Source organism: Alteribacter populi (genome assembly GCF_002352765.1).
Lineage (GTDB): Bacteria > Bacillota > Bacilli > Bacillales > Salisediminibacteriaceae > Alteribacter > Alteribacter populi.
In genome coordinates, this window is the sequence record NZ_KZ293963.1 from 2,283,682 (window position 1) to 2,745,054 (window position 461,373).

The 461,373-nt window shown below is 40.7% G+C and carries 384 protein-coding genes and 6 pseudogenes (2 of these 390 cut by a window edge); 85 read left to right on the plus strand and 305 right to left on the minus strand.

Annotated features, from left to right (window positions below; all coding sequences use genetic code 11):
- On the plus strand, window positions 1-3,146 hold the 3' portion of the coding sequence (locus CDZ94_RS11075) for a S8 family serine peptidase (RefSeq protein ID WP_425352535.1). 1,285 nt of this gene lie to the left of the window's left edge; the window shows 3,146 of its 4,431 coding nt (coding positions 1,286-4,431); the start codon falls outside the window, past its left edge; it ends in the stop codon at window positions 3,144-3,146.
- A gap of 377 nt (window positions 3,147-3,523) precedes the next feature.
- Here the strand turns inward: CDZ94_RS11075 and CDZ94_RS11080 are convergent, their stop codons facing one another.
- Window positions 3,524-4,459: an ROK family protein gene (locus tag CDZ94_RS11080; RefSeq protein ID WP_232735694.1), complete on the minus strand. Its 936-nt coding sequence runs from the start codon at window positions 4,457-4,459 to the stop codon at window positions 3,524-3,526.
- 286 nt (window positions 4,460-4,745) lie between these two features.
- On the opposite strand from CDZ94_RS11080, the gene CDZ94_RS11085 reads away from it, so the two are divergent.
- Window positions 4,746-6,269, plus strand: a complete 1,524-nt coding sequence (locus CDZ94_RS11085; protein WP_096437017.1) for a sodium/proline symporter — start codon at window positions 4,746-4,748, stop codon at window positions 6,267-6,269.
- Window positions 6,270-6,377: 108 nt separating this feature from the next.
- Here CDZ94_RS11085 and CDZ94_RS11090 read toward each other — a convergent pair whose 3' ends face one another.
- From CDZ94_RS11090 to CDZ94_RS11200, 23 genes are all read right to left on the minus strand, one after another.
- Window positions 6,378-6,809 carry a DUF8042 domain-containing protein gene (locus tag CDZ94_RS11090; protein WP_096437019.1) on the minus strand — a complete coding sequence of 144 codons (432 nt, stop codon included), beginning with the start codon at window positions 6,807-6,809 and terminating at the stop codon, window positions 6,378-6,380.
- A gap of 279 nt (window positions 6,810-7,088) precedes the next feature.
- Window positions 7,089-7,439, minus strand: coding sequence for a flagellar protein FliT (fliT, locus tag CDZ94_RS11095; RefSeq protein WP_096437021.1), 351 nt, complete (start codon window positions 7,437-7,439; stop codon window positions 7,089-7,091).
- On the minus strand, window positions 7,439-7,840 hold the full coding sequence (fliS, locus tag CDZ94_RS11100; RefSeq protein WP_096437023.1) for a flagellar export chaperone FliS: 402 nt from the start codon (window positions 7,838-7,840) through the stop codon (window positions 7,439-7,441). Before fliS ends, fliT begins: the two co-directional genes overlap by 1 nt.
- 39 nt (window positions 7,841-7,879) lie before the next feature.
- Window positions 7,880-9,538 (minus strand): flagellar hook-associated protein 2, encoded by a 1,659-nt coding sequence (locus CDZ94_RS11105; protein ID WP_096437025.1) that lies wholly within the window; start codon window positions 9,536-9,538, stop codon window positions 7,880-7,882.
- A 166-nt stretch (window positions 9,539-9,704) separates the two neighbouring features.
- Window positions 9,705-10,067, minus strand: coding sequence for a flagellar protein FlaG (locus CDZ94_RS11110; protein WP_096437027.1), 363 nt, complete (start codon window positions 10,065-10,067; stop codon window positions 9,705-9,707).
- A gap of 294 nt (window positions 10,068-10,361) precedes the next feature.
- Complete coding sequence (locus tag CDZ94_RS11115) at window positions 10,362-11,678, minus strand: Na+/H+ antiporter family protein (protein WP_096440770.1); 1,317 nt, start codon at window positions 11,676-11,678, stop codon at window positions 10,362-10,364.
- 330 nt (window positions 11,679-12,008) lie between these two features.
- Window positions 12,009-13,550, minus strand: a complete 1,542-nt coding sequence (gene hutH, locus CDZ94_RS11120; RefSeq protein ID WP_096437029.1) for a histidine ammonia-lyase — start codon at window positions 13,548-13,550, stop codon at window positions 12,009-12,011.
- A 108-nt stretch (window positions 13,551-13,658) separates the two neighbouring features.
- Window positions 13,659-14,102: a histidine utilization transcription antiterminator HutP gene (gene hutP, locus CDZ94_RS11125; protein WP_096437031.1), complete on the minus strand. Its 444-nt coding sequence runs from the start codon at window positions 14,100-14,102 to the stop codon at window positions 13,659-13,661.
- Window positions 14,103-14,265: 163 nt separating this feature from the next.
- A complete protein-coding gene (locus CDZ94_RS11130; RefSeq protein WP_096437033.1) occupies window positions 14,266-14,493 on the minus strand; it encodes a hypothetical protein in 228 nt (75 codons plus the stop codon).
- Window positions 14,494-14,571: 78 nt separating this feature from the next.
- A complete protein-coding gene (locus CDZ94_RS11135; RefSeq protein WP_425352536.1) occupies window positions 14,572-14,751 on the minus strand; it encodes a YjfB family protein in 180 nt (59 codons plus the stop codon).
- Window positions 14,752-15,403: 652 nt separating this feature from the next.
- Window positions 15,404-15,745, minus strand: a complete 342-nt coding sequence (locus CDZ94_RS11140; RefSeq protein WP_232735693.1) for a hypothetical protein — start codon at window positions 15,743-15,745, stop codon at window positions 15,404-15,406.
- Window positions 15,746-15,972: 227 nt separating this feature from the next.
- Window positions 15,973-17,277: a (Fe-S)-binding protein gene (locus CDZ94_RS11145; RefSeq protein ID WP_096437037.1), complete on the minus strand. Its 1,305-nt coding sequence runs from the start codon at window positions 17,275-17,277 to the stop codon at window positions 15,973-15,975.
- On the minus strand, window positions 17,274-18,683 hold the full coding sequence (locus CDZ94_RS11150; RefSeq protein ID WP_096437039.1) for an FAD-binding oxidoreductase: 1,410 nt from the start codon (window positions 18,681-18,683) through the stop codon (window positions 17,274-17,276). The genes CDZ94_RS11145 and CDZ94_RS11150 overlap by 4 nt, the downstream gene beginning before the upstream one ends.
- A gap of 25 nt (window positions 18,684-18,708) precedes the next feature.
- Window positions 18,709-20,136, minus strand: a complete 1,428-nt coding sequence (locus tag CDZ94_RS11155) for an NAD-dependent succinate-semialdehyde dehydrogenase (protein WP_096437041.1) — start codon at window positions 20,134-20,136, stop codon at window positions 18,709-18,711.
- An 11-nt stretch (window positions 20,137-20,147) separates the two neighbouring features.
- A complete protein-coding gene (locus CDZ94_RS11160) occupies window positions 20,148-21,425 on the minus strand; it encodes an aspartate aminotransferase family protein (RefSeq protein WP_096437043.1) in 1,278 nt (425 codons plus the stop codon).
- A 13-nt stretch (window positions 21,426-21,438) separates the two neighbouring features.
- Complete coding sequence (locus CDZ94_RS11165; protein WP_096437045.1) at window positions 21,439-23,139, minus strand: M20/M25/M40 family metallo-hydrolase; 1,701 nt, start codon at window positions 23,137-23,139, stop codon at window positions 21,439-21,441.
- A 21-nt stretch (window positions 23,140-23,160) separates the two neighbouring features.
- Window positions 23,161-24,114, minus strand: coding sequence for a D-2-hydroxyacid dehydrogenase (locus CDZ94_RS11170; RefSeq protein WP_096437047.1), 954 nt, complete (start codon window positions 24,112-24,114; stop codon window positions 23,161-23,163).
- 86 nt (window positions 24,115-24,200) lie between these two features.
- The gene (locus tag CDZ94_RS11175; RefSeq protein WP_096437049.1) at window positions 24,201-24,548 is read right to left on the minus strand and encodes a cupin domain-containing protein; all 348 of its coding nucleotides are present in this window, start codon (window positions 24,546-24,548) and stop codon (window positions 24,201-24,203) included.
- A 12-nt stretch (window positions 24,549-24,560) separates the two neighbouring features.
- On the minus strand, window positions 24,561-25,841 hold the full coding sequence (locus CDZ94_RS11180) for a TRAP transporter large permease (protein WP_096437051.1): 1,281 nt from the start codon (window positions 25,839-25,841) through the stop codon (window positions 24,561-24,563).
- Window positions 25,838-26,311: a TRAP transporter small permease gene (locus CDZ94_RS11185; RefSeq protein WP_245415729.1), complete on the minus strand. Its 474-nt coding sequence runs from the start codon at window positions 26,309-26,311 to the stop codon at window positions 25,838-25,840. Before CDZ94_RS11185 ends, CDZ94_RS11180 begins: the two co-directional genes overlap by 4 nt.
- A 159-nt stretch (window positions 26,312-26,470) precedes the next feature.
- Window positions 26,471-27,541 carry a DctP family TRAP transporter solute-binding subunit gene (locus tag CDZ94_RS11190; protein WP_245415730.1) on the minus strand — a complete coding sequence of 357 codons (1,071 nt, stop codon included), beginning with the start codon at window positions 27,539-27,541 and terminating at the stop codon, window positions 26,471-26,473.
- Between the two features lie 107 nt (window positions 27,542-27,648).
- Window positions 27,649-28,290 (minus strand): GntR family transcriptional regulator, encoded by a 642-nt coding sequence (locus CDZ94_RS11195; RefSeq protein WP_096437057.1) that lies wholly within the window; start codon window positions 28,288-28,290, stop codon window positions 27,649-27,651.
- A 663-nt stretch (window positions 28,291-28,953) separates the two neighbouring features.
- Window positions 28,954-30,126 (minus strand): flagellin N-terminal helical domain-containing protein, encoded by a 1,173-nt coding sequence (locus tag CDZ94_RS11200; protein WP_096437059.1) that lies wholly within the window; start codon window positions 30,124-30,126, stop codon window positions 28,954-28,956.
- Window positions 30,127-30,509: 383 nt separating this feature from the next.
- On the opposite strand from CDZ94_RS11200, the gene CDZ94_RS11205 reads away from it, so the two are divergent.
- Entirely contained in the window at window positions 30,510-30,992 is a 483-nt protein-coding gene (locus CDZ94_RS11205) for a competence protein ComK (RefSeq protein WP_157911745.1), read from the plus strand.
- Between the two features lie 398 nt (window positions 30,993-31,390).
- Here the strand turns inward: CDZ94_RS11205 and CDZ94_RS11210 are convergent, their stop codons facing one another.
- The 15 genes from CDZ94_RS11210 to CDZ94_RS11285 form a co-directional block, all read right to left on the minus strand.
- Entirely contained in the window at window positions 31,391-32,086 is a 696-nt protein-coding gene (locus CDZ94_RS11210) for a response regulator transcription factor (RefSeq protein WP_096437063.1), read from the minus strand.
- 267 nt (window positions 32,087-32,353) lie between these two features.
- Window positions 32,354-32,584 carry a carbon storage regulator CsrA gene (gene csrA / locus CDZ94_RS11215; protein WP_096437065.1) on the minus strand — a complete coding sequence of 77 codons (231 nt, stop codon included), beginning with the start codon at window positions 32,582-32,584 and terminating at the stop codon, window positions 32,354-32,356.
- Window positions 32,585-32,586: 2 nt separating this feature from the next.
- On the minus strand, window positions 32,587-33,045 hold the full coding sequence (gene fliW, locus CDZ94_RS11220) for a flagellar assembly protein FliW (protein WP_425352537.1): 459 nt from the start codon (window positions 33,043-33,045) through the stop codon (window positions 32,587-32,589).
- 106 nt (window positions 33,046-33,151) lie between these two features.
- Entirely contained in the window at window positions 33,152-33,727 is a 576-nt protein-coding gene (locus CDZ94_RS11225) for a DUF6470 family protein (RefSeq protein WP_096437069.1), read from the minus strand.
- A 73-nt stretch (window positions 33,728-33,800) separates the two neighbouring features.
- On the minus strand, window positions 33,801-34,961 hold the full coding sequence (gene flgL, locus CDZ94_RS11230; RefSeq protein WP_096437071.1) for a flagellar hook-associated protein FlgL: 1,161 nt from the start codon (window positions 34,959-34,961) through the stop codon (window positions 33,801-33,803).
- Window positions 34,962-34,990: 29 nt separating this feature from the next.
- On the minus strand, window positions 34,991-36,619 hold the full coding sequence (gene flgK / locus CDZ94_RS11235; protein WP_096437073.1) for a flagellar hook-associated protein FlgK: 1,629 nt from the start codon (window positions 36,617-36,619) through the stop codon (window positions 34,991-34,993).
- A 60-nt stretch (window positions 36,620-36,679) separates the two neighbouring features.
- Window positions 36,680-37,168, minus strand: coding sequence for a flagellar protein FlgN (locus CDZ94_RS11240; protein ID WP_157812110.1), 489 nt, complete (start codon window positions 37,166-37,168; stop codon window positions 36,680-36,682).
- Between the two features lie 21 nt (window positions 37,169-37,189).
- Window positions 37,190-37,447, minus strand: coding sequence for a flagellar biosynthesis anti-sigma factor FlgM (gene flgM, locus CDZ94_RS11245; protein WP_096437077.1), 258 nt, complete (start codon window positions 37,445-37,447; stop codon window positions 37,190-37,192).
- 128 nt (window positions 37,448-37,575) lie between these two features.
- Complete coding sequence (locus CDZ94_RS11250) at window positions 37,576-37,992, minus strand: TIGR03826 family flagellar region protein (RefSeq protein WP_096437079.1); 417 nt, start codon at window positions 37,990-37,992, stop codon at window positions 37,576-37,578.
- A gap of 79 nt (window positions 37,993-38,071) precedes the next feature.
- Window positions 38,072-38,338 (minus strand): ComF family protein, encoded by a 267-nt coding sequence (locus tag CDZ94_RS11255; RefSeq protein WP_342587642.1) that lies wholly within the window; start codon window positions 38,336-38,338, stop codon window positions 38,072-38,074.
- A 10-nt stretch (window positions 38,339-38,348) separates the two neighbouring features.
- The gene (locus CDZ94_RS11260) at window positions 38,349-38,702 is read right to left on the minus strand and encodes a hypothetical protein (protein ID WP_096437083.1); all 354 of its coding nucleotides are present in this window, start codon (window positions 38,700-38,702) and stop codon (window positions 38,349-38,351) included.
- Window positions 38,703-38,706: 4 nt separating this feature from the next.
- Window positions 38,707-39,843: an ATP-dependent helicase ComFA gene (locus CDZ94_RS11265; protein ID WP_198546712.1), complete on the minus strand. Its 1,137-nt coding sequence runs from the start codon at window positions 39,841-39,843 to the stop codon at window positions 38,707-38,709.
- Window positions 39,844-40,643: 800 nt separating this feature from the next.
- A complete protein-coding gene (locus tag CDZ94_RS11275) occupies window positions 40,644-41,495 on the minus strand; it encodes a DegV family protein (protein ID WP_096437089.1) in 852 nt (283 codons plus the stop codon).
- A gap of 506 nt (window positions 41,496-42,001) precedes the next feature.
- Window positions 42,002-42,700, minus strand: a complete 699-nt coding sequence (locus CDZ94_RS11280) for a response regulator (RefSeq protein WP_096437091.1) — start codon at window positions 42,698-42,700, stop codon at window positions 42,002-42,004.
- Window positions 42,701-42,897: 197 nt separating this feature from the next.
- Entirely contained in the window at window positions 42,898-44,025 is a 1,128-nt protein-coding gene (locus CDZ94_RS11285; RefSeq protein WP_096440774.1) for a sensor histidine kinase, read from the minus strand.
- A gap of 362 nt (window positions 44,026-44,387) precedes the next feature.
- On the opposite strand from CDZ94_RS11285, the gene CDZ94_RS11290 reads away from it, so the two are divergent.
- Both CDZ94_RS11290 and CDZ94_RS11295 read left to right on the plus strand, forming a co-directional pair.
- Window positions 44,388-45,023, plus strand: a complete 636-nt coding sequence (locus CDZ94_RS11290) for a YigZ family protein (RefSeq protein ID WP_096437093.1) — start codon at window positions 44,388-44,390, stop codon at window positions 45,021-45,023.
- Between the two features lie 473 nt (window positions 45,024-45,496).
- Complete coding sequence (locus CDZ94_RS11295) at window positions 45,497-45,814, plus strand: helix-turn-helix domain-containing protein (protein ID WP_157911746.1); 318 nt, start codon at window positions 45,497-45,499, stop codon at window positions 45,812-45,814.
- A 247-nt stretch (window positions 45,815-46,061) separates the two neighbouring features.
- Here the strand turns inward: CDZ94_RS11295 and CDZ94_RS11300 are convergent, their stop codons facing one another.
- Complete coding sequence (locus CDZ94_RS11300; RefSeq protein WP_096437097.1) at window positions 46,062-48,110, minus strand: peptidoglycan D,D-transpeptidase FtsI family protein; 2,049 nt, start codon at window positions 48,108-48,110, stop codon at window positions 46,062-46,064.
- Between the two features lie 260 nt (window positions 48,111-48,370).
- Here CDZ94_RS11300 and CDZ94_RS11305 point away from each other — a divergent pair, with 260 nt between their 5' ends.
- Both CDZ94_RS11305 and CDZ94_RS11310 read left to right on the plus strand, forming a co-directional pair.
- Complete coding sequence (locus tag CDZ94_RS11305) at window positions 48,371-49,390, plus strand: LCP family glycopolymer transferase (protein WP_096437099.1); 1,020 nt, start codon at window positions 48,371-48,373, stop codon at window positions 49,388-49,390.
- A gap of 326 nt (window positions 49,391-49,716) precedes the next feature.
- On the plus strand, window positions 49,717-51,444 hold the full coding sequence (locus CDZ94_RS11310; protein WP_096437101.1) for an N-acetylmuramoyl-L-alanine amidase family protein: 1,728 nt from the start codon (window positions 49,717-49,719) through the stop codon (window positions 51,442-51,444).
- 96 nt (window positions 51,445-51,540) lie between these two features.
- Here CDZ94_RS11310 and CDZ94_RS11315 read toward each other — a convergent pair whose 3' ends face one another.
- The 7 genes from CDZ94_RS11315 to tagD (CDZ94_RS11345) form a co-directional block, all read right to left on the minus strand.
- Window positions 51,541-52,617, minus strand: a complete 1,077-nt coding sequence (locus CDZ94_RS11315; protein WP_096437103.1) for a glycosyltransferase family 4 protein — start codon at window positions 52,615-52,617, stop codon at window positions 51,541-51,543.
- A 298-nt stretch (window positions 52,618-52,915) separates the two neighbouring features.
- On the minus strand, window positions 52,916-53,635 hold the full coding sequence (locus tag CDZ94_RS11320) for a WecB/TagA/CpsF family glycosyltransferase (RefSeq protein ID WP_096437105.1): 720 nt from the start codon (window positions 53,633-53,635) through the stop codon (window positions 52,916-52,918).
- 32 nt (window positions 53,636-53,667) lie between these two features.
- Window positions 53,668-54,390 carry a glycerophosphodiester phosphodiesterase gene (locus CDZ94_RS11325; RefSeq protein ID WP_096437107.1) on the minus strand — a complete coding sequence of 241 codons (723 nt, stop codon included), beginning with the start codon at window positions 54,388-54,390 and terminating at the stop codon, window positions 53,668-53,670.
- 90 nt (window positions 54,391-54,480) lie between these two features.
- Window positions 54,481-55,275 (minus strand): teichoic acids export ABC transporter ATP-binding subunit TagH, encoded by a 795-nt coding sequence (tagH, locus tag CDZ94_RS11330; protein WP_096437109.1) that lies wholly within the window; start codon window positions 55,273-55,275, stop codon window positions 54,481-54,483.
- Window positions 55,276-55,290: 15 nt separating this feature from the next.
- Entirely contained in the window at window positions 55,291-56,112 is an 822-nt protein-coding gene (locus CDZ94_RS11335; protein ID WP_096437111.1) for an ABC transporter permease, read from the minus strand.
- Window positions 56,113-56,245: 133 nt separating this feature from the next.
- Window positions 56,246-57,433 carry a CDP-glycerol glycerophosphotransferase family protein gene (locus CDZ94_RS11340; protein WP_096437113.1) on the minus strand — a complete coding sequence of 396 codons (1,188 nt, stop codon included), beginning with the start codon at window positions 57,431-57,433 and terminating at the stop codon, window positions 56,246-56,248.
- Between the two features lie 87 nt (window positions 57,434-57,520).
- Window positions 57,521-57,910: a glycerol-3-phosphate cytidylyltransferase gene (gene tagD / locus CDZ94_RS11345; RefSeq protein ID WP_096437115.1), complete on the minus strand. Its 390-nt coding sequence runs from the start codon at window positions 57,908-57,910 to the stop codon at window positions 57,521-57,523.
- A gap of 473 nt (window positions 57,911-58,383) precedes the next feature.
- Between tagD (CDZ94_RS11345) and CDZ94_RS11350 the strand changes: the two genes are divergently transcribed.
- Window positions 58,384-60,699 (plus strand): cell wall-binding repeat-containing protein, encoded by a 2,316-nt coding sequence (locus tag CDZ94_RS11350; RefSeq protein ID WP_096437117.1) that lies wholly within the window; start codon window positions 58,384-58,386, stop codon window positions 60,697-60,699.
- Window positions 60,700-60,748: 49 nt separating this feature from the next.
- Here the strand turns inward: CDZ94_RS11350 and CDZ94_RS11355 are convergent, their stop codons facing one another.
- The 8 genes from CDZ94_RS11355 to CDZ94_RS11390 all read right to left on the minus strand — a co-directional run bounded on the left by CDZ94_RS11355 (window position 60,749) and on the right by CDZ94_RS11390 (window position 75,116).
- The gene (locus tag CDZ94_RS11355; RefSeq protein ID WP_096437119.1) at window positions 60,749-63,598 is read right to left on the minus strand and encodes a CDP-glycerol glycerophosphotransferase family protein; all 2,850 of its coding nucleotides are present in this window, start codon (window positions 63,596-63,598) and stop codon (window positions 60,749-60,751) included.
- A gap of 136 nt (window positions 63,599-63,734) precedes the next feature.
- On the minus strand, window positions 63,735-64,901 hold the full coding sequence (locus CDZ94_RS11360) for a CDP-glycerol glycerophosphotransferase family protein (RefSeq protein WP_096437121.1): 1,167 nt from the start codon (window positions 64,899-64,901) through the stop codon (window positions 63,735-63,737).
- A 166-nt stretch (window positions 64,902-65,067) separates the two neighbouring features.
- Entirely contained in the window at window positions 65,068-65,463 is a 396-nt protein-coding gene (tagD, locus tag CDZ94_RS11365; protein WP_096437123.1) for a glycerol-3-phosphate cytidylyltransferase, read from the minus strand.
- Between the two features lie 271 nt (window positions 65,464-65,734).
- Window positions 65,735-66,742, minus strand: coding sequence for an NAD(P)H-dependent glycerol-3-phosphate dehydrogenase (locus tag CDZ94_RS11370; protein ID WP_096437125.1), 1,008 nt, complete (start codon window positions 66,740-66,742; stop codon window positions 65,735-65,737).
- A 23-nt stretch (window positions 66,743-66,765) separates the two neighbouring features.
- Window positions 66,766-68,919 (minus strand): bifunctional glycosyltransferase/CDP-glycerol:glycerophosphate glycerophosphotransferase, encoded by a 2,154-nt coding sequence (locus CDZ94_RS11375; RefSeq protein ID WP_198546714.1) that lies wholly within the window; start codon window positions 68,917-68,919, stop codon window positions 66,766-66,768.
- A 588-nt stretch (window positions 68,920-69,507) separates the two neighbouring features.
- Window positions 69,508-70,611, minus strand: a complete 1,104-nt coding sequence (locus CDZ94_RS11380) for an acyltransferase family protein (RefSeq protein WP_245415783.1) — start codon at window positions 70,609-70,611, stop codon at window positions 69,508-69,510.
- Between the two features lie 238 nt (window positions 70,612-70,849).
- Window positions 70,850-73,852: a CDP-glycerol glycerophosphotransferase family protein gene (locus tag CDZ94_RS11385; RefSeq protein ID WP_096437131.1), complete on the minus strand. Its 3,003-nt coding sequence runs from the start codon at window positions 73,850-73,852 to the stop codon at window positions 70,850-70,852.
- A gap of 205 nt (window positions 73,853-74,057) precedes the next feature.
- Complete coding sequence (locus CDZ94_RS11390; RefSeq protein WP_096437133.1) at window positions 74,058-75,116, minus strand: N-formylglutamate amidohydrolase; 1,059 nt, start codon at window positions 75,114-75,116, stop codon at window positions 74,058-74,060.
- A 232-nt stretch (window positions 75,117-75,348) separates the two neighbouring features.
- Here CDZ94_RS11390 and CDZ94_RS11395 point away from each other — a divergent pair, with 232 nt between their 5' ends.
- Window positions 75,349-75,627: a CpXC domain-containing protein gene (locus CDZ94_RS11395; RefSeq protein WP_096437135.1), complete on the plus strand. Its 279-nt coding sequence runs from the start codon at window positions 75,349-75,351 to the stop codon at window positions 75,625-75,627.
- Between the two features lie 389 nt (window positions 75,628-76,016).
- On the opposite strand, the gene CDZ94_RS11400 is transcribed toward CDZ94_RS11395, so the two are convergent.
- A complete protein-coding gene (locus tag CDZ94_RS11400) occupies window positions 76,017-76,847 on the minus strand; it encodes an SGNH/GDSL hydrolase family protein (RefSeq protein ID WP_096437137.1) in 831 nt (276 codons plus the stop codon).
- Window positions 76,848-77,259: 412 nt separating this feature from the next.
- On the opposite strand from CDZ94_RS11400, the gene CDZ94_RS11405 reads away from it, so the two are divergent.
- The 8 genes from CDZ94_RS11405 (at window position 77,260) to CDZ94_RS11445 (ending at window position 88,567) form a co-directional block, all read left to right on the plus strand.
- Window positions 77,260-78,438 (plus strand): CapA family protein, encoded by a 1,179-nt coding sequence (locus CDZ94_RS11405; protein WP_096437139.1) that lies wholly within the window; start codon window positions 77,260-77,262, stop codon window positions 78,436-78,438.
- Window positions 78,439-79,000: 562 nt separating this feature from the next.
- A complete protein-coding gene (locus tag CDZ94_RS11410; protein WP_096437141.1) occupies window positions 79,001-81,523 on the plus strand; it encodes a PIG-L family deacetylase in 2,523 nt (840 codons plus the stop codon).
- A 191-nt stretch (window positions 81,524-81,714) separates the two neighbouring features.
- Window positions 81,715-82,932 carry an ROK family transcriptional regulator gene (locus CDZ94_RS11415; protein WP_198520798.1) on the plus strand — a complete coding sequence of 406 codons (1,218 nt, stop codon included), beginning with the start codon at window positions 81,715-81,717 and terminating at the stop codon, window positions 82,930-82,932.
- A gap of 1 nt (window position 82,933) precedes the next feature.
- Window positions 82,934-84,421 carry an argininosuccinate lyase gene (gene argH, locus CDZ94_RS11420; protein WP_157911748.1) on the plus strand — a complete coding sequence of 496 codons (1,488 nt, stop codon included), beginning with the start codon at window positions 82,934-82,936 and terminating at the stop codon, window positions 84,419-84,421.
- A gap of 18 nt (window positions 84,422-84,439) precedes the next feature.
- Window positions 84,440-85,780: a sugar ABC transporter substrate-binding protein gene (locus CDZ94_RS11425; protein WP_096437147.1), complete on the plus strand. Its 1,341-nt coding sequence runs from the start codon at window positions 84,440-84,442 to the stop codon at window positions 85,778-85,780.
- 63 nt (window positions 85,781-85,843) lie between these two features.
- Entirely contained in the window at window positions 85,844-86,800 is a 957-nt protein-coding gene (locus CDZ94_RS11430; protein ID WP_096437149.1) for a carbohydrate ABC transporter permease, read from the plus strand.
- Window positions 86,801-86,817: 17 nt separating this feature from the next.
- On the plus strand, window positions 86,818-87,633 hold the full coding sequence (locus CDZ94_RS11435) for a carbohydrate ABC transporter permease (RefSeq protein WP_096437151.1): 816 nt from the start codon (window positions 86,818-86,820) through the stop codon (window positions 87,631-87,633).
- A 598-nt stretch (window positions 87,634-88,231) separates the two neighbouring features.
- Window positions 88,232-88,567, plus strand: a complete 336-nt coding sequence (locus tag CDZ94_RS11445) for a hypothetical protein (protein WP_096437155.1) — start codon at window positions 88,232-88,234, stop codon at window positions 88,565-88,567.
- Window positions 88,568-88,853: 286 nt separating this feature from the next.
- Here CDZ94_RS11445 and CDZ94_RS11450 read toward each other — a convergent pair.
- The 10 genes and pseudogenes from CDZ94_RS11450 to CDZ94_RS11495 all read right to left on the minus strand — a co-directional run bounded on the left by CDZ94_RS11450 (window position 88,854) and on the right by CDZ94_RS11495 (window position 104,666).
- A pseudogene (locus tag CDZ94_RS11450) lies at window positions 88,854-90,730 on the minus strand (fructose-specific PTS transporter subunit EIIC).
- Between the two features lie 111 nt (window positions 90,731-90,841).
- A complete protein-coding gene (locus CDZ94_RS11455; protein WP_198546716.1) occupies window positions 90,842-92,752 on the minus strand; it encodes a BglG family transcription antiterminator in 1,911 nt (636 codons plus the stop codon).
- Between the two features lie 111 nt (window positions 92,753-92,863).
- Window positions 92,864-94,291, minus strand: coding sequence for an amidohydrolase family protein (locus CDZ94_RS11460; protein ID WP_096437159.1), 1,428 nt, complete (start codon window positions 94,289-94,291; stop codon window positions 92,864-92,866).
- 478 nt (window positions 94,292-94,769) lie between these two features.
- Window positions 94,770-96,002 (minus strand): M14 family zinc carboxypeptidase, encoded by a 1,233-nt coding sequence (locus tag CDZ94_RS11465; RefSeq protein ID WP_157911749.1) that lies wholly within the window; start codon window positions 96,000-96,002, stop codon window positions 94,770-94,772.
- A gap of 322 nt (window positions 96,003-96,324) precedes the next feature.
- Complete coding sequence (locus CDZ94_RS11470) at window positions 96,325-98,445, minus strand: glycoside hydrolase family 52 protein (protein WP_096437163.1); 2,121 nt, start codon at window positions 98,443-98,445, stop codon at window positions 96,325-96,327.
- 24 nt (window positions 98,446-98,469) lie between these two features.
- Window positions 98,470-99,264, minus strand: coding sequence for a carbohydrate ABC transporter permease (locus tag CDZ94_RS11475; RefSeq protein ID WP_232735859.1), 795 nt, complete (start codon window positions 99,262-99,264; stop codon window positions 98,470-98,472).
- Window positions 99,265-99,390: 126 nt separating this feature from the next.
- Entirely contained in the window at window positions 99,391-100,272 is an 882-nt protein-coding gene (locus CDZ94_RS11480; protein WP_096437167.1) for a carbohydrate ABC transporter permease, read from the minus strand.
- Between the two features lie 446 nt (window positions 100,273-100,718).
- On the minus strand, window positions 100,719-102,044 hold the full coding sequence (locus CDZ94_RS11485; RefSeq protein WP_096437169.1) for an extracellular solute-binding protein: 1,326 nt from the start codon (window positions 102,042-102,044) through the stop codon (window positions 100,719-100,721).
- A 109-nt stretch (window positions 102,045-102,153) separates the two neighbouring features.
- The gene (locus tag CDZ94_RS11490; RefSeq protein ID WP_198546717.1) at window positions 102,154-102,933 is read right to left on the minus strand and encodes a response regulator transcription factor; all 780 of its coding nucleotides are present in this window, start codon (window positions 102,931-102,933) and stop codon (window positions 102,154-102,156) included.
- Complete coding sequence (locus CDZ94_RS11495; RefSeq protein ID WP_198520793.1) at window positions 102,930-104,666, minus strand: sensor histidine kinase; 1,737 nt, start codon at window positions 104,664-104,666, stop codon at window positions 102,930-102,932. The genes CDZ94_RS11490 and CDZ94_RS11495 overlap by 4 nt, the downstream gene beginning before the upstream one ends.
- A gap of 204 nt (window positions 104,667-104,870) precedes the next feature.
- Between CDZ94_RS11495 and CDZ94_RS11500 the strand changes: the two genes are divergently transcribed.
- Complete coding sequence (locus tag CDZ94_RS11500; RefSeq protein WP_096437171.1) at window positions 104,871-105,491, plus strand: YesL family protein; 621 nt, start codon at window positions 104,871-104,873, stop codon at window positions 105,489-105,491.
- 167 nt (window positions 105,492-105,658) lie between these two features.
- On the opposite strand, the gene CDZ94_RS11505 is transcribed toward CDZ94_RS11500, so the two are convergent.
- Window positions 105,659-106,144 (minus strand): hypothetical protein, encoded by a 486-nt coding sequence (locus tag CDZ94_RS11505; protein ID WP_096437173.1) that lies wholly within the window; start codon window positions 106,142-106,144, stop codon window positions 105,659-105,661.
- Between the two features lie 161 nt (window positions 106,145-106,305).
- Here CDZ94_RS11505 and CDZ94_RS11510 point away from each other — a divergent pair, with 161 nt between their 5' ends.
- On the plus strand, window positions 106,306-106,695 hold the full coding sequence (locus CDZ94_RS11510) for a hypothetical protein (RefSeq protein WP_096437175.1): 390 nt from the start codon (window positions 106,306-106,308) through the stop codon (window positions 106,693-106,695).
- A 112-nt stretch (window positions 106,696-106,807) separates the two neighbouring features.
- On the opposite strand, the gene ppc is transcribed toward CDZ94_RS11510, so the two are convergent.
- The 10 genes from ppc to CDZ94_RS11560 all read right to left on the minus strand — a co-directional run bounded on the left by ppc (window position 106,808) and on the right by CDZ94_RS11560 (window position 119,148).
- Window positions 106,808-109,552 (minus strand): phosphoenolpyruvate carboxylase, encoded by a 2,745-nt coding sequence (ppc, locus tag CDZ94_RS11515; protein ID WP_096437177.1) that lies wholly within the window; start codon window positions 109,550-109,552, stop codon window positions 106,808-106,810.
- A 916-nt stretch (window positions 109,553-110,468) separates the two neighbouring features.
- Window positions 110,469-110,618, minus strand: a complete 150-nt coding sequence (locus CDZ94_RS21370) for a hypothetical protein (protein WP_157911750.1) — start codon at window positions 110,616-110,618, stop codon at window positions 110,469-110,471.
- Between the two features lie 81 nt (window positions 110,619-110,699).
- Window positions 110,700-111,023, minus strand: coding sequence for a hypothetical protein (locus tag CDZ94_RS11525; RefSeq protein WP_096437179.1), 324 nt, complete (start codon window positions 111,021-111,023; stop codon window positions 110,700-110,702).
- Window positions 111,024-111,172: 149 nt separating this feature from the next.
- Complete coding sequence (locus tag CDZ94_RS11530) at window positions 111,173-111,466, minus strand: DUF4190 domain-containing protein (protein WP_245415731.1); 294 nt, start codon at window positions 111,464-111,466, stop codon at window positions 111,173-111,175.
- A 204-nt stretch (window positions 111,467-111,670) separates the two neighbouring features.
- Window positions 111,671-112,891, minus strand: a complete 1,221-nt coding sequence (locus CDZ94_RS11535; RefSeq protein ID WP_096437181.1) for a hypothetical protein — start codon at window positions 112,889-112,891, stop codon at window positions 111,671-111,673.
- A 456-nt stretch (window positions 112,892-113,347) separates the two neighbouring features.
- Window positions 113,348-114,340: a LacI family DNA-binding transcriptional regulator gene (locus CDZ94_RS11540; RefSeq protein ID WP_096437183.1), complete on the minus strand. Its 993-nt coding sequence runs from the start codon at window positions 114,338-114,340 to the stop codon at window positions 113,348-113,350.
- 18 nt (window positions 114,341-114,358) lie between these two features.
- Window positions 114,359-115,387, minus strand: coding sequence for an aldose epimerase family protein (locus tag CDZ94_RS11545; protein ID WP_096437185.1), 1,029 nt, complete (start codon window positions 115,385-115,387; stop codon window positions 114,359-114,361).
- A 95-nt stretch (window positions 115,388-115,482) separates the two neighbouring features.
- Complete coding sequence (galT, locus tag CDZ94_RS11550) at window positions 115,483-116,970, minus strand: UDP-glucose--hexose-1-phosphate uridylyltransferase (RefSeq protein WP_198520792.1); 1,488 nt, start codon at window positions 116,968-116,970, stop codon at window positions 115,483-115,485.
- A 13-nt stretch (window positions 116,971-116,983) separates the two neighbouring features.
- On the minus strand, window positions 116,984-117,973 hold the full coding sequence (gene galE, locus CDZ94_RS11555) for a UDP-glucose 4-epimerase GalE (protein ID WP_096437188.1): 990 nt from the start codon (window positions 117,971-117,973) through the stop codon (window positions 116,984-116,986).
- Window positions 117,970-119,148, minus strand: coding sequence for a galactokinase (locus CDZ94_RS11560; RefSeq protein ID WP_096437190.1), 1,179 nt, complete (start codon window positions 119,146-119,148; stop codon window positions 117,970-117,972). The genes galE (CDZ94_RS11555) and CDZ94_RS11560 overlap by 4 nt, the downstream gene beginning before the upstream one ends.
- Before the next feature lie 536 nt (window positions 119,149-119,684).
- On the opposite strand from CDZ94_RS11560, the gene melA reads away from it, so the two are divergent.
- Window positions 119,685-120,986 carry an alpha-glucosidase/alpha-galactosidase gene (gene melA, locus CDZ94_RS11565; RefSeq protein ID WP_096437192.1) on the plus strand — a complete coding sequence of 434 codons (1,302 nt, stop codon included), beginning with the start codon at window positions 119,685-119,687 and terminating at the stop codon, window positions 120,984-120,986.
- A gap of 934 nt (window positions 120,987-121,920) precedes the next feature.
- Here melA and CDZ94_RS11575 read toward each other — a convergent pair.
- The 9 genes from CDZ94_RS11575 to CDZ94_RS11615 form a co-directional block, all read right to left on the minus strand.
- On the minus strand, window positions 121,921-122,454 hold the full coding sequence (locus CDZ94_RS11575; RefSeq protein WP_096440784.1) for a transposase: 534 nt from the start codon (window positions 122,452-122,454) through the stop codon (window positions 121,921-121,923).
- Window positions 122,455-122,666: 212 nt separating this feature from the next.
- Window positions 122,667-124,562 carry a Xaa-Pro dipeptidyl-peptidase gene (locus CDZ94_RS11580; RefSeq protein WP_232735691.1) on the minus strand — a complete coding sequence of 632 codons (1,896 nt, stop codon included), beginning with the start codon at window positions 124,560-124,562 and terminating at the stop codon, window positions 122,667-122,669.
- A 254-nt stretch (window positions 124,563-124,816) separates the two neighbouring features.
- A complete protein-coding gene (locus CDZ94_RS11585) occupies window positions 124,817-130,483 on the minus strand; it encodes a pullulanase (protein ID WP_198546718.1) in 5,667 nt (1,888 codons plus the stop codon).
- Between the two features lie 299 nt (window positions 130,484-130,782).
- Window positions 130,783-131,694, minus strand: a complete 912-nt coding sequence (locus CDZ94_RS11595; RefSeq protein WP_157812104.1) for an ROK family protein — start codon at window positions 131,692-131,694, stop codon at window positions 130,783-130,785.
- Window positions 131,695-131,721: 27 nt separating this feature from the next.
- Window positions 131,722-132,999, minus strand: coding sequence for a TRAP transporter large permease (locus CDZ94_RS11600; RefSeq protein WP_100832667.1), 1,278 nt, complete (start codon window positions 132,997-132,999; stop codon window positions 131,722-131,724).
- Window positions 133,000-133,479, minus strand: a complete 480-nt coding sequence (locus CDZ94_RS21705; protein WP_100832666.1) for a TRAP transporter small permease — start codon at window positions 133,477-133,479, stop codon at window positions 133,000-133,002.
- Window positions 133,480-133,507: 28 nt separating this feature from the next.
- Entirely contained in the window at window positions 133,508-134,569 is a 1,062-nt protein-coding gene (locus CDZ94_RS11605) for a sialic acid TRAP transporter substrate-binding protein SiaP (RefSeq protein ID WP_096437200.1), read from the minus strand.
- On the minus strand, window positions 134,566-135,255 hold the full coding sequence (locus CDZ94_RS11610; protein WP_096437202.1) for an N-acetylmannosamine-6-phosphate 2-epimerase: 690 nt from the start codon (window positions 135,253-135,255) through the stop codon (window positions 134,566-134,568). The genes CDZ94_RS11605 and CDZ94_RS11610 overlap by 4 nt, the downstream gene beginning before the upstream one ends.
- Window positions 135,256-135,402: 147 nt before the next feature.
- Window positions 135,403-136,287, minus strand: a complete 885-nt coding sequence (locus tag CDZ94_RS11615) for an N-acetylneuraminate lyase (protein WP_096437204.1) — start codon at window positions 136,285-136,287, stop codon at window positions 135,403-135,405.
- 183 nt (window positions 136,288-136,470) lie between these two features.
- Between CDZ94_RS11615 and CDZ94_RS11620 the strand changes: the two genes are divergently transcribed.
- Both CDZ94_RS11620 and CDZ94_RS11625 read left to right on the plus strand, forming a co-directional pair.
- Window positions 136,471-137,322, plus strand: coding sequence for a MurR/RpiR family transcriptional regulator (locus CDZ94_RS11620; protein WP_232735690.1), 852 nt, complete (start codon window positions 136,471-136,473; stop codon window positions 137,320-137,322).
- A 227-nt stretch (window positions 137,323-137,549) separates the two neighbouring features.
- Window positions 137,550-139,961, plus strand: coding sequence for a sialidase family protein (locus CDZ94_RS11625; RefSeq protein ID WP_096437206.1), 2,412 nt, complete (start codon window positions 137,550-137,552; stop codon window positions 139,959-139,961).
- Window positions 139,962-140,046: 85 nt separating this feature from the next.
- On the opposite strand, the gene CDZ94_RS21840 is transcribed toward CDZ94_RS11625, so the two are convergent.
- The 5 genes from CDZ94_RS21840 to gabT form a co-directional block, all read right to left on the minus strand.
- Window positions 140,047-140,175 carry a hypothetical protein gene (locus CDZ94_RS21840; protein WP_280951851.1) on the minus strand — a complete coding sequence of 43 codons (129 nt, stop codon included), beginning with the start codon at window positions 140,173-140,175 and terminating at the stop codon, window positions 140,047-140,049.
- A 276-nt stretch (window positions 140,176-140,451) separates the two neighbouring features.
- A complete protein-coding gene (gene ggt / locus CDZ94_RS11630; RefSeq protein ID WP_096437208.1) occupies window positions 140,452-142,233 on the minus strand; it encodes a gamma-glutamyltransferase in 1,782 nt (593 codons plus the stop codon).
- A 183-nt stretch (window positions 142,234-142,416) separates the two neighbouring features.
- Entirely contained in the window at window positions 142,417-143,814 is a 1,398-nt protein-coding gene (locus CDZ94_RS11635; protein WP_096437210.1) for an APC family permease, read from the minus strand.
- A gap of 49 nt (window positions 143,815-143,863) precedes the next feature.
- On the minus strand, window positions 143,864-145,261 hold the full coding sequence (locus CDZ94_RS11640; RefSeq protein WP_280951852.1) for an NAD-dependent succinate-semialdehyde dehydrogenase: 1,398 nt from the start codon (window positions 145,259-145,261) through the stop codon (window positions 143,864-143,866).
- 20 nt (window positions 145,262-145,281) lie between these two features.
- On the minus strand, window positions 145,282-146,571 hold the full coding sequence (gene gabT, locus CDZ94_RS11645) for a 4-aminobutyrate--2-oxoglutarate transaminase (RefSeq protein WP_425352564.1): 1,290 nt from the start codon (window positions 146,569-146,571) through the stop codon (window positions 145,282-145,284).
- 106 nt (window positions 146,572-146,677) lie between these two features.
- On the opposite strand from gabT, the gene gabR reads away from it, so the two are divergent.
- Window positions 146,678-148,093 carry a MocR-like transcriptional regulator GabR gene (gene gabR, locus CDZ94_RS11650; protein WP_096437214.1) on the plus strand — a complete coding sequence of 472 codons (1,416 nt, stop codon included), beginning with the start codon at window positions 146,678-146,680 and terminating at the stop codon, window positions 148,091-148,093.
- Window positions 148,094-148,564: 471 nt separating this feature from the next.
- Here the strand turns inward: gabR and CDZ94_RS11655 are convergent, their stop codons facing one another.
- The 23 genes and pseudogenes from CDZ94_RS11655 to CDZ94_RS11765 all read right to left on the minus strand — a co-directional run bounded on the left by CDZ94_RS11655 (window position 148,565) and on the right by CDZ94_RS11765 (window position 174,309).
- Entirely contained in the window at window positions 148,565-149,359 is a 795-nt protein-coding gene (locus CDZ94_RS11655) for a VanZ family protein (RefSeq protein WP_096437216.1), read from the minus strand.
- A 293-nt stretch (window positions 149,360-149,652) separates the two neighbouring features.
- Complete coding sequence (locus CDZ94_RS11660) at window positions 149,653-151,761, minus strand: DUF5054 domain-containing protein (RefSeq protein ID WP_245415732.1); 2,109 nt, start codon at window positions 151,759-151,761, stop codon at window positions 149,653-149,655.
- Window positions 151,762-151,998: 237 nt separating this feature from the next.
- Window positions 151,999-152,895 (minus strand): myo-inosose-2 dehydratase, encoded by an 897-nt coding sequence (gene iolE, locus CDZ94_RS11665; protein ID WP_096437220.1) that lies wholly within the window; start codon window positions 152,893-152,895, stop codon window positions 151,999-152,001.
- 135 nt (window positions 152,896-153,030) lie between these two features.
- On the minus strand, window positions 153,031-154,965 hold the full coding sequence (gene iolD, locus CDZ94_RS11670; RefSeq protein WP_096437222.1) for a 3D-(3,5/4)-trihydroxycyclohexane-1,2-dione acylhydrolase (decyclizing): 1,935 nt from the start codon (window positions 154,963-154,965) through the stop codon (window positions 153,031-153,033).
- Between the two features lie 100 nt (window positions 154,966-155,065).
- Window positions 155,066-156,523: a CoA-acylating methylmalonate-semialdehyde dehydrogenase gene (locus CDZ94_RS11675; protein WP_096437224.1), complete on the minus strand. Its 1,458-nt coding sequence runs from the start codon at window positions 156,521-156,523 to the stop codon at window positions 155,066-155,068.
- Between the two features lie 50 nt (window positions 156,524-156,573).
- Window positions 156,574-157,572: a 5-dehydro-2-deoxygluconokinase gene (iolC, locus tag CDZ94_RS11680; RefSeq protein ID WP_096437226.1), complete on the minus strand. Its 999-nt coding sequence runs from the start codon at window positions 157,570-157,572 to the stop codon at window positions 156,574-156,576.
- Between the two features lie 32 nt (window positions 157,573-157,604).
- On the minus strand, window positions 157,605-158,420 hold the full coding sequence (gene iolB / locus CDZ94_RS11685) for a 5-deoxy-glucuronate isomerase (RefSeq protein ID WP_096437228.1): 816 nt from the start codon (window positions 158,418-158,420) through the stop codon (window positions 157,605-157,607).
- A gap of 22 nt (window positions 158,421-158,442) precedes the next feature.
- Complete coding sequence (iolG, locus tag CDZ94_RS11690; RefSeq protein ID WP_096437230.1) at window positions 158,443-159,438, minus strand: inositol 2-dehydrogenase; 996 nt, start codon at window positions 159,436-159,438, stop codon at window positions 158,443-158,445.
- Window positions 159,439-159,494: 56 nt separating this feature from the next.
- Window positions 159,495-160,565, minus strand: a complete 1,071-nt coding sequence (locus tag CDZ94_RS11695) for a LacI family DNA-binding transcriptional regulator (RefSeq protein ID WP_096437232.1) — start codon at window positions 160,563-160,565, stop codon at window positions 159,495-159,497.
- On the minus strand, window positions 160,558-161,865 hold the full coding sequence (locus CDZ94_RS11700; protein ID WP_096437234.1) for a CehA/McbA family metallohydrolase: 1,308 nt from the start codon (window positions 161,863-161,865) through the stop codon (window positions 160,558-160,560). The genes CDZ94_RS11695 and CDZ94_RS11700 overlap by 8 nt, the downstream gene beginning before the upstream one ends.
- Window positions 161,865-162,716, minus strand: a complete 852-nt coding sequence (locus CDZ94_RS11705) for a carbohydrate ABC transporter permease (protein ID WP_096437236.1) — start codon at window positions 162,714-162,716, stop codon at window positions 161,865-161,867. The genes CDZ94_RS11700 and CDZ94_RS11705 overlap by 1 nt, the downstream gene beginning before the upstream one ends.
- Before the next feature lie 2 nt (window positions 162,717-162,718).
- Window positions 162,719-163,654, minus strand: coding sequence for a carbohydrate ABC transporter permease (locus tag CDZ94_RS11710; RefSeq protein WP_096437238.1), 936 nt, complete (start codon window positions 163,652-163,654; stop codon window positions 162,719-162,721).
- Window positions 163,655-163,728: 74 nt separating this feature from the next.
- Window positions 163,729-165,090 carry an ABC transporter substrate-binding protein gene (locus tag CDZ94_RS11715; protein WP_157812103.1) on the minus strand — a complete coding sequence of 454 codons (1,362 nt, stop codon included), beginning with the start codon at window positions 165,088-165,090 and terminating at the stop codon, window positions 163,729-163,731.
- A 228-nt stretch (window positions 165,091-165,318) separates the two neighbouring features.
- Entirely contained in the window at window positions 165,319-166,080 is a 762-nt protein-coding gene (locus tag CDZ94_RS11720) for a sugar phosphate isomerase/epimerase family protein (protein ID WP_096437242.1), read from the minus strand.
- A 12-nt stretch (window positions 166,081-166,092) separates the two neighbouring features.
- A complete protein-coding gene (locus CDZ94_RS11725; RefSeq protein ID WP_232735688.1) occupies window positions 166,093-167,049 on the minus strand; it encodes an aldo/keto reductase in 957 nt (318 codons plus the stop codon).
- Between the two features lie 421 nt (window positions 167,050-167,470).
- Window positions 167,471-168,162 (minus strand): annotated as a pseudogene (locus CDZ94_RS11735) (inositol monophosphatase family protein).
- Window positions 168,159-168,287: a hypothetical protein gene (locus tag CDZ94_RS21850; RefSeq protein WP_280951853.1), complete on the minus strand. Its 129-nt coding sequence runs from the start codon at window positions 168,285-168,287 to the stop codon at window positions 168,159-168,161. The pseudogene CDZ94_RS11735 and the gene CDZ94_RS21850 overlap by 4 nt, the downstream one beginning before the upstream one ends.
- Window positions 168,275-169,615, minus strand: coding sequence for a hypothetical protein (locus CDZ94_RS11740; RefSeq protein WP_096437248.1), 1,341 nt, complete (start codon window positions 169,613-169,615; stop codon window positions 168,275-168,277). Before CDZ94_RS11740 ends, CDZ94_RS21850 begins: the two co-directional genes overlap by 13 nt.
- A gap of 350 nt (window positions 169,616-169,965) precedes the next feature.
- Complete coding sequence (locus CDZ94_RS11745) at window positions 169,966-170,619, minus strand: nuclease-related domain-containing protein (protein WP_157911751.1); 654 nt, start codon at window positions 170,617-170,619, stop codon at window positions 169,966-169,968.
- Window positions 170,620-170,792: 173 nt separating this feature from the next.
- Complete coding sequence (locus tag CDZ94_RS11750; protein WP_096437250.1) at window positions 170,793-172,502, minus strand: GMC family oxidoreductase N-terminal domain-containing protein; 1,710 nt, start codon at window positions 172,500-172,502, stop codon at window positions 170,793-170,795.
- Window positions 172,503-172,593: 91 nt separating this feature from the next.
- Window positions 172,594-173,151 carry a hypothetical protein gene (locus tag CDZ94_RS11755; RefSeq protein WP_157911752.1) on the minus strand — a complete coding sequence of 186 codons (558 nt, stop codon included), beginning with the start codon at window positions 173,149-173,151 and terminating at the stop codon, window positions 172,594-172,596.
- Between the two features lie 117 nt (window positions 173,152-173,268).
- Window positions 173,269-173,787, minus strand: a complete 519-nt coding sequence (locus CDZ94_RS11760; protein WP_096437254.1) for a DUF3189 family protein — start codon at window positions 173,785-173,787, stop codon at window positions 173,269-173,271.
- A gap of 39 nt (window positions 173,788-173,826) precedes the next feature.
- Window positions 173,827-174,309 carry a YqeG family HAD IIIA-type phosphatase gene (locus CDZ94_RS11765; RefSeq protein WP_096437256.1) on the minus strand — a complete coding sequence of 161 codons (483 nt, stop codon included), beginning with the start codon at window positions 174,307-174,309 and terminating at the stop codon, window positions 173,827-173,829.
- 533 nt (window positions 174,310-174,842) lie between these two features.
- On the opposite strand from CDZ94_RS11765, the gene CDZ94_RS11770 reads away from it, so the two are divergent.
- Complete coding sequence (locus CDZ94_RS11770) at window positions 174,843-176,795, plus strand: N-acetylmuramoyl-L-alanine amidase (protein WP_096437258.1); 1,953 nt, start codon at window positions 174,843-174,845, stop codon at window positions 176,793-176,795.
- Window positions 176,796-177,135: 340 nt separating this feature from the next.
- Here CDZ94_RS11770 and CDZ94_RS11775 read toward each other — a convergent pair whose 3' ends face one another.
- On the minus strand, window positions 177,136-179,112 hold the full coding sequence (locus CDZ94_RS11775) for a CDP-glycerol glycerophosphotransferase family protein (RefSeq protein WP_096437260.1): 1,977 nt from the start codon (window positions 179,110-179,112) through the stop codon (window positions 177,136-177,138).
- A 612-nt stretch (window positions 179,113-179,724) separates the two neighbouring features.
- Here CDZ94_RS11775 and CDZ94_RS11780 point away from each other — a divergent pair.
- The gene (locus CDZ94_RS11780; RefSeq protein ID WP_425352565.1) at window positions 179,725-180,516 is read left to right on the plus strand and encodes a DUF3100 domain-containing protein; all 792 of its coding nucleotides are present in this window, start codon (window positions 179,725-179,727) and stop codon (window positions 180,514-180,516) included.
- A gap of 20 nt (window positions 180,517-180,536) precedes the next feature.
- Window positions 180,537-180,992, plus strand: coding sequence for a hypothetical protein (locus CDZ94_RS11785; protein ID WP_096437264.1), 456 nt, complete (start codon window positions 180,537-180,539; stop codon window positions 180,990-180,992).
- Between the two features lie 71 nt (window positions 180,993-181,063).
- Here the strand turns inward: CDZ94_RS11785 and CDZ94_RS11790 are convergent, their stop codons facing one another.
- The 13 genes from CDZ94_RS11790 to CDZ94_RS11850 form a co-directional block, all read right to left on the minus strand.
- Window positions 181,064-181,912, minus strand: a complete 849-nt coding sequence (locus tag CDZ94_RS11790) for an SDR family oxidoreductase (protein WP_096437266.1) — start codon at window positions 181,910-181,912, stop codon at window positions 181,064-181,066.
- A 28-nt stretch (window positions 181,913-181,940) separates the two neighbouring features.
- Complete coding sequence (gene uxuA / locus CDZ94_RS11795; protein ID WP_096437268.1) at window positions 181,941-182,999, minus strand: mannonate dehydratase; 1,059 nt, start codon at window positions 182,997-182,999, stop codon at window positions 181,941-181,943.
- A gap of 22 nt (window positions 183,000-183,021) precedes the next feature.
- Entirely contained in the window at window positions 183,022-183,654 is a 633-nt protein-coding gene (locus CDZ94_RS11800) for a bifunctional 2-keto-4-hydroxyglutarate aldolase/2-keto-3-deoxy-6-phosphogluconate aldolase (RefSeq protein ID WP_096437270.1), read from the minus strand.
- 24 nt (window positions 183,655-183,678) lie between these two features.
- The gene (locus tag CDZ94_RS11805; RefSeq protein WP_096437272.1) at window positions 183,679-184,695 is read right to left on the minus strand and encodes a zinc-binding alcohol dehydrogenase family protein; all 1,017 of its coding nucleotides are present in this window, start codon (window positions 184,693-184,695) and stop codon (window positions 183,679-183,681) included.
- Between the two features lie 14 nt (window positions 184,696-184,709).
- The gene (locus tag CDZ94_RS11810) at window positions 184,710-185,984 is read right to left on the minus strand and encodes a TRAP transporter large permease (RefSeq protein WP_096437274.1); all 1,275 of its coding nucleotides are present in this window, start codon (window positions 185,982-185,984) and stop codon (window positions 184,710-184,712) included.
- Window positions 185,981-186,466 carry a TRAP transporter small permease gene (locus CDZ94_RS11815; RefSeq protein WP_096437277.1) on the minus strand — a complete coding sequence of 162 codons (486 nt, stop codon included), beginning with the start codon at window positions 186,464-186,466 and terminating at the stop codon, window positions 185,981-185,983. Before CDZ94_RS11815 ends, CDZ94_RS11810 begins: the two co-directional genes overlap by 4 nt.
- Window positions 186,467-186,527: 61 nt before the next feature.
- Window positions 186,528-187,553 (minus strand): TRAP transporter substrate-binding protein, encoded by a 1,026-nt coding sequence (locus tag CDZ94_RS11820; protein WP_096437279.1) that lies wholly within the window; start codon window positions 187,551-187,553, stop codon window positions 186,528-186,530.
- Between the two features lie 54 nt (window positions 187,554-187,607).
- Complete coding sequence (allD, locus tag CDZ94_RS11825) at window positions 187,608-188,621, minus strand: ureidoglycolate dehydrogenase (RefSeq protein ID WP_096437282.1); 1,014 nt, start codon at window positions 188,619-188,621, stop codon at window positions 187,608-187,610.
- Between the two features lie 14 nt (window positions 188,622-188,635).
- Window positions 188,636-189,193 (minus strand): 6-phospho-3-hexuloisomerase, encoded by a 558-nt coding sequence (gene hxlB / locus CDZ94_RS11830; protein WP_096437284.1) that lies wholly within the window; start codon window positions 189,191-189,193, stop codon window positions 188,636-188,638.
- Complete coding sequence (gene hxlA, locus CDZ94_RS11835) at window positions 189,190-189,816, minus strand: 3-hexulose-6-phosphate synthase (RefSeq protein ID WP_096437286.1); 627 nt, start codon at window positions 189,814-189,816, stop codon at window positions 189,190-189,192. Before hxlA ends, hxlB begins: the two co-directional genes overlap by 4 nt.
- A 7-nt stretch (window positions 189,817-189,823) precedes the next feature.
- On the minus strand, window positions 189,824-190,777 hold the full coding sequence (locus CDZ94_RS11840; RefSeq protein ID WP_096437288.1) for a sugar kinase: 954 nt from the start codon (window positions 190,775-190,777) through the stop codon (window positions 189,824-189,826).
- Between the two features lie 29 nt (window positions 190,778-190,806).
- Window positions 190,807-191,811 (minus strand): substrate-binding domain-containing protein, encoded by a 1,005-nt coding sequence (locus CDZ94_RS11845; RefSeq protein WP_096437290.1) that lies wholly within the window; start codon window positions 191,809-191,811, stop codon window positions 190,807-190,809.
- 373 nt (window positions 191,812-192,184) lie between these two features.
- Complete coding sequence (locus tag CDZ94_RS11850) at window positions 192,185-192,976, minus strand: transporter substrate-binding domain-containing protein (RefSeq protein ID WP_096437292.1); 792 nt, start codon at window positions 192,974-192,976, stop codon at window positions 192,185-192,187.
- Window positions 192,977-193,467: 491 nt separating this feature from the next.
- On the opposite strand from CDZ94_RS11850, the gene CDZ94_RS11855 reads away from it, so the two are divergent.
- From CDZ94_RS11855 to pheA, 3 genes are read left to right on the plus strand one after another with little or no spacing between them, the layout of a single operon-like run.
- A complete protein-coding gene (locus tag CDZ94_RS11855; RefSeq protein WP_096437294.1) occupies window positions 193,468-195,435 on the plus strand; it encodes a TRAP transporter permease in 1,968 nt (655 codons plus the stop codon).
- 42 nt (window positions 195,436-195,477) lie between these two features.
- Window positions 195,478-196,470 carry a TAXI family TRAP transporter solute-binding subunit gene (locus CDZ94_RS11860; protein ID WP_232735687.1) on the plus strand — a complete coding sequence of 331 codons (993 nt, stop codon included), beginning with the start codon at window positions 195,478-195,480 and terminating at the stop codon, window positions 196,468-196,470.
- Window positions 196,471-196,496: 26 nt separating this feature from the next.
- Window positions 196,497-197,378: a prephenate dehydratase gene (gene pheA / locus CDZ94_RS11865; RefSeq protein ID WP_157911753.1), complete on the plus strand. Its 882-nt coding sequence runs from the start codon at window positions 196,497-196,499 to the stop codon at window positions 197,376-197,378.
- Between the two features lie 65 nt (window positions 197,379-197,443).
- On the opposite strand, the gene CDZ94_RS21375 is transcribed toward pheA, so the two are convergent.
- From CDZ94_RS21375 to CDZ94_RS11920, 12 genes are all read right to left on the minus strand, one after another.
- Window positions 197,444-197,593 (minus strand): hypothetical protein, encoded by a 150-nt coding sequence (locus CDZ94_RS21375; protein ID WP_483414909.1) that lies wholly within the window; start codon window positions 197,591-197,593, stop codon window positions 197,444-197,446.
- An 11-nt stretch (window positions 197,594-197,604) separates the two neighbouring features.
- Entirely contained in the window at window positions 197,605-199,296 is a 1,692-nt protein-coding gene (locus CDZ94_RS11870; protein ID WP_096437298.1) for a gamma-glutamyltransferase family protein, read from the minus strand.
- A 6-nt stretch (window positions 199,297-199,302) separates the two neighbouring features.
- Window positions 199,303-200,475 (minus strand): CapA family protein, encoded by a 1,173-nt coding sequence (locus tag CDZ94_RS11875; RefSeq protein ID WP_096437300.1) that lies wholly within the window; start codon window positions 200,473-200,475, stop codon window positions 199,303-199,305.
- A gap of 23 nt (window positions 200,476-200,498) precedes the next feature.
- Window positions 200,499-200,948, minus strand: a complete 450-nt coding sequence (gene pgsC / locus CDZ94_RS11880) for a poly-gamma-glutamate biosynthesis protein PgsC (protein WP_096437302.1) — start codon at window positions 200,946-200,948, stop codon at window positions 200,499-200,501.
- A 35-nt stretch (window positions 200,949-200,983) separates the two neighbouring features.
- Window positions 200,984-202,183 carry a poly-gamma-glutamate synthase PgsB gene (gene pgsB / locus CDZ94_RS11885; protein ID WP_096437304.1) on the minus strand — a complete coding sequence of 400 codons (1,200 nt, stop codon included), beginning with the start codon at window positions 202,181-202,183 and terminating at the stop codon, window positions 200,984-200,986.
- Between the two features lie 993 nt (window positions 202,184-203,176).
- Window positions 203,177-203,899 (minus strand): 3-ketoacyl-ACP reductase, encoded by a 723-nt coding sequence (locus CDZ94_RS11890; RefSeq protein ID WP_096437306.1) that lies wholly within the window; start codon window positions 203,897-203,899, stop codon window positions 203,177-203,179.
- Window positions 203,900-204,829: 930 nt separating this feature from the next.
- Window positions 204,830-208,867 (minus strand): endo-alpha-N-acetylgalactosaminidase family protein, encoded by a 4,038-nt coding sequence (locus tag CDZ94_RS11895; RefSeq protein ID WP_245415733.1) that lies wholly within the window; start codon window positions 208,865-208,867, stop codon window positions 204,830-204,832.
- A gap of 590 nt (window positions 208,868-209,457) precedes the next feature.
- Complete coding sequence (locus tag CDZ94_RS11900; protein ID WP_232735685.1) at window positions 209,458-211,200, minus strand: glycoside hydrolase family 35 protein; 1,743 nt, start codon at window positions 211,198-211,200, stop codon at window positions 209,458-209,460.
- Window positions 211,201-211,273: 73 nt separating this feature from the next.
- Complete coding sequence (locus CDZ94_RS21975) at window positions 211,274-211,462, minus strand: DUF6903 family protein (RefSeq protein WP_425352538.1); 189 nt, start codon at window positions 211,460-211,462, stop codon at window positions 211,274-211,276.
- The gene (locus CDZ94_RS11910; protein ID WP_096437310.1) at window positions 211,463-212,344 is read right to left on the minus strand and encodes a carbohydrate ABC transporter permease; all 882 of its coding nucleotides are present in this window, start codon (window positions 212,342-212,344) and stop codon (window positions 211,463-211,465) included.
- Window positions 212,345-212,354: 10 nt separating this feature from the next.
- A complete protein-coding gene (locus CDZ94_RS11915) occupies window positions 212,355-213,245 on the minus strand; it encodes a carbohydrate ABC transporter permease (RefSeq protein WP_096437312.1) in 891 nt (296 codons plus the stop codon).
- Between the two features lie 131 nt (window positions 213,246-213,376).
- A complete protein-coding gene (locus CDZ94_RS11920) occupies window positions 213,377-214,705 on the minus strand; it encodes a carbohydrate ABC transporter substrate-binding protein (RefSeq protein ID WP_232735684.1) in 1,329 nt (442 codons plus the stop codon).
- 217 nt (window positions 214,706-214,922) lie between these two features.
- Between CDZ94_RS11920 and CDZ94_RS11925 the strand changes: the two genes are divergently transcribed.
- The gene (locus CDZ94_RS11925; RefSeq protein WP_096437314.1) at window positions 214,923-215,774 is read left to right on the plus strand and encodes an AraC family transcriptional regulator; all 852 of its coding nucleotides are present in this window, start codon (window positions 214,923-214,925) and stop codon (window positions 215,772-215,774) included.
- A gap of 782 nt (window positions 215,775-216,556) precedes the next feature.
- Here the strand turns inward: CDZ94_RS11925 and CDZ94_RS11930 are convergent.
- From CDZ94_RS11930 to gnd, 10 genes are all read right to left on the minus strand, one after another.
- Window positions 216,557-217,519 (minus strand): C-terminal binding protein, encoded by a 963-nt coding sequence (locus CDZ94_RS11930; RefSeq protein ID WP_096437316.1) that lies wholly within the window; start codon window positions 217,517-217,519, stop codon window positions 216,557-216,559.
- A 40-nt stretch (window positions 217,520-217,559) separates the two neighbouring features.
- Complete coding sequence (rpiA, locus tag CDZ94_RS11935; RefSeq protein WP_280951854.1) at window positions 217,560-218,237, minus strand: ribose-5-phosphate isomerase RpiA; 678 nt, start codon at window positions 218,235-218,237, stop codon at window positions 217,560-217,562.
- Between the two features lie 12 nt (window positions 218,238-218,249).
- On the minus strand, window positions 218,250-218,876 hold the full coding sequence (locus tag CDZ94_RS11940; protein ID WP_096437318.1) for a bifunctional 4-hydroxy-2-oxoglutarate aldolase/2-dehydro-3-deoxy-phosphogluconate aldolase: 627 nt from the start codon (window positions 218,874-218,876) through the stop codon (window positions 218,250-218,252).
- A 27-nt stretch (window positions 218,877-218,903) separates the two neighbouring features.
- Window positions 218,904-219,893 (minus strand): sugar kinase, encoded by a 990-nt coding sequence (locus tag CDZ94_RS11945; RefSeq protein WP_096437320.1) that lies wholly within the window; start codon window positions 219,891-219,893, stop codon window positions 218,904-218,906.
- Between the two features lie 33 nt (window positions 219,894-219,926).
- Window positions 219,927-221,075: a galactonate dehydratase gene (dgoD, locus tag CDZ94_RS11950; RefSeq protein ID WP_096437322.1), complete on the minus strand. Its 1,149-nt coding sequence runs from the start codon at window positions 221,073-221,075 to the stop codon at window positions 219,927-219,929.
- A gap of 477 nt (window positions 221,076-221,552) precedes the next feature.
- Window positions 221,553-221,810 carry an HPr family phosphocarrier protein gene (locus CDZ94_RS11955; RefSeq protein WP_096437324.1) on the minus strand — a complete coding sequence of 86 codons (258 nt, stop codon included), beginning with the start codon at window positions 221,808-221,810 and terminating at the stop codon, window positions 221,553-221,555.
- 140 nt (window positions 221,811-221,950) lie between these two features.
- A complete protein-coding gene (locus CDZ94_RS11960) occupies window positions 221,951-223,231 on the minus strand; it encodes a TRAP transporter large permease (RefSeq protein WP_096437326.1) in 1,281 nt (426 codons plus the stop codon).
- 12 nt (window positions 223,232-223,243) lie between these two features.
- Complete coding sequence (locus tag CDZ94_RS11965; protein WP_096437328.1) at window positions 223,244-223,819, minus strand: TRAP transporter small permease; 576 nt, start codon at window positions 223,817-223,819, stop codon at window positions 223,244-223,246.
- 85 nt (window positions 223,820-223,904) lie between these two features.
- Window positions 223,905-225,011 carry a TRAP transporter substrate-binding protein gene (locus tag CDZ94_RS11970; protein WP_096437330.1) on the minus strand — a complete coding sequence of 369 codons (1,107 nt, stop codon included), beginning with the start codon at window positions 225,009-225,011 and terminating at the stop codon, window positions 223,905-223,907.
- A gap of 77 nt (window positions 225,012-225,088) precedes the next feature.
- The gene (gene gnd, locus CDZ94_RS11975) at window positions 225,089-225,985 is read right to left on the minus strand and encodes a phosphogluconate dehydrogenase (NAD(+)-dependent, decarboxylating) (protein ID WP_096437332.1); all 897 of its coding nucleotides are present in this window, start codon (window positions 225,983-225,985) and stop codon (window positions 225,089-225,091) included.
- 168 nt (window positions 225,986-226,153) lie between these two features.
- Here gnd and CDZ94_RS11980 point away from each other — a divergent pair, with 168 nt between their 5' ends.
- Both CDZ94_RS11980 and CDZ94_RS11985 read left to right on the plus strand, forming a co-directional pair.
- Window positions 226,154-227,011: a MurR/RpiR family transcriptional regulator gene (locus CDZ94_RS11980; protein WP_096437334.1), complete on the plus strand. Its 858-nt coding sequence runs from the start codon at window positions 226,154-226,156 to the stop codon at window positions 227,009-227,011.
- Window positions 227,012-227,033: 22 nt separating this feature from the next.
- Window positions 227,034-228,560, plus strand: coding sequence for a gluconokinase (locus CDZ94_RS11985; protein ID WP_096437336.1), 1,527 nt, complete (start codon window positions 227,034-227,036; stop codon window positions 228,558-228,560).
- Window positions 228,561-229,244: 684 nt separating this feature from the next.
- Here the strand turns inward: CDZ94_RS11985 and CDZ94_RS11990 are convergent.
- Genes CDZ94_RS11990 through CDZ94_RS12010 form a run of 5 tightly spaced genes read right to left on the minus strand, consistent with a single transcriptional unit; the run spans window position 229,245 to window position 234,432 of the window.
- The gene (locus tag CDZ94_RS11990; RefSeq protein WP_096437338.1) at window positions 229,245-230,420 is read right to left on the minus strand and encodes a YkvI family membrane protein; all 1,176 of its coding nucleotides are present in this window, start codon (window positions 230,418-230,420) and stop codon (window positions 229,245-229,247) included.
- A gap of 23 nt (window positions 230,421-230,443) precedes the next feature.
- The gene (menC, locus tag CDZ94_RS11995) at window positions 230,444-231,586 is read right to left on the minus strand and encodes an o-succinylbenzoate synthase (RefSeq protein ID WP_096437340.1); all 1,143 of its coding nucleotides are present in this window, start codon (window positions 231,584-231,586) and stop codon (window positions 230,444-230,446) included.
- A gap of 19 nt (window positions 231,587-231,605) precedes the next feature.
- A complete protein-coding gene (locus tag CDZ94_RS12000; RefSeq protein WP_245415734.1) occupies window positions 231,606-232,436 on the minus strand; it encodes a GNAT family N-acetyltransferase in 831 nt (276 codons plus the stop codon).
- The gene (locus tag CDZ94_RS12005) at window positions 232,420-233,565 is read right to left on the minus strand and encodes a M20 peptidase aminoacylase family protein (RefSeq protein ID WP_096437342.1); all 1,146 of its coding nucleotides are present in this window, start codon (window positions 233,563-233,565) and stop codon (window positions 232,420-232,422) included. Before CDZ94_RS12005 ends, CDZ94_RS12000 begins: the two co-directional genes overlap by 17 nt.
- A 24-nt stretch (window positions 233,566-233,589) precedes the next feature.
- Window positions 233,590-234,432, minus strand: coding sequence for a MurR/RpiR family transcriptional regulator (locus CDZ94_RS12010; protein WP_096437344.1), 843 nt, complete (start codon window positions 234,430-234,432; stop codon window positions 233,590-233,592).
- 966 nt (window positions 234,433-235,398) lie between these two features.
- Here CDZ94_RS12010 and CDZ94_RS12015 point away from each other — a divergent pair.
- The 12 genes from CDZ94_RS12015 (at window position 235,399) to CDZ94_RS12070 (ending at window position 247,807) form a co-directional block, all read left to right on the plus strand.
- A complete protein-coding gene (locus tag CDZ94_RS12015) occupies window positions 235,399-235,959 on the plus strand; it encodes a helix-turn-helix transcriptional regulator (RefSeq protein ID WP_096437346.1) in 561 nt (186 codons plus the stop codon).
- Between the two features lie 21 nt (window positions 235,960-235,980).
- Window positions 235,981-236,907 (plus strand): ABC transporter ATP-binding protein, encoded by a 927-nt coding sequence (locus tag CDZ94_RS12020; RefSeq protein WP_096437348.1) that lies wholly within the window; start codon window positions 235,981-235,983, stop codon window positions 236,905-236,907.
- Window positions 236,900-237,691 (plus strand): ABC transporter permease, encoded by a 792-nt coding sequence (locus CDZ94_RS12025; RefSeq protein ID WP_096437350.1) that lies wholly within the window; start codon window positions 236,900-236,902, stop codon window positions 237,689-237,691. The genes CDZ94_RS12020 and CDZ94_RS12025 overlap by 8 nt, the downstream gene beginning before the upstream one ends.
- A gap of 820 nt (window positions 237,692-238,511) precedes the next feature.
- Window positions 238,512-240,143 carry an ABC transporter substrate-binding protein gene (locus CDZ94_RS12030; RefSeq protein ID WP_096437352.1) on the plus strand — a complete coding sequence of 544 codons (1,632 nt, stop codon included), beginning with the start codon at window positions 238,512-238,514 and terminating at the stop codon, window positions 240,141-240,143.
- A 31-nt stretch (window positions 240,144-240,174) separates the two neighbouring features.
- Window positions 240,175-241,143: an ABC transporter permease gene (locus tag CDZ94_RS12035; RefSeq protein ID WP_096437354.1), complete on the plus strand. Its 969-nt coding sequence runs from the start codon at window positions 240,175-240,177 to the stop codon at window positions 241,141-241,143.
- A gap of 53 nt (window positions 241,144-241,196) precedes the next feature.
- Entirely contained in the window at window positions 241,197-242,018 is an 822-nt protein-coding gene (locus CDZ94_RS12040; protein ID WP_096440808.1) for an ABC transporter permease, read from the plus strand.
- 19 nt (window positions 242,019-242,037) lie between these two features.
- Window positions 242,038-243,051 (plus strand): ABC transporter ATP-binding protein, encoded by a 1,014-nt coding sequence (locus tag CDZ94_RS12045; protein ID WP_096437356.1) that lies wholly within the window; start codon window positions 242,038-242,040, stop codon window positions 243,049-243,051.
- The gene (locus tag CDZ94_RS12050; RefSeq protein ID WP_096437358.1) at window positions 243,048-244,076 is read left to right on the plus strand and encodes an ABC transporter ATP-binding protein; all 1,029 of its coding nucleotides are present in this window, start codon (window positions 243,048-243,050) and stop codon (window positions 244,074-244,076) included. The genes CDZ94_RS12045 and CDZ94_RS12050 overlap by 4 nt, the downstream gene beginning before the upstream one ends.
- The gene (locus tag CDZ94_RS12055; RefSeq protein WP_096437360.1) at window positions 244,055-245,008 is read left to right on the plus strand and encodes a DUF1177 domain-containing protein; all 954 of its coding nucleotides are present in this window, start codon (window positions 244,055-244,057) and stop codon (window positions 245,006-245,008) included. The genes CDZ94_RS12050 and CDZ94_RS12055 overlap by 22 nt, the downstream gene beginning before the upstream one ends.
- Window positions 244,992-246,251: a M20 family metallopeptidase gene (locus CDZ94_RS12060; protein WP_096437362.1), complete on the plus strand. Its 1,260-nt coding sequence runs from the start codon at window positions 244,992-244,994 to the stop codon at window positions 246,249-246,251. The genes CDZ94_RS12055 and CDZ94_RS12060 overlap by 17 nt, the downstream gene beginning before the upstream one ends.
- Window positions 246,252-246,296: 45 nt before the next feature.
- Entirely contained in the window at window positions 246,297-247,079 is a 783-nt protein-coding gene (locus tag CDZ94_RS12065) for an IclR family transcriptional regulator (RefSeq protein ID WP_245415735.1), read from the plus strand.
- Between the two features lie 59 nt (window positions 247,080-247,138).
- Complete coding sequence (locus CDZ94_RS12070) at window positions 247,139-247,807, plus strand: AroM family protein (RefSeq protein ID WP_096437364.1); 669 nt, start codon at window positions 247,139-247,141, stop codon at window positions 247,805-247,807.
- A 197-nt stretch (window positions 247,808-248,004) separates the two neighbouring features.
- Here CDZ94_RS12070 and CDZ94_RS12075 read toward each other — a convergent pair whose 3' ends face one another.
- The 9 genes from CDZ94_RS12075 to CDZ94_RS12115 all read right to left on the minus strand — a co-directional run bounded on the left by CDZ94_RS12075 (window position 248,005) and on the right by CDZ94_RS12115 (window position 259,091).
- A complete protein-coding gene (locus tag CDZ94_RS12075) occupies window positions 248,005-250,131 on the minus strand; it encodes a HelD family protein (RefSeq protein WP_096437366.1) in 2,127 nt (708 codons plus the stop codon).
- Window positions 250,132-250,253: 122 nt separating this feature from the next.
- On the minus strand, window positions 250,254-251,330 hold the full coding sequence (locus tag CDZ94_RS12080; protein WP_198546719.1) for an isocitrate/isopropylmalate dehydrogenase family protein: 1,077 nt from the start codon (window positions 251,328-251,330) through the stop codon (window positions 250,254-250,256).
- Between the two features lie 89 nt (window positions 251,331-251,419).
- A complete protein-coding gene (locus CDZ94_RS12085) occupies window positions 251,420-252,763 on the minus strand; it encodes an MmgE/PrpD family protein (RefSeq protein ID WP_096437368.1) in 1,344 nt (447 codons plus the stop codon).
- A gap of 32 nt (window positions 252,764-252,795) precedes the next feature.
- Window positions 252,796-253,587 (minus strand): SDR family NAD(P)-dependent oxidoreductase, encoded by a 792-nt coding sequence (locus CDZ94_RS12090; protein WP_157812098.1) that lies wholly within the window; start codon window positions 253,585-253,587, stop codon window positions 252,796-252,798.
- Window positions 253,588-253,618: 31 nt separating this feature from the next.
- Window positions 253,619-255,130: a tripartite tricarboxylate transporter permease gene (locus CDZ94_RS12095; RefSeq protein WP_198520788.1), complete on the minus strand. Its 1,512-nt coding sequence runs from the start codon at window positions 255,128-255,130 to the stop codon at window positions 253,619-253,621.
- A 14-nt stretch (window positions 255,131-255,144) separates the two neighbouring features.
- Complete coding sequence (locus CDZ94_RS12100; RefSeq protein WP_157812097.1) at window positions 255,145-255,615, minus strand: tripartite tricarboxylate transporter TctB family protein; 471 nt, start codon at window positions 255,613-255,615, stop codon at window positions 255,145-255,147.
- A 13-nt stretch (window positions 255,616-255,628) separates the two neighbouring features.
- Complete coding sequence (locus CDZ94_RS12105; protein ID WP_096437374.1) at window positions 255,629-256,657, minus strand: tripartite tricarboxylate transporter substrate binding protein; 1,029 nt, start codon at window positions 256,655-256,657, stop codon at window positions 255,629-255,631.
- A gap of 363 nt (window positions 256,658-257,020) precedes the next feature.
- The gene (locus CDZ94_RS12110) at window positions 257,021-258,433 is read right to left on the minus strand and encodes an MmgE/PrpD family protein (RefSeq protein ID WP_096437376.1); all 1,413 of its coding nucleotides are present in this window, start codon (window positions 258,431-258,433) and stop codon (window positions 257,021-257,023) included.
- 10 nt (window positions 258,434-258,443) lie between these two features.
- Window positions 258,444-259,091, minus strand: coding sequence for a GntR family transcriptional regulator (locus tag CDZ94_RS12115; RefSeq protein WP_096437377.1), 648 nt, complete (start codon window positions 259,089-259,091; stop codon window positions 258,444-258,446).
- Window positions 259,092-259,272: 181 nt separating this feature from the next.
- Between CDZ94_RS12115 and CDZ94_RS12120 the strand changes: the two genes are divergently transcribed.
- Window positions 259,273-260,448 (plus strand): MFS transporter, encoded by a 1,176-nt coding sequence (locus CDZ94_RS12120; RefSeq protein ID WP_096437378.1) that lies wholly within the window; start codon window positions 259,273-259,275, stop codon window positions 260,446-260,448.
- 433 nt (window positions 260,449-260,881) lie between these two features.
- On the opposite strand, the gene CDZ94_RS12125 is transcribed toward CDZ94_RS12120, so the two are convergent.
- The 5 genes from CDZ94_RS12125 to hisD form a co-directional block, all read right to left on the minus strand.
- The gene (locus CDZ94_RS12125) at window positions 260,882-261,634 is read right to left on the minus strand and encodes an ABC transporter permease (RefSeq protein ID WP_096437379.1); all 753 of its coding nucleotides are present in this window, start codon (window positions 261,632-261,634) and stop codon (window positions 260,882-260,884) included.
- The gene (locus tag CDZ94_RS12130; protein ID WP_096437380.1) at window positions 261,635-262,396 is read right to left on the minus strand and encodes an ABC transporter ATP-binding protein; all 762 of its coding nucleotides are present in this window, start codon (window positions 262,394-262,396) and stop codon (window positions 261,635-261,637) included.
- Window positions 262,397-263,000: 604 nt separating this feature from the next.
- On the minus strand, window positions 263,001-263,348 hold the full coding sequence (locus CDZ94_RS12135; protein WP_096437381.1) for a DUF1048 domain-containing protein: 348 nt from the start codon (window positions 263,346-263,348) through the stop codon (window positions 263,001-263,003).
- Between the two features lie 14 nt (window positions 263,349-263,362).
- Window positions 263,363-263,689 (minus strand): PadR family transcriptional regulator, encoded by a 327-nt coding sequence (locus CDZ94_RS12140; RefSeq protein WP_096437382.1) that lies wholly within the window; start codon window positions 263,687-263,689, stop codon window positions 263,363-263,365.
- A gap of 1,030 nt (window positions 263,690-264,719) precedes the next feature.
- Complete coding sequence (gene hisD, locus CDZ94_RS12145; RefSeq protein WP_096437384.1) at window positions 264,720-266,015, minus strand: histidinol dehydrogenase; 1,296 nt, start codon at window positions 266,013-266,015, stop codon at window positions 264,720-264,722.
- A 385-nt stretch (window positions 266,016-266,400) separates the two neighbouring features.
- Between hisD and CDZ94_RS12150 the strand changes: the two genes are divergently transcribed.
- From CDZ94_RS12150 to CDZ94_RS12170, 5 genes are all read left to right on the plus strand, one after another.
- Window positions 266,401-267,396: a LacI family DNA-binding transcriptional regulator gene (locus CDZ94_RS12150; RefSeq protein WP_096437386.1), complete on the plus strand. Its 996-nt coding sequence runs from the start codon at window positions 266,401-266,403 to the stop codon at window positions 267,394-267,396.
- A 91-nt stretch (window positions 267,397-267,487) separates the two neighbouring features.
- On the plus strand, window positions 267,488-268,927 hold the full coding sequence (locus tag CDZ94_RS12155; protein WP_096437388.1) for an aldehyde dehydrogenase family protein: 1,440 nt from the start codon (window positions 267,488-267,490) through the stop codon (window positions 268,925-268,927).
- Between the two features lie 15 nt (window positions 268,928-268,942).
- On the plus strand, window positions 268,943-269,428 hold the full coding sequence (locus CDZ94_RS12160; protein ID WP_096437390.1) for a hypothetical protein: 486 nt from the start codon (window positions 268,943-268,945) through the stop codon (window positions 269,426-269,428).
- A 313-nt stretch (window positions 269,429-269,741) separates the two neighbouring features.
- Window positions 269,742-271,247: a sodium:solute symporter family protein gene (locus CDZ94_RS12165; protein WP_096437392.1), complete on the plus strand. Its 1,506-nt coding sequence runs from the start codon at window positions 269,742-269,744 to the stop codon at window positions 271,245-271,247.
- Window positions 271,248-271,268: 21 nt separating this feature from the next.
- The gene (locus tag CDZ94_RS12170) at window positions 271,269-272,462 is read left to right on the plus strand and encodes an iron-containing alcohol dehydrogenase (RefSeq protein ID WP_096437394.1); all 1,194 of its coding nucleotides are present in this window, start codon (window positions 271,269-271,271) and stop codon (window positions 272,460-272,462) included.
- A 521-nt stretch (window positions 272,463-272,983) separates the two neighbouring features.
- Here the strand turns inward: CDZ94_RS12170 and CDZ94_RS12175 are convergent.
- From CDZ94_RS12175 to CDZ94_RS12220, 10 genes are all read right to left on the minus strand, one after another.
- A complete protein-coding gene (locus CDZ94_RS12175; RefSeq protein ID WP_096440817.1) occupies window positions 272,984-274,252 on the minus strand; it encodes a (Fe-S)-binding protein in 1,269 nt (422 codons plus the stop codon).
- Between the two features lie 25 nt (window positions 274,253-274,277).
- Complete coding sequence (locus CDZ94_RS12180; RefSeq protein WP_096437395.1) at window positions 274,278-275,726, minus strand: FAD-linked oxidase C-terminal domain-containing protein; 1,449 nt, start codon at window positions 275,724-275,726, stop codon at window positions 274,278-274,280.
- 27 nt (window positions 275,727-275,753) lie between these two features.
- A complete protein-coding gene (locus tag CDZ94_RS12185) occupies window positions 275,754-276,914 on the minus strand; it encodes a glycerate kinase (protein WP_096437397.1) in 1,161 nt (386 codons plus the stop codon).
- A gap of 93 nt (window positions 276,915-277,007) precedes the next feature.
- Window positions 277,008-277,808 (minus strand): enoyl-CoA hydratase, encoded by an 801-nt coding sequence (locus CDZ94_RS12190; RefSeq protein ID WP_096437399.1) that lies wholly within the window; start codon window positions 277,806-277,808, stop codon window positions 277,008-277,010.
- 68 nt (window positions 277,809-277,876) lie between these two features.
- Complete coding sequence (locus CDZ94_RS12195; protein WP_096437401.1) at window positions 277,877-278,404, minus strand: gamma carbonic anhydrase family protein; 528 nt, start codon at window positions 278,402-278,404, stop codon at window positions 277,877-277,879.
- 32 nt (window positions 278,405-278,436) lie between these two features.
- A complete protein-coding gene (locus CDZ94_RS12200) occupies window positions 278,437-279,933 on the minus strand; it encodes a tripartite tricarboxylate transporter permease (protein ID WP_096437403.1) in 1,497 nt (498 codons plus the stop codon).
- A 31-nt stretch (window positions 279,934-279,964) separates the two neighbouring features.
- Window positions 279,965-280,483, minus strand: a complete 519-nt coding sequence (locus CDZ94_RS12205; RefSeq protein ID WP_096437405.1) for a tripartite tricarboxylate transporter TctB family protein — start codon at window positions 280,481-280,483, stop codon at window positions 279,965-279,967.
- Window positions 280,484-280,536: 53 nt separating this feature from the next.
- On the minus strand, window positions 280,537-281,541 hold the full coding sequence (locus CDZ94_RS12210; protein WP_096437407.1) for a tripartite tricarboxylate transporter substrate binding protein: 1,005 nt from the start codon (window positions 281,539-281,541) through the stop codon (window positions 280,537-280,539).
- Between the two features lie 48 nt (window positions 281,542-281,589).
- Window positions 281,590-282,807 (minus strand): CaiB/BaiF CoA transferase family protein, encoded by a 1,218-nt coding sequence (locus CDZ94_RS12215; protein WP_096437409.1) that lies wholly within the window; start codon window positions 282,805-282,807, stop codon window positions 281,590-281,592.
- Window positions 282,808-282,875: 68 nt separating this feature from the next.
- A complete protein-coding gene (locus CDZ94_RS12220; RefSeq protein WP_096437411.1) occupies window positions 282,876-283,562 on the minus strand; it encodes a GntR family transcriptional regulator in 687 nt (228 codons plus the stop codon).
- Between the two features lie 581 nt (window positions 283,563-284,143).
- On the opposite strand from CDZ94_RS12220, the gene CDZ94_RS12225 reads away from it, so the two are divergent.
- Window positions 284,144-284,377 carry a hypothetical protein gene (locus CDZ94_RS12225; RefSeq protein WP_096437413.1) on the plus strand — a complete coding sequence of 78 codons (234 nt, stop codon included), beginning with the start codon at window positions 284,144-284,146 and terminating at the stop codon, window positions 284,375-284,377.
- 903 nt (window positions 284,378-285,280) lie between these two features.
- Here CDZ94_RS12225 and CDZ94_RS12235 read toward each other — a convergent pair.
- On the minus strand, window positions 285,281-285,547 hold the full coding sequence (locus CDZ94_RS12235; RefSeq protein WP_096437417.1) for a hypothetical protein: 267 nt from the start codon (window positions 285,545-285,547) through the stop codon (window positions 285,281-285,283).
- Between the two features lie 230 nt (window positions 285,548-285,777).
- Between CDZ94_RS12235 and CDZ94_RS12240 the strand changes: the two genes are divergently transcribed.
- Genes CDZ94_RS12240 through CDZ94_RS12250 form a run of 3 tightly spaced genes read left to right on the plus strand, consistent with a single transcriptional unit; the run spans window position 285,778 to window position 289,408 of the window.
- On the plus strand, window positions 285,778-287,847 hold the full coding sequence (locus CDZ94_RS12240) for a BglG family transcription antiterminator (RefSeq protein ID WP_096437419.1): 2,070 nt from the start codon (window positions 285,778-285,780) through the stop codon (window positions 287,845-287,847).
- Window positions 287,848-287,863: 16 nt separating this feature from the next.
- A complete protein-coding gene (locus tag CDZ94_RS12245) occupies window positions 287,864-288,142 on the plus strand; it encodes a PTS sugar transporter subunit IIB (protein ID WP_096437421.1) in 279 nt (92 codons plus the stop codon).
- A gap of 3 nt (window positions 288,143-288,145) precedes the next feature.
- Entirely contained in the window at window positions 288,146-289,408 is a 1,263-nt protein-coding gene (locus CDZ94_RS12250) for a PTS ascorbate transporter subunit IIC (RefSeq protein WP_096437423.1), read from the plus strand.
- A gap of 287 nt (window positions 289,409-289,695) precedes the next feature.
- Here CDZ94_RS12250 and CDZ94_RS12255 read toward each other — a convergent pair whose 3' ends face one another.
- The 6 genes from CDZ94_RS12255 to CDZ94_RS12285 all read right to left on the minus strand — a co-directional run bounded on the left by CDZ94_RS12255 (window position 289,696) and on the right by CDZ94_RS12285 (window position 296,227).
- Window positions 289,696-290,598, minus strand: a complete 903-nt coding sequence (locus CDZ94_RS12255; protein ID WP_096437425.1) for a S41 family peptidase — start codon at window positions 290,596-290,598, stop codon at window positions 289,696-289,698.
- Between the two features lie 526 nt (window positions 290,599-291,124).
- Window positions 291,125-292,351, minus strand: a complete 1,227-nt coding sequence (locus CDZ94_RS12260) for a NupC/NupG family nucleoside CNT transporter (RefSeq protein WP_096437427.1) — start codon at window positions 292,349-292,351, stop codon at window positions 291,125-291,127.
- Between the two features lie 126 nt (window positions 292,352-292,477).
- On the minus strand, window positions 292,478-293,296 hold the full coding sequence (locus tag CDZ94_RS12265) for a purine-nucleoside phosphorylase (RefSeq protein WP_096437429.1): 819 nt from the start codon (window positions 293,294-293,296) through the stop codon (window positions 292,478-292,480).
- A 65-nt stretch (window positions 293,297-293,361) separates the two neighbouring features.
- On the minus strand, window positions 293,362-293,928 hold the full coding sequence (locus CDZ94_RS12270; RefSeq protein ID WP_096437431.1) for a TetR/AcrR family transcriptional regulator: 567 nt from the start codon (window positions 293,926-293,928) through the stop codon (window positions 293,362-293,364).
- A 472-nt stretch (window positions 293,929-294,400) separates the two neighbouring features.
- Window positions 294,401-294,931, minus strand: a complete 531-nt coding sequence (locus CDZ94_RS12275) for a VanZ family protein (RefSeq protein WP_096437433.1) — start codon at window positions 294,929-294,931, stop codon at window positions 294,401-294,403.
- A 669-nt stretch (window positions 294,932-295,600) separates the two neighbouring features.
- On the minus strand, window positions 295,601-296,227 hold the full coding sequence (locus CDZ94_RS12285) for a U32 family peptidase (RefSeq protein WP_342587630.1): 627 nt from the start codon (window positions 296,225-296,227) through the stop codon (window positions 295,601-295,603).
- Between the two features lie 707 nt (window positions 296,228-296,934).
- Between CDZ94_RS12285 and CDZ94_RS12295 the strand changes: the two genes are divergently transcribed.
- Complete coding sequence (locus tag CDZ94_RS12295) at window positions 296,935-297,615, plus strand: hypothetical protein (RefSeq protein ID WP_096437434.1); 681 nt, start codon at window positions 296,935-296,937, stop codon at window positions 297,613-297,615.
- Between the two features lie 31 nt (window positions 297,616-297,646).
- Here CDZ94_RS12295 and CDZ94_RS12300 read toward each other — a convergent pair whose 3' ends face one another.
- The gene (locus tag CDZ94_RS12300; protein ID WP_096437436.1) at window positions 297,647-298,018 is read right to left on the minus strand and encodes a hypothetical protein; all 372 of its coding nucleotides are present in this window, start codon (window positions 298,016-298,018) and stop codon (window positions 297,647-297,649) included.
- Window positions 298,019-298,035: 17 nt separating this feature from the next.
- Window positions 298,036-298,230, minus strand: a complete 195-nt coding sequence (locus CDZ94_RS12305; RefSeq protein ID WP_096437438.1) for a helix-turn-helix transcriptional regulator — start codon at window positions 298,228-298,230, stop codon at window positions 298,036-298,038.
- A gap of 1,054 nt (window positions 298,231-299,284) precedes the next feature.
- Here CDZ94_RS12305 and CDZ94_RS12315 point away from each other — a divergent pair.
- Complete coding sequence (locus CDZ94_RS12315; protein ID WP_096437442.1) at window positions 299,285-299,632, plus strand: hypothetical protein; 348 nt, start codon at window positions 299,285-299,287, stop codon at window positions 299,630-299,632.
- A 59-nt stretch (window positions 299,633-299,691) separates the two neighbouring features.
- Here the strand turns inward: CDZ94_RS12315 and CDZ94_RS12320 are convergent.
- Window positions 299,692-300,543 (minus strand): annotated as a pseudogene (locus CDZ94_RS12320) (GDP-mannose 4,6-dehydratase); the annotation flags it as partial.
- A gap of 253 nt (window positions 300,544-300,796) precedes the next feature.
- Window positions 300,797-302,258: pseudogene (locus CDZ94_RS12325) on the minus strand (IS1182 family transposase); the annotation flags it as partial.
- A gap of 232 nt (window positions 302,259-302,490) precedes the next feature.
- On the opposite strand from CDZ94_RS12325, the pseudogene CDZ94_RS21980 reads away from it, so the two are divergent.
- A pseudogene (locus CDZ94_RS21980) lies at window positions 302,491-302,625 on the plus strand (NUDIX domain-containing protein); the annotation flags it as partial.
- A 210-nt stretch (window positions 302,626-302,835) separates the two neighbouring features.
- On the opposite strand, the gene galE (CDZ94_RS12335) reads toward CDZ94_RS21980, so the two are convergent.
- The 19 genes from galE (CDZ94_RS12335) to CDZ94_RS12425 all read right to left on the minus strand — a co-directional run bounded on the left by galE (CDZ94_RS12335) (window position 302,836) and on the right by CDZ94_RS12425 (window position 325,242).
- Window positions 302,836-303,825 carry a UDP-glucose 4-epimerase GalE gene (gene galE, locus CDZ94_RS12335; protein WP_096437448.1) on the minus strand — a complete coding sequence of 330 codons (990 nt, stop codon included), beginning with the start codon at window positions 303,823-303,825 and terminating at the stop codon, window positions 302,836-302,838.
- Window positions 303,826-303,937: 112 nt separating this feature from the next.
- Window positions 303,938-305,233 carry an oligosaccharide flippase family protein gene (locus tag CDZ94_RS12340; protein ID WP_096437450.1) on the minus strand — a complete coding sequence of 432 codons (1,296 nt, stop codon included), beginning with the start codon at window positions 305,231-305,233 and terminating at the stop codon, window positions 303,938-303,940.
- Between the two features lie 147 nt (window positions 305,234-305,380).
- Window positions 305,381-306,715, minus strand: a complete 1,335-nt coding sequence (locus CDZ94_RS12345) for an O-antigen polymerase (protein WP_096437454.1) — start codon at window positions 306,713-306,715, stop codon at window positions 305,381-305,383.
- Between the two features lie 8 nt (window positions 306,716-306,723).
- Complete coding sequence (locus CDZ94_RS12350) at window positions 306,724-307,782, minus strand: glycosyltransferase family protein (RefSeq protein ID WP_096437456.1); 1,059 nt, start codon at window positions 307,780-307,782, stop codon at window positions 306,724-306,726.
- An 89-nt stretch (window positions 307,783-307,871) separates the two neighbouring features.
- Complete coding sequence (locus CDZ94_RS12355; protein WP_096437458.1) at window positions 307,872-309,065, minus strand: polysaccharide pyruvyl transferase family protein; 1,194 nt, start codon at window positions 309,063-309,065, stop codon at window positions 307,872-307,874.
- The gene (locus tag CDZ94_RS12360) at window positions 309,062-310,090 is read right to left on the minus strand and encodes a glycosyltransferase family 4 protein (protein WP_157911755.1); all 1,029 of its coding nucleotides are present in this window, start codon (window positions 310,088-310,090) and stop codon (window positions 309,062-309,064) included. Before CDZ94_RS12360 ends, CDZ94_RS12355 begins: the two co-directional genes overlap by 4 nt.
- A 36-nt stretch (window positions 310,091-310,126) precedes the next feature.
- Entirely contained in the window at window positions 310,127-311,206 is a 1,080-nt protein-coding gene (gene wecB, locus CDZ94_RS12365) for a non-hydrolyzing UDP-N-acetylglucosamine 2-epimerase (RefSeq protein WP_096440819.1), read from the minus strand.
- 35 nt (window positions 311,207-311,241) lie between these two features.
- Window positions 311,242-312,462: a nucleotide sugar dehydrogenase gene (locus tag CDZ94_RS12370; RefSeq protein ID WP_096437462.1), complete on the minus strand. Its 1,221-nt coding sequence runs from the start codon at window positions 312,460-312,462 to the stop codon at window positions 311,242-311,244.
- 41 nt (window positions 312,463-312,503) lie between these two features.
- Window positions 312,504-314,357 (minus strand): heparinase II/III domain-containing protein, encoded by a 1,854-nt coding sequence (locus tag CDZ94_RS12375; RefSeq protein ID WP_096437464.1) that lies wholly within the window; start codon window positions 314,355-314,357, stop codon window positions 312,504-312,506.
- Window positions 314,354-315,631, minus strand: coding sequence for a glycosyltransferase family 4 protein (locus CDZ94_RS12380; RefSeq protein WP_096437466.1), 1,278 nt, complete (start codon window positions 315,629-315,631; stop codon window positions 314,354-314,356). The genes CDZ94_RS12375 and CDZ94_RS12380 overlap by 4 nt, the downstream gene beginning before the upstream one ends.
- A gap of 4 nt (window positions 315,632-315,635) precedes the next feature.
- Window positions 315,636-316,514 (minus strand): NAD-dependent epimerase/dehydratase family protein, encoded by an 879-nt coding sequence (locus tag CDZ94_RS12385; protein WP_096437468.1) that lies wholly within the window; start codon window positions 316,512-316,514, stop codon window positions 315,636-315,638.
- Window positions 316,511-317,170, minus strand: coding sequence for a sugar transferase (locus CDZ94_RS12390; protein ID WP_096437470.1), 660 nt, complete (start codon window positions 317,168-317,170; stop codon window positions 316,511-316,513). The genes CDZ94_RS12385 and CDZ94_RS12390 overlap by 4 nt, the downstream gene beginning before the upstream one ends.
- Window positions 317,170-317,994 (minus strand): formyltransferase family protein, encoded by an 825-nt coding sequence (locus tag CDZ94_RS12395; protein ID WP_096437472.1) that lies wholly within the window; start codon window positions 317,992-317,994, stop codon window positions 317,170-317,172. The genes CDZ94_RS12390 and CDZ94_RS12395 overlap by 1 nt, the downstream gene beginning before the upstream one ends.
- 21 nt (window positions 317,995-318,015) lie before the next feature.
- Window positions 318,016-318,696 (minus strand): PIG-L deacetylase family protein, encoded by a 681-nt coding sequence (locus CDZ94_RS12400; protein ID WP_096437474.1) that lies wholly within the window; start codon window positions 318,694-318,696, stop codon window positions 318,016-318,018.
- 641 nt (window positions 318,697-319,337) lie between these two features.
- Window positions 319,338-320,222, minus strand: a complete 885-nt coding sequence (galU, locus tag CDZ94_RS12405) for a UTP--glucose-1-phosphate uridylyltransferase GalU (RefSeq protein WP_096437476.1) — start codon at window positions 320,220-320,222, stop codon at window positions 319,338-319,340.
- A 41-nt stretch (window positions 320,223-320,263) separates the two neighbouring features.
- Entirely contained in the window at window positions 320,264-322,084 is a 1,821-nt protein-coding gene (locus tag CDZ94_RS12410; RefSeq protein ID WP_096437478.1) for a nucleoside-diphosphate sugar epimerase/dehydratase, read from the minus strand.
- Window positions 322,085-322,901: 817 nt separating this feature from the next.
- On the minus strand, window positions 322,902-323,666 hold the full coding sequence (locus tag CDZ94_RS12415) for a tyrosine-protein phosphatase (protein WP_096437480.1): 765 nt from the start codon (window positions 323,664-323,666) through the stop codon (window positions 322,902-322,904).
- A gap of 135 nt (window positions 323,667-323,801) precedes the next feature.
- Window positions 323,802-324,521 (minus strand): CpsD/CapB family tyrosine-protein kinase, encoded by a 720-nt coding sequence (locus CDZ94_RS12420; protein WP_096437482.1) that lies wholly within the window; start codon window positions 324,519-324,521, stop codon window positions 323,802-323,804.
- Entirely contained in the window at window positions 324,496-325,242 is a 747-nt protein-coding gene (locus CDZ94_RS12425) for a YveK family protein (RefSeq protein WP_096437484.1), read from the minus strand. The genes CDZ94_RS12420 and CDZ94_RS12425 overlap by 26 nt, the downstream gene beginning before the upstream one ends.
- Before the next feature lie 195 nt (window positions 325,243-325,437).
- On the opposite strand from CDZ94_RS12425, the gene CDZ94_RS12430 reads away from it, so the two are divergent.
- Entirely contained in the window at window positions 325,438-326,397 is a 960-nt protein-coding gene (locus tag CDZ94_RS12430) for an LCP family glycopolymer transferase (protein ID WP_096437486.1), read from the plus strand.
- A gap of 513 nt (window positions 326,398-326,910) precedes the next feature.
- Here CDZ94_RS12430 and CDZ94_RS22040 read toward each other — a convergent pair.
- Genes CDZ94_RS22040 through pgsB (CDZ94_RS12455) form a run of 5 tightly spaced genes read right to left on the minus strand, consistent with a single transcriptional unit; the run spans window position 326,911 to window position 331,748 of the window.
- A complete protein-coding gene (locus CDZ94_RS22040) occupies window positions 326,911-327,090 on the minus strand; it encodes a hypothetical protein (protein WP_096437488.1) in 180 nt (59 codons plus the stop codon).
- Window positions 327,091-327,093: 3 nt separating this feature from the next.
- Window positions 327,094-328,866 carry a gamma-glutamyltransferase gene (locus tag CDZ94_RS12440; protein WP_096437490.1) on the minus strand — a complete coding sequence of 591 codons (1,773 nt, stop codon included), beginning with the start codon at window positions 328,864-328,866 and terminating at the stop codon, window positions 327,094-327,096.
- Window positions 328,867-328,896: 30 nt separating this feature from the next.
- Window positions 328,897-330,090, minus strand: coding sequence for a CapA family protein (locus CDZ94_RS12445; RefSeq protein WP_157911756.1), 1,194 nt, complete (start codon window positions 330,088-330,090; stop codon window positions 328,897-328,899).
- Window positions 330,091-330,109: 19 nt separating this feature from the next.
- Window positions 330,110-330,559 carry a poly-gamma-glutamate biosynthesis protein PgsC gene (gene pgsC, locus CDZ94_RS12450; RefSeq protein WP_096437494.1) on the minus strand — a complete coding sequence of 150 codons (450 nt, stop codon included), beginning with the start codon at window positions 330,557-330,559 and terminating at the stop codon, window positions 330,110-330,112.
- A 4-nt stretch (window positions 330,560-330,563) separates the two neighbouring features.
- Window positions 330,564-331,748: a poly-gamma-glutamate synthase PgsB gene (gene pgsB, locus CDZ94_RS12455; protein ID WP_096437496.1), complete on the minus strand. Its 1,185-nt coding sequence runs from the start codon at window positions 331,746-331,748 to the stop codon at window positions 330,564-330,566.
- An 888-nt stretch (window positions 331,749-332,636) separates the two neighbouring features.
- On the opposite strand from pgsB (CDZ94_RS12455), the gene pgsB (CDZ94_RS12465) reads away from it, so the two are divergent.
- The 4 genes from pgsB (CDZ94_RS12465) to CDZ94_RS12480 are packed head-to-tail and all read left to right on the plus strand — an operon-like array spanning window position 332,637 to window position 337,600.
- Window positions 332,637-333,890 (plus strand): poly-gamma-glutamate synthase PgsB, encoded by a 1,254-nt coding sequence (gene pgsB / locus CDZ94_RS12465; RefSeq protein WP_096440821.1) that lies wholly within the window; start codon window positions 332,637-332,639, stop codon window positions 333,888-333,890.
- Window positions 333,891-333,942: 52 nt separating this feature from the next.
- Window positions 333,943-334,392 (plus strand): poly-gamma-glutamate biosynthesis protein PgsC, encoded by a 450-nt coding sequence (gene pgsC / locus CDZ94_RS12470; protein WP_096437500.1) that lies wholly within the window; start codon window positions 333,943-333,945, stop codon window positions 334,390-334,392.
- A 14-nt stretch (window positions 334,393-334,406) separates the two neighbouring features.
- On the plus strand, window positions 334,407-335,735 hold the full coding sequence (locus CDZ94_RS12475; RefSeq protein ID WP_096437502.1) for a CapA family protein: 1,329 nt from the start codon (window positions 334,407-334,409) through the stop codon (window positions 335,733-335,735).
- Entirely contained in the window at window positions 335,732-337,600 is a 1,869-nt protein-coding gene (locus tag CDZ94_RS12480) for a gamma-glutamyltransferase family protein (RefSeq protein ID WP_096437504.1), read from the plus strand. The genes CDZ94_RS12475 and CDZ94_RS12480 overlap by 4 nt, the downstream gene beginning before the upstream one ends.
- A gap of 451 nt (window positions 337,601-338,051) precedes the next feature.
- Here CDZ94_RS12480 and CDZ94_RS12485 read toward each other — a convergent pair whose 3' ends face one another.
- Window positions 338,052-338,534, minus strand: coding sequence for a VanZ family protein (locus CDZ94_RS12485; protein WP_096437506.1), 483 nt, complete (start codon window positions 338,532-338,534; stop codon window positions 338,052-338,054).
- Between the two features lie 566 nt (window positions 338,535-339,100).
- Here CDZ94_RS12485 and CDZ94_RS12490 point away from each other — a divergent pair.
- From CDZ94_RS12490 to CDZ94_RS12505, 4 genes are all read left to right on the plus strand, one after another.
- Window positions 339,101-339,868 (plus strand): DeoR/GlpR family DNA-binding transcription regulator, encoded by a 768-nt coding sequence (locus CDZ94_RS12490; protein WP_096437508.1) that lies wholly within the window; start codon window positions 339,101-339,103, stop codon window positions 339,866-339,868.
- A 3-nt stretch (window positions 339,869-339,871) separates the two neighbouring features.
- On the plus strand, window positions 339,872-341,158 hold the full coding sequence (locus CDZ94_RS12495; RefSeq protein ID WP_096437510.1) for a four-carbon acid sugar kinase family protein: 1,287 nt from the start codon (window positions 339,872-339,874) through the stop codon (window positions 341,156-341,158).
- A gap of 14 nt (window positions 341,159-341,172) precedes the next feature.
- Window positions 341,173-342,177 (plus strand): 4-hydroxythreonine-4-phosphate dehydrogenase PdxA, encoded by a 1,005-nt coding sequence (pdxA, locus tag CDZ94_RS12500; protein WP_096437512.1) that lies wholly within the window; start codon window positions 341,173-341,175, stop codon window positions 342,175-342,177.
- A 69-nt stretch (window positions 342,178-342,246) separates the two neighbouring features.
- The gene (locus tag CDZ94_RS12505; protein ID WP_096437514.1) at window positions 342,247-343,617 is read left to right on the plus strand and encodes a GntP family permease; all 1,371 of its coding nucleotides are present in this window, start codon (window positions 342,247-342,249) and stop codon (window positions 343,615-343,617) included.
- 1,496 nt (window positions 343,618-345,113) lie between these two features.
- Here CDZ94_RS12505 and CDZ94_RS12515 read toward each other — a convergent pair.
- On the minus strand, window positions 345,114-346,682 hold the full coding sequence (locus tag CDZ94_RS12515) for a glutathione ABC transporter substrate-binding protein (protein ID WP_096440823.1): 1,569 nt from the start codon (window positions 346,680-346,682) through the stop codon (window positions 345,114-345,116).
- Window positions 346,683-347,055: 373 nt separating this feature from the next.
- Here CDZ94_RS12515 and opp1C point away from each other — a divergent pair, with 373 nt between their 5' ends.
- From opp1C to CDZ94_RS12540, 5 genes are all read left to right on the plus strand, one after another.
- A complete protein-coding gene (gene opp1C / locus CDZ94_RS12520) occupies window positions 347,056-347,949 on the plus strand; it encodes a nickel/cobalt ABC transporter permease (RefSeq protein WP_096437518.1) in 894 nt (297 codons plus the stop codon).
- A gap of 15 nt (window positions 347,950-347,964) precedes the next feature.
- Entirely contained in the window at window positions 347,965-348,888 is a 924-nt protein-coding gene (gene nikB / locus CDZ94_RS12525) for a nickel ABC transporter permease (protein WP_096437520.1), read from the plus strand.
- 17 nt (window positions 348,889-348,905) lie between these two features.
- Entirely contained in the window at window positions 348,906-349,937 is a 1,032-nt protein-coding gene (locus CDZ94_RS12530; RefSeq protein WP_096437523.1) for an ABC transporter ATP-binding protein, read from the plus strand.
- Window positions 349,909-350,925, plus strand: coding sequence for an ABC transporter ATP-binding protein (locus CDZ94_RS12535; protein ID WP_096437525.1), 1,017 nt, complete (start codon window positions 349,909-349,911; stop codon window positions 350,923-350,925). Before CDZ94_RS12530 ends, CDZ94_RS12535 begins: the two co-directional genes overlap by 29 nt.
- A gap of 619 nt (window positions 350,926-351,544) precedes the next feature.
- Entirely contained in the window at window positions 351,545-352,528 is a 984-nt protein-coding gene (locus CDZ94_RS12540) for a nuclease-related domain-containing protein (RefSeq protein ID WP_157911757.1), read from the plus strand.
- Window positions 352,529-353,492: 964 nt separating this feature from the next.
- Here the strand turns inward: CDZ94_RS12540 and CDZ94_RS12545 are convergent.
- Window positions 353,493-354,284, minus strand: a complete 792-nt coding sequence (locus CDZ94_RS12545) for a carbon-nitrogen family hydrolase (RefSeq protein ID WP_096437529.1) — start codon at window positions 354,282-354,284, stop codon at window positions 353,493-353,495.
- Between the two features lie 93 nt (window positions 354,285-354,377).
- On the opposite strand from CDZ94_RS12545, the gene CDZ94_RS12550 reads away from it, so the two are divergent.
- Window positions 354,378-355,553, plus strand: coding sequence for a pyridoxal phosphate-dependent aminotransferase (locus tag CDZ94_RS12550; RefSeq protein WP_096437531.1), 1,176 nt, complete (start codon window positions 354,378-354,380; stop codon window positions 355,551-355,553).
- A 110-nt stretch (window positions 355,554-355,663) separates the two neighbouring features.
- Here CDZ94_RS12550 and CDZ94_RS12555 read toward each other — a convergent pair whose 3' ends face one another.
- From CDZ94_RS12555 to pgsB (CDZ94_RS12575), 5 genes are read right to left on the minus strand one after another with little or no spacing between them, the layout of a single operon-like run.
- On the minus strand, window positions 355,664-355,870 hold the full coding sequence (locus CDZ94_RS12555) for a hypothetical protein (protein ID WP_096437533.1): 207 nt from the start codon (window positions 355,868-355,870) through the stop codon (window positions 355,664-355,666).
- On the minus strand, window positions 355,863-357,692 hold the full coding sequence (locus CDZ94_RS12560; RefSeq protein WP_096437535.1) for a gamma-glutamyltransferase family protein: 1,830 nt from the start codon (window positions 357,690-357,692) through the stop codon (window positions 355,863-355,865). Before CDZ94_RS12560 ends, CDZ94_RS12555 begins: the two co-directional genes overlap by 8 nt.
- Before the next feature lie 60 nt (window positions 357,693-357,752).
- Window positions 357,753-358,937 (minus strand): CapA family protein, encoded by a 1,185-nt coding sequence (locus CDZ94_RS12565; protein WP_096437537.1) that lies wholly within the window; start codon window positions 358,935-358,937, stop codon window positions 357,753-357,755.
- A gap of 12 nt (window positions 358,938-358,949) precedes the next feature.
- Window positions 358,950-359,399, minus strand: a complete 450-nt coding sequence (gene pgsC / locus CDZ94_RS12570) for a poly-gamma-glutamate biosynthesis protein PgsC (protein WP_096437539.1) — start codon at window positions 359,397-359,399, stop codon at window positions 358,950-358,952.
- Window positions 359,400-359,417: 18 nt separating this feature from the next.
- The gene (gene pgsB, locus CDZ94_RS12575) at window positions 359,418-360,593 is read right to left on the minus strand and encodes a poly-gamma-glutamate synthase PgsB (RefSeq protein ID WP_096437541.1); all 1,176 of its coding nucleotides are present in this window, start codon (window positions 360,591-360,593) and stop codon (window positions 359,418-359,420) included.
- Window positions 360,594-360,906: 313 nt separating this feature from the next.
- Here pgsB (CDZ94_RS12575) and CDZ94_RS12580 point away from each other — a divergent pair, with 313 nt between their 5' ends.
- Window positions 360,907-361,857, plus strand: a complete 951-nt coding sequence (locus CDZ94_RS12580) for a C40 family peptidase (protein WP_096437543.1) — start codon at window positions 360,907-360,909, stop codon at window positions 361,855-361,857.
- 524 nt (window positions 361,858-362,381) lie between these two features.
- Here the strand turns inward: CDZ94_RS12580 and CDZ94_RS12585 are convergent.
- From CDZ94_RS12585 to CDZ94_RS12705, 29 genes and pseudogenes are all read right to left on the minus strand, one after another.
- Window positions 362,382-363,938: a C40 family peptidase gene (locus CDZ94_RS12585; protein ID WP_096437545.1), complete on the minus strand. Its 1,557-nt coding sequence runs from the start codon at window positions 363,936-363,938 to the stop codon at window positions 362,382-362,384.
- Window positions 363,939-364,462: 524 nt separating this feature from the next.
- The gene (locus tag CDZ94_RS21380) at window positions 364,463-364,627 is read right to left on the minus strand and encodes a hypothetical protein (protein ID WP_157812091.1); all 165 of its coding nucleotides are present in this window, start codon (window positions 364,625-364,627) and stop codon (window positions 364,463-364,465) included.
- Window positions 364,628-365,429: 802 nt separating this feature from the next.
- Window positions 365,430-365,684 (minus strand): DNA primase, encoded by a 255-nt coding sequence (locus CDZ94_RS21385; protein WP_157812090.1) that lies wholly within the window; start codon window positions 365,682-365,684, stop codon window positions 365,430-365,432.
- A gap of 248 nt (window positions 365,685-365,932) precedes the next feature.
- Window positions 365,933-366,082: a hypothetical protein gene (locus CDZ94_RS21560; protein WP_198520786.1), complete on the minus strand. Its 150-nt coding sequence runs from the start codon at window positions 366,080-366,082 to the stop codon at window positions 365,933-365,935.
- A 130-nt stretch (window positions 366,083-366,212) separates the two neighbouring features.
- Window positions 366,213-366,353, minus strand: a complete 141-nt coding sequence (locus CDZ94_RS21565) for a hypothetical protein (protein WP_198520785.1) — start codon at window positions 366,351-366,353, stop codon at window positions 366,213-366,215.
- 148 nt (window positions 366,354-366,501) lie between these two features.
- Window positions 366,502-366,678, minus strand: coding sequence for a hypothetical protein (locus CDZ94_RS21570; RefSeq protein ID WP_198520784.1), 177 nt, complete (start codon window positions 366,676-366,678; stop codon window positions 366,502-366,504).
- Between the two features lie 835 nt (window positions 366,679-367,513).
- A complete protein-coding gene (gene fabZ / locus CDZ94_RS12595) occupies window positions 367,514-367,948 on the minus strand; it encodes a 3-hydroxyacyl-ACP dehydratase FabZ (protein ID WP_096437549.1) in 435 nt (144 codons plus the stop codon).
- Window positions 367,949-368,688: 740 nt separating this feature from the next.
- Window positions 368,689-369,000, minus strand: coding sequence for a DNA-directed RNA polymerase subunit beta (locus tag CDZ94_RS12600; RefSeq protein ID WP_096437551.1), 312 nt, complete (start codon window positions 368,998-369,000; stop codon window positions 368,689-368,691).
- A 45-nt stretch (window positions 369,001-369,045) separates the two neighbouring features.
- Entirely contained in the window at window positions 369,046-369,882 is an 837-nt protein-coding gene (locus CDZ94_RS12605) for a flagellar hook-basal body protein (RefSeq protein WP_096437553.1), read from the minus strand.
- A gap of 55 nt (window positions 369,883-369,937) precedes the next feature.
- On the minus strand, window positions 369,938-370,765 hold the full coding sequence (locus CDZ94_RS12610) for a flagellar hook-basal body protein (RefSeq protein WP_096437555.1): 828 nt from the start codon (window positions 370,763-370,765) through the stop codon (window positions 369,938-369,940).
- 60 nt (window positions 370,766-370,825) lie between these two features.
- Window positions 370,826-371,830 carry a rod shape-determining protein gene (gene mreB, locus CDZ94_RS12615; protein WP_096437557.1) on the minus strand — a complete coding sequence of 335 codons (1,005 nt, stop codon included), beginning with the start codon at window positions 371,828-371,830 and terminating at the stop codon, window positions 370,826-370,828.
- 279 nt (window positions 371,831-372,109) lie between these two features.
- Window positions 372,110-372,394, minus strand: coding sequence for a sporulation transcriptional regulator SpoIIID (gene spoIIID / locus CDZ94_RS12620; RefSeq protein ID WP_096437559.1), 285 nt, complete (start codon window positions 372,392-372,394; stop codon window positions 372,110-372,112).
- A gap of 492 nt (window positions 372,395-372,886) precedes the next feature.
- Window positions 372,887-373,681: a stage II sporulation protein SpoIIQ gene (gene spoIIQ / locus CDZ94_RS12625; RefSeq protein WP_096437561.1), complete on the minus strand. Its 795-nt coding sequence runs from the start codon at window positions 373,679-373,681 to the stop codon at window positions 372,887-372,889.
- Window positions 373,682-373,845: 164 nt separating this feature from the next.
- Complete coding sequence (gene spoIID, locus CDZ94_RS12630) at window positions 373,846-374,868, minus strand: stage II sporulation protein D (protein ID WP_096437563.1); 1,023 nt, start codon at window positions 374,866-374,868, stop codon at window positions 373,846-373,848.
- Between the two features lie 815 nt (window positions 374,869-375,683).
- The gene (gene murA, locus CDZ94_RS12635; RefSeq protein WP_096437565.1) at window positions 375,684-377,009 is read right to left on the minus strand and encodes a UDP-N-acetylglucosamine 1-carboxyvinyltransferase; all 1,326 of its coding nucleotides are present in this window, start codon (window positions 377,007-377,009) and stop codon (window positions 375,684-375,686) included.
- Window positions 377,010-377,042: 33 nt separating this feature from the next.
- A complete protein-coding gene (locus tag CDZ94_RS12640) occupies window positions 377,043-377,828 on the minus strand; it encodes a YwmB family TATA-box binding protein (RefSeq protein WP_157812089.1) in 786 nt (261 codons plus the stop codon).
- 144 nt (window positions 377,829-377,972) lie between these two features.
- Window positions 377,973-378,203, minus strand: a complete 231-nt coding sequence (locus tag CDZ94_RS12645) for a DUF1146 family protein (protein WP_232735681.1) — start codon at window positions 378,201-378,203, stop codon at window positions 377,973-377,975.
- A gap of 569 nt (window positions 378,204-378,772) precedes the next feature.
- The gene (locus tag CDZ94_RS12650) at window positions 378,773-380,224 is read right to left on the minus strand and encodes an NADH-quinone oxidoreductase subunit N (RefSeq protein WP_096437571.1); all 1,452 of its coding nucleotides are present in this window, start codon (window positions 380,222-380,224) and stop codon (window positions 378,773-378,775) included.
- Window positions 380,225-380,229: 5 nt separating this feature from the next.
- Window positions 380,230-381,762 carry a complex I subunit 4 family protein gene (locus tag CDZ94_RS12655; RefSeq protein ID WP_096437573.1) on the minus strand — a complete coding sequence of 511 codons (1,533 nt, stop codon included), beginning with the start codon at window positions 381,760-381,762 and terminating at the stop codon, window positions 380,230-380,232.
- Window positions 381,759-383,624 (minus strand): NADH-quinone oxidoreductase subunit L, encoded by a 1,866-nt coding sequence (gene nuoL / locus CDZ94_RS12660; protein ID WP_096437575.1) that lies wholly within the window; start codon window positions 383,622-383,624, stop codon window positions 381,759-381,761. Before nuoL ends, CDZ94_RS12655 begins: the two co-directional genes overlap by 4 nt.
- Before the next feature lie 99 nt (window positions 383,625-383,723).
- Window positions 383,724-384,032: an NADH-quinone oxidoreductase subunit NuoK gene (gene nuoK, locus CDZ94_RS12665; protein ID WP_096437577.1), complete on the minus strand. Its 309-nt coding sequence runs from the start codon at window positions 384,030-384,032 to the stop codon at window positions 383,724-383,726.
- A 1-nt stretch (window position 384,033) separates the two neighbouring features.
- Window positions 384,034-384,531, minus strand: a complete 498-nt coding sequence (locus CDZ94_RS12670; RefSeq protein ID WP_096437579.1) for an NADH-quinone oxidoreductase subunit J — start codon at window positions 384,529-384,531, stop codon at window positions 384,034-384,036.
- Between the two features lie 536 nt (window positions 384,532-385,067).
- Window positions 385,068-385,457 (minus strand): annotated as a pseudogene (locus CDZ94_RS21710) (NuoI/complex I 23 kDa subunit family protein); the annotation flags it as partial.
- A gap of 4 nt (window positions 385,458-385,461) precedes the next feature.
- Window positions 385,462-386,421 (minus strand): NADH-quinone oxidoreductase subunit NuoH, encoded by a 960-nt coding sequence (gene nuoH, locus CDZ94_RS12680; RefSeq protein WP_096437583.1) that lies wholly within the window; start codon window positions 386,419-386,421, stop codon window positions 385,462-385,464.
- Window positions 386,421-387,530, minus strand: coding sequence for an NADH-quinone oxidoreductase subunit D (locus CDZ94_RS12685; RefSeq protein ID WP_096437585.1), 1,110 nt, complete (start codon window positions 387,528-387,530; stop codon window positions 386,421-386,423). The genes nuoH and CDZ94_RS12685 overlap by 1 nt, the downstream gene beginning before the upstream one ends.
- 13 nt (window positions 387,531-387,543) lie before the next feature.
- A complete protein-coding gene (locus tag CDZ94_RS12690; RefSeq protein ID WP_096437587.1) occupies window positions 387,544-388,023 on the minus strand; it encodes an NADH-quinone oxidoreductase subunit C in 480 nt (159 codons plus the stop codon).
- On the minus strand, window positions 388,020-388,547 hold the full coding sequence (locus CDZ94_RS12695; protein ID WP_096437589.1) for a NuoB/complex I 20 kDa subunit family protein: 528 nt from the start codon (window positions 388,545-388,547) through the stop codon (window positions 388,020-388,022). The genes CDZ94_RS12690 and CDZ94_RS12695 overlap by 4 nt, the downstream gene beginning before the upstream one ends.
- Window positions 388,538-388,909: an NADH-quinone oxidoreductase subunit A gene (locus CDZ94_RS12700; protein ID WP_096437591.1), complete on the minus strand. Its 372-nt coding sequence runs from the start codon at window positions 388,907-388,909 to the stop codon at window positions 388,538-388,540. Before CDZ94_RS12700 ends, CDZ94_RS12695 begins: the two co-directional genes overlap by 10 nt.
- A 593-nt stretch (window positions 388,910-389,502) precedes the next feature.
- The gene (locus tag CDZ94_RS12705; protein ID WP_096437593.1) at window positions 389,503-390,483 is read right to left on the minus strand and encodes an NERD domain-containing protein; all 981 of its coding nucleotides are present in this window, start codon (window positions 390,481-390,483) and stop codon (window positions 389,503-389,505) included.
- Between the two features lie 199 nt (window positions 390,484-390,682).
- On the opposite strand from CDZ94_RS12705, the gene CDZ94_RS21390 reads away from it, so the two are divergent.
- A complete protein-coding gene (locus tag CDZ94_RS21390) occupies window positions 390,683-390,901 on the plus strand; it encodes a hypothetical protein (protein ID WP_100832564.1) in 219 nt (72 codons plus the stop codon).
- Here CDZ94_RS21390 and CDZ94_RS12710 read toward each other — a convergent pair.
- The 26 genes from CDZ94_RS12710 to prfA form a co-directional block, all read right to left on the minus strand.
- Entirely contained in the window at window positions 390,878-391,282 is a 405-nt protein-coding gene (locus CDZ94_RS12710; protein WP_096437595.1) for a F0F1 ATP synthase subunit epsilon, read from the minus strand. The genes CDZ94_RS21390 and CDZ94_RS12710 overlap by 24 nt on opposite strands.
- A 109-nt stretch (window positions 391,283-391,391) precedes the next feature.
- Window positions 391,392-392,804, minus strand: a complete 1,413-nt coding sequence (atpD, locus tag CDZ94_RS12715; RefSeq protein WP_096437597.1) for a F0F1 ATP synthase subunit beta — start codon at window positions 392,802-392,804, stop codon at window positions 391,392-391,394.
- 39 nt (window positions 392,805-392,843) lie between these two features.
- Window positions 392,844-393,719: an ATP synthase F1 subunit gamma gene (atpG, locus tag CDZ94_RS12720; protein ID WP_096437599.1), complete on the minus strand. Its 876-nt coding sequence runs from the start codon at window positions 393,717-393,719 to the stop codon at window positions 392,844-392,846.
- A 141-nt stretch (window positions 393,720-393,860) separates the two neighbouring features.
- Window positions 393,861-395,363: a F0F1 ATP synthase subunit alpha gene (gene atpA / locus CDZ94_RS12725; RefSeq protein ID WP_096437601.1), complete on the minus strand. Its 1,503-nt coding sequence runs from the start codon at window positions 395,361-395,363 to the stop codon at window positions 393,861-393,863.
- Window positions 395,364-395,374: 11 nt separating this feature from the next.
- On the minus strand, window positions 395,375-395,929 hold the full coding sequence (locus CDZ94_RS12730) for a F0F1 ATP synthase subunit delta (RefSeq protein ID WP_096437603.1): 555 nt from the start codon (window positions 395,927-395,929) through the stop codon (window positions 395,375-395,377).
- A complete protein-coding gene (gene atpF / locus CDZ94_RS12735; RefSeq protein ID WP_245415736.1) occupies window positions 395,926-396,417 on the minus strand; it encodes a F0F1 ATP synthase subunit B in 492 nt (163 codons plus the stop codon). The genes CDZ94_RS12730 and atpF overlap by 4 nt, the downstream gene beginning before the upstream one ends.
- 103 nt (window positions 396,418-396,520) lie before the next feature.
- The gene (gene atpE, locus CDZ94_RS12740; protein WP_096437605.1) at window positions 396,521-396,742 is read right to left on the minus strand and encodes a F0F1 ATP synthase subunit C; all 222 of its coding nucleotides are present in this window, start codon (window positions 396,740-396,742) and stop codon (window positions 396,521-396,523) included.
- A 79-nt stretch (window positions 396,743-396,821) separates the two neighbouring features.
- The gene (gene atpB / locus CDZ94_RS12745) at window positions 396,822-397,547 is read right to left on the minus strand and encodes a F0F1 ATP synthase subunit A (RefSeq protein ID WP_096437607.1); all 726 of its coding nucleotides are present in this window, start codon (window positions 397,545-397,547) and stop codon (window positions 396,822-396,824) included.
- Between the two features lie 65 nt (window positions 397,548-397,612).
- On the minus strand, window positions 397,613-397,981 hold the full coding sequence (locus CDZ94_RS12750; protein WP_096437609.1) for an ATP synthase subunit I: 369 nt from the start codon (window positions 397,979-397,981) through the stop codon (window positions 397,613-397,615).
- A complete protein-coding gene (locus tag CDZ94_RS12755; RefSeq protein WP_096437611.1) occupies window positions 397,978-398,211 on the minus strand; it encodes an AtpZ/AtpI family protein in 234 nt (77 codons plus the stop codon). The genes CDZ94_RS12750 and CDZ94_RS12755 overlap by 4 nt, the downstream gene beginning before the upstream one ends.
- 401 nt (window positions 398,212-398,612) lie before the next feature.
- Window positions 398,613-400,886 (minus strand): S8 family serine peptidase, encoded by a 2,274-nt coding sequence (locus tag CDZ94_RS12760; RefSeq protein WP_096437613.1) that lies wholly within the window; start codon window positions 400,884-400,886, stop codon window positions 398,613-398,615.
- Between the two features lie 211 nt (window positions 400,887-401,097).
- Window positions 401,098-402,243: a non-hydrolyzing UDP-N-acetylglucosamine 2-epimerase gene (wecB, locus tag CDZ94_RS12765; RefSeq protein ID WP_096437615.1), complete on the minus strand. Its 1,146-nt coding sequence runs from the start codon at window positions 402,241-402,243 to the stop codon at window positions 401,098-401,100.
- 93 nt (window positions 402,244-402,336) lie between these two features.
- Window positions 402,337-402,966: a uracil phosphoribosyltransferase gene (gene upp / locus CDZ94_RS12770; RefSeq protein WP_096437617.1), complete on the minus strand. Its 630-nt coding sequence runs from the start codon at window positions 402,964-402,966 to the stop codon at window positions 402,337-402,339.
- A gap of 496 nt (window positions 402,967-403,462) precedes the next feature.
- Window positions 403,463-404,698 (minus strand): serine hydroxymethyltransferase, encoded by a 1,236-nt coding sequence (locus CDZ94_RS12775; RefSeq protein WP_096440827.1) that lies wholly within the window; start codon window positions 404,696-404,698, stop codon window positions 403,463-403,465.
- Window positions 404,699-405,350: 652 nt separating this feature from the next.
- Window positions 405,351-405,938 (minus strand): TIGR01440 family protein, encoded by a 588-nt coding sequence (locus CDZ94_RS12780; protein WP_096437619.1) that lies wholly within the window; start codon window positions 405,936-405,938, stop codon window positions 405,351-405,353.
- 199 nt (window positions 405,939-406,137) lie between these two features.
- Window positions 406,138-406,575 (minus strand): ribose 5-phosphate isomerase B, encoded by a 438-nt coding sequence (rpiB, locus tag CDZ94_RS12785; RefSeq protein WP_096437621.1) that lies wholly within the window; start codon window positions 406,573-406,575, stop codon window positions 406,138-406,140.
- Between the two features lie 624 nt (window positions 406,576-407,199).
- Window positions 407,200-407,853 (minus strand): low molecular weight protein arginine phosphatase, encoded by a 654-nt coding sequence (locus CDZ94_RS12790; RefSeq protein ID WP_157812087.1) that lies wholly within the window; start codon window positions 407,851-407,853, stop codon window positions 407,200-407,202.
- A gap of 200 nt (window positions 407,854-408,053) precedes the next feature.
- The gene (locus tag CDZ94_RS12795) at window positions 408,054-408,569 is read right to left on the minus strand and encodes a manganese efflux pump MntP (RefSeq protein ID WP_096440829.1); all 516 of its coding nucleotides are present in this window, start codon (window positions 408,567-408,569) and stop codon (window positions 408,054-408,056) included.
- 222 nt (window positions 408,570-408,791) lie between these two features.
- Window positions 408,792-409,103, minus strand: coding sequence for a hypothetical protein (locus CDZ94_RS12800; RefSeq protein WP_096437625.1), 312 nt, complete (start codon window positions 409,101-409,103; stop codon window positions 408,792-408,794).
- A 120-nt stretch (window positions 409,104-409,223) separates the two neighbouring features.
- A complete protein-coding gene (locus CDZ94_RS12805) occupies window positions 409,224-409,493 on the minus strand; it encodes a hypothetical protein (protein ID WP_096437627.1) in 270 nt (89 codons plus the stop codon).
- Window positions 409,490-409,948 (minus strand): hypothetical protein, encoded by a 459-nt coding sequence (locus CDZ94_RS12810; RefSeq protein WP_096437629.1) that lies wholly within the window; start codon window positions 409,946-409,948, stop codon window positions 409,490-409,492. The genes CDZ94_RS12805 and CDZ94_RS12810 overlap by 4 nt, the downstream gene beginning before the upstream one ends.
- Before the next feature lie 156 nt (window positions 409,949-410,104).
- Window positions 410,105-411,157, minus strand: coding sequence for an L-threonylcarbamoyladenylate synthase (locus CDZ94_RS12815; protein WP_096440831.1), 1,053 nt, complete (start codon window positions 411,155-411,157; stop codon window positions 410,105-410,107).
- Between the two features lie 166 nt (window positions 411,158-411,323).
- The gene (locus tag CDZ94_RS12820) at window positions 411,324-411,776 is read right to left on the minus strand and encodes a GNAT family N-acetyltransferase (protein WP_096437633.1); all 453 of its coding nucleotides are present in this window, start codon (window positions 411,774-411,776) and stop codon (window positions 411,324-411,326) included.
- A gap of 78 nt (window positions 411,777-411,854) precedes the next feature.
- Window positions 411,855-412,472 carry a stage II sporulation protein R gene (gene spoIIR / locus CDZ94_RS12825; protein ID WP_096437635.1) on the minus strand — a complete coding sequence of 206 codons (618 nt, stop codon included), beginning with the start codon at window positions 412,470-412,472 and terminating at the stop codon, window positions 411,855-411,857.
- A gap of 104 nt (window positions 412,473-412,576) precedes the next feature.
- Window positions 412,577-413,449 carry a peptide chain release factor N(5)-glutamine methyltransferase gene (prmC, locus tag CDZ94_RS12830; protein ID WP_096437637.1) on the minus strand — a complete coding sequence of 291 codons (873 nt, stop codon included), beginning with the start codon at window positions 413,447-413,449 and terminating at the stop codon, window positions 412,577-412,579.
- A 3-nt stretch (window positions 413,450-413,452) separates the two neighbouring features.
- Window positions 413,453-414,523: a peptide chain release factor 1 gene (prfA, locus tag CDZ94_RS12835; protein WP_096437639.1), complete on the minus strand. Its 1,071-nt coding sequence runs from the start codon at window positions 414,521-414,523 to the stop codon at window positions 413,453-413,455.
- 204 nt (window positions 414,524-414,727) lie between these two features.
- On the opposite strand from prfA, the gene CDZ94_RS12840 reads away from it, so the two are divergent.
- Window positions 414,728-416,059: an FAD-dependent oxidoreductase gene (locus CDZ94_RS12840; protein WP_096437641.1), complete on the plus strand. Its 1,332-nt coding sequence runs from the start codon at window positions 414,728-414,730 to the stop codon at window positions 416,057-416,059.
- A gap of 137 nt (window positions 416,060-416,196) precedes the next feature.
- On the opposite strand, the gene CDZ94_RS12845 is transcribed toward CDZ94_RS12840, so the two are convergent.
- The gene (locus CDZ94_RS12845) at window positions 416,197-416,685 is read right to left on the minus strand and encodes a hypothetical protein (protein WP_096437643.1); all 489 of its coding nucleotides are present in this window, start codon (window positions 416,683-416,685) and stop codon (window positions 416,197-416,199) included.
- Between the two features lie 175 nt (window positions 416,686-416,860).
- On the opposite strand from CDZ94_RS12845, the gene CDZ94_RS12850 reads away from it, so the two are divergent.
- A complete protein-coding gene (locus tag CDZ94_RS12850) occupies window positions 416,861-417,427 on the plus strand; it encodes a maltose acetyltransferase domain-containing protein (protein ID WP_096437645.1) in 567 nt (188 codons plus the stop codon).
- Window positions 417,428-417,725: 298 nt separating this feature from the next.
- Here the strand turns inward: CDZ94_RS12850 and CDZ94_RS12855 are convergent, their stop codons facing one another.
- The 8 genes from CDZ94_RS12855 to CDZ94_RS12895 form a co-directional block, all read right to left on the minus strand.
- A complete protein-coding gene (locus CDZ94_RS12855) occupies window positions 417,726-418,349 on the minus strand; it encodes a thymidine kinase (RefSeq protein ID WP_096437647.1) in 624 nt (207 codons plus the stop codon).
- A gap of 439 nt (window positions 418,350-418,788) precedes the next feature.
- Complete coding sequence (locus tag CDZ94_RS12860) at window positions 418,789-419,031, minus strand: type B 50S ribosomal protein L31 (RefSeq protein ID WP_096437649.1); 243 nt, start codon at window positions 419,029-419,031, stop codon at window positions 418,789-418,791.
- A 181-nt stretch (window positions 419,032-419,212) separates the two neighbouring features.
- Complete coding sequence (rho, locus tag CDZ94_RS12865) at window positions 419,213-420,487, minus strand: transcription termination factor Rho (protein ID WP_096437651.1); 1,275 nt, start codon at window positions 420,485-420,487, stop codon at window positions 419,213-419,215.
- Window positions 420,488-420,977: 490 nt separating this feature from the next.
- A complete protein-coding gene (gene glpX / locus CDZ94_RS12870) occupies window positions 420,978-421,946 on the minus strand; it encodes a class II fructose-bisphosphatase (RefSeq protein WP_096437653.1) in 969 nt (322 codons plus the stop codon).
- 89 nt (window positions 421,947-422,035) lie between these two features.
- Window positions 422,036-423,325 carry a UDP-N-acetylglucosamine 1-carboxyvinyltransferase gene (locus CDZ94_RS12875; protein WP_096437655.1) on the minus strand — a complete coding sequence of 430 codons (1,290 nt, stop codon included), beginning with the start codon at window positions 423,323-423,325 and terminating at the stop codon, window positions 422,036-422,038.
- A 419-nt stretch (window positions 423,326-423,744) separates the two neighbouring features.
- Window positions 423,745-424,389 (minus strand): fructose-6-phosphate aldolase, encoded by a 645-nt coding sequence (gene fsa, locus CDZ94_RS12885; RefSeq protein WP_096437659.1) that lies wholly within the window; start codon window positions 424,387-424,389, stop codon window positions 423,745-423,747.
- A gap of 137 nt (window positions 424,390-424,526) precedes the next feature.
- A complete protein-coding gene (gene fba / locus CDZ94_RS12890) occupies window positions 424,527-425,390 on the minus strand; it encodes a class II fructose-1,6-bisphosphate aldolase (RefSeq protein WP_096437661.1) in 864 nt (287 codons plus the stop codon).
- A 451-nt stretch (window positions 425,391-425,841) separates the two neighbouring features.
- Window positions 425,842-426,204, minus strand: coding sequence for a response regulator (locus CDZ94_RS12895; RefSeq protein WP_096437663.1), 363 nt, complete (start codon window positions 426,202-426,204; stop codon window positions 425,842-425,844).
- Between the two features lie 837 nt (window positions 426,205-427,041).
- On the opposite strand from CDZ94_RS12895, the gene CDZ94_RS12900 reads away from it, so the two are divergent.
- Window positions 427,042-427,572: a DUF2529 family protein gene (locus CDZ94_RS12900; protein WP_096437665.1), complete on the plus strand. Its 531-nt coding sequence runs from the start codon at window positions 427,042-427,044 to the stop codon at window positions 427,570-427,572.
- 72 nt (window positions 427,573-427,644) lie between these two features.
- On the opposite strand, the gene CDZ94_RS12905 is transcribed toward CDZ94_RS12900, so the two are convergent.
- The 10 genes from CDZ94_RS12905 to CDZ94_RS12950 form a co-directional block, all read right to left on the minus strand.
- Window positions 427,645-429,249 carry a CTP synthase gene (locus CDZ94_RS12905; RefSeq protein WP_096437667.1) on the minus strand — a complete coding sequence of 535 codons (1,605 nt, stop codon included), beginning with the start codon at window positions 429,247-429,249 and terminating at the stop codon, window positions 427,645-427,647.
- A gap of 370 nt (window positions 429,250-429,619) precedes the next feature.
- Window positions 429,620-430,102 carry a DNA-directed RNA polymerase subunit delta gene (rpoE, locus tag CDZ94_RS12910; RefSeq protein WP_096437669.1) on the minus strand — a complete coding sequence of 161 codons (483 nt, stop codon included), beginning with the start codon at window positions 430,100-430,102 and terminating at the stop codon, window positions 429,620-429,622.
- A 507-nt stretch (window positions 430,103-430,609) separates the two neighbouring features.
- Window positions 430,610-433,873 (minus strand): fused isobutyryl-CoA mutase/GTPase IcmF, encoded by a 3,264-nt coding sequence (icmF, locus tag CDZ94_RS12915; RefSeq protein ID WP_096437671.1) that lies wholly within the window; start codon window positions 433,871-433,873, stop codon window positions 430,610-430,612.
- 27 nt (window positions 433,874-433,900) lie between these two features.
- Window positions 433,901-434,557, minus strand: a complete 657-nt coding sequence (locus CDZ94_RS12920; protein ID WP_096437673.1) for a TetR/AcrR family transcriptional regulator — start codon at window positions 434,555-434,557, stop codon at window positions 433,901-433,903.
- Complete coding sequence (meaB, locus tag CDZ94_RS12925; RefSeq protein WP_096437675.1) at window positions 434,554-435,522, minus strand: methylmalonyl Co-A mutase-associated GTPase MeaB; 969 nt, start codon at window positions 435,520-435,522, stop codon at window positions 434,554-434,556. The genes CDZ94_RS12920 and meaB overlap by 4 nt, the downstream gene beginning before the upstream one ends.
- A gap of 69 nt (window positions 435,523-435,591) precedes the next feature.
- A complete protein-coding gene (locus CDZ94_RS12930) occupies window positions 435,592-436,734 on the minus strand; it encodes an acyl-CoA dehydrogenase (protein WP_096437677.1) in 1,143 nt (380 codons plus the stop codon).
- A gap of 98 nt (window positions 436,735-436,832) precedes the next feature.
- Entirely contained in the window at window positions 436,833-437,972 is a 1,140-nt protein-coding gene (locus CDZ94_RS12935) for an acyl-CoA dehydrogenase (RefSeq protein ID WP_096437679.1), read from the minus strand.
- 86 nt (window positions 437,973-438,058) lie between these two features.
- Complete coding sequence (locus CDZ94_RS12940; RefSeq protein ID WP_096437681.1) at window positions 438,059-438,910, minus strand: 3-hydroxybutyryl-CoA dehydrogenase; 852 nt, start codon at window positions 438,908-438,910, stop codon at window positions 438,059-438,061.
- A gap of 296 nt (window positions 438,911-439,206) precedes the next feature.
- Window positions 439,207-440,385, minus strand: a complete 1,179-nt coding sequence (locus tag CDZ94_RS12945) for an acetyl-CoA C-acetyltransferase (RefSeq protein ID WP_096437683.1) — start codon at window positions 440,383-440,385, stop codon at window positions 439,207-439,209.
- 217 nt (window positions 440,386-440,602) lie between these two features.
- Window positions 440,603-442,678, minus strand: coding sequence for a (Fe-S)-binding protein (locus CDZ94_RS12950; protein ID WP_096437685.1), 2,076 nt, complete (start codon window positions 442,676-442,678; stop codon window positions 440,603-440,605).
- Window positions 442,679-443,029: 351 nt separating this feature from the next.
- On the opposite strand from CDZ94_RS12950, the gene cls reads away from it, so the two are divergent.
- The 4 genes from cls to CDZ94_RS12970 all read left to right on the plus strand — a co-directional run bounded on the left by cls (window position 443,030) and on the right by CDZ94_RS12970 (window position 447,916).
- The gene (gene cls, locus CDZ94_RS12955) at window positions 443,030-444,232 is read left to right on the plus strand and encodes a cardiolipin synthase (protein WP_245415737.1); all 1,203 of its coding nucleotides are present in this window, start codon (window positions 443,030-443,032) and stop codon (window positions 444,230-444,232) included.
- Window positions 444,233-444,272: 40 nt separating this feature from the next.
- A complete protein-coding gene (uvsE, locus tag CDZ94_RS12960; RefSeq protein WP_096437687.1) occupies window positions 444,273-445,229 on the plus strand; it encodes a UV DNA damage repair endonuclease UvsE in 957 nt (318 codons plus the stop codon).
- A 449-nt stretch (window positions 445,230-445,678) separates the two neighbouring features.
- Window positions 445,679-447,628: a heavy metal translocating P-type ATPase gene (locus tag CDZ94_RS12965; protein ID WP_096437689.1), complete on the plus strand. Its 1,950-nt coding sequence runs from the start codon at window positions 445,679-445,681 to the stop codon at window positions 447,626-447,628.
- A gap of 42 nt (window positions 447,629-447,670) precedes the next feature.
- Window positions 447,671-447,916 (plus strand): hypothetical protein, encoded by a 246-nt coding sequence (locus CDZ94_RS12970; RefSeq protein ID WP_096437691.1) that lies wholly within the window; start codon window positions 447,671-447,673, stop codon window positions 447,914-447,916.
- 62 nt (window positions 447,917-447,978) lie between these two features.
- Here CDZ94_RS12970 and CDZ94_RS12975 read toward each other — a convergent pair whose 3' ends face one another.
- From CDZ94_RS12975 to speE, 6 genes are all read right to left on the minus strand, one after another.
- Complete coding sequence (locus tag CDZ94_RS12975) at window positions 447,979-448,785, minus strand: alpha/beta fold hydrolase (protein WP_157911758.1); 807 nt, start codon at window positions 448,783-448,785, stop codon at window positions 447,979-447,981.
- 78 nt (window positions 448,786-448,863) lie between these two features.
- Entirely contained in the window at window positions 448,864-449,031 is a 168-nt protein-coding gene (locus CDZ94_RS12980; protein ID WP_096437695.1) for a XapX domain-containing protein, read from the minus strand.
- Between the two features lie 954 nt (window positions 449,032-449,985).
- Window positions 449,986-451,656 (minus strand): arginine--tRNA ligase, encoded by a 1,671-nt coding sequence (argS, locus tag CDZ94_RS12985; protein ID WP_096437697.1) that lies wholly within the window; start codon window positions 451,654-451,656, stop codon window positions 449,986-449,988.
- 5 nt (window positions 451,657-451,661) lie between these two features.
- Window positions 451,662-452,138, minus strand: a complete 477-nt coding sequence (locus tag CDZ94_RS12990) for a YwiB family protein (RefSeq protein WP_157812085.1) — start codon at window positions 452,136-452,138, stop codon at window positions 451,662-451,664.
- Window positions 452,139-452,670: 532 nt separating this feature from the next.
- Complete coding sequence (gene speB / locus CDZ94_RS12995; protein WP_096437701.1) at window positions 452,671-453,549, minus strand: agmatinase; 879 nt, start codon at window positions 453,547-453,549, stop codon at window positions 452,671-452,673.
- Window positions 453,550-453,561: 12 nt separating this feature from the next.
- On the minus strand, window positions 453,562-454,389 hold the full coding sequence (gene speE, locus CDZ94_RS13000; protein ID WP_096437703.1) for a spermidine synthase: 828 nt from the start codon (window positions 454,387-454,389) through the stop codon (window positions 453,562-453,564).
- 227 nt (window positions 454,390-454,616) lie between these two features.
- Here speE and CDZ94_RS13005 point away from each other — a divergent pair, with 227 nt between their 5' ends.
- Window positions 454,617-456,698 (plus strand): transglycosylase domain-containing protein, encoded by a 2,082-nt coding sequence (locus CDZ94_RS13005; protein WP_096437705.1) that lies wholly within the window; start codon window positions 454,617-454,619, stop codon window positions 456,696-456,698.
- Window positions 456,699-457,006: 308 nt separating this feature from the next.
- Here the strand turns inward: CDZ94_RS13005 and CDZ94_RS13010 are convergent, their stop codons facing one another.
- Entirely contained in the window at window positions 457,007-457,534 is a 528-nt protein-coding gene (locus CDZ94_RS13010) for a YwhD family protein (protein WP_096437707.1), read from the minus strand.
- Between the two features lie 166 nt (window positions 457,535-457,700).
- On the opposite strand from CDZ94_RS13010, the gene CDZ94_RS13015 reads away from it, so the two are divergent.
- The 3 genes from CDZ94_RS13015 to modB all read left to right on the plus strand — a co-directional run bounded on the left by CDZ94_RS13015 (window position 457,701) and on the right by modB (window position 459,495).
- The gene (locus tag CDZ94_RS13015) at window positions 457,701-457,892 is read left to right on the plus strand and encodes a 2-hydroxymuconate tautomerase (protein ID WP_096437709.1); all 192 of its coding nucleotides are present in this window, start codon (window positions 457,701-457,703) and stop codon (window positions 457,890-457,892) included.
- A gap of 155 nt (window positions 457,893-458,047) precedes the next feature.
- Window positions 458,048-458,812, plus strand: a complete 765-nt coding sequence (gene modA, locus CDZ94_RS13020) for a molybdate ABC transporter substrate-binding protein (protein ID WP_157911759.1) — start codon at window positions 458,048-458,050, stop codon at window positions 458,810-458,812.
- Window positions 458,813-458,841: 29 nt separating this feature from the next.
- On the plus strand, window positions 458,842-459,495 hold the full coding sequence (modB, locus tag CDZ94_RS13025; protein WP_096437713.1) for a molybdate ABC transporter permease subunit: 654 nt from the start codon (window positions 458,842-458,844) through the stop codon (window positions 459,493-459,495).
- A 152-nt stretch (window positions 459,496-459,647) separates the two neighbouring features.
- On the opposite strand, the gene CDZ94_RS13030 is transcribed toward modB, so the two are convergent.
- Together CDZ94_RS13030 and CDZ94_RS13035 are read right to left on the minus strand one after the other, a co-directional pair.
- Window positions 459,648-460,154 (minus strand): YwgA family protein, encoded by a 507-nt coding sequence (locus CDZ94_RS13030; RefSeq protein WP_096437715.1) that lies wholly within the window; start codon window positions 460,152-460,154, stop codon window positions 459,648-459,650.
- 2 nt (window positions 460,155-460,156) lie between these two features.
- Window positions 460,157-461,373, minus strand: the 3' portion of a protein-coding gene (locus CDZ94_RS13035; protein WP_096437718.1) for an HD domain-containing protein. Its footprint extends 88 nt past the window's final position; the window shows 1,217 of its 1,305 coding nt (coding positions 89-1,305); its start codon lies off the right edge, out of view; the stop codon is at window positions 460,157-460,159.

The following is a 461,373-nucleotide window of genomic DNA, read 5'->3' on the forward strand; positions in this document are numbered from 1 at the left end:
GTGCACCTGGCGTAAACGTACGCTCTGCAGTTCCAGGCTCTGGATATGAAGGCGGGTGGAACGGAACTTCCATGGCAGCACCTCACGTCGCAGGGCTTACAGCACTTCTTCTTCAGGTGAATTCTGACCTTTCACTAGAAGACCTTGCAGAAATTATGGAAAGCACAGCTACACCACGTACGAATGACCAATACCCGGAATCTCCAAATAATGGATTCGGCCATGGGATCATTAACGCTTATGATGCAGTAATGAGCGTCATGGACGGTATCGGTTACATCTCCGGAAACGTACTTCAGGATGGTGAAGACACTGAGCCTCCAACGTACGAGCATTCAGCTCCGGAAGAAACTTATGAAGGTCTAAACCTCCCACTTGAAATTCACGTTCAAGACAACGTGAGTATCACAGATGTTACTCTTTCTTTTGAAGAAGACGGCGAATGGCACGAGCTTGAAGCTGATCGTACAAGTGGTGACTACCGCGACGCTATTTATGAAGTATCCATCCCGGGTAGCGACATCGACGCGCCGGCCGTTGAATACTTCTTTACAATCGACGACTTCGGTGGAAACACAGTTGAAACCGACGTTTACGAAGTAGCTGTTAATGAAGCCATCTCTACAGGTTATCACCAGGACTTCGAAAGCACACCAATCGGATGGATGAGCTTTGGTGAAGAAGACAGTTGGGCATGGGGCGAGCCGACATCAGGTCCAAACGGCGCCTACACTGGCGACAATGTGTATGCTACGAACCTAGCTGGCGACTACGCGAACCACATGAACGCCACACTCATCATGCCACCTGTACAAGTTCCTGACGAAGGTGATTTCTACCTTGAATACAAAGAATGGTTCAACTTTGAAACAAACTACGACTATGGTTACCTTGTCGTTTCCACAGACGGCATGGACACGTGGGAAACACTCCACACCGTTAACGGTGAATCTGGAGACTGGGTTGATGCATCCATCGACCTTAGCGAATACGCTGGTGAGCGCATCGTTGTCGGCTTCAACGCCTACTCCGATTTCATCATTGTCCGCCCGGGCTGGTACATCGACCATGTCTCATTAACTGACGAAGCAACCGGCACTGACGATATCGGTGGATCGATTGGCATCGTTGACTCCAACATTGGCTTTAATCAGATGATGGCTCCGATGAATAATATAGGTGCAATCAATGCTCCTGGATTGTTAAAAAAGAAAACAGACCCGTCCAAACACGTTACGCCTCCTGGAAAAGATGCTGACTTTACGCCACCAGGTCATAAAGACGGTCATCCTGGAAAAGGCAAAGGTCGCGACGGTAAATCTGACGATGAAGATCCTGAAGTATCAAGTGGTCTTCCACTATCTGCAACCGTATCGGTTCTTGAATCTGGACGTTCCGCGCAAACGAGTCCATCTGACGGAAGCTTTAACATAATGCACCCATCAGGAGACTTCACCGTTCGCGCCGAAGCATACGGTTTCTATGCTACTGAGGAAAGTGTTTCATTAGAAGAAGACGAAACTGCAGAAGTAAGCTTTATCCTTGACGAATTAGATCAAGGTACTGTGTCTGGTACTGTGTCAAACGATGCAACAGACGAACCCGTTGAAGGAGCAACATTATTGTTAAAAGAAGATCCACGTGTCGCTCCAGCTTCCACTGACGCAGACGGGGCGTTCTCCATTGATGCATACGAAGGAACATACACTCTACAAGCGTTCGCACCTGGCTACTACAGTGCAGAAGCTGAAGTAACGATTGTTGGAGATGAGGTTTATACTGAAGACATTAGCCTTACACCTTTCGTAGGATACCCTGGAGAAATTGCCTATGACGACGGTACAGCTGAAAATGCCCGCGCATTTTTTGACGCTGGTAACGGTTGGGCTGTAAGAATGTCTCTTGATGACGGTCAAGATAGTGCGATGATTACAGGTGGTTTGTTCCGATTCTGGGATACTGAATGGCCAGTACCAGGCGGAACAGAATTCCAAGTAGCCGTCTATGATGCAAACGGTCCAGACGGTGCTCCTGGAGACCAAATCGCAGGTCCATTTGATGCTGAAGCATTACGCGACGGATCTTGGACACATGTAGATTTGGAATCTGAAGGCATCATTGTTGAAGACGACTTCTACATGATGTACATTCAAACTCATCCAAACCCTGACACACCAGGTCTTGCTACCGATGAAGACGGCCCCTATTCAGACCGTAACTGGCAGTATGTTGGCGGATCGTTCACGAAATCTCCTGAATCAGAAGGGAACTACATGATTCGTGCACAAGTAAACTATGAAGTTTCCGTACCAGCCATAGATTCTCCAGAAGATGGAGCGTTTACGAACGAAGACGCAGTAGCCGTTGACGGACAAGCGTCACCAAACGTAAATGTTCATATCTCCAATAACGGAGAAGAAGTTGCTGAAACAACAGCTGATGATTCTGGTAATTTCACTGTTGACGTATCACTAGAAGATGGAGAAAACGTCCTCACTGCTGCCGCTAGCACGGATGCAGGACGTACAGGAGAATCAGAAACTGTTACAATAATTCTTGACCAAGAAGCACCTGAGTTAGTCATTGAAAGTCCTGCTGACGGTGACCTCATCAACCGTGAAGCAATCACAGTTACAGGTACCGCATCAGACGATAACTTGGCAAGCGTACAAATTAACGGTCAAGATGCAAGCGTCGATGAAGAAGGAAACTTCTCACACCGCATGCTCGTTGATGAAGGTGAAAATGAAATCAATGTCACCGCCCTTGACCAAGCAGGTAACACTAGCGAAGAAACCATTACGATTCACGCAAACTTTGGGGATTACGAGCTTACGAATGTGACACCAGAAGAAGACCTTGATCTCAACGCTGGTGAATCAGTACTCATAAGCTTCGAAGCTGAAGAAGGCTTAGACGCAACCTTCGTGGTCCGTATGCCGCTCACAAACCTACCATCGGCGCAACAGGATAACGCTACTGAACTCCCGATGCAAGAAACATCACCTGGTTACTATGTAGGCTACTACACAGCAACCTCTAACGTTGAAGCAGATGGTGCAGAAGTTGAAGTCATCGCTCGTGACGACTACGGTAACGAAGTCCGCGCACTAGCAGACGGTAAATTATTCATTAACGTAGAATAAGTAGCTATCTAACAATATTCCCCCTCTCATAAAGAAGAACCAGCCGGGCCCCTCGCCCGGCTGGTTTTATTGAGATTAGAACTATTTATTAATGGAGCTACCTTCTTCAGTGCTAAGACGCCCGAACAACTGCTCAGTTAGTTTCTTCTATTTAAATAGGGACCATTTAGAAACGATCAATACGTGTTTAAATTTGAGCACACACTTAAAAAATGAGTAAAGCATAAGAACAAGCTGAAACAACTATTCGTATCTGTGCTCCGGAGCCTTTTTCAACAAGCCAGTGATGGGATGTTGTCCACTTCCACAAACGCCTTTCCCCACACAAGCGACATATGCTCTATACCAACCAATCTCACACTTTAAAACCGTTCCTACTACTTAAGCCGGCTCACTCTCGGAAGGAACGCAGCACCAATGACACCAGCTTCCGTCCCCAAATCTGCCTTTCTCAAATTCAAATGCCTCTTCATACTTGGATAAAGCATCGTTCTTACCTTCTCCGTTAACAGCGGCAACACCATTTCCTGCTGCATTACCCCGCCACCAAACACAAAGACAGATGGGTTAAAACTGTTTGCTAGATTTGCTACACCAATCGCTAAAAAACCAACAGCTTCATCAATGATTTTTTTCGCAGCTTCCTCACCTTTCATAGCCCGGTCAAATACCTCTTTCGCATCACCTGTTGCTCCGAGTATTTCCTCACCCATACGACCAATCGCTGTACCAGAAGCTAGGCCTTCAAGTGAACCGGCATTCAAATTACCTTGAGCACGACCTCCTGGTTGCACGACCATATTCCCGATCTCACCAGCATTTCCTTGGGCACCTACATACAAATTCCCACCTAAAATAATACCCGCACCTACACCTGTACTCACCGTTATGTATACTAAACTTTCCTCTGCTTTTCCAGCCCCTACTTTCGCTTCAGCTAAAGCAGCCGCATTTGCATCATTATCTAATGTCACCCGCAGTCCCGTTCTTGCCTCTAACAACGCTTTTAATTTCACATTCTCCCAGCCAACCAAATTCGGTGGGTCCAAAATAACGCCATCAAAAGGGTTCAAAGGCCCCGGAGAACCTAGTCCGATCTCCGAAACCTCTTCCTCTCCTATCACACGCTCCACCATCCCCGCAACCTTCTCTAAAAAAGCTTCCACGCCCTTTTCCGATTCCGTCGCAGTCTTCTCCTGTGTAAGAATTGCACCAGCCTCATCCACTAAAGCCACTCTCACACTCGTACCACCTAAATCAATCCCAATCGTTTTCATCCGCTCGAAATCAACTCTATCCAACTGACCCTTCATCCTTCCATCTCCTCTCGCAAACTCACTACCTTCTATTATACAATTTCACACAAAGTCGTGCGGGGACTGTCCCCCGAACAAATCTAAACCTTTATACAAATTTTCATTATTTTCTAAAATCTATTATACTCATATGTATAGGAGGTGACTGTTGTGACATTTGGTATATTCTTTAGCCTTATTCTTGTTCCTGTAGCTATTCTTGCCCTTGGGCTTGTATGTTATCGGATTACGGGAAAGCAAGACTAGCAAACAAGACACAAACTTTTACTAGGAGGGCATCTTTATGGACATTACTGCACATCCATTAACTGTTACTGTACTCGTACTTTATTTATTACTATTAGTCGTCATAGGCGTCATGAGCTCGCGGAAAAGCTCCCGCGGATTAACAGACTTTTTCCTCGCAGGACGTCAACTAAACAAATGGACCGTTGCTCTTTCGGCCGTCAGCTCGGGACGTAGTGCCTGGCTTGTGTTAGGCGTTACCGGAACCGCATACTTAACAGGCCTAAATGCTGTATGGGCAGTAGCAGGCTACATAACCGTAGAAGTATTTATGTTTTTCTTTGTAGCACGACGCTTTCGAACCTTTAGTGAAAAAACAGGAAGCATTACCGTTCCTGACATTCTCGAAAGTCGTCTCGGAGACAAAACAAAAATCATTCGACTTGTCAGTTCCTTGATCATTCTCTTTTTCATGGTCGCTTATGTAGGAAGCCAACTTGTTGCAGGCGGGACTGCTTTTTCCGGAAGCTTAGGCATCTCTACTTCACAAGGCATGTGGCTAACAGCTGCTATCATTTTTCTTTACACCATCCTAGGCGGCTTTCACGCTGTAAGTAAGACAGACGTCCTGCAAATCGGCTTTATGTTTTTCTCTCTCATTATTTTACCGATTGTCGCCATCATTCAACTCGGCGGTTTTGGTCCCGTCCTTGATTCTATGCAAGCAGAAGGCGGCGGCTTTACGAGCCCATTTGCGTTTGCGTTTGGTGCCATCATTGGTTTACTCGGAATCGGATTTGGGAGCCCCGGAAACCCGCATATCATCATTCGCTATATGAGTTTAAAAAATGTCAAAGAAATGCGCCAAGCTGCACTCATCGCTACGTTTTGGAATGTCATTATGGGTTGGGGAGCAATCATGGTTGGCCTCATTGGTCGCGTTTACTTCCCGTCTGTAGATATGCTACCAAACGAAAACAACGAGCAAATCTTCACTTCTCTAGGAGCCGAAGTTCTAAATCCTTTTTTTGCCGGCATCCTCCTCGTTGCGGTTTTAGCAGCCATTATGAGTAGCGCCGACAGCCAGCTTCTCGTAGGCGCAAGTGCTGTCGTTCGTGACATCTATGACAAAATGTTTGCAAAAGGAAAAGAAATTTCCCAACGTAAGCTCATTATGTACAGCCGACTCGTCATCGTCGTATTAATGGCACTTGCCATTTGGCTAGCATCTTCAGCGACGGATTTCGTATTCTGGATGGTACTCTTCGCTTTCGGAGGCCTCGGCGCTTGTTTCGGCCCCGCCCTGATTCTCACTTTTTACTGGAAAGGACTCACAAGAGCCGGCGTCTTAACTGGTATGATAAGCGGTCTCCTCACTGTCATCATGGTAGCCGAACAACCGCAATGGACGTACGCAATCATCGACGTCCACGCTTTTTTAGAAAACTACTTCTTCGGCATCACATACGAAGCCGTCCCAGGATTTCTCGTCGCCACCTTCTTTACAATAGTTGTCAGCCTCTTCACCAAAAAACCAGCCAACGCCGACACCATGGTCGACGACATGAAGCGCGTAGGATAAAATACGAACCTGCTAAACGCAGAACAGCACTCGTTTTCCCAACGAGTGCTGTTTTATGTTCAATAAATTGTACGGGGACTGTCCCCCGAACTTTAGCTGTCCTCTTACTTAAGAGGATTCCCACTCCGATCTCTTCTTCTCAACAACCTTCCTCCATGCCTCATAGCGCGCTGTTAACACCTCGTGCAAAAACCGCATCCGCTCTCCAGTGTCCCCCACTGCATCCGCGGCAACACCGGCACCAGCAGAACCAAACCCAAACCGCTCCTCAACCTCCACAGCCTGAGTCACAGCACTATGAAGCTCACCGAGCACCGACAAAGCCGTATCATCACTACCGAATATCGACACCAACGTCATGTTCTCCGGATGATACGGTAACATTCCCTTCATGACATCACGCAGCAGCCGGTCACCAATATCCACATCGCCTTTAATATAACACTCGCTCACATAGCTCAGCACATCATCCACTTCTACCAGCAAATCAACATAAGTAATCAAAAATCGCTCTTGCGCGTTCGTCAGTTTTTCCGTCATACCAAAAAACACCCTTTATAGAGGTTGTTCAAAAAAGTCCGCTAAAAATAGCTATCTTACCTCTTCGTTGCAAGTTTAGTGAGTAAAACTTTCTGTCTCTCCCTCTGATCGTTAAGCTACGCAACGAATCCGTCGAGACAACTCGTAGCGATTTCACGATGTAACCGCTCGGCGCTCCTCACGTATTAATACCATCGCTTCGGTGCTCGAAAACTTCGCCGCCCCGACCTACTCGGCTCTTTTTATGCTCCTATTTGAATACGGTTATAAACCTAAAATCTAATTCTTTTTATCAATAAACGCACCATCGATCGGCCCGTAACTATACGGATTCTCATACCGACGACCCGTTTCTTTTTTCTTTCTCAAATCACCTATATCTAGCTTAATATGATTGAGCTCCGCTTGCAAGCGATCCTCAATCAACAGATTCATATCGACCGCCTGTTTCATCAACGCACGCTCATCAGCCGAAAACTCACCCTTCACACCTTCCAAAATAACCGCCCGCTCCTCAAGCATCGCCGTCAACCGCTCAATATAAGCCTCCCGTTCCTCTGCCTGAGGAGGTACCTTTGCGTGGTCATAAAGTGTTTTCGTGATGTGATATAATTCTCCCACGCTACTCATTATCCTCGCACTCCCCCACCATGACGACGCTTTCGATCAATCTTGATCACTTCTTTCCACGTATCACGAAACTCAACAACAAACCGCTCCGCTTCCTTCAACGCCTTCACATCATTTTTCGTATTCGCATCCACCAAGCGAGACAAAATAAAATCATACATCTGCAGCATATTCTGCGCCACATCCGTCTCCACCTTTAACGTCACCATCAGCTCACGAATAATATTCTGCGCCTTAATCAAATTCTCGTTCTTCGCTTCCACATTCCCCTCATCAATCGCCTTCTCACCGCGCTTGATAAACTTAATGCACCCTTCATATAACATCAACGTCAATTCACCAGGCGTTTTCGTCTGCACATTCTTCTGCTGATAATTTGCATAAGGATTCCTCATCGCCATTTCATCATTCACCCTTTCCCATTCTACTAACCAACCAACCTACATGCCCATACCGCCACCGCCGCCAAGCATCGAGAACATTTGCTCAGCCTGAGCATTCGCCTCAGCCATCGCCCGCTCCAACGCCGAAAACTCATTCCAATAACGCTGTTCCGTCTGTTGCAACCTACGCTCAAAATTCGAAATCCGATCATCCATACCCATCATCTCGCGTCCGAGCGAATACGACTGTTGTGTCCGCCCTTCACGCCCCGCGCGTTCAGTCACACGATCAATCGTCGTATCCAACGTCCCACGCAACTTACGCAACACACCCTCATCCGCAGGAGAATCACCATTCCCCATAAAAAACTGATACAACTCCTCAGGATCACTCTCAATTGCCGCCCGCAATCGATCCTCACCATTCAAACGCTGCCCATCCGGCATCGTCCGACTATTCGTATCCAAAATAATCTTCCCGCCATCCATATAATCCGGCGAACTCACAAGCCCAATCTCCGACAAATCATTAAACACACTCGTCGCCTCATCGCCCAATCCACTAAACATCGACATCCGCATCTGACTCAGCGCCGAACTCAACGCAGGATCACGCCGCAACAAACCACTCTGCGCCTTCTCCTCCCACATCTCAACCTCACGCTCCGTCATCGCACGCCGCTCCTCATCACTCAACGGATGATAATCACGAAACCGCTCCTCACGCAAAGTCCCATTAATCGTATCCACAAGCTCATTATACTCCTCCACAAACTCCAGAATCTGATCCATAATCGCATCCGTATCCGTCTGCGCCGTAATCGAAATCCTCTCATCCCCAGACGTCGTCCCATTTAGCTCATAGTTAATCCCATTAATCGTAAAACTATTCGAAGCCCGTTCCGTCGTATGACCATTCAGGGTAAAACGCGAATTTTCCCCTTCGCTTCCAGCACCAACGTCCAGCTGACCGGACTCTTCACCAAAAGAAAAACCCAGCGCCTCCATCAGCTTTTGCGCATTCGAATCCGTCGAAGGCACATAGTCTTCCTCGTCAGCTGATGCCAGACGCATCGCAGATCCGCTCCCACTTTCAGTCATCGTCATAATTACTTGAGCATTCGCTCCCTCTGCCGCGTTCTCATCCAAAAACGCATTTACCCCAAGACCAGACCGGTTCATTTTTGTGAGCACATCGCCCACTTTATCGTCTTCGTCAATTTCCAGACTCACCGTCTCAAACTCACCACCCGGACGCTTCACTTCAAACGCAAGCTCCGCTTTTCCAGACTCATTAAAGTCGAGGTCAATCCCCCAGTCTTTCACTGACTCTTCAAGAACATTTTCAGCAATCGCATTTTCTTCCCCATCAGCCGAAATCCACGATGTCGCCGTTGCTAACCGCTCGACCTGAAGCTGCACACTCGTATTTGGCGCATTTCCAACTGCTGTCGCCGTTGCCACACCCTCATTCGAGCTCGCCACACTTTTTTGCAAAAATGTACTCTGCATTCCAAGACCCGTCGCACGAAACGAATCACGAAACTGTGTCATTTGTAAATTCACGTCACGATACGCATCCTGCTTCCACTCTAGAATTTGCCGGTCCTGGTGCATTTTATCAACAGGAATTCGCTCCGCTTTCATTAAATCCTCTACCATTTGGTGCGTGTCCATCCCCGTAGCTAGTCCACCCATACGAAACATCTCACTCATACCTAGCACTCCTCTATATCAACTCATACCGAATTTATTGTCTAATTATAATATCGGTTCCGTCTCTTTAACTGTTTAGCGTCATTCCCCCTTGAATAAGAAAAACCGCGTAGTTTCCTTTTCTCACAAAAAAAGAACCCGAAAACTCGAGTCCTTTTAAAGCTGCTTATATTTTTTCGTCAATAATAATCCCCGCAAATTCAAGCATTGAAGAAATCATATCCAAAAACTCCTCAGGCGGAATCTCCTTCACAACCTCTTTCGTATCACGATCAACTACCTTCACAAACATCCGATCTAAAGCTTCATGCTTCTCAAACTGCACACTCGTCATCTGAAGCTCCGAAAGCTTATTAAGGGAATCCAACTTCTCCGTCAAACCCTTTTCTGACCACGCTTTTTTCTCAGTGTCGGCACGATCAGACTCTGTTGTCCATCCCTGACTATTTTTCTCATGAGTACGACTATCGTCACGAACCTTCGAAAAAAGATCATTCACCGAAATCGTCCCCGCTGGCTTCACATCCATGTGAACCCCTCCCTATATGAAGTTATTTTCATATTATATATCGGGATTTCAGGGAAAAATTTTACTATTTTGTGAGAAAAGGTGTGCGTAGTATACAAACGAACGGATTGTCCTAGTTGAAATAATTTCCTAAAGTCAATGTATAAAAAAGAGCTACCTCAAAACAAAGGTAGCTCAAGCTAGTGAAGGAACGTGCTAAGCTCTTTTTCTAATTCAAAGGTCTCTTCTTTCCACTTCACCATTTCTAATTAAAGCTCCTGAAGTGCTATCCCAGGATTGCGCAAATTGGATTTATTAAAGAACCATTGCGGCAATGATACCGAAGATCATGATCGGGATATTGTAATGTAAAAATGTTGGCACACATGTGTCCCAAATATGATGATGCCCTCCATCTGCGTTCAACCCTGCTGTTGGGCCAAGTGTACTGTCTGATGCCGGTGAACCAGCATCCCCAAGTGCAGCTGCTGAACCGATCAATGCTGCGGTTGCAAGTGGTGAGAACCCCACTGCGGCACATAGTGGAACATAAAGTGCTGCAATAATTGGAATCGTACCGAAAGATGAACCAATTCCCATCGTAATAACTAAACCAACCATAATTAATACGAGTGCTATAACCAGTCTATTGTCACCAAGCACCCCTGATGTTGCAGAAACGAGTGAATCAACTGCTCCTGTCTCTTTGAGAATTGTTGCATAACCAGAAGCGGTTAGCATTACAAAGGCGATCATTCCCATCATCTTGATACCGTCATTCACAATTTGGTCTCCTTTTTTGAATGGGACAACTCGTAGAGCAAACAATAGAATAATACCCGTCAATGCACCAAGAACGAGAGAATCAAACATTAATTGAACGGTAAGTGCAGCTACAATTGCAATAATTGTAAACATATGTTCTTTTGAAAATTTCACATCCTCCACCGTTGCGGCTGTTTCATCCACTGCACTTCCACCGACTCCAACTTTCTCATTTGGCTCACGATCTTTACGATAAGTAATAAATACGGCAATTAATAAACCTACAATCATTCCAACGCCTGGGAATAACATTGCCATCGGTACTTGACCAATCGCCATTTCCATTCCATTTGCTGTCATTTCATCTGCAATGATTCCGTGAAAGATTAAACCAAACCCTGCTGGCAACATAATGTACGGGGCTTTTAATCCAAAGGTTAATGACATGGCTACTCCACGACGATCTATTTTCATTTTGTCAAAAAGATGTAAGAGTGGCGGAATAAGAATTGGAATAAAAGCAATATGAACAGGAACTACGTTTTGTGATAAACAAGCAACCCCTGCGATAGTTAATAACATCATTGAACGTTTTCCCTTTAAAACATTGACCAAACGTTTGACCAAAAAGCCAGTAACTCCTGAATAACCGATCATAACAGCAAATCCACCAAGTAAAATATAACTTAATGCGGTGTTAGCTTGTCCTCCCATACCAGAAACTAATAGATCAATAGTTTCAGTAATGGACAATGATGCGGTTAAACCTGCTGTAATTGCAGCAATCAAGATCGCTAGGAACACGTTAACTCTGAACAAACTTAAAATAACCATCACTAAGACGGAGATGACTACTGGATTTAACATAAAGTCCCCCTCAGATTTTTTTGTCTCTTCCTCTCTATGAATCCCAGATGTCTTAATAGCAGAAAGGATTAATTTCTCATCAGCTTTAATCATTCGACAAGTTCCAAGAGGTCCCAGGCACCTCCGGCAAGGAAGTTTAGAATACAGGTGTGACGATGCGGCTGGACATATCTCGGAAGTCGAGTGTTGGATCAAGTTCGACGATAGAGGTGCTTTGATAATATCGTATTATCCGTTTCTCTTTGCCCAATTACAAGACTCCTCGTAAGACGGAGCATCTTTTACACGTTAATTTCATAATTTGGGCACGAATAATGACCTTGTAACTGCTTAATCCCCCCCTTTAACGCTCAATTTATTTTCTCTTATTTCACTATTTTCAAAGACGACCCAATTGTCATTCTTTAACCATACAGCTGCTTTTTCAATATCTTTTGAAAAGACACGATCCTTTTCAATGTATGGGATGTACTCCCGTCCTTTTTCAAGTGTTATTTGCGTTAAGCTCGCCATTTTTTCTTTTCCCCGTATTTCAACGGCCTGCATTGCACAAATCGCTTCAATGGCAAGCACCTTACGTACGTTTTGAATAATTTGGTGAGCATGGCGTGAACCAATGGTACCCATACTGACATGATCCTCTTGGTTAGCTGAAGATGGAATTGAATCGACACTTGCTGGGTGTGCCAACGTTTTATTTTCAGATACTAGGGATGCGGCAACATATTGCATGATCATTGCACCAGATTGAACACCTGGTTCTGGGCTTAAGAACGGCGGTAAATCATTCAATTGTGGATTGACTAAACGTTCGGTCCGGCGTTCTGAAATGTTCGCAAGCTCTGCCATTGCAATTCCTAAATAGTCCATAGCTAAAGCAATTGGTTGCCCGTGGAAGTTTCCACCTGATATGATTTTTTCCCCATCATCAAAAATTAATGGATTATCTGTTGCTGCGTTCATTTCGATTTCAAGCATTTCTTTAACGTAGTTTAAGGTGTGCCATGATGCTCCATGCACTTGTGGAATGCATCGTAGGGAATAGGCATCTTGTACACGAAGTTCCCCTTGCCTTGTTGTCAGTTGGCTTCCCTTAAGGTACGTACGAATACGACGCGCTACGTTGACTTGCTCTTTGTATCCACGTGCTAATTGAATGTCTTCATCAAACGCATCAGTAATTCCGCGCAAACCTTCAATTGTGAGTGATGCAATCACTTCTGTTTGGTATGCGATTTTTTCTGCTTCAAGGTAAGAAATCACTCCCATGGCTGTCATAGCTTGAGTTCCATTGATGAGGGCAAGCCCTTCTTTAGCTGTTAATGTAATAGGCTCAATCCCTTCTTCTTTAAGGGCAATATGGGCAGCCATCCTCTCACCTTTGTAAAATACTTCACCCTCTCCTAATAAAACAAGGGCTAAATGTGATAGTGGAGCTAGGTCGCCACTTGCTCCTAACGAACCTTGTTCAGGAACAACAGGATGTATTTTTGTATTGACTAGATCAAGTAAGCGATCGATCACCACCGGGCGAACCCCTGAAAATCCTTTTAGCAACGCATTCGCACGCAAAACTAACATCGCACGACTAACCACTTCTGGGAACGGGTCACCAACACCACACGCATGAGAATTTATCAAATTATGTTGTAATTCCTCGACATCGTTTTGATCAATAAAAATATCACTAAATTTTCCAAATCCTGTCGTAATCCCGTAAATGACTTCTTTCCGATCAACAATACCTTCAACAGCTTTACGGCTTCGTTTTACCTTTTCCATACTTTCATCAGAAGCCTTCACGTAAACCTCTTCATAAATAATCCGATACATATCATACATACAAAGGGAATTTCCATCTAAAATCTTCATGCTAGTCACCTTCCTATCCATATTTTTTGACATAAAAAGGGACTATATCAAGGAATCATAAAGATCCCTTTGATATAGCCCCCTAATGTCTAATTGCTCTGGGCAAAATCAAACGTGGTTGATACCTAATCCAATTGTCTCGTGCTCTTGACCTTTAATAGGTGCACCAATCGTTCCATATAACGATACCGCTAGCCATTCACCTTCTGCACTATCCTTATAAGGCCTACCCCGTACAATTGAAAAACGCAACCCAACCGTTCGCTGAAATGAACCTAATTGGACTTGCCCTCTTGTCACCCCATGCAATGCTTCAATAATCGCATGATACAACGAGTGCGTTTCACGGTAGACACCTTCTTGAACAATTCCGTTTTTCTTTGCAGCAGTTTCGATCGCAGCTACGATCTTATTCGACTCCATCGACCCCACCCTACCTATACATGAATGATAGTTTGATTGCTGGATCTGCTCTTCAATCATAGAGGTCTCTTCACTCACTACTAACAGAATCGCTAGCTGTCCAAGGTTATAACTTTTATGACTTGACATAAAAAAATCTCCATATCTATTAACTAAGAACTATTTTAATACTAAGCGCTTTCAAAATAAAAGTCAATAATATTATAATTTTTCGACTTATTGGTTAATTGTATCGTTTTTTGTTTCATGTCTTATAACCTTGTGTACAAAAGTAAGTTAATTTCAGTAATAACTAATGGTGGAACGTGCCGAGTTCTTGTTCTAATGCAAAGATTTCTTCCTTCAACTTCCCTATTTCTAGTTGAAGTTCCTGACGTTCTAAATCCGATACTTCAGGAACAGCACAATACTCCGCAATCGCTTTCATTTCATGGAGTTTTTGCTCGATTTGCCCATAAATGTCATCTTGTTTCATTACCCACTCTAATTGATCGGTGAGGAATTGTTTTTCTTCGCTCATAAAATTTAGAGCTCCTTTTAAAAAAATACGCTTCAAAACTAGCACCGACCGTACACTATGGCCGATGCTTTTAATCGTTTACAATTTCACATCAATACTTCCGCCTTTATGCGGTTGAGCTACTTGCTGAATAGCCTTTTCATCTCCCATCATTTTATTGATGAAACCTGCATTTCCTTCAGCCGTATCCATTGCTTTTTTCATAACCGAAACACTTGCCTGCTGTTTAACCTGCCCCTGACTCATCGCCATTGACATTGCTGCGATATCGATATACGTACACCCCCTTCTTTAAAATAATTTCGATGGTACGTCTTTAATTAACACTTTCATAATTCATTTGTTTAAACAAGCACACAACAAAAAGTGCATCTTTTTGCAGCTCCGTTGGCCTGCATCTGTTCGCTTTCCGCGGACGAACCGCCAAGCCTCCTCGGGAAATGCGCCCTGCGGGGTCTTAACTGGCCCTTTTTTCCGCAGGGGTCTCACAGATTACGGCTAACTGCGCAGAAGATTTTTTTTAATTACGGGACCTTATAAATACTTCAATTCAACTGGGCTACGGTCTCCAGACTTGCCTTTTCACGATTTAATCGTTCATTTTGCTAATGACATGTTTTGTCATAATTCAATAATGTCTTTTATAAATAACATCGGTTGATAATGGTAAATACTTAACCCTTTAGCTATTATTTAGGGAAGTAAGAAAATAAGAGCTAGCACTTCGACACAGTTCCCTTTTACTCTTCTTAATGGTTTATACGTTTGAAATGCTTTTTCAATACATGGGCTAAATAAGATGAAGAATGGCGTTTTAATCCATTTGACGTTCTATCGGCATAACTATAACTTGGGTGGTAAGTTAGCTAGTTAGCTTGCCCGCTCTACTTCCGTACCGACCTTGGAGATTTTATTGTTTTTTAAGATATAACCACTTCGCCTTACTAGCATTCTGCTCTTTATTAGTTATCGCCTTAATCAACCCTATTTCTTCGATTTCTTTTAATAGTTTGTTTACAGTGTTTATATCAAGTTTCCCTGCAAATACCCTTTCGGCTAATTCTTCCGTTGTCGATGCAACATTCGTTTTATTTTCTCGAATATATAATAGAAGTTTGACACGTTTTTTCTGCCGCATCTCTTCCTTATATTTACCTGTAATTATTTTTTTCAACGGATCACTTACAATAACCCCAAGAATAATACCAAATATCACTAAAAATAAATCATATAAAACGACTTCCATAAACATTCACCTTCCTCATATACCTACAGTTTGAACCTTATTAATTCTACCATAAACATACAATCCTACTCGGATATTGACCCAAAACAAAAAAGAGCAGCCACCTAGGCCGCTCCTCATCGTTTTGATTACTTATTCAAATTAATTCTTCCACCGGGGGACAGCTATGCTGCTTGCTTCACCTTTTGTACCTTCGATGAGTCGATCAGCTTGTCCTTGTTGACCCGCAAAGTTTAACTATTTACCACTAATCTTTCAGCTAAGAAATCAACCAAATGCATCGCTCTAACGCTACCTTCCAATCCTTCTCGTTTAATCCCCATTTTCATTTGCAGTAAACAACCAGGATTTGTTGTAACGATCGTGTTAGCTTTTGTTGGTCTCATGTGACTCATTTTAACATCGAGTATATCCATCGCTTCATCATAATTAACAATATTATAAATCCCCGCTGAACCACAACATTTTTGTTCATCTTTCATTTCCCTAAAGATGACACCAGGAATTGTTTCAATTAAAGCTTTCGGCTCCCGAGTTACTTTCTGAACATGAGTAAGATGACAAGATGGCTGATAAGTAACCAGCTCTTCTTTCTCTTCTAGTAACGGTAAGCCTCCCAAATGCCATAAAACAGTACTAATATCTTTTGATTTTTGCACAAAAGTGTGTGTTTTAGCTTTCCATTCAGGTTCTTCTGATAACAAGTGGTCATATTCCGATAACTGAGCTCCACATCCTCCTGCATTATTTACTACATATTCAATATTGTATTTTTCAAAAGCTTCAATATTAAGTTTAGCTAATTCTTTAGCTTGGTTTACTTCACCAGAATGGGCGTGTAAAGCGCCACAACATGTCTGTTCTTCTGGAATATAAACATTTGCACCAGCGTAATTTAACAATTTAATCATATTTTGGTTAGTCGTAAAAAACGAACTGTCCATGATGCATCCGGTGAACATAGCAACTGTAAACTTTGCTTTTCCGATAGCAGGATAATAGTTTTTTCTTGACTTACGTTCTTTTGGTGAGACCGAAGATGGTAGCACTTGCTCAAACTTACCCAAATGCAAAGGCGCAAGATTAGTGAGTTTGGTTTTTCTCGCTAATTTTTGAAGTCCTGTCTTTTCATACCCCCACATAATATGGCCAACCATATCCATTGAACTAGATGAGGGGAATAGCTTACTAAAGACAATTTTTTCAGTCGTCTTTTTAGCAACAGATTTTTTTTCTGTATCATTTAAAACCTTTTTAGCACCTTCTAAAATTCTTCCGTATTGGGTATTCGTTGGACAGGCAGTGACACAAGCTTGGCACCCAAGACATTTTTCTATAGGGTCGCGTAATTCTTCAATGTCCATTTTATCCTCTGCTGCCATTTTGACCAAGTTAATCCGTCCTCTTGGACTATGCGTTTCTTTTCCCATTGTTTCATAAGTAGGACATGCCGGAAGACAATAGCCACATTGGACACAATCAAATGTATATTCATAGCCTATTTTTTGTTGGAGGTCTTTTAGAGACTGTTCATTCATTCTGTTAACACCAACTTTGACTGCCCCTTCTCAGGAAAAATCTTTTCAGGGTTCATGATATTATTAGGATCCCATACTTCTTTTATCCGTTTCATCATGTCAAGGCCAATGTGTCCAAGTTCTTTTTCCATAAAAGGAGCTTTCATTGTTCCAATCCCATGCTCTCCAGACAGCGTTCCACCTAAATCAATCGCGGCTTCAAAAATCTCTGACACTGCCATTTCTACTCTTTTAATTTCATCCTTGTCTCGCTTATCCGTCAGAATATTAGGGTGTAAGTTACCATCCCCAGCGTGGCCAAAAACCACAAGTTCAATGTTATATTTCTCCCTGATCTCATTTAGACGCTCAAACATTTCAGGAATTTTGCTCCTCGGTACTGTTGCATCTTCTGAGATTTTAGTTGGCTTAATTTTAGCAATGGCAGGAGAAACAAGCTTCCTTGCTTCCCAAAGCTTGTTTTGCTCCCCTTCTTCAACGGCTGATTGAACATCCCGTGCCCCGATTTCTCTACACATTTGATCAATTTGCCGGATTTCCTCTTCAATTGCTTTTGGATGACCATCCAATTCGATTAATAAAATCGCAGCAGCATCAGTTGGGTAGCCAGCAGGGTTATAATTCTCTACTGCGTTTATACAATATTTGTCAATGATTTCCATAGCCGACGGCATAATTCCCGATGAAAGAATTCCTGAGATTGCCCGACCTGAATCACCCAGATCATCAAATACAGCTAATAGAGAAACCCGACTTTTAGGTTTCGGAATCAGTTTTAGCGTTATTTCAGTTACCACCCCGAGCGTCCCTTCTGAGCCGACTATTAATGATGTAAGATTATACCCGGTTACATTTTTGATAGTACGGCCTCCAGTATTGATAATCTCTCCTTCTGGCGTAACGACTTCGAGACCGAGGACATAATTACCAGTTACTCCGTATTTTAAGCCTCTAGGACCACCGGAATTTTCAGCAATATTCCCACCTATAGTCGACACATGGGCACTACTAGGATCAGGAGGATAAAAATAACCTTCCTTATCTACAGCTTCTTTTATTTTTGAGGTGATGATCCCTGGTGAAACCACTGCCGTTAAATTCTCTGAATCTATGATTAACTTTGAAGTCATTCGGCAAGTATCTAGAACAATACCTCCCTTTACAGGGAGAGGCCCGCCACTTAAACAAGTTCCCTGTCCTCGAGGATAGACAGGGATACTATGTTTATTCGCTAGTTTCAATACTTCAGCAACCTCTTCACGGCTTATCGGTTGGACAACCCTTTCAGGTTTAAATTGACCAAATGACCCGTCAAAACCATAGCTTAGTAAGTCAGCTGATTTAGTTAATATACGTTTATTGTCTTTGATGACTTTATCTAGTTTCTTATGCCATTTTTTTTTCAACCTGTCCACCAGCTTTCTAAGGTGATTAGCCTATATTCAATGATACGAATTTTTCTTCCAAATACTCATCGATTCCGTGATGGCCACCTTCTCTTCCGATTCCGCTTTCTTTTAACCCTCCAAAAGGTGCTTGGGCAGTTGTTGGAATTGGATCATTAATACCTACGATGCCGTACTCTAATTCTTCCATCATAAAGTAAGCTTGGTTAAGATCTTTTGTATAGCAATAGGCAGCTAAACCATATTCAGAATGATTTGCTCTTTCTACTACTTCCTCTTTAGTAGTGAAGGTGTATATTGGAGCGACTGGACCAAATGTTTCTTCCGTAGATATGACCATTTCATCGGTTGCTCCCTGCAATACAGTGGGTTCATAAAACCACCCATTTTGATTGTCTACACTTGCTTTTTTACCACCACATAATACTTTAGCACCTTTCTCTTTAGCGTCGGAAATATGTTCGTCCACTTTCTCATACGCACCTTCATCAATGAGTGGTCCGATTGCAACGCCATCTTCAAGGCCGTTTCCTATCTTTAATTGAGATACCATTCCTGAAAGTTTTTTGCCGAATTCTTCAGCAATGTTTTCATGTACATAAATTCGATTGGTACAAATACATGTCTGCCCGGCATTTCTAAATTTGCTAGCAACTGCACCTTTAACGGCTTTATCAATGTCAGCATCTTCAAATACGATAAATGGTGCATGACCGCCAAGTTCCATCGATACTTTTTTAACGGTATCGGCAGAATCACGCATTAATTTTTTTCCAACCTCCGTAGATCCCGTAAAGGTAATCTTTTTCACAGCCGGATTTCTTGTCATTTCACCAACCACTTTCGAAGCAGAACCACTAACCAGATTGGCTACCCCTTTAGGGAGTCCAACTTCATGAAAAGCTTCGAATACTTTTATTGCTGAAAGTGGGGTTGCTGATGCAGGCTTAATGACGACTGGACAACCTGCTGCAAGAGCAGGTGCAACTTTTCTCGTAATCATTGCAACTGGAAAATTCCAAGGTGTTACGGCAGCGGTAACTCCAACTGGTTCTTTAAGTACCATTAACCGTTTATCTTTATGAGAAGCTGGAATCGTTTCGCCATATACCCTTTTCGCTTCCTCTGCGTACCAATCTATATAGTCTATCGCTAGATTAATTTCACCCTTTGCTTCATTAACAGGTTTACCCATTTCTTTTGTTACAGTCTCTGCAAGACTATCGATATGCTCACGTAAATAAGCTGCAGCATCTTTTAAATAAGATGCACGTTCTTTTGCCGGCTTTTGTTTCCAAGGTTTAAATGCACGTTCAGCAGATTCAATTGCCAACTTCGAATCTTCTCCATTAGCTCGTGCTACTTTACTAATGACCTCTTTTGTAGCTGGATTAATAACTTCTAACTCCTCGCCGGAAACAGCCTGAACCCATTGTCCATCTATATATAACATCGAATCACTCCTTAATTAATTTTTAACCCTTCTTTTACCACTGATAAAGCGAGATCTATTTCTTCTTTTGTTACAGTAGTTGGTGGAATAAATCGAATCACATTTTTTTCGGTACCACACCCTAAGAGAATGACACCTTGCTCTTGAGCATAAGTTCGAAGTTTCCCTAATCTTTCTGAATCAGGGCTTCCGTCTTCTTTGATTAGCTCCATTGCAAGCATCAATCCGAGGCCTCTGACATCCCCAATTCCACTATGCTCTTCTTTTATCTCTAGTAATCTCTCTTTAAAATATCTGCCCATCGTTCCAGCATTTTTTAACCCTTCCGTTTCGAGGATTTCAATGGATGCTAGGGAGGCAGCACATGAAATTGGATTTCCACCATATGTTCCTCCATGAGTCCCAGCTGGCCACTTTTCCATAATTTCTTTAGGCGCGATGAGTGCACTCAGAGGAAAGCCAGAGGCAATTCCTTTTGCCAGCGTTAGGATATCAGGTTTAACATCAAAATGCTCGTAAGCAAACATTTTACCCGTTCTTCCAAATCCAGTTTGAATTTCGTCAAAAGTTAACAGGATGCCATGTTGATCACATATGTCGCGAAGTTTTACTAAAAATTCCTTAGGTGGAACAATGTATCCACCTTCACCCTGAATAGGTTCTAATATGATCGTTGCTACACTATCAGGTGCGATTTGGAATTTGAACAATTCTTCGAGCTGTTGTAAACAGCGGTTTACTTCCTCTTCTTCTAGTAAACCAGAATGATAAGCATATGGGTAATCTGCATAATAAACACTCGGCATTAACCCCTCATAGTCTTTCCTGTAAGCCGCACTCGAGGCAGTAATTGAGGTTGTTGCCAGCGTTCGTCCGTGAAATCCACGTTTGAAAGAGATAACAGCAGGTCTTTTTGTGACTTTTTTGGCAAGTTTTATTGCCCCTTCATTCACTTCTGCTCCACTGTTACTGAAATAAACCATGTGGTCTCCACCATTTAATTCATTCAACTTCTCGGCAAGTTCTATATATGAAGGATAATAAACCACATTATGACCACCATGAATCATATCATCCATTTGACTTTTAGCTGCTTCGATAACTTTTGGATGATTATGACCTACATTCATTACAGCTACACCGCTTGCAAAATCAAGATATTTTTTACCATCTTCTCCGAATAGATAGCTTCCTTCTGCTTTCACTACACCTAATTGAGTCGCACGCTGAGCGATTGGTGGGGTGACTTTTTGTGCTCTTTCGTAAAGGGATGCTTGTGTTTTTAGCATGGGTGGTACCTCCTTATTGATTTAGGATCTTTTCAGTTAAATTACGGATAATGTAGGGAAGAGTCTGAAACGAATATGGCTTATACACTCTCTCTGTCCGTTTATGTGCATCTTGACCATAAACACCTATATTAATTGAAGGAATGTTGAGCTTTCGAATATCATGAACAGGAACTGGATATATTTTTTCAAACTCCGGAAAATTTTCTATCAAACTATCTATTTCGGTGTTTGTATCATGTAAAGAGAGGTAGCTACTATCGGAAAGATAGGGGAAGAATTTCTTTACTTTGAATACTTCACTTGATTCTTCCTCAAAATTTTCTAGAACATCATGAATTAAATTTAATGTTTCTTTTTCACCTTCTACCTCATCCCTCAAATAATTGTGTGGGCAATAAGGAGGTGCGAAAAAGATTACGACTCTTGGGCTTTTGTCTGGGTCTTCTTTCTGCAACTCTTCTAAGATTTTAAAACATAATTCCCGTTTTTCTACACCAACATTGTTTTTGACGACCTTTTTACTAATGGCTTTAACATCAATGCCCTTACTTACCAAACCGCTTGTGTACTCGTTGTAGGAAAGGACGTCAATTTTCCAATTTAAGTTTGGTGAGGTGGGAGCTTCTGTCACTTCACAAAATGTTTGGTACTGACTCTTCATATGGTTTTCCATTTCTAGACACGCTTGCTTTGCTTTTGTAAGAAGTTTTTCCATAACTTCATTAGGACTATCTTTATAAACAAAGTAATTAAAATACATATAACTGCTTAATGCAGTTTGAACATTATAAAAGTCTTTATTATCACGTTGATACAAACAAGCGGGTGGCAACACTAATTCACCTTGGATATTCTCAGCAAGCTCCATATTATTATTGATTTTGCGATTAATTTCTGCTGAAATAAGTGTTGGATCTACGCTGGTCAGCGTTTCTCCTACATGTGCCTCTCTTCCATAAATATAAAAACAAGGAAGTAATTTCCCGACAGCGCCAGTATAAATATATTTGTTTGTATCGCCTTCGTATAAACCTGTTATAAAATCGTTATTAATCCCTAACATAAACTCATATTTTTTTTCATCTTTTAGTATTAATAATTCCTCTACAGAGTCAATGACACCTGTATGTTCGTTTTCTTCCACAGGATTAAACATGACTAGAATATTTCCTTTAAGTTGATCAGCTTGTTCACTAAAATGCATAAGATTTGCTAAGTGAACCGCAATTCCACTTTTCATATCTACAGATCCTCTACCGAACATCCACTCATTACTAAGGGCTGCCTGTTTCAGTTCCTGATTATTGTCCTGCTTAGCAAAATGAGCCTTTAAAACGTCTGGCTGGAATGCCTCATCCTTATTTCCATCAAAATCACCTACTCCCACGGTATCCATGTGAGAATGAAAGAGGACTACCTTTTTGCTCTTTACATCCCCTTTTAAAAAAGCAAAAATATTTTTTCTCCCCAAGTGGTCATCTTTCAATGGCTGTTCCCAGATGAGCTCAGGGTATTGGGAAAAATAGGGGATATTCTTCATAAATGAAGATAGGAAGTCTGCAATGATAACCTCTCCATATGTTCCATTTATACTTTTAATCCCAACGAGGGCTTTAGTTATTTCTTCAATCTTTTCAGGTGTTGGCAGCTCTTTGACTTTCAAGTAAAGTTCTTTTGGACTGATCTGTTTTTCTCTCTGTACAGACTGCATCTTTCAGAACACTTCCCTTCTCTAATAATGCCGACTAAGGTCAACTCTGTTGATCATCTCATCAGGTTGTTCACACTGATACTTTTTATAGTTTGATAGTAGGATGTCCATACATCTCCCAAGGTAACGATGAGACTTTGCAGACATATGCGGAGTGATAATGACATTCTCTAATGTCCATAAAGCATGCCCTTTCGGAAGAGGCTCTGTTTGAAATACATCGAGAATCGCTCCTCTTATCTTGCGCTCGTTTAATAAATCAACTAACGCATCCTCATCAATCAAATCCCCTCTTCCAACGTTAATCAATACCGCATCTTTATGTAATTTTTGCAAATAGTCACCTGAAAAGGTTCCTTTTGTTTCTTTCGTTGAAGGTAGAACAATGACCACATAGGCATACTCATGAACCTTCTTTTCAGCCTGCTCTAAGGTATGTACATGATCAAAAGGTGCTACAGGACGTCCTGATGTGTTGACACCATGAACCTTCATATCAAAAAACTTTGCTTTTTCAGCGATCTTAACTCCTATCGTCCCCGTACCATAAATAAGAACAGATTGATCGTTTAATTCCCCTACCAACGTTTCTCGTTCCCATTCTTGATTTTTTTGTAAATGCAAGTAACGGTGAAAGTGCTTTTCAAAATGGAGCATGCCTCCGATAATATATTCACTCATGGGAATAGCATGAATTCCTTTCGCACTTGTGACGAGTAGACCTTGTTTTCGTAAGGTGGAAAAAGGTAAATCCTCCAAACCAGCACTTAACATTTGTATCCATTTCAAATTAGGGTAGCGTAAAATATTACGGTCCGTTAAGTCATTCCCGTACGTTATCAATATTTCAATATCCTTTTCAATCTCTGCTGGAATAGCGTCAATATGAGGATAGGTGTAGATCTCTTCCCCTGTTTCTTTTTTTACTTTTTCATGGTGATGATCTAAAATCTCATCTGTTGTACTAACAATCATCAGTCTACCTCCCTTGAAAATGGATAGATAATAAGGAAAAACTAGTAAAATATCACTTTCAAAGCTAACGATTTTTACTAATAAACCTACTTCTCAGGATAAACTAGAGCCATGATTTCCATCTCATTGTCATGAGGATTTTCCATGCCATGGCTTTGTCCAACTTCAATAGAACACACATCACCAGGTTTAACTGGGATACGCTCTTTTTGGCTATTTATAAAAAAACCTTCACCTTTCAGTACGTAATAAGTCTCAGCTTCGCCAATATGTTGATGATATCCTATTGTAGTTTGGGGATTAATAATGACTTTCGCAAAAAGAGAAACCTTATCCATTGTGTCATCAGAAGTTAATAGTTTATAAATTCCGATGCTTCCCACACCCCCATGTGGATTTTCAACAATCAACCTTTCATCTGTTCTTCTAATCATTACCCTCACCCTCTATCCAAACAAATTTGGAAGAACTGTTGATATACTTGGAACAAAAATGATAACTAAGACAATAATCGCTACAATACAAATGACGTGTAACACATAAGGAAACATATCTTCTATACCCATATTTTTATCTGTAATACTACACCCTGCAATTAAAGATAATCCAACTGGTGGAGTAATATTTGCTAATGCAAAGTTCATAATTAATACCATCCCGAAATGTATAGGGTCTATTCCATACTGCATGGCTACTGGCATGAATATTGGACTAAGTAAAATTATTAAAGAAGTTACTTCCGTTAGAGTTCCTAAAATAAATAAAACCAACGACACCATTAATAAAAACTGGATGGGTGTGCTTGCATATTGCAAGAAAAAATCAGAAATCATAGCAGGAATCCTATTCGCAGTTAAGACATAACTAAATGCATTTGCAACTGAAATAATTACTAAAATAGTTGCGGAAGTTACTGCCGAAGTTACCATGATTCCCTTGAAATTATTAAAGGTTAATTCACGATAATACAATGAAAGTATAAATCCGTATAACACTGCTAAGACTGCAGCCTCTGTCGCTGTCACTAGACCACTAAAAATACCACCTAATATAATTACAGGAGTCATAAGTGGTAAAAACGCCTCTTTACAAATTTCAAGGAATTCTCTTCCACTTATTTTTTCCTGTTCAATTACACCATAACCTTTTCGTTTGGACATAAATCCTGCATAAACACAAATTAATGTAGTTAGTAGGATCCCAGGTAGAAGGCCTGCTATAAATAGTTCTCCAATAGAAATATTCGCTGTTATCCCAAGTATTACCATGGTTATACTTGGTGGAATAATTAACCCTAATACACCAGCAGGTCCTATTAAGCTAGCAGTAAATGCATTGCTATATTTTTGTTCTTTCATCCTAGGAACAACAACTGAACCTACAGCATAAGTTGTGGCAACAGTGGAACCAGATACTGCACCAAATAATGCACTAGTAACAACTGACGTCATAGCTAATCCACCAGAAAGTTTACCTACTATTGCATTTGCTAAGCGTATTAACCGTTTTGTTAACCCTCCCTTGCCCATGATATTTCCAGCTAATATAAAAAGTGGTAATGCTAGATATGAAAAGTTATTTACCCCAGCAAACATTCTTTGTACCATCAGCTCTAATGAGACATCACCTAGTAACAACATCCCGACGGTAACAGACCCCATCGTAAAGGCAATAGGCATACCAAGGAAGAGTAAAACAAAGAATGAAATTAAAATTATAATAATCATGTGGTAGTCTCTCCTTTATTAGAGGAATCCAACATATTAACCACTATAAAATAGATAGAAAATATCGAGCTGACTGGTATAACAAGATAAAATAATCCCATCGGTAATTGTAATGTTGAAGATGTAGTGTCCATTGCTGCAATTGTAAGTCTGAATCCATATACCATTAAAACGCTAAAAAGCGATATCATTATTCCATGGATCAACAAACCGATTTTATGACGGAGACCTACATTCACTAAATTCACAAAGTAACTAACTGATAAATGCATCTTTTCATGAAATGCTAAACTAGTTCCTAAAAAAGTTAGCCAAACAACTAGAAGTCGTGCTATCTCCTCAGTCCCAGGTAAAGAAATCTTCATAAACCTTGAAAATACTTGCACGAAGACAATAATAGTTAATCCGGTAATCGTTATGATGCAAAGTATAGACAATAACTTAACTATTTTTTCTGTAACTTTTGTCAACATATTTTTCTCCTTTAGTTTGAATCAATTTCTTCTATCTGAGTTTCGCAAACTCAAGAGTTTCTGAAGCGTTAAAAAGGAGCAACTAAATTTGTGAATAAGGCTATAAAGTGGCCTCTCTGTTTAGAAAACTTGGCCTAAACAGAGAGGCGAAATGAATTACCATCCAGAAGCATCTCTATAAATATCCATTAGCTCCTCCCCAAAATTCTCGTTTTCCCATTCATCATAAACAGGTAACATCTGTTCGCGGAAAGCCTCTGTATTTACATCATCATTAATGATCATGCCTCTATCAGCTAATTCTTCAAGATACTCTTCTTCACTCTCGTTATTAATGTTCTGAACTTCTTTGGAAATCCTTTCACCTTCTGCTAGGATAACTTCCTGATCTTCAGGTGAAATTCTATCCCAAGTATCGTTATCTATTACCATCATAATGGTATTATAGAAGTGGCCTGTTAGTGATAAATAGTCTTGAACTTCATCAAAATTAGGTGCAGCGATGTTCGCAAGTGGGTTTTCTTGTGCATCTAGAGTACCTTGTTGTAAAGCTCCATAAACTTCACTAAACGCCATTACAGTTGGTAAAGCTCCTATTTGTTCAAATGCATCAACACGTAAGGCTGTTTCAGCAACACGAATACTCATTCCTTCCATATCCTCTGGATTAACAATTGGCTGATTATTATTTGTTACGTGTCTAAATCCCCACTCTAAAAAAGATACTTTTGTCATACCCTGCTCATCCATCACATTTGCTAAGTAATCCCCAAATTCACCCTCATATGCAGTACGTGCATCTTCAATGTCATTCCACATATATGGTAAATCTTCAATTGCCATTCGCATGTCTAGGGATTGCATAGACCCGACCATAATCGCTGCTGATTCCATAGTTCCCAATTGTACTTGTTCTAACATTTCTGTTTCAGATCCTAGTTGACTATTTGGAAAGACGTCTATATTAATACGACCTTCAGTTTCTTCATGAACTGTTTCAGCCATATCTTCTATTAAGTCAGATGCCGGGGTCCCTTCTGATAAAGCATGACCTAATTGTAAATCAACAGTTTCTCCCTCATTACTCGTTTCATTTTCTGAACCCTCTTCATTTCCTGAAGTCTCACTATTACAACCTATAAGAATTGCCATTAGCATTACAGTACTTATTAAAATTAATATATTTTTTTTCATTTTTATAATCCTCCCATTTAGTTTTGCAAGCATTTGAAATAAGTCCATTCACCACTATACAGCTAAATTCATCGTAACCGCTTACAAATACAAACCGAGCATACTTTTTTCAACCTATGTATCCCCCCTAATTTATACTGCTATGTCAAAATGCGTTTAGTTACATTTTGAACGTGTAACTTCATCTGTTTTTCTACTTCTAAAGGTATTTTTGTTTTTAGGGCTTCGACAATTTGCAAATGTTCTTCCACTGCTCCATTAGCACTTTCTTGTAAAGTACTTGATAAAATCAAAAATCTTTGTACTTGATAAATTAGATTTGTTATATAGTCATTCAATTGTTCATTCTTAGAAAAACCAGCTATTGAAAAGTGGAATTCGTTATCTAGTTCAAGGAATTTACTGTAATTATCCTCAGCAATTGCTTCCTTTTGTTGGTCACAAATATCTTTTAATAATTCAACCTGTTGTTCATCAATGTGTTCTATAGCTAAACGTGCAGCTAAAGTTTCTAGAGATTCACGTATGACTTGAAAATTAACTACATCTTGCATTGAAATCTTACTTACTCTAGCTTTACGTCCTGGTTTCATCTCTACTAGACCCTCAAATGCTAGTTGATTTAATGCAGCTTTAATCGGAGTTCTACTAATTCCCAAATTAACAGCAAGTCGTTCTTCAGCTAAAATTTCTAGAGGCTGAAAGTCATTAGCAATTATTGCTTGTTTAATTTCTTTATAAGCTTTTTCAGCAAGTGTTTCAGTCGGTTTAATTTTTCTCATTTTTTTCACCTTTTTATTTTTAAGTTTGAATACCACATTCTGTATACTGTATACAGAATACTGCACAAATAAATGTTTGTCAATTATAAATTTTCCAAATATTTTATTTGTTCAGGTAAATAGCGAGATCTAGGAAGTGATCATTAGATTCCTTATCCTTTTGGAGTCACTACTCTTTGTAGTTAACTTCGCCTCTTTGTTAGCACATTCTATAGCTCTTTAAAAACCCACTTACCGATATTTTACATTTTATAATATAGAAATAGCCCCTTCTCCCAACTGGAAGTAGAGGCGTCGTTGCTTGTTACTTGAACATCTACTGTTCATAGAACAAACGTACGTTCAGTTTTGTGATATATGTCTTATTTTTAAGTTGTTCCCTTTATGAAAATGCTTCATATTTAAGTATTGACAATATTATCTCTGAGAATAACTAACTTCCCATTCGTTAGTCTAGAATAAACCCCACATACAGTTATCCCTTGACTATTTTTAAGCTCGTTCATGTATATTATCCAATTAAAGTTGATATCTAACCTCTTACCAACATACTCTGTTTTTATACTATAGCAATATCCATTATTTCACTCAAAAACGCCTTTGTATTATGAAAAAGAGACCCCAGCCTAAGCTAGAGCCTTTATTAATTATTGAATAATAAAATTATCCAAGTAATTGTAGTACTGACTGTGGTTGTTGATTAGCTTGAGCTAACATTGACTGAGAAGCTTGAGAAAGAATGTTTGAACGAGTCATTTCCATCATCTCAGCAGCCATATCAACGTCACGGATACGAGATTCCGCAGCTGATAGGTTCTCAGAAGCGTTGTCTAAGTTAGAGATTGTGTGCTCTAAACGGTTTTGAACCGCACCCAATTTTGATCTTTCAGCAGACACTGATTCAATTGCACTATCAAGTGTTGCAATTGCTGCATCAGCCCCTTCTTGATCTGTCACATCAAGATTGTGTACTCCTAGAGCTTCTGATCTCATATCAGATAAATCAACTGAAATATTTTGTCCATCATTTGCGCCAATATGAAATTTCAGTGAGTTATCTTCTACTCCTACAGTATCAGCAGTAGAAGCAGCTGCTGCTCCATCTCCTTCTTCTTCTAGAATACTAGCATCAACAGAAACTTCAAAAACTTCTCCATTAGAACCAGTTACAGACTTTGTTAGAGTTCCTTCTTCTATCTCAGCAGCAGTAAATGTAACATCACCGACAGCAGTACCTTCCTCATCAGTGATAGCAAAAGTGACTTCTTCAAATACTCCATCAGCTTCATCTGCAGCTGATTCATCATCAAAAGTAAGTTGTTGAGTTATTCCATAGTCTTGCTCTGTAACATTCCCACTAGCTTTAACATCCGTAGCAAAGGAAACATTATCACTAGTAAAATCAGTTTCAATACCTAAGTCTCCAGAAACTAAAGTTTTTGTGTTAAATTCAGTGTTATTGCCGATACGGTCAATTTCAGCACTTAATTGATCAATTTCTTTTTGTATTTCGTCACGATCTTCATTAGTATTAGTATCGTTAGCAGATTGTACAGATAGTTCACGCATACGTTGAAGAATACTGTGAGTTTCGTCTAATGCACCTTCTGCAGTTTGAATTAAAGAAATTCCATCTTGAGAGTTTCGGCTTGCTTGATCCAAACCATTAATTTGCGCACGCATCTTCTCAGAGATTGCTAGACCTGCTGCGTCGTCGCCAGCACGGTTGATACGCATACCTGAGGATAGCTTCTCCATTGAGTTTTGGTTTGCTTGTTGGTTAACACCCATTTGACGGTGGGTGTTCAACGCTGGAATATTGTTGTTAATAATCATAATAAAAATTCCTCCTTGAATTTTGCTTCCTCCCACGTCCTTGTGATTGGAAGATTCGTTTTTGGTGTTCACGTTGGAGAACGTCTGCAGCCGTCCTCTTTTGTGAACTTGACACTTCTTATATCGGACGAAAGGCCCCAATGTTTAATGTTTTTTGGGTAAATTTCGACTTTTTCTTAAAAGTAAGTATCTTTTTCTTCACGTTTTGTGTTAATTCCTTAAAATGCGTGTTTAAATGTGTCGATAATGTGAACATTCGTAAAAATTACAGAATTTTCCGTGTTTTGAGGTTAATTATGCTGGTGTTTCCATTTAAATTACAATACTATGTATTTATGGTAGTTAATACCTAAATAGAAATGACTATGAAGGAGAGTGGTATTATGAAAGAAGTTTATTTAGAGGAATATGAGATTGGGTATCAGACGTTAGCACTATTGCCAAATGCAGATCCGGTGTATGTATCGAAAGCCATTGAAATTGATCGAATTGTGTACATTGCGATGCCGTGCCTGAAAATCATTGAAGTCTCTTGCTTAAGTGGAGGATCCTCTTTTTCAGGACGGAGAGATGCTGTGTTTTATCATACCGGTTTCCAAAAGCGTGTACCAGTTCCGCTTTCAATTTCCCGGCGTATCTGTGCATTTCCTACACAGTCTCCGCAAATCTACGAATGCGCATGGTTGTTTTCACAACACCTCAAGAAAATATCTGAAGTTCACGACGCCAAACAACCAACGAAAAAGCCGCAATCACGAGTACATTTTTCAACAGGGCAACACCTAGACTTAAACGTGTCAAAGCATATTCTCGATAGACAAATGACACGGGCTTCCCATTGTATAAACCTTTTTGCTAAGCTTTAAGCTCAACCTCAATCCAAGGTGAGATGAGCGTCTAATTACATAACAAGCTCCTTGCATAAGGATGCTTCTCTTTCCTTGGACACTTTAGAAAAACGTGTTCAAAAAGGAACAAAAGAGCCAAGTAGGTCAAGGCGCCGAAGTCTTCGAGTACCGGGAACGTATGGTGTTAATACTTGAGGAGTGGAAAGCAAGCTAGCGAGCTTCCCAAGTATGGGGTGACTTCTGCATTCCAAAGGACGTGGCGGTATTTAGCAGGAGCTCCTATTCTCCGATAGCTATTTTTAGCGGACTTTTTGAACAGCTTCTAAAAATAGCCAAAATAAAAAGGAGGTCGATGTATGCCTCCAAATAAGTAAGTATCCTAATGTTCACTTTAGTGAACATTTTTTGTTTAAAAATTACCGATAGGCATCTACCCAGCCATTCCGTATTGCTGTCACTAGAGCATCGGTTCGATCATTGGCTTCGATTTTCTTTAACAAATGACTAATAATCGTACTGATGGTAGAAGGGGCTAAGTACAAAGATTGGGAAATTTGCAAATTATTTTTCCCTTCTAATAACAACTGTAATACATTTTGCTCGTTGTCAGTTAGCATTTCGTTTAGAGATTCTTTTTGTAACACTAGCTTTTTAATTGGTTGTTCACGTAGTTTGATCCTTTCAATCTCTAAAACTAACGATTTATGATAGCTCGGCTCTAAAAAAGTAGTCCCCATCTCCGTTTGCTTCATGACAAAACTCATATTTTCCATAAAGTAACGGAGCGACATTAACCCTTGTACATCACTAGTTAAGTAAGGTAATAGTTCTGAAGGATTGTTACTTTCCGACACAATCAAAAGGTTGGTTTGAAGATCTGCATCGATGAGTGCATTTAACTTACGTACTGTAGCGCGCTCGTACCCATCTGCGAGTAAGATTATGCTAGTGTAATGCGTATCGATATTCGAAAGAGCGGAGTGGCGATCAAACTTATAATGAGGATACCTTTGCGACATGATATCCAGATTATCCTTATTTAGAACTTCGTATTGATCTAAAAAAAGGATCTTCGGTGTCGCTACTGTTTGTGTATTCGTCATTGTGAGCATCGAATGGATCCCCTTTCAAAAATTAGCTAAAATTAGCATATCAAACATTTCGACATTCTAACAAGATTCGTTTGTCGTTTTTTGTTTCTGTCGGTATTGGGACTTTTCTTGTTTTTTTGACCATTAATATGACTATTTGTTGCATAACCTAATGATTTGTTATTTGTTTTCCAATTTAAACCGGACTATTTTACTACCACACTAAAAATCAACCATAAACAATAGTTCCTAACTCCCGATTTATGACTTTTTGTTTAACAAAAAAAATTACGAGTTCTTGACCGATTCAGATAATTTCTTTAATAATTCGACATTATTTTTCGATGCTTCTTCGTTTTCTTTCTGGATCGTGTCATAAATTTCTTTACGGTGGATATCGACATTTCGAGGCGCTTCTATGCCTATTTTAATTTGATCGCCGTCAATATCGAGAATCTTCACTTCGATATCGTCTCCAATTTTGATCGTTTCATTTCGTTTTCTTGTCAGAACTAGCATGGTTACGCCTCCCCTGCCTGGGCTGAAGCTTTTGTTAATAGCCTATGTCTCGTATCGTATTCAGAGTCATTAAGTAAAATCTGTTTTGCTTTTTGGTTTCGGCTGTTGATTACAACCGGTCCGCGAAGGTTCGTTGTTGTTTGTTCAAACGGATCTTTAACTGTAAGCATCGTGAAGATCGCAACATCATCTTTTTCTTCCACAGCTAACTGTTCGATGGTTCCATCAGAAAGCTCAACTTTGTAATCAGGGAAAAATGGAAAGGGGTTGGCCATTACGAAAGCAAGTTCCGGGGTATGAACAGACTGGAGAATGTAAAATGGGCTTGGTTCCTCACTGAATGGAAGAAGAATAAAGGCTTGCTCGTCTTCAAAACTCGGTATGCCTTGAGAAAAGTGAATGATTTGTTTCTCTTCAATCTCAATAATACCTGAATATTTTGTCTCTATTTGCAAAATCATCACTCCATCGTTTTACGTTAATTCTATTTTAGATAATTTTTTCAAGAAAGCCAATAGTATTTCTACGTGATTTTAGATATTTTTACATATTTAGCGTAGTCAATAATCAGAGTCGTTTGTCGACATTTGTTGCTTGAAATGAAATGGCTTCTTTTTGCTGTAAATACACATCAGTTTCCCATTTTGGTATCTGAATGTCTGGTGGCTGAACGTGAAATTGAATGTTAGGATCCGGCCACTCACTTTCTACTGTAATCTGTGACGGTTCATAATCAAGCTTTACTTTAAATGCGTTTTCCGGGACAAAACCGATATTTACTTCTTTAGGCTGACGTTCGCCATTTTGTTTAGCTAGTTGGGGAAGGACCTTGGCTCCCGTTTCAATTTTCTTTAACTGTTCACCGTCACGAGCCGTTTTTGTAATGTAATTCATCACCGCTTGTTTCCCTTTCTCTGACCATTCTGATGACATTCGAAGTGGACTTTTTAAATTCGCATCGGCAAAGGCTTCCGTTTGATTAATATAAAGCTTTGAGGCTGTCTTACTAATGCTTAACGTGCCTGCAAGCTCTTGATCGATTTGCATGACCGCAGAATGCTGCCGAATGTTCATATTCGGTCGTGTTTGCGTTAAACCAACCTCTGCGTTTTGTGATTGGATGTGAATGTGTGCTAATTGCACTTTCAGTTTCCCTCCCACTACACTTATATAGTTAAAGCGTCACCTTAGCGGATGACGCTTTAAAAAAGGAATATTATCTCAAGAAGTCTATAAGAGAAGGCTGCAATATTCTTGCAGAAGAAGCTAATGCTGCACGATGAACATTTTCCTGGCTCAAGAGCTCGGAGATTACTTTCTCCATCTCTGCATCTTCATTATCAGAAAGTATGCGCTTTGAAATCACTTCTTGTTCCATTATCCGATCTTCTATCATCTCAACACGGTTTTGGCGCGCACCTAATTCAGCTCGCTCATTGACCACTTTTTCTGCTTGGTGGTCGACCGAATCTATAAACTTTGTTAATTCGGATGCCTCAGTTGAAGGGTCTTCTAATGCTTTTTCTAGTTGAATTAAGTCTCCAAAAAAGTCAGAAGAAAAGACGTTGTCAGGATCTATGTTGACAGGGATGTTTACACCTTTCAACAGTTCAATTTCGACATTGTTTTTGTTTGTCGAAACACCCTCATCGGCTGAAATCACGATCTGACGTTCTTTTAATGTTTCTGTGCGCTCCACTTCTTCACCATCAGCATTCGTATCCATCCATCGTTTTTCAATTGATGGGTCGTTAGGAAAATCATTGAGGACAATTTGCTCGTTTGCTTCATTTTCAAATACAGCTGGTTCTTCTCCAAACTCACTGACCAATTCAAACCGTTCACCGTGGTGAGTCATATGATAGCTGTGTTGTGTGTCTTCTCCTGCTGCCCAGTTTTGAAACCCTTCGCTTCCAAGACCGACATCTATGAGGTCTCCTTGAACAGGCTCGTTCCTTGTATCCGTCCCATTAAAGATGAATTTATTGTTTGATTTGGTGTTTGCTAACGACTCAAGGTGCTCACGAAGCTGCTTTACTTCTTTAGCAATATTTTCACGTTGTGATTCTTCATACGTGTCATTTGAAGCCTGGACCGTAAGCTCCCGAATACGCTCTAAAGCACTCGTTGTTTCATCCAAAGTTGCATCGGCGTTGTCCATCCAATTATGCACTTCACTTAAATTTCGTTTAAATTGTTCAACTTCCGTTACTTGTGTTCGGTAACGCATCCCATTCATAGCCACGACGGGATCTTGTGAAGCACGAGATATTTTCTTCCCTGTGGAAAGCTGGTTTTGTAACTTATGAAGCTGCTGGTAGCTTTGGCTTGTGTTGCGTAATGAACTATTCATTAACATCGATTGAGTTACACGCATCTCTTACACCCTTTTTCTATTAAATTCAGTTACCGCCCAACTACACCCATTCCGTTAATAATCCGATCGAGCATTTCATCCATGACGGTTAAATTTCTTGCCGCTGCATTGTACGCGTGCTGAAACTGTATGAGGTTGCTCATTTCTTCATCTAAAGAAACACCACTAACAGATTGGCGACGGTCCTCCACAGATTCCCGCAACTGGTCCGTGTTTCGAGCCATCCGGTTTGCTTCGTTCGTGCTAACAGCCATATCACCAATCACACCTTGATAGTAGCTTTGAACGTTCGTTGTTGTGCCATTGAAATCGAGATCAGCATCCTTTACGTTCGCTAAATTCAAGGCATTGCTACCATCTCCACTAAAAGCCTCACCGTCTACTTCACTAGCCGCTGCAATTTTATCCAAGTCTCCCAAAATATCATCCGAAACTTTTAACCGTTGGGCTGCTCCTTTTATATTATCCTCTGTAATTGGATCGTCTCCTGAAGCAAAGTCAAAAAAATCAAAGCCTTCATGCTCACCATTCTCAATTTCGTAAAGGCTCCAACCGTTTGAATGAGTTTCATTAAAACCACCTTCACCGCTAATGAAGGTATGGACCATTTGATCAAGTGCCTGCATCATTTCTGGGAACAAACCTGCTTCTTCTTCCCCGTCCATGTAGCCGTATGCTTCCATTGAAGCTCTGAATTTCCCATAAGAATTAAAATCTTCAAGACTATTAAAGCTCACGACGCCGCTTTTACCCTCAAGATCGGAAACGTCTTCGCTGTTTTCCAGCGCCTTTGCAGAAGCAACATAAATGTTATCAACAAGACCTGTATCTTCATCATAAGAGACACGGAATTGATTGGCTTCAAGGTCTCTTCCGTTAACGAGAGTCACTCCTGTATCATTTCCGCTTTCATCTGCAAGTTTGATCGTGTATTTACCATCGGCTGTTTCCTTTGATAATCCGCCGCTTCCTACTTGCTCAACAGAAATGTTGACATATTGAGAGAGCTCATCGACAAGCATATCTCGTTTATCATAAAGATCATTTGTCAAATCACCATGCGGTTCTATTCTAGCAACCTGTTTATTTATATCGTTAATTTGGTTTAGTAACGAATTCATCCGATCTGTTTCTACGCCAATTTCACTTTTATAATCTTTTTGAATTGATTCAAGCGAATTGTACGTATAATTAAATGTTTCAGCTAAAGCAACACCGCGTTGTCTCACAACAGAACGAGCCCCCGAATCTTCCGGGTTCGCGTTTAAATCCTGTAGTGACTCCCAAAATCGGTCCATTGTTTGCGCCAAGCCGTCTTCAGTAGGTTCATTCATGATGTCTTCAATTTTTTCAAGGGCCGAATGACGGTTGTCCCAATAGCCATGCTTATTGTTCTCAGCACGGTATTGAACATCAAGAAAAGCCTCACGCACTCGCTCCACTTCACCTGCTTTAACACCCGTTCCAATTTGACCAGGTATATTCGGTTTATTAAAACCAGGACTTGGAAATGCTTCTGTTTGTGAAAAATTGACTCGTTGTCTTGAGTAACCTGGTGTATTCGCATTTGCTATATTGTGTCCCGTCGTTTGAATCGCTGTTTGTTGCGCATTGATCGCGCGTCGTGCTGTTTCTAATCCGTGAAAAGTCGATTGCATCGAGATATCCTCCTCTAAATGAGTGTTCAAAAACCTTGTTATTGAACACCTCGCCTCTCATTAAGCTTTCGAATCAAACAAGGACTGTGGAGTGTCGTAAGCATTGATCTGTTGATTCGGTCGTGTATAATTTTCTGTTTCTCGTTGTGGCTGGACGGCATCTAAAGACATGTTTACAAAACGCAACGACTCTTGTATTAATTGCTCATTCAATTCATTTTTTTCTTTAAGAAGTTGAATTTGTTCCACTAGGCGAGTCTGCCATTTGCTCATCTCTTCGCGGTCGCTTTCACCCAAATGTGTAAGAATTTCTTCGACCGTTACGTTTTCTTTCACAAGCCCTCTGCTTTCCAGCCATGAGGATGTGACAACCTGCCGCATTTTTTCAAGCTTCCGCAATTCTTGAATGAGAGCTGACTCCGTTTTCATTATCGTTTCTAACCCTTGCATATCGCCTACTTTTACAGCATCACGTTTCTCAAGAGCCTGCTCGTTAAAGCGCTCGTGCAGTTGTGTTAATTGCTTTAAAATTGCCGTTAACTCTGTCACATCACTCACCTCATTTTCTCGTTATTCAGACCAGTATTCATAAAATTTACGCGCTACTTCCTGATGCTTTATTTCGTATGATCCATCCTCAACCTGCTGTTTAATTCGCTCAACCTTTTCAGTCCGTGCCTGAGAAAAAGGTGTACTTTCCTGCATTTTTTTCGCTTCGGCCGAAATCTGAACCTCGTCTTTCTTCGCACTGTTTACCGGTTTTTCCCGTTCATTCCCATTCATTTGTTGGCGGTACGCGTGCAGTGACTGCATTGGATTAATTTTCACTACCATCACCTCATTAGGTTCTTTCTCGAAAACGATTCCTTTCTATTATATCGGTTATTTGTTAGAAATTATAAAGAGGCAGCTCTAAAAGTCTAATATCAGATCCTCGCTCTTTTCAATAAACAGCCCTAATCTCTAAAATCTACCGAATGATAAGTCACCTTTCGACTTTCTTTTTCACGACGATCTGCAAGTTGCTTTTCACTTTCAGCTTGTTTTAAATCAGATTGAATCCCTGTAAGACACGGGTTACAAATGCGGCCTTCTCGAATCGGATTGCTGCATTTTTCACACGGATACGTTAAATTTGGAAACTGCGCAAGATGCAGACGGCCTTCTTTAATGAAGCGGACAATCTGCTCTTCATCTACACCTGTTGCTACATGAACTTCCTGGAGACTTGCTTTCCGATTTTCCTTTTTACGAATGTACGTGTAGACAGTCTCAAACATTTCTTCAACCTCACGATAACATTTCTGGCATACGTTGTTCAGTGACTTTACAAAAAGCGCGTCACACCGTGGGCAATTACTTAGCTCTGCCATATCCATTCCTCCCAAATTACTTTCCTAGCGTATATATCGGTTGGAATCTCAGAACTTTTAGCTGATGTGAGCGAGTTTCTTACGCCCTTGCCACCGTCACCCCTCGTACCTCTTTAGCACCATGCTCATAAAGGACTCGAGCAGCACTTCGAATCGTTGCACCTGTCGTGTAAATATCATCCACAATGACGATCCGTTTATTCTTAATTTCCGATGACTTTGACTGCTTCATTTGAAACTGCCCCTGTAAAGCTGCGATTCTTTCTTTTCTTAGTCGCTTGCTTTGTTTTTCTGCGGGGATCGTTCGTTCAAGTAAATCAACAGGCGCGACAAGCCTCGCAAGCAGCTCTGCTTGATTAAACCCCCGCTATAAAAGCATCTCCACGGTATTTAAAACGAGCCATCATTTCTTTTAAAAAAGAGGTGTACGAGTAGAGAGAACGATTCAAAAAAGGGTACTCCGACCAAAAAGGGTCCTTTTGCCAACGAGTACAATCGTCACAAAGCCAGTGTTCTTCTGATGAATGAGGTTTACTACAGCCGTTACAGCTCTTCTTTTTATGAATCAATTCAAACTTTTCACGACACCTTTCACAAACGTTACTACCGGTTGTCATTCCCCAAAAGACAGCCCAACTCATCGTACCTTTAAAAGGCTCTGCACATAAAATACACGTTTCTGCTTCCTCCATTACCACTTTCCAGTTCATTCTGTCACCTCACGTTCCCCAGTTCATTCATTAATTCAATTTGTCTTTTTGCCCGAACCATCGCTCGTGTTTTCCCATCATGAAAGTAAACAACATCTCCCTTAGGTTCTTCGGGACTTCTTCCTGCCCTTCCAGCAATTTGAACGAGTGCCGATTCCGTAAAAACACCGTCATCCGCACCTAACACCCCAACTTGCACCCCTTTAACTGTCACCCCTCGTTCAAGAATCGTCGTTGATAGTAACAACCGGATATTTCCTTTACGAAATTGTTCAACCTTCTCTTTTCTTTGTTTATCTTCAGAGTAGACCCCTTCAACATTGTCCAAATGATTTTTCAATGTAGGAAGAACGAGCTCAAGAAGCCGGATACTCGGAACAAAAAGAAATGCTTGTTTTTTTTGCGAAAGAATCGTTGTTAACCAATCAAGAACGAGGGAAGGAACTTGCGCTTTTTTCGCTTTTTTACGCCAGCCTGAAGCCCATTGGAAACGAGGAACAGGCAATGGATAACCATGAAATCGCTTCGCTACCTTCACTGTTTCTAGTTTTCCATTAGCCGCTAATGATTGCATTGATGAATCCGGTGTCGCAGTTACAAATACCGTTAGATGCTGTGATTTCGCCGCTTGTTTCACCGCATACCTCAGCTTCGGATCATGATCAAAAGGAAAAGCATCCACTTCATCAATGATAACGACGTCAAAATTTCGGTAATACCGCAGCAGCTGATGTGTCGTGCTAATTGTAATTTCACCATGAGCAAACCGGTCTGCAACTCCCCCGTAAAAGGAAGCGACTGTTGTATGAGGAAACGCCTCCTTTATTCGAGGCTCCAGCTCACGAACAACGTCCGCTCGCGGAGTCGCAACAAGAACACGGAGATTTTGCCTTAATGCGGTTAAAATACCTTCAAACAACATTTCAGTTTTACCAGCTCCACACACAGCCCAGATTAAGCATTCCCTTACAGACGGCTGTTGCACCTGGTCATTTACCGCACCTACTAAAAATGTCGAAGCTTTTTGTTGTTGAGAAGAAAGCGTGCCTTCCCATCCGAGAATAGGGTCCTTTCGCGGCCAGAAAATAGATGCATGATTGGATAAAATTAAGGGAGAACACCTGCCAACTCTCCCCATCATGAGGCAGCTTCGGCAATAAGAGCACTCCTGTTTACATCGAAAACAAGGGTAAGAAGCAAATTGTTTCTGATCGCGATTACCGCATCGATGGCACTCGAGAATGTTATGTTCTGATTTTAAGCCGGGAGCATACTTGAGGTATCCGTTTGCTACATGCATGTGGAGCGTTTTTAAATCGAATTGTGGTAGAATTTCATCAACTAGAAGCCGGCGTCCATTGAGAGAGTTTGTTAGATTTGGGTTAGGAGTGAAAGCCGGGTTCGGTTTTGGGAAGTGCAGCTCTTTAGCAGGGAGGTCTATTATTCTTTTGAGGTGAGGTGCGGGTTTTGATGATAGAAGCGGTTCGGGGATCAGCCACAGTGAGTGTGGAGGTGGGGCGTCTTGTGGGAGGAAGTCGGAATGCTGCTCGCTCCATTCCGAAAGTTTTCCAGCGTAAAATCTCATAGTAGCGATTGTCCTTTCTTGTTTATTTGGGTTAGCTTATCACAGAGGAATGTTATGTTTCGAGGTAGTGTTCTTTTCGAAAGGGAGGGTGGAAGTGGAAGTAGGGCGGATGGAAACTTTATGTTAGGGGGATGGTTTTTGGAGTTTGCAGGAGAATTTTGGGTGGGTTCTAGCCAAACGCTCGGGTTTTCTAGTCAAATGCTCCCGCTTTCTAATCAAACGCGCTTGCTTCCTGGTCAACGCCCCTCTTTCTAGTCAATCGCTCTCGCTTTCTGGTCAAACGCCGCAGCCTTCTAGTTTCCCCTCCCAAAACAAAAACACACCCCCATCAAAATGAGAGCGTGCTTCAAAAATCATTATCCTTCTGGTCTGACCCAGCCGATTCCTAAGCTGCCTTCGCCTAAGTGGGTGCCGATAACAGGACCAAAATAGCTAACATAAACAGTGGCATTTGGATACGTCCCTCTTAGTTTTTCGGCAATTTCTTCGGCTTTATCTGGACGGTTGGCGTGAATCACGACAATATCCATTTCTTTTCCGGAGCCCGCGTCTTCATCGAGCAAGCTTTCAATACGAGCCAGCGCTTTTTTTGCAGTACGGACTTTTTCAAACGGGACAATCACTTTGTTTTCAAAATGTAGAACCGGTTTGATTTGCAGCAGGCTGCCAACAAAAAGTTGAGCGCCGTTTAAACGTCCACCGCGGTGAAGGTGACTTAAATCATCAGCCATAAAATAGGCTTGGGTACGGTCACGCATGTGATGGAGGTGTTCGAGAATTTCACGGGAAGATTTCTCTTCCTTCGCCATTTTTGATGCTTCAATCGCAAAGAATCCTTGGGGCATACAGCTGATTTCTGAATCGAAGACGTGAATTTCAACACCCTCCATTATGTTCGCTGCACTGACAGCTGTCTGGTAAGTGCCGCTAATTCCGCTGGACAGCGTAACGACGATAATTTCGTCGTGATCCTGGGCGAGTTTTTCATAAATCTCTTCAAAAAGTCCGACTGCCGGTTGGGATGTTTTCGGCAAGGTTTCTTTTTCTTTCATTTCCTCATAAAACTGATCGGTTGTGATTTCCCACTCTTCTTTATACGCTTCTTCACCAAAGATGACATTAAGAGGAATCATCGTAATGTTATGTTCTTCACGTATTTCTGTTGGAATGTAAGAGGTACTATCTGTAATTACAGCTATTTTACTCATACGCATCCTCCCTTCTTTCTTTTATTAGAAGTTTATCAGACTCGCTATTTTGCGTCATTTCAAGTTTCTCTTCTTAATAAAATAGTATCAATTATTAGGTAAGCTTGTCTATCTTTATTCACAGAAAGAGAGAAACAATTCCCGACAGCGAACGGCGTGAAGGTAGCTGTCCACATATACTTATCTTCTAAAGAAAAACTTAGCTTACCGCCAAACCTTTGTTGTGCTTATACTTTATTCCTATGAAGATCCTAAATTTTCTTAAAGTATAGGCTCTGTTAAAGTTTAGTGTTGTTATCAAAGAAGTTAACGCCGAGTTGCTGGATTGTGGTGAGTGAAGGTTCCGGCTCCAGCAGGAAAAGCTCGAGCCGTGCCCACGAAAAGCGTCGACCGACAGCGAGTCACAATACTAACAACTTGCTTTAAACAGAGCCAAAGCATAAAACAAAGGCGACGCAAAATGCGCCGCCATCAAATCGAAGACTGTTGGTATGTTTGCTCATTAATTAATTCACTTTCACCCAGCCATTTTTAATCGCATCGACAACGGCTTGAGTACGGTCATTCATGTTCATTTTCTGCAAAATATTACTTACGTGGTTTTTAACCGTTTTTTCACTAATATAGAGAGCTTCGCCAATCGCGCGGTTACTTCTACCGTCAGTCATAAGCTGGAGAACTTCACACTCCCGGCGCGTAAGTAAATGTAATGGACGACGATACTCGACTTCACGGAAACCGATTTCCGCTTCTTCTTTATCATCGTTTGCGAGACGACGATATTCATTGATCAAGTTATGGGTAACTTTAGGGTGAATGTACGCACCACCTTCAGCTACGACTTTAACAGCTTCAATCAACGCATCAGTATCCATTTCCTTCAATAAATAACCGTCTGCCCCCGTTTTTAAAACGTGGGTAACATATGTTTCGTCATCATGGATTGATAGAATAAGGACTTTTACTTCCGGAAACGTATCGACTAAGTTTTTCGTGGCTTCTACACCATTAACGTTTGGCATGTTGATGTCCATCAGTACGACATCAGGTTCATGCTCGCGAACCAATTCTACAGCTGCGTCTCCATCGCTTCCTTCCGCTACGATTTCAAACGACTTTTCCATTGCAAGAATACGCTTTACACCTTCACGAAACAGTTGGTGATCGTCAATAATAATGATATTAATGCTATCTCTTTCGCTCATACCAGTTCTCCTCCTCCAGGACCCTACTACCTGAATATTGGTCTGTCTATTTTATCTATTGATTGATTCTTTTATTTTAGAGGTAGTTCAAATTCCAGAAACTCTGGTGTAAACCCCTCCCTTATAGTATCATCGACGTTTTGAGTAAAAATATGAACGCATCAAAAGACGGATTCTTCGCTATGTTCTTTTTCCAGTTATTGCGAAATCGGGATTTGAACCATGATTAAAGTCCCGGCATCTGGTTTTGAATCAATCGTCAGTTGACCGTCGAGCATATTTACACGCTCTTTCATTCCTAAAAGACCAAAGGAACCTTCCTTTTTCTCTTCTGGATCAAAGCCTTTTCCGTCATCTTTAATAATTGCCATTGCTTTTGTTGGCTTCAATTCAATTTTCACAGTAACCTGACTAGGCTCAGCATGCTTGTACGCATTTTGAACCGACTCTTGAATAAATCGGAAAATAGCCACTTCCATTTCAGAAGGAAGTCGGATTTCCCGACCAATGTTACGAAAGGAAATATTTAAACCACTATGTTCTTGAAAGTTCTTTAGATATTTTGAAATAGTAGGCACTAGCCCGAGGTCATCTAGGGCCATTGGCCTAAGGTCGTAAATAATCCTTCTAACTTCAGCTAATGATGACCGGACCATTTTCCGGAGGTCGCGTATCTCTTTCATCGCTTCGTCTATACCATTCTCTGCGTAAATTCGTTCTACTAACTCAGAACGGAGCATGACATTGGCCATCATTTGCGCTGGTCCATCATGAATCTCTCTGGAAAGCCGCTTTCGTTCTTCCTCTTGAGCTTCAATGATTTTTAACCCAAATTTCTGCATTTCTTTCGCATCTGCAACCATTTCACTAATGTTTTGCAAATCCCCTGTTAAATAATGAATCACAACATTAATTTGTGCAACCAATGTCTCCGCTTTTTCAATCGTACCTTTTAACTTCATCAGCCGGCGCTCGATACTATCCCGTCTCTCACGTAACAGCTTTTCTTCCTGCCGAAGTACAGCGAGCTGTACTTGATAATCATTCGCCACCTCATAAGCTTCTTTCACTTCATTATCACTATAATTGGCGAAATGTTTACTCACCTCAGCGAGACGGTTCCGAGCAAAGCGGGAGCGTAGTTCCATCCGCTCTGTATTTTCAATAATATCAATCACTTTATTTTGGACATCTGTAAGCTCCGCTTTAAGTTGTTCATAGTCGTTACGAGACTGTTCCCCGATGCCAAAAATCTGTTCCTTGCTTTTTCCTACTGTGTCCATCATCCCATTTAAAATGTTATCTAACTGCTGCGTCTTTTCAATTTCTGTCCCTTGTTGTTCCACCGGTTACACCCCCTAACACCAAGCACCTTCAGGCCTAATACGCTGGAACCTCCATGCAATATCTGTTCGATTTTGACTAGATATTTATGGGGGATATTCATTCCCTATAGAGGAATTTTCATCCAAACGATGGTAAAACAAACGATTTCTGTTAGACATACTAAAGTTATAATTCGCTAAAGGATGCCATGTTCCTCTTTTTTTAAACAAATTATCAGAAACTTGACACCATTTCTTTTCCATCTTACCCTAAAACTAATATTTCAGGACGGCTTTATGGCACTTTTGAGATTTTTTCATGTTCTGAACTTTTTCCTTAACCCATGGTCAGGAGAGATATCATGCTAACGTCTTATTATACAATAAAAGAATACGGAGAACACGAAATTGTTATACAGAAGTCACGCTTTATTGCTTATGTCGAACGCGTGACGACGGAAGAAGAGGCGAGTGCCTTCATTGAAAAAATAAAGAAACAACACTGGAACGCAGCTCATAACTGTTCCGCCTACATGATCGGGGAACGCGATCAAATTCAAAAAGCCAATGACGACGGAGAACCCAGCGGCACTGCCGGAGTACCGATGTTAGAAGTGTTAAAAAAGCGCAACCTTAAAGACACAGTCATAGTCGTCACCCGCTATTTCGGAGGAATAAAACTAGGCGCCGGCGGGCTAATTCGCGCATACGGCTCTGCTACATCTGAAGGAATATCCGCCACGGGCGTTGTAGAACGTAAACTCATGCAAGTCTATAAAACATCCATTGACTACACGTTATTAGGGAAAGTCGAAAACGAACTACGCGGATCCCAATTTTTATTAAAAGAAATTCATTATCTAGATCGGGTTACCGTAGAAACCTACGTAAGCAGCGGTGAAGAAGCTGCTTTTGAAGAACGAATGACCAACTTAACGAGCGGACAATGCGAGATTGAAAAAACAGAACAAACCTACTTGGAAATTGATGTGGAATAACAAGAAAAGCGCAAGGCGCCCGCTTATCAGCGAAATGCAAATGTTCTGCCCGATAAAAAGTGCTTTTTACTTTTAATCGGGCAGGTTATTTGACACGAGCTGATGGGGTCTGGAGCTAGACATCGAAACGTAGATTTTAAAAAAATCGTGTTATTTACCTCAAGCACCTCTTCGGACAAAGGTGCTTTTATTGTATATCTCCTTCCTTCTTTATAGTTGAGAGTTAAAAGCCGTTATTTTTAATCTTTCGAGCCGCTTGTCTATACATTTATCGGCGGAAATGTCGCACATATCAGCGGAAATGTTGATAATATCGAGGATTCGACAAATAACACGAAATATCGACACACCTCACAGTAGAAAGAAGTACCTTCCCTACCCTCTAAATACACTCATTGTGAATAAACAACACTTATCGTGACATCAATACTTAAATCTCTCCAGCCCATGATACATTTGACTTGGTGATGTATATGGGAACTTTTGGAGAACGCTTGCGCAGACTTCGCATTGAGCAAAATATTAATCAAGAATCATTGTCTAGACAGCTTAATATTAGTAAAAGTTCAGTGAGCATGTATGAGCGGGGTGAACGTCAACCTTCCTTTGCCCTCGTTTGTGACTTCGCACGCTTTTTCAACGTTTCCACTGACTATTTGTTAGGTATGGAGATGCCCGCACCTTCAAAAGAGACGGAGATCACCAAAGACGCGTTAAGCTTTGAGGAAGTAGAATTCTTAAGGGACCAGCTCGAGCTTTACCGTACACATGTAAGGAAAACAAAAAGATAAGCTAAAACGAACGGGACACATCGCCGTTCGTTTTTTGAATCATAAAAATAGGCCACCCAACTGCTATATAAGAAAAACCGCATAGCGGTCTTTTATTAAAAACAGTACTAGCTCGCCTCAAGGGAAAAGTCTCAAGGATGCTTTTCCCTTGAGGCGAGCGGCGTGAACGTAGCTGTCCTCTTATAATTTACCTTACAAAAAAGACTGCCGAAAGTACTTTTACTTCTAGCAGTCTTCTTTGACCAAATTATTCTCCAACTCTTGACCAAAACTCATTGGCCATGTCTACAACATCACCACTGCCTCGGCCTTCTATCATCATCGTTACAAGGTAATCCTGCTCCTCCACATCGATACTTGTGTACCAACCAATGCGATCACCTTCTACATCTTCTGCTTGGGAATCTTTAATTTCCGCGGTTCCAGTTTTTCCGGCAAGCGTTCGGTTGTGTCCTGGATTGCTTCGATGCGCCGTTCCGTTAGAGTCTTCAACAACTGCTTTCATCGTATCGAGTACGATCGATGCGGTTTCCTCGGCAATTACCGATTCGTTCCACACCTCCGTGTCACTACCCTCTAAAAGGGTCGGCTGCATAATACTTCCTTCATTTACAAACATCGTATACAATGCCGTCAAATGTACTGGGCTCATTTGCAGCTCCCCTTGTCCGTAACCGGTATCTGCAAGGAGGATATCAGAAGTAAGGCCTTCATTAGCGAGTCGCGACTCATTTAACGGATACTCAAAAGGAAATTCTTCACCAATCCCAAACTCCTCAGCCCACGATGTCAACGGCTCCTCACCAATCGCCAATGCTTGTTGGGCAAAGTAAATGTTATCGGAATACGTCATTGCTGTCTCTAAATCTACTTCCGACACATTCGGGTTCACACGGGTCACTCGGTACCCGCCCCAATCACTACTTGCCTGCCACTGCTCCCCATCAATGTTGACAACCTCATTCGGGTCAAGCGTCCCTTCCTCTATGCCTATAGCTGCGGTAATTGGTTTAAACACAGAACCTGGAGAATAAATCCCATTAAAGCGGATAGGGTTCACATCACGCTCGTCTTCAACCCACTCCGTCCGTTCTGGGGAGCTTGTTCCTAAATAAACTTGGTTCGGATCAAATACAGGCCGGCTAACCAGTGCTAAGACCTCCCCTGTTTCAGGGTCCATCACAACACCGCTACCTGCTTCGTCACCGATCGCATCAAATAGTTCTTGCTGCACATTTACATCTAGTGTTAAATGCAGATCTTCACCGTCTTCCGGATCGGTTCGAACGAGCACCTCTCGTGTACTGCCAGCACTATCCTCAACACGTATCTCAAACCCTACTTCACCACGAAGCTGCTCCTCATAAGCTAGCTCCAATCCGCGCTGTCCAATATACGTTCCCGCTCTGTACCCAGACCACTCTTCCCTTTCCAAGTCTTCTGCACTCACCTCTTGAATATAACCCGTCAGGTGACCAGTAAGACCTTGGTAAGGGTATTCGCGCCCCTCAGTGGTTTGGACCACGACACCAGGGATATTTGCTGCACGAACCTCATCCACACGCTCATCTGCCATTGGTACACTCATCACAGGAGCCATCCAATCCGGGTTCTCTTCATAAACGACGGCTTGCTCTTCCACTGTCTCTGCGTCAAGCCCTAACAAATCAGCCAGCTCCTCAGCTTCACCTTTTAAATCCTCAATGTTTCCATACTGAAACCCAATTTGATAAAACGCGCCATTTACCGCCAAGCTCTCGCCATTACGATCAAAAATCTGTCCACGGCTTTCAGGATCGACAGTTTCCATCACCACTTGATCATCAAACTCATTAAAGCCCATAAACAAATGACTTGGATCGAAGACAACACTCCACACTTCAACTTCGTCCCCGTCTTCTTCAACCACTTCCATTACAAGCTGAATCTCAGTATCATAATTCAATGAACCCGCAACCGTCTCCATTTCAACACCAACAGGATACGTTAGTTCATTGACCTCATCCCAATCGATTTCCTCTTCCTCAAAATCTCTAGGCTCATAGTTCACTTGAATAGAAGAAACCTCCATCTTTTCATGAACTTCAGCAAACCTTTCAGTAAAGGAGCCACCATACTCACTCTGAGAGCTGAGATCAAGAAATTCACTCATCTCCCCATACCCTTGCTCTTCCCAAGCACTGACGTATCCTTCTAACGTTACTTCTGGATTTTGCTCATCCCCAGAACACCCATCGAGCACAAGCAAGAATCCAATATACAGAAAACTTCTATGTACTAAGGCCTTCACACTCATGCAATATTCCCCCCTCTTTAGACTTACTCTACTCTATTTATATATTACCATTGCTATCATAATTCGTCTTATTTTGTAATTAAACCTCGTAAAAATTCTTTACATAGTTAGTAAAACTTGGCCCTTCTTAACTATTTGTTTACCTTCTTTTTAATTTCGGGTAAAATAGATAAGAATTATTTAATTTTATGAAACTTATTTTCCGTTTTTCACGTCTTACAATACAGTGATAGAATTTGATACAAGAGGAGTGTCTAACTTTGACACAATTACGAACACAAATGAAGCAAGAAAAGAAAAAAAAGTCGACATTTCGACGTTTTATGAAAATAACTGTCATCACAATGTTACTCCTAATTATAACTGTGGGTGCAGGATTTGCTTACGTTACCTATAAGGTACACGATGTTACGTCAACAACTAATCAAGAACTCGATCGAGGTGATCGTTCAGAATATAGAGTGGAAGCTGTCAGTCCTGATAAAGACAACATCTCTATTCTGTTTTTAGGAGTAGATGACCGTAACGGTGATCTATCGGGACGAACAGACGCTATGGTCCTAGCAACATTTAACCAAGAAGAAGGAACTGTAAAAATGTTGAACATACCTCGCGATTCCAGAGTGGATATTCCCGGAAGACAAAACCTTGATAAAATCAATCATGCACACGCTTATGGTGGGGTTGACTTAACTGTGGAAACCGTTGAAAATCTGCTCGATATTCCTGTAGACTACTTCGTCACCTTAGACTTTACTGCATTTATGGAAGTGATCGACACCTTTGGCGGGGTTGAAGTAGACGTCCCATTTACTTTCTCTGAAATGAATAGCCGTGATCAAGCAAATGCGATTACTGTTAACGAGGGGCTACAAAAGCTCGACGGCGAAGAAGCATTAGCCTTTGTTAGAACAAGAAGAAATGACAATGATCTCCAACGTGGCGAGAGACAAAAACAAGTACTTGAAGCACTTATAAAAGAAGCTGCCAGTCTTTCATCAATAACAAGATTCAGTTCCGTGATGGATAGTATCGAAGATCATATGAGAACTAACTTAAGCTTTGGCAATATCGTTAGCTTACATTCGTATAGCTCCGGTTTAGACGAAATTGATTCACTCTCAATTGATGGAAGTGATTCACGAATCAATGGTATTTATTATTATGATCTAAACCCAGAATCAAAAGAAGAAATTTCATCAAAGCTAAGATCACACCTTGACGTTGAAGACAGCAAAGACGACGAAACATCACTAACTGAAAACATTGAAACGAACTAAAACTTTTCATAAGAGAGAGTGTCTCAAGAATTTGAGACACTCTCTTTTTTCGTTTTTATGAACTGATTTCGAGCTAAGTCAACCGCATCCTACTAAAAACGACGAATTACCTTAAATAGTAGGATAGTATACAAATAGTTTATATGGTATTTTGTATAAAAGTATGTAAAGGAGGAAGAAGAATCCAATTGAAAAAAATAGACTGGGGTTCCCCGATAAGTGTTGCTTGTGTCGGGATCTTTTTAATCGGGCTCGCAATGCTATTAGACACGATATGGAAATACTTTTTAGCCGTTGGATAAGGTAGATGATCAGGAGGTAGTCTTTTGAAGAAAAATGTCACAATCTTTACCTTAGTTTTTGCATTAATGATTCCTTTATTCATTTTTGATTTAGAACAAAATGCTTTGGCAAATAATGACGACGTCCAAACGGGTGAGGTGACAGCATCATCATTAAATGTTCGTGCGCAGCCTACAACCAGCTCTAATGTGATCGGTTCATTATCGAAAGGGAACAAAGTTTCTTTGTATGAGCGCTCGCGTAATTGGTACAAAGTAAAGGTTAATAATCAAACGGGTTACATTCACAGTGATTACGTAAGCGTCACAACTGAATCACTGTCAGGACGAAAAGGTGAAATCACAGCAACCAAATTAAATGTCCGTTCTCAAGCGTCTACCTATTCTACTGTAGTTGGAAGCTTAACAAAAGGTACGGTTATTGACCTTCACGAACGAACAGGGAGTTGGTTCAAAGTTAAAGTCAATAATCAATGGGCTTATATACATAGTGATTATGTTAAAGTCTCAAGCGGATCTTCTGGTTCCGGATCTGACTCCGTTTCCGAACAACAAAAAGGCGAAGTCACCGCTTCCAGACTCAACGTCAGGTCTCAAGCTTCCACCTCGTCTAACGTGATCGGCAGCTTAACTAATGGCACTGTCGTTGACCTGCATGAACAAACTGGGAGCTGGTTCAAAGTTAGCGTGAACAATCAGTGGGGATTCATTCATAGCGACTATGTTATAACTTCGGGTGGATCTTCTGGCTCTGATTCCAACTCTGATACTGTTTCCGGGCATCAAAAAGGTGAAGTGACCGCTTCCAGACTCAACGTCAGGTCTCAAGCTTCCACCTCGTCTAACGTGATCGGCAGCTTAACTAATGGCACTGTCGTTGACCTTTATGAACAATCTGGAAACTGGTTCAAAGTTAAAGTGAACAGCCAGTGGGGATTCATTCACAGCGACTATGTCAAAACTTCGGGTGGGTCTGCTGGCTCTGAATCTGCTACCGAACAACAAAAAGGCGAAATCACTGCTTCCAGACTCAATGTCAGGTCTCAAGCTTCCACTTCGTCTAACGTGATCGGCAGCTTAACTAATGGCACTGTCATTGACCTTCATGAACAATCTGGAAGTTGGTTCAAAGTCAACGTTAATAACCAATGGGGGTATATCCACAGCGACTATGTGAACCCCATTTCTGTGGGCTCAACTCCATCAAATGGCCAGCTTAACGGCAAAACCATCTTTCTCGACCCAGGTCACGGCGGAAATGACTCAGGTGCAGTAACTGGAAATGATCAGGAAAAAACACTTGCTTTACAAATCTCAAATAAACTTAAAAGCGAACTTGAGAGCCTAGGGGCTGAAGTCATTTCAAGTAGAACGAATGATCGTTACGTTGCCCTTGGTGAACGTGTGAATATGGCCAATAATACGAATGCAGATATATTTGTTAGTATTCATTTAAATTCATTCTCAGACCCTAATGTTAGCGGTACTGAAGCGTTTTACAATACTGTCCATGCACCTAAGAATAGTAAACAGTTAGCAAGTAGTATTCAAAACCGGCTAGTTAGTGAACTCAACCTTAGAGACAGAAACGTAAAAAATGCAAACTTTGAAGTCATTCGCTATACAAAGATGCCTAGTAGTTTAGTGGAAATTGGTTTTATGACGAACGCTCAGGACTTAAACATAATAAAAAACGACCAAGATAAAGTTGTAAACAGTCTTAAAAACGGGATAGTTGATTATTTTAATTAAAAACAGAAGGTACCCCCTTATAAAATAACCAAGGGGGTCTTTCATTTGAACCGACAAACAAAAAGACAGCCTCTCTAGAGAAGCTGTCTCCTATAGTTAATTATCTTTATTCCCTTCTGACACTTCAGAAAATCTATTAATCTTTAAAATTCGTAATAGCGGTTTATAATCCTTGTTTACTAAACCTAACATTTCTACTAACAACTCTACTGCTATTAACACAATAAGCGAAATGAGGAATGCACCTATCACTGTAGAGTAAGAGTAAATGAAAGCAGCAATTCCTAATAAGGCACTAATGGCATAAATGATAATCACAGTTTGACGATGTGAATATCCTAACCTTAAGAAGCAGTGGTGTAAGTGCGAACTATCTGCTTTATATATTGGGGTTTTATTGATCGTTCGTCTAATGATAGCAAAAAATGTATCGATAATCGGTACGCCTAGGATAAAAATAGGGATCACCAAGGACACTAACGTTACATTTTTAAAACCTAACATCGAAAGAACCGCAATCATATACCCAAGAAATAACGACCCCGTATCCCCCATAAAAATCTTTGCAGGATAGAAATTATAAACTAAAAATCCAAGAGTACTAAAAAGTAATAATAATGCAACAATCATCACATATTCATTTCCCATAATAAAGGCCATTGCAGAAATAGAAATTAACACAATAGATGAAACGCCTGACGCTAGGCCGTCTAATCCATCAATTAAATTAATGGCATTCGTTATCGCAAGGATCCAGAATATTGTAATGGGAATGCTCAAAATCCCAAATTCAATAACGCCGCCAAACGGAAGGTTAATAAAACTTATTTGTAATCCACCATAAATCACAACAACAAATGCTGCGAATAATTGACCAATAATTTTAGCGATTGGCGACAACTCAAAGAAGTCATCTAACATACCTACCATCATAATTATTACAGCACCTAGTATAATCGCAAAGTGAAAAGGATCATATGGATTTACAATTGCTAAGCCAACTATAAAACTTAGAAAAATTGCTAAACCACCTAATCGGGGCATTAGTTTTTGATGGACCTTCCTCGATGAAGGTTGATCTACAGCACCTAGGTTAAGTGCAACTTTTATAACAATTGGAGTAATAATCAATGCTATGACAAAACATGCTATAAGAACAAAAATCAAATTCATTATTGCCACCTCTAAAGGTTAAAATTCTTAACCATATTTTAAAGAAAGGTTTACATACTTTACCCGATATTAATTATATAAAACAATTCCCTATTAATCTACACTTTTTTTCACTTACAATATTTTAGACGACTTAAGTAAAAATAAAGTTTCATAATATCTAAATACATATTACGTTTAAAGCCAGGTGTTAAGCTACCCAAAAGAACATATGCCAACCGAACTACATATTCTCATTGTAAAAAAGTGCCTATCCAATGGCCCATACATGTAAAGGTGTTTGATTTTACCAATAATCTTAAAATCGTGTTTTGATTAATTTTAATATAAATTTTGGTAATGATAACATCCTCTTCCATCTAGCCGGTTGACTAACTAACCTGTAAAACCATTCTAAGTTTAAACGTCTCCAAAACTTTGGTGCACGTTGAACTTCGCCCGATAGAACGTCAAAACTTCCACCCAATCCCATAAATACACCTTTTTTAAAATGGTGGATGTTCTTTGCAATCCATTTTTCTTGCCTCGGAAAACCTAAAGCTACAAAAATAAAATCCGGTTGCTCATGTTTAATTGTTTCTATAATGGATTGATCATCATCATCGAAAAAACCGTGATGTGAACCTGCAAGTTGAACGTTCGGATACTTTTCATTAATAACACCAACAGCCTTATTTAAAGTGGTGTCTTTAGCACCAAGCATATAAATAGAGTATTTATTCTCATTTGCAACTTTCAATATGTCCATAAATAAATCAAATCCAGCGACGCGCTCTGGAATGTGCTCCCCTAAAATCCTCACGCCCTTAACAACACCTATACCATCAGGTGTTATTAAATCTGTCTTTTGAAGCACGTCCATGTATTGCTCGTCTTTATTGGCATAAACAATAATCTCCGGATTTGCCGTAGCTATAAACTTCTTCTCTCTATCTCTAACTGCTTCATTAATCAGAGTCAACGTTTCTTTTTGAGTCAGCTTAGAGATGTTCACTCCCAATACATTTAATTCCTTCATAAGCACCCACTCTTTTTAACGACAATTTACACTCACTTGCATGAATCTTTCCTTACATTGAGCGCTGAAATAACATCATCTGTAATGATACCATCGGCCCCCAAAGAGAAATACTGCTTTAACCATTTAACATCATTGATCGTATATGGCCTTATTTTAAATCCACGTGAAATAAGGCCTTGAACCTCTGCCGTATCACGAGTTGTGTACTTAAAGTGTAAACTACCAAATTGATGAGATTGGAGGTATTGCTTTGTACACATTAATGACCCATGTGAAATGGGTGCAAACTCTATACCACCTATGTCTTGTTGAAGTGCGGCTAAAATTTGATGGTCGAATGAAGATAAGATTATTTTTTCTTTGTGTGGAAAAGTTTTTAGAATAGGCTTAATGGCATTAATATAAGCCTGTCTATCCCAAGCAGCTAACTTTACCTCGATATTCAATAAAAAGTCTTCAGATTTAAAACGAGCCAACACATCTGCTAACTCAGGTATCTTTTCATTTCCTTTTTTGAAAGATAGTTGAATAATTTCTTCACGAGTTTTTTCTCTAATATACCCCTTACTATTTGTCATACGATCTACAGTAGGGTCATGCATGACCACCAAACGATTGTCAGAGGTTAACTGAACATCGAACTCTATCCCTTCAGCACCGAGTTGAAAAGCCTCTTCAAACGATTCCATTGTGTTTTCCATGTAGTTATCCTTATGTCCCCGGTGAGCAAAAACCTTTACTTCGTCGTTCAAAGTTACCCCTCCCTATAATCATTTGAAAAGTGTTAGAAAAAGAGCCATAATCATACACGATTAAGGCTCCATCATACTAATTTAAAATCTCTAGCTTGTTGCACTCTTTTCCGCAAGAGCTTCTTCTCTGTATTTTCTTTTCTCTTTCTTAGACATTTTCTTATACTTTTTTAAAAAATCTTCATACCTCGGTAATACTTCCTCTACAGTTCCGTATTCCTTCACTTTCCCAAACTCCAGCCAAAGGATTTTCTCACAAAACTCTTTCATCTGCCCAAGAGAGTGACTAACAAATATCATTGTCTTCCCTTGAGATTTAAATTCATTCATTTTGTCCAAACATTTTTCCGCAAAGGACTTATCTCCGACAGATAACGCCTCGTCAATAATTAAAATGTCAGGATTGATGTTTACAGAAATAGCAAAACCGAGCCGTGATTTCATTCCGCTGGAGTATGACTTTACAGGTTGATCTATGAATTGTTCGAGCTCAGAAAACTCGATTATTTCAGGTTCAATAGCTTCAATCTCTTTCTTTGAGAATCCGAGCATTAAACATTTTAATTCAATATTATCTCTACCAGTCAAGTCACCTTTCAACCCAGAAGCAACAGCAATTAAAGCAGCCTGACCATTAATGTCGACTGTCCCTGAAGTTTCCGGTAAGATACCCGCAAGCACATTAGATAGTGTTGACTTCCCGGAACCATTAATTCCAACAAATCCGACAACATCCCCTTTTTCCGCCTCAAAATTGACATCTCTTAAAGCATAAAAGTCCTCACCATAGCTCTTGGGTAAAATAATATCCAAAACCCTTTCAGAAGGCTTAGAATATAATTTGTATTTTTTTGTAATATTTTTAGCAATAATTGATTTATCCATAGCTTTCACTTCCGATTATAAAAAGTCAATAAAATGTCTTCTAAACTTCATGTGAAGAGCAGAACCGATCAACAAGAGAACAATGGTTACAGCCCAAAAGTACAATGTGTACTGCCATTGATCGATGAAATACCAACCCAATCCTAGAAATCCTGCTCGGTAACCTTCAATTAAATAATATAGAGGGTTAATTTTCATAATAACCTGTATCGCGTCAGGCAATGTACTAATAGTCCAAAGTATTGGCGATAAATAAAGTAACATTCTAAGCGTCGCTTGCAAAAACATTTGAACATCGCGAATGATTGTCGATAACGTAGAGGTAATTAAAGCTAACGAATACGTAAATACAAACGTTGCTAAAATAAAATAAATAAATTGTAAATAATATATATTGATCGGGTAACCGGAAAAATGCAATACAACAATTGTAATGACAGCTAAAATTACATGAATGTAAAACTGAGAAAAAATAACAATATTTGGTATTACACTCATCGGAAAGTTCATTTTTGATAACATCTTTAATCGGGAATAAATCGATTTTGATCCTTGAATAGTGGAATGGAAAAAGAAAAACCAAACAATGATTCCCGGCAGCATCCATTGTAAAAATGGCACGTGCATACCCTCAACAACCTCAATTGCTTCACGTTCCCTGATCCCATACCCAAACACAAACCAGAAAATCATAATTTGAATGAGCGGGTTAATGATTTCCCATGCCATTCCCAGGTAGTTGTTGTTGTTAGAGCTTTTCATTTCGTATAGTGATAACCTTCTAATTAAATAGAAGTGTTTTACCTGTTCCTGTATAACAGAGAGTGCAGCTTTCATAAAAAGGTCCCTTCTTATCAAAAAAATTAAACACTATAAAATTATAATAAACTAGCCATCAATAAACAATAGAAGAAATTTTCCTCCTACACATTTCAGAAAATTAGTTCACCAAAGTTACGACAGTCTAGACCTACTTAAAGACTTTTTCAATGACTCTTGAGGTCGCATTTCCATCCTCCAAATGAACAAATCGGCTTGCATACTCATTAAACTTTTGTCGATCACTCTTCAGCTTTGTGTTTGTAATTCCCTTTATTGTTCCTATTACTTCATCAGTATCTTTAACAAGCGGACCAGGAGCTTCTTCTTCAAAATTAAAATAAAAACCCCTTAAGTTATCTCTATAGTTTTCAATATCATATACAAAGAAAATCATTGGTCTTTTTAAAATTGCATAGTCAAAGAAAACAGAAGAATAATCGGTCAACAATAAATCGGAAATGACATATAATTCACGAATATCTGTGTGATTAGACGCATCGACTACAAACCCCTCATAGTCACTCAAGTCTACTTGGTCAGCAACTAAGTAGTGTAGCCTTAATAAAATGATATATTCTTGTCCTAACTCTTTGTGCATTTTTTCAAGATCTAGCATCAAAGAGAATTTGTATTGACCTCTTTTATGGTACTCATTATCTCTCCACGTCGGAGCGTATAGAATAACCTTTTTATTATTAGGGATTCCCATACTACTTTTTATCTTACGTACATCATCACCAGAAGAATGAATTAGGTAGTCATTTCTAGGGTATCCAGACTTAATGATTTCACCCTTAAAGCGAAACGCTCTTGTAAAAATCTCTGTAGAATAGTCATTAGGTGAAATTAAATAGTCCCACCTGTTGGATTCTGAAGTGAAGTTCTTTTTATAGTTTTCGGTATTTGTACCAGGCATATGAACCTCTTCAATATCAACCCCTAGTTTTTTTAACGGAGTCCCATGCCAGGTTTGAAGATAAACCGTTTTATAAGGTTTAGGGACCCATAACGGAAGGCGGCTGTTGGATACCCAATACTTTGCTCTTGCCATCACAAGTAGCCACCTCAAAGAAAACCTCGGTAGTACATTTAGATCGTATTCTCCAAATCGAGATAAATATTTCGGGTCTACACTCCAATAACAAGTGAATCCCGGAAAGTCACTAGTGAGCTTTTCATAGATTGCTCTGGGGTTACAACTATATTGCTTCCCCAAAAAACTTTCAAAAACGACAACATTACTTTTTTTGGGTAAAGTACCTACTATAATAAATAAAAGTTTATACAGATATTTGATTAAATTTGTTCGTCTGATCCTTATTAACATTGTTCTCATTGTTAAATACACCTTCTCTTATCAAATATACAGTTCATAGAAGTCCACAAAAAAAAGAAGCGAAAACGACCCCGCTTATTATAAGGATTAATTCTGCATTAGTTCATTTTTTATTTTTGTTGTCGATATTCCTGATGTTCGAGGCAAATAGATCACTTCACACTTCTCTTTTAAGAAGTCGAATTCCCCTTCCCAGTCATCACCCATTAAAAAGATGTCCACGCTATACTTCTCTACATCGTATACTTTTTGTTCCCAGTTTTTTTCCGGAATGACTTCATCTACATAACGGACAGCTTCAAGGATCATCTTCCTTTGTTCAAAACAATAATAAGCTTCTTTACCCTTTAATTTATTAAACGCATCTGTTGAAATAGCTACAATTAGATAGTCCCCTAAATCCTTCGCCCTTTTTAAAAGGTTAATATGTCCCCAATGCAAAAGGTCATAGGTTCCATAAGTAATTACTCTTTTCATCAATTTCTCCTCCATTAACACATTTCCGTAAATTCCATAATACTCTATGTTACGTTAGACGCTGGAGTCGTAAAAAAAGTTACTCCCTAATTATATCACACAAGACTAATTTACAGTTTTGTATTCAATGTAAAAAAACCCACAAGTAAATACATTATATACTTTTGATTAAAGCAATATGGCTTACCACTTCTGATTAACAATATCGTTTTATTACCTATTTAATCTTGTAGAATTATGTTATAAAATGATAGATACTGAGAAATTCATGTCCTTTAAATAAGGGCTAATATTGGATCATCATGGATTTCGAATTGTATTTTCTAGGGTTCTTACTCACTTTTATTTATAAAAAATTTTATAAAAATGAGGAGCATTAAGGAGGAGATAAACGCAAATCCATAAACTATTAACCTATTATTTTAGAACTCTACTCTATTAAAGAAATGCTATATAACCTGGAGGTTTATTAAATGAGCTTGAAAAAAAGACAATTTTGTTTCGTCACTACCATTGCATTACTTTTCTTTTCTGTTTTCTATTCTAGTCAAGCTTCTAGTGCCGAAGAGCCTAATTACGAGATTCAACAATCAGAAACCTTTGAAACTTCTACAAGTGAATCTATTAGCTTAATCTCAACTGATGCTAATCTGATGATCAACAACAACGAGGAACAAAGTAACTTGTTAATCAATGACAAAGGTTATAGTGCCATTGATTTTGGACATATTGAACAAATCACAGAATTTACTGTTGGTGAGGATACATACCTACTAGTAGAGAAACGTTATTCTGGTAGCGGAAGTATTTTATCTTACGACGTTTTTCATGTAGTAAATGGAAATGTAACATCTATTCATGAAGCAGAAGATATCCCCCGTGGAATTGTCAGTATTGATGATGAAAGCAACGAACTAACAGAAGCTTCTCCAATTGTCGGTGAGGATGATAGTTTAGCAGAGCCTAGTAAAGTCCAAGTACAACAATTCGAGGTGTCACCAGAGTCCTTAGTACCCACTCAAATTGAAGAAATGTCTATTAATGTATATAAGCAAAAGTTTTCTGAAGAAGAGTCACAATTCCACATGTTTTCTACGAAAAGTAGTAACCCAAACCCAAGTGATAGTGAAATAAACCGCATGCTCACCGAAACAGCTTTAGAGTATAATATTCCACCCGAGGTTTTTAAAGCGATTGCATGGCAAGAAAGTAGATGGCGCCAATTTGACAGCAATGGTGATCCATTGATCGGTTTCGATGGCAGAGGTTTGGGGATTATGCAAATCACTTATTCTAAAGAGTTCATTGAAGATAATCCGGACATTGAACACAAGTTAAAGCATGACATTGAATATAACATTGAAATTGGTGCAAAAATTCTCATCGATAAATGGAACTGGACAGGAAACCTTATCCCTACAGTTAATGATGGTTCGTGGGAAATCGTAGATAACTGGTATTTTGCGATTACAGCATATAATGGTTTAGGAAGAATTAATGATCCGAACTATAACACTAATGCTTCGTACCCCCCATTTCAAAACCATATTTATAATCATATGCGCAACTATGGGTTATTAAATATCCATGAAATCCCTAAAGGAGAACTTGACATTACACATAGTAGCTCAGGTGTAATGCAATTCAGAGATAACAAAATGCAATACGATACACCTAACCCTCACACCGAGACAAAACACTTACTAGGGTCAGGGGATACTGTATATACGAATACCTCTACCACTTTAACGTTAAGAGATGCACCTGGTGGTGATAGAGTAACGTCAATTCCAAATGGTAGTAAATTAACAGTCACTGGTGATCATAAATATCAAAATAACAATTCAAACCATTTTGTTTGGGTTCCGGTAGATTATAATGGACAAACAGGTTACGTTGCATCAAGCTATTTAGTTGAAGGTAGCAACACTGACAGACTGTACGGCCAAACCCGTTATGAAACAGCGGCTATGATTTCTCAAGAAGGCTGGTCACAGTCTGACACAGTTGTACTCGTTAGAGGGGATGACTTTCCAGATGCATTAGCTGGAGCACCTTTAGCATACGATTTAGATGCACCAATGCTTGTAACTAGAACCGACTCTTTAAGAAAAGAAACAAAATCTGAAATTCAACGATTAGGTGCTAAGAACGTTGTGATCTTAGGTGGACACCTTGCGATAGATGAAAGTGTTGAAAAAGAACTTGATGAAATGGGTTTAAATGTTGACCGTATAGATGGCCCAACACGTTTTGATACAGCACGCATGATCGCTGATCGACTAGGTGGTAACCATCAGGAAGCAATTGTAATTAACGTTGATGCATTTGCTGATGCCATGGCTATTGCACCCTACGCAGCTAGAAATGGTGTGCCAATCCTACTAACTAAAAGAGATAGCATTCCTAGCCAGACAAAGCAATTACTGGATGGAACCAGTAAACAAATTGTCCTTGGTGGAGATTTAGTAATTTCAGACTCAATTCTTAATAAAATGTCTAATCCTGAGCAGCTAGCTGGGCATACTAGGTACGACACAACAGATATGATTATCAAACAATTTAACGAAGGTCGTTCCCATGCGTATGTTGTTAGTGGTAATGACTTTGTAGATGGTTTAACTGCTTCAGTTTTAGCAGCAAAAAGAGATGAGTCCATCATTTTAACTGGCAAAAACACTTTGCCAGGTGTCGCAAAGAACTCCATGAACGACTTCTCAAGAGTCACAGTAGTTGGCGGTCCTATTGCAATCTCGGAAGATGTTGTTAGTCAAATTAGAAACAGATAGATCTAAAAAAGTGTGGACCCTTGCAGTCCACACTTTTTTTGTATTAACATCACATTAACTTTCTCCTCATTTCAATTGCTTCATCAAAAATGCGTTTACAGTTACTTTCATCCTGGAAATCGAATATTTGTTGCGTGAATTGTTTTTCAGCAAGGTAAGTCTCTACATATCCGGTTAAAGTATCAATAAGATCTTTTTCATTAGAAACTATATCACCAAAAAACGTTTCCTCTTCAGGTCTTAATATACCGTTCTTAAAAAAACGTTCTTTATCAAAGTGATAAAATATGACAGGTTTATTCATATAATTAAAGTCATATGAAACACTAGAATAATCAGTAATCATAAGCTTACTTGTTTTGATTAAATCTTGAACTCTTGCATCTCCAAAAGAAACTATCTTCACTTTTGGATGAGTGGTTAAATCTGCTGACCTAAAGTATTGCTGCATTCGATAATGAGGATAAAACGTTAATTCCAGATCATGCTTAGTCAATAGTTCATGCAAATCAGGATTATTCATAAGTGATTCATACCTCATAAGGTACTCTGACTCGTTGAAGGTTGATTGGGAGGTTAGCCACTCCCTCCAAGTAGGAATCAGTAGGATATTATTTTTAAGCTCTACTTTAGAGTGCAGCTCATCATACCTTGGCAATCCTGTAACCTTTACTTCTTTTTCATTATAGCCAAACTCGTTAATTAGAAGTTCTTTCTCATTAGTAGAACTTGCACAAACCATATTAAACGGGTTTTTATACTGATTTTTGTAATACTCTACTTTTTTTCTTCCTAAAACTCCATGTTGGAGAAACACTTGTAATACAGACTTGTAACCCTCAATTTCACTACCTTTAAATGGAAGAAGGTAATCGATATCATGAGAAGAGAAAAATGCGGTTGCATCTATACATTTCTCCACATGATCCTCACTCCCAATATATAAAACATTACCAAAGTGCCTGATATTCTCTTCGTCTTTAGAGCCTGGCAATATGGCATAATAAACCTCCATATCCGGATACTGTTCTCGACAGTATTTAAAAAAGTGATACCCATTCTCTTGTGCGGTATCTGGTCTTTCACCTATTATCCATAGTTCTTTTTTAGTCCCACCTTCTTTTAATATACGTGGCTTTTGATTAGAAATCACTTGTTTCCCTTGTTGGGTTATTGTTTCAACCCTAATATTCCCTTTAGGTGTTAGGCATAGGTAAAGGGAAATTATCTTCCCATCACGTTCAATTTTAGTAGCATACAGAAAATCATCCTTAAAATATTCGAATGTCTTAAAACCTAACTTTCGAATTTTTTTATGTTTACCTACTTGTATCTGAATGTATACGTCCAAAATATCCTTTACTCTATTAGTTAATTTAATAAGCTTTGTAGTAGGAATGTTTACAGTAAAAGATTTATTGTCACCACCAACAGAACCCGGATAACTCTCTGCTTCAATTTTACAGTTCTCACCAGTTAGCCTGTTCATTAAAAGCAAAGTGATATGCTGTGGTTTGTAGAACACACTTTTCGGCCGCTGAATATATCCAACACCGTTAATGTTTAAGTAATTTTCACTTAAGGAAAGTTCTTTTATATCTCTATAGAGTCCGGCTTCTCTTACCACAAACAACAAGTCCTGGTCCTCTGTGAGAGAAAAATATGTTTGATAAAGTTTGTCCTCTTTTGTGAGTTCTCGCATCGTGGAAGTCTTCATCGTTTTTAAGTCTGTCTTCACTTTAAATAGAATAGTATTACCTTTATCCTCTTTATAGAAATATACATCATATTTCTTATGATTTAACTCCATCAAATCCATGAATAAAGAAAATTTAACCTTATACCTTTCCGCATTTTCAAATTCCATAACATAAGAAAGCTCAGTTTCAGTATCCGATTCATAAAATTTCAGAAAGCATTGTCCTTCGAGCGGAACTGGTATGTCCAAAAGGCCAGTAATTTTACATTTGGTATTGCACATTGGGGACATATGTAAGCTCTTTAACCTAGCCACTAATGGATTAATTTTTAAGGATAAAGAACCCTTTTTTGTAGTGAATGTTGAATACAGAAAAGGCTCTCCGTGGTTTTGGAAAACCGTTTTTACAATATGTTTAGTCGTACGTCCTACCTTCATTCTAAATAGTGCTTTATTTCCCGCCCTCTCAACAAAGAAATAAAAATCAATTATTCCATCCAAAGCCGGAATATCTTCTAAACATATGTCCAAACTCCATGATTGTTTCGTGTTTATCTCTATCGGTAAATCTATAGAAAAGTCAGTACCTCTTTTCTTTAAAGTAATACCTTTTTTCTCATACTGCTTAATGACATTTAAAAAATCTGGGATTAGGGTGCCTTCCAGTGTAACGATATTTTTATGATTAGAAAATAACTCAATCTCATTAATAAGAGATGAATGATAGTGTTTTATGCTCAAGTTTCCTTTTATTGTTTTATATGGTTGATAGATCATATTTTTCTCGAAAGTAAACTGGTCGTTTAAGGAAAACTCCTTCTCTTCATTTAAACGTACTCTGTATCGTTTTTCAGTTTGATCTTCTTTTACTACCAAATGAAAAGACCACTTTATAATACGTCGGATGTCTGACAAAGGAAGCAATTTTAAGGGAACTTCGGTTGTGATGATAACATGCCTTCTCATATAGCTTTTAACAATTTCTATCGTGTCTAATTCAACTTTTATTAAATTACTATTGTCCATTTGTTTTATTTCAATATAGGAATACTTTTTCCAGCGATTCAGATTTTCTTTAGATGGTAACTTTAAAAGTTTCATTTGTAAATTCAGTGTTTTATCTGAAATATTCATATCTTTCAAAGTGCATATATTGTCCTTTTGAGAGTTTTTATTGGTAAGTTTATTCAGTAGTTTCATGATTGTCACCCTCTATAAATTAAACTAATCGAGAAAGCTACCATTTCTCGTATGTCTAGATGACTAAAGTTTAAAAAGCTCGATGAAATTCCAATTCAAAGGATACTTCATTCGAGCTAATGTTACCTTTTCTATTCTACATTTGATCAAGGTAGTTCCTCATTTTTTTGCTCGATGAACCGTCCGAGTATTGATTCCAGTTCTGAGAAAATTCACGAATACGGTCAATATCAAATTGATCTTCCTTAATATACTCAACGATTTCTTCAGTATTATACGCTACGGGGCCAGGAACCTCTAATTCGTAATCAAACCAAATTCCTCGCTCATCGACATATTCATGAATATCATATGGAAAAAAGATCATAGGTCTATTCAGTAAAGCATATTCAAAAGGCAACGAAGAATAGTCTGTAATTAATATATCGGTCACTAATAACAAATGGTTTACATCAGGATATTGAGAAACATCATAAACAAACCCCTCATAGGATCCCTCATAATCAGCTGTTTGCACGGTTGGGTGTAATTTTAACAGTACAATATAATCTTCAGTCAAATGTTGATACATATGCTTTAAGTCTAGTTTAACTTTAAATTTGTCATGCTGAGCATCTCTAAACGTCGGTGCATAAAGAATGACCTTCTTTTCTTTTAGGTGCGGGTTCATTTCATATAGATTTGTTTGCAAGCTCTTTATTTTTGATTCGTCAAAAAAAAGGTCAGTTCTCGGAATTCCTGTTTTTAAATAAAGATTATCATCACTAGTGCCGAATGCCTCACTGAATATGGTTTTCATACTTTCAGAGCCAACAACAATTTTGTCAAACTTAGCATATACTCGTTTAAATCGATTAATGGCAATTTTAGAACGTTGCTGACTATCTTTCCCTTTTAGCCCAAACGTTTTTATTGCACCTGCTGCATGCCAAACTTGGATACACCGGGTATCCTTATTAAAATTTATACCAGCTAAAAAAGCATAGTAGTTGTCTACAAATACTACTTTGGCAGTAGCCAAGTGATAAATACCTTGCAACCATTCTTTTATATTTTTAGTCTCAAAAGCATAGCATTCTGCCTCTACTAATTCTGACCAATTGTATCTATTTGACGGTTTATTTAAGAAAATAAATCTATAACCTTGAAGATGCTCATGTGCATCTTCATAAATTTGTAGATGATTATCTCCAAAGCTTGAAACAAAAACGATCTTATTTTCCGTCGGCAATCGTTTAAAAATAGAAGATAATATATAAACAATAAATGAATAAATCTCTCCTAAAAAATCTTTCAATATCATAATAAAACTCCTCTTTTACAAGATCTACGAAGTCTTATAATCACTCTATTAATTATAAAGATTTTATTACTTAATAAATCTATAATACTTACTCCAAATTGTTAAATAAATTGGTTACTGTCCCAAACAAAAAAAGAGAGAGTGGCTCCCTCTTCAAATATACTGATTAGTTATTCACTAACATTAATTCTTCTTTAATTTTTGTTGTTGAAATTCCTTCTGTGCGTGGTAAATAAACTACTTCACACTCTTTCTTCAAGAAATCAAACTTTCCTTCCCAATCATCACCCATTACAAATAGGTCAATGTTGTGGTTTTTGACATCATGTACTTTTTGATCCCAATTATCTTCAGGTATCACTTCATCTACATATTGAATCGCTTCTAGAATAAATTTCCGATGCTCGTAGCTGTGATATGCTTTTTTATCTTTAATGGCATTAAATTCATCTGTGGATATGGCAACAATAAGATAATCGCCTAAGTTTTTTGCTCGTTTTAGTAAATTAATATGACCCCAATGCAACAAATCGAATGTACCGTAAGTAATTACTTTTTTCATTAGTTTACCTCCTGTAACACCCTAAACAGGGTACACAATAATAATTGTTAGGTTAAATTCATCACGAATTATTTCCAAAAAATGATTTGTTTCATAAAATTATATCATACATATACTATTGCTTACTAAAATTCGACAATTTTTTAGAAACACATAAGGAAACTGAATATCAACATGATATTCAGCCACACTTTCATCAATATATCACAGGTTGTAAATAAATTCATTCCATAATTAAAATTCCAATTTTTTACCAAGTGGTTTGAACTTTTCAAGAGAATTCTTCTTTACCACTTCTACTCATTAAAAGGTTTACCTCAGTTTTCACTTCTTTATCGCTAAATAAAGTACGATATATCGCATTTATGATCGGTGTATCCACTCCCGCTTCCTTTGCCATATAGAAGGCAGCCTCACATGTCTTAACACCTTCCACGATCATACCCATTTGCTCAAGTACTTCGTTTAGTTTATATCCTTGTCCAAGAAGGTTGCCCGCTTTCCAATTTCTACTGTGCTGACTTGTGCAAGTTACAATTAAATCACCTACCCCGGACAAACCTGCAAAAGTAATAGGGTCTGCCCCGAAGTGACTACCTAATCGAGTAATTTCAGAAACACCTCGCGTCATTAGCGCAGCTTTTGCATTATCTCCGTATCCTAATCCGTCACACATTCCACAGCCAAGAGCAATAATATTTTTTAGAGCTCCTCCTAACTCTACACCAACGACGTCATCATTTGTGTAAACTCGGAAGTACTGATTCATAAATAAATTTTGTACTTTCTCAGCAGCAAGTAAATGTTCAGAAGCAGCGGTCACTGTCGTTGGCTGCCGCAATGCTACCTCTTCGGCATGACTGGGTCCAGATAAAACAACAATACTCTTAATAAGTTTATCAGGCAGCTCTTCTTGTATCATTTCTGAAATACGCTTTGATGTTTTTGGTTCGATTCCCTTGCTCGCATGTACAATTGTAACCTCATTTTCCACTATTTTTAGTAGTTGTTGGCAAACGCTGCGAATGGCTTTTGTTGGGACGACCAAAACGATTGTATCAATTCCTTTAACAGCTTCTGCTAGCTGTCCCACTGCATTTATTCCAAGCGGCAACTGAACACTAGGTAAATATTTACGATTCTCATGCCTTTGATTTATTTCCTCTAAAAGGTCCTTATTGTTCCCCCAAAGGTTAACATAATGACCATTGTCTGTTAAAACTAATGACAATGCAGTACCCCAGCTTCCGGAACCTAGAACTGCTACATTTCTTTTCAAACAAATCCCCTCTTCAACTCTTACTATGATCTAATTATTACTTTTTCAGCTATATTTTTTGAGGCAAGGCCATTATCCCATTCACAATATTCACCGTGAAATGTTTCTAATTTTTTCATATAAGGTGCATATTCTATTTCTAAATTCTTCAAAGTATTAATGACTTGATCATTAGTTAATAACGTGGGACCAGGCCATTCGGTTTCATGGTCTAAATAAAAACCTCGTAAAGTATCTTTATATTTATCTAAGTCATAAGTAAAAAATAATATTGGGCGCTTCAAGTTAGCAAAATCAAAAAATACTGAGGAATAATCCGTTATAAGGATGTCTGATATTAAATAAAGTTCTGCGATATCATCATAATGAGATCCGTTATATACAAAATCCTCCACACCATCAATATCTAAATTATCCGCAATAAAGTAATGTGTCCTTAAAATAAAATAATATTCGTTACCTAGTTCTTTTTTTAGTCGTTTTAGGTCTAGCTCTAATTTGAACTTATATTGACCAGGTTTGTAATATTCATCATCTCTCCAGGTAGGTGCATAAAGTACAACTTTCCTGTTTAGAGGAATTCCCAACTTACTTTTAACCTTCTCTGAGATAGAATCTTTATCTGGGTTATATAGAATATCATTTCTTGGATATCCGTATTCAAGTAATTCATTGTCGAATAAGAAGGCTCTTCGAAAGATATCACTGGAATATTTATTAGCAGAAACTAGATAATCCCAATCACGAGACTGTAAATAAAAGTCTCTTTTATAATTAGGGTTAGCCGAATGTACATCTTCCATATCAAACACTAATTTCTTTAATGGCGTGCCATGCCAAGTTTCTAAAAAGACTTGCCCTTCTCTTTTATGAAACCATACAGGTTGTCTCATGTTATTTACGATATATTTTGATGTAGCTAAATGATAAAAGTACTTAATACCAAACCTTTTCACTTTATGATTTAAATGATTTAGATCATTTCTTTCATCACTAAAGATCCAAACATTTTTGTAATCTTGTTTGTGGTTTTCATCAATATATTTATATATATATTTAGGGCTATCCGAGTAATTTCGTCCCAGAAAGCTTTCATATAAAATTTTGTTTTTCTTTAATGGCAATTTTGTCAAAAGGCTTTTATAAACAAATACTTTAAATTTTCTAGGCTTTTTACGGAAGGTCTTTACTGAACTAACTGTTATTCTTGTCATCGCCATTAACTTTGCTAACTTGGGCATCCCCATTGTTAATGTTTTTATTTCCAGTCTTGCTGATAACTTAGATTTTTTTAAAGCTTCCTTTTCTACCAATTTCAGTGCATTAACCCAATTTTTCATAACTACAGTATTCTTTTGATATTTTAAATAGATATCTCTCACGTATTTGTAATAATAGGCATTTATTAATTTCTTATCTAAAACTAACTTCATCTTATCAGTTGTAAGCTTCTCTCTGGCTTTCTTATATGCTAAAGGCAACTCATCAGATAACTCATCCTTATTGCTTTGATATAATGATGGGTATCTAATTGAATCACTCCTCACTCTCTTTAGGTAATAGGAATCAGGATCAAATAGTACCTTATCTGCTCTATCAAAAGATTGGAAATTAAATGGAATGTCTGAATATAACTTTAGTGTTGGATCAAATATAATATAATTTTCTTCCAAAAAGCTCTTCTTAAACAATATGTTTGTAGATGAATTTCTATACTGTTTAGGTTTCGCTTCTAAGGTTTTATTATTACGACTATTAATAAGCCTCTTTAGCAGAGTGTGGTACGCATCGGAAAAGGCAGGTTTTTTCGTAATTTTTTTTTGAGGCCCTATAACAACATCTGGAATTTCACTTTTTAAGTTCTCCACCAAACAGAACAAGGTATATTCAGTAATTAAATCGTCACTGTCTAGAAAATATAAGTATTCTCCAGTGGCAGCATTAATTCCAGTATTTTTAGCTCCGGCTACTCCCGCTTCGTTTTGGTTTTGAATAATTGTTATAAAAAAATCGGCATTTTTATTTGATAAATAATTTAAATCATCATTAAACTCTCCATCTGTAATTATAATCCATTCAAAATTAGAAAATAACTGTTTAGATAATATTTCAAATTGTTCTTCTAAGAAGTGAACATCGTTTTTCGCCACTGGAGTGATCACACTAACTTGAAACATAAATTTCTTCCTTTCTAGACATTGGTTAACTTTATGAATCACTTTCATAATTCATTTGGTTTAAACAAGCACACAACTTCAAAAAAGTATTTTCTCAATTACTATTTATTGGAAAAAGTGTGTCTATTTGCAGCTCCGTTGGACGGAGGGGGCTAAAAAGACTCTCTTATCGTACAATAGACATGAGGGGTTTCCTCCCATTTCATTTCGTTTGTTAAATTCGACATTTGGGGAGGTGCTCCTTTTTCATGTCTTAGAACCTTTGAGCCACCTGGGCTCAGAATTATGAAGTTCATTCATATATATTTTAAACATTATATACTTCATTATTATAAAACTGAAAAGTTATTACAAAAGGTATTTTAACATATATTCAACTAAATGATTCACAACACGATCATATAGGTCGATTAGTTTTTTACTTATTTCATCAACTACCCAATGAAAACCCATATATTTTCATTCTAACTATATATAAACCAATAGAAAAAGCACACTGTTTAGGTTTTTTCTAAATACTGACAATTAGAACCTGAAACAATGTGCTTTTTACGTAGGTTTAAGTTGTTTTTTTGAATTATTTATATCTTACATTTTACTTTGAACAAGGTATTTCCATTGCCTTTTCCCCATATTTATTAAACCCTTAATAGGTTCAGTTATAAAGTCTGTTATTTTACCTTCAACAAATGGCTTAGTGACAGTTTTAACCGGTAGAGACGCCAACAAGAAAGACATTATTAACGCATAGAGGGGAATCATTAGATATTGCCATATAGCAGTAAACTGTTCCGGGAAGAACACTTCATAAAGTGTTCTTATTAAAGCTCCATGTAATAGATATACATAAGCGGTTCTAGTCCCTAAGTGAGTAAAGAAGGTGCGATTTTTAGGTATAAATGCAAGGAACGAGAAAGCTACGCAAATAGAAAGGAGATAGAACATTACACGCACTCCACCTACATACCATTGCTCATAACCCATACTTTCGTAATTCGACATTCCTAATACCCAAGACCTTGCTTCAGAAAGAGAAAACACGTCTATGGCAAACCAGACAGCAATTAGAATGACTGTTGCGACTACTTTTGCTTGCCAGTGGTAAAGAAAACGGAAGTGCTCCTTTTTTAAATAATAGCCTAATAAAAAAAATGGGAAAAAGACAAAGGTCCTATGAATACTAAAATAGTGACCTGCACTATCAATAAAACCAACTCCGACACCTAGTGCCACCGCAATGATTAGTGGGTATTTCATCTTTGTGAAAATAAAGAGTAATAGATTCCAAATAAATAAGCTTAGTAAAAACCAAAGTGTATATTGAGGTGAGAATAAATCTAATGTTAACGATGCTCGGTCATACAAATGGTAATAATAATAGGTATAGATAACTTGAAAGATGATATATGGAATAAATATTTTTTTCGTTATTTTTTCAATATATCCTTCTTTATAAAACCCTTTAGCCAAAAATCCTGTTAAGAGTATTAAAGCAGGCATTCTAAATAATGAAAGAAAATTATTCATCTGATATATTAATTCATGATCATTTCTAACTGGACTAATAAAGTGACCAAAAACAACTAATACGACTAATATAAATCTAGCATTATCAAAATAGGGATCTCTTTGTTGTAAGTTCTTGATGGTTACTCCCTCCCTTTGACATTTGTTATATAAACACAATGACATATTACACGAAATATGTATTTTGTCAAACAAAGTCGAACGATGTTATTTCTATAACCTCAAAAGGCGAGGATTAATTAGTTTATTCGCACGTAAAAAGTACTACTTTTCCGATAATCCCCTCAAATATATCACTTTATACTATCGGCTATTCATTCCAAAATCAGGCATACCGAATCACAATAACAAAAACTTCGCTAACTAGTGTTTCATTTACAATAGTTAGCGAAGTTTTTTATTTCTACCTAGCTGTTTCTATTTTCTTATCCTGAAGTGAATATTTTACTGTTACATTATAAATTCTTTTGCAGTTATGCTGATCGGTCTGAGAAAAGATTTGAGATTTGCTATATTTAACACCTTCATTTTCTTTAAATCCCTTTTGTATATATTTTTTAACGGCTTCCACTATTTCACTTTGCTCATGAACTATATCTCCTAAAAAGGTCTCATGAATGGGACGAAGAATCCCATTTTTAAAGAAACTTTCTTGGTCGAAATGATAATAGATGACAGGTTTCGCCATGTAAGTGAAGTCAAAAGATACACTGGAATAATCGGTAATCATAATTTGACTAGATTTCAAAAGGTCTTGAACGTTTTTTTCACCTAATTTTACAATTCTAATGGTGTCACACTCAAAATCTTTAAAATCACCCACGAACTGTTGCATTCGATAATGAGGATAAAACTCAAGCCACATATTATTTTCTTTTAGTAAACGATTCAAATTCTCATCTTTAAGAAGTGAAATGTATCGATTATAATACTCAGATTGAAGGAAATCTTCTTCTGTATTTAGCCATTCTCTCCAAGTGGGGATTAGTAGAATTTTTCTTTCTGGTTGATGGTCACGCAAAAGATTATCAAAACGAGATAATCCTGTTACAATCACCTCATCCTCCCCATAGCCCATCTCATTCATAACCATTTCTTTTTCATCTACAGACGACACACAAAATAAGTCAAACGGATAAAGATAGTAGTGTTTATTATATTCAACACTCTTTCTACCTAAAACACCATGTTGGAGAAATACCTTTAATCCATCACGATATGATTTCATCAGCACACCTTTAAATGGAAGTAAGTACTCCAGATCATGCGACCCAAAAAATGCTGTAGCTTCTAGGCACTTCTCAACATGCTCGTCACTTCCTATGAATAATACATTCCCTAAAGGTTGAACATTTTCGATATCCTTTGATGAAGGATCTATGGCATAATACACTTCCATTTCTGGATAATTTTCTCTGCAATATTTAAAGAAATGATAACCCGTATCCTGAGCCGTATCAGGACGCTCACCAACTATCCACACTTTTTTTGATTTTAAACTCCAAGTCGCGTTAGCCCACTCAAGCTGCTTTAAATGCGAATTTTGGTAATGATATGTTTCAAGTTTAATATTCCCTCTTGGTGTATGGGTAAGGTAGCACCCTACGGAATTGTCATCACCTTTTAATAGATACGAATCAATCACATGGTCTTTCAAATAGACGAAAGTTTGAGTACCTAGTTTTCTTTCTTTAACAACCCCATACGCTTGTACTTGAATATAGAGATCAATGATATCTTTGCCAATTTCGGAAATAGCTAATAAATCAGATAAAGAGAAGGATACATGAAAATTCGACCATTTCCCTTTACCATTCTCTACTATATGTGCTTGTTTTCTTAAGAAACGATATTTCTGCTTCGTTGGAAAAACTCTTTCATTTTCGTTTTCTCGACTTCTAGCAATGACTGAAATCAATTGGTCCTCTGGGCTGTCGTTTTTGACTCCTTCTAAATAAGCATATCCACTTAATGTCAGATTTTTGTTTTTTAGTTGCATTGACTCTACATCTCTCACAAGAGTAGGATCTTTAAATACAAAAGAAAGACGGTTATTAACGGTAGAATAAAAATATGAATGGTATAGTTCGCCATTACAATGATACTCTTTTCTTGTTAGCTCTTTCATTTCTTTTGACCCGGACCTAATCCGAAAGAATCTTTCTACACCTTCACTTTCTCCTGACAAATAAATATCGTACCGAGAGTTTTTAAGTTGATCGATTTCAAATAGGTCAGATTCATCAATCGTACATTTAAATAGTAAGCGTTTTTTATTCTCATTTAGCACTGGAGTTATCTCAATCGGAACACGAACTTTTATATTCGAATCCCTTTCTCTGAAAATAAAGCTGTAATTTTTTTTCATTAGTGTTTGATCATAAAATGAACCGGTAATTTTCATTGTTTCACTTTTTTCATGTTGAACTTCTAATTTATAAAGCTTGACAGTTTCGGTTAATACATTTATAGAGAAGGAACTTTTCTTAGTTTTATAAGGCTTAAATGATAACGTTCCTTTTAAATCATCTTTTTGATAAAGAACCTTACTAGTACACACTTTCTTATCTGTTAATTTCATCCGGTATTTTTTTTGCATATTATCAGTCTCGATATAGAAATAGGCATCCCAAATCCCATTGTTGGTAGGAAACTCATTGAGTTCAACTTGGGCTCTCCACGTTTTGCTATCGATCCATTGAATAGGTACCTTTTTAAAATGCGGACCTTTTCTCTTCTTAAATAAAACCCCTACGCCTTTTAAAGAATATAATTCATCTAAAACCTCTTTACTGGATTCACCCTCCAATTGATAGCCTTTTTCATTTGCATGTAATGAAGAAAGAAAATTTGGGTATGCAGTTAGGTTTTCTAACTGTCTACAAATGACTGTTTTAACACTTAAATTACCAGCTACTGTTTGATAAGGCTCGTAAAGGATACCATACTGAAAATGAGTAAAGGCTTGAGGTATGGTATACATTGCTTTAGATGGTTTTAATCTATATCTTATTTTTGTTGTACCATCAAATAACACTACATAAATTGCCCAACGCTGATTTTCATCTACCATTTTGTCAGCAATGCTGGGAAACATTGCTGAAAATGCTAATTCTTTATTACGTCCTTCACCCGCAACATTTAAGGATATGAATGGCGCAGTAGAAATAGTCTGTTTATCTTTCATTTCTATAACTTCTATATTTGAATAAGATAATAAACGATCTTTTTTTAACTTTTTAGGAACAGAACTCATTTTCCCCGATAGAAGTACCCCTTCCTCAGAGCTTTGGAATTTCTCTCCATAGAAATGATACCTGCTTCGTTGACGTAATAATAACGTTTTAATCTTTTTTATTACTATCTTCGCTTTTTTTAATAGGAATCTGGATGGTTCTCGAAACATGGTGGTGCCTCCCTTACAAAAGAAATATACCTCTTTTCCCTAAAGTACCCTTTAAAGTAGGAAGGAAAAACCTCTATTTATTAGAGATATCAGACTATTTTTTTTGAAAAAAAGGGAAATAACTTTATATCTCCTTACCAATTAACTAGAACCAAAACTTCTCTTTTTTTGTTATTTTTTCATGATGGTAATGTGTGCTATTAATTTATTGTTTCCCAACAAACTCTACCATCGCATATACTAACCGATAAAATGAATCTAAATCTCCTCTTGGATCTCTCAAACTTCTGTTCAACTCTACTTGCATCGCTTCAACGCCATGTTGATTGGCGGCATAATTGGCGATCGTGCCTGAGTGAGAGGCAGTGAACGTGAGGTTTTCCTTTACTTTAGTAAAGCCTTGATCTTCCAAACTAGCTTTAAATTCCGCTACTCGCTTGGCAGAGATAAGATTTCCATGGTCTGTACCTATGTCAACCTGGAACGGCCTGCTTTGTGCGGCTCCGTGAAGATCGATGACATGTGTAATGTTATTTTCACTTATGACTTTATCTAGTTCTCTTTTAAATGCTGTGTCATTGTAATAGTTTCCGTCCCTTGATTCTTTCTTACTATACATAATATGTGAATCTGCGTATTCATTGAGCAGAAGGGCGATAGCTCCGGTATAAGATTCTGCGAGTTTTCGATCACCTTCACGTATGTGGGTTGTCGTATGTGGTGCGGTAATTAGTACAGATGAACTTCCTCTTTGATACGCTACCTCTTTATTCTCACTTACATTTCCTTTATAGCTGTTTTGTGAGAATTGAAATTCATAGTTAAAGATTTTACCCCGAAGAGTTCCGTTGGCATAGTCATCTGTCAATGTTTGTAATGCTACTTGTTGCTCAGAAGCAGGTTCTGAAGGCTGTTCTTTATCTTTATCTCTTTCATTCAATTTATTAACTGTTGTTCTTTCAGTGGATTCTTCCTCTTGTTTAGCATCTGATTCGCTTGCTATTAACTGAAAGAAATTTTGTAGAGAGAGTCTTATTTCCTCTTTCTCTGTCAACCTTTCCCCATGAAATATATTAAGTGTAAGCTCCGAAAAAAGTGAATAGTAAGTTGTGAGTAAATTTAGTGGTATCTGTTGTTCTGCTTCTTCTATTTTCCAGTTATTTATGTTCCCCTTAGCTTTTATGTTCTCATCTGAGATTATTACTGTAATAAACAAAGGGATAGCGATAACCCACGTTATAAGTAATGATTTTTTTCTAGTCAAAATCGATCGACTCCATTTTTTATAATAGTGATAGCTACCATTAACACACTAATAAAAACCACAAATATTTTCAATAATTTTCAAGCTTTATGATTGCCAAATAAATCCAATAGTCCTACTAATTACTTTTATTAGTAGGACTATTTATGTTAATTGACAAATAATATTCATTTTTTGGACATATATAACGATAATGTAAAGAGGATAGGCAAATCATTTTGAGGTGATAGGTTTGTTTTTTAAGAAAATGAAGAGGAAAAAGGCGGAGCAATATACACATGCTCAATGTCCAAAATGCGAAGAGGTAACCACGATAGATAAGTGGAATCAACTGGCAAAAGCTACATATGGTCCTGATAGCCCTGATTTGAGAACGCTATCAACTAATAAGGCAAATACTTTTCCTTATCAATGTCCCCAATGTTTTATGGGATATTCCGCTTATCAAGTTAAGTTAGTACAAGAAGATGAGTTGAAGCAATCAATGACGTTAAATCAATCTTCTACTTAAAAGAAGATTTTCAAAAAGTCCAGGAAATCAATTATGTAAAAAAAAAGAGAACCCGATAACGGTTCTCTTTTTCAATGACTGTTTTCTAAAAAGTTGTTGCTTTTTGATAAGATAAGCGTCCGAATCCGCTACAGGCGGACGCTTTCACCCTTGGGCACAAGTGCGACATCCGTTCTTCCTTCACTTCGTTCGGATTCACGGTGTCTTCTTTGCCGTGAGCAATGCTTCAGGCACCTCGTTCGCAAACCCCAGCTCACTCCCGGTTCATCAGCTGCTCCTGCGGTTCCTCGTCGCAAGAAGACCATTGTTGCTTTTCTCGCTGGTGTCGCAGCCTTTCGCTCTTCCGACCTATCAATAAAAACAACAATCTATGCAAAAAGAGCTTGGTATTAATGGCCAATAAACCATTTTGTAATACTGTCCCCCCATATCTGGTGACCTTCCTGATTTGGAAGATTATGTTCTTCTAAGTAGGATAACAGTTCTTCATCATTCGTATCGGGCCAGTCTAACCAGTGATCAATGTAATCATATCCTTCTGACCTTGCAAAATCACGGACATCGTCTATTTGTGTTAAATAATTATTTGCTTCAAAATAAGGCTGCGATGGTTGGACAATGATGTAGCTGTCATCATCTACCCGTTCAATAGCTTCAATCATCATTCGAAGGTGAGCAACGGTATGTTCATTCATTACTTTACCATTATCATTCCATATAAATGGCTCTATAATATAAATATCCGCTTGTAATTCCGCAACTTCTTCATGGTGACCATCCCTTACAAAGTCTAAACTTGTCATCTCACCATAATCCTCAGTTTGAACTTCGAAGAGATCACCGAAATACTGATTCATATCTTCTTGGAATAATTCAGGCCATGGTGTCAGCCCCTCATTATGAAAGTCTACTAAAGTACCTGAGCCAAAAGCAACTAGATTTAACGTCTCGCTATTTTCATAGGATGTAACAACCTTTTCACTCAGTTCATTTGGCATCGGTTTCGTTAATGAAGCGATATCCAATTCTTCTGATATTTCTTCTAACTGTTCAAAGGATTCATCACTTTCTTCATCTTTCTCTGTATCTTGCTCGCTAGTCAAAGCCGATTCTTGCGCTTCAATTGATATAGCATCCAAACGTTGCTCATAATATAGCTTCCCAAAAATAATAACCCCTATAGAAAAAATAATAAGACTTGCAAAAATTAACTTTTTCATAGATTAAACTCCTTCAACCAAACTGTGTACGACATATTTACTGTTATTATACAACGTTATACACGTTTTATCAGCAAATTTTTCCACTTTTGGTGTATTGCTTCGTATGACTTTTGTTGATAGGTGGCATCTATTTCTCGACACCCTTTACAAGAGGCACTTCAAATAAATAAACAAAACCCTTATTTCCTAGGGAATAAATGTTGTTAAATAAACGTTTATTTAAATAAAAATACTGTTTGAGATTGTCGATGCTGGTTTAACCGCGTTCGACAAATACCTTATAATTAACCTCCACTGTCTGTAGCTCAGAGAACATTATTTACGTTTTAAAAACAAACGGTATTCATGTAGTAACCAATAATATAAAGTGGTAAGGTTATTGTAGATTATTGCCAAGGAGTGTCTAGCTATGAAGAATAAAAGCACCTTAATGATTCTGAGTTTTGTGGTCTCCCTAACCATAGTCCTCTTTTTCGCAGGTCCTGGGTCTTCATTCATGTATTCTACAGCTAGTATTTTTAACTTTACTGAAACCGTCTCTGCCGCTCAAAGTAGCAAACGTGAAATCGCGATGCAGGAAAGGTCAGGTGACTTTGAAAGAAAGTTTGTGACCGAAGCGCAAATCGGAGCAGTTGGTGATGTACTTTTACATGAGAGAGTTTATGACGACGCTTGGACAGGTGAGGGTTATGATTTCCTGCCGATGTTGGAACCTATCAAGCCTCACTTAATGGAACTAGACTTTTTAATGGCTAATCAGGAATCAATTCCCGGTGGTACGGAGGTCGGGCTCTCCACTTATCCGCTCTTTAACAGCCCCCGCCAAATTGCAGATGACTTGCGGGAAGTCGGCGTGGATTTTCTCAGCATGGCCAATAACCATTCTCTTGATGCTGGTCTTGAAGGGATTAAAAGTGCCGTTTCTCACTTAAGGGAAATTGGTATGCCTTATGCAGGAGTATATGACAGTCATGAAGATCTGGACAAAGAGAGAATAATGACAGTGAACGATATTGACTTTGGTGTTCTTTCTTATACTTATGGGACAAACGGCATACCGATTCCTTCAGGACACGAGTACGCTGTCACTTTGTTGGATAGTCCTACATTGGAACAGGACATTCGTGAACTTAGTGAGGTTTCCGATGTGGTCATCGTTCATGCTCATTGGGGAGATGAGTATGTGAGAACACCAAATGCTGAACAACAAAGGCTTGCTCAACAAATCGTTGACGCAGGAGCTGACATTATTATTGGCCATCATCCACACGTACTTCAACCGATTGAGTGGCTTGAAGATGATAGTGGGCGTGAAGCCGTTGTGTTCTATTCTTTAGGTAATTTTTTAACCGGACAAGTCTTTGAATATACCGACATTGGGGGTATTGCAAGGCTCAACGTACGTAAAACGACCCAAGGTGATGAAAAGACCATTGAACTTTCCTCCCCGGATATCTTACCCACGTTTGTCCACCATGAAGATCATGATGATCACCGCGTCATCCTACTGGAAGATGCTTACGAGCAAGGGGTTATTGACAAGTCGCATGAGAAAATGGTTAACCATGTGGAGTCGATGATGGAGTAACGTGAAGATAAGTTCAGATTAAAAAAGCAGGTGCTATCGCTAAGCATCTGCTCTTTTATTAACTTGTACCAAATCCATACAGCAGCAAACGTAAAGTATGACTAAAGTATCCTCACAAAAAAGTGAAACGAAGCGCGTAGTACTATTTTACTATTATCATTAACTTTTGAAAGTAAAGGAAATAATCCTCGCTTAAGTTTTATTGTTTAAGAGGTCTAAGTGTATTGCTTAGCGTATTTAAAAGGTTTAGTAACTTCTCTTTTTTATTTGAGGGAAAATACACCTAATCACTTCTAGATTTTAAAGTATACTCCTTTTAATAGTTTTATCTTCACACCAAACGAACTACAAACAAAATGGTCGTTTATACCTTTTGAAATATTCATAATTTTTAGTATATTTAGGTTGGTAAGGAAACCTTACTAACTTAACGAGACAGGAGGTGTCTTTTCTTTCACTTCACAACATGAACAACCGACTATTCGTGCGTGTTCAAAAAGTTAAATGAGCCAGCTATTATACCGGACTTTTTGAGCATATTAAAAATTTAGGAGGTTTTACTGTGAAGAAACCGGTTATTGGTCTGTTTTTAGCTATGCTTCTTCTTTTGGCCATCGTTATTCCACAAGCTCCTCAAACATCTGCAGATGACCCTGATGAAGATTTATGGAAAGTCCTCACACAGTTAAATACGACGACGAGTTTTATGAATACAGGCGCTCACCCTGACGATGAACGCAGTCACCTTTTAGCCTATTTATCACTTAAAGAAGGCGTTCGGACAGGCAGTATGATTGCTAACAGAGGTGAAGGCGGCCAAAATGAAATCGGCCAAGAACTTGGAAATGGACTAGGAATAATCCGCTCGGAAGAACTGATTGAAGCATCTGCTGTTACGAATGTCGATTTGATGATGCTTAGCCAGGATTTAGATGACCCAATATATGACTTTGGTTTTTCAAAAACGACAGAAGAAACGCTTGATGAATGGGGAGAGGAATTAACCTATGAACGCCTTATTCGCGCCATTCGTGAATATCGCCCCGAGATTGTGTTCCCGTCTTTCCTTGATGTCGATACACAACATGGGCACCACCGGGCCATTACGGTTCTATCGTTAAAAGCATTTGATGATGCTGCTGATCCGTCGGTTTTCCCAGAACACCAAGACGAAGGTCTTGAGCCTTGGCAAATTAAGAAAATGTACTTACCTGCTGAAGATGTAAATGATCCTACGCTATCGATTGAAGTGGGCAATGAAGTCGATCCTGTTTACGGAATGACTTATGCTCAGCTAGGTGAAGAGTCTCGCTACCTCCATAAAAGCCAAGGAATGGGGCGAGACCTGGCTGTTGAACCCCTTTACGTACATCTAGACCTTGTGAAGTCTGTAAATGAGATTCCTGATCAAGAGGAATCAATTTACGAAGGACTTGATGTGACGTTTAAAGATACAGCTGAAAATCTTGAAGGTAAAAACAACCAGATCCGAGGGGCGTTACTTCACGTGCATCGTGCTTTAGAGGAAGTTATTGAGCAGTACCCGGACCGAGGTCAAACCCTCCTTTCAGCTCATGAGGCTTTAAGTGAAGTCGAGAAAACAAAAGACCGTGTTAAAGACCGAAATATCGATCAAGAGTTAAAAGATGAATTGCTTTTTAAACTGACGATCAAAGAAGACCAGCTTGCTGAAGTCAGTCGTGTCGCTTCTTCTCTAGAAGTAGAGGTTGACGTTGAAAACCCAACGTTAACGAAAGGAGGCACAACTACAGCTGTTGTGCGTGCTGAAAATAAAAGTGACCAAACGTTGAATGATGTGGATGTAGACCTTAACGTTCCTGCTGATTGGGAAGTCGAGTCCACTTCTGAAAAAGTCAGTCTGGAGCCAGGTGAAGGAATAGAATCAAACTTTGAAGTTCAAGTACCAGAGGGGGCTGATTTTTTCCATCCTTATCATCCTTCCGTATTAACAGCGAATGTTAGCTATGACGTCAACAGTCAAGGCGCAGCATTTGTAGCAGAGCCTGAGGATACGGTTGCTGTGCTTCCGGATGTTGCTGCTCAGTTAACCCCGGATCAAGTGTCCATCAACCAATTGGATGTGCCTGAAAACATTGATGTAGAGATGACACTGACGAATTACGTTGACGGTGCTACAGAAGTGACACCATCGTTAGACGTCCCAGACGGATGGGCTGTGAGTGCTTCTGAGGAAACGGTTCAATTTAGCGAACAACTTGAAACTCAAACCGTTTCATTTACCCTTACACCACCAGAACAGGGGCTTGACAAAAATTTTGAGGTCGTTGGACAATTGGACGTAAACGAACGAACATTTGAAACGACTGTACAAACGATTGATTATGACCATATTGACAAATCTTATTATGTTTATGATGCTGTAGCTTCTGGTATTGCGTTTGATTTAGCCCTTCCTGAGGATTTAAAAGTTGGTTACATTGAAAGCGGTTTTGACCGGATTCCTGAGTATCTTCACAATATTGGCATGGACATCACTTCCTTAAGCGATGAAGAGATTGCCGAAGGAGATTTGTCCGAATACGATTCAATTGCTCTTGGGATCCGTGCTTTCCGAGGCCGGGAAGGATTAGCTGAACAAAACGATCGACTTCTCGAATATGTTGAAAACGGAGGCCACCTCGTTGTTCAATACCATACTCCAAACGACTCTTGGGATGGTCAGACAGCTGCTCCGTACCCTATTGAGATCGGTGTTCCTTCGATTCGCTGGAGAGTTACCGATAAAAATGCCGATGTGAACCTTTTCGATCCAGAACATGAATTGTTTAATTATCCAAATGCGATTGAAGATTCCGATTGGGATGGATGGGTTCAAGAGCGAGCTCTTTACTTCCCAATGGGCTGGGATGACCGCTATGAAACGTTTATCAGCATGGCGGATCCCGGAGAAGAGCCTTATACGAGCGGCATTCTCATGGCTGAGTACGGAGAAGGAACGTATATGCATACAAACCTTGTTTGGTATCGCCAAATTCAAGGCCAGGTTCCAGGGGGCTACCGTATTTTCACCAATCTCTTAAGCTACCCTCTTTCACAGGAATAACCGGTATCGAAAAGTTCAGAGGTCACTGCCTTAGTGGCCTCTAGTTTTTCGACAAAAACCCGGTGGTGCCAGGCACCACTTAAATATTCAGAATTTTCTTGACAAACATTTTCCTACGAAATAACATAGACATAAGTTAGTAAGGAAAGTTTACGAACTAACGTCCGATAATCATTCAAGGGGCCATGCTTATGAAACTTTCGAAAACAAGCACGCCTAATTACTTAAAGTACTTAAACAAAAAGAAGATTCTTCAATACTTGCGGGATAACAATGAAATTTCCCGAGCTGACATCGCTTCTGCTCTCTCCATCAGTAAACCGACTGTGTCTGCTATTGTTGACGAACTGATTACGGATCACTGGGTCGAAGAAAAAGAAAGCTTAGTGGCTAGTTCAGCTGGTGGTCGAAAGCCGATTCATCTTTACTTCAACCCAAATGCCCAATATATTGCGGGTGTGGATATCGGCGGTACTTATGTAGAAATAGGCCTGATGAATATGAATGGCACGATCGTCACTTTGGACCGGTTTGAAACGCAAGCCGCTCTAAAAGGAGGAATTGTCCTAAAGATTTGCGAATATGTAAGGAAACTACTTCGGGATACGAAAATTTCTCAGACAGAGGTGATGGCTATAGGAATTGGTGCTCCGGGCATTACCGATACCCAACAAGGCTTTGTCCTTGATGCACCTAGCCTCGGTTGGCTTAATTACCCGTTAAAGGAAGAAGTGGAAACAGAACTCGGTCTTCCTGTTTACGTTGATAACGATGTGAATGTCGGGGTTCTTGGGGAGCAGTGGAAAGGCAAAGCACAGAACGCTGACCATGTCATCTTAATTACACTCGGTACCGGTGTCGGTTGTGGCATCATTGTCAATGGGATGCTGTACCGCGGGTCTTCCTTTGCAGCAGGAGAAATCGGCTACATGGTCACTGATAAAAATGAAGCGAGTGAAGAATACGATGATATCTTCAAAGGCTATGGGTTTCTCGACAGTCACGTTGGCGGGCCTTCAATCGTCAAGCGAATGGAAAAAAAGCTTGCGGAGACGAAGACGCCGGATCCTCTGATTAATTCTGGCGAACTATCTGCTAAAGTCATTTTTGATTTAGCTAAACAAGACCACCCTCTGGCAAGTGAAGTCATTCGTGAAACCGTTGATCACATAGCTTATTCATTAGTCAATGTCATCTGTATTTTTAACCCGCAATGTGTGATTTTGGGCGGCGGTATCTCAAAATCAGGGAATTGGTTTTTGCCACGAGTTAAGAAAGTATTGACCGAACACTTGCCACTCCAAACAGAAATTTCGTTAACGGAATTAGAAAGCATTTCTGTTATTGGAGCAGGCGCTCTTTGCTTAAAAGAACATGAATCGTTACTCAAAAACGAAGGGGTTATGTGAGATGGCGTTAACAAGATCGCAATCATACATCGATAACACCTTAGAGCCGACTTACACTTTTACAAAAAAGCATTTCTATACGTACATTATGGAAATCAACCTCGCCCATACATTAATGCTAAAAAAACAGCAAATTGTATCCGATGAAGATGCCAGTAAGATTGCAGAAGCCACACTTGCGTTACTAAAGAAGGGCTATAACAAAGAATACGACCCAGGTTTTGAAGATTTATTTTTCATGATCGAATCCGACCTTTCTAACGCTATCGGACCAGAGCTCGTTGGGAATATGCACATTGCGTTTAGCCGAAATGATATGGATACGACGATGTTTCGTATGTTATGGCGTCAAAAACTATCCGAATGGATCGAGCAAATTAATGATCTTAGAGAAACCTTACTAGAATTAATCGATGAACATAAAGAAACCGTTATGCCCGCGCATACACACAATCAACAAGCCCAACCAACAACGCTAGCTCATTACTTACTGGCTGTTGAAAATAACCTCCAACGAGATGTGGAGCGAGGGATCGCTTTATACAACCGGATTAACCATTGTCCTATGGGAGCCGCCGCTTTGGCAACGACTGGTTTTGATATTGACCGCTACGAGATGAGTGATCAGCTTGGCTTCTCCTCACCTTTGCCCAACTCCTATGATGCCATCTCTGCCTCAGACTTTATGCTCGAAATTGGAAGCGTCTTATCCATTTCCTTAAGTACTCTTTCACGCTTCGTATACGACCTCATGTTTATGGCAACTAACGAAGTCAATACGTTGCGATTGCATGACCAACACGTGCAAACATCTAGCATTATGCCTCAAAAAAGAAATCCGTCCGCATTAGAACATACACGTGCTTCTATTAGTAAAGCTATAGCTGAATTACAAGGCTGTTTTACCGTTGCTCATAGTGTCCCTTTAGGAGATATCGTGGATATTGGCGATGACATTCAACCACCTCTTCTATCTGGAGTCGACCATACTTATGGGATTCTCGCAATTTTAACAGAGATTCTTCAACATGCTTCCTTTAATAAAACAAAACTTTATCAGAGTGCTGAGGATGGGTTTTCGACCGTCACGGAGCTTGCGGATGTCCTAGTGAGAAATCATAGTGTTTCTTTTCGAACCGCTCATAAAATCGTCTCTGAGCTTGTAAAAGAGTTGACAAAAAACGGACAGGACATTCGTCAAGGAAATGCTGATCTTGTCAATTTTATCGCAAAGAAAAAGGTAAATGTCACACTTTCCTTATCCAAGAATGAATTCAAACGAGCCATAGATCCAAAAGGTTTTGTTGCTGTACGAAAGACCCTTGGGGGGCCCGCTCCTCGGGAAGTTGAGCGACAATTAAATGCCGCACATCTCACCTTAAAGAAAGATCAAAATTGGATAGCCGGAACTTTCCATAGCCTTAGCCAATACTCTACCAGGTTAGAGGAAAACGCGAAGCTATGTGTAAAGGATAATCACTCTGTTTAAAACAAGGGGGAAGCGAAGATGAAAAAAAGGTTGCTACAAGCAGGTGTATTGTCGTTAGCTGTCTTTTTAGCCGCGTGTGGCGGAGACAGTGAAACAGAAGGAGAGGCAACAGGCGACGACAACGGGGATTCAACAGAAGTTGATGAAGATGTGGGTGAAGGTGACGAGGTTGTTGAAATTGAGTATTGGCAATACCACTTTGATTCAAAGGTAAAGCTGATGGATGAACTGATTGAAGAGTTTGAAGAAGAAAACCCAGGTATTAAGGTCAAACAAACGACCTTTCCTTATGACCAATTTAATGAGCGCGTCGCTGCCCAAGTGCCAGCTGGACGTGGTCCTGATGTCATTAACCTTTTCTACGGCTGGGTCCCACTCTATGTAGATTCAGGTTACTTACAGCCGCTTCCTGATGATGCATTTTCTCATGAGGAGATTGAAAATGAATTTTTCCCAATGGTTGAGTCGGTTAAACTCGATGGCGAATATTGGACAATTCCAACTGCTGTTCGAACGATCGCGTTATTTTACAACAAAGACTTGTTTGAAGATGCAGGTTTAGATCCGGAACAGCCGCCACAAACATGGGATGAGCTTGTCGATTATTCGATCCAACTTACACAACGAGATGATAATGGTCGCCTGCAGCAAGCAGGGATGGCTTGGGAGCCAAGTCAACAAGGCCACCACTGGTTTAGAGATGCTCTTCTTTATCAAGCTGGTGGCGAAGGTTTAAGTGAAGATCGCCAAACAATTCTTTGGGATGATACGGACGCCGGCCTGGAAGCTTTCAACTATTGGCTTGATTTCCCACTCACACATGAAGTAGCCGAACGTGATTTTTATACCGATGACGTAACGGCCTTCATGACAGGGCACGCCGCGATGAATGTGGACGGCTCTTTTCGAGTCGGAACCCTTCAAGCAGACGCACCTGATTTGAATTATGGCATTGCTCCGCTTCCTTCCAAAGATGAGAAATCTACACAGGCATCATTCTGGAGCAATGGGATTACATCCAATGTTGAAGGAGAAAAACTCGATGCCTCCGTTAAGTTTCTCGAATTCTTAACGACTGAAGATGTGATGGATCGTTGGTTAGACGAAACCGGTGAACTTCCTGCCAGAGAATCTGTTGCTCTTCAAGATCAGTATTTAGACCATGAACTGTACGGTGCTTTTATTGAACAATTGCCTTATGCCAATGCCCACTTTTTCGTCGATGAAAGCCGCGAGCGTGATTTGGCGATTCAAGCTGTAGACCGTGTGCTATTACAAGGCGTCGACCCTGAAGAAGCCTTTGAAGAATTCGTAGAGTCAACACAAGCACTCTTTGACGATTACTGGGAAAACCGATAAACAACTCAGAAGCCTGGAAGGTCGATGTTTGTATCGGCCTTCCTTCCAATAGGAGGTCTTTTTATGGCTGAACAATCATACGAAACGAACCAGCCTTTACAACCTAAACCTAAGCCTAAAAAACGAAAACCAAGACTAACCTTAAATCAAAGTAAATACCTTTTTGTTTACGCTTGTTTACTCGTGCCACTACTTTTCTATATCACAATTCGCTTTATCCCAACGCTATATACATTCAATATCGGCTTTCGTGAGTGGAATATCCTCTCACCTGAACAGCCCTTCATCGGCTTCGAAAACTATGTAGCCTTGGCACAAGACCCTGTTTTCCGGAAATCACTCATTAATACGTTTATTTTTATCTTCTTTGGTGTGTTGGGACAAGTCGTCATCGGTCTCGGTGTCGCCTTACTGTTGCAACGGATCAATAAATTTGTAGGCGTCTTTCGCGTGATTTATTTTATCCCTTACGTCACGAGTATTGTAGCGGTGAGTTGGGTGTTCCGCTGGTTGTTTATGAACAACGGGTTTGTAAACGAGATGCTCGTAAACCTAGGACTCCCTGCGCAATTATTTTTAAACTCTCCGAACCAAGCAATCTATATCATTATCGCGACAATGGTGTGGCAGGCTCTCGGTTTTCAAATGGTTATCTTTTTGGCCGGCCTTGAAAATATTCCGAAGACCTTTTATGAAGCAGCCGAAGTGGATGGAGCAAACAGTTGGCAAAAGTTTAAATCTGTCACGTTCCCTTTACTGAATCCAACGATCGTCTTCTCCGTCGTTATTGGAAGCATTAATTTTATCCAAGTATCCTTCACTCAAGTTGTCAACATGAGTGTCGACAGTGCCGGTGGGCCACTTCAATCAACGCTGACGATTGTCGTTTACATTTACCAGCTTGCATTCAGACAATTCAGCATGGGAATGGCTTCTGCAGCTACCGTCATTCTATTCCTTATCGTGTTAACCATTACGATCATTCAAATGAAAGTCTTATCTAAGAAGTTTGATTACTAGAGGGGAGTGCAAATCAGATGAATAAGCGTACGAAATCAGCCATTGTCTACACACTATTAATCTTAGGATCGATCATCATGATCTTCCCGTTTATCTGGATGGTCTCCACTTCCCTCAAAACACCGCTTGAAGTCTATTCTTTAAACATCATTCCTGATAACCCAACCTTTGAAAACTACCGAAGAATTTTTCAGGATACACTATTTGGGAAATGGTTTATTAATAGTCTGATCATCGCAATTGTGACGACCATCAGTGTTGCTTTTTTTGATACGCTTGTCGGCTACATTATTGCAAAGTATAAATTTATCGGGAAAACGATTATTTTTATCGCTATTTTAAGTACATTAATGGTTCCAACAGAAATGCTGATCATTCCTTGGTATTTGATGAGTTCTGAATTTGGCTGGACTGATAACTATTGGGGGCTGCTTTTCCCAGGACTGATGACCGGGTTCGGGGTGTTCTTGATGAAGCAATTTATGGAGTCGATTCCAGATGACTTATTAGACGCAGCCCGAATTGACGGTTTGGGCGAATTTAAAATCTTTATGAAGATTGCCATTCCACAAGTGTGGCCTGCAATCTCAGCACTCTGTATCTTTACGTTTTTAAGTAACTGGAACGCCTTTTTATGGCCACTCATCGTCATCGAGTCACCAGAAATTTTCACCTTACCAGTCGGCCTCTCCTTCTTTGCATCCGGAGAATTCGAATCACGCTGGGAGCTTATCATGGCCGGTGCTACTATTACTGCTCTACCACTCATTCTAGTATTCTTCCTTCTGCAACGACATATTATTAAAGGCATTACATTGACCGGGATGAAGTAGGTGCCTGACCCCCGGTGCTGTGCAGAGGTAGAGTGTGAAAGCTATTTAGATTCCGAGAATACACCCCTGTACCGTATGACAAACGCAAAGCAATAAAAGCCAAAAACACCTCCATTAAGCAGGGTAGGAGGTGTTTTTGGATCATTTACAACTATAAGAAGAGGCTGACTTATTTCATTTTCCGTAAACTGGGAAGTCGACAATCCCTAAACGTTAAACAAAACTTTTTGGGCTTGTATAGCTGCTCCCATTAAGATCCCAGAGTCACCTAATCTGGAAAAGATGATTTTAGCCTGCTTTTTATCAGGTTCAGTAAGATACATTTTAGATTTTTCTTCAATTAACTCCCTTATTTCTATGTAATTCTTTAATAACGTGCCACTTAACATCAGAATCTCGGGGATGTATGGATAAACGATATTTCTGTTAGATCTATACCAATTTTATAAAACGCATTTTCCCGAATATCGAGTATGGTGGAAGTCTTAATTGCACTTATATATTATTTCTTTAGAGAAATGAGACTTTTTAAACATCCCCCAATATGCAAATCCTGTTTTTAGTTATATAATCGAGGATGTATTGGAGGGTTGCCGGAATGAAACGTAAAAGATTTATCGCTTTACTCATATGTTTCACTTTAGCAACGATTCTTCTTAGTAGTGGATACAGCACAGTGAACGATATTTCCCCTTTGAATGCTTTGGATACCGTTCATATGTATGAGATTGGAACTGATACATCCTTTCCTTATGATTCCGATAAACTGTTCACTTATGTCTTCTTGGTGTTAACTGCAGCTAATCTATTAACGAAATTAATTTTATCGTTACATCAGTATCCAGATTGGCATTTTAAAAGAATAATAATATTGTTAATACCTATCTATTACGGAGCTGATTATATCGATCATCCCTTTTATCGTATCTATTAAAATATGATTTTAAAGGGGGCGATCATCGTGATGATCATTCGATTAATCGCTGTTGGTGTTCTTTCCACTTCAGCTTTAAGCATTTTTTCCTTCCAATCGATCGAACTTGTCAAAGCAATGATGGAAATTGTAAAAGGTAATTAAGTGGAATTAAAGTGCCTGACCCGCACAGCTTTAAAGTGATAAAGAATAAAAAGTCAACATTAAAGCTATTGGCAGGTTGCCAATAGCTTTCTTATTATAGTTTTATTAAGTTAGTCTGATATATTTGACTCAGCGCTTTTACCTACTCTACTTTGTTTAATAAATCCATTGCCTCACTTGAACTTTCAACTGTTAGTAACTGCTCTCTAAAAGATTCATCCATTAGCTTTCTGGAGAGCATTTGGAGGATTTTCAAATGTTCATCCCCGGCGCTTTTTTCAGGAACGGCAATCATAAAAATTAGCTTGGCATCTTCTCCGTCCATGCTTTCCCAATTTACTCCGTCTTTTTTGATGCCAAAAACGACTTTCGGCTCAAGGACTGCGTTAGACTTTCCATGGGGAATCGCAATTGTGAAACCAATTCCAGTCGATCCTTCTTTTTCACGTTTTAAAATCGCTTTTTTAAACTTTCGCTTTGACTTCAGCGCACCGTTATCATCTAGCTTTGTAATTAACTCATCCAGGATATCTTCCTTCGTATTCCCGCTTAACTGAATATCAATTAATTGTTCGCTCGTTAAATCTGTTAATTTCATCGAAAGCAACTCCTCTCAAGCTATTGTACATTTTTCTTTAAAGCATTCGCTGTTAACGCAGTGACAAATGACCCAATGATAATAGCTACAAAAAACATCACCACTCCATTGACGGCACCAAATGCGGCGACAACCGGTCCTCCGTGCGGCACATTGTTACCAACGCCTGCAATCATTGCAATAACCGCACCTACGATAGCTCCTGCCATGTTAGCTGGAATGACTCTTAATGGATCTTTCGCAGCGAAAGGAATGGCACCTTCAGATATCCCAACGGTCCCCATCGCTAATGCCGCTTTACCTACTTCTCTCTCAGGCCCTTCGTATTTTCTCTTTGCGAGTAACGTAGCTAGTCCCATTCCAAGCGGAGGGATACAGATCGCGACTGCAATTGGACCCATAATTCCAATATTTCCTTCTACAACCATAGCGGCTCCGAACAGGAAGGCTACCTTGTTTACCGGTCCTCCCATGTCAAAGGAAATCATCGCACCTAAGATAATCGCAAGTAAAATGGAGCTTGCACCTTGCATGCTAGATAACCAATCTGTCAAACCGTTAAAAATTCCGGCAACTGGTGCCCCAATAATGAGAATAAAGCTTGCCGCTACAACGATTGAAGCTAGTAAAGGAATTATCAAAATCGGCATAATGGGTTGAATAACCGCAGGAACCTTCCATGACTTGATCCATTTGGAAATGTAACCTGCTAAGAAACCAGCAATAATTCCACCTAAAAAGCCAGCATCTGCTTCTGGGCTCCCGTAAAAACTGCCGTTTGCTGCTATAAAACCACCGATCATACCAGGAGCTAGTCCAGGACGATCTGCAATACTCATGGCAATAAAGCCGGCTAAGATCGGAACCATAAACATAAACGCAGCGTCACCTACGTCTAAAATAGCTTCCCAAATCGAGCCTTCTTCCACTTGCAAACCTGTTTCAGTTGCTGTTCCACCAATCGCAAGAGCTAAAGCGATCAATAGCCCACCAACGACTACGAATGGAATCATGTAGGATACACCATTCATTAAGTGTCTGTAGATTGGGTTTTGCTTTTGTTTACTCTCTGTTTTATGCTCATCAACCGATTTTATTTCTCCTGAAAATACATCTGCTTTACCATCAAGTATTTTCTGTATCAATTCTTCTGGCTTTCTAATTCCTTCTTGTACACCGACTTCAACCAGTGACATACCGCTAAATCTCGATTTATCCACCGTTTTATCGGCAGCGATGATAATACCATCGGCGCTTTTAATATCTTTTTCTGTAAGTTCGTTTTCCACACCGATCGAGCCTTGTGTTTCTACCTTCATTTCTACACCCAATTTATCAGCTGCTTTTTGGATGTTTTCAGCAGCCATATACGTATGGGCGATACCATTTGGACATGAAGTAATAGCGATGATTTTTTTCATGTATGTTACCCCCTTGTTGTTATATCAACACTATACATTGAAAACGCTTACGATAATGTTTGAATTTTTACCGTTACTTACGGCAAAACATTTTTTATATAGTAAGGGGTTTTAAAGCAGTCCTAAAAAGTCTTCAACTTTAATTTGATTTGCTAGCTTTTCAACTAAGGAAGTATTTTCTGTTAGGTTCGAAAATTCATGAAACAGCTTTTTTGTCTTTTGACTATCAGAAAGTTTATTTGCTAAAACAAAAACAACGGAAACCTGTTCATTTTCCCACTGAATCGGTTCCTCTAAAGTGACTACTGCGATGGTTGGTGTGATCACGAGGTCAGGGTCTCCATGAGGTATTGCTACTCCACCGCCTATAAACGTAGACGATGTTTTTTCTCGTTGCAAGGTACTTTTAATATAACTTTTTTTTACTATTCCTCGTTTATATAGTTTTTGCGTAATCGTTTTAATTAGCTCCTCACGCTCATTTATTTCATAGTGAAGAAATATAAGCTCCTCGTTTAAGAAACTCTTTAAGCAAGGGAAGCTTGTTCGATCATCAAGGTTTTTTATAAAGTATTCGATTTTCGTCTGTTCGTGATCAAAAAGCAAAGGTGAAATTTCAATGTGTGGTGTCTCGGTAAGGAGAGGTACCGTTGAGATAATAAAATCGACCTCCTGTTGTTGTTCATAGCTTTTCAACCGAGAAGCTGGTACACACCCCACAATCTCCAAAGAATGAAATTTCCTCTCTATTTTTGTTTTGAGTAATTGAGACATTCCAATGCCCATGGAACAAACGATTAATGCTTTTTTGTTTTCACCACTTAACTGCTGAATCCTCTCTAGTGATGATTGAAAATGTAGTGTTAAATACCCTATTTCATCTTCAGGTATTTGAGACACTCGTGATTCACTTAAGTCAGGAAAAATCGAATAAATGACTTGAAACATATAAGGATACATCTTCTTTATGTCATCAAGCATTGGGTTTGATATAAACAATTGATAATCGATACGATTAAACGTAGCCTGAAGATGAATTTTCAAGCCGGAACTAAGTTGTTTGTCACTTTGAAAATCCAAATTAGTAACGCGGGAGACCTTTGAAATTAGTTCATCGACAAAGGATGAAACGTTACTTCCATACTCAAGCCCCTCTTCTTTTGTTACACCACCGGAAGGTCGTTCATATTTTCCCCCTAAAATTCGTTGGGCAATATACGCCACTTCATTTTCAGGGAATTTTAACGAAAAAATTGGCTCCAGAGTGTCCATCAATTTCTTAGCAAGAATAAATTCTTTTTTATTTTTTAACGACTTTATTTCTTCCTCTGTCATAGGTAAGGGGTTCTTCTGCTTCAAACGTTTAATCGCAATTAACACGTGAATGACTAGGTTTTTTAAAGAGCGATCAGATAAAGAGAGTGGCAATGATTTGTCAAGTGCTTTAACATAGTGCTCGACCGTTGTCCATTCATGATTTTCAAACATATTCGTTACTATTTCAGTCTCCTTACCGGAATTTTCAATATAGCTAAGTAAGGCGGACCGCTTGTTTCGCTCATTACCTTCAACAAGAATACCTACCTTTTGTTTGGCAGTCATTTTAAGGTGAAAGGTTTTTAAAAACTCTTCAATTTGATTAAGATCTCTTTTGATTACGTTTTTATTTACAAAAAAACGTTTAGCTAACTCCTGAATAGTTAAGTTATTTTCCTTATTTAAAATACATTGTAGAATCTCAAACATTCTAGTTTCATCAGGCAGCTTATTTATGTTCACCGCATAAAGGGCGTTAACTAATCGTTTTTGTTCTTCATGATCGACCTCTAAAAGAACACCTTTACTACGCTTCCTAACTAACTTGGCACTTGATTGCTTATTTAACCAATGATCGATTTCTTTAAAATCAGTGCGAATCGTCTTTTCGGAACAAGAGATTTTATCGGCTATTTCCCGTACGAGTAAATGCTGGTTTGGATCTAGGAGAAATAGCCTTAGTATCGACTTTTGTCTGTCATTCATCCTTCTAGCCTCCATTCCTAGTACTATTCTACAAAAATAATCCCAACTGCACAAAAAGGAGGTGCCTGACCCCCGCCACTGTACCGCGGTACAGTGGTGGGGGTCAGGCACCTAAAGTTCCTCATTTTTCATTCTTTGTAGGAGTGGGCTTTTCGATTTGTGGTTGTCTTCTTTTGCTTTTCGACTGATTTCATTTGCGGATATTTGAGCGGTTTTGATGATTTCTTTTTCATCTACTGTTGTAATTTCTCTATTTTTCATAATAAATCTTCCGTCGATCATGACTGATTCTACTTCATTGCCTTTTGCAGAATACACAAGGTTTGGTACGATGTTACGAATCGGTTCAGTAATAACTGGGGATAGGCTTGGTTCTTGTAAATTGACAAGGAGTAAGTCTGCTTTTTTTCCCGTCTTAAGTGAGCCGACTTCATGGTCTAACCCTATCGCTTTCGCTGATTCAATGGTTGCTAGACGGAGGGCTAAGTGAGCTGGAAAAACTGCAGGATCCTGTCTTTTGACTTTATTTAAAATCGAAACGAACTTCATTTCATTAAACATGTTATTGCAATTATTGCCTGGCGCTTGATCAGAGCCTAGTGCTGCCGTTCCTCCTGCCTCAATAAACTCCTGTATCGGTGGAACAATCCCGTCAATGATCCCAATACTTCCTGAACAATTGATCATTGCCGCTCCGCTTTTTGCGACCGACTCTGTTTCTACTTTCGTAGCCTCAGTCAAATGAACAGCGAGTAACCTGCCATTTAAGTAACCGATTTCTTCTAAAAAGGCAATGCTTCGTTTTCCATATCGTTTAATCATTTGGTCAATTTCACGATCACCTTGGGCTACATGCATGTGCAGTTTTGTATCGTATTTTTCTGCTAACGCTTTCATTTCTTTCAGTAATTCTACACTCATCATATCCGGACCGTGGGGGCCAAGCATGCATGTAATTCGGCCAGCTTCTTTTTCATGCCATTCTTCTAGTAGTTTGATATTATTTTGTAATTTCCTTTCACCAATATTTGCGTGAAAAGGGTAAAGTTCTCCGACAGGGATATCCCCGATATCATGAGGAATTTCGTTAACGAGCTCTGCGATCCTCGCCCGCGCTCCAACCTTCACATAGTTGTTAACGATCTCGTTCATATGTGAATCATAATCGCAAAACGTCGTGGTTCCTGCTTTAATTCCCTCTACAATGTTCATCATTGAACCATTCACATGATCTTCTGCTGTGACATGTTTCATAAACGGCCACAATCCTTCTTGCATCCAATTGCCAATGTCTTGAGAAACGCCGCGGAGAATCCCTAAGCCCGTATGGATATGAGCATCAATGAGTCCGGGCATAATGAGCTTATTTTGTGCATCAATAATTTCTTCAGCAGAAAATTGCTGAACAATTTCATCTGTACGACCTACTCCTGCAATCGTATTTCCTTTAACGGCGATCGCGCCATCTTCAATCATACCAACGCCGGTCCCCTCCATCGTCATGACAAAAGCGTTCTTGATAATCAAGTTAACTTTCATTATACAGCACCTCCCTTTCTATTATATTATTTCATATACTTCCTCCCCTTCCAACAAAAAGGAGAAATCTAAGCATATGAAGCTATTGCAAGAAAAGTGCCTGACCCCCACCGCTGTACCACTGTAATGACCTAAATAATCACAACATCGATTCAACTCATACCCATAATCGGGTAGGATGAGGAGTGGTAACTCCCCCTGTACCTCCCACCATAGGGCCGGCTGATAATCTATTGTAATAACTCCGACTTACCACACTCCATCATCGGTCATTTAGCTTTGGCATAGTGATGGAGGATTGAGCTACTGGCGATTCGCCAGTAACCCTTTTATTCTTTGGTTAGAAGATTACTGAAAATCGGCACGTAATTTTTCGAATTGACGCCGATATTGCCAAAAAAAGTGCCTCCCCTCTCACTACTGTAAAACTTTACAGTAGTGGGGGTCAGGCACCAAAAATGTCACCAAATACTTTTTATTAATTATTTGGTCTTCCGATACTTGGGCTGTCTGTAGGAATCTCATTATCGTAAAAAGCTGGATCTACTTCAAAAACTTCGCCATTAGCGAGTCCTAGTAATGTTTCGTAGAGTCCGATGTAGCTTTGTTTAATGAGCATTCCGCTTGATTTTTGGCCGGTATGACCATTTGGGTGTTGTTGTCCGCGTGTTTCATAAAGCATGATTGCTGCATCGTTCATGGAATAGCTTCCGAGCGCTGTTCCAGGTAGGTTAACATCGGGGTATCTGGACACCGCTCCAAATGGTGAATTTCCTTTTTGCAATGCTTGATACACGTAACTGTTCACTTGCTTAGAGAGTTCTAGTGATTCTTCGCTCACTTGATAGTCTTGTCCGTCATAACTTACCACATTATCTTCGTCAACGACTTGTGCAATTAGTTGTAGTGTGTTTAATCTGTCATCGTCCTCTGATACTGTGTTGCTATAGCGGTGGTGGTGATCAATAAAGAGGTCTGGCTGGAGTTCCTCAAACACGTCTCTTGACGCTCTTGCTTCTGGTGACACGAAAAATCCTGGCTCTGAACCGACCCCTGGTAACAGGTCAGTGTTTTCTTCGTTTAATTCAAAAGAAAGGTCTGGGTGGAAATCACGGTTTACATCATAGCCTAGTTCACCGCTAGCCCAATCCGTTCCATGATACCAAGGAGCCGGTGCATCAGCAGAAAGCCCCCACTCTTCAGGTGTCCATTCTTGGAAGTTTCTACGCTGTTTCGCTTGTCCTTCTTCTCTTTCAATAATTTGAGCACCATCCGGGTTTAACATCGGTACGATCCATACAGTGACATTATCAAGGATTGTTCTAATATCCTGGTTGTTACTCGTGGCAAGTTGTTGGATGAGGTCGATCGCTGCCTCCGTTCCCCCTTGCTCATCACCGTGAATTTGCGTTTGGAGGAACACTTTAGGGTTATCCGTATCTGCTTCACCAAATTTCGCAACATAAATCGGGTATTCGTCCCGTGCGGAGTGTCCGACTACCTCTAACTCCATACGCCCCTCTCGTGCACGGTCCTCAATTTGCTCGAGTTTCTTATGTAAATCCTCAGGGTCCATAAACCTTTCAAGCTTTGTTTCCTGTCCCGGCTGAATCCAAGGTCCGTTAGGTTTTGATTGTGATTCCGCAAATGCCGGCATTGCAGTCGTAAAGAATAATGCCATAACCATTACAAGGTACAACAATTTTTTCATAAAAGAAGCCTCCCTTTTCAGTAAGTATGGCTTAATCTTACGCATTCCGAAATATCTACGTCAAGAAAATTCAGAAAAATGTGATATTATGTCTAATGATTGTCGAAAAACGCCTTTATTTCTATTAAAAAAGGGCTAGAAAGACACTAGTCCTTTCTGCCCCAAGAGGTGATTTTCATTTGATTCTCTGACTTGTGTTTACTAGTAGAGACATTGTATTTCAACAAAAAATCAGGGTTTTTTGAACAGTAATAGCCCACTTTTCTACCCAACCCTACTTTTTTCTACATAAAATCGAACTTTTCTACACACAACCAAAAACCTATTCAACTTCCTCAAGCCACAGCACACTCGTCACCCCGCGCGGATAATACTTACTTCCTGCAATCTTACCGGAAATAATTTGATCACTCCAACTCCATACGGATAATGTCGGATGAGTTAGCCAAGCTACATGGGCTGCATCGGCTTTTTCTCCCTGCTCATCCCATTCCCATCCAAGAATCTCTCGGGCAATGAATTGACTTAAATAGATTTTACTTAACCATGAGTTATCACTAGTTGATGAGATCTTCCAGCCGCCATCCTCAAACAGACAGACACCTTCTTTGAGAACGGTACTCAAATGAGTTTTCAACGTCCGAATATAGGAACCGAAACGTCCATCGGGTTGAAGAGCTTCTTCACAATTCGTGTAATATGGAAAAACAAGGCCTTCAATTGCTGGAATTATTTTAGAATCATTTCCTTCTCCGATTACTGCTGGGATGTACCCGTCTTCTGTCACATTCGCAACAATCGTGTCGGCGCATTTTTCAGCTTGCTCTCCAGCAACTTTCGAGCGATCTGCCATCTCATAGTCAGCAAACAACTTTTCAAGTGCTACATAAGTGGCCCAGCACTTCCCTGCCAAGTATATATTATTTCTCGCTTGACCAAGTGAAACATCCAAGCTGTCATAGGTGGTAATCTCGGCGCCACCCATTACGCGAGTAGAATCAAGCCCCATGACTCCGTTACGCTTACCAGCTTCCGGATGATCACGGTTAAGCATACTTTCAAAACAATGTTCAAATATATCCAAATTTGCCTTAAACCATTTCTGATCATTCGTTTGCTCAACATAAACAGCCGCGCATAACACCCAATTGACGAGCTGTTCGTGCGTCATATGAGAGAAGCATCCGTCTAGTCCATACAGTTCATAAGAAGAATAGCCGGGACGGGAAATCGTGTTTGAAACGCCCATGTCATGGGTAAAGCTAATGCCGCCTGGAAATACTTTTTTTTCTCCAGGAAAGCGGACATGGTCCTCGTAACTAAATCGTTTAACAAACATGTCCAACTCGTTTTTTACGGTCCAAGGATTCATCTTTATTTCGAAAAATAACTGATCGACTGTTAAATCAAACGTGTTCATCATCCGATATTCGCCTTCGTTGATTACCCAAAAAGGCTCACCATCGACATCAAGGAATTGCGATGACCCGTAATAACTGCGAATGGAGTGTGCGAGCATAAACTTTTGGTCCTCCGAAAGTCCTTTTCTCTCCACCATTTGATTGGCTCTTCCAGCTCGCTCAGTGATCGCTTCAAAGTTTTCTAGGGTAAAGGCTGCAACATCTTCAATGTTTGAGAAGTACCTTGTGTAATAATAAGAAGCGTCAAGCCCAGCTGTCACATAACCTCCGCGGTAAAAACTAATTGTAAATCGATACGTTTTTTTCGTACGAGCAGGAACGTCCATCACAAGAGCGCCAATTGGTCCCAAGCCAAACGTCCAGTTTTCTTCAAAAGGCGTCGTTAAAATGTTTTCCATACTAAAGTGCAGCGCAGATTTTACATCTGGATGATCCGAGGCAATCGCAGTCAATCGTCCTTGACCAACACCCGTTAGCCCGTCACACGTATCATCAAGTCTACGCATCGAACTATACGGATCACTTCCTTCATACCCAAAAAATGCCCGTCTACTTCGGTTACTTTTCGTGTTATCGATTGTCAATTCAGCAACAACCGAAGGTACGACCGTAAGCTTCATGTCATCGTCACTAGCTGAAGCAGGATCTGGCACCGAACTCGTTTGAGAATAAATCGTAAACTCGAGATCCCCCGCACACCAACGATCCGTGCCTAACTGAAAGTCACGTGTGACCTCATCTTTCGCAAACGGCTGGATAATCTTTGGTTTGTCAGGGTCCGGATCAGGATTTTCGATATCATACCGCTTACTTTCGTCTTCATCATCGGCTGATGCGAAAAATGGAAGCGCGTCGTACATTTCCCCTTGCTCAGCGGATTCTAACCCAATATAGACATTCTTCTTTGGAGAGCGCCCCAACTCCAAATCGAGTCCCCCGCCACTTCCCGGAAATCCGAGCGTAAAGCTTGAAAACGCTCCAATTGGTGAATGATGTGCATTGAAAAACTGATTTTTCCCCATGAAATCGCCTACTTTCTTATATGTTTACCCCTTAACCGACCCAGAGGTAATTCCCTCGACAATACGGTTACTCAAAATAAAGAATACAATTAAGATTGGTATAATACTGATCATAAGCGTAGCTCCGATCGCTCCCCAATCCGTTGAATACTGTCCAATAAAATTTTGAATTCCAACCGTGAGCGTTTTATATTTATCAGAACTAATGAACGTATTGACAAAAACAAACTCATTCCAGTTGTAAATCATATTAATAATCGCTGTCGTTGCAAGTACCGGAGCCGTCATCGGCAAGATGATTTGGAAAAACATCCGGTGAATCGAACATCCATCCATAATCGCCGCTTCCTCTACTTCTCGAGGCAATGTGTAGTAGAAACCGAGTAAAATCATGATTGTAATCGGCAAATTAAACGCTGTATAAGTCAAGATGATCGACAGCGGGTGGTCCATTAAATTGACATTTAAAAAGAAATTAAAGAGCGGGATTAATGTAGAGTGCACGGGAATCATCAACCCGACCATAAATAAACCGAGTACAAGCTTATTAAATCGCCACTTCATTCGGGTAATCGCAAACGTTACGAAGCTTGCAAGTAAAACAGTCAGGATAACAGCAGAACCAGTAACGAACACACTATTGAAAAAATATTGACCGATATTTCCTTCCGTCCACACCTTCACGTAATTTTCCCACTTCGGTTCTGTCGGTAAAGCTAACGGCGGTAAATTAAAAACTTCCTGGTTATTTTTTAGTGAAAAAAACAACAACCAGATCAATGGAAGAATTTGCACGACAGCTACTATTAGTAAAAACATATAGAGAATCCCTTTCGCCAGTCTTGATAACAATGGCTTACCGGGGGAAGTTCGCACTGGTTTCCCACTTGGCACGATCGTTTTTTGTTGTTCTAATCCTTTTTCCATCACGAGACCTCCCGCTTATTAATATTGAACTTCATCTTCTTTAGAGGCTGTTACTTTGCGGATGAGCCATGTAACAACTAAACAAATGACAAGTAAAAAGAAGCCGATTGCGCTTCCATACCCAAAGTCATTTGTACTGAAAGCTTGCTTGTACATGTAAGAAGCCATCACTTCGCTCGCACCGTTGGGCCCGCCCTCGGTCATAACATAAATTAAATCAAAATACTTTAGTGACCCGACAACCGCTAACACAATGGTCACTTTAATCACCCCTGAAATAAGCGGAAGTTTAATCTTATAGGCAATTTGCCAAGGGTTAGCCCCGTCAATTCTCGCTGCCTCTACTAATTCATTTGGAATATTTTTAAGTGCTGCATAATAAATCAAAATATAAAAACCTGCGTACTGCCAAATGATCGGGATAATGATCGCAAATAACACAATCGATGAGTCCGCAAGCCATAACGGCGGGTTTTCAATTCCGATCGCTGTGAGGAAACGGTTCATCACTCCACTCGATGGATGATAGATTCTCATCCAGAGCTGCGCGATTGCAACTGACGATAGCAGCATTGGAATTAAATAGATTTTCCGAAATAAATTCGCACCTTTAATATTTCCAGCCAATATCACTGAAACAAGCAAGTAAGCTCCTAAACTCAACACAGAGAAAACGGCTAGCAATAATGAATGATAAGCACTTCTCCAAAACATTGAATCCGAAAGTAACGCGATATAATTGCTTAACCCGATAAATTCCATTTCCCCGATGCCGTCCCAATTCATTAAACCGTAATACCCAGTTAACACAATCGGGACATAAACGAGGATTAACAGTAAAAGGAATGCTGGCAGAACGTACAGTGCGATGACTTTTTTGTCCGACATGACACGATCCATTCGATATCTCTCCCTTCAGTAACTAGTAATAAGAACAGTGAGTAGCGGTCTTTTATTAAGGCTCTTTTCGCATAGATTGTTGTTATTTATTGATAAATCGAAGGAGCGAAGGGCGGCGACTCTTGCGGGAAAAGAAACAATGGTCTTCTTGCGACGAGGAACCGCAGGAGCAGAGGTTTCCGAACGAGGACGCTGAAGCGTTGCCCCCAGCAAAGAAGACATTGTGAATCCGAATCAAGTGAAGGAAGAACTAATGTCGCACTTATGCCCTAGGGTGAAAGCGTCCGCCAGTAGCGGACTCGAGCGACAATTTTACCAAAAAGCAACAATCTTTTAGAAAACATCCTTGAGATGAGCGGCGTGAAGATAGCTGTCCGCTCTATCCTTTCTTACTTCACAAGAAAGGGCATATCAGATAAGCAGATATGCCCTTTCCTAACCTGAATCTATTCTTCTTCTGCTAAAGCTTCTTCATGTGCTTTGGCAAAGTCTTCAGGTGAAATTTCATTACCGAACAGCGTTTGAATCATATCTAAATGCGTATCCGCCACACCGGCACTCATTTGTACATCTGCAAACAGCGTAATGTTTGTTGCATTGTTTAATTCATCTAACACTTCAATGTAAAGGTCTGGTAAATCAACGGCATCTGTATCTACCTGTGTTCCAGGAATCACGCCAGCGTCTTCAACAGACTGCTCTCCCCAGCGCTCGACAAAGTACTTCACAAAATCCTTTGCTTCATCTTTCACATCTGAATTTTCAGCAACAAATAATCCGACACCCGGTCCACCAACCCAGCTATTGATGTCTCCTTGTCCGCCTTCAATCGTAGGAAACTTCATAATCCCGACACTGTCTCTAAATTCTTGAGGTACGTCTTCATTCGTTGTAAAGTTCGGTAAATCCCAAGAGCCTACAAGGTACATCGCCGCATTTCCATTCATGAACTCTGATTTTGCTTCTTGGTCAGACAACCCGTTGTAACCCCTAACAAAGGCGTCCATATCCACTAAGTTTTGAACCTCCTCTGCTGCATCGATTAAACTTTGATCTTCAAATGAGCCACTACGATCGATCGCGGAATTAAGTACTTCCTCGCCCCCAAATCGATCTGCAAAGTACATATACCATAACGACCCAGTCCAACGATCCCTGTTTCCAAGTGCAATAGGCGTTACATCATTTTCAACAAGTGTCGAAATGACCTCTTGAAATTCGTCGTACGTTTCTGGAACTTCGACACCATTTTCTTCAAAGATCGCTTTATTATAATAAATCGGTGCGATATTTAATTCCAAAGGCAATGCATACGTTGTATCGTCCATTTCGTACGCTTCTCGTGTTCCGGCTACAAAGGATTCGTTTAAGCCATCCTCTACAACATCATCTAGCGGTGCAAAGAGATTTCCGTTCACATAAGGCTCCATAAACCCTGCTGGCCACGTCATTCCTACATCCGGTAGTTGATTGGAAGAGGAGATAACTTGGAGCTTGTTTTTGTATTGTTCATTCTCTAATACTTCCAACTCTACCGTGACGTGAGGATGCATCTCTTCAAATTCATCAATAATTTCACTAACAATTCGGTTATGGTCTGCAGAACTACCCGCCGGCCATAAATGCATAAAATCAATCGTCACGTCTTCCTGTCCGTTATCACTTCCACTTTCCCCAGATGCGGAGTCTGAATCACCATCACCACACCCTGCTAAAGCTACAACGGACACTAAGGCAAGTGAAGCGAATAATGTATGCGCTTTCTTGAACAAATGGACAACCCCCTCGTTTTTTTACTGTAACTAAAGTTTAGCACTGGTTAATCGATCAAATAAGGTAACAACCATTGGGGGAAATGCCACTATTTTTAGATTTAACTTTTTATTTTGAATATTCTCTCCTAAATTGACTCGGCGTTTTCCCTTCGTATTCCTTGAACAATTTAATAAAATACTTCGAGGTCTGATAACCAACTTCATCAGAAATTTCTGAAACTGTGAAATCACTGTTGATAAGAAGGTTCTTTGCATTTTGCAACCTCCGCCGGGTGACATATTCGCTAAATGTCATGTTCGTCTGTTCTTTAAATAACACGCTAAAGTAGCTCGGGTTTAGGTGAGCTTGTTTCGCTACGTCACTTAAGCTAATTTTTTCTTGTAAGTGCTCATCGACAAACTTTAACGCGACATGAATTGGAGAGCGGGCCTCTTTTTCAAGCTTCGATATATCAATAAGCCGGTCGTCCATTACTTTTTTGATCAAATCTTCACGTTCCCGTTTTTCCTCTACCTCTAATGCTTTTTCCACTGCATCAATTAGCTCTTGTTTTTTAATCGGCTTAAGTAAATAATTCAATACCCCTAAGCGAATGGCTTCCTGAGCATAATCAAATTCAGAATAAGCTGAGATAATAATGACCACCGGCTTTTCATCGATCTCTTCGAACGTCTCCAAAAGCTTTAGTCCTGTCATTTTAGGCATTTGAATGTCGGTAATTAACAAATGTACGTTCTGCTTGTTGAAAATCTCGATCGCTTCATCCCCGCTTGCTGCAGTTTCAATATCAACCCTTCCCTCAGCCCACTTATCCAGCGTTCTCTTCAGCCCCTGCCTCGTTTTCGGCTCATCATCGACAATTAATATCGTCTTTGGATTGATCATACAAAGCCTCCGTTCATTGGTATTTCCAGAGTCACAACCGTTCCTTTGCCCACTTCGCTTGTAATTGAAAGTTCTCGGATATTCGCGTCGTTATAATAAAGCCGCAGTCGCTTATTGACATTCGGAATCGCCATTCCATTGCCTTCCTCAGAAGGTACACGCTCGCTTTCCAACGCATTTAATATGTCATTTATTTTCGATTGGGTAATCCCTGGACCGTTGTCTTTTATTGTCATCACCAATTTTGATAAATCGTCTGTTGGAATGGCCTCAATTTCAACGAACCCTTCCCCGTCTTTATTCCCAATTCCATGTAGAATCGCATTTTCAACGATCGGTTGAATAAGTAGTTTAGGGATTTTCACTGTTTCATAACCAGGAGTTAGCGAAACCTTCCAAGCTAATCGGTCTTCAAATCTCATTTTCATTAATTGCATGTAACGCTCAATATGATCAAATTCATCTTTTATATTCACCCAGTCAGCTTGTTGTGGGCTGCTAATCGTATACCGAAACAGATCCGACATTGCAAGAACATTATCTGCAAGCTCATCTTCCCCTTTTTCATCAAGCGACCAATACAGCGCCTCTAACGTATTGAAAAGAAAATGAGGGTTGATTTGCGCTTGCAAGGCTTTAAGTTCGCTCCGGCTTCGAATGATTTCTTTTTCATATACAGCCTGCATAAGGTGGTTCATCGTTTCGACCATTTGGTTGTACGTTTCAATTAATTCGTTAATTTCGACGGTCGGTGAAATTTCCTTACTTGGCTTTAAGGCCCCTAACTTTCCGTAACGCATCGCTTTCGTCAACTTCAATATCGGACGTGTAATCACTGTTGAAAGGAGAAAGGAAAACAAAAAAAACACGCCAAACCCCGCAGCCGCTGAAAATAACAGTGTTGTTCTAAGAACAGAGACATCCTCTGTCACCGTATTAATCGGTGTTAAAATGACCGTTTGCCATCCGGTGATGTCAGATGTATGTTTCACTAACATATAATCCGTGTTTTCAATGGTGACGGTTTGTTCCTCTCCGTTTAAAAGCTCCTCAACGTCCCCCTCGTAATTTGACGTCATCGTATTTGCTTGTTCGTCGACTAAAATCATATATTCATCTTCTTCTGACGGCTCATCAAACTCAAGGTATGTATCCCTCACACGTACAATCAAATATCCTCCCGGAGAAAACCAACGGTCAACTAAATTAATCTGTTTTAAACCGAGGAAAAAATCAGGATTACTCGGGTCGCGTCCCACCCAAACAAATCTGCCATTTTCTTGTCTTGCTTGTTCAATCGACTTCACATTTACCCTTTGAGGTAAATCCGCTTCATTTAACGGAAACAGCCGCGCGTAATTTGGCAAATAAATTTCAAATGAATCAATGCCATTAGAATAAGCGACGTACGAGTTTACGATTTGCATAATCGCTTGTCTTTGATCAAAACTAGCAGATTCCCCTTCTAAATCTTCTAATAGCAGTTGCTGTACGAACGAATTGGTTGCTACTTGGGTAGTCATCAAATCAACATGCTCATAAAGCGCTTCCATTCTACTACTCGCTTGTACTGCCGTCTGCTGAATTTGCCTTTCCGCATTGGTTTTTAGTAAAGTGGAAACCGTGTTATACGCAAGTCCCCCTGCAAAAAACAACACAATCGCCATCACAAACACAAAAATAACGAAAATCTGATTCCGTAATGTATTCCATTTACTCAATCGCTCCCACACAACTAGCGCACCTTTCGTAATAGAAAATGGTATAATAAAAGTCATTTCAGCAATAAATAGTTGCAATCTTCGTAAAAATCTTTTCCATTATACCATTTCATAATTCCGAGTAAACATGTAACCATTTGGAAATCAGGTTGATGAAGAAAGGTAGTAAATAAATATATTAATATAATAATGTTTGCTAATTTGGAGGAATGAATCATGCAAGGGAATGCATTTGCAGGAGGGTTATATAAAACATCAGAGTGGATCATGAGGCTCGCTTACTTAAACTTATTGTGGATATTGTTTTCTGTTTTAGGGATTGTCGTACTTGGCTTTTTCCCAGCAACTGTAGCGATGTTTGCTATTGTACGAAAATGGATAAAAGATGATGAGGATCTCCCTGTTTTCACGGAATTTCTCTCTAACTATAAAACTGAATTTTTCAGAAGTAACTTACTAGGATTAGTTATTATTGCTATAGGGGTACTTCTCTTTTTCGACTTTCAACTACTAAGTCATTACTCCGGAGACTTTATCCAAATCCTTTTTTATCCTTTGCTATCGATCGCAATCATTTTATTGCTCACTTTGCTTTATCTGTTTCCGGCCTATGTACACTATGAGGTCAACCTTTTTCAATTAGTCAAAAATTCATTGATCCTGATGATTTTAAAGCCGATTTCGACTATTTTAATGCTGATCACCACTGTCTCCTGGTTTTTAATCTTCAGTTGGATTCCAGCGCTAGCTTTTTTCTTCGGTGGAAGCTTGCTTTCGTATCTCCTAATGCAAATCAGCTATGCTGCGTTCATGAAAGTAGGGGAGGCGCGGGGCTAGCTAAGTGGTGTTGTGTGCGGACGAGCCAACCTTTAAGAAAAACCGCATATGATCTTTTTTAAAAACAGCGTTAGCTTCCGCCGCATATTTTTAAGTCTCAAGGATGCTGGGTTCCCTTAAAGACGCGCGGCGTGAAGGTAGCTGTCCGCTCCATACTTTCTTTACTCTCAAGATTCAAGCTCCCCAACGCCTTCTTCCCTTTTGAAATCCCACATGATCCGCCATTCCCCATCCTCTTTTGTCACGTAGGTGTGCTGAATGAACTGAAAGTAGCCGTACTTCCCTTCATAGTTTTTAGTAACGATAATTTGATAAACGTCTACCGGCTCTGCATCATCGGTCATTTGCCAGCTTTCTTTTTTCTTCGGTTTCGATAACGAATAAGTAAACGTGTCCACCCCAAAATGGTTCATAAATACGTGTGAGCGATCTTGAATATAATTCTCAACAGGAAAACGTTGCTTCATATCTGAATGGAGCAGCTCCCATGAAGAGGAAAACTTCGCTTCTTGTTCTAAGGAATAAAATAAATCCACCGTCTTTTCTGCTTGTTTCGCATCAGATCGAATGAGCAAAAAACCTAATAAAATAAGCACCACAATAAGCGCACCAAGAAACATGAAGTTTAGTAAAGGGTTCCTTCTTCTTTGCATCTAAGAAACTTCCTTTCTATTCTCGTCTACATTAGATGATATTCTTCACTTGCCTGAAATATTATGGGCTGTCTTAGAATGGCAGATTCCCGATTTTCCCAAGTGACTTTTGTCCGCGCATTTATTATAATTATTTTTAAGACAAGAAGGAGGTGACAAGTATGGCAGAGCAAGAATTGATGAATTTTTTAACAGAGCAGTTTGGGAGAATGGGCCAAGGTTTCGATGCGATGGACCAACGCTTTGAAAAAATCGAAGTCCGACTCGATAGCATGGATCAACGTTTTGATGCGATGGACCAGCGTTTTGATGCGATGGACCAGCGTTTTGAAAAAATCGAAGTCCGACTCGATAGCATGGATCAACGTTTTGATGCGATGGACCAGCGTTTTGATGCATTAGAATTATCCCAGCAGGAAGATATCGTAACGCTTCTAAAAGTCATCGACAAAAAGCTTGATCATATTCCTCACGATATCGACTACTTACGCAACGTGACAAGCAAGCATGACATGGATATCGAACGAATTAAAAAGCAAGTCGGTTCCTAACCCACATGTGCTGCCCCTTTCAAAAACAAGCCTCAATGATAAGATACCTTTCTTTGAATTTAAAAAGGGACGGTATCATAGATATCGATACCGTCCCTCCTTAATGAAACTTTTATCCCGTATTCACTAACCCAGCAGCAACGCCACTAATTGTCAGCAATACTTCTGTTAACATCTCTTCTGACTGTTCATCTGATTCTCGCATTTTATGAATCAAATCAACTTGTAAGAAGTTAAGTGGGTCGACGTATGGATTACGTCTGTGGACCGATTCTTGAATATTCGGTGTGTGATCGAGTAGCTCCTCATCACCCGAAATGCGCAGCAAAATTTCACGCGTGCGTTTATACTCATCGGTAATGTCCTTGAAAATCCGTTCGCCCACTGCTTGATCCTCGACTAAATCGACATATTCCTTTGCAGTCTGTAGGTCCGCTTTCATTAATGCCATTTGTAAATTATTAATTGTTGCTTGGAAAAATGGCCACGATACATACATTTTTTGCAGCATTTCTAAGTTCTCTTCGCTTTTAGAAACAAACGCGGTTAAACCTGTTCCCGATGCGTACCATGCAGGTAGCATTTGCCGGCATTGTGTCCAAGCAAACACCCAAGGAATGGCACGTAAATCTTCAAAGCGCTCGCTCCCTTTTCGACTCGTCGGTCGCGAACCAATATTCAATTCCTTAATTTCTTTTAAAGGTGTCGCCTGCTTGAAATAAGTTAAGAAATCCTCATCCCCAAAGACAAGAGACTGATATTTTTCCAACGAATAGCCCGAAATTTCTTCCATTGCTTCTTCCCAGTCTTTTTCAACGGGATCCGCATTATGAGACGCTTTTGCTGAGGCTTCCAACAACGCAGATGCAGCTTGCTCAAGGTTACGGAATGCAATATCGCCAAGCATATAGCGTGACGACAGCACTTCTCCTTGCTCAGTTATTTTTACTCCATCTCCTAGCGTTTTTGCTGGTTGCGATAAAATACTGCGATTTAACGGCCCACCGCCGCGACCAAGAGAGCCTCCTCGCCCATGGAAAAATTTCAGTCGAATGTCAAATGCTTTTGCCATATCGTGAATTTCCTGCTGAGCTTTGAATAGCTTCCAATTTGCGGTTAATGTGCCGCCGTCTTTACTGCCATCGGAATACCCGAGCATTATCTCCTGGTGATTTCCTCGCTTCTCGATGTGGTTGCGGTACACGTCCATCTCAAATAAAGTTTTCATAATGTGAGGTCCAGCGATGAGATCATTGACCGTCTCAAGTAAAGGCGCCACGTGAAGACCGCTTTCCACTTCCCCATTTGGATGGAGACGATAAATCCCTGCCTCTTTTGCAAGAACGAGTACTTCAAGCAAGTCACTCGCCGACTGCGTCATACTGACAAGATATACTTCAATCGAACGCCTCCCGAAAGTATCGTGTGCTTTTTTGATCATTTGAAAAACGCTAAAAATCTCTTGCGTTTCCTCTGAATAATCTTCATGTAAAAGCATTAGCGGCCGCGGGTCACGAAGCACACGCTCTAATGTTTTGATCTTTTCTTCTTCAGATAACGCACGGTAATCGTCAGCGATTCCGACCATCTGTAAAATTTCAGTGATTGCTGTTTCATGCTCGCCACTATGATTTCGAATATCCAGAGTTGCAAGGTGAAAACCAAACAGCTCTACTTGGCGAATTAACTTCTCTAATTTTTTCAGCTTGTGGTCTGGTTGCGTATGTTGTTCTGCACTTTCTTTGACAATCCTTAAATCAGCGAGTAATTCTTCCGATTTTTGATAGCCGCCTTTTGATTTATCTGCCTGGCGTAAACGCTTGAGCATGACCGCAAACTTGCGGCGATATAGTTCCGATTCAATTTTCCACGTCTCGCCTTTTCTCATATATGTTCGCTCATCTTGTTCAACGGAATTTCTCAATTGTTCACTTACAGGAACGTAGGTCGTTGATTGGCTAAAGCGCCTCATCAACTCTACCATCGCCTCGTCATATTTTTTCAGAGCGAGTTGTCGCTGTAGTTTGAGAGTTTCCCACGTCACTTCAGGAGTCACATAGGGGTTTCCGTCACGATCCCCGCCAATCCACGATCCGAAATGCAAGAAGTTAGGCACCTTCCATTCGTGATTCGGAAAATAATCATCAAGCTGATCCTCTAATTCTTGGTGAATCGCCGGTAACACACTGAATAACGTTTGATCAAAATAATAAAGTCCGTTTTTCACTTCGTCTAATACCGTCGGCTTTACTTGTCGCAGCTCATCGGTCTGCCACAAAGCCGTGACTTCGTTTACGAGACTCTCATCTAGTTTTCTGCGTTCTTTTTTCGTCAGTGTTGGGTTGTCAAACTTTTGAATAATCGTTGAAATCCGCTTCTGGATTTCAAGAACCGTCCGTTTCGTTGCTTCTGTTGGGTGAGCCGTCATAATTAATTCAATTGATAAATCGTCTAAAACGTGCTGAATTTCTTCATTTGAGAAGTTGCTTTCCTTAATCGATGCCACTGCACTTTCAATTGAAAACGGCTGTAAGGCCCCGTCATCTTGCAACTGGTATTGACGAGAACGACGAATCCGATGGTTTTGTTCTGCTATGTTAATCAGGTGAAAATAGGTCGAAAACGCACGGATCACATGCTGTCGTGTTGGAGAATCAAGTCTTCCTATCTCTTCTTTTAGTTTATTATAGAAATCCGCATCGCCACTTTTTCGCAGCTCTTTTGCAGTCTCTCTTATTTGTTCCACTTTGTTAAATAGTTCGCTCCCACCATGTTGAATGAGAACCTCACCTAAAATGCTTCCTAGCTTTTTCACATCATTCCGTAAAAGGGTGCTATTATCTGCCATATCTAGCATGCCATCATCCTTTCTATCATTTGAGGGTGCCTGACCCTCGGCGCTGTACAGCATTAACGCAGTGGGGGTCAGGTACCAACCAAGCGGACCGTTTTCGTCCCTGTGGACAAAAATTGTCCCACAAAAGAAAAAGTAGTCTCCTTCTGTGATTATTAATATCTTAACAAAAAGCAGCCGAGACAACCAATTTTTCTGATTATTTCGAGTGGAGCATTGCCGGGACGGGGGTGATTAACAACCATCAACCACCCATACCGCTAAAAAGATCACTACTCTTAATTAAACAAGAAAGTCGCAGACATTCTATCAGTTTAAGTATTATATATTATACATTGCTACAGTAGCCATGAAAGTGAAAGAATTAACCAAATGATTAACTCGAATCAAAGATCATGATATTATAATACTATCCAGGAAGACTAAGGGAAATATATAGATCTTTATTACTAATAGTGTTAATTTGTGAATATTTTTTCTATGTCCTTTTCTTTCTACAATAATGAAGGGAGTGTTACGGATGAAGGTTTTATTAAAGAGTGAAGGCGGAATTACAAAAGAAGTAAAGGTTGGGTTCAGTTGGACGACTTTCTTTTTTGGTTTTTTTCCTGCCCTGTTCCGCGGAGATTAAAGTGGGCTGCAAGCATGTTTATTATCCCCCTTAGTTGTAGGATCATTCACTCTAGGAATTGGAGCTTAGGTGAGCTGGATTATTTCCTCTTTTGTCTACAACAAAATTTACATCAAAAGAATTGATCGAAAAAGGCTATCGAATAGCTAGGGATAAGGGAGGACAATATTAGAAAATGGACAAATTCTTTCTACAATTGCCTAATCTAAAAGGGCTGACCACAGCTTAAAAAGTCCCTGCCGTACGTTATATCTGCACAACAAGGACTCAATGATACAGGCTTTTCCGCTAAATCCTTTCTACAATCTTTCGGAACGCCAGTTTATCTGTATTTTCCACTACATAATCTTCTTGAAATAAAATAGATTTTGTGCCAACACCTACAGCAAACATCGAAGCTGATTTTAGCGCTTCTACTCCTGCCTCGTGCATATACAATTTACTTTCAGGCACCTGAATTCATGAATTCAAAAAAAAGCAGGTTAGTCTCCCTCCCTACTTTTAATAGATATATTGATACTATGACACTTGTTGAGTAGCTACAGATTCACCTTGACGATTAGGCTTAGTAGCATCGATCATAAGGAAAACTGCTGAAAGAATATGCATAATCATTCCTACAAAAGGAATCCAAGCAATACAAGAAGTTACAATCCCCAAAATACTTCCAGTAGTTGCCCCGCCGTCTTTCTTTGTAAGGATTAAAGTAACGATATGTAATGCTAACATAACAGCTAATGGAATCCATAATAATCCAATGACAATTGAAGCACCTAGTACTGGAATTCCGAGCAAAGATTCTAGCCCTCCTGTTACCCATTTCAAAACCTTGGATGCAGACATATTTTCACCTCCATTTTCAAAAATTTGCATAAAATACATAATTAATTTCAACAACAGTAATATTACCATCAACAGGTTCTTTTGTCTTTATTAAATTACATATTTTTATATATAGAGGTATAAAAGACCTATTTCAAGACAAGGTTTATTTAATTCACGGAGATTAAAATAAAGCCAATTATTAAAAATAAAATAATTAACCCGTAAAGAGCAGTAGCAATAATACTACAAACAAGACCTGCAATAGCTAGAGCTCTTCCGCTTTGTTGTTCATTTTTAATAACTTTGAAAGCGCTGTTTGCTAATACAATTCCAATTATCCCGGTTATTAATCCGATGTAAGGAATGACCAGTGAAACAATTCCTATAACAAGAGAGGCAATAGCCTTTCCATTTACTTTAGGTTCAACAATTTCAATTTCTTTTTTCATATTATCTTCCAACCTCTTCAAACCTCCACTCTTATCTAAAAAATTTCATAATCACGCTAATAATCACTATTATTAACCAAGCAACCATACCATATATTTTCCGTTGCTGCACAGCATTAACGAAGTGGATCATTCTCCCTTATTCAAACAAATGGTGCCTGACCCCCGCCGCTGTAAAGCATTAACGCGGTGGGGGTCAGGCACCAACAAAAAAGATCAATTAAACATCCCTGTAAAGAAACTGCCGATACTTTTAAAGAAAGAAACAACTCCACTGATTACTCCGCCTGATTCTATCTTCACATTTAATGTTTTTTCATCATATTCCGACTGGAGAAATTCCAGTATGTAAGTGGTTTGAGGGATATCTGCTAGGTTTTCATCAGAGAATAAGAGCCATAACGCTCTGATATCATCTTCATTTAAATATTTTTGTAGTTCTGCTACTTCCCCTGGTTTCTCTAGTATAGTATCGATGAAATTTAAAACATCTGTTATTTGAAGGGCTATCTCGTCTTCCATCTCATAATAAACGACGGATACCTTTGTGTCATAGTTAGGGTCGAAGTTAGATCGGTCTTCAGACGTGACATCCCTGTCAAGTTTAAAAAGTACCCCATAATAATCGGGGACATTATCATATCCTATGAGTTCAAGAATAGAAGAATGATTTCTTTGATGTCCACCATTCTTTTCTTTCTCGTTTTCCCCTATCTCTTTCACCTCTTCAATTGTGTCCTCTTCTTCTAGAACACCTTCTTCCTCATTTTCGTTTAACAGTTCGTCAGAGGCTGGGACATCGGAGGATTCGTTCTCATCATGAGGGTCGGTACTTGGTTCACGAGAACTTCCTGAGCCATCACTACCATTGGTTTCATTTGAAGTACTAGAATCGCTTGAACTACTCGAACCACTTGAGTGATCGAAATCGCTAGACCCATTAGAAGGTTCGGAACCATTCGAATCTCCTGCCTCCCCAGTATCACTTGAACCATTAGAGTCGCCGGAATCACTTTCATCAGCGCCCTCCGTTCCGCTCGAGTTATCTGAATCACTAGAGCCGGTAGATTCATCTGAACCACTTTCATTTTCCTCATCTGCCGGTGCAGTTGAAGGTTCGGTTTGTGGTAACAAACCATTTCCACCTAGCGCTTGCAAAAGTGGATCACTTCCGCCGTATGATTGCCATGAATCCGCTTTATAATAATCTGTATAAGTTACACTATAGTCATCCAATCCTGCATCTCTTTTTTGTCCGTGTATACGAAGGTTATCTCCATTAACTTTCTCATAACCATCAAATCTAAACTCTATCGTCTGCCCGTTTTCTTGGTACTTAACAACTTGTGCATGAGTGTCTGTAGGCAAAACAAAAATTGTAGCACCGGCGATTATCAGCCAAGCAGCCAACACATTATAAAACCGTTTATCTAGCAACAAAAGCACCTCCAGCAACTATGTTTACTTGTATTAAGACCTTCTATAATCTATTATAATCCATGCTATTCCATTATATAAGATCTAATAGAGTGGGTTAATAGGACTATATGGCAGTTTATCAGCTATGGGTTCGCTTTCTAAAAGACTTTTAAGAGATCAAGAGCTCCCTAGTGACCAACGGATAAAATGACAGCCATTTCTATAAGAAAAACCGCATAGCGGTCTTTTATTAAAAACAGCGTCAGCTTCCGCCGCATGTTTTAAAGTCTCAAGGATGCTTTTCCCTTGAGACGAGCGGCGTGAAGGTAGCTGTCCTCTTATAAATTCTTATTTTACAAAAAAACAGAAAAAAATCACCTTAAACAAACGTTTATTTAACATGAAATAATTGTCGCAAAAAAGGTGCCTGACCCCCACCGCGTTAATGCTGTACAGCGGTGGGGGTCAGGCACCCTAAAAGCTGCTTTGCCTGATGGTTAGTTCTGTGGATAGGGTGACTTTTTTTGTTATGGTTCGGTGTTCGGTTAATTTTTCGAGTAGGAGGTCGACGGCGGTTTGTCCCATTAGGTCGGTGAATACTTTTACCGTACTTAAAGGAGGGAATACGTATTTTGACAGGCTGATGTCGTTTACTCCGATGATGTTGACGCGTTCGGGTACTTTGATTTCCGCTTCGTGCAATGCCCTTAAGCAGCCAATCGCCATAGCGTCGTTTCCCACGAAGAAGGCTGTAGGGAGGTTGTCACCGTGCTCTTCTATCGCCTTTTTCATCAGGTCATAGCCGTCATTCACTGAAAAATGACGTATGTAAATCCAGTCTTCATTTAGCCTGTCCTTTGCCTGCATGTAAGACCTAAACGTTTGTTCACGTGGGTCTTCCAACACCCCGAACTCGTCTCTAAACGTTTCGCGTCCGCCGATGTATCCGATCTCGGTGTGGCCGTGCGTTTCGAGGTAGGATAACACTTTCCGGGTCGCTTTTTCAAAATCGATCGCTACAGAGTCGTAGTCTTCTTGCTCTGGACTGAAGTCTGCGAAAACGATGTTCGATGATACCTGTTTCATTTGTTCAATTTGTCCAGGGCTAAATTTCCCAACAGCTATAATCCCTTCGATTCCGTTCCTCTTCATTTTGCCGAGATCGTCATAGAAGAATTTAACGAGTTCAACTTCGTGTTCCTGGCAGCGCTCTTCTATGCCTAAACGGATCGACATGTAGTAGAGGTCGTCAAGCTCCTCTTTTTCTGTATACCAATGAAGGATGGCAATTTTTTTAGAAGACGCTTTTCTTTTTTTATGTTTATAGTAGGAAAGGTCTTCTGCTACCTCAAATATTCTTTTTTTCGTGTCATCTCCTACAGATAACGTCTTGTCGTAGTTGAGAACTCTAGAGACGGTTGCGATGGATACGCCTGCTTTGTCTGCAATATCTTTAATTGTTGCCATTTCCTACTACTCCTTTTTTTAACGGTTTACAGAAAATTTTAATACTGTCTTCGATTCGTAGATCTCGCCTTTTTTAACCAATGGGGAGGTAAATTGCGAATGGTGAATCGCATCTGGAACATGTTGGGTCTCTAGGCACAGTCCCGCATGCTTGGGGAAAGATCCATCGAGATTGTTTCCAGTATAAAGGACTACCGATTCCTTGTCTGTCGCAACCTCCACTTGACGTCCTGACACGGGGTCGGTAAGCCGAACCGCGTATTCCTGATTTTGATTGAGTAAAAACGGGTGATCAAAGCCGCCGCCAACTAAGGTTAATTGCGGATCGCCACACGCGATTCCGTCCCTTATTGTTTTTCCTTCTCTAAAATCAAAGCACCCCTCACTATTAGTGACAGGAAGAACATTGCCTGTTGGCAAAAATTCATCGTCCAGCTCGACATAACGATCGCTGTCAATCGCAAGCTCGCAGCCTGTTATTGGCGTTTCTGCGTCACCACGCAAGTTAAAATACGTATGGTTCGTTACATTTAATACGGTATCTTCATCAGGTATACCTGAGTAGGTCATCTCTAACGTATTGTCATCTGTTAGCTCATATGTGACAGTCATGTCTATGTTGCCCGGATAGCCCTCTTCTCCGTCGGGGCTCCTGTAAAAAAATTGCATACCTTTTTCAATAAACCGCCCTTTCCAGACTCTTTTTGTAAAGCCTTTATAACCACCATGGATATGGTTTTGGTTTTCATTTTGAGGCAGTTCGTAGCGTTTGCCGTTCAGTTCAAAGCTAGCGCTGCGCGTTCGTCCGGCTAGGCGTCCAACTACGGACCCTAAATAATAGGGGTTTTCAACATAGTCGTAGGTGTGATCATAACGTAATACGATATTTGCCGTTTCGCCGTGTTGATCTGGTGTTAATATTTCCGTGATCGTACAGCCGTAATTTAACGCTGTCACTTTTATTCCGTTTGCATTTTCAATGGTAAAAGCAAAGATACTCTCACCATTGAAATCGGCTACTTTTTCTTGAAAATTACGTTTTGTCATTGGACATAGCACCTTTTTCTTAAGTTTGAATCGATTGGGTTTTCTGTAGAATAACATCTGTTTTGTGTTGAACCATCAACAGAGTTCGCTAAAACCTAAAGAGAATGAACGAACCTCTTGAATGCTCCTCTGCCTTCAGGTGTTCGTTTAAACACCCCGGCGTCTTCTAACACTTTTACGAATTTTTTTCCTACTTCGTTATTTACGATTTCACTTACGTTGTTCTCTGTCACCATTCCCTCATAACGTTGACGTAACCCAGCTGCCCATGGCTGGTGGTACTCTTTTACTTGAGCACCTTCACCACGAAGCAAATAATCCTCTATTTCTTCGAGTTCGTCTTTTAAACGAGGGGGTAAAACGGCTAATCCCATCACTTCGATGAGTCCAATATTTTCTTTTTTAATATGGTGCACATCTTCGTGTGGGTGAAATATGCCAGACGGGTGCTCGTCATTCGTGCGATTGTTTCGAAGGACGATGTCGATTTCAAATGCGCCGCGCCGTATTCTTGCAATTGGTGTCACTGTATTATGAGGCATTTCCCCAAAATGACTTTGAATACCTGATTCTTCATCATTGTACGCTTTCCACCGAGTTAATACATGCGTTGACGCTTCAACGAGCTCTTCCTTATTTTCCGAGCGCAAACGAACGACAGACATCGGCCATTTCACGATGGCGCTCGTTACGTTCGGATAATCAGCTAAAGTAAACGGGTGTTCTTCTGGCGCTTTGGCCATCGCGAACTTATAGTTTCCACCTTGATAATGATCATGGGATAAAATCGAGCCACCAACGATCGGGATGTCGGCATTTGACCCTACGAAATAATGCGGAACTTTTTCCACAAATGCGAGTAACCGCGCAAATGTCTTCTCACTTATTTTCATGTCACGGTGTTCAGTGGAAAGGAGAATACAATGCTCATTGTAATACACATACGGTGAGTATTGGAGCATCCAGTCTTCCTGTTCCAGTTCCATGCGAATCATCCGATGGTTCGCCCTGGCCGGATGACCTATTCTACCTTGAAATCCTTCGTTTTCGATACAAAGGAGGCATTTCGGGTAATTCGCACCTTCCGCTTTTTTCGCTTTTGCGATGGCTTTCGGATCTTTTTCTGGCTTGGATAAATTAATTGTAATATCTAAATATCCGTAGTCGGTTTCTACTTTGTTATGAATATTTTTGGCAATCCGCTTCGTTTGAATGTAGTTACTGTCTTGACTTAGTTGATAAAAATAGTCCGTTGCCGTTTGTGGATCGCGATCGTATTTTTCGTAAAAAGTCCGGTTGATTTCTGACGGTTTTGAAATTAAGCAGTCCATTAACGACGTAGCGAAGATTTCTTTTTCATCAAGCACATCATCAATGATACCACGAGCACACGCATCCTCAGCCAAATCTTCAAGAAGGTCAGGAATCGTTACGGACTCCCCCTCTCTTTTAACAAATTCAAAGGAATCGAGCTGTAAAAGAGAAAGGACCCTGTTCCGGCAGTAAATCTCATCTTGAGAATCGAATAATTCCTTATCAATGGCTTGGTTGAGTAAAGATTGAACCTTTTCATTGATGGTCATTGTGCCAACTCCTTTAATCGTTGTATCCGAGTGGATGATTTTTGTGCCAATGCCAAGCACCTTCAATGATCTGGTGAATAGACGTGCGTGAAGGGGACCAACCAAGTCGCTGTTTTGCTTTATCTGAAGACGCTATGAGTTTACTCGGATCACCCTTTCGTCTTTCTCCGATTTGCACAGGAATCGGGTGACCGGTCACTACACGTGCTGCTTCAACGATCTCCCTTACAGAAAAGCCTTGGCTGCTTCCGAGATTGAACACGTCACTTTCGCCTCCGTCACTTAAGTATTTGAGTGCGAGGATGTGGGCATCAATTAAATCTTCAACGTGAATGTAGTCGCGGACACACGTACCATCTGGTGTGTCATAATCTTCCCCGAAAATCGCAATATGTTCTCGTTTGTTTAATGCCGTTTGCAAAACAACGGGAATCAGATGTGTTTCCGGAGAGTGGTCTTCACCAATTTGACCGTCAGCCCGAGCTCCCGCGACGTTAAAATAGCGCAAGGAAACATATTTCATACCGTAAGCCTGATCACACCACTTCATCATTTTTTCCATTGCCAGTTTTGTTTCACCGTACGGGTTGGTTGGCGCTGTTTGCATATCCTCTGTAATCGGCACATTTTCAGGCTCGCCGTATGTTGCCGCCGTTGACGAGAACACTACCTGCTTAACGCGATGGTCTTTCATCACTTCGAGCAACACTTCAGTTCCTGTTACGTTATTATTAAAATACGTGAGTGGCTTTTCCACAGATTCACCTACTAACGAGTTCGCCGCAAAATGGAGCACCGCTTCAATGTTTTCTTTACTAAACACACCGTTTAGCCACTGCTTGTCACGAATATCTCCTTCATAAAAAGAGGCATTCTTATGAACGGCTCCGCGATGGCCAGACTGTAGGTTATCAATGACAATCACGTGATACCCGCGGTCGATCAGCTGGTAAACAGCATGAGAGCCGATATAACCGGCGCCGCCTAACACTAAAATACTCATATCCTTACCTCCATCTCTAATTCTCGTGCCCCGTCACCAATACTGGCAATGTAGAAGTCTGCTTCGTAGCCGACCTTTTCTTTGTATCGTGTGCCTACATTTTCTATGAAGTTATCAACACATTTTTCTTCCACAATTGCGATCGCACAGCCGCCAAAGCCAGCACCGGTCATTCGTGCTCCTAAAACTCCGTCTTGTTTCCACGCCGTTTCAACAAGCGTATCCAACTCAAAACCCGTGACTTCATAATCTTCTTTTAATGACGTGTGAGAATCATTCATTAACTCGCCAAAACGAGAAAGGTCGTCATTTTTCAGCGCTTGTAACGCTTGAATCGTTCGTTGATTTTCATAGACAGCGTGCTTTGCTCTTTTTAAAACGGTGGGATTTTTAATCGTGTGTTTTATTTGCTCGAAATCTTCTTCGGATAGTTCACCGAGGGCCAACACATCGATTGCGGTCTGGATTTGTTTTAACGCTTGCTCACATTCGTTACGGCGCTCGTTGTACTTCGATGCTGCAAGCTCCCTCCGTTTATTTGTGTTCATAATTAATACTTTTTTTGAGCCTAGTTTAAGCGGCGCATAGTGATAATCAAGAGTCTGGCAATCTAAAAGAATACCTTCCTCTTTTTTGCCCATACCGACCGCAAACTGGTCCATAATTCCGCTTTTCACACCAATAAACTCATTTTCAACGCGCATCCCGATTTTCACCAATTCGAGACGATCGATGGAAAGCTGATTAAGCTTTTCAATCACTACGCCGGTTAAGAGCTCAATAGAAGCAGAAGATGAAAGCCCGGCAGCGTTCGGGATATTACCATAGAATAAAACGTCCATCCCAGTCAGGTCATCACCTCGTTCACGAATATACCGCAACATCCCCTTCGGATAGTTCGCCCAACCATCTTTCTCTTTGTAATCAAGGTCGTTTAAGTTAAATTCAATCATATTTTTATTAGGAAAGTTTACTGAATAAAGTCGCACTAAGTAGTCATCACGCTTTTTAGCTACCGCATAGGTTCCATACGTAATCGCACATGGAAACACATTTCCTCCGTTATAATCAGTGTGCTCGCCTATTAAATTGATTCTACCAGGGGCAAAAAATAACCGAGCCTCCTCAGATGAAAATTTCGCTTTAAACTCGTGGATTAACTGCTCATAGTTCATAAAGATCCCCCCTTTTTTTGGTTTGTTACGATCAATAGAAGTTCCGAGCAAACTTGTGGACCCTAACAACATTGTAACTATTTCTATTGTGGATTAACTCTGGATCTCTCGAGATAAAAGTAATGTTTTTATAACTAAAATTTTTATTAATTGTTTAGTTAAAATATAGCAGATAGATCCAGCGTTTTCAATGTTATTTCAAATCAACCCTCAAGGTCCTTCCTCCGTTTTACCTGTAAGTAATGATTAAAGGAAATGTACAAGAAGGCCGTGAAATACCTGATAATTCTCTTTTTTGTCTTGGTTATGTACTACCTCGATCTACACTGATCTATCTAAACAAGCACTTATCGGTAAAAAATTAAATAATTCTTACTTCTTTTTATTGAGAGAGTTTTTACAATGTGGTAAGTTAAATAACAAATTTATATTTTAGTAAAAATATAGGGGAGGGCGGGAAATCATGTCATAAGCGAATGACACTGTATTTTTCAAACTTGGATGAAGGGAATGGGAAACAAAGGAGCTGAATAGAAATGTCTAAAATTACGTTTATCGGAGCCGGAAGTACGATATTTGCTAAAAACATTTTAGGAGATTGCATGTTTGTTCCTGCATTAGCTGGATTTGAATACGCTCTTCATGACATTGATGAGAAAAGGCTTAAAGAGTCGGAACAAATGTTGGTCAACTTAGCTCAAAAGTATAATCAGTCTATTAAAATCACGTCCTATCTAGATCGTAAAGAAGCTTTGATCGATGCTAAATACGTCATCAATGCCATTCAAGTCGGAGGTTATGAGCCTAGTACTGTCATCGACTTTGAAATACCTAAAAAGTACGGATTGCGTCAAACAATTGGGGATACGATTGGAATTGGCGGTATTTTCCGAACGTTACGTACGGTACCTGTCATGCTCGATATTGCCAGAGATATGGAGGAAGTTTGTCCTGACGCCTGGTTAATAAACTACACAAATCCGATGGCGACATTAACAGGGGCCATGCTTCGTTATACGAAAGTAAAAGCCATTGGATTATGTCACAGCGTTCAAGTCTGTACAGAGGATTTGTTAAAGTCTTTGAATATCGAAGCTGATGGAGTGGAAGAAAAGATCGCGGGAATTAACCACATGGCATGGTTACTAGAAGTAAAAAAAGAAGGTAAAAATCTTTATCCTGAAATTAAAAAAAGAGCGCGTAAAAAACAAGCGACGAAACATTCGGATATGGTCCGGTTTGAATTAATGGATAAGTTCGGATACTACGTGACAGAGTCTTCCGAGCATAATGCTGAATACCACCCTTATTTTATAAAAAATCAGTATCCCGAATTGATCGATCGCTATAATATTCCTTTAGATGAGTATCCGCGTCGCTGTGTCAATCAGATAAACGATTGGGAACAAATGAGAGAAGACATGGTTAACAATGCGCAGCTCACTCATGAAAGAACCGTTGAATATGGATCAAGAATTATTGAAGCGATGGAGACAAACGTGCCATTCAAATTTGTAGGAAATGTCTTAAATACAGGAGGACTGATTTCAAACTTGCCAACGAAAGCATGTGTCGAAGTCCCTTGTGTGGCAGATAGAAACGGAGTCATCCCTGGCTACATTGGCGAATTACCAGAACAACTAGCCGCGCTAAATCGCACAAACATCAACACCCAGCTCTTAACCGTCGAGGCTGCTATCTATCAAAAGAAAGAGTCTATTTACCAAGCTGCTCTCCTTGACCCTCATACAAACGCTGAGCTGTCCATCGACGACATTATCGCGATGTGTGACGACTTGATTGAGGCACATGGGGATTGGCTGCCTAGTTATCGTTAATGGTTAATGAGCATCACATTATACTATAGAGCCAGCACAAGCAGGGGATGAACCGGTATTGCTGGCTCTTTCCAATATTGATCCTAGGTTGATCGTTTTTTTGACAATATAATTGTAAATAGAAATTCCGGACTCCGTTGAGGTTATCTTTTGTCGTTTTGACGCAAACTATGTCTAAGAGTCACTTTTTAATCAAACGTTCAATTAAGGTATGACTCACTGTCGATTGATGGGGCTTTGATTGATAATTTGTCCGTTTACATAAGAAAAGGATTTTGAAATAGAACTTTCATAGAACGCACGTCAATTTAGTTAAATATCTTGTTAATAAATCACTGTGCCAACAACTTAAAATACAGGATTCCAATTCAACCCTACTCCATTCATCTGAAGCGTTTCTCTTCAAGCTCTTCCCTCCACTGCTCCAGATTGGGATGATCAATACCATTAATGAAGGCGAAACAGTTGTGTGACTGGGCTTTTATTTCATAGGGGCATAATGCCGTAATTGTTAAGTTACAAACAAGGTCAAAAAAGACGCCATGGGAATTCTTTCGAATGTTACAAACCTATCTTTTTAAATCTGTCTGTTCTTTTAAGAAAGCATTGCGATCAAAAAAGAAGAGAAGGTCGAAAGGAAGACAGAAAGTCCCTATTCCAATTGAGAAAAAAACACCCTCGTTTGGAAACGTCGCTTTAGTGAAAGAAAAACCCAAGAAAAGTAAGAACAGAAACGAGAACAAACTAGGAAATTATTAAAAAAAGAAAAAAAGGGAACAAGGTCATATTAATGCCCTATTCACTTTTTTCTTCTAGAACAAAATCTCATATGTAAAATATTTGATTTATTTCAACTAAAATACACACATGCAAGGCCAATGTGCCTGGCCCCCAATACTGTACAGCATTAACGCGGCGGGGGTCAGGCACCAAACTACTTTGCTTCTACAAATTGTTGGTAACGAGCCTGTTGGGGATTTGCAAAGTTTGAGAGGATTTTTGTTGTTCTTACGTGAGGGGTGTGGATTGGTGAAATAAACGCACGGTAACTACTCCAAGGATAGTCTTGAGGGTGGTGAACCATTTTTGCTTCGAGGGGCATTAAGTGAATATATCGGCTGATTTCTAAAAAATCATCATCTGTTTTAATGATGTTGGCGCCATACCGTCCTTGAAACAAATGCCCGATGTAACCTTTGTCTTTGTTGAACCAATTGGCATAACGTGATTGGAGTTGATTCATAATTCCTTGGATTGGGAAGGTGGTTGTTTCCAGTAGAAGGTGAATATGATAGGTCATCAAACAATAGGAGTGTAAAAAGAATGGGGACTTACTTTTGACGTCTTCGAGGATCGCTAAGTACTTAAGGTAATCTTTTGTTTCTTCAAACAGAGGCGTTCTACGGTTACCACGCGCGGTAATATGATACATCGCACCCGGATACCAAACTCTAAGCTTCCTAGACATGGCATCACTACCTTTCTTAATTTGTCCTTCCTTAGCTATCAAACCTATCATATACCACAATGAAAGAAGTTTCATCCAAAAGCGCGAGGTGCCTGACCCCCGCCACTGTACAGCATTAACGCAGTGGGGGTCAGGCACCTCAACGTCCTAGGCACCTCAACGTCCTGGGCACCTCAACGTCCTGGGCACCTCAACGTCCTGGGGCTCTTAAATTAAAAGTCTATTGCTTTTTTACCGCCTACTACTGGAAGTTCTATGCGGCTTTGCCCGAGATAGATTTCAATCTCTACTTCTTCTTGGCTTGGAACAGTGAAGTTTCTGCTGCTACCTGCGATGACAATTCCGATTTGATGACCTGGTTTAAAAACGTAATCGTGAGTGAGCGCGTCCCACTCGAAGCGGTAGTTTTGGCCAGCTCTAAGCGGATCGCTTTCCCATAGGTTTTTGTGGTTCTGAGCATCCATCCAGCCTCGCGTCACGATTTCGTAGTCTTGCTCGTGGGTCAGTACTTCATGCTGCATGTAACAAGCACTATCTCTGTCTGTGCTCTCTCCCCAGCAATCATCTGTATCTAGCATCCTCAAACCACCGGATCCTCTTTGGTGGTCAACACGTTCATCTTTTCCAAAGTCGACGATTAAAGCTGTTAAATTCGTAGCTTCTCCATCTACTTTAGCACGAACGTCCAGTTTTGGCGTACCACTGAAACGAACTTCCTCCTCAAGTTCAGGAGATAGGAACATTAACCGATTATCATTTTCTTCAAACGGGTTAGAAACCATTTGATTTTCAGTTTGCCATGGATTATTCGTAAAAGACTGTGTTCCGTTGCCTTGAACAGGACCATTTGTCAAAGTTCCAGGGAGGTCATCTTCTGCAGGACCTAAGCGGAATTTAATAGTGTCTGCATCTTCATCTGGCCAGGAAGAATGAGTTTCCCATTCATTTGCTGATCGTTCGATATCAGCCATAGGCTCGTCCATGATTCCATTGTCAATATCGAGTAACCAATGATCAAACCAACGATGAATTGTATCTACCCATTCATCACGACGGAAGTCAAACGGTTCCGTATGGCCTGTCTGTGTGAGCCATACTTTTCGAGGGACATCGTTCTTTTCAAGTTCTTCCCACCATTGTCCGAAATGGTTTGTTTTCACATTAAGATCGTTTAAGCCATGGATCATAAATACACTAGCGCTAACATTGTCTACATCATTAAGATAGTTACGCTCGTCCCAAAAATCATTAAAATTTCCACTCTCATCATCCATTACTTCTACCATTTGATCACGTACAGGCTCACATTCCTCACGGCGTTCGGAAGCTACCACCGTATTTGCTAGACCGTTTGGACCATTGTACCGATACGTAACACCTTGTGAGCGGTAATAATCATACCAACTGCTGATTGCAACAACTGGAACAATCGTTTCAAGACCCTCTACACCCGTAGCCGCCACTGCGTTGGCCAAGGTACCATCGTATGATTTACCATACATCCCGACTTTTCCAGTACTCCAATCTGCTAAAACACCTTCATCGTCAGCGGTCGCTCCATCAGCTCGTCCATTGAGCCAATCAATGACGGCCTTGACACTCTCTGTTTCTTCATATCCACCAGTAGTTGGGCAGCCGTCAGATAAATTCGTTCCCACCATATCTACTTGAACTACAGCATATCCGCGTGGAACGAAATAGTTATCATAATATAGAGGAAACTTGACGGGCTTGCCGTCTTCATATTCTTTCAGTTGAGATTCATTTCCCCTACCAAGACTTTCGTAGTATGGACTTGCAATCATAATGACAGGGACTTCAAGCCCTTCTTCAGTTTCTGCAGGTCGAATGATGTCTGCGGCTATTTGATCATTATTCCCATCCCCATTTGTATCTAAGTCCGTGTCAATATAAACGGTTTCCCTGATCGCATCTTCATACGACGACACAGGTTGCGTCACTCCATCCTCGACGAGATGAGAAATGCCTTGATCAGCAACCGCTACTTGACCTTCTTCCGCTACCGATTCTGCAGGCAAAAATGCCGGAAATAAAATACCTAGTGCCAGAACGACAATCATGAATTTCGAAAAACGACGATAAACCATTAATCTACCACCTCTCCCTATTTTTTCGTAAAGCGAAATATCTAGTTACAATCATAATTTTACAATTTTCTGAATTTTACGCCAATAAGTCTAAACCACTATTTTACATTTGAATAGGCCGTAAACAGGGAGAAATATCGCAGAAAGAACCAGTACTAAAGAAGGTGCCTGACCCCCGCTGCTGTACAGCGTTAATGCAGCGGGGGTCAGGCACCAATGTTTTACTGTACAGCGTTAACGCGGCGGGAAGGCACCTAGCAAGACGGGGCGCCTGGTTGGCCTGCGTGAGGGGGTGGTCCTGGTTGGCCTGCGTGTGGTGGTCGGCCTTTGCAGGGTTCTTGCTCATCATCTTCTTCTGGCTGTTCGCCACCGACTCGCACGACGACGGCCGTTAATGGATCGATCGTGATTTGGTCAGCTGTGAGTTCAAAGCCAGTTGGGTTTGAAATTTCGACTATCCCCGCCTCATTTCCGTCAACGATAATTGTACCTTCTGTTAGATCGTCATCTTCTAACGTTAGTGTACGCTCGCTATGATCCGCGTTTACGAATACGAAGTAGGTTCCTGTTCCATCTGTCGATTCGGCTTTGTACCCTATCACTAAGTCGTTCTCACTGATTTCTGGTGCGTCGATATACGATACATGTGAATCAATCTCTTCCATCGTGCCTAAGCGGAAGGCATCCGTTGATCGACGGAGCTCGATGAGGCCGGTCGTGAATTCACGGGTGAGATTGTTGATTGGGTAGGCTTCTTTATTCGTGGCTTTATCCCAATCAATCTTGTTGATCGCATCCGTTGAATCGTAGGAATCGTGAATGAAGTATGGGTACTCGAATGGGTTGCCGTCCGTGTCTTCCATATATGTCGATTTGTATGGTGCTTCGTCTGTATCAGCTTTAAACTGCTTTGTGCGGCCGAATTCTTGCCCGGCGTGGATAAATGCTGTTCCTTGTGCGGTTAGTACCATCGTATTGCCAAGGCGGATTCGTTTATGAATTTCTTCTTGGTGGTGCTCCGGGTCTTTCTTTATCGACTGCGCGATGACGTCATGAAGCGTCAAGTTGTCATGTGCGGCAATATACGGAACGACATCGCCTGGGTTGGTTGCCGTAAAGTTGTGCGGGTTGGCAGTTAAATTATCGTAGATGTGCTGGATATCTCGCGCGCCGCCTGTGATAAAGCGCGGCTCCCCTTCGCTGCCGAATCCTGATTTCAATTCATTTCTAAAATCATCCGAAAACGAGCCGACACTTTCGGTATGCTGCATCCAGTCCTGATCGGCTGGCATAACGTCACCGTCGTTCTCATCACCGACAAAAGTCCGCCAGCCTTCTCCAATCATGACGATGTTCGGGTTAATTTCTTTTGCTTTGTCATAGGCGATTTGAATGCTTTCGGCGTCGTGGTCGCCCATCATATCAAATCGAAATCCATCAACTTTAAACTCTTCAGTCCAATACGTAATCGAATCGACTAATATTCGGCGTGCCATTTCATGGGTCGTGCCGAGGCGTCCACCGCCGAAACTCGTGCGCGGCGTGCCGTCTGCATCCATGAAATGATAGTAATTAGGTACGAGGTCTTCAAAGATCTCGACTTGTGCCGTATGGTTGTAAACAACGTCGAGAATAACCCCCATACCACGACCGTGAATTTCATCGATCAACTTTTTCAGCTCTTCGATACGTAGCTCAGCATCTTCAGGATTCTCAGAATACATCCCGGTTGGTGAGAAATAACTGTGCGGATCATAACCCCAGTTATAGTTGTTGCCGGTGGACGAATAATCTAGCATTCTTTCACCGCTCGCCAGCTCATCACCCCAGAAATAACTCATCACGGGAAGCAATTGAACGTGTGTAACACCTAACTCCTCAATATAATCGAGCTTCTCAACAAACGCTGAAAACGTGCCAAACTGCGAATCTATTTCATCTTCAATATTTGGATCCGAGGTAAAATCTCGCACGTGAATCTCATAAATAATCGCATCTTCTCGCTTTTCAAACCCATCAATGTTGGCAAAATTCAGTTCTGGTCCTATCGCCGAAGGGTCTACAATTGCTGCTTTCCCGATCGGATACTCGCCTAAGTTGTTCCATGCGGCCATCGATTTTGCGTACGGATCGAGAGCAAGGGTTTTCTCGCCGTTTCTCTCAATCTCAAAATGATAGTAGTATCCATTTAAATCGTTGACTCCTGTATTCGAGTTATCAAGCGTGATTTCCCAGACGCCACGGTCACCATAGCTCATGTCAACATCTTCTGCAACAACTTCATATTGATCGTCACGGTCATATAAAATAACCGAAACATTGTCGGCATTCGGTGACCAAAGCTTAAGAGTCGCCGATCCGTCTTCATGAAGGGTTGCACCTAAATCACCCTCATAGGCGTACATTTCATCGATCAATCGCCAGCCAGCCGTCACATTCACTGTTCGCTCATCATAGGTCACAGCAAACGGCGCTTGATCAATAGTAAAGCTTCCGTGAATTATGACTTTTGTTTCGCTTTCAATTGTTACACTGTCAAAGGCGGTGTCATTTCCATCTTTATCAGTAACCGCCAACGCTTCTGCAAGCTCCTCTTCTTTGAGCCAAGTCGTAGATGAAAAGGTCAATTCGATTTTTTCATCTGACAGTAATTCTCCGGAAGTGATTCCTTCTTCGTTCGTAAAATAAGGATTTGTATGCACCCTATCATCTCCTTTTCGAATGAATAATTGGTCATACTCACCTAACTCGTCAAATGATTTGTCATCTCCGTCTGTTTCATCGCCATTATCACGATTAACTACGAGAAAGCCAAGGTCTTCGGCATTTTCGATTAGCTCGACATCCAGGTAAGCGCCATAGCGTCCTGTCTGCTCATTTGAAAATGGTGTCGCACCTGTTGGCCAGTCGCCAACTTGTTCAGATGGTTCAGCTACATCATCCCAAAGCCAAAGACCCCAGGGTTCATAGCTTGGGTCCGCTCGTTCATAGTTAATGCGCACCGTGTTTTCTGGTAGGTCAACAGGCTCGTAGAGGAAAACGTCATCTGAACCTTCTTTGATCCAAACTTCCTCCATGTCAGGGGACAAGATCTCCACATATTTATCATCTCCATCTTTATCTCCCGTCTGCGTGTTTAAGACGAGAAAACCTAGGCGCTCGGCATCTTCGGTTAACTCAATATCAAGGTACGCACCGTAGTCTGTCATTTGGTCGGCTTCGAACGTCGTGCCACCTGTAGGCCAGTTATCTGAAGGTTCGGCAACATCATCCCAAAGCCATAACCCTAAGTTTTCAAAATGATTGTCTTCTCGTTGATAATGAATTCTTAGTGTGTCACCTTCATCAGGTTCGACAGCATCTTCTCCCAGCAAGGCTCCACCGTCTACTGTTAGTAATACCGTTCCTCCGTCTGCCATCGATGGAATGGATATAGTAACTTCATGATCATCGGAAACGGCGTATTCTTCATCACGATATTCATCTGTGAGAACCGCATCCGAAGAGTCGGCGGTTAACGTTACTTGTTGAGCTTCGCCTGATACGTTTAAGCCAACATAGACAGCATTTTCTTCTTCGCCTCTTTGGAAAAGAAGAAACTCTTCTTCATTTGATCCGGCTACGACACTTCTTTCTCCCCTAGCAAAAACGTCAGAATACTCGTTTCTAAAGGAAAGAAGCTTTTGATAGTGTTCGAGAATGTCGTTGTCTTCAACTTGGTTCCATGCCATATCATAACGGTTGTCATAGAACGGGTAATTATCAGTTCCGCTTAAGCCAAGCTCTTCCCCGTAATAAATAACAGGCTGACCTTTTGCTGTCATTTGCAGTGCAGCGGCCACTTTTAATTTTCCTTCATCACCGTCGACTGAAGTCAAAAAGCCTTCTTCATCATGACTTCCTAAAAATTGACCGAGTGTCGCGGTGTTATCAAGCTGGTCGTTACAGGTTTCTAGGTTGCTGTTCGCTCTTTCAAGATTTCCATCTACAAAGTCGCGAGCAGTGTCTTTAAACTCAAAATCAAGTAACGAGTCCATCATTCCGGATCTAAGGTAACCATGATCATCAGTTTGGCCGGCTCCCCATGATTCACCGATCATCTTGAACTCAGGCATTTCTCTAGTAAGCTCATTTTTAAACGCCATCCACGTCGTATCCTCAACGTGCTTGACAGTATCAACACGGAAGTAATCAATGGTGTTCCCCTGTTCCGTACGTGATTTTTCGATCCAGCTCGTTTGCCAATCAATAATTTGTTCTCTTACTTCTGGGTCCTCGGTGATAAAGTCAGGAAGTCCAGCAAGTTCACCAGTGACTTCATCATCTCCGACATCGTCCCCTTGTCTGAGCATGTCACTAAAGAAGGCCCTTTCCTCATCAGTTGGATACCCTTTTGGACGCTCGTCCTCTGGGATTTCACCGTCGATTTCTTTTAGCCCATAGCCTGTATGGTTTAAAACGACATCAACCATAATTTTCATGCCGCGCTCATCCGCTTCATCAATGAGCTCGTGGAAATCCTCGATTGTGCCAAAATGAGGATTGAGCTCTTCAAAATCACTTGCCCAGTATCCGTGATACCCAAAGTATGGTTGGTCCGGGTCGCCGTCGTCTGCATTGTGGCGAACATCATATTGAATATTTTCAACGACTGGACTTATCCAAATTGTATTTATGCCGAGATCATCTAAATAGTCCAGACGCTCAGTAATTCCTTTAAAATCTCCGCCCTGATATGCACCACGGTAGTTTGTGTCATAGTTCATGTCATATGGGTCGTTGTTTGATTCATCACCGTCAAAAAAACGGTCGGTTAACATGAAATATATCAGAGCTTCATCCCAATCGAAGTCGTCCTCGCCAACAAATTGCCGGGTTTTCACTTCGATTTCTGCTGTGCCATGGTGATGATTGCCATACTCATCTACCGCTGTGAGCGGAATTTCTTTTACACCTGCGGTTACATCATGCTTGACTGCAAGCGTAACTTCTTTTAGTTCAAGGTCAATGTCAAGTTCATCTGAACCGCCTAAAGCTGACATGTCTGCGTAGAGGCGGGAAATTTCTGTTTCACTGTCTGTTTCTATTTCTGTTTCCACATCGACAGTGAGAACAGCATTTTCGTTGTAAGCAATCGCACCTGGTGCTACTTCTCCAGTTAACTGAATATCTGTTGATAGGTTTTTCACTGTTGAAATGCCGTCTACTGTGTTATATGGATCGCTAACTTCAGTTGTTTCCCCGTCTTTCGTAACTAGGAACGTGTACTCGTGTTCGCCTTCAGGAAGGTTTTCGTACTCATACACGAAGCGCTCGTTCGCATCTTCATACTCCATCTCATAGGTACCACCATCAAGCTTAAGCTCGACACTGTCGATTTTGTCCATGTCATTATTTAGATAAAGATCTTGGTCGCGGTAAAAAAACGTCGCCGTTCCACTATCTAATTCAGGACCTGAGACAGTTGGTACGGTGTGAAAGTCAACTTCTCCGCTGTTAATATGTACCTTCGTCAATGGATCCTCTTGGTTTACTTGAATTTGACGATCGATCTCCTGTCCATTTGGCTCGCGGTCTTCCCAGTTATCTTTACGTATGATAAAGCCAATTTCCTCTGTGTTTTCGGCAACGTCAATGTACGCTGTGGCAAGACCGCTGTGGAATTCGGTAAAATCGATGTTATCATCTTGCACCCCAGTGTTCCACACCCAAACATCCCAATCGTCATAGCTCGCATCCTCCCGCTCATACGTGACACGAACAGTCCGATTGTCACCTTCCGTCTCAGTCCCAGTAGCGGTTACTTCATTTGGCGATTCTTTCGCACTCACTTGCAGAGCCGGAAAAAACCCAGGTAACACACTCATCATCATAACAACTACCATAAAAATTGAAGCAAAGCGCCTCGTCCTTCTCCTCATAGCAAATCTCCTTTCTTAATACCTTTTCTCGGTGCCTCTCTCTTGGTGCCTTCTCTTGGTGCCTTTCTCTTGGTGCCTGACCCCCACCGCTGTGCAGTATTAACGTAGTGGGGGTCAGGCACCTGCGATATTGCGAAAACGTTTGCACAAAAGCTCAAAAAAGGTGTTTTACAGATCATAGAAGTTCATTCATTCCTGTGCAAGCGTTTTCTTAGCCATGATTATACAGTAAGTTTTCAGAAAAATCAAAAACGAAGGTGCCTGACCCCCGCAACTGCGCAGCATTAACGTAGTGGGGGTCAGGCACCTTCATTACTTTCTTTCAAAAACCAATAAACCGCTCCGTAAAGGTTCGCATTGTTCGCGTGTTTGGCGATATCAATCCGCAAGCTTTTGCTAAACGATGTCATAACCCGAGGGTAGGTGGCTTGTCTGATCTTTGATATCAGGTACTCCCCTTGTGCGGAAATACCTCCACCTATCACTACTTGATCAGGGTTAAAACTATGAATCAACGTTTTTAAACCTGCGCCAACATCGTTCGCCCACGAATCGATCACTTCTTCTATCATTGCATCGCTTTTTTTCGCTTCTTCAAAAAGCGCTGGGAGGGACACCTCTCGACCTCCTATCCGATCGGCAATCCTTCTTTCTAACGCAAGACTTGATGTATACATTTCATAACACCCTTCGTCTCCACACGTGCAAGGTAGACCATTTGGATAAAGCGTGATGTGCCCGAATTCCCCTGCAGAATAGGAGCTTCCGTGATAAAGAGAGCCATCTATCACAATGGCTCCTCCAATTCCGGTTCCAATGGTCAAACAAAGAAAGTGCTTAGAGGCTTTTGCTGCGCCCTGCCAATACTCGCCCAACGCCGCACAATGAACATCATTTTCGACAGTGACACGAAGATTCGTCAGTGCTTCCAGGTCTTTTTTCACATTCATCCCTGTATACCCTGGTATTGTTTCTGTGGCATAGACTACTGTCCCTGTTTGACTATTGATTTGTCCGGCTGAGCTGATTGCAATTCCTTCAACATCCGCTAATCCCTGAAGCTGTTTCACGACCTCATCTAGTTGCCCGAGCATATCCGCTTTTCCGGTTTTCGGAGTCGGGACATGAGATTGATAGTGAATCTCCCCTCGATCCGTAACGACAGCATATTTTATCGTTGTTCCACCTATATCAATTGCTGCGAGGTTCATCGTTATCACTCTCATTTCTAGGATAGTCTAGTCAAACAGATTTGGTAAAAACATCACTATTTCTGGGAAAAGAATGAGTAAAATTAAAGTTAAAAATAGCGGGATCAAGAATGGAATAACACCACGAATAATCGTTCCCACTGGTATTTCTCCGGCCCTGGCTACGACAAAGAGTGCCATACCCATTGGTGGTGTCAGAATACCGATCATCAATGTTAGGATTACAAGGACACCGAAGAAGATCGGATCGACCCCAGCGTTCACTGCTACCGGTACTAAAATGGGTACGAGTAAAATCAGCAGCGCGAGAGATTCGATGATCGTTCCTAACACTAGTAACAATGCTACAATTAATAAGAGTAATAGAATTTGATTTTCAGTAACATTTAAGAAAAAGTTAGCTACTTGTGCTGGTACTTGTTCACGTGCAATGACCTGTCCGAAAAACTCCACACCCATGATCATAAGGACAACAACGCCTGTTAGCTTTAATGAATCTATCACGTTTTTAAACAGCTTTTTCATCGTCAGTTCCCGGTACACGAAAAATCCTAAAATCATCGCATACACTGTCGTTACGACCGCTGCTTCTGTTGGCGTGAAGTACCCTGAAAAAATCCCGACGATGATGATTACAGGGGTCATAAGCGCCCAAAACGCCCTGCCAAAACTAACAAGACACTCTTTGCCAGTAGCTCTTGGGATAAGTGGATACGCTCTTTTTTTCGCTAAAAAGTAAGCGACACTCATAAGGGCAAAGGCAGTGATAATACCAGGAATAATCCCCGCTAAGAACATCTTCGCAACGGATTGACTTGAAATGATCGCATAGATAATCATCGGAATACTCGGCGGAACAAGTGGTCCAATAATTGCTGAAGCAGCCGTTAATCCTCCGTTGTAGTCATCATCATAACCCGCTTTTCTCATCGTCCGGATCTCTAGCTGACCAAGGCCGCCTGCATCCGCGAGAGCTGAACCGGACATCCCAGAAAACATCAAGCTCGCCATAATGTTGACGTGCCCCATCCCACCAGTAAAGTGGCCGACAAGCGACCTAGCAAAAGTAAAAATTCGGTCTGTAATTCCCGACGAGTTCATTAAACTACCCGTTAAGATAAAGAACGGAACAGCTAACAGGGCGAAACTATCAATTCCAGAGATCAGCCGGGCCCCAGATGGGAAAACCAAATTCCAATCACCTGTCATAAAGTAGAGAAACGCCACGATGATTAATGAAAACCCTACAGGTACACTGATTAATAAAAGAAATAGCCAGATTATAAAGATTGCCGTCACGCTCATCTACATCACCCCACTCTTCGTTTTTCTCCAGATAGAAAATTCCTTGACGTTCCGGTGAATTTGCCGGAAGATCATCAATAGAGAAAAAATCGGTAAGGCAATATACATGTATATATATGAAATACGTAACGAAACAATATCGATCGGAGCCTGTCTTCCAGTAATCCGGATACTAATGATAAAAATCGTAACCAAAGTGGCTAAAATCAGCACTTGATTGAACACATGAATACCTTTTTGAAATGCAGGTGGGAGCTTTTGCACAAAGAAGTCAATTGCCACATGGCTATTGTCTTTAATGCAAGCAGTGACGCCAAATAATCCAACGTAAATGAAGATCAGCTTCGCTAGTTCTTCTGACCAGACCAACGGCTGATTTAAAAACTGCCGTGAAAAGATCTGCATAACCAACACAATGAACATTCCGATGAACAAGCTTCCGCCCACAAATTCTTCAAAATTATCAAAGAGTTTTTTCATCACACAACCCACCTGCACCGTTTATTTGTTATCGCACGCTTTCAATTTGATCCATATAATCTTCTGCACCTTCACCAATTTCATCAAGGTAGCTTGGATAGGCTTCAGATACAGCTTCTCTAAAATCATCTAAGTCAGGATTCGTAATCGTAACCCCTTGTTCTTCAAAATAAGTAAGCAATTCAGCTTCTTCCGTTTCAAAGAGATCTGTGTGATACTCAGCCGCTTCTTGAATCGCTTCAGCTAACAGGTTCTGGTAGTCTTCGGAAAGCTCAGACCAAGTTGTTTCCGAAACGACATAGTTGGCATCGTTTACAACGTGGTTTGTCATCGCCAAGTAATCTTGAACTTCATAAAACTTCGTTGCTTCAACGGTTGATAACGGGTTTTCCTGACCATCGACAGCGTTTGTTTGCAGGGCAAGATACACTTCTGTAAATGCCATTGGTGTTGGTGAAGCCCCAGTATAAGAAGCATAATCCAAAAGTGTTTGAGCTTCAGGTACACGCAGCTTCAATCCATCCATATCTGCTAGTGAATTGATCTCGCGGTTTGATGTCGTTTGACGCGTGCCATTATAGGCCGTATCCATAACACGAAGGTTAAAATCATTGATCAGCTCTTCATGTAGCTCTTGACCATACTCGGTATCATCGAGGACACGCATTAAGTGATCAAATCCATCGACAATGTAAGGTAGTCCAAGAATTTCAGCTTTTGGTACCCAAATTCCAAATCGTCCCGTTTCAGAAAACGTAATATCGAGCGTGCCGTCCTGAAGTTGATCGAGCATTGCCCGGTCATCACCGAGCTGAGAATCCGGGAAAAGATCAATTGTAAATTGTCCATCACTTTCTTCTTCCACATATTCTGCTAAAAACTGTGCTGCCTTATATTCATTAGATTGCGTTCCTGCTACGAGGCCAAACTGCAGTTTGACTTCATCGCCTTCAGCTGCGGCTTCATTGTTCTCGCCATTGCTTTCGTCAGTACCTGCATCAGCATCTGTTGAAGTATCATCATCACTTCCACATGCAACCAAAACCGTCAACCCCATCCCCACTGCCATCATTCGAAGCATCTTTTTCATTTTAAGCTCCCCTTTTCATTTAGTTCACTATGTTTAATCATTTCATTAAGAAACGACTCAGTGATAAATTTAGGACGAGTGACTGCACTGCCAACAACGACGGTGCTTGCCCCTAATTCCAAGGCTCTTCTCGCTTTCTCCGGTGTGTTTATATTTCCTTCTGCGATGACTGGAACCGAGATTTGCTTTACAACCTCTTCTAGAACCTGAAGCGGTTCATCATTTTTCGTGTATTCGGTATATCCAACAAGTGTGGTACCTACAAAGTCGACTCCGAGCTTTTCAGCGACGAGCGCTTCTTCCAAAGTCGATATATCTGCCATTAGTTTTTGGTTCGGGAACTTACGTTTTACAGAAGCTACAAAGGATTCTAACGTCACATTGTCAGGACGAATGCGATCCGTCGCATCAAAAGCGATGACATCAACTCCTTCATTATATAACTCTTCTATTTCAGTTATTGTCGGCGTGATGACGACATCACTAGTCTTATAATCTTGTTTAATAATTCCGATGATTGGCAGGTCTATCTCTTGTTTAATCGCTTGGATGTCAAGGACACTATTCGCTCGGATACCACCTGCTCCTCCCTCGGAAGCAGCCAGAGCCATTTTTGACATAATAAAAGGGCTGTGAAGAGGCTCCCCTTCTAATGCCTGACAGGAAATGATTAACTGATTATTCATATCTCCAACTCCAATACATGTAGTACGTGTTCAAAGGGCTGATCAATGCGGAAGAACGATACGTAGTCGGTATGGCTGGAAAGAGACATAGCTTCCCTCTTCGTTTCGTTGCAACTGCTATTTTTCGCCGGACCTTTCTCCGTCCTTTTATACCTGTTGCTTACTCGTATCGACCTTGTCCACTAGTGTCGTAGCAAGCTCTTTTTCCCGCTGGTTCAATTCTTTGAATGGAAACTTCATAAAACCAGCTTCTATCCCTTTTTCTTTTAGTACATGCTTGATTGTTTGATAGACACCTAATTCTAGAAGAGTGTCAATAATGTCATTCATTTGGAGCTGCATTTGGTGAGCTTGCTCCAATTCTTTTTCCTCAAGAAGCTTGTAAATTTTTTTTGCCTCAAGACCGATTATGTTATAGGTACTCCCTATTGCACCATCCGCTCCAGACTCAGCAAATTGAAAAACCATATCATCAGAACCGCTATAAAATACCTTGTCTGAATATGCGCTTTTCAGCTTGGACAATTTGGCCAGATCCACATCGGTGTACTTCACACCCATGACATGATCGATTGCGAGCAGTTCACCGTATTGTTCAATCGTAAATTGTGCACCAGTGAAAGCAGGGTTCGAGTAAATGAGCATTGAATGATTCGTTTCTCTCGTAAGCCGCTCGTAATAATTCTTGATCTCTTCAAAACTAAATTTATAGTAATAAGGGGTGATCGCAGATAATGCATCATAACCCAATTCCTTACACTCTTTACCTAATCGAATCGCCTCATCAATATCAAGCGAGCCAATTTGGGCGATGAGCATGACGTGATCCTTCGCTTCATCTTTGACAATTTGAAACACATCTCGCTTTGTCGCTTCATTCATAAGAAAGCTTTCTCCTGTCGACCCTCCTATATATAAGCCGTCGACCTTCATCTCATCAATATTATAGCGAACAAGCTGACGCAATCCGCTTTCATTCAATTGTCCTTTTTCATCAAAAGGAGTGAGTAATGCCGTGATAATTTTCTTCATATAGACCCTCCTAATTTAAGCGCTTTCAATTATTGTCTAAATATTATCAAAAAGGATATAACTAGTCAACATGTATTTATATTTTGGAGCAAAACTCCATAATTAATGATACAATAAACTTCACAAGAATATTCCACTCATGTACCATGAAATTAACTTATCAAACGGCAAAGGGTGTTTAACGTGACACAAACGGAGGAGTTATTTGGAGGAAATCAACCTAGACTTACAGTTTTAATGGAAAAAAACAGAACGTCTTTTACCAAGTCCGAAAAAAAAGTATACGCATACGTTCTTGATCATTTTGAAGATGTTATTTATCAGTCACTCACTGAAATTGCTCTCGCTTGCAAAACCGGAGAATCAACGGTACTGAGGTTTTGCAGGAAAATAGGCTATAAAGGCTACCAAGATTTCAAGTTTGCTCTCGCACAAGAATTGGCCTCATCTCAAAAGACAGATCAAGATGAAACGTTCATTGATAAAGTAAAGAATAATATGGTACAAGCGATCGAGAATACAGAACAGCTAGTCGATATTAACGAGTTGGAAAAAAGTATTGACCTAATAGCAGACAGAAATGACATTGTTGTCTTTGGCATCTCTTCATCTGGAATCGCCGGACTCGACATGCAAAACCGCTTGATGAGGATTGGTAAAAATATCGAAGTGATTACGGATTCTCATATGCAAGTCGTTCGAACAGTTTCAATGAATGACCAATCAATCGTGATTGCCATCAGTTTAACAGGCAGCACCAAAGATACGGTAGATGCCGTAAAGCATGCCAAAGAAAACAATGCAAAGGTCATCGCTATTACCAATTATACAAACTCACCCTTAACAAAATATTCCGATCACGTACTCTTGACATCAGCAAAAGAGAACCCCTTAGACAGCGGTTCTCTCGTGTCAAAAGTCTCACAATTGTTTATCATCGACCTCCTATGTACCGGCATCACGATGAAAATATACGACCAAGCAAAAATAAACAAAGAGCAAGTAGCCGAAGTCATATCCAGTAAGTTGTATTAGGTGCCTGACCCCCACCGCTGCGCAGCATTAACGCGGCGGGGGGCAGGCACCTTTTTTAGTGCTTTGTGTGGAGTTTACTCCATTTTGTTATTTTTTATTGACTCGTTATTGTCAAAAGTGATACCGTTTACATTGATAGTTTTCAGAATATTTACTCATATGATTAGAGAGGGGGATCGTAGCTGGATTTAATGCACGGCCACTTTACTTAACTTGGAGGGAAATCAATGAAGTCAAAAACAAAGCTATGCTCGTTACTTGTTCTACTCTTTTTAGTTCCCCTGTTTTCCGTGAAAGGTTTGACGGATGTAAGCGCAAGTGATGATCATACGAATCCATTACTAAAAGTTGAAAACAAGCAAATTTCCGCTGGTGAAAACGTTGATTTGGATGAATACGCTGATGAACTTAGTGAACTAGAAGAGGGGACCATCATTGTTCGCTTCCGTTATACTGGCTCCTCCTTTATGTCATTATTCTCACTGAGTAACAACACGCTTCCAAACGGCCATTTCCACTTATACATTTCCCCAGGGGCAATTGGAAGTGAAAATCGTTACCAAGGACCTGACTATCCAGATAGCAACACGCATATCCAATCCGGTTCTGTGTCATTAAACGAGGATCAAGTTCACACGCTTGCGATGGTTGTCGATCAAGATGAAGGCTACAAGTATTTTTTAAACGGCGAAATGGTTCATATCGATTCTAACTCCCCTGTTAAATTCTTAAACAACATCTATGCTCCAAATAGCGCTAAATTAGGAAAAACCGAGCGCTCTACAGGAAACGAGTACCTGTTCAATGGAGACATTGATTTTGCTAAAATCTATTTTGAACCTCTTGGTGATGATTACTTAAAGGATGTCACGGGTGAAACAAAATCAGAAGTAATTGAAACACCAATGCCTGATGATGCCTATGTCTCGGATCCATCCACCATCTTTTATCCTGGGTTTATGGACTCTAATAATTACAGAATTCCCTCTCTATATTATACGAAGCAAGGGACTCTTCTGGCAGGGATTGACCGGAGAGTAAATCATGGTGGGGACTCTCCTAATGATATTCACGCTGCCTTAAGAAGAAGTTTTGACCAAGGTGAAACTTGGGAGGAAGACGGGATCATTATTAATGCCTACCCGGACGAAGCATCCAACATCGATTTATCTTTTTTACAAGACAAATCAAGTGAACGCATTTTTGCTCTCGTTGATGGCTTTCCAGATGGCGCGGGTTTGATGGGTGGCTTTGGAAACAATGCGTATAAAGGAACGGGGTTTGTAGAAATCGATGGCGAGTACTATATGTATTTACTTGACGAAGAAGAAAAACAGTACACAATTCGCGAAGAAGGTGTCGTCTATGATGAAGACGGTGAGCCGACCAATTATACTGTCGACAAACGTCGCAACCTTTATGTAGATGGTGAAAAAATCGATCACATTTTCAGTGAAACGACTCCTTTAAAACCACATAAAACCTCTTATCTTGAGCTTTATTACAGTGATGATGAAGGAGAAAACTGGACAGGACCTGTTGATTTAAACGCGCAAACAAAAGAAGAATGGATGATCTTTTTAGGAGTAGGCCCAGGGAACGGAATCCAGTTAACAGAAGGGGAGCATGAAGGCCGCTTAATTTTCCCAACTTACTTTCTAAATGATAACAACAGACAAGCAAGTGCTGTCATCTACAGTGACGACAATGGTGAAACTTGGCACCGAAGTGAATCTCCTAATGAAGGCAGAGTATTAGAAAACGGAGAGACGATCAATGAAAAAGATTTTACAAACTCTGACCATGAGATTACAGAAGCTCAAGTTGTTGAAATGCCTAACGGACAGCTGAAAATGTTCATGAGAAACTATTCTGGATACGCTCAGATTGCAACAAGCTTTGATGGTGGAGAAACTTGGCACGAAGAAGTCGAAACCGAGGAAGCATTAGTTGCCCCATACAGTCAAATGTCTGCGATTCGCTATGATGGACAAATTGATGGGAAAGAAGCTGTTATTTTCTCAAGCGCGAATCACCCGACAAACAGAGTCAACGGAACCGTTCGCGTAGGCCTCATTGATGAAGATGGAACCTACGAAAATGGGGAAACAAATTATCAATTAGAGTGGCGTTATGAGCAGCTTGTTAAAGAAGGGGCATATGGTTATTCAAGTTTGACCAATTTAGCTGATGGAGATATTGGTCTCTTTTACGAAGGTACGGCGAATACGGAAATGGACTTCATCAAGTTCAACACGCCATTTCTGAAGTGGGATCGTGAAGCAGACATCCCTGATCCCGAAATCGAAGCGGTCTCCCTGCTCCTTTCAGAGTCAAACGTCTATCAGCCTGGTGACAAAATCCAAGTCGAAATTGAGTTCAATGATTTTGTGATGCTCTCCGGTAACCGCTCAATCCAAGGCACGATCGCAGGACACGATTTAACATTTGACCTATTGAGTCATCATGCACATGAACAATTCGTATTCGAAACCACACTCCCAGACCTCCCCCCAAGAGCATACTCATTAGCATTAACACTACCTGACAACCTCAATATCTATAATGTATTTGGAAATCAACTAACAAATAAAAACGCTTTAATAGAGTTCGACACCAAAGTTCGAATTCGAAAATAAAAGGTGCCTGACCCCCACCGCTGCGCAGCATTAACGCAGTGGGGGTCAGGCACCTTCAAAGAAAGACCCCTACAAAACAATACTGTTAGTTTATCGTTACGTCATTCAATGATGGGTGGAGCCAGAATCCTTCTACTCCATCGCCAACAGCAGCTACATATTCTGCGTGTCTTAGTAAGACCATGGGTGCATCATCTACTACAATTTCTTGCATTTGGTTATATAATTCAATTCGTTTATCTTGATCACTTTCTCGTCTTGCCTATTCGATGAGGTCATCTACTTCTGGGTTTTCATAAAAAGAACGGTTTCCTGCATCACCATGTCTTCCTGACTTTTTGAGGATCAATACCATCTCCACCGACGACTCCGTCATTTGAAAAAAGGCTCACCTTTAGAGGGTGTATTATGAAATGACTTATTCACATCTGAACATAAAAAACAGAGCCACTGTCACAACATCATACGGCTCTGTTTTTCGCTTCTTATTTTATTCTTTTCCACCTCCGCCTTTACCAGGCCTGTTAATGCCAATAGCAGATCCTTCTCTGCGCTCATCGGCGACGCCATAATATTCGCCTGTTTCATAGTCTATTAAAATCGTTTGTACGTTTCCTACAAGATTCGAAGTTGACTGCAGCCGGTGCCCCATATCGGTCATTTGCCCTCGCACATCTGCAGGTACTCCATCTTCCCACCACGTTTCGGTTGTGTGAGTATTATAAATACGCGGCTCCTGAACCGCTTCCTCAAGATCCATACCGTACTCAGCGATATTAAGGAACACTTGGAGCACAGCTGTTATAATTCTTGGTCCACCAGGTGAACCGAGCGTCAATACTGGCTTCCCATCCTCAAGTACCATCGTAGGAGTCATGCTACTTAGAGGACGTTTGTTAGGCTGAACTTCATTTGCCCCGCCTGGTCTCGCATCAAAATCGGTTAATTCATTGTTAAGCATGATTCCGTGTCCGGGAACCATAATACCTGAACCAAATACTTGCTCTATCGTACTTGTGTAAGATACAACATTCCCCCACCGGTCAGCAACAGTAAAGTGAGTCGTTTCCCCTGGTTGACTGTCTACATCATGTTCAGAAGCTTCCACTTCGTAGTCTGCAGACCCCGTTTCATAGCTCCACGGATCTCCTGGTTGTATATCAGCCATGACAGAATCGAGTGAGATCAGTGAACTTCTTTCTTCAATATATTCTGGGTGAAGGAGCCCATTTACCGGTACATCAATGAATTCAGGGTCGCCTGCGTAGGCTGCTCTATCTGCATAGGCTAACCTCATCGCTTCAGACAGTAAATGGTATTTTTCAACAGAACGCACATCATATTGTCCCAAATCAAAGTCTTCTAAGATTTTTAGCATTTGGATGAGGAATGTACCACCTGAGCTTGGTGGTGGCATACTCGCAATTGAATAATCTTTATAGTTTCCATACACTGCATCATCAATTGTCAGATCATAATTAGCAAGATCCTCTGCAGTCATGGTCCCGCCGAATTCTTGTACAGTATCAGCAATCGCCTCGGCAATTTCACCTTGGTAAAAAGCATCGTTTCCATGGGTGCGAACCTTTTTTAGAGTATCTGCTAAATCCGACTGCACGAGTAAGTCTCCTTCATGAATAGGCTCACCATTTGGTAAAAATACATCTGCAGCCGCTGTTAAGGAGAGCTTTTCTTCATTACTTCTAATAGCCTGAGCAAGCTGTCCATCGACCTCAAAGCCCTTTTCGGCAAGCTGAACAGCAGGTGTAATCAACTGCTGCCGTGGCCTTGAACCCCACCGGTCAAGTGCTTCCTCAAGACTTTTCAGTGTACCTGGAACACCGACAGAAGTGCCGTGTCTTACCCTCTGTTGAAATGGAATAACATTCCCCTCTTCATCGAGGAACATATCCGGTGTTGCTCCTGCTGGTGCTCTTTCTCGACTGTTTACAATCGTAACATCCTCTGAATCAGCATCATAAACCATCATAAAACCGCCGCCACCAATCCCTGACATCATCGGTTCCACAACGTTTAGTGCGTATTGAATAGCAACCGCGGCATCAACCGCATTTCCACCTTTATTAAGTATATCTGCTCCAACCTCGGATGCAATAGGATGAGAGGTTGAAACCATCCCATCTGTGCCTGTAGCTACAGAATCAACATCCCCGTCATATTTTTTTGCACTTGTATAAAACGGGCTTATCGCAACCAACAAAGAAAAAATAGTCAATACGGAAACCATCCTGATCAAATTTCTGTGTTTCATAGATTCGCCTCCTAAAAAATAATATAACTATCTATTCATTCAAAAATCCCTTCTATCCCTCTATAAAAAACAAAATTCACCTACTATTCATAACATTAACACTTTTAATAGGGGTTGAATAGTAAAAGAGGTGCCTGACCCCCACCGCTGCGCAGCATTAACGCAGTGGGGGTCAGGCACCTTTTACATTTGTACGTTTTGTTTCGTTTCTGTTACATCGTCCTTGTACTTCCCTCTCGTCATTTGAACAAAGAAATAGAATCCAATGAGGAACCAACCACCAAAAATGACCCATTCCGGGCCTGACAATGCAGCCGGCATTCCTGGTAAATAAATAACTATAAATCCGATGCTTAAGATCAGCGCAATCCAGCCAACGATTGACGTTTTACCAGCGACATAAGGTCTTTCCATTTGCGGATTTCTTTTTCGCAGGAGTATAAACGCAATGGCAACAAATAGGTAGGCAATCACAATTGCCGGGCCACCACTTTCAACAAACCATACTAACGCAGGCCGACCAAGTAGCGGGCTAAGGACCGCTATTGCACCAATAAATAGGATCGTATTGGAAGGCGTGTTATACTTCGGATGAAGTCGTCCAAACCAGCGAGGAAGCATTCCTGACTGTGCCATCGCATACATCACGCGACTCCCACCGATGATAAATGCGTTCCAGCTCGTCATGATTCCTGCCACTCCACCGATGACTAGTAAATTTCCGAAAAACGAGGAGCTGAATATAACCGTCATCGCATCAGCGGTTGCTAATTGCGTCGTAGAAAGTGCAGTTGTATTCAACGCTAACGAAACACCAATTGCAATCATAATATAAAACACAATTGCACAAACAACGGACAAAATTAGTAATTTTCCGATATCTCTACGTGGAATATTTGCTTCTTCTGCTGTTTGTGGAATGACATCAAACCCTATGAATAGGAAGGGGACCATGATCAAAACAGCCATGATGCCACTAGCGCCACCTATGAAAAGTGGTTGGAAATTCGCACTATCACCGCCAATAGCCGAACCGAAAATTAACATTAATCCAATTAACACTATACTAACAGTTAAAATAACTTGAACCTTTGCTGCTGGTTTTAATCCAAAATAGTTAATGGCGGTAACAAATAATGAGCCACCTACACCTACTAAAACCCAAGATGCATAGACATCCCATCCACCAATCGACCACATATACCCAACTTGATAATTTGGGAAAATATACTCAATAACAGTAGGAAGAGCCACCGCTTCAAAAGCAACCACCGATACATAGCCTAACGTAATTGACCATGAGGCAATGAAGGCTGCCTTATCTCCCATGGCACGATGTACATAAGCGTGTTCTCCACCCACTTTCGGCATTGCAGAAGCTAACTCAGCATATGTAAGGCCCACAAATGTAACCAAAAGACCACCTATCATAAAAGCAATGACTGTTCCAAGAGAGCCGGCAGATGTAAGCCAGCTTTCCGATAACACAACCCACCCCCACCCAAGCATGGCGCCGATGGAAAGAACAAATACATCTAAACGAGATAAAACTTTCGTTAATTCTTGTTTTTGTTTAGGCATTACCATTCCCCCTATTTAACACGCTACTTTCTCTCTATACTGTTAAAAACTATTGATCATAATGACCAATCGATAAGTATTTCGTTTCTAAGTACGGCTCAATGCCTTCTGAACCACCTTCGCGACCAAGGCCACTTTCTTTCATTCCACCGAACGGAACATGTGCTCCAGATGGTGCGCCATCATTCCAGCCAATGATTCCAAAGTCTAAATGATCATGGAGGTACGTTCCTACCTTATAATCATTGGTAAAGAAGTAAGCAGCAAGGCCATATGGGGTACTGTTTGCAATGTCGACAGCCTCATCTAATTCTTTAAAAGTTGTAATAGGAACAATAGGACCAAACGTTTCCTCTTGCATGATGTTCATCGTCGTGTCCACATTCTTTAACACTGTAGGGTGAACAAAAAAGTAACCCTGTTCTTTATCAGCATTGTACTTATTTCCTAACAAAACCTCGGCACCTTTCTCGATGGCATCCTTTACTTGTGAAACGATTTTAAGAAAACCTTTTTCGTGAATAATTGGACCAATATCCGTTTCTTCATCCATACCATTACCGACCTTTAACCTGTTGACTGCTTCCGTTAATTTTTCAGAAAAAACACCGACAATACTTTCATGAACAATTACACGGTTCGCACATACACACGTTTGACCAGCATTTCTAAATTTAGAAAGAATCGTTTGCGTCACCGCAAAGTCAAGATCCGCATCTTCCGCGACAATCAAGGGCGCATGGCCACCTAACTCCATCGTAACGTGTTTAACCGTATCTGCACTATTTCGAATTAAGGATTTCCCTACTGGTGTAGAGCCTGTAAACGTAATTTTCCGCACATACTCGCTATCCGTGAATAAGGCGCCAACTTCAGGTCCTTTTCCATTTACACATTGGATCGCGTCTTTTGGTATACCCACCTCATGCGCAAGCTCGATTAACTTCATTGTCGTCAGTGGCGTTTCTTCCGCAGGTTTAACGATGAATGCACATCCAGCTGCTAATGCTGGTGCTGCTTTTCTCGTCATCATCGCTGCCGGGAAGTTCCACGGAGTAATCGCTGCAACCAATCCTATAGGTTGCTTAGTGACAACAATCCGTTTCGTTTCCGTAGAAGCCGGAATCGTACGTCCATAAATTCGGATTGCTTCTTCCGCGTACCAATCAATATAACTCGTTGCGTAAGTGACTTCGCCCAATGACTCTTTTAAGGGCTTACCGTTTTCAATAGTCATCACTTCCGCTATTTCTTCTTTGTTCTCTTGGATGATCTGTGACCAACCCTTTAACAGCTTAGAACGTGTATGAGCATTTAGTTTTGACCATTTTTTAAATGCACAATGCCCATTTTCTAAGGCTTGTTTAATTTCTTCTTTAGTGTTGTAATTCACTTTTTTTACAAGTTCTCCTGTAGCAGGATTCATTACTTTAAACTGAGTTGACACGCATACCACGTCCTTTGTAATTATTCAAAAGCATTTTCCAGAATAGAGAGTCCTTTCGATAATTCCTCATCTGTTATGATTAACGGTGCTAAGAAGCGAATGACATTTCCCTTTAAACCAGAAGCGAGTAATAATAAACCGTTTTCATTTGCATATTTAATAATTTTAGCCGTTTTCTCTTTGTTAGGTGCTTTCTCAGTTCTATTCGTGACGATTTCAACGGCAACCATGGCACCTAAACGACGAATCTCCCCCAGGAAGGCATGCTTTTCAGATAGTTCTTGTAACTTCATCTCCATTTTTTGCCCAAGGATCTCTGATTTTTTTAATAAACCTTCTTCCTCGATAATGTCTAATACAGCTAACGCAGTAGCACATGCTACTGGATTACCAGAAAAAGTACCACCTAATTCACCTGGCTCTGCTGCATTTAAAATTTCCTTTTTACCGACAACTCCACTTAAAGGTAAGCCAGCAGCTAATGATTTGGAGACTGTCATCAAGTCAGGAACAACATCAAAGTGTTCTATAGCAAACAACTTTCCAGTACGACCAAATCCTGTTTGAATTTCATCTGCTACAAATACAATCCCATGCTTCTTACAGAATGAGGCTACAAACTGAACGAACTTTTTTGGAGGAATGATAAAACCACCTTCACCTTGAACAGGTTCCATCACCACACAAGCCACTGTTTCTGGAGCTACCGTGGCAATAAAGAAGTCCTTAAACTCTTCAATCTTTTGATTCACATAGTCCTCATCAGAAACATGATCATCTTTGTGATACATGTAAGGATATGGCGCTTGATAAATCTCAGGTGCAAATGGGCCAAATCCAAATTTGTATGGTTTGACCTTACTTGTCATCCCCATTGTCAAATTCGTCCTTCCATGAAACCCACGAGTAAACGTAACCACTGCCTGCCTTTTCGTATATCGACGAGAGGCCTTAACCGCATTTTCAACTGCTTCTGCTCCTGAATTTAAGAGTATGGTTTGTTTATCAAAAGTACCAGGAGTAACTTCGCTTAATTTTTCCGCAAGATTGATGTATCCTTCATACATCATCACGTTAAAACCAGGATGCAAAAACTTCTCCACCTGCTTTGTGGCCGCTTCCGTTATTTTAGGGTGACTATGCCCAACATTCAATGTTCCAATCGCACCAGCAAAATCTATCCATTCATTATTATTCATATCGGTAATCGTAGCACCAGAAGCATATTGAGCAATATTTAAGTTCCCATTACTAACACCCTTTGGTACATATTTTGCTCGTTTATATTGTAAATCCTCGGTTTTTCCCATCATTAATCCCTCACTTTCTAATATGTAGACTATTATGACAATTCATTGGTACAATGAAAAGTACCAGATTTCGTTTTTATTAGGGACCAGTTGAAAGGAGTAGCTCATGATTTTTCTTAAAATTGTTAAAAAAGGACATTCAAAACATATCTATCAACAGATTTACGAGGAATTAAAAAAATCTATCTTAGAACGAAAAATAACGGTGAATGAGAAGTTACCTTCTAAAAGAAATTTAGCTGAGCAATTAAATGTAAGTGTTAATTCGGTTTCAAATGCCTATGAACAGCTCTTAGCAGAAGGATACATTTACACCATTGAAAGAAAAGGATATTTCGTAGAAAATATAACGCAATATATTGATCAACATGAAGCAAGGGCTGTTAATTTCCCCATTGATTTAAAAGAACAACATCATGATAAAGGGGGATGGCTTTCCCTGTCACATATGACTTCCGATATTTCTATGTTTCCATTTAAAAAATGGCTGAAGTGTCAAAATGAAGCAATAAAAAACCATAGACAGGAGCTTTCAGAAATCACCAGTCCCCAAGGACCATACATCGTAAGAAAAACAATTTCTCGTATGATTGCGTTAACCCGCGGTGTGAAATGTGAACCGGAACAAATTATCATTGGGGGAGGAACTCAACCGTTAGTACGCCAATTCATGACACTACTAAAAGGGAATACGAAAGTTGCCATCGAAAACCCTGGTTATTCTCGTATACATGCCTTACTAAAAAGCATGAAATTTGATGTTGCCCCCATTAATCTCGATAAAAAAGGGATAGATATGAAAGAAATTGAATCTATTAACCCTAAAATATTATTTATCACTCCCTCTCACCAATTCCCAACTGGTATCATTATGCCAATCTCAAGGCGGATAGAATTATTGAACTGGGCTGCTCATTCTAATGACCGTTATATTGTAGAGGATGACTATGATAGTGAATTTAAATATGGAACAGATAATATTCCATCTTTACAAAGCCTGGATCGACATCATCGAGTCATTTATACGGGTACTTTCTCAAAGACACTCCTACCCAGTTTCAGAATCAGTTACATTGTCTTACCTCCTAAACTCTTAAGAGAGTATAGGAACTTTTATTCTAACTGGATCCAAGGTAGTAATTCATTCAGTCTTTTTACACTGCATTACTTTATCGAGAGTGGCGAATACGAAAGACATATCAAGCGGATGAATCATCATTATGAAATGAAACGTAAACTGTTAATTAAACAGCTTCAAGCAACCTTTAAGGATGATATAGAAATTAAAAATGTTCCAGCAGGTCTTCATTTTCTTGCACACTTTAAAAAAAATAAAAGGTATGAAGACATTAACGAAAAAGCAAAGCAAGAAAAATTGGAGATCTATTCTATCGAACGATTTAATTTAGATAGTAAATATAAGAAAGATGAAACGAGTATCAGTCTTGTAATGGGATTTGCAACAATTAAAACGGAGGAGATACCTGAGGCAGTGAATAGGTTGTATCGAATAATAAATTGAGGATAAATTGTTTTACAGTTAATGGACGCACTTGTTTAAAATTGCACCTTTCTTAGTGATCGGACCATGATTGTGGAGTATCGATTTATAATTAGGATTTCTAAATAATGTGGTATTCCTTCACTTTTCACTTGATAGGAAGCATCAAATACAAGTGTGCCTGACCCCCACCGCGGTACAGCATTAACGCAGTGGGGGTCAGGCACCAACATGTTTCTATGAAATACCAGATTATTTTTTAATTTAAACAAACGTTTATTTAAATATAGGAAAATGTAACTAGGTGTTGATTTATGTCTAAAACGCTTAAAAAGTATTGGGAAAATGCACTATCTTACTGCAACAGCAACCAAAATGAAGGGTGGTTGTTTAACATATCATGACAAGCACTTGTAAACCACCAAAAGGGATCCACTACTTTTAATGAAACTAAGCTTTGGTGCTGAAAAGTGTATGTCCGAATCGAACAAGTCACCTTTTCCTAAACCACTCTGAAATCCAATTCTTCACGAAAGCCATGCTCGCCCCAAATACACCTCCAACCGTATCTAAAATGACATCTTCAACCAAAGCTGAGCGCGATGGAATAAAAGATTGGCGATATTCATCCAGGGCTCCATAAAGCAATACGAATAGTACAGAAAGTATAAAAGATACAGTAACCTTGCGACTTACTTTAAAGATCGCCAAGTATAAGAAAAAGCCTAGTAGTCCAAATAGAAAAAAGTGCGCAAATTTGCGGAGTAGAAATTCAATTAACCCGTTGACTCCCCAGCTTTGTACATTAACCTCATGCCCGGCGTACATAAAGTCGATCCTATTTAGAATTCCTCTTAAGTGATCAAAGGAGGCTTGACTTCTAATCATGTCAATGATCGCTTCACTTTTTATAAAGAACAGGAAAATAGCAAAAAAAGTGAAGAGGACGCATGTATAAATAATAGATTTGATAACCTTTTTCAATCTTGAATCAGAGGACCTGAATAAACGGTAGAAAACCAAAGCTACGCTAGCAGCAAAAACAAAAACACTACCCAGGACTATCGACGTATGGTCTTTGGCAAAGGTAATTACCCTCTCCAGGTAACCATCAAGCCTTTGGATAACTGCCCCTGCCACTTCCCTCAAACTGTTTTCATCAGAGATTTCGCTTATTATCGGACTCAAATCTTGCTGTTCTGAAGATTGAGAAGAAGCAATGAAAATTGTCCCCATGACAAGAATGATCGGTATTATGTTGAAAAATACAATATTTTTCTTTGTCATATTCTCTCCTTAAAATACGCCAGTCAACGTTTTTTTAAGACTCTTCCACATTCTATTTATCTATCATTATACTATATTCCACTTAAAGGTGCCTGACCCCCACCGCGGTACAGCATTAACTCAGTGGGGGTCAGGCACCTTTCGATATTCTTCTCACTTTAAATAAACGTTTAATTAGATTACTTATAATGTAAAAAGATGTAACGTGGTGGTAAACAAACACCTTCCTTGAAAAAAGATGCCCTCCCCCATCGCGTTAACGCGTTGGATGAGGTCACGCGATATCCAGGACCCTACAGGTACCCTTCAAAAGATAAATGGAACCGGAACTTTGCATCATCTCCATACCACATCGGAAAGTTTGTACCCCAAATGTTATTGTGCAGGTTAAAGTGCATTCCTCCGTCTAAAGGGGCAAAGTTATTGTCAAATCGAAGCAATTTTCGTTCCCCGGGACATATTAGAGCAGCATCAAGAGTATCCATTTCAATCTTGCCTTCTGTTCCCTTATATAATACCCCCTTATCCACTGCATGTAAGTTACGGTTTCCGTCTTTTACTACATTTAGTGGTGAAACATAGGAACCGAGCTTATGAAGCCTCCATTGATTAGAATTGTCGACAATCGGGTTAAATGAAAACCAGCTTGCTTCAGGTAACCTGTTAGCTTCTTTATTCTCCCAATACAGAACAACTTTAATATCATCATTCAACTTACTAAATGAGTATTCAATAACGACCTTCTCAGGCGCTCCATAATGATGTATAGCAAACTCAGGTATAACCATATTTACTTGAACAAGATCTTCTTCAGAACCTCTTATCAATTGAAGCGATTGTACACCAGGTTCGTAGAGATGATGCTCTGGAGTCGGCTCAGAATATTCAAATCCCGGCTTTCCAAAGTCTGAATCTGCCCAAGGATGAGTTTGTTTTAGGTTACTCATATAATGCTTAAACCAATGATGATAATTTTCAGGTCCGAATGTTTCATAGGAAAAAAGCCCAAGTACATGTTGATTATCTGCCCATAGTTTCCCTTTACTATCTCGCAATAAATTAATAGAGCCATTACAATCAAAAGAAACTTCGAAGTTCCCCAATTGATACTTTTCTCTAATATTTAATGCTTCGCTATCATCCAGTTTTTTTGGGCCTTCTTTTATACTTACTAAAGCCTTTTCCAGCTCTGACTGCTTTTCCTCTTCTAATGCAGCCATTGCTTTGTTCACATATTCTCTTTGTTCACTCCATGATCTCTCAAATAATTTATAACTATAATTTTTTTCCTTTTTACAGAAAAGTTCTTTGGAGTTTTCATCCATTTCATCCATGGCGAAAGCTCCTATGTACCCGTATTTATCAAGAATCATATTATTGTCAAAACTGCTTTTTGTTCTCGCTTTTACAAAGTCAGGCTTTGAATAATTCGTGAAATCAGGTAAATATTTCTTCAAGTCCATACCCCACGTATGTTCAGCAATCAATGCTAAGTTTTCACTTACCTTTTCGTATTCTTCTGTACCTTGAACAAGTTTACCTTCACAAATCCACCGGGATCGTAATCGAATACATTCACGATAGCTCGCCAGTTTATACGGATCCGTTCCTACCCCGTGAATCCAGGTATCACCGATTTCTTCTGTAACAACAGGTAATTTGTCTTTCACCTTGAGCAATTTTCTTGCAAAAGCATCCATTGTAGATGCTTGAATTTTAGCACCCGGAAATCTTTTTGCTAGATCTTCAAATTGCTTTCGAATATCATCTGGTGAAGAGGGGCCACAGTTATCACCTGTGTGAGCAAAAACTAAAGCATCTTCTAAACCATCCACCTGAACGACTTCTCCGTAATTACCCGCATAGTTTACAATGACTTCTGATCCGCAATCTGCTCTCCAGAGAAATAATTTTGGGACATTTGGAACTTTAGATGCCGGGTTGACACCGAGGTGTAAATATTCAATTCCGTGCTGTGCCAAGTATGGAACCATAGAAATTGTATGCCCCGGAACATCCGTCATCTTTGCAGTAATCGTTGATCTATTAAATTTTTCGTCAAGCTTTTCAGAAATAGATAAGCTATACTCCAATAATTCTGGATTAAGCAGTTCGGTGTGAGTGGTAAATGGGAGTCCATGCCAAGCAATATGACAATTCTTAATTGCTTGAACCATTTTTTCTCGTTTTTCTATAGTAGCAACCTTCAAATAGTGGCTTATAAGCCAAGAACCCGTCGTCCACAAAAATCTCTCACTACCACCAGCGGCGTCTAATTCCTCAGCAAGCGTAATTGCCTTTGGAATGTATAAATTAACATATTGATCAATGACATTTTCAGCAAGGTCTGTAAAACCTATATCCAAATGTGTTTTAAAAATCACATGTACATTCCGAATCATCTGCAAAATTCTCCTTTATCTATAATAGTTAACGTTGCATTATCCACCTCTTCTTTTATCTTTCGGAGTTAAATCTATTTGAATGAATTTAATAAATCTCTTCCTAAGTCCCAGGGGGATCTAAAGCGTCAAAAAGGATCGCCTCCCCAAAGAAAACAAAAGAAATCAACCCGAATCTAATGAAATCCTGATAAAACTCAACCCCAGAGTACATGAGGGTGATATAGTAAAAAATGTTTACAAATTTGTTTTTTCTTTGATGAACCTTCTTGCTTTCAATGCATACTCCAACGGGTCTGCTTCATTTGGATCTTGCTCAGCTTCAACGATAAACCAGCCCTCGTAACCACTTTCGGACAATCGGGCAAATATTTCATCAAATTGAATATCACCATCACCAGGTACGGTAAAAGCGCCTAATTTCACAGCCTCTAAAAAGCTATACTCTTTGTTCCTTACTTGATCAGCTACCGTTTGTCGAATATCTTTTAAATGTACATGTTTAATCCGTGACATATGCTTATCTAAAATCTGTAATGGATCTTCTCCAGAAAAGACAAGATGACCTGTATCAAATAATAGAGAGATTAAACCTGGATCTGTTAAGGCTAATAATTTATCAATTTCTACAGTAGTCTGGACTCCAGTGCCCATATGATGGTGGTAAACAACATCCATGCCTTTTTCTTTAGCTAATCTACCTAAAGCGTTTAAGCCATCTGCGAGACGCCTCCATTCTTCGTCGGAAAAATGAGGTTTTTCTTTAAATAACGGTGTATCCATCACCCCTTGAATACTTCGTCCTTGTTCCGAAACGACAATGACCTTTGCTCCCATTTCATATAGAAAATCACGATGTTCAATGAATAATTCTTCTGTTTTTTTAAAGGGCTGAGTAGTCAAATATGAACTGAACCACGCACTCACAATCTCCAGGTTTCTTAGTGACAATGCCTTCTTTAACGCATCAACATTGCGTGGATATTTATTCCCAATCTCACTTCCCGAATACCCTGCTAATGCCATTTCGCTAATGCATTGTTCAAAAGTGACACTTGCTCCTAATTCGGGCATATCATCATTTGTCCATGCAATAGGGGCAATGCCAAGTTTAATCTTTTTACTTGAAAACATCCCAGGCCACTCCATTCTTTATAAAAGGCTGACTCAAAAAGGTCAAAAAGTGGTTTATTAATCAACTAGCTATGGCTACGCTCATTGCTCCGAGTTTGTCCCTAAAGGTCAATAACTACCTTTTTTGTGCATCCTCTAATAGCGCCTCGCTTTTTGAAGATTTACTTCTTTTTCTTTAAATGCCTTCTGAATCGCAGATTTTTCTGATACTTCCGCAACGCCCACATGCCACCAGGATTCATACCCATCCGTCATGGTTTTAGGTAAGACCTTAATATCTATAAGGGTTGAAATCGTTTGTTTTTTCGCATCTGCAATCGCATTTCTTAACTCTTCGATCGTTGTCACTTTATAGGTTTTAACACCATATCCAGAAGCACTTTGTGCAAAATCGATGGTCATAATCTCTCCATCAAGCTTCCCAGTCTCTTCATTTCGGGAGCGGAATTCAGTGTTGAAACTGCCCATCCCATTTCCCATTTGCAAATTATTAATGCACCCAAAACCCGCATTATCAAACAAAACAACATTTATTTTTCGTCTCTCTTGTAAACTCGTTACTAATTCAGAGTGAAGCATTAAATAACTTCCATCCCCGACCATTGCATATACCTCTTTATCAGGCTTAGCTAACTTCGTACCTAGTGCGCCAGAAATTTCATAGCCCATGCAAGAATATCCATACTCCATGTGATAGGTATTTGGCTGCTTTGAGACCCACGTTCTTTGTAAGTCACCAGGAAGGCTTCCGGCGGCTCCTACAATAATGGCATCATCGTCAATGGAATGGTTTATTTCCCCTATTACTTGCGTTTGTGTCAGGGAAGAGTGGAGAGCATCCTTATATTGAACGAGCTGCTTATCTAGGTGGCCTGACACTTCAGGAGAGAAGTTATCCTCTTTATATTCAATGTCATGTAAACGAGCAAGTTCTTTTTCCCACTCTTCCTTTATTTCATTGATTTTAGTTCCATATTCTGATTTATATGAGACTTCATTCAGTTCCTTTTCCAATGCTTTTAATGTAAGTTTTGCATCCGCAACAATTTTTCTCGCATCTAATTTCTCTGCATCAAATTCAGACACATTAATCGTTAAAAATTCAACGTTTTCATTTTGAAATAGTTGTTTTGAAGCTGTAGTAAAGTCTGTAAATCTCGTACCAATTCCGATAACAAGATCGGCATCTTTAGCTATTTGGTTAGCAGCTAAATTTCCTGTCACCCCAACGCCACCAAGATTAAAAGGATGATGACTCTCTATCGCACTTTTACCAGCCTGTGTTTCCGTAAATGGAATATGAAGCGTTTCCGTAAATTCCTTCAAAGCACCCGCAGCTCCAGAATAACGCACGCCACCACCACTAATGATGACTGGTTTTTTCTTCTGCTTTATAAGGTCACAAGCTTCTTTCACTGCCTCAATAGAAGGGGTCCTCCGTTCAATCTTATGTACCCTCTTTTTAAAGAAAACTTCCGGGAAATCCCAGGCTTCCCCTTGAACATCTTGTGGCAAGCAAATCGTCACCGCTCCTGTATCCGCTTGATTAGTCAGTACTCTCATTGCATTAATTAATGCAGACATTAACTGTTCTGGACGGCTAATGCAATCCCAATACTTACTCACAGCCTTAAACGAATCATTAGTGGAGATTGTTAAATCATGCGTTTGTTCAATTTGTTGAAGAACAGGGTCAGGTTGTCTTGAAGCAAAAACATCTCCTGGTAATAATAAAACCGGAACCTGATTGGCAGTTGCAGTTGCTGCTGCTGTCACCATATTCGCAGAACCAGGCCCAACTGATGATGTACATGCCATGATCTGCTTACGGTGTTTTTGTTTCGCAAAGGCCATTGCCGCATGGGCCATTCCTTGTTCATTTCTCCCTTGATACACCTTTAAATCCCCAGGATCTTCTTCTAGAGCTTGACCTAACCCGAGGACATTTCCATGGCCAAAAATCGTGAAAATTCCGTCAACAAACTTTTGTTCAACACCATCAGAATCAATATATTGGTAATTTAAAAATTTAACTAAAGCTTGCGCCGTTGTCATTCTCATTGTCCGCATAGTAGATAGCCACCTTTCAATTAAGGATATTTACAAAAATAGTGATCCTCATCCATTCGTTAGAGAGACGCTATGGAAGGCGTCTCTAGTTATTTATCAGTTACCAACGTGTAGTAATCATTTTCTTTCGTGTATAGAACTCTACTCCGTCTGTTCCATTTGCATGCAAGTCACCATAGAAAGAGTCTTTCCATCCTGAAAATGGGAAAAATGCCATTGGAGCTGGTACACCGATGTTTACACCTAACATACCGGAATCCATTTTGTCACGGAACTTGCGCACACTTGCCCCGTCCTTTGTGTAAATACAAGCGCCGTTTGCAAAATTCGAGTGATTGGCAGTATCAATGGCTTCATCTAAATCTTTCACACGAATAATCGATAGTACAGGAGCAAATATTTCATCTTTCCAAACCTTCATCTCTTTCGTTACCTCATCAAAAATCGTTGGTCCCACAAAATAACCTTTGTCATTTACAGCCTTATCTTCCCTTCCGTCACGAACAAGACGAGCTCCTTCTTGAACACCGCTTTCAATGTAATTTATCGTACGTTCTTTATGTTCTTTTCTAATAACAGGACCTAGGAAAACATCTTCATCCAGGCCATTTCCGATTTTGATGTTATCCGATTTCTCACGTAGCTTTTTAATTAACGCATCTGCTACATCTTCCTCAACCGTCACAACGGAAGCCGCCATACAACGTTCACCTGCTGAACCAAATGCCGCACCAAAAATTTGAGTTGCTGCATTGTCAAGGTCAGCATCATGAAGCACGATCGAATGATTTTTTGCACCAGCTAATGCTTGAACTCGCTTTAAATTCTCTGTTCCTCGTTTATATACATACTCTGCAACAGGCTGAGAGCCTACAAACGAAATGGCTTTAACTTGCTTATGGTCAAGAAGTCCATTAACCACATCATGAGCACCATGCACAATATTCAAAACACCTTTAGGTAAACCGGCTTCCGCAAATAATTCAGCTAGTCGGTTGGCTAAAATAGGCGTTCTCTCGGATGGTTTAAGTACAAAGGTATTTCCACATGCAATCGCTAGTGGGAACATCCAGCAAGGAACCATCATTGGAAAGTTAAACGGAGTAATTCCGCCGATGACACCAATCGGGTAGCGGTACATCCCTGATTCAATATCAGTTGCAATATCAGGTAATTGTTTGCCCATCATTAGCGTAGGGGCACCTGCAGCAAATTCAACACACTCTATTCCTCTTTGTACTTCTCCGTAAGCTTCATTGTAGCTTTTGCCGTTTTCAATCGTAAGTAATTTTGCTAATTCATCCCAATGTTCAACTAATAATTGCTGATATTTAAATAAAATTCGAGCCCGTCTTGGAACAGCTACTTCTGACCATGTTTCAAATGCCTCTGCAGCCACTTCCACGGCTTTATCTAATTCCTCCAGCGTTGATAATGGTACCTCAGCGATAACCTCTCCTGTTGCAGGGTTATATACAGGTTCTATTCTCAAAGAAGAGGAATCTACCCATTCTCCGTTTACATAATTTTTAAGTTCTTTTTGAATAATTTGATTCATATTTCAACTCTCCTTTTTCTGTTGAATTATCACCGTTTGTGTTTAAAGGGTTAGTTTATTTCTTCAGCTGTTTCTAAAAACTTTTCAATTTCTTCAATAGTAGGCATCGCATCCGAACAACTATGCTTAGAGATAACGATGGAAGCAGAAGCACTGCCTAATCTCATAGCTGCTGGAATGGCATACCCCTCCATTAACCCATACATGAAAGCAGAAGCATAGGAGTCACCAGCACCAAATGTTTTTAACACCTTCGTTTTAAAAGTACATCCTTGGTAACTCTCACCTTCATTTGAGTACGCAATCGATCCTCCAGCACCATGTTTAATGACAACGATTTTCGCGTTATAAGAAAACCACTTTTCGGCCGTTACTCTATCATCCGCATGTTCAAATTTTAATAGCTTTTCCATCATGTCGAATTCTTCACGCGTTCCAATAATGACATCACATTTTTCTGCTGCTAAGTTATAATAAACAGCCGTCTCAGCCTCTGATTGCCAAGTGTAGGGGCGATAGTCTAAATCAAAAAATACAACGACATCATGTTTTCTTGCATATTCTAATGCTAAAAATACAGCTTCCCTTGAGGGGCTTTTTGCTAGTGCTGTCCCTGAAATTAATAGAGACTTTGAACTCATGATATATTGTTCTGATACTTCAGATGTATTTAAATTTAAATCTGCGACATTATCTCTATACATTAAAATACTACAATCTTCTGGACTTTTAATTTCTGTAAAAGCAAGTCCAGTCACAGCACCGCTTGTATCTGTAGCAATACTTTCTGTATTGATCTGATTATCTTCTAAATAGGTTGTGATAAAACGCCCCATCTGATCGTCTGAAACTTTACCGATAAATCCTGTTTTAAGCCCAAGACGGGAGGTGCCTATTGCAATGTTTGCTGGAGAACCTCCCACATATTTTGTAAACGTTTTGGTTTCTTCCATAGGCCTTAACGTTTCATTAGCATTTAAATCAACGCATATCCGTCCTAATCCAATGACATCAAGAGACCGGTTTTCTGAAAAAGAAATTCCATTCATGTCGATTACCTCCTTAAAATAGATTAAGAGAGTTATTTTTTCATCACATTTTCAAATAGCCATTCATGATCTGGATCATTGCGAAACTTCCATGTTCGAACAGGTCCTGCCATTACATTTAAATAATACGAACGATAACCTGGAATGGCAGAAACCGGATGATACCCTTCTGGAACTAGTACAACATTTCGATGTTCAACAGCCATTGGCTCATCTAAAGTGCGATCATCATTATATACGCGTTGGAAAACAAATCCACTACTTGGATTAATTTCATGATAATAGGTTTCCTCTAAATATGACTCTTCATCTAAATTATTTTGATCATGCTTATGAGGAGGGTAACTTGAAGTATTTCCTTCTGGGGTAAATACCTCAACTACTAATAAACTATCTGCCAGCTCCTGCTCGGGAAGAATGTTATGAACCTTTCTTTCCATCTTTCCGTGTCCACGATCTTCAACCCCTACTTTTGCAGGTGGTATCAAACGAGCTTCGTATGTCCCTATCCCTGGAGCCAAACATACCGCCAACTCCACATCTGTTAATGCTTTAACTTCATATTGATCATGATTGGGTACATAAACTGAATAGGGGGGTACACCTTCGAATATACTCATTCTTTCCCCAATATTCGGAAAAGTTTTTTCCGAGGTATGTACATCAGCCTTCCCACTTAATAAAACAAGACACGCTTCCTTATCGTTTGTTTTACGAGTAAGCTCTTCTCCCTTTTTTAAGGAGTAAACTTCAAATCCAACGTATTCCCACCCAGCTGATTCAGGAGTGACCTCAATAATATTCCCGTCTTCCTTGCGACCGTGTGGTTTAATTAGTAAGTTAGTCATTTGCTTTCCTCCTTTTATTTGCTTAAAGCTTTACCGGAGTTCCCATTTCCAATGACTTCTTCGCGGCATTTGCCATTCGCTCAGCTTCTAAACCATCGTTTATCGTACATAACGTCTTTGTATCATGTTTGATCGAATCAAAAAATGCACGTAATTCACAAATGTATGCTTTTTGATATCTTTCTAAAAAGAAATGTTTTGGATTATCTTGAAGAGTGCCATTTTTACCTAACTTCTTAACAGTGGAGGTTAAATCATTATCTGCTTGAAGGCATCCTTTTGAACCGAATACTTCAATTCTTTGATCATAACCATAAATCGCTTCTCTACTATTATCAATGACACCAATGGCTCCATTAGCAAACTTGAGGGTAATAATTGCCGTGTCGATGTCATTGAATTCTTTAAATACGGGATCAACTAAGTTAGTACCCGTGGCAAAGACTTCTTCAACGTCAGAGCCACTTAAAAACCTTGCCATATCGAAATCATGAATCGTCATATCCATGAACAAACCACCAGAGGATTTAATATACTCAGGCGGTGGAGCCTCAGGATCACGGGAAGTTATCTTTATGATGTGAGCATTACCGACCTCTCCAGTTCTCACCCCATTTTCAACTTGACTGAAGTGCGGATCAAAACGTCTATTAAAGCCAACTTGAAATTTTATATTTGATGCTTCTACAACACTATGAATCTTATATGTCTCGTTAATATCAAAAGTAATTGGCTTTTCACAAAAAATGTGCTTTCCGGCTTCTATTGCTTCATAAATAATTTCAGCATGCACTATCGTTGGGGCACAAACTAAAACAGCATCTATCATTTCATCATTAAGGATTTCTCTATAATTTGTTGACACCTTAGGGATTCCCTTGCTTCTCACCCAATCCTTAATGGGCTCAATATATAAGTCGGAAATGGCTTTGACATGAACATCTTGAAATGATAGCAGATTTTCCGCATGCAGCTTACCAATTCTCCCTGCTCCAATAATTCCAACATTTAATTTCATTTCGATTCCCTCTTTGTTTAATTAATCTCTCAATCCTATTTTCATGCACACTTCAGCTATTCTATTTTGATAAAATCACTACCCAGTGTCCTCTTAGATCCTTTAGCTATTTCACATGAACCCCGAACATTAAAACGAGCTTTTACAATCTTTGATTTAGACCTTTCATGCTCACCAATTCCTATTTGAGCAAATAACATACGGACCGATTCATACCCTAACTTTGTTGCGTGCATATCAACAGTTGACAATGGCGGGTCTAGTTCATGAGAAAGAACTAAGTCATCACTTAGTGCCACGATTGAAACGTCATCAGGGACTTTTAGGTCCAATTCTTTTAATGCTCGTATCGCACCCAAAGCTACTTTATCCGTATCTACGATAATAGCTGTGAACCTCTCCTTTTCGTTTCGGAAACATTCCATTACCTTTTCGTATCCATATACACTTGGGTCTCCTTTTAAGGTATCTTTGAAAATGATTTTTGATGAATTTGTGGATATATTTAAATCATGAAAAGCTTTAAGATAACCTTTTTCCCTTACCTTTGAAACCGTCATAAGGGTGGGAGCATTTAAATAAAGGATTCTTTCATGCCCTTTTTTCAAAAGGTAAGTTGTTATTTCTTTAGCAATTTCAACATTATTATTATCTACATAAGGAGCTTTACCTAAATATTCTTCAGGTGGCTGACCAATGACCACAAATGGGATATCAAAATGAGTGAGGTATTCCATACGATTATCATCAGCACGTGGATCTAATAGAATAACCCCGTCCATTGCGTCTCTTGAAATATAGGGGAGTTCAAGTTGGTCTTGGGATAACGTATCAATTAATATCCGATAATTTTGTAACGATGCTTCCGTAATGACGCCATTAATTAAATTCGTGTGAAACGTACTTAATGATAAGTTTTTAGAATACGGAATGTTAAGCGAAATGGTCATTGTTTTCTTTGTGACTAAACTACGAGCAATATGGTTCGGTGTATATTTTAAATCTTTTGCTGCTTCCAACACTCTCTTTTTAACCTTTTCACTGATAGGGCGTTTCTGACTAAATACGTTAGAAACAGTCCCTTTTGAGACGTTGGCTCTTTTGGCAACATCATCAATTTTAGCCATTGCTATCAGCCCCTGTTGTCTTTAAAAATATCGGATTGCTTATCGCTTGAGGAGTAAAGTCTTGTAACTGTTTATCTTCCCCCCATAATTCTATTCGGTAAAAACTGTTAGAGGGTTTAACCTGAAATGTTAACCGATGATTACCTTGATTTAAGGTACGTTCAAATGATAAGCCATCTGATGAATATACTTTCATTCTCCCGCCATTAAAGCTTTCAATGGTAACATGCAAATCAAGATAGCTGGACTCTTCTGAAACCAGCAAGGTTTCTCCCATCCTATGACCATTTATCTCCAAATCTATTAATGGTCCTTCTGGAGAGGAGGCTATGCATGCTCTACCCTCCTTTATTGCTCCCAAAATTCCTTCGGGGCTATGTTTAGAGGCTTTTATAAAAGTTGTCGGACCACCGTATTTAATCCATTCATCAGGACCATGCTTATCACTACCACCTAAAGCAATCATCCGTTTTCCTAACCCTAGCTGACTCTGCCACCAATGCAATGTCCGCAAATTTCTCTCTCGCCAAGGGCCGTTCCATACCTCAACATAATCAAATTCAAACTCTTCAAGCCCCCATTCCCACCAGCAATGATCGCAGTGAGGGTGATTAACAGAAATCAGTGCACCATTTGCTTCACCTTCCGCAATGACATGTTTCACATCAGCCATTGATTGACATCTGAAATCATTAAACGGTTTTTTCACTCCGTAAAAATTACTATGACCTCGATTTGTCGTCAACTCTACTGCAGGGATAATGACTAAATCTTCTTGAGGTTCGAACGCCTCATTTTGACTAAACGTATTATGATCTGTTAAAGCAATATACTCCAGGCCGGCTTCTTTGGCATTCACTATCACTTCTGATAATGAATAGGGAGAGTCACTATGATTTGAATGCATATGCAAATCTCCTTTTATCCACCGAGGGGCTTCGGGTTGCATATCAACCTTCACTTCTACGTTGCATACTCCTTTTACCTTATACGCGTTCAACACGACTCCCCATTTTCCAGGATCAATTTCTTCAATTAAATAGCCTGGAGTAGCTCTGTCTTCCCTAACAAAAATGCTTCTCCTAGCACCACCGCTCCAACCCTTCATCCCAGAAGGTCCTTCAAGGCCTAAATCAATAGTATTTCCCTTTTCATTTTTCACGATTAAACGAACATTAATTTCTTCAATAGCTTCTGGAACATCAAAGTGAAGTGTGATATATTCTCCTTGTCTTTCTTCTGATATGCTTTCTTTCAGTGTCAGCGTTATCTTATCTGAGGTTAATATCGGTTTATTCATCAGTCTTTCATCCCACTCCCTATACCACCTAAGCCTTTTTCAAATAGTGGTTGTAATGTGAAATAAAGGATCATCATAGGCACCGCTGCTGTTGTAGCCCCTGCCATAATTAAAGACCATTCAATGTTATGTTCGGTTTGAAATCTAGCCAAAGCAATTTGAATTGTATACATTTGCTCTGATCTAGCAACGGTTAAATGCCATAAATATTCATTCCAGTTCCCTAAGAACGTAAAAATGGCTACTAATCCTAAAGCAGGTTTACTTAGCGGCAAAATAATTCTCCAATAGACTTGAAATTTTGTACAACCATCAATCGCCGCTTGATCATCCAAATCTTTCGGTATAGATAGAAAGTATTGCCTTAATAAAAATATCGCAAATCCTGTGATAGCAGTAGGAATAATGAGACCCGCATAGCTGTCTAACCAACCTGAAGGCCCTGTAAATGGAATATTGCGGATCATTGCAAACAATGGAACAACCATTAAGCCAGCTGGCACCATCATCGTTGCTAAAACTCCAAGAAACAAACCATTTCTTCCCGGAAATTCTAACCTCGCAAATGCGAAAGCTGCTAAAGAAGCAAAAAACACATTCATAGCTGTAGCAATGGTTGCCACAATAACACTATTCATAAAGGCAGTCGGTAATATTGTTCCTTGCCAAATTCTTGCATAGTTTTCCCAATGAAGCTCTGTAGGTATAATCTTTGGCGGCCATGCCATTACATCCCCTTGGCTTTTTAATGAAGTAGCTAACATCCATAAATAGGGCCCTACAAACCCAATTAAAACAATTGTTGCTAAAGTATAAATAATAATTTTATTTATTCTCTTCTTTTTCGCCATGTTTACTCACTCCTAGAGGAAAGCTTTAAGTTTAACCAAGTCACTAAGAATAAGAACGGGAATATAAATAGTGATAGGGTTGCGCCATAGCCAACATAGTTAAACTCAAACGATTGTTGCCACACGTATTTAATCGCTACTAATGTACTGTTTCGAGGTCCTCCATCCGTTAATACGTCCACAATCGCAACGACTTGGAAAGAACCAATGATTGACATGACCATACAGTATACTGAAATAGGCATAATCGAAGGGATGGTAATCTTCCAGAACTTATGCCATCCATTTGCACCGTCAATTTCAGCTGCCTCGTAATATGATTTTGGAACTCCTTCAAGACCGGCAAGAAAGATAGGAATGTTATAAGACGCCCCGCGCCATGAACCTACAAATATTAGAATCACCATAGCCCAAAACGGATCTAGCAACCAATTTGTTGGCTGAGCAATTCCAATCGTTGTTAAAAAGTAATTCATAATCCCTAAATTGTGATCAAAGATCCATAAGAAAATCATAGCTGAAATAACATCCGAGGTTACGGCTGGTAAGAAGTAAAACACTTTATAAAAGCGTCTGCCATGAAAAGCTCTGTTTAATAAAACAGCTATACACAAAGCAGCAAACAACCCAAGAAACATGGAACCAAATGTATAAATCATCGTATTCCCGATACTTTTCCAAAACACGCCGTCCGACATTAACCTAGAATAATTATCCAGACCTATAAAGGTGGGGGAATCAGGTAATCGGTAACGATGAAAACTAAGATATACAAGGTAAATAATCGGTACAAATGAAAATGTAAACAATAAAGATACTGCGGGAAAAACGAACATATATGAGCCAAGGTAGTCTTTCCATCTGTTTTTCTTTTTTACTTTAGTAGGTAAGGGAGAGTGTTTTGCAGTAGCCACTGAACTATTCTGCTTTGGTATCATTTATGTCACTCCTAATGATAGAGCAGGGTACACTACCCCGTAGGTATACCCTGCCTAGTTAATATCTTTAGTCGTTATTGATTTTCTCTTTCAAATGCTTCTTCTGCTAACCTTTGTGCTTCATTAAATGCCTCTTCGACATCATCACCGTCGAATACATTTCTGAATGCCTGACCATGAGCATCATTTGCTTCAGGGAATGCTTCTAGATAGAATTGTTCAGCATAAGGTAACGTCTCCACAAATGGTTCCAATAGCGGATCAGCATAAAGCTCATCTTCATATAAATGCTCTTTTACTGGGTGTCTTCCCATTTCAGCAGCCATTCTAATTCCATACTTATCAGAAATGATCCACTTCATTAGCTCAAAGGAAATTTCTTTATTTTCTGAGCCTCTTGGTACGAACATACTCCCTCCACCAGCTACTGAACCTCGATCAGATCCAGGAATCGGTGCCGTACCAACCTTGTCGTACATTTCCGGGAATTCATTTTCAATTCTGGAAATATCAAATGGACCCGAAACAATAGCAGCAGCACGTTCATTTCCAAACATCGCTACCGGGTGATCTGATTGTCTCGCCTGAGCTGGTGGAATTGGAGCTACATCATGGACTGTCGCTAACTCCGTATACGCTTTGACAACTTCTTTAACGGTATCGTTATTTAAGTCGGGTTGAAATTGTCCCTCTACCTCTGTTAGCACATCTCCACCGGACGCTACAATAAAGCCATGTAACCCCCAGCCACTAGCTGAAGGAACAAAACCAGCTAGTCCGTCTTCCCCTTCAGAAACCGCTTTTGATACTTCTGTCAGTTCTTCTAACGTTGTCGGTGGTTCAAGTCCTTTTTCCTCAAACATCTCAGTGTTATAAAGGTAGAAGGTTGTATTAATATCGATAGGTACACCGTACTTTGTTCCTTCCCAAGTCACGTTATCCACTGCACCAGGTAAGAACTCATCTTCTGCTCCCCATTCTTCCCATAGGTCATCTACCGGTTCAGCTAACCCTTGACTTCCCATCGCAAAAGCATGATGGTGTGCTAAGTCAGGTGCAGCTCCGCCATTCACAGCTAAGCGAACTTGGTTTTGCATATCTTGCCATGTATGACCTGCTGTCTCGACTGTAATGTTTGGGTACACTTCCATAAACTCCTCAATGGCATCAACGACAGGGGCTTCATCAACGTAATCTGCTGCTAACCATACTTCAATTGTTGTGTCATCCAAGTTAGCAATCTCCTCATTGAATTCTGGTAATCCTTCTGAAGCTAAGTCACGATCTGCTCCATCAGAATCTTGGCCTTGATCTTCACTTTGATCTGGATCATCATCCCCGTTGTTCGCTTGGCTAGTTTCATCCGCATCCGAACAAGCTGTGAACAATACCAAACTAAAAGCTAAAACAAAAGACAGAAAGAAAAACTTTTTCATTAAACGTACCCTCCTTTTTTGTTTTGCTTTCTTACCCATTTTTGATGAGTTAAACCGGTTTAAATTAGTCGAAAAAAAATAGATTGTAATAGTAAGTCATGATTCAAACTAGATCAATTAAACCGGTTTAATGAAAGCGTTCGCTTTTTGAATTTACTATATATTCAGTAAATTGTCAATAATATTTGGACTATTTAGAAAATGGAGTGTGGACCAATTTGAGATCCTTTAGCTTAGCTTTCCTTCTATCGTTTTTAAATTTTCTAAGCTTACACTCAAACTATCTAATGGGCTCCCCTTGCATTCATCTTGTTCTACTACATACCATTCAACTCCGTTTTGTTTCCCCCAGGAAAGTATAGCCTCAAAGTCTATTGAACCTGTACCGATTTCAGCAAAAAATTCTCGGCCATCCGTTGTCATATCCTTCAAATGTAAATACGGCGTTCTTCCTGTATATTTCTTTATGAACTTAAGTGGATCATGCTCCGCTTTTTTAATCCAATAGGTGTCAATCTCAGGGTAAATAAACTGGTTCCCAGTGGGCTCCAATACGTATTCTAAAGCGTTTTTCCCATCAACCATTGTTTTAAATTCAAAATCATGATTATGATATCCTACTCTGAAACCTAGGGGGGCCAACTTTTGTGCTGTTTCAAGCAATTCTGATTTTGCTTGTTTATACCCTTCAATGTTTTGCATAGGTTCTTCCATGTAGTGACAAAATATATCTTTTGAACCAAATAATAATGCTTCTTTTATTACATTGTCTAAATCATTTTTCATTCTATCCAGGCCAATATGCATACCCGCCGTTTTAAGCCCAGTTTCTTCGAGTACTTCCGCAATTTGCCCTGCTTTATATCCGAATAAACCATCAATTTGAACGGCTTCCCATCCCCGGTTCTTCAATTCTCTTAAAACACTCGGAAAGTCCTCTTTCAATTCATTACGAAGGGTGTATAACTGAGCTGCGAACTTCATTGCCATAGTCATTTCTCCTTACCTTTTATCTTTTAATAAATCAAGCCATTTCATTTCATTTTTCGATAAAATAATATTCGCTCCTTCTACTGAAGAGACTAGTTCTTGTTTTGTTTCTGGACCTATAATAGCAGCAGTGGGAAATGACTGATTCACAACATAAGCTAAGGCAATTTGAATCGGAGTTACCTCTTTTTCTTCCGCTAATATTGTAGCCCTATGAAAACGCTCCCAATTTTCAGGACTATAATATACTCTAACCATCTCTTTATTTGAACGATCTTCTGGGGTGAACCTACCTGAGAAAAACCCCCCCGCTTGTGAAGACCATGAAAATACAGGTAATTGATTCGAATCGTACCATTCAATAGCCTTGTAATCTAATGAGATACATCCTGCCCACCTTGGTTGATTACATTTTGCTAGACTTAAATTCGGACTACTAAAAGAGAATCCTACTAATCCATTAGCATAAGCATAGTTATTCGCCTCTAGTATCCGGTCATTCGTCCAATTTGAAACGCCGATGGTATGAATACGCCTTGCATCGATATGTTCATTTAATGCTTCCATAATGGGGCCAACTTCCACCTCAGGGTCATCACGGTGCAACGCATAGAAATCAACGTAATCTGTTTTTAGTCTCTCTAAACTATCATACAAGTCCTTTTTGATTGAATCTGGTTTCACTCTCTGGCCAGGCTCTCCGTCATCCGGATGAGCTCCCTTTGTCAAAAGTTGAACCTGATCTCTTTTATTGCTTTTTTCTAGCCATTTACCAACCGCTTCTTCACTACCTTCATATTGGTGTGCAGTATCTAATGTGTTCCCCCCAACTTCTAAATAAGCATCAAGGATTTCACAAACATGCTCCATATTGTCAGGGTATAAAGCAGCTGTCCCCATGATCAACTGGGAACATTGTTTTTCTGTTTTTCGGTTATCTATTGAACTATAAATACGAACCGGCTTCAAACAAACCACCACCCCTTAAACTGACTTTCATTCTGACAACCCACTCACTCATCTAGACTGTCAATACTCACCTCCTAAAGCTTCATGAAGTGTTCGTTGAAAAGGAAGAAAATGTTGATAAACTAGTGATTAAACCGGTTTAATTAGCACGAAAAAAAATAGGTACAGAAGAACCTTCTCTCTCCTGCGAACCTTATTTTAGAAGTACAATTTGTAACTTAAGCACATTATAACTTTTAAACCCAATCATTTTCAATATAATTTTTTAGAACATTCTAAAATATCACTAAATAATTGACCCGAATATATTGAAATCCTGATATATTATAGAAAAATGCTGATTTATTCAAATTTATCCTGATAACCCCCCCTCTCCTATCTGATCACTTTTCTAGCGGTCTAACATTTAGCTGCCCCCCAACTAGTCTAATATGCAAGAATGACCTAACTCTTTAACTAATAATCTATGGATCCTTCCATTTGTCGCTATGATATCTCGCGTAGTTAATCGATAAGACGCCCCTCCCATATCGGAAATATTCCCACCGGCTTCACTGAGAATTAAATCACCTGCTGCAACATCCCAGACATTTACCCCATATCCTAACATCCTTCGAGTCGCCCAGCAGTAACGTACGCCATATGTAACGTTGCAGATCCGAATGACCGAATACTATTACATTTCGTCCCTAAATATTGAACCCCCCTGAGAACTTTAGGCCTTGCTGTTTCAATATCAGAAGGGAAACCTATCGCAATTAAGCTTCCCCCAATTTGACCTACCTTTGAGGGGGGAATCTTTTTACCATTTAGATAGGCCCCTTTTCCCCTTTCACTTGAAAATAATTCGTCCAAGTTTGGATCATAGATGACCCCAACAATAACTTTCTGTTTGTAAACTAACGCGATCGATACGGTATATCCCGGTAATCCATGTGAAAAGTTAGTCGTCCCATCGATAGGATCAATCACCCAAAAATAGTCGTCCTGTTCAAGGGTAGATAAATCGTCTCCATCTGTTATTCCTTCCTCCCCAATCATTTTATGATCAGGGTAATGCTCGATGATTTTGCTACGTATGAAATTCTCTGTTTTCCGATCGATCTCAGTCACAAGGCCAAATTTTGAAGCTCATCTACTTTAAAACTCGTTTCCTTATTTTCTAAAATAAGTTGCCCTGCTTCTTTACTTACACCTTTAGCAAACTGAATAAAGCTCATAAAAATCACTTCTTCCATAAGGTTTTATTTCTATTCGCTGGAGAAACTTCTACTTTTTGATTTGAGTTGATAAAGGATGTCTCCGGCATGAGGTCTTTACCTACAAAAAATGCCTTTCGAACACCTTCGACTATGACTCCTTTCACAGTTTCAATGCCCGTTTCATTTTCAGTTATTAAAGATGCTCGTATTTCTTCGATATCTTCAACTCGTTTATTTGCCGGAAGTTTAACGGTTGTTGAAAAAGGGCCATCTTCCCCTCCATAAGCCATTGCAGCATTATTAAATGTAGAACTATACCAAATCGGGTCCTTGATTAACTTGACTTTAATGTCGACTTTCCCAGGTTGATACGTCTCACCAACCGTGAACTTTGATGTTTGTAAATAAAAATATTGACATGGATCTCCTAACTTTTCAGTCTGTGGATTATGCGGCGATTCAATCTTCTCTTGACGCCTGACTTCTTTAATAGAGACTGCATAGGTCCAAGGGTTTTTATCCATGACCGCTTCTCTATTAACCTCTCGAGGAAGACAAGTGTCAGGCCTCAATAGATAACGATAATTGGAGGTAACTCGATCTGAAAAGTTTCCATTTATAGTAGATGATTGTAATATCGGATGGCTTCCAAGACCTCTTTTTCCACGAAATTGTGTTCTCATATGATCTTTTCCTTGAAACACTTCACAGTCCCCTTCTATGATTCGTTTTCCGTATTGGTCAACTTTCACACGATAAGTCCATTCAATATCCGTCGTTCTCCCCCATCTTGACATCAATGCTGGAGCCTCGGTACCACCATCTTCGTGACTGAAAATCGTATGATATTCCAAAATCATCGTCCCATCCTCATGTTCATCACAATAATAAAATGAAGCTAATGGGGTATCGGTTCTGACATTTTCAAAATGGGTATCTAAGTTGCGACCATATAGTAAGGGAGCGTTTTTATAGAAAACAATATCAGGATCTGATTCTTTTACTTGGCGGATTTCGACTTTATGCACTTCTGCAGAGGTTATAAGAGGTGAGGATTGATCAGTTTTGAAAACAAAAGTAAGTTCATGTTTTCCAGGGGGCAAGCTTCCTAGCATTCTTTCATAAGCAAACACCTCATCGCCGTAAAATAGAATGAAGTCCTGGTTATACTCCCCATTCAAATACAACGTTACAAATGCTGACTCTTTATCAGTCGCTCCCCAATCTCCTCCGGGGACGCTACTTACTAAATCAATTAACGTTTCTCCTCGCTCATTCAAAGAGAATGTTAAGGATAACTGCCTTTTCTCATATAGTTGAAAGGGAGAGTCAGAAAAGGGAAAAGAAATAATAAAGTTCTCCATTTAAAAATCCTCCTTCATGCTCGGTTGGGTTTTATCAGGATTTCTCGACATATATCAGGATTCCTTCCCCTCCCATACAAGTCTATCTAAATGATACTTCGAACCTTTATTTCTCCTAGAGCATTCAACTCCTTCCGTGTCGTGGAGGAGCTTTTTCGCAACTTCACCTGCTTGTTGGTAATCGGTGAATTTATTAGGAGGGCATAATCACGAAGGGCTTTGACATGAGCATTTTTTGAGAGAAACCCGCATTGAAGGCATACCCATGTACCACGGGCTCTTTTCATGGGAATCAGTGAGCACTCGGGACAACAAACACCTTTGATAAGGTCAGTTTCCTTTATATCAAATTACTGCAAAATATTAGAATCGTACAAAATCTGTTGTGCAACTGTTTCTAAGCGACTCAAAGAAACTCGATTAGCAGGATTATAATTCTTGAACTGTGTGATTTTATCAGTTAAAACCTCGGCGTGAACCACTTTTTCTAAAGCTTCTTTGTATGCAGGAGGAGCTTTGATAATAGTGTGTGGATTGCTAATTGTGATAAAAAAAGAGGTTGGAAGTGCGGGAAATTGATGTTTTGCAAGCCAATAATGCAAATGTTCCTGTTGTTTTTTCACTTGAATAATTGGATCTTTATATCCCTTTTCTAAGTCACCTTTTCTTTGAATCAGTTGGTTAAATTCAGGAACAAAAGTCACTGTACCTGCGTAATTTTTCGCCTCAAGTAAAAGGAAGAAATGCGGATTCAATAAGAGGCTGTCAATTTGAAAGAACCGTCCTAACACTCCCGGAAGTCGCAAATCCTGAAGAATCAAAAAGTCTTTTTCCGGCAGATAGTCTAATTGGTAATCTAACGCTTTTTCACCCCTGTAACCAGCCTCCTTTAATGAATGTTCACTAATTACAAAGGGATGTTTCGAATGGCGGACCGGCAGTCTGCCTTTTAACACTACTAACTTTAACAATCTCACAGGCTTTTTACGTGGTTTAACGATCAAAGTGGCATCACTCCTTGAGCGGGTAGTAGAACGGCAAATAAGAGGAAGATATCAGGATTACCCTAATCCATTAAAACCACACCAAAAACGGCCGAGGCATGGAACCATCCCCCCCCCCGACCTAGTGAATCTCCTAAATTCATCAAAATCCAGCTAGTGTCAGGACCGCGCACTTAAAAATATTTATCAGCTAATAATTCAGCGGTTCGTGTCGCAAGCGCTTGTGTAGTTAAAGTCGGATTGACCCCTCCGATCGAATTGTAATGCACACTATTATCAGCAATATAGAGGCGTTTGACCTGATAGGCTTCACAGGAAGAGTCAACGACAAAGCCCATTCTCATCGTGCTTTCTAAATGAATATAAAGATTTGGCGGTAAATCACTGCGAATCATTTCTTTTGCTCCAGCTTGCCTTAACATCTCTGTTGCTATTTTCACTAACTCATTTCTCTTTTCTTCATCTCGTTTACTCGGAGTATATGTGACAATTGGGACGTGGCCATGTTCGTCTTTAATAAAAGGATCGAGCTCTACGCGATTTTGAAACTGTACGTCATCTTCGGTAATTATTAATAGCGTGAGTGTTTTTCTGTAGCCACTCATCGCTTTTTTTAATTTAGGTCCTACAATTCTTCCTCGCTTCTCCCACAAACCTTCATTTGGATTAGAGTTATTAAGCGAATCGTACCCTGCATGGCTAAATCCAAAGAGAAACTGAGCAGATAATCCAGGGCTATTTCCTAAACTTTCAATCATGCCTATTCCAGGGTAATCAAGTCGGGCTCCTGAAGTGTGCCCAACAAACGGGTCAATCGTTGAAGTACCTAAAATCTCCTTTAAGTCATTTTCATCAAAAGTACCTGTAACAGCGTCCATATAGTGATTGGTTAGTCCTCTGCCGACCCACGAATTTTCGGGTAAGTCAGAGTTCAACCATAGACGAGGTGTTTCCACACAGCCCGCGGCCATTACAACAACGCCTGCTCGTAATTCTTCTACTTCTCCCGTCCAAGTATCACGAATTTGAACGCCCACCGCACGAACCCCTTTACTTTCATCCTCCTCGGTTAATACCTTGGTTACATACGTATTGGGTCGAAATGATACGTTACCGGTTTTCAAAGCGAGCGGAACATAACTCACATTTGTAGAACGTTTCGCGATTTTTTCAGTAGTTGGACCATAAGGACAGCCTTGTTCACAATGCCCACTTAACGTACAGCCCTCCATGTGGCTTAACTCTTCTAGCGAATAACTAGGATCCATTAGATGTTCATTCGGCGGTAAAATGGCGTTCGGCTGCGGTCGATAGCCAGGACTGGTAACATCTAAAGTCGCATGAAGCGAAAATCCCGCTTTTTCTGCTCCATAATAAAAAAGCTCTTCTTTTGCTGTTATGGGCGCAAATTCAACCGGCAATGTAGCTTCAACTTTTTCAAAATACGGAATGAGAGTCTCGTAGCTTATTGGCCATTTATTATTAATCGAATCAGGGTACGGACGAGGACAGTTCCCATAATAGTGAAGCGTTGTTCCGCCAATCCCGGCGTTTTGCCACAATAAAGCTTGATCAGGGATGTTTCTAAACCAAGGCGCACGTCTGCGGTCAGCCGCTCCCCAACGAAATTTTCCGGTGACAGTATCATTCATATCGTTTTCCAGTCTTGTTAATTGATCTCTATAAAGGGTAACATCCAAGTCATCAGCGCTGTCACTTGCTTTTTCGCCACGACTTTCATTAGGTTTAGGCCATTTTTTGTTTCCATACCAGGGGCCAGCATCGAGGACCAAAACTTGAAGACCTAATTCCCCAAGCTCTTTTGCAACAACAGGACCGCCACCACCGGCGCCAATGATAATCACATCTGGATTGGTTGTCATTCGTTTCCCCCGCTATTTCCCATTTTTAATAAAAAGCCACGAAAATCACGATAACCTAGAGACACACCTGGGTACCCTACCTGCTTCCAACTTAACGGAAAAAACTCAAGTCTTCGATCGTCTGGCGGATATAACCTCGTTTGACCATAAGCAGACCATTCCGAGTAATAGCCAAACATCGTAAACGGTTGAGGGCATCGGTGATATGTTTGATCATTCCAGCATTATTTTGAAAAGGTGGCGGTAATAAATACAGATCTAAACTAAGATTTTCCAACAAAGACAATGTTCGTATCCGGTCTCTACGGGAAAGAGTGACAAATGGAGGAGTTGTCGTCTGATCAGTGTCGACTATGTGGAAGGCTGCTATATTTAATAATACTGCGGTAGGAGATGCTAGCGGGACCGGAGAAGATGAAAACTGCTCTTGAATGGAAAGGTAATTATCCAATGCATAGATAACGTATTCATGTATCGCCATTTCTGGTGCAGAAAAAGTGTGTTCATGCCCTAACATTTCACCCAATTGAGGTGTAGATGGCAAAATGGCATCAGTCAAGGCAATAAAGGTAGCCTGCACGTACTCTTCCGGCATAATAGCCAAGTCCATTTCACCTCTTTCGAAGTTTTTAAACACTACCATATTCATATTATTTATCATTTCAACACTTTATGTGTAAAACAAAAAAGGTGCCTGACCCCCACCGCGGTAAAGCATTAACGCAGTGGGAGTCAGGCACCAGGAAAGGCACCAAGAATCTAGGTGTTACCCAAAGAGCTTATTTACTTCAAGTTCCTTGTTTTCTAAAACCTCTACAGAATTTGTTGTCGTTTTTGCCACTTCCCTTGTTTTTTCTACAAGTTGGGCGATGACAGGGTGGGTTTGTTGGGCTCCTTTAACTAACAAAGGAACGCCAATAAAATCAATATGAAGTCTCCTTGAAAAGAGTCCTCCAAAAGTCATTGGCAGAGGAACTGTTGGAGAGGTATTTGAAAATACAACTTTTTCTTCATTGTTTTGTGGCAGAAGAAGTAAGAGGTTACGCATCGCAGGAATAAGTTCCTTTGAACGACCTCTTCCAACTGTATATACTGGGTGCCTTTCATCATCCTCCCCGTGAAAAATGATTTTACCCATATCCTTTGGGGTGAGCTTATTAAAGATATCAACCCCTAAGATTTCTTCCTTGGTAGGGGTTCTATCGGCAGGTATTTTTTTCAAATGATAAGCGGCAGCTAGTGCTGACGAATGGGTACCTCCAAAACAATTATAGATGTAGATCATCGTAGACTCCTTATTTTTAAATATGTATAAAGCTCGGTCTTACCACCTTTTTCTAATTATTTTCTCAATTTTACGCTTCACCACAATTTGTATTGGCTCATGTTCTTCACCAATAGGTTTGACTAAAGCCGTTTTCATACCAAGACGTTTGCCGCACCATATATCTGTTAATATTTGATCTCCTAGAAATAAACTAGTGTCTTCCTTTGCATTGATTGCTCTCATGTGTTGTCTAGTTCGCGACGAATATGGTTTTCGACATTCGCCAAAGCCCATGATATTAAATGGTTCACAAAATCGCTCAACTCTTCCTTGGCTATTATTAGAAACAATCACTAATTTAACTTCAATGCCCTCGAGCATTTGAATCCAATTTCGTACCTCGTCATCACCCGGCTGATTATGAATGGCTAGTGTACTATCGAGGTCAGAAAAAATCGTTTTGATTTGATTTTCCTTTAGCCAACCTTTCGTGATATCTGAAAAATGATGGAGTTCAAAGTCAGGTTTGAAATATTTCATAAATGCCACTGCCTTTGTGTTTTTATTCCTTCTTTGTATCTTGTTTATTATACGGAGCATTCACTTACTGTATACACAACAAAGTTATTAATTTGGATATATATCCATACATCTCTACATTAAATAGTTTAAATCGACTTCCTTCCCCAATATTTCCTCGGAAATAACAATACTAGAAAAAATTCGACCTGCAAATATAAAGGTGAAATACTGTTAAACAACCAATGTTTATCTCTAAATTCTCTTTCATTCCGGGAAAATCTTCACCTAGTATTGTCATTTTTGCTTATATTGAACTTCTTACAACCTCTTGCAATCTCGATAATTTTTATTGAATAAAACTTCTTCTCAAAAGCATAGTCACAATCTATCTTCAACAAATTTCATGTAGTGACTGCTATTCTTTATATTAACAATTAGTTAGCTCCATATCCCCACAAATTCCAACATGATTTGTCCTATTTTCAAAGAATATGAGAATAGTATAATTTACTATGTAAAAAAATATCTATTTATAGGGAGGATATGAAATATTGCAAAAAACGACAACAGGTTTTATGTCGAAATGGCTTATTTTTTTGTTAATTTCGACGACGACTTTGTTGCTAGTGGGAACGAATACTAACGCAGAAAACTCTAACCCTTCAATCTCAAGAATTGATGGTTCAACTTTATATGAAACTTCGGCATTAATTTCTTCTAGAGGTTGGGACCAAGCAGATACTGTTGTAATCGCAAGAGGAGACAGGTTTTCTGATGCATTATCAGGGGTTCCATTAGCAGCAAAGTATGATGCACCGTTACTCTTATCAAGAAGTCATCGGTTAGATAATTTTACGAAAAACGAGCTTGAACGCCTAAATGCAAGGAATGTCATTATTTTAGGTGGACATCTGGCCATTGAAGACACAGTAGAAGATGAAATTCGAAACCTAAATATTAATGTTGAAAGATTAGCAGGTAACAACCTGCACGATACAGCACACCTCGTAGCAAATGAAGTAGCTCCTAACGGATCAAACAAAGCCATTATTGTAAGTGATACTAACTTTCAGGATGCTCTATCCATTGCACCGCATGCCGGCAGTGAAGGTATACCGATATTGCTTAGTGAAAGGGATTCACTTCCCAATGCCACTAAGCAAGCATTAGATGAGCTGAATGTACAGGAAACATCCGTTATTGGCGGAGAACTTGCGATTGAAGATAACGTACTAAGTGATCTACCAAATCCAAGCAGAATTGAAGGAACGACACGCTTTCACACAAACGTTGAAGTTCATAATCAATTTCACTCAAATGCGAATAAAGCCTACATTGCAACTTCAGAACGGTTTCCAGATGGGCTTTCCGGTGCAGCCCTCGCTTCAAAACAAGAAATTGGCGTTGTATTAGTGAGAGATCCTCTTCACAATGTGACCCGAAACCATTTAATATCTTCAAACTATGACGAGTTATTCGTTCTGGGCGGAGAACTCGCTGTAAACGAAACAACTTATAATGAAATCCGCTCCCTATTTGAAGATTCTAATCAAACCGTTTTTCGATTAGGGGATTACCATAGTAAAATGGCTGAACTAAGGGAAGATCTTGCTCAGTTAGAATATCAAACTTCTGATAACCCGGAAAATTATTATGGTTCAAGTACGGAGTCAGCCGTTACACAATTTCAACGTGACAATAACTTGAGTGTAGATGGTATTGCTGGCCCTCAAACATTTTCAAAGTTAGAAGAGTTACTCTCTGAACAAGTTACATATGGGGTAGTGACAGCTTCTTCGTTAAATGTTCGTAGTGGACCTGGCACCAATTACAATGTAGTTGGTTCATTACTTAATGGCACAAGGGTTGAAATTCTTGGTACGAACAGCAACGGATGGCACAGAATTAGCCATAACAATTCTACAGGTTATGTTTCTGGAGAGTATATTCGTCTCGAAACAGGCAGCGACAAAGTAGTGGTTATTGATGCCGGACACGGAGGACATGATCCTGGAGCGCAAGCCTTTGGATTTAGTGAAAAAGATGTGATCTTAGATGTAGCCCTAATCGCGGACGAAATCATGGAAGATACAAATATCGATGTAGTTTTAACGCGTGATGGTGATTATTTTGTAGAACTCGAAGATCGAGTAAAAATGGCTCATGATTCCAATGCTGATGCCTTTGTAAGCGTCCATGCGAATGCGTTCGGACAAGAACATGTTCATGGAACGGAGACATATTGGAACCAGAACCAGCGCAGTGCTGAAAGCAGAGCTCTAGCTGAATCGATTCAAGAGCGCTTACTTGCAAAATTGGGAACTCGCGATCGCGGTGTAAAAGAAGCAGACTTCTATGTCATTCGAAATACACAAGTTCCTAGTGTGTTAGTTGAGTTAGGATTTATCACAAACCGAGAAGAAGCTAACAAAATGCAAACACCTGAATTTAAACAGGCAGCTGCTGAAGCAATTAAAGAAGGAATCTTGAACTTTTATAACTAAATGAAAGCTTCCTTATAAAGTACAGCCCTCCAGTCAAAAGCGACGTGGAGGACAGTACTTTTCATCAATATTCGACAAATAAAGAAGTTTAAATAAACGTTTGTTTAAATTGCAGTTTAACTATTTTCCTTAAAGTAGAGTTGTTAGTTAGTAGTAAGGATTTCAGTTTCATCAGGATACCTTTACATTTATGTTGTCTTACCTTGATATGCTTTGGATCCGTTGGAACCTCAACTTCTCTCAAAGGAAATACTGGAAATCCCTAGTGAAAATGGATAATAGATTTAGCCAGAAGCCACATGGGCTCCCGGCTAATTTAGACCGTAAAAACATAAAGTTACTAATCCAGTACCTCTTTCAGGCGACTTCTCTTATCAGTTTCACTGTTTTGATTGTGACCTAAAATATTACGTTGAATATAGTCATAGGTAGCTTTAGTATTTTGACCACTTTTACACTCAATTAATTTTGAATACTGGCTCAAGTTAGCTGTGGACTGTGGTTTTGAATAATTCTCAGATATAAGCGAGTGTAAATCGTTAAATCTCTCTGCAATGTCACCAAAGGCAATGTCCTTTTGAAGGATATTTGGTGCACCATACTCTTTTTCTGCTCTCTCTTTATCTTCCCAATAGAAAACGATGTTACTTCCGCCAGCAAATGCATAAAACACAACAGATGAATAATCTGAAATTAGAACTTTACTACGAAGAAGTGCCTCTTTAATATCACCTTCGTAAAAGAAATGCTGGTATTTTGCGTAAATTTCAGGGAATTGCTCTTTTAAGATCATTTTTGATTTAGGATGCAAAATAATGTTTACTTGTTTATCATGATAAAACTCTTGCTCTTTAATCGATTCCATGAATGAAAAGTAACGAGACAGATAACTTCCGTTTTCAATTTCCCCTGTAAGATCCCATGGTCTCCACGTTAACATAAATGTAATTTCGTCTTTTGTATTTTCCTGCTCTTTGACATACAAATCAAGGTTTGGAAGACCTGTTAACATTAAGTTTTCCTTATTATAATTGGTATTTTTAACAAATAAATTTCGTTCATATTTAGAGTTGACGAGCACATAATCAGGAGCAATGGGGACTTTACGATTAAAGTATCCCCGCTCGAAAACGTTAGTGGCTAGGCAAACACCATGTTGCAAGAAGATTTTTTTATCGTTCTCTAGAACTTTTCTCTTGATGAGACCATCGTTATCATATAATCGGCGTTGTAGATGACTGACTAAATCAGACGATATGAAACTCCTAGCTAAGAAAATATAATAAAAGGCCAAAAAGCTATTTTTTTCAACTAATGAGCTACCATATTGTTTTTTTAAGTTTTCAAACTCAGGGTGCTCTTTGTCCAATATATACACGCATGAACCGTTCTTTTGATATGCGTACTTAAATATTTCAAATGCAGATTCAGAAGCGCCTGCGCTGAACTTTTCAAAATAAATGTCATATCTATCCCGATTAGAGGAAAGTAAGCTAGTGAAATATGCACACATTTCCTTCCATTTGATAAACCTTCTCAAAACACTTGTCAAAACAATGACGTATTGACCCGTGACTGATTTACGAATAAACAATTCCACATTGCAATTTCTTAAACGGTAAGAACGTGTATTAAATAAATAATGTCTTTTGTTGTATTTATCAGCAGTCCGTGATTTCATATTATAAATAAAATCAATATCCGGCTGCTTTAAACGAATATAAACCGGTGTGTTGATGTCACTAGTATTGACGTATTGTTGGTAAATAGCTCTCATCGGTATGAAAACAACATATGCATGGATAAGCAAAGAAAACATGCCTGTGTTCATACTAAATTTTTTTCTTAATTTAGCGGGAAAAAAGAAGCGGAGTTTATAATTGATCGTTTTATCATAGCCTAGTGAAAGCTGTGCCTCATCAAATGAATAGTTTCTAAACCGCATGACACCGAAAAAGATAAAATAAAAAAACAACGGAAAAATGGCGTTTTTAAATAATGGAGTTTTTTCCACTTTATCTATGATTTTTTCAATACTTATATTTTTCTGCTTTGTTCTAATAAAAGATATTTTATTATTTGAATCAACGTAAAAAACCATTTTTTCATCAGCGGTTTTTATGATATCTAAAATTGTTAAGGGTTCAGCATCTGATCGAAGTATTGTGTTTCCAGTTTCACTACTATAAACGTAATACTTCATATTATATTTTTTATTTCGATTTACTATACTTTTATTCCCTTTAAAATCACAGTAATCTTTTGCAAAAACAGGACGGTCATCAATAAAATCTATAAAGGTCCCTTTTTGATTCACCGTTTTCCTCCTTCAACAAAGTTTATTTATCTTCCAATTTGTAGTTTTCTGTATATCATCATTATTATAGTTTTGGATGAGTCAAAACGTTCGAATCGCCACCATTTTACTTGATGTTCTGTTGAAGTTTTTACAAGAAAATTCACAAGTTCAACCGTAACATGATTACATGGTATTAGTAATAGTAAGTTATTGGAAATAGCATTTATATAAACGATCATGAAAATACATAGAGTAAGCTGGGAACATATGCTATATCGGATTAAACTTATAATAGTTTAAAAGCTAAAAGAGGAATAGTAAGTAGCATTAAAAGCTCACTCCACTTGGCGGAGTCAGCTTTTTTTGGTGCCTATTTTTTAGTGCCTTTTTTAGTGCCTTTTTAGTGCCTGGCCCCCACCGCGTTAATACAGTGCAGTGGCGGGGGTCAGGCACCAGCCTTCAGTTGTTTATTGAAAACTAAGCTCTTCTCTACCACCTGAAGTAACTGAAAAAATACATAAAAACAGATTGTCTTTTCTGATTTTTTTTACTATTATTTAAAATACTAGATTTGTATGATTTATAAAACTATTAGAGGATAGAGGAGGAATGGATGTGAGCAATGACGAAATGATGGGGCTCTGGAAAGATTGGCGTTTACATGGGCTCGTTTTAGGAACGGTAGTGATTACGGAAGCAATTGGTACGTATCAGTTTTCAATTGGACCAGGTGTTATCATGCTGTTGCCAATGCTTTATGCAATAATAATTGGACTACTTTTGTATTTCACGCCACTAGTTAAAGAAAAGCAATCGAAAAATGCAGAACCAATTATTGTATTAGGAGTTGCACTTTTACTTGCAAAGATTGGAGTCATTATAGGGCCTTCCTTACCTGAACTAATTGAAGCGGGACCAGCACTTCTCCTTCAAGAGCTGGGGAACCTCGGAACTATTTTAATAGCTTTGCCTATTGCGATCTTTCTTGGACTAAAACGTGAAGCAATTGGAATGACACATTCAGTAGCTCGCGAACCAAATGTAGGACTTATTATGGATAGGTACGGTATAAGTTCACCAGAAGGAAGAGGAGTAATGGCAGTTTATATTTTTGGTACGGTGTTTGGAGCGGTTTTTATGGGACTCATTGCAGGCTTTTTAGCAACATTGACTCCTTTACACCCTCTTTCTTTTGCAATGGCGTCCGGGATTGGAAGTGGTAGTATGATGGCTGCTGCCAGCGGCTCTTTAGTCGCATCATTTCCTGACTTAGAAAATCAGATTGTTGCATTTGCTGGTGCGAGTAACTTACTTTCATTGTCAACTGGTCTTTATATTAGTATTTTTATTGGCCTTCCATTAACAGAGAAACTATATAAAGTGATGACAAAGAAACGCGAGAACGTAAAAGATGTCGCTTAGCCACAGGAGGGAGTTAACAAATGCTATTTAAAAATCTCCAGGAATGGACTTTATTACTTTGTATTTTGGGTATTACAGCTTTACTAGGAAACTGGCTCGGGTATAGCATCCTACCCTTAGATGCTCTTCCAGGAATGATTATCCTTATTTTAATCTGTTTAGCAGGCTTTACTTTGAACAAATTAATTAAAATCAATTTCCCAAGTATCGCCTATATTGCCCTAATTGGAGTCCTCGTTTCCATGCCTTGGTTTCCAGGTTCTGGACACGTTGTTACATGGACAAATAATGTGGAGTTGCTTGCCTTAACCACACCAATCTTGGCCTATGCCGGCATCGCAATTGGGAGATCATGGGCGGATTTCATGAAACTGGGTTGGAAAACAATTGTCGTCGCTAGTTTGGTTCTTCTTGGAACATTCCTTGGCTCAGCAATAATTGCTGAAGTAATACTAAGGATTCAAGGAATAATATAAAGGTGCCTGACCCCCATCGCGTTAATGCTGCGCAGTGGTGGGGGTCAGGCACCAACCTTGGCACCAACCTTCTATACGCCTGAGTAGGCCATAAATCCGCCGTCTACTGGGATGGTTACTCCGGTTACGAATGCAGAGCTTGTATCATCGGCAAGCCAGAGCATCGTACCTAGTAAATCTTCGGGTTTTCCGAACCTTCTCATTGGAGTGTGTGAAATGATTTTATCTGATCTCTCTGTGAGAGAACCGTCTTCATTGATGAGCAACTTGCGGTTTTGCTCGGTTAAGAAAAAACCGGGTGCAATTGAATTCACTCTTACTCCTGCTTCGGCCATGTGCACGGAGAGCCATTGGGTGAAGTTATCAATAGCTGCTTTGGCAGAGCTGTAGGCAGGAACTTTTGTCATTGGTGAATACGCACTCATAGAGGATATGTTGATGACAACAGAGCTTTCTTTTTCAACCATTGACTTCAAAAAGACTTGGGTTGGATTAATGGTACCGAGAATATTTAGGTTAAATACGTGCTGGAACCCGTTCTCGGTTAAATCGAAAAAGCTAGTCGCATTCTCATCCAAAAGATCTTTTTTATCGAAAGTTTCGTTCGCAGTAGTTCCCTCAGGATGATTGCCTCCTGCACCATTAATCAGGATGTCACACGTGCCTAGTTTTTGAGATATTTCTTCTTCTGCTTGAATAATACTTTCTTTATCCAATACGTCACAAGCTATAGCAAGAGCTTCCCCTCCGGCTTCGGTTATTTCTTGTTCTACTTTCTGTCCTTTTTCAAGGGTTCGGTTCAGAATCGCGACACTCGCCCCTTGTCTTGCTAGCTCTTTCGCCATGGCAGAGCATAATACTCCACTACCGCCTGTGATCACGACTACTTTCCCTTGTAAATTTTCATGTTTTGGCAGCACAGTTTCAACCTCCTCTAAAAAATTGGTCCTACATTCTCTCTAAAGAGTCCCAGATACCCCAGAGATACATAATGCCTAATGCACGGTCGTACAGGCCGTAGCCTGGTCTGCATTCTTCATCCCAAATATGCCGGCCGTGATCTGGCCTTGCATAGCCTGTAAATCCGTTCTCATGATAGGCTTTCACCACGTCATAAATATCGATCGAACCATCCTGAGTTCGGTGAGATGTCTCAATAAAATCACCGTTATCAAAAATCTTCACGTTTCGAATGTGAGCAAAGTGGATTCTATCTGCAAAAGAGCGAACCATTGAAGGAATGTCGTTAGCAGGGTTGGCGCCTAATGATCCACTGCATAATGTCAAACCATTATAAGGACTGTCTACAAAAGACAGGAGCCTTTCGATATTTTCTTTATTCGTCATAATACGAGGGAGCCCAAAGATCGGCCATGGCGGATCATCGGGGTGTATCGCCATTTTGATGTCGTGCTGTTCAGCAACGGGGATGACTTCCTCGAGAAAGTAACGAAGGTTCTCCCAAAGATCTTCTTCTGTGACATCTTTATAGGCGTGAAACAGTTCGTTGAGTGCTGCCAGTCTCTCCGGCTCCCACCCTGGCATAGTCATGCTTGAATCTTCACCGATTTTCTTCACTAAGTCTAAAGGATCAATATTATGTATCTTTGATCCTTCATAGAAAAGAGCCGTTGACCCATCGTTCATTTCTTTAGCTAAGTCCGTTCTCAGCCAGTCAAAAACTGGCATAAAGTTATAACAGATGACTTTAACGCCGACTTTTGATAACTTTTCGATCGTCCTTTTGTAGTTTTCAATGTATTGTTCTCTTGACGGCAAACCTAGCTTGATATCTTCGTGAACATTGACGCTCTCAACGACATCAATATTTAATCCATGAGCATCTGCCTGTTCTTTTACTTCATTAATCTTATCCATTGGCCACTCTTCACCAGCTGGCACTTCATGCAATGCCCAGACAATCCCTTCTGTTCCGGGTATTTGCTTAATTTCATTTAATGAAACATGGTCATTCCCTTCACCAAACCAACGAAATACCATTCTCATGACTAGGATCCCCCTTTCTTTGTTACGATTGGATAACTTTCCCGACATAGCGTTTAGCTGTTTCCAAAACCCCAGCTTCACCATTCGAGCTAAGCGCTTTGTTCCAATCACTTCCTACTCCGACTGCCACAGCACCCGCTTCTAACCACTCATTTACGTTTCCTAAATTCACACCGCCCGTAGGCATCACTTCAACTGTAGGCAATGGCCCTTTAATTGCTTTGATCATCGACGGAGAAAAGTGATTTCCAGGAAACAGCTTAATAAGGGCAACGCCGGATTCCGTTGCTTCTTTTATTTCTTTTACGGTCATACATCCAGGAATGTATGGAATGTGATATCGGTTACAAGTGATAGCTGTTTCTTTATCAAAACAAGGAGAAACAATATATTCGGCTCCGCTCACCATGGCAATTCGGGCTGTTTCCGAATCCAGTACACTTCCTGCTCCGACAATGATCTCTTCCCCATGATCACGTAGTTTTTTAATTAGAGTCGGGGCATCCGGGGTCGTAAAAGTTACTTCAATTGACTTCACTCCGCCTTCAATACAATGGCGGGCAATGGTTTCTGCTTCTTCAAATGTGTCCCCCCGGACGACAGCTGTAACCTTTTTCTCTGTGATTTTCTGTAACGTTTGAAACGCTTTAAACATAAGAGCTGCCTCCTTAGAAATTAATTAAAAAGCAATTGTTGCTTTTCTTACTTTATTCGGGTTGTTTTCAATAAACTCAAATGCTTCCTTAATTTCTTCCACATTAAAAACATGAGTAAGCATGCCTTCTACTGACAGCTCCTTGCTGTCCAATGCAGCGATAACGTTCGTAAACTGATCCGTCTGCAACCGGGATCCGGCAATCGTCAATTCTTTCTTTGTAATTGGTAATTGTGAAATTTCAGAAGGACGATCGTCAAAACCTAAAACAACGACCTTTCCTGCGATTGAAGCTGTATTAACCGCAGTTTCAAATGTGGTCGGTAAGCAAACCGCATCAATACAAACGTTAGCTCCCTCACCTGAAGTGACTTCCATAATGGTGTCGGTAACGTTATTTTCAGTGGCATTCACTGTCACGTCCGCCCCGCACTCTTTGGCAAACGCTAGACGCTCCTCGCTTAGATCTGAAATATAGCAAACGGCTCCCTGCATTTTAGCGACCTTTAAGCAGCAAATTCCGATTGGCCCTGCACCTTGAATAAGAACAGTATCACCTTTATTTATTTGACCTCGCCAGGCAGCCTGAGCCCCGATCGTAAAGGGCTCGGCTAGTACCGCAGTTTCAAATGGCGTTTGAGCACTAACTTTATGCAGATTTTTAGCTGGTGCAACAAGATACTCCTGCATCCCTCCATCTCTGTGAACCCCGTACACCTCGAGTTGTTCACAGACATTTCTCCTGCCAGTTCTACAGGCATAACATTCGTCACACGATTCAATCGGTTCTAAAACGACCTTGTCTTTTTCGTTGAGGTCCATCACTTTTTCACCCGTTGCCACCACTTCGCCTGTGACCTCATGACCAATGACTCTCGGATAAGTTGCAAGTGGGTTGGTTCCGTGGTAAATGTGCATGTCAGAACCGCAAATGCCAACCATTTTTACTTTTATTAACACCTCATCAGGCTGTTTTATTTCAGGCTTCTCTCTTTCAACAATCTCTAAAGAGCCGGCTTCTTTTACTTCTATTGCTTTCATTTACAACACTCCCATTAGCCAAAGACTTCTGGCAAGAATAATGTAATTTGTGGAACATAAGCGACTAACAACAGCACGATTAAACTTACAATTAAAAATGGAACGAGCGCTTTAGACGTCTCCCAGATTGACACTTTCCCTATACTGGAGGCAACGAACAAGCATACACCTACAGGTGGCGTTGAAAGACCAATAATTAACGCAAGCACCATCACAATTCCAAAATGAACGGGATCCATACCTACGCTAGATGCCACCGGTAAAAGAACCGGGAATAAGATAACTAGTGCCGCAATGGTCTCCATAAACATACCGACAAATAATAGAAGCAGAAGAACGAGCAAAATAACAAGGAAAGGAGTTTCCGTAACACCAAGGATCGTATCTGCTACTAAAACAGGGATTCTTTCACTTACTAAAATCCAGCCGAACAAGTTCGCAAATCCAACGAGGATGAGGATCGAAGCAGTGCTGACCATGGAATTTAGAATAATCTTTGGAAGCTGTTTAATTTTCAAATCTCTGTAAATAAACAGTCCGACAAGAAGTGCATAAAGGACAGCAACAACAGACGCTTCAGTAGGTGTGAAGAACCCGCCCAGGATCCCGTATAAAATAATGACGGTCATAAGCAATGCCCAAAAGGCTCCGAAAAATGATTTTGTCACTACTGTAACTGGCTTTCTCTCTTGTTTCGGATAGTTTCGCTTAACAGAAATGGCATAGGCCATTACCATCAGGCCAATCCCTAGCATAACCCCTGGCACTGCTCCTGCTAGAAACAAGTCACCAATCGAAACACTTGCTAACGTCCCGACAATGATCAATGGAAGAGATGGCGGAATGATTGGTCCTATGGTAGAGGAGGACGAAGTTACAGCTGCCGCAAATTTTGCATCATAGCCTTCCTTTTTCATCGCAGGAATCATAACAGAGCCAATGCTTGCTGTGTCCGCTAATGCAGTCCCCGAGATGCCGGCAAAACCCATGGAAGAACCGATATTTGCAAGACCTAATCCTCCCCTTATATGTCCTAATAAATCGTTGGTAAATTTAATGATTCGCTCGGTAATTCCCCCGGCATTCATCAAGTTACCTGCAAGAATAAACCCAGGAATACATAATAAAACAAAGGAGTTAATTCCTGAAAACATCCGCTGAGGGACGATGGTTAATGGAATATCCATGATAATTAAATAAAGGATTGAAGCGATACCCAGGCTGAACGCAATCGGGATACCTATAAACATTAAAAATAGGAAGGATAAGAAAAGAAATAATGCCATCATTGCTGCTGCTCACCTCGTTTCCCTTTCGAAACCAAAAAGTCAACCATATTCACGAGTGCATAAAAGCCGAGAAAGATCATGGAGACGCTAATGCTTGCATGAATCCAAGACATTTCAATCGCCATTGTCGCTGACGTTTGTCCCTGGCCTGTTAAAATAAACGAATATCCATGGTAGGCAATGAAAAAGCTTACCACCATGACCACTAGCGAAGTAAACGCCTGATAATAATGGCGTACCTTTTTTGGAATCACGTTAAATATAAATTCGATACTGATGAATTCCTGACGCTTCATGGCAACAGGAGCACCAAATGCTACAGCATAAATAAACAAGAAGCGGGACAGCTCCTCAGTCCAAACAGCTGAAAACGGCAAAAATCTTGTTAAAATTTGCACTGTTACTGTCACAATAATGCCGACAAAACAAAGGATCGTCAGCATTTCAAGCGTTCGGTCTAATAACTTCAGCGGCTTCATCATTCATGTTGCCTCCTTTAGAAAGGAGGCGTATCAACATCACGTTGATACACCTCATCACTTATTACTCAACGTCTAAGATTCTTTGATAAAGCTCAAATTGTTCTTCTGTTAGGGACTCTTCAATCGCAGGTTCCATTGCTTCACGGAAAGCGTCCTGGTCAACATTATCGTTAAAGGTCATCCCTTCATCTTCCAATACATTATGGTAATTTTCGATCTCTTCAACAAATAGCTCATCTCCATAGGCTTTAGCCTCTTCAGAAGCTTCCCATACAGCCTCTTGCAATTCTTCAGAGAGAGATTCGAACTGATCATTTCCAACGACGACATAAATCCAGGAGTACACATGCTCAGTCATGTTCACGTAATCTTGTACTTCGTATAAAGCACCACTGTGAATCAAATCAACAGGGTTCTCCTGACCGCCAATTACACCTTGCTGTAAGCCTGTAAATACTTCATCAAAGTCCATTACTTGCGGATTCGCTCCTGCAGATTCCCACGCATCCATGAATAACGGAACGTTAGGGACACGTATTCTCAAACCATCCAGATCTTCTGGTGAAGAAACAGGATCATTAGAGGTTAAGTTTCGCGGTGCACGCTCCATATAGAATAGCGGCGTAACCCCTACTTCTTCATAAATTTCATCTTCAATTTCCTTACCGATCTCACCTTCGACAACGTTAATCATGTGCTCGGAGTCACGGAACGCAAAAGGTGCTGCTAAAAGTGCCGATTTAGGAGCCCAGTTTTGCATTGTTTCTCCGGTAATGACCATATCCACATTGCCTGCTTGAATACTATTTAGCGTATCGGTTTCTCCACCAAGCTGGTTGTTCGGATAAATAGAAATTTCAATTTGCCCGTCAGTTTTTTCATTTACCAATTCAGCAAACTTTTCAGATGTTTCATGCCAAATATGATCTTCAGCCGCCAAGTGTCCAAGACTCCACTCAATGGTTTCACCGTTACCTTCATTTTCATCACCGTTAGAATCGCCTGCTGTGTCAGTGTCTTCCCCACCACATGCTGCAAGTACTACAGTAAGAGCTGTTCCTGCTACTAACCATTTGAATTTTTTCATTATGATTTACCCCCTAAAGAATGTATTAATTAACGGCTGTGAACCGCTTACATCTTACTCATTAGTCAAATAATCATAAACCGATTTAGTTACGTACACACCTTCACTCAACGCCTTCTCTTCTTTCATCTGTTCGGGCTCTCCAGGTACTAATACTTTTGAAAAACCTTCAGCTGGCTCTAAATCATGGATTTCATCAATCATCTGGTCCATAGAATCAAGGAACTCATCAATGTCTGTAAACATCGCTGGATCCATTGTCATAATAAAATGACCGAGCTTTCGATTCTTGCCGTAATCACCATACATTTTGGAAATTTTCGGTCCGAAATTAGAACCGGTTAACACCCCTGACATGATGTCTACGAGCATTCCCATTCCATATCCTTTCGGTCCCGCAAATGGGAGAAGATAGGACACATCATGAGGATCCGTTGTCGGCTGGCCGTCTTCATTTACTCCCCAGTCCGCTGGAATTTCTTTTCCTGACTCCCGGGCATGCAATACTTTACCAAAGGCCACATTGCTCGTTGCCATATCTAAAATAACTGGCTTATTGATTCGTGCAGGAAAGCCATAAGCAATTGGGTTTGTCCCAAAATACGGCCTTTTAGCACCAAATGGAACGACAATGTTATCTGTATGGGTTAACGCCATCCCTACAAGATTTTGTTCTGCGGCTTGCTGGACAAAGTAAGACAAGGCGCCGCAATGACTGCTGTTTACAATTGAGATCATACCGATACCGTTGTTTTTTGCCATGTCAATCGCTTTTTCCATCGCTGCTTTTGTCACCGCATGACCCATCCCGTCATCACCGTCAAAAACTGCTGAGCAAGGTCCAGACTCTTTTACAGAAAACGTTGGATCAGGGTTAACACCACCTTCATGTAAACGCTTCACATAATGCTCCGTTCGAAGTACTCCGTGTGAGCTCACACCGCGTAAATCAGCATGAACTAAAACATCAGCCACATCATCCGCGTGTTCTTTATTCAAAGAAGCTTCGGTTAGTTTGTTGACTACTAATTCTTTTAATTTCTCAGGTGTCACTTTTACATCCGTCATCTTCATTGCTCCTCCTATTCCAAATTAGCGTGCCGGGCTTTTAGCTGGTCATTGGTTTGACGATTGTTTCCTCCATTAAGGCTGTAGATAATGACCGCATCCAGTATAAGATGGAGGCTTTGGTCAAACTGATTACCTAACGGTTGAATCGTCCCTGGTTCTGTTGGACGGCGGTATTTTGTTGCAGCTGGGATGACCAACGTATGCTCGCTGATTTCTGCTAACGGAGATTGAGGATCTGTCGTAATTGCAAAAACTTCTGCTTTACTCTCCGCAGCCTTTTTGGCCATGTCTACGATTGTCTTTGTAGTGCCAGATCCCGAGACGGCCACTAACAAATCTCCTTTTTGAATACTTGGTGTGATCGTCTCCCCGATTACATAAACCTGATAGCCTGCATGCATTAACCGCATGGCAAACGCCTTGGCCATTAACCCGGAACGCCCTTCTCCCAGTACAAAAATTGTTGGAGCGTTTTGAATAGCCTTGCTCAATTGCCTCGCTTGATCTTCATCAATGGAAGCCATTACTTGAGTAACTTCATTTCCTACTGTTTTGATGGTTTCTTTCACAGGGTCATCATTCCTTTCAAACGCTCTGCAACGATTTTCGGGTTTCGGGCTTTAGTAATCGCACTGCCGACAATAACAACATCAGGACTTTGTTTAGCTATCACCGGTAGAGAACGCTCATCAACTCCTCCTGCAACGGCTACTTGAGTGCTCGGAAGCCCTTTCACCATTTGGAACTGGTCATCAGTAAAGCTTATTCCTTCAGCCTGCATATCTTTTCCGATATGCAGACTAACCAAATCGGCTCCAAGACCTTCTATTTCCTTTACTCTTTTAATCTCTGAAACTCCGAGAAGATCTATCATCACTCTTTTTTCATATTGTTCGGCCACATCAAGCATTTCTGTTAACGTGCCGCTTGAGGAAAATGCCATTGCAGTAGTAATGTCCGCGTCAGCTTCAAACGCTTGCTTCGCCTCATGCTTCCCGGCGTCGCATGTCTTCATATCCGCCACAATGGTATGGTTCGGGTAATGTTCTTTTACCTCGCCGATAATTGAAACACCATACTCCTTAATCACACCGGTGCCGATTTCAATCCAGTCTATAAAATCGCTCGTCTGCTCCAGGATGAAATAACATTCTTTTTTTGAGAGCCGGTCTAAAGCAAGCTGCAGTTTCATTACGAATCTACCTTTCAACTTTCTTTTTGTTGTTTAAAACAACTTCCACGTCTTCCAAATAAGGAAGTCCTTCATTATCACCTGATACACTGACGACCATCGCGCCAATTGTGTTCGCTACGCGGAGTGATTCTTCTAGCTCCTTACCGTGAAGATAAGAGTAGATATAACCAGCATTAAAACCATCCCCTGCACCAACCGTATCGACAACCTTCTTCGGTTTTGCAGGTGGAGCATGAACAAGCTCATGTTTTCGCCACCCTACTGAACCTTGCTCTCCTCTTTTAATCACAATATCCTCGATGCCAAAGCCTTTGAAAAACTCAATGTATTCTTCAACAGGCTTCGTTCCTAGTAAATGCTCAGCTTCTTCTTCTCCTGCAAGAAGAATATCAACATTTGGAAGAAGGTCAAAAAGCGCTTCTTTCGCTTCTTCTAGTGACCAAAGCTTTAACCTTAAATTCGGATCCATCGACACTTTTACGCCGTTCTCTTTCGCAATTTGAACCGCATGCTTTAATATACCCGGGTTCTTTTTGTCAATCGCTGCAAATACGCCAGTGATATGAAGGATATCTGCATTTTTTATATAATCTTCGTCGATACATCCCTCTGTTAGCAAACTGGTTGGTGATTGGTTCCGGTAGTAAAAGGTACTTCCCGAACCGTCTTCTAAAATTTCCTTAAAGTTTAATGACGTCGGATAACCTTCTACGAGCTCTACTTGAGAAACGTCAATCCCTTCTCCTCTGACAAAGTTATAAATGTATCTACCAAACTCGTCTTTCCCGAGCTTGCTGATCCAGCCTGATTTCAAGCCGAGGCGAGAACATCCGATAGCAAAGTTGAGTTCCGCACCTCCAACTTTCCGTTCAAACGTATGATTATATCTCATAGGTCCTTTAGCCTGAGGATTAAAGGTAATCATCGCATCCCCTATAGTGACTATATTATTTTGCACATTTAAGCCCTCCTTTCATGGTATATACTCTAGCTCGATTCCCTGGAGTGTAAGGTCGGCTCATAACGGTAAACGGTTTTTTCTGCAACCTTTTCAGGGTTTTTCGTTAGCTCGAGTAACAACTCAGCAGCCTTAGTGCCCATTTTAAAAGCCGGCTGCTCAATTGTAGTGATCGCAGGATTAAACAAGCTAGCAAAAGAAACTTCATCGATACCGATAACCGCCAAATCTTCTGGAACATTGATGTTCTCCTCTTTCACTACAGCCAGTACCTCCATTAAAGAAAGGTCGTTACCGGCCAGTAATGCATCGGGCGGTTCTGGAAGTGAGAGCATTTCTTTAATTGCTCTTTTCATCTCTGTAACTTCAACACTTTTCATGTATTCTTCATTTAACGCTAACCCTTGTTCCTGAATAGCCTTTTTATACCCACTGATTCGTTCCATTCTCGGTGTGATTTTTCTCTCTAATGTGGTGGTGATAATGCCAATCTTTTTATAGCCGCTTTTTACTAAATGGCTGACTGCTTGAGAACTAGCTTTTTCATTATCCAAGAGAATACAGCGGACCGGTAAATGGTCGATCATTCTGTCGACAAAGACTAACGGGTACTTTTCTTCGATCATTTGATCATACAGATCCAAATTTTCTCCTGTCGGAAAAACAATCAGACCGTCTACTTGCTTTGCCCTAAGCATCTCAATGTATTTCCGTTCCTTTTCAGGATCATCATCGGCATTACAGACAATGACATGAAAATTATGCTCGTGGCAAAAGTCTTCGATCGCTCTAATTACCTGAGTTGAAAACGTATGCAAAATATTCGCCACGATCACGCCAATGGTCGAGGTCTTCTTCTGTTTTAAACTCCTGGCCACATAATTAGGTTGATACCCGAGATTTTTGATTGCTGCTTCTATTCTTTTTTTCGTTTCCTCCCCCATATAGTCATAACGCTTATTGATATATTGAGAGACGGTGCTCTTTGATACATTTGCTTTGACCGCTACATCAAGCATCGTTATCTTTTTCATTTTTACCCCTTTAAGAAATAAGATTCACTTTTACTAAATCGGTTTAGTAAACCGGTTTAGGGAAAGTATAATTGAAAGCGCATTCAAAAATCAAGAGGGAATTTTAAATTTTATAAAAATTATCTTTATTCTATTATAAAGGTGCCTGACCCCCACCGCGTTAATGCTGCGCAGCGGTGGGGGTCAGGCACCTTTTCATATTTAATTGATAGCTAAGAATGTGAATTAATGTAGAATTGTAGTAACTACTGCTCATCACACACTTCCTTACATGCTCTATCACTTAATCAAGCCCACGGGATTATTTGTATCATAGTTTAGGTAGAATTCAGAAACATTCACTCTAGTTCCTCTCTATGTAACCACACCTCTGTTACATCCACTCCTCCTCCAGAGTCTGAAACTCGTCATCCATCTTCATTTCATTCATCCATAGTTCAATCCAATTATGAAATTCTGTATCCCCTTGGTGCATTAAATATCCCATTTGTTCATTGGTGAAGGTGTCTATCGTAAAAGCTGCATATAAGTTATCGTCTTCCTTTGCATATAGGATCGCTTCCACACTATCTGTAATCATGACATCAACTTCGCCGGTAGACACTTTCCCTGGAATCTCAAGATTATTTTCATGAACAATGATTTCTGCATCGTTAATATTGTTTGTTACAAATTCTTCATTTGTGCCACCTGGATTTACACCTATTTTAACTTCAGGTTGATCAATAGCTTCTAAACTGGAGTAATTATCAAAATCCTCTTCTCTAATTATGGCTGCTTTCCCAAAGTCCAAGTAAGATTCAGAAAGATGAGCACTTTTCTGACGTTCTAATGTACGAGTGATTCCCCCCATGGCGATATCAAACTTATCTTCCAACAAATCATCCATCAGAGTAGGCCAACTCGTTTCCACGAACTCTACTTCTACCCCTAAGTCTTCTCCTAATTTTTGAGCCACCTCAATATCATAGCCCTCATATTGCCCGGTCTCTGAATTAAAATAAGTAAATGGTTTATAGTCGCCTGTAGTACCGATAATTATTTTTTCTTCTTCAAGTATTCGATCAAGTCGATTGCTGTTATCCTCACTTTCACTTGAATTACAACTTGTTAAGACGATAGTCATTAAACATACAAATATCACACCACAATAGCCTTTTTTCATTTGATACATCTTCCCCTTTTTTGAGAATGTATTCATTTCACATATATTCAAACATGCCTGTTTTATGATTCATCAATATGTCTAACGTATGGATCCCTATTCAACTATGTACTAATTTTTTTACGAATGTACGACGTTAGTCTGGTCAAATAAAACAAGTACATTACTCTCGCCCTTTCATTCCAGCTTTTTAAAACAACCCATCCTCGATGAATGAATAAAAATTCATATAGAAACCCAAAACCCAACCAAACCTCCCCTGTAATTCGACTAATTCTACCAACTTCACCAACGATAAAACTCCTAAACTCTCGACAAATTCTGGATGATGACTGGAACAAAATCGATCCGTATTAACATTTTAATTTATACAATATTATAAATATTTATGTTGACAAGCGTTTTTGGAAGCGGTACCATTATTTATAACATTTTTGGAACGTCGGGGTGAAATACCATCATATAAATACACCGCATTTCTGGAGGTTCTTATGGAAATATCGCAAAAGTTATTTAGCAAAAAAAGAGATAAAGGTATAAAGAACCATGATAATGAAGAAAAAACCCGTCATTATATTGGTCGATTTAGTATTTTAATTGCTTGTCTAGCAGTCATTTGGTCTTGCTTCCAACTTTATGCTGCTGGAACGGGGGCTTTAGATGCTATAAGATTGAGAGCTACCCATATTATCTTTTTGTTAATACTAACTTTTTTACTTTTTCCAATCCATAAGAAATCGCCTTTGAAAGTAAGAGTTCCTCCTGTAGTAGATATTGCGCTTATTGCTTTAAGTATCTTCTCATATGGATATTTAATCGCCAATTATAATGAGATTGTGATGCGTGGAGGTTACTTATACACGTTAGATTATATAGTTGGAGCCATCGCAATCATATTAATTTTTGAAGCAGGGAGACGTGTTGTTGGAAACTTAGCGGTTCTTGCGCTTGTTTTCTTACTTTATAATTTTATGGGCCCTATGATACCAGGGGATTTCGGTCATGGTGGTTTTTCAATAAACAGAGTCATTGATCATATGTTTTGGGGCAGTCAAGGTATACTTGGTATCGCGATTGGCGTTTCCTCAACCTTTGTATTTTTATTTATTTTATTCGGTGCCTTTCTAAGACTTAGTGGTTTTAGTCAATTTGTCAATGATCTGGCCTTAACCATTGCTGGACGTTCACCTGGTGGACCAGCAAAAGTAGCTGTGTTAGCGAGCAGCCTAATGGGGATGATTAATGGCAGTGCATTAGCTAACGTGGCGACAACGGGTACGATTACGATTCCTCTAATGAAAAAGAATGGATATACTGCTAGATTTGCAGCTGCAGTGGAAGCTGTGGCTTCGACAGGTGGTCAATTTGCTCCCCCTATTATGGGAGCGGCTGGTTTTGTAATGGCAGAATACTTAGGTGTACCTTACACAACCGTGATGTTAGCCGCCATTGCGCCAGCTTTTCTTTACTATGTGACGGTAATCATGATTGTCCATTTCGAAGCCAAACTCAATGGATTAAAAGGGATTTCTAAAGAAAATATTCCGAATATTATAAAAGTAATAAAAAGTCAAGGGCATTTAGTGATTCCACTTGTAGTTTTAATTACAATGCTGTTCTCAGGCTATACCCCATTATACGCAGCGGTATTTTCGATACTGGCTTGTGTTGTTGCAAGTTGGATAAGAAAAGAAACTCGTATGGGAGTTAAGAAGATTTTTAAAGCCCTTGAAGAAGGAGCAAAAGGAGCAATCGGAGTAGGTGTTGCTTGTGCAATCATCGGCATCGTTATAGGAACGGTTTCGTTAAGTGGTTTAGGGCTTACTTTTGGCTACACCATACTAGAATATGTAAACGAAAGTCTATTTTTAGCTGGATTGTTAGTTATGCTGATGAGCATTGTGTTAGGTATGGGCGTACCAGGTGTTGCAGCTTATATTATCGTCGCAACCGTTTCCACGCCAATTTTAATTGAACTTGGAGTAGCCCCTCTTGCAGCGCATATGTTTGTACTCATTTACGCATCTCTATCAAATATTACGCCACCGGTGGCTCTTGCATCATACGTGGCAGCGGGCATTGCAAAAACGAATCAGAACAACGTTTCATATACCGCTGTAAAGCTTGGATTAACTGGATTCATTATCCCATTTTTCTTTCTTTATCATCCGGCATTACTGTTTGATGGGACAAATTTGCTTAATTTCATCATCGCATTATCAACTGCAACAATAGGAGTAATCTCTTTATCTAGTGGACTTCAAGGTTGGTTATATACTCAAAACTCATTGTTACAGAGGTTAATATTAATCACCATTGCTTTTCTAATGATAGAATCTTCTTTCGTTTTTGATGTTATTGGTATAGCGCTCTTCCTCTTCATTTTAGTATGGCAAATCGTCACTGTTAAGAGAGTGAAACAAAACAGTGTATCCGTTTACGGAGGTGATGGGATTTAATATGTAGAAGGAAAATTAATAGATTTAATGGAGGTTTTATAAGTGATTAAATTCAGTAAAGGTATTCTATTCTTATTATTCATCGTCGTTCTCATTGGATGCTCTGACCAAGAAGCATCAAACGGGCAATCAAATGATCATGAGCGGACAGAGCTAAGGTTTCCAACGGCTGGTACAACGGGAACTATCTACCCTTTAGGTGCATCTATGGCAAATCTTTGGAGTAATGAAATAGAAGAAATACGGGTGAATGCTCAAGCTTCTAACGGAGGAGTTGATAACTTAAATATGTTAATGGATGGAGAAGCCCATGTTTCTTTCGCTACTGCCGGAATCGTTTGGGAAGCTTTTAATGGTGAAAATACTTTTGAAGGGCGTCAATATGAGAATGTTCGTGTAATAGCGGGTTTATATTACAACCCAAATCAATTTGTTGTAAGAGAAGACTCCGGAATCTCGAGTATTGGAGACATTAAGGACAAAAACTTTGTACCAGGAGCTTCTGGAAGTACACCTGAGGTTGAATCCTCCATTATTTTACCTAAGTATGGCATTAACTACCCTGAAGATATTAATGAAACATACGTTGGTTTTACGGAGGCAATTGATTTAATGAGAAATAACCAAGTAGATGGAGCTGTAATTCAAGCAGGGTTACCTACTGCTGCAGTTTCTGAAATGACTTCAACTGCTGATGGAAAATTACTTGGTATAGAAGAAGAAATCCGAAAACAGTTATTAGAAGAATATCCTTGGTATTCAGAAGTAACGATTCCTGCTGGCACATACGATAATCAGGAAAATGCTGTTGAAACTCTTGGAATTAAAATGCTCTTAATTACTGATTCTTCTGTTTCAGAAGATCAAGTTTACAATTTAACTAAAACATTCTGGGAAGGTTTAAGCGAGCTAGAGTCTTCTCATTCTATCGTCGAACAAATTGAGTTAGAGAATGCTGTTACTGAATTAGCTGACATTCCTCTTCATGAAGGCTCCTTAAGATATTATGAAGAACAAGGGCTTGATATAGAGTAAAAACTTCGTAAACTTAGGTGGTTATGATGGTAAAACAAAAAAAGGTAATCGGATACTTAGGTCCGATTGGGACGTTTACTGAACTAGCTGTTGATAAAGTATTTAAAAAAGATGAAGTAAAAGTTGTACCTTTTAATACCCTTCCCGAATGTTTGTTTTCAGCAAATAAAAGAAATACCGATTTTACTGTAGTTCCAATTGAAAATTCTATCGGCGGTTCAGTAAATTTAACGATTGATTGGTTAATTCATAAAATCAATGTTCCTATACAAGGAGAAGTTAGAATCTCTATTGACCAAGACTTATTAGTCCATAAACATAATTACCACTTAGAAAAACGTGATTTTAAAATCATTTATTCTCACCCACAAGCGATCAGTCAATGCAGTAACTTCCTACGAAAAAACTACCCTAAAGCAGAACTTAGCTATACAGAAAGTACGGCTGAAGCAGCAAGCATCATTTCAAAAAACTCAGACCAACCTTGGTTAGCAATTGCTAATTGCAATGCTCGTAACATTTACAGCTTGGATCTCTATGAGAAAGAAATTCAGGATTATCCTACCAATACGACACGTTTTGTAATTTTAGGAAATGAAAAACTTACTATTAAAAGTAAATCCACTAAATCTTCTATTTTATTAACATTAAAAGAAGGCTTGATGTTACATCAGATTTTAGAAAAATATTCTTTAAATGGGCTTGAACTCACGAAAATTGAGTCTGCACCAATGAAAACAGAGATGGGGAAATATTTTTACTTCCTAGACTACAATACGAGCGGACCTAACCAAAGAACTTTATTTGATAAATGCTGCAAAGAAATAGAGAGACTTGGGTGTCCCATTCGCAGACTAGGTACCTACCCTTGTTTTAAACACCAGGAAAGAAAAAAGATCCTATCATAATGTAGGTCGAGGTGCCTGACCCCTACCGCGTTAATGCTGCGCAGCGGTGGGGGTCAGGCACCTTTTCAATTTACTTCTATTAAATGTTGCTCTTCTTCTAATAATTTATCGATGTCCTTTTTTTCTTCTTCTGAGATTGTTCTCTCATGTTTAAAACCAATCAAAAAGGCTGTAAACAGTGTTAATACGACTACCGGATAAAGGATTTTCATCATTTTTTTCAACACTAATCACTCCTGTTATTTTCTTCCCAACTACCGTTTCTACGCGGGTCAGCACCACCGTGTACTTCACCACTTTCATGATCTATGACTAGAAGATTAACACTGCCAAAATTAAATGTATTATTTGAATGGTTAATTTGATATCCTTTATCTCTCATATTATCCATCTCTCGATCATCTTCTGTGAATAATGTATCCTCATAAACTTCTAAATAAAACCGTGGTGCATCTATGGCGTGCTGAACGGGTTCTTCATTTACAATAGTTCGAACTAACGTTTGTGTAATAACTGAAGAGATTCGGCGTCCCCCTGCACTCCCGATCCCAATGATAGGTTTATGATCATGTGCAAGAATACTCGGAGCCATATGACTATTTGATCTCTTTCCACGCTCTTCTCGATTAGGTGATGACTGACGATCACTAAAGTTATGCATCTGATTATTCATAAAAAAACCATCTACATAGATTCCAGAACCAAAAAAGTTACTAAGTGTGTTCGTAATTGACACCATCGTGCCATCTTTATCCACGACAACAAAATGAGTGGTGTTCGAATGCCCATCCCGATCTCCTTGTGTATCTAGCTGTGATTGAAATTTCTCATCCTTCACTTCGGAATTGATGGTTTCAGACAAGTCCATACTGTGCTCAATTGAAGAAAGATCTTCTTCTTGAACGGATACAAAATCAGGATCCCCAATGTATTCATTCTTTTCCTTGTGTACCCGTCTGTTAATTTCTCCTAATAAGTGTGCAAACTCTTCATGGTCCTCGCTTGCTTTTTCAATGCCTAAGATTTCGGCCATTTGTAGAGATTGGATTAACATAGTCCCACTTGATGGAGCTGGGGGAGAATAGACATCATAACCGTAAAAAGATCCTTTAATCGGTTCCCTTATTTTCACCTCATAAGATTTAAAATCCTCAACTTCTAACCCAGACACTTGACTAGCTATACTTTCCCCGACCTTTCCTTGATAAAAAACGTCAGCACCTTCTTCCATAACCAAGCGCAACGTTTCACTAAATTCCTCTTGAATCAACGTCTCACCGGATCGAATAGGCAATCCATCTGGATAAAATAAAGGCAGATCATTAACTGGCATACGGTATGAGGCATCAATTAATCGTCTTTCAATGATTCCATCTATTTCAATCCCATTTTCAGCAAGCTCTACTGATGGTTCAATTAATTTTTCAAATGGTATAGAACCAAAATCCTTGTGCACTTTATCCATACCCGCTATAAACCCTGGTACTCCAATCCCACTAGGGGGGGCTGGTCCACTTACCGGCGCCATGGCCCTGTAATCATAAACAATTGGCTCTTCATCTACTGGGTGAACCATTAAAACACCATCACCACCTATCCCGGAGGCATATGGCTCCAATGTGGCTAAGGCAAAGGCGATCGCTATCGTTGCATCAATCGCATTTCCACCGTTCTCTAAGATGTTCATCCCAATTTCAGTAGCAATTGGATTATCAGAGGATACCCCATAATGGTATTCAACCTCATCATTTATATAGTCGGGACGATGTTCGGGCACGCTAGAAATCGTGACATCATGCTTATCGCGGCTATTATCCAAGTAAAAAAATATCACCGTGCCTGCTACGATTCCAACAAATAATAGAGTTAAGAATAGGACTATTCTATTTTTGAGAAGATTTTCTTTAAGCTTAAGCATGCCGCCCTACCTTTCGATTTTTTTTACTAGTTTCCCCTCCTCTTTATTCCATTCTTCATTAAAACTTGAACTATAAATAAAGTTCTCACTGACTTTGTTAAATATCTTTTCTTGCCTATATTTATTGGTAACGGGTCTTGGTTGAGTTTCATCAATATACATTGGATGGACTTCCAATTTGATGTGATCATCGAAAAGTCTATATTGAAATACTGCGGTTTCCCGAGTCATAGACCACCCTTGATCAAAGATAAAATTACCAAGTCCATAAAGAATGACTGCATCATCATAAACTTCGACTGGTTGTAACACATGAGCATTGTGACCGATAATTAAGTCTGCTCCTGCTTCAACCATCGCGTATGCCATATCACGTTGCCGTGGATGAATGTTATTATCATAGCCTTCACCCCAATGTGCGTGAACCATAACAAAATCAGCATTTTCAGCGGCTGCTTTTATATCTGGTATAAAATATTGCGGTTCTAACGGAACAACTCCTTCTTTGTACGAAGTAGCACGCAGTTCCTCGCTAATATAAGCATCATTAAATCCCAAGGTTGCCACAGTCATACCATTCACTTGCTCATAATGGATCTTTCTTGCTTCATCAATATTTAATCCCGCTCCTACAGTAGGAAGATCCAAAGATTGAAAAGTTTCAATTGTATCAAAAACTCCAGAGATCCCGTAATCCACCATATTGTTGTTAGCTAGGTTTACACTTGTAAAGCCAGCTTCTTTTACAGCCTCTGCAGCTTCCGTATCTGCGTGTAAGGTAACTTGTTTATCAATTCGATCTTCTTCATAATGACGATAATCATCAATCAGTACAGGGTGTTGAAAGTTACCCGTCACTAAATCCGTTTGTTCAAAAAGAGGCTCGGCATGTTCAAACGGATATTGTGAACCCTTTCGTTCTACAACGTCATTCACCCAACGCCCCAACATCATATCGCCCACCATACTAATTGACAAAACACTTTCGTCATTTACATCGCTATATTGGCTGGCATTTACTACTTCCGATTCCATCTTTGATAAGGTTTGGTACAATCCAATAATAAGGACACATGCAAATAAAGTAATGATCGAATCTCGAAAAGCAGTCTTCTTATGCTTTTTAATCCTTCTTAAATGTTTTTCTTTGAACGTAAATGACCGATTTTGGTTAATCACGAAACGTCATACCTCCTACTTGCCTAAAACAATTGATAAATTAAAACGACCAAGAAAGTAATTCCACTTAAGAAAAGGGTTGATGTAATCGTTGGGATCACACCTTGCCTTTGTATCGTATTAGCAATTAATCCGGGTACGATAATTCCTAATCCACGGAACTCATTAATAACAAACGGCATCACAGGATAAAAGTAATCAAAAATCATTTTCAATATCATCCCAGCGACCATCATAGCCGCAAACTTACGCCTGCCATATAAAGTCACATACCTTCCGACAACCTTCGTTACAAGTAAAAACGTAATCACACTTATTCCTAAAACGACAACCAAAAAAATCGGTTGATCAAAGATTAACGCCAAGTAGCCCGGAATGATTAATCCTGCCGGTAGCACACCAAATTTTTCGGTAAATAACAGGCTTACCAGCACTCCGATTATGAGTGCTACATATAACTCTCCTCCAAACATTGCAATCCTCCAGGTTAATAAAAATTATTGTAAAACTATGCTGTCTTCTTTTTAAACTTCGCCATTTCCTCAAATTCTGCAATTAACGATTCCGCAGCTCCATGGATGTTTCCAATTCCATACATCACTCGTTTTTTCATGAGTGGCTCAAGCGCTTTAATAATCTCCTTTGTTGAGCTTCCCTCCAAATCTATTAACTCGTTTACTTTCAATTTCCCTTCGTTATAGGCTTGAACAATGGGATCAGTAACCTGTCCAATTAAAACTAAGTTGTTCGTTGGAATAAAGGGCAACACATCTCGAGCAAATTGTTCTGTTCTTTCTACCCTATCTTCACGGCAATTGACAATAATGATTGGATCATCCGTTGGGTAGCCTAATTCTTCTATACGGTTCCAGATGTTAATAGTGGATGTGGCATCGTTCGCAGCAAAACCATTGATAAAGAAGGACGGTTGAAGTTCATCACCAACGGGTAGTACTTTCATAGCACCAGGGTCAGGCCAGGCATTCAACATGCCTTCCAGCGCTGTTTTTTTATCAATGTCCAAAACTTCTGCAACTGCCATCGCAAGGGCAATATTTTCTGGAAATACCATATATTTAAACTTTTTAATATAGCTTTCAGAAACAGATTCAGTATCAATGAGAATAACTTCCGTGTTCCGTTCTTTCGCGATTGCTTTGAAATAGTCTACATATGGACTCTCATTAATGATTAAATGACCATTATATGGAATCGTTCCACTGAACGCTTCTGCCACTTCGTCTAGTGATGGCCCTAACACTTCCATATGGTCATGAAGAACATTAACAATAAGGACAATATTAGCCTGAAGTAATTGTTCCTGAAAAACGATTTGATAATCAGGATTGACTGCCATGCATTCACCCACAAAGGCGTCCGCCTCAAGGTCAAGCGCTTTTTCGACAACCCTTCTTTGCTCCCCGATATTAGGCCCTTCGAGACGGCGTTTAATCGGCTCCTCCTCATCATTAAACCAATACAGCATTCTTGCATCAGTTCCGGTCGTTTTCCCAACCGTTTTATACCCCGACTCATGTAAAATACCGGTAATTAACCTCGTAACAGTAGACTTTCCTCTTACACCGTTAATGTTGATTTTGATTGGTATTTTATCGAGATTTTTTTGATGGTTCCTTTTCTCTTTCACTCCGAGAATAAAACAAAGAGCAGTGACAATCCCAACAACCGTTAGCTCTACCACCCACATTTTTTACTCCTCCTAAACTCAAATACTCCAACAATTTTGAAACGTAGAATAGGTTCGGAACTTTTCTCTTTTTCATGGGTGTATAAAAAACTCACCTCGATCACCTAATGATAGTTTAAAAAAATGTCCAAAAAAGTTGGGAACACTTCTTTTCGAAGCTCATCGCATGAATACCATACGTTCCAGTACCCCCAGCCGTACCTCCTTGACCTCCTCAAATTACTTTTTCCCTGCTCTAAAAAAACAACATTTCACATAAAATATCAAAATCTATCAAATTTCTATCTTCAACGAGGTTTGAGAGGTGAAAACGAAGGAAATTCGAGTTGCGTAATCAAATTATTGGAAATCGTTCATTTAATAAAGCGTAGTGTCATTTCATAGTAGTAATTGGGAAAATTTCTGAAGTTAAATAAACGTTTAATTAAAGAGACATAGGGTGACCTTTTTCGCTAGGAATCCGTATAAATCATCACTCCTAACACGACCGAAAATAAAACCAGAACAAAAAGAGCCAATAAAAAAGCTGGCTCATGTCAATCGATTATTAAAATCAGAAGTGTCGAGGAAAAGTAATGGTAACTAGAGGCTACTGAATAAGTAGCATACGCCTGGGTGGCGAGAGGGTCTACTCTTTTTCATGGCGAGAATCTGCGAGGAAATAACGCTCCTTTTGCCAAAAACCTTGCACCTGATTTTGAGATACACATGGGAATAGTTATGGGGTGCTGCTACAGTGGCGGAGATCCTGCAGGAAAATCTTCTTCTTGCGAAGAGGAACCGCAGGAGCAGCAGAAGCCCCCGCAGTGGGCATACCTTTCGCGAATGAGGAGGCTGATGCGTTGCCTGCGGAAAGCGCGAAGCCATGGAAGCGGCACCCTTTGTATTTGAGTTCTAGCGTTATTCAGCAATCCCTAACTACGCAATCTGCAAGTGCGTATCGGTCTCGCTTTCTGTATATGTCAATTGGACAATCCTTCATATAAGGATAAATTACTCAAACGGGTTCGTCGCCCACATTGCAGCAGTCTTTATGAATGTGCGTTGTTCTAACTTGAGCTGGCTGACCATATATTCAGCAAGGTCTTCAGCTTGCGTAAATTTGTCTGGGTTTCGTTGGTCAGAATCCTTTCCGCGTGTTAAGTCTGTTTCAACAAGGCTTGGTGTCAGGACGCTGACACGAATGTTGTTTGGGCGTACTTCTTGCATGAGAGATTCGCTCATGCCAATTACTGCAAATTTGGATGCACTATAGGCGCTGGAGCCTTTTGTCCCTTTCAGTCCTGACATGGAGGAAATGTTGATGATATCTCCGCGGTTATTCTCGATCATGCTAGGTAGGACCGCTTTCGTGACGTGTACGATTCCCATGACATTGATATCAAGTACCTTTTTCCAGTCTTCTGTTGAAAGGTCTTGGAACGATCCACGTGCTGCAACACCTGCGTTGTTGATCAGAATGTCAATGGGGCCAAGTTGATCTTCAATTTCTCTAACAGCTCGCTGGACATCTGACTCTTGCGAAACATCTGCAGCCGAGGTGACAAAGGTTGCACCAAGTTCCGTTAAGTCTTTACGAACTAATTCAAAGCTTTCCTCTGAACGGGCAATAAGACCAAGCTCCACACCTTCTTTTGCAAGGGCAATTGCTGTTGCTCGCCCAATTCCTCTACTTCCCCCTGTGATCAGTGCTCTTTTTCCTTCTAGTGATTGCATTCTCACGACCATCCTTTCTATTTAAACATCTCCCTTTAGTATAAGCACTGAAAAGATAGAATAGAAATATCTTGCTTGGGATCATGGGTGGACAATTCTATATAAGGAAGAGCGCAGATCATGACAGACCTGCGCTCTCGATGTTTTTTCATATGCGATTATGCAAGAAAGACTTATGATTTTTAAGAAAAGCATGACGTTTTTTTATTAAGACTGTTCCTTGAAAAGCTTGTCGTTTATGCGCGTTATTTGTCGAATCGCTGATATCTGAGCTATTTGCGCTGATATCTTGTTGATTTCCGCTGATATGTTGCCCATTTGCGCTGATATGTTGCCCATTTGCGCTGATATCTCACCAATTTCCGCTGATATCTTGCTTGAACAGCTGATGAAGCGCCTACTCACGCCGATATATTATTCAAATGATTACTCTTTTTAGTGTTTTTGAGCGTTTTTCAACTCAAATGATGGGTTTAAGGCAAAAAATTGCGACCTTTTCTAACATTTGAGTAGTTGAAAGGCTGTTTTTTGAAAGATTGTTGCTTTTTGATAAGATTATCGCTCGAATTCGCTACAGGCGCAGACGATTTCCGCGGGTGCCGCTTCAGTATAGGCGCCCTCGTCCCACTTCAGCAATAGCGACGGCATTTTTTCTTTTGACACGTCTAAACCTACAAATTTTGATAATAACTAGCTCCTTTCCGTAATGTAGCTCTGATTTGGTTTTTTGTTTGTTTTCTCAACCAAATTAATTTACGAGTAAGGAGCTAGTTTCGTTCATGATTCTCGCATTTTTTAAAGTCTCCCTTGAACGAGACTGTCCACTTATAGATTCTTACCTTTCTAAAAAAAGCGCAAGGCGCCTGCGTACCCGTCGAAATGTACTGTCCGATAAAAAGTACTTTTACTTTTAATCGGGGCTAGACATCATTAGGAAGCAGGTGATCCGTGCTCACGCTTCCACTTTTCCAAGTAGGATAACAGGGTTTCAGCTACCTCCTCTTCAACCTCTGCATTGGACAAGTGCTTTTCAAAATCTTCTAGGTGTTTTTCCGCCTGGGCGTTGCGTCCATTTTGGTAATGGTGGTTCGCTTGCTCCAGCCGATTTTTTAGTTGTTGGCTGGTGGAGTGGCGAATATCTCCGGCTTCTTTGTATTCCTCTATTTGTTCAAAAAGTGTTACGTAGACGGTAGTGATGCGGAGGTTATCTAAGATAAACGTGCCTTCCCCTGTATGCATATCCAATGCCGTTCCATCATTGAAGATGCCGATATAAGTTTGTCCGTTATCTGAGCCTGTAACAATTACCTCAGCGGTTTGGGTCTCTGAGGAAGTAGAAGAACCGTCCCCAGGCTTCCCAGGAAGTTGCTCATTCACGCTTAAGCCCTCTACATTTTCTATATCTCGGGCATCAATTTCTTGATCTCCTGAAATGATGCGATAGGAATCAGCTGTAGTTTGGTAATCAAAGGTCACCTTGTAGCTCACTCCTGGCTCGAAGCGAAAATGCTGTGGGATGGTGCGGTATACGAGGCCGTTGTTTCCGGTATTTACTTTGAGAGACCAGTCGCCATCGATAACATCATCAACCACTTTTGCATCAGCCCAGCCTTTTTGTGTATACGGAGCATTTTTCTCAGACAAATGGATTCGGTTGTCCTCTACCCCTTCTGTGTTACCGATAACAAAAGGATAGATACCTTGTACTACCTTTTCGAAATCCTGTTCAAAGATTCCTTCAGATACATCGTTTGATAACGTCTTTTGGACGATTCGGATGTCATCAAATTTTGTGTTCCCTTCCCCGGCTTCACGGCTTATTGTGAGCTCTGCTGTATCACTTTTAGCAGTAAAACTCACTTGCATTCTCTGCATTTTACTATCATATCCATTGTTTGTAGCGTGGGAATCTGCTTTTACATAGTTTTTTTGCAAGCTTCGTAACGTGTAATTACTAACATCGTCTTTGCCGCCCTTAACTTCGAGTGAAGCTTTTTCATCGCTATTGTTTTCAACATAAACTTCTGCTACATAGTCTTTTCCGGGTTCTAGGTCTGTTATTTCTCGGGTCACCGTAGTTAATTCGGACGGGCTTTCAATATTGAGATAATAGTCTCCGCTGCTTAGCTGGCGGGCACTTCCCGTTTGGTCTGTTCTTGGGACACTTATTGACCCTTTGTCCCCTTTAACAGTTGTAAAGTCATCCTCAACCGTCCCTGTGTTAAACCCTGTGTCATAAACATGAGCGCCAGTGCTCCACTCATCGACTTCTATACCTTCATATTCATCGGTTACAACAACGTAAGGAGTGGCAGCCTCAGCAGTTAACGTTATTTGGTTATTCTCTACCGGGACTTCTTTTGTATCTTTCCATCCTTGGTCTGTTAATTCGGAAACATAGAGGCTCGTTTCACCCTCATATTCGCCTGGAAGTGTCCAAGTTGTCGTACCGCCATCTAAATTCCAGTGATACAGTTTCTCAGAATCAGGTGTTGGTGTTTCAAAATCTTGCTCAACCCAAGGTAGCAAATAGGTGTTTTCATCAAGTACAACATGATCGTTTAAAGTAATAATACGGTCTCTTGAATCTTCTTTTCTAGTGACAACGACTAAGTCACCATTATTTGGATCTTCTAACTCAATTTCTTGTTCCAAATTTGTTTCACTGCTGTCGCCTTCAATAGTTTCCCAATTGGTTACAAAGTATTTTTGCAAGAATTTAGTTGGTAGGTTAACGTCAAACGTCATTTCAATGAAGTTATCAAAATTCTTGTCCGATTGCCAGCCCTCGAAGCCAGCTAATTCAAATCCTCCTAGCAAAGGATGGTCAGCGGTACCACCTGCTTCAGGCCAATTCAACACCCAGGAATCTTTCTGGTGATTACTAATAAAGCGCAACACTTCAGAGTTTGTTCCCTTATTCTCCGGACCACCATAATTCCGGTCAGTAGCCCAGTGTTGCCATGTAGAATGGTTAGGAATAGAGGTTCCAAACTCCGTTGTTACCCGCCAGCCTCTATCAATGAACTGATCTACGATTCTATTAGACTCCCACTGATCTTGATACCATACGTCTAAGTAAACAAAGTCAAGTCCTGGAGCAGCCGCCTTTAATTCATCCAACCTTTCAGCGCGAGCTCCTGAAGCTAAGTCATTTATTTTATCAATCACATACGCTTGATCAAGCCAGCTCCACCCTCTCACATCCGGACCGTGAATGAGTTCGTCACTGAATGCTTTAGCTTCCGGGTACGACTCCTGAGCATTAATGTGAACACCTAGTTCAGCATTGTAACGCTGTCCTTTTTCAATCAAAAGGTTTAAATCTTCAGCGCCCCCCATACGTTCACCTACATTTCCGTAATCAGGGTGTGCACTATCGTGTCCTTCACTACCATACCCTTTTAATAAAACAGGCTGTCCTAAGTTTTCGGTTGCTAATGCGACTTTTTTAATATTATCAAGCGTTTTCAAAAACGGTTGTTGAGCCTGTGAGCCAAAGTTCATAGCAATTCTTGTGGCCACATGATTGTTGACATCTTGCCAATTTGGGATTTCCTGCATAATATCACGATATGCAATCGCAGCATCCTGCCAATCTACTTCATGATCATCATTCAAATCTTCCGCTATAGCAATCTTTACTGTCGGAGTATTGGACGAAGGCTCTGGCATAAAATCCCGGTGGTAATAAAACATATTAGAGCCTACCCCCATCGCCTTTGCCCCATCTTCATTTTCGTAGCGATTTGCAACCAAATTTCGATACCCATCGACTTCTGAACTGGACCATACGCCAGCACTTAACTCATCATTAGATAAAAAAGCGGTATAGTAAGTCGAAGAACTACCAATATTACTCAAAGATGAATCTACGGATACATCGACATCACCTACTACGGTAACATCACTGCTAAGGTTCGTTAGCTTAGCTTCAGCACCCGGCTCATCTGAATTGACAGAGATAAAGTTCATATCTGCAAATTCAAGTGATTCAATTGTTGCGTCTCCTTTGTTACTAATCGATTCGAACCGGTAGATTACGTGATTTTCTTCTACTTTTAATGACACTTCGAATTCAGCATCGAGGCCTTCAACGTCATCTTCAACCGTCAGAGTGTACCGTGCTTCATTGTCACTAACCTTTTCATAACTTACTTCCGGATAGTAAGGTAAACCGTTGACGTTTAAACCATATACAGACGATTCTTGTCCTTTCATTACTTTTTCGCCTCCTCTGTATTCCATTACCCGAGGGAATACTTGGTCAATAGAAACATCCATAAAATCAGAGCTTAACGTATCCTCAATTGGAGGAGTATCCGGCTCTTCTGGTGGAATAAATTCTGTAATGTTGACATTTGAAATGGTAATGTCCGCTGCACCTCTACTTTTTTCAAAACCGAATAAACCAGGGTCACTGACGCCACCTGTCAACGTCCAGGAATTTATTCTTGTATCGTCAACATATAACGTTGCAATATCTCCATTCACTCTCAAGCGCAAATTGTACGTATTCCCTGCTTCTAATGGTGTACCTGTACTCATTGACGTCCACCAATTATCTGGGAATACTTCTCCAAAGTACCGATCGTTTTGATCCTCTGTTCCTACATAGGTATAGGCAGACGGATCTTGAACCCGATAGATCATCCCAAAACGGTTCAAGTCGGTGTCTGGTGTAATGTCAGCTTCAAAAATACCATCCTTTATTTCATCCACGTTTTTGTAAACGACCTTATTTTTCCCAATTGATGCAGCACTAAACGTTACAGAGCCATCATCATTGTATGTGAGGCTTCCATCTCCTTCGATAATTTCAAAATCTCCTTCTTCTAGCTCCTTATCCGTTATGTTTTCCAGGTCCTCCTCAGCTTCAACACTGTTGCTAGTCAAAAGTGAAGGAAGAACCAATAAAACGACTAAAAAAAACGCAACCATTCTTCTGTTGAATAAAGATTGTTTCAAGCTAGTCTCCTCCTTTTAATTTTGAATCTTTACCACTAGATTGACATTTTTAAGTGGGGATCGGGACACTATTCAGCTTTTCTATCCCCCCTTTCTAAGGTTCAGTGACAGTACCCCCGCCCTTAATATGAAGGGTTGTTGGTACAAGGTTACTTTATATGAAAGCCGCGTAGCGGCCTTTTATTAAAAACAGCGTCAGGCTTCCGCAGCATGCTTTATAGTTTCAAGGATGCTTTTCCCTTGAGAGGAGCGTCGTGAAGCTAGCTGTCCTCTTATAAATCTTATCTTTTTAAAAAACTCATAGCTTTTCGATACTTCCTACTATGAGTTCATTCTTCGGGTGAAGTTCCTTTATTTAATTTGGCTCTTTTCTAAAAGATTGTTGCTATTTGTTTTTTGAGCGTTAGGCAAGCGCATGCTTGCCCTGTCACGCATAGCGTGACAGCTTTTTCAAGTCAAATGATAGGGGAGGAAAAATTCATTTGTCCGTAACATCATTTGACTTGAAAAAACGCTCAAAAAGCAACAAACTTTACGACCAGTTTTAGCAAGCAAAGTACGAGGAAGCAAAGAACCGTCCCCCCCGCTTCCTACCCTAATTGGTGATTATCTACTAAAGATACCTTTTGACTTTTGTTATTATGGATTTCAAATATTACGAGTTCATTTTCTCCTTTTTTTAATAAGGGGCCAGGCAAGTACAACGTTTTTTGGGGGCCTATATTCCAGTACCTTCCAAGGTTAAACCCATTGACGAATACAATTCCTTTTTCCCAACCTGGTAATTCAACAAAGGTATCCCCGACATTATCAACATGAAATGCTCCTTTATAAAATACAGGGCCGTTAACATCATGGTGATTAGCATGAAAGCTTAATTGATGGAGGTTATCCATGGGCAGAGAATAAATGGTCCAGTCAAATAAATATTGACGCTCAAACCTTACTCCCTCAGTAATCCCCTTTGGATCATTCATGAATGGGCCATAATTAACTCTTCCCAAGTTTTCTACTAATATATCAAGCTTTACTCCTTTTTCAGGAACGGAAAAGCGAATCGTGTTGTTATTCCACCGATCGTAGATTCCTTGTAGCTCTTGGTCTACAAACACCAAAGCGCGATCACGAACGTTTTGTAAAGTTAGTGGTGCTTCTTCCTTTGGCCCCTCTATATACGTGCTATAGAGGATAAACCCATAATCCTGCCCTAGCTTCTCCATTGTTTCTGGATGTACGTGCTGGCTAGGCTCACTAATCATGTCTAGTGCGTCAAATAACTTAATTGATTGTGTCATGTCTACTGTTCCGTAATTCATTTTTGGAATAGAGGGTGGCAATTTGAGATCGCCAATATCTTTATACTTGGAAATGGCTTGTCTCACAGCATGAAATTTCGGCGTAATGTCTCCTGCTTCACTTAACGGGCAGTCATAATCGTAGCTTGTAACTGTAGGAGCATATTCTTTATCATGATTTGCCCCGTTATAAAAACCAAAATTTGTCCCGCCGTGGAACATATAAAAATTAACGGAGTCCCCTCTTTTCAGCATTTCAGCAAATGTGTCGGCTGCATCTTGAGGATCTCGTTTGTGATGCTCTTCTCCCCAGTGATCAAACCATCCATTCCAATATTCCATGACAATATTTGGCGTACCGGGGAAGTACTCTTGTAATTTCTTAAATGATTGTTTAGGATTTGAGCCAAAATTAACGGTTGCCAAAATATCGTCAATCGTGCCACCTTGAAGCATTAAATCGGTAGGACCATCGGATGTAAACAGTAAAACATCGACCCCTCTAGAGATCATCGCCTCCTTTAAATAATGTAAGTAGCGTTTGTCATTCCCATAGCTTCCGTATTCATTTTCGATTTGCATAGCAATAATCGGACCGCCATGTGTTTGTTGTAACGGCTTTAATTTTTCCAAAATCACATCATAATAGTGATCTACCTTTTCCAAGAAGGGCTGATAGTAAGACCTCAGCTTCATGTTGCGATCTGATAGAAGCCATGCGGGTAAGCCGCCAAATTCCCACTCAGCGCAAATGTACGGGCTCGGACGAACAATAACATACAAGCCTAGTCGCTCTGCAATACGGATAAATTCTTCTATATTTGCCATGCCGCTAAAATTGAATTCGCCCTCTTTTGGTTCATGTAAATTCCAAGGAACATAGGTTTCTACACAATTAAAACCACAAGCTTTTAATTTCATTAACCGATCCTCCCAATATTCAGGGACAATTCTAAAATAATGAATTGCGCCTGAAATGATTTGGATTGGCTCATTTTTTAAATAGAGTTTATTTCCGCTTACTGTTAAATTAGACAAGAATGATAACTCCTTTATTAGATAATTACAGCTGCTCAAGCACGGAAGCATAAGAACCGTCCCTACGCTTCCTCTAAATGAACTTCCTATTATAATTCCAGAGCAAAAACAGTAGACCCGACAATCCGATAAGCTGAATAAGCAATTCTTCTCGTCCCACTGTCCTTTGACCATAAATAACTAAGAACAGACAAATGAGAAAGAAGATGATTTTTAAGGAAGCACGAGCACCGTCCCTAAGGTTCCGACGTATATTCTTCAATTAGCCTTTCACTCCTCCTACTGTCATCGCTTGAGTTAGTCGTTTTTGAACGATGATAAACAAGATCAGAGTTGGTAGCATAACTACGACCATCCCTGCATACAAAGGTCCGAAGTTCGCCGCAGATCGTTCAGCTGCCATTAAATTAATCAAACCAACAGGCAGCGTTTTATTCTCACCTGGCATTAATGTAAGGGCCAAAATAAACTCGTTCCAAAACAGCAAAAAGTTAAATAACACAACAATGATGATACTTGGTCGTGCCATAGGAAGCATGACAAGGAGCATCGTTTTAAAATATCCTGCACCATCGATTTTCGCTGCTTCTTCAAAGTCAGACGGCAGTGTTTCGAAATAACTAGATAATAGATAGATTGTAAAAGGTAGTGCCGTAGAGGCGTATATGAGTGCCAATATCACTCGGTTGTTTAAAAAGAAATCACCTCCTAAAATTCCACTCAAGGCTGCCTCCCAACCTAGGAGAAGAAGAAAAATGGGAACGACAATAAAGCTAACATTTACGAATAAACCTGCTTTAATGAAGGACTTTATAAGCTTGCTTCCTCTAAATGTAAAGCGCGATAGAACATAAGCTGCCGGTAGTGCCATGGCTAACAAAAACAATAATGCGAAAGAAGTGACGATGATAGAATTTAGGAAATACTGTCCCATATTAGCTTCTATAAAAGCCTCTAAATAGTTTTCGATGTGAAATCCATTTGGGAGCTCCCAGGGACTACCGTAAAACTCTTGATTTTTTTTTATTGACGCCAAAAAGATCCATGTGACTGGTATAATGATTACAATCGCTAATGATATTAAGGCTAAATAGATGAACGGCTTTGTGCCTATTCTTGTAATGATCTCGTTTATTTTTTTCATTTTTTGCCCCCTAATACTCTAGTACATCCCGTTTAGTAATACTGCTTACAATAGCGGAGATAGAAAATAAAAAGATAAAGACCACTACAGCAATTGCCATTCCATAGCCATACGACGAATTTCCATAAGCTTGGTTGTACATATAGGAAAGAAACACTTCTGAAGAGCGGTTTGGCCCTCCACCCGTCATTGCTGTGACTAACAAGAAACTTAAATTAACCGTGCTAATAATGTAAAAGGTCAAGGTTGTTCTAATCGTCGACCAAATTAAAGGAAGAGTAATGCTTGTAAATTCTTTAAATCTACTTATTCCTTCTAAAGAGGCCGCTTCATAATAGGATGAGGGAATACTTGCGATACTAGACAAATACATCACCATGTAGTAGCCGGTTGCTTGCCAAATTAAAGCTGCGGCAACACTATAAATGACAATCGTTTCGTTACCTAGCCACCTTCGTTGGAGCCCTTCTAACTGCAATAGATCTAAAAAGCTATTTAGTAACCCGGTTGATGGGCTGTAGATAGCAGAAAAGATACCAGCAATGACAACAATCGATAAGATATTAGGGATATAAAAGACAATCCGAAAAAACGTACTGCCTCTTGTGTCCTCCCTTACTAATACAGAGGCGATAAACAGCGCAAAGACGATGGTGATTAAGGCTACAACGACAATTAATAAAATTGAGTTTTGTACAGAACGAATAAAGTTCATATCATTCCATAACGACCTGAAATTGTCTAAGCCTATAAAGTGTTGGCTGCCAGACAATCCGCCCCACTGGTAGAGAGACATCCGGAATATTTCAGCTGTTGGGATTACCATAAAAAGAACAAACATAATTAATGCTGGCGCAAGACACAAAAGGATAAATAGATTTCTGGACTTAGTGTCTGTCATTACAATCACCTCTCTATTTAATGACCAGTGGAAGCGGCTCTGCTATTAACACGACAACTAGACCATCAAGTCTAGTTGTCAATTCTCTCTTCATACAATACGGATATATTCACAATTAACTCTCATTCTATTTACTCTACAGCTTGCTTTAATTGATCATTTGCTTCTTGAATTTTGTTTTGCCACTGTTCGACTGTCATTGTATCGTTCATGATACTGTCAATAGATCCGTACAATGTTTCTGACATACTGACTCCTGGTACAGGCTCTGTAGAAACGAATGTACCCATTGCAGGAAGAACATTTTCATCATCATAAACGCCATAATAGACTTGTCTGGCTCCTTCTAATTCATCTGTTATGCCTTCAATAGGTTGTACTGCCCCATGGTCAAGAAAAATAGAAGCTGCTTCTTCTGAGTACATATAAGTAATAAATTCTTTTGCTGTATCTTTATTTTCAGCGGCGGACGGAACCCAAATCTGCTCAAAGAAAGAGAAAGCGTACCGGTCTTCACCTTCACCAAACGATGGAACAGGCATCATTCCCCATTCAAAGTTGTCTTCTCTTGGAGCATCTTCCATCTCGCCCTCAACCCACGTACCGTTTGGCATAAACAATGCTTCATTATTTAAAATCAGCTGTTGATTTCTTCTGAAGTCATTAGGGTTTGCATTGGCAACCGTATCTGGATGAGTATAGTCCGCTAATTGCTGAATTGTTTCTAATACTTGTTTTGCCTCAGTTTTTTCCCATACACCTTCTTCATACATCATCACCGAATTATAGAAATCTGTTCCACCAGAAGCATATAGCATTGAACCTAGCAGTGTGTCAAAATAGCTAGCTGTTGCGTAAGTGAATAGCCAAATTCCCTCTTCTTGAGCCTTGTCACCTAATTCCCACATTTCGTCCCACGTTTCAGGGACATCCCAGCCTTTTTCCTCTAATAATCCAACGTTGTAAAACAAGCCTGTGGGACTATAAAACATTGGAGCTAGGTACGTTTCTCCATCAGCATAAGGGTTTGTCGCGAAGGTTTCCGTAAATCCATCGATTAACTTGTCTTCCACCGACTGCTCTTCGCCATAGACGTTTCTATTTAGAACCTCTGTAATATTCTCAAGACCGTTTTCCCTCACTAATGTTTCGGTCAAAGCTTCTTCCCTGTTCATCGCTAGCAAAACAACATCTGGATAGTCACCAGCCTGCATACTCGGGCGAATGACTTCTTCTAAATTTGATTCAGTCGTTAATTTAACCGTCACATCTTCGTTAGCCGCTCCATAAGCTTCAATGACATCCTCCCACATTTCACTTCCATAACCTGACTCTAATGCTGCTACATGAAAAGTTGTCGATTCTTCAGATCCAGTAGTCGCTTCATCGTTTCCACATGCAACTAAACCAACTGCCAGTAATACCGTGGACATAGAGAATAAAACGCTAGCTTTTATCAAACTTTTGACCCCCTTCATTGGATTTGTACTTATCATCATAACGACAATAAATAATTTTCACAATAAACATATTGTTCTGATTTTTATATATCTTGCTTTTTGTACTGGTGTAAAATAAAATTAATCGTATGTTGAAGATGGTAAAACAATACAATGGTTTTTTTAAGAGTTAAGAAAGCATCAATTCGCCTTGCGCTTTTCTTTAGGGGGGGACAACTTGTCTTACGAAGTCTATAAAGTAGAAGGTTTAAAAACAGAGCCATATCCATTAAAGCTCTTGTACGTCACACATTCAAATTATGATAAAGGGTGGCATAGCACGCAGCATTCTCATCATTTTACTGAACTTTTTTATATTGTTAGTGGAAAGGGATCTTTTGTTTTACGAGAAAAAGAAATTCCTGTGAAAGAGAATGATTTAGTGATTATAAACCCAAATGTTGAACATACCGAAAAGTCCAATCTTCAAGACCCGCTTGAGTATTTGGCATTAGGCGTTGAAGGCTTATCATTCTCACTTTCTAAGGAAAAAGAAGCGGAAATAGAATTGTTTACCTATCACGGGGAGAGTGAGGAAATTATATTTTATTTGAAGAAGTTATTATATGAGATTCAGAACCATGAACGTGAATACGAGATCGTCTGTCAAAACATTTTAGAGGTCCTCATTATTAAACTAAAGCGCGAGAAAAATCTCTCTATTCAATCGAGTAAACCTAAAAATATTAACAAAACTGTAGCCTTTTGCAAATATTATATTAACCAAAATTTTCGAGAAAATATAACACTCGACACATTAGCCAAAGTCGGAAACATCAACAAATACTACCTCGCTCACCGTTTTAAAAAAGACCTTGATATCACCCCTATAGAGTATTTAAACCAGGTCAGAATAAAAGAAGCCAAACTTCTTCTTGAGACAACCGATCACAGCATCGCAGAGATCGCAACCTTTAACGGATTCAAGTCGCAATCTTTTTTCTCCCAAGCCTTTAAACGCTCAACCGGCCTAACCCCTACTCAATACCGTAGGAAGCATGGGGACGGTTCGGGACCAGTGATAAAGTAGTGTTTTTTTCGGCAATTTTGGAAGCAAGGGACGGTTCCAGTGCTTCCAAAGTGGTTTTTATTAAAGCTGTTTCTTGAGAGGTTGTCGTTTATGCCGTTATTTGTCGAATCGCTGATATGTTGTTGATTTCCGCCGATATCTTACCAATTTGCGCTGATATCTCACCAATTTCCGCTGATTTCTTGCTTGAACAGCTGATGAAGCGCCTACTCACGCCGATATATTATTCAAATGATTACTCTTTTTGGTGTTTTTGAGCGTTTTTCAACTCAAATGATGAGGTTAAGGCAAAAATTTGCGTCCTTTTCTATTATTTGAGTAGTTGAAAGGCTGTTTTTTGAAAGATTGTTGCTTTTTGATAAGATTATCGCTCGAATTCGCTACAGGCGCAGACGATTTCCGCGGGTGCCGCTTCAGTATATGCGCCCTCGCCCCACTTCAGCAATAGCGACGGCATTTTTTCTTTTGACACGTCTAAACCTACAAATTTTGATAATAACTAGCTCTTTTCCTTTCCGTAATGTAGCTCTGATTTGGTTTTTTGTTTGTTTTCTCAACCAAATTAATTTACGAGTAAGGAGCTAGTTTCGTCATGATTCTCGCATTCTTTAAAGTCTCCCTTGAACGAGACTGTCCACTTATAGATTCTTACCTTTCTAAAAAAAGCGCAAGGCGCCTGCGTACCCGTCGAAATGTACTGTCCGATAAAAAGTACTTTTTACGACACGAGCCGATGGCGCCTTGCGCTAGATATTAATATGAAGCAGGAGAACCGTCCGTCCCTATGCTTCCCCAACAATGTACTTCGGAAAATAGCCAGATAATGTATCGGCGATATTTTCAGCTGCCTTTCGTTTAAGCTCCCGTTCAGCTTCTACAGAATAGAAAGCAGCGTGGGGACTGAGGATGACCTGGTCCATTTTCAGTAACGGGTTATCCTTCTCCACCGGTTCTTTCTCCAATACGTCGAGAGCTGCACCTGCAATCTCATTCTGTTCGAGAGCTTTGATTAACGCTTTTTCGTCGATCACCGGACCACGCGCTGTATTGATTACAAAGGCTGTATTCTTCATTGCTGCAAACTGTTCGTCGCTCATGATCTTTTCCGTATGCTGATTTAACGGAAGGTGAACAGATACATAATCGGATACGTTACAGACTTCATTCAAGTCGAGCAACTCCACCTGATGAGAGTCGGCCACTTCCTGCGGGACAAACGGGTCGTAAGCCACTACCTTGATCCCGAAGGCCTGAGCTTTCTTTGTCAGGTTCTGCGGGATGTTGCCAAAACCGATGAGACCGAGCGTTGTGCCTCTTAAACGAAATATCGGATCTGCAGCTTTAAAATCCCATTTTCCTCGCTTGACAGCCTCGTTTAGTAAGGCAATTTTTCTCGCACTTGCAAGAAGCATCGTCATGGCGTGGTCTGCAACTTCATCGAGACAATAGTCTGTGACATTGCTGACGATGATTCCCTTTTCGTTGGCAGCTTCAAGGTCGACATTATTAACACCGACGCCATACCTGGAAATGACTTTGCATTGATCAAGTGAGTCAATCACTTTTTTACCCAAAGGCGCATACTGATTCAATAGCGCGTCCGCATTTTTACACTTCTCAATCACTTCATCTTCTGTGCGACACTGTTCAAATACTAATTCCACATCAAGATCAGCAAATACTTCTTTTTCCGGCTCGAAAGTACTGTATTCAAAATCTGTAACAACAACCTTAAACTTAGCCATATTTTCACCTCAGCAAATCAAAAAAATTTAGTGACATTTTTCAGTTTTTCGCATGGATGGAGACTCCATGATGATGTCCGGTCAGAATAACATCGGCTAAACCGGTAAATATGCCGGTTTCCAGAACACCGGTCGTCATTTTCAAAGTTTCATGAAGCGACTGATTTACCTCTGCCCCATGATAATCGCAATCGAGTATGTAATTGCCATTATCGGTGACAAACGGTTGATCATCGACCTTTCGCAAAGTTGGGAGGCAGCCGGTATCGGTTACTTTTTTCCATGTTTGTTTCCAGGAAAACGGCGTGATTTCTACCGGCACATGAAATTTGCCGAGACTGGAGACCCGTTTTTGCTCATCAATGATAATGATTTTTTTCTCCGACAGTTCCAATACCATCTTTTCCCTTAGGAGAGAACCGCCACCGCCTTTAATCAGGTTAAAATGCTCATCCGCTTCATCCGCTCCGTCTATGGCCAGGTCCAATTCGTTGACATCATCACTGTCGACTAAAGGGATCCCCAGCTCGTGTGCCAGCTTCTCTGTCTTGACAGAGGAGGAAACAGCCCTGACATTCAAGCCTTCCCGGACACAATCTCCCAGCTTTTTTACCATCCAGTTCACTGTTGTGCCTGATCCTAAACCAAGCGTCATCCCGTCATGAATATACTCAACGGCTTTCTCGCCGGCCTGACGTTTCATGTTTTCAACATTCACTAGCCCCACGCCTTACTTTAATTTGCTCATGATTCTTTTTGCCCGTTTCGTAAGCTCAGAGAACTGACTGTTTTCAATGGCCTGTTTGTCCAGCAGCGAACTGCCCATCCCGCAGGCAATGGCCCCAGCATTCCAGTACTCCTGGATATTCTCTTCACTGATGCCTCCGGTTGGAATGACCGGAATTTGCGGGAATGGTCCTTTTAATTCCTTTATATAACGCGGTCCGAATGCAGAAGCGGGAAATATTTTCACACAGTCCGCCCCCTGCTCAACTGCCTGTACCATTTCCGAAGGCGTAAGAACTCCGGGGATTGAAATTACCCCGTACCTTTTGGCAGCCTTCACAACCTTCTCGTTATAATTCGGTGAAAAAATAAATGATGCTCCAGCGTGAATCGCATTTACAGCAGTCACTTCATCCATAACCGTCCCTGCGCCGATCCATGCTCGGTCGCCATACCTTCTGTTCAACTCAGCCAGCATATCTGCCGAATCCGGCTGCTGCATCGTCAGCTCCAGGTTCGTGATTCCCCCTTCTAAAAGAGCTTCCACAATATTAAAAACTTTATCTTCAGGGGGCGTCCTGAGTACAGCAATCACAGGCGAATGCTTCAGTTGTTCTAGATTTGAACCCATCTCCTGACACCTCGCGATCCTTTATTATTATCTGTTTACGTCTTCCAAGACTGTGTCATCCGTTTTCGAATTGGTCTGTTCGATCATGTTGATTAACTCATCAGACCTTGGAAATCCTTCAATATCTCCTGGCACCTGAACAGTAACCGCTCCAGCGGCATTTCCGTACTTCACAGAGTCATGAATATTCAAGCCTTTTAACTGCCCGCTCAGAAAGCCGGCTGCAAAGGCATCTCCAGCACCGATGGGATCGACAACTTTGGCGACCGGATAGCCCGGCACTGTCCCATCTTCATCTGAAGTCGAATAATAGGCACCGCTTTCACCTAATTTCACGATGACTGTCACTTCAGGATTCAACTTCCTGTAAAAAGCCGCAATTTCTTTCGGATCGTAGCTGCCCATCAGCTGGAAACCTTCAGTCTGACCGATCAGAATCACATCCGATCTCTCGGCAATATGATTGAGCGTGCGAACCGCCTCTTTTTTATCCGACCACAATTTCAGTCGTAAATTCGGATCGAATACAACCGGGATCTGATAATCACGGCCCATTTTCAGCAGTTCTTCCGTAACTTCCAGACAACTCTCGCTTAAAGCCGGCAGAATACCGGAGACAAGTACGTACTTGGCCTCTTCTACATAAGCGCTGTCCAGCTGTGATTTATCCAACCGACTTGCTGCTGAATGGGCACGGTAGTAATAGACATTCACCTTATTGCCCGATTTTCTCTCCTTAAAAAACATTCCGGTCGGTGCTGACTCATCTACTGTTACCATCGAGGTATCGACACCTTCACCGCGGATGACCTGGCGGACATAGTTTCCAAACGGATCATTGCCGAGACGGCTGATCCATCCGGCCCGGTGCCCTAGCCTGCTTAGCCCTACTGCTACATTTGATTCCGCTCCTCCGATTTGCTTCGTAAATGAATGGGCATATTCGAGAGGTACGGACTGCTCAGGATTTAATATCACCATCGTTTCCCCGACAGTAATGACTTCTGATGAATTCATGATTGAGCCCTCCATTCATAATTTGAACACCCACTACCACTCTGCAACACTGCCGTCTTTATGACGCCACACCGGGTTTTTCCACTTAAAATTGTCATCATGTGCTTTACGGATTTTCTCTTCGTCAATGTCGATTCCAAGCCCTGGCCCTTTCGGAAGTTCTACAAAACCATCTCGGAAGTTGAAAACCGACTCGTCCGTCACGTAGTCTTTAAGATCATTACCTACATTATAATGAATACCGAAACTCTGCTCCTGAATAAAGGCATTGTGAGATACCGCATCGACCTGTAGACACGAAGCAAGTGCGACCGGGCCGAGCGGGCAATGTGGAGCAAGAGCGATGTCATACGCTTCTGCCATTGATGCGATTTTCCTACATTCTGTAATGCCACCTGCATGAGAAAGATCGGGCTGGATTATATCTGCATAGCCCTGCTCAAACAGGTTTTTAAAATCCCATCTGGAATACATTCGTTCCCCGGTGGCGATCGGAATCGAGGTATTCTTAGCGATTTCAGCGAGTGCTTCATTGTTTTCCGGAAGGACAGGCTCTTCAATAAACATCGGTCTGTACGGCTCCAGCGCTTTTGCAAGAATCTTAGCCATCGGTTTATGCACGCGCCCGTGAAAATCGATCCCGACATCGACCTGGTCTCCAACTGCATCACGAATTGCCGCAATGCGGTCAACTGCTTCATCCACTTTTTTGTAGGAATCGATATACTGCAGCTCATTGGTTGCATTCATCTTCACGGCAGTAAAGCCCGATTCCAGTTGTTTCTTTACTTCATTAGCCACATCATCCGGCCTGTCTCCTCCAATCCAGGAGTAAACACGCATCTTATCCCGGCATGCTCCGCCAAGTAATTCGTATACAGGGACGTTCAACCACTTTCCTTTTATATCCCAGAGCGCCTGATCAATGCCGGCAATGGCACTCATATGAATTGGGCCGCCTCTGTAAAATCCGCTTCTGTACAATACATTCCATGTATCTTCAATAGCAAGTGGGTTAGAGCCGATTAAGTAATCCTCCAGTTCCTTAACTGCTGCTTTAACTGTGTGGGCACGGCCTTCCACGACCGGCTCTCCCCAGCCGACAAGACCTTCGTCTGTCTCCACTTTTAAGAAGCACCACCTTGGTGGAACAATAAAGCATTCCATAGACGTGATTTTCATGCAACCCCTCCTCAAGATATCATTAGGGACATGGGGACAGGTCCCTTGTCCCGGCTGTTTTTTCAGCTGCTCCTGCGGTTCCTCGTCGCAAGAAGACCATTGTTACTTTTCCCGCTGGAGTCGCCGCCTTTCGCTCTTTCATTCTATTAATCAATAACGTCAATCTATGTGAAAGGTGCCTTTATTAAAACCAGCGTTAGTTTCCGCCGTATTTTTTAAAGTCTCAGTGATACTATATCCCTTTAGAGAAGTTAAACTTTCTTAAAGTATAAAGAAAAGCGCAAGCGACTTGGCGTCGTGCGACATGGGAAGCTTGACTTATCGCCAAAAAGGCTAAAGTGACCTCATAGCTGTCTCTTCCCCTGCTAGCAATGCTCCGATGTGTATCCGCGCCCGAGACAATCCGCAGCTTATTCACGAAGTAATGCTAGTCACTGAAGCTAGACACCGAAACGTAGATTTTGCTTTCTTAACTCTTTAAGTTAAAAACTGTACCACTTTATTTAACGCCTCTTGAGCATCTGAGCCCTCCGCCCGGGCCGTCACTCTGTTTCCGTTACCGATCCGCAGGCTCACAAGTCCAAGGAAACTCTTTACATTGGCTTCAACGACATTCCCTCCGGACCGGTTGACGATATAGACATCCGACTTAAACGGGGCGAGCAATTGTGTCAACTCAACAATTGTTTGTTTTTCATTTAGATTAATGACGATTTCCGCCGTAGCCTTCTCCATGAAAGCCAGCCTCCTTTAAAGGCAACTTGGCTTGCCGCCAACCTTAATGGCGGAAGCCTTAGTTGCACTTATAACTTTATTTAGCGAACTAAAAAAATCTTAAAGTATAAAATGATGAACCACTTCCCCCGTCAAACCCTTTAACGGAATGACGGAAGGTAAAGAGAAATTTGAGGAATAAAAGTAATGATAAGCAGAGCAACAATCATCGCAATAAAGTAAGGTATAACAGCCTTGGCAATCGACATAATGGGCAGCCCAGAAATACCGGAGCTTACAAATAAGTTTACGCCTAAAGGCGGAGTAATAAATCCGATCGCGAGCGTGACAATCATGACCATACCGAAGTGAACCGGGTCATAGCCGAACTCCATCGCTACCGGAAGAAGAAGCGGTGTCAGAATAATGATGGCGGCTAGCGTATCCATGAAACAGCCTACTATTAACAGAAGGACAATAATTAAAAGCATAATAATAACCGGATTCTCTGAAATGGTGACCATCCAGTTGGCAATCCGTGTCGGCACCTGCTCTCTCGTAAGAAGCTGGCCGAACGCTGTTGCCGAACCTACTACAATCAGAACCGTCGCTGTTGTCAAAGACCCCGAAGCTAGTACACTTGGAAGCTTTGAAACCGGCAGCTCTTTATATACGAACACACTGACTATCAGCCCATAAACGACCGCAATCACAGCAGCTTCTGTAGGCGTAAAAATGCCACCATAAATACCGCCGAGAATAATGAATGGAATCAGGAGTGCCCATTTGGCATGCCAGCACTCTCTCGCGAAGCGTTTCATTGAAAAAGGTTCATTGTTCGTGCCTCTATAGCCCATTTTTTTTGAGTAGTAGTACGCAAAAGCAATCAATCCTGTAGCAACAATCAGTCCCGGAAAAATACCAGCAATAAACAGGTCCCCAATGGATGTAGAGCCCGTTACACCATACATAACCATTGGTATACTCGGAGGGATCATTACACCGAGCGAGCCTGCTGCGGCTACAGTTGCTGTTGCAAAGCGTTTATCATACCCTAAGCTGACCATAGCCGGGATCATCATTCCCCCGATTGCGGCTACAGTGGCAGGTGCAGAACCTGAAATGGCAGCAAAGAACAAAGCAGTCACAATCGTTGCAATCGCGAAGCCGCCTGTTTTATTACCCACAAGTGAATTGGCAACACCGAACAGCCTTTCTGTAATACCGCCCCGCCCCATAATCTCACCTGCGATGATGAAGAATGGAACAGCCATTAAAGGAAATGAATCAATTGATGTTACCATCGCCTGTGCCAAAAACTCAAAAGACAGTACATCAGCAAATGCGATGGTCAAAAGTGTCGCTACCCCGAGTGCAATTCCGACCGGTACACTTAGCATCAGTAAAATAGCAAAACTTATAAACAATATTGCTTCAGTCACGGTTTTTCCCTCCTATCTATCCACTTTCGGATCTTCCTGCTCACTGCTTTCGATCAGATCATCCTGGTCTTCCAGTGCTTTATCGTGTTCTAATTCAACAGAAAAATCGCCTTTTCCGGCTAACGCTCTTCCTTGCTGAATTAACTGCTGAATAAGACGGATAATCGTCAATCCCATGCCTACTGGTGTGGCTAGATACACAAAACCCATAGGAACTCCGAGGCCTGGTGACCTTTGACCCAGTTCCAGAATACGCGTGGCGATCTCATTTCCGTAATAAACAACGACCACAGCAAACGCGAGAAAAATAACGTTAGAGATCATATTTAAAATAATTTTGCCTCGCTCTTTAAAGAGAACGAGCATGACATCGACCTTGATATGCCGCTGTTTCTTAATACCGTAACTAATACCGATATAGACAAGCCAGATAAAAGAAAACCTCGCCAGTTCTTCTGACCATGCAAGGGAATCGCCAATCACATAGCGCATAAATACTTGCAGAGCGATGATAAAGATCATGATGCTGGAGAAGATCACCAGCAGCACTTCTTCAATATGCTCATCAAGCCACCGTATAATCCGCATAAGTACACCGCCTTTCCAGCACGAAAACTGGTTGATTAATTGCAGTAGAAGGAACTGCCCTTAAGCAGTTCCTTCATAAATTGAATTACTCTAAATTTTGTTCTGCTTCTTCAATTGCATCATAAAATTGTTCTACAAAATCCTGGTCCAGCTTCTCTGCAAAACTGTCATTGACCGGCTGAACGATTTCTGCCATTTCTTCTCGCGCCTCATCTGTTACTTCGGTATATTCCATACCTTCATCAATCAGGCTGTCAAGAAGTTCATTGTTTTGACGGCGGTTTTCTTCAATCTGGAATTCTCCGGCATCCTGAGCGGCGTCACGTACGATCTCCTGATAATTATCTGGAAGCCCATCGTAGAACTGCTTACTCATTAGGAAAACAAAGGGGCTGTAAACGTGGTTCGTATCGGAATAGTGATCTTGAACCTCATAGTACCCTTCAAGGTAAATCGTCGCGAGCGGGTTTTCCTGCCCGTCTACTGTTCCTTGCTGCATCCCTGTAAAGAGCTCACCAAATGCCATCGGTGTAGGGTTCGCACCTAACTCCGAGAATGCTTCCAGGTGAACTTCATTTTCCATCGTACGTAAAGTGAGACCTTCGAAGTCTTCAGCTGTTGCAACTGGCTGAACACTGTTCGTTAAATCACGGTAACCATTTTCCCACCATGCAAGGCCGACCATTTCCTGATCTTCTAGAGCGTCAAGAAGGCGATCGCCCACTTCGCCGTTCAGCACTTCCATTGCTACCTCTTCATTAGGGAATAGGAATGGGAAGTCAAGGATCGCATATTCTTCAACAAAGTTTGTGATTGGAGCCGTTGAAGGAATCGTAACTTCCTGACTGCCAAGCTGTAACGCTTCCATCATTTGTCGGTCATCGCCAAGCGTACTGCTGTGGTAGGTTTCAACATAAACATCACCGTCAGTCGACTCTTCAACAATCTCCTTAAACCTTAGCAAACCTTCATACTGTGGATGCTGGTTATTCAGACCAATCCCTGCTTCAATGACATAAGACGCTTCAGCACTGCTGTATTCAGAAGCTTCATCTCCATTGGTATCGCTTTCATTTTCACCATTCGCACCGTCGTCTGCACCATTTGAAGCATCGTCTTCTCCTCCGCATGCCACAAGTCCGGCAACTAATGCTAGTGATGCTAACCCTGTAAACAATTTGTTTTTCTTCATTATTTTTCACCCCTCTATTTTTTTGGGGGAAATTTCTTTCCCCCTACAAGCCAAAACCTCTGCTAACTGTTTATGAATTATTTTTTTACGACAGCGTGACCGCCGAATTCGTTTCTGAGCGCAGCGACAACTTTCCCTGTGAACGTATCATCTTCAAGCGAACGGTATCTCATCATTAGAGAGAGTGCAATGACCGGAGCAGGCACCTGCAAATCGAGTGAAGACTCAACCGTCCATTTCCCTTCTCCTGATGAATTCATTACACCTCTAATATCATCAAGCTTCGGATCTTTAGAGAAAGCATTTTCCGTCAGCTCCATTAACCATGAACGGATGACAGAACCGTGATTCCAGACTTTTGCCACTTTTTCATAATCATAGTTAAACTGGCTCTTTTCCAAAATATCAAAGCCTTCTGCAATAGACTGCATCATTCCGTACTCAATTCCATTATGAATCATCTTCAGGAAATGTCCGCTCCCCGGTTCCCCGGCATGAAGGTAACCGTTTTCAATTGTAGTATCAATAAAAATCTGCTCGATCTGGTCAATGACTTGTGAATCTCCACCAACCATCATGCAGGCACCCTGCCTTGCACCGTCAATGCCACCACTTGTACCAACATCGACAAAATGAATGCCGTTTTCTTTTAGCAGATCTGCTCTTCTGAGAGAGTCATTATAATTTGAATTTCCGCCATCTATAACAATATCCCCCTGGGTCAGCGATCTAGATAATACCTGTACCAGCTCTTCCGTAATGTCACCTGCAGGTACCATCAGCCAGATCACTCTCGGAGTTTCCAGTTTTTCAATCACTTCTTCTACGCTCGAAGCCGGAATCGCACCTTCCTCTTTAAGCGCTTTCACTTGATCCGTGTTAACATCGTTTGCTACGACTTCATGGTTATGATCAAGCAGATTCAGCCCGAGGTTGTATCCCATCTTACCGAGTCCAATTAATCCGATCTTCATCTCATCACTCCTTCCAAACTCAAAAAAGAAATATGTTTTCTTTATACTTTCATTATAAGATAAAAAATTTCTTTTACAATACCTTTATTTGAAAAAATATTTTTTTATTTGTATTTTTGCAGTATACTATAAGAAGAATTCACTAAGCAGAATAAAGGAGGGTGTTACATGTCACAGCTTGATAAAGGGCACTGCAAACACCGCATCAAGGCCTCATATCATGAATTTCGTGTTAAAGAAAAGGTGATTGCGGACTACATCCTCAATCACCCCGAAGAAATTATCCACTCAACGATCAGCCAGGTGGCAGAAAACCTCAATGTTGCCGAAGCGACGGTTTTCAGATTCTGTAAAAGGATCGGCTTTAAAGGTTACCAGGCCATGAAAATTGCACTCGCCTCCGAGATTGTAACCGACGTGAAAGACATTCACGAAACCATTCAGGAAGGCGATGATGAAAAACTGATTGCCGAGAAGGTGTTTAAATCAAATATTCGGACGTTAGAGGGCACACTTTCGGTTATCGACAGCGATAAAATGAAAGAAGCCGTTGATATTCTGGTCAACGCCAATCGTATCGAATTTTACGGAAACGGTGGTTCAGGGATTATCGCAAACGATGCCCACCACAAATTTATCCGTACCGGTATTCCAACAGCTGCCTACAGCGATTCGCATTTTCAGGTGATGTCTGCTTCACAGCTGACCGAAAAGGATGCCGTCGTATTTTTTTCACATTCGGGAACGAACCGGGATATTTTACAAACACTTGAAGTCGCAAAGGAACACCGGGTACCTACGATCGGCATTACAACCCTCGCTAAATCGCCTTTAAGCGAAAGCGTCGATGTGGCACTCTTTACTGTCTCCGAAGAAACGGACTACCGATCCGAGGCTTTAGCGTCACGTCTTGCACAGCTGAGCCTTGTTGATGCTCTTTATGTAAACGTTAGCATCCGGCGAAAAGAACGAATGCAGGAATCCGTCAGTAAAATGAGACAGGCCATCTCAAGGACAAGGATCTAAATATTAAAGGAGCTATACCACCATGCTGAAAAAATATGTCATTGGTTTAGATATAGGGACGACAAGTGCAAAGTCCGTTATTTTTAATAAACATGGCGATGTCATTTCTGAAGATGAACAGGGGTACCCGACAGTCCATAATAAACCTTCCTGGTCGGAACAGGACCCCTTATTAATAGAAAAAGCGGCGATCAGCGCTATTCGTCTTTCATTACAGAAAAAAGGGATTCATCAAGATGAGATTATATCAGCAGGCATCTCTTCAGCCATGCATTCTCTCATCTGCACGGATGAAAACAATAACCCGCTATCTCCATCTATCACCTGGGCCGACGGACGAAGCACTGCCCAAGCTGAACAATTAAAAGCTTCAGGGGCAGGAGAAAGCATCTATTTAAAAACAGGAACACCCATTCATCCGATGTCCCCCCTGGTAAAACTAATCTGGATGAAAGAAAATCAGTATGAACCTTATTTACATGCCAAAAAGTTTCTATCAATAAAAGAGTTTTTAACTGCGCGCTGGTTCCAGAGAGATGCGGTCGATTATTCTATCGCGTCAGCAACGGGTTTATTTGACATCTACCGTAGACAATGGAATAAGGAGGCACTACATCTTGCAGGCATAGAAGAAACCCAGCTCTCGCGTCCAGTGCCCGCTTCATACATTTTCTCCGGCATGTCACCTGCCATTGCCAGAGACATGAGCTTAGATGCCGGGACACCTTTTGTTGCCGGCGGCAGTGACGGCCCGCTTGCCAATCTGGGTATTGGTGCCATTAAACCCGGAGAATCCGCCATTACCATTGGGACAAGCGGAGCAATCAGACAAATGTCGTCCTCGCCTCACACCGATGAGCGTCAAGAAGTGTTCTGCTATTCTTTCACCGAAGACCTATGGGTGCTCGGAGGACCGACAAATAACGGCGGCAATGTTTTGGAATGGCTAAAGAATACACTGGGTCAAAATGAAGTCGAAAAAGCCGTAAAGCAGGAGAAAGACCCTTATGCATTGTTAATTGAAGCGGTCGAAGAGATCGCCCCTGGCGCGAACCGCCTGTTATTCCTGCCTTACTTAAACGGGGAACGAGCTCCCCATTGGGATGCTTCCGCCAGAGGGGCCTATGTAGGATTATCCGTCGATCACACCCACCGCCATATGGTCCGTGCTGGCCTGGAAGGTGTTTTATTCAGCATTCTTAGCGTTTCTAATTCGATGGAAAGACTTACAGGCAAAACAAATAAGCTGTATGCTAGCGGCGGCTTCGCAAGGTCGGACACCTGGGTTCAGATGCTGGCTGATATTTTCGGCCACAGCATACATTTGCCAGTATCCCATCAGAGTTCCGCATGGGGGGCAGCCTGGGTAAGCCTGTATGCCGTAAATGAAGTACCCGACCTCATTTCAATAAAAAATAAAATTCCAATGAAACGTATTGTGGAGCCGGATCCTTCAAACCACCAACAGTATAAGGAGATTTATCCGATATTCAGCAGCCTTTACAATGCGTTGAAACCCTCTTTCCAACAGCTCAATTATTTAAAATAGGAAGCAAGGGACGGTTCCAGTGCTTCCAGCATGGCGGTTTTTTATTAAAGCTGCTCCTTGAAATGTTTGTTGTTTTAGCGCGTTATTTGTCGAATCGCTGATATCTGAGCTATTTCCGCTGATATCTTGTTGATTTCCGCTGATATGTTGCCTATTTGCGCTGATATCTTACCAATTTCCGCTGATAAATTGCTTGAACAGATGATAAAGCACGCCTACTCAAGCCGATATATTACTCAAATGATTACTCTTTTTGTGTTTTTGAGCGTTTTTCAACTCAAATGATGAGTTTAAGGCAAAAATTTGCGTCCATTTCTATCATTTGAGTAGTTGAAAGGCTGTTTTTTGAAAGATTGTTGCTTTTTGATAAGATTATCGCTCGAATTCGCTACAGGGACGGTAGATTTCCACGGGCGTCAGCTAATTTCGTTCATGATTCTCGCGTTTTTTAAAGTCTCCCTTGAGACGAGACTGTCCACTTATAGATTCTTACCTTTCTAAAAAAAAGCGCAAGGCGCCCGCGTCCCCGTCGAAATGTTCTATCCGGTAAAAGTGCTTTTTACTTTTAATCGGACAGGTTATTTGACACGAGCAGATTGCGCCTTGCGCTAGATATTATATAGGAAGCAGGATAACCGTCCTATGCTTCCCCTATGTCTTCGAACAAGAGTGGTGACAGGCACCCTATAAATTCACTTCCTTTTCCGAATCTTTTAAGCCTTCCTGAGGTTTATGTTTCACGATATAGTAAACGCCAATTGTAAGCATGGGAATCGCATAGAAGATAATCATTCCATAAGCCATCCACGTGTAACCAATGGCAATTAGATCAATAACGCCTACTTGAGCGAGTAGAACCGCAAGAACAAGGGCAAGTATTGCGATGACGCCATTGTTTGTTTTGCTCAGTCGTTTATTAACTTTTTCCTCCAGGTTCCTGTTCACTCTATCAATAAATGCCCGGATCATTCCGGTAGCTGTTTCAATCAAGGTCCAGCCCACGATGATACCGAAGAGAACGACCACCCAGCCGCCATAACCTTCAAGCATGACCAGCCATGGTACGGAAGCCCCCATTACATTTTCCGATGGGTAAAATCCAAGTAAACTGAAATAGGTAAGAAACCAAGGAACGGTCATAAACACACCTGCAATCAGTCCTGAAGTAAGCGCTTCTTTTCTCGTTTTTTGTCTTTTTACTGTAAACAGGGAAGCTGGATATACCGCAAGATTGTAACCTACATATAAAATGCCGCTCCATAAAACTGGCCACAAGTTTATGTTACCTTCCACAAAACTCGTATCTCCTGTAGCTAATACTTCTCTTGCATCTCCCCATGTTGAGCTTATAATAAGAACACTAAAGAAAATATAGCTAATTAATAAGGCAGTCGTTCCCACAGTTTTAAAACGCTCGATAAACCCTTCCCCGAAAAAATTTAATAAACCTACAATAAGGGTAATACTCAGGACACCGACCCAATAATTTAACCCTAGGGTACTGTTTAATATTTCACCGGTTGCAGAGGCCATCACAGCGATAATTAATATAGCAAGAAGCAAGTAAAGCGCATCATAAAAGATCCAAGCCTTACCAATTAATCTCTTTAATAGACTTCGGTAGTCATAAGCTTTAAACATCCTGGCCAATTCGAAAGTCAACATCGCCATGACTGAAAAACCTATAAATATTCCTATTCCACCAAGCCAACCCATCGCTCCAAACTTCGCACCGTACTCGACAATCTCTCTTCCGGTAGCAAATCCTCCTCCGATTAAGACAGACTGCAGAATAATCCCCGGAAGTATGTACCTTCCAAACGCACCGTCAAAAAAACTGTTTTTGTTCTCTTTTTCCAAACTCTACTCCTCCTTCACATTAACTATTGGCTTGCCTCCTTGTGGAATTCCTGTTTTTCTAGGGTGCTTTCCTCTAAGACTTGGCGGTTAATATGGTAACCAATTCCCGGAACTTCTGGGATTTGGATGACGCCGTTTGAAACAACAACCTCTGGATCGATAATATCGTTTTCCCAGTAGCGAGAAGATGCTGCCGTGTCACCTGGCAGTGTGAAATTCCCGAGACTTGTCAGCGCGATGTTGTGAGCACGACCTACTCCTGCTTCAAGCATGCCACCACACCAGACTGGAACATTGTTTTTTGCACAGTAATCATGAATTTTCTTCGATTCAGTCAATCCGCCGACCCGGCCGATTTTAATATTAATGATTTTACAGCTGCCTAATTCCAGTGCTCTCCTTGTGTCATCCAAGGAATGAATGCTTTCATCTAGACAGATCGGTGTTGTTACCGCTTTTTGCAACGTGGCGTGATCGACAATATCATCATGAGCCAATGGTTGTTCGATCATTGTAAGATTCAATTCGTCCAACTTTTTTAAATGGTCAAGATCGCTTAAAGTATAAGCCGAATTGGCGTCAGCCATTAACGCGATGTCTGGAAATGCCTTTCTCACTTCTTTTAATACTTCCACATCCCAGCCCGGCTTTATTTTAATTTTCATTCGCTTGTATCCTTCATCCACAAACCTGCCGACAGTTGAGAGGAGTTCCTCTACCGAAGGCTGAATGCCGATACTGATCCCTACATCAATTTCCTTTTTGTCACCACCGAGTGCTGTCGCAAGGGGAACCTGATTCTTCTTCGCATAAAGGTCCCAAACCGCCCCCTCCAGAGCGGCCTTTGCCATATTATTTCTTCTGATGGCAGCAAAGTGCTCCGAGACTTCATCCGGGTGAGTAATCGGCTTCTCGAGAAGAAGAGGGATTAAAAAATCACGCATCATATGCTCATTTGTCTGAACTGTTTCTTCACTGTACCAAGGACTTGAGAAAGCAACAGACTCGCCAAACCCTTCTCGTCCCTCTTGATCACGCGCTTCTACGACAAAGAAATCCTTCTCCTGAAAGGTACCAAAGCTTGTAGAAAACGGCTCCTTCAACTTCATTCTCACCTTATGCAAAATCACCTTATCAATGGTTATTGGCTCTCTTGTGATCGTCATTGTTTTCTCCTCATTTCTCTTAGGACTTTAAACTGCTTCTTTTCTTAAATTCATATAAACATCTATTATTTGCTTCATCCTTTGTTAGATTTTCCGCCACATAGCCAGAGGTCATCAAGGACATAATCGCTTGTCTTGTTTTTAGTCTCCAGTCAGTAGCAAGGCCATGATCTTCTTTTTTTATCGATTGAAAATCAAACGGGATCGGGACTGAAAAGCTGTTTTCAGCTGTATTTATTTTGTCGATAAGAGGTTCACCTGCAGTAAGGAGCCCATGCTTATTTAACTGTGTATGAAAGAACATCGGACCACCGGCTACCTTGGTTTTCACGCGATCGTTAACATGCCCGCTGTCAATCCACCATTCAATTAAAAATCGGTCACTTGGTAGTCCTGCATTGAGAGCATCATCCATAACACCGTAATAATTCTCCAAGTACTTCGCTCCGATTCCGTTAAGCTTTGTTAAGTTCAAGTAAGCATTAACACTCTCCAAAGGGTCGAACGTCCATGTTACGAGTTTATAACCTTTATCAAGCGCAATCTGACGCTGCGTTTCCTTCATTTTTTTCCCAAGACCGATTTTTCGATAGTGAGGGTGGATACCAAGCATATGTGAGCAGAGATAAACATTTCCGTCTTTAAATCCCGGGAAGCTGTATAAAAAACCAATCATCGTTTCCTTCTCATAGGCACCGAGCATTAAACCTCCATTGTTTACAGCGGTATACGTTTGATGAAAGGGGATCGGCTTCATTTTCCAGACTTCTTCTTCAAGTTTCGCCACTTCATTCATATCTCGTATGGAAGTTAATTGCCGACACGTGATGTGATCAGTTATTGCCTTCAACCGGACTTCCCTCCTTTAACGTTTGTTCGACAGTCTCAGCAAGGATCTGAATGCCAGCAAACAAGGCATCTTTATTGAAGGTCATCTGCGGATGATGCAAACCTGGTGTTAGCCCGCAACCGAGACCGAGCATCGCCGCTTTTAGAGTAGGTTTTTTAATCGTGTAAAAGTGAAAGTCATCCCCACCTGTCGTTACAATCGGCGGACAGAGGTTGTCTTCACCTACTACTTGCGTAATCGCTTGACGTAGGAAGCCGATCGCTTCCTCATTCGATTCCGCTGCCGCGATATTTGCACCTGTTTCCAGGCTAATAGATACACCATAATAGTTTTCAAGAGATGCCGTAATGGCTTCTACTTTGGAAACTAACTGCGCCATTGTTTCATTTTTCTGTGCTCGTAAATCAATACTAAAGGTAGCCGAGCCGGGAATAATGTTGGCACTTTCTCCACCGGCATGAAAGGACGTCATTTTAACAGAATAGGTGTCCATTGGATTAAGATGGATACCGTTAACCATGTTTACTAGGCTTGATCCGATCTCAATCGCATTATTACCAAGATGGGGTCTGGCACCATGAGCATCATCACCTTTGATTTTCCCTAAAAGAAAGCGAGCTGCACCGTGAAGAATAGCCGGTGATGCGAGACCATCTGCTAATTCATTATCTGGGCGGAGATGAACACCGTACAAATAATCTACGTCGTCGATCACGCCTTCCTCGACCATTTTTAAAGCACCGCTCCCTTTTTCTTCGGCAGGCTGAAAAATAAAGCGGACGGTTCCCTTAGGCAAATCAGACCGTTTCTGCAATGTCAGAAGAACACCTGCTGCTATTGCCATGTGGGCATCATGACCACAAGAATGGTTCGCTTGAAACGTTTCGCCAACTTCTTGCCAAAGAGCATCAATATCCGCCCTTACCGCTACAACCGGCGAACCTTCCCCTATCTCACCAATAACTCCGGTACAGTCCTTAAACAAACGAACCTTCGCGTTATTTCTTTCTAAAAACTCCGTAAGAAACGTTGTAGTTTCTTCTTCCTTCCAGCTCACCTCAGGATTTGCGTGCAAATAATTAAATATCTCTGTCACTTCTTCTTTTATCGTTTGCGTAACCATTTTCATAATCAGTCTCCTTTTTGCGTGTCATCAAGCGAAGAAGTTTTTCACGTGAAATTGTTCATACGCTTCTCTTCTTTTTTCAAAATCAGCCTCATTCTCCATCGCTACCGCGGAAACAAGGGCATTCATTAATGAAAAAACTGCCGGTGCTGCGTCCAAGGTGGACCTCACCGGAAGCTGAATAGGCAATAGCAAACTTGCCGACTCTCTAATGGGCGCTCGTTCATTATCTGTAACTCCAATCACAAAAGCGCCTCTTTTCTTGGCTTCCTCGGCAAGATGTAGTGTATCGAGAGCGTAACGATGGAATGAAAAAGCAACGACTACACTTTTTTCATCCATGGCGGATAAATGTAAAAACACATCATCAACATCGGGTCGGTAGCAGTTCGTATTCCCTTTAACTAAATTAAGGGCAAACGTAAACCATTGAGCCATCCCATGAGACGACCTGACCCCGGATACGAGGATTTTCTCAGCTGTAGAGATCCTCTCAACAGCTTCATTAAACGTTTTCTCTTGAATCCCTTCTGCTGCTATTTGAATATGCTTGGCGTCTGTATGCATCACTTTTTTATAAATGTTCTTTTCTGTATCCGCATCGATTTTAGAACTATATGCTTGTAGCGTGCTCCTTTGATTAAAAACAGCCTGCTTCACCTCTTTTTGCAGACTGCTGTAGCCTTTAAAATCTAGTGCATGACTAAAGCGAATCACGGTCGTTTCACTTACACCAATCTTTTTACCTACTTCACCTGCCGAATACAACGCAAAACTTTCAGGCTCTGTCAGCAAATGAAGCGCGACCTTTTTTAATCCACTTGATAAGTTGTCATAGTGATGATTAATCTTAGATAATAAAACCTGCATCTTTAACCTCCATAGAACATGTAGTGAAGGGAATCCTTCAAATCTTATAAAATGAAGGAAATACTTTTTTAAATCGTAACATCAGATCAGAATATTCGCAATATTTAATTTGATAGTGGGACATGGGGACAGGTTCCCTGTCCCAGCTGCTTTTCTCGCTGGAGTCGCTGCCTTTCTCTCTTTTGTTCTATAAGTCAATAACTACAATCTACGCGAAAAGTGCCTTATTTTAAAATACCCTGTAATTTTTTGTATTTTCAAATAAACGTTTGATTAAATCGACTTTCTTCATCAATATTCCCCAGGAAATTGATTTTCTCGTGAGAATTCTTCTTCGAGTATGACGACACTTAAAGTGTTATGAGATAAGAGAATGCTCTACTTTAAAGCCACACCTAATCAATCTTTACGAGGATTGTTCAGCAAATGATCGAACCGAGAATTTCCTACCGAGGTATACCATACAATTTGTTGACGAACTGAATATTTAACGGCCTATACCAGAAGCTGCGAAAAGTACCCTAAACACATTAAATGGTAGGGAAAAATGCTGACAAAACAGATAACCTTGTCACTTCCTCACTTCCCTTGTCTAACCTGCTGATTTTAAATAAACGTTTAATTAAACATACATGAAGTGACAAGGAAACCTGTTATTCGAGCTCAGTTTTTAATAACATCTCACGGCACTATTTGAAGAACATGGAGAAGATGTAGTCAAAGACAAATATGGTTTAGAAGACGTTTTAGATAAGGCAGATTATTGTATATGTAACAGTAGACAAACTCAAACCATATTTAGATACGTTAATAAAAATAATATGATCAAAGGGAATTTATTCCTACTCCAAACAGAAAAATAAAAGCCTTCTCACCTATGTAAACTAATCGTTGTCATATGTATACCAAGGGTTTATCGATTTATTGTGACTGTTAGGATAAAGTGAAAATGAAAGGAGAATGAGAATGAAAATTGGTGAACAGATTCGAATGCTTCGTAAAAGTGAAAGCCTTTCTCAAGAGCAATTAGGGGAAAAACTTAATGTCTCCCGTCAAGCTGTTTATAAATGGGAAAGTGATAAAGGTTATCCTGATATTCAAAACTTAATTACATTAAGTGAATTGTTTGATATCAGCATAGATGAACTGATTAAAAAAGATAGCGTTTTTCAACAGAGAATAATAGTAAAAGGAGGAATCATATCTAATCGACGCCTTTTATCGTCGTTAAATTATTTCAGTATTTTTTTTGCTCCTTTCTTACTCCCTTTTATTACGATTTGCGTTGGCGAAAAGGATATAAAAGGTCATGGAAAAAGAGCTTTTATATCCCACTCTATTCCTGTAGTTATATACGTAATGATGATGATTGTATTTTACTTATCTGCATATTTAACAGGGGCAGATCAACCTAATTCCATTTTGGTTATTTTTGGTGCAACGAGCTTAGCTGTTACCACAATTAGTGTTGTTATTTGGAATGTGATTCAAGGCATCAAAGTGCTTAAAATCCCCCTTAAAACATGAAATTAATGGAGATGAATATTTATGGACAATACACCCATGTTGCAATTAAAAAATGTTAGTAAGACACTTGGGAGCAAAGTGGTTGTAAATGATATAAGTTTAGATATACATTCTGGTGAAATATTTGGATTATTAGGCCCAAATGGGGCTGGAAAAACGACCACCATTCGTATGCTTGTTGGATTACTATCAATAACAGAAGGAAAAGTATTAATGAACGGTGTTAATATTGAAAAAGATTTTGAACTAGCAATTTCTCAAGTTGGGGCGATCATTGAAAATCCTGAATTATATGATTATTTAACAGGTTATCAAAACTTGATCCACTTTTCTCGTATGTCTGGAAATGTTTCGAAAGAACGAATCGATGAAATCATTCAAATGATTGGATTGGAAAATGCGATTCAAGCGAGAGTGAAGACATATTCGTTAGGTATGCGCCAACGCTTAGGCTTGGGTCAAGCTCTTATGCATTCCCCATCAATACTCATATTAGATGAACCAACAAACGGATTAGATCCATCAGGTATTCGTGAGTTTCGTCAGCTTTTAATAAAGTTAGCAAAAAAAGGAAAAATGGCTGTTCTTGTGTCGAGTCATCTCCTCGCTGAAATGGAAATGATGTGTGATCGGATAGGGATTATTCAACACGGGAAATTAATTGATGTTCAATCGGTACACGACTTTGTTGAATCAGAAAAAAAATTGACCGTAACTTTTACCGTTGACCGAGTTGATTTAGCAGAACAAACTGTACAACAGGAATTCGATAATAAGTCATATAGCGTAAGTCACAAAGCCATTGAAGTACATCTAGAATACAATCAGGTTCCGCAAGTGACAAAATCCCTGGTGGAAAAAGGAATTAAAATATACGGCATTACATCAACACAGAAAACGCTGGAAGATAAATTTCTCGAAGTAACAGGAGGTAAACCAATTGTTTAACCTATTTGCCTGTATTAAAAATGAAAATATGAAAATCAATAGCCGACTCGGAACGAAAATAATGGCTGGTACATTAATTCTAGCTGTGTTTGTTGCTGGTTTAATCCATAATTATTTGCCCGAAGCCCCTGCGTCTATGTGGGAATTTTTATATGTTAATTTAGAAATTTATGTTTCCATTATCGTCTTGTACGCTGTCATTATAGCTGCGGGGAATATTCCGACTGAGTTTTCGAAAGGCACCATCAAGCTGCTACTCATACGTCCAATTAGTCGATCCAAAGTCCTGTTATCCAAATATATCGCTACTATTCTATTTTCACTTGGTATGCTCGTAAGTACATTCGCTTTATCCCTTTTAGTCGGCGGTATATTTTTCGGATTTGATCCTCCGTCTCAAGCAAACCTAATAACAATGAGCGGTAGTCCAGTGGAAAATGTTATCCCTCATCTTACCAGCGTGACTGCATTTATCTTTATCGATATGCTGATGATGATTACTATTGCCTTTATGATTTCCACTATTTTTCATAATAGTGCAATGGCCATTGGTCTAGTGGTATTTTTGAGATTTGCCGGCCCGAATATTGTGATCGCTCTTCATCAATACGATTGGGCAAAATACATTTTGTTTGCTAATTTGAACTTAAGACAGCATATTGGTGGTGCTTCATATATAGAAGGATTGACTATGACCTTTTCTGTCATTACGCTTGCTGTTTATTTCCTTATTTTCATCACCCTAACTTGGTGGATATTCAATAAAAGAGATATAACTGCTTAGGAATGGGAGGGACATGGGGACAGGTCCCAACAACAAGTTTCGCGAGGATCGTTAAACAAATGATCGAACCGAAAATCTCCTACCGAGACTATGTCATACGATTAGTAAAGCACCAAAATGGCTGACTGAAAATTCAACGGCCTATAAAATTAGCTGGGAAGAAATCAACTGTCATCCTGATCAAATTCGTTTTGGTCAAGAGTACCCTGAACACATTGAATGGTCGGAAGAATGCTGACAACAATCAGATAACCTTGTCTTTCCTCACTCTACTTGTCTAATAAACTGATTTTCAATTCATGTAGATATATTTTTTCCAAAGTTTCTAATAAAACTCATTTTTGTCATTAAGATTGAAATTAGGGAAGCTGTCTTTCTCATCAATTTTCTTCCCTCTACTTAAGTCCTTTCATGCCCAAGTAACGGTGATTGCTAAGTATATTAAATATTATCTCTATGTGATTTGAGATTCGTGAAAAACATTAGTTCTCCCGTATACAGATTCATAACCAGGAACATTACAGTTCAAAGAGCAGCTTTTATCTCCCAACTGATTCTCCATTATTCTCCCTCTTAAAATGATTACCTTCCTAATTCAGTACCTCCTCCCTGCCCTTTCCCAAAAAACGACCTTTGAAATGAAAGAAATACACCGATCATCATCTTTGTTAAGCAATAAAGTATAAAATCTCCATGAAATATTTTAGAAAAAAACTGAATCTTTTTAATTTTATGTTTACACCCTTCTGTATTACTGATAAACTCATGTTTAACAAATAGTAAACTATTGGTTCATTATTTGAAAAAAGGAGTGAAATTTATGGGGAGAAAATTTAGGTTGATGTTGTTTTTGTCAGTAATGTTAATACTTACGTTAGCACTAGCTGCTTGTGTTGGAGACCCTGATGACGAGCCCGCTTCTAATGAATCACATGATGACACTTCCGATGAATCGAATGAAACCACCAGTGAGGATAACAAATATGGGGGGGTATTAACTGTCGCAATGATTGACTCTCCTATGAGGTTAGATCCAATTGACTACAGTGGTGTTTATGAATCACATGTTATTCGAAGTATTGCTGATACGTTAGTTGTATATAGTGAGGATTTATCTGAGATTGAACCTTCACTTGCTGAAAGTTGGACAATCTCTGATGATATGATGATCTATACTTTTGATTTGAGAGAGGATGCATATTTTCAACCGGGAGAGTTCCAGGATGGAAGACAAATGACAGCAGAAGATGTGAAATTTAGCTTGGAACGTTCTGCTAATGATTCTGCAATGAACCGTTTAAGGGGAATTGAATCTGTTGAAGTGATAGACGAGTTTTCTATTGAAATTCACCTAACAGAACCGAATGCAGCCTTAATGGCGATGTTAACAGATGCTGGTAACTCAATCCTTCCAAAGGATGAAGTTGAAGGGCATGGAGATGATTTCGGTGTAAATCTAGTTGGGACAGGACCTTTCTCTCTAGAAGAATGGGCGACCGACGATTATATTCAATTAACTCGCCACGATGATTACTGGGGTCAAACAGCATTTATAGATGAATTAATTTGGAAATCTATCTCAGATAGAAACATGATGGTAAATGCTTTAAGAACCGGTGAAGTAGATATTGCTATTGGAATTGATGGGCAAAATAGGCAGATCGTCGAAGAAGAGGAAGAAATATCTTTATTAACAACTCCAGGATTATCGATTGAATATGCCGCTTTGAATATGGATAGTGGTCCAACAGCGGATAAAAAAGTACGAGAAGCTCTCAACCTCGCAACAAATGTAGATGATTTAATAGAAGGCGTTTTCCAATGGGGCGGTGCGGAGAGATCTTATTTACCGCTTCCTCAAGATTCTTGGGGTTACTTTGAAGAATTAGAGGTAGAAGTCCCAGGCTATGACCCTGAAAGAGCAAAAGTGTTAATGGAAGAATCCGGTTACCCTGATGGATTTGAAACAGATATTTACGTAATTGAGTCTCGCTCTTCCCACGCACAAATTCTTCAAAATCAATTGAAAGAGAACTTGAATATTGATGCAAGTGTAAATGTGGTCGAATGGGGTACTTTTAGCGAAACCGCAGCAAGCGGAAATGCCCCCATTTATATAATGGGATGGTCTTGGTACCCTGACCCTGACTTCTTCCTGTATCAAATGCTTCATAGTGATCAAATTGGCTCTTTGGGAAATGGCTATGGTTACCATAATGAGGATGTGGATGAACTATTATCGTTAGCTGTATCGGAAACTGTCGATCAAGAAGAAAGAACTGCTATCTATCATGACATCTTAGAACTAGTAGTTGAGGATATGCCAAGAATTGAATTGACAAACGTTGAAATTACAGCTGGGGTTAGAAATAATATACAAGGCTTTAATGTAAGAGCCGATAATACTTTTATTATTACGAACGATACCACAAACGTATGGAAAGAAGATTAATCAATCCAGGTTTAGCTGGAGGTGGGGAATATTGATAAAATTTATTCTAAAGAGATTTATAGACTTAATACCTACGTTACTCATTGTCATCACCATTGTTTTTGTCATCACTAGAATAATTCCTGGTGATCCAGCTATCGTACTGCTGGGTCCCCAGGCTAGTGTTGAAGACGTTAACGAAATGAATCAGAAATTAGGGTTAAATGAGCCCATCTATAAGCAATACTTTCATTACATTGCAAATTTACTTCAAGGTGATCTAGGTGATTCTATCGCCTATAATAACCAATCGGTAGCCGGGTTGATTCTAGAACGATTCCCCAACACTCTTATTCTCGGAATCAGCGCTATTCTTATTGCTCTCGTTGTAGGAGTTACTGCTGGAGTGGTGGCAGCTGTAAAACAAAACACGGTTATTGATTACTCGGTAATTGTCATGTCACTCGTCGGAGTTTCCATGCCAGTATTTTGGCTGGGTCTTATGCTTGTTCTTCTATTTAGTGTTAATCTTGGCTGGCTTCCAAGTATAGGGATAGGTAATTTAGAAGATGGTTTTTGGAATTTCATTAAATATCTCATATTACCTAGTATTGCTCTAGCAACAATACCAATGGCAGAGTTCGCTAGGATCACCCGTTCGAGTATGTTAGAAGTCGTCAACCATGACTACATTAAAACGGCACGCTCTAAAGGCTTAAGTGAACTTCGCGTTATTTGCAAGCATGCTTTTAAAAATTCATTGACCCCTTTATTGACTGTATCTGGCATGCAAATTTCTATGATGCTAGGTGGAGCCATTTTGACTGAGACGATTTTTAGTTGGCCTGGTGTCGGAAGATTAATCATAGATGCCATAGATAAAAGAGATTTTATGGTTGTTCAAGGGACTGTTCTCTTTATCGCCATCGTTTTCGTTCTAGTTAATCTTGTTGTCGATATTTTATATAAGGTCGTAAACCCTAGAGTTAATTATTCAAGTGGGAAAGGAGGCGGCAAATAGTGGCTTCTGAAAATGCTGTTCATTATATAGAAAAAAAAGAATCCTATATTTTCATGAAAAAACTACTTAAAAATAAATTATCTGTTTTTGGTTTATTTATTATTATTTGTACTTTCATTATGGCAATTTTTGCTCCACTTATTGCCACTCACTCTCCTAATACTATGAATGTAGGTGCTCCCCTGCTTGGACCTGGTGAAGAAGGTTTACTGTTAGGTACAGATAATTTTGGAAGAGACTTATTTAGCCGAATAATCTATGGATCACAAATTTCCTTAATCGTCGGTGTGCTTTCCGTAACATTTGCAGGTATAGTAGGAACATTACTCGGGTTAGTATCTGGTTATTATGGTGGTCGGGTCGACTCCATTATTATGAGAGCAATGGATGGTTTGTTTGCTTTTCCATTCATTCTACTCGCCATTGTTTTAATGACTGTTTTAGGTCAAGGGTTATTTAACGTCATTATTGCGATAGGAACTGCTATTATTCCTGGATTTGCGCGAATTGTACGAGGTCAGGTATTGAATGTAAAAGAGGAAGAATTTATTGAAGTAACAAGATCACTAGGAGCGAAAGACGGGAAAATAATATTTCATCATATCCTTCCAAATTGTACAGCACCTATTATTGTGTACGGTACAATGGCTATCGCTGGGGCGATCATTTCTGAAGCTGCTTTAAGCTTTTTAGGATTAGGTGTACAACCGCCAACAGCATCTTGGGGGAGCATTTTAAGAGATGGAAAAGACTTTTTAGTTCTGTCACCCCACATGGCAACATTTTCGGGATTAGCCATCTTATTGTCTGTATTAGGATTCAATGTATTTGGCGATGGCTTACGTGATGCATTAGATCCGAAGATGAAACTTTAAATCTTTTGGAGTGATAAATGTGCAAAACACAGATAAAATTCTTGAGGTAAAAAACTTAAATGTCCATTTCCACTCATCATCAAGTATCGTTAGAGCAGTCAATGGAGTAAGCTTCGACTTAAATTGTGGCGAATCCTTAGCTATTGTCGGCGAATCAGGTTCTGGTAAAAGTGTTACTGCGACGTCGATACTCGGGCTCCTTCCAAAACAAACTGCAAAAATTGATGAAGGACAAATCATTTACAAAAACAAAGATTTAACAAAAAAATCAAATAGATACATGAGGAAAATTCGTGGAAATGAAATATCTATAATCTTTCAGGACCCAATGTCTTCTCTTAACCCTGTATTTACTATTGGGAATCAAATTATTGAGGTTTTGAGACTACATCAACGTATGAGTAAAAAGCAAGCTAAGAAAAAAGCGGTGAAAATGCTTCAGTTAGTTGGTATTCCTGAAGCCGAGAAACGTATTGACGAATATCCACATGAATTTTCTGGTGGAATGAGACAACGAGTGATGATCGCCATGGCGCTATCTTGTGAGCCTAACCTTTTAATTGCTGATGAACCTACAACAGCATTAGACGTGACTGTACAAGCTCAAATTCTAAAATTAATGAAAGACCTGCAAAACCAATTTAATACCTCTATTATTTTAATTACTCACGATTTAGGAGTCGTATGGGAGAGCTGTGAAAAAGTACTCGTTATGTATGCAGGTAATGCTGTTGAATATACTTCTGCAAAACGTCTTCATGAACAACCGTTGCATCCTTACACTTGGGGGCTACTTGACTCAAGAATAAGTGCTAACCATGAAAAACAGAAAAAGCTTCAACCCATTGAAGGGTCTCCACCAGACTTAAATAAAGATTTAAAGGGATGTCCGTTCGCTCAGCGGTGTAACTACGCAAATGGCATTTGTATTGAGGTTAAACCTCCGCTTGTAGAAGTTGAGGAAGGTCACCAAGTAGCTTGTCACTTTCAACAAAAGGATCAACGACTGGTTAGGGAAGGTGACTATTTATGAGTGAACCATTATTAAAAGTAGAAAATTTAAAGAAGCACTTCCCTATCAATGACAATTTCTTTTTTTCGAAGAACTCTCAGTATTTAAAGGCTGTTGATGGCGTTAATTTAGAAGTTTTTAAAGGTGAAACATTTGGAATTGTAGGAGAATCCGGATGTGGAAAATCTACCTTATCTCGAGTAATCAATAAACTCCTATCTCCCACTGATGGGACAGTTTCCTTTATGGGAAAAAAAATCTCAAGCCTATCCAATTCAGAGCTAAGAGACATGCGAAAGAAAATTCAAATGGTTTTCCAAAACCCTTATGGTTCTCTTGATCCTCGGAAAACAATCGAATATTTAATCATGGAGCCATTAAACATTCACGGTGTCGGCACCATTCAAGAAAGAAAGAAAAAAGTTCACGAAGTACTTGAAAGAGTTGGACTTAATACTGCTCACTCCAAAAGATATCCACATGAATTTAGCGGAGGTCAACGTCAGCGAATTAATATCGCTCGAGCCATTATTTTAAACCCTGACTTAATTATTTGTGATGAGCCTGTTTCTGCACTGGATGTTTCTGTGCAAGCACAAATAATTAATTTACTTAAGGATTTACAAAGTCAGTACAACCTCACCTATTTATTTATTTCACATGACCTTGGAGTCGTTCGCTATGTAAGTGATAGGATCGCAGTCATGTATTTAGGGAAAATTGTTGAGCTTGGGAGTTATAAAGATATTTATAACAATCAGCAGCATCCATATACAAAAGCTCTTTTGTCTGCAACACCCATTGAAAGCCCTTTTGAAAAAAAAGAAAGACTTTTACTATCCGGGGAAACCCCAAGTCCAATTAATCCACCATCCGGTTGTCCATTTCATAAAAGATGTCCGCATGTAGTTGATGAATGTATGAGTAAGACCCCTGAACTTAGAGAATTTATACCTGGACATTATGCAGCGTGTCACCTTATGGGCAAAATTCCTCAAATAAAGAATATAAAGGAGAGAGAAAAATGTCATTCAAACATGTCATAGAAATGTATGAAATATTAGACACACCGAAAGCATCTGGAGCTATAGTTGCAAAATATTTTGAGGAAATTGGTAAAACGGAAGATGTTGTGGTTAAAAAGGTAAATGGAGAACAAGGTTCAACTGATTTTATTAAAATCTTAATACGCGGAGAAAACGGAAAATCTAATGGTGGAAATGCACCAACATTAGGCATTATCGGTCGATTAGGCGGCTTAGGTGCTAGACCTTCTCAAATCGGATTTGTGTCTGATGGAGATGGAGCATTAGCCTGTCTCTCTACTGCTGCCAAGCTTAGTTTAATGCAAAAGGAAGCAGATGTGTTACAGGGAGATGTTATTTTATGTACACACATTTGTCCAAATGCCCCTACCACACCTCATGAACCCGTTCCGTTTATGGGTTCTCCAGTAGGTATTGCTGAGATGAATAAGTATGAAGTTTCAGAAGAAATGGATGCTATCCTTTCTATTGATACAACGAAAGGTAATTTAATCGTAAACCATAGTGGATATGCAATCACCCCAACGATTGTGGAAGGCTATATCTTAAAAGTAAGTAATGATTTACTCGACCTTGTACAGCAAACTTCCGGTAAATTACCTGTTACTCTGCCGATAACAACACAGGACATCACTCCCTACGGTAACGGATTGTTTCATGTAAATAGTATCGTGCAGCCATGTACTTCTACCAATGTCCCTGTTGTTGGAGTAGCCATAACAACAGAAGTAGCTGTGGCCGGATGTGCAACTGGCGCTACTCATTTATCTGACGTTGAAAAAGTGGTTCGATTCACCATTGAGACAGCAAAGTTATTTGGTGAAAGGAAGTGTGATTTTTACGACGTTGATGAATTTGCACGAATAAAACAATTGTATGGCAGTATGAGTCATTTACAAACTCTTGGAGTAAAGGATGGTCAACTTGGATAACGTAGAGCAACGAATTAATTCATATATTGAGGAACATTCTTCCGACCTGGTAGAGTTATGTAGTAAACTCATTCAATTTAATAGTGAAAATCCGCCTGGTGATTCTGTTCCAATCAATAAATTTATCGAGACATTTTTAAAAGAGGTAAATGTGGAAATGGAGTGGCATAAAGCAGGGGATAATATGTGGAACCTTACATCCTCCATCGGGTCAAAAAAAGGAAAAAAACTTATCTTTTGTGGTCACACCGATGTTGTTCCGGCAGGTGATAGAAATAAATGGGAATTCGATCCTTTTTCAGGAGAGGTTAAAGACGGATGGATCCTAGGTCGTGGTGCTAGCGACATGAAAGGAGGACTAGCTGGGCTTGTCTTTACAACCTATGTGCTTAGTCGATTAGATATCGAATTAGATGGAGAACTAATTCTTGCCATCGTTCCGGATGAAGAAACTGGTGGAGAACTGGGTGTCCCTTGGCTTTTAAATAACAATCTAATTAGTGCTGATGGTTGTATTATTGCTGAACCCTCCTCTCCATTAAACCCAACGATAGGACAAAAAGGATCCTGCTGGTTTCAATTACATGTTTACGGCACTCAAGCACATGGAAGTTTAGCACCTCTCGCCGGAGATAATGCTATATTGCACGCTATGAAAGCCATTGAAAAAATTAACAAAGTATGGGATGTTAATGTTTCCATACCCTTGGAAGCTCAGCGACTTATTGACGTTTCCAAAGAGTACATGAAGGAAAATGAACGATCTCAATTTATAGATATCCTTGAGAAAATTTCAGTGAATATTGGAACCATTCATGGTGGTACCAAATCCAATGTTGTTCCTGACCAATGCACCATAGAGGTTGATTGCCGAATTCCCTTTGGTATTACCCATCAAGATGTATTAAATTTTGTGAAAAAAGAGCTAAATCACATGGAAATCGACTATGACATTGAACCATTCGGATTCAAAAGTAATGCTAATTACACCAGTCCAGAAAACCCTGTATGTGAGGCAGTTATGGACAGTATTGGAAAGGTTACGAATCAACCTGCCTACGGTGTAATGCAGTGGGCAAGCAGTGACGCGAGACATTTTAGAACGCACCATATACCAGTTTTACAGTATGGCCCAGCGTATTTACCTAGCATTCACAACTTTAATGAAAAAGTAAAAGTAGAGGATGTTATAAGATGTGCTAAAGTATATGCTATGACTGCTTTAAACTATTTGAAAAAGTAAGAACCTTGTACAAATGAAAAATAACTTATAAACAGAAAGCGTAGTGTGAGTACATTGTTAAAAACGGTAGACTTAGCTTTAAAAATTTTATTGATGTTTATCAACAAATCGACATGGAGCTCAAGAGAACTAGCAAAAGAATTAGATATGAACCACTCAAACATTTATCGAATCCTAACGACATTAGAAAACAATAAATTCTTGTTAAAAGACGATGAAACGAAAAAATATTCTCTTAGTATATCAGCTTGGGAACTAGGTATGGCCATGAATGACCAAATCAAATTGTCTAAATTAGTTAGACCCAAAATGAAAAACTTAATGCAAACAACTGGAGAATCTATCTTTTTAACAGGATTAGACTCCCTAGAGGGAATTACTTTAGATTGTGTTGAACCAGAAAATAAGGTGAAATTTTCTGTAACGATTGGTAGTCGTGCCCCACTTTACGTCGGGGCTTCTTACCTTGTCATCCTTGCCTATATGGAAGAAGAAAAAATAGATAAAGTATTAAGAGGAGAGTTAAAGCCCTTTACTAAGAATACAAAGACAGACCCTAAGAGCATAAATGAAATGTTAGTACAAATTAGGGAAACAGGATGGGCGGTATCTGAAGGTGAATACACTCCAGATGTCATAGCAATAGCATTCCCCATTTTTGATTTTGAAAATAAAATAATAGGTTCATTAACACTGTCAGGCCCCACTTATCGAATGCAAGAAGAAAAAATTCGCCAGCACCTAATTGAATTAGAAAATACAACAAAAGAGATCACTGATGACATTAATAAGTATAGTTTAACTTTAAAAAGATATTTTAACTCTTAACTAGTAGCATATTCATTACTCAATTAGCCTTTTAATTCACTTAGGGAGGAGAATTTAACGTGCCAAAGTTTGGCTTGATTACAATCGGTCAATCTCCAAGAACTGACATGACACCTGAGATGAAAGCTGTCATGAATAAGGATGTTGAATTAATTGAATTAGGGGCATTAGATCATTTAACTAATGAAGAAATTAGGAAACACCGCCCAGTAGATGGTGACCAAACATTAATTTCCAGATTAGCAAATGGGGATGAAATAAAAATCAGCAAACGTACCCTCACCCCACTTATCCAAGACAAAATTTATCAATTAGAGTCACAAAATGTAAGCGCTATTATACTTGTTTGTACAGGTAGTTTCCCTTCATTTCATCATCAAAAGCCTATTTTGTACCCAGATAAAATTGTATACAAAGTTGTTGAAGGGCTTCTTAAGCAGAATAAATTAGGAGTGATAGTTCCACTACCAGATCAAGTTGAAGACATGGCATTGAAATGGAACAGTAAAGCTTTTATAACCAAATGTGTATATGCCAATCCTTACAAGAATAACACTGAATCATTTGTATCTGCTTCAAAAAAATTGGCTGAAGAAGATGTAGATTTAATCGTCTTAGATTGTATGGGGTACACTGAAAGTCAGAAAGAAATAGTGAAGGTACATGTCAACTGCCCGGTGATTTTATCAAAAACTATAATTGCCCGAGTTGCAAATGAGCTACTATAAAAAACCATTAGTTACACAAAAACTAGCAAAGTACATCACACGGTAGGAAAAAATGCTGACAACATTCGGCTATCCTTGTCACTTCCTCACTCTCCTTGTCAAACCTTCTGACTTTAAATAAACGTTTAATTAAAACACGTGAGGTGACAAGGATGGCCCTCGAGTTGAGTTTTTCGGCTCCTGACTAGCTATTACTCTTAGGATAATGAGCTATCTTCTAAAATTAATGGTGATGGCATATCAGTACAAATTAAATATAAGTAATGTAGTGCTCGGGTACACCCGACATATAATAACTTAGCATCTCTTTCACTAAGAGCATATTGTGTTTCATTAACATTAACAAGTAGAACAGCATCAAATTCTAATCCTTTTGACATATAAATCGGTATAACCGATACTCCACCTTCATAGCTTTGGTGTTTGGAATCAACATAACTTACTTCAACTCCAGATCGAGAAAGTTCATTAGCAATTTCCTTACATTCTTTTTGAGTCCTTCCTATTACTCCTACTGTATTAACATCTTTTTCTTTTAAGCTGTTTAAGACTTTAATGATGGAAGCAACTAATTCTGGTTTGCGTGTACCGATTACTTGAACATCATCACCACTTCTAAATACAGGTTTTGCTAGACTAACAGGTTTCCCTACCTTTGAAATGACTTTGTTAGCAAAAGTGATGATTTCCATTGTTGATCGATAGCTGGTTTCTATTTGATGATATTTCACGTGTTCAGAAGGAAATAAATTTATGAATTCATTCCAATCAGTAATCCCCTTATAATGATGTATTCCTTGAGATAAATCTCCTAAAATTGTCAATGAATGTCCACGTGTTTTTTCTGTTAATAAAGCTAATTGGAATGGGGAAAAATCTTGGGCTTCGTCGATGACAATATGGTCAAACTTCTCACTTTTATCTCCCCCGTAAAACTTATTTTTAATGTAAACGATTGGTGCAAGATCTTCATATTCGATTATATTTTGTTTAAGCAAAGATTGTGTTGACTCATAAACTTCCTTAGGTATCTGTTCAATTAAATCATTTGGAACATATCTTTTTTGTTTCGTCTGTAAAAATATCAGCTTGTAAAAATCTATTGGTGTATGTACTTTCCATTTTCTTAAATAAGAACGCAATTTTTGATAGGACTTCTTCTTATAATCTCTTCTTTGCAAGGGCTCTACTTCTTTTAATTTTATTTCAATCCACCTTTTTATTCGTGCTTCAATCCGTTCTCTTCTTTTTAATAATGGGTATGATTTGTACTCTTGATATAACCAATCAGATATCAGATTACGGCTTAAAACCGTATTCTCCCACGGTTGAAAATCCTCCTTTGGAGCATAGTTCTTCTCATAATATTCTAAAATACTTTCTACCAAAATTTTAAAGTCCATCGAGCCTTTGTATCTTCCAAAAGTATTCTGATTCTGTTCATTTACTCTGTTCTCGAACCAGTCTTTATAATATTCTGATTGAGGATTTAAACTTACTTCTTCGTCCAACTCTTTTAATGCCCATTGTTGAAAAACAGTTTGCTGAATGTTTCCTACACCTAGTTCTGGTAACACATCGGAGACATAATCTAAAAACATATTATTAGGGGCAAAAATAATCATTTTTTCAGCCTGTACATTTTCTTTATAATGATATAAAAGATAAGCTAGACGATGGAGAGCTACTGTAGTTTTACCACTCCCCGCTACCCCCTGAATAACTAAAGCTCTATTCTTGGGCATCCTAATTATTTTGTTTTGTTCAGCTTGTATACTTGAAACGATATCACGTAATTTACTATCTTTATTTTCACTAAGTTTATATAGTAGAAATTCATCTGTTCCAGATAAATCTTCTGCTCCTTTTTTATAGCTATCAACTACTCTTTGTAATTCTTTATTCCGTACTACAATATTTCTTTTTAATAAGATATCTCCTTCAATAATACCCTCTGGGGCTTCATAATAGGCTAAGTCTTCTCCTCCACTGTAAGAGTAAAAAAGACTTGCAACAGGAGTTCGCCAATCGACTACAAGTAAATCTCCATTGTTTTCCTCCTCTTGGACTCCATGTTTACCAATATAAAGTGGGGCAATTTTTTCTTGATCGGCTTCTTGAAAATCAAGACGCCCAAAGTAAGGTTTATCTAATGCATTCGTAAGGTTTTTTTTAGTCTTCTCCCTCATATCATCGATCATTTGCTCTACATTACTATTACCAACATATTTTGGTATTTTATTTAACCTAACAAGCTGACTATTAATTTTCTCCGTAATTCGTTCCAGATGCTTAGCTTCTTTCTGAAAACTATTTGAACTCATATGTAATACCTCCTCCATAAAAAATACCTACGCCTTCACAAATCTTCCCACCAAAATAAATGAGATGACTGTCTGTGAAAGCATGCCATTTCATATTTATTATTAGACATTGAGTTTTATAATTAAACGTGAACGTTAGATACGTAAGAACAAATAGCTTTTCCCATTTCTTTAGTAGTCGCCTCTCCCCCCATATCCGGGGTTACCATTCCTTTTTTTATTGCATGGTTAACAGCATCTTCAATTAATTGGGAAGCATTCAGTAAAGAACTATCTTTGTTCTGCACCCCAAGCCACTCTAATAACATTTTTCCAGACATAATTAAAGCATAAGGGTTAGCAATTTCCTTTCCAACAATACCGGGTGCAGAGCCGTGTGTTGCTTGTGCCATACTGTATTTTGGTCCAATACATAGCCCAGGGGCCATACCCAATCCCCCGACCAATCCAGAGGTTAAATCAGATAAAATATCACCAAACATATTTGTCGTTACTAAAACATCAAATTTTTGAGGGTTCATCACTAATGAAGCCGCTGAAGTATCGACATGCATTTCCTCATACAAAACATCAGGGTATTTTTGAGCTACGTTTCGACATGATTCAACAAATAACCCGCAACCCATTTTAAAAACAGATTTTTTGTGTATTGCAGTAACTTTTTTTCTTCTCTGTTGCGCTAGTTTAAATGCAGTTTCAGCAACAGCCTCCGAATTTCTTCGTGTAATGACTCGCACAGACATAGCAAGGTCAGAAGTAGGCATGAATTCTCCTGTTCCTGCATAGACATTGCGATCTGGTTGAAACCCTTCGATATTTTCCCTTACAACTATTAAGTCAACATCATTTTGAACGGAATTTACATTAACATAAGAACGACTAGGACGGACATTACTGTGGAGATCGAAGACCTTTCGAATTATTGGATGGGGATTTATTGCCTTGGGATCGTTTTTTGGATAAACTGCATGACCAATAGGGCCTAAAACCCAACCATCCATATACTTAAGCGAATCTAATGTATGTTGAGGTAATGTTTCTCCACAGTCTAAGTAGGATTTGTAACCAATAGGGAGTTCCACCCAATCAATCGCGACATTATTGTATTTTGTTGTAGAAGCTTTCATAATTTCGACAGCTAATGGTACAACCTCGTGGCCAATATCATCACCATTCATTACACCAATTTTGTACTGCAACAAAAAACCTCCCCATTTATTGAAGACAATTAGTTTTCTTTTTGCCAAAAAGGAGGACCTTTTAAATGAGGTCCTCTCTTTTCTCTATATTAATTCATTAATATTCTTTCATTATATAAAGATCCGATGACTTCATTAACTGAGTCCAATTCTTCAAACCTCATCGTTTTCTCAATAACCTCATCGATCTTATCCTGTGAAATAATTGGTTTACACAACTTTGTAAACTTCTTATTTAACATTTCTTGCGTCATTGGATTGTCTATACTTCCTGTTGCATCTTCAATAACAACTACCTGTGTTGTACCATCAGTCTTCTTAAGTACAGCTTTCACCTTCTCTTCACTAATGTCTTCTGATACAACCGGTTTAATTTTTTTACGCATTTCAACAGTATTAGAAGCATTTACTTTTTCATCACTATACTGTTCTTCTGCAGCATCTTTTTCTAAAAACGCAATAGCCCCTGTATGATAAATACTAAATTTACCTTCTAATCCAGTTAACGGTTGATCCTTACCAGTTAATTCAAGTACATATGGGTTTACTGTTAATTCAATACTCTCTACTTCTTCAGGTGTTGCGAACTCAGAAAGTTGAATACATGCATCAATTGATGGATGAAGAACAATTCCACATGCATACGGTTTAAATGCATTCTTCTCGAACTCATATGATTCTCCCCATTTATCAAGAACCTTAGTTAAGTCATGTGAATCGGACATTACATTTGCAAACCCTCGTTTTGCTTCAAGTACTTGTTTCGAACTCGTAAAACCTTTGTCTGCGAGGAGTGCTGCTAACAATCCATTCTGAGCCGCTTTTCCTGGGTGAAATGGTTTTGTCATCGTACCAAACATTTCTCGTAACCCAAATGCTTGTGTTCCTGCAATACCTAAAGCCATTACCATTTTTTCTTTATCAAGGTTTAATAAAATACCAGCAGCTACAGCTGCACCAAAACAACCTGCTGTTGGTGTAATATGATAACCTTTTTGATAATGCGAAGGATACACAGCGTTACTAATGCGTAGTTCAACTTCACACCCTAGTATAAATGCACGCAACAACTCTTTGGTTGATAGATTCCGCGTTTCACCTAGTGCGAAGACAACAGGGGCAATAGGTCCACTTGGATGATGGATCGTATCTAAATGTGTGTCGTCGAAATCAAAAATATGAGATGATGTTCCATTAATCAAGGCAGCCATTGAAATGTCTGTTTTTTTATTTCTACCTAAAATCGTCGCTTGTTCTGATGACCCTAGTTCATCAGAAACTTCTAGTAACATATCAATCGATTTATGTTCAATTGCCCCAACGGTAACCCCTAACCAATTAAGTAAGCTTTTTTTCGCATGTAAAATTGTACTCTCCTCAAAGCTTCCATAAGACGTTTCAAAAATCTTATCCACCAATTGTTTTGTTAGCATATTAATTCCTCCAAGTATTTATTTTTCAAATCTTAAATAATAGATTTGATTAAACCACCATCAACATTGATTGACTGTCCAGAGATATATGAAGCTTGCTCTGAAAGTAAGTAGACAATCATCGAAGCTACTTCCTCGGTTGTACCTAGTCTACTTAGCGGTATTGTCTCTGCAAGGTGAGATACATGTTCTTCAACTGGTATGTTTTTTTCTTTAGCTTCATGTAACATACGATTCTGCCTGCGCTCTGAGAGGATTTTCCCGGGGCAAACATTGTTTATACAAATATTGAACGGTGCTAATTCTTCCGCTAATGTTTTAACAAATGTTAGAGTGCCAGCTTTCGTTACGTTAGATATTAGCTGATTTTCTGAAGGCTGCTTTGCTGATGCTGAGCCAACAACGACAATTTTGGGATTAAGGCTTTTCTTTAAATGAGTAAGTGATTCTTGAACAAGATAGAAACATGACATCACATTTAAATCCCAACTACGGTTCCAATCGTCCTCATCTACATTTTCAATCATTCCTTTTTGACTAGCACCAGCAGCAATAACTAAACCATCTAACTTTCCATAATAATTAACTGTTTCCTGAATAAATTCTTGGCATTGCTCCTTATTTGTTATATCTCCAGTATATAAAAACGGATAATAACCAGTTTCATCTTGTATACTTTGAGCAGCTTCCTTCAGTTTCTCTTCATTCCTCGCTAAAATCGCAACTTTCGCTCCTTCTTGTACGAGCTGTATAGCCGCACCGAAACCAATTCCGTAACTTCCACCTGCTACAGCTACAACTTGATCCTTTATACCGAGGTCCAATATTCCTCACTCCCACTCCTGCTAATTTCAGTTAGAAGCTCTGTGTATTGTTTGAGTTATCTTTCTTAATATTTTTCATTAAACGCTCTTGAACAAATGGTGCAGTTAAGCTAATTACAGCTAAAAGTAAGCAAATTAAAGCAATAGGTCTTTCAAGGAAGATCATTAGTGATCCATCTGACATCTCTAAAGAACGACGTAAGTTCGTTTCGATATAAACTCCTAACACCAAACCAAGGACTGTTGCTGGTGGTGAAAAACCGAAACGTTTCATGAGTAACCCTACAACACCGAAAAAGAGAACGACACCAACATCAAATAAATTGTTATTTAGAGAGTAAGACCCCACGAACACTAATGGGAAAATAATTGCCAATAACATAGGTGTTGATACAGTACTAATTTTTATAGCAGGTTTAATCACAAAGTAACCAACTACTAACATCATAAACTGAGCAATTAACATTCCGACAAAAAGTGAATATGGAATCTCAGGTTGTTGTTCAAACATCAGTGGACCTGGCGTGACACCATGTACAATCAAAGCCCCAATCATAATCGCTGTAGTATTTGATCCAGGTATCCCTAAAGCTAACAAAGGTACCATAGCCCCACCGGTCACCGCGTTATTGGCCGCTTCTGGTGCTGCCACGCCTTCCAATGAACCTTTTCCAAACTTTTCTTTATTTTTAGACCAACGTTTTGCTTCGTTATAAGCTATCCAAGAACCAATAGAACCACCGACACCAGGCATAATCCCAAAAAATGTTCCAGCAACAGAACCAATTGAAGTTGCTTTAGAAGTTGACTTTAATTCTTTCCAAGTAGGAAACTTCGTTGATACTGATTGATAAAAATTCGATTTTTTCACAGACTTTTTAGCCATTATTAATAGTTCACTAACAGCAAATAAACCAATTAGGACGGGAATCAATTCTAACCCACCTATTAACTGTGAAGATCCACCTGTAAACCTCATTTCACCAGTAAATGGATCCATACCTATGACAGCTATAAAAAGTCCAAAGGCTGCTGATATTAAACCTTTTATTAAGCTTTTAGCTACTAATGCAGCGACAACTGTTAAAGCAAATAATGCTAAAGCAAAGTATTCAGGAGGGCCAAAAGCAAGTGCAACTTTTGCTAATGGAACCGCAATTAAAACTAGGACAATAACACTAAAAATACCACCTATTGTTCCTATAATTAACGAAGTCCCTAAGGCCTTTCCTGTATGTCCTTGTTTGTGTAATTCGTATCCATCTAATACAACTGGTGCATTAGAGGATGTTCCTGGTGCGCCAATTAATATAGCGGGAATACCACCACCATATTCCGCGGCAACATACGTCCCAGCTAACATCATTAAAGCAAGAGCAGGTTCCATACTATACGTAAATGGGAGCATAAGTGCACATGCGATAGAACCTGTAATTCCAGGAATAGCTCCCCCTATTATTCCCCATGTTACACCTATAAGAATAACTAGAAGGGCTTGCCATGTTATTGCGTATTCAATTCCTAATAAGAGATTATCTATCAAACATTAACCCTCCTTTACATCCAAGGAACTGCAGGTAACAATACGTTTAACAAATTTCTAAATATCAAATAAAGTGAAAATGCAACAATTACTGATGTTACTCCCATTTTCCACCACAAGCGTTCCCCTGTAATAGTCATCAACAATATCACTAACAGAATAGTTGTAATTATAAACCCTAGTAAATCCATCATTATAATGTAGAAGATACCCGTGCCTATTACCATTAATACTCGAAGATTCCCTTTATGAAAGAACGACTTCTTTTCCTCTTGGTCCTTTTCTTGCTCCACTTCCTTATTACGGAATGACATCCAAACAAGTATTAAACCGAGAATAACGAAACTAATTGCTAGTAATTTCGGATAAAAAGAGGGGCCTAATGAGTCCGAGCTGTTACCCAGCCCAAACCCATTAGCAGTCCAGTAAATTACAATACCTGCTAAAGTTGATAGAATTCCTGTAATTAGATTAACGACATTCAATGAAAATGCCCCCTTATTGCAGTAATGGGCGTACAAAATCATCCATATCACTGTAAATGTCCATAAGCTCTTGACCTGGCGCAAAGTGAGGAACTAAACCTTCCTCTTCCCATGTTTCTTGGAAATCCGGATCATCATAGACCTGTTCAATTGCATCAATTAATACTTGTTGGACACCCTCAGGTAAATCAGGTGGAGCCATGATAGCTCGTGGGCTGTAAGGTACAACATCCCAACCTGACTCTATCATTGTCGGTATATCCTCTAATTGTGGATGCCGTTCTTCTGTTAAAGAAGCAAGAATTTTTACTTCTCCAGCTTCTAGCTGTCCTCTTAGTTGTGAATACTCTCCCAAACCAACATCAACATGACCCCCAACAATATTTACCAACCCTTCACTTCCTCCTTCGAAAGCAACGGTAGATGGGTCGATATTGGCTTCGTCATAAATCATCGCCAATGTAATGTTATCTTTACTACCTGGCGTACTTGAAGCCCAGTCTAAATCTCCAGGATTATTTTGTTCGTATTCAATTAATTCTTCAATACTATCAAACGGACTATCTCCTTTGACATAAATAAAAGCTGGATCTGTAAAGACTTGTGCTAAAGGTGTGAAATCTTGATAGGATATGTCCATATCAGACATTATTGGTGAACTAATTAAGGTTGCTGTTGTACCCACCAATGTGTAACCATCTGGATCTGAATTCAACGTATATTGCCATGCATTTGCTCCCCCTGCACCTGTACGATTTTCTACTACAATAGGTACACCTAAAATTTCTTCAAGAGGCTTTGCTGTGTTACGCAGAAACAAGTCTCCTCCAGAACCGGCTCTCGAATGATAGAGAATCGTAATTTCTTTCTCTGGGAAGCTAATTTCTTCTTCAGCGCTTTGTCCTTCTTCACTTGAAGATGCCGAGGCCTCAGAAGAATCTGAACTTATTGTATCACTTTCATTTTCATTTCCATCTCCACAAGCCACTAAAAAGAGTAATAACGATAGAGTGAACATTAATAAACCTTTAAAATTTTTCACGCTTTACACACCCCTAAGAACAGAATATTCCGATAATTTTTCGGATTAAAAAGTTCAAGAATAAATGAACAGCCGCTGTCTTTGAAGACATTATTCCTCTTGTGACAAAAATCTATTTTACACTTGGCTTGTAATACAATTTGTCATCTAACTATGGTACAAGTTCCTTCAATAACTAAAGGTAGAACAGAATTCCGAAACTAGTTGCTTATTCTTATCTTGCTGGTTTAAATATAAAAGGAGATCCTGACTAAATTCTTGTGGTATTTTAATTTCTTTAGTGGAAAGTAGGGTAGGATATCCCACAGTCCGTGCAATTCTTGATAATAATAAACCTCGGTGCTGCACACTCCCTTTAGTGCTTTAGGAATATACATCGTCTCTCTTTTCTACTTTAATATAATCAGTAAATTCCGATATTACTGATATTTTTTCCAGTTTCATAATCTTCTCTAGAACCTTGCTAGCTTGCTCTTTTGATAAACTATGCTTTGCATTGCTTGTATATTTATTTAACACTTCTTCATTTGACATTGGGTGTTCTATACTTCCTTTATTAAATGGTTGTTTGTCTTCTAAAATTCTTCCGTCTATTAAATGTATTTCCAACCAACTTGGATAAGTATTTGGATAGGTTGAATTTTCATCTATGGCATAAACCACTTTTTCTGTCATATCTAAAATACTAGGGTCTTTTATTTTCTCTTCGCTATAAGTATCGATTGTAACTTCTTTATCTACTAAGGCAGCTGCAACACTATATTGAAGACTAAACTTCCCATGGTATCCAGTTTCAGGTCTTATCTTGGTTGCTACTGGCTCACAAACTGTCTGGGCTGCATCAGGGTGAATATAGCAAACGACTTTTTTAATCTCTTCTGTATTGAATTGATATTTATCTGACAGAAGTAAAGCGCTTTCAATATAAGAATGATTTATTACACCGGTAGGGTAAGGCTTGAAGCAAATGTTTCTAATTTCCCACCGCTGTCCTAATTCATTTAATAGCGCTTCATAATCAGCATCTTTAGGGTGAAGGTGACTTTTAAAAATACCAAACCTACCTTCATACACCGTTTTCGTTCCAGTAAAGCCTTCTTTTGCTACTAATGCAGCCATGACAGCACCGTGAGCGGCCCAACCCGGATGATACATTTTTGTCCATGATCCTCCAGATAAATAGGCTTCCCTTAAACCTGACCCCGAGCTCCCTGCAACACCTTGAGCATTTACCATTTCATCTTGAGAAAGTCCTAGTAATTTACCTGCTGCTATGACGGAACCCATAATTCCAGCCATGGGGGTTGTATGAAAGCCTCTTCTCTGGAACAAGCCATGTGCCGACAAGCCTACACGGCATGCAACTTCAAACCCAACTACTGCAGCTTCTAAGATCTCCTTGCCACTAGCATTGATTTGTTCTCCTATTGCGAGAACGACCGGAACAATAGTTGGACTAGTGTGTGTTACTGAGCCACTATGTGTATCATCATAATCTAAGCCGTGAATGGAAACTCCATTTACCAATGCAGCCCATGCCGCTGGATACTTACCAGTCTTTCCGATAATTGTACTTTCTTCTTTCCCTCCCATACTCTTAACAACATTGTATACTGGTTGAGTAAAGTCCATATCTGCTGAAGCGTAACAGAGCCCTACTGCATCAGCAAATAGCTCTTTTACCCTTGTAACTACATCAAGTGGAGCATCTTCTAATTTAAAATCTTTTGCAAACGCTGCTAACTGCTGTGACGGTGTTAGTTTTAATTCTTCCACATTATCCCTCCTAAAAGCTTTTTAAGAGTGCTTTTAAACTATTTTGAACGTGCACACCCGTTATCTCTTCGGCTAGATCAGTATCCCCCCTCTCGATCGCTTCACAAATCTTGTTATGTTCTTCAATGTTAATTAAAGAACGGCCTTTATAAGACAATGATTTAGAACGAAATAGACTAAGTTGCGATGTTAGTGGTTTGTAAACATTGATTAGGTAGGAATTATTAGTACCCTCAACCATTAATAAGTGAAACTGAGCATTGATTATTGCTTGTTCTTTCACATCATTATCTTTAGCTGCAATTTCTGCTTGTCTAACATTTTGCTTTAACTTTTCTATTAAAGTGATATTTTGTTTCTCCGATAAGAGCCTTGAAGTCAATTTTTCCATATACTCTCTTACACGATATAGATTAATAATTTCTTCTTCTGTAAATGAACGTATCATTACACCTTTTTTAGGTTGATAAGTTACTAACCCTTCTCTTTCCAACCTACGGAATGCTTCACGAACTGGTGTCCTGCTTACATCTAGCATATTTGCAATTTCTCTCTCACTTAAATTTTCTCCTAAACGAAAGTAGCCCGAGGTAATTAGGTCATACAACCTATCAAATACAACGCTTTGTTTAATTGACACAGTATCTAGACTGTTCAATTCTCTCCCCCCTCTTCCAAATTTATAAATTAATATTTACAAACCATACCATATGAGTATATTATTACTGTATTCCAAAGTGGTGTTCCGAAATGGTATACCACTTCCGATAAACAAAGTATAGTAGTTGAAGATTTCAATGTCAATAAAAAATTCAGATTATTTAAATAATTTTTAGAGGGTGGTTTTTATTAAAAAAATTCTATTAATCTTTTTAGTAGTGTTTTTTCACCAATTAACAATTCAAGGTACACGCCCCTTAATACCTTTATTGGCTGATGACTTAGGAGCGGGTAAAATTGAAATAGGCATTATTGCTGCAACTTTTGCAGTATTCCCTTTATTTTTTGCTATATCAGCTGGAAAGTGGATTGATAAATGGGGAATTAAATGGCCTATTGTTTTGGGTTCTATCGGTGTAACTATTGCCCTACTAATACCTTACCTTTTCCCCGTTGTGCTAATACTTTACTTATCTCAAGTTTTTGCTGGCTTTTCACAAATATTTATTAATATTTCCTTACAGAATGCCATCCGTTTGAATAGTCCTAAAGACCAGCGTGATCGTTATTATGGTTGGTTTAGTTTTTTCCAATCAGCGGGGCAATTTTCTGGTCCATTAATTGCCGGTGTTGTTGCAGACTCAGCAGGTATACTTTTTGGATTTTTAATATGCACAATTATTGCTCTCCCTCCGATACTATTCGGTTTATTCTTATCCAAGAAAACACTGGAATTAAAAATTGGAACAAAGGAAAAGGAACAGAATGAGGAGTCAAGCTCTGAGGATTCTACAATTACATTAATTCAAATGATATCTATAAAAGGAATGCATCAGGCCATGCTTGCTAGTATGTTAGTACTAGCTTCAAGAGAAGTGATGATGACATATTTCCCATTGTATGCAACAGAGGCTGGTCTTTCTATTACTGCAGTGGGCTTAATTTTAGGGATACAAGGATTAGCTCAGATGTTTATCCGATTACTACAAGGAAAAATTCTCTCTAAATTTAAACGTCACTATGTGTTATTTATTTCTTTATTCACAGCAGGACTTTCAATTGTTATACTAACCCTTTTCAATAGTTTACTAATATTAAGTATTATTGCGGTGTTCATTGGACTAGGGATAGGTTTAACACAGCCACTTACCATGGTTTCAATTGTTAATCTAGTTTCCGCTACACACACAGCCCAGGCTTTAGGTCTAAGAATGGCTGGTAATAGATTATCTCAAGTCATTAGTCCAATTGCTTTTGGAGGAGTAGCACAAACCTTTAGTGTTAGCTTTATCTTCGTAATAGGTGGTAGCTTACTAATGTTAGGTTCATTTTACGTTTCTTTATATAAAAAGTGACTTTGTCGTATTAGAGTACACTCTGAACACATAGAATGAGAAAATGCTGACAAAATAGCTAACCGTGTCTAACCTACTGATTTTAAATAAACGTTTAATTAAACAAACATGAGGTGACAGGGGCAGGCATCGTTCGAGTTCAATTTCAGTACCTGAACGATCCACTAATACCAGGATATTTATTTATCTATACTAGTCAACTATGAAACTTTGACAAATCCCGGGTTATGATAGGACGGAATTTAAATGGCAAACTCAAAATGGAAGTGGTAGCGTTTAGTAGAAGTTCACCTAGAAGGATATCTATTGTTTTTTAATGTGTAATCAAAAATACATTTTCAGCTGTTTAAGGTGAAGTGACTGTTATCCATTCAGGGAATTCAGGTTAAAGAACAGCCGGGACACGGGACCTGTCCCCATGTCCCTCCGCTTCTTATCCTACTAATTGGCGTTCAAATACTTTACTGGCGATGAAATAAGCGATGACCATGATGCCGCCGCACCAGGCAAGTGCGATCCAGATATCATTGCCAACAGCCCCTTCATACAAAAGGGCACGAATCGAATTAACGATTGAAGTCACGGGCTGGTTCTCAGCAAATGCACGAACAATTTTAGGCATAGTTTCGGTGGGGACAAAAGCCGAACTGATAAACGGCAGGAAAATCAGCGGATACGAGTAGGCTGTTGCCCCTTCCATAGACCCTGCTGTCAATCCGGGAATGACTGCCAGCCATGTCAACGCCAGCGTAAACAACACGAGTATTCCAACTACCGCTAACCACTCCAGAATATCAGCGTTGGAACGGAACCCCATCAAGAGCGCGACAAGGATAACCACCACTACAGCAAGTGCATTGGAAACAAGCGAGGTCAATACGTGAGCCCACAATACAGACGAGCGCTTGATGGGCATGGTAATGAAGCGTGCCATAAGTCCGCTCTTTACATCGTTAAACATCCGCAGGGAAGTGTAAGCGACTCCGGATGCGATTGCCATCAGCAAGATTCCCGGCAATAAATAATTGACATAGTTGTCCGTGCCTGTCTCTATGGCACCGCCAAATACGTAGACAAACAGCAGCATCATCATAATTGGCGTAATCGCCACCGTGATAATTGTATCCGGGCTCCGCATGATGTTACGCATTAGACGCCCTAGTAATACCCCTGTTTTACTTTTCATTTACATCTCCTCCTTTTTGCCGATAATCTCAAGGAAAATTTCCTCCAATGTTGGCTGCTTCTCGATGTACTCCACTTTCACTGGTGGGAACATCTCTTTGAGTTCGGTAAGGGTACCAGTGGTAATGATTTTACCGCCATGCAGGATGGCGATACGGTCCGCCAGTTGTTCGGCTTCTTCCAAGTACTGGGTCGTAAGCAAGATGGTCGTGCCACCGCCGGCAAGCTCCTTGACGGTTTCCCAGACTTCAATCCGCGCTTCGGGGTCAAGCCCTGTCGTCGGTTCGTCGAGAAAAATAACTGCTGGCGTGCCGATCAGGCTCATGGCGATGTCAAGTCGGCGCTTCATCCCACCAGAATACTTGTCTGCAGGGCGGTTTGCCGCATCAGTCAGACTGAATCTTGTAAGAAGGTTGTCGACCACTTGAGCAGCATTGGAAACTCCTCGCAATTTAGCGATCATCAACAGGTTTTCCCGCCCTGTGAGCATGCCATCTAAAGCTGCGAACTGTCCTGTCAGGCTGATATTCTGGCGAATAAGATCTGGTTGCCGATAAACGTCATAGCCACAAACACCTACTTCGCCACCCTCTGGCTTCATCAACGTCGAGAGGATGTTAACCATCGTTGTCTTGCCCGCTCCATTTGAACCCAGCAGTGCGAAAATTTCACCGCGCTGCACCTCAAAATCAACCCCCTTTAAAACTTCCTTGTCTTTAAAGGATTTCTTTACCCCTTTTACTGAAATTGCTACATTGCTCATACTTTTTTCCTCCTTATAAATAGCCCAGCGAGGTCGCTTGCGAAGTCCAGAAATTAACGGGCTTTGTCTGATAAGTAAATTGGTTCGCTTCAGACAAAGAAGTAATTATTCGGTCGAACGCCTTGCGAAACTATTGTCTGTGCTCCACTACATAGTCTGACTGATATTCTGTATTACTTACTACTAGGTTAAAAATATAAACTGAATAGTTAATGTAGCAATTCACATTTGTACCAGCTATTCAGTCTGTATTATCCTTTGAATTTACTTTTTTAATTGCTTATGATTCTCTCATTCACCTTGTCACGATACTTGGCGAATTGGTTTGAGTGTTTGCCACTAGTTCGTCTACAAAAGACTCCACGTCGTTAGAACAACTGATTAATTTATACAACTGAGTTGTTTAGTTAATAAAAGGATAGCGAAATGTTGAATTAGTTAACGGACTAGCCGGGACCCCGCAGGGCGCTTTTCCCGAGGAGGCTCTCTTCATCATTTGCTTATAGCTCCGTTTTATTTCCGTGTTCCCTATTGCCATTTTTTTATATCGTCAAACGTTTTACCGCTCCTCTTTTAATTGGTTAATTTTAGCCGCGATAAGTCCTCATTTTTCCCAATCGCTTTTGATTCTCTGATTAAGATCTTCACGATATTTGTCCTGCCAAGTTTTCGCATCCTTGACTAGTTCGTCACAAAAAGCGGCCACGTCCTCACCCGTGAGGTCAATGACTTTCTTACTTTCCGCTGAACCTTCCTCGAATAGATCGAGAATGCCGCCAAAGATACGGCGGATATCCTTCCAGTCGGTGAGACCACCAGAGGTCCACATATATTTTTTTATAGCGTTGTAAGCGTTGCGGTACTCACTTGGAAGTGCCTTCGCACGCGCCTCCATTGTCTTCCATTCCCGCTTGTCATCCAGATTTCCAATAATTTTTTCAATAAGACTCATATTAATTCTCCTTTTTATTTATTTTGAGTTTTGAGTTCGTTAATTTTGCTTGAGACGAACTCCCATTTCCCCCAAAAAATTTTAAGCTGTTCTTGACCTGCTGCGTTGAGTGTGTAAAATTTTCTAGGTGGTCCCTTAGTGGATGGCTTTTTCTTGATGTCCACCAGATTGTTTTTCTCAAGCCGCATGGTAATCGTATAAACTGTGCCTTCGACCACATCAGTGAAGCCCAGTTCTCGCAGCTGTTGCGTGATTTCATAACCGTAAGTTTCACCGCGGCTGATGACCTCAAGTACACAACCCTCAAGAACCCCTTTCAGCATTTCTGTGATATGTTCCAAATTTCACCCTCCCCATTTGTATTAGACTATTTTTCAGTACTCTGTATCACATGTATTAAGTATTACTCACTACCGGTATATAGTAATGCAGAATAGCTTCACTTGTCAAGAACAAAACTTTTCAAAATAAAGCCCGTAGGTTTAAACTTATCAATGAGTTTGTAAAGACTCTTGTTGCACATATGTGAAAGTTAATTTGGACTGTTGTAACTGCTAGATTAGAGTTAACACATTCTGCTCGAAAGTATTGAACACTTTTCAGTATTTACTATAGTGGATAGGATCATCTGTTTAAGGGATACCGAATTAATGGTTCATTAGATTACTTAACACCTATTGAATAACAAGTTAATCAGTTTAGTGTTGACATACCCCTATACTTAGTTAAACATAAGTTTTTTCACGCTTAACTGAGTCACGCCACATCGAATAATACTCAATACCTGTATTTATCCCTTACCGCTTCTAACTCAAAACAATTCAATGAGTACCTCTTGATATCGGCTCACTGGAAGCAAAAGAACCGTCTTCTTGTGCAAACAAAAATTTTGCGAGTTAGGAATATATATAAATAGATAAAGGCACAACGAGCAGATAAAATCCGCTAGTTGTGCCTTCTTTCACGCAAAACTTCCGATTGTCCCCTTAAAGAACCGTCCCTCGGCTTCCACGAAAACCCACTGTATAAGTAGGCTTTTCTGCGGTTTAAGGTGAAGTTATCGTTATACATTTAGGGAATCCAGGTTAAAGTACACCCGGGACACGGGACCTGTCCCCATGTCCCGGACAAAATAGCTAACCTTGTCACTTCCACACATTCCTTGTCTAACCCTCTGATTTTAAATAAACGTTTAATTAACCATACATGAGGTGACAAGAAAACCTTTCATTCGACTTAAGTTGTTAATAAAAGCTGATAAACTTCCCTCCCCCCACAACGCCCCAACCGTATTGGTAACGAAAAAAGCTGCCCACCGCTCATATAACGAGATCGGGGACAGCCTGAGGATATATTTTTCGCATTGCCTGGTTATCTTACTGCGTTGCTTTCTTTTTTTTCATAGCGTCTTACGCGAAGGGAGGCTTGTTCTTTATGGCCCATGAATCCTTCGAGGTCGCATAAGCGTTCCGCGTATTTGCCGATTTCTACGCTTGCTTCTTCTGTTACACGCTGGTATGTGCAGTTTTTCAAAAACTTTCCGACCCATAAGCCGCCGGTATATCTCGCAGCTTCTTTCGTCGGGAGGGTATGGTTTGTGCCGATTACTTTATCGCCGTACGCCACATTGGTTTCTGGACCGAGGAATAGCGCACCGAAGTTTGTCATGTTTTCTAAGAAGTAATTTGGATCTTCTGTTAATATTTCTACGTGCTCGTATGCTAATTTATCTGCTTCTTTTACTGCTTCATCGATATTGTCCACAAGAATAATTGAGCCGTTATCTCTCCATGCTTGCTCCGCTATTTCTGCTGTAGACAGGTTTTTTAGCTGACGGGCAATCTCCTCTTCCAAAGAATCCGCTAAGTTACGTGAAGTAGTAATCAATGCTCCTGGAGAGGTCGGGCCGTGCTCTGCTTGACCAAGTAGATCTGTTGCTATCATTTCAACATCTGCTGTTTCGTCTGCAATAACAAGTGTTTCCGTTGGTCCAGCTAACAGGTCGATTCCGACACGGCCGTAAAGCTGGCGCTTAGCTTCAGCGACGAAGGCATTACCGGGGCCGACAATCATATCGACCGGATCGATTGTTTCTGTTCCAATCGCCATCGCTGTCATAGCTTGAACTCCGCCGAGTAGATAAATTTCATCGGCTCCAGCCATATGCATGGCAGCTACAGTTGCTGCCGGTATTTCTCCATTAGAAGGAGGTGTACAGGCAATGACACGGTCTACCCCTGCTACCTTGGCAGTAAGAATACTCATGTGTGATGAAGCAACCATCGGATAGCGTCCTCCGGGAATGTAGCAGCCGACCCTGTTAACAGGAATATTTTTATGCCCGAGGAATACGCCTGGGCGGGTTTCGACTTCAATATCCTGAATCGAGTCTCTTTGATGCTGGGCAAAATTCTGAATCTGTTCCTGAGCGAATTTAATATCTTCGATCACCTGATCTGGTAGTCCTGCAATCGCATTTTCAATCTCCTCTTCTGAAAGACGGAAACTTTCCGGAGACCACTTATCAAACTTCTCAGAAAGCTCACGAACAGCCTGATCACCGCGTTCCTCCACGTCTTTAATAATGCCGTTTACAGCCTCTTGTACCTTTGTATCTGCCTCCAATTTTTCCTGGTCAGTCTTACCCTGCTTAAGAAAAGTTGCCATAAAACATATACACTCCTTCTAAAAGCGAAATTTATTGAATACGTATTCAGTATAAAAGGAAGGCCCTTTATTTGTAAACGGTTAATTTTTAAAATCTCAAAATAGTTTGTCATAAATTACAGGATTAATTATTCTCTAAACTTTTTCTAATTTAATCTTAAGGATGACCTTTTATGGAACAGTACTGGAAGCAGGCTTTCACAAATAGGTGAAGTGAGATATCATAAGAAAAGGTGCTTGCTTTCATATTAAAATACCTAAAGTCAGAAAATTAGTATAATGGTTGACTTTATGATGAAAGCGTTTTACCATTAAAAACAACTTCCTGATTACGTATTCACTTCACTTAGATAATCAGGTAGCAGCTTTAGAGGTGAGATAACATATGGTGTCATCTAAGGATGTGGCAAAGCATGCAGGAGTTTCTCAATCTACCGTATCGCGTGTGCTTAACGATCCGTCCAAAGTAAATGCAGAGAACGTTCGTAAAGTACAAGATGCGATGAAAGTCCTTCATTACCGTCCTAATTCTGTAGCAAGGTCTTTAGTGAGCAATCAGACAAAAACGATCGCACTCATTTCCGGGCCGTTACACAACCCTTTCTTTGTCGAGACAACGACATCGATTGTGAATTATGCGGAAGCAAGGGGATACCGGACGATGGTATTTTTTGAGCACACCGATGAGAATAAACCGATTTATGATGCTGTCTTGTCAGCGCGGGTAGATGGAATATTATTATCATCGATTTTTCGTGAAGATCCGATTTTTGAGGAATTAAAGGGTTTGAACATCCCAATCGTGATGTACAACCGCAAGCACAATGACGGAGGAAACTATGTGGAAATCAATAATGAGATGTCAGGAGCTTTGGCCGCATCTCATTTACTAGATCTCGGGCACACCTCTCTCGGCTTACTCAGCGGTCCTAATCACACATCTACCTTCCATGGACGCAAGCTGGGTTTTACTGCCGAGTTTGAAAAAAGAACAGGTGAAAAGTTCCCTCCAGAAATGATCATTGAAACGAATACGACTGAAGCAGCCATTCATCAGGCGGTACTCGATTTGATGAGCCGAAAACACAGACCAACTGCAATTTTTGCAGCGACTGACTCGATTGCATTTTTCGCCGTGGATAAATTGCAGGAAGCTGGCTATATCATTCCTGATGATATCAGTATATGCGGTATGGATAATGTCAGTTTAGCCAGTCATCGATCATTCCAACTTACATCGATTGGACATAAAGGACCTAAAAACCTTGGATTACTTGGAGTAGAACATTTAATCGATATGATCGAGCGGCAAACGGAAGAAGATGTACAGATAACGCTGGAACCGACTTTATTTGAACGAAACACAACAAAACCAAAATGAGATAAGAGCCTGATTATGGCTCTCTTCTTTCATCATTTATTGAATACGTATTCATAACAAAAATTAATAATTAAACTGGAGGTCGAAAAGTATGACAACGGCAACCGAAACAAGAGGCTGGTTTTTCGAAGGTACAGAACAAAAGGCAGAACAAACGTATCAAGTCAATCACCCTCATTCCGGCGAAATACTTGCTCATGTAGCAGAAGGCACAAAAGAGATGATGACAGCGGCCATCGCCTCTGCTCATGAAGCCTTCCCAACGGTTAAAAATCTTTCAAAAAGTGAGCGGGCACAGATTCTATTTCAGGCGGCGAAACTGCTTGAAGACGAAAAGGAACAGGCAGCAAAAATCATTAGCCAAGAAGCATGTAAGCCGATTAAAGCCGCTCGCAGTGAAGTCGATCGCACCGTGCAAACTTTGCAATTTTCAGGTGAAGAAACAAAACGCCTGGATGGAGAGTATTTATCACTGGATGCCGCAGCGGGCGGAGAAGGCCGCGATGCGTACACGATTTATGAACCGATCGGGGTTGTAGCTGCTATTACTCCGTTCAACTTCCCTCTGAATTTGACGGTTCATAAAGTCGGTCCGGCAATCGCTGCAGGGAATACCATTGTCATTAAACCGGCAGAACAAACCCCTCTCTCCAGTCTGTATTTAGCAGACTTATTAACGAGAGCAGGTTTACCTGCTGGTGCCATTGCCGTAGTACCAGGGGAGGGCCCTCCTCTTGGTGAAGTGATGCTTTCAGATGACCGTGTGAAAAAAATCTCATTTACCGGAAGTCCCCGAGTCGGGAAGCTCCTTAAAAATCAGGCGGGCCTCAAGAAAATCACCCTTGAACTTGGTAGTAACTCTGCCATGTACGTGGATGAATCAGTCCAGGATATTGAAGCCGTTGCCACAAAAGCGGTTCAAGGTGCCTTTGCTTACAACGGTCAAGTTTGCTTAAGTACCCAGCGCATTTACGTTCATGAAAGTCAGATCGAGAAATTTACAAAAGCATTCATTGAACAAACGAGCAAACTTCAGTTTGGAGCTCCGGAATCAGAGGAGACAGACGTTTCCAGTCTCATTAATCAGGACTCCAGGGTTCGGGTGCTGCAATGGATCGAAGAAGCTCACGAAAAAGGTGCAAAAGTACTTACTGGTGGAAAAGCGGAAGGAAACGGGGTGCTACCAACTGTACTGACAAACGTTCCGCGGGATGTCAATGTCTCCTGTCAGGAGGTTTTCGGCCCGGTCGTGTTGATTAACGAGGTCAAAAATGCTGATGAAGCACTGAATGCGATGAATGACAGTGACTATGGACTAAATGCAGGCGTCTTTACGAATAATCTGCAGCAGGCGCTGAAGTTAGCCCATCAACTTGAAGTTGGTCAAGTACTTGTCAATGATGTACCGACCCTTCGCTTTGATCACATGCCGTATGGAGGAGTAAAGCAATCCGGTTATGGTCGTGAAGGAGTGAAATATGCAGTAAAAGAGATGGCTGAATTAAAAATGATCAGCTTAAACTTTTCTTAAACTGGGGGAACCGTCATGGAAATTCAAGTTATCAACTATACACCAACGCCGCAAAGACAAAAAGTTTATTATCCTCACTTGTTAACGACCTGGACAGCGGAGTACCGTTCTGTGTTTGGAGACCGGAGTGAAAAAGTAGCGCTGATGACAAACCTTGTCAAAGGAGGAACTGGTTTTGCAACCACTCCTTCTACTTCAAAATTGGAAGCGTTACCAAAAGAGGTGCTGCCTGCCGTTTTGTCATTACAGGATGCAGAAGAGGAAGCATACGAAATGCTGCGTCGTTACTATATGCATAAAGCACGGTCGTGGAAAGTGCCGAAATTTGAACACCACTCGACAGTCGAAATCTACGTCCCTTATGAATATTTTGTACGGCCATCACGCTGGCTAAAAAAAGACAGAACGTACTTGCATGAACCGGTGTCTCAATACGACGATCTGTTAAAAAAATATCCTGAAATAGAAACCTTTATAGAGGATGTTCAAAAAGTCCAGTAAAAAGAGCTGCTGCAACTTTTCGTTGTGTCGGTTCCAAAGTCCTCACGTACTAAAAATATGTCTCTTCCCTGCAAAAAATAGCACTGCAGTAATGTAACGCTCGTCGCTACAGGCTTGGAAGTGATACTCTTAACCGGCCGCACCTCGATCTTCTAAGCTCTTTTTGAACACACACTTATTGAAGTAGAGGAGGTAATTTCATGAATATGCTTGCGATCATGGGAGTGTTGATCATCGGCACGTGGATCGGAATGGCACTTATCTTGTTTAAAACAAAACTCATGGATGAAGAAGAATAAAAGGAGGGTTAAACATGGATTCGACAATTATCATGTACTCATGGATCTTTATGGCACTATTCATTTTCCTTATGCTTGGAATGGGCTGGGTTGGTATGAGACGTACTAAAACACCGGAAGATTTCGCTACTGCCCGTTCCAGCTACGGTCCATTCGTTATCGCACTTGTCATTGCAGCTGGAATCTCTAGTGGGTCCACTTTTATGGGGATGCCTGGGCTTGCTTATTCTCTTGGTACCCCGTCTCTTTGGTACCCGCTCTTATATCCAATCGCTACTGTTATCGGGATGTTGTTCGTAGCTAAGGTAATTAAACGCTACGGCGACCAGTTTGGTACGAGAACGATTCCAGAATTCATCGGAGAGCGATTTAATAGTGATTTTCTTCGCCTTTGCTTAACGGTTATTTCTATTTTACTTATTTTCTACGTTGTCTCACAGTTTGTGGCAGCAGCGACAATGTTTCAAACAATGATGGGAATTAACTACAGCACCGGACTTATTATTACCGGAGTTGTCCTTGCCATCTATGTGTTTATGGGCGGATCTCACTCCGATATTATTACCGATGCGATTCAAGGGTTCCTCATGGTGATTATTGCCTCCGTCGTATTCGTCTCATTTTTATCGAGCTTCGGCGTGAGTGGCGGATTTAGCGATATGCTTAATACGATCAGCCAGGAGCGTCCGGAAGGTGGTTTTAACCAGCTCTTCCTTGCCGGAGATAATACGTATGGATCTCTCTGGCTTGTCGGACTGTTATTTATCGCCCATTTACCATTTGCGGTCCTGCCCCACTTAGGAAATAAATTTATGGCGGTAAAATCCGGAAAAGATCTAAAGAAGCTCATCATGTACTGTACAATCATTGCAACAATTCTCCCACTTATGGCTTTAGGCGGTATGCTAGGCATTGCGGTTGTTGGTGCGGATGCCGGTATCAGTCCGGACCAGATTATCCCTGTGTTGTTTAGTGAGCTGTTTCCACCAATCATCGCGGCCTTCTTTGCGGTAGCAGTATTATCAGCGATTATGTCGACTTCAGATGGTTTGATTGTCTCGTTAACCCAGCTTTTAGCAAACGACTTATACCGTAAGTCGATCGTGCCGCGCATCAACATTACAAAAGAAACAGCAGAACGAAATGAAATGCTTATCAGCCGTTACAGCACCTTTATCGTCATTATTGCCGCTGTTCTGATTGCCTGGTCACCACCGGAGTACCTTGCCGTGTCAATGTGGATTGGAATTGGCGGGATCATGGCAGCCACTGCAGGACCCCTTGTCGTAGGCGCTCTGTGGAAGCGTGCTACAAAAACAGCAGCGATCAGTTCCCTGATTGCCGGAACGGTCTCTTACTGGATCATTTACCTTCCGTTCGGTTTTAACTTTGATAATCCGTTCGGTGCATCAGGTTTAGGTGTTTTAATAGGAATGAGTACGATGTATGTCGTTACGATATTCACTTCCCAAAAAACGAATAACCCATATTCTAAAGAAAAATCAGTGAAAACTGTCTAACATACTGGAGGATGTTGTTACATGGCTTTCCCATTTGTATCACCCATTAGAATTGAAGCCGGAGAGAATGCGCTGCAACGCGTCCCTTCTCTCCTGGAGAAATTTTCAGCCAAAAAAGTGCTCGTGTTTGCAGACCCCGGCGTTGTAGCGGCAGGTATTTCTGCAAAACTGACTGACCTGCTTGACCAAGCCGGAATTGCCTATCATCTATACGACAAACTGGAACCGGAACCACCGGTAGCCATCGGTGATGCTGCTGTAAACGCCGTGAAAGCAGAAAATACGGATCTCGTTATCGGGATCGGCGGAGGCAGCTCCCTTGATATTGCTAAAGCGGCAGCTGTTATGCAAGGTAACGAAGGATCGATCAGGGATTATTTAAACCTCAGTGGTACCCGCGCCTTTACAAGTAAAGGTATTCCGAAAATCTTAATTCCAACGACAGCAGGCACCGGTGCAGAAATTACCGATATCTCTGTTTTCTCCTTAGAGCAAACAAAAGACGTATTGACTCATGAATATTTGCTCGCTGATGTAGCGGTTGTTGATCCTGAATTAACGTATACTGTTCCAGCAAAAATTACGGCAGCAACCGGTGTGGATGCCTTAACCCACGCAGTAGAGGCGCTGATTTCAGTTAACGCCACACCACTGACAGACGCCCTTGCAGTAGAAGCAATCCGCAGAATTTCCGGAAGCATCCGTACCGCTGTCAAAGATGGAACAAATAACGAGGCACGTGACAATATGGCGTGGGGAAGCATGATCGCGGGACTCAGTTTTTATAACGCCGGCGTTTCCGGGGTGCATGCTCTCGCTTACCCGCTTGGAGGCATGTTCAAGGTACCCCACGGAGAAGCAAATGCGGTCCTCCTCCCTTATATTTTCGATTTCGTCTGGCCGCACGCCCTGCCAAAAATGCGGTTGATGGCAGAAGCCCTTGGAGTATTAGAAGACGGAGCCACAGATGTTGAAGCAGCAAAAGCCGCTGTTTGTGAGCTCAGAGACCTCGTCAAGGATGTGGAGATTCCTGCCACTCTTCAAGCGTTTGGCGTAACAGAAAACGATCTTGATACACTTGCTGAAGCGGCAAGCGGTCAAACACGACTCCTTGCAAGAAGTCCAAAACCATATTCGCTGGAAGACATTCGTGGATGTTATGAAGCAGCTCTTTGTGGGGAGTTGGGAGTTAGTAAGGAAGAAACGCGTCAATAATAATACCGTCACTCCTCGTCAGGCAGAATTAAATGAAGCGGTTATAGCCCTGGATTGAAGGGCTATAGCTATTTTCGTAGTTTAAAACTCATTTAATGAAATGTATAGATTCAACTTGACGATGACTTTCGAAAAGCTCTTTTCTCTGCATAAGGCGCACCTGACGAAATATATGTATTTTCTCTTAATCTTTTTATAACATAGGGAACAATAAGCAGGAGAACCTTTTTGTTCTTAGCCTGTCTGGACTCTTTACGTTGACCACTTTTCCTTAGTTAGATGAGAGTTATAATGATCTAACTCGATCATCCGTAATTTAAAAGGTTTAGAGACTTACCACCGCTCCAGAAAGTATCAAGCAAGACCTCCTCCAAGAGGAGCCGGACCCCCCAAAGTAAAGGTTCAGACCAGCTAACACGCCTAAATTTCTATTAAATTGAAGCCCACTTTTCTATCCACCACCCCTCCCACGCCCAAAAACAACCTCCGGATTCTACCGAAGGTTGTTTACATACATTTCTCTAATAAACTTCTGCTTTAATCCCTTTTCTTACCGCTTCTGCAAGTAGGTCGACAATGTGTACCGCCTGTACCTCATCCGTTAGTTTTTCCCTCTCCACACCGGCTTTCATTTGCAACAGACACCCTGGATTGGAAGTGACGATCCTGGACGCTTTGGTCGCCTTTACATCACTCATTTTCTTATCGAGAATCTTCATCGCCATCTTCGGCTGAACAAGATTGTATATTCCGGCCGAACCACAGCACTGTTCTTTATCTCTCATTGCGACATACTCGACCCCTTCAATTTTTCCGAGAAGTTTTTCGACGTTTCCTTTTTCTTTCATCACATTGTTTAGGTGGCACGATGGCTGATAAGTAACAAGCTGTGAATCAAGTTCCATCGGCGGCAGCTCCAGCTTTGCCAGTAGTGTGCTGATGTCCATCGATTTATCCGCGAACCGTTTCGCCCGCTCTGCCCATTCAGGCTCGTCTCTAAGGAGAAACGGATATTCATTAAGACCTGCGCCACATCCACCAGCATTGGACACAATTACATCGACTTCCGCCTTTTCAAAGGCTTCAATATTTTTTTTTGCGAGTAGCTTTGCCTTATCTGTTTCGCCACCGTGGGCATGTAGGGCTCCGCAGCATTCCTGCATTTTCGGTGTCACAATATCACAACCCGCCTGTTTCAATAAAAAGCGGGTTGATTCGTTTGTCTCTGCAAACATGGTGCTCATCAGACAGCCCCGGAAAAAAGCGACTCGTCTTACTGAAGGCTTGTCTGCAAATTCAAATTCGTCGTACTCTTTTACCTGAGAAGGCGGCAAGGCTGCCGGCACAACCTTTTCCATTGTCTCGACTTCACCTGGAAACAATTTAAAAACTTTGACTTTTCTCATCACTTTCTGTACGTTTGTTTTTTCGTACATATACCTCAGACTATGCAGTTTTTCCATCCGGTTATGGGACATGAACAGCCAGTCAAACGTGGCTTTTCTTAAAACTTTCACCGGAAATGAGTAGGATTTATGCTCATTAATCACCGCTCGTGCCTGTTCCAGCAGATGACCGTAATTCACGCCAGAAGGACAGGCTGGTTCGCATGCCCGACAGCCTAAACATTCATTCAACTGGGCTTCTACTTCGGCGTCGGGATTCTTTCTTCCTTCGACCACGGATTTCATAAGGGCTATTCTTCCCCGCGGGGAACTCGCTTCATTTCCCCCGGTCTGAATATATGTTGGGCAGGAAGGCAGACAGAATCCGCACCGTGTACAGTTCATCAGTTCCTCGTAATCGACTTTTTCCTTAAACGCTTTCTGTACTCTTGACTTCCTCACTTGCAGCACCTCCCACCGTGATCCGTTTTCTTGCTTCCTTAGCAAACATTTTTCCAGGGTTCATAATATTCTGCGGGTCAAGTGCGGTCTTTATCGCCCGCATGGCATCTACTCCTGCTTCACCCAGTTTCCAAGAAAGGTAAGGTGACTTCATTTCTCCGACACCGTGTTCGCCTGTAATGGTTCCCCCAAGATCAATGGCCTTGGAAAAAATCTCGGCAAATGCCTCTTCGACCCGGTGCATTTCCTCATCATCACGGACGTCTGTCATACACGTTGGATGAAGATTGCCGTCACCTGCATGACCGAATGTACAGATTTCCACGTCATATTTCTTCGCTGTAGCTTCAATAAAACGGACCATTTCCGCCAGCCTGGACCTTGGGACCGTCGCATCTTCCAACATTGTCGTCGGCCGACGGCGTGCCAGAGCAGTCAGAGCAGAACGTCTCGCTTCTGTAAGGGCAAGAGATTCTGCTTCGTTTTGGGCTTTTTCTACCGATATGGCTCCTTCTTTTTCACATATCACCCTCATCTGTTCCATATCTTCAGACACTAAATGGGACTTTCCATCCTGCTCCATAAGCAGGACAGCGCCTGCTGACGTTGGAAGCCCAATCTGACTGAACTCTTCTACGACTTCCAGAGTCGGCTGATCTAGAAATTCCAGCGTAGCAGGAATTATTTTTGCAGCTATTATGGACGAGACAGCTCTCGCTGATGATTCCATGTCAGGAAAAAGAGCAAGCATCGTTTCTTTTTTGTCCGGCTTCGGGACAAGCTTCAGGGTAGCTTCCGTTATGATTCCCAGCGTACCCTCTGCTCCGGTCATCAGTTTCGTTAAATCGTACCCGGCGACATCTTTTGCCAGTTTCCCTCCTGTACGGATCGCTTCACCGTTTGCAAGGACAAATTCTATTCCCATAACGTAGTCTTTTGTTACACCGTACTTCAGGCCCCTCAGTCCACCCGAATTTTCATTGATGTTCCCGCCAATAGTAGAGATCTTCATGGAACTTGGATCCGGCGGATAAAAAAGACCTGCCTCCTCTGCGCGGTATACAATATCGAGCGTTGTTACGCCCGGCTGCACCGTCATTGTTAAATTATTCATATCCACTTCCAGGATCTGATTCATATGGGAAAAGAGCATCACCAGGCCGCCGTGCGTGGGCGTTGTTCCAGCGCACAGGTTCGTACCTGATCCTCTCGGTACGATCGGGATCTGATGTGCAGCACAAATACGGACAATCTCTTGTATTTCTTTGGTTGAAGCTGGCCGTATAATGCCATCAGGCTCTGCCTGAAAACCGGGCGTTCCGTCATAAGAATAAACAATACGCTGCTCTTCTGTATCTAAAAATCGGTCTTTGCCGACAACAGCAACCAGCTTCTTTTTTACCTTTCCTTCCAGCATTCTTATCCCCCCCTTGTCAGTTCTCGATCACAATCTTTTTCTGCCAGTCTGCATTCCTCCTGCAAACGCGATAGTTTTTGCTAAATTTCTGGCTGTCACTGTCGTATACGCTGCCGCATTTTCCAGTGCATCAGCCAGCGGTACAGCTCCGGGTACAACACTATATAGGCAGTCAATTCCATAGTCATAGACTACTTCACTGTCCTGAGAGATCGAACCGGCCATTCCAACCACAGGAATACCGTGTTTTTTTGCCAGTTCGGCAATCCCCACCGGGGTTTTCCCATGTATAGATTGATGGTCAATTTTCCCCTCGCCGGTAATGACAAGTGAGGCGTCTTTTATCTGACTTTCAAATTGCACAGCTTCGAGTATGATCTTAACGCCACTTTTCAATTCGGCAGAAAAGGCGGAAAGTAATCCGAAACCTAGCCCTCCCGCAGCTCCTGCCCCGGGTGTATTCCGAATTTCTTTTTGGACTGGTGTTTCCATAACTTCTGCATAATGCTTCAAGTTTTTATCCAGAACCTCAATAATGTCAGGACTGGCTCCTTTTTGCGGCCCGAAAATAGCGGATGCTCCGTTACTTCCGGTGAGCGGGATATCCACATCACAGGCAACCTCAAGCTTTACGTGTTTCATACGCTCATCAACGACGGAAAGATCTGCGGAAACGAGATCTTGTAACTGTCCTCCTCCAGGTTCGATCTGATGCCCGCTATGATCAAGAAGTTCTCCACCCAGAGCCTGAATCATGCCGGCACCGCCGTCGTTTGTAGCACTGCCTCCGATTCCGATGATAATTTTTTCGGCTCCGTGGTCAAGTGCCGCCAAAAGTAGTTCCCCTGTTCCCCAAGTAGTCGTAATTAGCGGATTACGTAATTCGGGGGGAACGTGATGAAGCCCCGAGGCAGCCGACATTTCAATGACAGCTGTTTTCTTGTCTCCCAGTAAACCGAAAGATGCGTTGACGGGCTTTCCTAACGGCCCTTTAACCGTTTTTTCAATGATTTCTCCCCCTGTCGCATATACAAGGGCATAAACAGTTCCCTCTCCCCCGTCAGCCATAGGAATTTTTAAATATGACGCATCAGGAAAAACCTGTTTGAACCCTGCCTCAATTGCATCAGCTACCTCTGAGGCAGACAAACTTTCTTTAAAAGAATCAGGTGCAATAACAACTTTCATCCAACTCTCTCCCTCCGTTAAATCTCCTTCGGTAGGTACAAAAAAAGATGACGTAAATCCCGTCACCTTTTTTATAGTACATCCAAGGTATGTTTATTTTCCCTCCCATACAGGACGCCGTTTCTCAAGATAGGCTGTCACACCTTCTTTAAAATCTTCGCTCCCGTAAACTTTAGCGATCACTTGATCAAATTCAAGCCCGGTAACGTCATCCTTATAAATTCTGGTTAAGGCATCCTTGGTTGTATCTACAGTTAATGGCGCGTTTTTGCTGATTTTGTGTGCAACCTCAAGAACATTTTCAAAGAACCCTTCAGTTTCAAATGTGCCGGTTAAGAAACCGAGGGATGCAGCCTCTTCCGCAGAAATGACCCGGGCAGTATAAAGAAGCTCTTTTGTCCGCATAGCGCCTAGCTCTGCTTCCAGTCTCTTGTAGTTATCCATACTTAAACAGTTGCCCAGCGTTCTGGCCATCGGTGCACCGAATTTGGCATTAGGGGTAGCATAGCGCAGATCACAGGCAGTGGAAATAATCATGCCCCCTCCGACCGCATAGCCATGAACAGCTGCAATAGTCGGTTTCGGAAATTCAGCCAGCTTGTTCACTACCTTGTTTATTCTGTTTTCATAATCTATCCCATCACTCCCGGTGAAATTTTTAAACTGGCTGATGTCGGTTCCAGCTGCCAGCGCCTGATCTCCTGCCCCCCGGATGACCACCACCCGGACAGTCTCATCTTCTGCCAATTCCGTTAAATGATCTTCAAGCTGTTCATACATGGCCCATGTCATGGCATTTAATGCATCCGGTCTTGAGAGCGTCAATTGAATAACGGCTCCGAAACGTTCGAGTTCCACACACCCGGATTTTTTAACGTCACTATCAACAGACATTTTGATCTCTCCCTACTATAATTTTTTATAATCCAAACATTTATAAAGCGGTGGCGACTTATCGTCCGTTATTCGTTGCCACTTACAATTCCTGCTTCACGAAAACGCTTACCATTGTTCTGATAAAACTTTGCCCCGTCCAGGATTCGTTCTTTTAACTCCTCTTTTACCTGCTTCAATGGTTTCGCAGGAACACCTGCAGCAAGCATGTCCTCTTCAATGACTTTGTTTTCACCTACAACTGCTCCAGCCGCAATTACCGCACCGCTTTTAATATGAGCGCCGTTCAGAATAATCGCGCCCATGCCAATCAGCGCCCCGTCCTCAATCTTACATCCGTGAACGACACAGTTATGGCCGATGGTGACGTTTTTTCCGATTGTGACAGGAAAACCTTCATCGACGTGAATCATCGTCCCTTCCTGGACATTGGAGCCTCTCCCGATTTTAATGGAATCATTTTCGCCTCTAATCGTTGTGTTGAACCAGATCGAGACGTCTGCATCCACAGTTACATCACCGATTATATGAGTGTTTGGGGCCTGATAAACGGAATCGTGGACGTCTGGTGTAACTCCTTCAAATTCGTGAATCATGTTTTATCATCTCCATTTTCATAGTTTAATTGTTAAGCTGCTTTATCAAACCGTCTTTTTTTCTTGTCAAAATACCCTTTTACGAGCGGGAACAGCAGGCTGATGACAGCGAGTGAAACCAGCGTCAGGCTGATTGGTCTCGTAAAGAAGATAGAAAAATCGTTGTTCCCCATGAGAAGCGCTCTGCGGAAGTTTTCTTCAGCGAGAGGTCCTAGTACAACACCAAGAATCACTGGAGCCAGCGGGAATTTTGCTTTATCAAAGAAATAACCAAGGAGACCAAACCCAAGCATAATCCATACATCAAACATACTGTTTCGCACCGCATATGTTCCGATTACACAGAACACAATGATCAGCGGGCCGATCACCATATAAGGGATCTTTACGATCTGAGAGAACATTTTAATAAACGGAACCGACAGGAAAATAATTAATACATTCACTAGAAGAAGTCCGATAAAAATGGTATAAACAAGATCACTCTGCGCCGTAAACATCATCGGTCCAGGCTGGATGCCATGAAGGATAAACGCTCCCAGTATGACAGCCGTGGTAGCACTTCCCGGAATACCGAGTGATAGTAATGGCACCATAGCTCCCATTGAAGCTGAGTTGTTTGCTGATTCAGGTGCTGCAATACCTTCAGGAATCCCCGTCCCAAACTTATCCTTTCTTTTTGACCATCTTGCTGCCTCACTGTAGCTCAGCATCGAAGCTGTGGTCGCACCCACACCCGGCAGAATCCCGACAAAGATTCCGAGAAGCGAGGACCTTCCGATGACTCCTGATATCTTTTTAAATAACTTCAAATCAGGCAGTTTCGTAATAACTTTCCCGATTTTTTTGTTCAGTTCAATTTCCTGGAATTTCCTGAGAACCTCGGCGATGGCGAAGAGACCAATAAGAACCGGGATAAAGTCAATCCCCATCAGCAGATAGTTATTATCAAAGGTATAGCGGTTCGTTCCAGTTATGACATCTCTTCCAATCGTTGCAATAAAAAGACCGAACAAAACACCGATCAGACCTTTTATTAACGCCCCTCCGCTAAGTGAGGCTACAACCGTTAACCCTAGGAGTGCCAGAGCAAAGAATTCAGGCGCCGAAAACTCAAGTGCAAAACTGGCAAGCATCGGTGTTAAGAAAATTAAGATAATTGTTCCGATAATACCTCCTGCAGCGGAACTGAGGATTGCAACCCCGAGGGCCTTTCCTGCTTCTCCTCGCTTTGCCATAGGATAGCCGTCGAACACTGTCGCCACCGATTCCGGTGCCCCCGGGGTTTTAAATAAAATCGCACTGATTGATCCTGAAAAAACGGCTGTCGCATATATGGCGGTTAATAATAGAAATGCAGGAGTCGGGTCCAGCCCATACGTGATCGGCAGGAGGATTATAACCAGCATGGTTCCACTAATACCTGGCGTGGCACCTCCTAAAAAACCGATAAACAATCCAAACAGAAGAAAAACGATATGTATAGGCTGGATTATACTGGTGATCCCAGTGAGTATCCCTTCAATCATGATCTATTCCCTCCTTTTCACCTCACTGATTTTAGGAAAATAATATCGATATTTGTCTAAAGACTCCTACCCCGCTAGGAAGGGGGATGTTCAGAGTAGTTTGGAAGACAAACACCAGTACCAGCGTACTAGCTACCGGCATTAAAATAAGGTACCGAATCTTTTCCATTCCAAGCAGCCAGGCTGAATAGCAGATGATAAAAGCAGTTGCCAGTACAAAGCCAACAATGGTCAGAGAGAAAATATAAAATACAAGTCCTGCTGTAAGCAGCCAAAAATTCTTTATATTTGTCTGCCCTGTAGTCTCTTCGAGTATTTCGTCTACTACGTTTTCATCCTTTTTTACCTGAGCTTCGCTATTCTTATTTTTCCGAATAGATTGAACCAGAAGCAAAACACCGAGGAGAACCATCATGGTTAAGATCATAATCGGCCAGAAAGTCGGACCAATAACCTGATTGTCAGCACGACCTTCAATGCCAAAAGAAACGATTAAGAAGAAAGCTGAAAATGCTATTGTACCTATAGAGACAATAATGTTATATTTCATCGTTTCTCCCCTTTCTTTTACAAGAAGGGCGGAAGATTACTCCCGCCTTCATGTTATTGACCCAGCACTTCAAGTAATTCCTCGTAATTCGCCACGACATTTTCCAGTTCTTTTGCCCACTCTTCTGACGGCAGCCATCCCTCTCTCAGATGCAGGTAAGAATCTTCCTCGTATTCTTTATAACGAGGCTGTTCTTTTGCTTCTTCCAGCGCCTCTGCAAGAATATCCACAATATATTCTGGTGTATCAGAATGAACAACCAAGCCGCGGTTCTGCCCTTCTATTACGTCCCATCCAAACTCAGTAGCGTAAGGAACATCTTCATAGCCTGGAACACTCTCATCATTGAAAGCAAGAAGAATATCAACCTCTCCGGCCTCTACTTGTCCAATAGTCGGGCTGAACTGTTCAATTTGGGCGTCAATGTGTCCGCCGAGCAGAGCAGCGTGCATCTCTCCTGCACTTTCATAAGGAACAAAATTAAAGTCAGCATCCGCTTCTAGTTCCATCTGTGTGAGGATCAATTCATCAAAACCAAGGGATCCCGTTCCTCCAACTGTAATCTTTTCGTCTTGAGCTCGATCGAGGAAGTCTTCAATATTTGCGAATTCGCCGCCCTTAGTCTGAATTGTTACAATGTCATCCTGCACCCGGCCAACCGGAGTATAGGCGTCAAGACCATGAGGCGTATTTCCCTGAGCGACATTGATCGGATAGTTTGATGAAATGGCCCAGATCGTGTAACCATCCGCATCCCTCTCCCGGACGTAGTCACCTGCAATGGCTCCAGAGGCACCTTCATTGTTCACAACATTGATATTCGTATCCAGGATATCCGACAGTTCATTGGCAATTGCTCTTGCAAAAGTGTCACTGCCTCCTCCTGCCCCCCAGCCGACAACTACTTCAATGTCTTTTACAGGGTACTCTTCGTTATCACTCCCGGCTGAATCATTTCCTGCCTCAGTAGAACCTTCCACACCGTCATTTCCACATCCTTGTAAAACCATCGCAAATGACACCGCCATACCAGCAACTAGATAATTAAGTTTCTTCAAGATATTCCCTCCTGTTTTCTGGTTATTTAGATAGAGTCCGTTGCTTTTCTATTTTCCCGTAGTGACAGCGCTGTCATTTTTTATAACGACACCTGCTTCGTGGAGTTCATTAACTTTGTTTGCGTCAAATCCAATCGATTTTAGTATGTCTTCCGTGTCCTCTCCAAAAAGAGGAGCAGGTTTTTGAATCTGACCCGGAGTGGCAGATAGTTTTGATGGAAAACCGATCGTTTTCATCTTCCCTATTGTCGGATGATCAACTTCCTGAACCATTTCTCTTTCCAAGACATGAGGATCTTCCATTGCCTGTGCAAAATTATTAATCGGCCCTGCCGGAACACCGGCTTTTTCACACTTATTGATCCAATATTCTGACTTTTCCTTTGAGAAGATTTCCTCTATTAATTCTTCTAGTTCCTCCACGTTTTCATGTCTTAATGAGTTTGTCAGAAAGCGAGGATCTTCCAGCCATTCAGGCTTATTGACAACATCATTGACAAAGCGCTCCCAGGTTCTCTGGTTGGCACAGCCGAGCATCATATATCTGTCTTTCGCTTTAAGAGCCTGATATGGTGCCGATACGCGATGACGCCAGCCAGTTGCCTTTGGAATCGTCTCGTTGGCAAAATAAGCAGCTGCTTCCCATACAAACCACGGAAGGCCTGATTCCACTAAGGAAACGTCCACAAACTGACCTTCACCGGTCTGCTGCTTGTGAATATAAGCAGCCAAAATAGAATAAATCGCTGTCAGCCCGGCTCCAATGTCATAAACTGCAATACCTGATTTCATAGGTTTTCCTTCAGGTTCACCCGTCATACTCATCATACCGGTCATCCCCTGGGCAACAAGGTCAAACCCTCCTTTATGGGAGTACGGACCGCTCTGTCCGTAACCTGAGATCGAGCAGTAAATAATTCCACTGTTCAGCTTTTTAATCGTATCATAATCAATCTCCAGTTTTTTCGAGACGCCCGGTCTGAAGTTTTCTACAATGACATCTGCTTCTTTCGCCAATTCGTAAAAAATCTTTTTCCCTTCTTCTTCCTTCAGGTTAAGGCCCAAGCTTTTCTTATTCCGGTTAATCTGAAAAAAGCTGGTTGATTCCCCGTTCACGTATGGCCCCATCTGTCTGGAATCGTCCCCCCCATTGGCTTTTTCAATCTTCACAACCTCCGCGCCTAGATCCGCCAGCACCATCGTGCAGTACGGTCCTGCCATGATCTGTGATGCATCCAGAACTTTCATTCCTCTTAAAGCTCCCATTATAATCCTCCTAACTTTATGGTAAAGCGCTTACATTCAATCTTGAGGTAAGCGCCTTGATACAGTTCTTACATACTTCCATTGGAAGTCTCTTTTCTTCCCTTCTTAAGCATCTTATTCCCCCGTAGCTTGTCGTTTGTGAGATGCATCTCAATCGCCTCGACTGCCTTCTCCTTGTTACGGTCTTTAATACAGTGGAAGATCGTTAAATGCTCTTTAAAAATTTCCAAGTTGTGGGTCTCGTCCTGGAGAATCATGCCTCTATAAATCAGAAGAACCGACCGGATCTGATTGACCAGCTGAATCAGCCTCTTATTTGAACAGCAATCAATAACCAGTTTGTGGAATCTGGCATTCAATTCCAGAATTTCTTTATGGTTGTTGCCTTCGTCCTTGATGACTTTTTCCGAGTAAGATAATAGTCTTTCAATAGCCTCCAGATGTTCGTCACCCGCATCGTCTACGACAAGGCGAATCACTTCCTTCTCCAGGTACAACCTGCAGTCGCATAGCTCCTCAAAATCATCAGCATCAATCTTTACTACATATAACCCTGCCTTATCGTTTTCCAGCAATCCTTCTATCTGCAGCTGTCGCAATGCCTCTCTGAGAGGTGTGCGGCTGATTTGATAATGTTCAGCAAGCTTGGCCGAAACAATTCTCGATCCCGGCGCCAATTTGCCTGTCAAAATGTTGTCTTTAATATCTTCATAAACCTGCTCGTACAAAGGCCGTTGAAAAGTAATTCCTTTCAAGGAAACCCCTCCTTTTTGTTGTGTACGGTATACTGGATCCAGGACCCGTTATGTTGCATCCTATGTTACTGAATTATCAGAAAAGTGTCAACTGCTTCTGCGAAATATCTTCACAAATAGTTTACATTTTTTCATGTCACCTGCCTGAAGTTATGATCGTGACAGACTTTCTGCAATAAAAAAACCTTCAACAATTGCTGAAAATTCTTCATTTTTATTATCAAGTAATTTATATGGATACTAATTCCTAGCAGATAAAACCGGCAGAAGTTACAATTATCTTAATAAACAAGAATACATCTCCTACGCAGCCTGCTTCGATTTCTGGTCGACCTCTGAGGTATCAATCATAAGGAAATTAACCGCCTCTCAATGCCTTCCTACTCTCAAAAAAAATAATGTACGTACATTCGTCTAATCCAATAATCTCATGTGTAAACTTAATACAGTTATTACAAACTACACAGAACCACTGGGTGTACCGACGAATAGCAAAGGGTGACGAAGAGGTTGGTAATACAAAAGGAACTAGTAATGAAGTCGAGAAAGAAAAGAAAGAACAGTATTAAGATAATACTCTTTTGGTTAAAGAAGAAAAAACTTCTGAGAAAGAGGATGATGAAGAAACAGTACCAGATGAAGAGGAGCATGTATTAACAGAACAAGCAGTAATTGATTTTAATATACTATTCCAAGAATACAATGAGTTCATTTTGCAAACACGCTACCCTTCCAAGCCTTTTAAGCCAATACTTGTGATTTTTGCTGACATTTTTAATACCTCCACTATTCAACTGTTACTTTTTCTTCATTAAAAAATGTATTTTTTTACTTTAAGAAAATTTAATTTCTCTAATGGGATTTTTGTTTAATTTAAAATTTTAAAAAGTTTAATCTCTATGTATGATTACATCAGCATTTCTGCTGAAAAAAATTAAAGGCGATGGGGGATGCTAGCCTCTGCTACCACATCCTATCACCGCTCAAAGTAAGTTTGTATTTTAAAACAAAACTCCGCACCAAACCCTCCCCGAACGACCTTTTCCAACCGGGAAAGAAGCAACGAACCGTCCCTGTGCTTCTCCCTGTGCTTCTCCCGGGACACGGGACCTGCCCCAGTCCCCAAGGGAAAACAAATAAAACGTCTGTAAATAGAAAAGTCATGTATCTGATGTTAAGATAAACTCAAAACACATCATACTTATAAGGCGGGACTTAAGATTAAGTTACTAAACCTTTTTTTAAAAGATACGACAAAAGACAAAAAAGAAAGTAATTCAGGAAAAAAAGCTTCACAGATCACCTGTCTTTTCTTCAGTATTGCATTGTTTATTGACTCCTGGTATGTAATGTCAACGGAAGGTATAATCGTTTCTACTTCTTTTGTGATATTAATTGCAGGCTTAATATTTTTCTTTATCAGCAATTCCATTATTTCAAGAAAATGGAGGATAGATAACAAAAAAACAGTGGAGAGTCACACTAAAGACTCTCCACTGTTTTTTTATCATGCAGGCTCACAGAAGTACGTGTTCATAGAACCTATTCTCGTTCTGTGAATTGTTACTCCATTCCCCATATTACAAGCATTTAATTCAGCGATCCCAAAGCTTCCAATCGCCGCCACCACAATTGTGAGAGGGGTTTAAAATACGCTGCTAAAGCAGTCGCTAAACCTCCACCAAGACCGACTCTAGCAGCAACTTGATTAATTTCTCTTACATCATCAGGTAATAAATAATATTCGTACGTTTGAATAGGAGATGGTCCATAAACTTTGGGGAAAATTCATTTGATCCAGTCCCAACACTCAAATAATCTTCCTTTTCAAATAAGATAATAGCCACATACATTTCTTGGGCTTCAGGGCTTAAAGATGCTATTTCTTCTTCTGTGTTGTTTTCTAAATTGTCCATATTAAGATTCTTTAATAATTCAGCTTCAGCCCCGAATTCTTCTTGACTAATTCCGTCCCCTTGTTGCATGAAAAGCTGTCCCCATGTCCCTCGAAACGCCGAACCTATCATCCCATTATACCTCGACAAATTTCGGATGGTGACAGGCACCGAACCAGATCAGTCCAATTTTGCACAGTGAATTGTTCACCATTCGGACTTCTAAACGGATATAAATCCCGTTACTATAAGGTTAAGAGGCTCAATTAGTTACCTAACTTGCACACTGCTAGCTAGCATTAAACAAAGAAGGTGATTTGATGTCATTAGATCAACGAAGTTCTCAATTACTCCACTTGCTAATTGAAACTAAATCCCCCATCTCCATTAGGGAGTTAGGTGAAAGTTTACGAGTCTCAAGACGAACGATTTATTACAACCTTGAAAAAATAAACGATTGGTTAAAAGAGCAAAAGTTAGAAGAAGTTCAAAGCGTTAAGTCTTTAGGAGTCTTTGTGACAGAGGATTCAAGAGCTCGCATTCCTAATCTCATTCGATTAAACAGTACGATAGACTATTATTTCACAGCAGCTGAACGTGAAAAATTGATCTTAATCGCTTTGCTTACCAATACAGACTCTCTGTATCTACAAGAATTTATGGATATGACCAAAGTGAGTCGCAACTCTTGTTTAGCTGATATAAAAGCTGTTAAGAGAACATGTAAGAGGTATCAGTTGGAAGTTCTGTTCCAACGAAGTAAAGGATATTTCATGACTGGATCTGAGTATCAAATCCGTAAGTTGTTTATAGATACGTTTAATTACCCTGCGTCTAGTGAATTATCGAATGAAATGAAAGCATCCTGGTCACACTTTGATCCTCATTTGCTTGATATGGTAAAGCAATGTGACAGGTTAGTAAGTAGACTTCAAAAAGAATTTGAGTTGCAGCTCACTTCTGAAGCTATCTCTGAACTTTCATGGCATCTTGCTTTCTTCATCCACCGAGTACGGTTAGGTTTCGTCATTTCACTAAATCCTGATGAAAGAGAAGCTTTAAACGCGAGTCCGGCTTATAAAGGTGCCTTAGTAATAGCTGATCAATTAAGTAAGCAATTCAACCTAACGATTCCAGAACATGAGGTCTGTTACTTCACTATCTTTCTATTAAGTTTAAGAAATCAATCTGAAAAACAGTTAGATAAGATAGGCGGCCTGCATACTGTCGTCCGAAAGATGGTGATCGACTTTCAACGATATTCATGTATCGAATTCGATAACTATCAAGCGGTTGAACAAAACTTACTTATTCACATTCGTCCCGCCTACTATCGATTGAAGTACGGTATCCAACTCAAGAATCCCTTAACGACCTCGGTTAAAGAAAAATATGGTGAAGTCTTTCAACTTACGAAAAAAGTTGTACATCATTTAGAGAGCTTTTTCGGAACCATCGTTAATGAGGATGAACTTGCTTATATTGCCATGCATTTCGGTGGCTGGATGAGAAAAGAAGGTAATACACCAGTGTCTAGAAAAACTGCCGTGATCGTTTGTTCAAGCGGTGTTGGAACATCTCAGATCCTTAAGAGTCAGCTAGAATCATTATTTTCTACTCTCGATTTTGAAGTTGTCACTTCGATTGAAAAAATAAGAAGCGATGCAGAAATTGTATTCACTACTGTATCTATTCCAGATCAACATTTACCAACATTTCATGTAAATGCAATTTTAAGTGATTTGGAAAAAGAGCGACTATTAACGTATGTGAATCGAACATTAAATCAATCATTTGTTACTTCACAAAATGAACAAACCAATCAAATACTAAAATCAATTGGGAAACATGCGACCGTTCACAATCAAAAGCAATTGCTTACAGAAATTGAAAATATCCTTTCCGATAACCATCTACACATAAGGGAGCCTTACAAACCTATGCTAAACGAAATTATTGATGGATCATCTATTCAATTAGCAAACAAAGTTGATAGTTGGCAAAGTGCGGTTGAATTAGCTGCAGCGCCATTACTAGAAAAAGATTTGATCACAAAAGACTACATTGATGCGATGATCACGAATATTAACGAATTAGGTCCATATGTGATTATTGCACCACATGTAGCCATTCCACATGCTAGACCTGAAGATGGAGTAAACAAATTAGCCATGGGCTTATTGAAATTACATCAGCCTATTGCTTTTTCAAAAGAAGTAAGACATCAAGCTTCATTAATTTTTATTTTAGCTGCAACCGATAACGAAACACATTTAAAAGCATTATCACAACTATCTTCTATGCTATCTGATGAAGAAAACATCGATACGTTAATCAACGCAAGAACAATAGAAGATCTTCAAAGTTTAATAGATAAATATTCTGAATAAAAAACAGGGGGAATAAATAATGAAAATTTTAGTTGTATGTGGAAATGGGTTAGGAAGTAGTTTTATCGTTGAAATGAATGTAAAGAAAGCACTTAAAGAATTATGCATTGAGGCAGAAGTTTCTCATACAGACCTGGCAACATCAAAAACGGAACCAGCAGATTACTACATTGGCTCCATAGATATCACTGATAATCTAGATGATGGCACTAGAAAGATCATCCCACTCGTCAATTTATTAAATCAACAAGAATTAAAAGAGGCCTTACAAAAACATATTGTCGAGGAGAGATAATCAATGACCGATCTAATTATGAATGACATATTAGGAACACCAGAAATCCTGGTAGGTCTATTCGCTCTTCTTGGGTTACTTTTGCAAAGGAAAAGCGCTGCAGACACTGTTTCCGGCACATTAAAAACGATTATGGGGTTTGTTATTTTAGGAATCGGCGCAGGAGTCCTTATTTCCTCACTTGATTTCTTTTCACAAATGTTTGAAACGGCTTTTAATATCCGGGGTGTCATCCCAAATAATGAAGCAATTGTAGCCGTTGCTCAACAAACATTCGGCACGGAAACAGCAATGATTATGCTCTTTGGAATGGTAGCCAACATTGCCATTGCTCGTCTTACTCCATTTAAGTTTATTTTCTTAACGGGTCACCATACTTTGTTTATGGCATGTATGATCGCGGTCATTTTAAGCACGGGTGGGATGAGTGGAATTCCACTAGTGGTAACAGGGTCTATTATACTTGGAGCTTTAATGGTATTCTTTCCTGCTATTCTACAACCCTATATGAGAGAGATTACAGGAAATGATGACATCGCCCTTGGACACTTTGGGTCATTTGGATACTTTGTCTCAGGAACAATTGGTAAGTACTTTGGAAACAAAGAAAAAACAACGGAAGACATTAAAGTACCAAAATCACTAGGTTTCTTGCGTGATACTTCTGTTGCCGTATCCTTAACAATGGCGATTCTATTCATCATCGTCGCACTCTTTGCTGGATCAACGTATATTGAAACAGAATTAAGTGATGGCACGAACTTTATTCTCTTCTCAATCATGCAAGCTATTACCTTTGCAGCTGGAGTTTATGTAGTATTGGCCGGTGTTCGTATGCTTCTTGCTGAAATCGTACCAGCGTTTAAAGGCATTGCAGACAAAATCGTACCCAATGCCAAGCCAGCTCTAGATGCACCCATCGTTTTCCCATTTGCACCGAATGCCGTCATCATCGGTTTCCTATTTAGCTTCGCGGCAGGCCTTGGCAGCATGTTTCTCCTCCCTGCTTTTGGATTAGCACTAATCGTACCGGGGCTTGTCCCCCATTTCTTTACAGGAGCAGCTGCCGGCGTATTTGGTAATGCTATGGGAGGACGACGAGGAGCTATACTTGGAGCAATCACCAATGGAATCTTAATTAGCTTCTTACCCGCTCTCCTCCTTCCTGTTCTTGGCTCACTAGGATTCGAAGGAACCACATTTGGCGACTCCGACTTTGGTATTGTGGGAATTTTAATGGGCTGGATTGTAAGCTTGTTTTCCTAAATTAGAATTCGTTGAAGCCTAACTACGAATTTTAAAAAGCCAAAATATGCATAAGAGTGTTAATGCATATTTTGGCTTCATTTGGATTTTAGATTGTTTACAAACGCTAAGCCGTTTATTGAAGTGCTCTTCTTATCTGGAACTATAATCCAACCCCACTTCAGCTTTTAGAAAAGCACCTGCTAAGGTAAAAAAACAGACACCCATTATGGGAAGTCTGTTTGTTGTAATGAACTTATTGAACTGTTGCTCCCGCTTAACTTTATGTATATATCTTAAAAACGTTTTTAATTATTCTCATCTAGCTCAGACATAATCTTCTCTAATGCATTATTAGGATCACATGGGATATCAGGTATTACTCCTACCCCTTCCCAATTTTCACTTGTCGCTTCGATAATGGGCGTACCAGTAGATATAGATATTCTTAATGTATCATTTAGTGGATAGAAAGTATTTCTGTTAGCTGCTCCAGATGATTTTTCCCCTACAATAATTGCCTTCTTATTTGCCTGAAGAACATATGCAAAGTATTCTGCCGCTGAACCTGTCTTTTCATTAATGATAATAAATAATTTATGATTCAGTCTCCTTTTTCCTACTACAAAAGGATGTGTATATGCTTGCATTATCCTCATATCCTCTTCTTTAAACTTTGTAGTTGAAAGAAGCTTTGGCTCGTCGTTGAAAAAATAGCTTATGATAAACTCAGCCAGTCCGCCATATCCACCACCATTGTCTCTAAGATCAATCACTGTTGCATTCGTGTTTTCAATAAATTGCATTGCAGAAATGGCAGTATGAATACCACGGTCTGGGTTCATAAATTTTTTAATCCTTAAATAACCAATGTTTTCTTCGATAATTTTTACCTCTGAAAAGCCAAAATTACCTCTAATCTCCTCTTCTCTCTCCTGTTTTAACCATTCTTCGTAGCTTAATTTTTTTTCATTACCTCGCTTGGATAAAGTTCTAATATATAGATGTTTATCGTCACTGAGTTTAAATAAATCATCTGTTATTTTCTTTGTCAGTAAATCATCATCAGATATTCGGTAATAGTCACCATTCTCAAGATTTTTCCGTAAACCATCAATTATCTTATCCTTCTTTTCCTCGATTACATAGTTCAATTCTATTAAGGTAATAGCTTTATTAATCATTTCTTTAATTTGGCTATCATTGAGCATGTTTGATCCCTCCTAGTGCATTCCTAAAAAGTCTAATATCGGAAAATGCTTTCTTAAATAATATCCTACCCCTTCTTAAATTAGATTCCCTTTCTTACAGTAAGCAGAACAACTGAATCTTGTACTAAAGCTCTCCCGTTAGTACTTAATGTAACCTTACCTATTTCATTAAAAATAATTTTAGTTTGTCAAGGTCATACATCCACTTCTAATTTGTGGATTGATGCCACTAATATGATTGAAGCACTAACCCATAGCATCATGATCTTAAAAGTCCTGTTTGATTCATTCCGAACTCCGGTAATAATAACCATGTTAAGGCAAACAGCACTTGATATCTAGGTTTTTTGGATACTATTGTTTTGTATGTAGATATATATCGGTGAGCTATCAAGAAAGCAAGGTTAGAGCCATACAGCGTTCTGAAGAGTGGAGAAGAAAAATGAGGAGATAAAACATCTGTTTTACTCCTCATTTCAAAAAAATCCGATGATTTGGGAAGCAAGAGAACCGTCCCTATGCTTCCTCACAATAACATCATAACAATTGCGCCGTTTAAAAGGTTAGCTAGCGTCGCAGCAATAAGAGCCTTTATAGCTAATTTCTGAACTTCATTTTTTCGATGAGGAACCATTCTGGATAGCATACCTACAATGCTTCCTGCTGCACCGAAGTTTGCAAATCCACTTAATGCAAATGTTAAAATAGCAATTGATCGATCAGAAAAATTTTCTAGACTTGAAGAAAATGTAGCAAATGCGACAAACTCATTTAACAAAAACTTCTGAGCAAGCAGATTCCCAGCCAAAACAACTTCACTCCATGGTATACCAATCACAAAGGCAATTGGAGCAAATATATAACCTAAGATTAATTCTAATGATAGATTCTCTAACCCCACTAATGACCCGGCAAAGCCCATGATCCCGTTAAGCAGTGCTATTAATCCAATAAACATGATTAACATTAATCCAACATTGATCGCATAATGTAAACCTTCTTTCGAATTCACAAAAATAACATCAATAATATTGGTGTCTTCTTTGTTTACACTCATTGAATCATCTGATTGTTTCCACTCTTCGTAATCGATCTTGTCAGTTTCAGGAATAACAAACTTCGCTATCATTAAACCAGCGGGAGCAGACATTACTGCTGCAGAGAGAAGATATTCAATAGGAATCCCCATTGCTGCAAGTCCCATTAACACTGCCCCCGACACAGAAGCGAGACCACCTACCATTACAGAAAATATTTGCGACCTTGACATGTTAGCTATATATGGCTTTACAACTAAGGGAGCTTGAGTATTACCAATAAATATATTTGCAGCAGCAGCTACCGACTCAGCGTATGATGTCTGCATTACTTTTGAAATAAACCCTCCAATAATTCTTACAACAAACTGCATGATTCCAAAGTAATATAACAAAGCAATGAGCACAGTTAAAAAAATAATCATACCTAGCACATTTACAGCAAAAACAGCAACTGATCCATCCCGATCCGCTAACGGGCCAAATACAAATGACAATCCTTCATGTCCGTAATTTATTAAATTAGTTATACCTAAAGATAAATACTGGATAATTTGCAGTCCGACATCCCATCTTAGTACGATAATTCCAAATATTATTTGCAGAAGAAATCCAATCATCACGGTACGAACATTAATACGTTTCCTATCCTCTGATAGTAAAATAGAAATAAGTATAATTAGACTACAGCCAAACATCCCCCATAAAATACTCATGGAACACTCCCCCTGATATAAATTTAGACTATTCGGAAAATTTAACCGAGTATTGGAGAGATTTATTTCTCATAGCTGTAGTCAACCTCAGAGGGTGAAATAAAACCTCAAATACATAAATATTATTTAAAACTCTGTTAAGATACTCTTAATTAACTTTATAAACTTGCTCCTTACCTTACCAGCGACTTCTATTACTTCATCGTGGCTTAAAGGTTGATCTAAAATTCCACAAGCCATGTTTGTTAAACAGGAAATCCCTAATACCCTTAGACCAGAATGAACAGCTACAGTTGCTTCAGGTACTGTCGACATTCCAATCGCATCCCCACCTAATATCCGAATCATACGAATTTCTGCTGGAGTTTCATAGACTGGACCACTCCACCACCCATACACACCTTGTTGCAATGTTATCCCCTCTTCTTTAGCGATTTTTAAGGCGAGGCTTCTCATTTCTCTATCGTATACCTTCGAGACATCAGGAAAGCGTGGGCCTAATTCAGCATTATTTCTTCCTATTAAAGGGTTTGTACCAACTAGATTAAGATGATCAGTAATCAGCATGAGGTCTCCAGGGTTAAAGTCAGTATTCACAGCACCACATGCATTTGTAATAATAAGTTTATTTATTCCTAATGCTTTCATTACGCGAACTGGGAAGGTTACTTCGTCTAGAGAGTAGCCTTCGTAATAATGATAACGACCTTTCATCGCTACTACATTTTTCCCTTCTAGTTTTCCTATTACCAACTCATTCGAATGACCTTCAGCTTCCGATTTTGAGAAGAAAGGAATCTCTTCATATGGAATAATAACTGCATCTTCAATATCATCTGCAAGGTCTCCTAAACCAGAACCTAAAATCATTCCAACTTCAGGTTCATAGCCAATTAGACTTTTAATGTAATCACTAGCACTCATAATTTCATCAATTTTATGCATTTTACTCCTCCTATGATTTTAGTTAAACCTTATAGTAGACCGGTCTATATAATAATCTAAAAAAATTATCTTTGATTGATTAATGTTGGAATCTTATCGGCAATTACTCTTAATGCGCTAGCGTCTTTTCGCGTTAAACAAATAACCAACGCCCCTTGGATCATTACATTCACAGTCATAGCCAGTTCAAAAGCTACTTCTTTTTCAAAACCATTTATTAAAAGCTTGTCAGCAATCACTTTATGCCATGCTTCGAACACGTTTCTACATGCATCCCTAAGCATCTCACTCGTAGAAGACGTTTCAAGAACAATAGCAGTAATAGGGACTCCTTGAAAATAATTTTCTTTTTCGAATCTTTCTGCACTATCTAATATGTATTCTTGTATTGCTTCTACTGGGTCTTCATATTGAGTCAACTTGTCTTTAATAAACTTTGTTACATTCTTTTTAGTCCATTCAATTGCTTCCAAAGCTAATTGCTCTTTACCATTAGGAAAATGATAGTAGATTGAACCTTTTGGTGCTCCACTTTCTTTAATAATATCATTTAAACCCGTACCAAAATAACCTTTCGTCTGAAGTAACAAAGCGGTAGTTTTAATCATTTCCTCACGAGAGTTCTTTTTCATTTTGTATAGTCCACCTTTTCAAATCAAAAAATATACCAATCGGTCTACATATTTAATGTTATAACTTTCTGATAATTTTGTAAAGTGTTTTTATATGAATAAGTTTCATAATCCTAAGTTCACGTAGCTCAACAGTTCTGAGAGAGGCAAAAAAGGTACCTCCCCAAAAGTCGAATTTAGTAAGTGACAAGCAAATTAAATCGAATGGGAGGAACCCTCCATGTCTATTGTAAGACAACCAACGTTACAATGAGCTATAAATATGGCTCCCTTAGTGAATGCGGTCGTCAAAAAATCTCGTCTCGGGCGACCTGTGGAGCTCTCACCATTTTTAGAATGATGATTATGAAATTGGTTCAATTGTCGTTATGAAGCACTTTTCAAACACCCATTACTTTAACGATATCTTTTAAAGCTAATACTTGCTGTTCCTCTTCAACATAATTTTTACCAGTCTCTGGTTAAACCAATTTTAATTCTTATGATTTAGAGCTACTTGATGGATATATGTTAAAATAGGATTCGCTTCCAATTTGTCTTTTAATAAAATATTGCTATAAAACTTAATAAACCCTTTAAATAATAGGAAACCTATAATACCACCTAACACATTCGCAATAATATCATTAACATCGACTAATCGGTCATGAAAAGGAAGAAGAAAATGAAAGGTTAATTGAGTTAGCTCTAATATAAGAGATAGTAAAAAAACACCTGTAATAACCTTTTTCCAGTTAACGGTTTTAATAAATGGCAAACCAAAACCAAAAGGAGTAGTCATAATAATATTCAATATCATAATCTGAAGACCAAAATGATTAAACGATATAAGATTTATATAGTCAGGGATATAATGTTCTGGTATGTATGCACTACTAAGTAGTAAAGGAAACTGGGTGTACTTAATTACATTAACTAGATAAATATAAAACACTGCGAAAAAACATAGGAATATAAGTGACTTATCCTTCTTCTTGTAAAGATACATCGCTACAGCATTCACAAACACAGCATCCTGGAAAAATAATCTTCCGAGAGAATGGGTTTCCTAAATTAACCAAACCTCATTCATTCAAGGAAGCGCGAGAACCGTCCCTATGCTTCTCTATGCTTCTAATTTTTAACATTGAATTTGCATTTTCTTGAAATTCATACCGTGCTTTAATTTCTTCTACTACGTATCCGTTTTCTTGGAGATAACCTACAATTTCATCTAAAAATTCATATCGCTTTCCTTCTAAATCGACTAAAGGAAAAATACGAACTTCCTCTTAAGTTACCCTCAATAACTCCTTTACCGTTTCGATGTGAAATTGATAATCTAATCTATCCGCATACATAAATAAAAAATGTGCAGATAGTAAAATATCAAATTCTTCATTCATAAATGGTAAAGAAGGTAAAGTAACAGGAATATATCTTTCGCTGAACTCTCCCATATCATTGGCACAATGTTGTAAGGCACTTAAACGATGTTTTCTAAGACCTGCTATATTGTTAAAATAATCCCACTTATAATTATTTTGGGCTTTTTTACTCTCAAAAACTCAAATAAAGTCTTGAACCCAAATTAAAAAAAGCCTCCAAAAGGCATTATACCTTTCGGGAGGCTTTCAAAACATACATGAGAGCAATCGGAAGCAAGTAACCGTCCCCTTACTTCCCCCTCTACTTATTTTATGTTGAACTTAGGTTGAACTAACGGAACTCCTAAATCGTCAACACCGACATTTGACATTTTTGCATCAGGATAATAACGATGAATCATCTGCATGCCAATCAACGCAAGATATACCCGTTCCTTACATAAATTAATATTAATATCATTTAGGTGCTTTCCAGATGGATAGACATCTGGATGATTTTTCAATCCAAATTTAATATATACAGGAGATAACACTCTAATGATTTCTGGGATTTCATAGTACCTTAAAAACCCCCCGTAGTTATCAGGTACTTCTATATATATATCCATAGGAATATCGATGGCCTGCCTAATTGATACAAGTTTAGGGAGTGTAAGTGATGTGGGTACATTAATGATATCAGCTCCCATATCTTCTAGCATTTTTGCGGAAACTGGATTAGCAGCAGAAACTTGAACAGATACTTTTACGACAAAATCATCTGGAAGTATTTTATGCCGTTTCATTTCCTTTGTCAGAAGTAATAGGCCTTCATCTGCAACTAAAGCCCCTCTCAAACCCAATTCAGCTCCGCGTTTCAAATCTTCCATAGCGTAAACTAATTGATCTACTCCTTCGTGTCTTAAAGCAATCGATTGCCCCGAGGTAGTCAAAGGTTGGGCACTGATATCCCAGGTCCCTCTTGGCCCACAAATAAACTTAATTCTATAGAATTATTTTCACAAACAGCCGTCATCTCTTGAATTTCATCATTATAAAATTCAAAAGTCTAACGTAGCACAGTACGGTCATTTGGCCACAGGACTAGAGATTGAAATGATTCAAAACGGATACAAGGACAAGTTTATCACTGATTCTGAGTTAGTTGAGGAATTACTTATGGCAAAGGAAGAGCATAACCTACATTTTTAGTTTGCCGTAAACAGAAAAATCTCAGCTCTTATTAAGTAAAAACCTTTAAATCTTCTAAATTACTACATAAAATTTCTTATTCCTTTTTAAAGTTCATGATACTTTATGGTATATTATGAAAAATAATATAATTATGGTAATTATTTTTTACAAAGTTAATTTTTTAGTGATAAATTGATGATGCGCGCAAAACTTCAAATGGAGGTGTGGTGATAAAAAGTTCGAATTATTAATGTCATAATCTTTACTACGATCAAAAAAGAAAAGAGTGACCTAATCTACTTCTTATATGGCATGACTTTTTTGTAAGTATCGAAGATTGTTGTTATGTTAAGTTATTTTTACATGATTAACTTTACTTCTTTTTGAAACAACATGAATCTGCTGAAATACTAGTATAAACAAGTTTAAACAATTTCTTTATGGTTTAAAAATAGGGGGAATAAAAATGAAATTTAAATTTACTTTAATAGCTTTGTCATTTTTAATGTTATTCAGTCTAGTGGCGCCAAACCTAAATCAAGTACAAGCAAGTAGCAGTGATAATAACGGTAACATGAATATTGCTCAAGAAATTAGTCATGAAGTCATAGAAAAAGCTGATAAATATATTAGTCTGGAAAATGAAAGATACGTTATTTCAAATGTCAGTGACCTTAAAAAAGAAGTTAGTAATGAAGAATTTCAAACAATAAAACATAAAGTAAATGAAATTAACTCAACTTTAAAAGAGGTTAGTAATGAAGAACTCTCTAAAGCAAAAATAAATGGAGATGTCATATCATTTTCTAATGAATCTGAAAATGATGATGGAATGAATATTATGAGTGCAGGAAGAACTGGAGTTGACGTATTGTGGTGGGGTTATAGAATCTACTTAAACGACAATCATACTAGAACTACTGCTCAAGCCTTGGGCACGGGTGCAGGTGGTGCTGCAATTGCAGCACTTTGGGCTCCTTGGTTTTCAGCTCCGACAGCTATTATTAAGGCTGTGGCAAAAACATTAGCAATTGCTTTAGGTGGAGCTGCCGGAGTAATTACGGCTACAAACCAAGGCAGTGGTGTCTACTTCCGCTTCACTGGTGTACAACCAATCGTCACCTATACTGGAGTACATCCCCAATAAGGAATAAATTATGGCATCTAATAATTTTTTATTAGGTGCTTTTATTTATAATAGATGTCATTATAGGGTAAGATAAAAAGGCTACTAATAGCAGGAAATTTAAAATAAAAGAGGCATCTAACTCTGTATATAAATTATGTATTACCACGAATACCACTATGCTAGATGCTGTTAGTCTGTAAGAAAAATCAGCACTTTTATTTTTCACATGTTTTATCCTTTCGTCTTCAGGTTCATCAACCCCAATAACACTAAGATCAACTATACTATCAATAGCCAATGAAAATACTACTAAACCCCAGACAAAAAAGTAATCACCTCTAAATAAAAAAAATAATGAAAATAGTAGAATCAAAAAAGGAAAGCAAGTAGCAAGTAATCTTTTGAATTTTACTTTAGTCATATAATAACCCCTATTCTTTAATCTTCAAAAATGAATATTTCTTCAATTTTACAATTGAATATTTTAGATATTTTAAATGCTAGTTCTAGTGAAGGGTTGTACCCACCTTTCTCAATTGAAATGATAGTTTGTCTCGATACATTCAATCTAACAGCTAATTCCCTTTGGGAAAAACCAAACATTTCTCTAAATTCCTTAATATTATTGTGCATAATATTTTAATTCCTTTACCGCAGTATTGGTAAAGTTAACTTTACCTTAAGGTTATTGTAACGTAAAACAAACTTTACTTTCAACCCCGAATTTCCATTTATAGATTTTTTCTTACTTCACCAGTTTTCGTACCCCTCATTAAAACACATAATACTTAATTAAGTACCGGCTGTTGAAATCAAGGGAAAGTTAGTAGATTGCTGAAAAAAATGGTATCGACATTGATTCTTTAAAAAGCAGCCGGTTTAAGGGGATGGGTGTTAACCCCATCCTTAGACTGTAAGGATCATGCATATTAATCTGATTAATATGCATAATCTTTTATTGGTTTGCCGATTTCAAAATAATGCTATTCTTTCCAATTATATAGAAAAGGGATCCAGTCTTCCTGATTTATACTTCCAACTTCAACTATTTGAACAAATCGGTCGGTAAATGTCCATTTTGGTAAGATAGACGGCGCTACCTCTACCCGCACTTCATATGTCAGCAAACTCTCAATAAAGGCTTGGGTTGTTGACTTCCAATAGACGGTCGATTGATTCCACCTTTCTATCTTTGATCGCGCCGTTGACAGTCGTTCTTTCTGCATGGATGTCACTGTTCAACAGGATTCCTATTACTTGTGTATAAATATTATTTTATATACAACTTAATTTACATATGATCATACATCATGAAAGATTATTAGACTGTCAAAACATCAGTCCAGACTGGGAAGCAAGAGAACCGTCCCCATGCTTCCCCCTCACAAAACTTGTCTAAAAAAACAATTTTAAATAAACGTTTAATTAAAAATACATGATGTAACAACAAAGCGTTCAAAAGTGTTGGTGAGATCCCGATCTCCTTTGCCCTTTCACTAAATATGGAAGGTCAATCACCTCTGACTGGTATTTAAACGGTGCCGATCCAAAGTCTGCTGATCCTGGAATAGTTTCTAGTGGGAGGGTAGCTTCTTCCTGGTAATCACCCAGTTTCCTTCCATGCTTCTCCTTAATTTCTAAAGTATACTTACTATATAATTGAAGTAAATATTTGGGAGGATTATGTATGGACTTGCGTACAGAATTTATGGTTGAGGCTTATAGGTTGCATTATGAACTAGAAAATAATCTTCGGTGGTTTATTAGATATCGTATGGAGAACGATTATGGGAAGGATTGGGAACGAGCATTGCAAATAAGATATGATTACTCGAATGCTTATTTTCATGACTTAATCTCACTGCTATTCAAGTATCCTAATATCCTAATTAAGTTAGAGCATGCACAACGAAAACTATTAATCTCGACTATCCCCATTAGAAATAAAATTGCTCATGCTAAGGTATTAACAAATAAGGAGTTTAAACAATTAGAAAAAGCTCATCAATTCATAGATGAACTCGTAAAACATTAACTAAAAACCCCTGTGAGCACCAACATAATAGTGCTCACAGGGATTTGATTATTGGTATACTATGACCTACTTCTCACCTTATAGTATTTTACATACCAATCAGCAAACTGCTGCAAGCCCTCTTCAATAGAAGTCTTCGGCTTAAATCCAACCGCCGCATATAACTGGTCAGTCGATGCATACGTAGCTGGCACATCTCCTGGCTTAATCGGTTCGAAGTCTTTCTTAAATTCTACTTCTTTTCCGGTTGCTGTACTCAACGCTTTCTCAAGTGTTCCAATAAACGTCATCAGCTTTTCAGGGTTATTGTTTCCAATATTAAAGACATTGTGAGGAACATCTTCTTCAGAAGGTTTCCCGATCAGTCTCTCAATTCCCTCTACGATGTCGTCAATATACGTGAAATCACGATAGAGATCATTATCAAAATCGCCATTATTAAAGATCTTAATTGGTTCACCAGCAAAATATTTATCCGTAAACCCAAAGTAGGCCATATCCGGTCTTCCCATTGGCCCATAAACTGTAAAGAAGCGCAGACCAGTAGCTGGAATGTTATATAAGTGGCTATAAGTATGAGCCATCAGTTCATTGGATTTCTTAGTTGATGCATATAACGATACGGGATTGTCTACAAAGTCGGTTTCTTCAAATGGCACCTTTTTGTTCGCGCCATAAACTGAACTTGATGAAGCATAGATTAAGTGCTCTACTGGATTGTGCCTGCAGGCTTCAAGGATGTTGTAAAAGCCGATCACATTACTTTGTATATAAACATCAGGATTTTCAATGGAATAGCGAACTCCTGCCTGGGCTGCCAAGTTTACCACAACGTTTGGCTTGTACTCTTCAAAGGTGCTAGTAATCATCGCCTTATCAGAGATATCACCTTTAATAAAGGTAAAGTTCTCATTTCAGTGTTTAGGCGAAGTTATCGTTATACATTTAGAGAATCCAGGTTAAAGAACAGACCTGTCCCCATGTCCCCACACGCACCAAACCATCCCCGATCGACCTTTTTCAACCGCGAAAGAAGCAAAGAACCGTCCGGGACCAGTGATAAAGTAGTGTTTAAAAAAACTGCTTATAAATTAAAAAATCCCAGATATTACAAATGATCTGGTGAATGTGGGGATAATCTTATGATTATCCTCTATATTTTTAGGATACGATTGCTGCTATCCGCTTTAAGTTAACTGCTATTGCAGCTAACTTTGATTGTTTTGACACATTTAATAGACCATATCCCCGTACACGAGATAGGCCATGAAACCTCTTGAGTTCAGCGTTTTCCCCTTCAATAGACGCTCTTTTTTATATTTCTCTTTGAACTCGTCTGTTTTTTGATATTGAGAAATATCATAGAATTCAGTTGTATTCTTACCAACAGTAAGGATTCTTCGTGCTCTTTTTTGTGTACATTCATCATGTAACGGACATGCCTTACATTGGTTTAATTCGAAATAGTATTTGTAGCCTTCTCTTTTTCCGTCTTTCCTATTTGATACATAATGCTTCTTCTTTACCGTCGTATTCCCTTGATTACATTGCCACTCATCAGAATCTTTGTTATAGCTGTATTTACTTTCATCAATCCTATAAACTAAGGAACTCACTGGTATGTAAGGCTTTGCTTTCATTTCTTCTACAACATCTAGGATAGACTTTCTAAAATAAGCTTTATCTCCATAGACTTCTTCCAGTCTCATACCAGATTTCTTTGTATCTTCTAACATGTCCTTTGCGTAGTTACCATCCATATATGAGCCGTCTGCTGTTCTAACTGAAGTGATAATGCGTTCATCTGTTGTCATCACAAACTCCGTTTTATAACCGTAAAAACTTTGTGTTTTACTTTTACGACCCACTCTCGCATCTTCATCTACCATAGAGCGTATACCTTTTTGATTTATAAACTTCGGATCATTTATGATTAGTTTGGTTTTCTTGATTGCTTCACCCGTTTGTAACTCACTAGAAGAAGGAGACTTTTCTACTTTTTCGATGACTTCTTCCACATAGCCTTTCATCACAGCTTTTGCTTCTTTATGGTCTGGGATTTCTTGATATTCAGGCACCTCAGGTGCCCCTCTAAAGGTTGTCCTGTTTCTTCTTCATATGTATGAATGATTTCTCTAGCCAAGTGTTTCATTAAACGTTCGGGTGTCTTCTTTACTGTGTTTGCCTTAATATGGGTAGCGTCTATACTGACAGTCTTACATTCGATAATTCCTTTTTCTACACACTGTCTGACAATTTCTTTAATGATTTCATCAAGAGTGGATTCTCCAACACGGTGTGTCCGGAATTTTGAAAGAAGACTTTTATCTGGAAGGGTATCTTCCGGATTGAGCCCAATAAAATACAAATAAGCAAGGTTTAAATTCCCTTCCGTTTCCATTCTTTCATCAGAGATATCGTATATATATTGTAGGAAGAGAAGCTTACACATCATTTCCGGCTCTTTCGCAGGACGCCCGAAGTTCTTACAATATGTATCCTCCAGTAACTCATTGATAAAACTAAAATCTACTACTCTAGCAACCTTTTTTAACATATGATTTTCTGGTATTTTGTTGTATAAATCAGTATGAAAGCTCATTTGCTTTGGCTCTTGTCGAAGCATGAGTAGACCCCCTAATGGTTATTTTGGTATTTGGTCGTACCTTTATTATACCATTTCAGGGGGTTTTTCTGTGCTAAAAACCAATTATATCAGGGTTTTTAGCACTTATTTTATTTTCATTTAAAGGTAAGGGAATGTGAGAAAGCTAAGCTGAACTATATTTTTGGTGACTTTTTCACTGGTCCCGAACCGTCCCTCTGCTTCCCCAAATAACTAGGGGCTTCCCGGTGTATATATGGAGTTAGGGGAAACCTTTGAGCAAACTGTTAAAAGAGAACTTTATGAAGAATTAGGTATTACTATTAAAGAACTCTCTCTTCTTAATATCTTTTCAGGAAAAGAATATTATCATGAATATCCAAATTGAGATAAAGTATATAGTGTTATTGCCTTATATACCTCTTCTATTTATGAAGGAAGCATTAAAGTAGATAATTTGGAAATTGAGCAAGCAAATTTTTTAGTATTCATTCATTACCTACTGATTTAACATTAAATACCAGAAGAATTTTATAACAAATTAAAATGCTGTAGTAAAACACATACGGGTCTTACAAATAGTAATATAAATAAAATACTACTTGTTTTTATACCCTTCTGGATATCCCTTATGCCAGTTCCACGCATCCTTAATAATCTTCTCTAAGGAATCAAATTGTGGCCTCCATCCTAATACATTTTTAGCTTTTTCAGATGAAGCTATTAAAACAGCTGGGTCCCCTGCTCTTCTCTCTTTTATTTCAGCTGGTATGGCATGCTCTGTTACTTTCCGTGCTACGTCAATGACTTCTTTTACAGAATAGCCATTTCCATTGCCTAGATTGAATATGTCACTTAAATTACCTTGTCTTAAATACTCTAATGCTAAATAATGAGAAGAGGCTAAGTCCATGACATGAATGTAATCCCTAATACATGTGCCATCATTAGTAGGATAATCATCACCTAACATGTAAATCTTATCTCGTTTACCCAGTGGCACTTGTAAAATCAAAGGGATAAGATGTGTTTCTGGCTCGTGGTCTTCACCAATATTTCCACTTTGATGAGCTCCTGCCGCATTAAAATATCTCAATGAAACATATTTAATTCCATAACCCTGATCAAACCACTTCATCATCTTTTCCATGGCAAGTTTTGTTTCACCATAGGTGTTTGTTGGATCGGTCTCATCTTCCTCTTGAATAGGAATATTCTTAGGTTCACCATAGGTAGCTGCAGTCGATGAGAATACAATCTTATCTACCTTATTTTCTTTCATTACATCTAAGAGACACAACATACCGTAAACGTTGTTATGGTAGTATTCATAAGGATTGTCCATACTCTCTCCAACCAAGGAGTTGGCAGCAAAGTGAATAACTGCTTCAATCTTATGACTTTTAAACACTTTATCCAATGCTTCTTTATCTCTTAGATCAATTTGATAAAACTGTTCGACATCGACAGAGTTTCTATGTCCACTTTGCAGATTATCGACTACTATAACATCTTCATTTTGATCAAGAAAATGTCTTACTGTGTGTGACCCGATGTAACCTGCCCCTCCAGTGATTAGTATTGCCATAAAATGGATACACACCCTAACTCAATAATTTTTCTTCTTCTCACTATATATTTACTGTTATTCAATAAGTAAACTTTTATACTATATCAATATAGCAATATAAATATGATCTTTACAGACTTCTATGGCCTTTTACAAAGGATTTACTTTTTTTAATTACCCAGAAAATCAAAAATAGGTATGCAATTACACCAGCTATTGAGTATAAAGCGACAGCGAGAATATCATTGTCAAAGAAAAAAAATCCAAACAAAATTGCAATTACTTTTAATAAGATACTAAAAACTTCATATACCAAAAATTTACCCTGGAGCCCTAATATTGGAATCGCAATAACACTCGGTCGATTAATAAACATAAAAAACAACCAAAAAGCTAGCCATCTTGCATATTCACCTGCTAATAACCACTCTGACCCAAAAACAAATGAAAAAAGCCAGGGGCCAAAGGCTATAACAACTCCAAAAGGTATAATTCCTAGTGCTGAGAGTCCTAAGGTTGCTTTTACTATCATTTTTGTAATACCTTTTCCATCATTGAAAGTTTCAGTAAGCTTTGGGTATAATACATCGCCTATCGACTTTCCTATTAATGTTATTGGCATTACTAACACTGTTCTACTAATAGAATAAAGTCCAGCTGACGCAGGCCCAAAAAAACTTGATAATAATAATATAGGTAAACTTTGTGAAATTGCATAAGTAAAAACTTGCGGCGCTCTAAAAATTGGAAAATCTCTATACTTTAAAGCTAACACTTTAAGTTTTGTGAACCCAAATGACCCTCTTATTTGCGTGTAGTTTAAACGACGTATCCCTAGAATTAACATTAACGCATGTATAGCGCTCCCTAGAGTTGCTAATATAACAAGAACTGTAGCTACTGGATAAAACCAACCAAAACCTACTTTTGCAATATTTAAAATTAAAGAATTTAAAAACGCAGCTTTAGCAGTGACCCGAAATTTCTTTGTACGTATTAACCACTGCTGTGCTACTTGGAGAAAAGCCGAAAACAAAATTACTAGTGGGATCAAATATAAAAATGGTGCGATATCTTCTATCTTTAACAAGTAGACTAATTGTCTATTAAAAAAGAGTAATATTAAAGCTGTAATCGTCGCTATACAAATTGAAACATATAAAGAAATGCGTATTATGCCTTTTGCATCACTATCACCCTTTGGAAGCACTATTGCAGTAGGATATGTTAGGGCTGCTAACGGAGCAATAATGCCTACCATAGCCATAAATACTCCTAAAATACCAAAGGCTTCCGGTCCATAAATGCGGGTAATAACAGGTGCAAATGCCATTGTTACAGCTTGTGCAGCAGCCGTACCAGTTGCTACTATCATTACATTACGTACAAATGGTTTTTTTGTTAACCTTATGAGCTTATTTTTCATTTAATTCTCCTATAACTGTTCCGCTAGGTGAATATTCTGTTATTCTAAAATAATTTTAAGTATTGTTAATAATCATCTCGTTCCATCGCTTATCATAATTTGATAACCTTAGTGTGACGGATTGGAATAGAAATTTGACACTTACACTTAGAAATCCATTTTAGAATTTTTAATACCTTTTTTTCTAAGCAATGTTTTTCTAGATAATAGAATTAATATAATTATAATAACAACTACATCAATCCTTCTCCTCATGAAGGCTTCAATATCTGCATACATTGGATAAAAAGAGAGAACTTGAAAAACTCTTACCTTTGCTAAAATAATAAAATAGTTTTGATTAACTGCATTAAATAACTTATCAAACCAACCAACAAGTCCTCCAAACAAAAAACTGACCACTATAACACCTGGCAAGGCAAACTGATAGTATCCAAATGATATAATGTCTGTTGGTATTCCCCTCGTTAAGTGATTTTCAGAATTTAAAACATAAGATGGTTTAATTTGGTCTAATCCTATCACGCTAGAAAGATTCTTAGGGATATAATTAATTATCCATCCAATAAAATCTATAAAATATCTAAACTCTCCCCTACCATAGGTAAATTCGTGTACCTTTAAGGTGTTGATATATGGAAAACTAAACTGTGCAAAAAGTCTTGGGATATTATCAAATACACCTCTAGCTACATAATCCTCTCCTGTAATATAATGAAAAAAGCCTTCTAAATAATTTAAAAGTATAATTCCTATAAATAAAATTATAGAAATGTTTCTGATGTTAAATTTTGAATTTTTATCCATTAAAAACATTGGAATAATCAATAAAAATAGCGCAAGCGGTAGTCTTCCACCAAATAATAATACATAATATACTGAATTTAAAAAAGCAAAAAACAAAAATAAAAAATCTATTGATAGCACATTAATCTTCTTTAATTGGAGAGATACGTAAATTAAAAATGAAGCTATAGATAAAGGTAATAATAAAAAAAATGAACTATTTACATTTATATCTCCAGCCCTTAACGCGTTAATATAGTTTAATGAGTTTAGGAGTCCCCCAAGACTGGAAGATATATATAGAGTACTAATTGATGAGACTAATAGTAAGATAAACCCAATAATCCGCAAATAACTAATTGAAAAGTCTACATTTGCATAGGTTTTTCTATATGGTTTTGTAAAGAAATACCCTAAAAGCAAACACAAATAACCAATCAGTATAATTATGCTTGCAAAAACATATGATTCATTTTCTTTATCTATAGTAGAAACAAGATAAAAGTCTGTCCTTCCAATAAAAAAGTTATTACTAATCATAACAATTGGAACTATTGCGTAAATAAAAATGAATATTAGATTTACACCTAAGAAAATAGTTAACTTAGCATTATTTCTAGTTTTATAGTCTAAATATGCAACTGTTAGCCCTAAAACCAAAATAAATGCATGTATAATTAAAGCTAGCCCTATCACCTTTCCACCTACTCTATGTTAAAGATCCCTTCAAGATTTATTTTCTCTATTTCAGAAACATAACTCTTATAGTTATCTAAAATATATAATTTATTTTTACCGTCAGTCATAGATACTACAAAATTACTAAGTTGCTCTTCAGAAAATGTTATATCTCCATCCCTATAATTTAAACTAAAGAAATAATCTTGATTTATTATCTTCTTTATTTGATCTTCAATATTTTCAGTTACAATTACTGCGAGCCCATTAGAGATATAGTCAATTATTTTAAACGGTGATGCAGCAACATTTATAATATTATTATCCCGTATAATTATACCAATATCATAATAAGAAAGTTCTTCGTCTAGTCCCTTAGGCGTTACATACTTCAAGCATAAGTTATCAGTTATATTATAAAGATCAGCCAATTCTTTGGCTTTTTTAAAGTTCTCATCAAAAGTAAGTACTGTAAATTCACACGCTTTATTCTCAAAAATAATTTTACTTACTACCTTAAAAACTAAATCTATATTTTGCCATTTAGAAAAGCCTCCAGAATAAACTATTTTTAATTTAGAGTCTCCTCTTGATAAATCACTAAAATTATTACTTGTTATTTTAACATTTGGCAGAATGGTAGAATTGTCCATATTTTTTTGGAGCTTTGGATATTTCATTAAATAGTGTTTTTTCTGATTCTCGCTAAGAAAGATAAAGAAATCAGTATACTTCATGACTTTTGATTCTATAAAATTTAATACAAATTTCTTAAAAATATTTTTGTTTTTATAGTATGACTCTTCAGGTATTATTCCCCTAGGTCTAAATATTAACTTAACGTTGTTGTTTTTATATTGTTTTAAGTGGTAACCATCAATAATATTAAAATACACTATCCCTTTTTCTCCACTGATATTCACAAACTCTTGGAAATCCATGTATTCTACTAAAGAATAATCTTTTAAGTTATTCTCCCATTTCTTATCTACGAATATTTTATCGCACTCAAGGAACGTGATAATTGTCTCCATTTGTCTCACAGATTGTTCCGAGAAGTTATTATTGTATATATATATTCTCATTTACTACCATCCCAAATTAATTTATTAGTAATGTAACAAACTACTGATATGTTAAGATAAGGAGAGACTAAAAAATACAATTTACTTTTTTAATTTTCTATAAAGGCTTTACTAATTTTTCTTTTCTCGACATCTATAAAACTTTTAATTTTTTCAACGTATTCTTCTCTTCTCAACTCAATCTCTCTTCCTTTTTGAACTAATTCATTACCATTGGCTGTCCAAGGCATACCAACATCGTTCATTATACCTGGATTTTTCAACCCCCACTCCTTGTCAAAATAACCCAAAACTGGGGTTCCGGCTGTTAGAGATAAAATCGAAGCATGAAGTCTCATAGCAACTACAAAATGCATATTCCTATAAAACTCACGAATAACATAGGGATCATATTCTTCTATCATTACAGCATTTACATCAACATGATTCATAACAAATTGGGTATACTCTTTGTCCTTTTTAGTTTGAACTACAAAATAAAGTTTATAGTCATCTTTAAATTCTTTTACAAAATTCCTAATTGAATCTGCAAATAGCTGTTTTTTGTTGTCTTTAAAATCTCCTAAATCTCCAATTGTTGTTGAACGTAAAACAATTGCTATGCATTTATTATTAGTTTTCATAATAGAAGAGTATTTTCGTTTGAATTTATCAGATGCCTTTTGTACATCCTTTATAAAAAAGCATGCATCAGTAGATTTAATGAACGGTACCCCTTTAATTTTTTCATTAAGTAATGTGAACGAACTGCTTTCTCTAATAAAAACTTGGTTAAAACTTCCCAATCTATTCTTTAACATACTTAACCCAAACTTGCTGGATTCTGCTGTTGACTGAGGAAGACATATAGTAGGCTTATTTAACTTGCTGGCTAACTTAAAAGGATAAAAAAGTGCCGCTAAACGAGCATAGTCAGTAAAACTATTTCCTCTTAATTGGTTACCACCATTTAGGAAAATTACATCTGCATCTGAAATTATTTTTTTTAGTTGCTTATCATTAGGTGATATTAACTTTATTATTCCATTCATATAGGAAATTAGCTTTTGTTCCTTCGAATTTTCTCTATCAAAAGAAAATAACCCAGGCTTTACCTCTACGTTATTATGATAATATTGAATATACTCTTTGCTCTCTTGATAATCTTCTTGTCCTTTAGCAAATCTAGAAACAAAAGTTACTTTATACCCTAGCTCTTGTAATATTGAGACAGTCCCTAAGCAAATTGCCATATCTCCCGCATTTCTTTTTCCCCATAAATAAAAGACAACAGCTTTCTTCATATCTTCCACTCCAATTTTTTCAAAGCAACTCTATAATTTTCGATTACACTTTCAGCATCAAAGTTGTTTGCATATTTTCTATTATTTTCTGAAATAACTTTCAAAGTCTCTTCATTATTAAAGCAATTTAATAAGATTTCTTTGAATTTTTCTTTATTACCTGTTGGAAATATCCATCCATTATTATTATTAACTACAATCTCAGTATTAAAATTAATATCACTTGCTACTACTACTAAACCAGCTAGATAAGCTTCAATTAATACTGCTGGGAACCCCTCTCCTTTATATTCAGTTGGGAATATAAAAACGTTATACTTCGATAGTGTTGATATTACATCTTCATTAGCTACTACACCCTTGTAATTAATTTGAGGTAGATTCTTTATATTCTCTAAAACATTCATGTCGAAATCTTTACGGATCGGTCCATAAATATCTAGGGTTGCAGTGGGGTAAGTTTCCAAGACTTCTTTAAATACATTTACCATCGTAGCAACTCCCTTAACGTTACGAACGCTAGATAAAAAAACAAATTTCAAGGCCTTAGTATCAAATCTCGGAAGAGGTTTTAGAGTGTCAGTCTCTATTTCTTTGTAGTTAGGCATATAATGAACATTTGTTAATTTTAGTTTTTCTTCTAACTCGTCTTTTAATTTTTTTGTCTCTACAGTAATAACATCAGCTTTTTTTAATGTTTTTTTTATTGTACGTGGGTACTTTAATGCATCTTGTACTATAGTGCCACCAATACATATTGTTGAATAATTAATATTAGGATTAAGAAATTTTTTCATGTTAAGAATAGGATACAAGATAGAACGACCATTTCTACTCACTGCAACAATAATTTGCTTATCTTTGGTCATAATTAAACTAAGAATATTTTTTAGTAGATTACTTTTAACTCTATCATTAGTATTGCTGACTTTAAAGTTAGATTCCCTATCTAAATATTTCATTAATAGTCTATTTTTAATAGCTGGACCGCCATTATCACCTACTGGACCAATAAAAAACGTCATGACTTGCCCTCCATCTTTTCTATACAATGACTTCATTTACATTTCTAATGCATCAGCTATCCTCTTACTTGCAAATCCATCACCATAAGGATTACTGGCCTTGCTCATATTTTTATATTCTGCTTCATCCTCAAGTAATAAATTTAAGGTTTGATAAATAACTTCTTCATCCGTTCCAACTAATTTCAATGTACCAGCCGATACACCTTCAGGTCTCTCTGTTGTATCACGCATAACTAACACTGGCTTCCCTAAGCTAGGGGCTTCTTCCTGAATACCACCACTATCCGTTAGAATTAGATGTGATCTCGACAGAAAGTTATGAAAGTCTAATACTTCAAGGGGTTCAATAATTCTTACTCTGTCACAATTACCTAAGATTTCGTTAGCGGCATCTCTTACTACTGGATTCATATGAATTGGATATATTGCCTTAATATCAGGCTGCTCATCTACAATCCTTTTGATAGCTTTAAACATATTTCTCATTGGTTCGCCAAGATTTTCTCTTCTATGTGCTGTTATCATAATAAGTCTACTATCGGCTGCCCAGTCTAGATGCTCATGAGTGTAATCATCTCTGACCGTTGTTTTTAAAGCATCAATAGCTGTATTCCCAGTTACATAAATAGTAGAAGGATTTTTTCCTTCCTTTAATAAATTTTCTTTCGACACATCTGTTGGTGCAAAGTTATATTTTGCCACTACCCCAACGGCTTGCCGATTAAATTCTTCTGGATAGGGCGAGTAAATATTATACGTTCTTAGTCCAGCCTCTACATGCCCAACAGGGATTTGTAAGTAGAAACAAGCTAAAGTTGTTACAAATGTTGTGGAAGTATCACCATGAACTAATACTACATCTGGCTTAATTTCCTCTAATATATTTTTCATTCTTTCTAAAATACTTATAGTAACATCAAATAATGTCTGTTTAGCTTTCATGATTGAAAGATCAATATCTGGAACAACCTTAAAAGCATCCAATACTTGATCTAACATTTCTCTATGTTGACCTGTAACACAAACAATGGTTTCTATGCTTTGTCTTGTTTTTAGTTCTTTAACCAATGGGCACATCTTAATTGCTTCCGGTCTAGTTCCAAAAACCACCATTATTTTTTCACCCAATTTTACTCACCATCCTTGCATTATAATTTATAGGCACCCTCAAATGTACAAATATTCTTAGTATCAAGAACTAGCTTATTCTTTATAAGGTCCATTTTGTTTTTAATATGCTCGTGTCCGACCATAACAACTAGAATTTCTATCTCATTTAAAAAGTCTTCAAAGTTCATAAATTGATGATCCACAATTCTTTCTTTAACAAATGGATCAAATGCCTTTACGCCAAATGCTAAATGTTCATCCATCCGTTCTAAAAGTTGAAGTGTTGGACTCTCTCTTGTATCATCAACATTCTCTTTATAAGCTAATCCGTAAAGGCCAACTTTAGCTATATCTTTAATCCCATGCTCTCTCATAATATCTCTAACACGTCCTAGTACATGTCTTGGCATGGAATCGTTTATCTTACGTGCCGTTAAAATCAAGTTTGTTAAGTCCGGATAATCACCAACTAAAAACCATGGATCTACTGAAATGCAGTGCCCTCCAACTCCTGGACCGGGTTGTAATATATTAACTCGAGGATGCATGTTAGCAATTCTAGTAATCTCATACACGTCCATATTATCAGTGCGACAAATTTTAGCTAACTCATTTGCAAATGCAATGTTGATATCTCTATATGTGTTCTCAACAACCTTAGACATTTCTGCAGACCGTATGTCAGTTACAACAATTTCTGCTTTACAGAAGTGTGCATACAACCCTTTAATTTTCTCACCCATTTCAAGGTTATCTGCTCCTATAGTCCTTGAATTGCTTTCAAGTTCATAAATCATGTTTCCAGGTATAATCCTCTCAGGAGCATGCATTAAATGTACATCATCTCCGATAACATAACCTCTTTTTTCAATTTCAGGTCGAATATATTTATCTATTGTTCCAGGAGAAATTGTAGATTCGATAATTATCACTGCGCCTTTTTCACAAACATCAAGAACACTATTTACAGCTGATATAACATGCTTAGGGTCAAGTTTCTTACTTTCCTTAATATATGGTGTTGGAACTGCAAGAATATAAGTATGTGTCTTTTGATATTCTGTTGAAAACTCAATGCCCTTAGAACGTGCTGCTTGAAATAGTTCTTGTAACCCATCCTCCTCAAAGGTTAACTTTCCATCATTTAAAGTGTTTACTAGATTTACATTGTAATCTGTACCAACTACTTTAATTCCGCTTTTGGCAAGCATAAGAGCTGTAGGTAATCCAATATAGCCTAGTCCAATAATATTGACCATTAACAATCTTCCTTTCAACTTTTCCGTTCTATACTTTTTCTCTATTCCATAAGGTTTATATAAAATTTCACACTGCACTTTTTATCTTTTATAGGAACTCTAACAAATACACTGTTTATTTCTTCTTTCCTTAAGTAGTATAAACTCCTGTATGATTTCTTTACTTCTACAGCACCTTTTGATTTTATGGTACATATGATTTGACCTTCATGGTACAGTTCAACCCCTGTTAAGATTCTTTTGACTTCACATGGTGTGTGAAAATAAAACTCGCAATGTTCACCATTACCAATAACTTCATCAGTAACCGAATATCCTAATTTATTTTTTTCGATTCTTCTTGTATGTTGATAACCATTCTTTGAAACCATAGTCCCTCTAAAACAATCGCTTTGAAAACTTATATCCTTACGTTCAGTCCAATCTGTTACTAGAAACGCACCTTTTTTATTCATTTGTTCAATATCAGAAACTTTAACTGTATTATGACCTCTCGTTGAGGAAAGGTCTTTACCAAGATCACTTGCATAAGAATAAGTTCCACTATCGCAAATAACATTTAATCCCTTATGCCATAAATCTATATGCAACTGATCCATGTGCGCAGGTCTCGATTTATAATTCTGCAAACAAGTCATTAAAAAACCACCTTCATGGCGGTAACTATAGAATCCAGAATCATTAAAAACAGCAGTTTCTCTTTCTATCTTTTCAAGAGGATATTCTCTTTTATCTCCAAACCACAATAGTTCTTCATCATACTCTCCAGTTTCATAGAGCCTTTTTCCTTCAACCAATGCATATACCGTGTTTAATACGGGACGAAAATCACGATACCCACATGAAGTTACTGGGAATATAAGCGCTCCGTCATTCGATCCATAGTTCGGGACATCTCCATCATCATTTTGAACTTGGTATAACAAAATAACACTATTTTTAATTCTTTCGATTTCATTTATATAGAACTGAGTTTTTTCACTCATTTTATATACACATTCAATAACCTGAAGGGTGAATCTATGATAATTAAATGAGAATTGGGTAAAGCCCCCATCAGGTTCAAATTGATTAATGATTTCTTTATCGAGCAATTCGTAGGCCTTCTTAACAGCTTCTGTGTTTTCACAACACCATGCCCCAACAATTAAACCACAAATCTCCGAAAATGTATGATTATTTTTAATACATTTATGGGCATAGAAAAAGTTTGATAAAACTTTTTTATAGCACACTTCCACTAGTTTTATTACATTCTCTTCATCTGAAGTTGATGTAAGTCCACAATTTTTAAATACTGTATAAGCTATAAGAGTATTTATCATTCTTAGTGTACATTCTTGTCCACATTTAAAATTAGCTCCGTATGGATAAGGATTGTTTTCTAACCAATCCTTTAACTGGTTTGAAAATGCAGTATAGTATTTTTGATCACCTGTTAACAAATAAGCTCTAACAAAGTAGAAAAAATGTGTTAACCGTGATGCCTCCCAAACAACTTTAATATCACCTAATTCTTTATCAAAGTCAGGTAACTCATACCATTTAACATCTTTCTTACTCTCAGCTCTAGTAAGCGGATTATAATGCCAGTTAATAGGGTTTCCGTAGTCTAGTTCAATTGAAGAAAAGCCAGTAACAATTCCGTCAATGGCTTTATCAGCAACTAATACTATTTCTGTTTTTTTCTCTTCTGTTAACTCATCTAAAAAACTCTTTATCGATGGAACATCAAATTCAAATAAGTCGATTCTTTTTACTTGTACTCTTTTTTCAAAGATATTTTCTGTAGCAGGAATTACAGACATCATCTTTAATTTCGCTGAATACAACGAACGATTAATTGTCCATTTTAATCCATATTCAGTTAATAGCGAGTTAATTTCTTTTATCATGATCTTAAATTCTCCGTTACTGAAATTAAATTTTTAGTTAAGACTTTATAATCATAATGTTCCGCACCATTCTTAGCATTTTGACTTATCCTATTGTAGGTTTCTTTGGGCATTTCATAGATACGCATAATAGCGTTAGCCAATTCATCAGGTGTATCTTTTTCTAATGACAACCCACACTCATACCTCTCCAAAGGACAATAACCCATTTTCACAGTAGAAATAATAGGTTTTCCTGACGCCATGTATTCAAACAATTTGTTTGAACTGTTGCCTCTAGTCCAATTATATTTTGTTTGTGAATAATTCAATATATTTACTGAGGATTTACTCAGTACGTAAGGCATAAACTTTTTATCTACATACCCCTTCATTTTAACGTTAGTCAATCCTTCGTCAGTAACACGTTGCTTTAACATTGCTAACTGATTACCATCACCATATATTAAAAATTGAATATTTTTTTGATCTTTCAATAACTTTGCAGCATCTAGGATATTTCCCACATTATTAATGTGACGTATGGCTCCCGTGTAGACTACATTAAACTTCCCACTCATTAAGTCTTGATCTTCTAAAGCATTATTATCAATTTGTCTATTAAACGTTTCAATATTTACACCATTATTTATATAATGACATTTATCGAGATCAATATCTCCACCTTGTACTGTAGTCCATTTTCTATCTTTAAGGTAATCCGTGTCGCCTTCTTTCAAGAAAACTAATGCGTCTGCATTTTTATAGATCCAATGTTCTCCAGCTATTAGTAACCTTCCTAAGGGGGTACTTTCCTTTGTTTTTCCAAAAGCAAATATTGCCTCTGGCCATAAATCTCGCACCTCGCAAACACAAGGAACACTAAGCTTCTTTGAAATCTTAATGCCTGCAATCATAGCTAATGGATGAGGAGATGATGCAATAATTAAATCAGGCTTACCATATTGTTTAGAATAGCTTTTTGCAACACTGTGTAGATTTTTATAATAAGCTGCCATATTCTTCACTCTTGCCAATGTGTTTTTTGAAGAAGATGGAGTCTTCACAAATACAAAAGAAACATCTGAATGGTCTTCTACGGTAAAAGGTTTACCATCATTGATTAAATTAATATCTGAAAAGTGAAGGTATGATGCTGCAAATACTGTAGTCTTATAGTTTTCTGAATTCATATTTATTGCAAAGTTGTATGGTCTCGTAAAACCATTCATTGTTGGCGGCGTTGCATAATGATGAAAAACCCAAATATTTTTATTACTGTTTATTTCCCCCATAAATTTAATCACCTATATTCTTTCCTGTAGCTATAATCGATTCTTCAAATGATACTGTCTCGTATTCTATAATCTCACCGTTCATCACGGTACTTGGACTTCCAGCCATCTCTTTATCATAAACAAAAGAGCCAAAGACCTTCCTAAATGTCTCTGACTGTTTAAGGCCTTTTGAAACAGCCCAATTGAAAATGCTTGTTACTTTTAAGGTTTTCCCATGAGCTTCTGCAATAGCTTTTACTAACTCGGTCGTATTAACATAATCCTTATTTTGAGGAAAATATAACCCACCGACTTGATGATCGATTAATACTCGTATGAATTCAGATAAATTATCTATATATATCATGCTACGCTCATTATCAATGTTAGGAAAGAAAGGTGCTTTTAAAGCCAAGGTTGCAAGTCTGGTATAGTTGCCTGGACAATTCCTTCCATATACAATTGGTGGTCTTAAGATTGCAATGAGAAAGCCCTGATCCCCTAGTTTTTCAAGGAGTTGCTCAGCTTCATATTTTGACTTGGCATAAGGTGTCTTTGGTACAGGAATAGTGCTATTTGTTATGTGTCCTGTCTCAGTACCATAAACTCCCATCGTACTTAAAAATATAAACTGTTTTACTCCTTCTTTTTTGGCTTTCTTAGCCAACTCTAAAGTGAGATCCCTATTCACTTTATAATAATGATCCGTTTCATTTTCTTTAACATGAACAATTGCAGCAGTGTGAAAGACTACATCATAACCTTTAAATGAGTGTCCTTTCCACCGTTCGTCTCGCAAACTAATTGACTCTACTATATATTTATCAGGATATTGCGAAACCCATTTTTTAAACGACGTACCTATATAACTATTAACACCAGTTACAAGTACTTTTTTCATTTTGAAACAGTCTCCTCTTTAGTAGCCGCTACCTCTTTAGTTCCATGATTAATATCAATTAAGTACTTGTTAACGTATCTATCTTCGCCTAATAAAACAACGCCAACAGTTCTCAAGATTATTTTAATATCTAGCCAAACACTAAAATTTTCTACATAATAAATATCAAACTTGTATCTATCTTCTAAGGAAAGATAAATATTGCCACTCACTTGTGCTAAACCTGTCATACCCGGACTCATGTTAAGTCTTTTTGAAATTACATCATCATAATCTGCAAGGGATGCAATCCTTTCAGGTCTCGGACCAACTAAACTCATTTCACCCTTTAACACATTTAGTACTTGAGGGATTTCATCTATCTTTGTTCTTCTAAGCAGTTTTCCAATTGTAGTGACACGATCATCGTCTGTCGTTACTTCTTGACCCTTAACCATCTTCTCTGATCCTGGCTTCATCGTACGAAATTTATAAACTTTAAAGATTTCTTTGTTTAGTCCAGGGCGATCTTGTAAGAAAAGTACAGGCCCTTTAGAAGTGACCTTTATCAATATAGCTACCGTAATCCACAGTGGTAAAAATACTAAAAGTACTATTAAGGAAGCCGCAATATCAATTATACGTTTTATATAACTTTGTAACTTTTTTCCTGACATTACGATCCCTCAACTTCATAATCAATAGGAATTAAATACCCATCACTAAGTTTTATTCCACCATCGTTTTTATCTGTTTTTGCTGACCATATTCTAATTATGCTATTTCCATCATTATAAAAGGCTCCTGGATACGGGTGTGTAACAGCTCTGATCAATTTATCAGCTTCGTCCATAGTCATGCTACTTAAAATCTCACCATCCTCTGGCTTCCTCCCCGACCATTCAGTAGCATCCGTGTCATTTTGCTTTGTAAGTGTAATATTATTATTTACGATATCATCCCAATGATTTCCGATAAGAGTAATGTGCATATCGTCCACATTTTGATAAAGCTCAGTTGCTGTAGTATTCTGGTCTAATATAATAACCCCTTGACCAATAATATCCCCTGTATCGACACCTTCATCCAACTTAAACATAGTTACACCTGTTTCTTTCAACCCTTTAATAATAGCCCAAGGTATTGCCGCTCTTCCTCTTCCAACTGGCAATAAAGTAGGGTGCATACCGATGCAACCATACGTAGGTGTTTCCAGTACTTCTTTCTTAGCAATTTGGGACCAACCAATAATAAACAGCCAATCAATTTGGTGTTCTTTTAAAGCACTAAGAACCTCTTGATCGTTGATATTATCAATTTTCAAGAGGGGGGCATTTTGTTCGTTTGCAATTTCATCTAAATAAATTCTTCCAGACTTATTCTTCGCTTTTTCATCTTTAAGAGTAATTATTAAATCAAGACTCCCACCAATACGGTATATTTCTTCAATACAACTTAGTCCTAATTGTACACAAGTTGCAAATGCAATTTTTTTCTTCACCTTATCTCATCCTCTCTAATTCTAGAATCCCCGTCTAAATACACTTTCAAAAGCCTCAGCATAAACCATCCCTGCTTGTCCACCACGGTAAGCAGCTAAGCCTTTGATTGCCTCATTACTTCTAGGATGAGGATAATCTCTCATTACTCCACGATACCGTGCTAGAGCTTCTATCTTTTTATCAACACTGTCTTCACCAACTTCAATAAAAGTGTTTGGTGAAAATTGATTCATTGTTTTATTTAGTCCCCATTCTGTAGATGATGGTACTTCCATAAAGAGTAGTTCTTTTAAAGGTTTAACATCACTTCTTCGTTGGAATAACCTTGATGCCGCTTGGCAAGCCAGAGAAGTGTGTAAGTGATCGTTATTTAAATCCGCTGGATGATGTGTAAAAATTACATCCGCACCAGTTTCAATAATTGCATTTTCAATAAACTGTACAAGTTTTAAATGTGGGACCATGTTAAACCCAATGTTCGGAAATTCACCAGTAATGACTCTATCAACACCTAAAATATTCATTGAACTATTTACATCTTCATTTAATTCTTCAGTACTTGGTCTAAAATTTCTAGCATTAACATCACCTGAAAGGATACAGACATTTACGGAATGCCCTTCCTGCGCTAACTTATACATTGTAGCACCTGCTCCTAAAACTTCATCATCTGGATGTGCAATAACAACTAAATATGACATAACATTTACCTCGCTTATGTTTTTAATCTCTATGCTTTAATAATTTCTTAGTAACTTAGTACTTAATTAAAACTCATTCCAACCAACTACTAACCCACTAAATCTTATCTGATACCCACCTCATAACATCTATTCAACCACGATGTTCTCACTTTCACACAACTTCAACCATGTTTCTCCCTATTAAACCACCATTCAATCAAACCTTAAAAAACTACTAAAAACACTCGTAACCCTTATCCCCCAAGGCTTCCATCACCTTATATGATTACAATAATCACTCCCGCACCACATCACAAAAAACGGAACCGCTCCACCTTCCACATCATTATCACCGCCTCTTGGATGCACACGACATTGAACTTTTCGATCACCATGGCTGATATTGCCATTATCAGGACATAAACCTTCCCGATAGTCTTGTAGATAAACACAGACGGAACTGCGGTTGCTCCTTAGATAGCCAATATGGCAAGTACAACTATCGTTTCCACAAAAGGTAAACCCACGATTAAGGTTTTTCTATCTCTGTTTGTGCACACGTAATAGTACCTCCAAATGTTACAGCATAAACTCGCTATCAAGGGAGCAACCGCAAAAACCTGCGCCTTTCACAAATCAATTTATTAGTTTCACTTCAACTACATTTTTACCTTCTCACTACTAATAACAGCTTCCAAAAAATCAATTAATTCATTTTTAAGAGCTTCATCCTTCATAGCAAATTCAACGGTCGTCTTCACAAATCCCATCTTTTCTCCAACATCATGCCTTGTTCCTTCAAAATCATAGGCAAACACACGCTGAATTTCGTTTAACTTCTGAATGGCATCGGTTAGTTGAATTTCTCCGCCTGCTCCTTTTTCCTGTTGGTCGAGAAACATGAAAATTTCAGGTGTTAAAATGTATCTTCCCATAATCGCAAGGTTTGACGGTGCTGCTCCTTGAGGTGGCTTTTCTACGAACTGGTTGACACTATGCCTTCTTCCTAGCTGTTCGATTGGGTCTACAATTCCATAACGATGTGTATCACTGTCTGGAACCGTTTGTACGCCTATGACTGATGACAATGTTTGTTCATATTGCCCTATTAGTTGTTTTAAACAAGGTTCTTCAGCTTCAACGATATCGTCACCTAGCAATACAGCAAAAGGCTCGTCTCCGATAAACTTCCGTGCACACCAGACAGCATGTCCTAACCCTTTAGGCTCCTTTTGGCGGATGTAATGAATATCTACCATTTTTGAAGAATATTGTACTTTCTCCAGTAGATCCGTTTTCCCTTTTTCAAACAAGTTTTGCTCCAGCTCAAAGGCATGGTCAAAATGATCTTCAATCGCTCGCTTGCCTTTTCCGGTTACAATAATAATATCTTCAATTCCTGACTTAACTGCTTCTTCTACAATATATTGAATCGTTGGTTTATCGACAATCGGTAACATTTCTTTTGGCATGGCTTTTGTAGCGGGGAGAAATCTAGTTCCCAACCCAGCCGCTGGTATAATCGCCTTCTTTATTTTTTGCATAAACACCTTCACCCTTTTCTGTTAGAATCAAATAACGACAGCTACTTAACCAAACTTAACGATTTGGCTGTCGTTAATCTAAAATGAGCGATATCTAATGTTCTTTCACGTAAGTTCGTTTTTGGATAACTTTCAAATTGATGAATGAGCTCATATACAACGTCTACATTCACACTTGGCGTCTTCCCTCGATAAATCATCGGATATATTTGCTCGTCATGAACCTCGTCTTTCCCGAGCAGCTCCTCAAACAGCTTTTCACCCGGTCTCATTCCGGAGTACTTAATTTCAATCTCGTCCTCTGAAAAGCCGGATAATCGAATTAAGTTCTTTGCTAAATCGACAATCTTAACTGGCTCTCCCATATCTAGGACAAAAACCTCTCCACCTTCTGCAAGAGATCCAGCTTGAAGGACTAACCTCGAAGCCTCCGGAATGGTCATAAAATACCGCGTCATTTCTGGATCAGTAACAGTCACAGGACCACCAGCTTCAATCTGCTTTTTAAAAAGCGGAATGACACTTCCCCTACTACCGAGAACATTACCAAAACGCACAGCAACAAATTTGGTCTCACTAACCATGTCCATATGCTGTACGACCATTTCCGCAATGCGCTTTGTCGCTCCCATGACGCTCGTAGGGTTAACGGCTTTATCAGTGGAGACCATGACGAATGACGCAACTCCTGCTTCATCCGCTGCTACAGCGGTATTTTTCGTACCAATGACGTTGTTTTTAACGGCCTCATGTGGGTTTTTCTCCATTAATGGCACGTGCTTATGGGCAGCTGCATGATAGACAACATTAGGGTAATATTTTTTCATGACTGATTTTATACGGATTGCGTCTTGTACGTCGGCGATTTCAGTCTCTAATTGGATATGTGGAAACGTTCCTTTCAGTTCCATTTCGATACTGTAAATGCTATTTTCACCATGCCCTACCAAAATAAGCTTTTCTGGCTCAAATGCACAAACTTGTCGACAGATTTCCGAACCAATCGAGCCACCTGCACCCGTTACCAGTACTGTACTTCCCGTTAGCTTTTGACCGATCTGTTTTGTGTCAAGCTCTACCGGTTCTCGTCCTAAAAGGTCCTCCACCTGTACATCACGGATTTGATTTACAGATACACGTCCAGACATAATATCCTCAACAGAAGGCATAATTTGCGTTTTCACTTTTGTTTTTGAGCATTCTGTGAAAATTTGATTCAGCTCTGACTTTGTCATGGATGGAATCGCAATTATAACGTGTTCAATATTCTTTGATTTAACGACTTCTCCAATATCCTTTGTACGCCCAATAACCGGAATCGACATGATTTCTAAATTTTGCTTAGTAAAATCATCATCAATAAAAGCAACCGGATAAAGCTCCGATCTTTCACTGTTCATCAGCTGGCGTGCAACAAGTGACCCTCCGTTACCGGCACCAATAATTAAGGTTCGCTTTTTATCTTTATTTCCTTTCATCTTCGCATCCCGGTACATTCTCCAAGAAAACCTTGATGCACCGATTAACAGAATATGTAGCATCCACGTAACGAGTAACGTTCTTGCAAAGACCGTTTGATAGCCAATTAATTGAATAACCCCCACAGCTGCAACAGAAAGACTTACAGCTGCAAAAATAGCCAAAAGCTCTTGAATACTCGCATATTGCCATACTCTTTTATAAAGTTTAAATAGATGTGCAAAAACATGATGGGCAATAAATAAAGCGATTGAGCTTACGATAATTGCAGTAGGAAACATATTCGTCGTCGAGACGAGCAACCAATAACCAAAATAAATAGAAAAAACTACGATTAATGAATCAACACTCACTAAAAGGCCTAACCGTTGTTTATAACCCAAAGAAATCCCCCCTTATATACTTCAATCTTTCTAAGAACACTAAACGATGGATCGTTTCGTCCCGATATAAACGACATCATCGTTTAACGCTCTATGTCTTTTCTCACAAATTCTTTCATTACGGACATACACACTTATAGATAAACGATATATTTAACATAGTAAAAACAGGCATTAAACCCACCCTCACACCCCACCGATGACAACGAGCGTCTAAGGTTGTCCACTTTAAGGAACCAACCCACAGCGTGGCCGAGTACCTCCGTTGATATAGGTGAGGAGGCATTACCTAATTTTAAAGAAATTGAAACGTTATTGTAATATATCTCGTTTATAATATAAGTAGACTAGAATTAGTGTAGCTATTTTCTAGCATTAAGCCAGAAAAGCTGTTACAAACAAGTCCAATTCTTCTTTGTGCACTTGCTTAATATAGTAATTTGCTTTAACAAAAAACCGCATAGCGGTCTTTTGTTAAAGCAGTTTCCTAAAAGATTATTCCTTTTTAATAAGATAAGTTCTTCGCTCGAATTTCGCTACAGGCGGACGCTTTCCGCGGGCAACGCTTCAGCCTCCTCGGGGAAACCACCCTGCGGGGTCTTCAGCTGTTGCTTTTCCCGCTGGAGTCGCCGCCTTTCGCTCTTTCGTTTTATAAATCAATAACGACAATCTATGCGAAAAGTGCTTTTATAAAGAAAGCTTTAGTTGCGCTTATACTTTATTCCTTTAGAGAAATTAAATTTTCTTAAAGTATTAGAAAAGCGCATGGCGCCTGGTGCTAGACACCGAAACGTAGATTTATATATTTGCTTAATTCTTAAAACAACCCAAAAAACTTCTTCTGTTTCACCTTATTTGGTGGTTCAATCATCACTTGTTGATTTTCAATAACCAATTCTGCATTCTCTTGAAACAGATAGACTGTGTCAATGCCAAACTCTTGTTCAATCTGTTCATAAGCTTCTCTCATGTTAAAAGGCCGCTTCACGGTGTCATGGGCATCACTTGCAACAAAGTGAGTCAAGTTCGCCTCGATTAGCTCTTCAGAGAACTTCTTGATCTTTTTCCCAAACTTTCCTGCAACACTTCCAGCTGTTACTTGTGTTAACGTTCCGTTTTTAACAAGTTCATAGAGTCGATCTGGGTGTTTCATAATTTCTTGGTTTCGTTCTGGGTGAACGATGATCGGCTGCATGCCTTCTAGCTGGATGTCAAATAACAGTTGTTTTGTAAATCTTGGAATATGTGATGACGGAAGTTCAATAAAAAGATACTTGCTCTCGTTAAGAGGCAGTATCTCTCCATTGTGAAAATCACCGATCAGTTCGCCATAGATACGATTTTCCTGGCCGGGTAATACTTCAAGGTTAATATCCACTTCGTTTAATGTGTGATTCAAAGTATTAACAGCTTCGATTATCGTAGATTTCTTGTTTTCATATTTGTTATTTTTATGATGTGGTGTCGCTACGATTTTAGTTATCCCCTCAGCAACTGCCATTTCAGCTAATGTAATAGCTTCGGCTTCGCTTGAGGAGCCGTCATCTATATTTGGTAATATATGTGAGTGGAGATCAATCATAGATGAAAGACCCCTTTCTTTATATTATGTGGGTTAAAGGAACTAGATGACCATCTATGATTATACTATATTTCGACCAGAATAGGGGAATTGTGCTAGAAATTTACTTGGATTATAATATGAAAGTTTTGGGTTTTATTTTTCGGCATAATAATAGTAATAATTCGTTTCTTTCATGTCACGGTCATTTAATACGGCACCTAGAATATTCGCATTGGCTTTCTTTAGCGAGTCAACCGCCTTCTTACCAGCGTCTTCTTCTGTTTTTCCACTACGTACGACTAAAATAACGCCATCACATTGATTCGATAAAATTTGCGGATCTGTTACGACATTCACTGGAGGAGCGTCTAGTAAAATGTAATCATAGGTGTCTTTCACTTTACTTAATAGGTCTTTCATCGCTTTTGAACCGGCTAATTCACTCGGATTCGGTGGTACCGGGCCTGAAGGCAGTACTTCTAAAAACGGAACGGGTGTCTCAATAACCGCTTCTTCAAAGCTGCTTTGTCTTGTTAATACATTTGTGAGCCCCATTTGATTCGGTAGCTGAAACGTAAAGTGAACAGTCGGTTTTCTTAAGTCTGAATCAATGAGTAGAACACGCTTTTGCTGTTGCGCGAGAACAACACCAAGGTTGGCAATTGCGGTTGACTTGCCTTCACCAGGTGTAGAAGAAGTGATCATAATCGTGCGTATTTCTTTATCGACACTTGCAAACTGAATATTTGTACGTAACGTCCGGAATTGCTCAGCTGCAGGTGATTTCGGATCGTATTGGGTAATGAGACTTCTTTGTTTATCCGTTAGCTGATTTTTTTTATTTTTTCTACGCGCCAATATTCTCACGTCCATTTCTTGTTCGTCTCGTATGTGAGAGCTGTTTCGATGCTGCTTTACTCTGGTCAATCGTTGGGATTGTAGCAATGACTGGAATACCTAACGCATCTTCCAAATCATCTTCTGACTTAATCGTGTTATCCAAGAACTCAAGTAAGAATGCAAGTCCGACAGCAGACATAAGTCCTACTACAAAGGCAATCGCCATGTTGAGTGTCGGGTTCGGGCTAACTGGAGAAGGATTTTCTGAAAGCTCTGCTGCTGACAAAATCGAGACGTTGTCGACGTTCATAATGTCTACGATATCCTCTTGAAATACGAGTGCAATCGTGTTCGCAATTTGCACAGCCATAGCCGGATTCTCATCTTCTACCTGGATCGAAACGACTTGGGAATCGCCATCACTACCTACGGAAATCTGGTTTCTTAATGAATTGAAAGATCTTTCTAATGACAGTTCATCCAATACTGGGTCTAAAATACGTGGAGAAGTAATAATGACGTTATATGTATTGATAAGGTCTAAGTTGGTTCTTAGCTCTCCCGAAGTATAGGCTTGTCCTTCTTCATTGGACTGGTTAACAAGTAGTTGCGTTGACGTTTGGTACATTGGCGTTAATAAAAAGTATGAAATAATGCCACTTACTGCAACTGCGACTAAAGTAATAGCAACGATTAAACCGAGTCGTTTCTTTACCGTTTGAAATATATCTTTTAAACTAATCGTTTCTTCCATATAGATCCTCCTGTAATGGATGTTAATTTCTGTCTGTGCACACTTAGTCTATGCTATCTGATTATGACGAAATTGTAAATATATTGGTGAAAAAAGGCGCTTGTTTTTTTACCAAAAGTGGGAATTGTAAAACTTTACGAAACATTATATACTAAAATTTAGAAAACACTTTAGAGATTAGGAGAAATTGCTCATATGAAAAAATTCTTATTAATTAGTGGCCTTATTGTTTTTATTCTTGTTGGTTCCATCGCAGGCTATGGTTTTTATATGTATAAAAGCGTTCAAGATACCGTCGATAATCGCATGCATGTTTCGAGTGACCGAGAAAAGTCGGAGAGGCGCGAGCTTGAGGTTGACATTGAAGAACAAGAACCTCTTTCCTTCCTATTATTAGGCGTCGACACCGATGATAATCGCACGGATAGCGGCCGCACAGATACGCTCATGGTCGTCACAGTGAACCCAGCAGACGAGTCGATGAAAATGTTGAGTATCCCTCGAGATACGCGCACAGAAATGGTCGGACGCGGGGTTGATGACAAAATCAATCACGCATATGCGTTCGGCGGAGCAGATATGGCGATGGCCACTGTCGAGAACTTCCTTGATATTCCAATCGATTACTTTATGACCATTAATATGGATGGCTTTAAAGATATCGTCGATGCCCTCGGCGGTGTGACGGTGGAGAATACCTTTGCGTTCAACCAAAGTGGACATCAGTTTGCAGAAGGTCCGATTGAGCTAGGTGGAGATGAAGCTTTAGCCTACACTCGGATGAGAAAAAATGACCCACGCGGCGACCTCGGGCGTAACGAACGCCAAAGAGAAGTGGTCGATGCGATCATTAACGAAGGCGCTCAATTCTCATCTGTTACAAAAGCAGGCGAGATTCTTGATGCGCTAGGGAATAACGTGAGTACCGATCTATCGTTTGATAAAATGGTCACAATCCAATCAAACTACCGCAGCGCGCGTCACAACTCAGAGACGTTGGAGATTGACGGATCGGGCAGCAGAATCGATAACATCTATTATTACATCGTGAGCGAGGACGAACGCTCGAGAGTGTCAGGTGAATTGCGCACCCACCTTGGCTTGGACGATGATGAGCAAGTTGTGATGAATGAGGATGAAGACGAAGAGTCATAAAAAAACGGTGAAGAAGCAGCTCCTATGTGGGCTGCTTTTTTGTGTGTTCATTTTAGGTTCTAGTAGACGGGGGATATTTTAGTAAATGTTGTTCGTTGGCTAGAATCTGAGCTCAGTTGACTACAAAAGCGGATTTTGGACTAGTAAAGAAGCCGATTTGACTAGAAAACACAGCTCTTTGACTAGAAAGTGGCGCTTGTTGACTAGAGCTCTTCTCTGCTATATTGACTCCCTAACCGTTCTCGGAGGAGCGTCCTCCTCCCAAGGGCAAAAACCAGTAAAACGTGGGAGTTGACTAGTATTTGAGTTCCGTTGACTAGAAGTGTCGCTCGTTTACTAGAGCTCATCTCGGTTTTATTGGGAGCTCCGAGATTCAGATTTGCTCTCCTTTTCAACTAGGGAAAGCAGGGTACCGGCTGAGCGGCTTTCTTTTCCAGCAACGAGAGGGATAGGGTCTGGATTTTTCTGGCAAGCCAATCTTCTTTTTCAGGTCAGCTTGCCTTCTTTCCTGTTTTACGAATCGCTTACTACGAGCGACGATTCTTCGTTGTGATTTGCAAAGTAGTGGTCTACCATGTGTTGTTCGTTTTCTGTTAGTTGTGCGTCGTGTTTGAAGCCGGCCATGAAGATAAAGACGGCGCTGAGAAAGAGTAGGGATCCGTATTTTGCTAGGGCTTGGGTTACTGTTTTCATTGTCTATTCGCTCCCCTCTCGGTGTTCGTTGGCTTGTTTACTGTAAGGTTCGTTTGTGTCGGCGACTTGCCATGTGCCTCCGCGGCGTGAGTCTGCTCCGCCATGTAATAGGTTTAAGCTGCGGTCGATTTTTAGTGCTTGGATTCCGCCGAAGAACATGTCTCCGCTCGTTTTTCGTGCTAGCCACGGGATGTCACCGTAGTGCATGACTTCTTGTTCGAGCTCATCCACCCATGATGATGGGTAGTACATATCTACAAAAACACCGTGCTCACCGGTTCGATCTAATCGGTTATCGTAGTGAAAACGCGGTTGATTGATGGCCCCTTCAAGTGAGTAAGGTTCACCCCAGACTTCTTGGTGGATCAGCGTTTGGGCAATCATGTTTGGGATTCGTGCTCCTCCTGGTGAACCAATGCCTAATACAGAGCGGTCTTCATCGATGACAATGGTCGGTGTTAAAAAGCTACGCGGACGTTTTCCGGGTGCGTAACCGTTGATTGAACCTTCTGAAGGGTTAAAGTTGCTCAATTGGTCGTTTAGGAAAAAGCCGCCGTAATAGTCTCCGGAACCGAAAAAGTTACTGAGTGTATGGGTTGCGGAGATCATATGACCTGCTTGATCGACAATCACAAAGTGCGTCGTGTTGTTATGGTCTCGTTCTGTTGCGGGTGAATCATCGACTTCTCCTTTAGGATTTTCGTTAAGGGCATACTCTACTAACCTTTCAATATGATCATCAGAAATCATTTGATCAAGCTGTACTTGAATATCATAGGGAGACTGTTGTGTATCCGGATCGGCTATGTATTGTAACCGCTCGTTGTATGCTTGTACTTGCAAAAGCGTCAGCTGTTCTGTATAGGACAAATAGTTTTCTTTTTCCCCCTCGTTATTACCAAAGTCGAGGTACTCTGAGCCTTTTAACAATTGCAGGAGTGTTGGTCCTGCTAGAGGGGCTGGTGCTGTATAGACTTTGTTGCCGCGGTACTCGCCTACGACCGGCTCTTTTTCATTCATTTCATACAAATCAAAGTCTTGCTGTGTGAGCATCGGATACTTTTCTTGCATAGCCTGAGCCAGTTCAGTTTTGAAGTAGGCTTCTGGTCCGATTTGCTGGATCGCCTCAATCGTTTGTGCCAGCTCTTCTTGAATGAGCATATCACCTTGTTGCTTCGGCTGACCGTCTGTAAAGAAGTGTCCTACCTCTCCTAGGTTCATTCGGTAACTGGCTGGTGCTAACCGCCCTGCCAAAAATGAATCGATCTCAATTCCTTCACGGGCATACTCTTTTGCTGGCTGAATGAGCTCAGCAAACGTAAACGTTCCGGATCCGTAGTGCTCGTACTGATGATGGACGCCCATTAAAAACCCTGGAACGCCGAAGTTACTGTCGTATTGTTCGTGGCTTGCTACAGCGGGTGCGACTTCTCGGTAGTCATAGTACCGAACGCGATCGTCAGGGGTATAGTAGAGAAGCGCTCCTCCCCCACCAATTCCTGAGCCATAAGGTTCAACTACGTTTAACATAAAGGAAAGCGTCACAAACGCGTCTGCTACGTTTCCTCCTGCTTCTAATATCTTCATCGTTTCATGGACGGCTAATGGGTGGGCTGCACTCACGCCATATGCATCTTGAATACCAATGTCGCTTTTGACTTCAACATTTGCCTGTAATGATTCTTTCGTTGGAAATTCGATTTCCAGAAAGGCAGCGATCGCAAATACAACAATCATGATTACTCCGATAATATTTGTAAAAAATCTAAGACGCATCGTATCGATCCTCCTATCTTCACTCGTCGGCTAATGAGCCAAAACATGCTCGTGATCGAGTAAAATTCGCATTCGATCGTGATCCCGCTCAATTTCAAATGTATCTGGAAGTTCTTTCGAAAGCATCCTGTATATCCGCTCGCGTTGCAGTTTGTGAACCCAACCGTTCGCTGGTTTAGGTTGTCCTTCGCGTATCGACATCGGGACGAATTCTAGAACGGCTTTCCCATCGTCATAGAGTTTATATTGAGTGACGAGGGAGTCAGATGTTCTCGACCACCCTTGATCCGACGTAAAGTTGCCGACACTGTATAAAATAATCGTGTCATCGTAAATTTCAACAGGACTGATGACGTGCGGATAATGACCGACAATGATATCAGCTCCTAAGTCAGCGATTCGATGAGCGATTTCCCGCTGTCTTGAGTGGACAGAGCTGTCAAAGTTTTCTCCCCAATGCGCGTGAACAATGAGGAGGTCAGCGGCTGTTCTTGCTTCCTCAACGGCAACGAACACATCTTGCAGTCGGCGTGTCGTTAACACTCCGGCACGATCGTCGTCAGCTGCGTAGTTTGGCGCATAGATATCCGTAAACCCAAGCGTTGCGATCGTAAGCTCTCCCACTTCCGTTATGTGAGGCTCTTGAGCTTCGTTTAATCTGCTCCCCGCCCCTATAATCGGCAGCTCATCGTAGTGTTCAAATACTTCCAATGTGTTATGAAACCCAAACAGGTCGTAGTCAAATTGATTGTTATTTGCAAGAGATACATTCGTAAAATTGTGGCGAATGAGCGACCGAATGCTTTCATAGGACGTTTCAAAAGGGTACGCTTTGCTTTCATTTTCGCGTATCCCATCTAAAATCTCTTCTCCTCCCATGCCTAACGGACGATCTGTAATGGTTTGTTTGAAATTACCAGTCACATAATCCGAGCTTTCAAGGTAAGGGGTAACGTATGTAAAAAGATCATCATATCCTTTTCGTTCTGTCACTTCATTCATATACCTTCCAAACATTAGATCACCTAGTAGCGTAGCGGTTACCAACGTTTCTTCCTCTTCGACCTCAGGGACTTGAGCAAACGAAATCAACTGCCCACTTACGAGTATCAAGCCTAGAATAAATAGCATGATCAGCGCATGGAAGTCCGCTCTTTTTTTATGACGCTTCGTCAGACTTAATAATCTCTCTTTATACGTATACCTTCTTTTTTTCCGAGTCATTTGCATATCGCACCTTCTATTAAATCATGTAATAAAGGGTCATAATGAGAAATGTTAATCCGCTTAAGACCATCGTGCTCGTTGTTGTAATGAGTACTCCTTGTTTTTCAAATGAGTTCGCAATGAGGCCAGGGACAATGACCCCGATCCCTCTTAGTTCATAAATTTCAAAAGGAAAGACTGGGTAAAAATAGTCAAAGGCGAGCTTCATAACGACACCTGTAAGTAGCATGACCGCGAATTTTCGCCTTCCGTATAAAATCGTAAACTTTGAAAAGACGTGAACGACGAGAAAGTAGATGGCACAGCTAATAAAAAAGATCGATACGATAAAGAACGGCTGGTCAAAGATAAGGGCCAAGTAACCGGGAACGATAATGCCAGCCGGGAGGGCCCCTGCTTTTTCTGCATATATCAAACTTAAAACAATGCCTACAACTAATGTGATATATAAATCTGCACCAAACAACGCGTTATCCTCCTATTAAAACAGCAGCTCGATTTTGTTTCTCCTCGATTTTTTCGAGTAAAGGTTCAGCAGCTCCGTGGATATTTCCAACACCATAAATAGTAGAACGGTCAATGTATTTTTCTAACGTTTCATAGATTTGTTGAGTACTTTTTCCTTCCATATTAAGATAGCGGTTTGCTCGAATGATACCGAATTGATACGCTTCCTCGATCGGATCGGTCAATTCTCCAATGACAATCAGAGTGGCGATCTCCATTTCCGGTAACACGTCACGGGCAAATTGCTCCGTGCGATCAACACGGTCTCTGCGGCAGTTCATAATGACGATCGGCTCCTCTGACGGATAGCCGAGTGCTTTAATCCGCTCCCAAATGGCCAAAGTGGATGATGCATCATTTGCGGCAAATCCATTAAAAAAGAACGATGGCGCCCTTTCTTCTCCTAGCTTCATAATTCGCATTGCGCCTGGATCAACAGGTGCGTGTAACATCCCGTGTTTCGCGATTTCTTCATCAATATTAAGTGCCTTCGCAACCCCTAACGCAAGCGCGGCATTATCAGGAAACACCATATAATCAAATTTTTGCAGAAAGCCTTCAGAGATTTGATTCGGTTCAGCGACAATCACTTCGGTGTTTCGTTTGTGAGCGATTCGGGTGAAGTAGTCTACATACGGACCGTCATCGATAATGAGGTGCCCGTTGTATGGAATCGTCACCGCAAACGACGCCGCTACATCGTCTAATGTCGGGCCTAATACGTCCATATGATCTTCGAGGACATTTACGATGACCGCGATATTGGCTTGAAGCATGATATCCTGAAATGTTTCTTGATAGTCCGGGTTGACCGCCATACACTCACTTACTAGCGCATCAACACCTTCTTTCGATGCGTGATTCAAGACTTTAATCTGCTCACGAATATTCGGCCCCTCGGGATCACGGACAATCGGGTCCTCCCTATCTTCGTAAATCAGCCGCGCAGACGTTCCTGTCGTTTTGCCGAGCGTATGATAACCCGCTTCAAAAAGAACGCCTGTAATCAACCGCGTCACCGTCGATTTTCCGCGAATCCCATTGATATTCACCCGGACCGGGATGCTGTCAATATTTCGCTGATGATGCCACCTTTCCCACCATCCTAAAATCAAAAGTAAAGCTAGAGACATCGGAATGAGAATCATAAGGTCTGTCGCTCCTATGTGTGTATTTTTTTCAAGCATATCGCCTTAATATTAAGGAATTATTTGACTTAATTAAAAGAATTGTAAAAATTGTGAATAGAAGCGTTTATTTATCGGCAGATGGCTTTTTGGGAGGAGGACTAGATTTGTATGGGTGTTGACTGCTAATTATGGATATTTGAGTTGATTTCCGATCCTCCTATTCATCGCATCGTTTCTGAGAGCAAAAATCAGATTTTCGCTGGCGTTGACTAGATTACAGCTGCTTTGACTTCAAAAAGCAGCGCTGAGTAGAAAGTGGCGCTCGTTTACTAGAGCTCATCTCGGTTTTGGGAGCTCCGACCGGCTCTGGAGGAGCATCCACCGACGAAAGGCAAAAACCAGTAAAACGTGGGAATTGACTAATATTTGAGCTCCGTTGACTAGTAAAAGTAGCTCTTTGACTAGTAACGAAGTCGATTTGACTAGAAAGTGGCGCGTTGACTAGAGCTCCTCTCTGCTATATTGGCTCCCCGATCGTCCTTGGAGGAGCGTCCACCCCCCCGAGGGCAAAAACCAGTAAAACGTGGGAGTTGACTAGTATTTGAGCTCCGTTGACTAGTAAAAGTAGCTCTTTGACTAGTAACGAAGCCGATTTGACTAGAAAAAGCTGCATTTTGACTAGAACCCGAGCCCGTTTGACTTCAAAACGCAGCCCTTTGACCAAAACCCGACCTACTTTGACTACAAAGTGCGGATCTTTGAATAGTCTGATTTTCTCGTTTCTCCCCTAATATTGACAATGTCACACGAAGTTTGTAGATGTTACCAACTTTTTTATGGGGTTTTACTGATATGATTATTTTGTTTGAAAGTTAATCGACTGGAGTGTTGATTTTGAGTGAATTTATGTATTTAATACTTTTTGCACTGCTTGTGTTTGCTCTAGGATTAGTAGAACGTTTTACACTTGATAGAGAGATTAAGCGGATCCCGACGAGGGTTCTTATTAATGGGATTCGTGGGAAATCTACAGTGACTCGGTTAATCATGGGGATTTTAAAAGAAAACGGTGAACGGGTCGTTGGGAAAACAACAGGGACGTCTGCTCGGATGATGTATTGGGACCAAGAGGAAGAAGAGCCGATTGTCCGCGGGTTGCAAGGACCGAACATTAGTGAACAAAAACGAATGGTGAAAAAAGTCGTTCAGAAAAAAGCGGATGCGTTTGTGTCAGAGTGTATGGCTGTCAATCCGGAATATCAAAAAGTGTTCCAAGCGCGGTTCGTTAAAGCGAATGTTACGGTAATTGCCAATGTGATGGAAGATCACCTTGATGTGATGGGCCCTACCTTAGATGACATCGCCGCTGCGTTTAGCTCAACGATTCCTGAAAACGGCTATGTCATTATCCCGCAAACGACGTACCAACGCTTTTTTGAAAGAATCGCGAAGAAAAAGAATACAGAGGTCGTTGTAGCTGATGACAGTTTAATAGATGAAGAATACTTAAAAAAGTTTTCGTTTATGATTTTTCCGGAAAATGCGGCGCTAGCTCTTGCGGTGGCGGATGTGTTGAATATTGACCGTGATGTTGCACTGGCTGGGATGCTGAATGCGCCTGTTGACCCGGGTGCGATGCGGGTACACCGATTTGGTAAAGAAGTGGCACCGAAGTACTTTTTCAATGGCTTTGCGGCAAATGATGCGACTTCTACATTGAATATTTGGGAGCGTATTAAAGAGCTCGATTATCCGATGGAGCATCGAACGGTTGTAATGAATTGCCGGGATGATCGGGTGGATCGTACGCTGCAATTTGTCCAAGATGTGTTGCCACACTTGAAAGCTGATACGCTCGTGTTAATTGGTAGAGGTGTAAGTCCGATTGTTCAAGCGTACAAAGAAGACAAGCTTCCTTTTTCAAACCTCGTAAACTTGGAAAAAGAGCCGACTCAGACGGTTCTTCACCACCTTAATGAATTGCCGGGTAACTCCGTTGTCTATGGAATCGGCAACATTCATGGTGGCGGCGATGAGTTAGCGCAAGTGATTGAAGAAACGGCCCTAATTACGCCGCAGCTTCGGGATTATGATCATGAGAAAACGAACGAGAAACGGTCTGTAAAGAGGAAGGTAGCAGTTACAACAAAAGAAGCTTAACTAGAAAAGAGGTTGTTCATTGACAACCATTTATTGAAGGAGTTGTCGCCGAGTGTTCGGTACTGATTTATATATTGCGATTATTGTAGGAATTTTACTTAGTTTAATTTACGTAGAAAAAACAGGGATCATGCCAGCCGGGCTAATCGTCCCCGGCTATATCGGGCTGATTTTTGATCAAATCATGTTTGTCATTGTGATTGCGTTTATTAGTTTAGTCACGTATTTGCTCGTTACTCAAGTTCTTGGCCGCATAACTGTTCTCTATGGTAGGCGGAAATTTGCCGCGATGTTAACGGTCGGTGTTTTGTTAAAAATGGGATTTGATTATTTTTACCCGATAATCCCGTTTGAAGTTTACGAGCTACGGGGGATCGGCGTGATTGTCCCTGGCTTAATTGCTAATACGATTCATAAGCAAGGCGTCATCCCGACGTTTAGCTCGACATTTGTTATTTCATTTTTAACGTTTGTCTTCATCACGATTTATCACTTGTTTTAGAGAGGTAACGTCCTATGACTAATCACACTTTTAAAGATAGAATGCGGGCTTGGGTCCAGCTTCACCGAAAGAAGGCTACATTCCATACGATCATTGCCCTTGTGATCGTAAGCGCCATTATGTTCACAGAACCGATATGGGGAAAAGTCGATGTCCCTGAAAATACGCGGGCCGACAATGTTGAACATCGGATTTCCATGGTTGGGGATATGATGTTCGGTCGCCACGTACATGATGCGGCAGTTCGAAGCGGCGAAGATATTTCTCGCGTTTTTGACTATGCGAAGCCGTTTTTCGATGAATCCGATTATGTGACTGGCAATTTAGAAAGTCCAATTATGGATGCTGAAGATGAAAGCATAGAAGAAGAAATGGAGATGCACGAGTATCCAGGAAAATTCATTTACCTTTACTCCTACCCTGGTACAGAGCTGGCTTTACAAAGTGCGGGCTTCGACTCTGTAAGTCTAGCCAATAACCATACGATGGATTACCGGGTGCTGTCATTAGACGAAACGTTCCGCCATATGGCTAACGTCGACGTCGATATCGTAGGGATGGGCCATGGACTCGGGATCGCTGATTCCCTCAGCGAAGAACAAATTGCCGAAGCGAATGGAGAGATCACAGACACACCTGCTCAAGAGGAAGAAGAGCTTTACGATGCAGCTCGGATTTCCTATCACGATTTAGATGACAACACTAAAATTGCTTTAATTGGCATCACTGATGTTTTTTATTCGGGGTTTCGTGCCGAGCAATATGCGGATGGCGTGTTTACAACAGGTTCCGCCTCCAGCTTTAGTTTACTTCGCAGCCGGTTACGAGAAGCAAGAGAAAATGCGGATATTGTCATGGTTCACGTTCACTGGGGCGACGAGTACCAGGTTGGCTACAATTCCAGCCAAGAGGATTTGGCCTACTTAATGGCAAATAACGGCGCTGACGTGATCATCGGTCACCACTCCCACGTATTAGAACCTGTACAAGTCATTAACGGCGTCATTCAAGAAGACGGAAAAGAAATTCCAAATAATACGCTTGTCATGTACGGACTAGGGAACTTTATATTTGACCAAGGCTGGAGCCGGACAAAGGAGACGACAATTGCTCAATTGGATCTACTGACAGACGGCAGTCATGAGCTTTCCTTTATTCCAATGAGTCTATTAGATTCCAAACCTCGAGAAACGCATGGCCTCCTGAAACCATACCGGGACTACCGCATCTTTCGCACGCTCAAAAAAGAGCTCGACCAAGAATTATGGCGCGTGGAAGACGGAAGGCTAATTCTCGACCTTGACACAGCCGGGATTTTTGAAAGGAATGACGAGAATCTATGACAGCTCTCAAAATAACCAACATAGCAGCCGCCGTTATTTTCCTAGGACTCATCGGCTGGAATGTCTACTTTGAAGAATTTTTTGATATCGAAAATGCATATGAACCATATCGCGACCGCGATGGCCAAGAAGAAGTTTTAGAGATTTCACCTGCTACAGAGGGTCTTCAAGAAATAGAAGAAGAAGAGCAGTATGCTTTCGGGGTAAGTGCGGCTCATCCGTTAGCCGTTGAAGCAGGTACAAAAGTGCTTGAAAACGGAGGAAATGCCGTCGAAGCAGCAATCGCTGTTGCTTTTACCTTAAATGTTGTTGAGCCTTATGGTTCCGGCATTGGTGGCGGCGGCATGATGCTCGTCCACGAACCTGGTAAAGGAGCAACAAGCTACGATTACCGCGAGATGGCTCCGCTAAGTAACGTTGACACCGAACGCGGAGTTGCCGTTCCGGGAATGGTAAAAGGAATGGAAACACTCTATGAGGAGTACGGCGGAAATAGTGACTGGAATTGGGAAAAGCTATTAGCCCCCGCCATTGATTACGCAGAAAACGGCTTTATGATCGACAGTGTTTTAAGTGACCGCATCGCTAGTTCCAGTCGCTACTTACTATTAGACCCAGAAGACAGAGAACAATTTTACCCTCAAGAACTCGCCATTGAGCGAAATGAAACATTAGTACAAGAATCCTTGGCCAAAACATTGCAAATGATTAGTGACCACGGTGCTGCCGGCTTTTACGAAGGCCCTGTTGCTGAAGGAATGATGAGCGAAATCGGATTTACTGAAGAGGATTTGCTCGGCTATGAGGTGTTAGTCGATGAGCCCGCTGTTGGCGAGTTTGAAGGCCATCGCGTCTACGGTTCCGCCGCACCCGCTTCAAGCATTACACTCATCCAAATGCTGCAAATGGCTGAACGTTTGGATTTGAAAACGGAGTTAGAAGCTATTCCTGGCTTTGAAGAGATTGACGACAATGTAAAGTTAGGCGATTTAGTTAATGAAGAAAAATGGAAGCCGGTCTACATTCATCTCGTGAATGAAATAACCCAAGCAGCGTATAGCAGCCGGCTCTCTACTCTTGCCGACCCTGAGTTTGAAGAAGTCGATCACCAACAGCTAACGAGCCCTGCTTTTACTGATGAGTTATTAGATGGCATTGATTTTACTAGCATTTCTCACAATGACATTTATGAGTCCCCAGCTGCGATTCACGATTCACGGCATACATCTCACTTTGTCATCGTCGATAAAGACGGCATGATGGTATCAGCAACAAATTCACTCGGAGAATTTTTCGGGTCCGGACGACATGTCGAAGGATTCTTTATTAATAACCAGCTGGAAAACTTCAGTTTAGACCCTGAAGCGATGAATAGCCGCCAACCAGGAAAGCGCCCGCGTACGTTCGTCTCACCACTTATATTAGAAGATGCATCAAACGAACGAGCGATGTTAGGCATCGGCTCTCCTGGCGGACGTCGTATTCCTGCGATGCTGTTCCAAACGATCATGCAATATGAGTACGGCATTGACTCAGAAACCGATGAACGACTTACCCTACAAGAAGCAATCCAAAGAAGCCGCTTCTATACCGAAGACAATATCATCTATTTAGAACGCGATATTGACGAGGAACTAAAAAACATCCTCCGCCATGAAATGCAATACTCCTTCCGCGTCCACAACTCCCCCCTCTTTTACGGAGGAATCCAAGGCCTTGGATTGGAGTTTGACGAACAAGGAAACAACATCGAACGCCTCTTCGGCGGCGGAGACCCAAGACGAAACGGCGCATGGCAAATCGGCACACAAGACGGAACACAAGAAGCAGAACGCGCAACAGAGGAAGAACTCGAAGAACACTAACAAAAACAGCCTTTATTAAGGCTGTTTTTGTAAATTTTGTTGCTTCTTGTCGAATCGCCGATATCCGAGCTATTTTCGCTGATATCATGCTTATTTCCGCTGATAAATTACCTCTTTGCGCCGATAATATGCTTGAACAGATGATAAAGCGTCTACTCGCGACGATATATTACTCAAATAAATACTCTATATGTTGTTTTTGAGCATTTTTCAACTTAAATGATGAGTTTAAGGCAATAATTTCGTTCTTTTTCATCATTTGAGTAGTCGAAAGGCTGTCAAGCTCAAAAAGTAGCAAGAACCTTTTATAAAAGAACCGTTATAAAAATGACCACGAGCTTTTAACAAAATATAACTTGCTAAACGATATAAAATACTAAGGCTTGCCGCATTAAAGTAGAACAAAAGCTCAGGATGATTTTTCATCCTGAGCTTTTGTTTGCTTTAGAGGTCATTTTCGCCTGCGAATAAAAACGATCCACGCCAGCACACCGAGCGCTCCGCCGAACATGTCTAGCAGCACATCCTCCACCATCCCGCTCCGATCCGGGTGGAAGTAATGACGGATCTCATCATAAGCAGCATAAGCGGTGATGAAAAGAATAGCCAGAACAGATGCTTTCGGGATGTGCTCCATCCATAGCATGAGGATCCGAAAGGCGAAAATTGCCAAAACGAAATAAACAAAAACATGAGCTCCTTTGCGGATAAAAAACTCGACGAACGCCTCAGTTGAGCGAGTTTCGAGGCTGATCACACTCGTACCATATGTAAATTGCACCCATTGGAAGCCCGATTCGATCCACGACAGGTTGATGTTTCCAAGAATCGGCGTGACATCCTGGTCTTGATAAGGCTGAGATGAAGCATATTGGATCATCGACAACCACGCAAGGAATGGGACATAGTGCGTGAGTAGGGTGTTGGACTTCATAGTTAGAGCTCCTTTGAATAATAGAGTTTGGGGTTAATTATACTAGATTTTGGGTTGGGAGTTGAGTTGCGATCTGGTCAAATTGGCGATTATTCTAGTCAAATCGGATTGGGTTCTAGTCAAAATGCCGCTTTTTCTAGTCAAAACGGCTTCGGTTCTAGTCAATGAGCCGCTTTTTCTAGTCAACTAAGCTCAGATACTAGTCAACTCACCCATTTTTCTGGTTTTTGCCCTCGGGTGGCGGACGATCCTCCGAGTCCGGTCGGCGCTGCCTTTGTTTCGACGCATATGCTGGAGTTTCGGAGGTTTTCGATGTGTTAAACAAACGTTTGATTAAGTTGAGAGGATTGTCGTTTGCGCGCGAGCGAGGGTGGATTTTGATTTTGTGATGATGTGCGGGCACTCGCGGGTGGCATTTGGTCAAAGAAGAGTCAGCTTATATTCTTCGCGATTTAGCAAATAATTGTTTGGAATGATCATTTAAGAGTAGATTATTGACAAAAACGAACACTTGGTTGATAATAAAAATCATAAAGTGTTCATTTCGAACATAGAGGGTGAAAAAAATGAACATCGATACACGAAGACAGAAAATTGAAGAGCTTGTTTTAGAACAAGGAAAGGTCGATATTGATGATTTGGTCGATTTGCTCGGTGTTTCTACGATGACGATTCGCCGGGACCTGATGTTTCTTGAAAAGGAGAACAAGCTAATCAGGACGCATGGTGGTGCGGTTCCGGTAAAGGGATTGATTAATGAAACGCCTTACTCAAATAAGGAAAATCAATTTCTATCGGAGAAAAGAGCGATTGCGAAACGGGCTGCTGAGATTGTCCAAGAAGGACATAAAGTCATTTTAGATTCTGGGACGACGACGCTGGAGATCGCCCGTGTGCTAAAATTCCGAGATGATTTAACGGTCATCACAAATGACATCCTTATTGCGGCTGAATTTGTAGACAGCAGCATTCATGTCATTGTTACAGGCGGTGAGCTACAAAATCAGGTCGGGGCGATGTTTGGCCCCCACACTCAGGACCTTTTGCAATCAATCAATGCAGATTTATTATTTTTAGGGGCGCATGCGATCCACCCGCAATCTGGGGTTACAGCTCCAACCTTAGAAAAAGCTAAAATAAAGCAAATGATGCGCCATGCAGCAAAAGAAACGTGGGTTATTGCAGATTCGAGTAAGTTTAATAGGAAATCTTTTGCTTCTGTTTGTTCGTTGGAAGAGGTTGAAGGGATCATTACCGACGAACACGTTGAAGAAATCAACATTGAAGCTTACCACGATCAAGTGGTAACGGCCACAGCTAAGAAAGAAGGGTAAGAGATGAAAATCGGAGTGATTGCAGATGATTTAACAGGCGCGAATGCCATGGGGGTCAGAATTAGTAAGCAAGGAATTCATTCTGCCACGATGGTGCAAGGCGCCGACTTTCCAGAGGAAGCAAACTACGATGCTATCGTTGTCGATACGGACAGTCGATATGCTGCTCCTGATATTGCAAGAAAAAGAACGGTTCACGCTCTCCGTCATTTTAAAAACTGGGGTGCACAGCTATTTTCTAAGCGGATTGACAGTACGTTCCGTGGGAATATTGGCGTTGAAGTTGATGCCATGCTTCGTGAATTAGGCGAGGATTCAGTCGCTGTTATTGTCCCCTCTTTTCCTGATTCAGGTCGCATTGTGATTGGTGGATACCTCCTGGTTGATGGTATCCCGCTTCAGGAGACCGACGTTGCTCGCGATCCCGTTCATCCGCTTAAGGAATCCTGCATTCCAACTTTGACTGAGCAACAGTCAAAGCATGAAATCGGCCAGCTCGGACTCCAAGACATATTAGCGTCTGCCGACATGTTAAAGGAGCGCCTGGAAGCTTTATTTAATGAAGGAAAGCGCATCATTGTCTGTGATGCGACAACCAATGAGCAAATTGAAACGATTGCAGATGCGATGAGTAAAATCGAAAATAGGACAATGATTTCTGTTGATCCTGGTCCGCTCACGGCTTTCTACGCGAAGACGGTGATGAATCAGAAGGTTGCTCAGAAGAAAATTCTCGTATCAGTCGGGAGTGCCACGAAGATAACGGGTCAGCAGCTTCACTACCTGGTTGAAAAAACGGGTGCTTCTCCTGTTTATGTAGATCCTGAACGACTAGCCAGCTTTACAAGTAGTTGGGATGAAGAAATTGACCGAGCGACAGCAGAAGCATTGAAAGAAGCACAAGACGAGAGCGTATTAATTTTAACGACGCACAAACCCGGTCAGTCTTTAATTAATTTTAATGCGATTGCCGAGCGGGAAAATGTCAATGAAGAAGCGCTCGCTAAACGAATTACCGATGGATTAGCGAAAATAAGCAGACAAATTATTGAAGATAAGAGCTCCAGTATCCGCGGCTGTTTTTCCAGTGGCGGAGATGTAACCGCTTCTCTATGTTCGATCAGTCGGGCCAGTGGCATTGAGCTGGAAGATGAAGTTTTACCGCTTGCTGCTTACGGAAGACTGATCGGCGGACACTTCAATCGCCTCCCGATCATTACCAAAGGCGGGATGATTGGCGATAAAAAAGCAATCTATGAATGTGTGAAATTTTTACAAACCAAATTATAAAGGGGAAATGATTTATGACGAAAACACCTGTAATCGCAATTCCTATGGGAGACCCGGCTGGGATCGGTCCTGAAATAACAGTTGGCGCACTTGCAAAAGCGGACGTCTACAACGCCGGAAAGCCGGTTGTGATCGGAAACACCGCAATAATGGAAAAAGCGGCTAGAATCATCGGAGCCGATGTCGCAATTAACGAAATCTCCTCAATTGACGAAGCTCAGTACCAATACGGAACCATTGACGTTCTTTCTTTAAACAATGTCGATCTTGACTCGTTCACGTTTGGCGAAGTCCAAGCGCAATGCGGGCAAGCCGCCTTCGAATATATCGAAAAAGCAGTCAGCCTCGCAAATGAAGGCCTAGCCGACGTCATTGCCACAACGCCAATTAACAAAGAATCATTAAAAGCCGCAGACGTCCCCCATATCGGACACACAGAAATGCTCGCAGCAATGACGGACACGGAAGATCCTTTAACGATGTTTGAGGTAAAAAATATGAGAATCTTCTTTTTGACGCGCCACCTTTCATTAAAAGACGCGATTGACCAAATGACAAAAGAGCGCGTTCTCGACTACCTTAAACGTTGTGACGCAGCCCTGCAAAGATTAGGAGTATCCAGCCGTAAATTTGCAGTGGCCGGTTTAAACCCCCACAGTGGTGAAAATGGATTATTCGGGATGGAAGAAGTAGACGAAATTCGCCCAGGTATTGACCTAGCCGTTGAAGCTGGTATTGACGCAGTCGGCCCAGTACCTGCCGACTCTGTTTTCCACCAGGCATTACAAGGAAAATACGATGCGGTTCTCTCGTTGTACCACGACCAAGGACACATCGCAGCCAAAATGACAGACTTTGAAAAAACAATCTCCATTACAAATGGATTACCATTCCTAAGAACGTCCGTCGACCACGGAACCGCGTTCGATATCGCAGGTAAAGGCATTGCAAGCTCAGTCAGCATGGAAGAATGTATTAAACTTTCCGCTAAATATGCACCGCATTTTACAGGAAAATAACACCAGGGAACCCCGCCTCCATATAAGATAAGGCGGGGTCATCCCAAATCAGTTAGGGGGATGTGAATCATGGAAGTTTCAGGAGCTCAAATGATACTAGGGCTGGTAATTGGGGTGTTTCTCCTTATTGCTCTCGTATTAAAAACGAAAATACACGCGTTTGTTGCGTTATTGATATCTGCTTCAGTTACAGGGATCATCGGGGGCATGCCAGCACCTGATGTTGTCAATGCGATTACTGAAGGTTTCGGAAGTACGCTAAGTACAATCGGGATCGTGATCGGTCTCGGGGTCATGATGGGGCGAATATTAGAAGTTTCCGGAGCCGCCGAACGCATGGCCTACACATTTATTAAATGGCTCGGCCGCAAAAAAGAAGAATGGGCCATGGCATTAGCCGGCTACGTCGTCTCGATCCCTATTTTCGTAGATTCCGCGTTTGTTATTTTAATGCCAATTGTAAAAGCGCTTTCAACGAAAACAGGGAAATCCGTTGTCGGTTTAGGGGTCGCATTAGGTGTCGGTCTCGCTGCCACTCACCACGCCGTCCCTCCTACTCCAGGTCCACTAGGTGTAGCAGGAATATTCAATGTCGATGTCGGCATGATGCTATTATACGGTTTAATTTTTGCAGGACCGATGATCGTAGTCGGTGTATTTTACGCTAAATGGATCGGGAAAAAAATCTATCAACTGCCAACTGAAGACGGCTTAGATTTCCACCGTCCAGACATGCCGAACTCTTTAGAAGAATATTATCAAATGCAAGAAAATAAAAACTTGCCATCATTAGGTCGCTCAGTTGCCCCTATCCTTGTTCCAATCATTTTAATTTTTGCGAATACGACAGTGTCCGCTTTCGGTGTAGAAGGAACTGTTGCAGAGTACGTGCAATTCTTCGGATCACCAGTCATTGCCGTTGCGATCGGCTTAATTTTCGCAATCTACGGTTTATTCGGTAAAGTGAAACAGGCTGATGCAATAGACCGTATGGAAGAAGGCATAAAAACAGCCGGGATTATTCTTCTTGTCACCGGTGCCGGTGGAGCATTAGGGAACGTCCTCCGCGTGAGCGGCAGCGGCGATTATATCGCCGAACAAATTGCGAATACCGCTCTTCCCGCGGTGCTACTCCCTTTCTTCATTGCGACGATTGTCCGTCTCATTCAAGGTAGTGGAACCGTGGCGATGATCACCGCTGCCTCCATTTCCGCACCAATCGTTTCAGGAATGGATATTAACATGGTCCTAGCTGCTCAAGCCGCAACACTCGGTGCTATGATCTTCTCTTACTTCAACGACAGTCTATTCTGGGTGGTCAACCGCATGCTCGGAATTAAAAACGTAAAAGAACAACTGCTCGTTTGGTCAATCCCAACCACCATCGCTTGGTTCATGGCACTCGTAATGATCGTCATTACGAATATGATTGTTGGGTAAGGTAGGTTGTGAATGTCGGGAAACCGCTTCTTCATTGGAGGAGCGGTTTTTTGGTGGGATTGCTTAGCTTAGCTTAGCTTTGGATTCTAGTCAAAGAGGGGCTTATTGTGGTTCATCGATCTAGTCAATTATAATACGGCTCTGTTACAGGCGGACGCTTTCCGCGGGCAACGCTTCAGCCTCCTCGGGAAACCCACCCTGCGGGGTCTTCAGCTGTTGCTTTTCCCACTGGAGTCGCCGCCTTTCACTCCGCCGAAGCTAGTCTGGAAAACAATTGCCGCTTGGAAAATAGCCTAAGTGGGAGGATAAAGTTTTTGAATGTTCATAAGCGCTTTCCCTTCATTTTCTTAGGGAGACAGAGCCGGTAGGTTACCACCTTTAAAATTAACTTTGATTCTTTTATTAAATTCTAGGGGCTATTCGTCTACACTATTCAATGTAGAGCTTCTTTTATATGATTTTTTGACTCATAAGGTGAGAACTTTAAAAGGTAGTAGGACCACACCAGACAACCGGTTCATCGATTAGTAGCTATTTTTATGACTAATCTAGGATACATTCATCTGCTAAAAAGATCTGCATTTCGACTTGTTAAACAAACGTTTGATTAAATTAAGTAGATTGTTATGCAAGCTCGAATCAAGTAGATTTCTGGTGATGGATGCTTTTCTTCCTAAACCCTTAAACTAGATACTAGATCTTGCCCCAGGTTGACTACTTAGCTCGAGCTGGTGACTACATCCCGTATACTCTTGACAAGATCACACTCCCATAAGAAAAACCGCAAAGTGGTCTTTTATTAAAAACAGCGTTAGCTTCCGCCGTATGTTTTAAAGTCTCAAGGATGCTTTACAACTTCATCAAAGTAAGTGAATTCTACACAAAAGTGAAGGAATTCTACCAAAAGGAAACTTACCTTTCGCAAAGTGGGGTAATTCTACACAAAAGAGTGATTATTATACACAATGGAGTGTTTTTTCTACACAAAAGTGAAGGAATTCTACCAAAAGGAAACTTACCTTTCGCAAAGTGGGGGAATTCTACACAAAAGAGTGATTATTATACACAATGGAGTGTTTTTTCTACACAAAAGTGAAGGAATTCTACCAAAAGCCCTTGATACGAGCGGCGTGAAGGTAGCTGTCCGCTCTATAAATTTGTATGAAAACAACTTGGCCAGAAGACAATACTAAAGTAAGCCCTCCATTTCTTAAGGACTAAACTAATTAATTTGTTTATCATTTTATAAAATAATATATCCTTCCCTTTAACAATTTTATTGGTAATAAGGAGAATGTAATCAGGGCCTAGTCATCATACACTCACGATTTTGAAGTGACTCTATATTATTATGATCGAGATATATTGGTTTAGACTAATCTATGGGCGAAGGTGTTATTTTCATTGTAGATGGTGGCTACGAGTAGCGTAGCCATGGTTGTTTGTTATCTTTCAAAAAAAAGACAGCCACAAGGGCTGCCTTTTGTAAGTGTTGCTTAGTTAAGTGTTACATCATGTAGTTGGTACAGGCCGTTTGGATGCTTCCAGAAGCCTTGTACTTCGTCTCTAAGACCTACAAGGTACGTTTGGTGGTAAAGGTAAAGCATTGGTGCGTCGTCTACTAGGATTTCCATTGCTTGCTCGTATAGATCAGCGCGAACTTCTTCGTCTGATTCTTCACGTGCTTCAACTAGTATGTCATCTAGCTCTTGGCTGTCAGTGAATGTACGGTTACCTGCTGCTCCGTGTTGAGAAGAGTGGAACAGTGGGTACATTCCGTAGTCAGCGTCACCTGTTACAGTAACCCAACCTAGGATGAACATGTCGTGCTGTCCTTCAGCTGTGTTATCAAGGTACGCGCCCCACTCAAGTACTTCGATGGATACGTCTACGTCGATTTCAGCAAGTTGAGCTTGAACGATTTCCGCGATGTCTTGACGCTCACGGCTGTCGTTTGTCCAAATTGTTGTTTCGAAACCATCTTCATAGCCTGCTTCAGCTAGAAGTTCTTGTGCGCGCTCTGGGTCGTAGTCAATGCTGTCTACGTCTTGGCTAAATCCAAATACTTGCTCACCGATTGGTCCGATAGCTGGGTCTGCTGCGCCTTCTACTACACTATTGATGATGGCATCTTTATCGATTGCCATTGAAAGTGCTTGACGAACAGTTGGGTCATCAAATGGTTCTTTGTCATTGTTGAAACCAATGTAAGATGTGCTTAAGCTTGCCTGCTCGTAAACGCTAGCGCCGTCTGAGTTTTCTACACGGCTGCGGTCACTTGGGCTTACTGGGTAAGTGATGTGAACATCGCCTGTTTCAAGTTCACCTACACGAGTTAGGTCTTCAGGTACAACTTTAAATGTTACAGTGTCGACGTTTGCTTCCTCGCCCCAGTAGTTTTCGTTTTTAACGAGATTTACTTCGTTACCGGAATCCCAGTTCTCAAATTCAAAGATACCTGTTCCGATAGGGTTTTTGTTAATGTAGTCTCCTGGCTGTTCGCCGTCTTCCATTGCTTCGTAATCAGCTTCAATCGCTTCTGCACTAATCATGCTACCACCAGTGTGAGCTAGGTGGGATGGTAGTGGAGAAAACGGGAATTCTGTGTGGAATTGAACAGTGTAGTCATCTACAACGACTACTTCTTCTACCATTTCAAATAGGAATTGACGTGGAGAAGCAACGTCTGGATCTAGGACACGTTCCATGTTGGCTTTTACAACTTCTGCGTTAAACTCAGATCCGTCGTGGAATGTTACGTCCTCGCGTAATGTAAATTCCCAAACATCTTCCTCTACTGCTTCCCAATCAGTTGCTAGAAGTGGCTCAAGTTCCATTTCTTCACTTTGAGTTAATAATGTTTCGAAAATATTATGTTGAACGTTACTTGAAGGAACGTCGTTGGAACCGTGTGGGTCCATGGCCTCTGCATCTGATCCAGTTGCAATGACTAGGTCGCCGCCTTCAGCTGTTTCTTCTGTACCGCCGTCTTCCTCTCCGTCTGTGCCGCCATCTGTTCCACCTTCGTCTGGTTCGCTTGCACAACCTACTAATGCTAGCGCCATAACAGAAGGAATGGCAATGGATTTAAACCATTTGCTTTTTTTCACTGTAGTTACCCCCTTGTAATATGAATGCAATGATTCAATTAATAACCTACACCATACTTTTGGAAATTACAAGTGGAAATAGTTTTAACATTTTAATTTTTCGAGATCTACAAAAAAATATTTTAATAGTATAGTAATAAAAGAGAGGAAAAAACGTTGATTTGTCGGGTTTTGTCGACCATGTAAGCGCAATCAACTATTGGTATGACAATAATTTCAAGGTATTACACGCTTGTAATATTTTGTTGAAATGATATAATTTCTTGTGTTATGCGAATCGCAACAACCATGAAAAAATTCAAATAATTTGGAACAGGAGGATGATCTGATGGCTGAGACTACTTTAAATAATAGACCAGCTACAAAGCCCCCATCACCGTCAATTGAAAATTTAAAGACCGTTTTCAAAAAATTACGCAAAAATAAAGCTGCGATGGTCGGTGGAGGTTTAATAATTTTCTTTATTTTAGTGTCCATTTTTGGGCCTCTATTAACATCTCATTCACCAACATCTATTGATCTAACAAACCGGATGGCAAGCCCATCTTCAGAGCATTGGTTTGGGACAGACCACCAAGGTAGAGATATCTTTACACGAATTATCCATGGAATGTCTATAACACTCTACATCGGTTTTAGTTCCGTATTAATCGGGGCAATCTTCGGGGTTATTATTGGTCTTTTCTCCGGGTATTACGGAAAAAAAGTGGATGCAATTCTTATGAGAATGATGGACGTGTTACTTGCTTTCCCTGGTATTTTGTTAGCACTTGCGATTGTAACGGTATTAGGTGGAAGCCTACAAAACGTAATTATTGCCGTCGGTATTTTTTCCGTTCCGGTATTTGCGCGTATTGTCCGTGGTTCAACGCTTGCGGTTCGTAAACTTGAATATGTCGATGCAGTTCGAGCACTCGGTGCTACTGACATGCGTATCATTTTCAGACACGTTTTACCGAATATTTTGTCGCCAATTATCGTCCAAGCGACACTTCGTATGGCTACTGCGATTCTTACTGCCAGCGGGCTTTCGTTCTTGGGCTTAGGTGCACAGCCTCCAATGCCAGAGTGGGGCGCGATGCTAAGTGCCGGTCGTAACTATATGTGGGACAGCCCTCACATTGCTTTGTTCCCTGGTTTAGCAATTGTCATTGTTGTATTAGCGTTTAACATCTTCGGTGACGGCTTACGTGATGCACTTGATCCTAAATTGAAAGCTTAAGAGAGGTGAGAAACGATGCTTATATATGTAATTAGACGTTTAATTCAAACGATCCCCGTTCTTCTCGGGGTTACGATTTTAGTATTCTCTATGATGCACTTGATTCCTGGTGACCCAGCACAAATCATTGCTGGTGAGAGTGCCAGTGAACAACAAGTCGAACAGATGAGAGATCGACTTGGTTTAAACGAGCCTATCATTGTCCAATACGGTAAATTTTTAGGTGGTATTTTACAAGGTGACTTAGGAAACTCAATCCGAAGCGGTAATGCCGTTAGCTCTGAAATCGGCAGTCGGATTATGATAACCGTAGAACTGGCCCTCTATAGTACGATACTCAGTATTTTTATGGGGTTGATTGCGGGAATTATTTCTGCAACGAAACGCTACACGTTTATTGATACGTTTATTATGATTTTTGCCCTATTCGGTTTATCCATGCCGAACTTCTGGTTGGGACTTATGCTTATTCAATATTTTGCACTCCCGCCTCTTCAGTGGTTCCCGGTATCCGGTTGGGGTACGGCAGGGCATATTGTGTTGCCAGTTATTACACTCGGAACAGCCGGCGCGGCGATTATCGCTCGTATGACGCGTTCCAGTATGCTTGAAGTTATTAACCAAGACTACATTCGTACGGCTCGTGCCAAAGGGGTAAAAGAGCGCTACGTTATTTATAAGCACGCCCTTCGTAATGCTTTGATTCCGGTTGTAACCGTTGTGGGTCTACAATTCGGTGCGTTACTTGGCGGAACAGTTTTAACAGAAACGGTATTTACGATTAACGGGATGGGGCGACTCGTCATTGAGGCGATTAACGCTCGTGACTTCCCAATTGTTCAAGGGTCTGTATTAGTGATTGCCCTATTGTTCGTACTCGTAAACTTGATTGTTGACATTAGCTATCGATTCTTAAATAAACGAATTGAATTGGATTAAGGAAGGAGGGTACTTCTATGGCAAACAACAGTATTATTGAAGTAAACGACTTACAAACATCATTTTTTATGGAAGATAAAGAAGTAAAAGCTGTCGACGGCGTAACATTTGATGTGCCTAGTGGTAAAACATTAGGAATTGTAGGAGAGTCAGGTTCCGGTAAAAGTATTACCTCTCTTTCCATCATGCGTCTCATTGCAGAACCGGGTAAAATTAAAGGCGGCGAAATTAACTTTAACGGTGAAAACTTGCTAAATAAATCAGAGGCTGAAATGCGAGGCATTCGAGGAAATCAGATCTCAATGATTTTCCAAGAGCCGATGACTTCTTTGAACCCGGTTTTTACCGTAGGAGATCAAATTTCAGAAGCGGTGATGATTCACCAAGGTTTATCTAAAAAGCAAGCAATGGCCAAATCGCTAGAAATGCTCGAGCTTGTGGGAATCCCTTCTCCTAAAACACGTCTGAAGAATTACCCGCACGAACTTTCCGGCGGGATGCGTCAACGTGTGATGATTGCAATTGCACTTGCATGTCGTCCAGAGCTCTTGATTGCCGATGAGCCAACGACAGCGTTGGACGTGACAATTCAAGCACAGATTTTACGGTTAATGCGCAACTTGCAAGACGAACTTGGCATGAGTGTTATTTTGATCACGCACGACCTCGGCGTTGTAGCTGAAACATGTGATTACGTTGCGGTTATGTACGCTGGTAAAATCGTAGAATATGCTGATGTAAATACACTATTCTCAAATCCGAAGCACCCTTATACGGTTGGCTTATTGAAATCTCTCCCGCGTCATGACATTGACCAAGAGGGTGACTTGAGTACAATCAAAGGGATGGTGCCTACACCAGACGCTATGCCAGAAGGCTGTCGTTTTGCACCGCGTTGTCCGTTTGCAAGTGACATTTGTCGCGAAAGCTTACCTCATTTAGAAAACGAAGAAAACGGAAATCAAGTCCGTTGTTGGATTCATACCGACAAGTGGGACGGTCCGGAGGTGAACGTCAGAAATGACTACGAATCTGCTGCAAGTAAATAATTTAAAACAGTACTTCCCGATCAAAGGTGGAATTTTCGGCCGTCGCGTCAATGACGTTAAAGCCGTTGATGATATTACGTTCGGTGTTAGAGCCGGCGAAACGTTAAGCATCGTAGGTGAGTCCGGTTGCGGAAAATCAACAACTGGCCGAGCCATCCTTCGCCTAGACGAGCCTACTTCCGGTGAGGTCACATTTGACGGAGAAGATTTGCTCGGCTTAAGTAAAACGGAAATGCGTAAGCGCCGTAAAGATCTGCAGATTATTTTTCAAGATCCTTACGCGTCCATCAACCCTCGTCAAACCGTTCGTCAAGTGCTGAACGAAGCGATGGAGATTCAAAATGTAGTACCAAAAGAGCAGCGTTTAGAGCGCATGCTCGAGTTAATGGAAACAGTTGGTCTTGGTAAACACCAACTTGACCGCTTCCCTCACGAATTCAGTGGTGGTCAACGTCAGCGTATCGGTATCGCCCGTGCGTTAGCCGTAGATCCAAAACTCATCGTCTGTGACGAGTCCGTGTCCGCATTGGACGTTTCCATTCAAGCGCAAGTATTGAACTTGTTGAAGAAATTGCAGAAGGATTTAGACTTAACGTACTTGTTTATTTCCCATGACTTAGGTGTTGTTCGTCACATCTCAGACCGCGTCATGGTAATGTACTTGGGTAAAATTGTTGAAATTGCTGATAAAAAATCATTGTTCGACAATCCAAAGCACCCATACACGAAGACGTTATTATCTGCAATTCCGGTACCAAACCCGAATGAGAAGCGTGATCAAATCATCCTAAAAGGTGACGTACCATCACCAATTGACCCACCAACAGGATGCCGCTTCCACACTCGTTGCCCGTTCGCAACGGACAAGTGTAAGGATGAAGTACCAGAGCTACGCAACACTGGTAAAGGAATGCTTGATGGTCACAATGCTGCGTGTCATTATATTGATGAAATTGAATCTGGTGAAATGCAGCCGAAGTATAGATAAGGTTTGAAAGCAGCGTCCCTTGGTGGGGTGCTGCTTTTTTGTTTGGAAATGTTTCTCTGAGCTTGAACGATCATAAAGATAAGGGTGCTCATCATGCGATTAAGGGGTTTTTCTTTAAATTGGGGAATTGTCTTTGCTTGTTGTAGTATTAACGATTATTGGTGCTAAAATATATTGCTTTTGGGTAGAGTTTTTTTTGTTTTTGTAGAATGGCCTCTCCTTTTTTTGTTGGTGACTTCTTTTTGTTTTGAGTTAAGTTTGCCTTTTGTTCAATTAATCCTCTTTTGGGTAGAAATACTTCTCTTTTGTGTTGAATTCATCTGCTTTTGTGTAGAATAATTCCTCTTTTTTGTTGGTTACTTCTCTTTGTTTTGAACTAAGTTTGCCTTTTGTTCAATTAATTCGCTTTTGTGTAGAAATACTTCTCTTTTGTGTTGAATTAATCTGCTTTTCTGTAGAATAATCTCTCTTTTGTGTAGAATTCATTTTTGCTTTTTGTAGGATAAGTTCCTTTTTGTGTGGAAATGCTTTTTGAGCTTCAAAAATTTTTAAAAACATTGAAGGAATTTTATCATTTATGTCGAATTATTTTATCTATTAAGAAGAAAGGATGATGAATTTGAATAATAGAAAACCTCGCAAGACTCCTCTTGACCTCTTGGTTGTACTGTCAATGATTCGAAGGCTGCCTCCCTTTCACCCTCAATTTTCTTATTTAGAAAATGATCATGCCAGCTTACATGCAGGGTTCAGAGGTGAAAAATCAGTAGAATTTTATTTAAAGAACATTCCTCGGTCTTCAAACTATATTTACCATAATTTGCGGTTAATGCGCTCAGACAATAATGCCTTTGAGATAGACACACTCATCGTTTTTCCAAACTATTTATTGATTTTGGAAATTAAACATTTCTCAGGTGAATCTGTTTACCTTAAGGAGGAACCTCACCAGCTCATTCGGACCTCATTTGAAAAAACTAAAAAAGCGTATGATGATCCTATTTTGCAGGTTAAACAACAAAAAAAGCACCTACACCGTTGGTTAAAAAAACATTCATTACCTTCTCTCCCAATTGAGTACCTCGTGATTATGGCTAACCCTCACTGTGAGATCACTTTTTCCCCCAATTACATTGAAAGATCCCGTGTAATGAGGAGCACCTATCTTGAATATTCTATACGCGAGCTTGATTCACTTTATAAGAAAACACTCTTGTCACAAGACGATTTAGAACGTCTTGATAATTTGCTTTTGAATGAACATTCAGATTACCGCAAGAAGGGGATTGAGAAATACTCCGTTCCACTTAGTGATCTAATTAAAGGCGTACATTGCCCAAAATGCTTTTCACTCCCCATGCTCAAAATGCGTGAAAAGTGGATTTGTCAAAAGTGTAATTTTAGCTCTAAGCACGCGATTGTAGACTCTCTTCGTGATTATTTCCTTTTGGTGGGTGATACAATTACAAATAAAGAGTTGAGAAATTTTTGTATGATCCCCACCTCGCGTGATGCAAGTAGGTTGCTTAAGAGTCTTAAGCTACCACACAATGGAGGAACAAAATCCAGATCATATGAATTAAAGCAACTGTTAGATCGATGATAGAGAATACTTTGCTTTTTTTGTTTCTGTAGAAAGGCCTCTCTTTTTTGTTGGTTACTTCTCTTTGTTTTGAATTAAGCTTGCCTTTTGTTCAATTATTTCGCTTTTGTGTAGAAATACTTTTCTTTTGTGTTGAATTATTCTGCTTTTCTGTAGAATGATTCCTCTTTTGTGTAGAATTCATTTTTGCTTCTAGAATGGCCTCTCTTTTTGTTGGTGACTTCTCTTTGTATTAAGTTAAGCTTGTCTTTTTGTTGATGATTCCTCTTTGTTTTGAATTAAGCTTGCCTTTTGTTCAATTAATTCGCTTTTGTGTAGAAATACTTTTCTTTTGTGTTGAATCAATCTGCTTTTCTGTAGAATGATTCCTCTTTTGTGTAGAATTCATTTTTGCTTCTAGAATGGCCTCTCTTTTTGTTGGTGACTTCTCTTTGTTTTGAATTAAGCTTGTCTTTTTGTTCAATTAATCTGCTTTTGTGTTGAAATACTTCTCTTTTGTGTTGAATTATTCTGCTTTTCTGTAGAATAGTTCCTCTTTTTTGTTGGTTACTTCTCTTTGTTTTGAATTAAGCTTGCTTTTTGTTCAATTAATCCTCTTTTGTGTAGAATTCATTTTTGCTTCTTTAGAATGACCTCTCTTTTTGTTGGTGATTCCTCTTTGTTTTGAGTTAAGCTTGCCTTTTGTTCAATTATTTCGCTTTTGTGTAGAAATACTTCTCTTTTGTGTAGAATTAATCTGCTTTTGTGTAGAATAGTTCCTCTTTTGTGTTGAATTCATTTTTGCTTCTCTAGAATGGCCTCTCTTTTTGTTGGTTACTTCTCTTTGTTTTGAATTAAGCTTGCCTTTTGTTCAATTAATTCGCTTTTGTGTAGAAATACTTCTCTTTTGTGTAGAATTCGTTTTCTTTTGTGTAGAATTCGTTTTCTTTTGTGTAGAATCCATTTTCCATGTTCGTTTCTGAAATTATGTTTTGTACAATTCGGGTCTGCGGTCTTCATAGATGGTCATTTTCTCGCGGATGGTATCGACTTCGGCGAGATCTGCTTCTCCGCGGAGAATGCATTCTTCTTGATCGTTGGCTTCGGCGATGATTTTTCCCCATGGGTCGATGATGATGGAGTGGCCGCCGAATTCGTTGTTTGGATCTGCTCCGACGCGGTTGCAGGCCATTACGTAGCATTGATTTTCAATGGCGCGGCTAATGAGTAGTGCTCGCCAGTGGTCGATGCGGGGCTTGGGCCATTCTGCGACTACAAATAACAGCTTACTGTCACTTAACATGTGCGTGCGAATCCATTCTGGGAATCGGATGTCATAGCAGATTACGCCGGCGCACTTTTGATTGTCGAGTTCAAATAATCCATCTGTATTGCCTTCATTTAGGTACTTCTCTTCGTTCATAAGTCGGAACAAATGGGCTTTGCTGTATTCTTTTACAAGTGCGCCATTGCGGTCGACAACGAGCATCGTGTTGGTCACACCGTCATCTGCTTGTTTTGCCACAGATCCGGCTACGACATTGACTTGATACTGTTTAGCTAGTGCAGAGATAAAGGTAATCGAACTTTTGGCATCGCGGTCAGCGATGTCATCGAGCCGTGTTAAATCATAGCCTGTTGTCCACAGCTCAGGGAGGACAACCACATCTGTTTCCTGTTTACATGCTTCTTGAAAATAGTGTTCCACTTTATTTCGGTTTGCCTCTGGATCTCCGAAAGCGATATCTATTTGAATTAGTGCGGCTTTCAATTTCATAGGTAAACTCCTTTTATTTGCGTGTTGTGATCAAGAGTATAAGATTTATGTTAAAATTTCAAGTATTACGTCAATTTAATTGGAGTGAACGGGATGCATAAATTTGAACGATCTGAATCTTTAAAGAGGCTGCCCGAGCAGTTTTTTGCCCGGTTGGCTCAACAAGTCCAGGAGCTGAAGAGCCAAGGATATGACTTAATCAACTTAGGCCAAGGGAATCCTGATCTTCCTACACCTGGTCATATTGTGGATGAGTTGAAAAAATCAGCTGATAATCCTTTGTATCATAAGTATTCCCCTTTTACAGGTTATCGCTTTTTAAAGGAAGCGGTTGCGGAGTTTTACAAGCGTGAGCACGATGTTGATTTAGATCCGGATACTGAAGTTGCTGTTTTATTTGGTGCGAAAACAGGACTTGTTGAAATCAGCGAGTGTTTACTTAATGCGGGGGATGTAGCATTGCTCCCGGACCCAGGGTATCCTGATTACATGTCCGGGATTGCGCTCGCCAATGCAGATACTGCTTTGATGCCTCTTCTTGAGGAGAATGATTTTTTACCTGACTATGGGAAAATCAATGCGGAAACGCTTGACCGTGCTAAGTTACTTTTCTTAAATTACCCTAACAATCCGACTTCAGCAACGGCGAGTAGTTCTTTTTTTGACGAGACAGTGGATGTGGCTAAGAAGCATAATATTTGCGTTGTGCATGACTTTGCCTATGGCGCAATTGGCTTTGATGGGGAGAAACCGCGGAGCTTTTTACAGTCAGAAGGTGCAAAGGACGTTGGCGTTGAAATGTATACCTTGTCTAAAACCTACAACATGGCGGGGTGGCGCGTCGGATTTGCTGTTGGGAACGCATCTGTGATTGAAAGCTTGAATCTCATTCAGGACCACCTTTATGTAAGTTTGTTTGGCGCGATTCAGCAAGCGGCAGCAAAGGCGTTAACTGGTGACCAGAGCGCGGTTCACGATCTTGTAGTGACGTATGAAAAAAGGCGGGATACATTCATTGGTGCGCTAAATAATATCGGCTGGAAGGTTCCTTCCTCAAAAGGGACTTTCTTTGTCTGGCTTCCCGTGCCAAAAGGGTACACTTCTGAAGAATTTGCCGACTTATTGTTGGACAAAGCGCGCGTAGTAACAGCTCCAGGCAACGGATTTGGTGCCAGCGGCGAAGGGTATTTGCGCGTGGGATTGCTTGCGAGCGAGGAACGTTTGCTCGAAGCGGTACGGCGGATTGATCAATTGCAGTTGTTTGACTGAGAATGAAAGGTGCAGCGATTGGAGTGGTCGCTGCTTTTTTATACTTAAAATTTCATTACTACAATAACAATGATTTTTTCCCACACAAAAGAACCTTCACCTCTGGCACTTCAACTCTCTGTTCCGACGTCTTCTTCAGGTGAAGTGATGAGATCGTCTTCGGTGGTATCATCAGTGCCGTTGTGGCGTTCGAAATAATTCTCGGTCATTTTCTCTTCATTATCTGTTAGTTCGATGTCATGTCTGAAGAAGGCCATGAATGCGAAGACAATGATGAGAAAAATAAAGGATCCGTATTTTCTTAGGCGTTTATTCATTGTTGTTTTCCTCCTCTCCATCGAACAAGCTGTTTTGCTCTGGTTCTTCTTCCTTCTCTTTTTCCGGGTCACTGGCTTCCCATTTTCCACCACGGCGAGGGTCAGCGCCACCGTAAATGATATTGTTGTTGTAATCGATAATCATTGCTTGGATTCCGCCGAAGAACATGTCACTTGAATCTTCTTGGACAATCCACCCTTCCATTTCATTATTGCTGTTTAACCTGTTTTCGAGTTCAGCCTGCCAATTTGTTGGAAATTTGTAGTCTACAAAAACACCGATTTCACCGGTTCGATCGATTCGGTCATCAAAATGAAATCTCGGTTGTTCAATTGCGGATTTAAATCCAAAGTCAAATAATTGATTTTGAATCATCGTTTGTGCCAGCATATTCGGAATTCGTGCTCCACCTGGCGATCCTAAACCAATGACACCTAAGTCTTCTTTGACCAAAATCGAAGGCGCCATAAAACTACGAGGCCGTTTTCCTGGCTCATAACGGTTAATCGACTCCGGAGATTGGTTAAAGTTGCTTAATTGGTCATTTAAGAAGAAGCCCGCGTGGTATTGACCGGATCCAAAGAAGTTACTTAGCGTATGCGTGACAGAAATCATTCGTCCTTCTTTGTCCACCACGACGAAATGACTCGTGTTGTTATGGTCATTTTCTATTGCAGGAGCGTCATCTTCCATTTGTTCGGCGATTACGCCGTCCAAAGCATCAGCTGCCATTTCCTGTGCGTACTCCTCTGAGGTGATTCGGTTAAGGTTATCCTGAAATGGACTTTCCCACTCTGTTCCTTGGTGAAAGTCGGGATCTGCAATAAATTGAAGTCGGTCATTATAAGCTTCAATTTGGAGCCTTGTCATGAGTTCTGTGTAGGTGACATACCACGCTTCATCGCTTGCGGCACTTTCTCTTATTTCCTCTAAGTTAAGATGTTCTGCTGCTTGCAAGAGTTGGATAAATGTCGGCCCAGCTAAAGGAGCTGGTGCACTATAGACACTAAAGCCTTGAAATTCTCCCATTTCTGGCTCTGGCTGTTTAACTTCGTATTGCTGGAAATCACTTACTAATAGTCCAGGATAGCGCGCTTCCATTGCCGGTGCCAACTGCTCTAAGAAATATTCACGCGGGCCTATGTTTTGTATCGTGCGTAACGTTTCAGCAAGCTCTGTTTGGACGAGAACTTCTCCGGATTGAATCGTTTCTGGCCCATTATAATAGTGTGGAATTTCGGCAGGATTCATACGGTATTGAGCATGGTGAAACCTGCCTGCTAAATAACGATCAACTTCAAATCCTTCCTCAGCTACATCAATTGCCGGCTGTAAAAGCTCTGCGAAGCTGAAGTTTCCAGTGGCGTATTGATCATACATCGTCGACATGCCGATTAAAAAACCAGGTATCCCAAAAGCACTGCCGTATTGTTCTTTTGTTGCGATATTGAAAGGGGCGGTTTCTCGGTAGTCGATATAACTCGGCACTGAACTTATTTGAGGATCAAAATAAAGAAGCGACCCGCCACCTCCGATACCCGATCCATATGGTTCGACGACGTTAAGCATAAAAGACACGGCAATAAAGGCGTCAGCCGCATTGCCGCCTTCTTTTAAAATGGTCATTCCTGCATCCACCGCTAAAGGGTGAGCGGCGCTAATTCCGTAGGCTTCTGTTCCAACTGCAATTTCCTCTTCCGACAATTCGACGTCTTCTTGAAGTCCTTCTTCTTGAGGAAATTCAATTTCATTAAAGGCTGCAATTAAAAAGAAAATAATTAAAATGGTTCCGATAATGTTCGTCACTCTACGTAGGCGCATCGACTCACTCCTTTCTTAATAAACAGGTTCTGGAAAAAAGTTTACGCTCGACTCTTTTACCTAACCATCAATTTCAAGGTAAAGCGTTCCACCTTCTCTCCACGTATTTACGTCATCATCTAGCCCCTTTGTCAAGGTTCGAAAAATCCGCTGTTGCTGGATTATGCTGAATGGTTTAATGGCCGGAAGCGGGGTCGCTTCACGAATGATCATTGGGGAAAATTCTAGTCGTTTTCGACCGTCTTCAAACAATTTAAACTGTGTAATCAAAGCATCTGTTGTTCTCGACCAACCTTGATCTGATATGAAATTTCCGACACTGTACAAAACGGGCGTATCGTTATAAATTTCAATCGGACTGATTACATGGGGGTAGTGACCGACGATTAAATCCGCTCCTAAGTCAACTAGATAGTGAGCGAGTTCTCTTTGCCTTGAGAACATGGAGCTGTTGAAGTTTTCACCCCAATGGGCATGAACGATAACAAAATCGGCCTGTTCCTCCGCGACTCGAACCGCCTCATAAACATCAGCCAATCTTCGGGTCGTAAGCACTCCTGATCGATCCTGGTCTACTGCATGGTTTGGGGCATAAACATCGGTAAATCCGATTGTCGCCACCGTCACTCCGTTTGCCTCTTGAATTGATGGAGCCATCGCTTGCTCTGTATTCACACCTGCTCCGACGTAATCTATCTCACCTTCATATTCATCAAAAACGTTTAACGTATTGCGAAAACCGAGGTAATTATAGTCAAACTGATTGTTATTGGCTAAGTTCATGTTTGTAAAGCCCTGGTCAACCAGTGCCTGGACACTTTCATATGACGTCGAAAAGTTAATTGGCTTGTTCTCGTTTTCTGTCATGTTTTCGAGGGAATCTCCATTCACATCTTCCATCGATTCTGGTGGCACATCGATAATTGTTTGCTTAAAATTCCCACTCACATATTCTGAAGCTTGAAAATAAGGTTTAGTGAATTCGAACAAAGCATCGAAACCTTTTCGTTTCGTCACTTCCTCCACGTGTCGACCAAGCATAATGTCACCTACTACCGTTCCGGTAAAAATAGCGTCCTCGTCTTTTTTTACATCAGGTACTTGGGCAAAGCTTACGAAATGGCCTGCTGCTAGTAAGAGTGTCAAAGCGAGAAGAAACACAAAGGCATGCTTGTCCACTTTTGCTTTATGTTTTTTTGTTAAGGCTAGCAGTTTTTCTTTATTTGTTAAGTATCGTTTTGACATAAACAACCCGCCTTAAAGCATGTAGTAAATCGTCATAATTAAAAAGGTTAAACCGCTTAAAACCATCGTGCTTGTTACTGTAATATAAACCCCTTGCTTTTCAAACGAGTTAGCGATAAGTCCAGGGACAATAACCCCAATCCCACGCAATTCATAAATTTCAAAGGGGAATACGGGGTAAAAATAGTCAAATGCCAACTTCATAACAACACCGGTTAACAGCATGGCTGCAAATTTTCGGCGGCCATAAAGAATTGTGAAACGCGAAAAAACATGGACTACTAAAAAATAAATAGCACAGCTAATAAAAAAGATCGACATTAAGAAAAATGGCTGATCAAAAATGAGTGCTAAATAACCAGGTACGATAATTCCAGCTGGTAAGGCCCCTGCTTTTTCTGCATAAATTAAACTGAGTACAATTCCGACAACTAAGGTGATATATAAATCGGCTCCAAACAATGGGCGTACCCCCTTTTTCTATGATGCATGCTCTTCGTGTTGTTCCGCTTGGATGCGTTCGACAAGAGGTTCAGCAGCACCGTGAATATTACCTACACCAAAAATCGATGAGCGATTCATACGTTCCCTAAGAGCAGCGTAAATCTCATCGGTTCCTTTTCCTTCTAAGTTTACAAAGTCATCAGCTTCAATCGTTCCATCCTGGTAAGCTTGCTCAATGGGGGACGTTAAGTCACCAATGACAACAAGAGTACCGATATCAAGGTTAGGTAATACGTCCCGTGCAAACTGTTCCGAGCGCTCAACTCGATCTTTTCGACAGTTCATAATTACAATCGGATGCTCTGCTGGAAAGCCGAGTTCTTTCACTCGTTTCCAAATGTTTAAAGTTGAGGAAGGATCATTGGCTGCGAATCCATTGAAAAAATAGGAAGGCTGATCAATATCACCCATTTTCAGAATTCGCATGGCACCGGGATCTGGTGGGGCATTTAGCATCCCTTTTAACGCCGTATCTCGCTTTATATCAAGAGCTTCGGCAACCGCTAAAGGTAGAGCAGCATTATCCGGAAACATCATATAATCAAATTTGCGTAAATAATCTTCACTCACTTGAGAAGCATCAGCAACAATCACTTCTGTGTTCCGGTTTGCTGCTATTTCGTGAAAAAAGTCTTTATAAGGACCGTCATTAATAATAAGGTGACCGTTATAAGGAATAGTTGCAGTGAATGATTGCGCTACATCATCAATTGTCGGCCCTAAGACGTCCATGTGATCTTCTAATACATTAACAATGACACCAATATTTGCTTGGAGCATAATGTCTTGAAATACTTTTTGATAATCAGGATTAACGGCCATACACTCGCTGACGAGCACTTTTGTTCCCTCTTCAGAGACTCGTTTCATTACTTTCAGCTGCTCACGAATATTCGGGCCTTCAGGGTCGCGAATGATCGGGTCTTCCCGGTCGTTATAAATCATCCTTGCTTGAGTCCCCGTCGTTTTGCCGATGGTTTTATATCCCGCTTCCACCATAATGCCAGTGATGAGCCTTGTGACAGTTGATTTCCCCCTCACACCGTTTATATTTATACGAATCGGAATATTATCGACATGACGCTGGTGTCTTTTCCGCTCCATGACACCTAATATAAATAAAAGCACGCAAGAGATAGGAATTAATAACATCTTGTGCTCCTCCCCAGCCTAATAATCATCAATGTTAGTATGTCCAAAACTTTACTAGTCTAAAATGAATTATTTCATGCAAGTTGAATTTTCGACACTGCAAAAAAGGCGGATGTAAAGGGACTAAAGATTTACTTTTAACGACAAATGAGTACAAATTTTCGCTAAATTGTTTGTTTATATTACATTTTTTACAGAGTCTTTAATGTTATATAACCAATCCTCAAATAGTATTGTAGGGCTGTGTAACCTCTTGTAAACTTACTAATGTAAAAATAAATCAACAAAGAGTTTATGGGGAGAGGGAAAAGAAATGAAAAAGGTTGTATTAAGTGTAGTTTTAGCAGGCGGGCTTTTCGTAACGCCAACGATCGCAGACGCTGCTTTAGGAGATCAAACGTTACGTGAAGGCATGAGACATGGAGATGTTGAAGAGTTACAAGAGTTTTTACGTTCTGAAGGATATTTCACATTTCATACATCAACGGGGTACTTTGGAGAAATCACTCGATCAGCAGTACGTGATTATCAACGTGATTCAGGGATCGCAGTCGATGGCATTGCTGGTCCTCAAACATTTAGTTCAATGGGTGTAACTGGTGCAACAGCATCTTCCGGATCTGGTGACTGGATTACATATGAGAGTACTTTACGTCAAGGCGCACGAGGAGCAAGTGTACGTAACTTACAAGATGCGTTAAATTCTGTAGGACATAGTGCTGGATCTACAGATGGCATTTTTGGACCTAAAACAGCAGATGCGGTACGTAGCTTCCAACGCGCGGAAGGAATTGCAGTGGACGGTATTGCTGGTCCTCAAACATATCGTGCGTTAAATGGAAATTCTGTTGTAAAATCTGAATCAACATCAAGCAACAATAATAGCTCTAGTGGGTCTTCTAGCAGCAGCAGTGTGGACAGCTTGATTTCTACAGCGCAAAGCTTAACAGGAACACCTTACGTGTGGGGTGGGACAAGCCCATCTGGATTTGACTGCAGTGGGTTCTTACAATATGTCTTTAATCAAAACGGTAAAAGCATTCCACGTACAGTAGCTAGCATCCACAGCGCAAGCACATCCGTTTCTTCACCACAACGCGGTGACATTGTATTTTTTGAAACTTATACTTCAGGTCCATCTCACGCAGGGATCTACTTAGGAAATGGTCAGTTTATCCATTCAGGATCTTCTACAGGTGTAACAGTTTCTGACAAGAACACTTCTTACTGGAGCCAGCGCTACCTTGGCGCAGGGCGCATGTAAGTTATCAACCTTAAAGTGCGTGTTCAAAAAGGAGCATAAAAAGAGCCGAGTAGGTCGAGGCGGCGAAGTTTTCGAGCACCAGAGCGTATGGTTTTAATACGTGAGGAGCGAGAAACAAGCCAACGAAGAGATACGACAGCTATTTGTAGCGGACTTTTTGAACATCCATTAAAATAAACACAACTAATTTCCTACTTATAACTTACCCTTACAATAAAGCTAATAATACAGATTTATCGGGCACCCTTGGACAAAAAGGGTGCCCTTTTTTAAGAGTTCAGAAGTCCACATTTCAATGTCTAGCTCCAGACGCCTTGCGCTTTTCTTTAATGGGAGAAGAATAAAGATAAGGTCCGTAAAACCTCTCTAGATTTTTAATATAAACGGAAGAGCTGTAAGAAAATATGCTTTGGTGAATGAGAAGGGGTCGCTTTGAAGAGAGAGGATTCGAGCTTTTTGTGGGAAAGGGGTTGAGCTCAAGTTTAAGAGAAGTACTCGAGCTCACCCCGCATTAATAAAATCGATTAATGCAATCGTTTTGCGCCTAAATAGCGTGAATTCCAATAGTTTGTATTCAAATTGGCAATGGTGACGCCAGTTGATGATCCACTATGGATAAATTGATTGTTTCCAATGTATATTCCGTTATGTGAAGGGCCTGATGTATAGGTTTCGAAAAAAACGACATCACCCACTTTTGGAGTGCTTACACTTTTACCAAAATTGTACTGTTGTGCGGCTGTTCTAGGTACATTTTTACCATTCTGTTTAAAGACGTATTGAATAAATCCACTACAGTCAAAACCGGATGGAGATACGCCTCCCCAAACGTAAGGGACGCCAATATAGTTAGAAGCATCAGCAATCAGGTTCATGACTTCAAAGCTTCCTGACGAGGAGCCACTACCCGCGTCTTCTTTATGGATACTTGAAACTTCTTCTAATTTATCTCTTGTAGCCTTTGTGGCAATACCGTCTGCTACGAGATTCCACTGTTTCTGAAATTTCTTCACGGACTCTTTAGTAATCGATCCGTAATAGCCTGTAGGTGTTACATTAAATAAACCTAGCGTTTTCAACTGATTTTGAAGCTCTGTTACGGCTCCGCCCTCTGACCCGACCATTAAAGTGCTACCGGAGTTCGAGTTGGAAGAGTCGCCGCTGTTACCAGATGAGCCTGAGTTCCCACTACCGCTTGTGCCATTCCAGCTTTTTAATGCTTTAAAGGTTTGTGGACCCGCAATGCCATCAACTTGAATAGCTGCTTCTTTTTGAAACTTTCTTACAGCGTCTCTTGTCTTCGTGCCATAGATGTTTGTCACACTATGATCGTAAAATCCATGCTTTTTCAGATGCTCTTGTAATGCACCGACTGACGTGTTGCGGTCATTAAAGCGTAGAATTCCGCTAGAAGGAAGCGATGAGCTTGAGTTGCCGGATGAGGATTCATTTCCTGAACTTGAAGATTCAGAAGATGACGGTGTTTCCGGACTATGCTTTTTACTGTTTCCTTCATTTATACGCCCGATCGTTTGTGGTCCGGCGATACCATCAATTTGAAGCGAATGTGCTTTTTGATAGGCCGTGACAGCTTCTTTTGTTTGTGAACCGAAATTGCCGGTTGGTGAAGCAGAGAGGTATCCGAGATCATTTAATTTTTCCTGGAGCAAGGTAACAGCATTTCCTGAAGTACCTTGACGCAGCAAATGAGTATCGGGAACCGCTTTGCTATTACTATCTGAGGAGCCGTCATTGGATGACTCTGAGCTAGCATTGCCATCTTTCAGTGCTCCGAATGTTTTCGGACCAGCAATACCATCAGCTGTGAGTCCATTCGCTTTTTGAAAGTCAGTAACGGCTTTTCTAGTAATTTCAAGATAGTTTCCTGTTGCCGTGTGATAATCAAAGAATCCTTTTTCCTTCAACGTCTCCTGAAGTGCTTTTACATCGTCATTGCTCATTCCAAAATGTAACGTTCTTTCCCCAAACGATGCTTCAGTAGATGCTGGAGAGGCAAATACTACTCCTGCAACAGCCACGGATGCGGTTACGACCGCTTTTTTCGACGACAATACTGACATCTTTTCACCCGCCTCTTTTCTTTGACCATTTCCCAGTCATAAATTGGCTAAATTTGGTCGATTATCTGTAATTTTATTTTACTCTGATAGATTAAGAGATTCAACTAGTTTTGTACTTTATAGTAAACAATTTAAATTATTGATTTAAGCACTAGTTATTTGTTATTTATTTACAATGTTTTTTAGGGTGAGGGGAATGATTGAGTGAGGATGTTTTTGGACGTGTAAGGCCTTTTATTAAGGCTGTCTGCGAGTTTCGCTTTGAATCTGTATTCGTCGGAGTATTCGTGAAAAACAGCTTTAGCTCCCGTCACATGCTTTATAGTCTCAAGGATGGTTACCTTTTGAGAAGTTAGCTGTCCGTTAATACTATCTGACCTTTTAAATAGGCTGTTTGTGACAAGATAAGATGAACGTCTCGAATTTGCTACAGGCTGACTCTTTCACCTGAGGGCACAAGTGAGACATCGGTTCTTCCTTCACTTCGTTCGATTTGTAATTAAAATAGGGATTGCTGAATAACTCTAGAACTCAAATACAAAGGGTGCTTCCATGGCTTCGCTTTCCGCAGGCAACGCTTCAGCCTCCTCATTCGCAAAAGGCGTGCTCACTGCGGGGTCTTCTGCTGCTCCTGCGGTTCCTCGTCGCAAGAATACCATTGTTGCTTTTCCTGAGGGAGTCTCCGCCATTGCAGCAGCACCCTTGGCTCCCACATGTGTATCTCAAAATCAAGTGCAAGGCTTTTAGCAAAAGAAGAGTTATTTCCTTGCAGATTCTCTCCATGAGAAAGAGCATATCCCCTTGCCATGTAGGCGTATGCTACTTTTCAGCAGCCTCTAAAATATAGGAGGGATTAAATCGATAATCGCCCCTAAGGTGTAAAAGTACCTTTTAATTTATTTTTATAACGCTCCAGTTTTTCGATTTTTTTTAAAGTTATAAAAGAACAAATTGTAGCAATTATAAGCATCCACTCATGTTCTTCTCCTCTATTGTCAATAATTTGCTTCAGAATGATCTCTCCTTACTTTATTTTTTTCTAATTCCAATTTTATCAAATTATTAAAGGTCCATAATATGTTGTTTTCCCCTTAATTCAAAACACATTGTTCACCCTCCAATTTCACCCATATCAAGCATCCGTCGAGACAACTCGTAGCGTATTCGTGAAGAAAGTGCTCTTCATTGCAGTTGCTTTGCCGCTGGGGCACCGCTTTCGCTCCTTCGTTTACAATCTATTCGAAAAAGAGCCATAAAAAAAGACCAGGGTGGTTGAGGCCCTGGTCTTTTCACGTTCCTATATTTATCTTCAATTAAGGGGGAATTGGGAGAGAAAATAGGGTGAACGTGCTTTATATTACAGTTTGGGTTGATTATCCTTGCCCCAAGTGGTCGAAGGGGGGTTAAGCCTTCGATACACTTAGAGCATGGTTTTTAGAGAGTTTTGGGTTAAGATGTTGATGGTGTTAATACGGGTGGGTTAAGCCCGAATTACATATCTTCTTCTTCGTCGTCAATGTCAAACTCGTCGTCTTCATCGTCGCCGAACTCATCGTCTTCTTCAAATTCGTCGTCACCTAGGTCATCGTCATCCATGCCGTCATCTTCTAAGTCAGCATCTTCTTCGATACCAGTGTCGTCACCCATGTCGTCTTCTACTGGGTCTTGTTCAGCGTCTCCACATGCTGCAAGAACACCAACTGTTAATACTCCTGAAAGTACTGAAAGCATAAGCTTCTTTTTCATGATTAAATTCCTCCTGATTGTACCATTTTAAATGGTATTGGTTGTATTAGGGATATTATTTCGTTCCCTTGTTGCCTTTGACGTTGGTAGTAACTCAACGTCGGATTCATCATAACGCGATTAAATAGCTACTGACAATAGATCTCGTAAGTTTTTTGCACTATTTGAGATTTTCTCAAACTCGCGATTCTTACAACGATGTAGGTCAGACCCCACATCGTTGTACGTTTACTTAGCACTAAATACGATTAAAAATCAGCTTCATCATTCATATCGCCGCCATCATCTTCCATGCCCGGGTCATCCTGCATAGGATCTTCTTCAACTTCTCCGCATGCTGCAAGAACTCCTACAGATAAGACACCAGCTAAAAGCGAAAGTAAAACTTTCTTCTTCATGTCTCGTCCCTCCTTCTATGATGTAATTTTTAATTCTGTTTCATCTATCCGAATTAAGGGTTATGGGGACAGTCCCCGTACAATTTTGTGTAAAATTGTGTTTGGAAAAAAATGTGATGTTTACTGTTATTTAGATGTCCTCATCCATGTCACCTTCGTCTTCAAAACCTGGATCCTCTTCAAATCCGTCATCTTCTACATCTCCGCATGCCGCGAGTACACCTACGGATAACACACCTGCTAACATCGAAAGAAGCACTTTTTTCCTCATAATCGTATTCCTCCTTTAGAAAGCTTAAAGACAATTGTGTTATTTGCAGCCGACGAGATTTTGCTTAGCAACTTTGAATCAAAGCTGCAGAATCAATGCTATTTTCTAAAAGCGCATCCAAGTAACTATAGTTTGAGCTAATTCGGGACTATTCATCCATTTCGTCGTCATCATTTAAATTATCACCGAAACCATCGTCACCACTGTCATCTTCCAAGCCGGGATCTTCTTCTAAACCTGGATCTTCTTCCATGTCTCCACAAGCGCTTAGAACCCCAACAGCTAATACACCTGAAAGTACCGATAACATTACTTTTTTCCTCATCACAATTCCTCCTCGTTTTTTAAAGCTTGATCTATCTGTATCTCTGGCTGTCCATGGATCAAATTAACAACTTAACAAATCATTGCTGAGGCGGCTTTTACTTATTGTGGACGGAATTAACATTTGCCATTCAATTTTATTTTGCAAACGGAATGACTTGTTCTTCATCGTCGTCCTGGGCTGGCTTTCATCAACATCGTCATCCACTACATCATCAGTGTCATCACATCCTATGAAATTTCCAATACCCTCTCCAACACCAGTGTAGGCACCACTTTTATCAACTAAGAAAAAGGGATACCGATACTGTTGAAGACTTTTTTACGCATAAATCAGCCTCCTATACACAATTAAATAAATGTAAAACACAGCTCAAAGTAGGCCGAACTGTGATTGGTGGTTCTACGTGCCATATATCACTAATTATGCTAAACAAAACATAAAAAGCTGTATTTTCACACCCTTACATAGTCTTTCAAAATTGTGCGGGGACTGTCCCCGCACAATTTTGTGGGATTTTCCTCACCGCTTTGTAGCTTATGAATGTCGAAAATTGGATGTCAATAGCAAATAACCAAAGTTCGGGGGACAGTCCCCCGAACTTTGCGGTTTTAATCAAACGTTTGATTGAATTTGGATTTAGTACTGTTATTCGGGAGGTTTTGACATAAATAAAAAGCCTTCGATGGGGATCGAGGGCTTCTTATAGAGGTTGCTCAAAAGGTCCGCTAAAAATAGCTGTCGTGGAATAGGATCTCCTGCTAAATACCGCCTCGACCTACTCGGCTCTTTTTATGCTCCTTATGAACACGCACTTATAGTTTTTAGTTGGTTTTTATTCGTTTTTGTCGCCGATCGCGAACATCATTTCCATTTCAGCAACGGTTTCTCCGTCGACTGTTGCAACGGCTTTTCCTTTTCCGATTCTCCCGCGGAGACGTGTCATTTCCACATCGAGACGAAGTTGGTCGCCTGGTTTCACTTGGCCTTTGAAGCGGCAGTTATCGATTCCTGCGAAGAAAGCGAGTCGCCCGCGGTTTTCTTCTTTTTTTAGGATAGCAACTGCTCCCACCTGTGCGAGAGCCTCAACGATGAGAACTCCCGGCATCACTGGATAATCGGGGAAATGACCGTTAAAAAACTCTTCGTTAGCAGTAACGTTTTTAATTCCAACGGCACGTTGACCTTCCTCCACCTCAAGAATTCGATCCACTAATAAAAATGGGTATCGGTGAGGGATAATGTCTTTAATTTCTTCTATTGAAAGCATAAATTAGTACCTCCTCATATATGTAGGTTTTAACTCTTTATTACCTTTAGTTTATCTTTTTTTCTCCGATTTGTAAAAGCTCTTAAAGAACTTTAAATGTAGAAAAAACCTGTTTTGTTTAGAATTATTTTTAATGATTATCCCCTTTGCTCAGAATTATGAAGGCATCAGTCATGTTTAACATTTCACTTTTAATTATGGCTCTTTTCGTATGTACTGTTGCTTTTAATCTTCGCAGCTGAAATAAACTGCGACATAACCTACTGCTTCGGAAATACACTACGCTTTCCGCGGGCTCGCGCTGGAGTCTACGTGTATTTCCTTCGCTGGTATAGTGCTTTGTAAATTCATCACATTTATATATTGCTTGATGAAGTCAAACAATGGCTATTCATTTTTATAATGAATGCTTGGAGCGAAGGGCAGTCGACTCCTGCGGGAAAAGCAACAACTGAAGATCCCGTGGAAAGCGACTGTCCGGAGCGGAAATCAATCTACCAAGAACAACAATCTTTTAGAAAACAGCCTTACTTATAAAGGGCCGAAGACACCACGACACTTCTGCGGAAGTATAATATGCTTCTAATGTGAATGATTTCTGAGCTAATGACATACTCATATTATTTTTTTATCACTGGATCCGCATATCGCTTACATGTAAATGTTCAGTCCGATAAAAAAACTCACAGCACCTTGGCTATGAGCTACGTTCATACTATTTAAGACGGGAGAGGGTGTTGTTATTGCCCTGTTTCCGTACCATGGTAAATAATATCGTATATATGAAACCATGTATCACGTTCGAATACACCCATCATGTTGCCGTCACCGACAACACCGTACCCGATCATGGCACCAGCTATAAGGCTAAGGAACAAGATAACAATGACAATAATTAAGCGCAGCCAGATTGGAATTAGACGGATACGGCCACGTTTTGATTTCGTCTCTTTTTTTTCTTTTTTTTCGGCTTTTTTTTCTTGCTTAGCCGCTTCTTTTTGTTTACGGATCTCTTCGCGACTCGTAGGTTGCACATCGTTCTCTTTATTCATGATTAACTCCTTGTTTACAATGGACTCTTCTTAGCCATTGTAGCTTTAACGGAGGTTGTTGACAAGCCCCATCATTTCGTCTCCAATCGAAATGGCTCGAGTGTTGAATTGGTAGTTCCGCTGTGCTTCAAGCATATCGATCATTTCTTTTCCCATATCGACGTTAGACATCTCTAGAGCGCCTTGTTGGAACACTTGTCTACCGACAGCTTCTGCGAGTACATCAGCTTCATCAAGATTGAGTTCTTCTAAATCAGGAAAACGATAGTGATTTTCCCCGTGATTTTCCAGAAGCTGAGGCTTCGTTATTTCAGTAAGCTGAAGTTGTCCGGCATTAACGACTGTGTTGTCTCCATCATTTAAAGTTACTTCGATCACACCTTGCTCATTTACATTGATATCCGCGTAGTTAGCTGGAAGAGAAATCGGTGTACCGGCTGCGGATTGAATATAGTCACCTTTACTGTTAACGAGAAGGTTTTCCCCTTCTATGTTTGGATTCGGGGTTAAATAAAACGCTCCGTCGCGAGTAAAGCGCCGCTCTCCGACTTCACCCGGGATAAGTTCAAAAAAGTAGCTAGGTTCGGTCAACGCAATATCTAATTCACGGTCTGTAGTATTGATAGCTCCTTGTTCATATCGCATTGCCGTTTGAGCAACGGCAGCCCCGGATCCAACGCGGATTCCGTCTGGTGTTTGCCGGCCAACTTCGTGATGCTCTACGCTTTGATTATTTATTTGCTGGAAGAGTAAATCGGAAAAACTGACATCCCGTCGCTTATATCCCGTCGTATTTAAATTAGCAAGATTATTTCCAGTTGTATCGAGTTTATGCTGAAGCTGCCCCATTGTTACAGCTGAGTTTACCATTGCTTGATTCATCGTGCGTACCTACCTTTTTTAAAAAATGAAGCTTGTCCATTTTGATTTTCAAACCTTACCCTAAGCGTCCAATATCGTTCACAGCACGTTCCATACTTTGATCATAGGCTTGAACAACACGCTGATTCGCTTCAAAAGAGCGCATTGCTGTCATCATTTCAGTCATGACTTGTGACGCATCGACATTTGAACGTTCAATAAATCCTTGTTGAAGCTGGTAAGCCGTCTCCTCGTTATCGATAGCCGTCTCTATTTCTTCCTCCCCTTCGTAGTTCAAAAGGCCGTTGCCTTCTTTCACTAGCTGAGTAGGGTCAGGAATAACGGCAACATTAATTTGGGTAAAAGGCTCTTCATCTGCTCCAATTAATATTTCCCCTTCAGTCGAAACTCGGAATTGGTCGTTCCCCACTTCAATACGTTCTCCATCGGCATCAAGGATGTAGTGACCTTGTGATGAAGTAAGGAAACCCGATCCATCTACTGTAAAATTACCGTTCCTCGTATATCGAATATCGCCATTATTATCTTCAACGTTATAAGCAAGCATTGCTGCTTCTCCCGTTTCTTCATCGACAGGAACATTCCCTTGTAAAAGTGCAATGTCTGTGTTGTTTCCTGTTTCTTGCATATCACCTTGTGTGAAATTTGGTGTTCGTTCCTGCAAATAAGCACCGGTAGAAAGCTCTCCAACACGGTTACTTCCAAATTGCATAGAATGGTTTGTACCTAACGCTTGAATGAGCATGTTAGGGAACGCCCTTATCGAACCTTGTTCCGCTTTGAAGCCAGGGGTGTTCGCATTTGACAGATTGTCCGTTAGCATTTCTTGACGGCGCTGCTGACTAATCATTCCGGAAGCTGCGGTGTGTAATCCTCTTAGCAAATCCTTCACCTCTTTACCCACGTACTTCTGTTTCTATTTTTTATATCGGCAGATCAAAGGTTAAGCTTTAATGGCACGTTTTGATAATCGATCTAAATTTTCAAGCAAAATGCCTGTTCCATTAACTACACAGTTCATCGGTTCTTCTGAAACGAATACAGGTACTTTTAACTCTTCAGCTAATAACTGGTCAATCCCATGCAAATATGCACCACCGCCCGTCAAGATAACACCACGGTCAATGATGTCTGCTGACAGTTCTGGAGGTGTTTGTTCAAGAACCGCTTTAGATGCCTGTACAATATGGAAAACCGATTCTTCAAGAGATTCGCGCACTTCCGTAGAATTTACAGATATCGTTCTCGGCAGGCCGCTCACCATATCACGACCACGGATTTCCATTTCTTCGCTTCTTCCTTCAGGGAAAACCGTACCTACGTTAAATTTGATTTGTTCTGCTGTTCGCTCACCGATCATTAGTTTGTACTTTTTCTTTATGTAATTTAAAATATCTTGATCGAATCGGTCCCCTGCTACTTTTATAGAAGAGGCGGTGACGATATCACCCATAGAAAGCACGGCAACATCGGTCGTTCCACCGCCTATATCTACTACCATGTTCCCACTTGGCTGATAAATGTCCATACCTGCACCAATGGCGGCAACTTTCGGTTCTTCTTCGATATAAATGCTTTTTCCACCACTTTTTTCAGCCGCTTCGCGAATGGCTTTTTGTTCAACTGATGTAATATTTGTCGGACAACAGATGAGGATTCTTGGTTTTGAAAAGAAATTCCTCACCTTAATTTTGTCTAAAAAGTGTTTAAGCATCGATTCTGTCATTTCAAAATCTGCAATAACCCCGTCCTTCATCGGGCGTAATGCTACGATATTACCCGGTGTCCTTCCGACCATACGAAAGGCTTCATCACCAACAGCCAGCACTCTTTTTGTATTCGTATCAATCGCAACGACTGATGGTTCATTTAATACAATGCCTCGCCCTTTGACATGGATGAGTACATTTGCTGTACCTAAATCAATTCCGATATCCCTACCAAACATTTCATTTTCCTCCCTGAATTAATGTCGCTTAGACCCTTCTATCTTCCGTACATTTTTTTATCGTATCCAATGTATTATTTTATCATATTTTGTCAGAAGAAGGTGAGAGGTTTGAAATTTTCGCACAAAAAATTCCTGATAATGTAGGTTGTTGAAAAGAAGATTATAAACAACCTTTCAAATATGCTACGAATAGTATAGGGATAACGGATTATTCAGGAGTTTCTTTTCCACATGCCGGACATAGAAAAAACAGAAATTTTCTCGTGCAAATTGCCGTTAAACTTTCGTTTCTACAACTTTTTTTGTTGGGACTTGCGTTTTTTTGTACTTTACTTTCGTTGCCTCTCCCCCACGGAGATGGCGGATCGATTTGTGGTACTCGAGGATTTCTTTTACTTCATTAGCCAATTCCGGGTTAATTTCTGGTAACCGTTCGGTCAGATCTTTATGGACCGTACTTTTGGAAACGCCGAATTCCTTTGCAATGGTACGAACTGTCTTTCTCGTCTCGACGATGTACCTACCTATCTTGATTGTCCTCTCTTTGATGTAATCGTGCACACCTCTCGCCTCCCTAATGTTTCTAGGTCCAAAAAGACGGAGAAAAAAGACAGCCACCCTTGTGATGTATCCTCGTGGTGTTGGTGGTTGCGTTCCCAAGTTCAAACAGGTTGCCTGTCAGCACTCACAATCTCCTTGAACGACCTTGTCAATGTGGTAAGGTTTGTTAAATTTTATTAGCGAGCTTGCGTATATATGCACAAAAACGTAATTTAGCGAATTGTGAACATGAAAACGGCAGCTCCTGGACGCGGTAGGAGCTGCCGTTTTTTGTTGGGATCTCACATGAGATTCACTTTTAGTTTACTTTACACCTGTGATTAGTTGGAATTATGAACCTGTTGGTGCATTGCATGATTTAAAGCTCTGTTCATTTCAAGTTATTGTGCTGCTTCATTTGCAATTTGCCTAACGGTTTTCTTCATTTCATGTTTAGGTGGCTATTGATAGTGGGTTGGAGTTTCACTAACAATTTCCAACTTCAGCGACGGATTACGAGTCTTCTCTTAACGCTTCTTTTGGTAGTTCTGGCAACTCTTCACTATCTGACTCTTGATCTGCTTGTTCTTCATCTACTTCTGGTAGAGAAGTAAGTGGCTGTTCCATATATTCTAGTGGATTGACTGGAACACCGTTTTTACGAATCTCAAAGTGTAGGTGCTGTCCAGCATCACTGTTATAAAGGTTACGTCCTGCTCTAGCAATTACGTCTCCTTGTTTAACAGTTTGCCCGTCTTCTACTAGAACACCTTCTAGGCTTTGATAGATGGACAGAATGTCATCATCATGTTCAACGTGAACAACTTGTCCAAACAACGCGTCTTCCTCAGCTTTTACAACTGTTCCACTCATTGCAGCAGTTACATCGAAGCTTTCACCGTTTTCAGAAGCCAAATCGACGCCTTTATTTTGGTAGTAGTAGTTATTGTATTGAATTAAGGCATCTACTTGGTCATCAACCGAAGCTTCATAATCATAAAAGTTACCAACTACGCTGACTTCATTCTCGTCAAGGACCGGCATTTCAAACACTTCATTTTGTACAGTAACTGGCAGGCCATCCTCATCATATGCTTCATCCCCTGGTTGGTTTATATCAAACTCAGAGTCTTGCGCTGGATCCTGCGAGAGATCCTCACTATCAGAGGTTACCCAGATAAAACCAGTAATTACGACTGCAGCAAGCGTTAAATAAAGGGCCGGCATAGTCCAACGTTTCTTCATTAGGCGTTTGAGATTCGCCTTAAATCGTTCCACTTTGGAAACTTGTTTTTCTTCTTGATTCATTTGATCATCACCTCAGCAATCATTCTGATCAAATTGTCAAGACTTTATACATTTTTCTGAAAAATTTTCGGGGGACTGTCCCCGTAAGGTTTTCAGCCCATATTTTCACACAAAAGTTCAGGGGACTGTCCCCTGAACTTTTTGAACTTTTCACCTTTAAACGGTTAATTTTTGGCGACGATTGTTTCGATTAGGTTTTCAGCATTGGTGATTTCTACGTCTTGATAATAGTGATGAATAATATCTTGGTAGTTTTTCCCTTCTCTTGCCATGCCATCAGCACCAAATTGGCTCATTCCTACACCGTGACCCCATCCTTTTGTTGTGAGAACAATGTCGTTGCCATGACGCTGCCAAACAAAATCGCTAGAGTCGAGTTCGAGTTTATCGCGAATTTCTCTGCCGGTAAATTCCTTATCTCCGAAACGGACTTTGGCTACGCGCCCACCTGTCGTACGCTCAATGACTTCACCAATTTCCCCTGTTTCAGCAACATTGACGCCTAATTCGGCTTCAAAGTCTGAGATTGATACCACCTTCTCTCCTTCAAATCTTGGTGAATCAGTATCCCATGGGCTTTCAACACTTCTTAAGTAAGGAATCTCATTTGGCCAATATTCCTCAGAGTTTTCTGTATAGCCGTTACTAGTTGAAAAAAACGTAGCAGTAATCGGGCTGCCATCATATGTAATGACTTGCCCTCTTGTTTCATGGACGGCCTCTTGTATTTTTTCCATCATCCAATCGTAATCATCTGGCCAACGCTGTTTTAACTCCTCATTGTTATGGTAGACTTGGTCGTTGACGGTATCCGTTACATCTGCTCCATCAGGCAAATTAATATCACCTGGATCAGTAAGGTGACGGATGATGTAAGTTCTCGCTGTTAAGGCTTGTGCTTTTAACGCTTCTTTTTCATAGGAAGCCGGCATTTCTGAAGCAACAACTCCTGCAATGTAGTCCTCAAACCCAACTTCTTCAATCTCCTCTTTTTGAGCACGAAATACCGATACAGTTAAGCTGTCGTCTTCCATGTCACTTGAGACCGGCTCAGCGCTTTCTGATAAGGCGGGCGCCTCCTGGGCTACTGGCGCCTCTTCTTCTGAAGTAAACCATACTACAAGGATGGAAGGGATCACTAAAATAATCCCCATTAATATAAGTCCTACTATTACCATTTGTTTCATTGCGCCTGTCTCCCGTCCCTTCTGTTGTTATTTGTACAAGCTTAACCTTATTTGTAGAATGTTTACTTGTTCTCTGTTAAATATCTATGTTTTCCTATTACTAGTTAGAACAAGTAGACGAGGAATTATACTAGTCCATTTGATAGAGAAATACTGGATGAAAACGGTCTGAAACCGTATTTTAGTTCGTTATCAAGCTTGTTGATAGATCATTCCAGCTACTGAATCTAGTAAGTCCTCGCTAAATTGTCTAATGATAGAAGTATATTTATAAAGATGAAAAAAAGAAGACTTAAATTGTGAAAGTTTCTTCATTATTTTAGATCACTACCTTTCAGCTTTATTCGATTATTTCCCCGAAAATATTCTTGTTTCTGACAAGAAGATAAAACTTTATTTTGCTGAGGTGCTGCCTTCGTCATTGGGGATGGGAATGAGGTTGGCGAGATGTAGTCAACGGAGCGGTAGATCTGGATAAAGGTGAACGGAATCTGGTTTTTCACCCAAGAAAGAAGATCCGTTCTTGCTCCCTGACCCGTGATCTAGTCAAACTTGAATAGAATCTGGTTTTTGACCAGAAAGTTGAGCGCTAGACCACCAGCAACCAGCCGATACTTGGCTCCTCCTATTGGGAGTGGTAACAAGCTACGTGATCTGGTCAACTGACCCGTGATCTAGTCAAACTTGAACTGAATCTGATTCCCTCCCCCAGAAAGCAGTAAGAATCGCCCAGGCACGTGCTATTAAACTAAAAACGGCTCTAGGATGATTATCATCCTAAAGCCGTTTTACGTATCATAATTTATCATTGCATGTTATGCGAAATTTGGATCCATTTTTAATGGTGCGGGAGCTTCGAGGTTTTCGAGCTCGCTTTCTTCTGCTTCGTAAATGCGCTCGATGTCTGCTCCGAGTGCTTTTAGCTTGCCGGCAAAGTTTACGTAACCTCTGTCGATATGCTTGAGCTCTGTTACGCGTGTGTAGCCGTCTGCGACTAGTCCGGATACGATCAGAGCTGCACCTGCACGTAAGTCTGTGGCAGAGACTTCAGCGCCTTGTAATTCGTTGGGTCCGGTGACGATTGCAGCGCGACCTTCAATTTTGATGTTTCCGTTCATGCGGCGGAATTCCTCGACGTGCATGAAGCGATTTTCAAATACCGTTTCTGTAATCACACTTGTTCCCTCAGCACGTAATAGAAGCGCCATCATTTGGGCTTGCATGTCTGTTGGGAAGCCTGGGTGAGGCATTGTTTTCAGGTCGACTGATTTAAGTGATTCAGGTCCGATGACCCGGATTCCATCACTTTCTTCGATAATGATGACACCCATTTCGTTGAGCTTGGAAATAAGTGGACGCAAATGCTCGGGTTCAACATTTTCTAACAGGACATTGCCTTTTGAAATCGCAGCAGCGACCATAAAGGTACCTGCTTCAATTCGGTCCGGGATGATCGTGTGCTCAGCGCCTGAGAGTTCATTTACACCTTCGATACGAATCGTGCCTGTGCCTGCTCCACGAACTTTTGCTCCCATGGAGTTCAAGTATGTTGCAAGGCAAACAATTTCAGGTTCTTCGGCAGCATTTTCAATGGTTGTCGTGCCTTCCGCCATAGAAGCGGCCATCATAATGTTTTCTGTCGCCCCTACACTTGGGAAATCTAGATAAATTTTATTTCCAATAAGCTTCTCTTCGACTTTGGCTTCGATAAACCCGTTACCGATTTCGACTTTGGCACCCATAGCTTCAAAGCCTTTTAAGTGCTGATCTATAGGGCGTGATCCGATTGCACATCCTCCTGGTAAAGCGATACGTGCATGACCGACTCTTGCCAATAAAGGTCCCATGACGAGAAATGATGCTCTCATTTTTCGGACATACTCAAACGGTGCTTCTGTTTTCAACGATTTTTCTGCGTCTACTTCGATTGCACCATCTTGATAATTGACATCGATATTTAAATTTCGTAAAACTTCATTGATCGTGTATACATCAGCTAAAGCTGGTACATCATAAATCTTGCTCTTCCCTTTGCTAGCTAATATGGATGCTGCGATGACCGGCAATACGGCGTTTTTCGCACCTTCAATGCGTACTGTGCCGCTCAACTGCCTTCCACCGCGGACGATGATTTTTTCCAACGTATTCCCCTCCGCGTCCAGTTTCTATACTTATTAATATTCAGTCGTAATTATTGGCGTTCCAATTGTGACGGTTGTTTCACCGCCCAATCCATTTTCATTCATTCGTAAAGCGATCTGTAAGTTCATTGGTTCGCCGTTCGTTTCGAGTTGTGAATCCCATAATGGGGTATATGCGGATGTTGAAACGAACGATGCTTCTTGTAATTCTTCAACGATTTTAGCGGAAAATACTTTTGCAATCGTTTCTCCCCATTTTTCTAGTGTTGTTTCATGATTCTCTGGTAATGCTCCTTCAACACGTGTAAAAAATTCAGATTGCTCTAGCCATTCTGGCATTTTTTCCGTATTAATTAGCAAAGAGAACGCGGGATTTGCGTCTGTTGAGTTGGGGATCATTGATGCTTCATAAGTGTAATAAGTTCGGTATTCATCTTTTCCAACCGGCAAAGCATGCAATTTCATGCTTTCAGTTAAAGCTGACTGTTGATCCGTTCTAACACCTTTCCAAACCTGAGTGCCATCTTGTTGCTCGGCATGATGCCAATCAAACATATTCAAGTGATCCATCTGGCTTTCAACAAAACCGTTCATCTTTTCTTCTGGTAATGTTTCCTGACGATCATTACGAGCATATATATGCCATCGGTTTGTTCGAATTGAGTTTTCCGTCATTTTATGGTTGATTTGCTGTAATTTTTGTATTTGTGATTGTGCTTCTGAATCGTGTGTTGAGTATACTGAATTTTCTTGAGCGATTCCGAACCAAAGGATACATACCACTGCGATACTGCTTAAAACAACCGTGTATTTCCCCATGTTTTTTCCCCCATTACAGTGTCTTCTTACTAGCATTGTTGGTCTTTATTGGGGTTGACATACATGGAATTATCAGCTAAAACACGACAGATTTCGCAGTTTGGCCGAACCTGTTTGGCTGCTCTTATGTTCATCTAGCCAAGCTTAAAACAGATGTCTTAGCATCGTGGACCAGTTGAAATAATTCAACAGGAAGCTACTCACCAAATGTGTAATGGCTACTGCAACGAGGATCACGAGTGCTTTTGCTTTCGGTCCGTCTGCATCATTGACAAAAAGATCCCATTTAAAAGTCTGCAATGACCACCAAACGGTGACAAGAACGACGAGATTTACAAATATACTCACTAGCGCTTGCTGTCCGAAATGTTCCAAGCCTCTCCTACCTCCAAAGCAGCCTCTACCATAGATCATTTTTTTCGTTTCGAATGTTTTGTGGGTTGAAGTTTATGTACAAACATGATAATTTTTAACGTTATTGGTATATACAAAACTTCACAACCACTATCTTAACGAAAATCTTATTGAAATGCTATGGCTTTTTTACCCATTCTGAAAAAATCTTGAGAAAATGTTCACATATTTTTCGACAAACACGTTTCTAGTTTCTTTTCCATTCGATTTCTTGTCTTCTCTTTCATTGTCGAATGAGCTCATGGTCGACTTGTAATATACATAACACTTAGAAGCCTAATGTAAACTTGTTTTTTACAAGAAAAGCTCCCGTTTACCCGACGTCATGCAATTGTTCTTTCCGATAAAACGTGCTCTTCACTTTAAATCAAGCAGGTAATTTGATACGAGATGCGTCTCGATCTTCTCCACTCTTTAAATCCTTCTTTTTGAAAAAGTACAAAAAAGCCCCTCTCCAACATGGCTATTACATAAATCCGCTGAGAGGGGCCTTTTTTTGTCCGTATTTGTCATTTTTTAAGGATGGATAACTAGAATGCCATCCACTGCAGGCCGCTAAACAAATTGGTTAAGAAGAATGGAAGGGCGCCTAAGCCGACGGTAACGATGAGTGTAATTGTGACCACGCTTGATAGCGCGAAGGGTGCTTTTAATTCTGTTGCATCGCCTTTGGGTTGTCGCATAAACATTTGCTTGATTATCCCAAAATAGTAGAAGAATGAAATGATACTCGTGACAATCATAATCACCGCAAGCCAGAGCATGTCAGCGGAAATTGCGTTTACGAAGATCCATGCTTTTCCTACAAAGCCAGCAGAGATTGGTAATCCGGCTAACGATATCAAGAACGCACTCATCGCAATTGCTAAATAGGGAGAGCGCTGATATAGACCTGAGAAGCTTGAGATGTCTTCTGAACCTGAGTTTTCGGTGACGAGCGTAATAATCGCAAAGGCTCCAAGGGTCATCATCACGTAGGCAATCGCGTAAAACATGATAATACTTACGGTTAGGTCTAGTGTGATCAAGGCGGCAATTGGGACAAGCAAGTACCCCGCCTGGGCAATGCCCGAATAAGCCATTAGTCGCTTCACATTACTTTGCGTTAAAGCGATGACATTCCCAATAATCATTGTGAGCGCTGCGATGATGGCGATGACAAATCCCCATTCATCGAAAATTCCTCCAAAGCCGACAAAGAAGACACGAAGAAGAATGGCAAAGCCGGCTAATTTAGAAACGACTGTCAAAAATGCGGTTACTGGGGTTGGTGATCCTTCATAAACATCAGGAGCCCACATGTGGAATGGCACGACTGATATTTTAAAGCCAAATCCAACAACCATAAACAATAGGCTCATCAGCACAATGTACGGGTTTGCTGCGAATAAAGCACTAATCTGGCTACCGATTTCAACGAGGCTCGTCGTTCCGGTTAGTCCGTACATAAATGACATTCCGTATAAGATAAACGCCGAAGCTGTTCCACCGAGAATGATATATTTGATCGCTGCTTCGGTTGACTTTTTCTTGTACTTTTTAAAGCCTGCCATGCAGTAGGATGAAATACTTAACAGTTCAAGGCCGATAAACAATGTGATCAAGTCGGCCGAGGAAACCATAAGCATGACCCCTAATGTGGCAAAGAGCATGAGCGAATACAGTTCACCTTGGTAGATGTCATCATTTTTTTCAACATAGTACATGCTAATGCCGATCACGAGTGCGACACCGATTAAAATGACGACTTTAAATACCGAGGAAAACGAATCTACGATAAAAATATCAGCAATGCTGCCCGTTTCCCTTTGAATCAGAACCAAGCCGGCTGTCACTAGTAGAGCTATGATGCTCAGGCGGCCGACAAACGGCTTTTTCCCCTTTACCCCAGTCATAAAATCGAGCGTAAAGATGAGGAGGGCAAGTGTAGCTAATACAATTTCTGGAGTCATTAAAGACCAGTTGGCATCAAAAGCTGACATTGTCTTTAACCCCCTATCCTCGACACGAGGTCGATTACTGTAGTGTTGATGACATCACTTAAAATGTGTGGGTAAATGCCGATGAGGAGGCTAAATCCAAGGAGTCCGATCATAGGGATGTACTCCATCGGCCGTGCGTCTTGTATGCCATTATATTTTTCGTTCATTTTTCCAAATGTCGTTCGTTGCATTGCCCATAATAGATAGGCTGCTGTCAAAATGATTCCTAGTGCTCCGATCACCGCGATCGCTTTCGCTGCTGGGATTAATTCTGGAGAAGCCCCGAAAATACCGAGGAACGCCAGTAGCTCACTCACAAAACCAGATAGTCCCGGAAGTCCAACAGAAGCCATTGCAGCTGCCAGCATGAATCCTGCGAGGACAGGAACGGATTTTGAGAGGCCACCCATTTCTGAGATCGTACGGGTTTTTGTTCGCTCGTAAATGGCTCCGACCATAAAGAACAGCAGTGCTGCGATAAATCCGTGAGACACAAGCTGGAATATAGCGCCTTGCATGCCTGCTTCCGTGAAGGATGCGGCACCGAGCAAGACAATCCCCATGTGGCTAATACTTGAATACGCGACGAGTTTTTTCAAGTCCGTTTGCACGAGGGCCAGACAGGCGCCGTAAATAATGTTGATAACACCGAGGATCGCAATGAGTGTCGCAAAGTTCGCTGCTTGGTCCGGTAAAATGCCAAACCCGATGCGAAGTAATCCGTAAGCACCCATTTTTAGCAGCACGCCTGCTAGAATCATACTTGCAGCTGTCGGTGCTTCTACGTGAGCATTTGGCAACCACGTATGAAACGGGAAAATCGGTAATTTGACAGCAAAAGCTATGAAAATCGCAATGAATAGCCCTGCTTTAAAAGTGTTCGTCAGTGCTTCTGGATTGAGCGGGTTCGCATAAATTTCAGCGAGCCTGATCATGTTAAACGTGGACTCTTGAAATAGCATCGCCTCTGTCCCTTTGTAATACATGGCAATAAAGGCGAGGAACATGACTGCACTACCGAGCCCAGTGTAGAGCAGGAATTTAAACGAAGCGTATTCTCGTTGTTTCCCACCCCAGATTCCAATGATAAAAAACATCGGAATGAGTGTTAGTTCAAAGAAGAGGAAAAACAAGAACATATCAAGTGCCACGAATACGCCGAGCATCCCGGTCATGAGCGCTAGTGTCCAAGCAAAGTACTCTTTGACACGCTCTTGAATTCTCATCGATGCGAAGATCGCTAAAGTCGTGACAATCGTCGTTAACACGAGCAAGGGCATGGAAAGGCCGTCGACTCCAAGCTCATAGTGAAGCTGTAAGAAGCCAAAATCGATCCACGGGTAGCTCTCGCCCATTTGAATCCCCGTTACGCCTCGATCAAAGCCTGCCCAAACAAACAGGGATAATATGAGTGTTAACACAGCTGTTCCAGCAGCAAGAGAGCGAATCACATTTTTATTTTCTTTTGGTATTGTTAAAACGAGAGCCGCCCCTGCAAGTGGTAAAAACACGAGCCATGTGAGTAAATTTGGGATCATCCGAAATACCCCCTTACAACAAAGGCAACCACAATGATTGCGATTCCGCCAACGACGCTAACTAAGCCGTACGTTTGCATTTGCCCGTTATGTTGTTTTCCAAAGCTTTTTCCGGCACTTCGAGTTGAGCGCCCAAGAAGATTCACGGCAGCATCAACGATTTTCTGGTCGACTGCTCCTAGAAGACGGCTGATCCCGATCGTTGGTTGAACAAACACTTTTTCATAAAGCTCATCGATGTAGTATTTGTTAAGAAGCAGTGCGTGAACTCGCGGTACCTTGCTTGAAATCGTCGTGTTCTCTTGATTCGGCCTTTTTCCATAAATCATCCAGGCTAAGGCGATTCCACCGAATGCGACGAGTAACGAAAGCGCTGCCAGCCACAGTTCGCCATGGGCTTGTGCTCCGTAATTCATTCCTTCTGTTAGAAAGCCTTCTAAGGCGTGACCGGTAAATGGCGCGTTGATCAGTCCTGCTACTATCGCAAGGATTGCAAGGATTGTCAGTGGTCCTGTCATCAGTTTTGAATTTTCTTGTGGTACGTGTTCGCCTCTGAATGTTCCTGTAAATGCTTTGAAAAAGAGGCGGAACATATAAAAGGCTGTTAAAAACGCAGTAACAACGGCCATCGTGAATAAGAGATAATCTCCGTTTGCCCAAACGGATGCGAGAATTTCTTCCTTACTCCAAAATCCGGCTAACGGGAAGACTCCTGCGATGGCGAGGGCACCGATTAAAAACGTAACCGAAGTGCCTTTCATCCGGCTCCACAGACCGCCCATTTTGTTAATGTCCTGCCGGTGATGAAGTGCATAAATAACTGAGCCAGCTCCTAAAAACAGGAGTGCTTTGAAGAACGCATGTGTCATGAGGTGAAACATCCCAGCCACGTATCCTGCCGTTCCTAAAGCGAGCATCATAAACCCGAGCTGGCTGATCGTTGAATAGGCGAGAATGCGTTTGATGTCTGTATTTACAAGGGCAATTGTCGCCGCAAAGATCGCTGTTATCGCCCCAGTATAGGCGACTACCGTCATCGCCGTGCTTGAGGCAAGGAAGATTGGGTACATAACAGCCACTAAATAGACACCTGCTGCGACCATTGTTGCGGCGTGAATGAGAGCACTGACCGGTGTCGGACCTTCCATTGCGTCGGGTAGCCATACATGAAGCGGAAACTGTGCCGATTTCCCGACTGCCCCTAAGAAAATACAGATGGCAATGACCGTAACGAGGGTATCGGATACAAGGCCGCCTTCGATGGCTGCAAACGCTGCTCCGTACTCAAAGCTTCCTGTTGCATTAAAGAGAAGAATGAGCCCGATTAACAGCCCTACATCTCCAATTCTCGTTGTGAGAAACGCCTTCTTCGCTGCTGAGGCCGCTTCGGGTTTGAAATACCAGAAGCCGACGAGCAAGAACGAACAGAGACCGACAAGCTCCCAAAAAATGAAGAGTTGAAGAATATTAGGTGCTAGCACAAGTCCGAGCATCGAAAATGTGAACAAGCCTAAATATCCGTAAAATACGTGGATCCGGTTATCTTCACTCATGTACTCTTTTGAAAAAATGTGAACAACAAGACTTACAACGGTTACGATTATGAGCATCATCGCGTTTAAAGCTGTTACTTCATATCCCATCGAAACCGTATTTTCCCCAAATGTCATCCAGTTTACGGTATACGTGTACGTTTCACCGCCAATTCGGTCGAATAGAACATAGACGGAGAAAAGAAACGACAGCGCCAGTGCTGCAATCCCAACATAAGAGGATTTTTCTTTTAACCCCCTGCCAAACAGAAGCAGCACGATAAAGGCGATCAGCGGAAAAACCGGGATGAACCAGGCATACTGTAACATACCATCACCTTTTCCTCTTTAGTGCGTGTTCAATATGAACAGCCTCTAAGATTTTCAAAGAAACAGTTAACCGATCGTCGTTTAATTTTGGAAATTTCTTTACCAGCGCATTAAGTCTTGTTTGATTGCGTCAATGGATGCCCTATTTCGATAAAGAGCAATGAGAATGGCTAATCCAACGGCCGCCTCTGCTGCTGCCACGGTAATGACAAACAACGTAAACACTTGCCCGGTAATGTTAGCGAATGGCCCTATACTCGAAAAAGCAATCAAATTGATGTTAACTGCGTTGAGCATAAGTTCAATACAGACGAGGACGATGACTAAATGGCGCCTCGTTAAAATGCCATACAGCCCGATGCAAAACAAAATTGCAGCCAGTGCTAAGAAGAGATTAAGCGACACCATGTCATTCCTCCTCCTTCCGTGCAAGCACGATTGCTCCGACAAGGGCTGCTAACAGAAGGATCGCAGCTCCCTGGAATGCAATTACATAATGACCGTAAAGCTCCAGCCCCACTTTTTCAGCTGTGCCGATAAATGGCTCATTGTTAGCAGGAAGATCGAGTCCAAGAACGCCGTAAAGCATGCCTCCTAAAAGAGCACCAACGCCTATAAAGCTAACGATTTTATGAGCTTTTCCCCGTTCAGGACCAAAGCTAACCGAACGATGATCGGTCATCATCATACCGAATACAAAGAGGATCGAAATCGCTCCTACATAGACCATAATCTGAATAATCCCGATGAACTCCGCTCGCAGCAAAAAGTAAAGCCCCGCGACTGCAAAAAAGGAAAATGCCATTGCCAGCACACGGTGAGAAATCTTGTTTAAAATAAGAACGAGGACAGCACCCACGATGGCAGCCAAACCTAAGACGAGAAAAAAGATCATCTCCGCACTCACTTGCCATCCCCCCTCTTCTCACTTTCAATCTCATCACCGTGATCTTTTGAAGTTTGTGAATCAGGTAACGTGGGGTCTGACCCCTCAGTTTCGGTTTTCAAATCTCGTTTTTCCTGAGTTGGAGCTGCTTCTTCTGCTTTCTCTTTTGGTGCTGCTTTATTTGGCGGTGCTTCTTCCGCTTTCTCTTTTGGAGCTGCTTCTTCTGCTTTCTCTTTTGGTGGTACTGCTTCACTTGATGGTGTTTCTTCCGGTTTCTCTTTTGGTGCTGCTGCCTTACTTGGTGGTGTTTCTTCCACTTTCTCTTTTGGTGCTGCTTTACTTGATGGTGTTTCTTCCACTTTCTCTTTTGGTGCTGCTTTACTTGATGGTGCTTCTTCTGCTTTCTCTTTTGGTGCTGCTTTACTTGGTGGTGCTTCGTCTTTTACTGCGGGTTTTGGTTTGGCTTTTGCGTTTGCTTTCGCTTTCGCTTTTGCTGCTTTCTCTTTAGCCGCTTTCGCTTCTTCTTCCGGGTCAGGCTCTTTGTAATAACCGTAGACGTGGTTATCAGTGAGCCAGCCCATATCTTTAAAGTGTTCATCCCTCGTGTAGGACGAGAGATTGTCGTATTTCGCTGTCATTACAATGGCATCGGTGGGACAAACTTCTGTGCAAAAATCGCAGAGAATACAGCCCTGAAAGTCAATATTGTACGTATCGATCACTTTCTTCTTCGGGTTTACCTCACTTTTTTTCCCGGTGAGTGTGATCACGTCTGTCGGACAGACTTTCACGCACAGATCACAGACGATGCATTTTTCTGGAAAAAAGCGGTGAATCCCCCGAAATCGTTCAGGCATTTCGACTTTGACATCAGGATATTGGATGGTAAATTTCTTTTTTCGAAAATAGTTCAATGTGACGCCGAAGCCTTTCAATAATCGAAACATCTTATCACCCCATCCAAACTTTAATGATCGACGTAATCACAATGTTGAGCAGCGCAATCGGGATGAGCACTTTCCACCCGAAAGCCATTAAGTGGTCGACCCTTGCGCGAGGCAATGTGGCACGCAGCCAGAACCAGATGAACATAAACAAACACATTTTCAACAAGAACCAGACGATTCCCGGTAAAAAGGCAGGTCCTAACCAACCACCTAAGAATAACGTGGTCGCAAGTGCAGAGATCGCAATTGCATAAACATATTCAGCTAGCATAAAGAAGGCAAATCGAAATCCGGAATACTCCGTGTGATAGCCCGATACGAGCTCTGAGTCTGCTTCTGGCAAGTCAAACGGTGAGCGGTTTAACTCGGCAATCGCAGCAATCATATAAACTAGGAAACCTAGAAACTGCGGAATGATCAACCAAAGGCCGATGCTTTCCTGGTAAAAAACGATGTCGCGAAAATTTAGTGAGCCAGCTAAAATGACGACCCCAACAATCGATAGCACGAGGGGAATTTCGTAGCTTATCACTTGTGCTACTCCGCGCATTGCACCGAGTAATGAGTATTTATTGTTTGAACTCCATCCGCCCATAATGACGCCAAGGGTTGTGATGGAGGAAATACCAATAAAGTACAGCACGCCGATGTTGAGATCTGCTCCATAAATCGTTTCGCTCCAAGAAATCGTTGCGTAAATCGCAAACGACGGGACAAAGGCAATGACAGGGGCCATCACAAATACCGGTCGGTCCGCAGCTCGTGGGATGACGTCTTCTTTTAAGAGAAGCTTCGAAACGTCGGCAATGGTTTGCAGCATCCCCCACGGTCCGTAACGGTTTGGCCCAAGTCTTACTTGCATATAGCCGATGACCTTTCGTTCAAAAAGGATTGCATATGTCACTGCTCCGAGCAGGAGTGCGAGAATACACGCTGCGTAAATAACCATAAACAACAGGTCCATTACGCATCGACCTCCCCGAGCACGACATCCAGACTCCCGAAAATAGCAACTAGGTTCGCAATCGGCTCATCAACAAGAAGCTCTTGGAGAATTTGGACATTAACAAATGATGGGCGTCTAAGCTTCACGCGGTGCGGCTTCGTTTTACCATTACTAACAACGTAAACGCCAATTTCTCCTTTCGATGCTTCACAGCGCTTATACACCTCACCTGCTGGCGGTTTGATCATCATAATTCGCTTGCCTTTTTTATGAATAATCTCCCCATCAGGAATTTGCGCGCACGCTTGCTCGACAATTTTAAGCGACTCATGCATCTCAGCAATCCGCGTTTTATAGCGAGCGTACACATCTCCTTCTTCAAAGGTTGGAATATCAAAGTCGAAGCGATCGTAAATCGAATACGGCTCTTCTTTTCTAAGATCGAATTTGATGCCGCTCCCTCGAGCAGTTGGTCCCGATAACCCCCAATTAATTGCCTCTTCCTGCGTTATTTTCCCGACCCCCATCGTTCGTGCTTGGAAAATTTCATTGCCGGTTACGAGGTTATCGTATTCTTTAATGTTTTCACGCACTTCTTTTACCGTTTCCAGTACATTGTCAATCCAGCCGTCCGGCGCATCCCACTTGACTCCTCCGATGCGGATATAGTTAAAGGTCATTCTTGCGCCGCTTATTTCATTGAGCCGGTCCAAAATGAGATCACGGTCTCGGAACGCATAAAGAAACGGACTTAGAGCGCCAATATCTAAAAGGAACGTCCCCCACCAGACAAGGTGGCTGGCAATACGATTAAGCTCGACGACGAGGACGCGTAAGTATTCAGCACGCTCGGGAATTTCCCAGTCGAGAAGCTCTTCCACACCTGCACAGTAAATGTAATTATTCGTCATCGCATTTAAGTAGTCGAGACGGTCTGTGTAAGGGATAAATTGCGTGTAAAGAAGGTTTTCCGCAAGCTTTTCAGATCCACGATGTAAATATCCGATTATCGGCTCCGCCTTTTTGATCGTTTCACCTTCGATAGTAAGCTTCAAACGAAATACGCCATGTGTACTCGGGTGTTGCGGACCCATGTTTAACGTCATTTGTTCCGAACGAATCGACATTCAAGAGCACCCCCTAATCCAAGCCTAATGCTTTTTTATCAGTGACGTAGTCTTTACGGAGTGGGTGTCCTTCCCAATCATCCTCCAGTAAAATACGTTTCATGTTCCAGTGGCCGGGGAAATCAATACCTAACAAGTCGTAAGTCTCTCTTTCTAACCAATCCGCTGTTTTCCAAATCGGCTGGACGGATTGAACAGACGGTTGTTCACGTGACGTTTTCACCTTTACGTAAAGATAGTGGTCTTGGGGAATGGAATAAAAGTTATAGACAACCTCCATATGCTCTTCATAATCTATCCCTGAGAGACAGCTGAGAAAATCAAATTTCAATTCAGGATCATCATGCAGCATTTGGACAACTTGCGATGTCCAATGGGAAGTGTCTAATACAATCATCGGTTTTCCAAAGTTCATCTTTGCTTCTTCAATGGCGTCTTCACCTTGGATTTTTTTGATACTTTGAGAGATTTGGTCAAGGAGCTGTTCGCTCATTTATCAACCACCTGCTCTCCTTTTGCTTCTTTTTGAATTCGTTCACGAAGTAACTCTACACCGTCTAATAGTGCAGGCGGCGTTGGCGGACATCCTGGAATGTACACATCAACGGGAACTATTTTATCCACACCATTCAACACACTGTACGCATCTTTATACGGTCCTCCACAAGTAGCACATGAACCCATAGCAATGACCCACTTTGGTTCAGGCATTTGATCGTAAAGTTGTCTGAGAACAGGTGACATTTTTGCCGTAACCGTTCCTGCAACAATCATCAAATCTGCATGCCTTGGAGAAGCACGGAAAATAACACCGAAACGGTCAAAGTCATAACGCGCAGCACCTGTCCCCATCATTTCAATGGCGCAGCATGCAAGCCCAAATGTAAGAGGCCATAATGAACGCGTCCTTGCCCACGCTTTTACTTGCTCAACCTTCGTAAAAAAGACGTTTCGTTTAATGTCTTCAGCGACTCGCGGGTCGTAATGATCTAACTCTTTAAACCCTTTTATGTCCATTCTAGCACCTTCTTTTTCCAAGAATATGCAAGTCCTAACCCTAGAACCAAAATAAAGATTAGCATGGCATTCAAGCCGACCCAGCCGAGTTGATCCAAAGCGACCGCCCAAGGATATAAGAATACGGTTTCAACATCGAAAATGACGAATTCTAATGCAACGATGTAATAAGCGACGTGAAACCGAATTTGAGCGTCCCCACTTGGCTTAATCCCACTTTCATAGGTCATTAACTTCTCATTGTAGGGGTTCTTCGGTCTAACCAGCCTCCCGAATGTTAGCGCTCCGACAGGTAAGGCCACACCTAACACCAGAAAGATGACAACATAAATGTAATTGTCATAATACAGCGCTAAATCCATACATTCACTCCCCTCCACTCGTTCATTTTCCAACTCCACTCAATGAATACCAAGTCTCGTAAATCACTGTATTTTTCCAACTATTGCTATAATCCCACCTGCAGCTGACAGCCTATTTTCTTATTTCTTTCAGCCCGCTAAACACCTCTCCTTCATCGTAGACTACTGCCGTCTCACTAAATCCTATGCACCTTTGTCCTTGAATATCATAGGAGTTAAGGAATAATTCGGATGAGCAGGAAGATGTGTTTTAAGAAGATTACATTTATTGCTGTTTCGGAATACCCTTTTAGTTGCAAGCTATCGATGTGAATGGATTTTTTTATGCGTTCAAAAAGGTGGACAAAAAAAACGGAGAATGTTGAGGCGTCCAAGTCTTCGAGCACCGGAGCTACAAGATGTCTCGACGGATACTATTCGTAGCTTAATTAGCAGAGAAAGAGACATTTGGGGTTACGTGAGGAATGGAGGAGCTAGAAAGCGAGCTTCCCCCAGGATGGGGTGACTGCTGCGTTCGCAACAGGACGTCGCGGTATTTAGCAGGAGATCCTATTCTAAGAATTCTATTTTAGCGGACTTTTTGAACATCCTCTCTAAAGGTTGTGGAGGTTATAAACACGACCTCTGTTCGTGCCAATGTGGGGAAGGTTTTGGGCTTGAAGGAGGCGTTTTGCTGTATCAGTAGAATGGACTTTAGCGAAATGACGAAATTCTTGATTTGTAATTGAGGGGCCTAGAAGTAAAGCATAGTCTTTGAGCGTGAGTAAAGCAGGATTTTCCGTTTGTAAATGACATTTCTGACAAATCCAACGATTACCATTTTTAACGAGGGGAATATATCCACAATGTTCACAATGAAACCCTTTCATTAGGTCTGCCTCTGTGATGTGGAAGCGATCAAGTAAATCTAAATCATCAGAAGCATCCTTATTAATCATTTTTCTAGAGAGCTTCTTAACATCTTTTTTTGGGAAAACTTCAGTATTGTAGCTTTTTTCGAAGGAACTAATTTTAGCTGACATCAACCCAGGACGTATAATACTTTCATATGCACGCGGAGGTTTCGGGGGGGAAAATTCAACTTGGGATCTCTCATTCACCATAATGACTAAGTATTCCACTGGAAGACTAGCTAGTTTATGTGCTTTTATCCACCTTATCAACTGTTCTTGCTGGCTTTTTGCCTGGAGGATGAAGTCAGTATAAGTTCTCTTTTCACCTGACGGGGTTGTTTGGATCACTTGTTGTAGTGGAGGGTCGATCACTATTTTTCCTGAAAGATTTTTTACTTCTAAAATGATGATGAGCTTTGGAGAAACGAGTAATAAATCGATTTGAAAGAAGTAAGGACCACTTTCCAGTCGAAGGTTGTGGATAATGTGGTAGTCAGGCCTTTGAAGGAGGTGAAGATAGTACTCGAGTTTCTTTTCACCTTTAAATCCTGCATGAAGTCTATTGTATTCTGGTACGATAATTGTTTTTGCAGAATGAATTTGAATTAGACGCCTAAGAAGAGCTTCGTACTTGAGGAGTTTTCGCGGTTTTGTGATGGGTTTTAAAAACAGTGCTATCAGTCCTTTCTATTTTCGTGCGAGGAGCGTGTGATGACGGGGTATTTTCGCTTAAAATCGTCACTTGCTGTGCTTTTTTGCTTCACTACAGCTTATTTTTTCTGAAAGCTTTAAATATCTCTGAACTATTCGTCATATTTGAGGTGATTTCCTTCCGTTTTTAGTAAAAAATTGATTCTGGATTGGGTTATGCGGCGGGACGATGAAAGATATCGGCGGAATTTTAGGAGTTATCAGCGGAAATGTGTCAGTTATCAGCGCAATTGCAGGAGTTATCAGCGGAAATCAGTCAGATATCAGCGATCCGACACATTTTGACCAAATTCGACACTCTCGCCGCCTCACCTCCTCCTCTCCTATTAATAAATCCGGAGAGCTCTTCGGCTCTCCGGATTTATTACTTTCCACCAACGACTTCTAATCGGTTGATCGCTCGCTTTAGCGCGAGTTCTGCACGGCTGAAGTCGATGTTATCTTTTTTTGCCTCGTCTAAGCGACGTTGAGCGCGTTCTTTTGCTGCTCGGGCTCTAGCTTCGTCGATATCTGATGGTAATTCTGCTGATTCGGCCAAAATATTGACCTCGTCACGGCGAACTTCCATGAAGCCGCCGTTTACCGCCACCAACTGAACCTGAGAGTCTTTTTTTATACGGACAGGGCCGATACTTAATGGTGTAACAAGTGGAAGGTGATTCGGTAAAATCCCAAGCTCACCCTCGGTTGTTTTCACACTGACCATATTGACCTCGCCATCGTAGACACTGCCATCAGGAGTGACGACATTGACCTGCATCGTCTTCATGGTTTACCCTCCTTCACCGTTTTAAGAGGCGCCAGGGTACGTTGTCAGCCCTCTCAAGAAAAGAGCTCGAGCTGACAAATTCCCCGTACAACCTGCAGAAATCGGCTTCTTATTCCATTTCCTTCGCTTTTTCAACGACTTCTTCAATGCGTCCGACAAGACGGAATGCATCTTCAGGAAGGTCGTCGTATTTACCGTCCAAGATTTCTTGGAAGCCGCGGATCGTCTCTTTAACTGGTACATAAGAGCCTTTTTGACCCGTGAACTGTTCGGCAACGTGGAAATTTTGGGATAGGAAAAACTGAATACGACGAGCTCGGTGAACGACAAGCTTATCTTCTTCAGAAAGCTCATCCATACCTAGGATTGCGATAATGTCCTGGAGCTCTTTATATTTTTGGAGCGTTTGCTGAACTTCACGCGCGACTTCATAGTGCTCGTCTCCGACAATTTCAGGAGAAAGGGCACGGGATGTAGACGCGAGCGGATCAACCGCTGGGTAGATCCCCATTTCAGAAAGCTTACGCTCAAGGTTCGTCGTTGCATCCAAGTGAGCGAAAGTCGTCGCTGGTGCCGGGTCAGTGTAGTCATCGGCAGGAACGTAGATCGCTTGGATGGATGTTACGGAACCTTTTTTCGTTGAAGTAATTCGCTCTTGAAGCATACCCATCTCAGTTGCAAGCGTCGGCTGATAACCTACCGCAGATGGCATACGTCCAAGTAGGGCGGATACTTCACCGCCGGCTTGTGTAAACCGGAAAATGTTGTCGACGAAAAGAAGTACGTCGGCGCCTTTTTCATCACGGAAGTGCTCTGCCATTGTCAAGCCGGACAGGGCAACACGCATACGTGCACCTGGTGGCTCGTTCATTTGACCGAATACCATGGATGTTTTGCTGATAACGCCGGAATCCTTCATTTCAAAGTACAAGTCGTTTCCTTCTCGTGTACGCTCTCCAACACCGGCGAATACGGAAATACCGCCGTGCTCTTGGGCAATGTTGTTGATTAGCTCTTGAATAAGAACTGTTTTACCTACACCGGCACCTCCGAAGAGACCGATTTTACCACCTTTAATATAAGGGGCAAGCAGGTCAACGACTTTGATTCCTGTTTCTAAAATTTCAGTTTCTGTGGAAAGTTCTTCGTACTTCGGTGCTTCGCGGTGAATCGGGTCACGCTGAACACTTTCTGGTACATCCTCCCCTAAATCGATGTGCTCACCAAGTACGTTAAATACACGACCTAGTGTCTCATCTCCAACTGGTACTGCGATTGGTTTACCTGTATCTACTGTTTCCAAGCCGCGAGTCAATCCATCAGTTGATCCCATGGCAATCGTACGCACGGAGTCATCACCAAGATGAAGGGCAACTTCTAACGTTACGTCGACGTCCACTTCACCAGAGGATTGAGCTTTATGCTGGATTTTAAGCGCGTTATAGATCTCAGGTAATTCTCCCCGGTTAAACTTTACGTCTACTACCGGACCAGTTACTTGAGTGACGCGTCCTTTATTCATCTTCTTTCCTCCTCACTTCCTAATGAACACGGGTTAACGTTAATCGAGAGCTGATGCTCCACCTACAATTTCATTGATCTCCTGCGTAATCGCAGCCTGTCTTGCTCGGTTAAACTTCAAGTTCAGGTCATCGATCATGTCAGAAGCGTTGTCAGTGGCAGCGCTCATCGCTGTCATACGTGCTCCGAACTCACTGGCTTTTCCGTCTAATAAAGCCCCAAATACTAAGCTTTCTGCATAGTGTGGAAGCAATCTTTTAAGGATTGTTTCCTCGTCAGGCTCGTATAAATAATCGAGACGTTCGCTGCTTGTTTCTTCTCCTGCAGATTCATCAAAATCCGTAAGAGGAAGCAGTTTTGTTTCAGTGATTTCCTGCGTGATGGCACTAATGAAATGGTTGTAATGGATGTATATCTCATCAAACACTCCATCTGCGAACATCTCTACAGTGGTGGCAGCGATATTTTTAATGTCGGCATAGCTCGGTTGATCAGAAACGCCAACAATCTCTTGATAGATTGGCATACCGCGCTTTTTGAAAAAGTCACGCCCGACTTTTCCGATCACAATAATTCCGTATTCATCTTGAGATTTGTGCCGTTCTTTAATTGTGTTCATCGTGTGACGTAACAGCCCACTATTGTAAGCTCCGCACAAGCCACGATCTGAAGTGATGACAAGGTATGCTGTTTTCTTCACTTCATCACGGGCTTCAAGCATCGGGTGTGTGTAATCACTCCCCGATGAAATGCTTGATACAACATCACGAATTTTTTGCGTGTATGGGAAAAATGCTTGCGCTTTGTTTTGCGCTTTATTTAACTTCGCAGCAGATACCATTTGCATGGCTTTAGTGATCTGCTTCGTTTTTTTAGTAGACGAAATCTTTGATTGAATGTCTCTAAGTGAGGCCACCGTTCTTCACCACCTTTATTCAAAAACTGCACGTGCTCTCTTTACACTAGTAACGGCTGGCAAAAAGAAGAGCTATGAAGCGTGTCCGTCTAGAAAGCGCTCGTTTCTCTGCCTTTTTGTTCCCCAATTGAACATGCAATCTTAAGAGCTAAAAGTCTTCTTAAACTCTTCGATTGCTTTTCTTAATTCACTGTCTTCAGGAAGCTTTCCTGTCGATTTAATGTGATCTAAGAGATCCTTGTTGTTGTGTTCCATGTAACTGACGAGTTCAGCCTCAAAGCGCTGGATATCGTCCACTTCTACATCATCAAGGAGTCCTTTTGTAAGTGCAAAAAGAATCACAACTTGTTTTTCTACTGATAATGGTTGGTGAAGGCCTTGTTTTAAGACTTCAACAGTACGAGCACCACGGTTTAGTTTTGCTTGTGTTGATTTATCCAAATCAGAACCAAACTGTGCAAAGGCTTCAAGCTCACGGTAGGAAGCTAAGTCAAGACGCAACGTACCGGCAACCTTTTTCATCGCCTTAATTTGTGCTGAACCACCTACACGGGATACAGATAAACCTGCATCGATTGCTGGTCGAACACCAGAGAAGAAGAGGTTAGACTGTAAGAAAATTTGTCCGTCGGTAATCGAAATTACGTTCGTCGGAATGTAGGCTGAAATGTCTCCGGCCTGTGTTTCAATAAATGGCAGGGCAGTTAAAGAACCTGCACCTTTATCGTCACTCAATTTCGCCGCACGCTCAAGTAAACGAGAGTGAATGTAGAATACATCCCCTGGGAATGCTTCACGACCTGGAGGACGACGTAATAGTAAGGAAAGCTCACGGTATGCAGCCGCTTGCTTAGAAAGGTCATCGTAAATAACCAAGACATGTTTGCCGTTGTACATGAACTCTTCACCCATGGAAACCCCAGTGTATGGAGCTAGGTAAAGAAGTGGTGCAGGTTTTGACGCACTCGCACTAACGACGATTGTGTAATCAAGGGCACCGTGCTGACGAAGCGTTTCAACAACACCTGCTACCGTTGATTCTTTTTGACCAATCGCAACGTAAATACAGATCATATCCTGGTCAGCTTGGTTTAAAATTGTATCGATTGCAATCGACGTTTTACCCGTTTGACGGTCACCGATGACAAGCTCACGCTGGCCTCGACCGATTGGGATTAACGCGTCAATCGCTTTGATTCCTGTTTGAAGCGGCTCATGTACAGATTTACGGTCCATAACCCCTGGTGCTGGGCTTTCAATTGGACGTCGTTTTTCTGTTTCGATTTCCCCTTGTCCGTCAAGTGGGTTTCCTAGTGGATCCACGACGCGCCCTAGTAGTTCTTCACCTACAGGGACTTCCATAATACGACCTGTACGTTTAACCTCATCACCTTCTTGAATCTCAGTATACGGTCCAAGGATAATAATCCCGACTGTATCTTCTTCAAGGTTTTGAGCCATACCCATCGTACCGTTTGAGAATTCTAAAAGCTCACCGGCCATGACATTTTCAAGTCCGTGAGCAACGGCAATCCCGTCACCGATGCGGATAACGGTGCCGACTTCATTAACTTCCATTTCAGATTGATAACCTTCAATCTGCTTTTTTATCAGAGAACTGATTTCATCGGCTCTGATGCTCATTTACTTCACCCCTATCTACTTACGTTCCCGTACATCATACGTTTATGAATACGTTGAAGCTGATTAGCGACGCTTGCATCGTAGACACGGTCGCCGACTCGAATTTTAAAACCGCCAAGAATCTCTGGATCTGTGACTTCATCAATGAGTAGTCGACCTTTGTTTGTTTGTTTCGCAAACGTGTTGGCAATCGCCTGTTTTTCATCTTCAGTCAACGCTTTAGCTGTATAGACTGTCGCTTCAGCAACACCACTAGATTCGTATGAAAGGCGTTTATATTCATCTGCAATCGAAGCAACATACTCAATTCGCTTCTTATCAATAAGAAGGAACAACAGGTTCATCACTTCTGATGAGACTTTGTTCTGAAAACTTTCTTTTAATAACGCTTTCTTATTTTCACTCGTGATGCTTGGGTGTCTGAACACTTCGTCAAGAAGGTTCGTCTCTTCAAAAACATCCTTTACTACTTGCAGCTCCTCACCAATGGGCTCGAGCTGGCCGCGCTCCTTGGCAAGGTCGTAAAGAGCATTGGCGTACCGAAAAGCTAACGGTTCTCGCTTCATAGCTCTTCGCCCACTTCTTTAAGAGTCTCTTGAATGAGCTTTTCTTGTTCTTTTTCATCCAGCTCTTTTTCAATTACCTTAGATGCCACAAGGACAGACAAGGACGAAACTTGCTCACGAAGTGCAGAGATTGCTTGCTCTTCTTCTTGCTTAATACTTGCAATCGCTTCTTGCAATTTACGCTCAGCTTGTTTTTCAGCATTGGCGATAATATCTTTTTCCTGACGCTGTGCCATCTTACGAGCATTTTCTACGATTTCTTTCGCTTCTGCGCGCGCACCTTTAATTGCTTCACGCTGCTCTTCTATATACTTTTCAGCTTCTTCTCGGTTCTTTTCAGCAGTTGAAATTTGATCTGCTACGTGCTTCTCTCGCTTTTCCATCATGTCCATAATCGGACCGAAAGCAAACTTCTTTAAGATGAGCAAGAGAACAACGAAACCTGCAAGCTGGTATATGACATCAAGCCATGTTATTTGTCCAAACAACAGTTCCGCCCCCTTCTCTTCAATCATACATAAGAAATGGCGAAGAGGAATGTGACACAAACGTTCTCCGCCATAATAAATTGTTACTCAAATGACTCTACAGTTACATGTTTCCTAATAGTAAGAATGCAATAACGATAGCGATAATTGGCAGGGCCTCAACAAGTGGAATACCAATAAACATAACTGTTTGCAATTGTCCACGAAGTTCTGGCTGACGTGTAATCCCTTCCAACGTTCCTTTAACAACAATCGCAACTCCAATTGCACCTGCAATAGCTGCCAAACCTGCTATAATTCCTATTCCGATAGCGATAGTACCCATCTAAAAATCCTCCTTTAATGTCTGTAAAAGTTTATAATTACGCTCTATCATATATTAGGTAGAGCTGGTGGTACCAAAATTAATGTTCATCATTTACTTTGTGTGACATGTATACCATAGTCAGCATACAGAAAATGAAGGCTTGCAATGATCCGATAAACATACCGAATGCCTGCCAAATAACCAATGGTGCAAAGGAAAAGATTCCCCATACAATGCTAGATGTACCTAGGCCAACTAACATAATCATCAGCATTTCTTTTGCATAAATGTTACCAAATAGACGCATACCTAGCGTTAACGCGTTGGCAACTTCTTCAATGATTTTAAAAGGGAATAAGAAAAATACTGGTCTAAAGTAGTCGCTTCCGTATTCTTTGAAGCCCTTCATCTTAATTCCGTAGTAGTGTGTAAGAAGAATTACCATTACTGATAGAGATAGCGTCAGCACTGGGCTTGATGTAGGCGAGCGCCACCAGACATAATGTCCGGGCTCAGACACAAGCTCAAACGGAAGCCCAAGTATGTTTCCAACAAACACATACAGGATAATGGTGATCCCCAGCATGATAAACGTCTTTCCTTTTTGCCAATCCATCGTACTGCTTATAATGTTTTTAACGAACTGAACTAAGTATTCTAGGGCATTTTGAGCGCCTGTCGGATACATTTTTACGGTTCGAGACATGAAAAAGCAGACGAGGAAAACAATGAGAATGGTCGCCGTAACTGTAATAATGTTTGTCAGGTTAAAAGATAGCCACGAAATTCCGAAGAGTTCAATCACTTTTTCATTATGGTCCAATTACTTTCACCTCTTTTCTCGGTCTTGCAACGTTAGGCTTGCTCAATACAGAGCAATCCCTCTCGTTACTGCAATCGCTTAATATGGAAAATAGGTTCTATCATGATGATGGCATAGGTTAGCATTAAGCCTATGATCACACCAACAAGATCGAAAATATGAGGGTTACTCACAGCTAATAGGAGACAGAGAACCGCGGTAATCACTCGACTCACCGTACCAAAAGCAAATTTCTTTTTTCCCTCTAGAGCTCCTTCACCTAAGCGTTTCACCTGTACGTATGTGCTGTACAAGTTCAACAAGCTAAATGCTGCACCTAAGACTAAACCTAGAAAAAAGATTGGATAAGGTGTCAGTGCTGCTAAGATGAAAAACAGAATGATGAGAACGATTGTGTAAAGCGCGTAACGCTTTGCTGCATCTCCATAATTCATTTAGAATCTTCTCCTAGAAACCGTTTCAACACTTGAAAAATACCGTATATTGCTGCTCCTAGTCCGCATAAAAAGCCGAGGGCTATTAGTAACCCTCCTGTTTCATAATGCTTGTCTAGCCACCTGCCAGCAAATACACCGACGACTATGGATCCGATAAAGTAGGAGCTGATCGTCGATACTAACGCCATTTTACGGACGATTGGCCGAAGTCGTGGTTCCTGTGGCATTTTCCCACCCCGATCAAGGTCTCCTTATAAACACGCAACAGCGTCCTCCATAAGTAGACACAATTATGTACACAATAAGGTTAAAATACCCTATGTAATCGTATAATAGTGCCTGTTTCATGTCAATCAGTTCTAGAAAAAAGGAACAATTAATTCAATTATGGAATGTTCTTCTAAAAAAACGCTTTCACAAATTGTTAAAAAAAAGATAAAGGAAGCCCGTGAGAGCTAAGATCATAAATCTTTTTGAATACACGTCAAAATGTTATGAAATTGAGAAATTTATCACAATTAACATTATACACAAATTTAATTTTACTGTGGGCAGATTTCGACAGAAAATAAATGTTTTAATATTCCGTCAATTACTCCGCAGAGATAAAGAGGATAAAGGTCGCCCTTTATTCCTCCCCATTAGCTGATTTCACTTGTCCAAGAAAAATGTCACGCTCAATCGTATCTTCTTGACCGTCTTGCTTAGCAAAGATCAACGCCTTGTATAATCCGGGTTCCATCCCTGCTATCTCAAGCTTTTCTTCTAGCATCCCTCTTTCAAGGTCTTGTTTTGCTTCGATGTATTTTAGGAATTGGAATGTGTCAGGATCATAGAGGACGATCCCGAATTCCTCTGCCCCTCCAGGTAAGTAGGCTTCGTATTGATAGACGTCTTTTTCAGCTGTTTGTTCAAGCATAAATGCCATCACCCTTGGATAATCGGGTTCCTCAACGAAAAACAAATATGGGACATGAACCGTTTCATCTTTACTTTTAATATTAATCACACCATCATACATGCCAGCTTCGAAAACAGAGGGTAAAACGTCCATAATGATTGGTACCTCACGCATTTCACCTGGATTTAAGTAAAAAGAAAACGGCACTTTCCACTGGACACCATCCGGAACATCGAATGGCGGTTCTACTGTATATCGTTTACGTTCATCAGATTGATTGTCCACTGTAACTTTAACGACTTTTTCCATCCTGCGGTCGTTTCGAAGCCACTTACCAAAACTTACAGCTCCAGGGTAAACAAGTGTATCGGCATCAAGAGCCGCGACTAAGTCCACCCTCCCAGTTCCTTGTACGTGTGGAGGGTAGGTCTCCCCTTCTTTATCGAAAATCGGTTTCGCTGTGTTCATGAGCGCGGCCTTCACTTGTTCAGGAGTCCATTCCGGGTGCTGTTGCTTAATGAGTGCTGCAGCACCTGCAATGTGAGGAGCAGCCATGCTCGTCCCGTTCATGTCTAAATATCCTTTAGGAACCGTACTATCAATGGCGACACCAGGAGCGACAAGGTCAGGTTTTACACCCCAAGAATAAGTGACCGGTCCTCGTGAACTGAATGGTGCCATATAATCTTCCTCTTCATGATAAACGGTCCGAATGTAAGGCTTACTCGTTTTAGTCATATTATTGAGTAGTGCTTCTCCATCTTCTTTAGACATACTTACAACCGGGATGTCAACCATTTCCTCAAGCTGTCCCGCAAACTCTCCATCGTGATTATTATAAACAATCAATGCTTTTGCCCCCGCTTTTTTGGCGGCTTTCGCTTTAACGGTGAAGGTCACGTAGCCTCGCTCAACTAAGGCAATTTTCCCTGAAACATCTGTCGATTGAAAATCTTCATCTCTTCCTAATCCGGCATACACGATCGGTTCATCACGTTTTTGATTCCATGGTAACGCCTGTTGCATCGGGTGGATTGCCCACTCTTCTTCCTCCTCTTGTTCAAGAATAAGGTAAGGTACACGAAGAGGCGGTGTTGATGCACCAACTGATATCGCTTTTGAAGACGTTCCTGGGGAACCTACTGTCCATAGATTGGGGCCGCTGTTTCCATTTGAAGTAACAGCAATAACCCCTTTTTCCACTGCTTTATCTAACGCGACACTTGTTGGCCAGTCAGGCCCGTTCACCGTATTCCCGAGTGAGAGGTTAATAATGTCTACACCATCTTCCACTGCTTTTTCAATCGCAGCAATCACCTGCTCGGTAGTCCCCATTCCAGTCGGGCCCAATGCCCGGTATCCATAAATTTCTGAACCAGGAGCGACGCCTGTTAATCGACCATTCGCCCCAATGATTCCAGCCACGTGGGTTCCATGAAGTGTAGGAACGCCTTGTTCTTTCTGGGTTTCCATAGGATCTTCATCTTCATCTATTACGTCATAGCCACCACGGTAGTTCGCTTTTAAATCAGGGTGCCGGTAATCAATCCCTGTATCAATGACTCCGATCTTTACACCTTCACCTGTTAAAAGATCGCCGTCTCTATCTAGTACGCTTCGAATATTGTTGGCTCCGATAAACGGAATACTCTCATCCATAGAAGGCTCATACATTGCTACAGGATCAATCCGCTTGATTCCTGGAATCGCCTCTAGTTGCTTTAGGTTCTTCTGCTTCACTTCAACAGAAAAACCATTGTATAGTGTCGTAAACATACGACGGACATCAGCTTCAGGAATTTGTTCTTCTACTAGTTTTAATGCCGCATCTGGCGAATTCTCCGCTTCAACAATGATTACTTGAGATTGCTCAGGATCCACTTCCGGCAACGGAGGCCGCTCAGGATACACCGCTCCCCCATCCTCCGCACTAGCATAAGGAGAAAAAAGAAACATCATCATCATCACACATACCATCATCCGCCACGTCAGTTTCCTCATCTCCACAACCCTCCAATTCAAATCCAATCTTGCACATCTCACCGTCTCATTATCATGTGTAAAACACCTCATTTTCATGTAATAATTGTACGGGGACTGTCCCCCGAACTTTTTCACTCAAATTGTGCGGGGACAGTCCCCGCACAATTTCAATAAAAAATCCTGTCCGGTATTGTGCTCCGGGCAGGATTTTTTTATAACATTGAATTTACTAGGGTCGAAAAGGTTGGGGACGGTCTTCTCTTAGAGCAAAGAAATAGCGAATTGCTTCTACTATTCGTTTTGATGCTTCCCCATCACCATACGGGTTCGAAGCATGAGACATCTCTATGTATGCTTTTTCGTCTGTTAACAATGTTTTCGCTAAATGATAAATGTGAGCTTCCTCAGTACCCGCCAGTTTAAGTGTGCCTGCTTCAATACCTTCTGGCCGCTCTGTCGTATCACGCAAAACAAGAACAGGCACTCCTAATGACGGCGCTTCTTCTTGAACACCTCCTGAATCAGTTAAGATTAAGTGGGATCGCGATGCGAAGTTGTGGAAATCGCGGACACCTAGTGGCTCAATTAGGTGAATTCTCGAATCATCACCTAATACGTCATCTGCTACTTCCCGCACGAGCGGGTTTAAATGAACCGGATACACAACTTGTACATCATCGTGTTCGTCAACTAAACGTTTAATCGCTCGGAACATGTTACGCATCGGTTCACCTAAATTTTCACGACGGTGAGCTGTAAGAAGAATTAACCGATCGTCCCCGAGTTTTTCGAGCATCTCATGATGGAAGCTCTCTGAAACCGTTGTTTTAAGCGCATCAATAGCAGTATTTCCGGTAATATGAATCGTCTCTTCTTTCTTTCCTTCTTCTATTAGATTCTCGGCGGCTTTTTTTGTTGGAGCAAAGTGGAGATCGCTAATGACTCCAGTGAGCTGACGGTTCATTTCTTCTGGAAAGGGTGAATATTTGTTCCACGTGCGAAGCCCAGCTTCCACGTGTCCGACAGAAACCTGGTTATAAAACGCAGCCAAACTCGCCACGAATGTGGTAGTTGTATCTCCATGAACTAGAACAATATCCGGTTCTACTCGCTTCATCACTTCATCTAAACCTTCGAGAGCCCGTGTCGTCACATCTGTTAACGTTTGCCGCTCTTTCATAATATTCAAGTCCTCGTCTGGGGTCACGCCAAAAATATCAAGAACTTGATCAAGCATTTCACGGTGCTGCCCGGTCACCGTTACGATCGATTCAATTTCTTTTTCATGCTTTTCCAGCTCCAGTACGAGGGGACACATTTTTATTGCTTCAGGACGTGTACCAAAAATCGTCATAACCTTCGTTCTCTTCTTCATCAGTCACCGCTCCCTCTTATTATTATGTAAAAAAAAGAAGAGAGCCTTTGCCTTACGGTCTTCTCTTCCTCATTTGTTTCCGATTATTTTTGATTATTTCGTACCAAACAAGCGGTCCCCAGCATCGCCAAGACCAGGTACAATGTACCCTTTTTCATCGAGTTTTTCATCCATTGCAGCTAGATAGATATCCACATCCGGGTGTGCTTCCTGAACAATTTCAACACCTTCAGGAGCTGCTACTAAACACATGAGCTTCATGTTTGTTGCCCCACGTTTTTTTAAGGAATTAATCGCTTCTATAGCCGATCCTCCTGTCGCAAGCATCGGGTCAATAACAATAAATTCACGCTCTTCTACGTCGTTTGGAAGCTTCACGTAATATTCAACTGGCTTCAATGTCTCTGGATCGCGATATAACCCCACGTGTCCTACTTTGGCAGCTGGAATCAATGTTAGAATACCTTCAATCATGCCAAGGCCGGCACGTAAAATAGGAACTAAACCAAGCTTCTTACCAGCAATCGTCTTGCTTTTGGCCATCCCTACAGGAGTTTCAATATCGACCTCTTGTAAAGGTAATTCGCGGGTAATTTCAAATGCCATCAAACTTGCGACCTCATCAACAAGCTCCCGGAATTCCTTTGTTCCTGTTGACTTGTTTCGAATATACGTTAGCTTATGCTGAATTAACGGATGATCAAATACGTACACTTTGCTCATGGTTATTTTCGCTCCTTTTTATATGAGTGATGCATTCTCTGATTAGGGGCTTCAGTGATGCACCTTGTCCTTTTTCGTTATACCCTTTGAAAATTCTACATAAAATAGCTGCGCGATTCAAGGCCAATTAAAATGTTCCGCGATATCTTCAAAAGATAGAGAAGAATTGTGCATAATACGAGAAAAATTCTACACAAAGTTCGCAACATTCTGCATAAAATGGAAACATTTCTGCAAATGACCAAACATTCTGCTCAGAGCATTAAAAAAACGCTCTTTTCTAAAAGATTGTTGCTATTGGTTTTTAGAGCGTTAGCCAAGCGAATGCTTGCCATGTCACGCATAGCGTGACAGCTTTTTCAAGTCAAATGAAGTTACGGACAAATGAATTTGTCCTCCACTATCATTTGACTTGAAAAAACACTCAAAAAGTAACAAACTTTACGAAAACAGCCTACAAAAAAGAAACGCTCCCCTAAGGAAGCGTCTCTGCTCATTATTTATATAACGGAAAACGTGCAGTCAGCTGAGCGACTTGCTTTTGAGCATTTTCTTTCGTTTCATCGTCTTCTACGTTCTTCATTACGCTTGCCATAACTTGGCCAATTTCACGCATCTCTTCCACTCCGAATCCGCGCGATGTAACCGCGGCAGTCCCAATCCGAAGGCCGCTTGTAACAAATGGGCTTTCAGGATCAAATGGTATCGTGTTTTTGTTCGTTGTGATCTTTACTTCATCCAACGCCTCTTCTGCTGCTTTACCCGTGATACCAAGGTTTCTCAAATCGATGAGCACAAGGTGATTATCAGTTCCGTCTGAAACGAGGTCAATTCCTTCTTTTTTCAAACTATCAGCAAGGGCTGCGGCGTTGTCTACGACCTGCTGCGCATAACCAGTGAAGTCGTCGGCTAAGGCTTCTCCGAGTGCGACAGCTTTTGCAGCGATAACGTGCATAAGAGGACCGCCTTGTAGACCTGGAAAAATTGCTTTGTCGATCTTTTTAGCAAACTCTTCTTTACAGAGAATCATTCCACCTCTTGGTCCTCTGAGCGTTTTATGTGTTGTTGTTGTCACTATATCAGCGTGAAGAACCGGATTCGGGTGAAGCCCTGCCGCCACAAGTCCTGCAATATGGGCCATGTCAACCATGAAGTAAGCGTCCACTTCATCGGCAATTTCACGAAACTTAGAAAAATCAATTTTACGCGGATAAGCACTAGCGCCCGCAACGATCAACTTCGGCCGATGTTCTTTCGCTTTTTCTCGCACGTCATCATAATCGATGACGTTTTTATCTTTATCTACACCGTAGTCAACAAAATTATACTGTTTGCCGCTAAAGTTTACGGGACTTCCATGCGTTAAATGACCACCGTGGTTAAGGTTCATACCGAGAACCGTGTCGCCATGGTCAAGAAGAGTATAGTAAACCGCCATGTTAGCTTGAGCGCCTGAATGAGGCTGAACATTTACATGGTCCGCACCAAAAAGCTGTTTTGCTCGCTCACGTGCAATGTCTTCTACAACATCAACGTGCTCACAACCACCGTAATAACGTTTACGAGGATAGCCTTCAGCGTATTTATTGGTCAAAACAGAGCCTTGTGCTTCCATGACTGCGTCGGACACAAAGTTCTCCGATGCGATCAGTTCAATGTTGTCTTGCTGACGTTTTAACTCATCGTCCATTGCAGTAAAAACTTCACGGTCTTGTCTTTCAATCAATGTCATCCGTTCTTGTTCGTTCAATGTTGCCATTTTCCATCGCCTCCTCAAGTCATCCGTACCATTACGGCTAGCAAAATAAAGTCTGTTTAATTCCCTTAACAGTATACCTTATTTTCAATGTGAATTTCAAAATGCAGGTAAGATTTTTCAGAATGTTTTTTGAAAATGTAAGGTAAAAGATCTCAGGTAAGTCTAGCGAAGATCGAAAGTGATTCATCATAGATTCACGCCTAGAATAGCGGAGCAGTAGGTCGAGGCGGAGAAGCGAGCTGTTTCCGCTGATATTATGGTGATTTCCGCTGATATATTGCCTATTTCCGCTGATACAAGACCCATTTCCGCTGATATATTACTTGAACAGGTGATAAAGCACCTACTCGCGTGGATATATTACTCAAATAATGAGTTTAAGGCAAATATTTGCGTCCATTTCCATCATTTTAGTAATGAAAGGGCTGTCACACTCAAAAAATAGCAACAATCTAAGCGAAATGAGCTGTTATTAAAACAAAGTCAGCTCGCATGTCTTAAAGTCTCAAGGATGCTTTTCTCTTGAGATGAGTGGCGTGAATGGAACTGGCCGCTTTATATTTCTTACCTTTCTAAAAAACCCAAAAGACGTCATCAAGACGCTTCCGGGTTTGCTATCATCTATCTATTCACACGTCGGATTATTTTCATCAGTACTTGATTCACTCGTATAAACCGCTCGTTCCCCGCCGATTAGTTTTGGCCTTGTCCGCGCAAGGGTAATGTGAGCGTCCCCAAGCGCTTTAACAGAGCTTCTAACCGGCACCGCTACCGGTCTTAAATGCATCCCGATGAACGTATCACCGATATCGATCCCCGCGTGTGCCTGAATGCTTTCCACTAAGACCGGACAATTCATGTGACGATAAGCAAAAGCTGCCATCGATCCTCCTGCCCGCGGCATCGGAATAGCAGCAACCTCGTCGAGACGATAGTCTCTAGCCGTTGTCTCTTCCACGACTAAGGCGCGGTTTAAATGTTCACAGCATTGAAAAGCAAGCTGAATACCGGTTTTTTTTTGACATCGATCGAGTGCTTTCCAAATAGCATCAGCAATCTCTGTCGTTCCCGCTGTTCCAATGTGCTCTCCTTTAACTTCGCTTGTACTTGTGCCAATGACGAGAATCTGCCCTTCTTTTAAACTAGCTTTTTGATTAAGTTCGTCTAAAACGGTGCTCAGATCCTCTGTTATGCGCGAAAGAAGATCGGACATACATTCCACGCTCCTTCAACTTTTTTAAAGAGGGTGTGTTAAGAAAAACAGCGTACATGTTTTTAAGTCTAAGGGTGTTTCGCTCTTGAGACTAGCTGTCCGCTTATACTGACCTTTCAAAAAATCCAGGAAAAGCCGGTCGAGACCGCTCTGCTCACAGCTGCGCAGCCTCTTCCGAACCCGCACTTAACGTTCGATGTTATCCCTCGTAATCTGCAATTTTTTCAATCCGCTTTGCATGGCGGCCGCCTTCGAATTCAGTCGTAAGCCAAACTTTTGCAATTTCACGAGCGAGGCCTGGCCCAATAATTCTTCCACCCATAGCAAGTACGTTGCTATTGTTGTGCTCGCGCGTTGCTTTTGCACTAAACACATCGTGTACAAGGGCACATCGAATCCCTTTTACTTTATTTGCAGCAATGGACATTCCGATTCCTGTACCACAAATAACAATCCCCCGATCGACTTCGTTGTTGGCTACCTTTTCAGCTACAGGGAACCCGTAGTCAGGATAGTCTACCGAGTCATTGCAGTCACACCCTACGTCTTCATAGGATATTTGCAGCTCGTCCATTAACGATTTAATTTCATCTTTTAAATTTGCTCCTCCATGATCTGAACCAATGGCTACTTTCATGATGTAGTCTGCCTCCTTGTGATTTTCCATAAAACGTAAACAAGTTTATAGAATGTTTAAAAAGTACGAAAAAAAGCTGCCGAAAAGACCTTTTCTTAAAGCCTTGACGTCCTTTTGTTAGAGCCTTGATCTGTCTCTACCTCTACTAAAAGGACACTCGAGTGTAGCTCATTTTTCGACTTTTCTTATCCTACATACTATTATATCAAAAGCCTGTTGTATTTTACCTAATTAAACGTGAAACTTCCTGGTGATTTTTTTCAGTTTTCCTTCTTCCAGAGACAGCATTTCAAAAGCTGCGGCAATCTGTTACGTAACGGCCGTTTATTCTTGACTAACTGAGCTTACTTCCGCAGCACCTGCCGACGTTTGTTCCGCAATCACGGCTACTTCCTTTAATTGAATAGCAGATTTTCGTACAGATGTCATTTGGCGTTCGACAAGCTGAGATGTGAGATTATTTCTGTCGTTTGTGACCCATTTTCTACTTCCGAATTGGCAACCTTTACTTGATCGTAAGTTGTCCGATGATCAGTAGGGAAATGCCTTGGACCGCTTTACTGCTTTCATCTGCTAATTTTCTCACTTCTTCGGCAAATAACTTTATCCTTTTTTAACAAGCTACTATGTTAACTTTTTGATAAGCTTGTCCATCGCCGCTTCGACTTCTGCGAGTGTTTCTAAGTATATCGCTTTGTCTCCCCCGAACGGATCTGCAATATCTTCTGATGGCAATTTAGCCGTAAGTTCGTCGATCGCTTCTTGGTGTGGTTTAATTTCATCAAGTAGTTTCCGTTTAAGATTCTGCTGTTTATTGATGCCCTTATTGGCGTTATATTGGTCTATTTTTCCTTGATTTTCAGTTAGAAATTGGGCCCGCTTCATTTCAAGCTGTGCGAGCTCGTGATCCAGCTTCTCTTTGTTCTTTTGTAGATCAGGGTCGTCATTTACAAACTCATTGAACGTATAAACCTGATGATGACGTTCTGGAAAAAGTTCGATGATTCTTCGCTTATGGCCCTGCGTCATCGTTAAAACGATATCGGCCCAATCTAGCAGCTTAGGTGTCACCGATTGAGATTGATGGTCATGAGCTAGCCCTCTTTCTTGAAGCGCAGCCTTCGATCCTTCTGAAATAGGCATGCCCTCCATGGCGTGAATCCCCGCAGAGCGCGCTTCAAATCCAATTGAATTCCCTTTGGTTTTTTCTTTGAAAATAGCCTCTGCCAACGGACTGCGGCACGTATTGCCTGTACAAACAAACAGTACTTTTTTCATTGCTGCCACTCCTTCTCTATCGATCATTATACACCTTTATGTACTTTTCTTATATCCTATTTCTTCCCTTTTTTCCGATCCTCACACGTATATTTTACCATCATTACCCTTTGAAGCCGGATAAGACTTTGTGAATGAATGAGAAGATTTCAGAAAATAGCATGTGCTTAAAATATTGGTTGATTGGATGTCATCGATTTTCATATAAAAAGGATTTTAATACCAAATCCAATCAAAATTAATCCCCCGAGCATTTCACTATAACTGCCGAAAATTCCTTCGACCTTTCTGCCTAAAAGTAAGCCCGCCCAAGTTAATACAGCGCTGATAACTCCAAAACTCACAAGGGTAAAAACGGTTTTCGCTCCGAGCATCCCTAAACTAAGCCCAACAGAAAAACTATCGATGCTTACACTGACAGAAAATAGAATGAGCCCCCACCCCACCGGCTTCAACAAAGACTTCCGATTCTGTGAAAATGAGGAATAGATCATTTGTAATCCGAGAATAACCAACACTGCCGCTCCAAAAACGTAGGCAAAAATGCCGATATATTGCGAAACAATTTTACCTAACACCATTCCGACCAAGGGCATGGCGACATGAAAAAAGCCGACAGCGATACCAATGAATGCGATTTGACGTACCCTTAATCCGATCATGCCAATGCCGACCGAAATCGAAAACGCATCCATGCTTAAGGCAAAGGCCATCATCACTAATGTCAACACTTCTCCAAACACAAAATCACCCCTTGGACCTGCTATTCTACCGTATGCAAGTCCAAAGGGTTTTATATCTAGAGGATGTTGACTAGCTTCTACGCTACTCACATATTAACACCATACGTCCCTTTGCTTTTTGGCTGAATTCTTTCCCTTTTGTGTTGAATAAACTTACTTTTGTGATGAATTCCTGCTCTTTTGTGTAGAATTCTTTCATTTTGCTGAAGATCTTCTTCCTTTTGGCTGAATTCTTTCCCTTTTGTGTTGAATAAACTTATTTTTGTGATGAATTCCTGCTCTTTTGTGTAGAATTCCTTCTCTTTGCTGAAGGTCTTCTTCCTTTTGGCTGAATTCTTCCCTTTTGTGTAGAATAAACTTACTTTTGTGGTGAATTCCTACTCTTTTGTGTAGAATTCTTTCATTTTGCTGAAGATCTTCTTCCTTTTGGCTGAATTCTTTCCCTTTTGTGTTGAATAAACTTATTTTTGTGATGAATTCCTGCTCTTTTGTGTAGAATTCTTTCATTTTGCTGAAGATCTTCTTCCTTTTGGCTGAATTCTTTCCCTTTTGTGTTGAATAAACTTATTTTTGTGATGAATTCCTGCTCTTTTGTGTTGAATAAACTTACTTTTGTGTAGAATTCTTTCATTTTGCTGAAGATCTACTTCCTTTTGGCTGAATTCTTTCCCTTTTGTGTAGAATAAACTTACTTTCGTGTAGAATCGTTTCACTTTGCTGAAGATCTACTTCCTTTTGGCTGAATTCTTTCCCTTTTGTGTAGAATAAACTTACTTTTTTGTTGAATTCCTGCTCTTTTGTGTAGAATTCTTTCATTTTGCTGAATTCTTGCTCTTTTGTGTTGAATAAACTTACTTTTGTGATGAATTCCTGCTCTTTTGTGTAGAATCCTTTCACTTTGCTGAAGATCTTCTTCCTTTTGGCTGAATTCTTTCCCTTTTGTGTTGAATAAACTTACTTTTGTGATGAATTCCTGCTCTTTTGTGTAGAATCCTTTCACTTTGCTGAAGATCTTCTTCCTTTTGGCTGAATTCTTTCTCTTTTGTGTTGAATAAAATTACTTTTGTGGTGAATTCTTGCTCTTTTGTGTAGAATTCCTTCTCTTTGCTGAAGATCTTCTTCCTTTTTGGCTGAATTCTTTCCCTTTTGTGTTGAATAAACTTACTTTTGTGATGAATTCCTGCTCTTTTGAGTAGAATTCCTTCTCTTTGCTGAAGATCTTCTTCCTTTTGGCTGAATTCTTTCTCTTTTGTGGTGAATAAACTTACTTTTGTGGTGAATTCTTGCTCTTTTGTGTAGAATAAACTTACTTTCGTGTAGAATTCCTGCTCTTTTGTGTAGAATCCCTTCATTTTGCACGCCGCCTCGATCTTCTCGGCTCTTTTTTTAACACGCACTTCTACACATTTATCTTAAAAAGGATGTTCAAAAAGCTATCCAATTCTCGTCGGTTTTGCTCATCAGCGCACTTCTTGAACCTCAGGTTTTGTTAGCTTCCTTATAATCTTCTACTCTTCATTTTCAACAACAATCCGGTTAGCTGCTGCTTTTCGTAAACGATTCATAATCGCTTGTCCTATATCTGTTTCCGGGTACACTTGGGCAATAATAACGTCAACTTCCCCATGATCATCAAACTGACGTAAGGCACCGTATAAACCTCGCGCCACCGACGCCAGATTGTCACGTGTTCCGCACGTAACCGTCGTGACTCCTTCAAACGAGCCTGCTTTCTCTTCCGTTACAAGAACACCGACGCCAAGACCTTCTTGCTTAGCTTTGTCAATTTGACGTTGAAAAAATGAATCCGTTCCTTCAACGAGAGTCACTTTTGCAATTGGCGCGTAGTGTGTGTATTTCATCCCCGGTGATCGCGGGGCTTCCTGTTCTTCTATAAGTGAAGGATCCACATCCACCGGTCCAACGACACGTTCAATCTTCTCTTTTGTGAGACCTCCTGGACGTAAAATCATCGGCACTTCTCCCGAACAGTCGATAACGGTTGATTCAACACCAACCCCCGTAGGTCCGCCATTTACAATTCCGGCGATTTTTCCATCCAAATCCCCAAATACGTGGTCAGCAGTCGTTGGACTCGGTCGGCCAGAAGTGTTTGCACTCGGAGCGGCAACCGGCAAAGCAGCCTCCGTTAAAATCGCAAGAGCAACCGGATGATCAGGCATACGGATCGCTACAGTTGGAAGTTCCGCCGTCACCTTTGTGGATAACGTACCGTTATGTGGAAAAACAATCGTTAACGGACCCGGCCAAAACGCATCCATTAACTGTTTAGCTTTTTTATTCACAGTAGAGACATAATCATAAACAAGATCCCGACTGGCAATGTGGACAATTAACGGATTATCAGACGGTCGTCCTTTCGCCTGAAAAACACGGTCAATCGCGTCGTCTGATTGGGCATTCCCACCTAACCCGTACACGGTCTCTGTAGGAAAAGCGACAACTTGCTGATCTTTTAAAAGTTGCGCTGCAGCTTTAATCTGTGGATGTTCACAAAGGTTATCCACACCTTCATCCACAACCCAATAATGTGTATTCATCGATGAGTGCATCATTCGTTCCTCCTTGCTGCCATCTATTGTGCGATGAATGCTCACGATTGTCAATACTGACAGAGGGAAGATCCCGAAACACGACCGAAGAGAGTTACCCACAACAAATAGTGGATAACTCTCTATTTTTGTTGATAACTTGTGGGCAACCCATTCAATTATCCACAGTTATTCTTGTGTGCATAACTTTCGGACTTCGAGTCACATTTTGTTTATAGTGCTTCGATTCCTTTACCTTCTGCGGTATTTGCTCGTCCGCTATCAAGGAAAACCCCATTTGTTCAAGGAACGATTGCTGGCCAGCTGTTAATAAGTATAAGGAGCGGTAGCCTTTTTGCCCCGCAAATGCTGTAGCTGTTTCTAAAAATTCGAGTAGAAAAGCACCCGTCACTTTTTCCGAGTCAATCACGAGAGAACGGAGAAACACTTCTTCTTCACCGATTTCAGCTAAGCCCGCTGTCGCGACGAGTTCAGCTTGATCATTCTCTGCAACAAGAAACTCCGTCGGTTCTTGATCATAAACTTGTTCAACAACACCTGCTTTAACTAGTAAACGTTGCAGCTTTAATGTATCTTCTTCCTCTGCTTTTCGCACAATTACACTCACAATATCCACCCTTCCTTTCGAATGCCAATTTCTACACTCTATGTGGACAAGTTGTGGATTATTCGAAAACAGGACAGATTATCCAAAAATACGCTCTTTTATCCCACTAAAAAATTCAGCAAAGAAAAACGTCACCTCAACTTCTTCAGCATCCTCCTCCACTTCTGGGTCTTCCCCTTCTTCTTCATGCGCCACAGCATCCCCGTTGGCAAAGTCTAAAAAGCATAGCGGAGGAAACAAGACACACCACCAATTGTCACCCTGCCCGTCCCCTAACGAAACTAGGACCGCTTCATATTCACCAGCCGGGTATAAGTAATTTCCATAAAGCTTCGTCGGAAAATTCACTTCTTCAAAAGACACTTCAAAAGCTTCATCGATACCAGCATCCTCCAGCTCACTATCCACAATCGCTTCTAGTTCAGGCAAACGCGATTCCGTTAACGTTCGCGCATCTTCTAACGAATCGATATCTTGTACCCACATCATCATTTGTTCATTAATAGCATCACGAATATTGCGCTTCACCAGCTGATCAGCAGGCGAATTACTATTGGCCAAAATACGTAAGCGAATCGAATCCTCAGGAATCGCCTCCGGATCATTCGCAAACGCCGGATTCACCCGTTGCGATTCCCAACTCATAATTAACACTAGAAAAGAAATAATCGTATAAATAAGGGCTCGTTGTCTCATTTTTCTGACACCTTCCTTTCACTAAACAGTCTCGTCACCAGTGAAAGAAAGTAAACAAATAATCGCCCGACAACTTGTGACAAAGCTCGGGCGACTCGTATACATCATATTTTAACTATTACAATCCTATCCTTACCATTAATGTCTTGTTTCACGCCCACTTCAGCTGAGCCATGAAAAGCCTTTTGTAAAATCGCGGAAACCGAATCCCCTTGATCAAAACCAATTTCAAACGCCACGAGTGCTGGTGTCGCAACGACTTTCGATAACTGTTCAGCAAACCGTCGGTAAAGGTCGAGACCATCAGCTCCTCCAAACAACGCCGTCTCAGGATCAAAGTGACGAACCGTCTTGTGGAGTGTCTCGCGGTCCCGCTCTGGAATATAAGGCGGGTTTGAAACGACAATGTCCACACACTGTTCTTTTTCAGTCAGAGGCTCGAGCAAATCTCCATTTAGAAATGTCACGTTAGCCTCATGGATCTCCGCATTCTTTTTCGCCACCACTAACGCCTGATCTGAAATGTCTACTGCCTGGATCATCACAGGAACGCATCTATGAGCAAGTTCCTTAGCCAGAGTAATGGCAATAATCCCGCTCCCAGTACCGACATCGACAATTCGCAGAGGGAGATTAGGAGAAAACATCTCTTCGATTTTTGCGAGGACCGCTTCCAAGAGCTCTTCAGTTTCAGGCCGAGGAATGAGAACATCCTTCGTTACGGTGAATTCCCTTCCGTAAAACGTTTCTTTTCCGGTCAAGTGTTGGACCGGTACACCTGTAGCGGCTTTTTTGACATCGCGTTGAAATGCCTCCAGCACAGCAACAGGGAGCTCAGTCTGCAATTCAGCAAGCCAACGCGACCGTGACCAGTTAGTGTGATGTGTGAGGAGTACCTCTGCGATCCCTTGTTCCATTTCGTATTCTTCTAAAAAAGAAGAAGCCCAGCGTAGGGCTTCAAACACTTTTTGCTGCATCGATTACTCGCCTGCCTCTTCCATCGCTTTTGACTGTTCTTCTACGATCAAAGAATCAATAATTTCATCAAGCTTTCCTTGCAAGATCTGATCAAGTTTTTGAATGGTTAAACCGATTCGGTGGTCCGTTACTCGGCTTTGCGGAAAATTGTACGTACGAATTCGCTCCGAGCGGTCCCCTGTACCAACAGCAGACTTACGGCTTTCATCAATTTCGGCTTGCGCTTCTTTTTGTACCTTATCGTAAATACGTGCACGCAACACTTTCATCGCTTTTTCTTTGTTTTTAATTTGCGACTTTTCATCCTGACAGGATACTACAGTTCCTGTTGGCTCGTGCGTTAAACGAACGGCAGACATCGTCGTGTTTACACTTTGTCCACCCGGTCCACTTGAAGCAAATGTGTCAACGCGAATGTCTTTTTCGTGAATGTCGACTTCTACTTCTTCTGCTTCAGCCATTACGGCAACTGTAGCCGTTGACGTATGAATACGTCCGCCAGACTCTGTAGACGGCACACGTTGAACGCGGTGCGCACCATTTTCATATTTCAACTTGGAGTACGCGCCTTTTCCATTCACCATAAATATGACCTCTTTAAAACCGCCAATTCCCGTCTGATTTGACTCAATCACTTCCGTTTTCCAGCCTTGCTCTTCAGCAAAACGGGAATACATACGGTATAAGTCACCGGCAAATAAAGCCGCTTCGTCCCCGCCGGCAGCGCCACGAATTTCAACAATTACGTTCTTGTCGTCGTTCGGATCTTTTGGTAAAAGCAGGACGCGGAGCTTTTCTTCCAACGGTGGAATTTGTTCAGAGAGTTCTTCCATCTCCATCTTGACCATCTCGTGCATTTCATTGTCAAGACTGTCGTTTAGCATCTCGCGGGCATCGTCGTACTGAGATTTCACTTCTTTGTATTCTCTGTAGGTCTGTACTGTATCTTCAATGTCTGCTTGTTCTTTGGAATACTCCCGAAGTTTGTTCGTATCACTAATCACTTCCGGGTCCATTAATAATTCATTTAATCGTTCATAACGCTCTTCAACCGCTTGCAGGCGTTCAAACATCTTCTTCACCTCATCTTCTGCATAACAGTCTTATTATAGTACAGTGGAACTCTCCAGTCAAAAGTGCTTTTGTTCTAGAAGGGTAACACATACTTTTAGCAAACTCCTCGTTTTTTTTATCGAAAAGAGTGGGATATTGTAAATAGCGTATTTTTTTGAATTAGAACTTAGAACTAATTTTGTTAATTTAAGGAGGCAGCTTCAATGAACTATGTCATTATTGGCGGCGACGCAGCTGGCATGAGTGCCGCGATGCAAATCATTCGAAACGACGATCAAGCAAATGTCACAACACTTGAACGGGGCGCCATCTATTCATACGCACAGTGCGGCCTGCCCTATTACATTGGCGGGCTGACAGATTCAAGTGACGATCTCATTGCCCGTGACCGCGATACATTTAAAGAAAAATACGGGATCGACGCTCGAATTTACCACGAAGTCACTGATTTAGATCCTGTTGGAAAAATCGTCAAGGGGATGGACTTAAAAACCGGGAAACCTTTTGAGCTCTCCTACGATAAATGCTTAATTGCAACTGGTGCCTCGCCAGTCCTCCCACCGATTGAAGGGCGTGATTTAACAGGTATTCATACGCTTAAGACGATTCCCGATGCTGAAGCGATTGTTTCTGACATGAATGATGACGTCTTAGGCGTGACGATTATCGGCGGTGGCTATATCGGACTTGAAGTAGCCGAAAACCTTGTGGAAAAAGGGAAAAACGTCCGGATTATTGAAAAAGCCGACCGTCTAGGCGCAGGTTTAGAAAAAGAAATCAGTGCAGAAATCGAAAGCGAAGCCGAACGATTCGGTCTGGAAATTATCACCGGAGAAACCGTAGAACGTTTTGAAGGAGATAAACGAGTCAGCTCAGTTTTTACAGATCAAGGTGAATACAAAACAGACATGGTCATCATTGCAGTTGGTATAACACCAAACACCGACTGGATAGACTCCAACCAAGTTCATATGCTAGAAAAGGGCGCTATCCACGTAAATTCATATATGGAAACGAACCTAACCGATTTGTATGCCGCTGGAGATTGCGCCACTCAGTATCACATCATTAAAGAGAAAGATGACTATCAGCCCCTTGGCACTCACGCCAACAAACAAGGCCGCATTGCCGGGATCAATATGGCCGGCGGATCACAACCGTTCAAAGGCATGGTAGGTACGTCGATCATGAAATTTTTTGATTTAACCGTAGGAAAAACCGGCCTTGGAGAAAAAGAAGCCGACGATCTTCGCCTAGAGTACGACAGCCTTCTATTTAAAGGGCATTCGCACGCTGGCTATTATCCAGGAAGTGAATCGCTATTAATCATCATCCTCAGCGATAAAAAAACAGGACAATTTTTAGGTCTGCAAGCTGTCGGTAAACATGGCGTCGACAAGCGAATTGACGTCGCAGCCACAGCCCTGTACCACCGCATGACCATAGACGATATCGAAAACCTCGACATCAGCTACGCTCCACCATACAACGGCGTGTGGGACCCAATCCAACAAGCCGCCCGCAGAATAAAGTAGGGGGGTCAAAGTGGGGACTGTCCCCGCACAATTTTGTGTAAAATTGTGGGATAGGCAGGTGATTATGATTAGACGAAAGAAAGGCACCTCCCTTTGGGGGGGTGCCTTTCTTTTATATAAAATAGGGGGAGCGTTGGTTAAGTGCGGTCATTAACAGACACGCGATATTCGTAGCGAGGGTTGGCTTGCTTTAATTTTTCCTCTACTTCACTAACCTTCTGATCTTGGTCTTGCTGTGTTAATCCCTGACCATTATCGTTAAACATAATATTCACCCAGGCTTGGCCGCCTACAATAACAACCATCCCTGGGGTAACGCCTTCTGTCTCATATACGATGTTTTCAATCATGTCTTGGTCCTCGCCAATATCCTGCCGGGCTGCTTTTGGATCACGATAGCTTAAGCCAGTGTGATTCAATTCATTTTCTTGATGCGGTCTTCTCTGGTCATTAATTACACCATAGTTAACCGGCCCAGGTCCAAGCAGTCCGTATGTTACATTGTGTTCATTTTCATTTATATTGTTTGGTTCATTCATGCCCCCAACTTCGGGTGTATCTAAATCAGAGCAGCCTAAGGTCATGATAAACATAAGCAAAACGAGGCTCTTAAAGACGGCTTTCATGATGAACACCTCCTATTCGATAGCTTAACCTTATCGAGCGGTTTTTAGTCGAGGAAACCTTATTTTTTTATCTACTCCACCGACAAGAAATCCCACCCCATAACACGTGTTCATTGAACTTTTGATACCAATCCATTACAATAAATCGATATTGAGGAGAGAGGAAGGATAATGAATGACAACGGAAAAAGAAAAAATGATTACTGGAGAACGATATGTTCCAGGAGATCCTGAACTCATTAAAGATCGGGAGCAATGCCGCAAGCTCACACGATCATTCAACATAACGACAGAAACTAATTACGAAATTCGCGAATCGTTGATAAAAGATTTATTCGGAACGGTTTCAGGAGACATTTTTATCGAACCGACCTTCCGCTGTGACTACGGATATAATATTCACGTAGGCGAAAATTTTTATGCCAATTTTGATTGCGTCATCCTTGATGTTTGCCCTGTGAAAATTGGTGACAACTGTATGCTAGCACCAGGAGTACATATCTACACAGCCTCTCACCCACTTGAGCCGGCCGACCGCAACTCCGGTTCTGAATTCGGAAAACCGGTTACCATTGGAAATAATGTATGGATTGGCGGCAGAGCCGTTATCATGCCTGGTGTAACGATTGGGAACAACGCCGTTATTGCGGCCGGGGCTGTCGTTACGAAGGATATCCCTGATGATGTTGTCGTGGGCGGGAATCCAGCGAGGATTATTAAGGAAATTAACGTGGAAAAATAAGATGCTTCAGTCTGGTATTTTCAAGGGGCTTTGAGTTTTGTTTGCAATGTTGCACTTTTGCCTCATTTAAGTGGAAAAACGCTTTATAAGCTAAGAATTATTCGAAATAAGTAAACTTATTAAGTTTTATCTGCTGAAGAAGAGTTGATCGTCAATACATATTGGCTTTTTCAGCGGAATTTTAGCAAGTATCAGCGGAAATGGTCACGATATCGACTATTCGACAATTAACAACAATAATCCACAAATAACGAAAAAACCTTCTCATTCTACATGAAAAGGCTTTTTACAGTTTCTTTTATAACGGGGATTCGACTTTTTCTTTTTCATAATAAGAAGGTGCCGGTTTACCGGGAACCTCATGACAATGGCGACAGCGAGGTTCGTATGACTCCGATGCGCCCACTAAAATGATCGGGTCATTATAGGATGCCGGCTTACCATCAATAAGACGTTGCGTTCGGCTTGCGGGCGAGCCACAAGATAAGCAGATCGCTTGAAGCTTCGTCACTGTTTCAGCTAACGCCATGAGCTGAGGCATGCAGCCAAATGGCTCTCCTCTGAAGTCCTGATCAAGCCCAGCGCAAATGACACGGATCCCTTGATCAGCCAAATCCTGTACTACATCGATGACCCCTGTATCGAAAAACTGGATTTCATCGATCGCAACAAGTTGAGTAGAGTGTTCGATTTGATTCATGATATCTGTAGAATTCTTGGCTGGCAAAGCGTAAACCTTCGTTCCGTTATGGGATACTACTTCTTTTTCGCTGTAGCGGTTATCCATAGCAGGTTTAAAAACTTGGACATTGAGCTTACCGAAACTTGCCCGTCTCACCCGGCGAATAAGCTCTTCCGACTTTCCTGAGAACATACTTCCACAGACGACTTCCAGCCATCCTTCTTTTCTTGTCAAATTCATGAAAACCTCTCCCTGCTTCTATTGCTATCTTATAGAGGATAGTCAAAAAGTTCCGGGTATCACAACTGTTTAACTCTTCGTTACCTTCCATCTTCCCAGCTCTGATTGTCTCCCACTTGAACCTACCCATTATATGTAAACTTCAAGAATGTAGGTAACTGATCGTTCAAAGCTTACCTACTCCTCCAAAAATATGATGTTTGACACTTTTCATCATTATATTACCCTCTCAATATAAAACACAACGCTCTTTTTAAGAAGTTACCTGCCAAAAATGAAGGCAATACACAGTCTATCGAACGCATACTGTTTTATAGTCAAAATGAATGACGGGTGTGCAAAACTTCATCTGCCCATACTTTCGACCGATTTTCAAAGTGAAGGGCAAAAAAAACAGGCAAGAACGGATCCTTGCCTGTCTTTGCTATCCAAAAAATGACTAGAGGTTGTATTTCTTTTTGAAACGGTCCACACGTCCACCAGCATCGGCAAACTTTTGTTTACCAGTGTAGAACGGGTGAGAGTCAGAACTAATCTCAACGTTGATTAATGGGTAAGTGTTGCCATCTTCCCACTCAACTGTATCTTCTGATCCTCTAGTAGAACCGCTTAAGAACATAAAGCCCGTGCTTGTATCCTTAAATACAACTTTTTGATATTTAGGATGGATTTCTGCTTTCATTCTTTTCATCTCCTTCCGCCCTGAATCTTTCGAGTCAGAGTTCAAATTCAATGCGTACGCTTTGTACACACTGACTTTCGCACATGTCGAAATTATACCAAGTGTATCGACGATTTGCAACAGGTGGTTACAATTCTATCATGCCATTGATTATTTAAAAAACGTTGCCATAGAAAGGCTTCTACGATTTTATTCGCATTTTTCCTGTCTTTTCCTGTTCAAAAGAATTGAAGAATTCTTCGTTCGTTTTTGTATGCTTTACTTTTTTCAGGAAATGTTCCAAAAAGTCCGGTTGATCGTTCATTGTTTTACGCATCGCCCATAGGTTGTCAATTTGCTTTTTAGGCAAAAGAAGCTCTTCACGACGCGTGCTGGAACGGCGGATATCAATCGCCGGGAATATACGGCGCTCTGCCAATTTACGATCAAGGTGAATTTCACTGTTCCCAGTTCCTTTGAACTCCTCGTAAATGACATCATCCATACGTGATCCTGTGTCAACAAGAGCTGTAGCAAGAATCGTTAAGCTGCCGCCTTCTTCGATATTTCTCGCAGCACCAAAGAATCGTTTTGGACGGTGGAAACTGGCAGGGTCAATCCCTCCGGATAATGTTCTTCCGCTCGGTGGAATAACCAAGTTATAAGCACGAGCTAGTCTCGTAATACTATCCATTAAAATGACGACGTCTTTTTTATGCTCTACTAACCGCATAGCGCGCTCTAAGACAAGCTCAGCTACTTTAATATGGTTTTCAGGTACTTCGTCAAAGGTTGAGCTAACAACTTCTCCTTTGACCGAACGTTCCATGTCTGTTACTTCCTCAGGACGTTCATCGATTAACAAGACGATCAATTCATGATCGGGATGATTTTCGGCAATACTATTCGCTACTTCTTTTAAAAGTAAGGTTTTCCCTGCTTTTGGTGGAGCAACAATTAAGCCACGCTGACCGAACCCTACCGGTGCAATCATGTCAATAACACGGGATGCGACCATACGGGGATCGTATTCTAATGTCATCTTTTCTTGTGGATATAAAGGTGTTAACTGTGGAAAATGAGGCCGGCTGCGCGCGAGTTCAGGCTCTTGTCCATTTACTGCTGCGACTTGTAACAACCCGTAATAACGTTCATTTTCTTTTGGTTTTCTCACTTTTCCGGAAACTTTATCGCCGTTTCGTAGTTCAAAGCGACGGATTTGTGAGGCGGATATATAAATATCCTGAGAGCTTGGCTTATACGTATTCGAACGCAAGAAACCAAAGCCTTCTGTTGGGACTACTTCAAGAATCCCTTCCATAAACATGAGGTCTTCTTTTTCAGCTTGCTTTTTTAAAATCGCAAAAATTAGTTCTTTTTTAGTCAATTGGCTGTAGTAAGAGACTTTATGCTCTTTTGCTAGCTCGTACAATTCTTTGAGCTTCATATGCTCCAATTGAGATAAGGTGACTCCCATAAATTTAATCACACCTTTTCTATAATCTTTTTATAATGACGTTCAATAAATCTGCTTAAAATAGCTGTCGTGCTAAAGAAACTTCTGATAAGTACCGCCTCGGATCTACTCGGCTCTTTTTATGCGCCTTTTAAACACGCACTACTATTTAAGTAAGTCTTTAATCCATTCAATAGGTCATTAGCTTCTATTTTTTGTATTGGACATGACCGAAGAAGGGTAAAAATCGGAGTTCACGAGAAGTGACTTGAGGTTGAAGTACAGGTGCATATTAGAAGAAGTTTACCTGAGTACTAGTTTAAGTATGAAATTACATAGACACACTTTATTTTAATCATAAATAAGGTACATTTTCAAGCATTACTTTGAAACTTCACGTTTCTTTACACTATTCTTTTCTCCTTATCTAGTATTAACGTTAAAAGCGATTTTAAACGTAGAGTAGAGCGACCTCTGTTACGATCTAAAAAACTGAGGCGCACAAAGCACCTCAGCGAATAACTAAATCCGGTTTCTTTTTTAAACTATGTTTTCCGTCAACGAACCTTACAGTTCCCGACTTGGCACGCATGACCATAGATTGAGTACGGCCAGTATGACCACGATATCGGACACCCTTTAACAGCTCTCCGTCTGTTACTCCAGTTGCGGCAAAAATACAGTCGTCACCACTCACCAAGTCATCCATTTGTAAGACACGGTTAATGTCTGCGATCCCCATCTTCTTACAACGAGAGAGTTCTTCTTCTGTTTGCGGAAGAAGTTTACCTTGGATTTCACCACCGAGGCATTTTAATCCGACGGCTGCAAGCACCCCTTCAGGAGCTCCCCCGGAACCGATGAGCATATCAACACCTGTATCCTCTTCAAAAGCAGTGTTGAGCGCAGCAGCTACATCTCCGTCGTTCATAAGCTTGATTCGCGCACCGGCTTCACGGATCTCTTGTATTTTTTTTGCGTGTCGCTCACGTTTTAAGATCGCGACTACAAGATCTTCAATGTCTTTATTTTTCGCTTTTGCTACGGCATTTAAATTGTCGATAACAGGTGCGTCGATATCGACTTTCCCTACTGCTTCAGGACCTACTGCAATTTTGTCCATGTACATGTCAGGTGCGTGGAGTAAGTTTCCTTTATCCGCAATCGCAATAACCGCTAAAGCGTTCCACTCTCCACTCGCGACAATGTTTGTTCCTTCCAACGGGTCGACAGCCACATCCACGCGCGAACCGTAGCCATTACCAAGTCGTTCACCGATATAAAGCATCGGAGCTTCATCCATTTCGCCTTCTCCGATCACGACAGTACCTTTCATCGGCACCGTATCAAAAACATCCCGCATCGCTTCGGTTGCTGCTAGATCTGCAGAGTCTTTGTTTCCTCTTCCCATCCAGCGAGCTGACGCTAATGCTGCCGCCTCTGTTACACGAACTAGTTCCATTGATAAACTTCTTTCCATACAATCTCTCCCCCAATTCCGTTGATGGTATTTATCCATTCAAGAAATGATTTTGTTTATTGTACTAAATCTCGTCCACCATCTGGCTTTTAAGAACTTTTTACCTCTTCTTCTTCCCTTGAATCAAGGGTTTCACGCCACACGTGAGCACCGACGCTTTTCAGCTTTTTTTCCAGCGTTGAGTATCCGCGGTCAATGTGCTCAACGCCTGTGATCTCAGTGACACCGTTAGCCATCAGTCCAGCGATAACAAGAGCGGCACCAGCTCTTAAGTCACTCGCGCGAACACGGGCTCCTTGTAGTGGTTTACCCCCATTAACTAATGCAGATCGGCCTTCAACCTTAATGTCAGCCCCCATTCGACGAAGTTCGTCGATATGTTTAAATCGCGCATTGTAAATTGTATCCGTTACCATACTCGAACCTGTAGCTTTCGTTAATAAGCTCGTAAATGGCTGTTGCAAATCAGTCGGGAAGCCTGGATATACAAGGGTTTTCACATCGACGGCTGAAAGAGCAGCCCCCTCTGAATGAATGAATACCTGATCATCATTCGTTTCGATTCGAACTCCCATTTCCCTAAGCTTTGCCGTTAACGATTCCAAGTGATCAGGAATGATATTGTCGATTAAGACCGATCGCCCCATTGCTGCCGCTGCTAGCATAAATGTTCCGGCTTCAATCCGGTCTGGAATAATCGAATGCCGGCATCCGGAAAGGTGGTCAACACCATCAATTCGGATAACATTTGTCCCTACACCTTTAATTTTTGCTCCCATATTGCTTAAGATCGTTGCTACGTCAATGATCTCTGGTTCTTTTGCGGCATTTTCAATAACCGTACGTCCTTTTGCTCTAACCGCTGCCAGCATAATATTAATCGTAGCACCGACACTAACAACATCTAAGTATATTCTGGCACCGACGAGCTCGTTCGCTTGTAAATATATCGCACCTTGCTCATTCGTCACTTTTGCTCCTAAGGCTTCAAAGCCTTTAATGTGCTGATCAATTGGGCGAGGCCCCAGATTGCATCCTCCAGGCAGTCCGATTACTGCTTTTTTAAACTTACCAAGCATAGCCCCCATCATGTAATACGAAGCGCGCAGCTTTTTGACATGGCCATTCGGAAGCGGCATCGCAAACATGGACTCGGGATGAATCGTTAATGTATCACCATCAAGTTCTGTCGTGCCCCCGATTTCCTCCAGCAGTTCAGCCAAAATACCTACATCGGAAATGTTTGGCAAATTATCGATAGTAACAGTGGAGTCAGCTAGAATTCCAGCAGGTATAACTGCCACAGCGCTATTCTTCGCACCGCTGATAGGGATTGTGCCTTCGAGCAGATGTCCACCTTCGATCATGAGTTTTTCCATAACCAGCTTCCCTTCCGTAAATCTAATCAAGTTCGCAATTGTTTTTCTTTAATCCATTATAACCATTTCATATAAAAACAGTCTGTTTCTATTAAAGGAAGTTCAAAAAGTCCGGGAAAAATAGCTGTCGAGTCTCTTCGTTGCGTCGTCTCTCCAGTCCTCACGTAGTAATAACCTACGCTCCGGGCTTCGTGACTTCCGCGCCTCGATCTTCTCGGCTCTTTTTGTCCTCCTTTTTGAACACGTTCCAATAATGGAAGTTCAAAAAGTCCGGGAAAAATAGCTGTCGAGTCTCTTCGTTGCGTCGTCTCTCCAGTCCTCACGTAGTAATAGACTACGCTTCGTGACTTCCGCGCCTCTGGCCTATGGAAAAAGACAAAGACACCTAAATGTTAGGTGCCTGATTGTGTAAAATCAAGCTATTGATTCGCTTTTTCCCAATCTTGCAGAAACTTTTCGATCCCCGAGTCTGTTAATGGGTGTTTCACTAGCTGTTGGATAACCTTAAGCGGCATCGTTCCAATGTGAGCACCCCGCAACGCCGATTCTGTCACATGTTGCGGATGACGAATGGAAGCAGCAATAATTTGCGTGTCGATACTATGAAGGTCGAAAACTTCAGTGATCGCCTCAATCAACTCAAGTCCGTTGTGACCGATATCATCCAAACGGCCTAAAAACGGTGATACATATGAAGCGCCCGCTCGTGCTGCTAAAAGTGCCTGATTTACTGAGAAAACCAATGTTACATTTGTTTTAATATTTAATTCTGCAAACGTCCGAACCGCCTTTAAACCGTCCAATGTCATCGGTACTTTCACTGTAATGTTCGGTGCAATGGCAGCCAATTCTTTTCCCTCTTCGATCATTCCTGCTGCGTCCGTCGATACGACCTCTGCACTTACAGATCCTTCAACAATGCTCGTAATCTCTTTTAAACGCTCGTGAAAATCAACACCTTCTTTTGCAACAAGAGAAGGGTTTGTGGTTACTCCGGAAAGAATCCCTAGCTCATGAGCTTCGTGGATTTCATCTACATTAGCAGTATCAATAAAGAATTTCATTTTCATTTCCCCTTCATTTATAATTAGTCCTCTGGTGTTAACGCTTTCTGTTATCAAAAGATTAAGACGAATAACAGGAAAAAGAAAGTTGGGAGCGGGATCAAACCCGCAGCCAACTTTTTTCTTTGTTGGATTTCTTACGCTTTGTTAGAAGAACCAAATTCACGCATTTTACCAATAACGGTTTCTTTGATTGCTTCGCGTGCTGGCCCCATGTATTTACGTGGGTCGTACATTTCAGGATTTTCATCTAATACTTCGCGAACACGTTTCGCAGAAGAGATCTGGTTTTCAGTGTTCACGTTAATTTTCGCAGTTCCAAGAGAGATTGCTCGTTGGATATCTTTTGTAGGGATCCCCGTACCACCGTGAAGAACTAATGGTACACCTGTTAATTGAGAAACTTCTTCCATACGGTCGAAGCCGAGGTTTGGTTCACCTTTGTATGGGCCGTGAACAGAACCTAATGCAGGTGCGAAGCAATCTACTTTTGTTTCACGAACAAGTTGATCACATTCAGCAGGAATCGCATAGGCAGCTTCTGCATCGTCAACGATAAGATCATCTTCTTGTCCACCAATACGACCAAGCTCAGCTTCAACTGAAATTCCTAGTGTATGAGCAACATCTATCACTTTTTTCGTTAGGGCGATGTTTTCCTCTAGTGGATGGTGAGAACCGTCAATCATAACAGAAGTAAATCCAGCATAAATCGCTTCAACACACTTCTCAAAACTTGAACCGTGGTCTAAGTGGATCGCTACCGGAACCGTTACTTCGTAGGATTCCATGAGAGATTCTACGATTTTTACAACCGTCTTAAATCCACCCATGTAACGTCCTGCACCTTCGGAAACTCCTAAGATAACTGGAGACTTTTCTTCTTGAGCTGCTTGTAAAATAGCTTGAGCATACTCTAGGTTATTTAAGTTAAATTGACCTACAGCGTACCCTTCTGCTTTTCCTTTTTCAAGCATTTCTTTCATTGATACTAAAGGCATTCTAAATATCCTCCTTTGAAAATTCACGAGCGTTATCATCAGCCCTTGGAATGTGTAAGTATTGGAATACAGACGATAATGATACTATTTGCAACCACTAATGGTTTTATCCTTACCGTTTGTACTTATCGGACGTTTGCAGACGACAAGATTCTACTATATTTAGAGGGTGTTCAAAAATTCCGAGAATGATTGTCCTCATTTTTGAACACACACTAAATGACTATAAACTCTTACTCGTGCAAAAAAGCCATGATCCTCTCAGCAATCACAGCATTCTCTTTCAGAGATCCACTCCAACGGGTTGATTACCCTGTCTATTATAGCATAACCAATTGGAATTTCACCCTATATTCATAAGAAATCATGACAAGCCAGGTTCACAACTTTTTTGAAATCGGTTACAATTTCCGGAGTCGTTTTTTACCCAGCTTCCGGTTCTTCGCTTCTATTATACTGCCAAATGCTCCTTTACTTTTTTCCTTACCTCATCAATATCAAACGGTTTTGCAAAGTGTGCCAGTGCACCAAGCTTTTTCGCTTCATTGATCATTTCCAACTCGCCATATGCCGTCATCATGATCACGTTTGCTTCTGCCCCCATCTTTTTCATTTCCCTTAAAATTTCAAGACCATCCATTCCTGGAATTTTCATATCCAGCAAAACTAAATCAGGATTTTGTTTATTTACTATTGATAAAGCTTGTTTACCATTTGATGCTTCATAAGTGTCATACCCATCTTTTTCAAAAACTTCATGGAGTAAGACGCGAATGCCATACTGATCATCTACGATAAGTAGCTTCTTATTCAAATCTGTTACCCCTCTCTTAACTGAAATTCCCCTGCATTTTTTATCACAATTAACCATATTCGATAAAAAGAACGATTATCCCTCTTTTTTTGAGGAAGTCCGCGTTATTTTTTTGAGCGTTTAAAATCGTTTCATTGCTTGGGGTTAAATTAAGAATGACTTTATGTAGCTCCGTTGGCCTGCACCTGTTCGCTTTCCGCGGACGAACCGCCAAGCCTCCTCGGGAAAGGCGCCCTGCGGGGTCTCGGCTGGCCAATTTTTCCGCAGGAGTCTCGCAGATTACGGCCAACTGCGCGGGTGTGCCTTTCTTAAATCGGTTGCTTATAATTACAATTGTTCATTTAAATAGCTGGGTTTAATGTTTAAAAACCGTTGAGCCACGTAAAATCATTCAAGTACAAGGAAATAATCATTACAGACACAATCTTGGAAGCTATACCACTTTACTTAGGTTCTTAAACCTCTTTTAATATTTATTTAATTGAACCACTTTCATAATTCGTTTGTTTAAAAAAACACATTCAAAATAATATCTCTTTGCAGCTCCGCTGGACTACCTCCGCTCGCTTTCCGCGGACGAACCGCCAAGCCTCCTCGGGAAAACCACCTGCGGGGTCTCGTCTGTCCGTTTTTCCGCAGGAGTCTCGCAGATTTCGTCCAACGACGTAGTGGGCTAAAAAGGCTCTCTTGTCGTACAATAGACATAGGAGGCTGAAGCGTTGCCTGCGGAAAGCGAAGCCATGGAAGCGGCACCCTTTGTATTTGAGTTCTAGAGTTATTCAGCAATCCCTACTTTATGAAATTCATTCAACTATCAATTATAAGGAGTGATACTTTATGCAGAAAATTTTTGCAACGCAACTGCAAGGATTAATCAATCAGTTACATAAAAGTGAAGAAGAAACCATTGAAGACGGAGGACGACTCATTGCCCAGTCGATTGTTAGCGGTGGACGGATCGGACTGTACGGGACAGGAGATATGGCTGGAATTCTCGTTCAAGGAATTAGAGGCGTTGATCGGTTTGAAAATGCTTTGATAATCGAAGAGTCAGACCTTGAATCACTTGACGAACTTGATACCGTTATTTTATTCAGCCCCTCTCCACATGAAGCAACAACTTGTATGGTAGCCGATAGTCTAAGGGAACAGCAAATACAGACGGTCGCTGTATTTACCGGTGAAAAACGAGACGAAGGTCCTTCGTTAGAGGACTTAACCGACGTAGCGATCGATCTTGGCGTGGACCGCGGCTTGATACCAGGCGAGGACGGCGAGCGGATCGGACAGCCCCGCCTGTTGATGGCCCTTTACGCTTACTACGCTCTTTATTTTACAACAAAGGAAATTTTGGACGAACACCGGTAATGGTTTTTCTACAACTTTTCTAAAACGCAAAAAGCTGATTCCAAACATTAGGAATCAGCTTTTAAACGTGAGTTATTCACCGTTGTTTATACTCGCACCGATAAACTCTTTGAATAACGGCTGCGGACGTGTAGGACGTGATACAAACTCAGGGTGGAACTGGGAAGCAATAAAGTACGGATGATCTTTTAATTCAACAATTTCGATCAAGCGACCATCCGGGCTTGTTCCGGAGAAAACAAACCCGGCTTCTTCCATTGCTTCTCGGTATTCGTTGTTAAATTCATAACGATGGCGGTGACGCTCATATACCACTTCTTCACCATAGGCTTCATAAGCTTTCGTTCCTTCCTTCAACTTACAAGGATACAGGCCAAGGCGAAGGGTGCCACCGAAATCTTCTATATCCTTTTGCTCAGGAAGTAAGTCAATAACAGGGTACGGTGTCGTTGGATTGAGTTCAGCAGAGTTCGCATTTTCCATCTTCAGAACATGTCGAGCAAACTCAACGGATGCCAGTTGCATGCCAAGACAGATCCCTAATAATGGTACTTTATTTATTCGTGCATATTCGATTGCGGTAATTTTTCCTTCAATTCCACGATCTCCAAAGCCTCCCGGTATTAAAATACCATCTACTTCTGATAAATACGCCTCAACATTTTCTTTTGTGACATCTTCAGAGTTTATCCATTTGATATCTACGTCAGCATCAAAGGTAAACCCTGCGTGCTTTAATGCCTCTGCCACACTCAAGTACGCATCTTGAAGGGCAACGTATTTACCAACTAAAGCAATCGTTGTTTTTTTAGAAAGATTCGTCACCTTTTCTACAAGTGCGTTCCATTCCTCCATATTCGCGTCACCTTCCGGAAGGCTTAAGAACTTACACACATAGTCATCAAAGTTTTGGCGTTGGAGATCCAAAGGAACTTCATACAACGTATCCGCATCACGTGCTTCAATGACCGCATCCTTTTCGATGTCACAGAAAAGCGCAATTTTATCCTTCATATCTTCAGGAACTGGGCGCTCGGTACGAACGACGATGACGTTTGGCTGAATACCTAAACTACGCAGTTCTTTTACACTGTGCTGTGTTGGCTTCGACTTCATTTCACCAGCAGCAGCAAGATACGGAATTAGCGTACAGTGAATATACATCACATTCCCTACGCCTACATCACTCTTAATTTGGCGAATCGCTTCGAGAAACGGCAAACTCTCAATGTCGCCAACTGTACCGCCGATTTCAGTGATTACAACGTCAGGGTTTCCATCTTTGCTAGCCCGGTAAACGCGATCTTTCAACTCGTTAGTAATGTGCGGGATCACTTGAACCGTACCGCCTAAGTAGTCGCCACGACGTTCCTTTTTTAGTACGCTGGAATAAATTTTCCCCGTCGTTACATTACTGTTTTTATTTAAATTAATATCGATAAAACGTTCATAATGGCCGAGGTCTAAGTCTGTTTCTGCACCGTCTCCTGTTACGAACACTTCTCCGTGCTGGTAAGGACTCATTGTCCCAGGATCGACGTTAATGTACGGGTCAAACTTTTGAATCGTTACCTTCAATCCACGGTTCTTTAATAAACGGCCTAAAGAAGCAGCTGTAATACCTTTTCCTAAAGAAGATACAACTCCTCCTGTAACAAAAATATATTTCGTTGTCATGACGTTCCCTTCCTTTGCTTTTTGGTTTATTTAGGGGACGAAAATATAGTCTAGAATTCCGTCATTAGGATAACCCTGATTGCCTCAAAAGATGAAGAAGCAACTTATAATGTTATTGATGACCAAACGCGATACCTTCCGCACACGTATCGGTCCTTAGCAGAAAGTACTCTAGACAGCTAAGGTTCCCACCTTATTATGAAACTTGGCTTGTGCTAACTTCCTTAAAATACAAAAAAACAAAAGTGCACACCTCAACCATGATACATTGAGGGGCACTTCTGTTTTATATTCAATCATTTATTTAATTACGAACTTGCTTAGCCCAAAAATGATTCTACCTAGAAAGGAGGGCGATGTCAAGGTATGATTAGCGGTCTTCCTCTGAATCTTCCTCTTCTTCTCCAGCAAAGTCATCATCTTCATCGTCAAAATCTTCGTCTTCTTCATTGGCGAGTTCGTCTAGTTCATCTTCTAAGTCTTCAAACTCATCGAAGTCCTCTTCTATATCTTCTTCGTCAAAGCCTTCTTCCTCTTTAGCAGCACGAGCTTTTTTCTTACGTGGCTTATTCGTTTGAGAAAGCTCTTCTTCTGTCTGGTCGAAAGGATACCAAGCACGGAGTCCCCATTTGTTGTCACCAAGGTTAACAAAGCGTCCGTCTAAAGACATTTCAGTGTAAAGGTTGGCAATCCGTTCCTTCAACTCTTCATCCGAAAGCTTTTTCGCTTCTGATACTTCCTTTAGCATGTCATGGTACTCTGCAGGACTTTTCTTCCCCTTTAAAATCTCATACGCAATTTCTAACATTGATAATTCTTTCAGCTGTGTTTCGTCATATTGTTTTAAACTCACAACCGGCACTTCCTTTCGTCCTCATTCTTTTAAAGAGGTAGTTTATGTGTAACGTCAATTCATACGTTGCGGTGTTCAAGTCTCATCGATTTGTTGTGTTGTTAAATTGCACTTTTCATTATAAACATAAACGGGGTTATTACGCCAGTCTATCCAACCAATTTAAGGAAGAAAAATGCAAATTCTCAACTGACTAATTATCACCATTTTTTAATTAGGGATTGCTGAATAAATCTAGAACTCAAATACAAAGGGTGCCGCTTCCATGGCTTCGCTTTCCGCAGGCAACGCATCAGCCTCTAATTAAACTTTCCTCTTGTTTTCTATCTCTATTGTAAACGAGTTTTTTGGACTTCAAACCGGGTTTGGCTCGTATTTTCTGTGTTTTCGCTTATAAAGGTGACTTCAGAGCGGCGTGAAGGTAGCTGTCTACTTACAAATTATCTTTAAAAAAAGCTGCCTCAACGTATTTCATTGAGACAGCTCAGACAAAAAGAGCTAGCCATACTATAAATTTCTGCGGTATTTACCGCCTACTTCATATAGAGCATTGGTGATTTGCCCTAAGCTTGCATATTGAACGGTTTCCATAAGTTCTTCAAACAAGTTACCTCCAGAAAGGGCTACTTCCTGCAAGCGAGTTAACGCTCTTTCGCCTTCGGTGGCATTCGTGTCCTGGAACGAACGAAGCTGTGTGATTTGCTGCTCTTTTTCTTCCTTTGTTGCACGAGCTAATTCCATTTCAAAGTCATCTTCGGATGGTGGATTCGGGTTCATATACGTGTTCACACCGATAATTGGTAAGTCTCCGTTATGCTTTTTCGTTTCATAAAGAAGTGACTCTTCTTGAATTTTTCCACGCTGATATTGAGTCTCCATCGCGCCTAACACGCCTCCGCGGTCATTTAGTCGCTCCATTTCCATTAGTACAGCTTCTTCTACTAAATCGGTCAACTCATCAATAATGAACGAACCTTGCAAGGAATTTTCATTTTTTGCGAGACCCATTTCTTTCGTAATAATAAGCTGAATGGCCATCGCACGACGGACAGACTCTTCAGTCGGTGTAGTAACAGCTTCATCATAGGCATTTGTGTGTAGAGAGTTACAATTATCATAGATTGCAAGTAATGCCTGAAGCGTCGTACGAATATCATTGAAATCGACTTCCTGAGCATGAAGAGAACGCCCGGATGTTTGAATATGGTATTTTAGTTTTTGACTGCGCTCATTCGCACTGTATTTTTCCCGCATTGCGACAGACCAAATGCGGCGCGCCACACGGCCGATAACGGTATATTCTGGATCTAAGCCGTTGCTGAAGAAGAACGATAGATTCGGCGCAAAGTCATTGATGTTCATGCCACGACTTAAATAATACTCCACATACGTAAAGCCGTTTGCCAATGTGAAGGCAAGCTGGCTAATCGGGTTCGCTCCAGCTTCTGCAATATGGTAGCCCGAGATCGACACAGAATAATAGTTTCTTACCTTCTTATCAATAAAGTACTGCTGAATGTCACCCATCATCCGCAGCGCAAATTCGGTTGAGAAAATACATGTGTTTTGTCCTTGGTCTTCTTTTAAAATATCAGCTTGAACGGTGCCGCGAACGGTAGAGACAGTTTTTGCTTTAATCTCTGCTTTCTCAGATTCGTTCGGTTTGCGGCCGTTTTCTTCCTCAAAATACCCTAGCTGCTGGTCGATTGCTGTGTTCATAAACATTGCGAGAATAATCGGTGCCGGTCCATTGATCGTCATCGAAACCGAAGTGGACGGCGCACATAAATCAAAGCCATCGTATAGCTTTTTCATATCGGTTAGCGTACAAATGCTAACGCCACTTTCGCCCACTTTTCCGTAAACGTCAGGACGGTACCCTGGATCTTCCCCATAAAGAGTCACAGAGTCAAAAGCGGTGGAGAGACGTTTCGCATCGTCATCTTTCGACAAGTAATGAAAGCGTCGATTCGTTCGTTCTGGTGAGCCTTCCCCGGCAAATTGACGCTTCGGGTCTTCCCCTTTTCGTTTAAACGGGAACACGCCGGCTGTATAAGGAAATTTGCCCGGAACATTTTCTCGTCTTACCCAGCGGATAATTTCACCGTAATCAACATATTTTGGTAACGAGACTTTCGGGATATCAATCCCGGATAAACTACGGGTTTTAAGCTCAGTGACGATTTCTTTGTCACGGATTTTAGTCACGAATTCATCTTGATTATAGACTTCTTTCGTATCTTCCCACGTATCTAATGTTTGTTTCGTCTCTGGACTCATTGACGCTCCGTAATGATCACGAAGTTCAAGTAAAGCCGTACGGTCCGAAATTTCCGTTCCTTGTTCATCTAATGCTTCGAGAGTTCCTTCAATCTGAAACAACTTCCGTGCTTTTTTTACTTCTTCTTCTGTTTCTTCGTGATAGCCGCGGACAGTTTGCGCGATTTCACGCAAGTAATGAATTTGCTCAGGTGGGATGACCGCATCCTTTTGCGTCAATTTATCGTTTTTACCCAAATCCGTTTCCCACGAACTGTCGCATTTTTCAGCTAGGACACGGACGAGCTCATAAAACAACCGGTTTGTTCCGGGATCGTTAAACTGGCTGGCAATCGTACCGAACACTGGCATGCTTTCCGGACCTTGTTCAAACAGTGTATGGCTACGCTGATAAGCTTTTCTCACTTCACGAAGAGCATCTTCAGAGCCTTTACGATCAAATTTATTAATAGCAATGAGATCAGCAAAATCAATCATATCAATTTTTTCAAGCTGCGATGGGGCTCCAAATTCACTCGTCATCACGTACATCGATGCATCGGCCACATCACTTATCGCTGCATCCCCTTGACCGATCCCGCTCGTTTCAACAATAATAAGGTCGAATCCGGCTTTTTTTACGACACGAATCGATTCTTCAATCGCTTTTGACAGTTCTTGTCGGCTGTCACGCGTAGCAAGACTGCGCATGTATACGCGAGGATGATGGATCGCGTTCATACGAATCCGATCTCCTAAAAGCGCTCCGCCTGTTTTCTTTTTCGTCGGATCGACACTTAAAATCGCTAAGGTACGATCATCAAAAGCACGTAAATAACGGCGTACGAGTTCATCAGTAAGGGAACTTTTCCCTGCGCCACCTGTCCCGGTAATTCCTAGAATCGGCACGCGGTCGAAGTCACTTTGATTGACTGTCTCTTCAAACAACGTTTCTGCAGCTGCTGCTACTTCTTCGCTATTAAAGGCGCGTTTTTCAGCGACGGTAATCATTCGAGCAATATGACTCGCATCCCGGTTTTCAAGCTTCTTCATATCGACATTGCTCACATCGTCCAGCGGAAAATCACACGTCTCTACCATTTCATTAATCATCCCTTGAAGTCCCATTTTCCGACCGTCTTCAGGAGAGTAGATTCGGGTAATTCCGTGGTCATGAAGCTCGTTAATTTCAGCAGGGATGATCACGCCCCCACCCCCGCCAAAAATTTTCACATGGTTGATTCCGCGCTCTTTTAAAGAGTCATAGAGGTATTTAAAGTATTCGACGTGCCCTCCTTGGTACGAGGAAATGGCCACCCCTTGCACATCCTCTTGAACGACGGCGTCGACCACTTCTTCAACAGAACGGTTATGGCCAAGGTGAATGACTTCGGCACCTGTCGCTTGAAGCATTCTTCTCATAATGTTGATAGAGGCATCATGCCCATCAAATAAACCGGAAGCCGTAACAAATCGGACCGGATTTTTTGGTTTGTACCGTTTTTCAATCATTTTGAATCCTCCTTTAAAAAGCGTTATTTATGATCCTAATTCTGGTTGCTTATTGGAGGCATCTTTCAGCCCAAATCCGTCAAACAACTGACGAAGCTGCAATTTACAAAAGCGGTCAATATCATAATCCCTTTGAACAACCCAACGACGGAAAGTCCACATGTGACCAGAAACTAAAATGTTATGACATGCGAGGTCCAGCTCTTCCTTTGTAAGCGAAATGAAACCTGCATCAATACAGTTATTCAGTTCTTTTTCAAACATCGTCTTCATGTTTAACTCTTTTTGCAGTACGTAGTTGAGGGCTTCTCCTGAGAGGGATTTAGACTCTTGGTACATAACGAGAACTTCATCCTGCATATCATCGACAACACGAAAATAGGACTCAATGACTTGTTTTAGCCGTTCGATCCCAGATAAATTTTCATCCATGAGCTGGGCCCACTTTTCAACAACCTGATCGTAAACAGCGTCACAAACGAGATACAAAATGTCTTCTTTCGATCCGATATATTCATACAACGTTCCGATACTAAACCCGGACTCTTGTGCGACTTCCCGTGTTGTTGTCCGGTGGTATCCTTTTTCATTGAACAACTGAACAGCAGCCTTGGCAATTTGGTTACGGCGCTTCTTAATAAGCTGTTGGTCTTTTACCATCGACGGCACTTGTTTTTTCTTCATTTCTCCCCCTCCTCCCTCTGAAACGTTGCTTTTTGTTTTTCCTTCCATAACGAGTAAACAATACTCGCCACTTCATAAGGGTCTGCCGCGTGCTTTGATGAGATCTGTTTCTCAAGCTCCTTTTGTATAAACGGCTTCACTTCTTCGGCAAATCGCTCTTTCAGGCGTCTGGAAACTTCATCTTCAAGTTGATTGAGCCTTCGTTCAGTTTGATCAGAAGAAGAAATAAGCGCTTCTTTATGCTCCGTCAGCTTTCCCACGACTTCTTCCATCCCTTTCCCTTCTGTTGAAATCGTTTGAAGAATCGGAGGCTGCCAGTTCTTTTGTTCTGCGGTTAAGTGAAGCAGATCTTCTACTTCCCCTTTTAACTGATCCACCCCTGGAAGATCTGCTTTATTAATCACAAACAAATCAGCAATTTCCATAATGCCCGCTTTAAATGCCTGAATGACGTCTCCACCTGAAGGATATAAGACGAGGGTAACGCTATCGGCTACTTTCATAACATCGAGTTCAGACTGACCGACACCCACTGTTTCAATGATGACAATATCTAAACCCGAAGCGTCCATAAGTCGAATCGCGTCCTTACACGCTTCTGATAACCCACCTAAACTTCCTCTCGTACCCATGCTGCGAATAAAAACACCTTCATCTTCTTCGTGGTCTCTCATCCGAACACGATCTCCGAGCAAAGCCCCACCTGAAAAAGGGCTCGTCGGATCAACAGCAACGACGCCCACTGTTTTCCCCTGCTTTCGCCAAACTTTAATTAAACCATTCACTAACGAGCTTTTCCCCGCTCCAGGGGACCCTGTAATGCCGATAATATGAGCGCGACCAGTATGAGGAAAGAGAGTGGAGAGAAGCTGCTGTTTTTCTTGATGATTATCTTCTATATACGAAATCCCTCTTGCAAGAGCGCGCAACTCTCTGTTTTGTATCCGTTGTGCGATATTATCCATTCTCTTTCCAACCTTTCTACTAGAGGGTGTTCAAAAAAGTCCGAAATTTTTTTGAGCACGTAGACCTCCCTAGTCTGCTAACAGCATTTTCGAGATGACAAGTCGTTGAATTTCATTCGTTCCTTCGTAAATCTGCGTAATCTTTGCGTCTCGCATATAGCGTTCAACCGGATATTCTTTAATGTAACCGTAGCCACCAAACACCTGGACTGCTTCAGTCGTTACTTCCATAGCAGTATCACCGGCAAAAAGCTTTGACATCGCCGACTCTTTTCCGTATGAAATACCTTCACTTTCACGCCAAGCCGCCTGATAAGTTAACAAACGAGAAGCTTCGATTTTTGTTGCCATATCAGCAATCTTAAAAGCAATCCCTTGCTGAACACCGATCGGTTTACCGAACTGCTTACGTTCTTTCGAATAGTTAACAGACGCATCAAGTGCTCCTTGGGCGATACCAACCGCTTGAGCAGCAATCCCGTTTCGACCGCCATCCAACGTCATCATCGCAATTTTAAAGCCGTCCCCTTCATTACCAAGCATATTTTCTTTCGGCACACGACATTGATCGAAAATGATTTCTAATGTTGGCGACGAACGAATCCCTAGCTTACTTTCCTTTTTCCCCATTGAAAATCCAGGTGTCCCTTTTTCAACAATAAACGCAGAGCACCCTTTATGCTTTTTCTCAGGCTCTGTAAGCGCAAAAACAACATAAATTTCTGCCTCTCCAGCGTTCGTAATGAAAATTTTCGACCCATCAATGATATAATCATCACCATCTTTTTTCGCTACCGTTTTCATATTCGCCGCATCACTTCCGGAACCAGGCTCAGTAAGACCATAAGCCCCCATCTTCTTTCCTTCTGCCATCGGACGAAGATACTTTTGCTTTTGCTCTTCATTTCCGAATGTATAAATCGGCCAACCCGCCAATGAAATGTGCGCCGACAAGGTAACCCCTGTTGAGCCACATACACGAGACAATTCCTCCACCGCAATCACATAACTCAAATAATCCGCACCAATTCCGCCGTACTCTTCCGGCCACGGAATCCCCGTTAAACCAAGCTCACCCATTTGATCAAAAATCGCCCGGTCAAACCGTTCCTCTTCATCACGCTCTGCCGCTGTTGGTGCAACTTCATTTTCTGCAAAATCTCGGACCATTTTCCGAATCATCTGTTGTTCTTCACTAAGTAAAAAATTCACTTCGCATCCCCCAATTCGCTTCTGATGTTCCAAACGTCAAAAACATTGTTTTAAAAAATAAACCAGCATTCCGCCGTTTGGAAACAGAGTCTCGTTGTCTACTTTAATAAACCTTTACTAATAACAAGATGTTGAATCTCATTTGTTCCTTCATAAATTTGTGTCACTTTTGCATCACGGAAATAGCGTTCCGCAGGGTACTCTTTTACATAACCATATCCGCCGAGAACCTGGATCGCTTCTGTTGCTACTTTCATCGCTGCGTCCGATGCAAACATTTTTGCCATCGACGCTTCCTTGCTGCAGGAAAGACCTTGATGACGCATATTTGCAGCTCTATAGGTTAATAAACGCGCGGCCTCCACATTTGTAGCCATGTCTGCCAACTTAAAAGCAATCCCTTGCTGCGCCCCAATGGGCTTTCCGAATTGCTTACGTTCTTTTGCGTATGATGTTGCATTTTCTAACGCTGCTTCAGCAATCCCAAGAGCTTGCGCGGCAATGCCGATTCGTCCAAACTCCAAATTTGCTAAAGCTACTTTTAAACCTTCTCCTTCTTCTCCGAGAAGATTCTCTGCCGGAACCATCGCATCCTCAAAAGAAAGTGACGACGTGTTGGAACCGTGAAGCCCCATTTTCTTCTCTTTTGCTCCTACGACAAAACCGGGAGTATCTTTTTCAACAATAAAAGCACTGATCCCTTTCGTCCCGGCCTGTGGATCCGTCTTTGCAAAGGCAATATACGTGTCTGCTGCTCCTGCATTTGTAATGAATACTTTAGAGCCGTTAAGAACATAATGATTACCTTTTTTGACTGCTGTCGTTTTCATTCCCGCAGCATCACTGCCTGATCCTGGTTCTGTTAGCGCAAAGGCACCTAAATACTCACCACTGGCAAGTTTAGGTAAAAAGCGCTTCTTTTGTTCTTCACTTCCAAAGTAAACAATCGGGTTCGTCCCAACAGACGTGTGTACCGACAAAATAACACCAAGCGTTGCGCTTACTTTAGAAATTTCATGAATTGCCATAATATAAGAAAGGTAATCCATCCCTGCCCCGCCATACTTCTCAGAAATCGGGATGCCCATTAACCCAAGAGAGCCCATTTCTTTTACGAGCTCCTCCGGGAATTCATCAGTTTCTTCCATCTTCGGCACGGCTTGACTCACTTTCTCTTCAGCAAACTGCCGGACCATTTTTCGCATCATTTCCTGTTCTTCGTTCCATCGTAGTTCCATACTTTATTTCACTCCCATTAGTGCGTGTTCAAAAAGGCAGAGAAACCTAAACTTTTTGAACAGCTTATGCCGTTCTCGATGATTGTTTAGCTATACTCGTAAAAGCCACGTCCTGATTTTTTACCAAGCCAGCCTGCTTTTACGTATTTTCGTAATAACGGACAAGGGCGATATTTATCATCACCGAACCCTTCGTGAAGAGTTTCCATAATGTAAAGGCATGTATCGAGTCCGATAAAGTCAGCTAATGTAAGAGGGCCCATTGGGTGGTTCATACCAAGCTTCATCACTTCATCTACGTCTTTTGGAGAAGATACTCCTTCATATACAGTGAAGATCGCTTCGTTGATCATTGGCATGAGGATCCGATTAGAAACAAACCCAGGGAAGTCTTGCACTTCAACGGCTGTTTTCTTTACGTTTTCAGCCATTGTATAAACAGTCTCAAATACTTCTTGACTTGTTGCTAAACCACGAATTACTTCTACTAGTTTCATAACAGGCACCGGGTTCATAAAGTGCATACCAATCACTTTTTCAGGACGGTTCGTTACTGAAGCAAGTTCCGTAATCGGCAGTGAGGATGTATTGGTTGCTAAAATCGTATGCTCTGGTGCGATCTCATCTAACTGAGAAAAAACACTCTTTTTGACGTCCATGTTTTCAACAGCCGCTTCTATGACAATGTCGACATCCTCTGCGTTGGTTAAGTCAACAGAGGGTTGAATTCTCCTAAGAAAACGATCCATATCTGCTTCTGAGATTCGTTCCTTTTTGACTTGTTTTTCAAGTTGTTTTTTGATTCCTGAGATTCCCTTTTCAACAAAATCCTCTTTTAAATCATGCAAAATGACATCGTAGCCATTCATAGCACAGACCTGGGCGATTCCTGAGCCCATTTGACCCGCGCCAATAACCATGACACGTTTGATTTCCATATGTGAACGACTCCTTTTCTATCAGTATTGAAATGAAAACGGTTATGAGAACGTATTGGGTTTATACGTAAGGACTAGAGTCACAAGCCAACGCTGAGATTCGTAGGCTATTTTTCCCGCACTCCTTGAACATCCTCTCAATGTACGTTCAAGGAGGAGGACAAAAAGAGACAAGAAGATCAAGGCGGTGCAGTGGCGAAGCCCGGAACGTATTGGGTTTATACGTGAGGACTAGAGTCACAAGCCAACGCTGAGATTCGTAGGCTATTTTTCCCGCACTCCTTGAACATCCTCTCTTATACTTGAATCATCACCGCATCACCCTGACCACCACCACTACAAATCGAAGCAATTCCAATACCGCCGCCTCTTCGCTTCAACTCATAAGCAAGAGTTAAAATGACGCGGGTTCCACTGGCACCGATTGGGTGACCTAGAGCAACGGCTCCACCGTTGACGTTAATTTTTTCTGGGTCAAGGTCGGCTATTTTTCCGCTTGCTAAGGACACAGCAGCAAAGGCTTCGTTTACTTCGAATAAATCAATGTCACTTAAGGATTTCCCTGTTTTTTCAAGAAGCTTATTGATGACGAGACCTGGTGTTTTCGGGAAATTTTCAGGCTCTACTGCAAGCTGAGTGTGGGCTAAAATGGTAGCTAATGGTTCAAGGCCTTGCTCTTTTGCTTTGTTTTCATCCATGACGACTAGCGCTGCAGCTCCGTCATTGACACCGGGTGCATTTCCGGCGGTAATCGTTCCATCCGCTCCGAATACAGGCTTTAGTTTGCCAAGCGTTTCAACGGACGTGTCACCTCGAGGAGATTCATCATCGTTTACGACAAACGGGTCTTTTTTACGCTGTGGTACTTCGACTGGCACGATTTCTTCTGCGAACTTGCCTGACTCCATCGCTTCGACAGCACGCTGGTGGCTTCGGTAAGACCATTGATCTTGTTCTTCTCTCGTTAAACCGTACTCATTTGCTGTGTTGTTTCCGTAGTTACCCATATGAACACCTTTAAACGTACACGTGAGTCCGTCATGAATCATCATATCTTCAAATTTTGTCGGCCCCATTTTCAAGCCAAACCGGGCATTTTTTACGAAATAAGGTGCTTGACTCATTGATTCCATTCCGCCGGCAACCACTGTATCGTGCTCCCCAGAACGAATTAAAATATCGGCTAATGTGACACTTCTCATTCCAGAAGCACACACTTTGTTGATCGTTTCTGTTTCTGTTTCCCACGGAATTCCTGCTTGATACATCGCTTGACGAGAAGGTAGCTGGCCTTGGCCCCCTTGTAAGACTGAGCCCATGATCACATGTTGAACGTCTTTTCCTTCAAGATTGCCTCGTTTCAAAGCTTCAGCAATTGCCTTTCCTCCAAGTTCGGATGCACTAAAGCCAGATAATTTTCCACCTAATTTACCTACTGGTGTTCTCGCCCCACTTATAATTACAGATTTTGCCATTTCCAATTCCTCCTTTTAGATAGTTCACATTCATCTGTTTAACAAGTCGATTGAACGCTCGTTCAGGTAAGCTGCATCGTTAAGAGCACTTGCTGTACGAACTTCTTGCTCCTACAGGTTAAGCGCTTTCAACTATTGATAAAAAACCTCTTCATGTATATTCGGGTGTCACAGACACCCGAATCAATTTAATTTTCACGACAGTATTACTATTTCGTTAAACGGAGACTGATTCCTTTTTTGTTTCTAAAGATTTTTCTAAAATTTCAACAATATCCAATGTTTTAACTGATTCTTCTACTTCTTTCGATTTTGTTCCATCGCTTAGCATCGTTAAGCAATACGGGCAAGCACTCCCGATTACCGACGGACTAGTCGCTAGGGCCTGTTCTGTTCTTGCTTCATTTACGCGAGTACCCGTATCCTCTTCCATCCACATCATGCCTCCGCCTGCTCCACAGCACATCCCGTTTTCACGGTTACGTTCCATTTCAACGACATTGACTCCTGGAATCGCTTTTAAGATTTCGCGAGGTGGATCATACACATCATTGTAACGGCCAAGGTAACAAGAATCGTGATACGTTATCGTTTCGTTCACTTCTTTTGTTGGTTTAATGCGCCCTTCTCGAAGAAGTTCAAAAAGCAGTTCAGTATGGTGATACACTTCTGCTTCTAGCCCGAAATCCGGATATTCATTTTTTAACGTATTGTATGCGTGAGGATCAAAGGTGACGATTTTTTTTACGTCATTTTTCTCAAATTCCTGGATGTTAGCGGTTGCAAGCTCTTGGAATAAAAATTCGTTTCCGATTCGACGAGGTGTATCTCCAGAGTTCTTTTCCTTGTTTCCTAGAATCGCAAATTTTACACCGGCTTCGTTCATTACTTTCGCAAACGATTGAGCAATCTTCTGACTTCTGTTGTCATACGAGCCCATGGAACCGACGAAGAAAAGATAATCAAATTCTTCTCCAGCCTTCTTAAGCTCTTTTACTGTTGGTGCATAAATATCGTCGCGTCCTTCACGCCACTTTTCACGTTCTTTACGGTTAATTCCCCATGGGTTTCCTTGGCGTTCGATATTTGTAATCGCACGCTGAGCTTCCGGGTCCATCTTCCCTTCTGTCAGAACGAGATAACGGCGCATATCGATAATTTTATCTACGTGCTCATTGGCCACTGGACATTGATCTTCACAGTTACGGCAAGTTGTACAAGCCCATAATTCTTCTTCTGTAATAACGTCACCAATCAGGTTCACATCGTAGACCTCAGATGTAGCAGCGAGCTGATTTCCTTTTGTATGAGTAAATGCGTATGACGGCATCCAAGGGTTTCGGGATGTAACTGCCGCCCCTTTTTCCGTTAAGTGATCTCTCATTTTTAGAATTAGGTCCATTGGCGAGAGCATTTTCCCTGTTCCCGTTGCCGGACACATGTTTGTACAACGTCCGCATTCAACACACGCATAGAGGTCGAGAAGCTGCTTCTGGTCAAACTCTTCGATCTCATTTTTACCAAACTTCTCTGCATCTTCATCCTCAAAATTAATAGGCTTGAGTTGACCTGTTTTATGGGTGGGACCAAGAAAAACATTGGCAGGTCCGGCAATTAAGTGAGCGTGCTTGGACTGCGGAATGTACACTAAAAAGGTTAATAAGAACAATAAGTGCATCCACCAAAATACAAAGAAAAGCGCTCCTGCAGCTGTTCCTCCTATCGGTGTAAATACAGTGGCGATTGTCGATGCAATCGGTTCTGCGACGGTTGTGGATTTCTCGAGCCAGATGATTTCCATTCCTTTTGCAAACAGCTTAGAAATCATCAGACCCCCGATGAAAATGAGAACAAGTCCTGCTTTAAAATTTCGCTTTAATCGCACAAGCTTTTCAACGTAACGCCGATAAAAGGCCCATACGACAGCAATGAGAATCATAACAACAACAAGTTCCTGGAAAAACGTAAAGAAAGGATAAACCGGTCCTAAAGGTAAATGGGAGCCCGGCGCAAGACCTTTCCATATCACGTCGATCGCGCTAAACTGTACGAGCAAAAACCCGTAAAAAAACATGATGTGGATGATCCCACTTTTTTTATCTTTCAATAATTTTTTCTGACCAAAAACCTGGGTAAACACCGCTTCCTTACGTTCTTGCATGGTTCGGTTAAATTCAGCCTTTTGACCAAGCTTGATGTACTCCATTCTCGTTTTGACTAAACTTGCAAACAAATAGACCGCGTAACCGGTTACAAGAATGAACATCAGCCAATTGATAAGAATTGGATCCATGATGTAAAACAGCTCCTTTCAGTCTCTGCTTTTTTCAAAAGGTGACCCTAAATAATCGAAAGAGAACCCCTTTTCTGAAAATAGAATGAATTTTGTATTTTATTATAGCATAAGAGAAGTGAATGAGCATTCACTCGAGTGAAATTTTGTAGAAAATTCTTCTATCGTAATGAAATACGTGAGAATGAGCGATTCGATATTCGATCAAGTCCTTTTTTTAAGAGGATAATTACCGTCTTAGCCAAAGAGGAATATAGCTTTTGTATCATCTCAACCGAATAGGCCAAACTACTAACTATAGATAAACTTCCCTCAAAATTTTGAATCACTTCTATCTAGGAGGTCTCGTCGTTGACCATTCTCTATATCATTTCTATCGCTGTTATCGTCATTATTTTATGGTTTTTTATCGATTTTCTAATTGCTCGACTTCTTCATCGGAAAAACATTCAGCCCTTTAAAGAGCCTCCAATAAGAAAAAGCGATGTCGAATTTTTTGCAAGCGGTGATAAATTATTTCAGCACCTTTTAGGAGAAATAGAACAAGCGACACACCATATCCATATCCTTTTTTATATTTTCAGAGATGACAATATTGGTCAAAAAATGTTGGATAAACTGAAAGACAAGGCTAATGAAGGGGTAGAAATCAGATTAATGGTCGACTTCATGGGAATGAAGATTGCTCGAAAGAATCGAAAGCTGTTAAAAAAAGCTGGCATCCATTTTGTGATTTCTAATAAACCTTCCTTTCCGTTTTTCTTTTATAGCATGAATAAACGTAATCACCGAAAAGTGACAGTAATCGATGGTGAAATTGCCTACCTTGGCGGGTTTAACGTCGGTGATGAATATTTAGGAAGGGACCCAAACTTCGGGCCATGGCGGGATTACCATCTTGCTGTAAAAGGTGAAGGAGTGGAAGACTTACAAAGACAATTCTTACTTGATTGGAAAAGCGCATCATCCGAAGACCTCGTTCAAAGAGAGCGCTATTACCCTCAGCAACGACCGGGTCGAAAAGAGATTCAAATTCTATCTTTAGACGGTGACCACGGTAAAGAAGTTACCCTAAAGCTTATAAACAGCGCTAAACATAAGCTATTTATTGGAAGCCCTTACTTTATCCCGGGCAAAGAGATTAAAGATGCTTTAATCAATGCAGCTAAACGCGGTGTGGATATCCAAGTTATTTTGCCTAAAAAGCCTGATCATCCACTCGTCATCCATGCGGCCTACCCTTACTTCCAACCACTAATCAATGCAGGAATTGATATTTATTTATATTTCCAGGGCTTTTATCACTCAAAAGCGATCATAATAGATGACAAAATTTGTGATATTGGTACAGCTAATTTTGACCAGCGAAGCTTTCACTTAAACCATGAAGTGAACTGTCTCATCCATGACGAAGACTGGACTCAACAAGTCATGGAGCAAGTAGATCAAGACTTGAACCGAAGTGAAAGGGTAACGATTAACCACCTTAATGACCGATCATTAGGTAAACGGTTAAAGGAACTAGTCGCTACTACTTTTTCACCATTAATGTAATCGGTACACATATAAACGATCCACCAAAGGAAGGCTGCTTATGAAAATAAGGTTTGGGTTTGTTGCTCATGCTACTTCGTTGCATAAATGCTCTCCTTCACACACAATAACCTGGGCTCAAGCAAAAAAGCTGACGAAAACAGAACGGAAAAATAAATTAATGGAGGTCACAGCCAAAAACATAGCCCATACAAAAAGGGCGATTCATTATTGTATAGCACAAGAATTTGACTTATTTCGCCTCTCTTCAGCTATGGTCCCTCTTGCTACCCATCCGGATGTTATGTGGGATTTTGTTGAGCCTTTTCAACAGGAGTGGAGACAGCTCGGAAAATTGATTTCTGACCACGGAATTCGGGTTAGTTTTCATCCCAACCAATTCACTCTCTTTACGTCAGATAAAAGTGAGGTAACTGAACGTTCAGTTAAGGACCTCCACTTTCATAATAAGATGGCAAATGCGATGTGTTTACCAGAGTGTCGTTTTGTTCTTCATATAGGGGGGATTTATGGGAATAAGGAAGCTGCCATTGAGCGGTTTCATAAAAATGTTCGTGTATTGCCTGCACATTTGAAAGATCGGTTAATGTTTGAAAATGACGATAAATCTTATCACGCTTACGACGTATTAGGCATATGTATAGAAGAGCAGCTCCCTTTTGTGTTTGATTATCACCATCACGTCGTCCACCAGGGAGAACGTACACTAGAAGACATTTTGCCGCAAATGATCAAAACATGGGAACATACCAAGCTCCCTCCAAAAATACACTTGTCTTCACCTAAGGACGGAAACCGTTCACGAGCCCATGCTGACAGGTTGGATCTGTCATTTGTACGACCATTCCTTGAATCGATGAGGGCCTTTGACACTGATTTTGATGTCATGATTGAAGCGAAACAAAAAGACAAAGCTCTCCTTCACTTCCTTAATGACCTTGAAAAAATAAGGGGTGTCAATCGCCTTTCTGGAGGAACCATTGCGTACAAACCATAAGCAACTTTTAATGGAAAGCTGTTTTTTTAAGAAAAACCGCATAGCGGTCTTTTATTAAAAAACTCTTTTCTAAAAGATTGTTGCTATTTGAACGTTAGGCAAGCGTACGCTTGCCTAACGAAATATAAACACTTGAGGGCTGCCAATTATGCAGCCTTTTGTGCAGAGTTAAGCAAGTATAAAAACCCACGCTTCAATGTCTAGCTCCAGGCGCCATTGGCTCGTGTCAAATAACCTGCCCGGTCAAAAGTAAAAAGCACTTTTTATCGGACAGAAATTTGCATGTCGTCGGGTAAGGGAGCCTTACTCTTTTCTTTATTGTTTCTGTTTCAAAACAGAAGGAAAAAAGAACCACATCTCCTCCTTTTACGGTGGACAGCTGTTTATCGGCACTTTTTCACCTCCTCTTATGATGATTGTTGTTCTCATTTAGAAGGGAGAGAATAATCATGAAAAATACAAAAATTTCATTTTCATTGTTATATCCTCATCGAGAATTGATCTTTGCTATTATTGGAGGCTTGTGCCTAGTAACTGGATTTTTATTTGATCGTTCTGGCCTAAGTTCATGGGCTATATTTTTCTATTTGTGGGCTTTTAGTATCGGGGGATTTTATAAAGCAAAGGAAGGCGTTTTAGATCTCGTAAAGGATAGATCGCTCAATGTTGAAATTCTTATGATCATCGCCGCTATCGGTGCCGCATCGATAGGCTATTGGGGTGAAGGGGCTATTTTAATTTTTATTTTTTCATTAAGTGGAGCTCTGGAAACATACACTTTGCAGAAAAGTGAACAGGATCTTACAAAGCTTATGAAGCTTGCCCCTGAAGAAGCCACTATACTTAAAGATAATGGTCGAACAGAAACAGTAGCAGTAGAAAACCTCCAAATCGGGGACCGAATTCTTGTGAAACCTGGTGAACGTATTCCAGCCGACGGAGTTATTATAACTGGAAATAGTCTGGTCGATGAAGCGACGATCACTGGTGAATCGATGCCAGTTACGAAATCAAAAGCAGATGACGTATTCAATGGTACGATCAACGGGAGCGGTTCCATGACCATCAAAGTGTCAAAACGAAACGCCGACTCTTTGTTTCAAAAGATGATTACTCTCGTTCAACAAGCAAAGTCCTCTCGCCCACCTAGTCAACAATTTATTGAACGGATTGAAGGTCCTTACGTTCTCATCGTATTACTCGTTGTTACTTTCATGCTCATCGTCCCTCCGCTCTTTCTTGGCACCCCTTTTCAAGAGACCTTTTATCGCGCGATGGTGCTTCTCGTTGTAGCTTCTCCTTGTGCAGTTGTCGCTTCCGTCATGCCTGCCCTCTTATCAGCCATCTCTACCGGCGCCAGGCACAGCATTCTCGTTAAAGAAGGCTTGTATTTAGAACAATTGTCAAAAACATGCGTAGTCGCTTTTGACAAGACAGGAACGCTCACACTAGGAAAGCCCGAAGTAACCGGTGTTTATGCGATGAACGACGAACAATTACCCATGATTCTCGCTTCCCTTGCTGCTATAGAACAACATTCAAACCACCCACTCGCCCGCGCGATTCACCACTACTGCAAGCAGAAAACAGAGGTTTTCCCAAAAGTAAATGCCATTGAAGACGTCCCTGGATACGGGGTAAAAGCTGAAATTAATGGAGTTGAGTGGAGAATTGGCCGTAAAAACTTCTTGAACATTTCGAACTCCTCCGAGATTTTTAAAGAAGTAAACATGAAAATTACTGATTTGGAACAAGCAGGCCATACCTTCGTTTTTGTATCTAGAAATGATACATTCATCACATTCATAGCTTTAAAAGACAAAGTCCGGCCCCAAGCAGCAAGCACAATAGACGCTCTTTCTAAAATAGGATTAACAACGATTATGATAACGGGTGATCAGCATACAACAGCACAATCAATCGCCAAAGAAATCGGCGTCGATGGTTTTATTTCCGAGTGCCTTCCCGAACAAAAAGTAAAAGAAGTGGAGCGTTTAAGAGAAAAGTACGGTTCTGTCGTTATGGTGGGCGATGGTGTAAATGATGCCCCAGCACTAGCACAAGCGAACACAGGGATTGCAATGGGTTCAGGAACTGATGTTGCCATCGACACAGCAGATATCGTACTCATGAATAATGAACTAGAAAAAATAACGCTCTCCTTTCAACTGTCCAAACGATTAAATAGAGTCGTCAAACAAAATTTGATTTTTTCAGTTGCCGTTATTCTTTTATTACTAACCGCAAACTTCGCTCAGCAGCTTACGTTACCACTTGGGGTCATTGGCCACGAAGGCAGCACGTTAGTCGTTATTTTAAATGGCCTTCGATTGCTGAGGACAGGGAAATCGAAGGCCTCAAAGACAACCGAAAGTGAAGCCGCCGTATATGGGTCGTAAGCTTCTATAATAGAGGCTGCTGAATAAGTAGCATACGCCTACATGGCAAGAGGATATGTTCTTTCTCATGGAGAGAATCTGCAAGGAAATACCTCTTCTTTTGCTAAAAGCCTTGCACTTGATTTTGAGAGAGCCAAGGGTGCTGCTGCAATGGTCTTCTTGCGACGAGGAACCGCAGGAGCAGCAGAAGACCCCGCAGTGAGCACGCCTTTCGCGAATGAGGAGGCTGAAGCGTTGCCTGCGGAAAGCGAAGCCATGGAAGCGGCACCCTTTGTATTTGAGTTCTAGAGTTATTCAGCAATCCCTATAATAAAAACGCTCTAACTTTCTGGGGGCGGTACCAGTGCGGGTCAAGCGTTTTTTGTTTTCCTTTGTCGTGTTCTCTTCGCTGTTTTTTTCATAAATTCATCAAGAACATGATTCAAAACTTTTGCATGTTTCGTAGGTAATTGGTGTGTGGCTTTACCAATATAAATCACATCGTACGGGACAGTAAGCTTTTCTTGAAAAATAAACCGGTAATGATGAACATAATAATCCCACTGTCCATAGACGAGCAACACCGGTGAGGCAATAAGACGGAGACGATCCGTAGATTTGTAGTGGAGACCTAGATCATAAAGTTGGGCTAAAAACGAAGGTGATGTTCTCCTCACATATTCAGCTAGATCTCTACGCTTGCCGCCCTTTTCATGTGCTGCAGCTAGTACTTCAGATATGATGCGCATTTTCTTCAGTCGAGCTGCGATGATCCCGGAGCGAAATTCATTACGTAGTAAGAAACTATTCACTTCGGGAAACCCGCCTAAAAGCATGATGCCCCTCGTCCGATTAGGATGGCGAATCGCAAATTCCTGGACAATGGAGCCTCCATTTGAATAACCGCATACAAAGGCCTTTTTAATATGCGCGTCGTCAAGAACACGCCGGATGTCATCTGCAAGCAGTGCCATAGACAGGGGATGATCATCCAAGCCACTCCGCCCATTTCCTCTTACATCCATCAAAATGACCGTGTAAGAATCGGACAAGCTTTCCACCTGATGCCGAAAAGTCACATGCCCCATTCCTGGTGGATGAATAAATAAGATCGGCGGACCGCTCCCTTTGATTTCATAATAAAGACTCGCGTGATTTGGATTATCTGTCCAAGGCATTACGTTCACCATCCATCATCAATGTATTACTCACTCTATTTAGATTGTCTTTTTTGCTTACTGTTTATGAAAATTGGTCTAGGATATATATCCAGCTATGAGTCCAAACAACTTATAACCAAGATAAATCCCAAATATGCCCACAATACCTGCAATAGCAGGTGGTGCCGGAATCGGAAGTTTGATAATCGCAAAGACAACCCCAACAACAAGCCCTGCTATTAGTGCTAATAAGATTTCTTGCATTGAATCCTCACCCTTTACTTCTGACTTTAATCATTGGTTTTAGTATGTACTAGAACCCCCTATTTTTACGGACTATTTATCCTAGCAGATTGAGGTAAGTATGGCTAAAGATGAACTAAGGCGTGGACTGTGGGGATTTTGGCGTGATTTTGGGTTTTTTATTAATGGTATTTTCGTAAAGTTTAATGTTGATGCTCGTTATTTGTCGAATCGCTGATATCTGAGCTATTTCCGCTGATATCTTGTTGATTTGCGCTGATATCTTACTGATTTCCGCTGATACCTTGTTGATTTGCGCTGATATCTTACCAATTTCCGCCGATAAATTGCTTGAACAGCTGATGAAGAGCCTACTCACGACGATATATTACTCAAATGATTACTCTTTTTGTTGTTTTTGAGCGTTTTTCAACTCAAATGATGAGGTTAAGGCAAAAATTTGCGTCCTTTTCTAACATTTGAGTAGTTGAAAGGCTGTTTTTTGAAAGATTGTTGCTTTATTGATAAAATTATCGCTCGAATTCGCTACAGGGGCGGACGATTTCCGCGGGCATCGCTTCAGCATAGGCTCCCCTCGGCCCTCATCAGCAATAGCGACGGAAATTTTTTCTTTTGACATCTAAACCTACAAATTTTAAGGTATCCTTGATAATACCTAGCTCCTTTCCGTAATGTAGCTCTGATTTGGTTTTCTTACCAAATTAACCTACGAATTTACGAGTAAGGAGCTAGTTTCGTTCATGATAACTCGTGTGGCCCCCCCCTCCATACTTGCGGGGTCGCCGCCTTTCGCTCTTTCGTTCTATAAACCAAAAAACAACCATTGCGAAAAGTGCCTTTATTAAAACAGCATTAGCTCGCTTTTTTTCCCTTGAGAAGCCGGTGTCTGCTCTATAAATTCTTATCTTTTAAAAAATACACCCTCTCCTGATTCAGGAGAGGGTGTCTCAAAAGCTACATTTTTTCTGGAGCTGATACTCCAATTAGGTCTAATGCATTGCTTAACGTGATACGAACGGCTTCCATCAAAGCGAGACGGGCTTTCGTTAAGCTCGCATCGGCTTCGTTGATCACTTTTTCCGCATTATAGAAGCTGTGCAGTGCCTGAGCAAGGTCAAACACGTAATTCGCTATACGGTGCGGTGAACGTTTGTCTGCTGCATCACTGACGACTAATGGGAATTCACCGATTTTTTTCAAAAGATCCAGCTCTTTTTCACTGGAAAGGCGTGTGAGATCTTCCGACTTATCGGCTTCAAAACCGACTTCCTTCGCTTGTCTGAGCATTGTACAAATACGGGCGTGTGCATACTGCACGTAATAGACTGGGTTTTCGTTGGACTTTGAGACGGCAAGGTCCATGTCAAAGTCCATATGAGTGTCCGCTGCACGCATCGCGAAGAAATAACGAGTAGCATCAATTCCAACTTCTTCCATCAAATCACGCATCGTTACAGCTTTACCTGTACGTTTACTCATTTTTACTCGTTCACCGTTTTGGAACAAGTTCACCATTTGAATGATTTGTACTTTTAACTGATCACGGTCGTAACCTAATGCCTCTACTGCTGCTTTCATTCGAGGGATATAGCCGTGATGATCTGCCCCCCAAATGTTAATCAACTCTTTAAAGCCTCGGGCAAATTTATCTTTATGGTAAGAAATATCCGGAGTTAAATACGTGTAAGATCCATCCCCTTTTACAAGTACGCGGTCTTTATCGTCTCCGTATTTGGTCGATTCAAACCAAAGGGCTCCGTCTTTTTCATATGTTTCCCCGTTGTTTTGTAGTTCTTCAAGAATCGTTTCGACTTTTCCAGTTGTATAAAGCGACGTTTCAGAGTACCAGTTATCAAAGTTTACACGAAATGCGGCTAAATCATCTTTTAATTTATCAAGTTCACGCTTCAAACCATATTCACGAAGAAAGGATAAGCGTTCGTCTCTAGTTATTTCTTTAAAGCGATCACCGTACACCTCAACGATTTCCTCTGCGAAACCAACAATATCCTTCCCTTGATAACCGTCTTCCGGCATTTCCATTTCTTCTCCAAGGGCTTGCATATATCTTGCTTCGAGACTTAACGCTAAATTCTCAATTTGATTGCCAGCATCGTTAATGTAATATTCACGAGCCACTTCGTAGCCAGCTTTATCTAAAATATTGCAAAGGGAATCTCCTACTGCAGCCCCACGAGCATGGCCGAGGTGAAGCGTTCCTGTTGGGTTGGCCGAAACAAATTCCACTTGCACGGATTTGTCTTGTCCAAAGCTTGTCGCTCCGTATTCTTTTTGTTTTTCAAGCACCGTTCGAACAACATCACTTAAGTAAGCGTTATTCATAAAGAAATTCATAAATCCCGGTCCAGCAATGTCAATTTGATTGACATGAGCCTGCTCTTTATCAAAGTTAGCCACCATTTCTTCTGCGATCATTCGCGGCGCCTTTTTAGCAATACGTGCTAATTGCATCGCCATATTTGTCGCATAGTCTCCGTGATCCTTATCTTTTGGAGTTTCGATTACTACCTCTGGGATCTCTTCTTCTGTAGCATGACCCGCTTTGACTACGGCTTTTTTAATTTCATCTTTTAATAGCTGCTTCATTTCTTCTACTTGGCTCATTGTACTTATTGTTCCTCCTTTAACGAAACACGCATGTCGTATTCGCCTGCGTAATCCCCTTGCAATGTGAGGGAATATTGGAGCTGTATTTCTCCTTGTTTGGATGTCTCATCCCATAAAAAACGAACATTTTTCGTATTGGTTCGCATTCTCATTGGGCCATAAGGGCTTTGATAAGTTCCTTCAGTTTCTACTCCGGATACAAAGCGCTGATTCATATTCATCGCTCCCTTGCGGATCACTGTCATTTCCCCTTGCTGAATTTTAACCGTTTGCATTGTCCGTTCGACACTCTCCCCTTCCTCTTGGGGCTCCTCAAAGCGTAAATAGGTTATGTCTCCTTTAGTCAGCATCCGACCCATCGTGTTTATCGTGTTTGTATCGGAGTGTCCTTGATCTTGTATTTTTGTTTTCATATTGATATGAACTGCGAGCCCTTCCATTACTGTCACCGAACTTTCATTCTGAGCTTTATATTTCATTTTTCGCTTATCATGGTTTCTATCCTCTATAACTAACACATTATAGCTGATTTCACCCTATTTATTCAAGGTATCGACGCTGTCCAAATATAAGAAGTCTGTTAAGGTTGTTGCTTGGTGTTAAATTAAGAGGGACTTTATGTAGCTTCGTTGGCCTCCATCTGCTCGCTTTCCGCGGACGAACTGCCAAGCCTCCTCGGGACAGGAATGCTTTTCCCTTGAGACGAGTGGCGTGAAGGTAGCTGTCCTCTTTATAAAGCGCCCGTGTGCCCGACGAAATGCAAAAGTTCTGTACGATAAAAAGCACTTTTTACTTTTAATTGGGCAGGTTATTTGACACGAGACGATGACTCCTGAAGCTAGGTATCGAAACGTTTATGCTTTACTCTTAAAATACTAAAGAACCCCCTACAAAACGAGGAGGTTCACTTAATATGTGTAGGAGTCGAGAAGGACGTGGTGATATTTAGCAGGAGATCATATTCTCCAACCGCTCTTTTTAGCGGCCTTTTTGATATCTTCGATTAACGATTTATTTCTTTTTTGTCCATCCTAAAATCATTTCACGGATAAACTTACTTGCTGCGATGGCTGTTTGGTCAGATGGGTCATATGGCGGGGAAACTTCCACAAGGTCACAACCGACTACATTTACATCTGATTCAGCAATAGCAACGATTGCATCGAGCAGCTCTTTTGAAGAGATACCCCCTGCTTCTGCCGTTCCGGTCCCTGGAGCAAATGCCGGGTCCAGAACATCAATATCAATCGTCACATATACCGGGCGCCCTGATAAAGTGGGTAGTATTTCTTTTAACGGTGCTGCGACTTCAAACTTGCTCATGTGCATGCCGCTTTCAATTGCGTATTGAAACTCCTCCCTCATGCCTGAGCGAATGCCAAATGAATACACATTTTCCGGGCCGATGAGTTCACACGTTTTTCTTATTGGTGTGGAGTGGGACAATGTTTCCCCTTCGTACTCTTCTCGTAAATCAGCGTGTGCATCGATATGTATGACAGCGAGATTATCGTGCTCTTTTGACATCGAACGAATGATCGGCCAGCTCACTAAATGCTCGCCGCCAAGTCCGACCGGGAATTTACCATCAGTGAGAAGTTTATCTGTGTACTGTTCAATCATGTCGAGGCTTTTAGCCGCGTTTCCGAATGGTAGCAGCATATCACCTGCGTCATGATAATTTACGTCTTCTAAATGGCGGTCCATATAGGGGCTGTATTCTTCAAGCCCGATCGATACTTCACGGACACGATTAGGACCAAATCGCGAACCTGGCCGGAAGCTTACGGTGTAATCCATCGGCATGCCAAAAATAACAACTGGACTGTCTTCGTAGGTGCGATCTCCCATGATAAATACTTTACCCGAATAGCCTTGGTCAAAAAACATGGCGGCTCCTCCTTATTTCGTCAGGTCTTCAACGAATTTTGGTAAAACAAATGCGGCACGATGAATGTCTTTTGTATAGTATTTCGTATCGAGTTCGTGAAAACGATCATCTGCTACTTTAAGTGGATCATGCTTTTTAGAACCAATCGTAAAGGTCCAAAGTCCGCTCGGATATGTTGGAATGTTTGCGGTATATAAGCGGGTAATCGGGAACGTTTCTTTTACGTCGCGGTAAGCATTACGGATCAAATCTTGTTGGAACCATGGGTTGTCCGTTTGCGCGACAAACACTCCATCTTCCTTCAGCGCTTTAGATATCCCTTCGTAAAACCCTTTTGTAAATAAATTCACAGCTGGTCCGACTGGCTCAGTCGAGTCAACCATAATCACATCATAGATATTTTCACTTTTGGCAATATGCATAAACCCATCATCCACTTTAACCTCTACTCGGGGATCGTCGAGCATTCCTGCAATGGACGGTAAATATTCTTTTGAGTATTCGATCACTTTTCCATCAATTTCAACGAGTGTTGCTTTCTCGACTTGCGGATGCTTCAGAATTTCACGAATAACGCCTCCATCGCCGCCACCGACAACAAGGACATTTTTTGGATTCGTGTGGGTAAATAACGGCACGTGTGCCACCATTTCATGATAGACAAATTCGTCCTTTTCCGTCGTCATGACCATGTCATCTAAAAGCAGCATGTTTCCGAATTCAGCTGTTTCAACCATGTCTAGCTGTTGAAACTCTGTTTGTTCACTATGATAAGTTCGCTTAATTCTAGCGGTAATACCGAAATCTTTCGTTTGTTTTTCTGTAAACCAAATAGACACATCGTTCACCTCTTCATAATTTTAAGGTCGTTCAAAACGTCTGAGAAAAAATAACCTCTTGAAGTATAATTCATCTCTTTCAAAATGGGAATGATTTTTCCTTTCACCCGCACTTTTCTCCTAACATGTATAACCCGTTTTCGTTTGTGGAAAACTGTGGAATAACGTCTTTTATTTTCCTTATAAATACAGGGATAATAACGGTTCTTGCTAGTGAGGTGAAAGGGATGGAAATCGGTACAAGAACGGAATACCACAAGAAAATTAAATGGTGGAGACAAGCACTGAGAGTAGGCCTTTTTTCAATTGTAGGCAAAATGGCCATTACAGTTGCCATTCTTGCTTATGTGTACCAACTTGGCGCTCCTTCCCTTTCTGTTCCCGAAACTACCGTCATTTATTCTGCTGACGGTGAAGTGATTGGGGAGCACCATCAAGGCCAAAATCGACACTGGATCCCTATTGATGAAATGGGAGATACCGTTCTTGATGCGACGGTCGCTATTGAAGACCGGAAGTTTTACGATCATCACGGATTCGATGTATTAAGAATCGGTCGTGCAGCAATGACGAATGTCCTTGCCGGTTCTAAACTTCAGGGTGCCAGTACGATTACCCAGCAATACGCAAGAAATCTCTACTTGTCTCATGATAAAACGTGGGTGCGTAAATTAAACGAGGCCGTATATTCATTACGCCTCGAAATGCATTATTCAAAGGGTGAAATAATAGAAGGCTATTTAAATACAATTTATTATGGTCATGGTGCATACGGAATTGAAGCCGCAGCTAACTTGTATTTTAACAAACATGCAGAGGATCTTTCGATTGCTGAAGCCGCTATGCTGGCGGGGATTCCAAAGGGTCCCGGCTTATATTCTCCCTTTATTAATCCGGAACGTGCAGAAGAAAGACAAGCCGTCGTTCTTCACGCAATGGCTGATGACGGGAAAATTACCGAAACACAATTACAAGAAGCAATGAACGAAACTCTCGAGTTGTCTCATCAAGAAGATGTACAAGGAAAACGAATGGCACCCTATTTTCAAGATGCTGTCCAAACATGGTTGACGGACGAACTTGAACTCGACCCTGCTGTCATTAATTCCGGGGGCTTGGAAATTCAAACGACTTTAGATGTTAAAACTCAGCAAGTAGCTGAGGATTGGATCGCTAAAGAGATGGACGGAGAGGAAGAGCTGCAGGTGGCCTTTGTTTCAATGGACCCTCGAAATGGTCACGTAAAAGCTTTAGTAGGTGGGCGTGATTACCGGGAAAGTTCTTTCAACCGTGCTACGCAGGCCCGACGCCATGCAGGCTCCACACTCAAACCTTTTTTGTATTACGCAGCGTTGGAGAACGGTTTCCGCCCAGGTACGATGTTAAAAAGTGAGGAAACAACGTTCAAGTATGATGACGGACGAAAAACCTATACACCTAAAAACTTCAATCATCAATATCAAGACGACTATATGACTATGCTTCAAGCTCTTGCTGTATCAGATAACATTTACGCGATGAAAACGCATTTCCTTCTCGGATTTGACAAGCTTGTGGAAACTGCCGCTCGCTTCGGAATTGAAAGTCCTTTGAAAGAGGTACCTGCAACAGCTCTCGGTGCAGCTGATGTCGGTGTCCTGGAATTAACAAACGCCTACAGTCCTTTTGCTAATGGCGGTTATAAAATGAAACCCCAGCTTGTAACGAAAGTTATTGACCGAAACGGGGACATTTTATTTGAAGCTGATTCGCAAGGGAGAAAGGCTATTGATCCTTCACTGGCCTTTATTATGACCGATTTAATGCACGGGATGTTCGAACAAGAACTGGAAGCAACGGCCGCAGGAGCTGCGGTTACAGGGCGAAGCTTAATGCATTTGCTTAACCGTCCTGTCGCTGGAAAAAGCGGTTCTACCTCCTTTGACAGCTGGATGATTGGCTATACACCTCAGCTTCTAACCGGGGTTTGGGTAGGAAATGATGAGCAAAAAGCGTTGTCCGGACCAGAGAGTGCCCATTCAAAACGGATTTGGGCCCAATTTACCGAGCAAGCGCTAAGTGATGAATTGATGCTACCGTTTCATGAACCAAGCAACGTAGTAGCTGTAGACATTAATCCGCTTAACGGTAAGTTAGCGACCGAACACTGCCCAATCCAGCGTAAAACCTACTTTTTACGAGGAACGGAACCGACAGAGTATTGTACCGATCACCTTGGTGACAACGATCCACAACGTTCGATCATAGAAGAGGATGATCCCGAGGAAAGAACACGCCTTATGGATCGATTTTTTGAATGGTTTGATTAATCACAATGAGAAACCTAGGGGGGAAGATAGAACAAAAGTGCAGCGCCTTGGCGTCGTGCGACAAGCATTTTCGACCGGCAGATTGAAGCGTAGATTTCTATACTTTCTCTAAAAAAACAAGCGAAGGGTTGGCATCCCCTTCGCTTGTTTTTTGTCTTAGTATGCGTGTGTTCTTGACACGTACGTTAATTTTACAAAGTTCATCGAAAAATCGCAAGACAGATTCATGCAGTTCATTATTTGTTCACAATACGTTCACAATTGAGTTCGCGGTTATTTACAATCAAAATCTGTCCATCGACTTCCGGCTATCCTTGCAAGCCTTCTTTCAGTTCATCAGATGAACGTTTCCACAGATCGGCATTTTTTTCTTCCAAAAATGCAGCTAGAACGCCTTTTGACTTGGCATCCATTTGCTCAACGATAATTCGACCTTTCAGTGACTTATCCATGTTGTTTACGTGCTCAGGTAAGCTTTTGTAGCCGCGACGAATTTCACGGTCAACTGTCATTTCACATGCTGCAACACCTGCGTAGTAAGCACCTTCTGCTTTATGTTCAACAGTCACCCATACGAGCCAGTACGGCTTTCCGTTAGGTACTTGGTCTTTTTCTTTTAAAAATTTTATCCCTTTTTCCACAGAGCTTCGCGCATGCAACGCACCCATATCAACGAACGCTTCTCCCTCTTCCACATCAATAAACACAGGAGACATGTTGTTTAAGTTAAGGACACCCGCACCGTAACCGCCATGACCGTCTGTTGAATCTGAACTCAATATATTAAAGCCCTGTCCGCGCTTTTTTCCTTTGTTGTCGTCAAACAAATTTTTCATGATCCATCCTCCATTTCAACACTGTTTTGTTTAGTTTATCATATTCAAATTCCTTCTTGCATGTATGACAAAAGTGACCGGGGTAAAATGGGTGACGAGTTTAGAAATTAAGGGTAAAGTAAATAGAGAAAACGATAATGTCTGAAAAGGAAAGGATCGAACTCACATGCCTTATGTAACAGTAAAAATGCTAGAAGGTCGTACTGACGATCAAAAACGCGCTTTAGTCGAAAAAGTAACCGATGCTGTTTCCGAAACGACAGATGCTCCTAAAGAGAAAGTCGCCGTGATCATTGAAGAAATGGCACCGAACCATTACGCTGTCAATGGAAAGAGGATCAGTGACCTTGCAGAGTAATACTTGTATTTAATAGAATGGGTTCCCAAAAGCGTAATGTTTTTACCTTTTGGGAACCCTTGTATTTTTAGCTCTCTCATTTTCAAAACCTGAACTTGACGCTATAATAAAAGATAGCGAACATGCATCTTGAAAGAGTACATAGGAGACTTTTTATGCGCACATTATTCATGCTGTTATTGCTATTCCCATTAGTCTTGGTTGGATGCAGCTCAGATTCTCATATAGAGGGAAAAACTGAACTTCATATTCTCGCGGCTGCCTCTTTATCTCCTGTTTTAACTGAGATGAAGGAAGAATTTGAAGAGAACTACCCTCATATTGAGCTCGTCTTTCAATTTGCCTCTTCCGGAAACTTAAGAGAGCAGATTACACGTGGAGCCCCTGCTGATGTTTTCCTGTCTGCTTCAGCCTTTGATGTTGAGATATTACATCAAAACAGCCATGTATACGATTCAAAAGATTGGCTTGTGAATCGTCTTGTCGTTGTCACAAGAGATGACCGTTTTACGATGGACGACCTTTCCTCTTTAGCCGTTGAGCAGATCACATCCATTACAATTGGAAACCCTGACACTGTGCCTGCAGGGCATTACGCTCTTGAGGCATTACTTGAATATGACGTATGGACAGAAGTAGAGGAGCATGTTGTATACGCTTCGGACGTCCGTCAGGCCTTGACCTATGTGGAAACGGGAAATGCCGATGCGGGAATTGTCTATGAAACAGACGCAATGAGGTCAGATCAGATCAAAAAACAGTTTACAGTAGACACGTCATTGCATGAACCCATCATCTATCCCGCTGCCTTGCTAGAAGGAACCCGTTATAAAGAAGAAGCTGAGACATTTATTGACTGGCTATTTTCAGTTGAAAGTAAGGAGAAGTTTGAGAGCTACGGTTTTCAAACGATTGAATGATAAATGATTCGTAAAGTGTTGTGAATATAATGTCCTTTTGGCCGCCGATTTACACTTCGATACAAGTAACAACCGTTGCAAGCCTTCTCACCTTTTTGCTTGCAATTCTGTTCGCTAGCCTTCTAAAACGAAAAAATTTCAAAGGAAAAACGGTCATTGAGACCTTACTTATGCTGCCTTTAGTCCTCCCGCCTACCGTTGTCGGATTTGGACTTTTGAGTATTTTGGGCAGGGAAAGCTTGTTAGGCCGAGCCTATGAAGCGGTGTTTGAACAGTCGATCGTGTTCTCGGTAACCGCCGCTGTCATTGCCGCCACTGTGGTCGCTTTCCCACTCATGTACCAAACGATGAAAGCTGGGTTTGAAGCTGTCGACTCTGACCTTGAAGACGTAGCGAGAACATATGGTGCCGGACGTTGGCAAACATTTCGTTATGTCACATTTCCACTATCAAGGAATGCTCTGCTCATCGCATATGTCCTCGGAACCACCCGAGCACTTGGAGAATTCGGAGCTACGCTCATGTTTGCCGGCAATATTCCCGGGCGGACACAAACGATCCCTACGGCGATTTATTTGGCGGTAGAATCAGGGCACGCAACCCTCGCATTGTATTGGGTTATATCGATTGTCATTCTCGCCTTCTTTATGCTGTTTTTTGTTCAGTTAAAAAAAACCGCATAGCGGTCTTTTATTAAAAACAGCGTTAGCTTCCGCCGCATTTTTTAAAGTCTCAAGGATGCTTTTCCCTTGAGACGAGTGGCGTGAAGGTAGCTGTCCGCTCTATACTTTCTGATCTTTTAAGAATCTCTTGTATAAGTACAAAGAACAGCCGCTTACTCTGCCTCTACTTCGCGCAATTGTTTAATGAAGTTAAATGCTTCGTTCACTTCTTCTTCTGTATAGTTTTGCTTTGCTTTGACCGTAAAGACTTTTTCTTTAATTTCTTCTGCCGACAGATCTTCAAAATAAAGAACCGTTGAGACGAGCTCTAAAAAACGTGAGCTTTGACTGTTTAGGTTGTCGAGTACCTTTTTTGTTTCCGGAAAGTCAAAGCTTGAAATTGTCAGAAACTCCTCTCCTTTTTCCGACAACGCATATCGAAATTGATGATAGCCGCCTTTTTTCTCTTTTACCTCGGATATAAACCCTAAGTCGCGCATTTCTTCCATTCGAAGCGACAATTCTTCTGAGTACGGTCCATAAATGTGAAACTGATATTTTTCATAAAATGGAAATTCTAGCTTTTTGGCGATGTAAACGATCTTCTGAAGCTTTTTACGTCCTACGATCTCGCCTGCCTGCTGAATAAGTGACAGCAGTTTAGCATGCTCATTTAGCATGGTTATCCCCCCTGAGTCATTAACAAAGTTTGAATCCGCTTTTTTATATCTCCGTGCTTGCTGTAATCTTCTAAAAAGTCTTTCGGAAAATAGAGCTTATGGTCTGTTCGTTTCTTTCCTGAAATGGCTTCCACAACATCTGACTCTCTTGATAATTCCCGTAAATCACCGTTAGGCATGAGCAAGTGAATCGGGAGACGCTCTTCTTCTTCCCCTGGGCGATAAAAATCATAAGGTAAGTCAGATGATGAATCGATGACCAAGTAATAACGTGGATCGATCTCGGCTTCTTTAAAAAGCTGAAGGAGCTCTGGCCAAATGTTCATTTGCGTGCTCGGGTCGCATTCTACATATTTAAATAAACGTCGATCCATAAACCGGTCGCACAAGTCTTTTAAAATCGAGTCGGCTTCTTCCTGCCACGCTTGAAAATAATACATGATGACGGACTCATCGAGCTTCAAGTAATCCTCTAACGTTATACTACCTGCGAAAAGTGAATCAAAATGACGAGGCTTCTCTTTGAATGTATACCCTTTTTCATAGAGATGCTTCGCTCTATGTAAGATTTTACTCAAAATTACTTCGGCACTCCGAGTGACTGGATGAAAATACACCTGCCAGTACATTTGATAACGACTCATAATATAATCTTCCACAGCATGCATCCCACTAATTTTGAAAACAGCTTGTTCTTCTGTCGGCCTCATCACACGAAGAATACGCTCCATATCAAAATGGCCGTAGCTGACTCCTGTATAAAACGCATCACGCTGCAAGTAATCCATCCGATCGGCATCAATTTGGCTAGAAATTAAGCTGACAACAAGCTTATTAGAATAGGTTTTTGCAATCACATCGGCTACTTTCTTTGGAAAGCCCTCACCCATGCCTTTTAATACGGCGTTGATTTGCGTTTTCCCTAAAATAATTTCCCTTGTCCAATGCTCATGGTCTGTATGAAACACTTTTTCAAATGAATGAGAAAAAGGTCCGTGTCCGACGTCGTGAAGAAGCGCTGCACTTAAACAGACCAGTCTTTCTTCCGGATCCCAGTCTTCTTTTTCTTCAATGTTTTCCACCATTCGTCGCATAATTTCATATACACCTAATGAGTGATTAAATCTTGTATGTTCCGCCCCATGAAACGTCACATAGGTTGTCCCAAGCTGTCTCACGCGTCGCAGCCGTTGGAATTCTTTCGTTCCAACAAGCTTCC

Coding starts and splice junctions, on each gene's coding strand:
- CDZ94_RS11080 (WP_232735694.1), bottom strand. CDS start 4,459: ATGAAGGGTCAGTTGGATAGAGTTGATTTCGAGCGGATGAAAACGATT.
- CDZ94_RS11085 (WP_096437017.1), top strand. CDS start 4,746: ATGGACATTACTGCACATCCATTAACTGTTACTGTACTCGTACTTTAT.
- CDZ94_RS11090 (WP_096437019.1), bottom strand. CDS start 6,809: ATGACGGAAAAACTGACGAACGCGCAAGAGCGATTTTTGATTACTTAT.
- fliT (WP_096437021.1), bottom strand. CDS start 7,439: ATGAGTAGCGTGGGAGAATTATATCACATCACGAAAACACTTTATGAC.
- fliS (WP_096437023.1), bottom strand. CDS start 7,840: ATGGCGATGAGGAATCCTTATGCAAATTATCAGCAGAAGAATGTGCAG.
- CDZ94_RS11105 (WP_096437025.1), bottom strand. CDS start 9,538: ATGAGTGAGATGTTTCGTATGGGTGGACTAGCTACGGGGATGGACACG.
- CDZ94_RS11110 (WP_096437027.1), bottom strand. CDS start 10,067: ATGGATGTGAAGCCAGCGGGGACGATTTCGGTGAATGATCTTTTTTCG.
- CDZ94_RS11115 (WP_096440770.1), bottom strand. CDS start 11,678: ATGTTAAATCCAGTAGTCATCTCCGTCTTAGTGATGGTTATTTTAAGT.
- hutH (WP_096437029.1), bottom strand. CDS start 13,550: ATGAAGATTTTAGATGGAAATTCCCTTTGTATGTATGATATGTATCGG.
- hutP (WP_096437031.1), bottom strand. CDS start 14,102: ATGTCAAGTCATAAAAGTTATAACCTTGGACAGCTAGCGATTCTGTTA.
- CDZ94_RS11130 (WP_096437033.1), bottom strand. CDS start 14,493: ATGAGCGAAGAAAAACAATTCCTCACCGATCAATTAGAGTGGGTAATG.
- CDZ94_RS11135 (WP_425352536.1), bottom strand. CDS start 14,751: ATGTCAATGGCGATGAGTCAGGGGCAGGTTAAACAGCAGGCAAGTGTT.
- CDZ94_RS11140 (WP_232735693.1), bottom strand. CDS start 15,745: ATGTTTATGGAAGTCGTTTTATATGATTTATTTTTAGTGATATTTGGT.
- CDZ94_RS11145 (WP_096437037.1), bottom strand. CDS start 17,277: ATGAATGAACAGTCTCTAAAAGACCTCCAACAAAAAATAGGCTATGAA.
- CDZ94_RS11155 (WP_096437041.1), bottom strand. CDS start 20,136: ATGTTATATATAGATGGACAATGGGTTCAGGCTGTTTCCGGCGAGGAG.
- CDZ94_RS11160 (WP_096437043.1), bottom strand. CDS start 21,425: ATGCTAAAAACACAAGCATCCCTTTACGAAAGAGCACAAAAAGTCACC.
- CDZ94_RS11165 (WP_096437045.1), bottom strand. CDS start 23,139: ATGCAGTCTGTACAGAGAGAAAAACAGATCAGTCCAAAAGAACTTTAC.
- CDZ94_RS11170 (WP_096437047.1), bottom strand. CDS start 24,114: ATGATTGTTAGTACAACAGATGAGATTTTAGATCATCACCATGAAAAA.
- CDZ94_RS11175 (WP_096437049.1), bottom strand. CDS start 24,548: ATGATTAGAAGAACAGATGAAAGGTTGATTGTTGAAAATCCACATGGG.
- CDZ94_RS11180 (WP_096437051.1), bottom strand. CDS start 25,841: ATGATTATTATAATTTTAATTTCATTCTTTGTTTTACTCTTCCTTGGT.
- CDZ94_RS11190 (WP_245415730.1), bottom strand. CDS start 27,541: ATGCTTGCAAAACTAAATGGGAGGATTATAAAAATGAAAAAAAATATA.
- CDZ94_RS11195 (WP_096437057.1), bottom strand. CDS start 28,290: ATGAGAAAAATTAAACCGACTGAAACACTTGCTGAAAAAGCTTATAAA.
- CDZ94_RS11200 (WP_096437059.1), bottom strand. CDS start 30,126: ATGATTATTAACAACAATATTCCAGCGTTGAACACCCACCGTCAAATG.
- CDZ94_RS11205 (WP_157911745.1), top strand. CDS start 30,510: ATGAAAGAAGTTTATTTAGAGGAATATGAGATTGGGTATCAGACGTTA.
- CDZ94_RS11210 (WP_096437063.1), bottom strand. CDS start 32,086: ATGCTCACAATGACGAATACACAAACAGTAGCGACACCGAAGATCCTT.
- csrA (WP_096437065.1), bottom strand. CDS start 32,584: ATGCTAGTTCTGACAAGAAAACGAAATGAAACGATCAAAATTGGAGAC.
- fliW (WP_425352537.1), bottom strand. CDS start 33,045: ATGATTTTGCAAATAGAGACAAAATATTCAGGTATTATTGAGATTGAA.
- flgL (WP_096437071.1), bottom strand. CDS start 34,961: ATGCGTGTAACTCAATCGATGTTAATGAATAGTTCATTACGCAACACA.
- flgK (WP_096437073.1), bottom strand. CDS start 36,619: ATGCAATCGACTTTTCACGGATTAGAAACAGCACGACGCGCGATCAAT.
- CDZ94_RS11250 (WP_096437079.1), bottom strand. CDS start 37,992: ATGGCAGAGCTAAGTAATTGCCCACGGTGTGACGCGCTTTTTGTAAAG.
- CDZ94_RS11260 (WP_096437083.1), bottom strand. CDS start 38,702: ATGAACTGGAAAGTGGTAATGGAGGAAGCAGAAACGTGTATTTTATGT.
- CDZ94_RS11265 (WP_198546712.1), bottom strand. CDS start 39,843: ATGATGGGGAGAGTTGGCAGGTGTTCTCCCTTAATTTTATCCAATCAT.
- CDZ94_RS11275 (WP_096437089.1), bottom strand. CDS start 41,495: ATGAGTAAAATAGCTGTAATTACAGATAGTACCTCTTACATTCCAACA.
- CDZ94_RS11280 (WP_096437091.1), bottom strand. CDS start 42,700: ATGAGCGAAAGAGATAGCATTAATATCATTATTATTGACGATCACCAA.
- CDZ94_RS11290 (WP_096437093.1), top strand. CDS start 44,388: ATGCTAACGTCTTATTATACAATAAAAGAATACGGAGAACACGAAATT.
- CDZ94_RS11295 (WP_157911746.1), top strand. CDS start 45,497: ATGGGAACTTTTGGAGAACGCTTGCGCAGACTTCGCATTGAGCAAAAT.
- CDZ94_RS11300 (WP_096437097.1), bottom strand. CDS start 48,110: ATGAGTGTGAAGGCCTTAGTACATAGAAGTTTTCTGTATATTGGATTC.
- CDZ94_RS11315 (WP_096437103.1), bottom strand. CDS start 52,617: ATGAATTTGATTTTTGTTCTTATAGCATGTTTTGTCATAGCATTGATT.
- CDZ94_RS11320 (WP_096437105.1), bottom strand. CDS start 53,635: ATGAAGGAATTAAATGTATTGGGAGTGAACATCTCTAAGCTGACTCAA.
- tagH (WP_096437109.1), bottom strand. CDS start 55,275: ATGGATAAATCAATTATTGCTAAAAATATTACAAAAAAATACAAATTA.
- CDZ94_RS11335 (WP_096437111.1), bottom strand. CDS start 56,112: ATGAAAGCTGCACTCTCTGTTATACAGGAACAGGTAAAACACTTCTAT.
- CDZ94_RS11340 (WP_096437113.1), bottom strand. CDS start 57,433: ATGAGAACAATGTTAATAAGGATCAGACGAACAAATTTAATCAAATAT.
- tagD (WP_096437115.1), bottom strand. CDS start 57,910: ATGAAAAGAGTAATTACTTATGGAACCTATGACCTTTTGCATTGGGGA.
- CDZ94_RS11350 (WP_096437117.1), top strand. CDS start 58,384: ATGAGCTTGAAAAAAAGACAATTTTGTTTCGTCACTACCATTGCATTA.
- CDZ94_RS11355 (WP_096437119.1), bottom strand. CDS start 63,598: ATGAAACTACTGAATAAACTTACCAATAAAAACTCTCAAAAGGACAAT.
- CDZ94_RS11360 (WP_096437121.1), bottom strand. CDS start 64,901: ATGATATTGAAAGATTTTTTAGGAGAGATTTATTCATTTATTGTTTAT.
- tagD (WP_096437123.1), bottom strand. CDS start 65,463: ATGAAAAAAGTAATTACTTACGGTACATTCGATTTGTTGCATTGGGGT.
- CDZ94_RS11375 (WP_198546714.1), bottom strand. CDS start 68,919: ATGTTTCAAGTTAGTGTGATCACTCCAGTGGCGAAAAACGATGTTCAC.
- CDZ94_RS11380 (WP_245415783.1), bottom strand. CDS start 70,611: ATGTCATTGTGTTTATATAACAAATGTCAAAGGGAGGGAGTAACCATC.
- CDZ94_RS11385 (WP_096437131.1), bottom strand. CDS start 73,852: ATGTTTCGAGAACCATCCAGATTCCTATTAAAAAAAGCGAAGATAGTA.
- CDZ94_RS11400 (WP_096437137.1), bottom strand. CDS start 76,847: ATGAAAAAGTTAATTTTTGCAAGTCTTATTATTTTTTCTATAGGGGTT.
- CDZ94_RS11405 (WP_096437139.1), top strand. CDS start 77,260: ATGAAGAATAAAAGCACCTTAATGATTCTGAGTTTTGTGGTCTCCCTA.
- CDZ94_RS11415 (WP_198520798.1), top strand. CDS start 81,715: ATGAAACTTTCGAAAACAAGCACGCCTAATTACTTAAAGTACTTAAAC.
- argH (WP_157911748.1), top strand. CDS start 82,934: ATGGCGTTAACAAGATCGCAATCATACATCGATAACACCTTAGAGCCG.
- CDZ94_RS11425 (WP_096437147.1), top strand. CDS start 84,440: ATGAAAAAAAGGTTGCTACAAGCAGGTGTATTGTCGTTAGCTGTCTTT.
- CDZ94_RS11430 (WP_096437149.1), top strand. CDS start 85,844: ATGGCTGAACAATCATACGAAACGAACCAGCCTTTACAACCTAAACCT.
- CDZ94_RS11435 (WP_096437151.1), top strand. CDS start 86,818: ATGAATAAGCGTACGAAATCAGCCATTGTCTACACACTATTAATCTTA.
- CDZ94_RS11445 (WP_096437155.1), top strand. CDS start 88,232: ATGAAACGTAAAAGATTTATCGCTTTACTCATATGTTTCACTTTAGCA.
- CDZ94_RS11455 (WP_198546716.1), bottom strand. CDS start 92,752: ATGAATGACAGACAAAAGTCGATACTAAGGCTATTTCTCCTAGATCCA.
- CDZ94_RS11460 (WP_096437159.1), bottom strand. CDS start 94,291: ATGAAAGTTAACTTGATTATCAAGAACGCTTTTGTCATGACGATGGAG.
- CDZ94_RS11465 (WP_157911749.1), bottom strand. CDS start 96,002: ATGAAAAAATTGTTGTACCTTGTAATGGTTATGGCATTATTCTTTACG.
- CDZ94_RS11470 (WP_096437163.1), bottom strand. CDS start 98,445: ATGGGGAAAAATCAGTTTTTCAATGCACATCATTCACCAATTGGAGCG.
- CDZ94_RS11475 (WP_232735859.1), bottom strand. CDS start 99,264: ATGTTTTTACTAATAGTAGCTGTCGTGCAAATTCTTCCATTGATCTGG.
- CDZ94_RS11480 (WP_096437167.1), bottom strand. CDS start 100,272: ATGGATCGTGTCATGTCGGACAAAAAAGTCATCGCACTGTACGTTCTG.
- CDZ94_RS11490 (WP_198546717.1), bottom strand. CDS start 102,933: ATGATCAATCCAAAGACGATATTAATTGTCGATGATGAGCCGAAAACG.
- CDZ94_RS11500 (WP_096437171.1), top strand. CDS start 104,871: ATGCAAGGGAATGCATTTGCAGGAGGGTTATATAAAACATCAGAGTGG.
- CDZ94_RS11505 (WP_096437173.1), bottom strand. CDS start 106,144: ATGCAAAGAAGAAGGAACCCTTTACTAAACTTCATGTTTCTTGGTGCG.
- CDZ94_RS11510 (WP_096437175.1), top strand. CDS start 106,306: ATGGCAGAGCAAGAATTGATGAATTTTTTAACAGAGCAGTTTGGGAGA.
- ppc (WP_096437177.1), bottom strand. CDS start 109,552: ATGCTAGATATGGCAGATAATAGCACCCTTTTACGGAATGATGTGAAA.
- CDZ94_RS11525 (WP_096437179.1), bottom strand. CDS start 111,023: ATGTCTGCATCCAAGGTTTTGAAATGGGTAACAGGAGGGCTAGAATCT.
- CDZ94_RS11540 (WP_096437183.1), bottom strand. CDS start 114,340: ATGGCAACAATTAAAGATATTGCAGACAAAGCAGGCGTATCCATCGCA.
- CDZ94_RS11545 (WP_096437185.1), bottom strand. CDS start 115,387: ATGACAAAACGTAATTTTCAAGAAAAAGTAGCCGATTTCAATGGTGAG.
- galT (WP_198520792.1), bottom strand. CDS start 116,970: ATGACCATCAATGAAAAGGTTCAATCTTTACTCAACCAAGCCATTGAT.
- galE (WP_096437188.1), bottom strand. CDS start 117,973: ATGAGTATTTTAGTGTTAGGCGGCGCCGGTTATATCGGCTCTCATGCT.
- CDZ94_RS11560 (WP_096437190.1), bottom strand. CDS start 119,148: ATGAACTATGAGCAGTTAATCCACGAGTTTAAAGCGAAATTTTCATCT.
- melA (WP_096437192.1), top strand. CDS start 119,685: ATGTCTAAAATTACGTTTATCGGAGCCGGAAGTACGATATTTGCTAAA.
- CDZ94_RS11575 (WP_096440784.1), bottom strand. CDS start 122,454: ATGTCTAGGAAGCTTAGAGTTTGGTATCCGGGTGCGATGTATCATATT.
- CDZ94_RS11580 (WP_232735691.1), bottom strand. CDS start 124,562: ATGGTTTATCGTCGTTTTTCGAAATTCATGATTGTCGTTCTGGCACTA.
- CDZ94_RS11585 (WP_198546718.1), bottom strand. CDS start 130,483: ATGAGGAGAAGGACGAGGCGCTTTGCTTCAATTTTTATGGTAGTTGTT.
- CDZ94_RS11595 (WP_157812104.1), bottom strand. CDS start 131,694: ATGAACCTCGCAGCAATTGATATAGGTGGAACAACGATAAAATATGCT.
- CDZ94_RS11600 (WP_100832667.1), bottom strand. CDS start 132,999: ATGAGCGTGACGGCAATCTTTATAATCTGGCTATTTCTTTTATTAATC.
- CDZ94_RS21705 (WP_100832666.1), bottom strand. CDS start 133,479: ATGAAAAAACTCTTTGATAATTTTGAAGAATTTGTGGGCGGAAGCTTG.
- CDZ94_RS11605 (WP_096437200.1), bottom strand. CDS start 134,569: ATGAAAAAGATGCTTCGAATGATGGCAGTGGGGATGGGGTTGACGGTT.
- CDZ94_RS11610 (WP_096437202.1), bottom strand. CDS start 135,255: ATGAATAATCAGTTAATCATTTCCTGTCAGGCATTAGAAGGGGAGCCT.
- CDZ94_RS11615 (WP_096437204.1), bottom strand. CDS start 136,287: ATGAAGAAAATTATCACGGCATTACTCACTCCTTTTGATGAAAAAGGA.
- CDZ94_RS11625 (WP_096437206.1), top strand. CDS start 137,550: ATGAAGTCAAAAACAAAGCTATGCTCGTTACTTGTTCTACTCTTTTTA.
- CDZ94_RS21840 (WP_280951851.1), bottom strand. CDS start 140,175: ATGCAAGAAATTGTAGTAGATGATGCACCCATGGTCTTACTAAGACAC.
- ggt (WP_096437208.1), bottom strand. CDS start 142,233: ATGAAACACAGAAATTTGATCAGGATGGTTTCCGTATTGACTATTTTT.
- CDZ94_RS11635 (WP_096437210.1), bottom strand. CDS start 143,814: ATGCCTAAACAAAAACAAGAATTAACGAAAGTTTTATCTCGTTTAGAT.
- gabT (WP_425352564.1), bottom strand. CDS start 146,571: ATGGGAAAAACCGAGGATTTACAATATAAACGAGCAAAATATGTACCA.
- gabR (WP_096437214.1), top strand. CDS start 146,678: ATGATTTTTCTTAAAATTGTTAAAAAAGGACATTCAAAACATATCTAT.
- CDZ94_RS11655 (WP_096437216.1), bottom strand. CDS start 149,359: ATGACAAAGAAAAATATTGTATTTTTCAACATAATACCGATCATTCTT.
- CDZ94_RS11660 (WP_245415732.1), bottom strand. CDS start 151,761: ATGATTCGGAATGTACATGTGATTTTTAAAACACATTTGGATATAGGT.
- iolE (WP_096437220.1), bottom strand. CDS start 152,895: ATGTTTTCAAGTAAAAAGATTAAACTTGGCATTGCCCCTATTGCATGG.
- iolD (WP_096437222.1), bottom strand. CDS start 154,965: ATGCGGACAATGAGAATGACAACGGCGCAAGCTTTAGTTAAATTTTTA.
- CDZ94_RS11675 (WP_096437224.1), bottom strand. CDS start 156,523: ATGAATCAAATTATTCAAAAAGAACTTAAAAATTATGTAAACGGAGAA.
- iolC (WP_096437226.1), bottom strand. CDS start 157,572: ATGAATGGAATTTCTTTTTCAGAAAACCGGTCTCTTGATGTCATTGGA.
- iolB (WP_096437228.1), bottom strand. CDS start 158,420: ATGACTAACTTACTAATTAAACCACACGGTCGCAAGGAAGACGGGAAT.
- iolG (WP_096437230.1), bottom strand. CDS start 159,438: ATGAAATTAAATGTTGGAATTATTGGAGCAGGGAGAATTGGTAAGCTG.
- CDZ94_RS11695 (WP_096437232.1), bottom strand. CDS start 160,565: ATGGCTAAAATTGATGATGTTGCCAAAAGAGCCAACGTCTCAAAAGGG.
- CDZ94_RS11700 (WP_096437234.1), bottom strand. CDS start 161,865: ATGAATAAACCGATATTAACCTCAGATAAGATAACGCTGACACTGAAA.
- CDZ94_RS11705 (WP_096437236.1), bottom strand. CDS start 162,716: ATGGCGAAAAAGAAGAGAATAAATAAAATTATTATTTATACTTTAGCA.
- CDZ94_RS11710 (WP_096437238.1), bottom strand. CDS start 163,654: ATGATACCAAAGCAGAATAGTTCAGTGGCTACTGCAAAACACTCTCCC.
- CDZ94_RS11715 (WP_157812103.1), bottom strand. CDS start 165,090: ATGAAAAAGTTTTTCTTTCTGTCTTTTGTTTTAGCTTTTAGTTTGGTA.
- CDZ94_RS11720 (WP_096437242.1), bottom strand. CDS start 166,080: ATGGCAATGAAGTTCGCAGCTCAGTTATACACCCTTCGTAATGAATTG.
- CDZ94_RS21850 (WP_280951853.1), bottom strand. CDS start 168,287: ATGGAAGAAGTGATTTTTATGAGCTTTATTCAGTTTGCTAAAGGTGTA.
- CDZ94_RS11740 (WP_096437248.1), bottom strand. CDS start 169,615: ATGGAGAACTTTATTATTTCTTTTCCCTTTTCTGACTCTCCCTTTCAA.
- CDZ94_RS11750 (WP_096437250.1), bottom strand. CDS start 172,502: ATGACAACCAATCCAGATGTGATTATCATTGGCGCCGGTGGTGGCGGT.
- CDZ94_RS11755 (WP_157911752.1), bottom strand. CDS start 173,151: ATGAATATGGTAGTGTTTAAAAACTTCGAAAGAGGTGAAATGGACTTG.
- CDZ94_RS11760 (WP_096437254.1), bottom strand. CDS start 173,787: ATGATCTACATCTATAATTGTTTTGGAGGTACCCATTCGTCAGCACTA.
- CDZ94_RS11765 (WP_096437256.1), bottom strand. CDS start 174,309: ATGAAATATTTCAAACCTGACTTTGAACTCCATCATTTTTCAGATATC.
- CDZ94_RS11780 (WP_425352565.1), top strand. CDS start 179,725: ATGATGGGGCTCTGGAAAGATTGGCGTTTACATGGGCTCGTTTTAGGA.
- CDZ94_RS11785 (WP_096437264.1), top strand. CDS start 180,537: ATGCTATTTAAAAATCTCCAGGAATGGACTTTATTACTTTGTATTTTG.
- uxuA (WP_096437268.1), bottom strand. CDS start 182,999: ATGAGAATGGTATTTCGTTGGTTTGGTGAAGGGAATGACCATGTTTCA.
- CDZ94_RS11800 (WP_096437270.1), bottom strand. CDS start 183,654: ATGTTTAAAGCGTTTCAAACGTTACAGAAAATCACAGAGAAAAAGGTT.
- CDZ94_RS11805 (WP_096437272.1), bottom strand. CDS start 184,695: ATGAAAGCAATAGAAGTAAAAGAAGCCGGCTCTTTAGAGATTGTTGAA.
- CDZ94_RS11810 (WP_096437274.1), bottom strand. CDS start 185,984: ATGATGGCATTATTTCTTTTCTTATCCTTCCTATTTTTAATGTTTATA.
- CDZ94_RS11815 (WP_096437277.1), bottom strand. CDS start 186,466: ATGATGAAGCCGCTGAAGTTATTAGACCGAACGCTTGAAATGCTGACG.
- CDZ94_RS11820 (WP_096437279.1), bottom strand. CDS start 187,553: ATGAAAAAATTCAAATGGTTAGTAGCAGGAACAGCTCTTACTGTAGTA.
- allD (WP_096437282.1), bottom strand. CDS start 188,621: ATGACGGATGTAAAAGTGACACCTGAGAAATTAAAAGAATTAGTAGTC.
- hxlA (WP_096437286.1), bottom strand. CDS start 189,816: ATGAAACTGCAGCTTGCTTTAGACCGGCTCTCAAAAAAAGAATGTTAT.
- CDZ94_RS11845 (WP_096437290.1), bottom strand. CDS start 191,811: ATGAAAAAGATAACGATGCTTGATGTAGCGGTCAAAGCAAATGTATCA.
- CDZ94_RS11850 (WP_096437292.1), bottom strand. CDS start 192,976: ATGAAAAAAGGCTATTGTGGTGTGATATTTGTATGTTTAATGACTATC.
- CDZ94_RS11855 (WP_096437294.1), top strand. CDS start 193,468: ATGGAAATATCGCAAAAGTTATTTAGCAAAAAAAGAGATAAAGGTATA.
- pheA (WP_157911753.1), top strand. CDS start 196,497: ATGGTAAAACAAAAAAAGGTAATCGGATACTTAGGTCCGATTGGGACG.
- CDZ94_RS21375 (WP_483414909.1), bottom strand. CDS start 197,593: ATGATGAAAATCCTTTATCCGGTAGTCGTATTAACACTGTTTACAGCC.
- CDZ94_RS11870 (WP_096437298.1), bottom strand. CDS start 199,296: ATGCTTAAGCTTAAAGAAAATCTTCTCAAAAATAGAATAGTCCTATTC.
- pgsC (WP_096437302.1), bottom strand. CDS start 200,948: ATGTTTGGAGGAGAGTTATATGTAGCACTCATAATCGGAGTGCTGGTA.
- pgsB (WP_096437304.1), bottom strand. CDS start 202,183: ATGTGGGTGGTAGAGCTAACGGTTGTTGGGATTGTCACTGCTCTTTGT.
- CDZ94_RS11890 (WP_096437306.1), bottom strand. CDS start 203,899: ATGCAATCACTAGAAGGAAAAAGAGCACTGATCACAGGGGGAAGTAGA.
- CDZ94_RS11910 (WP_096437310.1), bottom strand. CDS start 212,344: ATGAAAAAAATAAACGAGATCATTACAAGAATAGGCACAAAGCCGTTC.
- CDZ94_RS11915 (WP_096437312.1), bottom strand. CDS start 213,245: ATGACAGACACTAAGTCCAGAAATCTATTTATCCTTTTGTGTCTTGCG.
- CDZ94_RS11930 (WP_096437316.1), bottom strand. CDS start 217,519: ATGGCTAAGTTTAAGGTTGTTGTTACAGATTTTGAATACAGTACTTTC.
- CDZ94_RS11940 (WP_096437318.1), bottom strand. CDS start 218,876: ATGGGTTCAAATCTAGAACAACTGAAGCATTCGCCTGTGATTGCTGTA.
- CDZ94_RS11945 (WP_096437320.1), bottom strand. CDS start 219,893: ATGAATTCATCAGAAGTCATTACTGTCGGGGAAACGATGGTGATATTA.
- dgoD (WP_096437322.1), bottom strand. CDS start 221,075: ATGAAAATCACGTCTATGGAATGCTTTATTGTTCCACCAAGGTGGTGC.
- CDZ94_RS11955 (WP_096437324.1), bottom strand. CDS start 221,810: ATGGAGAAGGCTACGGCGGAAATCGTCATTAATCTAAATGAAAAACAA.
- CDZ94_RS11965 (WP_096437328.1), bottom strand. CDS start 223,819: ATGCGGATTATACGGTGGCTTGATGAGCATATTGAAGAAGTGCTGCTG.
- CDZ94_RS11970 (WP_096437330.1), bottom strand. CDS start 225,011: ATGAAGAAAAACAAATTGTTTACAGGGTTAGCATCACTAGCATTAGTT.
- gnd (WP_096437332.1), bottom strand. CDS start 225,985: ATGAAGATCGGATTAATTGGACTCGGTAAGATGGGATACAACCTCGGG.
- CDZ94_RS11980 (WP_096437334.1), top strand. CDS start 226,154: ATGTCACAGCTTGATAAAGGGCACTGCAAACACCGCATCAAGGCCTCA.
- CDZ94_RS11985 (WP_096437336.1), top strand. CDS start 227,034: ATGCTGAAAAAATATGTCATTGGTTTAGATATAGGGACGACAAGTGCA.
- menC (WP_096437340.1), bottom strand. CDS start 231,586: ATGACGATCACAAGAGAGCCAATAACCATTGATAAGGTGATTTTGCAT.
- CDZ94_RS12005 (WP_096437342.1), bottom strand. CDS start 233,565: ATGAAAATGGTTACGCAAACGATAAAAGAAGAAGTGACAGAGATATTT.
- CDZ94_RS12010 (WP_096437344.1), bottom strand. CDS start 234,432: ATGCAGGTTTTATTATCTAAGATTAATCATCACTATGACAACTTATCA.
- CDZ94_RS12015 (WP_096437346.1), top strand. CDS start 235,399: ATGAAAATTGGTGAACAGATTCGAATGCTTCGTAAAAGTGAAAGCCTT.
- CDZ94_RS12020 (WP_096437348.1), top strand. CDS start 235,981: ATGGACAATACACCCATGTTGCAATTAAAAAATGTTAGTAAGACACTT.
- CDZ94_RS12030 (WP_096437352.1), top strand. CDS start 238,512: ATGGGGAGAAAATTTAGGTTGATGTTGTTTTTGTCAGTAATGTTAATA.
- CDZ94_RS12040 (WP_096440808.1), top strand. CDS start 241,197: ATGAAAAAACTACTTAAAAATAAATTATCTGTTTTTGGTTTATTTATT.
- CDZ94_RS12050 (WP_096437358.1), top strand. CDS start 243,048: ATGAGTGAACCATTATTAAAAGTAGAAAATTTAAAGAAGCACTTCCCT.
- CDZ94_RS12055 (WP_096437360.1), top strand. CDS start 244,055: ATGTCATTCAAACATGTCATAGAAATGTATGAAATATTAGACACACCG.
- CDZ94_RS12060 (WP_096437362.1), top strand. CDS start 244,992: ATGGTCAACTTGGATAACGTAGAGCAACGAATTAATTCATATATTGAG.
- CDZ94_RS12075 (WP_096437366.1), bottom strand. CDS start 250,131: ATGAGTTCAAATAGTTTTCAGAAAGAAGCTAAGCATCTGGAACGAATT.
- CDZ94_RS12085 (WP_096437368.1), bottom strand. CDS start 252,763: ATGCTAACAAAACAATTGGTGGATAAGATTTTTGAAACGTCTTATGGA.
- CDZ94_RS12125 (WP_096437379.1), bottom strand. CDS start 261,634: ATGAAAAGTAAAACAGGGGTATTACTAGGGCGTCTAATGCGTAACATC.
- CDZ94_RS12130 (WP_096437380.1), bottom strand. CDS start 262,396: ATGAGCAATGTAGCAATTTCAGTAAAAGGGGTAAAGAAATCCTTTAAA.
- CDZ94_RS12135 (WP_096437381.1), bottom strand. CDS start 263,348: ATGAGTCTTATTGAAAAAATTATTGGAAATCTGGATGACAAGCGGGAA.
- hisD (WP_096437384.1), bottom strand. CDS start 266,015: ATGGCAACTTTTCTTAAGCAGGGTAAGACTGACCAGGAAAAATTGGAG.
- CDZ94_RS12150 (WP_096437386.1), top strand. CDS start 266,401: ATGGTGTCATCTAAGGATGTGGCAAAGCATGCAGGAGTTTCTCAATCT.
- CDZ94_RS12155 (WP_096437388.1), top strand. CDS start 267,488: ATGACAACGGCAACCGAAACAAGAGGCTGGTTTTTCGAAGGTACAGAA.
- CDZ94_RS12160 (WP_096437390.1), top strand. CDS start 268,943: ATGGAAATTCAAGTTATCAACTATACACCAACGCCGCAAAGACAAAAA.
- CDZ94_RS12165 (WP_096437392.1), top strand. CDS start 269,742: ATGGATTCGACAATTATCATGTACTCATGGATCTTTATGGCACTATTC.
- CDZ94_RS12170 (WP_096437394.1), top strand. CDS start 271,269: ATGGCTTTCCCATTTGTATCACCCATTAGAATTGAAGCCGGAGAGAAT.
- CDZ94_RS12175 (WP_096440817.1), bottom strand. CDS start 274,252: ATGAACTGTACACGGTGCGGATTCTGTCTGCCTTCCTGCCCAACATAT.
- CDZ94_RS12180 (WP_096437395.1), bottom strand. CDS start 275,726: ATGCTGGAAGGAAAGGTAAAAAAGAAGCTGGTTGCTGTTGTCGGCAAA.
- CDZ94_RS12185 (WP_096437397.1), bottom strand. CDS start 276,914: ATGAAAGTTGTTATTGCACCTGATTCTTTTAAAGAAAGTTTGTCTGCC.
- CDZ94_RS12190 (WP_096437399.1), bottom strand. CDS start 277,808: ATGTCTGTTGATAGTGACGTTAAAAAATCCGGGTGTGTGGAACTCGAA.
- CDZ94_RS12195 (WP_096437401.1), bottom strand. CDS start 278,404: ATGATTCACGAATTTGAAGGAGTTACACCAGACGTCCACGATTCCGTT.
- CDZ94_RS12200 (WP_096437403.1), bottom strand. CDS start 279,933: ATGATTGAAGGGATACTCACTGGGATCACCAGTATAATCCAGCCTATA.
- CDZ94_RS12205 (WP_096437405.1), bottom strand. CDS start 280,483: ATGAAATATAACATTATTGTCTCTATAGGTACAATAGCATTTTCAGCT.
- CDZ94_RS12215 (WP_096437409.1), bottom strand. CDS start 282,807: ATGGGAGCTTTAAGAGGAATGAAAGTTCTGGATGCATCACAGATCATG.
- CDZ94_RS12235 (WP_096437417.1), bottom strand. CDS start 285,547: ATGCAACAAGGGGACGGAATTAGTCAAGAAGAATTCGGGGCTGAAGCT.
- CDZ94_RS12240 (WP_096437419.1), top strand. CDS start 285,778: ATGTCATTAGATCAACGAAGTTCTCAATTACTCCACTTGCTAATTGAA.
- CDZ94_RS12250 (WP_096437423.1), top strand. CDS start 288,146: ATGACCGATCTAATTATGAATGACATATTAGGAACACCAGAAATCCTG.
- CDZ94_RS12255 (WP_096437425.1), bottom strand. CDS start 290,598: ATGCTCAATGATAGCCAAATTAAAGAAATGATTAATAAAGCTATTACC.
- CDZ94_RS12260 (WP_096437427.1), bottom strand. CDS start 292,351: ATGAGTATTTTATGGGGGATGTTTGGCTGTAGTCTAATTATACTTATT.
- CDZ94_RS12265 (WP_096437429.1), bottom strand. CDS start 293,296: ATGCATAAAATTGATGAAATTATGAGTGCTAGTGATTACATTAAAAGT.
- CDZ94_RS12270 (WP_096437431.1), bottom strand. CDS start 293,928: ATGAAAAAGAACTCTCGTGAGGAAATGATTAAAACTACCGCTTTGTTA.
- CDZ94_RS12295 (WP_096437434.1), top strand. CDS start 296,935: ATGAAATTTAAATTTACTTTAATAGCTTTGTCATTTTTAATGTTATTC.
- CDZ94_RS12300 (WP_096437436.1), bottom strand. CDS start 298,018: ATGACTAAAGTAAAATTCAAAAGATTACTTGCTACTTGCTTTCCTTTT.
- CDZ94_RS12305 (WP_096437438.1), bottom strand. CDS start 298,230: ATGCACAATAATATTAAGGAATTTAGAGAAATGTTTGGTTTTTCCCAA.
- CDZ94_RS12315 (WP_096437442.1), top strand. CDS start 299,285: ATGGACTTGCGTACAGAATTTATGGTTGAGGCTTATAGGTTGCATTAT.
- galE (WP_096437448.1), bottom strand. CDS start 303,825: ATGGCAATACTAATCACTGGAGGGGCAGGTTACATCGGGTCACACACA.
- CDZ94_RS12340 (WP_096437450.1), bottom strand. CDS start 305,233: ATGAAAAATAAGCTCATAAGGTTAACAAAAAAACCATTTGTACGTAAT.
- CDZ94_RS12350 (WP_096437456.1), bottom strand. CDS start 307,782: ATGAGAATATATATATACAATAATAACTTCTCGGAACAATCTGTGAGA.
- CDZ94_RS12355 (WP_096437458.1), bottom strand. CDS start 309,065: ATGAAGAAAGCTGTTGTCTTTTATTTATGGGGAAAAAGAAATGCGGGA.
- CDZ94_RS12360 (WP_157911755.1), bottom strand. CDS start 310,090: ATGACGTTTTTTATTGGTCCAGTAGGTGATAATGGCGGTCCAGCTATT.
- wecB (WP_096440819.1), bottom strand. CDS start 311,206: ATGGTGGTTTTTGGAACTAGACCGGAAGCAATTAAGATGTGCCCATTG.
- CDZ94_RS12370 (WP_096437462.1), bottom strand. CDS start 312,462: ATGGTCAATATTATTGGACTAGGCTATATTGGATTACCTACAGCTCTT.
- CDZ94_RS12375 (WP_096437464.1), bottom strand. CDS start 314,357: ATGATAAAAGAAATTAACTCGCTATTAACTGAATATGGATTAAAATGG.
- CDZ94_RS12380 (WP_096437466.1), bottom strand. CDS start 315,631: ATGGGGGAAATAAACAGTAATAAAAATATTTGGGTTTTTCATCATTAT.
- CDZ94_RS12385 (WP_096437468.1), bottom strand. CDS start 316,514: ATGAAAAAAGTACTTGTAACTGGTGTTAATAGTTATATAGGTACGTCG.
- CDZ94_RS12390 (WP_096437470.1), bottom strand. CDS start 317,170: ATGTCAGGAAAAAAGTTACAAAGTTATATAAAACGTATAATTGATATT.
- CDZ94_RS12400 (WP_096437474.1), bottom strand. CDS start 318,696: ATGTCATATTTAGTTGTTATTGCACATCCAGATGATGAAGTTTTAGGA.
- galU (WP_096437476.1), bottom strand. CDS start 320,222: ATGCAAAAAATAAAGAAGGCGATTATACCAGCGGCTGGGTTGGGAACT.
- CDZ94_RS12415 (WP_096437480.1), bottom strand. CDS start 323,666: ATGATTGATCTCCACTCACATATATTACCAAATATAGATGACGGCTCC.
- CDZ94_RS12420 (WP_096437482.1), bottom strand. CDS start 324,521: ATGGACGTGAGAATATTGGCGCGTAGAAAAAATAAAAAAAATCAGCTA.
- CDZ94_RS12425 (WP_096437484.1), bottom strand. CDS start 325,242: ATGGAAGAAACGATTAGTTTAAAAGATATATTTCAAACGGTAAAGAAA.
- CDZ94_RS12430 (WP_096437486.1), top strand. CDS start 325,438: ATGAAAAAATTCTTATTAATTAGTGGCCTTATTGTTTTTATTCTTGTT.
- CDZ94_RS22040 (WP_096437488.1), bottom strand. CDS start 327,090: ATGAAAACAGTAACCCAAGCCCTAGCAAAATACGGATCCCTACTCTTT.
- CDZ94_RS12440 (WP_096437490.1), bottom strand. CDS start 328,866: ATGCGTCTTAGATTTTTTACAAATATTATCGGAGTAATCATGATTGTT.
- CDZ94_RS12445 (WP_157911756.1), bottom strand. CDS start 330,090: ATGACTCGGAAAAAAAGAAGGTATACGTATAAAGAGAGATTATTAAGT.
- pgsB (WP_096437496.1), bottom strand. CDS start 331,748: ATGATTCTCATTCCGATGTCTCTAGCTTTACTTTTGATTTTAGGATGG.
- pgsB (WP_096440821.1), top strand. CDS start 332,637: ATGTATTTAATACTTTTTGCACTGCTTGTGTTTGCTCTAGGATTAGTA.
- CDZ94_RS12475 (WP_096437502.1), top strand. CDS start 334,407: ATGACTAATCACACTTTTAAAGATAGAATGCGGGCTTGGGTCCAGCTT.
- CDZ94_RS12480 (WP_096437504.1), top strand. CDS start 335,732: ATGACAGCTCTCAAAATAACCAACATAGCAGCCGCCGTTATTTTCCTA.
- CDZ94_RS12485 (WP_096437506.1), bottom strand. CDS start 338,534: ATGAAGTCCAACACCCTACTCACGCACTATGTCCCATTCCTTGCGTGG.
- CDZ94_RS12490 (WP_096437508.1), top strand. CDS start 339,101: ATGAACATCGATACACGAAGACAGAAAATTGAAGAGCTTGTTTTAGAA.
- CDZ94_RS12495 (WP_096437510.1), top strand. CDS start 339,872: ATGAAAATCGGAGTGATTGCAGATGATTTAACAGGCGCGAATGCCATG.
- pdxA (WP_096437512.1), top strand. CDS start 341,173: ATGACGAAAACACCTGTAATCGCAATTCCTATGGGAGACCCGGCTGGG.
- CDZ94_RS12505 (WP_096437514.1), top strand. CDS start 342,247: ATGGAAGTTTCAGGAGCTCAAATGATACTAGGGCTGGTAATTGGGGTG.
- CDZ94_RS12515 (WP_096440823.1), bottom strand. CDS start 346,682: ATGGCGCTAGCATTAGTAGGTTGTGCAAGCGAACCAGACGAAGGTGGA.
- opp1C (WP_096437518.1), top strand. CDS start 347,056: ATGGCTGAGACTACTTTAAATAATAGACCAGCTACAAAGCCCCCATCA.
- nikB (WP_096437520.1), top strand. CDS start 347,965: ATGCTTATATATGTAATTAGACGTTTAATTCAAACGATCCCCGTTCTT.
- CDZ94_RS12530 (WP_096437523.1), top strand. CDS start 348,906: ATGGCAAACAACAGTATTATTGAAGTAAACGACTTACAAACATCATTT.
- CDZ94_RS12535 (WP_096437525.1), top strand. CDS start 349,909: ATGACTACGAATCTGCTGCAAGTAAATAATTTAAAACAGTACTTCCCG.
- CDZ94_RS12545 (WP_096437529.1), bottom strand. CDS start 354,284: ATGAAATTGAAAGCCGCACTAATTCAAATAGATATCGCTTTCGGAGAT.
- CDZ94_RS12550 (WP_096437531.1), top strand. CDS start 354,378: ATGCATAAATTTGAACGATCTGAATCTTTAAAGAGGCTGCCCGAGCAG.
- CDZ94_RS12555 (WP_096437533.1), bottom strand. CDS start 355,870: ATGAATAAACGCCTAAGAAAATACGGATCCTTTATTTTTCTCATCATT.
- CDZ94_RS12560 (WP_096437535.1), bottom strand. CDS start 357,692: ATGCGCCTACGTAGAGTGACGAACATTATCGGAACCATTTTAATTATT.
- CDZ94_RS12565 (WP_096437537.1), bottom strand. CDS start 358,937: ATGTCAAAACGATACTTAACAAATAAAGAAAAACTGCTAGCCTTAACA.
- pgsB (WP_096437541.1), bottom strand. CDS start 360,593: ATGTTATTAATTCCTATCTCTTGCGTGCTTTTATTTATATTAGGTGTC.
- CDZ94_RS12580 (WP_096437543.1), top strand. CDS start 360,907: ATGAAAAAGGTTGTATTAAGTGTAGTTTTAGCAGGCGGGCTTTTCGTA.
- CDZ94_RS12585 (WP_096437545.1), bottom strand. CDS start 363,938: ATGTCAGTATTGTCGTCGAAAAAAGCGGTCGTAACCGCATCCGTGGCT.
- CDZ94_RS21380 (WP_157812091.1), bottom strand. CDS start 364,627: ATGGCGGAGACTCCCTCAGGAAAAGCAACAATGGTATTCTTGCGACGA.
- CDZ94_RS21385 (WP_157812090.1), bottom strand. CDS start 365,684: ATGAAAAAGAAGCTTATGCTTTCAGTACTTTCAGGAGTATTAACAGTT.
- CDZ94_RS21560 (WP_198520786.1), bottom strand. CDS start 366,082: ATGAAGAAGAAAGTTTTACTTTCGCTTTTAGCTGGTGTCTTATCTGTA.
- CDZ94_RS21565 (WP_198520785.1), bottom strand. CDS start 366,353: ATGAGGAAAAAAGTGCTTCTTTCGATGTTAGCAGGTGTGTTATCCGTA.
- CDZ94_RS21570 (WP_198520784.1), bottom strand. CDS start 366,678: ATGAGGAAAAAAGTAATGTTATCGGTACTTTCAGGTGTATTAGCTGTT.
- fabZ (WP_096437549.1), bottom strand. CDS start 367,948: ATGCTTTCAATAGAAGAAATTAAAGACATTATCCCTCACCGATACCCA.
- CDZ94_RS12600 (WP_096437551.1), bottom strand. CDS start 369,000: ATGAATAAAGAGAACGATGTGCAACCTACGAGTCGCGAAGAGATCCGT.
- CDZ94_RS12605 (WP_096437553.1), bottom strand. CDS start 369,882: ATGAATCAAGCAATGGTAAACTCAGCTGTAACAATGGGGCAGCTTCAG.
- mreB (WP_096437557.1), bottom strand. CDS start 371,830: ATGTTTGGTAGGGATATCGGAATTGATTTAGGTACAGCAAATGTACTC.
- spoIIQ (WP_096437561.1), bottom strand. CDS start 373,681: ATGAATCAAGAAGAAAAACAAGTTTCCAAAGTGGAACGATTTAAGGCG.
- spoIID (WP_096437563.1), bottom strand. CDS start 374,868: ATGAAACAAATGGTAATAGTAGGACTTATATTAATGGGGATTATTTTA.
- CDZ94_RS12640 (WP_157812089.1), bottom strand. CDS start 377,828: ATGGGGAAATACACGGTTGTTTTAAGCAGTATCGCAGTGGTATGTATC.
- CDZ94_RS12650 (WP_096437571.1), bottom strand. CDS start 380,224: ATGTCAGCTTTTGATGCCAACTGGTCTTTAATGACTCCAGAAATTGTA.
- CDZ94_RS12655 (WP_096437573.1), bottom strand. CDS start 381,762: ATGATCCCAAATTTACTCACATGGCTCGTGTTTTTACCACTTGCAGGG.
- nuoL (WP_096437575.1), bottom strand. CDS start 383,624: ATGTTACAGTATGCCTGGTTCATCCCGGTTTTTCCGCTGATCGCCTTT.
- nuoK (WP_096437577.1), bottom strand. CDS start 384,032: ATGGTGTCGCTTAATCTCTTCTTAGCACTGGCTGCAATTTTGTTTTGC.
- nuoH (WP_096437583.1), bottom strand. CDS start 386,421: ATGGACCTGTTGTTTATGGTTATTTACGCAGCGTGTATTCTCGCACTC.
- CDZ94_RS12685 (WP_096437585.1), bottom strand. CDS start 387,530: ATGTCGATTCGTTCGGAACAAATGACGTTAAACATGGGTCCGCAACAC.
- CDZ94_RS12690 (WP_096437587.1), bottom strand. CDS start 388,023: ATGAGCGAACAGCTCCTTGACCAAATCTCTCAAAGTATCAAAAAAATC.
- CDZ94_RS12695 (WP_096437589.1), bottom strand. CDS start 388,547: ATGGACATAAAAGGGTTTAAAGAGTTAGATCATTACGACCCGCGAGTC.
- CDZ94_RS12700 (WP_096437591.1), bottom strand. CDS start 388,909: ATGGATTTAGCGCTGTATTATGACAATTACATTTATGTTGTCATCTTT.
- CDZ94_RS21390 (WP_100832564.1), top strand. CDS start 390,683: ATGAAAGATATCGGCGGAATTTTAGGAGTTATCAGCGGAAATGTGTCA.
- CDZ94_RS12710 (WP_096437595.1), bottom strand. CDS start 391,282: ATGAAGACGATGCAGGTCAATGTCGTCACTCCTGATGGCAGTGTCTAC.
- atpD (WP_096437597.1), bottom strand. CDS start 392,804: ATGAATAAAGGACGCGTCACTCAAGTAACTGGTCCGGTAGTAGACGTA.
- atpA (WP_096437601.1), bottom strand. CDS start 395,363: ATGAGCATCAGAGCCGATGAAATCAGTTCTCTGATAAAAAAGCAGATT.
- CDZ94_RS12730 (WP_096437603.1), bottom strand. CDS start 395,929: ATGAAGCGAGAACCGTTAGCTTTTCGGTACGCCAATGCTCTTTACGAC.
- atpE (WP_096437605.1), bottom strand. CDS start 396,742: ATGGGTACTATCGCTATCGGAATAGGAATTATAGCAGGTTTGGCAGCT.
- CDZ94_RS12750 (WP_096437609.1), bottom strand. CDS start 397,981: ATGAATTATGGAGATGCAGCAAAGCGTTACGCGCTTTACACAATCGTT.
- CDZ94_RS12755 (WP_096437611.1), bottom strand. CDS start 398,211: ATGCCACAGGAACCACGACTTCGGCCAATCGTCCGTAAAATGGCGTTA.
- CDZ94_RS12760 (WP_096437613.1), bottom strand. CDS start 400,886: ATGAGGAAACTGACGTGGCGGATGATGGTATGTGTGATGATGATGATG.
- wecB (WP_096437615.1), bottom strand. CDS start 402,243: ATGAAGAAGAGAACGAAGGTTATGACGATTTTTGGTACACGTCCTGAA.
- upp (WP_096437617.1), bottom strand. CDS start 402,966: ATGAGCAAAGTGTACGTATTTGATCATCCGTTAATTCAGCATAAGCTA.
- CDZ94_RS12775 (WP_096440827.1), bottom strand. CDS start 404,698: ATGACATTGATTGAAAGACAAGACCGTGAAGTTTTTACTGCAATGGAC.
- CDZ94_RS12780 (WP_096437619.1), bottom strand. CDS start 405,938: ATGTCCGATCTTCTTTCGCGCATAACAGAGGATCTGAGCACCGTTTTA.
- rpiB (WP_096437621.1), bottom strand. CDS start 406,575: ATGAAAGTAGCCATTGGTTCAGATCATGGAGGAGCAAATTTAAAAGAT.
- CDZ94_RS12790 (WP_157812087.1), bottom strand. CDS start 407,853: ATGAAAAAAGTACTGTTTGTTTGTACAGGCAATACGTGCCGCAGTCCG.
- CDZ94_RS12795 (WP_096440829.1), bottom strand. CDS start 408,569: ATGATGGCCTTTGCCTTAAGCATGGATGCGTTTTCGATTTCGGTCGGC.
- CDZ94_RS12800 (WP_096437625.1), bottom strand. CDS start 409,103: ATGAAAGAATTCTACACAAAAGAGCAGGAATTCATCACAAAAATAAGT.
- CDZ94_RS12810 (WP_096437629.1), bottom strand. CDS start 409,948: ATGAAGGGATTCTACACAAAAGAGCAGGAATTCTACACGAAAGTAAGT.
- CDZ94_RS12815 (WP_096440831.1), bottom strand. CDS start 411,157: ATGAATACACATTATTGGGTTGTGGATGAAGGTGTGGATAACCTTTGT.
- spoIIR (WP_096437635.1), bottom strand. CDS start 412,472: ATGAGACAACGAGCCCTTATTTATACGATTATTTCTTTTCTAGTGTTA.
- prmC (WP_096437637.1), bottom strand. CDS start 413,449: ATGCAGCAAAAAGTGTTTGAAGCCCTACGCTGGGCTTCTTCTTTTTTA.
- prfA (WP_096437639.1), bottom strand. CDS start 414,523: ATGTTTGAACGCCTGCAAGCGGTTGAAGAGCGTTATGAACGATTAAAT.
- CDZ94_RS12840 (WP_096437641.1), top strand. CDS start 414,728: ATGAACTATGTCATTATTGGCGGCGACGCAGCTGGCATGAGTGCCGCG.
- CDZ94_RS12845 (WP_096437643.1), bottom strand. CDS start 416,685: ATGAAAGCCGTCTTTAAGAGCCTCGTTTTGCTTATGTTTATCATGACC.
- CDZ94_RS12850 (WP_096437645.1), top strand. CDS start 416,861: ATGACAACGGAAAAAGAAAAAATGATTACTGGAGAACGATATGTTCCA.
- CDZ94_RS12855 (WP_096437647.1), bottom strand. CDS start 418,349: ATGAATTTGACAAGAAAAGAAGGATGGCTGGAAGTCGTCTGTGGAAGT.
- CDZ94_RS12860 (WP_096437649.1), bottom strand. CDS start 419,031: ATGAAAGCAGAAATCCATCCTAAATATCAAAAAGTTGTATTTAAGGAT.
- rho (WP_096437651.1), bottom strand. CDS start 420,487: ATGGGAGTCACCTTATCTCAATTGGAGCATATGAAGCTCAAAGAATTG.
- glpX (WP_096437653.1), bottom strand. CDS start 421,946: ATGGAAAGAAGTTTATCAATGGAACTAGTTCGTGTAACAGAGGCGGCA.
- CDZ94_RS12875 (WP_096437655.1), bottom strand. CDS start 423,325: ATGGAAAAACTCATGATCGAAGGTGGACATCTGCTCGAAGGCACAATC.
- fsa (WP_096437659.1), bottom strand. CDS start 424,389: ATGAAATTCTTTATTGATACTGCTAATGTAGATGAAATCCACGAAGCT.
- fba (WP_096437661.1), bottom strand. CDS start 425,390: ATGCCTTTAGTATCAATGAAAGAAATGCTTGAAAAAGGAAAAGCAGAA.
- CDZ94_RS12900 (WP_096437665.1), top strand. CDS start 427,042: ATGCAGAAAATTTTTGCAACGCAACTGCAAGGATTAATCAATCAGTTA.
- CDZ94_RS12905 (WP_096437667.1), bottom strand. CDS start 429,249: ATGACAACGAAATATATTTTTGTTACAGGAGGAGTTGTATCTTCTTTA.
- icmF (WP_096437671.1), bottom strand. CDS start 433,873: ATGATTGAAAAACGGTACAAACCAAAAAATCCGGTCCGATTTGTTACG.
- CDZ94_RS12920 (WP_096437673.1), bottom strand. CDS start 434,557: ATGAAGAAAAAACAAGTGCCGTCGATGGTAAAAGACCAACAGCTTATT.
- meaB (WP_096437675.1), bottom strand. CDS start 435,522: ATGGATAATATCGCACAACGGATACAAAACAGAGAGTTGCGCGCTCTT.
- CDZ94_RS12935 (WP_096437679.1), bottom strand. CDS start 437,972: ATGGAACTACGATGGAACGAAGAACAGGAAATGATGCGAAAAATGGTC.
- CDZ94_RS12940 (WP_096437681.1), bottom strand. CDS start 438,910: ATGGAAATCAAACGTGTCATGGTTATTGGCGCGGGTCAAATGGGCTCA.
- CDZ94_RS12945 (WP_096437683.1), bottom strand. CDS start 440,385: ATGGCAAAATCTGTAATTATAAGTGGGGCGAGAACACCAGTAGGTAAA.
- CDZ94_RS12950 (WP_096437685.1), bottom strand. CDS start 442,678: ATGGATCCAATTCTTATCAATTGGCTGATGTTCATTCTTGTAACCGGT.
- uvsE (WP_096437687.1), top strand. CDS start 444,273: ATGAAAATAAGGTTTGGGTTTGTTGCTCATGCTACTTCGTTGCATAAA.
- CDZ94_RS12965 (WP_096437689.1), top strand. CDS start 445,679: ATGAAAAATACAAAAATTTCATTTTCATTGTTATATCCTCATCGAGAA.
- CDZ94_RS12970 (WP_096437691.1), top strand. CDS start 447,671: ATGGCAAGAGGATATGTTCTTTCTCATGGAGAGAATCTGCAAGGAAAT.
- CDZ94_RS12975 (WP_157911758.1), bottom strand. CDS start 448,785: ATGCCTTGGACAGATAATCCAAATCACGCGAGTCTTTATTATGAAATC.
- CDZ94_RS12980 (WP_096437695.1), bottom strand. CDS start 449,031: ATGCAAGAAATCTTATTAGCACTAATAGCAGGGCTTGTTGTTGGGGTT.
- argS (WP_096437697.1), bottom strand. CDS start 451,656: ATGAGCCAAGTAGAAGAAATGAAGCAGCTATTAAAAGATGAAATTAAA.
- CDZ94_RS12990 (WP_157812085.1), bottom strand. CDS start 452,138: ATGAAATATAAAGCTCAGAATGAAAGTTCGGTGACAGTAATGGAAGGG.
- speB (WP_096437701.1), bottom strand. CDS start 453,549: ATGTTTTTTGACCAAGGCTATTCGGGTAAAGTATTTATCATGGGAGAT.
- CDZ94_RS13005 (WP_096437705.1), top strand. CDS start 454,617: ATGGAAATCGGTACAAGAACGGAATACCACAAGAAAATTAAATGGTGG.
- CDZ94_RS13010 (WP_096437707.1), bottom strand. CDS start 457,534: ATGAAAAATTTGTTTGACGACAACAAAGGAAAAAAGCGCGGACAGGGC.
- CDZ94_RS13015 (WP_096437709.1), top strand. CDS start 457,701: ATGCCTTATGTAACAGTAAAAATGCTAGAAGGTCGTACTGACGATCAA.
- modA (WP_157911759.1), top strand. CDS start 458,048: ATGCGCACATTATTCATGCTGTTATTGCTATTCCCATTAGTCTTGGTT.
- modB (WP_096437713.1), top strand. CDS start 458,842: ATGTCCTTTTGGCCGCCGATTTACACTTCGATACAAGTAACAACCGTT.
- CDZ94_RS13030 (WP_096437715.1), bottom strand. CDS start 460,154: ATGCTAAATGAGCATGCTAAACTGCTGTCACTTATTCAGCAGGCAGGC.